Consider the following 351,068-nt stretch of genomic DNA (forward strand, 5'->3'; position numbering starts at 1 on the left):
CCTGCCGGACCAGGCCCTTCTGCTCCCTTCTGCTCCAACTGGCTCAGCGCCCGCCTGACCTCGACAAGCTCGACCGCCATCACCGGCTCGCGCGCCGTCTTCTGGTTGGCCGCGGCATGCGCGCCGTTGAGCGTCAGCGGATAGACATCCGGCGTCAGCTCCTTCTTCTCGATCAGGCAGCCGAGCACGCGCGCCTCGACAGGGGAGAGAATGGGAAGGTCGGTATCTGTCATGGCGTCGCTATCCTTCTGAGGCCGGCRGGACAGCACCCCCTCTGTCCTGCCGGACATCTCCCCCGCAAGGGGGGAGATCGGCAGCTTTAGCGCGGTCAGACCATTCTCGCAAAGTTGGAAATTAGCGAAAGCCGGGATGACGGCCAATCTCCCCCCTTGCGGGGGAGATGTCCGGCAGGACAGAGGGGGGTGGGAAGGATCGCAACGGCTGAGGTGATTTCCCCACTAAAACTACACCCTTCTCTCCACCATCATCTTCTTGATCTCGGCGATCGCCTTGGCCGGGTTGAGGCCCTTGGGACAGGTCTGCGCGCAGTTCATGATGGTGTGGCAGCGATAGAGCCGGAACGGGTCTTCGAGGTTGTCGAGCCGCTCGCCCTTGGCCTCATCGCGGGAATCGATCAGCCAGCGATAGGCCTGCGTCTTCAGCCACGGCTGGATCGAGGCGTGCTGGGCATAGAAATTGGTGAGGTCGGGCACCAGGTCCTTGACCACCTGCATATGCGGCAGCGGATAGACCTTGACGGCGCCGGAAATGTCGTCGCAGCCCTTCGTGCATGCGAGCGTGTTGGAGCCGTCGATGTTCATGGCGCAGGAGCCGCAGATGCCCTCGCGGCAGGAGCGGCGCAAGGTCAGCGTCGGGTCGATCTTGTTCTTGATCCATAGCAGCGCATCGAGCACCATCGGCCCGCAATCGTCCATGTCGACGAAATAGCTGTCGATGCGCGGGTTCTCGTCATCGTCCGGCGACCAGCGGTAGATGCGGTATTCCCTGAGATTGGTCGCGCCTTCCGGCTTCGGCCAGGTCTTGCCCTGCTGGACCTTCGAGTTCTTGGGGAGCGTAAGTTCGACCATTGGCGTGCCTCTGAACGTGACCTTTTAATCGGCTTCTGGGTGCCAAATCAAGGCGCTATCTGGCATCGAACACTTGCCGCCGGTGTGCACCCTGGCATTAATGCGGCTCAGCCTCGGACGCCGCGGCCGTCCGTGCCGGTTTCAGCTGCCAGAATGATCTGACGAGCACATCCTCGGCATGGATCGCGTCATCGAACTGGCCCTGTCCAAGTGCCTGGACCAGCGTCGGTCGATCCCCAAGCAGCGAAACGCCAAGGGCAGCCTGGTCATTTGGGAGCGGCACGCCTAGCGCCTCCAGAATGGAGGGAAATACGTCAATCGTGCCCGAAAGCCCGGTATACGCCTTGGAGGGAATGCCATCGCCCGACAGGGAGAAAAAATTGCGCCGTTCAAACGTGTTCAGGCGATCCGTCACCGTGCTCGGCGCGCTGAGGTGGTCACTTTGCAACGCCAGAACGGTGTTCCTCATCAGACCTTCGGCCTCGGCTTTGTGGATGAAGTCTGCGACCAGCATGTTGGTGCATTTCACGGCATGGAGAATATTGGGGGCTTGTGGGGAAAGTCCTGTCTTGCCGATACATTTGTCAGTCAGGTAGCCATCCGGCGCATGCCCACCACTGACGGCGATCGTCAGCGAGACCGGTTTGCCGTCTCGGTTCGCGCGCCGCAAAACGTCGAAGCTCATGTCCAGAACCTGGGCGTCATCGGCGCCAAAAGAGCTGCCACGCCCACCGACGGCGGCCATCACTTCGGATCCCCCAAACAGCGATGAATAGCCATGGGTGGAATAGAATTCTCCCTGACCGGTGAAGCCGAGCGGCCAACCGGAAATGAAGTTCTGCTGATAGCCTCGCGCCTTCAGAACATCGCCCAGGCAGGTCAGGCCTGGCAGGAATTGCGAATTCTCCTCCATGTACTGGCGCGTTGTGAAATACGCTATTAGCAGCGGCGTTCCACAGTTGGCGGCGACCATCCCGGAGATGGAGTTGTTGGTGTAGGCAAGTTGCACCATGTTGGTCGCCGAAACGCCACGCCTGTCGAATTCGCGCAGCGGGCCCATGACGTCGCCGAACTCCGCCTCGTTCATGTAGGTGCGCTCGGCACTCTCGATGAAAATATGAATGAGGTTCCTTGGCGCGACGGTCTCCGACGCTGTTCCGGCCGGTTTTGTCAAAGAGGTGATATCGACGAACCGCTTGGACAGGAAATCATGCAGCGGGTTGAGATGGATCGCAGCCGCGATCGGGCGCGTCAGCATCGGGTTTGCCGCCAGGAAGAACGCCATCAAGGCAACGTCCAATCTTCGTGTCAGCGTGCCGCGCGCCTTCAGTGCGCCAAGGCCGAAAAGAACGACCAAAATGACCAGTATCGTGCTTCCCGTATTCAACAGACATTCGAGAACGACACCGGGCGTGAGAACTCCGGCGTCGACATGCATGAACATCGCGCCCCAATCGAAATAGCCGAAAACACTTTCGACGTAGACATAGAAAAGGAAGAGAAAACAAGGAATAAGCGACAAGTAGGCGCTGAACCACCTGCTTGTTGGCTGATCCGACCTGACCCCTTGGAGGCGATCCAGCAAGAGAAGCGAGCACAGAGCGCCCAGGCCAAGGACCGCCAGCAGCCTTTTCTCCTGAAGATAAACCAGCGACACGAGCCAGGTGAGCGACCCCACCGTAGCGACGCTGACCAATGATCCAATTGGCCAGCAACGAATAGCATGAAATCCGCGCATACTTCGCACTCGATCGACGATTTCCGAAGTGGATATCGAAAATCACTTAAAGCTATACTAAGGCAATGCTGATGAGCGCAAATATCAAACGGCCAATTACTTTCGAGATCGCTAATATACGTCGCTCAAAAGTGACCTCGGTTTTGGGCGAACGGCGTGCATGAGCGGTTCGACGTTTCCGTGAAACGGTGAACCGCTCTAAGCGCATTGTTGTGTGAGAGATGGACGGCCTCGTATTTCAGGCGAGCGCCGAAATTCTCGATCGGACGGGCCAGCCGGTCGATCTGTGCAAAGTCGACAGCGCCAGCCATATCGCAGAGGTCATCGAAAAGCGCGATAGAGACCGTGCGCCATCCGGCTTCGGTCAGGTTTTGCCTTGCTGGATCTTCGAATTCTTGGGGAGCGTCAGTTCAACCGTTACCTGCGGTCTTTTCGGATGACGAGCTTCAGCCCGGACCAGATTTCATTGACGGCGGCGACTTTCACATCGACCAGGTCGCGCTTCAGCGCCTCGGCGCGAACGACGCTCTCGGTGACGTCGGTCGGCACCTTCGATGCCTTTTTCGGCCAGGACACCCAGACCATGCCGTCGCGCTTGATCGCCGCTTCGACATCGCCGAGGCGATCCTCGATCTCGGCACGCTGCCGGGTGAAGGCATGGACGGCATCGTATTTCTGGGTCGTTCCCGAAATCTCCGACCAATCGGCCAGCCGGTCGACCGAAGAGAAACGCGCGGCATCCGTGAGATCGTCCAGGTCGTGGGGCAGCGCGATAAAGGCTGCGGTCATGCCGTCCTTCAGGCCGAGCTTGGCCGGAAGGGGCGTACCGGAATATCCTGCTGCCGCCGGCGCCATCGTCAATACACCCTGGCCTTGGGCGCGATCTTGGCGAGGCTGATGCCGCCGTCCTTTTCCGCCAGCAGCGGCTCGGTATGCACCGGCCGGTAGGACAGCGTCACCTTGCCGTCTTCGCTGAGCCGGGCCAGCGTATGCTTGCGCCAGGCCGTGTCGTCGCGTGCCGAGAAGTCTTCCCGCGCATGCGCCCCGCGGCTCTCCTTGCGCGCCTCGGCGCTGTAGACCGTGGTGATGGCGTTGGCCATCAGGTTCTCCAGTTCCAGCGTCTCGACAAGGTCGGAGTTCCAGATCATCGAACGGTCGACCACTTTGATGTCCTTCAGTTCGGTCCAGATTTCCGAAATGCGCTTGCAGCCATTCTCCAGCGATTCCTGCGTGCGGAACACCGCCGCGTCTTCCTGCATCGCCCGCTGCATCTTTTCGCGCAAGCTTGCCGTCGGCGTCGAGCCGTTGGCGTGGCGGAGCCGGTCGAAGCGGTCCATGATCTTTTCGACCGAGGCTTCGTTGGGCGCGGGGATCGCCGACTTGCGGTCGATGACCTGGCCGGCCCTGATCGCCGCAGCGCGGCCGAACACCACAAGGTCGATCAGTGAGTTCGAACCCAGCCGGTTGGCGCCATGCACCGAGGCGCAGCCCGCCTCGCCGACCGCCATCAGCCCGGGCGACACCTTGTCCGGGCTCCTTGGCGTCGGGTTGAGCACCTCGCCCCAGTAGTTGGTCGGCACGCCGCCCATATTGTAGTGCACCGTCGGCAGCACCGGGATCGGCTCCTTGGTCAGGTCGACGCCGGCAAAGATCTTTGCCGATTCCGAAATGCCCGGCAGCCGCTCGTGCAGCACGGCCGGATCGAGATGGTCGAGGTGCAGGAAGATGTGGTCCTTCTTCGGGCCGACGCCGCGCCCTTCGCGGATCTCCAGCGTCATGCAGCGCGAGACGACGTCGCGCGAGGCAAGGTCCTTAGCCGACGGCGCGTAGCGCTCCATGAAGCGCTCGCCCTCGGAGTTGACGAGATAGCCACCCTCGCCGCGCGCGCCTTCGGTGATCAGGCAGCCGGCGCCGTAGATGCCGGTCGGGTGGAACTGCACGAACTCCATGTCCTGCAATGGGAGGCCGGCGCGAGCGGCCATGCCGCCGCCGTCACCGGTGCAGGTGTGGGCTGAAGTCGCCGAGAAATAGGAGCGGCCATAGCCGCCGGTCGCCAGCACCACCATCTTGGCCGAGAAGCGGTGGATGGTGCCGTCGTCGAGGTTCCAGGCGACGACGCCGGTGCAGGTGCCGTCCGGCTCCATGATCAGGTCGAGCGCGAAATACTCGATGAAGAACTGCGCGTTATTCTTCAGCGACTGGCCGTAGAGCGTGTGCAGGATGGCGTGGCCGGTGCGGTCGGCGGCCGCGCAGGTGCGCTGCACCGGCGGGCCCTCGCCGTAATTCATCATGTGGCCGCCGAACGGCCGCTGGTAGATCTTGCCCTCCTCGGTGCGCGAGAACGGCACGCCATAGTGCTCGAGCTCGTAGACCGCCGCCGGCGCCTCGCGCACCAGATATTCCATGGCGTCGACATCGCCCAGCCAGTCCGAGCCCTTGACGGTGTCGTACATATGCCACTGCCAGGAATCGGGCCCCATGTTGGACAGCGAAGCGGCGATGCCGCCTTGCGCCGCCACCGTGTGCGAGCGGGTCGGGAAAACCTTGGTGATGCAGGCGGTGCGCAGGCCCTGTTCGGCCATGCCGAGCGTCGCGCGCAGGCCGGCACCACCGGCGCCGACGACCACGACGTCGAATTTGTGGTCGACATAGGTGTAAGCGGAACCGGTGTTGGCTCCTTTTGCGTCCTTGGCCAACTCAGCCTCCGAATGCCAGCTTGAGCAGGGCGAAGATCGAGGCGACGCCGACCGCTATGGTGAAAAACGTATTGAGCGCGATAAGCGCCAGCTTCATGCCCTCGCCATGCACGTAGTCCTCGATGATCACCTGCATGCCGAGCCGCATATGGATGAGCCCGGAGATGAGCACCAGGGCCAGCACCAGGGCCACGAACGGATTGGCAAGCGCCGCCCGCACGTCCGCATAGCCGGCGCCGTTGAGCGCGATCAGGAAACCGACGAAGAACAGCGTCAGCGGGATGTTGGCGATGGCAGTGAGGCGCTGGCGCCAGAAATGTCCGGTGCCCTCGCGGGCCGAACCCAGGCCGCGGACTTTCGCCAGCGGCGTGCGCATGTCGGTCTTGCCAGTGCTCATGATCAGGCTCCCCGCGCCACATAGCCGGCGATCCAGATCAGCAGCGTGAGCAGGATCGAGCCGGCCAGCGTCGCCCAGGCGATCTTCGAGGCCGTGTGCTTCTCCAGGCCAGCGCCGGTATCCCATACCAGGTGGCGCACGCCACCCAGCATGTGGTGCATCAGCGCCCAGGTGTAGCCGAACAGGATCAGCCGGCCGAGCCAAGTGCCGAAGGCCCAGTTGACCCAGTCGAACGTCGGCTGCGAGCTTGCCGCCGCCATCAGCCATATGGCGACCAGCAGCGTGCCGAAATAGAGCGCGCCGCCGGTAATGCGATGGATGATCGACATCGTCATGGTGATCGGCGGCCGGTACACGGTCAGGTGCGGCGAAAGCGGTCTTGCGCGGGTGGCTGGTGATTTGCTCATGGCTCCCCCAGATCGGCGTCCCTGGAGCCTCAGGTGGAAATGCGGCATTGCCGCTTCCGGATGCGACTTCGGACAGCCGGTTTCTAATGCTCTTTTTGCACCGCGTCAAAGCCAGAAAACCGTTTCGAAAACGTAATTTAGTCTGACTAAAAGGCAGGCGCAGGCTTCAATCGATTAGCGGTGATTGGGCCGAAGCCGGCTCGCTATCGCTGCAGTGCAACATACCGGTCCGACATGGCCCCCAAGTCAGCGCTTACAGGTCACCGGCGTCGACCCAGCCTTCATGACCAGCGCTTCGCGGCCATCGATCACAATCGCGTCATGCGCCTGCTGGTAACGGCTGTTCTGGTTGGCTGGCGAGGCCTGCAGATCTTCGCTGGTACCGTCGGACCCGAGAACATGCACCGAGGTGCCGAGATTCTCGATGGTCATCCTGCCGCCATCGGCGCAACTGTAGGTCGCGGTGCGCGGCTGCGGCGAGGTCATGTCGGTGCCGGCACCGCCCGCCGAGGCGGCAGGCGCCAGCGAGAACGACGTTGCGGCTCTGTTGCCGGCTCTCGGAGGATCATTCTGCGGCACGCAGGCCATGGCGACCAGAAGCGGCAACAGGAAAAGCGTCACCCGAAACGTCCGGCCTGGCGCCATATGCTGTCCCTCCCGCGCGGCAAACTGGCCACGATACGTTGCCAAGATCAAGGTCGTCAGACGCCGAGCTTGACGCCGGCCGCGATGGTGCGGCCAAGCATGGCCGAAAGATGGCCACCGGGTTTTCCACCCAGTCGGATATTAACCATGTTCACCGAGACATCGCCACGAATCGCGCCGGCCTCTTAACAAAGGTTAAGAAAAGGTTAATTTCTGATTCGAGGAGGCTTTCCTCTAAGCAAGGAGGACGCCATGCGTTCGAACTCGGAAAGAATGCGCCTTGTGGCGCTCATCGTGGCGGCTTCCGTCGTTGGCCTGGCGGCGCCAGCGCTCGCCGGCGCACGCCACCACGACCGCGTCTACGCCGATTCGCTCGGCAATCTCGTCATCGACAGCGCCGCCGGCTACAAGCGCATCCTGGTTGGCGAAGGCAAATTGGCCCAGCAGCTGTCCGACTACACCAGCGCCGGCCAGCCCAGGGTGATCTACGAGAATGACGAAATCACCGGCTCCGGCGATTGTTACCGGCCGCCGGTGTTCGTGAAGGGCCGCAGCTATATGTACGGGCTTGCTGATGGCGAGATGCCCGAGCTCAGCCCCTGCCAGTGATCCGGATCTAACCAGCGCCGGCTGTAATCTCTCTTCCGCCGGCCGGCCCGGCGGAGACACGCACACAATCGCGCCCGGCATTCTTCGCCTGGTAAAGTGCCTGGTCGGCGCGCCGCATCAGACCGGCAAAATCCTCGCTCGGATGAAGCTCGGCGACGCCGAAGCTTGCCGTGCAGCGATTGTCCACCGGCAGTCCATCGATGGGCAGCGCGCTGAAAGCGCTGCGCGCGCCCTCGGCGAACAGCCGGGCGGCGGCAAGGTTGGTTCCCGGCAGGATGATGGCGAACTCCTCGCCACCGATTCGGCCGGCGACATGGTGACCAGCGGCGGCCTCGCGCAGGAAACCGGAAAAAGTCTCGATCACCCGGTCGCCGGACGCATGGCCGAAGCTGTCGTTGACGCTCTTGAAATGATCGAGGTCGGCGATGACCAGCGCGACCGGCACGCCTTGCCGCACCGCGCCCAGCACCGCCAGCTCCGCGTGGCGGGCGAAGCCGCCGCGGTTGAGCAGGCGCGAAAGCGTGTCCGTCTCCGACCTCGACGGCACCTCGGCGAGCACGTCGCGAACCAGGATGGCCAGAATCAGCAGCGCCAGCGCCAGGCCAAAGACGGTGCCGAGCGACTGCGACACCAACGCGTAGTTGCTTTGCAGATAGGCCTGCGGGTTGGCGCCCCAGCCGCCGAGCGCATGCGCGATGAACGGCTTTGAGGCAAACTGCAGCCCGCTGGCCGCCAGCACCGCCATCAGGATGCGGTCGAGACGGGCGTGCCTTTGCCTCGACGACCAGACGATCACGAGACCGATGAACTGCATGACCGCATAGGGAAGCTGGTAGGCCATCATGCGGGCCAGCGACTGGCGCGGCAGGTCCTGCACGAAGTACACCGCGACAGAGGTGGCGACGAGGAAGAACAGCATCTGCTTCCACGGTGGCGATACGCCGTATTTGTGCGCCAGCCCGCCATTGAAGGCGATGGTGGCGCCAAGGAACACCGCGAAGGCGGCGACGACCACCGGCCGCGCGTTGTCGAAGGCGGGGATGCTGAATTCGATGGCGAAATACACCATGCCCAGCAGATAGCCGAACGCCAGCCAGCGCGGCGCGGCGCGACCGGCCTCATGCAACGCGACCGCGATGAAGGACGCCGCCAACAGGCCGGCGACCGACACATTGATCAACAGGATGAAATTGGCGCCGCTCATAGTCTTCCCGAACCCGCGCCGACAGCTAAGCATCGAGCGGCGAAGAAGACGTTAACGCTGGCCCGGCGGGGCGCGATCAGCCCACCTTGAGCGGCTCCGGCACGAACACCGTTTCCGGGCGCTCGTAGGACAGGCGCACGCTGTCGCGGCCATTCTTCTTGGCCTTGTAGAGCGCATCGTCGGCACGGCGCATCAGCGGCTCCAGCGCCTCGTCGCCGCTGCGGGCCGCCACGCCGAAACTCGCTGTCACCTTGGTGCCGGCAGGAAGCCCGTCGACCTGGCCGGCCGAATAGACCGTGCGCACGGCCTCGGCGAACAGCCGCGCGGCGGCGAGATCACTAAGCGGCAGCAGCACGGCAAACTCTTCGCCGCCGATACGCCCGGCAACGCCGCGCGTCCCGGCGGCCAACCGAAGCTTGGAAGCGAAGTCGGCGATCACGCGATCGCCCGCCGCATGCCCATGTACGTCGTTGAGCGCCTTGAAATGATCGAGGTCGGCCAGCACCAGCGCGACCGGGAAGCGGGCCGTGGCGCAGTGGCGCAACAGCTGCATGCCTCGTTCCTCGAAGCCGCGGCGATTGAGAAGACCCGAAAGTGGGTCGGTGTAGGTCTCGGTCTTCAGCGCCTTCATCACGTCAAGTGCCGCGGCGGAGAACAGGCAAAGCGCAATCAGCAGCGACAGCAGTGCATGCGACAGCAGCGCCGTCGTCCAGTAGGACGAGGCATAGAACCCGTCATAGCTGGTGAAGGGTCCGTGCGCGATGACGACGACAAGGGTTCGCACGAAGAAGTTCAGGCCCGACAGCAGCGACAGCGCGAACAGGATGTTTTCGCTCGGGCCATTGCTTCGCACCGGGCGCAGTTCGGCGGCGACCAGAAGACTGATCCCGCCGAACGCGAAATTCATCGCCAGGATGCGCCAGGTGAGATCCGGCGCGACGAACAGGAGCCAGCAAAACGACGCCAGGCCCCCGCCGGCCAGTACGCCGATCCCGACATAGGGCACCTTGCGGCCATAGCGGTGGATGATGGCGCTGGACAGGCAGCAACCGGCAACGGTGAAGCAGATATTCGACGTCAGCTTGGTCAGCTGCATGCCGAAGGGCAAGGTGAAATACTGCAACAGGAAGCCGACCGCCGAGAGACCGTAGCTGATCGCCAGCACGGCGAGATACGGGCGGTGGCGTTGATAGGACCATAGCACGAGGAAGGCCGCGCCGAGTGCCAGCGCGATCGTCGGATTGAGCAGCGCTATCAACAGGCCGGTGTCCAAAGGACTGTGACTTCCCCTCGCTTACGTCAGGGAAGACCTTAGGGTGCAAGCCCAAACAAGCAGTTAAGCGAAAGCTGAATATGCAACGGAGCGGATGAAAAAGACCCCGGAGCCACAAGGCGGTCCGGGGTCTGGCATGCATTAGAAGCCGAAGGCTCCAGCGTTATTTCCACTCGCGGATATCGACGAAGTGGCCGGCGATCGCCGCCGCCGCCGCCATCGCCGGTGACACCAGGTGGGTGCGGCCCTTGAAGCCTTGCCGGCCTTCGAAATTGCGGTTCGAGGTCGAGGCGCAGCGTTCATGCGGCTTCAGCCGGTCGTCGTTCATGGCAAGGCACATCGAGCAGCCCGGCTCGCGCCAGTCGAAGCCGGCGGCAACGAAGATCTTGTCGAGGCCTTCGGCTTCCGCCTGTTCCTTGACCAGGCCGGAGCCCGGCACGATCATCGCATCGACATGCGGGCTGACAGTCTTGCCTTCAACCACCTTGGCGACGGCGCGCAGATCCTCGATGCGGCCATTGGTGCACGAACCGATGAAGACGCGATCGAGCGTGATGTCGGTGATCCTGGTGCCCGGCGTCAGCCCCATATAGTCGAGCGCGCGCTGCTTGGAGGTGCGCTTGTTTTCATCCGAGATATCGTCCGGGTTCGGCACGATGCCTTGCACCGACACGACATCCTCGGGCGAGGAGCCCCAGGAAACGATCGGCGGCAACTTGGCCGCGTCGAGCACGATCACCTTGTCGAAATGCGCGCCTTCGTCGGACTGCAGCGTCTTCCAGTATTCCATTGCCGCATCCCACGCCGCGCCCTTCGGTGCGCGCGGCTTGTCCTTGACATAGGCGAAGGTTGTCTCGTCTGCCGCGATCAGGCCGGCGCGCGCGCCGCCCTCGATCGACATGTTGCAGATCGTCATGCGGCCTTCCATCGACAGCGCACGGATCGCCTCGCCGGCATATTCGATGACATAGCCGGTGCCGCCGGCGGTGCCGATCTCGCCGATGATGGCGAGGATGATGTCCTTGGCGGTGACGCCATCCGGCAACTGGCCGTCGACACGCACCAGCATGTTCTTGGCCTTGCGCTGGATCAGCGTCTGCGTCGCCAGCACATGCTCGACCTCGGACGTACCGATGCCGTGCGCCAGCGCGCCGAAGGCACCGTGGGTCGAGGTGTGGCTGTCACCGCAGACGATGGTCATGCCGGGCAGCGTAAAGCCCTGCTCCGGGCCGATGATGTGGACGATGCCCTGGCGGATATCGTTTTCCGAATAATATTCGACGCCAAAATCCTTGGCGTTCTTGGCCAGCGCCTCGACCTGGATGCGGCTTTCCTCGTTCTTGATGCCGAACTTGCGCTCGGGCGAGGTCGAGACATTGTGATCGACCACGGCCAGCGTCTTTTCCGGATGCCGGACCTTGCGGCCGCTCAGGCGCAAGCCTTCGAAGGCCTGCGGGCTAGTCACTTCATGGACGAGGTGGCGGTCGATGTAGAGCAGGCAGGTGCCGTCGTCCTGGCGGTCGACGACGTGGTCGTCGAAAATCTTGTCGTAGAGGGTGCGCGGTGCGCTCATGTGCGTAAATCCGTCGATATGAGAATGGGAAAGAGCAGATGCCGGATCACCGGTCCGGCGAAACGACCTGGACAGGTCGGCCTAGTGTAGTCGGCTGGTCAGCGCGCCGGAGACGCGCGCGGAGAAACGCGACGGCAGGCGTTTTCTGTCCTGCAGCACGAACCCCTTATAGGCCGGATCGCCAAAAAGCTCTTCCATGGCGTGGCTCATACCAATGTTTTGGCTTTTCGGCAATTGGAAGCTGCCGTCGCAGGACGTAGGTTCCTCTCCCCTCACATCACCTCAAAAACTAATGTCTTCACCAGCGCATCGGGCTCGGCGATCGCGTAGCAGCGGAACCATGGGCTTTGCTCGACCAGCCGCCATGTCTTCGCCTGCTCCAGTTCGTCGAACACGGCCTGGAAGCCGCCGCTATCGAACACTTGGTCGCGCACGGTGAAGACGGCATGGCCGCCCTTCCGGGTGATGCGCACCAGCTCATGCAGGCTCGAGGCCGGCGCATGGCTGATGGTGAAAACACCGGTTGAGAAGAAAGCGCGGAAATGGCCATCCGGCCACGGCAGCGGCCCGCCCAGCATCGCTTGTTTCAGCTCGCTGTAGGCATTGCGGCTGCCGGCGATTTTCAGCATGTCGTCGGAGAGGTCGAGCCCGGCAATGTCGCGGTAGCCCAGCGCCTGCAGCGACGGTCCAGAGAGGCCGGTGCCGCAGCCGGCATCGAGCAGCGGTCCGTCGCCCGCCGCCACGTGGCGGGCCACCCAGGCGGTGATCAGGAAGGGCAGGAGATAACCGAGCGAAGCCGTCTCGCTGTCATAGGTCGCGGCCCACGCGGCATAGGCCTCGGCCAGCGCTTCCGGCGTGTCGGCGGTGTAGACGGAATCAAGCGCCGCATTGGCTTTGTCGACGATCATGTGACGTCCTCATTCGAGATATGGAGACAAGGATCGTAGCGCCGTCTTCGCTCAAAAACTATTCTTCGTGCTGGCGACGCAACCGCCGTTCCAGCGCCCGCAAGGCCAGCGACAGGCCGACGGTCAGGATGAGATAGATGTAGGCGACGATCGAATAGGTCTCGAAGAAGCGGAACGAGCCGGCGGCATAGACCTTGCCCATCTGCGTGATGTCGGCGACGCCGAGCACCGAGACCAGCGAGGAATCCTTGACCAGGGCGACGAAATCATTGCCGAGCGGCGGCAGGATGGTGCGGATCGCCTGCGGAAACACGATCAGCCGGAAGCGTTGAGCGCGTGTCAGGCCGAGCGCCTTCGCCGCCTCGATCTGGCCCTTCTCGACGGCCTGGATGCCGGCGCGAAAGACCTCCGAGATGAACGCCGAATAGCCGATGGTCAGCGCCATGATGGCGCGCCACAAGAGCGACACGTCGCGCACCAGCAATTCGCCCACGAGGCCGGCATTCTGAAACGGTGCGGTCAGGGCATTCCAACCCGCGACGAAGGCCGGCGCGCCGACGAAGGCGATCCAGAACAACAGCACCAGGATCGGCACGCCGCGGATGATCTCGACATAGAAGCGGGCGATCTGGCGTAGCCAGCGCGAGCCCGACAGCCCCATCAGCGCGACGCCGAGGCCAATGCCAGACGCCAAAACGAAGGCAATCACGGTGACGAAAACGGTAATGCCTATGCCCTTGGCAACGGTGGCGAAGACCTGGGCGTAGAGGTTGCTGGTGGCAACGAAGACGGCCACCGCAATCGCGATGGCCACGGCCACGACCAGCCACCAGGGGAAGTCGGATTTTGAGGTAGAAGCGGCCTGCATCAGAAGGATTGCACCAAGGCACCCCCCTTTGGCCTGCCGGCAATCTCCCCCGCAAGGGGGGAGATTGGAAGCTCCGGAGGCAGTGCTTCAACATTGGCGATTGGCGAAAGCGGGGGCGACATCTGATCTCCCCCCTTGCGGGGGAGATGTCCTGCAGGACAGAGGGGGGTGGGAAGAAACGATGTTCGTGCAAGGTTCAGCGCGCTAGAACCACCCCACACCCGCGCCAAGACGAACTACTGCCCCATCTTGTAATCAAGGAACCATTTCTTGTTGAGCGTGTCGAACGTGCCGTCGGCCTTGAGCGCCGCGATTGCCGCGTTGACTGGCTTCACCAGATCGGAGCCCTTCGGAAAGATAAACCCGAAATCCTCGGTGCCCAGCGGCCCGCCGATCAGCTTCAGCTTGCCGTCGGAGGCATCGACATAGCCCTTGCCCGCGGTACCATCGGTCAGGACGACATCGACGTCGCCGGACTTCAACGCCTGCACCGTCGCGCCGAAAGTCTCGAACAGTTTGATGCGCGGATTCTGCTCATTGCCGTCGAGCACGCTGTAGACGGCGGTGTAGAAGGGCGTCGTGCCGGCCTGGGCGCCAATCAGCCCGTCCTTGAAAGCGCCGAAGGTCTTGGCGTCCGTGAAGCGGCTTTCGTCGCCGCGCACCAGCATGAACTGTTCCGACCGCATATAGGGGTCGGAGAAGTCGACCTTCTGCTTGCGGTCGTCCTTGATGGTGATGCCGGTCATGCCGATATTGTACTGGTTGTCGGAAACCGCCTGGATCATCGCGTCCCAGGAGGTGTTCTGGTACTCCACGGTGAAGTTCAGCCGCTTGGCGATCTCGTTCATCGCATCATATTCCCAGCCGATCTGTTTTCCCGTCTTGGCATCGATGAACTGCAGCGGCGGATAGGCGTTTTCGGTCACCACCACCACCTTCTTGCCGCCGAGATCGGGCAGCGCCTGCGCCAAGGCGGCAACGGGCGTAAGCATGAGGGCAAGCAGGCCGGCCAGCAGCAGTTTCGATTTGGTCATGACACACTCCCCGGAAGTGAAGGCGCCCGGACATCGGCCGGGCATGCAGGAAAATCCGGCGCCGACTTTAGCTTTCCGCAAGCGTCATGCAAGACGGTGCACTGCGTCGGCGCACGTGAAAACGGATTCCATTGCCTTCTATCCGGGGATTCCTGGACGATCGCCGTGGTTCTCGTCAATCGGCGCTCGCTTCCCGCAAACCGTCGATCAGACGGGTCAGGGAGCGGTGCAGGGATTTCAGCTCGTCGCCGTCGAGCGGCGAATGGCACCGCATCGCGGCCGACACCGCCTTGGCGCCCTCGCGCAGGGCTTTGCCCTGAGGCGTCGGTTCGACCAGCACCCGGCGTTCGTCGGCGGCATCGCGCCGGCGCGTGACCAGGCCGTTCGCTTCCAGTCGCTTGAGCAGCGGCGTCAGCGTTGCCGAATCGAGCCCCAGCGCGTCGCCAAGTTCGCCGACCGTGCGCGGTGCATGTTCCCACAGTGCCAGCATGGTCAGATATTGCGGGTAGGTCAGGCCGAGCGGCTCGAGCAGCGGCCGGTAGAKCYKYGTCATCAGCCCGCTCGCCGAATAGAGCGCGAAGCASAGMTGCTGGTCGAGCTTCGGTATCCCGGCGAAATCCGCCGGGACGTCCAGGGGCGAAGGGATCGTTCTGGTGGTCATGCTGCCTTTGCCGGAAGCGCCTTTGCCGAAAGCGCCACCTCGATGTTGCCCTTGATGGCGTTGGAATAGGGACAAACCTCATGCGCTGCCGATACAAGCGCTTCCGCCGCCGCCTGATCAAGACCTTTCGTCTCGGCCGCCAGCGAAACGCCGAGCAGGAAACCGCCCTGACCATTGGGATGCAGGCTGACATTGGCTGTCACCGACGCATCCTGCAGCAGCAGTTTCTGCTTGCCGGCGATGAAGCGCATGGCGCTTTCGAAGCAGGCGGCATAGCCGGCGGCGAAAAGCTGCTCGGGATTGGTGGCGCCGCCCTTACCGCCAAGTTCCTTCGGCATGGCAAGGTCGAGGCTGAGCAGGCCATCGCTGCTCTGGACGTGGCCGGCGCGGCCGCCGACGGCGCGGGCCTGGGTGGAATACAATGCGGTCATCTCGTGTCTCCATTTATATTGTGCACGATTGTTTAGTACACGATATAATAGGAGTCAATCGCGGATATCCAGCCAGTGCTTCATTCCTGAAAACGAAAAAGGCGGCCGAAGCCGCCTTTTCTACAAACATGATTGGCGAAAAACTTATTCGGCGGTCGCGGCTTCCGCGGCCTTGGCTGCCTCAGTCTCGGCGGCTGCCTTCTTCTCGGCTGCTTCCTTGGCGGCCGTCTCGGCGGCCAGAGCCTCGGCGGCTGCCACCTTCTCGGCCTCGATGCGGGCCTTCTCGGCGTTCAGCGCATCGCGCTCGTCATCGTTCAGCTTGCGGGCGCGCACGCCGGTGTTTTCCGAAATACGGGCCGACTTGCCGCGACGATCGCGCAGATAGTAGAGCTTGGCGCGACGCACCTTGCCGCGGCGAACGATCTCGACGCCCTCGACCATCGGCGAATAGACCGGGAACACGCGCTCGACGCCTTCGCCGTAGGAGATCTTGCGGACGGTGAAATTTTCCTGGAAGCCGGAACCGGCGCGGGCGATGACGACGCCCTCATAGGCCTGGACGCGGGTGCGGGTGCCTTCGGTCACGCGGACCTGGACGCGCACGGTGTCGCCGGGCTGGAATTCGGGAAGCTTGCGCTTGGCTTCGATCTTGGCGGCCTGCTCGGCCTCGAGTTGACGGAGAATATCCATCTCAAAAATCCACTTCTTGTTCTTCCGACAGCCAGAGCGTCCGACACTCGCCTTGCAGTTCCGATGACCGCTCGGCTATGCCCTTTATCGAAGACATCGGTGTCCAAGACATCGGGCAGGGGCGACTACACCGTCATTGGTGACGGGTCCGGCAGAGTTTTTCTTGCCGGTACGGGCGGGCACATACAGCTATTTCAGCGCTTTGTCACGCCTGACCCCGAGTCTTTTTTGCCTGCATGGCACCATCATAACCTTCCGGTGCCGGGTTGCGTCCGTATGCCAGGCTTCCTAAGCCGGGCGCAGCACAGTTTTTCGCGGCGGCCTTACATGTCTATCTTCGACGCCATCCTGCTTTTCCTGGCGGGCTTTCTGTCAGGCGCCGCCAATGCGGTCGCCGGTGGCGGCACCTTCATCACCTTCGGCGCCATGACATTGGTCGGCCTGCCGCCGATCGTCGCCAACGCCACCTCCTCGGTGACGCAGTTTCCCGGCTACATCACCTCGACGCTCGCCTACTGGGATGACATCCGCCACTTCTGGCGTGGCGCATCGCTGCTCTGCCTGATCTCGGCGGTCGGCGCGCTGGCTGGCGCGCTGATTCTGCTGGCGCTCGACAATCCGTCGTTCCGCGTCCTGGTGCCATGGCTGCTGCTGGGCGCAACGGCCCTGTTTGCCGCCGGGCCGTGGCTGAAACCGGCGCCGAAGCCGGGGCACGAAGCCGCGGTGGGCACGCTGACCGGTTCATTGGCGCAGTTCATCACCGCCATCTATGGCGGCTTCTTCGGCGCCGGCATGGGCGTGATGATGCTGGCGACGCTCGGCCTCACGCAAGCCGGCGACTATCACCGGCTGAACGCGCTGAAGAACATGCTGGCCATTGTCATCGCCGCGGTGGCGATCGTTGTCTTCGTCTCGGGCGGCGTTGTCGCCTGGCTGCAGGCGATCGTCATGATCCCGGGCGGCGCGCTGGGCGGGTATGCCGGCGTCTGGATCGCCAAGCGCGTGCCGCAGAACGCGGTGCGCGGCTTCGTCGTCGCCGTCGGCCTGTTCCTCGCCTTCTACTACTTCAACAAAGGCTGAGCGCCGGGCAGGTCGGGCCGCCGCTCTTTCGTCAGCGCCTCGGACTCCGCCCGCCGCCAGGCGGCGATCTTCTTGTGATTGCCTGATATCAGCACCTCGGGAATCTCGCGCCCCTCGAATTCCTGCGGCCGCGTGTAATGCGGGTGTTCGAGCAGGCCGTTCTCGAAACTCTCCTCTTCGCCCGACACGGCGTTGCCCATGACGCCGGGCAACAGCCGCACCACCGCGTCGAGCAGCACAAGGGCCGCCGGCTCACCGCCAGAGAGGATGAAATCGCCGATCGAAACCTCTTCCAATCCGCGCGCCTCGATCAGCCGCTGGTCGACGCCCTCGAAGCGGCCGCACAGGATCACAGCGCCCGGCCCGGCGGCAAGTTCGCGCACGCGCGCCTGCGTCAGCGGCCTGCCGCGCGGGCTCATCAGCAGCCGCGGCCGCGCGTCGCCCTCGGGCGAAGCATGGTCGATGGCCCTGGCCAAAACATCGGCGCGCATCACCATGCCGGCACCGCCGCCGGCCGGCGTGTCGTCGACGGTGCGGTGGCGGTCGGTGGCGAAGTCGCGGATCTGGATCGCTTCCAGCGACCATGTGCCACCTTCCAGCGCCCGGCCGGCCAGCGACAGGCCGAGCGCGCCCGGAAACATCTCGGGATAGAGCGTCAGCACCGATGCTTTGAACGTCACCGGTTGCCCCCGGCGTCGCGCGGTCCGCGCGGCCTGCCCTTCGGATCGAAGTCTTCCTCGCGCGGCGCATCGCCATCCTCGTCCTCGAGCAGCCCGGCCGCCGCCGGGTCGACGCGGACAAAGCCCTCGGCGATCGACACATCAGGCACCGCGGCCTGCGTGAACGGGATCAGCACGCCCTTGCGCCCGCCCAATGTCACATCGAGAATGTCGCCACCGCCGAAATTGTGCACGGCCACGACCTTGCCGATCGCAGCACCGGCATCGTCCCGGACCTCCAGACCGACCAGGTCGGCATGGTAGAATTCGTCCTCCTCGCCATCGTCGGGCAACATCGAGCGGTCGACAAACAGTTCGGTGCCGGCGAGCGCCTCAGCTGCGTTGCGGTCGGCAACACCCTTGAAGCGGACAACGACGACGGTGTTGGCGGGCCTGATGTCGATGATCTGGAAGGCGCGGCCGTCCCTGGCATAGAGCGGCCCATAATCGGCCAGCGCCAGCGGTTCACCGGTGAAGGTCTTGACCCGCAATTCGCCCTTGATGCCGTGGGCGGCGCCGATCACGGCCATCTGGACGGGGTTCTGGGGCTTGCTCATGGCGCGATATCCTTTGGCTTTGCTCTAACGCTCCCGGATTGTCATTTCAATGACATGGCTCTTCACCGCTTCCTAACCCGGCTGCCGGAAAATGGCGGCTGATGCATGTCGCCCAAAGGTGGCTCCAGTTTGGGGACAACGGCACGCATGAAGCAAGATTGGAAGCACACCATGCAGGAATTCCTCATCCCGGCAAAACCCGACCTCCAGGCGGCGCGTGAAAGCTGGCTGAAGATGCTGGCGCGCGAGCGCCGGCTGTCGGCGGAGACCGTCGAGGCCTATGAGCGCGACACGCGGCAGTTCCTGCATTTCCTCACCGGCCATTGTGGCGGCTCGCCCGGCATTTCGGACATCGCCAATCTGCGCCCGGCCGATCTGCGCGGCTTCCTCGCCGCCCGCCGCAACGCCGGCGCCGGCGCCCGCACGCTTGGCCGCGGCCTGGCCGGCATACGTTCGCTGCTGCGGTTCCTCGAACGGCGTGGCCTCGTCAACGCGGCCGGTGCGGCAGCCTTGCGCGCGCCGCGCCAGCCCAAATCGCTGCCCAAGCCACTGACGGCAAGCGATGCCAAGCATGTCGTTTCCGTCGAAGGCCAACTGGCGGAAGAGCCGTGGATCGCAGCCCGCAACGCCGCCGTGCTGACGCTGCTCTACGGCTCCGGCCTGCGCATTTCCGAGGCGCTCGGCCTCGCCGCCGCCGATCTGGCATTGGCGACCGACACCGTGCTGCGCGTCACCGGCAAGGGCGGCAAGACGCGGCTGGTGCCGGTGCTGCCGGTGGCGCTGCGGGCGATCGCCGAATACCGCCGGCTCTGCCCCTATCATCTCGACCCGAAGGGCCTTTTGTTTCGCGGCGCGCGCGGCGGCCCGCTCAACCCGGCCATCGTCCAGCGCGACATGGCCAAGCTGCGCTCGGCGCTCAACCTGCCCCATACCGCGACGCCGCACGCTCTGCGCCATTCCTTCGCCACGCATCTGCTCGGCCGCGGCGGCGATTTGCGCACCATCCAGGAGCTCCTAGGCCACGCCAGCCTGTCGACGACGCAGATCTACACCGGCGTCGACACTGCCAGGCTGCTCGAAATTTATGAGTCTGCTCATCCCCGCGCCTGAGTTAGTGTCAAGCGCACCGGCGCACTAGCCGGTCAAAGACAATTTTGCAGTGCCGATTAACCGTTTTGCCGCTTTTTGCGCCTAGACCTGACCATGATCCCGAAAAGTGGGACCCGGTTTTCGGAAAAGGTCATGGTCAAACATGAAGACAGCGTCATGAAACGCGTCATCGCCATCGCCGACCGTGCAGCTTCCGTGTCGCTGAAGCTGCTTGTCGCGCTCAATGTCCTGTTTTTCCTGTCGTTCCTTGCCGTCTTGCTGCTCGCGGCCGGCAGGGCGCATGCCGAGATCCCCACCTGCACCGGCGCCGACATGCTGTCTGCCTTGCAGAAGAGCGATCCGTCGGCCTATCAGAAGATCGAGACTGAAGCCGCCGCCACGCCGAACGGCAAGGGCCTGCTGTGGAAGCTGGAGAAGCCGGGCGAAAAGCCGTCCTTCCTGTTCGGCACCATGCACATGACCGACCCGCGCGTCACCGCGCTGCCGCCGGCCGCGCAGAAGGCCTATGACGCCGCCGCCACCATCGTCATCGAAACCACCGACGTGCTCGACAAGCAGCAGATGATGGCGGCGATGCTCAAGGAGCCGGATCTGATGATGTTCACCGACTCCACGACGCTGTCGTCATTGCTGTCGCCCGACGATGCGGCGGCCATGAATGCCGCACTCGACGCGCGCGGCATCCCGCCGGCAACCGTCGCCAAGATGAAGCCGTGGATGCTCTCGGCCATGATGGCGCTTCCGGCTTGCGAACTCGCCCGACAGTCCGGCGGCGCCCCGGTGCTCGACGTCAAGCTGGCGGAAGGTGCCAAGGCCGCCGGCAAGCCGGTTGAGGGACTGGAAACGGCTGCCAGCCAATTGCGCGCCATGGCCTCTTTGCCACTGGCCTTTCACATGAAGGGGCTGGTCGACACGCTGAAGCTGGGCGACAAGGTCAACGACATCAACGAAACCATGATCGTTCTCTACCAGCGCGGCGACACCGGTATGTTCTGGCCACTGTTCCGTGCGGCCATGCCCAATGAGCAGGACGACCCCGCAGGCTATGCCGCGTTCGAGGAAACCATGATCACCAGCCGCAACAAGGTGATGGTAGATCATGCCCAGCCGATCCTGGCCAGGGGCAATGCCTTCATGGCGGTCGGAGCCCTCCACCTTCCCGGTCCCGAAGGCCTGGTCGAGGATTTCCGCAAAGCCGGCTATACTGTCACCGCTGTCAACTGAGTCGCCGCATGGTGGTGGAGGATCCGGGCGTCGCGTTTTCGGCGTTTTCCTCGACTAGTGTGAAACCCATTCGACGGTAACGCGTTGATGGCTGTTGTTTGATGTTTTTCATCCACGGAGGACACTTTTATGGCGAACACACCGAATCCAAACGACCCGTTCAATTCGTCCACCAACGCTCCTCGCCCAAGCGGCGGTGGCAGCACCTGGCTGATTGTTCTGGTCGTCGTTATTCTGGCGGTTGTCGCGTATTATGTTTTCGGAAGAAGCGGCGGTGAGCATCCGGCACCTGCCGAGGCGCCGGCGGCCAGCACACCGGCACCTGCACCGGCTCCTGCAGAACCTATGAAGCCAGCCGAACCGGCTCCGGCCGCGCCCGCTCCCGCGGCGCCTGCCCCAGCGCCCGCACCGGCTCCAGCGCCTGCGCCGGCTCCTGCCGCACCGGCCAACTGATCAGGCTCGATATCAAATACGAACGGCCCGCCAAAAGGCGGGCCGTTCTGCTTTGTGCGGGCCGCCTTAAAGGCCTTTCCAGAAACTCGCTCCGGTGAGTCAGCTGGCGTGGTTTTCGAGAACCGGAGCGCAGCGGACGTTTGGGTCCGTGAGCACCGGAAGCGGAGAAAACCTCACCGGATGGCCGCCGGAGTAGAGTTTATGAAAGGCCTTTATATGTGGATCGGCTTGAAGAAGGTCGCCAGCGCCGCCTCCTTGACCGCTTCCGACATCGTCGGGTGTGCATGGCAGGTTCGGGCGAGATCCTCGGACGAGCCGCCGAACTCCATCAGCACGGCGGCCTCGTGGATCATCTCGCCGGCGCCGAAGCCGACGATATGGACGCCGAGCACGCGGTCGCTTGCCTTGTCGGCGAGGATCTTGACGAAACCGTCGGTGTGCAGCATCGCGCGCGCCCGGCCATTGGCGGTGAAGGGGAATTTTCCCGCCTTGTAGTCGATGCCCGCCTTCTTCAGCTCCTCCTCGGTCTTGCCGACCGAGGCGATTTCCGGACTGGTGTAGACGACGCTCGGAATGACGTCATAGTTCACATGGCCGGTCTGGCCGGCGATGGTTTCCGCCACCGCCACGCCCTCGTCCTCGGCCTTGTGTGCCAGCATCGGCCCGGCGATGACATCGCCGATGGCGTAGATGCCGGGCACGTTGGTTCTGAGATGGCCATCGGTCGTGACCCGGCCACGCTCGTCGACCTCGACGCCGGCTTCCTTGAGCCCGAGAGTGTCGGAATAGGCGCGGCGCCCGGTGGCGATCAGCACCGCGTCGGCCTCGATGGTCTCGGCAGCACCGCCCTTGACCGGCTCGAAGGTGACGGTCGCGCCCTTCTTGGCCTTGGCGACACCGGTGACCTTGGCGCCGAGCTTGAACTCGAAACCCTGCTTCGACAGCATTCGTTGGAACTGCTTGGAGACCTCGCCGTCCATGCCACCCAGGATGGTGTCGAGGAATTCGACGACGGTGACCTTGGCGCCAAGCCGCGCCCACACAGAGCCGAGCTCGAGGCCGATGACACCGCCGCCGACCACCACCAGATGACCGGGCACTTTCTCCAGCGACAGCGCGCCGGTCGACGACACGATCACCTTCTCGTCGATGTCGACCTTGACGCCGGGAATGCCGGCGACATCCGAACCGGTGGCGATGACGATGTTCTTGGTCTCGATCTCCTCGACCTTGCCGTCCTCGCCGGTCACCGAGACTTTGCCCGCGGCGATCACCTTGCCGGTGCCGCGGAAGCTGTCGATCTTGTTCTTCTTGAACAGGAAGGCGACGCCGTTGACGTTCGACGCCACTGTCGCGTCCTTGTGCGCCATCATCTTCTTCAGATTCAATTTCGGCGCTGATATCTCGACACCGAGCGTGTCGAAGGAGTGGCCCGCCTCGGCGAACATCTCGGAGGCATAAAGCAGCGCCTTGGACGGAATGCAGCCGATGTTGAGGCAGGTGCCGCCGAAGGTCGCGTTCTTCTCGACCACCGCCGTCTTCAGCCCGAGCTGCGCCGCCTTGATGGCGCAGACATAGCCGCCCGGTCCCGATCCGATGATAACGACGTCATAAGCCATGATACTGTCCTTCTTGATTGGGGCTCAGCGGCCGCCGCTTACATTCAGGATCGCGCCCGTCGTATAGGACGCGGCGTCGGATAAAAGATAGAGAACCGCACCAGCGACTTCATCAGCCGTTCCGGCTCTTTTCATCGGAAGCGTATCCTGGATGAGTGCCACCCGGTCCGGCTGTCCGCCGGAGGCATGGATGTCCGTATCGATGATGCCCGGGCGCACCGCATTGACGCGGATGCCTTCCAGTGCCACCTCGCGGGCGAGCCCGATGGTGAACGTGTCAATGGCGCCCTTGGAGGCAGCATAGTCGACATAGTTGTCCGCGGCGCCAAGCACCGCCGCAGCCGACGAGATGTTGACGATAGCGCCACCCTTGCCGCCGTGACGGGTCGACATGCGCTTGACCGCCTCGCGGGCGCACAGGAACGAACCGACGACATTGATCCGCATCATGCGCTCCAGCCGCGAAAAATCCATCTCGTCGACGCGAGCCTTGGCGTCGACGATGCCGGCATTGTTGACGAAGGCATCGAGCCGGCCATAGGCGCGGTCGACGGCACCGAACATGGCAACGATATCGGCCTCGACGCCGACATCGCCCTTGACGGCAAGAGCGTCGCCGCCGGCGGCCTGGATCTCTGCGACCAGCGCATCGGCGGCGTCCTTGTTCGCAGCGTAGTTGACCGCGACGCGGTAGCCGGCCTTCGAGCCGAGCCGGCAGATCGCGGCGCCGATGCCGCGGCTGCCGCCGGTGACCAGCAGCACCTTTTGCGTATCGGTCATTCCTGGCACCCCTTCAAGGCAAACACATCCCACGGCACTTTCGAAAATCCATTGCCGCCATAGGCCGACGATTGACGCAACGACTGCCCAAGATCCGGCAGGATCAGCGTCTTCGGCGCCTCGACGCCTTCGGCAGGCAGCAGGCCGATGCTGCCCTTGTCGTCCGACGTGTAGATGACACCGTGCCAGGCCGTGCAGGCGGCAAGCTCCTCGCCGGTGACGTCGCCCTCGGGGCATTTGTACATCAGCACGCCGTTGGGCCGCGACACGCCCTCGTTCCACATGACGATGCCGTTCAGCACCACATTGTTGTCGAGGATCATCCGGAAGCTGTTGGTGACGGTCGCCGAGGTGCCGGTCGGGCTAAAATCGATCTCACTGCCGCTTTGGGCCTCGCCATAGACGGCGAGTTCGATCGGGCAGGCTGCGATTGTGGCGGTCCCGGTGAACAAAACAGCCAGAGATCCCGCTAGGCATGCGATGGCGGACGACAAGGGGCTTTGCATCGCGGCGACCTACTGGCTCTCGCGGCCATCGGCGTTTTCAAGCACTTCAAAGTCGGTCATCAGCAGCAGCGGCTCGCCAGCCGCGCTGAGTCCCCAGAACGATGGATAGATTCCGTCACCCCAGCCGCTCCAGAACATCGCAATGTTGAGGGGATTGCCGACAACGGGGTGATGCATCGCGAACCGATCCTGGTTGGGCGCAAACTCGGCCGCCAGGACGTCGTCATAGTAATTCTGCTTGGCTTCAAGCTTGTCCTGCTGCTCGGACATCAACGCCATTGCCATCTTGTCCATGAACGAACCAAGACCGGCATCGACGGGATATCCAAATACCTCGTTGCCCTTCAGGGTCGATGCATCCTGATCGGGCAAGGTTGCCAGCTCCCAGCGAAACGGCCTGCCGGGCCGGAAGCGCAGGACTGCTGCAGCAATACGGCCTTGTGCCTCAAGCAACGATACCGGGTAGCGCCCCGGTCTGACCTTGCGGCTTAACGCTGGCCAGTCTGTTCCGGTAGTCAGGGGATCGCAGGCGACAATTTCGCCTGTCGGTAAATCCAGCTCGCCGATCACCGTGACGGTTATCTCGCGCTCCGCCATTTGCGCATCGCTCAGGTCGAAGAGGCCGAGATTGCTGCTCGCCTGCGCCGGATCCCATTCGGCCGACACCACCGCCGCCGTGGACATAGAGGTCCACGGCTCACGCCGTAAGATCCGTAGCCCACGGCCCAGCTTGAACCCCAACTGCTCCAGCCAGCCGCTCATTGCGGATCAGCTCCGCTCACAGATCCAGAACCAGCCGTTCCGGATCCTCCAGGCTTTCCTTGACGCGGACCAGGAAGGTCACCGCTTCCTTGCCGTCGACGATGCGGTGATCGTAGCTGAGCGCCAGATACATCATCGGCCGGATCACGATCTGGCCACCGACCACCACCGGCCGGTCCTGGATCTTGTGCATGCCCAAAATGCCCGACTGCGGCGCGTTGAGGATCGGCGTCGACATCAGCGACCCGTAGACGCCACCGTTGGATATCGTAAACGTGCCGCCCTGCATGTCGGCGACCGACAGCTTGCCGTCGCGCGCGGCGATGCCCAGGCGGCCGATCTCCTTCTCGATCTCGGCGATCGACATCTGGTCGGCATCGCGCACGACGGGCACGACCAGCCCCTTTTCGGTGCCGACGGCGACGCCGATATGGGCATAGTTCTTGAAGATGATGTCGGTGCTGTCGATCTCGGCATTGACCGAGGGGATTTCCTTCAAGGCGTGGGTGACGGCCTTGGTGAAGAAGCCCATGAAGCCGAGCTTCACGCCGTGCTTCTTCTCGAACACGTCCTTGTACTTGGTCCGGAGCGCCATCACCGCGCTCATGTCGACCTCGTTGAAGGTGGTCAGCATGGCGGCGGTCGACTGCGCTTCCTTGAGCCGGCGCGCTATGGTCTGGCGCAATTTGGTCATGCGCACGCGCTCCTCGCGCGACGCATCGTCGCCCGAGGACGGCGCCCGCACCGCAACCGGCGCCGGCGCTGCCCTGGGGGTCTCGGCCGGCTGTGACGGCGCGCCCTTCGAGATCGCGTCGAGCACGTCGCCCTTCAGCACCTGGCCGCGCCTGCCCGAGCCGGAGAGCTGGTCGACGGCGAGATTGTTCTCGGCGATCAGTTTTGCCGCGGCCGGGGCCGGTGGCATGCTGCGCGGCTCGACCGCGCCGGCGTCGCCGGCGATCTTGGCGGTTTCGGCCGCGGCCTGCTTGCCGGTCGATGCCGCATCCGGCGACGAGGCCTGCGACACCGCCTGTGGCTTGGTCGCTGGTGCGGCGGCATCGCCACCCGCCGAAATCGAACCCAGCAACGCGCCGACGCCGACCGTCTCACCTTCCTTGACGGTGATCTCGCCCAGCGTGCCGGCGGCGGCGGCAGGCACCTCCACCGTCACCTTGTCGGTCTCGAGCTCGACCAGCGGTTCATCGGCGGCGATCGTGTCGCCGACCTTCTTGAACCATTTGCCGACGGTCGCTTCGGTGACGGATTCGCCGAGCGTGGGAACGCGGATTTCGGTAGCCATTGTGCCTGTCCGTTTCTTCCTGAGTTATTCGCCCAGATCTGTTCTATTCACCCGAGTCTCTTCTATTCACCGAGCGCGTCTTCGAGCAAGGCGGCGAGCTGGGCAAGGTGCTTCGACATCAGTCCGGTCGCCGGCGAGGCGGCCGCCGGGCGGCCGGTGTAGCGCACCCGCTGATGCTTGGCGTCGATATGCGCCAGCACCCATTCCAGATAGGGGTCGATGAACGACCAGGCGCCCATGTTCTTGGGCTCTTCCTGGCACCACACCATCTCTGCATTGCGGAAACGCGACAGTTCCGTAATCAGCGCCTTGGCCGGGAACGGATAGAGCTGTTCGACGCGCAGCAGATAGATGTCGTTGATGCCGCGCTTCTCGCGCTCCTCGTAGAGGTCGTAATAGACCTTGCCCGAGCACAGCACGACGCGGCGGATCTTCGAATCCTTGGTGAGTTTGATCGCCTGGTTGGGAAGCAGCTGGGCATCGTCCCACAACAGCCGGTGGAACGAGCTTTCGCCGGAGATTTCCGGCAGCGTCGACACCGCCCGCTTGTGGCGCAGCAGCGACTTCGGCGTCATCAGGATCAGCGGCTTGCGGAAGTCGCGCTTCAACTGCCGGCGCAGGATGTGGAAATAGTTAGCCGGCGTCGTGCAGTTGGCCACTTGCATGTTGTCTTCGGCGCAAAGCTGCAGGAAGCGCTCGAGCCGGGCCGAGGAATGCTCCGGTCCCTGGCCTTCATAGCCATGCGGCAAGAGGCAGACGAGGCCCGACATTCGGAGCCACTTGCGCTCGCCCGACGAGATGAACTGGTCGAACACCACCTGGGCGCCGTTGGCGAAGTCGCCGAACTGCGCCTCCCACAAGGTCAGCGCCTTCGGCTCGGCCAGGCTGTAGCCATATTCGAAGCCCAGCACCGCCTCTTCCGACAACATCGAGTTGATGACTTCGTAGCCGGCCTGCGCCGCCGACAGATTGTTGAGCGGGATGTAGCGGGTCTCGTCGCGCTGGTCGTAGAGCACGGAATGGCGCTGCGAGAAGGTGCCGCGTTCGGAATCCTGGCCCGATAGGCGGATCGGATTGCCGTCGAGCAGGATGGCGCCGAAGGCCAGCGCCTCGGCCGTCGACCAGTCGATGCCTTCGCCGGACTCGATCGCCTGGCGGCGGTTCTCGAGGAAGCGGATGATCGTCTTGTGCGCCTCGAAATCCTTCGGCACCTCGGTCAGCTTCTTGCCGATTTCCTTCAGCGTCTTGACCGGCACGGCGGTCTTGCCGCGCCGCTGTTCGTCCTGGTTGTCGGCCGTGCGCAGGCCCGACCAGGCGCCGTCCAGCCAGTCGGCCTTGTTAGGCTTATAGCTCTGGCCGACTTCCCACTCGGATTCCAGATGCGCCCGCCAGTCGGCCTTCAACTGGTCGAGTTCGGCCTGGGTGATGTGGCCCTCGGCGATCAGCCGGTCGCCATAGATCTGCACCGTCGTCTTGTGGGTGCGGATGTTGCGGTACATGATCGGCTGGGTGAAGGCCGGTTCGTCGCCCTCATTATGGCCGAAGCGGCGGTAGCAGAACATGTCGACCACGACCGGCTTGTGGAACTTCATGCGAAATTCGATCGCCACCTTGGTGGCATGCACCACGGCTTCCGGATCGTCGCCATTGACGTGGAAGATCGGCGCTTCGATCATCTTGGCCACATCAGACGGATAGGGCGACGAGCGCGAGAACCGCGGATTGGTGGTGAAGCCGATCTGGTTGTTGATGATGAAATGCAGCGTGCCGGCAACGCGATGGCCGCGCAGGCCCGACAGGCCGAGGATTTCGGCGATCACACCCTGGCCGGCGAAGGCGGCATCGCCGTGCAGCAGCAGCGGCAGCACCTTGGCGCGCTCTTCCAGCGGCACGATCTCCTCGCGGCTGCGGCCGAACAGATAGTCCTGCTTGGCGCGGGCCTTGCCCATCACCACCGGATCGACGATTTCCAGGTGCGAGGGATTGGCAGTCAAGGACAGATGCACCTTGTTGCCGTCGAACTCGCGGTCCGACGAGGCGCCGAGATGGTACTTGACGTCGCCCGAACCTTCGACCTCGTCGGGAGCAGCCGAACCGCCCTTGAACTCGTGGAAGATGGCGCGGTGCGGCTTGGCCATCACCTGGGAGAGCACGTTCAGCCGGCCGCGATGCGCCATGCCAAGCACGATCTCTTTCATGCCGAGCTGGCCGCCGCGCTTGACGATCTGCTCCAGCGCCGGGATCAGCGATTCACTGCCATCAAGGCCGAAGCGCTTGGTGCCCTTGTACTTGACGTCGATGAATTGCTCGAAGCCTTCGGCCTCGACCAGCTTCTGCAGGATCGCCTTCTTGCCGGTGGCGGTGAAGGAGATCTCCTTGTCGGCGCCCTCGATGCGCGCCTGGATCCAGGCCTTTTCCTCGGGATCGGAAATATGCATGAACTCGACGCCCAGCGTCGAGCAATAGGTGCGCGTCAGGATCTCCAGCATCTGCCGGATGGTGCCGAATTCGAGCCCGAGCACATTGTCGAGGAAGATCGGCCGGTCGTAGTCGGCGGCGGTGAAGCCGTAATTCTCTGGCGACAATTCGTTGTAGTCCTCGAGCGGCTTGGCGATGCCGAGCGGGTCGAGATTGGCGTGCAGATGGCCGCGCATGCGGTAGGCGCGGATCATCATGATGGCGCGCACCGAATCGCGCGTCGCCTGGTGCACGTCGGCGTCGGAAAGGATGATGCCGTTGGTGACCGCCTTGTCCTTGACCTTCTTTTCCAGATGCTTCTCGACGATGCCCCAGTTGCCGTCGAGCGCCGACACCAGTTCGCCATTGGCCTGCAGCGGCCACGAGGGCTTGGCCCAGGAGGCGCCCTTGGCGTTCTTGCGCACGTCGCCGGCGTCGTCCTTCAGCCCGGCGAAGAACTCCTGCCATTCGGGATTGACCGAGGCTGGATCGTCCTCATAGGCGGCATAGAGCGCGTCGATGTAATCGGCGTTGCCGCCATAGAGGAATGAAGTGAGCGAAAATTGGTCGTTGGCCTGATCTTGTCTTGCCATGTCTCTATCGAAGCCTTGGCTTCGTCTCCTTGTCAGAGCGAATAGTGAGTAGCGAATAGCGAGTAGGGATTTTCCCCAGGTCGCGCCGTTACTCCGTTTCCTATTCGCTATTCACTACTCGCTACTCACTTAACCCTTGATCGCCTCGACCAGCGTCGTGCCCAGCCGGGCAGGCGAGGGCGAAACTTTTATCCCGGCCGATTCCATCGCCGCGATCTTGTCCTCGGCGCCGCCCTTACCGCCGGAGATGACCGCGCCCGCATGACCCATGGTGCGGCCGGCCGGCGCCGTACGGCCGGCGATGAAGCCGGCCATCGGCTTCTTGCGGCCGCGCTTGGCTTCGTCCTTGAGGAACTGCGCGGCGTCTTCCTCGGCCGAACCGCCGATCTCGCCGATCATGATGATCGACTTGGTCTCGTCATCGGCGAGGAACATTTCCAGCATGTCGATGAATTCGGTGCCCTTGACAGGGTCGCCGCCAATGCCGACGGCGGTGGTCTGGCCGAGGCCGACATTGGTGGTCTGGAACACAGCCTCATAGGTAAGTGTTCCCGAGCGCGAAACAACGCCGACCGAGCCCTTGCGGAAGATGTTTCCCGGCATGATGCCGATCTTGCATTCGTTGGGGGTGAGCACGCCCGGGCAGTTCGGGCCGATCAGCCGCGAGGTCGAGCGGTCGAGCCGCGCCTTGACCTTGATCATGTCCATCACCGGAATGCCTTCGGTGATGCAGATGATCAGCGGGATCTCGGCCTCGATCGCTTCCAGGATCGCTTCGGCGGCGCCCGCCGGCGGCACATAGACGACCGAAGCGTTGGCGCCGGTCTTTTCCTTGCCCTCGGCGACGGTGGCGAAGATCGGCAGGCTCTCGCCCTTCGAGCCGGTCCAGGTCTCGCCACCCTTCTTGGGATGGATGCCGCCGACCATCTTGGTGCCGTGATAGGCCAGCGCCTGTTCGGTGTGAAACGTACCGGTCTTGCCGGTCAGGCCCTGCACCAGCACCTTGGTGTTCTTGTCGACGAGAATGGACATGGTGGCCCTTTTTCTTAGAAATCGTTGATCGAGGAAGGTGAGACACGGCTGTAGACGCCGCTCACCATGTCTTGCCAAACATCGCTGCCGGCGGGTTGGAACTGCAGTCGCATGCGGTAACTGTCATTGCTGTCGAAATCGTAGGTAACCCGGGCCGACCCGCGCGGCGACGAGCGCAGCAGCGTCAGCGTATTGCCATCCCAGGTGCCTGTAGCCGGTGCGGCTGGCACAAAGCCCATCGAGTCGAATTGATGCATGGTTACGACGCTGCTTTGCTGGTCGAAGCCGAACACGCTGTGCGCGCCGAACGACACCGTGCCGTCGCGGCGCTGGCGATAGCGCTGCACCACGAACAGGCCGCCAAATTCAGCCACGGCAACTGCTTCGGCCGTCGCTGTGCCGGCATCGGTCCATTGCGTGGCCGCCACATCTTCCTCGCCTCGCCACATACCGACCAGCAATTGCAAGCGCTGGTGGTCGGACGAGAGCGAAGAGAAGGAGGCCGCGTTCATGGTCAGAGCCGCTTCAGGTCGGCGACGGTGAGGTCGCTCTTGGCGTTGCCCGTGTTGAGCGTCGTCGCCGGCTCGAACATAAGCACCACCGGTTCCTTGCTGAGCGAACGCGGCCGGTGCTCGACGCCGCGCGGCACGACCATGAAGTCGCCCTCGCCGAGCTCGACCGGCCCGTCGCGGAAATCGATGGCGATGCGGCCGCGCAGCACGAGGAAGGCCTCGTCCTCATTGTCATGCGCGTGCCAGTCGAAGACCTCGCCGAACTTGGCGACTTTCGCCTGGCTGTCGTTGACGTCGCCGGCAATATGCGGATCGAAGACCTTGTTGATCTTCGCGTCCGCCGCCTCGACCAGGTTTATCTTGCGCGGAGGCATCCTATGACTTTCGTCCTTGAAGTTCTGTTTTCAGGTCGCGCAGCGCGGCTACAATTTCTCGATTCGTCTCGCCGAGTTCACGAATAGCGGCTGCATTGTCGTGGCCGACGAGTTCCCGGGCCCGTACATACTGCTTTAGTGTGACAAGGCCCCAGATCCAGATCACCAGAAAAACTGCCATCGGCAACCAAGCGATGATGTATCCGAGCAAGCTTTGCGTGACGTCCTGTTCCACCCTGTATTCTCCAGCTCAGCTCACACCGAGAGTCACGATCGTCAGTATGCGCTGCATTATCCCTTCACCGCCGCCACGATCTTCTTGGCCGCGTCGTCGAGATCATCTGCCGACACCACGTTGAGGCCGCTGTCGTTGATGATCTTCTTGCCGAGCTCGGCATTGGTGCCTTCCAGGCGCACCACCAGCGGCACTTCCAGGCCGACTTCCTTGACCGCGGCAATCACGCCCTCGGCGATGATGTCGCACTTCATGATGCCGCCGAAGATGTTGATCAGGATGCCCTTGACCGCCGGATCCTTGGTGATGATCTTGAACGCAGCCGTCACCTTCTCCTTCGACGCACCGCCGCCGACATCGAGGAAGTTGGCCGGTTCGGCGCCATAGAGCTTGATGATGTCCATCGTCGCCATGGCGAGGCCGGCGCCGTTGACCATGCAGCCGATATTGCCGTCGAGCGCCACATAGGCGAGGTCGTATTTCGACGCCTCGATCTCCTTCTCGTCCTCTTCAGTGGTGTCGCGCAGTTCGAGCACGTCGGGATGGCGGAACAGCGCGTTGTTGTCGAACGACACTTTTGCGTCGAGCACGCGCAGCCGGCCGTTCTTCATGACGATCAGCGGGTTGACTTCGAGCAGGCTCATGTCCTTCTCGACAAAGGCCTTGTAGAGGATCGGGAACAGCGTATCGCCATCCCGGCCGGCGTCGCCGTCGAGCTTCAGCGCGCCGTTGAGCGCCTTCAGATCGGCCGCTGTGACGCCCTTTTCCGGGTCGATGGCGACGGTGATGATCTTTTCCGGCGTGTCGTGCGCGACCGCCTCGATGTCCATGCCGCCTTCCGTCGAGACGACGAAGGCAACGCGGCCGACCGAGCGGTCGACCAGGATCGACAGATAGAGCTCTCGGTCGATGTCAGCGCCGTCTTCGATATAGAGGCGGTTGACCTGCTTGCCGGCCGGGCCGGTCTGCTTGGTCACAAGCGTATGGCCAAGCATTTCGTTGGCGTTGGCGACCACGTCGGCCACCGACTTCGCCAGCCTGACGCCACCCTTGGCATCAGGGCCGAGTTCCTTGAACTTGCCCTTGCCACGGCCGCCGGCATGGATCTGGCTCTTCACCACATAGAGCGGGCCGGGCAGCGCCTTGGCGGCGGCTTCCGCCTCGCTCGCCTTGAACACCGGCACGCCTTCGGCCACCGGCGCGCCAAAGCCCTTCAGCAGCGCCTTGCCCTGATACTCATGGATGTTCATCTTCGATGTCTCCGGGTCGACTGCTGGGGGTTACTTCGAGGCGAGCTGCGGCGCGATCTTGACGCAGGCCTCGGTCAGGCCCTGCACCGTCGCCACCGAAGCGTCGAACATCTTCTGCTCGCTCTTGTTGAGGTCGATCTCGATAATGCGCTCGACGCCGCCGGCGCCGATCACCACGGGCACGCCGACATAGGTGTTCTTGACGCCATACTGGCCGGAAAGATACGCCGCGCACGGCAGCACGCGCTTCTTGTCCTTGAGATAGGCTTCCGCCATCGAGATAGCCGAGGCGGCCGGCGCGTAATAGGCCGAGCCGGTCTTGAGCAGGCCGACGATCTCGGCGCCGCCGTCGCGGGTGCGCTGGACGATCTGGTCGAGCTTTTCCTTCGACGTCCAGCCCATCTTGATCAGGTCGGGCAGCGGGATGCCGGAAACCGTCGAATAGCGGATCATCGGCACCATGGAATCGCCATGGCCGCCGAGCACGAAGGCGGTGACGTCCTCGACCGAGACCTTGAATTCCTCGGCCAGGAAATAGCGGAAGCGCGAACTGTCGAGCACGCCGGCCATACCGACGACATGGCTCTTGGGCAGGCCCGAGAACTTCTGCAGCGCCCAGACCATGGCGTCGAGCGGGTTGGTGATGCAGATGACGAAGGCCTTCGGCGCATACTTCTTCAGGCCGGCGCCGACCTGTTCCATGACTTTGAGATTGATGCCGAGCAGGTCGTCGCGGCTCATGCCCGGCTTGCGCGGCACGCCGGCGGTGACGATGCAGACGTCGGCACCCTCGATGCCGGCATAGTCGTTGACGCCGGTGAGACGGCTGTCGAAGCCATCGACCGGCGACGACTGCGCGATATCGAGCCCCTTGCCTTGCGGGATACCCTCGGCAATATCGAACAGCACGACGTCGCCGAGGTCCTTGAGACCGATCATGTGGGCGAGCGTGCCGCCGATCATGCCAGAGCCGATAAGCGCTATCTTGTTGCGTGCCATGTCAGGATGTTTTCCCTTTGTCAGTGACGGCGCCTAAGTCCTTGGCGACTTGGTTGGCGGCGTCGAGGAAGAGGCCGGAATGCTGCGAGGAACCCGCGGATTTTCGCCGCACCAAATAGCCTTGGTGCAAGATAAATTCAATCGATTATTTCGAAGCTAGCATTTTCAATCGGTTAGATAGATTGGGATTTACGTAAACGTCAAAGTTTGTAAGCCGACTTGAGAGAATTTACACAATGAAGATGGAAATCCGAAGGCTATTTCCGGGCGATGACGCCCTTGTGATGCAGGTCGCCGAGGACGTCTTCGACGAGCCGGTCAGGCCGGATCGGCTGGCATCCTATCTCCACGAACCCGGCCATTTCATGATCGTGGCGCTCGCCGACGGCGTGGTCGTCGGGCAATGCGCCGCAGTCATCCACCGCCACCCCGACAAGGTCAGCGAACTCTATATAGACGAGGTCGGCGTCTCGCCGGCCTTCCAGCGCCAGGGCATCGCGCGAGACATGCTCGACGCGATGTTTGCGATTGGCCGCGAGCATGGCTGCGAGGAGGCCTGGGTCGGCACCGAGCCGGGCAATGTGCCTGCCCGCGCGCTCTATGAGTCGCGCAAAGAGCCGCATGGGCCGGCAGAAGATTTCGTGATGTATCTGTATGCGCTTTAGATCTTTGGCGCCGGCGAGACAGACGAGGGGCAGGGATCGCGACCTTCCGAAGAACTATCTCAGGCCCGTGCCTGCTCTGCCTCTGGCGCTGCCTTCGCGTTGCGCCGTTCCGCCCAATCCTCCAGCCAGTCGCGGCTTTGCATCTCGATTAGGCGTGATGCGGTGCGTTCGAACTCGAAGACCTCGACCCCGCGTTTGGCTTGATAAAGCTGCGGCGGCGGGGCCGCGGCGCTGACCACCAGCCGCGCATGATGATCGTAGAGCGTGTCGATCAACAGGATGAAGCGCTTGGCCTCGTTGCGCTTGCCTTCGCCGAGCACCGGGACGTGATCGATGAAGATGGTCGAGAAGCGGCCGGCGATTGCCAGGAAATCGCGGGCGCCAAGCGGCTTTTCGCAGAGATCGGCGAAGGAAAACCGCGCCGCGTCGCCGGCGGCAGCCGGCACGACCACTTGCCGTCCCTTGAGGGTCAGTGAGGTCTCGGCCGTCGGCACGCCGCGCGTCATGGTTTGCCAGGCCTCGTCGAGCATCTCGTCGGCCGTCGCATCGGCCGGCGTGACATAGACCGGCGTGCGGACGAGCTTCTCCAGCCGGTAGTCCTTGTCGGCGTCGAGCGACAGCACCCGCGCATGCCGCTCCAGGATGCCGATGAAAGGCAGGAAAAGCTGGCGGTTCAGGCCGTCACCATAGAGATTCTCCGGCGCCACGTTCGAGGTGGCGACCAGCACCACGCCGCTGGCAAACAGCGCCGAAAACAGCCGCGACAGGATCATCGCATCGGCAATGTCGGTGACCGAGAACTCGTCGAAGCACAGCACCCAGGCCTGCTCGGCAAGCGCCTTGGCCACCGGCGGAATCGGGTCGTCCTCCTTGACCGTGCCATCCCTGCGCGCCTGCCGGTGCTTCTGGATGCGGTCCTGCACATCGGCCATGAAGTCGTTGAAATGGACGCGGCGCTTGCGCCGCACCGACAGCAACTCGAAGAACATGTCCATCAGCATGGTCTTGCCGCGGCCGACCCCGCCATGGATGTAGAGGCCTTTGACGGCCTCATGCGTCTCGCGCTTGCGGGCGAACAGCCAGCCAAGCGCGCTGGACTTGTGCGCCAGCCGCTTGGCCGAAATCTCGTCGGTCAGCCGGTCCAGCGCGGCGGCGATCCGTTCCTGCGCCGGATCGCGTTCGATGGCGCCGGTTTCCACCAGATGGTCGTAGCGCTGCCTGACGGTCGCATGGGTCTGGAGGCCGTCACGCAGATGCATCGGTCACGTCGTTGTCGAGCAATCCCAGGAAAGGTGTGTAGCGGTTTTCCGTCCGGATTGCGTAAGAACCAATAAGGGGCGGTCGCCTACCTTGTAAGCGAAATCGCCTGGCCGTTGGAAGTCTGGCCGTCGAATTTCGAGCCGCCCGACGAATAGAGCCGCGCCAGCGCGCCGCCATTTTCGTCATAGAGCGTCAGCTGCTTGCCGGCGACATTCCACGACTTGATGCCGTCGATCGGTGCCGGGCAGTGCAACGGCCCGGCGCGGAAGCCGGCACCGAACTTGGTCTGCGGGGTCGCCACCTTGCAGCTCTGGCCCGAAACGCTGGCATTCCAGACACCGGCGACGCTGGCCGCGGTCAGATCCGCGGCGCCGGCGGGCGCCGAGCCGTCCGGCGGCAAGGACGCAACCTGCGTATTCCCAGGCGCGGTCGGGAATTTCGACGGGTCGGTGGCGCCCGGTGCTGCCGGCGGCGGCAGCTGGTTGGCGGTCACCTGGCCGGCCGGTGCCGGCTGCAGCGGTGCCGGCTGCTGGTCGTCCATCGACGAGAACCGTGAGGTCGAACAGCCGCTCGCAACGAGCGCCGCCAGCGATACGGCCACCAGGCCGCTTTTCGAAAAAATCATTCCAACCTCCGTCGGATTCGGCTGGGGGGCGCCGTCCGTACAATCTCACCCCCACCAAGATGGAGAAGGTGGCGAAATTTCAACCCGATATGGTTAAAATACGGTTTGCGGCAAAATTTGTTGCAAATTTATCGCAATCCCGGCGTCACCGGTCGCCTGTCGGTCCAGCCTTCGGGATCTGGCCACACCGTACCCAGCCCAAGCGCCCGGCAAGCCAAATGCTTGCGCCGGCCGGCATTGGTCCTATCTCTTGGAAACCGAAACCTGCTGGAGCTGCAAAATTGGCCGCGAGAAAGAGGGCTGCCAACCGCTACTACAGCGGCCCGCCCAGCGATCATTTCGACGGCACCTTGTTCTTCAATCCCGACGGCCAGCCACCCGGTCGTTTCGCCGACCTGCTGAAATGGCAGTTGAGCGGCAAGCGCTCGAAATGGCCGACGCCCCCTCCGAACCTCTTTCCGCAGGTAAAACCGGCGACACGGATCGAAGGCGCAGCGCTGCAAGTAACCATGGTCGGTCATTCCACCATGCTGATCCAGACCGCAGGCCTGAACATCCTCACTGATCCGGTCTGGTCGCCGCGTGTATCGCCCCTCTCCTTTGCCGGACCGAAACGGATCAACCCGCCAGGCATCGCCTTCGCCGACCTGCCGCCGATCGACCTCGTACTGGTCAGCCACAACCATTACGACCATCTCGACCTCGCCACGCTGAAGCGGCTGAAGGCCAGTCACGACCCGCTGGTGATCACCCCGCTCGGCAACGATGCGCTGATTGGCGATGCGGTGCCCAGCATGCGGCTGTCGGCGCATGACTGGGGCGACAGGGTCGAGATAGGCGACCGCGTCGCCGTCCATGTCGAACCGGTGCACCACTGGTCGGCGCGTGGCGCCCGCGACCGGCGCATGGCGCTGTGGGCCGGCTTCGTCATCGAGACGCCGGATGGCAACGTCTATTTCGCCGGCGACACCGGCTTCCACAATGGCATCAACTACCGGCTGATGGCTGCAAAGCATGGCGGTTTCCGTTTCGCCATCCTGCCGATCGGCGCCTACGAGCCGCGCTGGTTCATGGCGCCGCAGCATCAGAATCCGGAAGAGGCCGTGCACGGCATGAAATTGTGCAAAGCCGCCTATGCCGCCGGCTGCCACTGGGGCACCTTCCAGCTCACCGACGAACCGATCGACGAGCCGGCCCGGAAATTGACCGAGGCGCTCGACGATCAAGGCATTCCGCGGCAGCGCTTTCGCGCCTTGCTGCCCGGCGAGGTCTGGGACGTGCCAGCCATCTAGCCGAGCAGCCCGCCAAGGAACCCAAATTGCTAGAACGCGTTGCTTCCCCAACGCAATTTGGCTGGGAGCCTCTCCATGATCAAATGGATCATCATTCTGCTGATCGTCGCCGCGGCGGCGAGCCTGCTCGGCATGCCGGCCCTGGCAGGAGCCGCCGCCACCGGCGCGCGCATCCTCATCGGCATTGTTCTGGTCATCTTCCTGCTGGTGATGCTCGGCATCTTCGCGGTGACGTAACCCTGCTCCGCACTGGTAATTCCTGCTCGTTTCCGCCATATAGCGCCAAACGGACACGGAATTCGCGGAGCAATGGCCAGCACTGCCCCTTTCGCCAAGATGAACGGCATCGGCAACGAGATCATCGTTGCCGATATGCGCAGCCGTGCCGATCGGGTGACCGCAGCCGCGGCAATCGCGCTGAACGCCGATGCCGCGACCAGGTTCGACCAGATCATGGCGATCCACGACGCCAGGACGCCAGGCACCGCCTTTTTCATCGACATCTTGAATTCCGACGGCTCCAAGGCGCAGGCTTGCGGCAACGGCATGCGCTGCGTCGTCCAGGCGCTGGCCGCCGAAACCGGCCAGAAGGCCTTCACCTTCGAGACCGTCGCCGGCATCCTCAACGCGCGCGAACATGCCGATGGGTCGATCTCGGTCGACATGGGCACACCGCGTTTCGACTGGCAGGATATTCCGCTGGCCGAGGAATTCCACGACACCCGCATGATCGAGCTGCAGATCGGCCCGATCGACGCGCCGGTTCTGCATTCGCCCTCGGTCGTCTCGATGGGCAACCCGCACGCCATCTTCTGGGTCGACCGCGACGTCTGGTCCTATGAGCTCGACCGCTTCGGGCCGTTGCTCGAGAACCATCCGATGTTTCCCGAGCGCGCCAACATTACCCTCGCCGAGGTCACCTCGCCCGACACCATGGTCATCCGCACCTGGGAGCGCGGCGCCGGCCTGACCAAGGCCTGCGGCTCGGCCGCATGCGCATCGGTGGTCGCGGCGGCCCGCACCAACCGGACCGGCCGCAGCGTCAGCCTGATGACTCCAGGCGGCGGCTCGCTGCATGTCGAATGGCTTGAAAATGACCACGTCATCCTCACCGGTGCCGCCGAATGGGAGTTTTCCGGCAGCTTCGATCCGTCGACCGGCATTTGGGCCCGCGACACCGAAAGCGCGGCCTGATGACCTCCCAGGGTATCGATGTCGTCACCTTCGGCTGCCGGCTGAACACCTATGAGTCCGAAGTGATGCGCCGCGAGGCGGAAAGCGCCGGCCTTGGCGCACTGGAAGGCGGCGCCGTGATCTTCAACACCTGCGCCGTGACCGGCGAGGCGGTGCGTCAGGCCAAGCAGGCGATCCGGAAGGCGCGCCGCGACAATCCCACAGCGCGCATCATCGTCACCGGCTGCGCCGCGCAGACCGAGCCACAGAATTTCGCCGCCATGGACGAGGTCGACCTCGTGCTAGGCAATGAGGAGAAGCTGAAGGCGAACTCCTATCGCGCACTGCCGGATTTCGGCGTCAACGACACCGAGAAGGCACGCGTCAACGACATCTTTTCGGTGCGTGAGACCGCCGGCCACATGGTCGACGCCATCGAGGGCAGGGCGCGCGCCTTCGTCCAGGTTCAGAATGGCTGCGATCACCGCTGCACGTTCTGCATCATCCCTTACGGCCGCGGCAATTCTCGTTCGGTGCCGATGGGCGCCGTGGTCGAGCAGGTCAAGCGCCTCGCCGGCAATGGCTATGCCGAAATCGTGCTGACCGGCGTCGACATGACCAGTTTTGGCGCCGACCTTCCGGGCGCCCCGAAGCTCGGCAAGCTTGTGAAGACCATCCTCAAGCAGGTGCCCGACGTGAAGCGCCTACGGCTGTCGTCGATCGATTCGATCGAGGCCGACGACGATTTGCTCGACGCCATCGCCACCGAGCCGCGGCTGATGCCGCATTTGCATCTGTCGCTGCAGTCCGGCGACGACATGATCCTGAAGCGCATGAAGCGCCGGCATCTGCGCGATCAGTCGATCCGCTTCTGCGAGGATGTGCGCAAGCTGCGCCCCGGCATCGTCTTCGGCGCCGACATCATTGCGGGCTTTCCGACCGAAACGGATGACATGTTCGAAAATTCGGAAAAGATCGTCGAGGAATGCGGACTGACGCATCTTCATGTCTTCCCGTTCAGCCCCCGCGAAGGCACGCCCGCCGCGCGCATGCCGCAGGTGCGGCGCGAACTGGTCAAGCAGCGCGCCGCCCGGCTGCGTGCCGCCGGTGAAGCTGCGTATCGGCGCCATCTGTCGTCGCTCTCCGGAACCCGCCAGTCGATCCTGATCGAGCGCAACGGTCTTGGCCGCACCGAAGGGTTTACGCTTGCCGCGCTCGGTGCCGGCGTGCCGGGCGAGATCATCGAGGCTGACATCACCGGCCACGATGGTACCAGGCTGATCGCCGTGCCGCTTGCCGCCCGCGCCGCCTGAGAAACGCAAAGCATGGCTGGTTTTTTCAAGAAGATATTTTCGTTCGGCAAGAAAGAAGTGGTCGAGGAGCGCGTCGACGAGACCGCGCCGCTGCCGCCGATCAAATGGGAAGCACTCGATGCGCTCAAGCCGGCCTCCGAACAGATTATTCCGGAGTTTCTGAAGCGCGATGAGCCGCTGCCCGAGGTCGAAACAGCGCCGACGCCGACGGTCGAGCCGAACGTAATTCCCGCGCCGGAACCGGCGCCTGTCGAGGAACCGGCGCCCGAGCCGGCGCCGATCATTCCGCCCGAGCCGGAAATCCAGCCCGAGCCTGCCCCGGTCGAAGAGCCTATGCCGGTTGAACCGGAAACGCCCGTCGAGGAGCCTGCGCCCGAGGAAATCCCGGCCGCGCCTGTGGCGCCCGAGCCGATTCCCGAACCAGAGCCGCCGGAAATTCCGGCGCCGGAGCGGCCGGAAATCGTCCCGCCGCAACCGCAGATACAGCCGGAGCCTGTGCCTGTTGAAGTGCCGGCGCCACCGGTCGAGGCTCCGGCCGAAACGCCGGCACCCAAAATCCCTCCGGCCGAGATTTCGCCGCCCATTCGCCAGCCGGCTCCGATCGAGCAGCAACCGGTGCGCGCCGAGATCGCGCCGGAGATCCAAGCCGCGCCAGCGCCCCACCCTCCCCTCGATGGGGAGGGTCGCCGCGAAGCGGCGGGGCGGGATGGCAGCGCCGGCGCTGGTCACCCCCACCCCCGAGCTGCGCTCGGGACCTCCCCCATCGAGGGGGAGGTAAAACCAGCTCCCGGCAAGGTGACTGTCACCAAGAAGGTCGAGCAGAAAGCCGAGCCGCAGAAGGCACCGGAACCGGCACCGAGGCGCTCGTGGTTCCAGCGCATGAGGGACGGGCTTGCCCGCTCGTCGCGCGAACTCACCGGCAACATCGCCGGCGTCTTCACCAAGCGCAAGCTGGACGAAGAGACCTTGCAGGACCTGGAGGACGTGCTGATCCGCGCCGACCTCGGCATGGAGACCGCCCTGCGCGTCACTGACGCGCTGGCTTCCAGCCGCTATGGCAAGGATGTCTCGGACACCGAGGTTCGCGCCATCATGGCGGCCGAGGTGGAAAAGGTGCTGACCCACGTCGCCATGCCGCTGGAGCTCGATCTCTCGCACAAGCCGCATGTCATCCTGGTGGTCGGCGTCAACGGCACCGGCAAGACCACCACCATCGGCAAGCTGGCTGCCAAGCTGACCGATGGCGGCCTGTCGGTGATGTTGGCTGCCGGCGACACGTTCCGCGCCGCCGCGATCGAGCAATTGAAGATATGGGGCGAGCGGACGAAATCGCCGGTCATCGCTTCCAAGCTCGGCGCCGACGCCGCGGGGCTGGCCTATGACGCCTTCGAGAAGGCCAGGGAAGCCGGCTCCGACGTGCTGATCATCGACACCGCCGGCCGCCTGCAGAACAAGACCGAACTGATGGCCGAGCTTGAAAAGATCGTCCGCGTGCTCGGCAAGCTAGACCCGGAAGCACCGCACACCGTATTGCAGACGGTCGACGCCACAACCGGCCAGAACGCGCTCAACCAGGTCGAGATCTTCCGCAATGTCGCCGGCGTCAACGGCCTGGTGATGACTAAGCTGGACGGCACGGCGCGTGGCGGTATTCTGGTGGCGATCGCGGCAAAACACAAATTGCCGGTCTATTTCATCGGCGTCGGCGAACAGGTCGACGACCTCGAACCTTTTTCGGCAAGCGAATTCGCCAGGGCGATCGCTGGAGTTGCCTGACAAGCATGTCCCAAAAAGTTGCAGGCTTTTTGGATCAGATTGTGCGTAAGAAAGAAAACCTATGAACCCACCCATTCTCGAACGCGATCCGTCCGATCCGCAAAAGCAGAAGAAGGAAGGCGTCAATCCGCTGCTCAAGCTGGTGCTGGAGCTGGGGCCGTTGATGGTGTTCTTCTTCGCCAATGCGCGCGGCGAGTGGCTGGTGGGGAAATTCCCTGTCCTGGCCGAATTCGGCGGGCCGATCTTCGTCGCCACCGGCCTGTTCATGGCCGCCACGGCAATCGCGCTGATCGCCTCATGGCTGCTGATGCGCACCTTGCCGATCATGCCGATGGTGTCCGGCGTCGTCGTCTTCATCTTCGGCGCGCTGACGCTCTATCTGCAGGACGACATCTTCATCAAGATGAAGCCGACCATAGTCAACACGCTGTTCGGCGGCGTGCTGCTCGGCGGCCTCTACTTCGGCAAGTCGCTGCTCGGCTATGTCTTCGATTCGGCCTTCAGCCTCGACGCCGAGGGCTGGAGGAAATTGACCTTCCGCTGGGGTCTGTTCTTCCTGTTCCTGGCCCTTGCCAATGAAGTGGTGTGGCGGAATTTCTCCACCGACGCCTGGGTTACCTTCAAGGTCTGGGGCATCATGCCAATCACGCTCCTGTTCACCTTCAGCCAGATGCCGCTGATCCTGCGCCATTCGCTTGAGGACAAGGCCGGGAAGGAAGAGAAGGCGGGCAAATAGCGCAATTCCAGGAAAAGCGCATAGCGCTTTCCCTCAGGCAATTGCGTCAAACAAAGCTCTGGGGAGAGGGCCATGGAATTCGTCACCACGCGCGATGAACTGAGGACGATCTACAAGACGCCGCGACCGACCGATGGCTCGATCCGCAAGGAATTGAAGGCGCTTGACGGCCATTGCCGCTCCTTCATCGGCAAGAGCCCCTTCGTGCTGATCGGTTCGTCCGATGGCGTCGGCAATGCCGATGTGACGCCGAAGGGCGACAGACCGGGCTTCGCCGCCGTTCTCGACGACAGGACCATCGCCATCCCCGACCGGCCCGGCAACAACCGGCTGGACACGCTGGAAAACATCCTGCTCAACCCGTCGGTCGGGCTGCTGTTCCTCATTCCCGGCATGAACGAGACGCTGCGCGTCAACGGCGACGCGCGCATCACCGTCGACGCGACCTTGCGCGAACGGCTCGCCGTTGACGGTAAGCAACCGCAAAGCGTCGTCGTGGTCTCCGTCAAGGCCGCCTACATGCATTGCGCCAAGGCCTTCATGCGCTCGGATCTGTGGAAGCCGGAAACCTGGTACGATCGCGCGACACTGCCGACGCTCGGACAGATTCTGCACGACCAGCTGGCGGTGGCCGATTCGGCCGAGGCGACCGACCGCTGGCTGGACGACGCCTACAAGCAGACCATGTGGTAGGCTTTCGGGACGACGATTCGTCCTGACCGGTCCCAACCCTTGCTGAACTTCCTTGCCATTTCCGGCAGCCTGCGGGCGGCCTCCACCAATTCCGCGCTGGTCGCGGCCCTGGCGCGGAATGCTCCGCCCGGCTGTCGGGTCACGGTCTATTACCGGCTTGGTCGTCTGCCGATCTTCAATCCCGACGATGAGGGCGAGCGGACGCCGCTCGCGGCATCCGAACTGATCGACGCGGTCACTCAAGCCGACGGCGTCATCGTCTCCTGTCCGGAATATGCCCATGGTGTGCCGGGCGGGCTGAAGAACGCCCTCGACTGGCTGGTGTCGCGCGACGCCGCTGTCGAGAAGCCTGCAATGCTGGTGCACGCCTCGCCGCGTTCGCTGTTTGCCCGCGCCGCGCTGACCGAGATCATGCGCACGATGTCGTTTGCGCTTTGCGAAGATGTGCTGAAGATCGCCCTGCTCGGCAAGAAGCCACCGGAGGTGGAGACCATCCTGGCTAAGCCGGAAAACCGGCTGGCGATGCACAATGCGCTGTCCGTTTTCGCGGACTTCATCGCCAGCCGCTGAGGCTACTTCTTGCTTCTCAGTGTCTCCACATCGGTCTTGCCGACGTACCAATCGCGGGCGTTGACCTCCTCGAAGACCACCCAGACATCGTCATTGCTGAGGCCGGTGGCGTCCATGATGGCGGCCGTGACTTTCTTGGCTATGTCCGCCTTCTTGCCCGCCGGATCGGCGGCGATCACTTCCTTGACGATGCGGATGTTGACGAATGGCATGATTTCCTCCCCTTCGATTTTGTTGACGGCAGCTCAGTACGTTTTGGCGCCGTTGACCATCAGCCGCACCATGTAGAGTGAGGTGGTGCCGGCTATATAGAGGCAATTCCGCTTGTTGCCGCCGAACACGCAATTGGCCGTCACTTCCGGCACCTTGACCTTGCCGATCAGCGTCCCATCCGGATCGTAGCAGTGGATGCCGTCGGCGGCACTGGTCCAGATGCGGCCGTCCTCATCGAGCCTGAAGCCGTCGAACAGGCCGGCCGTGCAGTCGGCGAAGACCTTTTCGCCCGACACCTTCTTGCCGCCCTTGCCGACATTGAACACCCGTATATGGGCAGGATCCTGCGCGCCATGCGTGCGGCCGGTGTCGGCGACATAGAGCTTGCTCTCGTCGAGCGAGAAGGCAAGCCCGTTGGGCCTGACCATGTCGGTGATGACGGCCTCGACCTCGCCGGTGCCGGGGTCGACCCGGTAGACGTAGCAGGCGCCGATCTCGCTTTCGGCCTTGTCGCCCTCATAGTCGGTGTCGATGCCGTAGCTCGGATCGGTGAACCAGATCGAGCCATCCGACTTGACCACCGCATCATTGGGCGAGTTCAGCCGCTTGCCGCGCCATTTGGTGGCAATGGTGGTGACCGAGCCGTCGAACTCGGTGCGGCTGACGCGGCGGCCCGAATGCTCGCAGGTCACCAGCCGGCCCTGCCGGTCGACGGTGTTGCCGTTGGAATTGCCGGAGGGCTGACGGAAGACGCTGACATTGCCGTCCGTCTCGTCGTAGCGCAGCATGCGGTTGTTGGGGATATCCGACCAGACGACGTAGCGGCCGGCGGCGAACCAGGCTGGCCCTTCCGCCCATTGGCATCCAGTGAACAGCTTTTCCACTTGCGCGTTGGAACTGAACAGCCGCGCGAAACGCGGATCAAGAATTTCGTAATAATCTGCGGCGGCCATGCTTTTTCTCCCGGCATTTAGGTCGGGCGCATGATCCCGAAAAATCGATTCCGATTTCGGAAAGGATCATGCGCAAAATGAAAGTGCTACAGCGTTCTTTGCACATCCGAAAGGACGCGGCGCTGCAGGCGCGATCAAGCCAGCCGGAAATCGATCTGGCAAGATCGATGATGAGGCTTCACCGTATCTTGACGTCTCAAGGCAGGCAGGAAGCGATGCCACCTCATCAGAACTGTCGGTAAGGGCCAGTTAACCGGCTATGCGTTGCGTGCAATGGTGCATTGCAACATCTTCTTTTTGCAATGCATCACTACTATGTCATGCTTCGTATCGATCAAGGGAGGAACAACCGGCCGCCAGAAACGCGGCACAGAAGGAACCTTGCTATGATCTTCAACGATCTCATGACCCGCGCTCGCACCAGCATTGCCAAGCGCAAGCACTACAACCGCCTCGTCGCCGAAATCGACAGCTTTTCCAGCCGCGATCTGGCCGACATGCGCGCCGACCGTTCGGAAATGCTTTACCAGGTCCACAAGCAGATCTACGGCTGATCTCAGGTCTATTGCTCGGCGCCGGTCGGGCGCGTTGAGACTCAGATCAGGCCGAGCCGAGATTGGTGGGTTCCGAGAACCGGAGCGGAGCGTACTTTTGGGCACGTGAGCACCCGAAGCTCAGGAAGCCGCCGTTTGCAGGCCGGCAACACCTGAATATCAATGCGCCGCCAGTGCCCTGTCGATCTGCGGCAACAACACCATCCGCGCCGCCTCGGCCGTCAGCGGCCCGACATACTTGTAGGCGATCCTTCCGTCCTTGCCGATGACGAAGGTTTCCGGCACGCCGTAGACGCCCCAGTCGATCGCCGTGCGCCCGGCTTCGTCGACCCCTATCGCCTGGAACGGATTGCCGAGATCGCCGAGGAACCGGCGGGCGTTTTCCGGTTGGTCCTTGTAGTTCAGCGCCGCCATCACGAAACGCTTGTCCTGCGCCAGCGCCAGCAGCACCGGGTGCTCTTCGCGGCACGGCGCGCACCACGACGCAAACACGTTGACCAGCGTCACCTTGCCAGCGAAGGATTTCGTATCGAGCCCGGGCAGATTGATGCCCTCCAGCGCCGGCAGGTTCGTCTGCGGCGCCGGCAGGCCGATCAGGGCCGACGGCACTTCCGAAACATCGCGCCCCGACAACAGCTGCGACAGGAACAGTCCGGCCAGGCCGAGGAAGATCAACAGCGGCAAAAGCACGAATAGGCGGCGACTGGGTGGTGGCGTTTCCGTTTCCATGCTCATGGCTTGGCGCCCTTGTCGGAACGCCGCCGCACGCCTGACGCTTCGAGTTCAGCGAGTTCGCGCTTGCGCGCCCGCTGGTCGAGCAGAATCCAGCCGACCAGCCCGGCCAGCACCACGGCGGTGATCGTATAGGCGGCGGTCACGTAGAGGGCGTGCGCGCTCATACGTCAGGCCCCGCCAAGGTGCCGCTTTCCAAACCGGTCATGTCGCCCAATTCGAACATGCCTTCCCTTATCCCCGCACCATCGGCTTCGCAATCGGGCGCCGCGCCGCAGCCTTTGATGTCACCTCAATCCGTTCCATGACGAAGCGCCAGCGCCGCCGAGACCGGGCCCAGCACCGCAAGAAACAAGGTCAGCGCGGCAAGAATGAGGAAGGGCTGCAGGAACGGATCGGGATTGGCCGTCGCGCCGTAGCTCGCCGAAACGCCGAAGATCAGCACCGGGATGGTCAGCGGCAGCACCAGCACCGAGATCAGCAGCCCGCCACGCGGCAACGCCACCGCCACCGCCGCGCCGGCGGCGCCGATAAAGGTGATCGCCGGCGTGCCGACGAGCAGCGTCAGCGCCGTGGCACCGATGCTGATCGGCTCCATGTTCATGAACAGGCCGAGCAAGGGAGCGGCGACGACCAACGGCAGCACGCTGCCCGCCCAATGCGCCAGGCATTTGGTCAGCACCGTCAAGGCCAGCATGTGGCGGTCGTTGCCGAGCACCAGCAGATCGAGCGAGCCGTCCTCGCGATCGGCCTGGAACAGCCGGTCAAGGCCAAGCAGGCAAGAGAGCAGCGCGCCAATCCACAGGATCGCCGGTCCGATGCGGGCAAGCAGCTTGAGGTCCGGCCCGACGCCGAAAGGGATGGTGGCGATGACGGCGAGGAAGAAGATGACCCCAGTCAAAGCCCCGCCGCCGGCACGGATGTTGAGACGGATGTCGCGCAGGAAGAGGGCTAGCATGCTTTGAGGTGCCTTTGCCCAGGAAGGAACGCCGACATCACTGCCCCATCCTCAATTCCTTCGCCTCATCCAATCCCAGCGGCAAATGCGTCGCCGCAACGATGATCCCACCCTCCCCACAATGCTTCCCCATCAACTGCGCAAATCGCCGCTCCGAAGCCTTGTCCAGCCCCGCCGTCGGCTCATCAAGCAGCCACAGCGGACGGTGGCTGACCAGAAGCTTGGCGATCCCCGCGCGCCGCCGTTGCCCGGTCGAGAGATAGCCGAAGGGCAGGTGGCCGATGCCGCCCAGCCCGACCGTTTCCAGCGCCTCTTCGACGCCGGCATGTCCATCGCCGTTGAAGTCGCGCCAGAAGCGCAGATTTTCCGCCACGCTGAGCGCAGGCTTCATGGCGTTCTGGTGACCAAGGTAATGACAGGCCGCAGCGATCGACGGAAATGCCTCGCCCCCGTCTTCAATCTCCACAACGTCTTCGATCTTCACAACGCCTTCGATCCGCACACAGCCTTCGGCCACCGGCAGCAACCCGGCGATGACCCGCAGCAAGGTCGATTTGCCGACACCATTGGGCCCGGTAACAACCAGCGCCTGCCCGTCCTCCAGGGCAAAGCCGATGCCGGAAAACACCGTGTCGCCGCCGCGTTCGCCGCCCAGATTTTCGGCGATCAGCCGCATCCCTCGCCTGCCCTGAAAACCATGTGTCGCGGCAGCTGCCGCATCGCACAAATTTGCTTTTGCAACTGTCTAGAACTATTCCAGAAAATTCTCTATATGCGGTGCATCCGTGCCAGCGGTCGGCGCGGGAACAGAATTAGCGCCGAACCAGCGCACGCGCCGCCTTGAACGGCTCGGGTTGCTTGGGAACGGACAGCGGAAATGGCCGTACCCGCACCTTTGCGCGTGATTGCATGCCATCGGCGTCCGTTCCCTTTCAGGCTGAACAGACAAGGATCGCACGTGTCAAAATCCCTCGACAGTTTCAATTGCCGCCGCACGCTGACCGCAAGCGGTACGGAGTATGTCTATTTCGATCTCATCGAGGCCGAGAAGAACGGCCTCACGGGCATTGCCCAGCTGCCCTATTCGATGAAGGTGCTGCTGGAGAACCTGCTGCGCAACGAGGACGGCCGCTCCGTCACCAAGGAATCGATCCAGGCGGTTGCCGGCTGGCTGACCGACAAGGGCACCGCCGGCGTCGAGATCGCCTATCGCCCGGCTCGTGTGCTGATGCAGGATTTCACCGGCGTTCCGGCGGTGGTCGACCTTGCCGCCATGCGCGACGCCATGGCCTCGCTCGGGGGCGACCCGCAGAAGATCAACCCGCTGGTTCCCGTCGACCTTGTCATCGACCATTCCGTCATCGTCGATGAATTCGGCACGCCGCTGGCCTTCGCCCGCAATGTCGAGCTCGAATACGAGCGCAACGAAGAGCGCTACAAGTTCCTGAAATGGGGCCAACAGGCGTTCCGCAACTTCCGTGTCGTGCCGCCCGGCACCGGCATCTGCCATCAGGTCAACCTCGAATATCTCGGCCAGGTGGTGTGGACCAACACCGAGGACGGCGAAACCACCGCCTATCCCGACACCTGCGTCGGCACCGATTCGCACACCACGATGATCAACGGCCTTGGCGTGCTCGGCTGGGGCGTCGGCGGCATCGAGGCCGAGGCGGCCATGCTCGGCCAGCCTGTCTCCATGCTGTTGCCTGAGGTTATCGGCTTCCGCCTCACCGGCAAGCTGAAAGAAGGCGTCACCGCCACCGACCTCGTGCTCACCGTCACCCAGATGCTGCGCAAGAAGGGCGTCGTCGGCAAGTTCGTCGAGTTCTTCGGCCCGGGCCTCTCCAACATGACGCTGGCCGACCGCGCCACCATCGGCAACATGGCGCCCGAATACGGCGCCACCTGCGGCTTCTTTCCGGTCGACAGCGAAACCATCCGCTACCTCACAATGTCCGGCCGCAGCGAGGATCGCATCGCATTGGTCGAGGCCTATTCGAAGGCGCAAGGCCTGTGGCGCGACACCGGCTCGGCCGACCCCGTGTTCACCGATCTGCTCGAGTTGGAACTTGGTTCCGTCGTGCCGTCGATGGCCGGCCCCAAGCGGCCCGAAGGCCGCGTCGCGCTGGAAGGCATTCCGGAAGGCTTCACCAAGGCGATGGAGACCGAATACAAGAAGGCCGCCGAGATCCACAAGCGCTACGCCGTCGACGGCACCGACCACGATCTCGGCCATGGCGATGTCGTCATCGCCGCCATCACCTCCTGTACCAACACCTCGAACCCGAGCGTGCTGATCGGCGCCGGCTTGCTGGCCCGCAACGCCAACCGCCTCGGTTTGAAGCAGAAGCCATGGGTCAAGACCTCGCTGGCGCCGGGCAGCCAGGTGGTCGCAGAATATCTGGAAAAGTCAGGACTGCAGAAGGAGCTCGACCAGATCGGGTTCAACCTGGTCGGCTTCGGCTGCACCACCTGCATCGGCAATTCCGGCCCGCTGCCGGCGCCGATCTCGAAAACCATCAATGAAAAAGGCTTGATCGCCGCCGCGGTCCTGTCCGGCAACCGCAACTTCGAAGGCCGCGTCTCGCCCGACGTGCAGGCGAACTATCTCGCCTCGCCGCCGCTGGTCGTCGCGCACGCGCTGGCCGGCACCGTCACCAAGGACCTCACCACCGAGCCGCTCGGCGAGGACAAGAACGGCAATCCGGTCTACCTCAAGGATATCTGGCCGAGCTCGGCCGAGATCCAGGAGTTCATCGAGAAGAACGTCACCCGCGAGCTGTTCGCCCGCAAATATGCCGACGTCTTCAAGGGCGACGAATACTGGCAGAACGTCGAGGCGCCGGAAGGCCAGACCTACACCTGGGACGACAACTCGACCTATGTGCAGAACCCGCCCTATTTCGCCGGCATGACCGCTGGTTTCGGCAAGATCGGCGACATCAAGGGCGCGCGGGTGCTCGGCCTGTTCGGCGACAAGATCACCACCGACCACATCTCACCGGCCGGTTCGATCAAGGCGGCCTCGCCGGCGGGCAAATATCTCACCGACCATGGCGTCGGCGTCGCCGACTTCAACCAGTACGGCACGCGTCGCGGCAACCATGAGGTGATGATGCGCGGCACCTTCGCCAACATCCGCATCCGCAATCACATGCTGGGCGAGAATGGCAGGGAAGGCGGCTACACCATCCACTACCCGTCGAAGGAAGAGGAATCGATCTACGACGCGGCCATGGGATACAAGAAGGAAGGCGTGCCGCTGGTGATCTTCGCCGGTGTCGAATACGGCAACGGCTCGTCGCGCGACTGGGCGGCCAAGGGCACCAACCTGCTCGGCGTGCGCGCCGTCATCGCCCAGTCCTTCGAGCGCATCCATCGCTCGAACCTGGTCGGCATGGGTGTCATTCCCTTCGTCTTCGAGGACGGCACATCCTGGGCGTCGCTCAACCTGAAGGGTGACGAGCTGGTCGAGATCGACGGGCTGAGCACCATCAAGCCGCGCCAGACGATGACGGCCAACGTCACCTATGGCGACGGCACGGTGAAAAACGTGCCGATCATCTGCCGCATCGATACGCTGGACGAGCTCGACTACTTCAAGAACGGCGGCATCCTGCAATACGTGCTGCGCGATCTGGCAGCATAATAATAATAAGGGAATAGGGTAGTAAGGGAGTAGGGCGGTAGGGCAAGCAAGAACAGGCTAACCTATTTCCCCTACTGCCTTACTGCCTTACTACCATATACCCTTACTCCCATATTTTTCGGCGCTCCGAAGCGTGCCGCTGCGGCCAGCAGCACGCCGAGCATCAGTCCGTTGAGGATGTGCCAGAGGAAATGCGTGCCGAGCGGGAAGCCGGCGCAGACCAGCGGGTCGACCATCCGGCAGATGACGGACACGACGAAGATCGCCGATCCCGCCAGATTGTACCAGCCGGCGCGATTGCCGCTGGCCGCCACCAGTATGCCGAAGAAGGCCAGCGCCAGGAACGGCGGCAGGTAGCCCGTCGTGCCGTTCGAGGCCTGACGAAGCCAGTCCGGCACCGCCAGCGTCAGCAGCCCGGCAACCAAGTAGAAGGCGATGAAGATGGCGATCGCCTTGCCCCATTGCATGCCGAGGAAGCGGCGCAGGTTGAACAGCGTATAGGCCAGCGTAAAGCCGGCGATCGGCAGCACATCGGCCCAGACCGTGCCCCTGGTGGCGAAGGTGTGGAAGATCGTCGAGCCGATGCCGATTGCCACCACCCACCAGGCCAGCACCTCGGCGAAAGTGCCGGTGCGCAGCCTTCGCACCTCGCGCACGCCCCACAGGCCGGCGGCGATGAAGGCAAGGTTTGTCAGGGCATTGACTGGCTCGGACCAGAGTTCTGGCCCGGTTCGCTCGCAATAGAGATCGATCGGCGCCGAAAGAGTTTGCCACATCGTGATTGCCGCCCGAATCGGTTTCTACCCTGAACTGCGAGCCCTTCTCCTATTGCGCCGCTGCGGTCGGTTGCAACGGCAAAAATTTCACCGCAACGTGACTTCCCGTTGACTTCCGCTTCTGCCACATATTCCAGCAACGACAATAAAGCCGGCGCCACCGGCGGGAATCGGAATGACCATGGCCTCGCGTAAAACATTATGGCTGGCGGCCCTTGCGCTGGCCTTCTCAGCGGCTGCCGGCATCGGCCAAACCGCCGAGCCCGCCAAGACGCAGGCCGACAAACCTCAGATTGACAGGCCCCTGGGCGTGGTCGAGCTGTTCACCAGCCAGGGCTGCAATTCCTGTCCGCCGGCCGATGCGTTGTTCGCCGAACTGGCCGCCAAGGAAGACATCGTCGCGCTCGCCTACCATGTCGACTACTGGGATTATCTCGGCTGGCAGGACACGCTGAGCCGCAAGGAGAACACTGAGCGGCAAAATGACTACATGCGCGCCTTCGGCAGCCGCTCCGTCTACACGCCGCAGGCCGTCATCAACGGCCGCGTCCATGTCAACGGCGCCAGCCGCGTCGATGTCGATGGCGCGCTGGCGCGGATGGCCAAGAGCGGCCAGGGCATGCGGGTCGCCGTCAAGGTCAGCCGGACCAGCGACCGCGTGATGATCGACGCCGGCGATGCCGGAAACGGTCCCAGCGATGCCCATGTCGTCATCGTCTATTTCGACCCGCCGCAGACGGTCAAGATCGGCCAGGGTGAGAACACCGGCCGCAAGCTGACCTACTGGAACGCGGTCTCGGGCATCCAGACCGCCGGCATGTGGCACGGCAAGGCGCAGCGCTATGAATTGCCGATGAGCGAGATCTCCAAGAAGGGCGGCTGCGCCGTGCTGCTGCAGTCGGTCGGCAGGGATGGCTTGCCCGGCCCCATTCTCGGCGCCGCCTTCATTCACAAGCCTTGAAGCTTTCACATCTCGATTGGCGCGTTCCGTTTCGCCGATAGCGAGACGATCGTCATTTCGTCATCCTGAGGCAGGGCAGGGGCAAGGCAACGATGCGCTGACGCCACAGCTTTACAGGACCTTGATGTCGGCGGGACAGCACCCCCTCTGGCCTGCCGGCCATCTCCCCCGCAAGGAGGGAGATTGACAGCTTTGTCGTGTTCGCCATCTTGTTCGACATTGGAGATTGGCGAAAGCAGAAGTGAAATCCGATCTCCCCCCTTGCGGGGGAGATGTCCGGCAGGACAGAGGGGGTGGGAAGGATCGCTACAGAACAACGATCGTGCTCTGCCTCGCCGCATTGCCCCGCGCTCCGCCCCAAAAACAAAAAACCGACGTCAGCTTGCTTCTGACGCCGGTCATTTAGGTTTTGGGATCGTCGCACCCGATCCTTCCGAAGAAAGACCGAGGTTGGTTCGATCCGACGCAGACCCGTGGGCGGGGGGCTTGGGGTTTACGAGCCGGTGCCGGACCGAACCGTCTCAGGCAACGCGGGTAAACTCGTCGGACATTGGGGCAGGAGCGCGGATAAAAAATGGCGAGAATATGGCGAAGCATCACCAATTCCAACAAGGCGTTTCATAAAAGTGACTGGACGTTGCAGAAACAGCGCGCCTCCGCCCTGCTTCGCCGGGTCTTGCAATTCAGCTGCGAACGCGCCAACTTTGGTTGGCAAAGATTCATTTTGAAGGATCGAGGCATGACTGACGACAGCGGCGGGACGGGGGATGTTGACGCATCCGCAATATTGATCCCGCTGCACGAGGCGCGACCCGACCGCCTCGATCAGCCGGTGCGGTTCGACCGGCGTGAACTGGACCAGATCCTGAGGCTCTACGGCCGCATGGTCGCCGCCAACGAATGGCGCGACTACGCCATCGATCATCTCACCGACAGGGCGGTGTTTTCCGTGTTCCGCCGCACCAGCGAAGTGCCGCTGTTCCAGATCGTCAAGGACCCGAAACTGGCACGCAAGCAGGGCGCATTTGCCGTCATTGCCGCCGGCGGCCGCATCCTCAAGCGCGGCCAGGAGCTCGGCCGCGTGCTTGGAATCTTCGACAGCAAGCTGAAGCTCGTCGAGGCCTAACCGCTTATTTTTGCTGGCGGAATTTTTGCTCCGGCAGCGAATCGGGATCGGGTGGAGCGAGCGCCCCGCCGTTCAGCGGGAGCTGCATGAACACCGTGTCCAGCCAGCGCCCGTGCTTGTAGCCGGAGCCTTCGAGGCGTCCCGAATGACGAAAGCCGAGCTTTTCGTGGAGCCGCACCGAGGCGCTGTCCGGCCGCCCGTCGCCGATCACCGCGATGACCTGACGGAAGCCCGCCGCCCGGCAGGACTCGATCAGGCTTTGCATGAGCAACAGCCCGACCCCCTGGCCCTTGGCCTCGGGCGCCACATAGACCGAATCCTCGACGATGAAGCGGTAGGCCGGGCGCGGCCGGAAAGCGCCGGCATAGGCATAGCCGAGCACGGCGCCGTCCTTTTCCGCCACCAGATAGGGAAAGCCGCCAGCCATCAAAGTGTGGAATCGCTCGCCCATCTCGGCGCGGCTGGGCGGCTCCAGCTCATAACTCGCCGTGCCCTGGCTGACCGCGTCGGCATAGATTTCCGTGATCCGGTCGAGGTCAGCCGCCGTTGCGGGCCGCATGATGATACTGCTCATTATTTATGCACGCCGTTATTCTGCCGCAATAACAGCAAAACCCGACACAAAAGAAAAGGGCGGCCATTAGGCCGCCCTTTGGAACTCAATGGTCCAAGCGTCGCTGCTACTAGCGGCGGTCGCCCATGAACTGCAGCAGGAACATGAACAGGTTGATGAAGTCGAGGTAAAGCGTCAGCGCGCCCATGATGGCCTTGCGGCCGGCGACATCCGAAGCGTCGCCCTCGAAATACATCTCCTTGATCTTCTGCGTGTCATAGGCGGTCAGGCCCGAGAAGATCAGCACGCCAAGCGCCGAGACGGCGAAGGAAAGCGCCGACGAGTGCAGGAAGATGTTGATCACCGACGCGATGATGATGCCGAACACGCCCATGATCAGGAACGAGCCGAAGGCGGTCAGGTCGCGCTTGGTCGTGTAGCCGTAGAGCGACAGCGCGCCGAAGGCCGCGGCGGTGGCGAAGAAGGTCTGCGAAATGCTGGCCGTGGTGTAGACCAGGAAGATCGACGACAGCGAGAGGCCGACGAGGCCGGCATAGACCCAGAACGTCGTCTGCGCCGCCGAAACGCTCATCGACTGGACGCGGAACGACAGGAACAGCACGGCGGCCAGCGGCGCCAGCATCACCACCCAACGCAGCGGCGAGCCGAAGATCGCGTAGCCGAACGAGGTCAGCATCTCGCCGCTTGGCAGCGTTGCGACAGCCGAAGCCGGATCGGTGGTGGTGGCCAGCATGATCGTGCCGACGGCGGCAAGACCGGTGATGAGGAGGCCAAGCCCCATCAGATTGTAGACCTTGATCATATAGGCGCGCAGGCCCTGATCGATGCCTGCATCAACGCCGGCGCCGGGCACGGCGCGCGTCTGATAGTTGCGAATGGGTTCAGCCATGGGAGTCCTCTATTGCTTCTGCCCCGTCGGGTGTCAGGTCCACCGGACCCAGGCGCCGCTGGCGGGGCTCCAGCATGCCTGTGGCGAAATATGATGGTAATTCGCGTCAAGAACAAGACCGTAACCGGGTGTAATGCTTCGTGAGGCATCCACGATGCGGTTTTCCGGCCTTTGGCGGCCCAACATTACTCCGATTTAACCAAATCTCGGTCCCGGCGGGCGGAATTCAGAGCAATTCCAAAGCGTGCAGCGGTTTTGCGTCGGACTTGCGGTCGGTGAATAGTCAGAGGTTGCGCAGCACCGGCGCGGCCTTGTGGCCGAGCACCCGCCAGGTGCCGGCGAGACCGATGCCGACCGTGATGACAAGCGAAAACACAATGGTCGCCACCGCCACCTCGGGCATGAAATGCGAAGGCAAGGTCATGATGCGTGCGACGACGAACCAGGCGGCCGCACCACCTGCCGCCAGGGCGAAGATCGCGGTGGCAAGCCCGATCAGCATGTATTCGAGCGAGAAGGCGGCAATCAGGGTCGTGCGTGTGGCGCCCAGTGTCTTCAGCACCACCGCGTCATGGATGCGCGCCCGGTTGCCGGCGGCAAGCGCACCGGCAAGCACCAGCACCGAGGCGATCAGCGCCACGCCGGCGGCAGCCCGGATCGCCGTGCCGAGCTGCCCGACCAGCCGGTTGACGACGTCGAGCGCATCCTTGACCCGGACTGTCGTCACCGCCGGGAAGGCGCGGGTGACGGCATTGAGGATCCGCGCGTCGTCGGCCGTCGAGGCGGTCTTTTCGGTCAGCGTCGCCATCCAGCCATGCGGCGCGCCTGCGAATGTGTTGGGCGAGAACACCATGACGAAATTGATGCCCATGGTCTCCCATTCGACCTGACGGAAATTGGCGATCTTCGCCGTCACGTTGCGGCCGAGCACATTGACGGTGATGGTGTCGCCGAGCTTCAGCCCGATCTCCTTGCCTTCCACGGCCGAGAACGAGACCAGCGGCTCGCCGGCATGATTATCCGGCCACCAGCTGCCCTCGGTCAGCGTCGTGTTGTCCGGCTGCCTGGCGTCATAGGTCAGGCCGCGATCGCCTTTCAGCACCCAGGCGCCTTCCGCCGGCACCGTGACCTTGCCGACATCGACGCCGTTGAGCGCCATCACCCGGCCGCGCAGCATCGGCACCTTGGCCAGCGTCCCCTGTGGCGCCTGCTTGCCGATCAGCGTGGAAAACGCATCGACATCGCTGCTCTGGATGTCGACGAAGAAGAAGTTCGGCGCCCGCTCCGGCAGGCTGCTGGATATCTGTTGCCTGAGATTGCCGTCGATCAGCGCCAGCGTCACCAGCAGCGTCAGGCCGAGCCCCAGCGACAGCACCACCGATGGCGTCAAGGCGCCGGGCCGGTGGATGTTGCCGACGGCGAGCCGCAGTGCCACGAAGCGCACGCGCGGGCTCTTCCTGGCCGCCCACTGCACCAGTGCGCCGACCAGGCGCAGCACCAGGAAAGCGAAGACGGTGGCGCCGACGAAGATCGAGGCGATGCGGCGGTCGCCGGAAAACAGGATGGCCAGCGCTGCCAGCAGCAGCGCGATGCCAACAGCGGCCGCAACATAGGCAGGGCGCGGAAAGCCGCGGCCTTCGAGCCCCATCTCGCGAAACAGCGCGGTCGCCGGCACATCACGGGCGCGGCCGAGCGGCAGCAGCGCGAACGCCAGCGTCACCAAAAGGCCGAACAGCGCCGCCATGCCGAGCGCGCCGGGATAAAAGCCGCCTTCCGCCGGCACCGGAATGACCTGATGGAGGGCGGCCCCGGCCGCGAACGGCATCAGCGCCCCGAGCACCAGGCCAAGCACGATGCCCAGGGCGGCGATGATCAGGATCTGCACGAGATAGACGGCAAAGACGAAGCCGCCCGAAGCGCCCAGGCTCTTGAAGGTGGCGATGACACCACGTTTGCCGTCGAGATAGGCGCGCACCGCATTGGCGACGCCGACACCGCCGACCACCAGCGCCGTCAGCCCGACCAGCGTCAGGAATTGCGAGAAGCGTTCGATGTTGGACGACAGCGCCGGCGCCGCATTGCTGCGCGTGCGGATCGACCAGCCGGCCTGCGGAAAATCCTTGGCCGCCTGATCCTGGATGGCTTTCAGTCGCGCCTCATCGGCATCGGCGGGCAGCCGGATCTTGTAGGCGTTTTCGACCAGGCTGCCCGGCTGGATCAGCCCGGTGGCCGCCAGCCCTTCGGTCGAGATCATCAGCCGCGGCGCAAAGCCGAAACCGTCGGACACCGCATCCGGTTCGGTGACCAGCCTGGCGCGCAGTTCGAAGGTCGCGGTGCCGAGCTTCAGCCGGTCGCCGATCTGCAGATGCAGCCGTTCGAACAGCAGATCGGGTGCGGCGGCGCCGAAAACACCAAACTCTTCGCCGAACAGTTCCTGCTTCGACAGCGCCGGCTCGGTTTCAAGCGCGCCATAGAGCGGATAGGCATGGTCGACCGCCTTGGCCTCGACCAGCGCCTGGTCGGTTCCATCGGCGAGACGCGCCATCGAACGCATGCTTGCAGTGCGCGAAACGATCCCCAGCCCGTCAAGGAAGCCACGCTCGGCCTGGCTGGCGTCGCGCTGGTTGATCTGGAAGCGGAGATCGCCGCCAAGCAGCGTCTGACCCTGATTGGCGACACCGGCGGTGATCGAACGCGCCACCGAGTTGACGCCGCCGATGGCCGCGACGCCGAGCGCGATGCAGGCAAGGAAGATCAGGAAGCCGGACAAACCGCCGCGCATTTCGCGCAGCGAGAAGCGGACCGCAAGCTTCAGCATCCGCGACAACGGCATCAAGCCGTCACCTTGACGGGTGCCGGCGCCTCGATCCGGCCCGACCGCATCGAAACCTGGCGCGAGCAGCGTGCCGCCAATGCCGGATCGTGGGTGACCAGCACCAGCGTCATGCCGCGCTCGGCCGCCTTGGCAAACAAGAGGTCGGCAACCTGCCGCCCCGTCGCCTGGTCGAGATTGCCGGTCGGCTCGTCGGCAATGAGAATGCGCGGCGACGGCGCCAGCGCCCGGGCGATCGCCACGCGTTGCTGCTCGCCGCCCGACAATTCGCCGGGATAATGGGTGACGCGATCGCTCAGGCCCACGGCCGCAAGCTCGCGCGCCGCGACCGAAAACGGATCGGCATGGCCGGCGAGCTCCAGCGGCACCGCAACATTTTCGAGCGCCGTCATGTTGGGAATGAGATGGAAGGACTGGAACACAATGCCAATGTTTCGGCCACGAAACGAAGCAATCTGGTCCTCGCTTTTGCCATTGAGCAGCTCGCCCGCGATTCGGACCGTACCCGAATCGACCCTTTCCAGGCCTGCCAGAACCATCAGCAATGTCGACTTGCCCGAGCCCGAAGGACCGACGATGCCGGTCGCCTCGCCTGCAGCAACATCGAGGCTGACACCCTTCAGCACATGCACGGAGGACGCCCCTTCGCCGAGTGTCAGCGATACGTCTTTCAGCGCGATGACGGCTTCTGTCAAAATGAAAGCGTCCTATATCAAGGGATGAAGGCTCTGCTTGCCGGATGCCGTCGGAAGAATTCCTTGGTCATATGGGGCCTGCCGCATGTCTTTCAAACGCCTGATTGCCGCAGGCTTCATCGTTTTCCTCGCCATTTGCGGCACCTTTTCGTCGGCGCTCGCCGAGCCGTTCAAGATCGTCGGCTTCGGTGACAGCCTGATGGCGGGCTTTGGCCTTGGGCCGGACCAGGGTTTTACCGAAAAACTGCAGGCCGCCCTTCGCGCCGCGGGTCGCGACGTGACGGTCGCCAATGCCGGCGTCTCCGGCGACACGACGAGCGGCGGCCTGGCTCGGCTCGACTGGTCGGTGCCCGACGGCACGCAGCTGGTCATCCTCGAACTCGGCGCCAACGACATGCTGCGCGGCGTCTCGCCCGACATCGCCAGAAGGAACCTGGATGAGATGATGGGCAAGCTGAAGGAGCGCAGGATTGCCGTACTGCTGGCCGGCATGCGCGCCGCGCCCAATCTTGGCGCCGACTACCAGAACGCCTTCGACGCCATCTTTCCCGACCTTGCCAGGAAATACGACGTTGCGCTCTACCCGTTCTTTCTCGACGGCGTCGCCGGTCAGCCCGGCATGCAACTCGAGGACGGCCTGCATCCGAGCCCTCAGGGCGTTGACCAGATGGTCGAACGCATCTTGCCGACGGTCGAAAAGGCGATCGCGGCGGCGCCGGGAGGTTCGTGAGATCGGACTAATTGCTTCCGTTGGGGAAACTTTTAACAAAGCCTGTGACCAACAAACCTCTTGCTCCGTTTGATTTTCGATGATTCGCTAGGGCTAATATTCGATTCGAGGAAGGGAGGCTCTTCATGCCGCGTCTTTTCACCGCCCTCGAAATACCGCGTGACGCCGCCCTTTCGCTGTCCCTGCTGCGGGGCGGCCTGCCCGGGGCCCGTTGGATCGACGTCGAAAACTATCATCTGACGCTGCGCTTCATCGGCGATGTACCGGGTCATGTCGCCGACGAGATCGCCAACGCACTCGACCGCGTCCACCGCCCCTCCTTCCCGCTGACCCTGTCCGGCGTCGGCGCTTTCGGCCAGAAGAAGCCGCACGCGGTGTGGGCGGGTGCCTCCGCCTCGCCCGATCTTGCCGCCCTTCAGGGCGAGATCGACCGCATCTGCCAGCGGCTCGGCATTCCCGCGGATCCGCGCAAGTTCATGCCGCATGTGACGCTGGCGCGCTTGCGCAATTCCACCCCGCTCGACGTCGCCCAGTATCTCTCGGCACGTGGCAATTTCTCGACGTTGCCGTTCCGCATCGGCCGTTTCGTGCTGATGTCGTCGCGCGATTCGGTCGGCGGCGGCCCCTACATCGTCGAGGAAGCCTGGCCGCTGTCGGGCAAAGACGCCCGTACTTCGAGCCTTGTCGCCAGCGCCTCCGACGCCTCGCGGATCATGCGGTAGACCGAGGCGAAGGCTTCCGCCCCGTCATAATAGGGGTCCGGCACGTCGCGCGCATAGCCCTTGGCGAACTCCAGAAACAGGTGCACCCGGTCGTGCATGGCCGCAGGCGCCAGCGCTTTCAGGTCACGAACATTCGACCGGTCCATGCCAAGGATCAGGTCGAAGCGGTGAAAATCCTCCGGCGTGACCTTGCGCGCCCTCTGCCGGGAAATATCGATGCCGTGACGCACCGCAACCGCGATCGAGCGTGGATCGGGAGGCGAGCCGACCTCCCAGCCGCTGGTTGCGGCTGAATCGAGCAGCATATCCCGGCCCCATTCGCGCTCTGCCAGCACGGCGCGAACAACCCCCTCAGCCAGCGGCGACCGGCAGATGTTGCCGAGACAGACGAAAAGAATGGAATTTATGGGCTTCGCGCTCATCGATCCAACGCTATGGTGACGACTTCAGTCGAAATAGCATGGGAAGCTGACATGACGAGAGAGAAACTGGGCAAGGAAGCAGTCGCCGCAGCGTTGACCGGGCTCGACGGCTGGGCGCTGGCTGCCGATGGCGCCTCGATCAAGCGCACATTCACCTTCGCGAATTTCTCCGAAGCCTTCGCCTTCATGACCCGCGTAGCACTGGCCGCCGAGAAGATGGACCATCATCCCGACTGGTCGAATGTCTACAAGACCGTCGACGTGACGCTGAACACCCACGATGCCGGTGGCGTGACGGCGCTCGATATCGATCTGGCGAAGAAGATGAACCGCTTTTTCGGTGGCTGAACGCGCAGCGGTTTGCCAAATCGGCGCCGGCATCTTGCAGCTCGGGTCGGGTTTCACCACATTTTCGCTCGCGGGGCATGCGCTGGAATGCGCATGGACGCTCGCAAGGAGAAACTGATGGCGCAACAATCCGGTTTTGGCTTCGGCGGCAAGCTCGGCGACGAGAACGAAGTGCGCGAGAAATTCTGGCGCACGGCGAAGAAGGCCGCGCGGCAGATCCCCTTCATGGAAGAGGTCGTGGCCGCCTATTACTGCGCCATGGACAAGAACACGCCGCTGCGCGCCAAGGGCATTCTGCTCGCCGCGCTCGGCTATTTCGTGCTGCCGGTGGACGTCATCCCCGACTTCGTCCTCGGGCTTGGCTTCACCGACGACATCGCCGTGCTCACCGCCGCGATCACCGCCGTCAGCGCCCACATCACGCCGGCGCACCGGCAGGCTGCCAAGGACGCGATCGCCGACAAGGGCTGAGCAGGCCGGCGCCCGCGAAAATGCCTTTGGAGCCTGCGTTTGGCGGCAAAGCAAAAAGTCAAACTCTTGCCGCTTTCGTGGCCTCCAAGTCGCGAAAGGGACGTCGCGCCACCCGCTCGCAAGGCGGCGGCGCGGGAATGGCGGCGGTTTCCTCGGGTGCGGGTCCTTTTCTCAAAGGAAATTCACCGTTTGGTAACCCAGATTAAATCAAAATGAAGCGACGGGCAGGACGCCAAGCCGGCCTGCCGCCGCACCTTTGGAATACGGGAAAAACGATGCGCGGATTGATTGCTACAGTTTCGAGCCTGGTCCTGGTGGCCGTGGCAGCGCCGGCACTGGCGCAATCGGCGACCAAGATCGGCCAGCACAATGCCTGGGGCACCTACAGCTACCAGGCATCGGGCGGCAAGGTCTGCTATGTCCTGACCGTGCCGACCGACAAGCAGCCGCCGACGCTCGACCATGGCGACATGTTCTTCTTCGTCAGCCAGCGGCCCGGCCAACAGGTGTCCTACGAGCCGCAATTCATCGCCGGCTACACCTTCCAGGAAGGCTCCAAGGCCACCGTCACCATCGACAAGAAGTCGTTCTCGATGTTCACGCGGGGCAAGTCGGCCTGGGTCGAGAACGCCGCGGAGGAACCGGTGCTGATCGCCGCCATGAAGACCGGCACCGACATGAAGGTGACGGCGAAGTCCGGCCGCGGCAATCCCACCTCCTATGTCTTCTCGCTGAAGGGCATTTCGGCGGCGCTGTCCTCGATCGCCAAGTGCAAATAGGCAAAAGGGGCAAATAGGCAAAGCTTCGTTTTGCCAGAGCTTTGTTTTGCATGACAGGCCGGGCCGCAAAGCCCGGCCTTTTGCTTTTTCGGGCCGGCGTGTGTGCCGGCGGCTCAGTCTTACATGGCCATTTTTTCACATTCGGCCTGAGCCTTCTTGGTCGACGTATCGATCATGAAGGCTTTGCCCTTGGCGTCGGTCATCATCATCATGCAGTGCTTGATTGGCTTTGCCATCTTCATCATCTCGGCGCCCATCTTTGCATCCGGCATCATGGTGCCCATATGCCCGTCCGGCATGATCGCCATCACTTCTCCACCCTTCATCATGGTCATCGTGCCCATCGCGTCTTCGGCAAATGCCTGCGAGGCGGATAGGCCGACGAGGCCGGCAATAACGGCAAGCTTGAAAGAGTTCATTCTGCATACTCCCATTTTGTAGGGGCATGGTTGCCCCCTTCGGATTTCGAAGGCGCGATGGGAAACGTTACGCAAACACGACCATGTGATCGGTTCTTTTGCGGCGGGAAGATGGGGCAAGGCCGCCGGATGATCGCAACAGGCTGTCAGCCGACGTGCGCGGGGTTGCATTCTCCCCGCATGACTCCGCCCCCAACCTGTGCTATGCGCCGCGCTTCATGTCTGGCCCGATAAGTGAAATCGGCCGCAAACCGCTTATATCAGTGCAACCATGACCCTTTCATTCGATCTCACCGCCGATGGCGCCCGTGACGCATTGCGCGCCCGCGCCGCACAGCCGGAAAAGCAGTCGCTGATCGGCCTGACGCGGGCCGAGCTCGGCGAGGCCCTGGTGGCATCCGGCACCGTGCCGGAGCGCCAGGCGAAGATGCGCGCCCAGCAGCTCTGGCACTGGATGTATGTGCGCGGCGTTTCCGACTTCGCCGGCATGTTCAACATCTCCAAGGATTTGCGCGCCGAACTCGACAAGCATTTTACGGTTGCCAGGCCGGAGATCGTCGAGGAGCAGATTTCCTCCGACGGCACCCGCAAATGGCTGTTCCGCTTTCCGCCGCGCGGCGCCGGCCGGCCAGTCGAGATCGAAACCGTCTATATCCCAGAGGAAGGCCGCGGCACGCTCTGCATCTCCTCGCAGGTCGGTTGCACGCTGACCTGCTCGTTCTGCCATACCGGCACGCAGAAGCTGGTGCGCAATCTGACGGCGGAGGAAATCCTCGCCCAGTTGCTCACCGCCCGCGACCGGCTCGGCGACTTTCCCGATCGTGATACACCGGACGGCGCCATCGTGCCGGCCGAGGGCCGCAAAGTGTCCAACATCGTCATGATGGGCATGGGCGAGCCGCTCTATAATTTCGAGGCAGTGAAGAAGGCGCTGCTGATCGCCTCTGATGGCGACGGCCTGTCCTTGTCGAAGCGCCGCATCACGCTCTCGACCTCCGGCGTCGTGCCGGAAATCTTGCGCACCGGCGAGGAGATCGGCGTCATGCTGGCGATCTCGCTGCACGCCACCAACGACGATTTGCGCGACCTGTTGGTGCCGATCAACAAGAAGTACCCGCTGAAGGAGCTGATCGCCGCCTGCCGCGCTTATCCCGGCCTGTCCAACGCCAAGCGCATCACCTTCGAATATGTGATGCTGAAGGACGTCAACGATTCCATCGAGGACGCCAAGGGCCTGATCAAGCTGCTCAAGGGCATTCCGGCCAAGATCAATTTGATCCCGTTCAACCCGTGGCCGGGGACCAACTACCAGTGCTCGGACTGGGAGACGATCGAGAAATTCGCCGACTACATCAACAATGCCGGCTATGCCTCGCCGATCCGCACGCCGCGCGGCCGCGACATCCTGGCCGCCTGCGGCCAGCTGAAGTCCGACTCCGAGCGCATGCGCAAGGTCGACCGGCTGGCGCTGGAAGCAATGATGATCGCGGGGCACGGCGAGGCGTGAGCCGCTTCACCGCCAATTTCATCCGTTTCAGTTTGATGTCTCTAGGCTATGCCATAGCTGTCTTGATTGCTGTCTCCGCCATTGTCCTCGCCATGCTGCCGTTCATCTTGGTCTACGCGGCGGACGACGATCGGGAGTCGCGTTTCGCCGCCGAAATTGGCGCCTGCTTCCGGATTGGGCTCACGTTTACGTTCCTGGCAGGGCTGCCAGGTTTTCTTCTCACTTTGTATTTTGCCAACGTTAGAGGCTGGAGCCACTGGCTTCCATTTGCATGTGCCGGTGCCCTGAACGCCATCCCGGTTGTACTAATCCTGGGTGTTTACTTAGGGTTTCCGACGGCAATGGTTTCACTAGCAATATTGGTCGCCCTGCTTGTTCCATGCCTGCCTGTAGGCTTCCTCAGTGGCTTCGCTTACTGGGCTGTCATCAGAAACTCCCTTGGCCATGGTAAAACTGGTTCATTGCCATGACTCGTCTCTTCGCCTGGCTCAGACGCCTCGCCGTAATAGCAGTCGGCTATCTCTTCGCCGTGCTGACCTCGATCCTGGTGCCGGTGCTGCTGATCGCTCTCCTGGAAGGGATTGAAGACGGCAACTGGTCGATCATTTTCGCATTCGACTGGCTGGGCTCGTTCCCGCTCGCCGTGTTGACCGTGATGGTCGGCGCGCTGTTGATCGTCGGCCCCGCGATCTTTGTCGCCGAACGGTTGTCGCTTCGAGGATGGTTCTATTTTGCGGCCACGGGTGCGGTGACCTCCACCGCCTTTGGTGTTTCCATCCCGCGCTCGGCCGGAAGCTTTGTTTTCAATCCGGGCTATCTCGGTTTTCTGGCCACGGCCGGCATTGCTGCCGGTTCGGTCTACTGGCTTCTGGCCGGGCGTAAGTCCGGTCACCTCACACGCCGGGATCCGGGATGAGCCGCCTCATTGCTTACCTCGTCCGTTTCGCCGTCATCCTGTTCGGCTATTCGGTGGCCTCGCTGGCGGCGAGCGCCTTCCTCAACATCCTGTTCCTGGCTTCGCTCGGCTACATGCCGGAGCACGCGCACCCGACGGCAACAGCCTCGCTGTATTTCTCAATTCCGTTCGTCGCCCTGTTCGTCGCCTATTTCGCCTTCATGCCGGCGGCGATCGTCATCCTGCTTGCCGAGATCCTCGGCCGGCGCGACTGGCTGTTCTATGCGCTGGCGGGCGCGGTGGTCGCGGCCGTTTTCCTCGGCCTGGTCGACAATGCCCGTGACTCGGCTTTCGCGGTCAGGGAGACCAGCGCCATCATGGCAGTGGTCGGCGGCGGCATGGTCGGCGGGATCTTCTACTGGCTCAGCGCCGGGCGCTGGGCCGGAAGCTGGTGGTTGAAGGATGAGAAGGCCCCTACTTCGCCTGGGCCGTCAGGATCTTGAGCGCGAAGGCGGAAAACACGCCGGCAAAGAGATAGTCGACCACCCGCGTGACGCGCGGGCTGGCCTTCATCGCCGCCGAGAATTTTTCCGCCGCCAGCACCATCGGCGCGGTCACCGGGATCGACAGCACGATGAACATCGCGCCGAGGAAAAACAGCTTTCCCGGCGCATTCGGATCATGCGCGGAGACGAACTGCGGCAGGAAGGTCATGAAGAACAGGATGATCTTCGGGTTGAGCAGATTGACGCCGAGCCCCGCCGCCCAGCTGCGCAACAGCGAAATCTGAGGCCCCGTCTTCTTTTCCGGCGAAAACGCCGAGCCCCTGGTGATCGCCTGCCAGGCGAGGAAGACCAGATAGCCGGCGCCAAAGATCTTCAACACGAAGAAGGCCATCGGCGAGGCGACGATCAGCGCCGAGACACCGACCACAACCAGCGTGGTGTGGATCAGCGTGCCGCACAGCGCGCCCGCCATCGAGGCAAAGCCGGTGGCGCGGCCCTGACTCAGCGTGCGCGAGACGAACAAGGTCATGTCCGGTCCGGGCGTGATCGCCAGGATCACGGTGGCGATGGCGAACTGGATCAGCGTGGCGGTGTCTGGAATGAACGACATGGACAGCCCTTTGGCTCGGGAACACGCAAGCCTATAATGGATACGAACCATCGCTGCCAGCAACTGGACGGCTGAAAAGCTGATCCAGCGCCCCGGATCGTATCCCGTTGACCCGACGGCCCGCGGCGTTCGTCTCTTGCGCAGCCCGGAAACGGCGTGATACCTCGCCCGCCGAGAACTCGTGATCGCGGAACCGCCAAATGTCAAAAGCAAAAGACGTCAAGAAAGTCGTGCTCGCCTATTCCGGCGGCCTCGACACATCGATCATCCTGAAATGGCTGCAGACCGAACTCGGCGCCGAAGTCGTCACCTTCACCGCCGATCTCGGCCAGGGCGGCGAACTCGAGCCGGCCCGCCGCAAGGCCGAGATGATGGGCATCAAGGACATCCGCGTCGTCGACGTGCGCGAGGAGTTCGTCTCCGATTTCGTCTTCCCGATGTTCCGCGCCAACGCCGTCTATGAAGGCACCTACCTGCTCGGCACCTCGATCGCCCGGCCCCTGATCTCCAAGCATCTGGTCGAGATCGCCAAAGAGACCGGCGCCGACGCGATTGCGCATGGCGCCACCGGCAAGGGCAACGACCAGGTTCGCTTCGAGCTCTCGGCTTACGCGCTGAACCCCGACATCAAGGTCATCGCGCCATGGCGCGACTGGTCGTTCAAGTCGCGCACCGACCTGATCAATTTCGCCGAGCAGCACCAGATACCGGTGCCGAAGGACAAGAAGGGCGACGCGCCGTTCTCGGTCGACGCCAACCTTCTGCATTCGTCCTCCGAGGGCAAGGTGCTGGAAGACCCGTGGAGCGAGCCGCCGGAATTCGTCCACCAGCGCACAGTTTCGCCAATGGATGCGCCGGACAAGGTCACCGAGATCGAGATCGAATTCCTCAAGGGCGACCCGATCGCGCTCAACGGCAAGAAACTGTCGCCGGCCACCATGCTGGCAGCGCTCAACGATCTCGGCCGCGACAACGGCATCGGCCGGCTCGACCTGGTCGAGAACCGCTTCGTCGGCATGAAATCGCGCGGCGTCTACGAGACGCCGGGCGGCACCATCCTGATATCAGCCCACCGCGCCATCGAATCGATCACGCTCGACCGTGGTGCCGCGCACCTGAAGGACGAGTTCATGCCGCGCTACGCCGAGCTGATCTACAACGGCTTCTGGTTCGCGCCCGAACGGCTGATGCTGCAGGCGATGATCGACAAGAGCCAGGAAGACGTCGAGGGCACGGTGCGCCTCAAGCTCTACAAGGGCAACGTCATGGTCACCGGCCGCAAGTCGAAGAAGACGCTATATTCCGATGCACTGGTCACCTTCGAGGACGACCGCGGCGCCTACGACCAGAAGGACGCCGCCGGCTTCATCCGCCTCAATGCGCTGAGGCTGCGCACCCTGGCGGCACGCAGCCGCAAGAGTTGACCATCATATGGCATGTCCAAACCCGGCTTTGGCCGGGTTTGGACTGCTAGCTCGACGCGAGTCATAATCTGCCGGCTAAATATCTAAGTCTGACACATGCGGATAGATGTGGACCACATAGCGACTGAGAATATGTCGTTCGGAAAGTCCCATGATATGGTGGACGACCTTGTACGCGGCCTCCCACTCCGCTTTTGTTTCGGGTCCTCCGATATCCCGGTCTCCGACGAAATTCGCTAGCACGAGCCAAGCTTTGCACCCCTCGCGACGAAGGAAGTGCAAATGGGCAAGCCGGTTTGCCAATTGATAAAATACATCGACCCATGGCGCGCGCGGTCTTGCTCCGAGATATTCGATAGTCTGAGCCAGCGCTTTCTCGATGACCATGCGCGATCTCGGACCGGCCGATGAGGCTGGCGAACACAACTCGGCAATATGCGCCTTCGCCTCGACCAGCAGAATATCTCCTGCACTCGTCCTGCCAAGCGCGTCCCACTGGGGTCCGCGTTGGGGCCAATACTCCGAGAGACGACCGGACAACTCACCAACACCGACCAGATCAAGAAAATCGCGATCACGATATTCTGCGTAGTCATCATTCGCTATCGGTGACAGCCAAGCCGTCGACGCTGCAGTAGCAACAAATTCACCAAGGGGCTCGCTGAGCACGCGTGGAGTTCTATTCACCGCGCGCTGGATCCATTTCAGGCTGCCGCGCTGGCCGACCTTCTGAACGACCCTCGACATCTTGCGCCCCCGATTCTTCTCATTCCCTGGCTTTGATGCGAAAGCCTGCACATTCAGTCATAGCTCGGTCTCACCCAGACCGTAGCCGGCACCGGCATCGGCGCTCCAGCCGTGGTCGCGCAGGAAAGTTGCGGTCGACGCTAGCACGTCAGCATCAATAGAAAAGCCCGGCACATGGCCGGGCTTTCTGCAAAACGGAGATCTTTTACAGAGACGTCTCTTCAATCGCCATCGATCGCCGTGGCGATGCGGGCGATGGCCTGTTGATAGACGCTGGCGGAATTCCAGCCGGCAATGGCGCCGATATTCGACTGCGCGCTCGCACCGGCCCGCCAGCCATGGCCCTTGAGGAAGTTGGCGGTGGAAGCCAACGCAGTGGCCTTGTCGCGTAGGTTTCCGCTGCCGACGCCGTACTTCAAGACATTTCCGGGCAGGAACTGCGTGTGGCCGATCTCGCCATGTGCAGCGCCGACCGACGAGGAGGTCAACGCACCGCGATCAACCAGCTTCAGGGCCGCAATGGCATGTGGGTAAAAGAATTCCGGGCGGCGGCAATCGTAGGCAAGCGTCAAAATGGCAGAGACCGTATTCTGGTTGCCCATCGCCGAACCGAAGCCAGTCTCCATTCCCCAGATGGCGAGCAGCACGCCTGGCGACACGCCATAGTTGCTTTCGATTTTGTCGAACAGCGCCGCGTTCGACTTCTTCAGCGCACGGCCTTTGGAAATGATCGCGGCCCCGCCGCGGCGCTTCATGAAATCTTCCACTGAGCCGCTGAAAGCCTTGTGAATGCCGCGGTCGACGGAGATGGTCCTTGTTGCGTAGGTCGCGCCGGCCAGAGCGGCAAGACCCTTGGGGCCCACACCTTCGGCCCTGGCCTCCGCGGCGAACTCCGGCTTCCAGGCTTCGAAGCCGGCGCCAGTCTTGCCGCAGCTGGCCGCCGCCTGTGCGCCCGTCGCCAGCGCAAGCACCGCCACCACCGTGGTCACAAAAATCCTACCCTTGGCAAGTAATGCCATGCTTTTCTCTCCTGATTGCCTGAATCACGTCCCGTTTGCGAATTTGCCAGCGAAACCCGCACTTGTCACTGTCTCTGCTGCAGTGCTGGCGAATGCCGGGGAATTTGCCTACGATCAAGTGAATATTGTGGCGGGGGCGAAATAGCCATGGAAGACGTTGATGTCGTGATCATCGGCGCCGGCTCGGCGGGTCTGGCCGCGGCCAGGACCTTGCAGGCAGCCGGCCTCTCCTTCAAGCTGCTCGAAGCGATGGGCCGCATCGGCGGCCGCGCATGGACCAGCGACCAGCATTTCGGCATCCCCTTCGACATCGGCTGCGCCTGGCTGCACGCCGCTGACCGCAACCCCTATTTTCCAGAAGCCCAGGCGGCCGGCTGGACGCTGCATCACCACGACATGAATGTCGACCATCTCTATTATCGCAAGCGCAAGGCAAGCGAGGCCGAGGAAGCCGAGATGAAGGCGGCCGACGCGCGGCTGTTCGAATTGCTGGCCAAGCATGAGGTGAAGCAGGGCGACGACGATAGGCTGTCGGCGCTGCTCGCCAAGGGCCACGCGCCGCGTGCCGCGGCAACCTTCGCCGGACCGATGGATTTCGGCGCCGACGAGGACGAGATTTCGATCCTCGACTTTCAAGCCGCCGCCGATCTCGACCCCAACTATTTCAGCAAGGAAGGATTTGGTGCGCTGGTCGCCCGTTTCGGCGCCGACGTGCCGGTCGAATTGTCGACGCCGGTGCGCAGGATTCTCTGGGACGGGCCTGATGTCGCCTGCGTCACCGATCGCGGCACCATCCGCGCCAAAGCGGTCATCGTCACGGCCTCGCCTGCGGTGCTCGCCTTTGAGGAGATCGAATTCTCGCCGGCACTTCCCGACACGCATTTTGGCGCCTTCTTCGACCTGCCGATGGGCATGCTGACCAAATTGCCGGTCGAGATCCGGGGCACGAGGCTTGGCCTGCAGCCCTTCGACGACCTTTTGATCGAGCGCATGGCCCGGCACGACATCTATTTCCTGTGTTTCCCTTTCGACCTCGACCTGATGGTCGGTTTCGTCGGCGGCGACTTCGCCTGGGAGATGTCGGCAGCGGGCGAGGCGGCGGGCATCGACTTCGTCGTCGACCGGCTGTGCGGCATTTTCGGCAGCGACACCCGCAAGCACGTGGCGCGCGCCATGATGACCAATTGGGGCGGCGAGCGCTTCGTGCGCGGCGCTTACGCTGCCGCCCGACCCGGCCGCTCGCTGGCCCGTGCGACGCTGATGCAGCCGGTGGCGGAAAAAATCTTCTTCGCCGGCGAGCACCTCGCCGGTCCGCTCATCCAGACCTGCGGTGGGGCAAGGCTGTCGGGCGAAGCGGTGGCAAGACAGGTCGCCGCCCAGCTTGCGGCAAAATAGCCTCGATCGGAACACCGACCGGCGGTTCGCGTTGGGCACGGGCCGCCGTGCACCTATATGCTGGCTCTGAAGGTTTGACACCAACATGAAACTCTTCGACTGCCCGCATTGCGGCCACCGCCTCTATTTCGAGAACGCCCAGTGCTTGAGCTGCTCGAGCTTCGTGCTCTACGATCCCGAGCATGCGCGTTTTGCGCTGTCGGGTGTCGACGGCATCTTCCAGTGCACCAATGCGGATGAATGCGCCTGCAACTGGATGGCCGAGCCGGGACAGGCTTTTTGCCGCGCTTGCGTGCTGAACCAGCTGATCCCGGATCTGTCGGTCGACGGCAATCGCCGCCGCTGGATCCGCGTCGAGGCGGCGAAGAAGCGTGCCATCTATTCGCTGCTCGCGGTCGGACTGCCGGTCGCGCCCAAGCAGAACCCTGCCGACGAGGTCGGCCTTGCCTTCGACTTGCTGGCCGATCCGATCGGCGGCGGTCCCGGCGGCGAGCGCATCCTGACCGGCCACGACAATGGCCTGATCACGCTCAACGTCGCCGAAGCCGACTCGGCCGAGCGCGAAAGGCGGCGCATCGAGATGGGCGAGATCTATCGCACCTTGCTTGGCCATTTCCGCCACGAACTCGGCCATTACTACTGGGATCGCCTGATCCGCGACGATCCCCAGAGGCTGGAGTCCTTTCGTGCGCTGTTCGGCGACGAACGCGCCGATTACGAACAGGCGCTGAAGACCTATTATGCGAGCGGTGCGCCACCCGACTGGCAGCAAAGCCACATCTCGGCCTATGCCACTTCGCATCCGTGGGAGGACTGGGCGGAAACCTGGGCCCACCACCTGCACATCACCGACACGCTGGAAATGGTCCATGCGCTGAACTTCCCGCTCGGCCGGCTTGAGACCGTGGAGGCCAACGACTTGCCGCAAGGCGACACCGGCGGTGGATTGCAGGCGGCGCCCTCGGAGCCTGCCGCAGCACCTGAGCCTTTTGAAAAGATCCGCGCCCGCTGGCTGGTGCTGTCGGAAGCCTCCAATTCGATCAACCGCTGCATGGGCCTGCCCGACCTCTACCCCTTCGTCATTTCAGATGTCACGGCGCGGAAATTGGCCTTCGTTCACGAACTTCTGACTGATTTGCCAAGGGAAGCCGGAACAAATCGTGAGTTGGCGCAGGCGTTTTAGCGGGAACGCATGCGCCACTGCCCCGTTTTCGCTGGCGAGGGACCATGAAAACGGAGAGAAAACCATGAGATCCGTATTGTTTCCCGCAGTCGCTGGAATGCTGACGATCATGTCGGGCGCCGCGTTTGCCGACACCGCTGTATCCGCCGTCACCGATCTTAACGTGCGCGCCGGCCCCGGTCCGCAATATCCGGTGATTGGCGTGCTCGCCGCCGGCCAGTCGGCGACGCTCAATGGCTGCATCGAAAACAGCAAGTGGTGCACAATCGCCGAAGCCGGCGGCCAGGGCTGGGTCTATTCCGACTATGTGACGGCTGATTTCGGCGGCCGCCGGGTGGTGCTGACGCAACGGCCGCACGGTTCCAGAGTCGCGATCGTCTCGCCGCCGGAGGGCTACTCGACCGACTACACCGGAGCGATCATCGCCAGCGATCCGCTCAACGATGCCTTTCCCCCGCCTCCGACCGAGGTCAGAACCTATGTCGGCGCGCATCGCCTCGACCCCGTCTATCTAGATGGCGAGGTGGTGACCGGCGCGACCTTGCCCGACACGGTCGAGCTGCGCGAAATTCCGGACTACAGCTATCGCTATGTCTATGTGAACGGCCAGCCGGCACTGGTCGATCCGTCGACACGGCGCATCATGTACGTGGTGCGTTGACGTTAACGGGGTGACCGCTGCGAAGTGCAGCGGCGGTCGCCTTATGGCGTGTCGCCACGTCGGATCGGTGCGTGCGAACCGTCGAAGTCCGCGAGGCAGATATGATTGCGCGCGAGACGGCGATCTCCTAGATCATGCGACCTGAAGCACTTGCCCCCGAAGCACTTGCCCAAGGAATTCGCGTGATCGACCCTGCCGCCTTCGAACGCTACCGGCATTCGCCGAATGCCAGGACGACCTTGCCGCGCCTGTTCGTGGGAACGGCGATCGTCATCCTGTTCTGGGCCGCAACGACCGTGGCCGTGCTGTTCGGCGGCGCCTATCTGTTCTTCACCTGGCAGGCATCTGCGGCTCCGTCAGCCGATGGAGCGATGCAGGACTTCCTCGCCTCGCCGATCGGCATTCTCACCGCGCTCACCTCTTTTGCCGGCATCTGGATCGGCCTGTGGATCGCCATGCGCTGGGTTCATGGCGAGAAGCTGTCGGCGCTCTTCAGCGTCAGCCGTCGTGTTTCGCGTTCGGGCTTCCTCAAGGGGCTGATCGCGGTGCTGATCACCTCGTTTCTGTCCGAAATCCTGCTTTATCTGCTGCAGCCCGAGATTGCGCGCGGCCCGATCAGCCTGTCGTCCTGGCTGCTGTTCATGATCCCGATCGTCGCGCTCACCTTGCTGCAGACATCTTCGGAAGAGGTGCTGTTTCGCGGCTATCTGCTGCGCGGTCTCGCAAGCCGGTTCAAGAGCCCGTTCATCTGGGGGTTGCTGCCGGCCCTGCTGTTCACCTCGCTGCATTGGAGCAATAACTCGTCGGCCGCCATCAACGCCTGCGTGCTGGCTTCGGTCGCCGCTTTCGCGCTGCTTTTGACGCTTGTGGTCTATGCGACCGGCAATCTCGGGGCTGCGTTCGGCGCCCATCTCGGCAACAATCTGAGCGGATTCCTGCTGATCTCACACCAGCAGAGTTACAATTCCTTCGCCTTGTTCAGCGCCAAGCCGCTCGAAGGGCCGGGCTGGATGGTGTCGGATGCAATTCTCATTGCCCTGATCGGCATCGCCTGCAGCATGCTGACGGTTGCGTTGCTGCTGCATCCACGCTCGCCGCTGAGGGTAGCCGCCGAGCTCCCGAAGGCGAGCTGATAGACGCCGTTGCACCAAAGCCCGGAACGCGCGAGCCCTTGCAAAAAAGGAAGCTACTTCAATTGATTGATCCTCGGCCCGTCACCAGCGAAACTATCCTGAGGATTTTGCACCTTGTTCTCATCGAAATTCGCGCGACCGATAAGCTGGAAAAGGCCCGTATGCTTGCGGACGCGTTTCATAATGCGCCGGGCATGATTGCATCCGGCCACGACCCGAAAGATATCTGGGCAAGCGTCTTGTCCACTGCGCGAAGGCTGGAGATGGAGCCCTATGTCAATTCGCTGCTGAGCCATGTCCAATCGCGTCACATTTTGCACTGAGACCCCTACCGGCACGGCCCTTGTCTTGACTCTGCCACCGATTTCCTGTCTACACCCCACGAATTCCGCGACGAGTATCCCTCCGAGCAAGCCGACCAGGACGCCGAAGCCTCTTTGAGGTGAAGTGCTGTAAATCGATCCTGGAGGCCAACACCCGGCAGCGCTGAGCGCCCCCGGGTGCTTTTTGGTTTTGGCTTTTGCTTGGCGACCTGACGCGAACGCATTACCTCTCGGGTCGAATGAACCGGGATCAAAGGACGCAAGATGTTTGAATCGCTTCAGGAGCGCCTTGGCTCCATCCTGAACGGCCTGACCGGCCGCGGCGCGCTGTCGGAGGCTGATGTCTCGGCCGCGCTGCGTGAAGTGCGCCGTGCGTTGCTCGAAGCCGACGTGGCGCTGGAAGTGGTGCGCTCCTTCACCGACAAGGTGCGCGAGAAGGCCGTCGGCGCCGCCGTGGTCAAGTCGATCAAGCCTGGCCAGATGGTCGTCAAGATCGTCCATGACGAGCTGGTCGAGATGCTCGGCGCCGAGGGCGTCGCCATCGACCTCAACGCGCCGGCCCCGGTCGTCATCATGATGGTCGGCCTGCAGGGCTCCGGCAAGACGACCACTTCGGCCAAGATCGCCAAGCGCCTTTCCGAGCGTCAGAACAAGAAGGTTCTGATGGCCTCGCTCGACACGCGCCGCCCGGCCGCGCAGGAGCAGCTGCGCCAGCTCGGCGAGCAGGTGAAGGTGGCGACGCTTCCGATCATCGATGGCCAGTCGCCGGTCGACATCGCGCGGCGTGCCGTCCAGGCGGCCAAGCTCGGCGGCCACGACATCGTCATTCTCGACACCGCCGGCCGCACCCATATTGACGAGCCGCTGATGGTCGAGATGGCCGACATCAAGAAGGTGTCGAGCCCGCACGAAATCCTGCTGGTCGCCGACTCGCTGACCGGCCAGGACGCCGTCAATCTGGCCAAGAGCTTCGACGAACGCGTCGGCATCACCGGCCTGGTGCTGACCCGCATGGACGGCGACGGCCGTGGCGGTGCTGCCCTTTCCATGCGCGCCGTCACCGGCAAGCCGATCAAGCTGATCGGCACCGGCGAAAAGATGGACGGGCTGGAGGAATTCCACCCCAAGCGCATCGCCGACCGCATTCTCGGCATGGGCGACATTGTTTCGCTTGTCGAAAAAGCAGCCGAGAACATCGACGCTGAGCAGGCGGCGGCGATGGCCAAGAAGATGCAGTCGGGCAAGTTCGACCTGAACGACCTCGCCGGCCAGCTTCAGCAGATGTCGAAGATGGGCGGCATGGGTGGCATCATGGGCATGATGCCCGGCATGGGCAAGATGAAGGACCAGATGGCCGCTGCCGGTCTCGACGACAAGATGTTCGGCCGCCAGCTCGCCATCATCTCGTCGATGACCAAGGCCGAGCGCGCCAACCCCGATATCCTCAAGCACTCGCGCAAGAAGCGCATCGCCGCCGGTTCCGGCACCGACGCCGCCGAGATCAACAAGCTCCTAAAAATGCATCGCGGCATGGCCGACATGATGAAGGCTATGGGCGGCAAGGGCAAAGGCGGCGGCCTGATGCGCGGCATGATGGGCGGCCTTGCCTCCAAGATGGGCCTCGGCGGCATGATGCCGGGCATGGGCGGCATGGGCGGCGGCATGCCCGACCTGTCGAAGATGGATCCCAAGCAGCTCGAAGCCTTGCAGAAGCAGGCACAGGCGGCCGGCCTCGGCGGCATGAAGGGCCTGCCCGGCGGTCTTCCCGGCGGCGGTGGCCTGCCTGGTCTGCCCGGCGGCATGAAGCTTCCGGGGCTTCCCGGCATGGGCGGTGGCGGCCTGCCCGGCCTTGGCAAGAAGAAGTGAGGACGCGATGAACGAAGAAAAGGACATGGCTGACGCACGCATCATCCTGGCCGACTATCGCGCCTCGATCGACAACATCGATGCCGCCCTCATCCACATGCTGGCCGAGCGCTTCCGCTGCACCAAGGCGGTAGGCGTGCTGAAGGCGACGCATGGCTTGCCGCCGGCCGACCCGGCGCGCGAGCAGCAGCAGATCGCCCGCCTTCGCCAGCTGGCTAAGGATGCGCATCTCGACCCGGATTTCGCGGAGAAATTCCTCAACTTCGTCGTCCGCGAAGTGATCCGCCACCACGAACAGATCGCCGCTTCCAACGGTGTGACGAAAGCCGGCTGAGAAACCAGTGCATATCGCCCAAAACTGCGCAGCGGCTTTGGGATAACGAAAACCACAAACCAACTAACGAAATCAGAGTTTTTAGGAGAAAAGAAATGCCCTTGAAGATCCGACTGGCCCGTGCGGGCTCGAAGAAGCGTCCTTACTACCACGTTGTCGTTGCCGACGCCCGTTCCCCACGCGATGGCCGTTTCATCGAGTCGCTCGGCTCGTGGAACCCGCTGCTGCCCAAGGACGGCGAGCGCGTCAAGGTCGACGCCGACCGCGTCAAGCATTGGCTGTCGCATGGCGCCCAGCCGACCGACCGCGTGCTGCGCTTCCTCGACGAGGCCGGCCTTGCCAAGCGCGACGCCCGCTCCAACCCGAAGAAGGCCGAGCCGGGCAAGAAGGCGCAGGAACGGGCTGCTCTGCTGAAGAAGGCGCAGGAAGACGCTGCCGCCGCTGTCGCGGCCGCTGCAGCTGCGCCGGCCGAGGCGGAAGCCGCCACCGCCGAATAAGTATTGCCGTATCGCATTCACGAAAACGGCGGGCCTGTGCCCGCCGTTTTTGTTTGAACGCCGCCCGCCCAAGTCTATTTTTCGCCGAGGCGCTTCAGATTGGCGAGGCCGGCCTCGAAATCCTTGCCTATCAAAGTGTCGAAGTTCATGAACAGGCCCATCAGCTTTGCGATGAAGGGCCGACTGCCGCGCATCGCCCAGGTGACGGCGGTGTTGTCGCCCGAAGGCTTCAGAGTGAAGTCGACACTGTTGTTGGCCCTGAACGGCTTCTCGAAGTCGAGCTTGAGCGACACCAGCGAGGACGGCACCGAATTCGTGATCTCCATACGTCCCTTGCCGGCCTTGGCATTGCCTTCCCAGGCATAGGCCGCGCCCTTGCCGCTTGTCGGGCCGGAGAGCGTGCGCTTCATCTGAGGGTCGAGCTTTTCGTAAGGCGACCATGTCGGCCAGCGGCTGAAATCATTGATCAGCGGAAAGATCGCTTCCGGCGGGGCCTTGATGCTGGCCGTGCGGGTGGTGACGAAATCGTTTGGCCGTGTTGCCGCATAGATAAGCACGGCGGCGATGATGACGACCAGGATGATGAGGATGGTGCCGAACATTTCTCTCTCCTTCGTATCTATCGGCTGAACGGGATCAGTGCGCGCACCCGGGGGTCGCGCAGGTACAGGCCGCCCCACAGGATGACGCCGAGATAGACGCCGAACAGCGTGTGCGAGAACAGCGGGTTGTCGACACGCACATTGGTGGCGATGGCGCCGCCCATATAGGCGGTGAGCAGGATGGCGCCGAGCACCGAGGTGCGCGGCAGGGCGTAGAGCGCGGTCGAGATCAAACCGACGATGCCGAGCATGCGCGCGACATTGACGTCGGCCGGCCAGCCGAGCGGCACCATCGTCTGCGTGACGATGTCGAGCGGCGGCAGTTTGATGACGCCGTCGAAGACCATGAACAGCACGATGACGCCGCTGAGTGCGCGGCCGGTCCACAGGGCGCCCGCCGAGACGGGCGCGGTTTCGGAAATGCTCATAGTGTTTCCTCCAAGTTTCGAGCCCTATACACTGGGGTCAAGCCAAGGACGCGGTATGCGTCGGCGATCCGACACGGGTAGGATTCTTTTTGGCGCCGGTGGCAGCAAAGCCGTTCTGCTGCGATCCTTCGCCAGCGTTCGCGCTTCCACATCGCGGCGGCCGACAGAACCCTGTGTCGAGCACCTAAGAAAAATAGAACTTCTCGGCCGGCAGCATCTTCGGCGGCGTCTCGCCCAGCGCTTCGAACACCGAGATTTCGCAGACGCGGCAGAGACCGTCGAGGGCGAGGTCGTTGGCCTCGGTGCCGAACGGATCCTCGAGTTCTTCGGAAAGCGCGTCGAGGCCGAAGAAGGTGTAGGCGATCAGCGCCGTGAACAGCGGCGTTGCCCAGCCGGTGGTCGAGATCAGGCCGATGGGCAGAAGCAGGCAGACGATGTAAGCCGTGCGATGCACCAAAAGCGTATAGGCGAAGGGCAAGGGCGTGCCGGCGATGCGCTCGCAGCCCGCCTGGATGGCAGTGATCGATGCCAGCCTTTCATCGAGGATGCGGAACCCGATCGGATCGAGCTGACCGGCCCGGCGCTGCAGGTTGGCGCGTCGGCCCATGCGCCTGACCATCTCGTCCGCCGGGTTGGCGAAGTTCGCGGCCGTATCCGCCTCGGCGGCGATGAAGGCACGGGCGTCTTTCATGCTGTCGATCTTGCGCAACTGGCCGCGCAGGAAATGACAGAAGGCGAGCGCCTCCATCAGCAGCGCGCGCTGTTCGGCCGGATCGGCAATGAGACTGGTGGTGGCGCGCGCCAGATTGCGGATTTCGAAGACCAGCGTGCCCCACAATTTGCGCGCCTCCCACCAGCGGTCGTAGGCGGCGTTGTTGCGAAACGACAGATAGATCGACAACGTGACGCCAACCAACCCAAAAGGCGTGATGTTGAAGACGCTGAAATCGAGATGGAACTGGCGCGCCACGGCAAGGATGACCGCGGAATAAACCGCGAAACCCAGGATCTGCGGCAGGATGCGTGGCACCACCGAACCGCGCATGACGAAGAACAGCTGCAGGAAGGTGGGGCGCGGGCGAACGATCATCGAAAGACCTTTTCACGGACCGGCATCGGCCCTGAGCTTCGCTATTGTGCGAGGCAACAGGCGGGCAAGCTCAGCCGTCAGCGACATCGCCATGTCGCCCGTGCAATGTGCGGACTATCGGCATGCTTCGGCGGCAGATATTGAAGAGTCTGCGCCTTGCATCAGTCGAGAGGAAAAAATGACCGGCGAGACCGATCTGAGGACACTGTTGTCATCGATGATGCCGGAACTGCTGGCCGACACCTATGTCTTCGCCACGCTGGCGCCCGGCGTAGCCCAGCCGGAAGGCCTCGACCCAGTGATGATCTTCCGCGAGCGCGAGGGCGTGACGCTGATCGTGACTGAGGGCGCGGCCAGCGCTGCGGGACTTGCCGCTTCCTTCCACTGTCGGATGGTGACGCTGAACATCCATTCGTCGCTGGAAGCGGTCGGCTTCCTCGCCGCCATCACCACGCGGCTGGCCGCCGCCGGCATTGGCGTCAACCCGGTCTCGGCTTTCTACCACGACCATCTGTTCGTCCCCGCCGACCGGGCGGAGGAGGCCCTGGGGCTGCTGCGCCAGCTGGCCAAGGACAGCGCCGGCTGAATCAACGCCTGCGGACAAAGAGGATGTCAGGCAGGCATTCCTCGTTGTTGGTGCCGTCGCCAAAACCCTCGGCAATGAAGCCATGGCGCTCATAGAAGCGCCGGGCGCCGGTATTGGCTTGGAAGCAATGCAGCCTGACGACCGGCAAAGCAGCAGTCGTGTCGATCAGCAACCGGCTGCCGATGCCTTGTCCCGTCCAAGCCGGATCGAGATAGAGCTGCTCCACCCATTCGCCGCTGACGGCAATGAAGCCGACAATGGCTTTGCCGGCCTCGGCGACCGTCAACTGCTGCCGTGGCAGCACGATATCGCGGATGAAGCCAAGGTCCTCGTCCGGCGTATGGATGACCGGCATCCAGTCGAACGACCCAAGCGCCGCCCGCATAATCTTCGCGATGGCTGCGTCCGAACCGATGGCCGGACGCAGGATGATATCTAAGGGCTGAGTGTTAGTCATGAAGGGAACGCCAACGTCTCACTCCGCTGGAACACCCCTCATCCGTCTCGGCGCTACGCGCCGATCCACCTTCTCCCACAAGGGGAGAAGGAAGAAACGCCCCGGCCCAAGGCCGAGGCCTTGACCGCGGGCCGCCGGCTTTCCGGCGCCCTCGCGGAGGGCCCGCCGCAGCTGCGGCGATACGGCCCGTAGGCGAAAACTATGCCGCCTTCTTCTTCGGCTGGATCAGGCCGCGCTCGACCAGCAGCTCGGCGATCTGCACCGCGTTGAGCGCCGCGCCCTTGCGCAGATTGTCCGCGACGATCCACATCGACAGGCCGTTGTCGATGGTCGAATCCTCGCGGATGCGCGAGATGAAGGTGGCGTCCTCGCCGGCCGATTCCAGCGGCGTGATGTAGCCGCCGTCCTCGCGCTTGTCCAAGACCTGGCAGCCAGGCGCCTCGCGCAGGATATCGCGCGCCTCGTCGGCCGTGATCGGCTTTTCGAACTCGATGTTGACCGCTTCCGAGTGGCCGATGAACACCGGCACGCGCACGCAGGTCGCCGTCAGCTTGATCTTGGGGTCGAGCATCTTCTTGGTCTCGGCCACCATCTTCCATTCTTCCTTGGTGAAGCCGTCGTCGAGGAAGACGTCGATATGCGGGATGACGTTGAAGGCGATGCGCTTGGTGAACTTCTTGACGTCGACCTGGTCGGCGACGAACACGGCGCGGGTCTGCGTGAACAGCTCGTCCATGCCTTCCTTGCCGGCGCCCGACACCGACTGGTAGGTGGCGACGACGACGCGCTTGATGGTGGCGACATCGTGCAGCGGCTTCAGCGCCACCACCAGCTGCGCCGTCGAGCAGTTCGGGTTGGCGATGATGTTCTTGCGCGTGAACAGCGAGATCGCGTCCGGGTTCACTTCCGGCACGATCAGCGGCACATCCTGGTCATAGCGGAAGGCCGACGAATTATCGATGACGACGCAGCCCTGCTTGCCGATCTTCGGCGACCATTCCTTGGAGACGTTGCCGCCGGCCGACATGATGCAGATGTCGGTGTCGGAAAAATCATACTGGTCGAGCGCCCTGACCTTCAGCGTGCGGTCGCCGAACGACACTTCCGTGCCCTGGCTGCGCCGCGAGGCCAGCGCCACAACTTCGCTTACTGGAAAGCCGCGCTCTTCCAGTATGTTGAGCATTTCCCGGCCCACATTGCCCGTGGCGCCGACGATCGCAACCTTGAAACTCATAAAGATCTCCTGTCCCTCTCCGCTCGGTTTTTGGAGAAAACCCGCCGGCCGAAGCGGGTTCCGTCCCCCGGGCCGGACCCGGGAGAGGGTGGTTAGGCCAAGGGAATCACACCGTTTTGGTGGTGGTTTTGCCGGTTTTGGCCAAGAACGTGGTTTTGCTGGAACGAGAAGACGCGACAACGCGCCCGGCCCAATGATTTGCATTGTGGCCAAGGAAATCGAATGCAAGAGGAGCCATCAAAAGGCCGCGCATCGAAACCGTCCTGTTCGGTGCCGGCTTTTACGCGGTTTGCGTCAAGAGTCAATTGCCCTGCCGTCCGGCCACGTGCCCTGTACAATGGTGGCGGCAAGAAGTACGAACAGCCAAGATTGTTTGGCTGGCGCTGCGTCAGCCCCGGCACGTGCTCGATGACGAGCGCAGACCCCGAATTCCGAAAGAGTGAGATGTCCAACTTCGAAGCTATTGTCCCAGCGCTTGCCAGGGCGCTGGAAAAGCGCGGCTATTCCGAACTGACGCCGGTGCAAAAGGCGGTCCTGGCGCCCGAACTGGGGCAGGCCGATGCGCTGGTGTCGGCGCAGACCGGCTCCGGCAAGACGGTGGCCTTCGGCCTCGCCCTGGCGCCGACCCTGCTGGGCGACGCGGAGCGCTTTGCCCAGGCCGCGGCGCCGCTGGCGCTGGCGGTGGCGCCGACACGCGAGCTGGCGCTGCAGGTGACGCGCGAGCTGGAATGGCTCTACGAGCTGACCGGCGCCACGGTGGCGTCCTGCGTCGGCGGTATGGACATGCGCACCGAGCGGCGCGCGCTGGAGCGCGGCGCCCACATCGTCGTCGGCACGCCCGGCCGCCTGCGCGACCACATCACGCGGCACTCGCTCGACATGTCGGCGCTCAAGGCCGTGGTGCTGGACGAAGCCGACGAAATGCTCGATCTCGGCTTTCGCGAGGACCTCGAATTCATCCTCGACGCCGCACCAGCCGAGCGCCGGACGCTGATGTTCTCGGCCACCGTGCCGCGCTCCATCGCCACGCTCGCCCAGGGCTATCAGCGCGATGCCGTGCGCATCTCGGCCGCCGGCGAGGAAAAGCAGCATCTCGACATCGAATACCGGGCGCTGAGCGTTGCCCAGGCCGACCGCGAGAACGCCATCATCAACGTGCTGCGCTTTTATGAGGCCAAGAACGCGCTGGTGTTCTGCAACACGCGTGCCGCCGTCAACCATCTCACCGCGCGCTTCAACAACCGCAACTTTTCCGTCGTCGCGCTGTCGGGCGAACTCAGCCAGAACGAGCGCAGCCATGCGCTGCAGGCAATGCGCGACGGCCGCGCCAAGGTCTGCATCGCCACCGACGTCGCGGCGCGCGGCATCGACCTGCCCAATCTCGAGCTGGTGATCCACGCCGACCTGCCGACCAACCCGGAGACGCTGCTGCACCGCAGCGGCCGGACCGGACGCGCCGGCCGCAAGGGCGTCAGCGCGCTGATCGTCCCCAACAGCGCCCGCAAGCGCACCGAACGGCTGTTGCAGAACGCCGGCCTCAAGGCGACATGGGCCAGCCCGCCCTCGGCTGACGACGTGCTGCGCCGTGACGATGAGCGCATCCTTGCCGACCCCGCCTTCAGCGAGCCTGTGAAGGATGAGGAACGCGGCTTCATCGGTGAGCTTCTCGAAAAGCATGGCGCCGAACAGGTGGCGGCGGCCTTCGTGCGCCTGTGCCGTTCAAGCCGCTCGGCGCCGGAAGATCTCCTGGAAATCGCGCCGTTCACGCCGTCTCGTGAAAGACCGGCGGGCGAAAACTTCGCACGCCGCGATGAAGCGCCCAGCCGCCGCGACGATTTCGGCGCCAGCGTCTGGTTCTCGCTGTCGATCGGACGCCGGCAGAATGCCGAGCCGCGCTGGCTGATCCCGATGCTGTGCCGCGCCGGCAGCATCAGCAAGCGCGAGATCGGCGCCATCAAGATGCAGCCGGAAGAGACCTTCGTGCAGATCGCGGCCGACTGGGCCGACCGCTTCCTGGCGGCGATCGGTCCCGACCGCAAATTGCAGAACAACATCGCTGTGAAGCGGCTGGACGGCACGCCCGACCTGTCACGAGCCGGCTATCAGCAGCCGGGACCCGACAAGAAACCGCATCGCGGCAAGGCGCCTTTCGACCCGAACGCGCCGAAGCGCAAATTCGAGAAGCGTGCACCGGCACCAGCATCGGCTGATCAGCGCCCCGCCGCATTCGAGGCAAAGCCGTGGGCCAAAAAGCCGGGCAAGCCGAAGTTCGAAAACACCGGCGCGTCGAAGAACAAGAAGGCGAAGAAGCGGCCCTCGTAGGGCCTGGGGGCGGCTTCACCTGACCGCAAGACGCGGGCCGCATCCCAACGCGGCCTTGCCCATAGGCGCGGCCCTGTGTCACATCTTGGCCGGGACGTGGCGAGAGGGGGCAGGATATGCGCGGCGAAGTGCTTCATTATGACGAGGAGCAGGGCTTCGGCTTCATCACTGGAGCGGACGGCAACCGCTACACCTTCACCCGCGAGAACCTGCGCCGGCAAACCGCCATGTCCAAGGGCACGTCCGTCGAGTTCCAGCCGGGTGGTGGGCAGGCGCGCGACGTCTTTTCGATCGCAGCCCAGACCGCACCCCCTGCCGTCGACGCCAACACGAGCGCCGCGCAGCCTCAGGCCGGCAATAAAGCTGCGGCCGGTGCACCCCAGGCCCAGCATTTCGGTCGCTCCTCCGGGCCTGCCGAACCCACCGATTTGTGGGGCTATTTCTGGCGCGGCGTGACGCGGAACTACTTCAATTTCGCCGGCCGCGCCCGCCGTAAGGAATATTGGGGCTACTGCCTGTTCTGGACGGTTTGCCTGCTGGTCATCGGCGGCATCGGTCTGTTCACCGATACGGATATGGGCCATTTCGACAGCGACGTATCGGCGGCGGTGACCGTTGGCCTGTGCGGCACCTTCCTGCTTGCGACATTTCTGCCCAGCCTCGGCATGATCGTCCGCCGGCTGCACGACATCGGCCTGTCGGGCTGGCTCAGTCTGGTGATCCTCATCCCCACCATCGGCAGCCTGATCATCCTGGTCTTCGCGCTGATTCCGACACAAGCCCGGGAAAACCAGTGGGGACCGGTGCCGGCAGGGATCAGGGTTTAGCCGCCTTAAGTGCCTCGCCCGAAAGCCTGAGAAAGACCTTTTGGCCGTGGCGCTCGGCGCCGAGCCTGTCGTAGAACCGCAGCGCGCCCTCGTTCCAGTCCTCGGTGGTCAAGTCGATACGGCCGATGCCATGGCGCCGGCAATGGCCGGCGAGAAAGCCGATCAGCGCCCGGCCGACGCCGGCGTTGCGAGCCTTGTCGCGCACGAACAGGTCCTTGAGGAACAGCAACCGCTCGAGATCAATGCCGGGATGCGCGATCGCCACCGACGCCAGGCCGCTGACCTCGCCCTCGACGAAGGCTAGCGCGAAATGCGGATAGGCCGGACTTTCCTCGCCGAGCCATTTCCGCGCCGCTAACAAGGCCCGCTCATGGTCGAGCGGTGGCTGCCGGTAGTGCACGGCCATCTCGCACAGCATGGTGGCGAGCGCGGTCGCGTCCTCGATCGTCGCCCAGCGGACGTCGACCGTCACGCGATCAGCCGAGGAATTTGGCGATGATCGCGTCGCCCATCTCTACGGTGCCGACCTCGGTCATGCCCGCCGACAGGATGTCCTTGGTGCGCAAGCCCTGGTCGAGCACGGCGGCGATCGCGGCTTCGACACGGTCGGCTTCGTCGACCATGCCGAAGGAATAGCGCAGGCACATGGCAAAAGAGGCGATCATGGCGATCGGGTTGGCGATGCCCTTGCCGGCAATGTCCGGCGCCGAACCGTGCACCGGCTCGTACAGCGCCTTGCGCTTCTTGGTCTTCACGTCCGGTGCGCCGAGCGAGGCCGACGGCAGCATGCCGATCGAGCCGGTCAGCATGGCGGCGATGTCGGACAGCATGTCGCCGAACAGATTGTCGGTGACGATGACGTCGAATTGCTTGGGCCAGCGCACCAGTTGCATGCCGCCGGCATCGGCCAGCATGTGGTCGAGCTTGACGTCGGAGTAACGCGCCTTGTGGGTCTGGGTGACGACCTCGTTCCACAACACGCCCGACTTCATGACGTTGCGCTTTTCCATCGAGGTGACATGGTTCTTGCGCGTGCGCGCCAGCTCGAACGCGACGCCCGAAATGCGCTCGATCTCGAACGTATCGTAGACCTGCGTGTCGATGCCGCGCTTCTGGCCATTGCCGAGATCGATGATCTGCTTGGGTTCGCCGAAATAGACGCCGCCGGTCAGCTCGCGCACGATCAATATGTCGAGGCCTTCGACCACCTCCTGCTTGAGCGACGAGGATGCGGCGAGCGCCGGATAGCAGATGGCGGGGCGCAGATTGGCGAACAGCTCCATGTCCTTGCGCAGCCGCAGCAGGCCGGCTTCGGGGCGCACCTCGTAAGGCACCGCATCCCATTTCGGCCCGCCGACCGCGCCGAACAGCACTGCGTCGGCCGCCATTGCTTTTGCCATGTCGGCATCGGAAATCGCCGCGCCATGCGCATCGTAGGCGCAGCCGCCGACCAGACCGTCCTCGGTGGCAAAGCCGCTGCCGAGCTTGTCGTTCATGACGGCGATCAGCTTCTTGACCTCGGCCATCGCCTCCGGACCGATGCCGTCGCCGGCGAGCAGGAAAAGATGCTTCGTTGCCATGGAGAACCGTCCTGGAAAGAATTGAACCGCGGCCTTGCTAAACGCCAAGCGCCCGGTGCGCAAGCCTGCGCGTTACAACGGCGATCACCGATGCGAGAGAATGTTGACCAGCCGGCCGAACGGATCGCGCACATAAAAGCGCCGCACACCCCAGGGCTCGTCGGCCGGGCCGTATTCGATGGCAAGGCCGGCCGCCTTCATGGCGTCGAGCGCCGCATCGACATCGTCGACCTCGATCGAGAGATCCGGCACCGGGGAACCGGAGCCGCCTTCGGCGGCGAAGCTGATCTGAACGTTCATTTTGTCTTGCGAGCCCAAGGTCCTGATCCAGCCATGGTCCATGACCACGTCGAGGCCGAGCACGTCCTGGTAGAAGCGCTTCGCCGCCGCGATGTCGGATGTCTCGATGTTGGCAACGATACGCAGGACTTTCATCGCCTGCCCGCCCTTCATGCCGTGCGCCGCAGCGCCGTCACTTCGATCTCGATCTTCATTTCCGGCTTGTTGAGTTGGCAAACGATCATCGTCGCCGCCGGCCTGACGTCGCCGAATATCTCACCCAGGATCGGGAAGACGATGTCCACGAAGGCGGCATCGGTGATGTAGTAATGCGCCCGCACCACGTCGGCCATCTCGAAGCCGCCGTCCTGCAAGGCCCTGCCGATGGTCGCCAGGCAGTTGCGCGTCTGCGCCTCGACCCTGTCCGGCATCGTCATTGTCGCATAGTCATAGCCGGTCGTTCCGGACACGAAACACCAGTCGCCCTGCACCACCGCGCGCGAATAGCCGGCGGTCTTTTCGAACGGCGAGCCGGTGGAAATCAGTTTTCGCATGGGGTGCCTCGCAGCATTGTGGCGATCATTTTGCCGGGAACAGATCGGGCCTGCCATAGGCCAGACGGGATTGGCTGTTGTCGCGACGATGGAGGATATGTTGAGATTCAGGTCAGGCCGCGCCGAAAATGGTGGGCTCCGAGAACCGGAGCGGAGCGTACTTTTGGGTACGTGAGCACCGGAAGCGCAGGTATCAGCCGTTTGCAGGCCGGGATCACCTGAATATCAATATATCCTAATTCGCCGACCCCAGCGCCTTGTCGAGCGCCTCCTTCACATCGGCCGGCCATGTCGTTACCGCCGGCCAGGCGTTTGGCTGGCCATTGTCGCCGCGGCGGGCGAAATAGAGCTTGTGCTGGGCCGGGTCGACCGCCATGAAGCCGTCATTGCCGCCGCAGTCATGCGGCACGCAGCCGCTGGCGTAGAAGGCGCCTGATGCGGTCTTTTCCGTGCCGCCGCCGACCAGCAGGCTGGTCGCCATGTCGGGCATGTCCTTGCCGAGCAGCTTTTGCGCTTCCTTGTAGACAGCCTCGTTGTGGAAGACGTCGATGATGTTCTGGTACTTCTCCGGATTGATGTCCTTCCAGTCGGTGCCCGGTTCCGGCATGTAGGTCAGGTTGCCTGAAGTCGTCAGCCCCTCGGTCGGCGACCATTGCAAAGCCGGCTTCTCATCGCCCGGCAACAGATAGGGCACGAAATAGATGGCGTTGTCGGACACCGCCGACGGCGGCGCGCCGCACTCGTCCTGCTCGACCGTCGTGCTCTGGATGGTGCCGCCTTCCGGCTTCCAGACGATCACCGTGGCCGGGCCGCATTGATTGCCGCCATCGCCGACATCGAACAGCGCCACCTTGACACCGCCGACCTCGACGATTTTGTCGAAGAAGACGTCATAATTGCTCGCCAGCTGTTGGCCGTCATAGGCAAGCACTTTCTCGCCGTCCTGTTCCGGCTGGGTGATGGTCAGCTGGCCGCCTTCGAATGGCACAGGCGCCTGCTTGTCGTCGTCGGAAGCATCGGCGGCGCCTGTACCTTGGTCGGTGGCCGGTTTCTCGGCGGAGGGCGCCAGCTGCGCTGCGGGCGTCTGCGTCTGGGCCTGGGCATGAGCGCCGGTCAGCAGAAGAAGCGCCAGCCCGCAAGCGCCGGCAAGAAGCGAACGAGTCATGACATCCTCCATTTCGTCGGATCATAGCCAATCGCTCCGGAAACAAAACACCAGTTGCTTTGAGTCACACCAGGTGGATGGCCAACCGTGTTCTCGAACGAGTCAGGTGTGTTGAGATTCAGGTCAGGCCGAGCCGGAGTCGAAGACGGGCGCGAAGCGACCAAACAAGGTGGCTTCCCATAAGCGTACGTTTGGGTACGTGAGCACCGGAAGCGCAGGTATCAGCCATTTGCAGGCCGGCATCACCTGAATATCAATATACCTAATGCAGCGTGCCAAACGCCTCGTCCAGCGCCGCCTTGACCTCGGCCGGCCAGCTCTGCACCGGAGGCCATGCATCCATCACGGGCTTGCCACTGCTGCGGGCGAAATAGAGCTTTTGGTTGGCCGCGTCGACCGCCATGAAACCGTGATTGCCGCCGCAATTGTGCGGCGCGCAGCCGTCGAAATAGACGATGCCAGACGCAGTTCTTTTCGTACCGCCGGCGGCCAGAAAACTGGCGGCCAGAACGGTCATGTCGTTGCCAAGCAGGGCCGCGGCGTCCCTGTAGACCGCCTCGTTGTGGAAGGCGTCGATCATGTCCTCGTATTTCGGCACGTCGACATCTTTCCAGCCCGTGCCGGGATCCGGCATGTAGGTGAGATTGCCCGCAATCGTCAGCCCGTCGGTGGGCGACCATTGCATCGCCCGCTTGGAGGCGCCCGGCAGCAGATAAGGGACGAAATAGATGACATTGTCGGTCACCGACGCCGGCGCGCCGCACTCATCCTGCTCGACCGTGATGCCCTGGATCGTTCCGCCTTTCGGCTTCCACACAATCATCACCGGGGGACCGCAGAGATGGTCGATATTGCCGTCGCCGACATCGACCAGCGCCACTTCAGCGCCGGCGATGTTGACGATCCTGTCGAAGAAGACGTCATAATTGCTCGCCAGCTTCTGGCCGTCGTAAGCGAGCACCTTTTCGCCGTCCGGCTCCTGCTGGGTGATGGTAAATTGACCGCCCTCGAACGGGATCGGCGCCTGCTGGTCGATGACAGGTGCCTGGGCGAACAGGCTCGTTGCCGGAAGCAGGATCGACATCATCAGCCCGCAGACGCCGGCAACAAGCGAACGTGTCATGACAAGTCCTCGTCTTATCCGAAGACTCGCCGTCGGCGCGGCCTTGCGGTCAGGCCGCGTATTTCAGGCCCAGGGGCGCTGTTCGGCGTTTTTCTTCTCGAACGAAGCGATGGCGCCGGCCTTTTCCATGGTCAGGCCGATATCGTCGAGCCCGTTGAGCATGCAGTGCCGCTTGAAATCGTCGAGGTCGAACGCGACCACGCCGCCATCGGGACCGCGGATTTCCTTAGCCTCGAGGTCGATCGACAAGGTGGCGTTGGAGCCGCGCGAGGCGTCATCCATCAGCTTTTCGAGATCCTCGGGGCTGACCGTGATCGGCAGCACGCCGTTCTTGAAACAGTTGTTGTAAAAGATGTCGGCGAACGAGGTCGAGATGACGCAGCGAATGCCGAAATCGAGCAGCGCCCACGGCGCGTGCTCGCGGCTCGAACCGCAGCCGAAATTGTCGCCGGCGACCAGGATCTGCGCCTTGCGGTAGGCCGGCTTGTTGAGCACGAAATCCGGATTTTCCGAACCGTCGTCATTGTAGCGCATTTCGGCGAACAGGCCGGTGCCAAGCCCGGTGCGCTTGATCGTCTTGAGATAATCCTTGGGGATGATCATGTCGGTGTCGACATTGACGATCGGCATGGGAGCGGCGACGCCGGTGAGCTTGGTGAATTTTTCCATGGCTTTTGCCCGTGTTCTTGTTTCGGGGGGATTGCTGAGGCACGGTTTACACAAAGCCGCGGGCAAATAAAAGGCAACTGTTTGTGCAGGATGGCCGGCTGCGCAAAACGGCTTCGAATTCACCGCCCGATGGTGCAGTCTGGTTGTCATGGCAGAAAACTCCCATGTCCTCTATGCCTGCGAGCCCGCGCTCGACATCGCCGAATTCCGCCGTGTGCTGGTCGACTCAGGCCTCGGCGAGACACGGCCTGTCGATGACGACACCCGCCTGCAGGCGATGCTGTCGGGCGCCAACCTGGTGCTGACGGCGCGTCTCAATGTGGAGGGCAAGCCGCTGATCGGCGTTGCCCGCGCCCTCACCGACTTCTCCTGGGTCTGCTACATCTCCGAGCTCGCCGTTTCCCAATCGGCGCAAGGGCTCGGCATCGGCAAAGGCCTGATGGACGAGGCGCGCCGGCAGCTCGGACCGTCCGTCGCCATCAGCCTGATCTCCATGCCCGACGCCGTCGGCTTCTATGAGCGCATCGGCATGACGCGCATGCCTGACGCCTTCTGGTTCTCCCGCAAGCGCTGACATTTTTTCCCCTGTGATCGCATCCAGCGGCCAACGGCGCGAAATCTTGCCGCTTGACATGCAACCAAATGGTTGCATATTAAGATCATGAGCATGGATGCCGTCTTTCGCGCCCTGGCCGACCCGACACGCCGGCAATTGCTGGACAACCTCCATGCCCGGAACGGGCAGACGCTGAACGCGCTGTGCGCGGAGATGGACATGACACGCCAGGCGGTGACCAAGCACCTGGCGATCCTGGAGGAAGCCAATCTCGTCACCACGCTCCGCAAGGGACGCGAGAAGCAGCACTACCTCAACCCGGTTCCGATCAACGAGATCGCCGAACGCTGGATCGGCAAGTTCGAGCGCCATCGGCTGGATGCATTGAGTGACCTGAAGAAACGCCTCGAAAGGGAAGACTGATGAGCAACAGCTTCGTTTACGTGACCTGCATCCGCACCACGCCCGAAAAACTCTGGGAGGCGCTGACCGATCCGGAGTTCAACCGGCAGTTCTTCCTCTGCTCCTATCAGGAGAGCGAGTGGAAGGTCGGCTCCAGCTGGAAACTGATCTTCCCCGACGGGAGCGTCGCCGACAGCGGCGAGATCCTCGAAATCGACCCGCCGCGACGCCTGGTCATCAAATGGCGCAATGAATGGATGCCGGAGGTCAAGGAAGACGGCTACACGCGCTGCACCTTCGCCATCGAACAGGACGGCGAGTTGATGAAGCTTGCCGTCACCCACGAGGCCGACGGCCCGCACCGGCTGATCCCGAATGTCTCCAAGGGCTGGCCGCTGGTGCTGGCGAGCCTCAAGAGCCTGCTCGAGACCGGCAAGGGTTTCGAGCGCCCGCCATCAAAGGGGTGAAGCTTGGTTTCGGCAGCGAAACAAACTTTTGGAGGCACCTATGCTGCATGTCCCTGTCGTCCACAGCATGACCAATGGCGAGACCGTCATGGCAAGCGCCGACATCGGCGCACCCGCCGAGCGGATCTTCCGCGCCCTGGTCACGGACGAGGTCGAGCGCTGGTGGGGGTCCGCCGACACCTACCGGATGGTCGATTGGTCGGCCGATCTTCGCATCGGCGGCCGTTGGAAGGTCACAGTTCGAACGGCTGACGGCCGGGACCTGCCAGCGAGCGGCGACTTTCTCGACATCGAGGCGCCGCGCCGGATCGTGCAGACGCGGGCCTATGAGTGGGACCATCCCACGCTTGGCCGGCGGCAAACCACGGTCGCCTGGCTGCTGCAGCCGATCGCCACCGGCACGCGCGTCACCATCTGTCATGGCGGTTTTGCCGGCTTGAGCGACGCGGCGGCCGAGCATGCCGAGGGTTGGGGCAGGGTGCTGAGCTGGCTGCAGGCGTATTTTGACGCTGGGAGATTGGCCGCGGCTTAGCCGACTGGTGGCGGTGCATTTGATGTCGGCGGGACAGCACCCCCTCGGGCCTGCCGGCCATCTCCCCCGCAAGGAGGGGGATTACACGCTCAATCGCTGTCACCAATCTCGAAACGTGACAGGGGTGACGCGGCGTCGAAGCTGTCGATCTCCCCACTTGCGGGGGAGATGGCCGGCAGGCCAGAGGGGGGTGGGCGGGAACTCGGCGGGAACGGCATGTTCCCAACGCCTAACACCTCAAATCACATTCAATTCCCTGAACGCCCGCCCTTCCGCAACCCGGCCATAGCCAAACGCCGAGCAATCCACCGTGCGGTAGCCGCCATGCACGATCAGCTCGGCCAGCGCCTTGCCGACGGCCGGCGCCTGCTGCAGGCCGTGGCCGGAAAAGCCGTTGGCGAACAGGAAATTCGTCACCTGCGGATGCGGGCCGATCACCGCGTTCTGGTCGAGCGTGTTGTAGTCGTAGTGGCCGGCCCAGGCGCGCGTCGGCTTGATCGCCTCGAAGGCCGGAATACGGGTCGCCAGCACCGGCCAGATGACCTCTTCGAACAGCGGCCAGTCGGGCTCGAAATCGGCGGGATCGGCCGGCCCGTCGCCCTCTTCCGGCTCGGCGCCGCCGGTGATGTAGACCGAGCCTTCCGGCCGCACATAGATGCCCGAGGGATCGACCAGCAGCGGCATGTCGGCATATTTCTCTCGCGCCTCGAAGACAAAGACATTGCGCTTGCGCGGCTCGACCGGCAGCGCCAGCCCCGCCATATCGGCCACCTTGCCCGCATTCGGCCCGGCGGCGTTGATGACGATGCCGGCTTCGACCGTCTCGCCATTGTCGAGGCTGACCCCGGTGACGCGATCGCCCTGCCGCTCGATGCCGGTGACATCGGCGGTGATGAAATCGATCTTCTTGCTGCGCAGGGCCTTACGAAACAGCATCAGCATCGCATGCGCATCGAACCAGCCTTCGCCAGTTCGACCATAGGCGCCTGCGGTGATACCTTCGGCCGACAGCCAGGCAAACCGGCGCACCAGCGCATCTGCGTCCTCAAGCACGATATCGGCGCCTTCGGCCATCTGCGCCTCGTGATTGGCTTTCAGGATCGGCAAGCCGTTCTCGCCGGCCAGGATGAGATAGCCGCCCTCGCGAAAGCCGATATCGGCGTCAGTGCCGAACTCTTCCTTCAGCCGCCGGAACAGTTTTAGGGTGAACTGCGACAGGCGAATGTTTTCCGGGATGGAGAACTGCTGGCGAATGGACGCGCAGGACAATGTCGTTGCCGCGTGCGCGAATTGCGGATCGCGCTCGATCAGCGCGATCGAACCGGAAAATCCTTCTTCGCGCAGATAATAAGCGATCGAGGAGCCGACGATGGCCCCGCCGATGATGACGATGTCGTAGCGCACGCTTTTATGCCCTTTCCGGTTCGAGCCGCTGATTGGGGAGTCACGCGGCAGGCAAAATAATCTCGAAGCGCGTGCCGCGTTCGGAGTCAACCAGCCGGATCATACCATCATGCGCTTTCAGGAGGGCCAGCACGATGCCGAGGCCCATGCCGGTGCCACCGGAATCGCGGCGCGTGGTGAAGAATGGTTCGAAGATGCGCGCCCGGTTGCTCGGCGAAATGCCGGCGCCGTCGTCGCTGACCAGGATGGTCGCCTTGCCGCCGGCACTCCCCGCCGTGACCGACACCTGCGTCGCGCCGTGCCTGGCCGAATTGTCGATGAGATTGGCAAGCACGATTGCCGCGTTCTCAGCCGATATGCGCAAACCGATCTCGCCGCCGGCCTTGACACGAACCGCCAGCCTGTTGTCTACAGGAAGCAGTGCCAGCGCTGCGCCGATCGAGGTACTTTCACCGCTCGGCGCCAGATTCTCGGCCCGCGCCAGGTCGAGCAGCCGGCGCACCAGCAGATTGAGCCGCCCCGCATCGGTGACGATGTTGTTGGAGAAGCGCTGCCGCTCGGCCTGGTCCATCGCCGAACCGGAATCGCGCAGCAGCTCGGCCGCACCCTGGATCGCCGTCAGCGGCGATTTGAGCTCATGCGAGACATGGGTGGCAAAGGTCTGGATCGAGTCCGATCGCGCCTGCAGCTTTTCCGCCATGTCGAGGAAGGCGGCGGAGAGCTCCGCCATTTCATAGGTGCCGTGGTGGTCGAGCGGCTTGATGGCCTGGCGGTCGCCGGCGGCGATGCGCTGGGTGCGGTCGATCAGCGCATAGATCGGCCGACTGACGGTGCGCAGGAAGACCAGGCCGATGAGCAGCGTGCCGCCGAGGATGGTGATTGCCGCCAGGGTCACCTTGCCGCGCTCGCCATAGAGATGCTTGACGATGTTGTTGGGCGTCCGCGACACATAGACCACGCCGGCGACCTTACCGTCTATGGCCACAGGCAGGGCGACAAAGACACGCACCTTGGTGCCTCGGCTGACCGAATAGAGCGGTGGCGCCGGCTGGTTGGGAATGCGCAGCCGCAGCGCACTGGCATAGCGGCCGGCAAGGGCCTCGCGCACCTCTTCAACCCTGTCAAGCGATTGCCCGACCTCGCCACGTCCGGCAATGACGACGCCGGTTGGGTCGAGCAGCCGGAAGCCGGCCAGCGTGGTTTTCTGCGTGGCATCGAGAACACCGGACAGGCGCGCGCCGATGGCGGCGAAGGCGGGATCGATAGTGGCAGGCATCGCCGCCGGCCGCGTCGGCAGCACGGTGTCGGAAGCGAGATCGAGCTGCGGCTCGATCGGCCTGTATAGCGGGTCAGGGACGCTTCGGCTCGCATCCCCGTTTGCCCGCGCCATCGGCGCGCCGAGTTTTTCCGGCGGGATGCCGGCGTCGCGCACGTCCTGCGCATAGATGGCGGCGATGGCGGCACCTTGCGCGATCAACTCGGCTTCGGTCTGGCGGATCAGTTGGTTCTCGTAGAGCCGAAAGAAGAACAGGCCCACCAGCGGCAAGGCCATCACCAGGATCAGGATGGCAACGACGACCGTGGCAAGGCGCGGCCGCCATTTGCGGCCGATCCATTTGCGAGAGGCCGTCAACCGCATCGGCCGAGCCGGAAGCCGACGCCGTGCACGGTCTCGATGGCATCCAGGCAACCCGCCGCCGCCAGCTTGGCGCGGATGTTGCGGATATGGCTGTCGACGGTGCGGCCGGCGACATGGATGTTGGCGGCATAGGCGTTTGCCATCACCGCGTCGCGGTCGAGCACATGCGTCGGTCGCGCCAAAAATCCTTTCAGGATCGAGAACTCGATCCCGGTCAGGGCAAGCGGTTTGCCATCGAAGCTGGCGGCGTGGCTGGCCGGCGCCAGAGCAAGCTTGCCATGCGCGAACTGCCTGTCGTCGGCCGGTTCGGGCGGCACCGGGCGGGCGCGCCGCAGGATGACGTTGACGCGGGCGACCAGCTCGCGCGGGCTGAACGGTTTTGTCACATAGTCGTCGCCGCCCATTTCGAGCCCGAGGATGCGGTCGATCTCCTCGTCGCGCGCGGACAGGAACAGCACCGGCACGTCGGATGTGTGCCGCAGCCGCCGGCAGACCTCCAACCCGTCCATCTCCGGCATGCCAATGTCGAGCACGACGAGATCCGGCGCGCGGCGTTCGATCTCCTGCAAGGCGGCGGCGCCGTCGGCCACCCCAAGCGTTTTCATGCCGGCCTTTTCCAGCGCGAAGCAGATCACCTCGCGGATATGCGGGTCATCGTCGGCAACGAGGATGTGATGCGGCATCGGTCAGCGGCCCGGCAAGGAAGGTTGCGAAGGCTGAGGAAGCACGAGCGACCCCTTGCTGTCGAGATAGCGAAGCAGGCGCCAGTCGCGAAAGCTCCAGGCCCGCCAGTTTTCCTGAATGGTGCGGTACCAGTCTTCGTCGCTGCCGCGCCGCCCTGCCAGTTCGCGGAAGACCGAATTGTTGGCGGTTCGACTCTGATGATCGAGGAAGCGATCCATTGCCGGAAACGCACCCGGGCCGAGCGAGCGCAGATACCAGGCGTCGAGGGAAATGCCCTGGCCGGTCATTTCGAGGGAGTGGTCGACATTGTAATTGGCGATCAGCGCGGCGAAATTGATGAAACAGCCGGCATAAAGCGTCAGAGATAACGTCAGAAGATTGGCGGACAACAGCCATTCATTGGATTTTCCGAGCGCTATGCGGGCGATGATCAGCGCAAGACCTGATGCCACCAGCCCCATCCAGGCGAAAGCCGCGATGCGCCAGTAGGTCAGCGCGTAGATGCCGACATAGAGATCGAGCCGCAGGATCGACGAGATGACCAGCATGATGTTCTGCGCCACCCAGGCATAGACCAGCCGGCGGATGAGCGGATCCCCCGATGTTTCGCTTCCCGGCCTGAGCGCCGCCAGCACGAAGCCGGCGGCAAGCAGCGCGGTGACGATCAAGGGATAGGCGCCGCGATGCGCGTAAGCCGCATAGCTCAGCCCATCGGGCAGCGCCACCCCGCCCCACAGATAGGTGGCGTCGAGCCCGGTCTGCAGCGCAAACAGGATGTTGAAGACAACAAGCGCGCGCAGGATGGCGGGTTTGCCGAACAGGATATCCTCGATGGTGATGGTTTTCTCAGCTTGAGTGCTGACCACCGCCGGCGTCGCGCGAGGGATGCGACGAACCCGACGCGGCAGGCGTGGCCGCAGAAAGGCCCAGACACAGACCAGCACGAACAGCCAGAAGGCAATCCGCGTGAGCTGGATGAGATCGAGCAGCTTCAGCAGGTCGATCAGCGACAGCCAGTAGTCGATGACCGGATTGGCGGCGCCGAACAGCGCCAGGAAGACGGCGCCCAGCGTCAGCGGCATGACCCAGACGGCGATCGCTGCCAGCCGGACGCGGCGCCGGCCGAAGCGACGCGCCGTCCTGCGCCAGCGGATGAAGTCGTTGGCGAACCGGAACGGCGCCGCCAGCCCGAACAGTGCGATCTGGCCGGCAATGCGAGCGATGCGATGGCGCAACCGACCGCTCAGCGAAAGCGCAAAGACGACCAGGGCCGCAAGCGCGATCGATACCGACAACGTGCTGACATTTTCAGCGAGCGGCAGCAGCACGACAAGCAGCGCGGTGGGCTTGATCCACAGCCTGCCGTCGCTGAAGGCGGCGGGATGCACGGCCACCACGGCGGCGGCAATCAGGATGGCGAACAGGAAAACCGTGATGCCGGCAGGCTGGCCGTAAAAGAGAAAATCCGCCAGCGCGACCAGCAGCACGGCAACACCGAAGCGGGCGCAATAGCTCGGCGCCGCGGAGAAGAATGCTGTCATGACCTGGCCCTCCTGACGGCTTCCAGCCGGATGGTCGGCGGGCACTTGCGGGCGAAAGGGATGAGGATCGCCACCGGATTCGCGCGCGGCGGATCGACCAGCCACCAGCCTTCGCTGCGCAGCCGGTAAGGAAGGGACCAACGGGGTTTTGCTCGGTTTTGCATGCCGCCTGTCTCGCAGGCTGGCAGGGAGACGGCGGGGCGGATCGGAGGAGGTTTTCCGCAGGCGTGTGCAGTTTTCGTGCAGGGCTGGAGACGACTTGCCTCGACCATCCACAGACGGCATAGATCAGCCATGGAAACCTATCACCCACGCCGCTCGGTGCTCTACATCCCGGCCTCCAACGACAAGGCGCTGGCCAAGATCGCGCAGCTTGCCTGCGATGCCGTCATCATCGACCTCGAAGATGGCGTCGCCCCGGCCGACAAGATCGCCGTGCGTGAAAAACTGGCCGGCATCTTCGCCAACCGCCCAGTTGCCAACCACCTTGGCCGCCGCTGCGAGATGGTGGTGCGCGTCAATGCGCTGGCCAGCGAATGGGGCGCCGACGACCTGCTGGCTGTCGCTAGCTGCGAGCCCGACGGCATCCTGTTGCCCAAGGTCGACACGCCGCGCGACCTGCTTGAGGCCGGCGATGTGCTCGACGACAATTTTGCTCCCGACAGCGTGAAACTGTGGGCGATGATCGAGACGCCCAAGGCGCTGCTCAACATCGGCGCCATTGCCGAACTTGGCCGCGATCCGGCTTCGCGTTTGGCTTGTTTCGTTGCCGGAACGAACGACCTGCTCAACGGCACCGGCGTGTCGGCGACTCCTGACCGGCGCTACCTCGTGCCGTGGCTGATGCAGATGGTGCTGGCCGCGCGCGCCGGCCGCCTCGACATTCTCGACGGCGTCTCCAACGATTTCCGCGACCTCGACGCCTTCGCCCATGAATGCACGGAAGCGGCGGCCATGGGGTTCGACGGCAAGAGCCTCATCCATCCGGCCCAGATCGAAGCGGCGAACCTGGCCTTCGCGCCGTCCACAAAAGCCGTGGCCGAGGCACGCCTGGTGAAGGATGCCTTTGCGCTTCCGGAAAATGCCGGCAAGGGCGTGATTGCGCTGAATGGAAAAATGGTCGAGAGGCTGCACCTGGCGCAAGCTGAAAAATTGCTGGCGAAGGCGGCGGCCATCGGCGCATGATACCAGCCTGATGCTCGCGGGCTTTGGGCACTCACGACAGGAATTGACGGATGAAACTCTACCGCTTTCTCACTGGCCCTGACGATGCCAGCTTCTGCCACAAGGTGACTGCGGCGCTGAACAAGGGCTGGCACCTGTTCGGCTCGCCGACCTATGCCTTCGACAAGGAGGCCAAGACGATGCGCTGCGGCCAGGCCGTGGTCAAGGATATCGACGGTCAGGAATATGGGCCGGATACCAAGCTGAGTGATTGGTAGGCTTGGCGATTGGTATACGGCTAGCCCCCACGCTGGCGGGACAGCGCCCCCCTCTGTCCTGTCGGACATCTCCCCCTCAAGGGGGGAGATCGGATGTCGTGGACGGCTTTCGCTAATTTTCAGCGTGGAAGAAAAGGAGCGGAGGTTGAAACTGCCAATCTCCCCACTTGAGGGGGAGATGGCCGGCAGGCCAGAAGGGGGCGCGAAGGAATGAGACGCCAGTTCCTTACCGCTGTGCGCAAGCCTCTGACGTTCTACTCAGCCGCCTCTTCGATCTTCTCCATATCATCGTCCGACAGGCCGAAATGGTGGCCGATCTCGTGGATCAGCACGTGGGTGACGATGTCGCCCAGCGTTTCCTCGTTTTCGGCCCAGTAGTCGAGGATGGCGCGGCGGTAGAGCGTGATACGGTTCGGGCCTTCGCCGGTCTGCGGATTCCAGCGCTCGGCGATGCCGCGTCCCTCGAACAGGCCGAGCAGGTCGAAGGGCGTTTCCAGCGACAGATCGTCCATGATCTCGTCGGTCGGGAACTCGGCGATCTGGATGACGATCTCGCCGGTCAGCTTGCGAAAATCCTCCGGCAGATGGGCGTAAGCCTCCAGTGCCAGGAACTCCATTTCCTCCATCGACGGCGAAAGTTCGTCGTGCCAGCTGCGGGTCTTGTAGATGCGGGCCATGCTGTGTCCTTTGATCCCGGCATATAGGCTTTCGCGCCGCAATCGGCAAATGGCGGGGGTGGCCCACGCCTCCGACAAGCCCCGGGCAGGAATAAATTCCCCATGACTCCGCTTGACTCTTCCAGCACCCTCTGGAATCTATAGGAACATAACAGGAACAATTGTGAGTGAAAGCTGACCGTCATGGCGATGACCGCCGTGGCGCGGGAGACTGTTTTTGCCCTGCGCCGCCAGATCGCGAAGATCGAGGGAACGCTGCCCGAGCGCCTGCAGGCGCCGGCCGCCGCGGCTCCCGATGTTCGCGTCGACGCCGGCCCCAGCATCGATGTGACGATTGTCCGCCGAGGCGTTGCCGCGGCGCTGCCGGATGCGTTCCTGTCCACCGGCGTCGAGCGGCTCGATGCCGCCCTGAGCGGCGGCCTGCCGAAAGCCGCCTTGAGCGAAATCCATGGCATTGAAACCCGCGATGCCGGAGCCGTCGCCGGCTTCGCTCTGTCGCTCGCAAGCCTGATCCTCAAGCAGACGCAAGGGTTGCCGGTGCTCTGGATCGGCACATCGGAGATTTTTCGCGAGGCCGGCTTTCCCTATGCCAGGGGGCTTCATGCCTCGTTCGGCATCGAACCCGAGCAATTGCTGTTTTCCGAGGCGCCAAAACTTGTCGATGCGCTGTGGGTCGCCGAGGAGGCCGCCCGGATGACGGCGCTCGCCGCCGTCATCCTCGAGATCCGCGGCAATCCGCAGCGGCTCGACCTGACCGCGACGCGCCGGCTGCATGCCCGGGCACAGAGTGCCGGCCGGCCGGTGTTCCTGCTGCGGCAGGCTGCCGAGCCCGAACCGACGGCCGCACCCGTTCGTCTCATCGTCGCGTCGGCACCGGCGGTGCCGCGCGACACCATCGTCGGGCCGCTCGCCGGCTCGATCGGCCGCCCGGCCTTCACCCTCACCATCGGCAAGAGCCGCACGGCCCTGCCTGGACAATTCACACTGGAGTGGAACCCCGATGAACGCGCATTCGATGAAAGATGGGGCGACGAAAGAAGGGGCGAGGAAAGAGCAAAGAATCCTGTCGCTGTGGTTTCCCTATCTCGCGGTCGAAAGGATCCTGCGGCAGCGTCTGGGGCGGTCCTGGCGTTCCCGGCCGTCGGATCACCTGCCGCTGGTGATCAGCCACCGCAAGGGCAACGCGCAGCGTATCTCGGCCCTCGACGAGCGGGCTGAGGCGCTGCACCTGAAGCGCGACATGGGCATCGCCGATGCGCGCGCCATGCATCCGTCGATCGACATCGTCGAGGCCGATCCGCAAGCCGATCGCCGCCTGCTCGAAGGCCTTGCCGACTGGTGCGACCGCTACACCCCGCTGGTGGCGCTGGACGCAACGGACGGCCTGTTTCTCGACGTCACCGGCTGCACCCATCTTTTCGGCGGCGAACGCGCCATGCTGGACGACATCCTGTCACGCTTCTTCCATCAGGGTTTCGATGTCCGCGCCGGGCTTGCCGCGACACCGGGCGCGGCCTGGGCGGCGGCACGCTTTGCCAGTGACCGCATCGTCGCAGGCGGCGAGGAGGAGGCGCTGCTCGCACCCTTGCCGCTGGCAGCCCTGCGCATCGAGCCCGCGACCCGCACCAGCCTGGAAAGCGTCGGCCTGCGCACGGCGGGCGCCGTCATGGCGGCACCGCGCGCGCCGCTTGCCCGCCGCTTCAGCGCCTCGCTGCTTTTGCGCCTCGACCAGGCGCTTGGCCGTCTCGACGAAGCGGTGTCGCCGCGCCTTCCCGTCGCGCCGCTTTCGGTCGAACGTCACCTCAGCGAGCCCGTCACCCTGACCGAGGACATCGAGCGGCTGGTGGGCATGCTGGCGGCGGCATTGAAGACCGACCTCGAGCGGCGTGGCGAGGGCGCCAGGATGCTGGCGCTGCTTTTGTTTCGCGTCGACGGCGCCGTCAGCCGCATCGCCATCGGCACCTCGCGGCCGATGCGCGAACCCCCGCTGATCCAGAAATTGTTCCATGAAAGGCTGGCCGCGCTCGAGCAGGATATCGATGCCGGCTATGGCTTCGATCTCGTCCGGCTCTCGGTGCTGTCGGCCGCCGCCTTCGACATGCAGCAGGCCGACCTTGCCGGCGAAGTGACCGATGACGGCGCCGACATCGCGCTGTTCGCCGACCGCATCCGCGCCCGGCTCGGAGAGGGCGCGGTCCTGCAACCGGTCACTGTGGAAAGCCATCTGCCGGAGCGCGCCATCGCCACGATCCCCTTCACCGAGGTCCCGCGCCGTACCACGCCGCCGAAGAAGCCGGACCGGATGCAGGCGCCGATGACCATCTTCCCGCCGGAACGGCCGATCCGGCTGTTCCGCTCGCCCGAGCCCATCGAGGTGCCGGCCACCGAAATGCCAGAGGGCCCGCCGCTGAACTTCCGCTGGCGGCGTGCGCTCTACAGGGTGACGCGTGCCGAGGGACCGGAACGTATCGCGGCGGAATGGTGGCGCGAGGCCGCGAGCGACGAGGTGGCATCGACACGCGACTATTTTCGCATCGAGGATGCCGACGGCCGCCGCTACTGGCTCTACCGGCAAGGCCTCTATGGCGGCTCCCAGGTGCCGCCGCGCTGGTTCCTGCATGGGGTCTTCGCATGAATGCGCTGACCGTCATTCCCTATGCCGAGTTCGGCATCCAGTCGAATTTCTCCTTCCTGCGCGGTGCCTCCAAGCCGGAGGAACTGGTGGTCGCCGCCAAGCTTTTCGGCTTTTCCGCGATCGGACTTGCCGACCGCAACACGGTCGCCGGCGTGGTGCGCGCCTGGCAGCAGGCCAAGGTCGAGACACTCTCCTACCATCCCGGCTGCCGGCTGGTTTTCGGTGACGGCACCCCCGACATTCTCGCCTATCCGCAGGACCGCAAGGGCTGGGGGCATCTCTGCCGCATGCTGACGCAAGCCAATCTGCGCGACGAGAACGAAAAGGGCGCCACTCTTCTCCAGCGCAGCGACTTGCTCGAATGGGGGGACCTGATGTCGCTGGCGGTCCTGCCCGATCTGACGGCAGGGGCGGAAGACAGTCTCGCCTTGCTTCGCCAGCTCAAGGATCGTTTCGGAGGAAATCTCCGTCTGGCCGTTTCGCCGGACTATGCGGGCAATGACCGTTTCCGGATCGAGCAGGCAGCGGCGTTTGCCGAAAATGCCGTCATCCCGCTGATGGCGACCAACGACGTTCTCTATCACACGACTGAGCGGCGCCCGCTGCAGGACGTGCTGACCGCGATCCGCCTCAACACGCCCGTCGCCGAGGTCGGGCTGCAGCTGGCCGCCAATGCCGAGCGCCATCTGAAGCCTCCGATGGAGATGGCGCGCCTGTTCCGCAGGCATCCGCAGGCGCTGGCCGAGACCTTGCGCTTTGCGCAGGAGCTGACCTTCTCGCTCAGCGACCTCCAGTACAACTACCCCGACGAGCCGACGGAGTCCGGTCTCGGGCCGCAGGCCGAGCTGGAACGGCTGGCGCGGGAGGGGGCGACCAATCGTTATCCGGCGGGGGTGCCTGCGTCCGTGACCACGCGCATAGAGGAAGAGCTCGCTCTGATCGAGCGGCTGAACTACGCCCGCTATTTCCTGACGGTCTACGACATCGTCAAGTTCGCGCGCGGCCAGGACATCCTCTGCCAGGGGCGCGGTTCGGCCGCCAATTCGATCGTCTGTTTCTGCATCGGCATCACCGAAGTCGGGCCGGACAGGATCGACACGCTGTTCGAGCGCTTCATTTCCGAGGAGAGGAACGAGCCGCCCGACATCGACGTCGACTTCGAGCATGAGAAACGCGAGACCGTCATCCAGTACATCTATACGAAATACAGCGCCAAGCGCACCGCACTCGCCGCCGCCGTCATCAGCTATCGCGGCCGCTCGGCCTTGCGCGAAGTGGCGAAGGCCATGGGCCTCTCGGAGGATGTCAGAAGCGCATTGTCGAGCACGATCTGGGGCTGGTCGACCTCCGAACTTGGCGAGAAGGAGGCGCACGCTGGCGGCATCAACCGCGCCGACCCGCTGGCAAGACTGGTGATTGAGCGCTCCAACGAGATCATGGGCTTTCCCCGCCATTTGTCGCAGCATGTCGGCGGCTTCGTCATCACCAGGGACCGGCTCGACGAGATCGTGCCCATCGTCAAGACGGCGATGGACGAGCGCAAGATGGTCGAATGGGACAAGGACGATCTCGACGCGGTGAAGATCCTGAAAGTGGATGTGCTGGCGCTCGGCATGCTGACCTGCCTGCAGCGTGCCTTCGCCCTGCTTAAGGATCACTATCCAAACGCGCGAGATAAATATGGCCAACCCTATGTGCTGGCCACCCTGCCGCCGGAGGATAAGCAGGTCTACGACATGATCTGCCGCGCCGACACGCTCGGCGTTTTCCAGATCGAATCCCGCGCCCAGATGTCGATGCTGCCGCGTCTCAAGCCAAGGGATTTCTATGACCTTGTCATCGAGGTGGCGATCGTGCGGCCGGGTCCGATCCAGGGCGACATGGTTCACCCTTACCTGCGCCGACGGCAAGGCAAGGAAAAGGCCGAGTATCAAAAGCCGGAGCTGGAGGCGATCCTCAGCAAGACACTTGGTGTGCCCCTGTTTCAGGAACAGGCCATGAAGATCGCCATCGTCGCGGGCGGTTTCAAGCCGGGGGAGGCCGACGAACTGCGCCGCGCCATGGCCACCTTCAAGCGCACCGGCACCATCGGCAATTACCGCCAGCGCATGATCGACGGCATGATTGGTAAGGGCTACACGAAGGACTTCGCCGAGCGCTGTTTCAAGCAGATCGAGGGTTTTGGCGAATACGGCTTTCCCGAAAGCCACGCCGCGTCCTTCGCCCTGCTCGTCTATGCCTCCTGCTGGTTCAAGACCTTCTACCCCGACGTGTTCTGCGCCGCGATCCTGAATTCGCAGCCGATGGGGTTTTACCAGCCGGCCCAGCTCGTCCGCGACGCGCGCGACCATGGCGTCGACATCCGCGACGTCGACGTCAATTTCTCGGTCTGGAACTCCACTCTGGAGAAAGCATCTTTCGATCCGGACCGCATCCTCCCACGCCATGCCGAAATGCGTGGTGTCATCAAGACAAATCATGCGCTGCGGCTCGGCTTCCGCCAGATCAAGGGCCTGTCGGAGGAGCGCATGGACGCTTTCGTCAAGCGGCGCGGTTCAGGCTACGAGTCGGTCCGGGATGTCTGGCTGCGCTCCGGCCTCGATGTCGACGAGATCGAAAAGCTGGCGCAGGCCGACGCCTTCCGTTCGCTTGGCCTTGATCGTCGTGAAGCCTTGTGGGCGGTGCGCGCGCTCGACGGCAAGAGTGCCGCCGAAAAACTGCCGCTGTTCGACCAGCCGGCGATCCGCCTGCGCGAGCTGGAGCCGGAGACGAAGCTGCCCAAAATGCCGCTCGGCGAGCATGTCATCCATGACTACCGTTCGCTCGGCCTGTCGCTGAAGGCGCATCCGGTTGCCTTCCTGCGCGAGCGGCTCGACCGGGCCGGCGTTACGCCCAATGCCGGATTGCCATCCGTGCGCGATGGCAGGCGTGTCTCGGTCGCCGGCCTCGTGCTGGTGCGGCAGCGCCCCGGCAAGGGCAACGCGATCTTCCTGACGCTGGAGGACGACAAGGCCGTCGCCAACATCATCATCTGGCAGAGAACCTTCGACCGCTACCGGCCCGTCATCATGGGCGCCAGGTTCGTCCGCGTCACCGGCAAATTGCAGTCGGAATCGGATGTCATCCATATCGTCGCTGAGAAGATCGAGGATTTGACCCCCTGGCTGACCGTGCTCCTGGAAAAGGTCAGCCAGGCCAACCTGACAGTTGCCGGCCCTGCGGAACACCCCGTCAGCGGCACGGATCGCGACCCTGCGCCACGCAACGCGGCGATCCGACCGGACCTCGCAACGCTGTCGGAAGAGGCGGAAAGTGTCATGCCCAAGGGACGCAATTTTCAGTAGCAGAGGGGGGCACTATCCCGCCAGCCGCGCCACTCTCGCCACCCCTCAAGACGGCCCACTCAAACGTGGCGGCGACAACACATCCTCCACGGACAGCGTCCGCGCTTCCGAAGGCAGCATGATCGGGATGCCGTCGCGCACCGGATAGGCGAGCTTGGCGACCCGGGAGACCAGTTCGCCGCGCTCCGGATCCCAGGTCAGCGGCCCCTTGGTCAGCGGGCAGGCCAGCAGCTCCAGCAGCTTGGGGTCGACATTGACCTTCTTCCCGTCACGCCCATCCGCCGCCATCGTGTCCTCTTCTCAAGTGTCGGGTCCGTGTCGGACCCAAGATGTGTCGAGAGCAAGGTCAGGCCGCCAACGCAGGAAATTTGTCGTTTGCAGGCCGGCAAAACATCGACACATCTCATTGCAAGCTCGAACCAAAATCCTCATTCTCGCGCGCCAGCGCCATTTCGGTGATGGCGATCAGCGTTTCGGCCCGTGTCTTCAGATCCGCCGCCTCGAGCAGCGCCTGTTTCTCGGCCGGCCCATAGGGCGCCATCATCGACAGCGCGTTGACCAGCATGGCGTTTTCGGCCCGGCTGACGCTCTCCCAGTCGGCTTCGAGGTCATTGGCCTGCAGATAGGCGCGAAACGCCTTGAGCAGCGATGGCCGGTCGATCTCGTTCGCCGCCTGGTCCTCGTCGAGATCGGCCAGGAAGGGCGCCAGCTTGCACTGGCGAAACGGCGTCTTGACCGTCAACTCGTGGGCGATGCGGAACCGGCAAACGCCCTGCAGCGAAATCAGATAGCGGCCGTCGCCGGTTTCAGAAAAGGCGATGATCCGCCCGGCGCAGCCGACATTGCAGAGCTCCGGCTCGCCGTCGTCGCGCAAGGCGCCGTCGAGGCTGGGCTGGATGATGCCGATGAGCCGCGAGCCGGCAATGGCCTCGTCCACCATCTGCAGGTAGCGCGGCTCGAAGACGTTGAGCGGCATGCGGCCTCCCGGCAGCAAAAGCGCACCCTCGAGCGGAAAGATCGGGATCGTCGACGGCAAATTCTTGGCGAGCCGGTAATGCGCGTTTCCCGCTTGCACCTCAATCCTCCGATCGCTTCCATAGGGAAGCGGGTGTTGCTTCTATGCATATCCCTTTCGCAGAGCCGGGGCCACTTTTGCGCGACATGCATTGGTCACTGATAATCTGGCGCGATGGCCGCCGGCCGCAAGCCTGCGCGACCAAAACAATCGCTAACCGGCTCAGGAAAACAGCAGCGACGACAATTTTCGGCGCGCCGCAAGCGTCGCCTCGTCGGTCATGCCCCAGGCCTCGAACAGTTGCAGCAATTGCGTCTTGGCGCCGTCCTCGTTCCAGGCGCGGTCGGCCTTGATGATGGCCAGCAGGTTGTCGGCCGCCGCCGTGCGATCGCCATTGGCATTCTGGATCATGGCCAGGTCGAAACGCGCCTGATGATCGCCGGGGTTCTCGGCCAGGCGCCGCTCGAACTCGGCCGGGTTGCCAAGCGCTGCCGCTTGCGCCGCCAGCGCCATCTTGGCGCGCAGGGCGGCCAGCGGTGGCGCATCCTTCTTGGCCTCGGGTGCCGTTGCCAGCAACGTTTCGGCGCCCTCGATGTCACCGGCCTCGAACAACAGGTCGCCCAGCCCGCCAATCGCCTCGACCGTCTCCGGCGCCTGCGCCAGGATGGCATCGTAGATATCGGCCGCCGTCTGCATGTCGCCGGCCTCGCGCGCCTCGGCTGCCGCGGCCAGGGCCTCGGCCACCGGCGGCGCACCATTGCCCTTGCCACCGACCTTGGTGATGAATTCGGCGATCTGGCTCTCCGGGATCGCGCCCATGAAGCCGTCGACTGGCTGGCCGTCCTTGAAGGCGATGACCGCCGGGATCGACTGGATGCCGAGCTGGCCAGCGATCGAGGGATGGTCGTCGATGTTCATCTTGACCAGCTTGACCCTGCCACCGGCGGCCTTGACGGCCTTCTCCAGCTGCGGCGTCAGCTGCTTGCACGGCCCGCACCAGGGTGCCCAGAAATCGACCAGCACCGGCTGGCGGCGCGATTCCTGGATGACGTCGGCGGCAAAGGCGGCGGTCGTCGTGTCCTTGACGACATCGGTGGCCCCTGGGGCGCCGGCCGGCGGCGCCTCGCCAAGCGCGGCTTTCGCGCGCGGAGCTTCGGTTCCACCATATTGCACGGTGGTGGAATATTGGCCGCCATGGCTGCCAAACGGATTGTTGTCGCTCATCTCTTTACCCTTCCGTGGCGCGGCCGCCGGCGGCCAGGCGCTTTCAGACAATCTGACTTAGGCCATCCATGTGGCGATCACGCGGAGACTTTCAAGATAGCAGCATCGTGGCCGGTTGCCTCGACGAATCTGATCAGGTCCGCCGCTGCGACCGACGTCGTTGCCTCATTGGTCAGCGGATGCGCGTTGATCACCGCATGGTCCATCAGCGCCTTGTCGAGAACTACCTTGACCCGGCCCGCGACGTCGTTGATCAGGCCGAAGACCGTGACCGCCCCCGGCGTCACGCCGAGCAGCTCCATCAGCATCTCCGGCTTGCCGAAGGACACGCGGCCGGCAGCGCCGATCACCTGGTGGATCTGCTTCAGGTCGACGACCGCGTCCTCGCCGACGCTGACCAGGAAGAAATTGTCCTTCTTGTCCTTCAGGAACAGGTTTTTGGTATGGCCACCGGCGATTTCGCCACGCAGCGCCTGCGAATCGGCAACCGTGAACAGCGGCGGATGGCGCCGCGTCGAGGCTGCGATCCCGAGTTCGGCAAGAAATTCCATCAGCTCGGCTTCGGTCTTCGGCATCGGTTTTGTCTTCGTCCCGTTTCCTGCCAAGCCGTTTACGGCCAATGGGGCAGCCGACACAAGACCGTCATGCGACATCGCGGCGAACGCGCCAGCCGCATAGCAAAATGCCTGACATTTCCCTGTTGCAATCGCCGCGCTCTTCAGCCATATAGGCCCGGCTTGCGGCCAAGACGCCGTGTGAGCGGGTGTAGCTCAGGGGTAGAGCACAACCTTGCCAAGGTTGGGGTCGAGCGTTCGAATCGCTTCACCCGCTCCAGTTTCCTTCTGGAAATCAAGCGACTAAAAGGCGCCCTTCGGGGCGCCTTTTGCTTACATGGCCTTGCCAACCGGCAATGCAGCGGCGCAGGTCTATTGGGCGACTTGGGACACGGCTGACATCAGCTCCTGCGGGCTTGGCGCCCCAAACATGTATCGTCCACCCTCTGGAACCTCCGTGAAGCTCCAGCGGACGATCCCCTGCCGGTCCAAAAGGAACTGACCGACCAGTTGTCCGTGCCCGGTTGCCAACATCTGCTCGTCGGCTTCGGTCAGTTCGTAATGGTCCCTCTTGTCGAGGATTTCGCCGGCCGCCAAAGGATCCAAAGGACCAGGCAACTCGCCTGGCATCTCAATCCGCATATCCTTTACCGCTGCCATCGAGACCTTGTACGGCCAGTTCGTCTCGTTTTGGGTGAATTCGAGATTGGGCAGTCCAAAAGCACGATGTGAAGCGCGTTCAGGGTCGGAGGCCGCAAGCAGATTCGGCATCGGGTGGTAGCGGAAGTAGAGGCGCGCCCGTTCGATCGGCGTGTTGACCACCGTCAGGCTCTCCACGCCCTTCTCGCGCAGCTCCGGATCAAGCCGCGCCTGGGCGGCGATATGGCGCCGGCAAAACGCACAATGCAGACCTCGAAACAAGCCGACCAGCACCGGTTTTTGTCCGCGGAAGTCGTCTAGCGCGATCTTGCCTTCCTGGGTAATGGCGTCGAGTACCACGTTCGGCGCGCGGTCGCCCGGTTGAAGCGGTACCAAGTCACGAGGCGAGGACATTTCCAACCTCCCACCCGGCTAGTCGAGAAAAGGCAGCACCACAAGCGCTTCCGGGTCGAGCCCGTGCTGGGCGCATATACCCTGCGCCAGGGAAAAGTAGCGTTCGGCCTCGGCCAGATTGTCGATGTCGAGATTAAGCGTTGCGAGACCATCATAGCACGGAAACAGCAGTTGGGGTTCGCCCGTTTCGCGGGCTACGTCCAGGGCTTCGTGGAACAAGCCTACCGCCAGTTCCGGACGGCCGTTGCACTGGTGGATCTGCCCAAGCACGATCAACGGCACCGGCAGGTGCTCGCGCTGGTCGAGCGCCCGGTCGATCTCGATGGCCTTCTCGGCAGCAGGGACGCCCTCCATTGGACAGCGATCCGTGAAAGTACAGCAGGCGACCGCCAGATTGGCGAGGAGGCGCGCCTGGAAACCCAGATCGCCAATATGGCGCGCCACTTCGAGACCGCGCCGACAGACCGCCATCGCCTGTGTCGGATCGATGGTCGTGTAAAGCACGCCGAGATTGGTGTAGCCGCGGCAGGCCGCCCCCAGCAGACCGGCGGCTTCGGCCAATTCGATGCTACGCTCGACCTGACCCACGGCTTCCCGGTTTCGCCCAAGGCGAGCCAGCGCGACTGCCTTGGTATTGAGGGCCTCGGCAGTCACAAGAGTGGCATCACGCCCGGCCTCGGAGACATGCTCCGTTGTCAGGGTACGCACGCAATCCAGCGCCGCGTCCGCCCATTTTGCCGCGAGAGCGTGATCCCCGCTACGGAACGCCTGCCGGCCACGCTCTTGCCACAGATGCGCCTGCTCGATCGGGGCATCCGCTCCATCGAGGAGCGCTGCCGCTTCGGCATAGCGCGATTCTGCGTTGTCGCGCTTGCCGACGTCCCAGAGCAGCCGACCGATCTTGCGCAAAACGCGCGCCGAAGCGACACGATCGGCTGACTCGCGGTAGGCCTGCAATACCGTCTCGTAATGGTGGTGCGCGATCTCGCGGCGGCCTGCCGGGCCGCTCAAATCGGCAATGCGCTCTGCAATCGCCAGTTTGAGCGGTGTTTGCCCGGCCGCACCCAACGCAGTCAGTGCCCGCTCGTAGAAACGAAGGGCGTCGTCGTTGGCGTAGATCATGCGAGCGCGATCGCCCGCCGCCTGCAGATAGTGCGCGCCCTTCTCCCGCTCGGCGCTCTGTGCGAAATGATGACCGAGCACGGTCAAATCCTCGAGCCGTTCCGGTCTGTCGCCGCACAGTTGCTCCAAGGCAGCACCGACCCGCCCGTGGATGTCGGTCCGGCGCTGCAGAAGCAGATTCTGGTAGATCACATCCTGCAGCAAAGTTTGCGTAAAACGGTAGCTTTGCGACGAGACCGAGCCTGATCCGGCAACTTCCTCGATGATTTCCGCATCGCAAAGCAGTTCGCAGCCGGATTCCAGCCGGCCGGGGTCGGCTGTCACGGCTTTCAGAAGTATGGCATCGAAGCGCGGGCCGATCACCGCGGCTTCCTGGGCCAAACGGCGCACCTCCTGGGGCAGCCGGTCGACACGGGCAAGCAACATTGCCTGGATCGTGGCGGGAATGCCGGTTGCGGCTTCGCCTGCCACAGTGCGCCATTGCTGGCCCTCGCGCACCAGGACACCGCGATCGATAAGGCCTCGAACGATCTCCTCTATAAAAAGGGGGTTGCCACCCGCGCGCTCGAGGATCTGGTCAAGAAGCGTTCCTGCGGAGTTTACCCAGCTCTCGCCGAAAAGCGCCGCCAGCAGGCTGCGTCCGTCATCGCGGCTGAGCGGCGAAAGCCTGAGTGCTGTGTGACTGACCCGACTTGAGTCGAGCTGGCCGTGGTCCGGCTCCGGACGATGCGTGACCAGCAGCATCAGCCGCGTGCGTTCCAACCTGTCCATCACGAAACGCAGTGCTTCGAGCGACACGGCGTCGGCCCAATGCAGGTCTTCGACGACGATCAACAGCGGCGACAAGGCAAGCCGCCGTTCGATGATCGTGCGGACTGCGTAGAGAATTTGCCGCCGCAGCTGCTCGGGCTCGACATGCTGCAAGGTGGCATCGGGGTCGCCAAGGCCAAGCACATGATAGAGCAGGGGCATTAGCCGCTTCGCCTCCTCGCCCTGCAGGCCGAGATCGGTCAACAAGCCAGCGAGCTTGCCCCGCATTTCGTCTCCAGTGTCGTTCTGCATCATCCCGGCAGCGCTGCGCACCACCGCGCCCAAGGCACCAAATGATCGTTCGCCCAGCGGTGAGCACGTGGCCTGCCGCACGGCAAGGTTGCGAAAACGATCCTCGTCGCCGACGCGGGCGACGAACTCCTTCACCAGCCGCGATTTGCCGATACCGGCTTCTCCAACCAGGCGGACAAGTTGGGCCGAGCCGCCGCACGCCTGGTCAAGGCTCGCCAGCATTCTGTGCAGCTCCGCATCACGGCCTATCATCGGCGCGCTGAGGCCGAGAGCCTCAAGCCCACGTGCCGCACGCGGCGCCGCAAGCGGTGCATCCAGCCGATGGACGAGCACACTGCCAGCCTTGCCGCGAAGCACGACATCACCCAGCGGCTCGTAGGAGAAGGCATGCCGGGTCAGCCTGTGAGTGAGCTCGCCCACCAGCACCTCACCCGGTGCTGCCAGCGATTGCAGGCGTTGCGCCGTATTCACGGTGTCGCCGGTCACCGAATAGGATTTGGCGGTGCCGATGCCCAATCCGCCAGTGACGACCGGGCCGGTATTTATGCCGATGTGGAGCAACAGCGGCGAGCCGGAGTGGGGGGCGCTTTCGCCCAGCCCAGCCGTCCGGGCGATCATGTCGAGAGCGGCGCGAAGCGCACGTTCCGGATCGTCCTCATGCGCGACCGGCGCACCGAACAGAGCGAGCAGTGCATCGCCGATGAATTTGTCGACGAAACCACCAAAGTTTCGCACGGCCGCCGTCAATTCCTTGAACAGTTCGTTCTGCAGCGCTTGCATGACCTCGGGGTCGAGCTGCTCGCTGAGTGTCGTGAAGCCGCAAAGGTCGGCGAAGAGGACCGTCACCGTCCGGCGATCGGCGTCGGAGACGGGATGCAGCCCATCGTCGCGCTCGATGTTCGCGAGCAGCGACGGCGTTCGAGAAGACGGCACAATGGTCCGGCTCTGTGTCGGAGCAGGCCGTTCGACAGCTTTTGCGGCCGCACCGACGCTTGCCCCGCATTTCGGACAGAACTCGAAATCAGGTGCGCAGGGGTAGCCGCAACTGGCGCATGGCACGGGCTGGCGCTTGCCACACCTCGGACAGAAAGCGAATCCGCTCTCAACCTCGAAACCGCAGCCCGAGCAGTCCATCGACAAGACCTCACCAATGCATGTCGCCCAAAAGTGGACCCGGTTTTGGGACAACGACATGCATAAAAACAAAGACCTAAAGCGGCCGCGGCGGCGTGATTCCCCACGCACGTCACGGCCAGGGTTCTCACAAGGATGAACCGTTAGGCGTCGACCAGCAAGCGGCAGCGCAAATCGGCATCGAGCGATCCGTGTGGATCCCGGGCGGAGCGCTGGCGATTCGGGCGGCTGCATAGCCGTCGTTTGCGAAAGTTCCCTCGTACCCTCCGTCTTCCTGCTATTGTGGGGACGAGGAGACGGACCGATGAGCGAGAATCGCAAACTGGCCGCAATCCTGGCCGCAGATGTCGTCGGATACAGCCGGCTCGCAAGCGCGGACGAAGATCGTACTTTGGCGAGGTTGCGGGCCCTGCGCAGCGACCTGATCGACCCGATCATCGCCGTGCACAACGGGCGGGTGATCAAGCGCACCGGAGATGGAGCGCTGGTCGAGTTCCGCAGCGTGGTCGATGCCGTGCGCTGCGCCGTTGAGGTTCAGAATGGCATGGTCGAGCGCAATGCCGGCGTGCCGCAGGACCGCCGCATCGAGTTCAGGATCGGCATCCATCTGGGGGATGTGGTCGAGGAAAGCGACGGCGACCTGATGGGCGACGGCGTCAACATCGCCTCGCGTTTGGAGGGCGTCGCGGCGCCCGGCGCCATCTGCCTGTCCGAGGATGCCTACCGCCAGGTCAAGGCCAGGCTCGACCTCTCGGTCAGCGATCTGGGCAGCACGCAGCTCAAGAACATCGCCGAGCCGATCAGGGTCTATTCGCTGCAAGTCGGCAGCGCCGGGACCAGGGCGGCCGCGACCTCGGAAACCGCGAGCCGACCGGCGACGGCAGCGCCGCCGAAGCTGTCGATCGCCGTCCTGCCGTTCGCCAACATGAGCGGTGACGCCGAACAGGACTACTTCGCCGACGGCATCTCCGAGGACATCATCACGGCGCTGTCCAAACTGTCGCAGCTCTTCGTCATCGCGCGCAATTCGTCGTTCACCTTCAAGGGCCAGAACGTCCAGGTGCAGGAGGTGGGCACGAAGCTCGGCGTGCGGCATGTGCTTGAGGGCAGCGTACGCAAGTCGGGGAACAGGGTGCGCATCACCGCGCAGCTCATCGATGCAACCTCGGGCGGCCATCTTTGGGCGGAGCGGTTCGATCGCGAGCTGACCGACATATTCGCCGTGCAGGACGACGTGACACAGCAGATCGTCGGTGCGCTGGCGCTCAATCTGACTGAGAGTGACCGTCAGCGTCTGGCGCCTGAGCACCCGCGCAACGCGGAGGCGTATGACTGTTTCCTGCGGGGCCGGGAGCTGTGGCACAGGCTGACGAAGGAGACCAACGTCGCAGCCCGCGACGTCTTGCAACGTGCCATCGACCTGGACCCGAAGTTTGCCTCTGCCCACGCTTTCCTCGCCCTCACCCACGGACTCGATTACCTGAACAGGTGGAGTGCCTCGCCGCCGGAATCGATGGCGCAAGCGGAAGAGGTCGCAACGCAAGCTGTAACGCTGGATGGCAGCGATCCCTGGGCGCACTGGGCGTTGGCTATAGCCAAGCTGTACACACGACGGCACGATGGGGCAATCGACGAGGCCGAGCACGCGATCGCCCTCAACCCGAACTTCGCCGAAGGGCACGTCATCCTCGGCGAGGCGCTGTACTATTCGGGCAGACCCGAGGAGGCCCTCGAGAGTTTCGCCCGGGGGAAGACCTTGAATCCGTACTTTCCCGATGTGCTTCTGCACTTCCAGGCTTTGGCCGCGTTTCATCTGGGAAGGTATGAAGAGGCCGTCGACCTCTTGCAGCAACGGCTGGCTCGCAACGCTGTCACCGACGTCTCGCGCGCGCTTCTGGCCGCCTGCTACGGCCATCTCGGCCGTTTCGCCGAGGCCCGCGCGGCATGGCAGGAAGTGCTTCGCCTCAATCCCGACTATTCGCTGGAATACCGTCGCAAGGTCTTGCCCTACAAGAATCCTGCCGATTTCGAACTCGTGGTGGATGGGCTCCGCAAGGCCGGGGTCGTGCAGTGACAGCTGCGGCGATGTCAGGTCGCCCTGATGCCTGCCTGGCCGATCTTGCGCCATCGGGCGTTTTCGCGAACCAGTTTCAGGTCGTCGGTCGTCTCGGCAAATGTCCGCAATCGGTATTGCCGGAGCAAATCCGGGAAAAGCGCCCCTTCTGGCAGGCCGGCAAGCTGCTCGCGGACTGAGATCTTTTCATCGATGACCCGCATGCCCCAGGCATTTTCCCGAACCTGCAGCTCTGCAGCCAGATCGCGCTCCTCCGGCGCGTTTTCGTCTAACGCAGCCAGCAGGATCGAGTGGAAAAGCGCTACATAACCGATCTGCCTCAGGCCGCCCACAACCCGCACCCGCGGCAAGATCGCAAGGACGAGGAACATCAGGAACAGGTTCGGCAGCAGCACGCCGTCCAGCAGCGCCTGCCTGAGATGCGGCCGCTCGAACGGAATGGAGAGACCATGCGGCTTGTCAGGCTCGATCAACTGCCCGTTCTCGAGCACGAGCTTGCGCACGCGTTCCTCGCGGATGCCCCAGAAATAGGCCGTGCTATTGGGCAGGAATCTGCCAAATGGGCCCGATGCCGCCTCTTGCAAGGCACGTTCGAGACGCTGGCGCCTTGCCGGCTCGATGAGCAGCCTGGAAAGAAGGCTGCCGTCGTGTTCCAGATGCCGCGCCATGGCGGCCGCGGCGAGCCGATCATCGATGAAGACCGGCCGGGCCATGCCGGAACGATCCCAATCGGCGACCAGATCCTGGTTGAGGGCGGTCAGCGCATCGGCGGCGGTCCCAAATGCCTTGTCCTGGCTGGCAAGCAGCGTGCCAAGCCAACGGCTGGCATCCGTTTCATCGCCCACCGCTTCGAGCGCCCGCTTGTTGAGGGAGACGGGACCGGCCACGCAGGCGCTCTTGCGGCACAGTTTGTGGCGCCCCATGCCAAACAAATTGACCTTGTCGTCGCCGACATCGAGCCATCCCGGCCCCTCCCGGCCGTTCGTCTCCATGGTCATCGTCGTTCCCATGAAGCCGACGAAGGCCGACAGCCCGTTTTCGACCGCGCCGAGCCAGGCAAGCAGGAGGGCATCGAAGGTGATCCGGTCCATCAGCAGCAGGCAGTGCAGGCCGGACTGGATCACCGGTCTGCGCTCGAACTCTTCGAGGGCCTTGCCGATCTCTTCAGGCTGCATGATCGCACCAAGGCGCTGATGCAGGACGTCGCGGAGGATCGACCGGGCAGCGACCGCCGGAGCCGATGCAGGCGTTGCCACCGGCCGCCACAGATGGCGGGCGTAATCGGAAACCGGCGCATTCCAGCTCTGCTCGATGTCACGCACGACTTCCGGGCAGAGCAGCGACAGCACAGCCAGAATTTCCGCCGGAGGCGCAGCAGTTGGGTCAGAGACGGCGGTCATTGGTCCCGTCTAGCCGCTCGCGGTGCAAACGCCAAGGGAGACCAGACTTGCTGGACACGGCCGGTGCACACATAGATCGTCAACTCGACCAAAACGGATAAGTCTCCAAACAGCGGATCTCAAAACCGCAGTCGGGCCATGCTCAGCAGGTCGTGGTACTGCCCGTCGGTAAAACCCGCCTTCACATGCCGACCTTCGACCTCGAAGCCATGGCTTGTGTAGAGACGGACGGCCGGTTCGTTGTCGGCATAGACGGTCAATTCGACCCGCTTCAGGGCGCGCCAGTTATCGGCCACGTCAAGCAGCGCGCCAAGTATGGCAGAGCCGATGCCCTTGCCGACAAAGCCATCGTCGAGGCCGATATTGATCTCGCCGATATGCGACCGGCGTGGCGACCCCTGCACGACCAGGCTGCCATGGCCGACCACCTTGCCGTCCAGCTCCGCGACGATCCAGGTGGTTTCCTGGCCGGCCTTGGCGATGCGCCGCTCCATCTGCTCCACCATCTCGAAGGGCATCCTGAGCGTACCCCAGCGGAAGCCCGGCATATTGAAGATAGCGCAAAGCGCTTCCGCATCGCTTGGCCTGATAGCGCGGAGCTGCGGCTCGATTTTCTCGGAGGATGGCGAGGTCGTGCTGGTCATGGCGTTCCCGGCGAGGGCAATCGGCCCGGCACGATGCACCGGACGTCACCTGAAAATCCAGCTATCTCTGCAAGCTATGCTGCCGATTGCGCGCTGAAATACCGGGAGGCGGCGGAGAGTTTGAAGACGCCGCTGATGCCGATCCAGCCGAAAAGGGCAAGCCAGCACAATGTCTTGGGCGCCGTCCAGTCGATCCGGTGCACCGCAGCGTCGGTGATAACGAGACCAAGGATGGAAAGCAGGCCAACCAGAAACTGCGCCAGGCCAAGCACCAGCAGTTCCTCGCGCGGCGCGCTTTTCCAGACCAGATATGCGCCGCCAGCGCCAGCGAGGAAGATGGCGCTGTAGACCTGGGCGTGGAAAGGATCGACCGGCCATGGCCAGGTGCTGCTGACCACCACGGGAAACAGCAACATGCCGACGCCATAGAGCCCAAGGATCACCGTTTCCGCCAACATGTAGCCGCGCCATGCGGGGTTTAGGATCACGCCTCTTGCTGAAGGACGGGCCCTGGCCCGCCACAGGAACAGCCCGGATACCGCGGCCGAGGCAAGATAGACCAGGAACCAGAGCCAGGCCGCTTTGCGCTCGAAATTGAAATAGCCGAGATTGATCAACGAAACCGCCGACACGATGACGGTGAAGATGAAGGCCATGACGAGCACCAGCCTGCCGGGCGACCAGCGATTCCAGAACAAGAGTGCCGCCATCACCGCCATTTCGGCGGTGTAGAAGCCGCCGAGGAAGCGGGCACTGAATGGCGTGACGGGCCAGGGCCAGCGCGGCTTGACTAGTGCCGGTGCGAAAAACAGGCCGGCGCCTACGATCAGGACGATGATAACCCCTGCGGAGAAAAGGCGCAGAGCCGCGGGAAATGGCGGATTGTCGGATGTCGGCACGGGAGAAGCCCCAAAAATGAATGCCCAATGTACCATCATAGTGCCGCTTGCGGCCGGTGAAAATCTGCTGAATGGAAATTGGACTGTCACCAGTCTTGTCTATTCGAATGGCCGTACGGTCAGTTTCGCAGTAAAATGGCGACTCGGACCAGAGAGCGGTCCGGATCAACACGCCTCGGGGGCGCATTTTCCGGAGCCTGCACGATGAACGAAGCTCAGGATCTGTTCTCGCTTCTGCGGCAATCGACCGATGTCGATCCGCAGGCAATCGACGCGATCAAGCAAACTATCGCGGAGGGCCAGGACCGCGAACTTTGCCGCATCAATGCGCCAGCCTTCGCCGGCAAGCTTGGCCTCGACGAGGAACACACCATAGGCGCCTTTCTCCACGCGGCACGGGTGGGCATCTTCGACATTTCCTGGAATGTTCTGTGCCCCGGCTGTGGCGGCGTGCTCGACACCAATGCCACGCTGAAAACCCTGCAGAAGGACGAATACACATGCGCGCTGTGCGCCGAGGGCTATCCGCCGACCCTCGACGAGATGGTCGAGGTGACATTCACCGTCAGTCCCCGCGTGCGCAGGATTGCTGCCCACAATCCACACGAACTGCCGTTGCTGGAATATTTCCGCCAAATCTACTGGGCGTCCGGCGTCGATCTGCCGGAAGAAGATTTCGCCAAAAAGATGGAAGCGTTCTTGCTGGAAGGTATCGAGCTTGCGCCCGGTGAAAAGGCGGTTCTGCCCATACGGCTTCCGCCCGAGTTCATTATCGTCTTCGAGCCAGTCACCCATTCAGCGCAGTTCATCGACGCGAAGGGCGAACCAACAAAGGAGCGCCGAAGCCTCTCCTTGGTCTTCGACCGCGACCATGTCCAGAGCCAGACGCTGGAGATGCAACCCGGCCCGATGCGCATTTCGCTGGAAAACAGGACCGACACCCGCGTGCTGCCGACGGTCTTCATTGCCGGACCGGCATTGCATGATTTGCTGAGCAAACGCCGGCCCTTCCTGACGGCCAAGCGCCTGCTCACCAACCAGACGTTCCGCAATCTCTATCGCGCGGACACGCTCGACATCGACCAGCGCCTGAAGATCACCAGCCTGACCTTCCTGTTCACCGACCTGCGCGGATCGACCGCGCTCTACGAGCGGGTGGGCGACCTTTCAGCCTTCGATCTCGTGCGCGAGCATTTCCAGGTTCTGCACGAGATCGTCGCGGCGGAGACAGGCGCGGTGGTGAAGACGATCGGTGATGCTGTGATGGCGACCTTCGCGACGCCTGATCGTGCGATTGCCGCCGCCCTCAGGATGCGCGATGCCATGCGTGCGCTCAACGACAAGAGCGGGCGCGAGGATCTGCTGCTCAAGATCGGGGTCCATGCGGGCCCCTGCATCGCCGTGTCCATGAACGAGCGACAGGACTATTTCGGCCAGACGGTCAACATTGCTTCGCGGGTCCAGAACCTTGCCACCGCACAGGCGATCTTCGCCACTCGTGCGGTGGTCGATGACAATCTCACCGCCGATCTGTTGCACAGGAAAGCGCTGACACCCGTGCCCCACGAGGTCTCGCTGCGCGGCATTGAGCGGGAGATAGCAGTCTATACGATCCCCTGAATACTTGGAGCAATTCCAGGAAAAGTGTGAGACGGTTTTCCCGGGAAAAGCGCGTGGCGCTTGGGGAATTGCGTTAAAACAAAGAGATAGAGCGGGTTCGGCGTTTCCGTGAAACGGTGAACCGCTGCACTGCATGTCGCCCAAAAGTGGCCCCGGTTTTGGGGCAACGACATGCATACAAACAAAGACTTAAAGCGCGTCGCCTGAATTCGTTTCAACGGGACGCGGGTCGTCTCGGCCCTTCACACACGCCTATAGACAAATAGACGATCGGTGGGCACCGAAGGCGGCGGCGGAAGGCGTTGCAACTGCGGGTGATGAAGCGGTATACCGCTGACCGCGAAGCCACCGACGCGAAGCAGGCGCGCGATCAGATCGGGAAGCCAGCTAAGGGTCACCACATCGCGATCTTCATGGCCGGTTCCGAGGTCGGCATTGACAAGAGCGGCGTCGATGCCAATGAACCTGGGCGCCGTCTCGCTTATCTCGCCGAGCACGAGGTTTTCAGCGTCGGGAATTGAGCTGTCGTGTGCGGCAAGTGCGCGGTCGAACGCCACGATCCGGCGTCCGGGCAGGCGCTCGCGCAGGTGGTGGAACGTCCGGCCATTGCCGAGGCCGAGTTCGAGCACGGGGCCCTCGATCTTCGCCACCTCGACACAGACTTGATCGAGAATGTCGCGCTGTGCGGTCATCCTGCGGATGAAACTCTCGAGGCGACTCATATACGGTTGTATGTCCTGAACCAGCCCAAGAAGTCGGCGACGCCCGCGACCAGGGCGGTTCGCGGCGGAAACCCGAGGGCACTTGTTAAACCCCGATCGAATTTCGCCGCGTATAGAGGCGAACGGCAAACATTGCAACAACCGGACAGGCCGCCGGCAAGGGTCATAACGGGGTGGAGCAGGCGGCACGGCGCACGGCGGAATGGCGATCTCACTTGTAGGGGTCCGCTGCGTCCCGCAAGCCATCGCCGAGGAAGTTGAACGCCATGATGACGAGAACGACGGGGAGCATCGGCAAAAGCAGCCATGGATAGAACGCGATCACGTTGACGCTGCGCGCCTCGGTGAGCAGGATGCCCCAGCTGGTTATCGGCGCCCTCAGGCCAAGCCCAAGGAAGCTCAGTGCCGTCTCGCCCAGGATCATGCTGGGTATGGAGAGCGTCGCCGTCGCGATCAGATGCGACATGAAGCCGGGAATGAGGTGCCGCCCGATGATGCGGCTGCTGTTGGCGCCCATCAATTGTGCGGCCAGAACGTAATCCTCCTCGCGCAAGGCCAGAAGTTTTGAACGCACTGCTCGCGCCAGTCCGGTCCAGTCGAGCAGCCCGAGGATGACGGTGATGCCGAAATAGATCACCGCCGGACTCCAAGTTATCGGCATGATCGCCGCCAGAGCCAGCCATAGCGGAATGCTGGGGATCGATTGCAGAACTTCGATGATGCGTTGAACGATCAGGTCGAAGATACCGCCGTGATAGCCGGCCAGTCCGCCGATGACGATGCCGAGCAGGAAGCTGAAACTGATGCCGACGAGGCCGATCGTCAGCGAAATGCGTGCGCCATAAATGATGCGCGAGAGCACATCGCGCCCCAGCCTGTCGGTGCCGGCCAGGAAGAGTTGGCCGTTTTCGGCAGGGCAGACCAAATGCCTGTCACCTTCGATCAGGCCCCAGAATAGGTAACTGTCGCCCCTGCAGAAGAAACGGAGCCGCTGAACATCGTCGTGGTTCTCAATGTAGTTCCGCTTGAGCGTGTCCATATCCAGCGTCATCTCGCGGCCATAGACGAACGGCCCGACGAACTCGCCGTTGTGGAACAGGCGGACCCGCTGCGGCGGCGCATAGATGAAGTCCATGTTGCGCGTGTGCAGATTGTAGGGCGCCAGGAACTCGCAGATCAGTATCCCGGAATAAAGCACTGCCAGGAATATGCCGGATACAAGGGCAAGCCGGTGTTTTCGGAATTTCCACCACATCAACCGCAACTGCGACGCCTGGAAGACCTTCGACTGCTCCGGCGTCATCGCCTCGACCGACTGCAGGTCAAGGGGCGCGGTGGAAACGTAGTGTTGCAGTGGAGCACCCGGAGCGGGCAGCGGCGAATGCGTGTTCATTTGGTGCTACCGCCCTGCAAACGAATTCGTGGATCAAGCAGCGCCAGCGCCAGGTCGGAAATCAGGACGCCGATGACCGTCAGGAAGGCCAGAAACATCAGGAACGACCCTGCCAGATACATGTCCTGGCTTTGCAGCGCCTTGATCAGCATCGGCCCGGTCGTTTCCAAAGACAGCACGATCGCCGTGATTTCGGCGCCGGAGATGATGGCCGGTAGGATAGAGCCGATGTCGGAAATGAAGAAATTGAGCGCCATGCGCAGCGGATATTTGACCAGCGCCTTGAAGGGATGAAGGCCTTTGGCGCGCGCGGTGACGACATATTGCTTGTGTAGCTCATCGAGCAGATTGGCGCGCAGCCGCCGGATCATGCTTGCCGTGCCCCCGGTGCCGATGATCAGGACCGGGATCCAGAGATGGGCGAGGATCGACTTGGCCTTGGCCCAGCTCATCGCCTCGCCGAGATATTGCTGGTCCATGAGATGGCCGATGGACGTGCCGAACCAGATGTTGGCGAAATACATCAGGATCAGCGCCAGCATGAAGTTCGGAATGGCAAGGCCGAGAAGGCCGAAGAAAGTCAGGCCGTAGTCGCCCCAGCTGTATTGATGCGTGGCGGAGTACATGCCGATCGGAAAGGCGATGAGCCAGGTAAAGATGATCGTGACGAAGGAAACCAGCACGGTCAGCCACATTCGGTCCCCGACGACGTCGCGAACCGGCAGCTCATATTCGAAGGAATAGCCGAAATCGCCCTGCAGCATCCCGCCGACCCAGTAGAAGTAGCGAACGACCACCGGTTTGTCGAAACCATATTCCTTGCGCATCATCTCGATGCGGTCGGAATCTACCGCTTCGCCCTGAGCCCGAAGCTCGGCAACATAGCTGTCGAAATAGTCGCCTGGGGGAAGTTCGATGATCGTGAACACCAGCGCCGATATGATCAGCAGCGTTGGAACCATCACAGCGATACGCCAGACAAGATATCGAAACACGCTCAGGACTCTCCAAGCCAGAATGTATCCGGCATATAGACACCGAAATAGGAAGTCGGGTCGTAGCCGTAGAGCGCCTTGTCAGGCAGATTGCGCAGCCGCGAGGATGCCAGAACCGGCTGATGCGTTCCGTTCACCGTGCCGATCGAAAACACCTGATCGGTATAGATCGACAGCATTGAAGTCCAGATTTCGGCGCGCTCCGTGCTTTCGGTCGATGCGTTCCAGCGCGCAAGTAAAGCCATCAACTCGACCACAGGCGGAAGATCGGGCGCCTCACCCATCTTGCCATGAGACAAATAGTGAGCACCCCAGAGCGGCCATTGCAGCTGGTCATCCATGGTGGGGGCCAGCTGGTACGGGTTCATATCGGGGGTCGGCACGCCGTTGTCGATGCCCGACCACATCGACATCATGATCTGGCCGCCAACCGCGCGGCTACGGAAGATGTCGCGCTGCGAAGTCCGGATGAACAGGGCGATGCCGATCTTGCGCCAGTGATCGGTGATGAGTTCGAGCGCGTCGGTTTCCAGCGTGCTTTCGCCGGCCGTTTCCACGATGATTTGCGCCGGGCGTCCATCGGGAAGTATCCGCACCCCGTCATCGCCACGCTGCTGAAGCCCGGCCTCGTCGAGCAGGGCATTGGCCTGGTCGGGATCATGGGCGACCCAGGCTTTCGCGAATTCCGGCCGGAAGAGCGGGCTCTCCGGCAGCACCGTATCGGCACTTTCCTGCGCCAACCCGTAGAACACGGCCAAATTGATCTCGCGCCTGTCCACAGCCAGCGAAAGTGCGCGGCGCACGCGCACGTCACGGAAAAGGCCACGCCACACCAGGTCGGCACAATTCAGATTGGGCAGCAGCGCCAGCCGCGAACCCTGTGTGCGTTTCCACAGATGCATCTTCACCGGGTAGCGCTTCTCCGCATCCTTCAGGAAGGAGTAATCGGTGAAGTCAATTCCCAGGCTTTGCAGGTCGCTCTCGCCCGCACCGGTCTTGGCGGAAATGATCGTCGACGAGCTGACATTCATGACAATCCGGTCGACATAGGGCAGTTGCCGGCCATTCTCGTCTATTCGATGAAAGAACGGGTTGCGCTCGAAGACGAACTGCTCAGCCGGCGGCTTGGTCCGGTTCTGCCAGGGATCGAGCGTCGGCAGGTCCGGGTTCTCCGGGCGATACTGCCGCGACATGCGGATATGCAGGAGCGTCCATTTCCGGGCCCGGTTCTCCTTCATGAGGCCGGCGAGCCGGAACGGATCCTGGTATTTCTTGTGGAACTGCTTGAGGTAGGCGGCCGGCAGGACAAGCGATAGCGGCGCAGCAGCGGCGAGCTTGGGCAGGAAGTCGGGATTGGGCGCATCCCAACTATAGCGGACCGTCAACGGATCGACGATCTCGAAGCGTGGCGGCTTGCCGTCCGCCAGCAGGGCCGGGGCGAGCCCGCCTTGCGAAAGCTCATCGTTGAGCCAGACATCTTCCCAGCAATAACGAAAATCCTCCGGCGTCAGCAGGCTACCGTCAGACCATTTGTGCCCTTCCCGTATCTTGAAAGTGAAGACGCGATCATCCGCCACGTCGAAACTCTCGAGGATGTCGGCTTGCATGTTGAGCTTTTCGTCATAGCCGACCAGGCGGGCATACCCGTAGATCGTCATCATCCGGATATCTTTCTGGCTGCCGATGATCGTACGCAGCGTGCCGCCATACTGGCCCGGCTGCCGGCCCATCGCAGCGAGATTCACCGCGCGTGGGCTCTTGGGCAGGCGTTCGGCGAGTGCCGGCAGCGCCCTGGCCTTCAGCTCCGGCTGAAGAAATTCCGGCTCCAGATCGCCGGCGCGCGACATGCCCGGCAGAAATGCCGAAGCCATGAGGCCAAGGATGGTGCGCCGGCTGATCAATGGCGTAGCTCGCTGACATCGGCCGAACGTCTGGCCAGCACCAAGTGGCCGCCGCCAAGATCGAGCGGCGACAGCACATCCTCTTCGCCCTCGTCGCGGAACTGCGGTCCCCATGCGCTGGTGTCGGAAGCGCCGCTGAGCTTCAGCGTCTTGAAATCCATCGGCCTGTCGAGATCGGGGAAAGGCACTGCGGCGACCAGTGAGCGCGTGTAGGGGTGGACTGGTTTCCGAAGCAGAATTTCGCGCGGCGCAAGCTCGACGATACGCCCGCCGCACATCACCGCGATGCGGTCCGCCATGTAGTCCACCACTGCCAGATTGTGGGATATGAACAGGTAGGTCAGGCCCAGCTCCTTCTGCAGGTCCTTCAGAAGGTTCAGGATCTGTGCCTGGACAGAGACATCTAGCGCCGAAACCGGCTCGTCGCAGATAAGGAGTTCAGGCCCCAGCGCCAACGCCCGCGCGATGCCGATACGCTGGCGCTGCCCGCCGGAGAAACTGTGCGGATAACGCTTGATGAAGCGCGGATCGAGCCCGATTGCCTGCATCAGGCTCTTGACCATGGCGAGCCGCGACGCGGCATTGCCACGTTGATGGATTTCGAGCGGCTCGCTCAAGATGTTCTCCACCGTCATGCGCGGTGAAAGCGACGAAACCGGATCCTGGAAGACCATTTGGATTTTCGCGCGCAGCATGCGCAGGGCGTTTCCCTCGGCTTCCAGGACCTCGATCGGTCCATCGCGGCCGTTGAAGATCACCGAGCCGCCGCTGGGGGTGACAGCCCGCATGAGGATCTTGCTGACGGTGGTTTTGCCGGAGCCGCTTTCGCCGACCAGACCCAGGCACTCACCCCGCCTGATATCGAAGCTCACGCCGTCCACGGCGCGAACGGAGGTTTGATGACCCCCGCTGAACCATCCGGACTTGCGGGTGGTGAAAGTCTTCGTGAGATCCCTGACCGACAGCAGGATGTCGTCCGGCCCCTTCGACGTCGGCGCCGTCTGCTTGCCAAGCAGGTTCTCGACATTCACCGGCACCTCGCGGAGCGCCTTTAGCCTTTCGCCAGGCTTCAGGTCGAAATGCGGAACGGCCGCCATCAGGCCCTTCAGGTAAGGGTGACCTGGCCGGCGGAATATCGCCTCGACAGGTCCCGCTTCCATGATCTCGCCATGGTAGATGACCACCACCTCGTCGGCGACATTGGCGACCACGCCGAGGTCGTGCGTGATCAGCAGCATCGCCATGTTCAGCTTGGTCTGAAGCTCGCGCAGCAACTGCAGGATTTGCGCCTGGATGGTGACGTCCAACGCTGTCGTCGGCTCGTCGGCGATCAGCAAGGCGGGCCGGCAGATAAGCGCCATGGCGATCATGGCGCGCTGACGCAATCCTCCCGAAAGTTCAAACGGATACATGTCATAGGCGCGCTTGGGATTGGGAAAACCGACAAGGCCGAGCATTTCCTCGGTCCGCGCCTTGCGCTCCGCCCGGGCCATGGGCGTATGAATCTGTAAGGATTCGCTGACCTGGTTGCCGATCGTGTGCAGTGGCGACAGCGACGTCATCGGCTCCTGGAAGATCTTGCCGATGCGGCTGCCTCTCAATGCCCGGATTTCAGGTCCGTCACGCGGCATCTGCAGGATATCCTGCGTCGTGCCGGGCCTTTCAGGATCCGAAAACAGGATACGTCCGCGAACATGGGCCGTCTTCGGCAAGATGCCCATCACGGCCTGGCTGAGAACCGATTTTCCCGAACCGGACTCGCCCACAAGCGCTGTAACCTTGCCGGGTAGGACGCGGAGATTCGCACGCCTGACGGCATGCAACGGTCCCCCGACAATGGCAAAAGAGATGCCAACATCTTCGATCCGCAGCAGGTCAAAACCCGAATTCATACCCGAATTCATTCTCACACCAGCCCCACTCTGGCGGCCTGCCTGGCGACAGGCCCAGAAAAGCGAGACTAGCGCATTGCCAGCCTAGAGCAACTTGGATTCTAAATAGTCGCCAGTTCCCTGACGGAACCGGCGACCGGACTGCAGACCAAAAGCGTTCGGATCAGATCGTGGCGGTTACTGGAGCTTCCGCCGGTCGCCCGCCGACAGCCGGGCGGCATCGCGATGAAGCAGCATGACCTGCTCGGCGTCCGATATCCGATCGTGAATCGGCTCCATCGCACCGTCTTCATCAAGCGCGAGAGCGCCCGACAGATCGGGTGAAAGCACCGTCAGCTTCTTGATGCCCGCCAGTTCCTCGTTGCCGAGCGTCAGCCAGCTGTTGGTGCCGCAATAGCTGGCGAAGTCTTTGCTGGCGAGAACGCTGTGCGGATATTTCTTGGTCAGCGTCTGGAGGCGCTGGACCTCGTTTACAGCAGAGCCGAAGACAGAGAATGTCAGCCGGTCGGTAAGGCCGACATTGCCGAACATCACATTGCCGACATGCAGGCCGATACCAAAGCCGATGTCGCTCAACCCTTGCTGCTTCCTGCGCAGATTGAGATCCATCATGCGCGCGCTGGCCTTGTGCGCCGCCGCAAGAGCAGCCTGGCAGGCGATCTCGGACTGCGAGCGGTGCCTTTCGCAAGGGTAGACGGCAATGAAGCCATCTCCAATGAAACTCATGATCTGCCCGCCTTTGCGATTGAAAGGTGCGGCAACGGCGTCAAAAAACTGGTTCAGGGTATCGATATAGATTTCGCGGCCGGAGGTTTCGGCAAGCCTTGACGACCCGCGCATATCGGCCATGACCAGTGCGGCCCGGATTGTATCACCCTCACCACGCTTGATCTGGCCGTCCAGCACGCGCCTGCCGGCGTCGCCGCCGAGATAAGTGGTCATCATGTTGTCGGCGAGCTTGGTGAGGACCGCCATCTTGGTTGCGATAGCGAGATGGTTCTGGATGCGCAGCAGCGCCGAAATCATGCTGTCGCTGAAGCCTGCGGCACTGTCGGTCGACCAAGACCCCATCATGCCCTGCGTGGTGTTGCCGCTGAAGGGATGGACGAAAGCCATGTAATCGGTGACGCCCATAAGCCTGAGTTCATCGAAAACAGGAAACTCCGACGGCACCGACGGGTCGAACCGGCGCCGCAGATGGTCGAGCTTGTTGCTGAGCAGGTGGTAATATGGGCTGGTCACGAACCTGTCGGACGGCACGCCGCCCTCGTTGCGGAAGCCTTCCACTTCGAGGCCCTGGCCGCGAAACCAGGTGAAGCCAAGCGCGTCATAAAGCGGATGAAGCATCGAAAAGCTCAGATGCACCCGCTTCAGTGGCAGGCCGGCGGCAGCCAGCCGCTCACAAAAGCCTTTTACCAATGTTTCCAGGTCGTTGCCCTCGAGCGCCGATTGGGTCAGCCAATCGGCAACCTTATCCACAAGAATGGTGGAAATTTCTGTGCTCATGCTATCTCCAAACCCGTCCAAGATGGGCCACTCCTTTGATCCGCCACAACACAGTCCGCCAACGATCCAAGGATAAGGCCCTCGAAGTCAATGAAGCCGGCTTCGGCGGAAAAAGCCGGCGAAGAATTTCCCGAATGACTGTCGTTGCAGGCAAGGAGCGGGCGTAACTGCGTTTGTCTGTTGCGCCATCATGTGGCGAGGCTGCCGGCGGAGTGCAACCACGATCCTGACATCGGTCGAAAAAATTCGCCGGCAAGACGCCGTCAGGCCTTCACCACCGTTTCCCGGGCTAGTCCGAGACGGCCAAAAACATTGCGCGTGTCGACGATCAGATGAGCCTGATCGGCGATCGCCTGATAGTCGATCGCGTCGTGGTCGGTTGCAATGACCACAGCATCGAAATCCTTCAAGGCCGCCTCGGTCAATTCGACCGAGCGACGCCCCTTGATCGCCATATGCTCCCGTGTGCTGGGAATCTCAGCCACATGCGGATCGTGAAATTCCGCCTTGCCGCCCCATTCCTCGATGAGTTCAATGAGCCGCAATGACGGGCTTTCGCGGATGTCGGGCACATTCTTCTTATAAGCGAGCCCGATGATGAGAATGCGCGAGCGGCTGAGCGCCTTGCCGCAGCGCCGGTCCAGCGCCTTCGCCAGTTGATCGACCACATGACGCGGCATGGCCGTGTTGATCTCCGCCGCCAGTTCGATGAAGCGGGTCGGCAGTTCGTATTCGCGCGCCTTCCACGTCAGGTAGAAGGGATCGATCGGAACGCAGTGCCCGCCAAGTCCGGGGCCAGGATAGAAAGGCATGTAACCGAAGGGCTTGCTCTTTGCCGCCTCGATCACCTCCCATATGTCGATGCCCATCGCACCGAACACGACCTTCAACTCGTTGACCAGGGCTATGTTGACCGAGCGGAAGATGTTTTCCGTTAGCTTGACTGCCTCCGCGGTCGCCGTGGTGGAAACCGGAACGACGGTCTTGACCACACCCTGGTAGAAAGCCTGCACGAGCGTCGCCGCTTCAATGCCGTCGCCTGCCACGACCTTGGGGATCGTCGCGACTTCAAAGCTGCGGTTGCCGGGATCCTCTCGTTCGGGCGAGAAGCCGAGGAAGAAGTCTGTCTTCGACAGCAACCCGGTTTCTTCCAATATGGGCTTGATCACGTCGTCGGTGGTGCCGGGATAGGTGGTCGATTCCAGCACGATCAGCTGGCCGAGACGCAGGTGCTTGGCGATGGTGGCTGCCGTGTCCCTGACGAAAGAGAGGTCCGGCTCGCGGTGTTTCGTCAGCGGTGTCGGGACGCAGATAATGATGACATCGCAGACCGCCAGTTCGGCAAAATCCGCAGTGGCCCGGAACCGTCCGCTTGCCACCTGGCCGGCGAGGGCTGTCGACGTCACCGCCTCGATGTAGGATTGGCCGGCGTTCAGGCTCTCGACCTTCCGGGCTTCGATGTCGAAGCCGGAAACCGGGAAGCCGGCGCGTGCGATCGCAACCGCCAGCGGCAAACCGACATAGCCCAGTCCGATCACGCCGACTTGCGCGGTGCGCGTCGAGATACGGCTCAGAAGACGGTCATATGTCGATTGTGAGGCGTCCAAGAATCTGCTTTCCCGTCAATTCGGACAGGCTGTCCGCTCCCATGGCCGAGGCATATTGCGGAAAAACGATTTCCGCAAGCCGTCGTCAGACCGGCACCTTCGCCTTCAGGCTTGCGGCAGCCATCGCATAGCCGCCGGCGGCGCCATCGATGAAATGAAGATGATCGCGCTGCAGCGGCGAGGCGACGAGGCATGTCATCAAGGCCGATTTCTGGCGGTGCAGGCCATAGTTGCAGATGCCCGCCTCTTCCGCCTGTTTCAGCCGGTTCTCGATCCGTTGCAACACATCCGCGTCAACGTCGATGGTCATCTTCAAGCCGTCGTCGAACTTCCGGAAATCCGAATTGCTGGCCACTTCGCGTTTGTAGACCTTCGGATCGAAACGGCCGATCGTCCAGCCAAATCGATCGGTGACAGCCGTAAGCGTCATCAGGAACACTATCCACAGCTTCGACGCCCACCGCCATCCTGCCGGCGCGGTGGCCCGCGCCTCGATATCGAGGCCGGCGGGCAGCAAACTGTAGCCCGGTCCGTTCACCGGCACCGGGTGGCCATCGCGTTCCTCCCTGCCGGCAAGGGCGATGATGTCGGAAGCCAGGAACTGAAAACCGCGCAAGTCGCGCGACGCCCCCGGTATGGCTATGATCGAGACGATTTCGCCATGGCGGGCTTCGATTGGGTTCCAGCGGCAGGAGAGGCCGGTCAGATCCGGCCGCGCGCCGGCCGGCGCAGGATCGATGCGGTACCGCCCCGCTTTCATCTCGGCTTCCGCCCAACTGCCGCCACCTCCGGCGAACATGGCATAGAAGACCGCTTCGGAGGCCTGGAACCGCGCCACGCGAACGTCGAAGCCGTGCGCTCTTACATCCTTTATCGGCACGATCGCGGCACGCAAGGTCAGGTCCAGTTCGTCCGCCACCCATCTCTGGACAGCCGCCAGCGCGTTGCGGGTGATCTCCAGCGCCGAGCCGGGAAACGCCACGAGCGCGCCGTCGCCGCCGAAGACAAAGGGAAGATCTTGCCGGCCCAGCGCATTGAGCAGTGCCGAGATGACGCTGGCGCCGGCCATATTGACGGTCTTATAGCGCCCAGCCTCGATCGCCTTGGTCGAGCCGACGATGTCGGCGGTGGCCAGCGCCCAGCCATCGGGCAAAGGCCGATAATTGTCGATATCGGCAACGCTTTCGAACTTTGCGAAGACCGGCAAGGACGCGACAAACGGGTCGGGCGCGGCAGCTGTTTCCATAACCATCAGATAGCACATTCCACTGCTTTGAAGGTGAAGTCGATCATGCTACGAAATTGACTTGCGCAGGCTTTCCGATGATAGGGTCGCGCGATGCGAATTGCCTTCTACGCGCCGCTGAAGTCGCCCAATCATCCGGTTGCCTCCGGCGACCGCCAGATGGCACGGATGCTGGTCAAGGCGTTGGAGCATGGAGGGCATCGCGTCGAACTGGCATCCGAACTGCGCTTCTATTTACGCGAGCCGGAGCCGAAAAGTTTCGATGCGCTCAAGATCGAAGCCCGAGAGGAAGCCGCACGGCTGACAAAGCTTTGGGATCGTCACGGCAAGCCCGATCTCTGGTTCTCCTATCATCCCTACTACAAGGCGCCCGACCTGATCGGGCCCGAGTTGGCATCGGCCTTTGCCGTCCCCTATGTGACCGCGGAAGCCTCCTATTCGAGGCGGCGCAACGCCGGCTTGTGGGCCGACACGCAAGCGTTGGTGGCGGCAGCCGTCGAACAGGCGGCGCTGAACATCTGCTTCACGCAAAGGGATCGCCAAGGACTGGCAAATGCGATTCCCGACGCCGCTCTCGGTATGCTTTGGCCCTTCATCGACACATCGGTATTCCGGGAAATGCCGGCACGGGGTTGTCCGACGCGCCTCGTTACCGTCGCCATGATGCGCCAGGGTGACAAGGTCGAAAGCTATCGCATGCTGGCTCAGGCGCTCGGTCCGATCCGCCATCTGCCCTGGACCATTTCGGTCGTCGGGGACGGGCCCGCCCGTGACGAGGTCAAAGCGCAATTCGCCGGCTTGCCGGCCGACCGTATCGAATGGCTTGGCGCAATCGAGCCGGCCGCCGTGCCTGATGTGCTCTACAGGGGGGGAATTTACGTCTGGCCGGGCTACGGCGAGGCCTATGGCGTTGCCTATCTTGAAGCACAGGCCGCCGGCCTTCCGGTGGTGGCTCAGGACATTGCCGGCGTGCCGGAGGTCGTGCGGGATGGCCAGACCGGGTTTCTCACCCCGCCGGGCGATGTGGCGGCGTTCGCTTCCGCCATCGAAAGGCTTCTGGCCCGTAACGACGAAAGAACCATCATGGCCGAAAAAGCCAGACGTTTCATCCTCGAAGAACGCTCCCTTGGTGCTGCTGCCGCGCGTCTGGCCGAACTTCTTTCGAGGATCCCCGTTTCATGACACCCGATCGGATCTGGCAGCCCTTGGTGGCAGAACTGGCGCGCTGGCAACGGGCGGGCCGCAAGGCAGAGTTCTGGCTGCGCGACGATGACGCCGTGGAGCCAACGCCGGCGCTTGATCGGCTGCTCGCCCTCACCGGCGAATTCGCGGTTCCCGTCACTCTGGCCGTCATTCCGGCCCTGACGGATGAGAAGCTTGCCGCCCGGCTTGACGAGGCGCAGCACGCCACGGTCGCCATCCATGGCTGGGCGCATCGAAATCATGCGCCCGGGGACCAGAAAAAGCAGGAGCTCGGCACCCATCGGCCACGCGCGGCGGTGCTGGATGATCTGGCTCGCGGGCTGTCGCACCCGACCGGCCTGCACGGCGCACGTGCCGTTCCGATGCTGGTGCCACCCTGGAACAGGATCGACGCCGGCCTGGTATCCTACCTTGGATCGATAGGATTTGCGGCATTGTCGGTCTATGGGCCGCCAAAGCCGGCTTCACTGGCGGTCATCAACAGCAATGTCGACATCATGGATTGGCATGGCACGCGCGGCTGCCACGATCATGGCCTGTTGGTTCAGGCGATCGTCGCGCAATTGCAGCATGCATTCGACGGCGGCGAACCGGTCGGCCTGCTCACCCACCATCTCGTCCATGATGAATCGGCCTGGCTTTTCCTCGAACGGCTGTTCACGCTCAGCGCACGGACTGAAGCCTGCGCGTGGCTTCCGATCAGGACATTGATCGGGCGCAGCGCCGGTAGGCGAAAATAGCTCAGCGCTTCTTGTGCAATGAGACTGGGAATTTGAGCGTCTGGCCATCGCGCGCGGCAAAAGCGCCGGCAAACCTTTTTCTCGCCAGTTTCTCGATCTCGTCCAGTTGCTCGTCGGTACGTGTCGGATCGTGGTGAAACAGGGCGAGCCCCCGCGCACCGGCCGCCTCACAGAGCTTGACGCCCTGTTGCCATGTCGAGTGCCCATGACCGCGGCGGCGTTCCATTTCCTCCTCGGTGTAGGTGCAATCGTAAACGACGAGGTCGGCATCTGCGATCAGGCCGAGCACCGCCTGATCGAGTTTGTCCGGCTCATGCTCGGTGTCGGTGATCACCGCCACGACGCGGCCGCCCCATTCGACCCGGTAGCCTATGCAGCCGCCCGGGTGGACAAGGCTGCCGGTTCGGACCACCACCCCTTTGCGCGGCCGAAGCACGTCTCCGGATACGAAATCGTGGTAGTCGAGGCTTGCCTTGCAGATATCCAATGTCACCGGAAACCACGGCGGCCGTATGAACTCATCGACCATCTGCCTGGTCGTCATGCGTCCTGCAAGATGCCCGGACCAAAGCGCAATCTTGATACTCCGGTCATAGATCGGCGCAAACACCGGTAGCCCGATGATATGATCGTAATGGCAATGGGTGAAAAACAGGTCGAAATCGGTCACGCCCGACGCCCGAAGCGCCGCGCCGGCGGGCCGTAGGCCAGAGCCCGCGTCGAACAGAAGCGTATGCCTGCCGCATCGCATCTCGATGCAGATGGTGTTGCCGCCATAGCGGGAGAATTCTGGCCCCGATACCGAAATGCTGCCGCGCACCCCCCAAAACCTGACCAGGAAAACATCGTCGTCCATGCTAGCCCTTCGTACTCCCCGTCACCCATCGTAGCCAAACAACGGCTACTAGGCGAGACAGGTTTTCTCCGGGTGGCCCTCTCAGAGGCCGTGCCATCGCGACGGCGAGGATTGAAGCCGCGCCATTCGTTATTTAGCGCTTCGTGCGTCGATCAGATCCGCGGTCGTATGGCTTAGGCGGTCGGCAAGAACCCGCAATATCTCGATGGTCATTTCCGGGTACTCCCGCATAAGCCTCAGGAAATGATCCTTGCGGATTCTCAGGGCTTCCACCGGACTGGCCGCTCTGACGGTGGCTGTGCGCGAGCTGTTGCACAGTATGGCGATCTCGCCAACAATCGAATTTGGCACCATTTCGGCAATTTTTATCGGTCCGCTGTCGGAATCGACCAGAATATCCGCGCTGCCTGAAAGGATGACATAGGCGGCGTCTCCCTCGTCGCCCTGCCGGAAAAGGATCTGGCCGGCGCTGTAGCTTACCCGGTCGGATGTGAACGCAAGCAGCTTGAGCTTTGTCGACTCGATGCCGGAAAACAGGGGAATGCGTTGCAGCATTCCAACTTCATCCTTGAGCAGCATTGTCGCAAACCTCCCAAAATTCGCGTTTGCCAGACTAGAGCAACGAACGCCCAGATGGAATCAATTCTGTTTCCGGGATGGCGAAGCGAACCACGCGATGGCGAGCCCGATGTTGTTTGGTCGAGCGATGCCGCCTGACAAATTCCCACCGGCAGAATGATCCCATCTGAATGTCCATCCCTCTATGACAGCAGTTCCTTGAAGATACCGTTGCCTGCCAAAAGTGTCTCGTGTGTTCCGTCTTCCACCAATTGACCCGAGTCGAAGACGACAACGCGATCGAACATCGCCGCCATTGCCGGACTCGTCACGACCCACACTATTGCCGGCGAATGGCCGTCGCACCTGGCTGCCTCGAGCACATTTCGCAGCACCTTCTCCTGCATGCGATGGTCGAGCGCCGACAGCGGCCGGTTTAGAATGAGAAAATCGGGACGCTTGAGCAGGGCCCGGGCAACATCGAGCTTCTGTCGCTGTCCACCGGTCAGCCGCCTGCCGCCGGAGCCGACGTTGAAGTCGAGGCCGACATCCAGCAGTTCGGCATAGAGCCCAAGTTCGTCAAGAATGTCATAGACGATGGAGCGTATGCGGTCCGGCGCGTCGGGATGGCTGTTGCCCACACGCCCGAACAGGACATTGTCCATGACGGTGGCTGCGGCAATGTATTTGGCGGGATCATACCGTTCGATCGCATCTTGCAGCTCGGGCGGCAGGTTTTCATAGAAATGGTTGCGCGCGGCGACGATCTTGCTCATCAGCTCGTCGCTCAGCAGGCCGAAGCGGTGCCGGGGCTCGATATAGGCAAAGCTCAAGGTGACGATCATGGCGCGGTCGTTCTCGGAAACCGCCTCGTGGGGACGGTTCTTGAGCCGTTGCAGCAAGGTTTCGTAGGCGGGTATCTCCTCGGCGCTCATGAAGGCGAGCTGCTGGAAGAACTGGTGGTCGGCCGGCAGGTCGGCAAACAGCTCGATCGCCTGTCCGGCGATCTCCATGCCCATTTCGTAGAGCGTGCGGTCGAGGCCGGCTTCTTTCAGCACGGAAGCAAAATAGGGATTGGCAGCCAGAGCCCTGTCGGCCAGCTTGGGGCCGGCGGCAGCGCCGAAGAGCAGGTTTTCGCCGATCGTCGCTTCCTTGTTGTAGGCGCCCGGTTCGAAAGGAACCACCAGTCCGCTCAGCCCTTCCTGCTCCAGCCGGGTTCGCAGCGCCGCACGCAGTTCGACGATCCGCCTGGCAAGCTCCGTGTGACGCGTGAGGTCGGCCGAAGAGCGCAAGCCAAGATCAAGAATGTCGCGCGACAGGACAACCGCGTCGAGCACCCTGCGCACGGCTTCAAAGAGGTCGTGCGGGCCGGTAGCCCCGGCGGAAGCATAGTTGATCCAGTCGCTCTGGATATCGAGATCCGGATTACCCGACCGGCGCGCTTCGTGCATGTTCCAGCGGTGCTGGTCTGCCGCAGCGCCGTCATACGTCACCGATGTCAGCGGCGCATGCTTCAACCCGTAGAGCAGGTTATCGCGAAGGCTGGCCTGGAACAGGAAAACATCCGACGAGGCATAGGACATGCGCCGGCCGGTCACTGCTTCGGGGAGTTCAAGCAGGTCATCGGCGCCCGACATGACCCTTCCGCTGTCCGGCCAGTTCAGCCGGGCGAAAGCTTCTGCAAGCGCCTCAGCTCCACCTGTTGCGGTACTGACCAACGCCACCGTCTCACCTGGCTTGACCTGCAGGGAGATGCGGTCGAGGAGCATGGCACCGCCATCGTCCGCTATGGACAGACCGATCGCCGACAGGGGGTTGGTCATCGGACCGGGATCGTCGATCGTCAATGCCCCGATTTTCGGCTCAATGAGACCGTCGACGGTGAACTGTTCAACGACCTGCTGATATTTGACCTGGACATCCTGCCGCGCCTGATCCCAGTCGATCAGTTCCTTCATCGGGCCGGGCAGGTCCTTGTAGGCGCTGATCACGGCCACGAGCTGGCCGACGTCCAGCCGCCCCTGAATGACCAGATACCCGCCGATCATGTAGAACAGAAAGGGCGTGAGCTGCGCGAGAAAATTGTTGAGGAACTTTACCATGAATTTCCATTGGTAAAGGTCGAAGCGGATCTTGAAGATGAGCCCGAGCCGGGCAGCTATGTCGGCGCGCTCGTAGTTTGATGTATCGTGGACGTGGACCGCGCCGATGCCGTCGACAATTTCGCCAACCCGGCCCGAAAGCGCCCGCGCCGTCAACTGCCGCTCGCGCCCGAGCACGATCAGCCGCCGCCGCATTCGTGGGATGAGCACGATCTGGATCACCACGATCACGACCGCTATCATTCCGAGCCAGACGTTCTGGACCATGATGAACAGCATGGCCGTCAGCGCCTGGCCTCCGAGCAGTACCGGCTGCAGGAAGGCATCGCCGATGAAGCCGCCCAGCGGCTCCACCTCGTCCTTCACCATGGTCGCCACTTCGGCGGATTTCACCCGCTTGAAGTAAACCGGCGGAAACCGCAGCACACGATCGACCAGATCGAAGCGGATACGCCGCAGCATGCGTTCGCCGAGGCGGCCCTTGTAGGTGTTGATGTAGAGTTTGAACAGGCCGTTGATGACGACCAGCAAGAGGAACACAAGGCTCAGGGCAAACAGCGTCTCCTTGCGGTCGAGCTGAAAACCGGAGAAGAACTGGACCTCTCCAATGAACGGCAGGTTGTAGTGTAGCTTCATGAATGGCCGGGTCGCGCCGGGTTGCTCGAAGCCGCTTCCTTGGATCGGGCCGTTGACGATCAGCTTCGGCAGGTCGAAGGACATGAAATACGGGATCATCGAAAGCAAGACGATGATCAATATCCAGACCTGCTGCTTCTTGGTGTGCGTCCAGATATAGCGGGCTAGGCTGGGTTCCATATGCGACTGTGGACCTTCAGTTGGAAGGATGCAGGATGCAAGAGCACCTGCTGGCGAATGGCGGATCGGCGATTTCTTCGTCGCCAGCGACAAGCTCGAAGCTGCAGTGGACGGCGATTGTCCTGCGCTCGACTCCGTAAGGAACCTGTGAGGCGGCGCGTTCCAGCACGAGGCCCCAGTTGCGCGGCAGGCGCTGGCGGATCGGCGCCGATGGTCCGGACAGACGCAACAGGCTCTCTCCGGCACCGGGCAATGGCGAAGCGGCTTGCAGCATAATCACGTCCGCGAATCAAACGGCCTTGCGGGAGGCAAGATTGCGTTGTGTCGCCCGAAATCCCAACATACAAGACGAATATGATGGATGTTACGCAACCGCGCAATGCCGGCATGGACTGGCACGAGCAAGCCCTGGACCTCACGCGGGGAATTGCTGCCTATGTCAACAGCCCTCTCGTGGCAGGGCTGGCGCGCGTCGTCGCCAAGCATCCGGAGGCCGATATCGCCAATGCCTTCAACCACAAGCAGGTCGCCTGCAAGATGTGGGCGCGCGACAGGCTGTTCGAAAGCTTCGGCGGCCGGTTCGGCCGCATATGGGTTCTGGGTGGATGGTACGGCGTCTTGCCGGCGATGCTTCTCAACGACGCCCGCTTCGACATCGCGGCGGTCGATAGCATCGACATCGATCCCGAAGTCGCGCCGGTCGCCCGGACCCTCAACCGGGACGCCGGCGACCGGTTCCGGGCGGTCACAGCGGATATGTACGCACTCGACTATGCGGCCGGACGGCCCGATCTGACGGTCAATACGAGCTGCGAGCACATAGCCGATCTGGGCGCCTGGCTTGCCCTGCTTTCGCGGGGCACGACTGTACTGCTGCAATCGAACGATTATTTCAGCGAGCCGACGCACATCAACTGCGTGGCTTCACTTGCAGCCTTCGAAGCAATGGCGGCGCTGCGGGAGGTGCGGTTCTCGGGCGAACTGCCGACAAGAAATTATACGCGCTTCATGCTGATTGGAACTGTTTGATGCATAGCGCGTAGCGCTTTCCCTCAGGGAATTTGCGTCAAAACAAAGAGATAGGGCGGTTCTGCGTTTCCGTGCAAAGATGAAACGCTCTAGGATCCATCGTCTGTTTGATGATGAACTTTTCGGAAACCGGTCCCCAGTTTCAGGGACCAGATTCGATAACGCTCGCGCAGGATTTGCGCCGCGTGGCGCGCACCTTCCAGGTCGAGACGATGCGCGGATGGCGTCGGTCCCACAAGCGCCTGTTCGATCGCTTGCGCCAGACCTTCAGGCGTTAGGTCCTTTTCCGTCAGCACTGTTGCAAGACCGAGGTCTTCGAGCATCAGGGCGCGAACCGTCTGTTCGGTTTCGCCGCCGGCTGCAAATGGAACGAGCAGGGAGCGACAACCCGCGCGCAGGACATCGCAGACCGTGTTGTAACCCGCCTGCGAGACTGACAGGCGGGCGCCGGTCAGCAGGCTGGCGAAATCCTCGCGGAACCGGAAGATGGACAGGCCCGGCGTGGCATCGCGTGCGATCGCGTCAAACTCGTCTTTCGGCAGGTTTGGGCCGGTGATCAAACACCATTTCCAGCCTTTGTTGGCATTGCGCGCCGCTGCGATGGTGGACCTGACAAGGCTCTTTCCGGCAGCCCCGCCGCCAACCGACACCAGAACGTCGAAGCGCTCGGAGGCCGCGGCCGATGGCGGCGCGGCAACGAGCCCTGTGTAGGTGACCTCGGCCCTGATCGCTTCAGCCAGTGGAAATGTCTTGTCGATGGTTGCGAAAGCCGGATCGCCGTGGACCATGACAAGGTCGAAATGCCTGTTGATGAGATCGACCGTTTCCTCGTTTCGGCCCGCCTTGACACGCTCCTGAAGGATATCACGCACGGACGTCGCCAGCAGCGGTCTGGGCGACGTCGCGTCGATGGCCTCGATCAGCGGCAAGAGTTCGAAACGCATCTGCCGGCGTCCAAATGGAAACGCCTCGACAATGACGATATCAGGCCTGCACTCCCGGAATGCCTGCAGCAGCATCTCCGAACGCCGTTTCTTGAAATCATCGTCGATGGGTTTGCCCTGCAGGTCGACAAGTCCGGAAAATCCTTCATCGCCGGAGGTGACAGGTGGCAGGGTGACAGATTTTACACCCGGTCCCGGAAACCCGGCAATCGGCGCTCCGCCCGTTACGACGGTTACGTCAAACACGTCATCGGCCAGAGCCGCCGCAATGCGGCTGGCGCGCGCGAGATGGCCGATGCCGAGCAGGTGTTGGACGTAGAAGAAAGCGCGCAGCCGCTTCATTCGGCGGCCCGCCACTCCCGCTCGAACAGTTCCTTGAGCTGTCCAATGCTTGCCGTATGATCGAAATCGCCGCGCACGCGCCGCTCCGCGGCATCGCCGAGGCGGGCGCGCAGCACGGGATCACGGATCAGGCGCTCCAGCGCCTGTGCCAGGGCGATTGGGTTTTCCGTCGGAACCAGCAGCCCGGTATCTTCAGGCGATAGCAGCTCCGGCACGCCGGAAATATCGGTCGACACGCAGGCAAGCCGCTGGCTGGCCGCCTCCACCAGGACATTCGGCAGACCATCCCGGTCGCCATTTGCGGTGATCCTGCAGGCCAGGGCGAAGATGTCGGCGCAGCGGTAGTGCTCAAGCACCTCCTCCTGCGCAAGCGCGCCTTTCCAGGAGACGCGACCATCCAGTCCGAGCTTTTGCGCCAGCGCCTTGAGCCGTCCCAGTTCCTCGCCGCCGCCGATATGCTCGAAACGCCACGCCAGATCACCAGGCAAGAGGGCAAGGGCCTCCAGCAAGGTATCGTAACCTTTCTTTTCGACGGCGCGCCCGACACTCAGGACGACAACCGGTTCGTCCGGCTCCGAGCCGTCATGCTGTTTTCGCGCCTCGCCGAAGCTGCCGAAGCGATCAAGGTCGAGCCCATGATAGCTCAGATGCACGGACGAATTGCCGTTGGCGAGTTTTGTCAGACGGTCAAAGCCGGTTTTCGTGCAAGTGACCGTCCAGCGCGCTGAGGAAAGCTTGCCGGCCAGATCCCAGTCCGCCGAAGTCCAGATGTCCTTGGCATGGGCCGAGCAACTCCAGGGCAGGCCGCGAAGCAGGCTGGCATAGCGCGTCACCGATGCCGGCGTGTGCGCGAAATGTGCGTGCAGCCAGCCCGCGTCTTCCGGCCATTCGGCCGCCAGCACGAGCGCTTGCCCGAAACGGCGTGCGCGATTGCGAGTAAAGTCGCGGGGGATATCGGTCGCCAGCGATCCGAGCGCGCGCCAGAAGCCCGGCCGCAGCAGATGAGCAAACAGCGAGCGAACCACGCGCAGCGGCTCTTCATGCAGATATTCCGGCAGATAGTGGACCGGCGCTTTGATTTCGTCATGCACGGGGTGGCGTTTTGCATCGGTCGGCCGCCTGAGCGCGAACAGTATCAGGTCGAACCCCGCACGCTCCAGACCGAGCAGTTCCTGCGCGATGAAGGTTTCCGACAGCCGCGGATAGCCTTTCAGAACCACGACGATCTTGCGATGTTGCAACTCAGTTCATGCCTTCAATGACCGAAAGGTGATGGCCGGCACGCCGCTCGAGCAGTTCCGCGACGATTTCGGAAATATGAGGCAGCCCTTCCAGCGTCAGATGCGGATTGCTCTGCGATGGGCGGGGCCGGTCCGGCAGCACCTTCAGTGCATCGGCAAACCGCTGGGAATCCTTGGCTTCTTCCGGCAAGAGCATCTCGATGAGGCCGAGTTCAGCTGCGCGCCGTGCGCGGATCAGCTGTTCCTCGCGGGGCTTGACGCGCGGCACGATCAGCGCCGGCTTGTCGAAAGACAGGATCTCGCAATAGGTGTTGTAGCCGCCCATCGCCACGACCGCCTTGGCGCCGGCAATCAGGTCTTCCATGCGGTTGTCGAACTCGATGATCTTGATATAGGGGATCTTGGACCCCTTCCTGACCAGCTTGTTGCGCTTGCGCGCCGGCATGTAAGGCCCAAGCACGATCAGCGCCCTATGCTGCAATTGCGGATCCTGCTGATAAGCATCGAAGACGTCGTGGATCAGTTCGGCGCCGTCACCGCCGCCACCGGTGGTGACGAGGATATAGTCGCCCTCGGGCCGGTGGCCGGGCATCTCGTTCCGCTGCAGGCTCCGTTGCAGGAAACCGACGAACTTCATCTTTGCTCCGACAGCCGACGGCACATCCAGGCCCGTCAACGGATCGTAAAAATCCGGCGGACCATAGACCCAGACCTTGTCGTAGAACAGGCCTATCTTACGCATTACATCCCTGCGTGCCCACTCTGCTTCGAGCAGATTCGGCGCGTCCATCACCTCTCGCAAGCCAAGCACGAGCGTGGTGCCCCGCGTCTTGAGATAGGACAGCGTGTCCTCGATCTCACCGCGCAGGCCGAGCGGTTCCTTGTCGACGATGAAGATATCCGGCCGGTAGGTCTCGGCTGTGTGGCGGATGATCGACTGGCGCATCCTTAGCGTCTCATGCAGATCGATATGCTTTTCCAGCGAGGTGTATTCGCCGTTGCGCAACTTGATGACGCTGGGGATCTTCACGAAGTCGACACGGGCGCGGTAGTCGAAGGCGCCAGCGATGGTCGCGCCCGAAATGATAAGCACCTGAAGTCCGCGGAAATCCTCGACCAGCGAATGCGCGATCGTCCGGCAGCGCTGCAAATGGCCGAGCCCGAACGTGTCGTGGCTGTACATGAGAATTCGAGCGTTTTGTACGTGCTGGGTCATTGTTGAACGTCTTCTAGAATTCTCGCCTTGAGGACCGTGGCGACCTCGCAGGCTTCGAAACTTGCGGGGCTACCGACCTGTTTTGAAACATGAGGGCGCAATTTTCAATTTGAATTACTCAAGAGGGTCCATCTGCTGAAGCCAGGAAGCTGCGTCTGCTCGGCTGCCCGCTTGCCACATGTCCAAGCGCAATGGAAGCAGTCGGAATAGCAAACGGGGTGCCAGTCGGATATCAGGGTGAAACCAAGATCGGTCGATTTATAGCAAACTCAACGATTTATCGCATCATAGCGGAGATTAGGATAGGGCGGCTTCGGCAGAAAATGGTGTTGCCAAGGTTGGGGTCGAGCGTTCGAATCGCTTCACCCGCTCCAAATCTTCCTCAAATTTGAAAAGCACCAGGGGCGGGGCAACCCAGCCTCTTTTGCTGTCTGGTGCCGGGGAGCACGTTTCCGGGCCGTGATCCGATCCTGCCATTCGATAGCCGGCGAGAGCGTGTGGCAAAACGGCCAGAGCGCCACTGACCAAACACCGGTCAGTAGGCTTCGACTGTCAGAAGTGCGTTCTCGAACCGCTTGGCCGCAAGGTCCTCGGGCGTGATCCAATATTGAAGCGGTCCCATCTCGCCAACGGTCCAATCGACCGCCATATCCGGCCCGATCTGCAGCAACAGCAGGTAGCGGTCCTTCATCTCGTCGGCTGCGACCTGGATGACTTCACCCTTGCCAAGCATCTGATGGCCACGGGGTGAGTGGCGGTGAGACAGGGCGGCTACGACTTCCCGGCCTATCAAAGCCGCACCGTCCGGATCTGTCAGTCCACCCTCGGCGCCCCGGATCGCCGCGATTGAAAGCCAATGGTTCATCACCTGCGGAAGTTGGCGATGATGCGGCCGCCACGCCGGAGAAGATGACGGCATGCCGTTGGCGCGCAAGTCTTCCAGGAAGGCAAGGATCTGCTGCTTCACCTCGGCTGGAGGTGCGTCATATTCCTTCAGTCCGGCATTGACCGTCGGAAAGAAGGCGTTGAACATCTTCGAACCGAATGCCGACAGTTCACGCTGCACCAGCCGTAGTCGCTTGGCCTCCGGATCGTCTTCGGCAACATCACCAAGCGCCTTCAGCTGTGCGGTGACGTCGGCCGCCTCTTCGCGGTGATATGCTTCCACGAGCTTTCGAACGATCCGCGCAGTATGCCAATTGGCCGGAAAACCCGGATATGGCGTCCAAAGCGTATCCTTCGGCGCCTGATGAGCGGAAAGCAGCGGATCGGGGACAACAGGCGGTCCGTAGAAGGCCGCGACCTTTTCGGCGCGAATCTTGTCCGCGACCTCGAAGGCATGACCTTCGTCCGCACGCGCCGCGACTTCGGCGTCGGTCGGCTCCTCGATCCAGGCAAATTCGACCTCGACCCGATCATAGTGGGTTCGCTTGCCCCGCAGGATTTCGTCCGTCGGATCCGATCCCAGAATCTTGGCGGTGAAGGGCATGTCGAGCGGCTGCCACTTCTGCGTCACCCGGCGCGGTTCATACCGGGTCACGAAGTGCAGCGCGTCCGGCCCAAACGTGTCGGACATCGGCGCGAAGAAATAGAGGTAGCCCTTGTCGGGCAGCAAATCGCGGCCGGGTCCCGGTGGCAGATCCGAACAGTCGATTTGCACCATGAAATTGAGGCGCTCGAGCAATCCCTGCCGATTGTGAACCGTCGGCCAGTCGAATTCATCGGGGACGATCGGCAGCCCGCCAAAATAGCTCATGCTGCGTTGCGGAAGACGCGGCGGAAAGACGTGCCTGATGGCGATGCGCGCGGCTTGCCCCCGTTCGATCGCTTCGCGGCCATCGGCGGAAATCGGCGGGATCTTGCGCTCGACATGCGCTTTGAACTTCGCCTTGCGCTGGTCGTCACTGTCCTTGGCTTGCTGCTGCAAGTCGGCGATCAGCTTTTCGGCCGCAGGGTTAGGCCGAGGCGATGCGGCGTGGGCCGCTTCAGACGATGCCAGCGTGCGTTGACGAGCCTTGCCGACCGGCAAGGCGGGACTGTCCTGTGGTTTGCCTTTTGAAGCCGAACCGGAAAACAGCCCGGCAATGCCGCGATAGATCAGGCTGCCAACGATCAGGAGCATCGCCCCGGCCACAAGCAACGGCATCAGATTCGCCATGACGCTTACCCCCATCGCCGGCTGCGTCGCCTTCCTCCCTAAACCGAATTATTGCCGTTATATGAGGCCTTGCGCAAGCAAGGGGTCGATCAGGCAGCGCAGCAGCTGAAATCAGCCGGGCTGCCCACCCGCCTTGCGCAGCGACGCCTGGTGGACCAGCGACGTCCAGCTGTTGGTCGACGCGAGATGGCAGTAGAGCAGGCCGAGCGCGCCTGATTTGCGCAGGTCGAGAAACGCCTCGTCGCTCAGTTTGTTGAAAGCCGGCTCATCAATCACCTGGAAGTCGGTGAGGTTGAGCACCTCGCCGCCTTCGAGCGTCACCTTGCTCTGGCGCGGCGCGAACAGGCCGTGCGCGTCGATCCTTTCGATCATCACGCGGGTGGCGTTGAAATCGAGCTGGAATTGGTTGCAGAAGGCGAGGGCCTGCCTGGTCGCTTCCGTCGGCTCGGTGCCGTTGAAGAACGGCAGGATCTTTTCGTCGCGGAACGGCGCCAGCAACTGGTCGACGACGCGGTCGCTTGTCCGGTCGACGCACAGCGTCAGCCGGCCTGGCGACCTCGGGTCCTCGGCGAGGATGAAGGGATAGCGGCGGACATAGGCCGGGATGTAGTGCGGCCCGGTCCACTTGCCGTCGGCATCGACGAACAGATTCTCGTCCTTGCGCACGCCGGTGATGATCACCGGCGCCTTGGCCGGACCGATGAAGACGATCGGGTAGGAGCGCATCGCCGCCGGCATTTCCGAGGCCACCACGGGAATGGCGTGCGCCGAGCGGGCGAAGCCGAAGTCGCTGCGCGCCGCCAGGCCGAGCGAGCCATGCCGCACCGGGTTGAGCGCCTCCGGCGTCGAGTAGAACAACGGCATCGTATCGCTTGCCACTTCCGTCTTCGCATCTGCCATCGTCGGTCCCTTCTCCCGCAGGCCGATCAGGCCGCGACCATCAGACCCCGAAAGCCGGGATCTGTTCTTGTTGCGCTGACCTTGGTTTGGAAACAATCCCGCGCAGGAACAAAGTACTACAGCGTCTCTTGCGCGCATAAAAGGACAGGCGGTGCTGTATTTTGGGATTCGTGCCGACGAAATGACTTGGCGTGAGGTCGGTGCCGGCCGGGACCCTCTGGACAGCTTGCGGCGAAGCGGCGACAGTGCCGCCGGCAGCAGGCAGAGTGAGGCGAATTGCATGGCGTCGGCATCGGATTTCGAACACGCGGTCGGGTCGGTTTTCACTGCCGAGATTGGCGGCAGGACGGTTTCTCTCGAACTGACCGCGGTCCGCCAGATTGCTTCCAGCCCGCGCCCCGGCGGCGGCTTCACGCTTTTGTTCAAGGGGCCGCGCGACATAGGGCTGCCGCAGGCCATCTACCACCTCACCAGCGATGCCATCACCGACGACATCTTCATCGTCCCGGTTTCGGGCGACGCGACCGGCTATGTCTATGAGGCTGTCTTCAACTGATTTTTTGATTTTCGGAGATCCGGCCGGTCGGGGCGACGATCAGGGCACTCCGAAAGGGGACAGCTGGACAGATGATCGACCATATCGAGATCGCGGGCTTGCTTGACGAAACGGCATGCAGCGAGCTGTGCGCGGAAATCCGGGCGGCCAGCGGTCGTCCGGCCGGCCTGTTGGGGCGTGAAGACGAGAAGCCGGCATGGCCAGAGATCCGCCGAACCACGCGCGCCGAGGTCTCAGCGGCCACCGAAGCGCTGGTGAACGACCTGTTGGCGCGGCAGAAGCCGACTCTGGAACGGCATTTCGGTCTCGCGCTCGGCAATGCTGAAAAGCCCCAGTTTCTTCACTATCGGGAAGGCGATTTCTTCGTGCCGCACCAGGACGGCAACACGCCGCTCATCCACGACGAGTCTCGGTTCAGAAGGATCTCGGCGGTGATCTTTCTCAACCGCCAGTCGGACGATCCTTCGCCGGCAAACTATGCCGGCGGCTCGCTGGTCCTGCATGGTCCCTACAGCGGTCCGCACCTGCGCGTCGCCATGCCGGCATTGCCAGGCTCCCTCGTCGCGTTTCGTTCGGAAACAACGCACGAAGTCACCCCGGTCACGCGCAACGAGCGTTTCACCATCGTGTCGTGGTACCGCGGGGCGTGACGGTCGGCGTAGGCGTCACGGCCGCTCGAATGCACGTCGCGTTGAACCGAACTCAGGACACGCTTCAGGCGTAGGCGCTGCCCCTCACCTGCCTGCCGACATCCTCTCCCCGTATAGTGACGGGGAGAGGGGCGCTCTCATCCATGATTTCGCCAATTGTCAGCGTTGCAAGAAAGGCGCCGCGTTGCGGCCAGCCTCTTTCTCCCCGTCGTCCCTATACGGGGAGAAATGTCCGGCAGGACAATGAGGGGCGGCGCGGACCAACGATCCCTAGTTCAACGCGTTTGCACGAGGTTTCACGCGACGCGCTTTGGCTAGCGCGGCGAACACTCCATCAGGTCGTAGACGCCCATGTCCTCGGTGACGACGAATCCCAGCCGCGTATAGAGCCGCCTGGCCGGATTGTTCTTCTCGACATGGATCGACACCGCCTTGCCGGCGGCACTTGCTTCGTCGATGAGGTCGCTGAGCAGCGCCGCGCCGAACCCCTTGCGGCGAAACGCCGGCAACAAGGAGATGTCGATGATGCAATACTGGTTCCGCCAACGCTCGACATAGAGGCGGCCGATGTCTGCCGCGCCAGACATCACCACCAGCCAGTCGGCTTGCGAATAATGCTTGATGTAATGTGTGTGCTGCGCCCGAAACTGCATGTCGAGGAAGGCGGTCTTCTGCGCCTCGGTCCAGGATGTTACGGCCAGTTCCTCGGCACGGGTCGAGGCATAGACCCGTGACAGGAACGGCAGATCGGCATCAGTCACTGGACGAAACGTCAGCCCGGCCCCAGCCGCCCGTACCCAACCGGCCGAAACCGCCACGTGAAAGTCGTTCATCGCAAAATCAGGGGCGCGACGGGTACACGCCCTGCAGCGCGATGCAGAAATAGCAGGTCAGATAGGGCTGCATGTTGTTGTGTGGCTGTCCGCCACCGGCAGGCGCGAGCGCTTCCGGCGCCAGTTGGACATTAACGGCTGGGTTTGAGCCCAGGTACATCTGGTTGCCCGCCGCCACGAAGTTGCCTTGGGGCGTCTTGAAGGAGCCATCGTCTTCAGCGCCCAGCATGGTGTGCGCATGAGACGGCATCTCGCTCTCAAGCAGCGTCACGGTCTCGGAACCGCCAGTTTCACCAAGGTCATGCAACGACAGGCCGGGGCCTTGCCCCGGATGCATCGGCGCGTTGCCCTGGAGGTCCGGCAAGGCAAAATTGCTCTTGCCGTTGCCGCCATAGGTGGTGCCGAGCAGTGAGAACAAAGCGGTGTTCTGCGACAGCGGCAGCAATTGCCCGTCGCACCACGCCCAGCCATTGGGCGCGAAATTGAACGGAAAGATGCGGATTTCGGCGACGAACGGGTTGGCCATGGACGGACCTCTTTAAGTCTGCGAGGGGAAGATCCCGAACAGCGAGATGATGAAATTGACACAAAGGTAGGGTTGGAAATTGTCATGCGGCTGGCTGCCGCCCGTGCTCGAGATGGCATTGGCCGCCATGGGTGACGCGTTGTCAGCCAGATTGTAGTAGGTCTGAGCCTGCGTGTTGGCCAACACCGAACTGGTCGGCAGCTGCGACGTTGCCGTCGCCGTGGACCCCAACGGCGGATGCGAATGCGCCGGAATCTGGGCGACTGTCAGCGTGACCGTTTCGACGCCGCCGGTCTCGGCCAGGATGAAGCCGTTGCCCTGATGGATCGGAAGGCGGCCTTGCAGATCCGGCAGTGCGAACGTGCTCTGACCGTCGCCGCCATAGCTCGTGCCGATCAGTTGGAACAGCGTCTCGTACTCCGAGATCGGCAGAAGTTGTCCGCTGCAGAACATCCAGCCGGCCGGCGCGAAATTACCGGCAAATATACGAACTTCGCCTACATAGGGTTGTCCCATGGTTGCGCTCCCTCAATTCGGCGACGGAAAGATGCCCTGCAGGGCAATGCAGAAACTCAGCGTCAGAAACGGTTGCATGTTGATATGCGCCTGGCTGCCACCGGTATTCGAGACCGAAGCCGGCGCCATGGCCACCAGCTGAGTGGCTGTGCCGTAGGTGTTGGCAGGAGCTTTGGTGAGGATCGCGCCATTCGGATTGGCGACCCCTCCGGGATTGCTATTGGCATTGATCATGTGCGTGTGCGTGGGCAATTCCGAGATCGATAGCGTATGGGCCGGCTCGCCGCCGCGCTCGCCGAGCGTGTGACCGCTGCCGACGTGGATCGGCGTACGTCCCTGATAGTTGGGCAGCGCGAAATTCACGCGGCCGTCACCGCCGAACGTCGTTCCCAGCAGCGAAAACAGCGCCTGGTTCTGGTTGATGGGCAGCAACTGCCCATTGCAAAGCGCCCAGCCCTTGGGCGCGAACACAAAAGACATGATTCTGATTTCGGAAAGAAATGGTTCCGACATCGCCGCTCCCTCACATTTGGTCCATACTAAACAGATACTGCTAATTTACGCAACGTCATGCAAGAGGCAACTAAAAGAATTTGTTTAACTTGCCTTTTATTAAATTTCGCCGGCAAACAACCATGGGCGCCGCGCAGCACAAAACAACAGCGCTGCCAGTGACCTAATGGCCAACGCTCCTGTCATGACAGGGCGCTGGCCGTCCCGATTCGGTTCCTCGGGACAGCCTACGCATGGAGGCGAACTACCCTCAGAAACCACCGGTCGGCAAACTCGGCAGCGTGACGGAACCGACGGTTCCGAACGAACCGGTCTGCGAGACCGTATCGCCATTGTTGTTGCCGCTGACGGCGCCGACGCCGCCCTGGATGTTGAACGTGCCGTTCAGCTGCCGCAGCCGGATTTCGCCGAGTGTCGATGCACCCAAGGTCGTGTTGTTGCCGGAAATGTTAAGGTTGAGCGTTTCGCCGTCGCCGGCGCTGCTGTTCAGGACATCCAGAACGTGGCCGCCGGTTGTGCTGTTGTTGGTAAACACATTGTTGAGGATCGTGGCGTTCAGGACCGCTGTCGTCCCCGACGCCACTGTGCCGCCTATGTTGGTGATATCCAGTGTTGCGCCGGTGGCATTATTGGCGTTGTTGACGGCGATGTTGCCCTGGATCAGCAGATTGTTGACCATGTCTGCACCGCTCGTAAACGTATCGAAATTCGTTTCGAACTCGATGGCCGAACCGCTGTCGACGTTGCCCTCGGTGCCGACTGGCGAGGTGTCGCCGATGTGGTTGTTCTGGATGGTCCAGTTGGCATCGTTCACGCTGCCGCCGCCGACCGAGACAACCGAGATGTGAACGCCTTGCTTGGAGACGTTGTTGATCGTGTTGTCGGAAATCGCGACGGCAAGCTTTCCGAGATCGTGTGAGTCCGCCTCGACCTGGACGTCGATGGCGCGGCGGCCGTTCACGAAGCCGGCGTCGTTGCTGATGGTGTTGTTGCGGATGGAGCCGTTGATCTGCCCGCCATCGGGTGTCGCGGCGCTGCCACCGGCCGCGTCCACCTGAACCACGCCGGCCAGGGTCGTCAACCTTGCCAGATTGTGGAAGATGTTGCCGTCGGCCGCGGTCGGTCCGCCAATGGTGAAGTTGAGAATGCCGTTGGCGGAATTGGACAGATAAAGCGTGTTGTTGCCGTCGCCGCTTGTATTGTCCGCGTCGTGGAAATTGTTCTTCTGCACGATGGCGTTGACGGTGCCCGAACCCTGGTTGCTGATCTGCACGCCGTCCTGATCGATCAGGGTGAATTCGCTGCTGGTCACGTTCACCGTGCCGGAAGTCGTCCCGAACAGGTTGGCGAGGAAGCCGTCCGCGCCGGTCGCAGAAGTCGTGAACAGCGCATGGTCGACCGTGAACGAGGTGAAGTTCGTGTTGGTGTTGAAGAGAAGGACGCCGTTCGACTGCGACGACTGCCAGCCGGAAACCTTCGAGTTGTTGTCGAAGGCGTTGACGCCGGTGATGTTCTGGGCAAACCAGCCATTGCCGCCGCCAAAGCCTGCCGGATTGCCGCTCGATCCATCGGACGCCGGGTTGGACGCGCCGGGATTGGTGATGTTGACCGCCGACAGTTTGATGTTGCCGCCGCCGATGCTCTGCACACCGTCCAGGCCGGCATTGGTGATGTTCATCTGGCGCAGATTGACGTTTGACGCGTTGGTCAGCACCACGCTGTCGCCGGTTGTGTTCTGGATCGTGCCGCCGGTGCCATTAAGCACGAGGAAGCCGCCTGATGTTGCGCCATCGCCGGTCACGGTCAGCCCGTTGGCGCCGGTGTTGTTGAGCACTATGCCGTTGACGGCGCCGTTGGCCGAGATACTCCGGAATGTGAGGCCGCTTGCGCCGATTGTGGTGTTGGCAACGTTAAGCGCCGTGCCCGTGGTCGAGGTTATCGTGTTGACGCTACCCTGTACCGTCACCGTGCCGCCGCCGGTGGCGTTGAAACCGATGCCGCTGGTGCTGTTTATGGCCAGGCCGCCGCCGGTAAAGTCGACCGTCGCGCCGGTGTTGTTGGTCAGGCTGACGCCGGCAGCCGTCCCCGAGCTGATCGACTTCGACGCGCCGGAGAAGGTGATGGCGCCGGCGGTGTTGCCGTCGAGGAAGATGCCGGTCTGGCCCCCCACACTGTGGCTGATATTGCCCGACAGCGTGATGTTCTGCGCGGTCAGCGCCCGGTCCTGGATGTCGATGCCCCGCCCGGTGCCGCTGGTGATGGTGCCGGTATAGGTGAGACCGGCGGTGCCGCCGGTGTTGGCGCCGCCAGCGCCGTCGCCGATACGGATCACGGCAGCATTGCCACCGACCAGCGAGCCGCCGCCGAGACTGACCGTCCCGGTGCCGGTGACCGTATCCATGATGACGGCGCTGCCGCCGCCGGCGCCCTTGGTGGTCGTGGCGAAATTCACGCCCGCGGCGGCGACGATGACCGTGTCGAGATTGACGGCGACGCCGCTCGTCGTCGTGATCGAATTGCCGGCGCCTGTCACCGAGACCGTACCACCGCCCGTGGCATTGAACCCTGTGCCGGAGGTGGTGTTGATCGCCAGCCCACCATTGCTGAAGTTGATCGTCGCGCCAGCGTTCGTCGCCAGGTCGACCGCCGTATTGACGCCGGTGGTCAGCGTCTTGGTGCCGCCGCTGAAATTGAAGGTGCCGCCGGTGTTGCCATGGACGAAGATGCCGTTGTCGAAGCCGCCCGTGGCGGTGAGATTGCCGGCCAGCGTAATGGTGCCGGCGGTGACGCCGGAGATGTCGACGATCTTGCCTGCGGCGGCGGTTTTGCTGATCGTACCGTTGTAGGTGACGTTTGACGTGCCGCCGGCGACAAGGAAGCCGACACCGCTCGGATTGGTGATCGAAGTACCGCTGGAGAAGCTGAACGTGCCGCCCGAGCCATTGAGGATGTCGATGCCGGCATCGCCGCCATTCAGCGTCGTGGTACCGTTGAAATTGTAGGTGCCGTCGGCATTGTCGAATTGCAGGCCTGTGCCGTTGGTCGCCGACAGCGTGCCGGTCTGGAAGGTAATCGCGCCGGTGGCGTGGCCGCCCGAAATGCTGACCATGGCGGCATTGTTCGCCTGGGTGATGTTGCCGCCGTAGGTGACGGCGGCGGTGCCGCCGACGACGTTGAACGCGGTTCCGGTCGGGTTGGTGATCGAGGTGCCGCTGCCGAAGCCGAAACTGCCGCCCGATCCGGTCAGGATGTCCACGCCGGCGTCGCCGCCATTCAGCGTCGTCGTGCCGTTGAACAGATAGGTGCCGTCGGCATTGTTGAACTGCAGGCCGGTGCCGTTGGTCGCCGACAGCGTGCCGGTCTGGAAGGTGATCGTTCCGGTGGTGTGGCCCGTGACCGCGACCAGCGCGGCGTTGTTGGCCTGGGTGATGCTGCCATTGTAGGTGACGCTCGCCGAGCTTGTGTCGACATTGAACGCCGTGCCGGTCGGGCTGGTGATCGAAGTGCCGGCGCCGAAGCTGAAGGTGCCGCTCGACCCGGTGAGGATGTCCACGCCCGCATCGCCGCCATTGAGCGTGGTTGTGCCGTTGAAATTGTATGTGCCGTCCGCATTGGCGAACTGCAGGCCAGTGCCGTTGGTCGCCGAAAGCGTGCCGGTGTTGAAGGTCAGCGTGCCGGTGTGTCCGGCCGAAACGCTGACCAGGGCGGCATTGTTCGCCTGGGTGATGTTGCCACCATAAGTGACAGCGGCCGTGCCGCCGACGACATTGAACGAAGCACCCGAAGCACCGCTCAGCGCGCCGGAGCCGAGGCCGATGGTGCCGCCAACACTGGTCAGGCTGACATTGTTGACGCCGCCGGCCGACGAGGTCGAGTCTAGCGCGATGGTGGCGACGACACCGGAGAGGTTGATCGCCTGGCCACTTGTGGCGTTCACGGTCTCGGCGGCCGCGGAAGCGGTGATGCCCATCGTGCCGCCCGTGCCGGCGATACCGGTACCGGTGGTGGTGTCGATGGTCAGGCCGCCGGTGAAGCTGGTCGCGCCGCCGCCCTGTGAGAGACCGATGCCGCTGGTCGTGTCGATGTTGGCGAGGCCGGTGACATTGAGCGTGCCGGATGCAACGTGGATGCCGCCGCCGGTTGTCGAGGTGTTGTTCACCGTCACTGTGTTGAAATTGAAGGTGCCGGTGTTGGTGTTGATGGCATCGATGCCGAAGCCCGTCGTGTTGGAAACGCTTGTCGCGCCGGTGACGGTGAAGGTGCCGGCAACGCCGTCGAAGGTGATGCCGCTAGCGACGCCGTTGACGACGGCGCTGACGCTGGAGAACGTCATGTTGACGGTCAGCGGATCGAGATCGAAGGCCGCGCCGTTGATGGTGGTGACCACGCCGGCGCTGCTGTTCAGCGTGAAGGTGGTGGTCTTGGTGTTGGCGATGACACCGGTGCCACCAGTGTTGGCGAGGCTGAGCGTGCCCAGATCAAAGGTGCCGCTGGTGTTGGTGAAGCTGAGGCCGTTGCCCTGGATCCGAGCGCCGGGATTGCCCATGCCCAGCGTTCCGGCACTGACGGTGCCGCCGGCGCCGTTGGAATCGAAGCGGACATTGTTGAACACGATGCCGCCGCTGCCGGCGCCGCCGGTCACTTTGTTGCCGGCAAACGACCTGATCGCGATCGAATTGTCCGTCGCATTGATGTTCTGGCCGACGAAGGACGCCGCCAGTCCGGACGCGGTCGACCTGAGCGTGTTGCCGTCGATCGAGAGGAGAAGCTTGTCGGCTGTCGCCGCGCCGCTCGTCGAGAAGTCGAGTGCGTTGCCGCCGGCGGTGATGGTGTTGTTCTTGAGCACGAAATTGGAGGCAAGCGTGGCATTGACGAAAATGCCGGCGCCGCTGCCGCTGTTGATGGCCGTGACGTTCTGGACCCCGGCGGTGATGACGCCGGTGCCGCTGAATGGCAGGTTGATCGTCGCGGCCGCGCCGCTGCTGGCCAGGATCGGGTGTGAATTGTCGAGGCCGCCGGGGTTCGTGACCACCGTCGAAGCCTGGATGGTGGTGAAGTGGAAGGAGGACGGCGCGCCAAGGCCGCCGCCAACGCCGAGCGGCCCCACGTCGATGTCCGCATCGCCGGACATGAACGAGATCACCGCTTGCCCGTCCTTGAGGTCGAGCGAACTGTTGCCGATGTTGATGGTCGCCTGGTTCGTATCGACGGTCTTGTCGATCAGAACGAAGACATTGGCGGTGGAAGCCTCCGCCTGGGCGACGCTACCCGGATTGAGGAAGCTGCCGTCGCCGGTGCCCGAAATCTCGCCGGCGGCGTCGATGTAGTAGACGCTGATCGCCGACAGGTTCGAGATGTCGCCGACGAACGTGACGTCGTCGAAATCGTAATTGCCGCTGAGCGGCAAGGTGTCGGTGGCGTGGATGACCTGGCCGCCGGTGGTCGAGATCAGCGATTCGGCCGGTCCCGCGCCGTCACCGAACACCAGCGTTGCATTGGTCGTGCTGGAGAACTGGATGCCCTGCGCGACGTTGGTGATGGTCGACGTCTGGGTGCCCCCGGGGTTGACTGTGTCGCCGAGCTGGATGGTGGCCGCGCCGGTGGTCCCGGCCATATCGATGCCGAGCGTGCCGGCAAAGCCGCCGCCGGCGACATCGAAATCGCCGGCGTTGATGCCTGTGCTGATGACCGCGCCGTTGAGATCGAGGCCGATGGCGTTCGCGCCTCCGAGCCCGATGTTGAGGCTGGTGATGCTCAGCGCCGAGCCGAGCGTGCCTGCGACATCGAAGCCACGCGAGGTGATGCCTTGCAGGTTGACCGTGCCGAGGATGATGCCGCCGCCGCCGACATTGTTGAGCGAGACGCCGGTGGCGGCGCCATTGGTGGAGATGGAGCTGAAGTTGAGGCTGCCCGCGCCGACCGTCGCGTTGTCGAGCTTGAGCGCGGTGCCGGTCGTCGTGGTGATGGTGTTGTTGGAGCCGTTGACGGTGACCGTGCCGGCGCCGAAGGTGCTGGCGGTGAAGCCGGCGCCGCTGGTGGTGGTGATGCCGAGGCCGCCGCCGGTGAAGGCGAGCGTTGCCGTGCCCTGTCCCGGGCCGATGCTCGGTTGCTTGACGATAGCGTCGTTGGCGCCGGTGCTGAAGGTCTTTGTCGCCCCGGAGAAGGTGATCGTTCCTTCCGAGGAGCCGTCGACCAGGACACCGGTGCCGCCTGTGTGATTTATGGTGCTCGAAATGTTGTAAACGCCGTCGGCGTTGCCGCTGAAGACGAAGGCCGTCGACGCCGTGGTCGAAAGCACCGAACCGCTGAGGTTGAGGGTGGCGAGGTCGCCACCGCCGGCGCTCACCACGCTGCCCGCATTGACCTTGACCGAGCCGTTGTAGTTCAGCGTGCCACCGGTATTGCCGCCGACAGCGATGGCAAAGTCGCTGGTACTTGTCGTCGCGCCGATGCTGGCGGTGCCGCCATTGCCGCCGATGTTGACGGTGCCGCCCATCACGCCGTTGAAATCAATGCCGCGCGTGCCGCCGTCGATGGTCAGGCTGGACCCGGCGACATTGGCGATGTTCACCGTTGCAACCTGGCCACTGAACTGGAAGCCGGAAGTGTCGACGTCGATGTTGGTCGTTCCGGTGAAGTTTACGGACTTCCCGGAGCCGGTCGTCACTCCGGACACGGTGACGCCGATGACACCCGTATTGGTCAGCCCGCCGATGTTCACATTGCCGGCGAGGTTGACGTTGTTCAACAGCACGCCACCGGTAGTGGTGGCGACCGACGAAATGTCGTCGAAGGTGATGCCGCCACTGCCGACATTGGTAGAGCCCACCAGCAGCCCGTCACCGCCGGAAGCGATGGTGTTGTTGGTGCCGGTTACGCTGACGCTGCTGCCGAACGCGACGAAGCCCGCCCCGCCTGTCGTCGTTATGTCGAGACCGCCATTCGTGAAATTGATCGTGCCGTTCGTGTTGGGGGCCGGAGTACCCGCAGGGAACGCGCCGAGGATGCCGAGGCTGACGGCGTCGGTGGTGCCCGAACTGATCTGCTTGCTGGCGCCGGAGAAGGTGACGGTTGCCGCCGTGCCGTTGTCGATGTTGCCAACGACGATGTTGCCACCGGCCGCGGCGTTGCCGTCGGTCAGGTTGCCCGACAGCGTCACCGAGCCGCCGGTGAGTTCCCGGATCGAAACCGCCGCACCGGACCCGTTGCTGGCGATGGTGCCTCCATAGGAGATGACCGCATTGCCGCCGCTCGCATTGGTGGCCGAGCCGACGTTGAAGGCCGCGCCCGCACCGGTGTTGGTCAGCGTGCCGGTGCCGAGATTGAGCGAGCCGGTCAGGTTCTGCAAATTGATGCCGTTGCCGGCGGCGAAGCTGGCGCTGACCGAGGTGAAACCGCCGCTGACACTGGCGTTGCTGATGCTGACGCCGGTGCCGTTGGTGGTGGAAACCGTGTTTGTGCCGGACAGCGCCACCGCGCCATGGTCGGCAGAGAAGCCGACGCCGCCGCTGTTCTGGATGGCGAGGCCACCCGAGAAGGTCAGCGTGTCGGTGCTGCCGGCCAGACGCTGCCACTCGACGCCGCCGCCGGTGGCGTTGGTGATGGAGACCGCGCCGGCGAAGGTCACCGATGCCGCGGCGAGGGTGGTATTCTGGATCTGGATGGCGTTGGACGTCGTGCCGTCGATCGTCACCGGGCCGTTGAACAGCAGCGTCGGCGACGCGGCGAGGTCGGACAGCAAGATACCGTTCTGGCCGCCACCGCTCGAATTGATGGCGCCGAACTGCGCCGAGCCGCCGGAACCRTTTTCGACCCTTGTGCCGTTGCTGAACGAGATCGCCGGCAGGCCGGTGGTCGTCACCGTGTTGCCGGCCGCGCCGAAGAACAGCGTGCCGCCGAGATCGGACACCAGGCCGGCCGCCTCGACGGTGTTGACAGTGACCACGCCCGAGAAGCCAACACGGTTGCCCGGGATGATGCTCGCCCACAAGGCACTGTTGAGCCCGGCGCTGGCGCCGGTACCGTCGATATTGAGAGTGGCCGTGCCGAGGTCGATGCTGGTGCCGCTTGCCGCCGCGCCGTTCGCAACGACACCGAAGGCGCTCGGACCGGGGAACGTTGTGCTGGTCGCCGTCTTGACCGCGACATTGGTGGTATCGAATTTGAGATCGCCAGCCACACCGACCAGCACTAGGCCATAGCCGCCGACGCGGTTCGTCGTGGTGCCGGCGACAAAGGCGCCGCCATCGACCTGGTCGATGCCGGGGGTGGCCGCATTGGCGTCGAAAATGGCGGTCGTCAACAGGAAGCCGCCGGCTTCGCCCTTGTTGCCGAGAAGCGTGATGTCGGAGAAGGCGCTGACCTTCATGGTGCCGGCGCCAGCCGTGCCGTCGACCGAAGCGATGTTGCCGCCCGTGGCCGAGAGGGTGAGGTTCGACAGCGCAACCTCGCTGTTGGCGGCCCCGTCGACGATCGACAGTGCGCCACCGTCGCCACCGGCGATCGTCGCCCGGTTGAGCACAAACTCGGTGATGGCGGTGCCATGCACGCCAATGCCGGTGCCGGTGTTGCTGATGATGACGTTGTCGATGCTGGCGCGGCCGGTGAAATCGACCGTGTTGCCACTCGCCGTCGTCAGCGTCGGCAGCACGGTGTCGACGCCGGCAGGCGCATCGATGATGCTCGACGAATTGATGTTGCTGAACTTGAAGTTGCCGCCGAGCGTGCCGCCGACACCGCCATAGGGCGCGGTGTCGATGGAGTCGCCGGCCTTGAGGCCGATCAGGATCTGGCCGTCGGCGAGGTTCAGTGTGTTGTTGCCGCCGCCATTCTGCTGCGCCAGCATCATGTTGATCAAATTGCTGGTGCCGTTCTGCGACCTGTCGATCAGCGCAATGATCTTAGCGCCTGACGCTTCGGCGCCGGCGATCGAGCCTGGATTGTCGGCGGTGCCATCGCCGGTGCCGTTCGGGTCGACATAATAGATGGTGGAGCCCTGCGCTTCGGAGATATCGCCGATGAAGCCGCCGGTGGCGCCGTTGACATCCTTGAAATTGTAGGTGCCGCCTGCCGGGAAGCCGCCGGTTGAATTCAGGATGTCGACCGACTTGACCGTCGACAGCTTGTCGGCGGCACCCTCGCCGTCGCCATAGATGAAGTTGACCGCGGTCGTGTTGCTGAACTGGAAGCCGATGCCGGGGCCAGCGCCGGGGCCGCCGATGGCGGAAGCGGTGGTGTTGGCCGGCGCGCCGGGATCGCCGAGCTGGATCGTGCCGGTGCCGGTGGTGTTGGTGAGGTTGACCGCCGTCGTGCCGGTCGAACTCGCGCTGGTCAGGTCGAAATCGCGCGCGGTGATGGTGCCGTTGACCACCGCATTGGCAAAGGTGATGCCGGTCGCGCCATTGCCGGTCATGGCGATGCCGAGGCTGGCGAAGGACAACGTGCCGGAATTGGTGCCGGCAACGCTGACGCCGGCCTGGTTCAGCCCGACATTGGTTACATTGGTGGCGCCCAAGGTGACGGTGCCCGAATTGCTCGACAGGCTGATGCCGGTCGCGCTGCCGCTGGCCGTGACCGCGCCGAACGTCGCCGTGCCGGCGACATTCGAAACGGCAAGCCCGGTTCCGGTTGAATTGGTGACGGAGAGCGGAGTTGTAGCGCTGAAGCTCGCGCCGGCGCCAAGCCCGCCAATCACGGCCCCGCCGCCGCCGGTCGCCGTCAGCGCCGGACCGGTGAAGCTGATCGCGCTGTTGGTCGGCGCCGTCGTGGTGCCGATGGCAAACAGGTTGCCGGTGCCGGACGAGGTAACGCTGCCGCTGAAGGTGACCGAGCCGCCGGTGGTGCCGTCGACCTTGACCGCCGCGCCCGGTGCGCCTGCCGAACTGGATAGGTTGGCCGAGACCGTGATCGCCGCGCTGCCGCCGGAGACGACGACGCCGTCGCCAGTGCCGGAATTGGTGATGGTGCCACCGATGCCGATCGTACCGGTGTTGTTGGTCAGGCTGACGTCGGCGCCCGAAACCAGCGTCGTCACCAGGTTGCCGACATTGACGGTCGCGCCGCTGCCCTGCACCACGAAACCGGGGCCGTTGCCGACAACTGTCGCGATGCTCGTCGTGCCGTTGAACGTGTAGATGCCGCTGGCGACATTGGTCAGACGGATGGCATCGCCATTGACGCGGCTGATGTCGACGGCGCCGAAGGTGACATTGCCGCCGCTGGTGTTTGCTATGACGATACCGCTGGAAACGATACCGCCCGAGCCATCCACGGTGACGCTTGCGAAGTTCACACCAGCCGCGCCGATGGTCATTCCGGTACCGCCGATGAGAATCCCCTTCTCATCCAGCCCGGCGCCGGTCGCCACGGTATTGCTGGAGCCGGTCACCGTCAGCGTACCACCATTGATGGCGCTGAAGCCGTAACCGCCGTCGGTGGTGAGGTCGAGCCCGCCGGTGAAGTTTATCGTGCTGCCGGTGTTGCCGGTCAGGTCGATCGCGTTGGCAGCGCCGGTGCTGGCGGTGATCTTGCCGGTGAAGCTGGCGCTGCCGCCGGTCATCGCGTTGATCTTCACCGCGCTCGTCGCGCCGGTCTGGTTGATCGTGCCGTTGTAGGTCAGGTTCGGGGTCGAGGCATCGATGTTGACGGCGGTGCCTGAAGTGGTGCTGATCGAGCTCGCCGCGCCGAAGGTAAAGGTTCCGCTCGAACCATTGAGGACCGCGACACCCGAGCCGCTGCCGCCGGTGATGTCGAGATCGTTGAAGTTTGCTGTGCCGTCGAAATTGTTGGCCAGCACGGCGTTGACGCTGCTGCCGGTAATTGTCGTGTTGCCGGTGAAGTTGACGCTTGCGGCCGAATTGGCGAGCACGATGCCGGTCTGGCCTGGGGCCTGGATGTGCAGATTGTCGATTGTGACGGTGCCCGACGCGCCGTCGAGGACGAGACCGGTGGCGGCACCCGCGATCGTTACGCCACCGACGTTCAGGCCGCTGACCCCAGTTCCATCGATGGCAACGCCTATGCCGTTGCTGACGCTGAGGTTCTTGACGAGGTTGCCGTTGGCGAGATCGATGGTGCTGTTGGTGGTGTTGTTGAGCGTTGCCCCACCGAAGCCGAACGGATCGGCCTGCGTCGCGCCGGTAACGACATGGGTGCCGGTGACATTGGCGGGTGGCCCGCCCAGGGTGACGGTACCGCCATTGGCAAAGGAAACGATCGACTGGCCGCTGGCCAGCGTGAAGCCGTCGGCGTCGGTGTCGGTGGTCTGGACGGCTGCCGTCTTGACCAGCACGAAGATCGTGCTGGCGCTGGTGGTCAGATCATCGGCGGCGGCGGCATTGATCAAATTGCTGGCGCTGGAGCCATCGCCGAGGGGGCCGGTGCTGGTGGCGCCGACATAGATAACATTGGCGGCGTCGAACAGCTGCGGCCCGTTCAGGGCCGTGTCGTGGAAGGCATAGGTGCCGCTGCCCGGGTTCAGGCCGCGCATGTCGAGCGAAGCCGTCGTGCCGGTGATCAATCCGCCGCCGAACGAGAAGGTCGTGTCGGCGGTGGTTCCAGCCGCGCCATGCGTGCCCATCTGCACGCCGGTGCCGGCCGAAATGGTACCAGTGCCGATCGTCACCGAGCCGCCGGTGGTGCCGGAAAGATCGATGCCGGTCGAACTGCCGGCGCCGGTGATGTCGAGCGAGGTGGCGGTGAAGGTCGACTGGCTGCCCGACAGGTCGAGCCCGGTCCGACCGGTGGGCAGGCCGGTGATGTCGATGTTTCCGAAGCCGATCGTGCCGTTGGTGCCCGAAACGTCGATGCCGTTCTGGGTCGGCTGGCTGATGCTCACATCGCCGAACGTTACAGCGCCGGAATTGCCGCTGAGCAGGATGCCGTTCACACCAACCTGGTTGATCGTCACCTGGCCGAACGTGACGGCGCCGGTATCATTTTTGAGCGAGATGCCGTCGCGGGATGGATTGGTGATGGTGACCGCGCCACCGAAACCAACCGTGGTGGAGCTGTCCCAGATGGTAATGCCGTCGAAAAGGGCGTTGGAGACCGTCGTCGCGCCGGTAACGGAGAAATTGCCGGAGGTGTGGAACAGGCCGACTCCACCCTGTCCGCCGGACTGGCTCAGCGCGTCCAGTGTGACATCGAGCTGGGTGCTGTTGGCAAGCCCGAGACTTTGGACTGTGAAGCCTGCCAGGCCGTTGCCCGAAATCGTGCCGCCAGTGATCGTCAGCTTTGCGGCGCCGATCGAATTGACGAAGACGCCATCGCCGCCATTGTCCTTCGCGTCGAGCGTCTCGAAACCATAGGTTCCTCCGCCGACGACGAACAGGCCGTGGCCGGTGTTGTTCGAGAGTGTCGTCGTCCCAGTGAAATTGTAGGCTCCGGCGCCGTCGATCGGCGGGCCGCTGCCGTCGATCTGCAGGCCGTCGCTCGTATTGCCGGTCGAGCTCAAATTGTTGGCGGTGACGCTGTTGACGCCATCGAACAGCAGACCATCGAGAGCGGCGCCCGAAACATTCAGGCCCGAAATCGTGACATTGCTGACATTGCTGCCGTGGACACCGTTGGCGCTGCCGCCGGCGATGTTGAAATCCCGCAGCGAGCTGTTGTTGGCCAGGGTGACGACATCGCCGCTGCCGGAATCGGTCAGCGTCGCAGCACCCCCTGCATCCGAGACGACGCCGCTGTGTGTGATGTTGTCACCGGTAATGTTGACCGGGATACCGCCGAGCGAGAAGGTCCGCCCGTTGCCGAACGAAGCCAGCGTCTGCCCGGCGCTGAGCGAGAAGCCGTCGACATCGTCGATGGCCGTGCCGCGATTGACCAGCACGAAGATCGCATCTGCGTCGGTGTTGGCATCGGCCGTCGCGATCGTGGCCAGGTCCAGCAGCGAGGAGCCGTTGCCCGAGCCGGTCGCGGAAGCGCCGACAAAGATCAGATTCTGGACGTCGAACAGTTGCGGGCCGCTGAACGTCGTCGAGCCGAATGCGTAGTGGCCGAGCGTCTGGTTGAGGCCGCGCGCGTCGAGCGAAGCGGTGATGCCGGCAATGGAGCCGCCGCCGAAGCTGAACTCGGCATTGGCCGAATTGGCCGGCGAGCCGGCAATGCCGAAGCGCACGCCGGTGCCGATCCCGACGATCGTGCCGCCATTGGTGATTGCGATCGTTGCCCCGCCCGAGGTCGGCGACGAGAGATCGATGCCGATCGACCCGGCAGCACCGGTGCCGGTGACGTTGAGCGACTGTGCTGTGAAATTCGTACGGCTGCCGGAGAAGTCGAGGCCGGTGCCGACGCCGAGGCCGGAAATGACGATGTTGCCGGCGACCACCGCCGCATTGGCGCCGGCAAACGAAATGCCGTCGCCGCCGGGGGCCGTGATCGCGACATCGCCGAAGCGGATCGCCGCCGGCGAATTCGAAATGGCAATCGCCGGTCCGGTCGTGTTCGAGATCGTCGTCGCGCCGTTGACGGTGAAGCTGCCCGAGACCTGATCGAGCACCACGCCCGACGTGCCGCCGGACTGGGTGATCGAATCCAGCACCACATGCGCGGTGATTGGATCGATGAAGACGGCGGTGCCGCCATTGCCCGACACGGTGCCGCCGGTGGTGGTGAAGCTGCCTGATGTCGCGGTGCCCTGCACGGTAATGCCGCGGTCGGCATTGTCCTTCGCATTGAGCGTCGCGAATGTATAGGTGCCCTTGCCGGTGGCATCGAGCCCGTCGTCGCCATTGCCCTGCAGCAGCGTCGTGCCGGTGAGATTGTAGGTGCCGTCGCCCTCGATATGCAGGCCGTCGAGGCCGTTGTTCTTCGCCGTGAAGTCCGAGCCCTTGATGCCGGTCGAGGTGCCCGTGAAGTCGGCGCCATTGCTACCGGCCCCGGTCACCGTGACATTGGTCAGCGTGGCGCCGGAGATGTTGTTGCCGAAGATGCCGTTGGCGCCGCCGGTGATGGTGATGCCGTTCAGCGTGTTGCCATTGCCCAGCGTAATGACGTTGTTGGCCGGATTGGTGCCCTGGATCGTGCCGTTGCTGCCGCCCAGGTTGAAGCTGCTGGTGCCGCCGCCGAAAAGCAGGGCGGTGACGCTGCTGCCACCGCCGATGACGGTCTGGCCATTGGTCAGCTTCACGCCGCCGGTGGTGAGATTGCCGCTGCCGCCAAGCGCCACGACGAAGCCGTTGCCGGCCTTGGTCACCGCATCGTCCAGCGTCGTCGGATCGCCAATGGTGCCGAGGCCGAGCGAGTTACCGCCATCGGCGAAGAAGAACTTGCCGAAAGCAGCGCCCGTGGCGGCGTTGATAGCGAGGCGCGTCGTCGTGCCGCCGTTCACGTCCTGCGACTGGATCCTGACGCCGATATCGCCGCGCACGCGCTCGTTGACGCGTTTGCGCAGGCCTTCGCTGACCGGATAGACCGGCTCCGGCCCGCTGTCGGCCCCATTGTCGGCATTGTCAGAGCCGTGGCCGGGGTTGAACGGGATGTTCAGCCGGACGCTGCCGGCGAACTGGGTGTCGTCGCGATTGTCGTTGCGGACCTCGCCGGCGAACACCAGCGAGGTGTTGCTGCCGAAGACATCGCCGATCGTATACTCAAACCCGGCCTTGGCGCCGGTGACGCTGTGGTCGTCGCCGTGCGGATCCTCGAAGTGGTAGCCGCCGATATCCAGCCGCAGCGAATGCTTGTCGGGCAGGTTGATCGGCACCTGTGCGCCGACCTCGCCCTCGATGCCCCAGGCCGCGTATTGGCGATGATCGATCACCGATATCTGCTCGAGCAGCTGGTTTCCGACCATCGACAGGGTCGAGTCGGTGGAGCGGTCTTTGTAGTCGCCCTTGATCGGCAGATAGACGTTCACATGCGCGTCGAAATGCGGCGTGATCGCCTCGGCGCCGAGCGTCGCGGCAGTGAACTGGTTGCTGTTGAAGTTCTCGACGTTGAGATAGGCGTAGCCGCCGATCATCAAGTCCGGATTGACGATGCGGCGGACGCCGAGGCCGACATCCTGGCCGAAACCGTCCTTGAAATCGTGCTTGGCCCGGACATCCAGGAACAGCACCGATTCGGCCGTCTGCTTCAGCGGAATGAAGCCTTCGAGCGCGGCGTTGCCGCCATTGTTGTCGGCGCCGACGATGGCGCGCACCTGCGGCTGCCACAAACCGTTCGGGTCGGCATAGGCCGACATGCCTGAAAGGCCAAGCGCCAGCGTCGTAAGCGCCGTCGTCTTCCACAGATGCCTGGCAATTTGCGAACGGCGATAGCCGGCGCGCACGCGGAAGTCCTCCCCACGCGCCGCCATCTCACCAACTTGCCGAGATTTCTCGGTAGTTCCCATCCCAGGCGAGTCCTTCTGGGACTGCACGTCCCGCGTGTTTAAGTCTTACGCAGATTGTATTGTATAGCGAGTCTCGGCTCCTACGATTTCTAGGGGTTTCCTCCAATTTTCTTTCGTGTGTCCGAAAGGTCACAGTACTTTTGCCGGCTTTCTTGGCGCCGGCCTAGCTTCCGAAACAGTCCCGAGTGTTGTATCAAACCCCATCGATGAAAATACCTGACGGGGAAAGAAAGAATGCGGGGCCTAAAGAAAATGTCATCAAGTTTAGCTCTAGCTAATCTAATGATCGCAAGTTCAGCCGCCCTGTGGCTGGTCCTGTCGGCGGCAGGACCGGCCCTTACCGAAGACGCCAAGCCGGCCCAGCCGAAGCCTGCCGATGCCAATGCAAAACCTGCCGATGCCAATCCGTGGGCGGTGAACTGCTCGAGCGGCTCGGCAACCGCCGAGCTTCAGTGCCAGGTGTCGCAGAACCTGACCGAAGCCAAGTCCGGACAGCGCGTGCTGACCGTGACCGTGCGCCGCGACAACGGCAATGGCGGCCTGGCCATGCTGCTCGCGCTGCCGCATGGGCTGTTCCTGCCGTCCGGCGCCTCGTTCCAGATCGACCAGGGCCAGAAGACAGTGCTCGCCATCCAGACCAGCGACCAGAACGGCGCCTATGCCGCCACGCCGCTGTCAGCGGATATCATCAAGACCATGAAGTCGGGAACCAACCTGAACATCGGCATGGAATCGGTCACCCGCAAGCCGGTCACCATCCCGGTATCGCTCGCTGGCTTCACGGCTGCCGTCGCCAAGCTGGAATCCATCAAGTAGCGGGGGTGCTGACGCCGGCTTGACGCGAAGCTCAACGCCCGCCGACCAATGCTGTGGGCAAAACTGAAAGTTGTTCTGACGCGATCCTTCCCACCCCCTCTGCCCTGCCGGCCATCTGTCCCGCAAGGGGGGAGATTTCGCCAATCATCATCGTCCCAGGAGTAAGCGGGGCGCCCAAGCTGCCGATCTCCCTCCTTGCGGGGGAGATGGCCGGCAGGCCAGAAGGGGGTGCTGTCCCGCCAACATCGCGCATGTTCCGCGCACCTCCGCCTATGAAACCGGCTTGATTGTCCGTACCCGGAATGCTCCGTTGCCGCTTCGGACATCCGGAGAAGAATACATGACGGGGTTTGTCGACCGCCTGCGCGCGACGCAACTGATGGAACGCGCTGGCCTGCAGGCGCTGGTGCTCTGTGCGCCCGAGGCATTCCACTATGCGACCGGTGCCTGGGTCGGCCCGGCCGGACTGTTCCGGCGGGCCGGCGCCGGCTTCGTCGTCATCCCGGCCCGGCAAGACCTGCCGATCGGCGTCGTGGTGGCGGATTTCAACGCGGCTCAGCTGCAGGCGGCATTGCCGGACGCCGTGGTCCGCAGCCACCCGATCTGGATCGAAACCGCCACGCTCGACGTCTCGACCACTGGCCATACGCTGGCGCAACGCGTCGAGGCCGGCCTAGCATCCTCTGGCCGGTCGCCCGACTTTTCCCGGCCAGCAACATTCGACCTGGCCAGTTCCGCCCGCGAGCTGAAGCAGATCCTGACAGGCTTCGGGCTTGACCGCGCGACCATCGGCGTTGATCTCGATTTCATTGCCGTCGCAGATTTCTCGGTCCTGCAGGCGATACTGCCGGGCTGTTCGATGGTCGACGGTTCGGAGGTTCTCGATCGGTTGCGGGCAGTGAAGTCGCAACGCGAGATCGAGCTTCTCCAGCAAGGCATCATCCTGTCGGAAGCCGGGCTGGACCGGCTGCAGGTGGATGCAATGGCCGGCATGCGCCAGGCCGATCTCGTCGCGCTCTACCGGGACGGCGTTGCCTCGGCCGCGGCCGGCCTGTCGCTTCCGGTTGCTACCGCCGAATACATGACGCTGGGCGCCCGGGCCAAAGGCGCCGATGCCAGGGCAATGCCTGGCGACCCGCTGAAGTGCGACATGGTCTGCACCGTCGGCGGCTACGCCTCCGACATGTCGCGCAACTTCATTTTCGGGTCGCCATCCGCCGAACAGGCCGAACTGCATGCCATCGCCGAGCAGGCCTTCGAGGATGGGGTGGCAGCCCTTGTTCCGGGAACCTCGCTGGGTCATGTGCACCGCGTCGCCAGCGACAGCCTGGCGCGGCAAGGGCTGCGCTGCTACCACCGCGGTCATTTCGGCCATGGCGTCGGCCAGTCTGTCTTTTCCGAACAATGGCCGTTCATTGCGGCCGACAGCGATGTCGTGATCGAAGCCGGCATGGTGTTGGCCTTCGAGATTCCGCTCTACATCGACGGCCTCGCCAGCTTCAATCTCGAAGACCAGTTCGTGATCACGCCGGACGGGCCGGTTGCCATGAACCGCTTGCCAAGACGGCTGGAGACGATTGGTTAGCGAGGGCGGATCTGGTCCTGGTCGTTGTTCACTGCGGGAGTAGCGCTCCACAGCGCGATGCGCCAAGGTCGATAATTGAGTTTTCGCGCCGTGTTCGGCGCCTTTGCGGCAAGAGGGAAGAAATGCTCGACATGGCACCATCGAAACAGGCGGCCGCATGGCTCGGCTCCTTTGCCAAGGCGCTCGAAGCGGGCGATATGGCGGCGGCAAGCAGCCTGTTCGTCGACGACTGCTACTGGCGCGATCTCCTGACCTTCACCTGGAACATCACGACCATGGAAGGACGCGGGGCGATCGCCGATATGCTCGCGTCGACGCTGGCGGCGACGAAGCCGACGGCTTGGCAGCTGACCGGCGAGGCGACCTCGGACGAGGGCACTGTCGAGGCCTGGTTCAGCTTCGAGACCGCATCGGCGCGTGGCCAGGGCGTCATGCGCCTGCGCGATGGCCGCTGCCGCACGCTGTTCACCGCAATGACCGACCTGAAAGGGTTCGAGGAGCGCAAGGGACCCGCGCGGCCGCTGGGCGTGCGCCACAAGGCCGACCCCGGCCGCGAGACCTGGACGGAGGCGCGGGCGCGCGAGACGCGCGACCTCGGCGCCGGCGAACAACCCTATTGCCTTGTCATCGGCGGCGGCCAAGGCGGCATCATGCTGGGCGCGCGGCTCAGGCAACTCGGCGTGCCCACCATCGTCATCGAGAAGAACGCGCGCCCCGGCGATTCCTGGCGCAACCGCTACCGGACACTCGTGCTGCATGATCCGGTCTGGTACGATCATCTGCCCTACATTCCGTTCCCGGAAAACTGGCCGGTGTTCACGCCCAAGGACAAGATGGGCGACTGGCTGGAAATGTACACGCGCGTCATGGAGCTCAACTACTGGGTCGCCACGAAGTGCCTCAGCGCGTCCTATGACGAGGCCGAAAAGGTCTGGACCGTCGTCGTCGACCGCGTCGGCCGCCACATCACGCTGAAGCCGAAGCACATCGTGTTTGCCACCGGCGCGTATGGCCCCCCGCGGCAGATCGATCTGCCGGGCGCCGATCAATTCAAGGGCGAGTTGCTGCACTCCAGCCAGTACTCCAGCGGCGAGAAATTCCGCGGCAGGAAGGTCGCCGTCATCGGCGCGGCAAGCTCGGGGCATGATGTCAGCGTCGACCTCTGGGAGAGCGGTGCGGAGGTCACCATGATCCAGCGCTCGCCGACCACAGTGGTCAAGTCGGACACGCTGATGGAAGTTGGCTTCGAGATCTTTTCGGAGAACGCGCTGGCGCGCGGCATCACCACCGAGAAGGCCGACATGATCGTCGCCTCGACGCCCTTCGCGCTGGTGCCGAAGGGCCAGCAGGCGCTCTACGAGGTGATCAAGGCGCGCGACGCGACCTTCTACGACCGCCTGCGCGCCGCCGGCTTCGCCATCGATTTCGGCGATGACGAGACCGGTCTGCTGATGAAGGCCTACCGCACCGGCTCCGGCTATTACATCGATGTCGGCGCTTCCGACCTGATCATCGACGGCGAGATCGGCGTGCGCAGCGGCGTCGCCATCAAATCGCTGACGCCGACCGGCATCCTTTTCGAGGACGGCAGCGAGCTTGCCGCCGACGCGATCGTCGCCTGCACCGGTTTTCAGTCGATGAACGAGACGGTGGCCGCGATCGTCTCGCGCCAGGTCGCCGACAAGGTCGGCCCGTGCTGGGGGCTTGGCTCCGGCGTGAAGGGCGATCCCGGACCCTGGCAAGGCGAGTTGCGCAACATGTGGAAGCCGACTGCTCAGCAAGCGCTGTGGTTCCACGGCGGCAATCTGGCACTGTCTCGCTTCTATTCGAAATATGTGGCGCTGCAGATCAAGGCGCGCATGGAGGGGATTGAGACGACCGTCTATGGGGCTTTCAGCAACGCCGGACGGTGACGCCCGATCTCCCCCACGTGGGGGAGATTGGCTCTCATCACTCGTGCCGATGCCCAAAGTGCCGCGCCGCCACCTCGACATGCGTATGCGTGGGATGCGCCTCGAAACGCTCGGTCTCGCTGGCATTGTTGACCGCCTCGTTCGGCCACCAGGTGCCGCCGATGGCGATGCCTTCGCAGACCAGCCGTTGGTCGGCGACCAGCGAGGCGCCGACCGCGTCGACAAAGGTAAAGCGACCCGGGCGCTGCCGCAGCACGGCGACGTCGCCGACTGTGCCGACCGCCAGCGTGCCGAGGTCAGGCCTGGCAATCGCCTGCGCCGGGGCTTGTGTCGCCGCGCGTAGAACCTCGACCAGCGGCATACCGAGCGCCAAAAGCTTCGACATGCAGACCAGGATGTCGAAGGCTGGCCCGTCGACGCAGTAGAGATGGACGTCGCTGCTGATCACGTCGGGCGCCAGCCCTTCCTCGAGCATGGCCCGCGCGACCGCGAAATCGAACGAGCCCATGCCATGGCCGAGGTCGAAGATGACGCCGCGCTCGCGCGCCAGCCGCATGTCAGGCCGCACCGCGCCGGAGGCGAACACCGGCGCGTTGGGGAACGGCCGGAAGCAGTGGGTGAGGATGTCGCCCTTGCGCAGGCGCGGCAGCACTTCCGAGCGGCCGGGCGGCGGCTCGTCGATATGCGCCATCAGCGGCAGGCCGGCCTGGTCGGCGGCTTCCAGCGCCAGATCGACCGGGGCGATGCCGCTGGTGCCGCCGGCGTGGCGGCCGGAGCGAACTTTGACACCGACCACGACGTCGCGGTGTTCGCGCGCCGCGGCCACGACCTCGCGCGGCTCGCACAGCCTGAGATCGCTGCACTCGCCTACCGAAACCGTCTGCGAGAAGCCGAAGATGCCGGCAAAGGAAATGTTGACATAGGCCAGGATGCGCACCTTCGAGCGCTCCATGACATGGCGGCGGAAGCCGAGGAAATTGCCCGCGCCCGCACTGCCCGCATCGATGAAGGTGGTGGTGCCGCTTTTGGCGGCCAGTCGGTCGGCATCGACGCCGAGCGACGTGCCGCCCCAATAGACGTGGCTGTGCAGGTCGACGAGGCCCGGTGTAACGATGCAGCCGACGGCATCGACGACCTGCGCGGCGCGGTCGGCCGGGATATCGACAACGACCGCGGCAATGCGGCCATTGGCGACGGCGACATCGCGCGGCGCATCGAGCCCGGATGCCGGGTCGATCAGCCGTCCGCCCTTCAGCAGGAGGTCGAATTGCATTGAGGTAACCTCCGTCTCGTTGTCTTGCCGCCTCGGGACTTAGACCGGCCGGTAGGCGACGGCCTCGACTTCGATCTTGATGTCGATCATCAGCCGCGACTCGACTGTGGTGCGGGCCGGCGGGTTCTTCGGGAAATGCCTGGCGTAGGCCGCGTTGAAGGCGCCGAAATCGCGCGCGTCCTCAAGCCAGACCGTGGTCTTGACGACATCGTCCAGGGTGCAGCCGGCCAGCGCCAGCGCGGCCTTTACATTGGCGAGCACCTGTTCGGTCTGTTCCGTTATGCCGCCCTTGACCACGATGCCGTCGCTGCCGACGGGAACCTGGCCCGAGACATAGACGAAATCGCCGGCGCGTACGGCCGGCGACAGCGGCACATGCGACGTTCCAAAACACTGCTTCGGCAAGGGATGGCCTCCTCTGATGGCGTGACGGAGCGCCATGGGGAGCGCTCACTTCGATCGACATTTACCGCGATCGGGGCGATCCTCATAGGGGCTCTGTTGGAAAGCAACATTTTCACGGAATCCGTGTTGCTTTATTACAGAAGCGCTTGCATCGTGCGCGCCGTCAGGCTGCTTTGAAGCCGAGACGATAGACGCATTTGTGACCCGGAGAGAGTGAAAAAATGCCCTACGACAAGAACCCGTTTCCGGCCGGCGATGCCGACCGCCACGCGCTCTGGGAAATGCTGGTGCGGCGCGACATCGACGCCTTCATCGGCCAGGACTGGTCGATGGTCGAGGATGATTTCGTGGCCTCGAGCTTCTTCGGCATGCATGCGCATTTCCTTAGCAATGCCGACGCCTGGAGGCTGCAGTTCCCGCGGCTGGAGGTCTATCGCGACGAGTGGTTGCGCCAGGCCAAGGAGACCGCGGCGACGAAATTCGCCGAGCCGCTGCGCGAAGCGCTGTTTCGCGTCACCAACATGCGTGACATCGATGTCGACGGCGACCGCGCCGTGCTGCACAAGAAATTCGACGGTTCGGTCGCCAAGGCCGACGGCAGCGTCGACAGGCTGAAATGGCAGACGCTGTATTTCTGCACCAAGGTCGGCGGCAGCTGGAAGATTGCGGGCTTCGTCGGCTACATGCCGCATCCGCTTGGCGGCTCGTAGCGCTGGTTGAGCGGCGCTGCGCCGCTGATCAGTAGATCGTGACGAAGGCCGGGAACAGCAGGCCGGTCGCCCGGAAATGCTCGACCAGTTCGATGGCCGGGAAGATGGCGAGGAAATAGAGCCCGTCATAGAACGTGCGCTTCAGCGCCAGCGTCGAGAACTGCATTTGGTCATGGTCATGATACAGAAGCGGATTTGGCCAGAACCGGGGGGTGTTCTTGACATAGGCAAGGTAGGTCGGGCCGAACTTGCCAAGCAGGAATCCGGCTTCCTTGCGCGCCGTGACGCGGAAGATGAAGAAGCTGGCAAGGCCAAGCGCGACGGCGGCCAGCAACGAGCCGTAGAGCAATCCGACCCCAACCGCGCCGACCGTCGAGAAAAAGTAGAGCGGGTTCTGGGTAATCGAAAATGGTCCGGTCGAGACCAGTTCCTCGTTCTTCTTGCCGCCGACATAGAGGATGCTCCACAGCCGTCCGACGACGCAGACCAGCACCAGGCAGAAGCCGAAGAGTTCGAGCGTCTCGTGCCCGTTCGAGCCTTCGCTAAGCGCCGGTTTTGTGAGAAACAGAAGCAGCACAGCCAGCACAGCCGCCGCCCGCACGAAGATCAGCCGCTTGCGCTGGTTGAAGGCCCGAGAAACCGGCTTTAGGGTAGCGTAGGTCATCGTGTTTCCTGGGGCCTGGCAACCGGGCGTCCGGCAACCTGGGGGCACTGGGCCACCCCATTGATGGCGGATGCAAGGCGTACGGCATTCTATCAGCGCACCGCGAGGCGTTCGTAAAGGCTTTTCGCGCGGCCCCAGCCCATTCTTACGAATTTGTAAGCCGCCGGACAGGCGAGCGTGAACTCGCTTCCCTATTGTGCTGGTGTCGGATCGGCCACCACCGGGCCGAATTCAATTGCCGCAACCGGCATCAAACAGGGAAACATCTCATGAGACGATTTGCGCTAGCCATCGCACTGGTCACCCTCGCCTTGTCCAGTCCGGTTTCCTCCGTGTTTGCCGCCACCGCGCCTTGCGAGGATACGCTGAAGACCCTTCGTGCGGCGGAGGCGGCGGCCACGCTCAGCGCCGCGGACAAGGCGAAGGTCTCGGAACTGGAGGCCAAGGGCATCGAACGCTGCAACGCCGACGACGACAAGCGCGCCGACGAGTTCTTCGCCCAGGCCATGAAGGTCATGGGCAAATAGTGCCGCGAACCACCAGCCGCAGGACGTCCGCCATGCTTTCTCCCACTACGCCAAATCCCGCAGTTCCCAGCCACAACAGGGTCCCGGAGGTCACGGTCGATTTCTGGCTGATCAAGCTGATGGCGGTGACCATGGGAGAAACGGCGGCCGACTATCTCGCCGTCAACCTCGGCCTCGGCCTGACCGTCACCTCGCTGGTCATGACCGGCATCCTGGTCGTCGCCCTTGTCCTGCAGTTCGCGCAGAAGCGCTACGTGCCCTGGGCCTACTGGCTGGCGGTGGTGCTGATCAGCATCGTCGGCACGCTGATTACAGACAATCTGGTCGACAATTTCGGCGTACGCCTGCAGACGACGACCATCGCCTTCTCGGTGGCGCTCGCCGCGACATTCGCCGTGTGGTACGCCAGCGAGCGAACGCTGTCGATCCACACCATCGTCACCACCAGGCGCGAGATCTTTTACTGGCTGGCGATCCTGTTCACCTTCTCGCTCGGCACCGCCGCCGGCGACCTTGTCGCCGAGAGCTTCGACATGGGCTACCTGACGTCAGGCCTGCTGTTCGGCGGCGTCATCGCGCTCATCGCGCTTGCCTGGTACCTGCTTCATCTCGACGGCATCCTGGCCTTCTGGCTCGCCTATATCCTGACACGGCCGCTTGGCGCCTCCTTCGGCGATCTCTTGTCGCAGCCAGTCGAATATGGCGGCCTGGGTTTCGGCACCATTTTCACCAGCCTGATCTTCCTTGGCAGCATCATTGGTCTCGTTCTCTACATGACGCTCAAGAAAACCGCCGACGAGGCCGACGAAATCCTGCTGGAATCGGACTAGGCGAAGTCTTGTCGGGTCGCTTGCATTGACGGTCCACATACCTGGGCGATCAGCCGGAACGCCCATCGCTTCGTCATCCACGGGCGGAGCAAGGAGCGCAGCGACGCAGCGCAGACCCGAGGATCCATGCCGCGAGATTGGCCGAAGGATGCAGCGGAGCAGAATTCCGTACCGCTGCATCGATTTGGCGGCGCCGTATGGAAGCAGCCTCGCGACATCCTAGGAACGGGCCCATGCCGGTGCTAGCCTCTCACCGAAATCGGCCACAAACCGGAACAGCCATGCGACTTCTGCTTGTCGAGGACGACCACAGGACGGCCGATTACATCGTCCGAGGATTAACCGAGGCCGGCCATGTCTGTGACCTGCTGCGCAACGGCCACGATGCGCTTTTCGCGGCGACTAGCGGCAGCTATGACGTGATCATAGCCGATCGCATGATCCCTGATCTCGACGGCCTGTCGATGATCAAGGCGGTACGCGCAGCAGGCGTGCGCACACCGGCGATCTTCCTCACCTCGGTCGGCGGCGTCGACGACCGCGTCGAGGGGCTCGAGGCCGGCGGCGACGACTATCTCGTCAAGCCCTTCGCCTTTTCCGAGCTTCTCGCCCGCATCAACGCGCTTGGCCGCCGGCCGGCCGCGCAGGAGCAGAAGACCGTTTTGCGGGTTGCCGACCTCGAAATGGACCTGATCATGCGCCGCGTCACGCGTCAGGGCCAGCCGATCGACCTGCAGCCAAGGGAGTTCAGCCTGCTGGAGGTGCTGATGCGCGGCGAAGGACGCGTGATCACCCGCACCATGCTTCTGGAGCGCGTCTGGGATTTTCACTTCGACCCCAAGACCAGCGTCGTCGAAACCCATATCAGCCGGCTGCGGGCCAAGATCGACAAGCCTTTCGAAACCCAGCTTATCCACACCGTCCGCAACACCGGCTACAGTCTGCACGCAGCGCCATGACCGGAGCATGGCCCCGCCTGCTGCGCAGCACGCCATTCCGGCTCGCCCTGACGTTCGCCTTCCTGTTCATGCTCGCCTTCGTGCTGTCGGGCGCCATCGTCTACCAGATGATGAGCGCCGATCTTGCCGAGCAACTCGACGACACCATCAAGGAAACCTACGCGGTCATCGCGGCGACCTATGCCGACAAGGATCTCAAGGAGCTTGTCGAGACCATCGAAAGCCACTCCATGCGCAGCCCGAAGAAGGAACAGCTGTTTTCGCTGACCGACGCAGCCGGGATTCGCTTGGCCGGCAATTTCACGGCAGCTGGACTTCCCGACGGCTTCTCGATGTTCAACGCCGAAATGCCCGGCGTGCCGCCCGGCGCTGAATACCGTGCCTATTCCGGCTCGATTGGCGGCAACAATCTGACGGTCGCCTTCAGCCTGTCCGAGACCGAGGAACTGGAAACGATCATGCTGATGAGCTTCGGCTGGGCGACGCTGATCATCACCGGGCTGGCGGTCGCCGGCGGCGCGCTGCTCGCCTCGCGCGTCCAGCGCCGGCTCGACGGCATCGCCGCCACCATGGTGGACGTCTCGCATGGACGGCTGGATACCCGCATCCCGCTGACCGGCAAGGACGACGACATCGACATCGTCTCCCGCCAGGTCAATGCGGCGCTCGACCGGCTGTCGGCTTTGGTCGAAGGCATGAAACAGGTCAGCGCCGACATCGCCCACGACCTGAAGACGCCGCTCAACCGCCTGCAGATGATCCTGGAAGGCGCCGCCGCCGGGGCCGCGCAGGGCCGGGAGGTCTCCGACGATCTGGCCGAGGCGCGCGCCGAGGGTCACCAGATCAACGAGACCTTCGATGCGCTGCTGCGCATCGCCCAGATCGAGGCCGGCGCCCGCAGGGCGCGCTTTACCGATGTCGCACTCGGCGAAATCCTGCAAACCATCGCCGAGATCTACACCGACGTGGCCGAGGACGACGGCAAGGTGCTGTCGTCGACCAAACTGAACGAAACCGCGAACCGGATCCATGGCGATCGCGAATTGCTGACGCAGATGTTCGCCAATCTGGTGGAGAATGCGCTCCGCCATTGCCCGCCCGGCACAACCATCAAGCTGTCGGTGACGCGCCAGGGCGATCGCGTTGTCGCCAGCGTCGCCGACAATGGACCCGGCATTCCTCCGGACGAGCGCGAGAAAGTGTTCCAGCGGCTCTACCGGCTTGACCACAGCCGGTCCACACCGGGCAGCGGCCTCGGCCTTAGCCTTGTCAGGGCCATCGCAGACCTGCATGGCGCATCGATCGCCCTTGAGGATTGCCGGCCGGGCCTCGCCGTGGTGGTGAGCGTTCCGCTGGCATTTGGTTAGCCGGCGATCCGGCTTGGGTCCTGAAAGACCCGGCTCCACCGAGTCAGATCAGCGGTCGATGCGGGTCGACAGGATGATCGACGACAAGGTTCGCTCGACCCCGTCCATGGCGCCGATCTGGTCGAGCAGCATATCGAGGTCCCGGATCGATGGCGCGTCGACGGTGACGATCATGTCGAAATTGCCGCTGACCGAATGCAGTGTCCTCACCGGCGCCAGCGCCTGCAGGCCGCGCACCACCTTGTCGGCGAGCTTCGGCGTCACGGTGAGCAGCACATGCGCCCGCACCAGCCCCTGCTCGTAGTCCGGCGCCAGCCGGACGCCGTAGCCGGTGATGATGCCGCGCTGCTCCAGCCGTTCGATCCGGCTCTGCACCGTCGTGCGCGAGACACCGAGCTTGCGCGCAAGTTCGGCGGTCGAGGCACGCGCATTGTCGCGCAGCAGGGAGAGCAGGGCCTGTTCGGCTTCACTGAGCATTTCGACGATTCCATTCGGCATAATGCACAATCAGAGTTTCGTTTCGAACAATTCCACGCTTCCTTTCGACGGGCAAGCTGCGATTCTGATGCATGTCTCCCAAAAGTGCGCGGCGGTTTTGGGACAAACGACATGCACAAAACAATGTGCTCAGGTTCAGCTTTTGGGTGAGGGACGTTTCATGAAGAAAATTGTTGTTGTCGGCGCCGGCAAGATCGGCTCGACCATTGCCGAAATGCTCGCCGCCACCGGTGACTACCACGTCACCCTGGTCGACCGCTCGGCGGCCCAACTCGCTGCGGCCGAACTGCCGGGCACGGTTGCCACGCTGGAACTCGACATCGAGGCATCGGGCGCGCTCGAGGCGGCCTTGGCCGGCAAGTTCGCGGTGCTCAGCGCCGCCCCCTTCCACCTGACCACGCGCATCGCCGAGGCAGCGGCAAACGCCGGCGTGCACTATCTCGACCTCACCGAGGACGTCGTCAGCACCAGGCGGGTCAAGCAGCTGGCGCTTTCGGGCAAGAGCGCCTTCATCCCACAATGCGGACTGGCGCCGGGCTTCATCTCGATCGTCGCCAACGATCTCGCCAGCCGCTTCGATTCGCTGGAAAGCGTGCGCATGCGCGTCGGCGCGCTGCCGCAATACCCGTCGAATGCCTTGAACTACAATCTGACCTGGAGCACCGACGGCGTCATCAACGAATATTGCGAACCTTGCGAGGCGATCGTCGAGGGGGAGCTGATCGAAGTGCCGCCGCTGGAGGAGCGCGAGGAGTTCTCGCTCGACGGCGTCACCTACGAGGCGTTCAACACCTCGGGCGGGCTGGGCACGCTGGCCGAAACGCTGAAGGGCAAGGTGCGCACGTTGAACTACCGCACCATCCGCTATCCCGGCCATGCCGCGATCATGAAGGCGCTGCTCAACGACCTTGGCCTGCGCCACCGCCGCGACGTGCTGAAGGACATCTTTGAAAGCTCCTTGCCGGCGACGCTGCAGGATGTGGTCATCGTCTTCGTCACCGTCTCGGGCCGCAAGAACGGCCGCCTGCTGCAGGAAACCTACGCCAACAAGATCTATTCCAAGCGCGTCGGCGACGTGGTGCGCAGCGCCATCCAGATCACCACCGCCTCCGGCATCTGCGCCGTGCTCGACATGCTGGCCGACGGGACTTTGCCCGCGACCGGCTTCGTCAAGCAGGAAGACATCGCGCTCGACGCCTTCCTCGCCAACCGTTTTGGCCGCGCCTATGCGCAGCATGAGATGGTGAGCCGGCTCGCGAGCTGAGGAGCCGCCCTTACTTCTCTCCCTGAGGGAGTCGGCTGCAGGAGGAAGGATGCCTGGAGGTTCGCGCCGTTCCTCTCCCCCGTCGATCGGGGGAGAGGAAAGCCACCGCCTCATATATGCAGCGCGTGCCCCAGCGCCTTGAGGGCCGCTTCCTGGAAGCCTTCGCCTTGCGTCGGATGGGCATGGATGGTGCCGGCGATATCCTCCAGCCGCGCACCCATTTCCAGCGCCAGCCCAAAGGCCGCCGCCAGTTCCGACGCGCCCTGGCCGACTGCCTGGATGCCGAGCACCAGATGATTGTCGGCGCGGGCAACGACACGGACGAAACCGTCTTCGCCAAGCTTCGTCATCGCCCGGCCGTTGGCGGCAAACGGGAACATGCCGATCTTGATCTCGCCGCCCGACACCTTGGCCTCCTCCGGCGACAGGCCGGCCGTCACCAGCTCGGGATCGGTGAAGCAGACGGCGGGAATTGAGCGCTTATCCCAGCTGCGCTTGTGGCCGGCAAGGATCTCGGCGACCATCTCGCCTTGCGCCATCGCCCGGTGTGCCAGCATCGGCTCGCCGGTGACATCGCCGATGGCGAAGATGCCACGCATCGAGGTGCGGCACTGGTCGTCGATGCGGATGAACTTTCCCGCCATGTCGAGGTCGATCTGGTCGAGCCCCCAACCTTCGGTCACGGGCTTTCGGCCGACGGTGACCAGGATTTTGTCGGCGGCAATCTTGGCGCTCTTGCCGTCCGATGTCTCGACCAGCAGCGCGCCGCCCTTGGTCCCCTTGGCCTTGGCGCCTGTCATCACCTCGATGCCGAGCGCGGCGAGCCGCTTGACCACCGGCCGCGTCAACTCGGCATCGTACTGCGCCAGCACGCGCGGCAAGGCCTCGACCACGGTCACCTCAGCGCCCATCTTGGCGAAGGCGATGCCGAGCTCGAGGCCGATATAGCCACCACCGACGACCGCGAGCTTCTTCGGCACTTCGCTCAGGGCCAGCGCTTCGGTGGACGAAATCACCGTGTCGCCGAACGGCAGGAACGGCAGCTCGACCGGCGCCGAACCAGTGGCCATGACGATCGTCTCGGCGCGGATCACCTGCACGCCAGTCTCGGTCTCGACCGCGACCGTCTTGCCGTCACGAAACGTCGCCCAGCCATGCACGGTCTTGACCCCAGCCTTCTTGAGCAGGCCGGCGACGCCACTGTTGAGCCGGCTGACGATGCCGTCCTTCCAGGCGACGGTCCTCGCAAGATCGAGCACGGGAGCGGTGACCGAGATGCCGAGCGGGCTGTTGCCGCCCACCATGTGGGACACCTTCTCGAACTCCTCCGCCGCATGGATCAGCGCCTTGGAAGGGATGCAGCCGACATTGAGGCAAGTGCCGCCCGGCTTGCCGGCCTCGACGATCACCGTATCGACGCCGAGCTGGCCGGCACGGATGGCGCAGACATAGCCACCAGGACCGGCGCCGATGACGAGCAGCTTGCAGGAGATTTCTTTCATCGTGGCATCCTAACTCGTTGTCGCGCTGGATCGGAAAGAACACTCCGTCGAGATCCTTCGCGCCCCCCTCTGTCCTGCCGGACATCTCCCCCACGAGGGGGGAGATCGGCTGCATCGGCGCTCCGCTCACTCCTCAAGCGGCGAAAATTGGCGAAAGCCGGTGTGACGTCCGATCTCCCCCCTCGTGGGGGAGATGCCTGGCAAGGCAGAGGGGGGCGCTGTCCCGCCGGCATCTCGATCGTTCCTTCAATCCACAAAAATCAGCGCCGGCGTTTCCAGCAACGTCTTGATGCGCTGGATGAAGACGGCGGCGTCCCAGCCGTCAATGACGCGGTGGTCGAAGCTGGAGGACAGGTTCATCATCTTGCGCGGCATGAACTGGGTGCCGTCCCAGACCGGCCGCACCATCATCTTGTTGACGCCGATGATCGCCACTTCCGGATGGTTGATGACAGGCGTCGTCGCCACGCCGCCCATGGCACCGAGCGAGGTGATGGTGATGGTCGAGCCGGACAGCTCGTCGCGTGTCGCGGTGCCGGACTTGGCCGCCTCGGCAAGCCTGATCACCTCGGCGCCGCACTCCCAGATGTCGCGCGCCTCGGCATGCTTTACCACCGGCACCACCAGCCCCGACGGCGTCTGCGCGGCTATGCCGATATGGATGCCACCATGCTGGTGGATGATGCCGGCCTCGTCGTCGAACAGCGAATTGAGATTGGGCTGGTCTGCTATCGCCTTGACCATCGCCCGCATCAGGAACGGCAGCAACGTCAGCTTCGGCCGCTCCCCCTTGGCCACGCGCTTTTCCTTGTTCAGCGCTGCGCGCAATTCTTCCAGCGCGGTGACGTCGATCTCCTCGACATAGGTGATGTGCGGGATGCGCGATTTGGACAGCGTCATCTTCTCGGCGATCTTGCGCCGCAGCCCCACCACCTTGATGTCCTCGACGGTATCGTTGCGGGCGAGGCCTGATGTTTTCGCGACCTGGGGTCCGCGCGCCAGGAAGGCTTCGATGTCCTCGTGGCCGATGCGGCCGGCCGGGCCGCTTCCGGCAACTTGCCTGAGATCGATGCCGGCCTCCTTTGCCCGCAGGCGGACCGCGGGCGACGCCAGCGGCTTTTCGCCCTCGGGACGCGGCGCGCCGGAGACGGACGGCTGCCGCGGGCTTTTCGAGACGGCGGGTGCAGGTTTCACGTCTGTCCCGCCTGCCTTTGGCGGCGCCTTCGCGGCTGGCTCGGGAGTTTCGGGCTTCGGGGTCGGCAGCTTCGCCGGCGGCTCGGCTGCCACCACTTCAACGTCGCCGCCCTGCGGCTTCACATTGCCCTCGCCCGCCACCTTCAACCGCACGATCGGCGAGCCGATCGCCACCGTGTCGCCGATCTCGGCGCCCAGCCAAAGGATTTCGCCGTCGACCGGCGACGGAATCTCGACCGTCGCCTTGTCGGTCATCACCGCGGCAAGCACGGTGTCCTCGCGCACGATATCGCCGATCTTGACGTGCCATTCGACGAGCTCTGCCTCGGCGACGCCTTCGCCGACATCGGGCAACTTGATGATGTGTTCGCCCATCTTAAGCTCCCATGGTTTCCAGCAGCGCCCGGCCGACGCGCGCCGGACCGGGGAAATAGTCCCACTCCTGCGCATGCGGGTAAGGGGTGTCCCAGCCGGCGACCCGCGCCACCGGCGCCTCCAGATGGTAGAAGCAGTTTTCCTGCACGAGCGCCGACAGCTCGGCACCGAAACCGGAGGTCAGCGTCGCCTCATGCACGATGACGCAGCGCCCGGTCTTCTTGACCGAAGCGACGATGGCGTCGAGGTCGAGCGGCAAAAGCGTCCTGAGATCGATGATCTCGGCATCGATGCCGGTCTCCGCGACGGCTGCCTGCGCGACATAGACCATGGTGCCGTAGGCAAGCACCGTGACCGCCGAGCCCGGCCGGCGGATCGCCGCCTTGCCAAGCGGCACGGTGTAGTGGCCGTCGGCGACCTCACCCAGCTCATGCTTCGACCAGGGCGTCACCGGCCGGTCATGATGGCCGTCGAACGGCCCGTTGTAGAGCCGCTTCGGCTCGAGGAAGATCACCGGATCGGGATCCTCGATCGCCGCTATCAACAGCCCCTTGGCGTCATGCGGGTTGGATGGCACCACTGTCTTCAGCCCCGACACATGGGTGAACAGCGCTTCCGGGCTCTGGCTATGCGTCTGGCCGCCGAAGATGCCGCCGCCGGTCGGCATGCGCACCACGATCGGGCAGGTGAAATCCCCGTTCGAGCGGTAACGCAGCCGTGCCGCTTCCTGGGTCAGCTGGTCGTAGGCCGGATACATGTAGTCGGCAAACTGAATTTCCACGCATGGCTTCAGCCCGTAGGCGGCCATGCCGATGGCCGAGCCGACAATGCCGGATTCGTTGATCGGCGCATCGAAGCAGCGGCTCTTGCCGTACTTGGCCTGCAGACCTTGCGTGCAGCGGAAGACGCCGCCGAAGAAGCCGACATCCTCGCCGAACACGACGACTTTGTCGTCGCGTCCCATCGACACATCCATGGCGTCGCGGATCGCCTCGATCATAGTCCGTCTTGGCATGGTCAGACCCCCGCCTGCTGGCGCTGGCGCCGCAGATGCGGCGGCATCTCGGCATAGAGCCCCTCGAACATGTCGCGCGTCGACGGCTTGCCGCCGGCATGCAGCGTGCCGTGGCTTTCGGCTTCCTTCTGCGCCGCGATCACCGCGTCGAGGATTTCCGCCTCGGCCTGCGCATGTCGCTCGTCCGACCAGACACCGAGCTGGATGAGGTGGTTCTTCAGCCGCACGATCGGGTCGCCGAGCGGCCAGGCGTCGGATTCGGTCTTTGGCCGGTAGGCCGAGGGATCGTCCGAGCTGGAATGCGCGCCGGCGCGGTAGGTGACATATTCGACCAGCGTCGGCCCGAGATTGCTGCGCGCCCGCTCGGCCGCCCATTTGGCCACCGCATGGACGGCGAGATAATCATTGCCGTCGACGCGCAGCGACGGAATGCCGAAGCCGAGGCCGCGGGCAGCGAAGGTGCCTGAGCCGCCACGCGCGATGCCCTGGAAGGTCGAGATCGCCCATTGGTTGTTGACAACATTGAGCACCACGGGCGCCTTGTAGGTGGAGGCGAACACCAGCGCCGAATGGAAGTCGGATTCTGCCGTCGAGCCGTCGCCGATCCAGGCGGCGGCGATCTTCGAATCGTTCGAGATCGCCGAGGCCATCGCCCAGCCGACCGCCTGGATATACTGCGTCGCCAGATTTCCGGAGATCGAGAAGAAGCCGTGCTCCTTCGACGAATACATGATCGGCAGTTGCCGGCCCTTCAGCGGGTCGGCCTCGTTGGAGTAGATCTGGTTCATCATCGTGACCATCGGATAGCCGTCGGCGATGAGCAGGCCTGCCTGCCTATAGGTCGGAAAATTCATGTCGCCGGGCGCCAGCGCCTTGCGGAAGGCGCAGGCCACGGCCTCCTCGCCCAGATGCTGCATGTAGAACGACGTCTTGCCCTGGCGCTGCGCCATCTGCATTCGCGCGTCGAAGGTTCGCAACGTCATCATGTGGCGCAGGCCGGCCAGGAGCTCGTCGCTGGAAAGCAGCCCTGCCCAAGGGCCGACGGCTTCGCCATTGCGGTTCAGCACCCGGATGATTGAGAAGGCGTAATCACGGATGGTGCGCGGATCGACATCGATGTCGGGGCGCGGCACCGAGCCGGCCTTGGGGATGGGCACGTTGGAAAAGTCAGGCGTTCCGCCCGGCCGCACTTCCGGCTCCGGAACGTGAAAACGCAACATCCCAGCATCGGCCATGACCTTTGTCCTCCAATGTTGCCTGGCCCCAAATTTCCCTGGCCCAAACTTCCCCGGCCAAGGATATTTGCATATCTGCGCCGCCAGACCAGTGCGAATTCGTCTGGGTAAGCCTTCAGGCCTCGGTCCCAGCCGCGCCGGCCTCCCCGGCACAACATGAAGATATGTCCGCGAAATTTCTTGTCGATGTTGGGCGGGGATGCGCAATTAGGAACAAGGTTGGGCAATGTTTCCGGCCAGATAAGGTGATTGGTGGCAAGACCTGGGTTCCTCGCCCCCGCGAACCGGGGGCGAGGTGGCCGCGAAGCGAACGGAGAGGGGGCTTTCGTAGAGCGCAGTCCCCCTCTCCGTCTCGGCTTCGCCGAGCCACCTCTCCCCCACTTTGGTGGGGGAGAGGAAACCCAAGCTGGAAACCGTTCACTCCGCCCCAGCATCATGCTRACCACCCCCCATGGCACAGAAGAAAGCTTTCGAGGTCGATTCCTGGCTGGCCCGTCCGGACCAGCGCATCTCGATCGTCCTGCTTTACGGCCCCGATCGCGGGCTCGTCGCCGAGCGCGCCAAGGCCTTTGCCGAAAAGACCGGCCTGCCGCTCGACGATCCATTCTCGGTGGTCAGGCTCGACGGCTCCGAGGTTGACCGCGACGAGGGCCGGCTGCTCGACGAGGCGCGCACCGTGCCGATGTTTTCCGACCGGCGCCTCTTGTGGGTGCGCAACGCCAGCGGCCAGAAGGCGTTGGCCGATGACGTCAAGGCGCTGACCGCAGAGTCGCCCCGCGACGCCATCATCCTGATCGAGGCCGGCGATCTCAAGAAGGGCGTCGGGCTGCGCGCCATCGTCGAGGCGGCGGACAACGCCATGGCCCTGCCCTGCTATGCCGACGAGGCCCGCGACATCGATGCCGTCATCGACGATGAATTGCGCAAGGCCGGCATGTCGATGACGTTGGAGGCAAGACAGGCACTGCGCCGCAACCTCGGCGGCGACCGGCTGGCCTCACGCGGCGAGATCGAAAAGCTCATCCTCTACGCCCATGGCCAGAAGGAGATCGGGCTGGAAGAGGTCAGGGCGATGTCAGGTGACGTGTCCGGCGCCTCTTTCGATGACCCCGTCGACGCACTGCTCGAAGGTAAGGTCCGCGATTTCGACACCGCCTTCACCCGGCATTGCCAGTCCGGCGGCCAGCCATTCCTGGTGCTGTCCTCGGCGATGCGGCAGTTGCAGGCGATCCAGGCCATGCGTGGCCAGATGGAGTCTGCCGGCCGCAACGCCGCCTCGGTCGTTGCCGCCGCCCGCCCGCCGGTTTTTTTCTCGCGGCGCAAGCTGGTGGAGAAAGCGCTGGAGCGCTGGAGCAGCGAAGCCCTCGGTCGCGCGCTGACCCGGCTGCAGACCGCTGTGCTGCAGACGCGGCGGCGCCCGGATCTCTCCGTCGCACTGGCGCGCCAAGCACTGCTTGGCATTGCGGTGGAAAGCAGCCGGCTGGCGCAGCGGTAGTTTTGGGACTGACGGCTCAGCCGTCGAGGTCAGCGCCGCCCCTCATTGCCCTGCTGGGCATTTCTCCCGTGAACGGGGAGAAAGAGGCTGGCCGCTACGCTGGCGCTATTCCTGCGACGTTGGCGATTGTCGAAACCGCTGATGACAGCGTCCCTCGCCCGTTTACGGAGAGAGGGTGCCGGCAGGCAGGTGAGGGGCGGCACTGGCGTACCAAGCACTTGGAATGACGAGCGAATTCCATTTGAGTGAGCCCTTGGTAGATCAGCCTTCCATCAGAATATTTGTCGGCTAACTACCGCGCCTGCTTCAGCCTGCGGCACAGCTCGTCGAGCTGCTCCAGCGACCGATACGCGACACGAAGCGTGCCGCCTTTGCTCTTGTGGTCGATCGACACGATCATCCCGGTCGTATCGGTCAACAGCTTTTCCAGCGCCAGCGTGTCGGCGTCCTTCTGTTCCGGGCTTGCCGCCGGCTTGGCTTCCTTTGTCGTGCTGCCGGCCGGCATCTGCGCCAGCGCCTCCGCCTGGCGCACCGATAGCCCTTCTTCGACGATGCGCTTGGCAAGCCCGGCCGGATCCTCCGCGGTCACCAGCGTGCGGGCGTGGCCCGCCGACAGTGCGCCGTCGACCAGCATGTCGCGGATCACATCCGGCAGTTTCAAGAGCCTGAGCGTGTTGGCGACATGGCTGCGGCTCTTGCCGATCACCTGGCCGAGATCAGCCTGGGTGTAGCCGTGATCGTCGATCAGCTGCTGGTAGCCGAGCGCTTCCTCGACCGCGTTGAGGTCGGTGCGCTGGACGTTCTCGATGATCGCCAGTTCGAGCGCGGTGCGGTCGTTGACCTCGCGGATGATGACCGGGATCTCGTTCAGCCCGGCGCGTTGCGCCGCACGCCAGCGCCGCTCGCCGGCGATGATCTCGTAGCGGCCGGCCTGTGTCGGCGACGGCCGCGCCACCACCGGCTGTACGACGCCATGCTCGCGGATCGAGTGGGCGAGGTCGGTGAGCTCGGCCTCGCCGAAATGCCGTCGCGGATTCTTCGGATTTGGGGTCAGGAACTCTATCGGCACCTTGCCGTCGGCGCTCATCCCAGGCTTTTCGGGTGCCGCAGGACGATCGATCTCGCCGATCAACGCTGCCAGTCCCCGCCCCAGTCTTTTTCTCGAAAGGTCTTCGCTCATAACACTTCCAGTTACATTCCAGATCGTTTCGGTATCGAATCGGCTCTTAATTAAGCGTTCGGCTAATCAAGCGGCGCGCAATTTGCGCTCGCGGCGGATCACTTCCGACGCGAGTTGCAGATAGGCCTGGCTGCCCGAGCATTTCAGATCGTACAGGATCGCCGGCTTGCCGTAGGACGGCGCCTCGGACACCCGCACATTGCGCGGAATAATGGTCTCGTAGACCTTGTCGCCCATATGCGCCCGCACATCCTGGACAACCTGGTTGGCGAGATTGTTGCGGCCGTCATACATGGTCAGCACGATGCCCTGGATGGTGAGATCCGGATTGATCGAACGACGCACCTGCTCGACGGTTTCCAGCAATTGGCTGAGGCCTTCGAGCGCGAAGAATTCGCACTGCAGCGGTACCAGAACCGAATCGGCCGCGGCCATCGAGTTCAGCGTCAAAAGATTGAGCGAAGGCGGGCAGTCGATCAGCACATAGCCGAAACCGGCCGAACGGTCGGCCGAGGCACGCAAGGCGTTGCGCAGCCGCAGCACCCGGTCTGGCGCCGAGGCAATTTCCATCTCGATGCCGAGCAGGTCGAGCGTCGACGGCACGATCGACAGGCCGGGCACCGCGGTCGGGATCGCTGCGGCTTCCAGATCCAGTTCGCCCGTCAGCACGTCATAGGACGAGACCGTCCGATCCTTGCGGTCGATCCCGAGGCCGGTGCTGGCATTGCCTTGCGGATCGAGGTCAACGATCAGCACCTTTTCCCCGATCGCCGCCAGCGCAGTGGCCAGATTGATGGCGGTGGTCGTCTTGCCGACGCCGCCCTTCTGGTTGGCTACGGTGATGATTCGGGGGCCATTCTTCATCATGGATCTATGCCAGAAATTCATTTTTGGGTCGCCTGGAGCAAATCAGACAGGTCGAAGATTCGACAGTTCGAGGATGACGCCATGTGGGTCGGTCACGCTTGGATGTTCTACCAGATCGAAGGCCCATCGGTGAACGCTTTCTTGCACTTCGGCGCGGTAATCCCGGCCTTTGTGGAACAGGCCACGCGCGCCTGAGGTCAGCCAAGGCGCCGACAGGTCCAGCAAGATGGAAAGCGAGGCCAAGGCACGCGCCGTGACGATCTGCGGCGCCGGGACCAGCGCATGACTGTCTTCAATGCGGCGCGCGACCACCCGCGCCGGCAGGCCGAACTGGCCGATGACTGTCTGCAGGAACGACGCCTTTTTGCGATTGCTTTCAACCAGATCGATGCTCGCCCCATCGCGCTCGGCAAGCAGGAAGGCCATGACAAGGCCCGGGAATCCGCCGCCCGAACCGATATCGACCCAGTGATTCGCGGTCGGCTCGATACGCCCAAGCTGCGCGCTGTCCAGGATGTGACGCTGCCAGACGTCGGTTGCCGTCGACTGCGCAACCAGGTTGATGCTGCGGTTCCATTTCTGAAACATCTGTTCGAACGTCACCAGGCGGTCGAATGTTTCACGTGAAACCGGACCGGCCGCGTCCTGCAGGCTCTTCCAGGAGAAAGAGTTCACGCAACGTCCCTCTCAGGCCTCTGCGCACTCTCTTCATGGCGGACATGCGCGACAATGATCGCCAGCGCCGCCGGCGTCATGCCTTCCATGCGCTGGGCATCGGCTATGGAGCGCGGCCGTCGCGCCTGCATCTTCTGCTTCAGCTCGTTGGACAGCCCCGGCACGCCGGCGAAATCGACTGTCTCCGGGATCAGCCGGCTCTCTTCATGCCGGATCTGCGCCACATCCGTCTTCTGCCGGTCCAGATAGACCGAATATTTAGCTTCCGTTTCGAGGCGCTCGGCCGTTTTGGCATCAACCGTCGCAAACTTGGGCTCCACGCCAGCCAGCCAGCCGACGTCGACACCGGGATAGGCCAGCAGTTCATAGCCGGAGCGGCGCACGCCATCCCGGTTGATTTCGAGTCCATGCCGCGCCGCCTCGTTTGGGGTCATGGTCAGCGACACTGCCAGCTGACGCGCTTCGTCGAGCTGCTGCATCATATTGCCGTAGCGCTGCATTCGCTGCGCAGAGGCGATCCCCAACTTGGCTGCGAGGGGCGTCAGCCGCTCATCGGCATTGTCGGCGCGCAGCGACAGCCGGAACTCGGCTCGCGAGGTGAACATCCGGTAAGGCTCGCTGATGCCGCGGCTGGTCAGATCGTCGACCATCACGCCGATATAGGCCTCGGTCCGGCTGAGCACGATCTGCTCGCTGCCGGCAGCACAACGCGCCGCATTGAGGCCGGCAAGCAAGCCTTGCCCCGCTGCCTCCTCATATCCGGTGGTGCCGTTGATCTGCCCGGCGAGAAAGAGACCACTGACGCGCCTGGTCTCTAGCCCCGTAGTCAACTCGCGCGGATCGACATGATCATACTCGATGGCATAGCCAGGCTGCAGCATGACGGCTCGCTCCAGCCCTGGGATGGTTTTCAGGATGTCCAGTTGCACATCCTGCGGCAACGAGGTCGAGATACCATTGGGATAGACGGTGTCGTCGTCGAGCCCTTCCGGCTCGAGAAAAATCTGGTGCCCGTCCCGGTCGCCGAACTTGACGATCTTGTCCTCGATCGACGGGCAATAGCGCGGCCCAACACCTTCGATCGACCCGGAATACATTGCCGACCGGCCAAGATTGGCACGGATCAAATCATGCGTCGCCGCGGTCGTGCGGGTGATGCCGCACTCGATCTGCGGTGTTTCAATGCGATCGGTCATCAGCGAGAACGGCACCGGATCCTCATCCGCCGCCTGGCGATCCAGAGACGCCCAATCGATGGTCTTCCCGTCCAGCCGTGGCGGCGTGCCGGTCTTCAGCCGGCCGAGCTGGAAACCGACGCGGCTCATGGTCGCCGACAGCCCGATGCTCGCCTGCTCGTTCATGCGGCCGGCGACGATCTTCTTGTCGCCAATGTGGATGAGGCCACGCAGGAAGGTCCCGGTCGTCAAAACGACGGCGCCACAGGCGAGCCGCAGGCCGTTGGCCAGCTGAACAGCCGCAATCCGCCCATCGACGATCTCGAAGTCGAGAACCTCACCCTCGATCACGTCGAGATCGTTCTGGAGCCGAATCGCTTCTTGCATGCCAAGGCGATAGAGTTTGCGATCCGCTTGAGTGCGTGGCCCGCGCACCGCTGGCCCCTTGCGACGGTTGAGCAGGCGGAACTGAATACCGGCGGCATCAGCCACCCGACCCATCAACCCGTCCATGGCATCAATCTCGCGAACCAGATGGCCCTTGCCGAGGCCACCGATTGCCGGATTGCACGACATCACGCCAATCGTGTCGAAGCGCAGCGTCACAAGCGCGGTGCTGGCGCCGGCGCGCGCCGCTGCGCTCGCCGCCTCGCAACCCGCATGGCCGCCGCCTACCACAACCACATCATAGTGATCGGTCATTTCCACAACGTCCTGGACTAGAAAAAGATTGAGCGACACATGTCCCCGCAAGGCGATGCTGTCAAGAAAACTCCGCGGCTCGTTTCACGTGAAACAAACCCTGTGGCGAGTCTATGCCATGTTTCACGTGAATCCGCGCTCCAAACAGCAGGTGCAATCACAGCTTCGCTCTGTCAGCGTCCGCGACTGTGTTTCACGTGAATCAAGGAGGTCGCCACAGCGATGCGCTGCCAGTGTTTCACGTGAGTCATTTCCCAATGCAAAACTGCGCGAAAATCACGTCCAGCATGTCCTCCACGTCGATGGCGCCAACGATTCGGCCGAGCCGGTCGGCGGCGAGTCGCAACTCCTCGGCCCGCAACTCCTGTCCGATGACCCGGCCGTCAACCGCCCGGTGCAGATGGCGGTTTGCTTCGCCCAGTAACTCGACATGGCGCAACCGCGACGGCAGAATATCGCCGGCGCTGCCGGCAGCACGCGCTGCCCGCCAGCCGATTTCCGCCAACAACGCGTCGACGCCGGCCCCATCGACGACCGAGATGACGTGATCGTAGCGCTTGGCCTCATCAAGAGCCGCTTGCCCGTCCAAGAGGTCGAACTTAGTGCCCACGCGGAATGCTGGTATGGCCGCCGGTATCGACGCGACCGCCTGCGGATTCGCAACGTCTTCCAACAGCAACAACAGATCGGCGCGATCGGCCTTGGCCCTTGCCTTCTCGATCCCGATCGCCTCGACCTTCCCAACCGCCTCGCGCAGCCCGGCGGTGTCGGTCAACCTGACGCGCAGCCCCTCCAGATCCAGTACCACCTCGAGCAGGTCGCGGGTCGTGCCAGGCTCATCCGTTACAATAGCTGCATCGCGCCGCGCCAAGGCGTTGAACAGACTCGACTTGCCGGCGTTGGGCGCACCGAGAATCACGACCTCGAACCCATCGCGGATGATTTCGGCGGCGCGAAATCCCGCAACGTGCCGGTCGATCTCATCGATCATCGCCCGAACATCAGACCAGACCGTATCCGAAACGGAACCTGGCACATCATCCTCGTCGGCAAAGTCGATCTCGGCCTCGATCATGGCGCGGGCGTGGATCAGCCGGCGGCGCCAACTCAAATAAAGCTCGCTCTGAACACCTTCCGCATTCTGGATCGCAAAGCGGCGCTGCGCCTCGGTTTCGGCGTTGACCAGATCGGCCAACGCCTCGGTTTCGACCAAGTCGACCTTGCCATTGAGGAAGGCGCGACGGGTGAATTCGCCGGGATCAGCATGCCTGACACCGTCAAAGCCGGTGATCGTCTCCAGCATCCTAGCCACCACGGCGCGCCCACCATGAACGTGGAACTCCGCCACATCCTCGCCTGTAAAGCTTGCAGGGCCAGGAAAAAAGACAATCAGGCCGCTGTCGAGCACGGCACCATCAGGCGCTCGGAACTTGCGGAAAACCGCCGCCCGGTCCTTAACCATGCTGCCGGCGATCGTTTCGACTACGAATCGAGTCTGAGTGCCGGAAATGCGGATGACGGCGACGCCGGCAGGAAGCCGGCCGCTCGACAGCGCGACAATCGAATCCCTTGAAATCATTTGCCCGCTCTACCGCACTGCCCTAGCTTTGCCCGTTCAATCGCATCGCCGAGTGCCGCATCGTGACATTGCCTCCGCAAAACCTGCTTGGCGAAGAAGCCAGCCCCTATCTGCAGCAGCACAGCGGCAATCCCGTCCATTGGCGGGCCTGGTCGCCGGCTTCGCTTGAAGAGGCGAGGGCACTGAACAGGCCGATCCTGCTCTCGGTCGGCTATGCCGCTTGCCACTGGTGCCATGTCATGGCGCACGAAAGCTTCGAGAATGACGACGTCGCTGCCGTCATGAACCGTCTGTTCGTCAATATCAAGGTCGACCGCGAGGAGCGGCCGGACATCGACCAGATCTACATGGCCGCACTGTCCTCGATGGGCGAGCAAGGCGGCTGGCCATTGACCATGTTCCTGACGCCGGACGGCAAGCCGTTCTGGGGCGGCACCTATTTTCCGCGCGAGCCGCGCTACGGCCGCCCAGGCTTCATCCAGGTGATGCAAGCAGTGGACAAGGCCTGGCGGGAAAAAAGGGCGAGTCTGAACCAAAGCGCCGACGGCCTGACGATGCATGTCGAGGCCCGGCTCGCCGGTTCGCATGCCAAAACAGTGCTTGATCGCGACACGCTGGAAGGCCTTGCCAGGGGCATCGGCGGCATGATCGATCGCGATCTCGGCGGCTTGCGCGGCGCGCCGAAATTCCCGAATGCGCCATTCATGCTCACGCTTTGGCTGTCCTGGCTGCGCGATGGCAATTCCACACATCGTGACGATGTCCTGCTCAGCCTCGACCGGATGCTGAGCGGTGGCATCTACGACCACATCGGCGGCGGGCTCAGCCGCTATTCGACCGACGCGGAATGGCTGGTGCCGCATTTCGAAAAGATGCTCTACGACAACGCACAGCTCGTCCGCTTCTGCAACTGGGCCCATGCGGCGAGCGGCAATAATTTGTTCCGGGTACGAATCGAAGACACGGTCGACTGGCTGTTGCGTGAAATGCGTGTCGACGGCGGCGCCTTCGCCGCCAGCCTCGACGCCGACAGCGATGGCGAGGAGGGACTGTTCTACACCTGGAGCAAGGAAGAAATCGAAGCTGCACTTGGCAACGATTCCACTTTGTTTTTCAAATACTTCACGCTCTCCAGCCCGCATGGTTGGGACGGCAAGCCGGTTGCACATCAAACCAGCTCTCAGCAAGCCCAAAGTGTGGTCGATCGCGACCAACTCGTGCCGCTCAAAGCGAAACTTCTCGCCATGAGGGAAGGGCGGGTCAGGCCGGGCCTCGACGCAAAGACCCTCACCGACTGGAATGGCCTGATGATTGCAGCCCTTGCGGAGGCCGGCCGGTCGTTGTCGCGGCCTGACTGGGTCGATGCGGCGGCAAAGGCCTTTGCCCATATCACCACCGCCAGCCGCGACAACCGCTTGCCGCACTCGATGCTGGGCGCCAGGAAATTGTTTCCGGCGCTATCCAGCGACTATGCCGCCATGGCCAATGCGGCGATCGCGCTGTTCGAATCCACCGGCGAATGGAGTTATGTCGAGCAGGCCAGCCGGTTCATCGAGCAGCTGGATCTCTGGCACGCCGATGCCGACAGGACCGGCTACTATCTCACCGCTTCCGACAGCACCGACGTCCCTATCCGCATAAGGGGCGACGTCGACGAGGCCATTCCTTCCGCGACCGGACAAATCATCGAAGCGCTGGTTCGGCTCGCCTCCGTCACCGGCGATCTCGACCTGCAGGAGAAAGCCTGGAAGGTCGCCGAGCATGCCGCCGGGCGCGCCGCGCAGCAGGCCTATGGCCAGGCCGGCATCGTCAACGCCTGTGCGCTGGCGATCGAGCCGTTTAAGCTGGTGCTAATTGATGATCGGACCAATCCTGAACTTGTTCCGGTTGCGAATCGAAACCCCGATCCGCGTCGGGTCGACATTATCGTTTCTATCGGTTCGGAAGCGAATCGACCCGTGCTGCCCGGTGGATTCCTGCCGCCGACCGACAGGCCGGGTGTCTGGCTCTGCACCGGTCAAGTCTGCCTTCCCGTTGTGACGAATCCCAAAGAGCTCGAACACCTCTTGCGTCGCCAATAGGGATCAGGAACCTCGCCTTCCGCGCGGAAGAGCGAGTCCGCTGCCACATACGGCCATGCCGTATCGGAGATACGACCTGACCCCGGACAATGAAAAACCCCATCCCGGTTTTGCCGGAATGGGGTTTGATGCATAGGCCGGAAGGCCTCGGCCAGACCGTTACGTGTTCATCGAATCGAAGAAATCCGCGTTAGTCTTGGTCTGCTTGAGCTTGTCGATCAGGAACTCGATCGCGTCCGTGGTGCCCATCGGCGCCAGGATGCGGCGCAGCACGAAGATCTTTTGCAGGTCCTGCTTGGAGACCAGAAGGTCCTCCTTGCGGGTACCGGACTTCAAGATGTCCATGGCCGGATAGATGCGCTTGTCCGCAACCTTGCGATCGAGCTGGATTTCGCAGTTGCCGGTGCCCTTGAACTCTTCGAAGATGACTTCGTCCATGCGGCTGCCGGTGTCGATGAGCGCAGTCGCGATGATGGTCAGCGAGCCGCCTTCCTCGATGTTGCGGGCGGCACCGAAGAAGCGCTTCGGCCGCTGCAAGGCATTGGCGTCGACACCGCCGGTCAGCACCTTGCCGGATGACGGCACAACCGTGTTGTAGGCGCGGCCGAGGCGGGTAATCGAATCGAGCAGGATGACGACGTCGCGGCCATGCTCGACCAGGCGCTTGGCTTTCTCGATTACCATTTCGGCGACCTGGACGTGACGCACCGCCGGCTCGTCGAAGGTCGAGGAGATAACCTCGCCCTTCACCGAGCGCTGCATGTCGGTGACTTCCTCCGGCCGCTCGTCGATCAGCAGGACGATCAGATAGCATTCCGGATGGTTGGCAGTAATCGAGTGGGCGATATTCTGCATCAGAACCGTCTTGCCGGTACGCGGCTGCGCGTTGATCAACGCGCGCTGTCCCTTGCCGATGGGCGCCACCAGGTCGATCACGCGCGGCGAGATGTCCTTGCTGGTCGAATTGTCGATCTCCATCTTCAGCCGCTTGGTCGGATAGAGCGGCGTCAGATTGTCGAAGTGGATCTTGTGACGGATCTTTTCGGGATCGTCGAAATTGATGGTGTTGACCTTGAGCAGGGCGAAATAGCGTTCGCCCTCTTTCGGGCTGCGGATCGGCCCTTCGACCGTATCGCCAGTCTTCAGCGAAAAGCGGCGGATCTGCGAGGGCGAGATGTAGATGTCGTCGGGACCGGGCAGATAGTTGGCATTGGCGGAGCGCAGGAAACCGAAACCGTCCTGCAGCACCTCGACAACACCGTCACCGATGATCTCGATCTCCTGGGCGGCCAGTTTCTTCAGGATAGCGAACATCAGCTCCTGCTTGCGCATGACGCTGGCGTTCTCGACCTCGAGCGATTCGGCATAAGCGATCAGCTCTGGTGGCTTCTTGTTCTTGAACTCTGCGAGTTTCATTTCTTGCATAGACGGACTCTGAATCTGCTTTGGGGAAAATATATCGGCGGGATGCGACAAATGCCGGGCGCGGCCGAAAGCAATAAAGGGCGGCGCATGACGGGAAGGAAGACCCGTCTTTTATCGTCGCTTGGGTGAAAGAGCAAGCTGCGTTTTATGGGCCCTGGTAAGAGCTAAAACGGCTTGACTACAACCAGGATCACGATTGCGATCATCAGTAATGTGGGGATCTCGTTGATCATCCGCCAGTGCCGGGCCGGCTTTTCGTTGCGATCCTCGGCAAATTTGCGCACCGCGCCCGCCAGATAGCCATGAACGGCGGACAGCAGAAGCACCGCACCGATCTTGGCGTGCAGCCAGCCACCGTGGAAACCAAAGCCTTTCCAGGCGAGCCACAGACCGAAAACCCAGGTGGCGATCATTGCCGGATTGATGATGCCGCGGAGCAGGCGGCGCTCCATCACCTTGAAGGTCTCCGACTGCACCGAGCCCTTCTCGGCATCCACGTGATAAACCAGCAGCCGGGGCAGATAAAGCATGCCCGCCATCCAGGAGATGACGGCAAGGATGTGGATCGCTTTCGCCCATGGATAGAAGCTGTCGGGCGCGACGAAAAACAAAAGTGCCGTGAGAACGGCCAGCACGGCGATGCCGATCATCATCCGCATCATTGCCTGGCCGGTGCTGTTGGTGCTGCCAGTGCTGTTTGAATGAGTCATCAGCGGGTCGCGCTCCTCACCAGTTTCACCATTGTCTCGACATGCGCTATCGGCGTCTCCGGCGTGATGCCGTGACCGAGGTTGAAAATCAGCGGCCCGTCTCCCAGCGTTTTAAGGATGGCCTCGACACCATCGGATAGGGCTTTGCCGCCAGCAACGAGCCGCAAGGGATCGAGATTGCCTTGGACCGCACCCAAGCGCTGCAAATCCTTCGCCGCCACCAGGGGCACCGTCCAATCGATCCCCAGGGCCGTTACTCCGGTCTTCTGGCGATAGGTCCGGTACCGCGCACCGGCCCCCTTGGGAAAACCAATGATTGGAACATCGGGATGAACCGCCCGGACCCGGCCAACGATCTCGGCCACCGGCTGAACGCAGAACAGGTCGAACGATGCATCATCGAGAACGCCCGACCAGGAATCGAAGATCTGCACCACATCCGCACCGGCCTCGATCTGGCGGATAAGATAGGCGGCCGAATGATCGGCAAGCACTTTCAGCAAATGTTGAAAGGCTTCCGGCTCGCGATAGGCAAACAGCCGCGCCGGCCCCTGGTCGGGCGTGCCATGGCCTGCAATCATATAGGTCGCCACCGTCCAAGGTGCGCCGCAGAAGCCGATCAACGTTGTCTCGTCGGGCAGTTTTGCCCGCAGCCGGCGGACCGTCTCGTAGACCGGTTCGAGATTCACGTGAAACGTTTTGCTTTCCAGAGCCGCAATCTCTGGCGCCGTGATCGGCGTCAGCAGGGGGCCGCGCCCCTCTTCGAAGCGTACGTCGCGACCAAGCGCGTGCGGAACGACGAGGATATCCGAGAACAGGATCGAGGCATCGAAGCCGAAGCGCTCGATCGGCTGCAAGGTCACTTCGACGGCAAGGTCGGGATCGTAGCAAAGGTCGAGGAACGAACCCGCCCGCCGGCGTGTCTCGCGATATTCCGGCAGATAACGTCCGGCCTGACGCATCATCCAGAGGGGAGGCGGAAACACCGTCTTACCCTTCAGGACGTCCAGCATGATCCGGTTCTGGGGCATCGAGCGCTCGCTTCTCCAAGCCTCTCTATAATCAAAGATTCTTATATCTAAGATTCTTCTGATTCTAAGAGTCTGTTGGTTGTGGTGGTTGTCACCTGTCCCGCTTTGCCCACAAAAACACCAGCCAGCATATTGTCGCGCGCTTGCCTCTCCAAACTGTAGGGTTCTGGGGAAAGTCTGGAATCCATGACTGGAGTCAAGGTGTTAGGAGCCGCAGGGAAAAGCCGTCCCTGTGGACAGGCGAGAGACAAAAGACGCCGTCCCCAAACTTGTCCCCAGCCGTCCGGCGAAGCTGACAGTGCGACGAATTGTGGACAAACTGCCATCTGATACAGTCACCCGTGACCGGCCCGTCTTTCCATCCCGCTTTATCCACAGCCGCCCACAGCCTGGAGTGACCCCTTGTGAACAAACCCCAGAGCTTCTTCCACCTGCACCTGATTTCCGACGCGACCGGCGAAACGCTGCTCGCCGCAGGCCGGGCGGCTTCCGCGCAATACAAGGACGCGCGGGCCATCGAGCATATCTACCCGCTCATCCGCACCGAAAAGCAGGTGGCCAAGGTGTTCGAGGACATCGAGGAGGAACCGGGAATCATTCTCTATACGGTCGTCGACCAGAAGCTGGCGCGCGGCATTGACGAGCGTTGTGCGACCATGGGCCTGCCCTGCGTGTCGGTGCTGGAGCCAGTGCTGACCGTGTTCCAGTCCTATCTCGGCACGCCGGCCGGCCGCCGCGTCGGCGCCCAGCATGTTCTCGACGCCGAATATTTCCGCCGCATCGACGCGCTCAATTTCACCATGGAGCATGATGACGGCCAGCTGCCGGCCAATATGGACGATGCCGACATCGTGCTTATCGGCATCTCGCGCACGTCGAAGACGCCGACCAGCATCTATCTCGCCAACCGCGGCATCAAGACCGCCAACATCCCGATCGTGCTCGGTGTGCCGGTGCCGGAGAGCCTGGTCAACGCCAAGACCCCGCTGATCGTCGGGTTGATCGCCACAGCAGAGCGCATATCGCATGTCCGGCAAAACCGCATCCTCGGCAACAGCAGCACTTACGAAGCGAGCGACTATGTCGACCGCGCAGCCATCACCGAGGAGCTCGCATACGCCCGCCAGATCTGCACGCGTCATGGCTGGCCGATGATCGATGTCAGCCGCCGCTCGATCGAGGAAACGGCGGCGGCGATCGTTGCCCTGCGCGGCAAGTCGAGATAAATGAGCGAAAAGTGAGTTTTCCGAGTCTTCTCCAGGCGAAATCTAGCCGAAAGTCGGTGCTGCCCCTCACCTGCCTGCCGGCATCCTCTCCCCGTATAGTGACGGGGAGAGGGGCGCTGCCATCGATGGTTTCGCCAATCGCCAGCGGTGCCGGAAACAGCGTCGGCGCTGAAGCTGCCCCTTTCTCCCCGTCACTATACGTGGAGAAATGTCCGGCAGGACAATGAGGGGCAGCGCCCACTTTACCGACTAGAGCTGCTCATACTCCAACCGCGCCTGTGCCTGCGCCCGAGTGCAAAATGACCGAAAAAATCATCCTCGCCTCTAGCAGTCCGTTCCGCAAGGCGATGCTCGTCAATGCCGGCGTCGACGTCGAGGCGGTTGCTGCCGACGTCGACGAGCGGGCGCTCGAGGCGCCCTTGCAGGACAGTGGTGTCTCGCCCGAGGATGTCGCTCTGGTGCTGGCCGAGGCCAAGGCCACCGAAGTCAGCGAGCGCCGGCGTGGTGCACTGGTGCTCGGCTGCGACCAGACGCTGTCGCTCGGCGACGAAGTGTTCCACAAGCCGGCCGACATGGAGGGCGCGCGCCGTCACCTGCTGGCGCTGTCGGGCAAGACCCATCAGCTCAACAGCGCCGCCGTGCTGGTCCGCGATGGTCAGGTGCTGTGGCGGCATGTCGGCATCGCCAGCATGACCATGCGCAAGCTCGACCCTGCCTTCATCGGCCGCCATCTGGCTCGTGTCGGCGCCAAGGCGCTGGCCAGCGTCGGCGCCTACCAGGTCGAGGGCGAAGGCATCGAGCTCTTCGAGAAGATCGAGGGCGACCATTTCACCATTGTCGGCCTGCCGCTGCTCCCGTTGCTGGCCGAACTTCGTGCCCTTGGAGCGATCGATGGCTGAGGCGACCAAAAAAGCTTTCGTCACCGGCCATCCGATCAAGCACTCGCGCTCGCCGAAGATCCACGGCCACTGGCTCGCCCAACATGGCATCGTCGGCAGCTACCAAGCCATCGACGTGGCGCCGGAGGACTTTGCTCAATTCCTGGCGACGCTGCAGGCGAACGGTTATCGCGGCGGCAATGTCACCATTCCGCACAAGGAGGCGGCCTTTGCGCTGGTCGACCGGCGAGACGAGGCGGCCGAAGAGATCGGCGCTGTCAACACGCTGTGGTTCGAGGACGGCATCTTGTGGGGCGGCAACACCGACGGTCACGGCTTTGCCGCCAACCTCGACGATCACGCGCCGGGCTGGGCGAGCAACGGCCCGGCGGTCGTGCTTGGCGCCGGCGGCGCCTCGCGCGCCATCATCCATGCGCTGAAGCAACGCGGTGTCGCCGACATCCGCATCGTCAATCGCACGTTGGCCCGGGCGCAGGAATTGCGCGATCGCTTCGGCGTCGGCGTTACCGCGCACGGCATGGCGGCGACCGGCGAACTGCTTGCGGATGCCGGTCTGCTGGTCAACACCACGGCGCTCGGCATGCACGGCAATGAGACCCTTGCCGCCGATCCCGCCTTGCTGCCGGACCACGCCATCGTCAACGACATCGTCTATGTGCCGCTGGAGACGCCGCTGCTTGCCGCGGCCCGCGCAAGGAAGCTGAAGGCCGTCGACGGTCTCGGTATGCTGCTCAACCAGGCCGTGCCCGGCTTCGAGCGCTGGTTCGGCGTCAGGCCGCAGGTTACGGTTGAATTGCGCGCGCTCATCGTGGCCGACCTGGTGCCGAAACCATGATCGTGCTCGGCCTCACCGGCTCGATCGGCATGGGCAAGTCGACGACGGCCAGGATGTTTGCCGAGGCCGGCGTCCCGGTTCATGATTCCGACGAGGCGGTGCATCGCCTCTATGCCGGCAAGGCCGCGCCCTTGGTCGAAGCGGCCTTTCCCGGCACGACGGACGTTGGGGTGGTCGATCGCGCAAAACTTGGCGGGCGCGTGCTTGGCGACGCCACCGCGCTGAAGCGGCTGGAGGCCATCATCCACCCGCTGGTGCGCGCCGATGCCGATGCCTTCCTGGCGCGCAACCGGGCCGCCGGAGCGCCGCTCGCGGTGCTCGACATTCCGCTGCTGTTCGAAACCGGCGGCCRCAACCGCGTCGACAAGGTCGTCGTCGTCACCGCCGCGGCCGAAGTGCAGCGCCAGCGCGTGCTGGCGCGACCGGGCATGACCGAGGAAAAACTGGCATCGATCCTGGCCAAGCAGGTCCCGGATGCGGATAAGCGTCGTCAGGCCGATTTCATCATCGACACCGGACAAGGGATGGACGCCGCCCACGCGGCGGTCAAAGCCATCATTGCGGATCTGACCGGGGATAAGTCAAGGAATGCCATCTCATGACGCCAGGCCGTCAGCATTGCCCATTGCCATTTTGTTCCGGTCTTATGATTCTGCTCGCCTGGAGCGACTGATTCGATGCGTGAGATCATCTTCGACACGGAAACCACCGGCCTCGATTCGCGCGACGACCGCGTCATCGAGCTGGGCGGCATCGAGCTGGTCAACCGCTTCCCGACCGGCAAGACCTTCCACCACTATATCAATCCTCAAGGGCGGCCGATCCACGCGGAAGCGCAGGCGGTCCACGGCATCTCCATCGCGGACCTCGCGGGCAAGCCGACCTTTGCCGAGATTGCCGAGGAGTGGCTGGCCTTCATCGACGGCGCCAAGCTGGTCGCCCACAACGCCACGTTCGACGTCGGTTTCCTCAATGTTGAATTCGGCCGGCTGGGCCACCCGGTCATCGACAATGGCCGTGTCGTCGACACGCTGGCGCTGGCGCGCCGCAAGCACCCGATGGGCCCCAATTCGCTCGACGCGCTCTGCCGGCGCTACGGCATCGACAACACAAGGCGCACCAAGCACGGCGCCTTGCTCGATTCCGAACTGCTGGCCGAAGTCTATATCGAGCTGATCGGCGGCAAGCAGGCTGCCCTCATCCTCGACAGCGCCACCGCGCCGGCTGGGGGTAACGAGAATGTCCGCCAGATTGAAATCACCATCAGCCAGCGCCCCGCCCCCTTGGCGCCGCGCCTGACCGAAGCCGAGCGCGCCGCGCACGCAGGCATGGTCGCCACACTCGGCGAAAAGGCGCTGTGGTTGAAGGTTCTTGGGAATTAGCGGCAAATTGGAGACCGGTTGGGAGCGAGATACCATGACAAACCTTGGAGGTTAGCCCTTCTCGCGTTCGTCATCCTAGGGTCTCCGCGACGTCGCTTCGCTCCTGCTCCGCCCTAGGATGACGAAGGTATAGGAGTCTCAGGCCAATCGCAGATGGTCGAGACTGACGCTTAAAGTCTTCATCTAAAACAAAAAACCCGGCGCGAGGCCGGGTTCTTCACAATCCAAACAAAGGCAAGCCTCAGCTCACCTTGACGTTGGACGCCGCCTGGTCTTCGGCCAGCTTCTGCTGGAACATCTGCGCGAAATCGATCGGGTCGAGCATCAGCGGAGGGAAGCCGCCATTGCGCGTCGCTTCGGCGATGATCTGCCGGGCGAAGGGGAACAGCAGGCGCGGGCATTCGATGAACAGGATCGGCAGCATGTGTTCCTGCGGGAAGCCGCTGATCGCGAACACGCCGCCATAGATCAGCTCGACATTGAACAGCACTTCCTGGTCGAAGGAGGCCTTGGCGTTCAGCGTCAGGTTGACGTCGAACTGCTTGTCGGAGAGCGGGTTGGCGTTGACATTGACGTTGATGGCTATGCCGGGCGCCTTGTCGCGGCCGCGCAGCGAATTCGGCGCGCCGGGGCTTTCGAACGATAGATCCTTCACATACTGCGCCAGGACGTTGAGCGACGGCTGTGCCGCATTGCCGTTTCCGTTGGCTGCGCCGGGCGCCGCGTCATCTTTGCTTGCCATAAGCCTTTGTCCTCTTGCCTGGGCAGCATCGCTGACCGAATTGAAATCGGGCGTTCGCTACCATGGTCGGCATGACAAGACAAGGTTTGCCACCTTATGCAGGTCGCCCAAAAGTGCGCAGCGGTTTTGGGACGACGACATGCATCAAGCAAAATTTCAGGTGCGCTTCAAACGCACGTCGCCTTGCTCAGGCCTACTCGTCCTTGAGGCGGCGCCAGGGAGAGTTGTGGTCCGGTCCGCGCGCATAGTCGTCGCTGCGCGAATAATCGCCATCGTCGAGGTCGATGGTCTTGTCGCGCTGCCGGCCGCGGAATCCGCCGGTGCTGAAATTGGTGGCCAGCACGACGCGGCCCTTCAACGCCCGCCAGGCGAGATCGCGGACCGGCGGCAGGAACAGCAACAGGCCGATCATGTCGGTGATGAAGCCGGGTATGATCAAGAGGATCGCCGCCAGCACGATCATCGCGCCATGCGCGAGCTGGCGGCTCGGATCGCGGCCGGCGTCCATCTCGGCCCGGATCCGCGTCATGACGCTGAAACCCTGGTGCCGGAGCAGCAGCGCGCCGGCGATGCTCGACGCCAGCACCAGACCTACCGTTGCCAGGGCGCCGACCTGGCGTCCGACAACCACGAAGCCGGCGATTTCCAGCAGCGGCAGCGCGAGGACAAAAAGGGGAAAGAACGAAATGCGCAAGTCTTGCCAACCCTTTTCGATCGTTTTGGCCGTTGGCAATCAATCGCCGCTGGCACTGGGCCTGTTAGATAGGTATGCCTGCCTTTGATTTGAATGATTGCGCCTTGCGTTCTATATGCTTTGAATGTTGAACGCTATGCGACCGTGGCCCCTGGGACCAGCGGTCGGGCTACAAGGCAGGGATTGATTGGCGGAAGATATGGGATTCTTCGACTTCGGCACGATTTTCTTCCTGATTGCGGCAGTGGTCATCTTTTTCCAGCTGCGCAATGTGCTGGGCCGACGCACCGGCAGCGAACGGCCGCCGTTCGACCCCTACACGGCCGCCCGCAGCGGCGACAAGGATGCCGCCCAGAAACCCGAAAATGTCGTCTCGCTGCCGCGCAAGCGCTTGCCGGGCGAGCCGGCCGCCGAGACCTATGCGGCGATCGACGCCTTCGCGAAGCCCGACACCGACCTCAACAAGGGATTGCGCACGATCAAGGACAACGATCCGTCCTTCGAGCCGAAGAGCTTCGTCGACGGCGCCAAGATGGCTTACGAGATGATCGTCATGGCCTATGCCGACGGTGACCGCAAAACGCTGAAGAACCTGTTGTCGCGCGAAGTTTATGATGGCTTTGTCGCCGCCATCGGCGAGCGCGAGGCCAAATCGGAAAAGATCCAGTCCTCCTTCGTCGGCATCGACAAAGCCGACATCGTCTCGGCCGAGATGAAGGGTGGCGAGGCGCATGTCACGCTGCGTATCATCAGCGAGCTGATTTCGGCGACCCGCGACAAGGCCGGCGCCGTCATCGACGGCGACCCGGAAACCGTCGCCGAGGTCAAGGACGTCTGGACCTTCGCCCGCGACACGCGCTCACGCGATCCGAACTGGAAGCTCGTCGCCACCGAGGAAGAAGACTGAATCCGGTAGAAGTGGCGAGGCTCCGGTGTCGCTATCGCCTTTTTTTGTCGGGAAATCCTTCGGCGCCTTGCCCGGCTGGGATGAGGACGACCATCTCTCTGCCTTCGCGGCCTTTCGCCGTTCCGCTTTCCATGTCCTGATCAAGCCCTATCGCAGCGGTTCGCTTGGTGTCGACTTCAACGCCTTTGCCGAACCCTACGCCGAGGCCCGCATCGTTTCGCCGGCGAATCGGTCGCAGGCCCGCGACTTTTTCGAGCGTCATTTCATCCCGATGACTATCCGCGCCGAGAATGGCGGCTCCGGTCTCGTCACCGGCTTCTACGAACCGCAAGTCGAGGCATCGCCGGTGCGAACGGAGCGGTTTTGCGTGCCGCTGCTGTCGCGCCCGGCCGATCTCGTCGATATCGACGAGGCCAATCGGCCGCCCAGCATGGACCCCTACCTCGCCTTTGCCCGCCACACGCCGCATGGACCGGTCGAATATCCCGACCGCGGCGCCATCGAGCGTGGCGCGCTTGACGGCAAGAGGCTGGAAATCGCCTGGCTGGCCGACAAGGTCGATGCCTTCTTCATCCATGTGCAGGGCGCGGCCAGACTGAACATGACCGACGGCAGGCTCCGCCGCGTCACCTACGCCGCCAAATCCGGCCAACGCTTCACCGGGCCCGGTAAAATCCTCAGCGAAATTGGCGAGATCCCGCTGGAAAAGGTGACGATGCAGTCGATCCGCGCCTGGTTCAAGGCGCACCCGGACCGCGTCGACGAGATCCTTTGGCAAAACCGCTCCTACATCTTCTTCCGAGAGGCCGATGTCGAGGACGCCGCCCTTGGCCCGATCGCCGCCGCCAAGGTGCCGCTGACGCCGGGCCGCTCCATCGCCGTCGACCGCCTGCTGCACACATTCGGCACGCCGTTCCACATCGATGCGCCGTCGCTGACAGCTTTCGACGCAAAACCGTTCCGGCGCCTGATGATCGCGCAGGACACCGGCTCCGCCATGACCGGGCCGGCGCGCGGCGACCTGTTCGCCGGCTCGGGCGATGCGGCAGGCGAGATCGCTGGCGTGGTGCGCAACGCGGCCGATTTTCATGCGCTGATCCCGCGTGCTCTCGTTCCGGGTGCGAATCGATGACCCGGCGGCGAGCCAGACCGAGCGAAGCCGAGCTCAGCGAGGACGACCGGGTGCTGTGGAACCTGGTGGCGCGCACGGCCAAACCGCTCAAGGGCAGGATGGCCATCGACATCCCCGATATCCCGGCCGAGGCCAAGCCGATGCAGACGCAAGCGGCCCAGCCCGTTGCCAACCAGGCAGGCGCGGCAAAGCCGAAGACGCAGCATGTCGCGCACGCACTCGACGAACCGACGCTGGACAAGCTGTCGAAGGGACGGCTGCCGATCGAAGGCCGCGTCGATCTGCACGGCCTGACCCAGGACGAGGCCTATTCGCTGCTGTTCTCGTTCCTGCACCGGGCGCATGCCGGCGGCATTCGCTACGTGCTGGTCATCACAGGCAAGGGTTCGTCCTCCGGCGGCGACGGGGTGCTGCGGCGCGCCGTGCCCGCCTGGCTGTCGACGCCCGCCTTCCGGCCGCTGGTCTCCAGCCACGACCATGCCGCCCGCAATCATGGCGGCTCCGGCGCGCTCTATATCCGGCTGCGGCGGCACCGCGCATGAAGACGCGGGCATGACGCCGTTCGGCGAGAAGCTGCGGGCGCTCCGAAGCGAGCGCGGTGTCAGCCAGAAAGATATGGCGGCCGCGATCGGCGTCAGCGCCGCCTATCTGTCGGCGCTGGAGCATGGCAGGCGCGGCGCGCCGACCTGGACGCTGATCCAGAAGATCATCGGCTATTTCAACGTCATCTGGGACGATGCCGAGGAACTGGCCCGGCTGGCCGAAGCCTCGCATCCGCGCGTGAAGCTCGACACGTCAGGCCTCAGTCCCGCCGCCACCGAGCTTGCCAATCTCTTGGCCGAGAACATCGAGAAACTCGACGAAGCGGAACTGCGCCGCATTACCGCCTCGATCCGCGCGGCACTGGGCCGGCAACCGTAGCGAGGCCGGAGCCGCGAGTTTTACACGCGCGTCCGCTTCTGCCTGAAGAGCTGCCCGCCGGCGGTCCGCTGCGTCGAGATCATTTCTTGCCGGCCGCGCCGCCCTTATCTCCCCGGCGGCCATTGTCATTGTGGCCTCGACCACCGTTTCCACCGCCCAGACAGTTCGAGTCGCCATTGCTGCAACAGCGCCCGCCCCACAGGTCATTGGTCGATGTCTTGGCGCAGCCTGGAATGGTCTGATCTGCCAAAGCGGATCCGGCCAGCGCCGATACCGCGACGGCGGCGAGAAGGGTATTTCGCAAAAGTGCAGTCATCGGAGTCTCCATGGTTGGTTTCTATCCACGGCCATGTGTCGTTGGCCGGGAGGGAATGGTTCATGGAGAATGCGGAATTGTTGGAAGCGTGAAGTGCAGGGCCTGCAACGCCGCGCTGCCCCTCATCCGCCTGCTGGCACCTTCTCGCCGTATAGCGACGGGGAGAAGGGTGATCGCTGCGACGTTGGCGCCCGTCTCGCGACGACGACAATTGGCGAAAATATTGATTACATGGCCTTTCTCCCCGTCACTACACGGGGAGAAATGTCCGGCAGGACAATGAGGGGCGGCGCCGAGTTCCGGTATCTGCCGAAGGGAGCTGAAGACGCGTGTTCTACTGAACCGAGCCGACCAACACCTGCTGGCCGCCGCGGATCGAGACCCAGCGGCCGGTGTTGTCGATCGCCTGCCGCTTGAGGAAGCGGTAGCCGGTCAGGTCCCACGACTTGACCTTGTCGTTCAGATTGTCGAGCACATAGTCGCCCTTGTCGGTGCGCACCGTCAGCACCGCATGGCCCTCACCGTCGGGCTTGCGCACGACGGTGATCAGAAGGTCGGCAAGCGAGATGCCCATGCGCGAAAGCTGGCGCCGCTTTTCCAGCACATAGTCCTCGCAATCGCCTACGCCCTTGTCGGGATAGGCCCAGACCTCGTCCTTGCCGTAGATTTCCATGTCGCTCATCGGCTTGACGGCGGCATTGACCCTGGCGGTGACGTTGGTCAACTTGCGCATAAGACTGTCGGTCATCGCGGCTGGCGCCAGATTGCTGGGGCGGATCGAGCATTCGCCCGGATGGAGCTTGCAGAAATCATAGTGGCCGATCGGCTGCGAGGTGAGGCCCCCGGTCGCCATTGCTCCAGCCGCCAAAGCCGGTGCCGCCCAGCCTCCCGTTGCTGCCAGCCCGGCCGCTACGTACACGCGCAGCCTTCGCGCCATCGATGAGGATATCATTGTCCCCGTCCACCCTTAGTTATTAACGAAAGGTTAAAGGGGATTTACAGTCCGTGTCAATTACGACGACGGTCGGATTGATAGCATGGTTACCCGAGGGGCAGGACAGCGGCACTTGTGCAACAGAATCGGCTGCACAGCACTGGCCATCTGGCCAACTCTGCCGGCCAATTGGCCCGGATTTTCGCTGCGGGAACCTATCTTTTGGCGACGCGGACCAGCTTCGGCTTCACCGCAACGCGGTTCTGGCGACCATAGCTGGTGATGAAGTCGACGATGCGCGGCACGATTTCGGAGCGGAAGCGCGAGCCGTTGAACACGCCGTAATGGCCGACCGCCGGCTGCATGTAGTGCGCCTTCTTGTCGGCAGGGATGTTGGGGCACAGATCGTGCGCCGCCTTGGTCTGGCCCAGGCCGGAAATGTCGTCGTTCTCGCCTTCGACCGTGAACAGCGCGACGTTGCGGATATCGAACGGATCGATCCGGGTGCCGCGATGCGTCATCTCGCCCTTGGGCAAGGCATGGCGCACGAAGACGGTGTCGACGGTCTGAAGGTAGAACTCCGCCGTCAGGTCCATCACAGCCAGATACTCGTCGTAGAAATCGCGGTGCTTCTCGGCATTGTCGCCATCATGCTTCACCAGGTGCATGAAGAAGTCCTTGTGGGCGATGATGTGGCGGTCGAGATTCATGCTCATGAAGCCTGACAGCTGCAGGAAGCCCGGATAGACCTCGCGGCCGAAGCCCGGCACCGGCCACGGCGCCCGCATCACGACATTCTCGCGGAACCAGTCGATGCCCTTTTCCTCGGCCAGGAGATTGACCGCGGTCGGGTTGCAACGGGTGTCGATCGGCCCGCCCATCAAGGTCATGGTCGAGGGCACGAAAGGGTCGCCGCGCGTCTCCATCAGCGCCACGGCCGCAAGCACCGGCACGGAAGGCTGGCACACCGCCATCACATGGGTGTCGGGGCCGAGCGCGTGCAGCATGTCGATGATGTAGTCGATGTAGTCGTCGAGATCGAAACTGCCGTCGGCGAGCGGCACCATACGGGCGTCGACCCAGTCGGTGATGTGCACGTCGGCATAGGGCAGCATCGCTTCGACCGTGCCGCGCAGCAGCGTCGCATAGTGGCCCGACATCGGCGTCACGATCAACAGCTTCGGATCCGCCCGGCGCCCGGCGGGCACGGCGCGTTCGAAGCGGAGGAGATTGCAGAACGGCCGCGACCACACGGTCTTCTCGGTGACCTCGACGCTCTTCCAGTCGACCACCGTCTTGTCGAGGCCGAATGTCGGCTTGCCGTAGCGGCGCGTGGTGCGCTCGAACAGTTCGGCGGTCGCGGCGACCGAGCGGCCCCATGATGTATGCGAAAACGGATTGAGCGGATTGGTGTAGAACATTCGCACCGCGTCGGCATAGAGACGCGCGGGCTGCATGGCGGCGTGGTTCATTTCATAGAGCTGGTAGAACATCGAGAACCCCGCTGCTGCCTGCGACTGAAGGGACGACGAGCAGCGTCATGCCTTGAATGTCTCGCGGGGAAGTTAACAACTAATTGCTGCGATGCAATACGTCATGTGGCGTGACTAACGCTTCTTTCGTCCAAAGCCTTGAAAATCCGGCCTGAACGGCGCAGCCGGCTCACTGTGCGGCGCGAAGTGTGTAAGAAATGTGTCTGGCCCTGCGCCGGACACCCGACCATGATTCCCGAAAAGTGGATTGCGGTTTTCTCGGACAAACGGAAAACCGTTTTGTCCAGAGATCATGGTCCGGGCAATGGCAATATCAGACGCGCGCCATGCAGACGGCGGTATGGCCGGAACCGATGAAGCCGAGCTGGCCGGCGGCACCCTTCGACAGGTCGAGCACGCGACCCCTGATGAACGGCCCGCGATCGTTGATGCGCACGATGACGCTGCGGCCGTTGTTCTGGTTGGTCACCCGGACCTTGGTGCCGAAAGGCAAGGTACGATGGGCTGCGGTCATCGCCGACGGGTTCATGCGCTCGCCCGACGCGGTTTTGGAGTGCAGGGCGTACCAGGAGGCACGACCGCACTGGCCGGTGGCGGCTGCCGAAGATGCGCCGGCCATCAGGCCAGCAACCAGCGTTACCGCGACAAGCGCGGTCTGTTTTGTCGTATTCATATCTGGGGGATGGCTCCGTTTTTGACAGTCCCCAGCCGTTAGGTGTCGAATAAGGCGTGAAATGCGGCAATCATCTGGCGGTTCCATGGCAGTGGCACACGTTTGGAGTCGCCGGGTAACAGTCTGTTAGGGATTTTCGATAGGCAAATGATCAATTGGCGATGATCTTCGTGCCGACTACAGCGACTTGTTTGACAAGATCGACCGACAATATCCAAGTAGAGGCCGAAGCGTTCGGGCCATTTCCTTTGGCTCTTTCATCGCGCCCACCACGCCGCAACCGATCGACTTCGAAAGGGAGATCCGTCAATGAGACTGACCAAAAATCTGCTGGCGTTGATCGTGCTTGCCATCGGAGCGCTGTGGTCGCTGCAGGGCATCGGCGTGGTCGGCGGCAGCTTCATGACCGGCCAGTCGCAATGGCTCTATACCGGCATCGTCACCATGCTGGTCGGCCTGGTCGGACTGGTGTGGGCAAACCGTTCTAAAAGGTGAGGTGCCCTTCACTGCGACCAGCAGGGACGCTACCGGCGACGAACGAGAATTCCCGCCACGGCCCTCCCCAGGCAAATCCATGCCTCAAACAGCCATGGATTTAGAAGCTGGTTCCGCGTCTTCGAGGGTAAGTATAGTAATCTTATCGACATTGGGAACTGGAGGCGACGATGAGCGGCCACCGTATCGCGATGATCGCTGACAACGCACTTTGGCTGTCAAAGCCGTGCGGCTGTGTCCCTGCGGGCACAAAAGCCTGCCAAAATGGCCACAGCGCCTGAAAACGAAGCAAAATCAACAGCTGTTGGCTTGTACATCATGTCGCTAGAATTTATGTGTCATGGCAGCCTGGACGCGGCGGGGTCGCACGTCGGGCGTTTGGCAACCGATGGTTTCGTGCCGTCGCATGACAGAGAAATTTTGATTTCATGCTCACGAAAAAGGGCAAGTACGGCCTCAAGGCGCTCGTACACCTCTCGCGACTGCCGGTCGGACAGCTCGCTTTCGTCAACGACATCGCCACCGGCAACAACATCCCGAAGAAATTTCTCGACGCCATCCTCGGCGAGCTGCGCAATGCCGGTTTCGTCCAGAGCCGCAAGGGCAAGGAGGGCGGCTATCGCCTGGCGCGGCCTGCCGACGAGATCAAGGTCGGCCACGTCGTGCGCGTGCTCGACGGCCCGCTGGCGCCGATTCCTTGCGCCAGCCGCACCCAGTACCAGCGCTGTGAAGATTGCAACGAGGCGACATGCCAAGTCCGACACCTGATGCTCGAGGTCCGGCAGGCGATCGCCGAGGTGCTCGACCAGCGCAGCCTCGCCGAAATGCGCGACATGGCTGTCGACGACCTGCCGGTGGTGGTGAAGGTCCAGGCCTGACGCGCGCACTTCGCACGAGGCCGGGCGCATGACCGGGCGCGCCAACTCGATCATCATTGTCGGCGGCGGCGCCAGCGGCGTCGTGATGGCCGCGCATCTCTTGAAATCGCCCAATCCCGATCTGCGCGTCACGCTGATCGAAAGGCGCCCGCATTTCGGCCAGGGCATAGCCTATTCCACGCTGCTGTCGGCGCATGTGCTGAATGTCAGTGCCGCCGGCATGAGCGCCTATGCCGACGATCCCGGCAATTTCTGGCGCTGGCTGCTGGAGCGCGGCCTGGCGACATCGGACCAGGCGCCGGTCTACGCGCCGCGCAGCCTCTATGCCCGTTACCTCAAGGAACTGCTCGACGAGCTGGAAACGCGCGAACGCGAAACCGGCCGGTTGCGCCTGATCCGCGAGGAGAGCCTCTCGATCACGCCGACCACGTCCGGCGTCGAGGTTGCGCTCGCCAACGGCACCAGCGTCGTCGCCCATCTCGTCGTGCTGGCGACCGGCCATGACGAGGAGCCGGCGCAGGGGCATGCGATCAGGATGGGCTCCGAAGCCGACACGGCACTTGCCCCCGACAGCCGAGTCATGGTGCTGGGCACCGGCCTCAGCATGGTCGATGCCTTCCTGTCGCTGGAGCAGCGCGGCCATCGTGGCGACATCGTCGCGGTGTCGCGGCGCGGCCTGCTGCCATCGCCGCATCGCAAGGGCAATCCGATCAAGCTCGACGTCGCCGACATCCCGCTCGGCACCCAGCTGTCCTATTTCGTCGGCTGGTTCCGCGACCTGATCAAGGAAAACCAGAAGGCCGGCATCGACTGGCGCGACGTCGTCGACGGCTTGCGGCCGTTCAACCAGAAGATCTGGCAGAACTGGCCCGCATCCGCCAAGCGCCGCTTCGTCGAACACACCAAGGCCTGGTGGGACATCCACCGCCATCGCATGGCGCCCGAAGTCTATGCCCGCGTCACCGACGCCGTGCAATCCGGCCGCATCCGCCTGGTCGCCGGGCGCGTCGTCGACATCGCCCGGAACGGCGGCTTCAAGGTTCAAATCCAGTCGCGCCACACGCAGCGACTCGAAACCTTCGAGGTCACCCGCATCTATGATTGCTCGGGCATCGTCAGGGACATCTCGACCTCGTCGAACAGCGTCGTGCGCTCGCTGGTCGACCGCGGCCTGGCGCGGCCGGACCCGCTGCGCATCGGCCTCGACGTGTCAGCCAATTGCGAGATCATCGCCGGCGACGGCGGCGTGTCCGCCAAGATCCTGGCCGTCGGCCCGCTGACGCGCGGCACCTTCTTCGAGATCGACGCCATCCCCGACATCCGCGTTCAATGCGCCAGGCTGAGCAAGCGATTGCTGGGCTAGGAGCCTAGCCGCCCAGCGCCTCGCAAACGGCGCGTGCGGTCTCGGCGCCTGAAAAATTCTGCTGGCCGGTGATCAGATTGCCGTCTCGCACGGCAAAAGGCCGCCACAGTCCGGCCTGGATATAGTTGGCGCCGATTGCCTTCAGCTCATCCTCGATGCGCCACGGCATCAGATGCTTTCCGCGCTCGAGCGCGCCCATCTCCCAGGTTGCCTTGTCGGCAAAATCCTCCTCGGCATTGGCGAAGCCCGTCACCGTCTTGCCGGCCACGAGCAACGATCCGTCCGCGCGCCGGGCATAGCGCAGCAGCGCGGTCCCGTGGCACAAAGCGGCGGCAACCTTGCCGGCTTCATGGAAGGCGACGAACGTCCGTTGCAGGCCTGTCGCGTGCTCATAGGTGAACATCGGCGCCTGGCCGCCGGCGACGACAATCGCGTCGAAGCTTTCGACCTCGATCTCCGCCACAGGCCATGTGTTGTCGACCAGGGCGCTGAGTTTCGGGCTCGATATGAAGCCGAGCGAGATGAGGTCGGTCTGCGAATAGCCCGATGGATCGCGCGGGTCGCTCAGCGCATCGGCCTCGCATTTGCCGCCATTGGGCGAAAAGATCTCCACCGCATAACCGCGTTCGGTGAAAGCGAACCACGGGTGGGTAAGCTCGCTCCACCAGAAGCCGACCGGCCACCCGGTCGTGGTCGAGAGTGCCGGGTTGGCGATGACGATCGCCACGCGCTTCGGGTTCTTCGCATCGACCGGATTGGCGTCCCGCACGCTCATCGCCGCTCTCCCTTTGAAGGCCTGCTGCCGACTGATACGGACGCGGCCCTGCGCTGCCTAGCTGGCCAGATGGCCTGGCAAATTCTGCTTCCGTCGCTGCCGGGCCTTGCCTACCATGCGTGCATGACCCAACGCGGTAGGCTTTACGGCTGCCCGGTCGAGTTCGCGCTCGATGCGCTCGGCGGCAAATGGAAGACGGTGATCCTGGCGCGGATCAAGCAACAGCCGCTGCGCTATTCCGAACTGCGGCGTACGATCCCGTCGCTGTCCGACAAGATGTTGACGCAGCGGCTGGCCGATCTCGTCGACATCGGCTTTGTCGTGCTGGAGGCGTCGCCCGATGGCAAGGGGCGCTACACCTTGACCGACCGCGGCCGCGATCTGGCAGCCACCTTGCAGGCGCTCTATGACTGGGGAGACGTGCACGGACGCGCTGTCGGCGTGCGCTTCCGCACCGAGATCGAGGCCTAACAAGGCGCCTATCTCCCAGCGGCGAGCGCGCCGCAAAAACCCGCGACATCGGTAATGATGGCTTCGCCAAGAAAGCCCAGCGTCGCCATCGAGCGGTCGCGCGCTTCCCGGTTGCCGAAGCCGCAGGCGTCCTCGATCACCACCGCCACGAAACCATTGTCGGTCGCCTGCCGAACCGTCGGCTCGATGCCGATTTCCATCGCCACCCCGGCGAGCGCGACGGCACCCACCCCGCAATCGTGCAAGGCGAAGCTGAGCGCGGTGGAATCGAAGGCCGACATGGTCAGCTTGTCGAACACGGCCTCGTCGGCGCGTGGCGCCAGTTCGGGGATGATTTCCGTGGCCTCGGCATCGCGCGGGAACCACGGCTCGACCGTGTCGGGACTGTCGCGCCGCTGCCAGGCCATGGCGGTGCGCAGCTGGGTTGCGCCCATCCATTTGCGCGGCAGGGACAGATGGCGCGTGAACGCCACCCGCATGCCCGCCGAGCGCGCCGCTTCGAGCGCCATGCCGGTGCGTTCGGCGATCGCTGCCGCCCCAGTGATCTGGCGACAGATGCCGACCTGCATGTCGTAGATCACCAGCGCCATGCGGCGCGGATCGCACCAATCCGCCAGGCTGTTTGGCATCTCGATCCCTTCGCTCGACCGGATCATGCGACCGTCCGGTCCCAGGGTTGGGCGATGTCGACGCTGGGATCAAACAGATATTCGAGCGGCAATGGTGCGGCGTCGAAGGCGAGAAAATGCCATTCCAGCAGTCCGGCCTTCGACAGCGGAAAATCGTCTGTGTAGCGCCTTGCCGCCTCGACGCTGTCGAGCTCGAAGACGATGATCACACCGCCGACATCGGCTCGTGCGTAGTTCTCGCGCACGATCCCCGCCTTCCAAAGACGCCAGACGTTCGAGACCTCGTCGCGCAGATAGGGTTTCAGATCGTCGATGGTGACGCCGGGTTTGAAATTGTCATAGGCAATGATCTTCATCGAAGGTTTCCCTGCGTTTGGCCCCCGACGCCATCAGCGCGACCGCATCAGGGCGCCTCATGCCTCCCGGCTAGCATGCGGAAATTGCGGCTCGCAACGAACGAGTTGGTGCGTCGAAACGATCGGTGGCCGAGCCGAGGACATCAGTCTGTCAGGGCGGCGCCGCCAGATTGTGGAATGACATTCTCCATCTGGCCGGTTGATTGGCACGATCTATCTTCTTTCCGACTGCAAAGGGCTGGAAAAGAGGATACGCTGCCGCTCTGCCCCGAGGCGGTCGCTTGATCATGGAGCATCGATATGAGCGAGCAGAAGATCGCCGCGGCTGGCAGTGCGCCCCCCGAAAGCGCAACATCCCGCCTGCGTCCGCCCTATGCGTCGGTTCTCGACCTGATCGGCCAGACGCCGGTGGTCGAGCTGACCAAGTTCGACACCGGCAAGTGCCGCCTGTTCATCAAGCTTGAAAGCCAGAACCCCGGCGGCTCTATCAAGGACCGCATCGCACTGTCGATGATCGCCGCCGCCGAAAGGCAGGGCAAGCTCAGGCCAGGCGGCACCATCGTTGAGGCAACCGCCGGCAATACCGGCCTCGGTCTCGCCCAGGTCGGCATCCCAAAGGGTTACCGCATCGTGCTGGTCGTGCCCGACAAGATGTCGCGCGAAAAGATCCAGCACCTGCGCGCGCTCGGCGCCGAAGTGCGCATGACCCGCTCCGATGTCGGCAAGGGTCACCCCGAATACTACCAGGACATGGCGGAGAAGATCGCCGCCGAAGTGCCTGGCGCCTTCTATGCCAACCAGTTCGCCAACCCGGCCAACCCGCTGGCGCATGAAACGACCACCGGTCCGGAAATCTTCTCGCAGCTCGGCGGCGATGTCGATGCGGTGGTCGTCGGCGTCGGCTCCGGCGGCACGCTGACCGGGCTTGGCCGCTACTTCGCCAAAGTGTCGCCGAAGACCGAAATGGTGCTCGCCGATCCGGTCGGCTCGGTGCTGGCGCCGCTGATCAAGACCGGCAAGATGGAAGAGGCCGGCAGCTGGACGGTGGAAGGCATCGGCGAGGATTTCGTGCCGCCCAATGCCGACCTGTCGCTGGTGAAAAAGGCTTACGCCATCCCTGACAAGCAGAGCATGCTGGCCGTCCGCGACCTCTTGTCGAAGGAAGGCATTCTCGCTGGCTCGTCGTCGGGCACGCTGTTGTCAGCCGCCCTGCGCTATTGCCGCGAGCAGACGGTCGCCAAGCGCGTCGTCACCTTCGTCTGCGACAGCGGCAACAAATATCTGTCGAAGGTCTTCGACGATTTCTGGCTGGCCGAACAGGGCCTGGCCGAGCACGAGCAGCATGGCGATCTGCGCGACCTGGTCATGCGCACGCACCGTACCGGCGACACCGTCTATGTCGGCCCGGACGAAAGCCTGCTCAATGCCTATGGCCGCATGCGCCGCTCGGATGTCTCGCAGCTGCCGGTGCTAGACGATGGCAAGCTCATCGGCATCGTCGACGAGAGCGACATCCTCGCCCATGTCGACGGCCCCTATGACGGCCGCTGGGAGCGCTTCAACGGCCCGGTGCGCACGGCGATGACCTCCAGCCTGCACACGCTGCAGGCCAGCCAGACGCTCGACGCGTTGCTGCCGGTGTTTGACCGCAACGAGGTCGCCATCATCTTCGACGGCGACGAGTTCGTCGGCCTGATTACCCGCATCGACCTGATCAACCATTTGAGGCGCGCACGATGACCAGCCACACACCACCACCATCGGGCAAAAATCGCCTGGCCTTCTCGACGCGCACCATCCATGGCGGCCAGAGCCACGACCCGCTGACCGGCGCGGTGATGGTGCCGATCTACGCCACCTCGACCTATGGCCAGCAGTCGCCCGGCGTGCACAAGGGTTTCGAATATGCCCGCAGCCAGAACCCGACGCGCTTCGCCTTCGAACGTGCCGTGGCCGACCTCGAAAGCGGGTCGGCAGCTTTTGCCTTCGCCTCGGGCCTGGCGTCGATCGCCACCGTGCTCGAGCTGCTCGACAGCGGCGCCCTTATCGTTGCCACCGACGACATCTATGGCGGCTCCTTCCGGCTGATGGAACGGGTACGCAAGCGCTCGGCCGATCTCAAGGTAAGCTTCGTCGACTTCACCGACCTCGCCGCCGTCGAAGCGGCGATYCGCCCCGAAACGAAACTGCTCTGGGTCGAGACGCCGACCAACCCGCTGCTGCGCATCGTCGACCTCGAAGGCGTCGCCGCCCTTGCCAAACGCAAGGGGGTTCTCACCGTCGCCGACAACACGTTCTGCAGCCCCTACATTCAGCGGCCGCTGGAGCTCGGCATCGACATCGTCGTCCACTCGACGACAAAATATCTCAACGGTCATTCCGACATGGTCGGCGGCGTCGCCGTGGTTGGCGACAACAAGGACCTCGCCGCGCAGCTGAAATTCCTGCAGAACGCCATCGGCGCCATCTCGGGTCCCTTCGACAGTTTTCTGGCGCTGCGCGGCCTGAAGACATTAGCGCTCAGGATGGAGCGCCATTCCGCCAACGGCCTCAAGATCGCGCAGTGGCTGGAGGCCCGCAAGGACGTGCGCCGGGTCATCTATCCCGGCCTCGCCAGCCATCCGCAGCACGCCATCGCCGTCCAGCAGATGCATGCCTTCGGCGGCATGATATCAGTCGTGCTCGACCGCGACCTCGCCGGCACGAAACGCTTCCTCGAGCGCACGCAACTCTTCACGCTGGCCGAAAGCCTCGGCGGAGTGGAGAGCCTGATAGAACATCCCGCGCTGATGACGCATGGCTCGATCCCGGCGGAGAAGCGGACGGAGATCGGCATTTCGGATTCGCTGGTGCGGCTGTCGGCCGGCATCGAGGATGGCGATGATCTGATCGCGGATCTGGACCAGGCGCTGGGGGGCTGAGAGCTCTTCGGCTGATTCACGGCAGGAAATGTAGCTGAGAAGGATAGAACGCGTTCTGTAGCGATCCTTCCCACCCCCTCTGTCCTGCCGGACATCTCCCCCGCAAGGGGGGAGATCAGACGTCACATCGGCCTTCGCCAATTGCCAAACTTGAAAGCGTGAGCCAGCGTTTGAGCTGCCAATCTCCCTCCTTGCGGGGGAGATGGCCGGCAGGACAGAGGGGGGTGCTGTCCCGCCGACATCGCACAAACTTGTGCACCGTCCGGGCGGTCAACAGTAGACTGCGCTTCAAGCATCGTTGGCCAATTGCCGTTGACCCCGAACCCCATCTGCCCGAATTGTAGCGCCCCATGGCAGCGCACGCCCCTCAAAAACCCGCCGAAACGCCCCTCACCTTTGCCGTGCTGGTGTTTCCCGGCTTTCCGATGATGGCGTTCAGCTCGGTCATCGAGCCACTGCGCGCTGCCAATGTGCTGGCCAAGCGGCAGTGCTATCGCTGGATCATCGTCGGGGCGACCCCGGGGCCGGTCGAGGCCTCGAACGGCGTCGTCATCCAGCCGGGCTTTTATGCCGGGGATGCGCCGAAGGTCGACCGGATCGTCGTCTGCTCGGGCGGTGATGCCGACCACCTCGTCGCCGAGGATGCCGCCAGCTGGATCCGCAAAAGCCTGCGCAACGGCGCCCATATCGGCGCGGTGGCGGATGCCGCGTTCTTTCTGGCGCGCGCGGGCCTGCTCGACGGCCATGCCTGCACCTTGCACTGGACCAGCCAGGCCGCCTTCACCGAGGCGTTCCCCAACATCGAGCTCAGGCGCGACCTCTATGTCATCGACCGCAAGCGCTTCACTTCGGCCGGCGGCGTCGGCAGCCTCGACATGATGCTTGAGATCATCACCCGCGACTATGGCGCCGAGCTTGCCGCCGGCGTCGCCGAATGGTTCGTGCACAGCCAGCTGCGCTCCAGCATAGACCGCAAGATGATGCCGCTGCGCCTGCGCACCGGCGTCCAGAACGAGCTGGTGCTGTCGGCCATCGCCATCATGGAGGACGCGGTCGAGGAGCGGCTTGGCATGGCCGAGCTCACCGCCAGGCTCGGCGTGTCGTCCGACAAGCTCGAACGCTCCTTCCGCTCCGAACTCGCCATCTCGCCCAATGGCTACTATCGGCGCCTGCGGCTGAAGCGTGCTGCCGATCTTCTGGCACATTCGACGCTCGCCGTGCGCGACGTGGCGCTGGCCTGCGGCTTCGCCTCGATGTCGAGCTTTGCCCGGGCTTTTCGCGAGGAGCATGGGCATCCGCCGAAGCTGGCGAGACGGCATTAGGGTGGCGGACGTACTAGGCGCGAGGTCGAGTTCCGTCCCACCCTCCAGCGCCCCGCACTAACTGCCAGCGGCATCCCGCATAACCCCTGCGGTTTCCCGCACAATTTCCCCGCCCCTCATGCGCCATGCTCAGACCTCGCAACCAGCCAAGGCCGCACACCCATGAGCATCGTCGTTTTCGACCCCGACAGCACCGAGGACGTCGACTTCAAGGATCGCATGCGCCACCCGGCGGCGGCCGATCCGGCCGGCGGCATGTGGCTGTCCGACACCGAGCCGTCCTTCATCGATGCGGATGCTTTGCGAAAAGGCCGGCTGGCAAAGCTGCGCGGCTGGATGCGCGAGGCCGGCTATGGCGGCGTGGTGCTGTTCGACCCGTACAACCAGCGCTACGCCACCGGCTCGCGCAACATGTTCGGCTATTTCCTGCGCAACTCGACCCGCTATTTCTTCATCCCCACCGTCGGGCCGATCGTGCTGTTCGAATACCCGCAGAGCTACCATGTCTCGATGGTGCTCGACACGATCGACGAGGCGCGTCCTTCCAAGCTAGTCTGGTCGTCGGTGTCAGGCCGCGACGACGAGACTGCCGGCCCCTTCGCCGACGAGATCGCCGAGCTTTTGAAGCAGCATGGCGGCGGGTCGATGAAGCTCGGCCTCGACCGCTGCAGCCATCTGCAGGCCCTCGCCCTGGAAAAGCGCGGCTGTGAGGTCAGGGATTGCCAGGGCGAGATCCTCGCCGTGCGCGCGGTCAAGACGCCCGAGGAAGTGAAATGCCTGCAAGTGTCGATGGCCGGCGCCGAGGCCGCCGTCTATGCGGTGCGCGAGGCGATCAAGCCCGGCGTGTCGGAAAACGACCTGTTCGCCATCATGTATGGCGAGGTCATCCGCCAGGGCGGCGAGTTCATCGAGACCCGGCTGCTCACCTCCGGCCAGCGCACCAACCCTTGGTTCAACGAGGCTAGCGGCCGCAAGATCCGGCCCGGCGAATTGTTGGCGCTCGATACCGACACCATCGGCTGCTACGGCTATTATTCGGATTTCTCCCGCACCTTCCGCTGCGGGCCGGGCAAGCCGACACCCTACCAGAAATCGCTCTACCGCATGGCGCACGACCAGGTTCAGCACAACATCGGAATCGTCAAGCCCGGCATGGCCTTCCGCGAGATCGCCGAAAAGGCCTGGAAGATCCCCGACCGTTTCGTCGACCAGCGCTACACCTCGGTCATGCACGGCGTCGGCATGCATGGCGAAACGCCGTTCATCGCCCACGCCATGGACTACGAGACCTATGGCCGCGACGGCCATATCGTGCCAGGCATGGTGGTCAGCGTCGAAAGCTATATCGGTGAGAAGGGCGGTCGCGAGGGCGTCAAGCTGGAGGACGAGATCCTGATCACCGAAACCGGTACCGAACTCCTGTCGCGTTTTCCGTATGAGGACGAGTTTCTGGAGAAGCAGGTTTGACATCCCTCGTCATCCTAGGGCGGAGCAAGGAGCGCAGCGACGCGGCGCAGACCCTAGGATCCAAGCCGCGACCTAAGCGCGCCGCAACGGTCCAAATTCAGCTCCGCTGCATTCCTCGGTCGATTTCACGGCATGGATCCTCGGGTCTGCGCGTCCGCTTTGCTCCCTCTCCGCCCGTGGATGACGAAGGCACCGCCATGCCGCGACTGCCGAGCGCTGCCACGGTGCTGATCTGCACTGCTGCGCCCGTCGATCAACGTCACGGCATGGATCCTCGGGTCTGCGCGTCCGCTTCGCTCCCGCTCCGCCCGTGGATGACGAAGTCTGGGACGCTTCGGCAAATCCCCAATGGCGATAGCCCGCTGAAGGCGACGGCATCGCCTCTTGCAGGCACATCCGCATGAAAACCCCCATCGCCCTCAAGCGCGGCACGGTGGCCGCGGTGTTCATCGACCTGCAGGAAGAGCACCGGCAGGACCCCCGCTATCTGGTCGAGGGTTTTGGCGGCATCCTCGCCAACGTCCAGCGCCTGCAGGCGGCGGCGCGGCAAAACCATGTGCCGCTCTACCACTGGGCCTACATCGTCGACCTCGACAAGCAGGACCGGCCGTTTCATCCGCTCGGTGCCGACGGCAAGTCGGCCTTTTCCGACAAGAGCGACCCGCTGACCGAAATCTGCCGTGAGGTCGCGCCCGTCAAGGGCGAAGCCTTGCTGGTCAAGGCCGAGGCCAGCGCCTTCCGGACCGGGCCGGCGGCCCGCGACCTCAAGTCGGTCGGCATCGAATGGCTGGTTATTGCCGGCGTCTGGACCGAAGCCTGCATCGACGCCTCCGTGAAGGACGCCGTCGCCAAGGGCTTTCGCGTGCTTTTGGTCAAGGATGCCTGCGGCAGCGGCAGTGCCGCCATGCACCAGACCGGCATCCTCAACCTCGCCAACCGGCTCTATGGCGGCGCCATCACCGACACCGAAGGCGCCTGCCGGCTGCTGGCGGGTGAGAGCGTCACCGCCTGGCAGGTCGAAGGCTCGGTGCCGCTGCGCTTCACCTTTGAAAACGCGGCGGAGCTTTACGCCGAGCTATGACGGCCGGACCAAGTATCAGCCGCGGCAAATACGAAACGCGGCTCGACCCGGCTTTGTGGGCCTATATCGACGCGGTCAACGCCTGGTATCCGCCCGAGATCATCGGCCTGCCGATCGATAAGCAGCGCGCCGTCTACGACAGGATGTGCCGGGCCTTCCATCAGGGCCGCCCGCCGGGAGTCAGGGCCAGTGACGGCCTGATTGCCGCCGCCGGCCGCGACATCCCGGTCCGCCGCTACCAGCTTGCCGCAAAGGCGGCAGCGGCGATGGTGGTCTACTATCATGGCGGCGGCTTCATTCTCGGTGGGCTCGAGAGCCATGACGACATCTGCGCCGAGCTCTGCGCCGGCACCGGTTTCGACGTGCTGTCGGTCGACTACCGCCTGGCACCGGAGCATGTCCACACCGCCGCCTTCGACGATGCGGTGACCGCCTTCGAATGGGCGGCAGCGGCCACCGGCCTGCCGCTCGTGCTGTGCGGCGAAAGCGCCGGCGGCAACCTCGCAGCAGGGGTGGCGCGGGCGACAGGCCGTGGCGCCGCGATCGGCCAGGTGCTGATCTATCCCGAACTCGGCGGCGACGAAGGTGCGGGCTCCTATGTCGAGCACGCCGACGCGCCGCTGCTGTCGGTGCACGACATCGCCTTCTACCGCGACGTCCGCTCGACCAAGGCGCAATCGGCTGACGATCCGACCTTCTCGCCGCTGCGCGGCCGCGATTTCTTCGGCCTGCCGCCAACGGTGATCGTGTCAGCCGAATGCGATCCGCTGTCGTCGGATGGCGAGACCTATCGCGATCGCATGCTGGCCGCCGGCGGCAAGGCGTTCTGGCACGAGGAGCCGAGACTGGTGCATAGCTACCTGCGCGCCCGCACGACCGTCCCGGCGGCGGCGGAGGCGTTTGCGCGGATCATCGCGGCGGTCGCTGCGCTGGGCCGGGGTGAGTGGCCGTATTGAAGCGCCGACCGTGACGCGCCAATCCCCCACAAGGGGGGGAGATCGGCTGTCCCTTCTGCGGAGCACCGCACAATCACTGCGGAAAACCGAACACTCCGCTACGTCACCCCGCCTTATCATTCGCCTCTCAGGCAATGGCGCCCCGGCGGTCGCGTCCGCCCCCCGCGCCTGTCGACCGGCCGGGGCGCCCAACAAGAGGGAACGACGATGAAATTCATGCTGACTGACCGGAAACTGCACCCCCGGGCAAAGCCCGTCGCCGACGATTTCAGGACGGGCGGCATCAACCGCCGCGAATATCTCGCGCTGATGGCCGGCCTCGGCGTCAGCGCCGCCGGCGCGCTGGCGCTGGGCGGCCTTGCCTCGACGCCCGCCCGTGCCGCCGAACCCAAGCGCGGCGGCACCTTGCGCGTCGCTATGAACGTCAAGGGTTTCAAGGACCCGCGCACCTTCGACGGCGTCGAAATGTCCAACGTCGCCCGCCACTGCAACGAATATCTGGTGCGCTGGAACACCGACTTCTCCTTCGAGCCCTGGCTGCTCGAAGGCTGGGAGGCGAGCGACGACGCCAGGACGCTGACCCTGCATGTGCGCAAGGGCATCACCTGGTCGAACGGCGATGCCTTCAACGCCGACGATGTCATCCACAACCTCACCCGCTGGTGCGATGCCTCGGTAGCAGGCAATTCGGTCGCCGCGCGCATGGGCGCGCTGGTCAATGCCGACACCAAGAAGCTGGTCGATGGCGGCATCCAGAAGGTCGACGACTTCACCATCAAACTCAATTTGCCAAAACCCGACATCTCGCTGATCGCCGGCATGGCCGACTATCCGGCGTTGATCATGCACCGCTCCTATGAGGGCGACGGTGATCCCCTGAAGGCGCTTTCCGTCACCACAGGCCCGTGCGAGCTGGTCAGCTGGAATGCCGAGACCGGCGCAGAGGTGAGGCGTAAGGACAAGCCCTGGTGGAAGGGCGAATTCTGGCTCGACGGCATCAAATGGGTCGACTACGGCTCCGACCCCAACGCCATGCTGTCGGCCTTCGAATCCGGCGAGATCGACACCGACCACGAGACCGCCTCCGATGCCGTCTCGCAGACCGACAAGATGGGGCTGAAGAATTCCGAGATCGCCACCGGCTCCACCATCGTCGCCCGCTTCAATGTCGGCAACGCACCTTATGACGACGCCAGGGTGCGCCGCGCCGCCCAGCTCGCAGTCGACAATTCGGCCGTGCTGAAGCTCGGTCTCGACGGCCGCGGCAAGCCCGCCGACAATCATCATGTCGGCCCCATGCACCCCGAATATGCCGATATCGGCCCCGCCAAGCGCGACGCGGAGGGGTCGAAGAAACTGCTCGCCGAGGCCGGCAAGGCCGATCACGAATTCGACCTCATCTCCGTCGATGTCGAATGGCAAAAGAGCACCGGCGACGCCATCGCCGCGCAGATGCGCGAGGCGGGTTTCAAGATCAAGCGCACCGTGCTGCCCGCCGCCACCTTCTGGAACGACTGGAGCAAATACCCCTTCTCCTGCACCGAATGGCTCGGCCGCCCGCTCGGCGTCCAGGTGCTGGCGCTGGCCTACAAATCCGGCGCCGCCTGGAACGAGAGCGCCTACGCCAATCCGGAATTCGATACGCTGCTCGACAAGGCGCTGGCAATGCCTGACGCCAAGGCGCGCAAGGAGATCATGGCCAAGATCGAGCAGAATCTGCGAGAGTCCGGCATCATCATCCAACCCTACTGGCGCTCGGTCTACCGCACATACCGCAAAGGCATCGAAGGCTGCGAACAGCACCAGGCGCTCGAGCAGCATTTTGAGAAGGTGTGGATCGAAAGCTGAGCTTTCGGGCGAGACAATCACCGAAGCCGGCGCCGCCCCTCATTGCCCTGCCGGGCGTTCGTCGTTCGAAAAGCCAAGCAATTGGCTTTTCGTCCGCTACGCGGACCACTCCTCAACCCCCCGTATAGAGACGAGGAGAAAGGGCCGGCCGCAAAGCCGGTGTCTTTCTTGCAACGCTGACAATTGGCGAAACCATCAATGACAGCGTCCTTCTCCCCGTCCCTATACGGGGAGAAGATGGCGGCAGCCAGATGAGGGGCGGCGCCAACGCTGATCTTCCCTTCTCCCACAAGGGGAGAAGGCAGGGGCGCAGAACGCCGACCCGCTCACCGCCCGGGCCTCACCAAAGTCCATATCCACCCAACAAAAGTCAGCACCAGGAACGGATAACCGGCGGCGGGCAGCGGCGACGAGGTCGGCAGCAACGGCACTCCCCACAGGATCATGCCCACTGAGGCGACAAACAGCATGGCAGCCATAACAGCGGTCAGCCGCATCCAGATCGCAAAAGTCTTCGCTGCGCTGACCATGACAAGTCCGGCCGCCCAAAGCGAGATGCCGCCGGCATAGGAGGGGACGCTGGCCTGCAGGCCCGCCGCATTGCCGGCCAGCAGCAGGCTCTCGCCGGCGAGGAATGTGAGGAACCCGGCCGCGACGCAGTCATTGCCCAGCCGCTGATACTTCATCGTCAGCAGCGCCGTCGCGACCACGAGGGCCACGCCGTCGATCGCCCACAGCGTTTCGCGCAGCGCGTCGCTGGCGACGAAGGTGCCGGCAAGGCCAAGAGCGCCGCCGATGGCGAGGCCAATCGCGGCGACGGTGTCCAGATTGGAACGCATTTTTATGTCTCCCCCAAGCCGTGCGGAGGATACGCCCACGCGGTGCATTCTCAAAGGGAGCTGTGCGAAAGCGAAGCAGAGTGTCGAGAGGTTGCCGTCTGCCTCTGGCGATCCAGTGGCGGGGCAAAATGGCCGGCGCGAATGCCGGTGAGGGCAGCTGCCTGAGCCCGCGCCGGCCACTGGCGAACTGATTAAGGTCCGCCGCCCGATTTTTCTACCGCTCCGGCGCTGCAGGATCAACCAACTCAGGGTTGGTGCGGGCTCGTACCAACCTTCCCTGGCATCATTTGTTATTGCGGGAACTGGGTGTCGTCCGCGCGATGATCACGAAAGCCGTGTGCGTCCAGCACCACCTGAAAGCTGCGGTCAAACGCCCCGCACGTCATGAACAGCCCGAAGCCGACACAGCCGAGCGCCACCAATCCGTTCTGGGACAGAGATCATACTTGATCCTGAAATAGCTGCGAGCCTACGGAGATTTGAAGACATCCGTAGCTTCACTAGGTCTGTCAGCAGATAGGCGACCGGCTTCTCAGTCCCCCATCTTCAGTGCCTGGATAAACGCCTCCTGCGGGATATCCACCTTGCCGAACTGGCGCATCCGCTTCTTGCCCTCTTTCTGCTTGTCCAGCAGCTTGCGCTTGCGCGAGACGTCGCCGCCGTAGCATTTGGCGGTCACGTCCTTGCGCAGCGCCGAGATGGTTTCGCGGGCGATGACCTTGCCGCCGATGGCGGCCTGGATCGGAATCTTGAACAGATGGTGCGGGATCAGCTCCTTGAGCTTCTCGCACATCTGCCTTCCGCGCTTTTCCGCCGCCGTGCGGTGCACCAGCATCGACAGCGCGTCGACCGGCTCCTCATTGACCAGGATCGACATCTTCACCAGGTCGCCCTCCTTGTAGTCGGTCAGGTGATAGTCGAAGGAGGCGTAGCCTTTCGAGATCGACTTCAGCCGGTCATAGAAATCGAAGACGACTTCGTTGAGCGGCAGATCGTAGGTCAGCATGGCGCGCTTGCCGACATAGGACAGGTCGGCCTGGATGCCGCGCCGGTCCTGGCAGAGTTTCAGGATGCCGCCGAGATAGTCGTCGGGCGTCAGGATGGTGGCGCGGATCCACGGCTCCTCGATGGCCGAGATTTTGACCACGTCGGGCATGTCGGCCGGGTTGTGCAGTTCCTTCATCGAGCCGTCGGTCAGCAGCAGCCGGTAGACGACGCTGGGCGCGGTGGCGATCAGGTCGAGGTTGAACTCGCGCTCGAGCCGCTCCTGGATGATTTCCAGATGCAACAGGCCAAGGAAGCCGCAGCGGTAGCCGAAGCCGAGCGCCGCACTCGTTTCCATTTCATAGGAGAAGGAAGCGTCGTTGAGGCGCAGTTTGCCGACCGCGGCGCGCAGATCCTCGAAATCGGCGGCGTCGACCGGGAACAGGCCGCAGAACACCACCGGCTGCGCCGGCTTGAAGCCGGGCAGCGCTTTGGCGGTGGCGCGCTTGTCTTCGGTGATGGTGTCGCCGACGCGGGTGTCGGCCACTTCCTTGATCGAGCCGGTGAAGAAGCCGAACTCGCCGGGGCCGAGCTCGTCGACATTGATGCGGGCGGGCGTGAACACGCCGGTGCGCTCGACCAGGTATTTGGCGCCGGTGCCCATCATGCGGATGGTCTGGCCCTTCTTCAGCACGCCGTCGATGATGCGCACCAGCACGATGACGCCGAGATAGGCGTCGTACCAGCTGTCGACCAGCATCGCCTTCAAGGGAGCCGTGGCGTCGCCCTCGCGCGGCGGCGGCAATTGGTGGACGATCGCTTCCAGCACATCGGGAATGCCAAGCCCGGTCTTGGCCGAGATCAGCACGGCGTTGGAAGCGTCGATGCCGATCACCTCCTCGACCTGCTCGCGGATGCGCTCGGGCTCGGCGGCCGGCAGGTCGACCTTGTTCAGCACCACGACGATCTCGTGGTTGTTGTCGATCGCCTGGTAGACATTGGCCAGCGTCTGCGCCTCGACGCCCTGCGAGGCGTCGACCACCAGCAGCGAGCCCTCGCAGGCGGCGAGCGAGCGCGACACTTCATAAGCGAAGTCGACATGGCCGGGCGTGTCGATCAGGTTGAGGATATAGTCCTCGCCATTGTTGGCGCGGTATTTCAGCCGCACGGTCTGCGCCTTGATGGTGATGCCGCGCTCGCGCTCTATGTCCATCGAGTCCAGCACCTGTTCCTTCATGTCGCGCAGCTCCAGCCCGCCGGTCAGCTGGATCAGCCTGTCGGCAAGCGTGGATTTGCCATGGTCGATATGGGCGACGATGGAGAAATTTCGGATGTGGTCGAGGGGCGTGCTCATGGCGGGCGCTTTAGCAGGGGCTTGTTGCTGCGGCAAGCGCTGTACCGCCACCGGGCAAGCGCCGTACCGCTGGCGGGCAAGCGGCAGTGCCGATGCCGGGGCGCGGGAACTTGTCGGCTTTATCGGGGGATGTCGCGGAAAGTCGATAAATTTTAACCAAGTGCGTTAGAGCAATATTCGTGACTGCCATGTTAGCCCGTGGAGATATTCGTTTGTAAGGATCACGACATGCGGGGGTTAGCAGGCAGGTTTGTCAGGTCGAGGAGCGGCTCGTTCACGCCGATCCTCATCTTCGCCATGATGCCGATTATTGCCGCCATCGGCTTCTCGGTCGACTACACCTCGGCGGTCCAGACCAGGTCGGACATGCAGTCGGCGCTCGATGCCGGCATCCTGTCGATCACCACGATGGCGACGACCTCGACGCTGGCGCAGCGCCAGGTGGTGTTGCAGGATTCCTTCGCCGCCAATGGTGCACCGACGGGGGCCACCGCGACGCTGAACAGTTTCGTGGTCGGCACTGACGGCACCGCCACCGCGCAGGCCACGGCAAATTACTCGATGCCGACCGTTTTCATGCAGATCGCCAGGATCAACACTGTGCCGGTCGCCGTCGCGTCGGCGGTGAGCAAGTCGCCGGCGCTGGTGCAGACCACCTTCAAGGTAACCGGGGTGTCAGGTTACTGGAACAAGACGATGACGCTCTACGGCACGCAATTCGGTGCCACGGTGGCCAAACCGCTGATGACGATCAACTATACCTATGGCAACACCAAGGATCCCAAGGGCTACGGCACCACCACCGTCAACACCATCACCAATTCGGGCGGCCAGGACGTCACCACGATGGTCCAGAAGCAGGTCTGCTCCGTCGGCAACAATCCGCCGAACGGGGTGTCGGTCAAGACCGATGCGAGTGGCACGAAATATTACTGTGTCGATACGATGTATCCGTCCACTGGCTCCGGCGCGGTGATCGATGTCAGCCAGATGAGCGGTCTCTACCTGCAGATGGACGTGCCATCGGGCAACCCGACAAAGCTGATGTCGAACGATCCGAACACCTCCAACCGGCTCTACAATGGGGTGAGCGCGAACGGCCTGACGGAGATCGCGACCGGGCAGAACGTCGACATCTTCAGCATCGTGCCCTGCGGCATTCCGGGCTATCAGGCCTGGGAGGACGGCGGCAATGCGGTGCCGGCACCAGCCTCCAATGCCGACTTCTTCTACACCGTCACCGGCAAGTGCGACTTCAACAAGCGGCCCTCCGAGACGCTGCTGACGCAGTGAAGCTGCCAATCTCCCCCACGTGGGGGAGATGGCCGGCAGGCCAGAGGGGGGCGCTGTCCCGCCGACCTTGCCATTGTCGGCGATGTCCGCCCTCACTTTTCTCAGACCGATCTGACCATCATTGCACACTGTCGCGCGGCGCCACCGTCGATCGCGCCTATGTTGGTGCTCTATGGCGCCCCCCTCTGTCCTGCCGGACATCTCCCCCACGAGGGTGGAGATCGGCTGCCGCGACCGGTTTTGCCGATCTCCAGCGTCGCAAAGGCGCTAACGACAACGATCACAAACCGGTGAGCGCTGTAACAAAGCCTCGGCCGGCGGCGAAGTGGGGACATGAGCGGCGCATCGGGGCGCCGTCACCCACGGAGCCAGCCGATGTCGCGTTCCTGCAAGTCACTCGTCGTGTCCAGCCTCGGCGCGCTCGCGCTCGCCACGTCGCTAGGTGCGGCGCAAGCCCAGCCGCTTACCGTGGTCGAACTGTTCACCAGCCAGGGCTGCTCGTCCTGCCCGCCGGCCAACGCCAATCTGATCAAGGTCAAGGACCAGCCGGACGTGCTGGCGCTGTCCTTCAACGTCACCTACTGGGACTATCTCGGCTGGAAGGACACATTCGGCCGCCAGGAATTCACTCAGCGCCAGGTCACCTACGAGCCCTCCCTTGGCCATGACGGCCCGTTCACCCCCCAAGTGGTGGTCAATGGCCGCGCTGATGTCGTCGGCGCGGCACCGGGCGAAATCCAGCAGCTGATCTCGAGCACCGACCGCGCCAGCGGCCCGTCGCTGTCGCTCGTCGGCGGCAAGGTCAGCATCGGCGCCGGCTCGGCGCCGGGCGGCCGGGCCGATGTCTGGGTGGTGCACTATGCCAAGGGTGTCGTCGAGGTGCCGGTGGCGCGCGGCGAAAACACCGGCCGCACCTTGCCGCACGCCAATGTCGTGCATTCGCTGGAGAAGCTCGGCAGCTGGACCGGTGACGCGACGGCGCTGAATGTGCCGGCCGCTTCAGGCGGGCTCAGCACCGCGGTGCTTGTCCAGTCGCCGGGCGGCGGACCGATCCTGGCCGCCGCGACCAACTGAAATTCCCTGAGCATCGTCCCGGAAAGGATCATGCGCAGACAACGACCCGCGCAACGCCGCAGCAGCGGCGCCGCGACAACCCGGCCCACCCAAAGAGGTGCGCCATTATCCCCAACCCCAAGGAGACCATCATGACGACCTTTTCCCGGATGACATCGTCGGCCCGCTTGACGCTGCCGGCACTGGCTCTCGCTTTGTGCTCGACGGCGCTGTTTGCCGGCGGCATCGCCCGCGCCGACGACGCGACCAACGCCATGAAGCCCGCCGTCAACGCCATGAAGCCGGCGACCGACGCGATGAAACCGGCCGACGCCATGGCGCCCGACGCGATGAGCACGAACGCCATGAAGCCCGCGGACAACGCCATGAAGCCAGCCGCCGATGCGATGAAGCCGGCAACGGATGCCATGGCCCCGGCCAACTAGGGTTGACGCTGCTTCCGGCTTCGGTCCTGACACCAGGACCGGATCCGGACGCACGTGAAAGTGAGGCTTCGGCCGCAACTCACCCGTCGCATGATCCTCTCTTATCCAATAGACTCCACATGATGGACGTCACAGGAGCTCAGCCATGACCGACATTCGAAAACCAGTCGCCAGACGACAGTCGAATTTTGCCAGGAGCGCGCTCGCCGCGTTGGCGCTTGCCGCCGTGGGCGCCGCCTTCTGGCTGACGCCGGCGGTTTCCGCCGAGGACGCGGTGGTCATCCCGCCGCCGTCGATCGACGAGAAGGCAGCCGGCGGCAGTGAGAAGGCGATCTTCGCCGGCGGCTGCTTCTGGGGCGTGCAAGGCGTCTTCCAGCACGTCAAGGGCGTCAGCAAGGCGGTGTCCGGCTACACCGGCGGCAGCAAGGACACCGCCGTCTACGACACCGTCGGCTCAGGCAGCACCGGACATGCCGAATCCGTCGAGATCACCTATGATCCGTCTGTTGTCACCTATGGCCAGCTGCTGCAGGTCTATTTCTCGGTCGCGCACAACCCGACCCAGCTGAATTTCCAGGGTCCCGATAGCGGCACGCAGTACCGCTCGACGATCTTTGCCGAAAACGATGCGCAAAAGAAGATTGCGCAGAGCTACATCGCCCAGCTCGACCAGGCCAAGGTCTTCCCCAAGCCGATCGTCACCACGCTGGAGACCGGCAAGACCTTCTATCCGGCCGAGAACTACCACCAGGACTTTTTGACCCTGAACCCGACCTATCCCTACATCGTCTACAACGACCTGCCCAAGGTTGCGAACTTGAAGCAGCTGTTCCCGGCGCTGTACAGCGAGAAGCCGGTGCTGGTGCTGTCGGCCAGCAACTGAACTGGCTTTGCCGAAGAGGCGTCGGCGCGACAGCGCCACCCTCTGCCCTGCCGGGCATCTCCCCCCTTGAGGGGGGAGATTGGCAGTTCCATTGTCCCGGCCACCTTGCAGCGTCAACTGCGGGCGGCCGGGTCTTCAGCGATCCCACCGGTCGTAGTCTCGCCAGTCCCGCCGCGTCTGCCGTTCCGGTAAGCCGATATCGTGCCTCAGATGGTCGCTTTCCGGTGGCAAGCGGCACTTGCCCAGCAGTTGCGCGGGCAGCTCCATCGCGATCCGCCATAGACGTCCGGGCAAGGAGGGCGCGCGGCCGCTGTTTGCCATGGCCGCGACACTGGCCGGCATGCCGCCTCGAGCGATCGGATCTTCATCAGCGGTAAAAGTAAGGTTCAAGAACCCTCACCTCCGTGATCTTGTCGACCGGCAGCGAGTTCATCTGGGCGGTGCTGCGGATCGCCTCCGGCGAGGGCGCGTCGTAGACGCAGAAGGTGTGCTTCTTGTCGGGCGACACGAAGGACTGCACCCAGGTCACGCCTTTCTCCGCGTTGCGCATGATGACGCCGCCCAGCGCATCGGCGCCGGCTTCGTTCATAGGCACGTTGAGGCCATCCGGAAATGTACGTTCAATCAGGTAACGGGGCATGGGAGGCTTCCCTTTCCATTGCTTCAAGCTCGATTTTGAGCGCGGTTGGACAAAGATCACGCTCGCAAAGAACGCGCATCGGAGCCTTTCCCTATGTTTGGCGGGACGATTCCCCATGTTAACGACGTTCAGTGCTGGAGCCACAAAGCAGATACCGACCCGGGCTATCCTGGCGGTCGAGCTGGGGTGGGTGGCGGCAACCGGGATCACCATGAGCGAATGACGATGCTTCTGGAACGGCAGCCACAGCTGGCGCAACTGGACAATCTTCTGGCGGAAGCCGCGCGCGGCCGTGGTCACGTCGCGGCTTTGTCGGGCGAGGCGGGTGCCGGCAAGTCGACGCTTGTCGATGCCTTCGTCGGCGGTGCCGGCCAGGAGGCGCGCATCTTCCGCAGCGTTTGCGAGGACCTGTCGATCCCCGATCCGCTCGGGCCGCTTTACGATCTTGCGCGCGAGGCGCAATGGGCGATGCCGCAGGCAGTCGACGCCCGGCAGGGACAGCGGCTGCCGCTGTTTTCCGACGCGCTGGATGTTTTCGAGGTGAGGACGGGCGCAACACTGCTGGTGATCGAGGACCTGCACTGGGCCGATGACGCGACGCTCGACTTCGTCCGCTTTCTCGGCCGTCGCATTGCCAACACCCATATCCTGCTGCTCGTGACGGCGCGTACCGATCGCAGCGAGGGGCAGATGCGCGTGCGCCGCGCGCTGGGTGAAATTCCGTCGGGCAGCGTCGCGCGCATCGATGTGCCGCTCTTGAGCGAGGCAGCGGTGCTGTCGCTCGCCGATGCCGCCGGCCGCGACGGCGATGCCATCTACCGGGCCACGGCCGGTAACGCCTTTTTCGTCACCGAACTGCTGAGCGCCGAAAATGAAACGGCGCTGCCGGCCAGCTTGCGCGATGCGGTGCTCGCGCGCGCCGAACGGCTGTCGGCCGGCGCCCGCTCGATGCTCGACGCGGTGTCGGTGTTCCCAAGACGGGCCGACGCCTGGGCCTTGCAGGGCCTGTGCGGCGTGGCCAGTGCCGGCCAGCTTGCGGAATGCGTCTCGAATGGCCTGCTGGACGATCTGGGCGACGGCTATGCCTTCCGGCACGACATCGCCCGCCGCGCCATCGAGACGATGCTGACGACAAGCCACAGAAGAGAGTTCAACCAGCGCGCCCTGACAGCGATGCTCGAAAAGCGCGACATTGCCACCGCGCGCCTGGTGCACCACGCGGTCGAGGCGCACAATCTGGAGGCGGTGCGCGAACTGGCGCCGGTCGCGGCCCGGGAGGCTTCCCGCATCGGCGCGCATCGCGATGCCGCCGGCTACTACGAGGTCGCCTTGCGACAGGCTGACGGCCTGCCCATGGAAGAGCGCGCCGGCCTGTACGAGAACTATGCCTTCGAATGCCACCTGATCGGCCGGATCGCCGAGGCCATCGAGGCCCAGCAGCAGGCGCGCGCGCTGCAGCGAGCCCTGGGCAATACGCTGAAGGAAGGTGACAGCCTCAGATGCCTGTCGCGTTTCGCCTATCTGATGGGCGACCGTCAGGCCGCCGATCTGTTCGGCGCCCAGGCGGTCGCGTTGCTGAAGACCGCACCGGCCGGGCCGGAACTGGCCATGGCTTACTCCAATCTCTCGCAGCTGGCGATGCTGGCCGAAAGGCTCGACGAGACATTGTCGTTGGGCGACAAGGCGATCAGGCTCGCCGAACAGGTGGATCGGCCGGACATCGTCTGCCACGCGCTCAACAATGTCGGCGCTGCCGAACAATGGCTGGACCTGCCCAGCGCGCGGCTGCACCTTGCCCGCAGTCTTGAAATCGCGCTCGAGCAGAATTTCCAGGAACACGTGGCGCGTGCCTTCACCAATTGCGCCTGCAGTGAAATGAACCAGTTGGACTACAACCAGGCTCAGTCCTTTCTCGATCGCGGCATCGACTATTGTGTCGAGAACGACCTGGCGACCTGGCGTGACTACATGCGCGGCGTGCGGGCGCAGTTGCTGCTGCGTTACGGACGATGGGACGAGGCGGCTGCCGAAGCGCTGGAAGTCGTCACCAACGACCATGCAGCCGCGTTGGTGCGCTATCCCGCACTGGTGGCTCTGGCGAAATTGCGCCTGCGCCGCGGCGATCCTTCAGCCGAGCCGCTTCTGGCGGAAATGAAGCGGTTTCTCGAAAAGGGTGCTGAGCTGCAGAGGCTGCTGCCCTATGCGGCGGTTGTCGCCGAACAGGCATGGCTGGGCGAGGCGGAAGAGGACGAGGCGCTGCGGCTGATAGACCTTGCCGAAAGCCTTTCACCGAAGCCTGCGGTCTTTGCCGAACTGGCCAGCTGGCGGCGTTTGCTGGTGCCGGCGATCGGCCCCAGCGACACGTCGGGCATGGCCGCGCCCTACCGGATGCTTCTGGCTGGCGACTGGCAGGGGGCGGCGGATTTGTGGGCTGCCATGGACGCTCCCTTCGAACGTGGGCTTGCCCTGGTTCAGGGCGACGAGGCGGCGCAGCGCTCGGCGCTCGAGATATTCGAAAACCTCGGCGCCAGGCCGGTTGCCCAGCACGTGCGCGACCTCATGCGGCGAAACGGTGTCAATCACATCGCGCGGGGACCGCGCCGCACCACGCGCGCAAACAGCGCCGGGCTGACCCTGCGCCAGATGGAAGTGCTGCAACTGATCGAGCGCGGCTTCTCCAACAAGCGGATTGCCGACCACCTCGCCATTTCGCCGAAGACGGTCGATCACCATGTCTCGGCGGTCCTGGGAAAACTGGACGCAATCTCCCGTGGCGAAGCCACGGCTGCGGCACGCGACTCGGGGCTGATCTGAAGCACCGCGCCTGCTTGATCTGCAGGATGGCGACTGGCGATCGGTAAGGCGTCAGTCGTAGGTCAAGTCCGTCGCCTTGCCGCCGAACACCCGGTAGGCATAGAACGAATAGAAGATGATGACCGGCAGCACGACTACCGTGCCGGCCAGGATGATGGCCAGGCTTTCCGGCGCCGAAGCCGCCTGCCAGATGGTCAGCCTGTCGGGCACCACGAACGGGTAGAACGACCAGGCAAGACCGGCAAAGCCGAGCGCGAAGATGGCAGCCAGCGTCAGGAACGGCGTCAGCGAATGGCGGTCGTCGGGCTTGGGCAGATGAAAAGTCTGCCGCCACAGCCACAGGAACAACAGTGCCGACAGGATCGGCAGCGGCGACAGATAGAGCATTTCGGGAAAGACGAACCACTTGTCGAAGATGCGCGGGCTGGCGAACGGTGTTGCCAGCGACACGGCGGCCATGCCGAGCGCTGTCAGCACAAGGGCGGTGCGCAGCCAGCGCACGGCCTTCTTCTGCAGATCGCCCTCGGTCTTGTAGATCACCCAGGCGGCACCCATCGCCGCGTAAGCCGCGGCAAGGCAGAGCGCCACCAGCACGCCGAACGCCACGCCGCCCGGGCCGACATCGAGGCCGAGCACATAGACGCCCAGCATATAGCCCTGCGCCAGCGAGGCGATGACCGAACCCAGGAAGAAAATACGGTTCCAGCGATGCTTCTTGCCGCTCGGCACCTTGGCGCGAAAATCGAAGGCGACGCCGCGCAGGATCAGCCCGATCAAGAGCACGAACACCGGGATGTAGAGCGCGGTCAGGATGACCCCATGCGCCAGCGGGAAGGCGACCAGGAGCAGGCCGACGGCCAGCACCAGCCAGGTCTCGTTGGCGTCCCAGAACGGACCGATGGCCGCGACCATCGTGTCCCGCTCGGTGTCTTCGGCGGCGGCGAACAAGATGCCGATGCCGAGATCGAAGCCGTCGAGTATGACGTAGATCAGGATGGCGAGGCCCATCAGGCCGGCGAAGATCAGGGGCAGCAGGGTTGGCCAGTCGAAGGTCATTGTCTTCTCCTCACTCGCCGGCCGCCGGCTGCGACAGGGCAGCGTTCATCACGCCCGGCAGCGGCGATGAATCGCCGTCCTTCGCCGCCTTCAGCGCCAGGTGCACCAGCACGCCGAGATAGGCGATCAGCAAAAGCACATAGAGGATGAGGTAGATGGCCAGCGTCAGCGCGACATGGCTGCCCGCCACCGGCCCGACCGCGTCGGCGGTCTTCAGCACGCCGGTCACCAGCCAGGGCTGGCGGCCGATCTCGGTGGTGTACCAGCCGGCCAGCGTCGCCAGCCAGCCCGACAGCGCCATCGGCACCATCAGCATGGCGAGCGGCCTCGGCAGGCTGTGCCGGCGCTTGAGGAAGAAGGCGGCCGACCAGGAAACCGCAAGCATCAGCAGTCCCGTGCCGACCATGATGCGGAAGCTCCAGAAGATCGGAAAGACCGGAGGATGGTTGCCTGGATAGTCGTTCAGCCCCGGCACCACGCCGCTGGTGCGGTGCCGCAGCACCAGGCTGGCGCCGTCGGGAATGGCGATCTCGAACCTGTTTTCCTTCGCCGCCTCGTCGGGCAGGGCGAAGAGCACCAGCGGCACGTTGGGGCCGGTGTTCCAGTTGGCCTCCATGGCGGCAATCTTCTGCGGCTGGTGCTCCAGCGTGTTCAGCCCGTGCTGGTCGCCGGCGAAGATCTGGATCGGGATCAGGATCGCCGCGGTGAAGACGCCGGTGCGCAGCGCCTTCCACATCGATTCCGAGCGGTCGCCAAAGAGATAGCGCAGCGCCGACAGGCCGGCGATAAGGAACGACACCGTCAGGCCGGAGGCGAGCAGCATGTGGGCCAGCCGGTAGGGCATCGACGGGTTGAAGACGATCGCCCACCAGTCGACGGCATGCGCGACGCCATCGCGTATCTCGAAGCCGGCCGGCGTCTGCATCCAGGAATTGAGCGCGATGATCCAGAACGCCGAGAGGGTCGTGCCGCCTGCCACCAGCACCGTCGCCAGCGTGTGGATGCGGTTGGAGACGCGGCGGAAGCCGAACAGCATGATGCCGAGGAAAGCCGCTTCGAGGAAGAAGGCGGTGAGGATCTCGTAGGCCAGCAGCGGCCCGGCAATGTTGCCGACCTTTTCCATGTAGCCCGGCCAGTTGGTGCCGAACTGGAAGCTCATGGTGACGCCTGACACCACGCCCATGGCGAAGGACAATGCGAACACCTTCACCCAGGTGAAATAGGCGCGCATCCAGGCGGAATCGTTTGTCGCGTTGTAGCGGAGCTTGAAGAACAGCAGCACCCAGCCAAGCGCAATGGTGATCGTCGGAAACAGGATGTGGAACGAAATATTCGCGCCAAATTGCATGCGCGACAGGATGAGCGGGTCCATGGTGGGCTCCGGCTGCTTCTAATGTGGCAAGAATAAGCCCGTCGCGTCTGTCGGTCAAAGCGGCGTCCCGCCGCGAGGCGGAACGCCGCAGCGCCCGGGCAAGATGACGCATGCGTGCTGCTGCCGTGTCGGATTGCAACCGCCGCCGGCCTGCACTGGCCGGCCTGCGACACGATTGTCGAGAACTGGCAGCAGCGGCATTGACTTGCGGTTGCACGCACCGGCATTCGGCCTATATCAGGGGACCTCTTTCAAGCAGCCGTTTTCAGCCATGCCCTCCATCCTGTCCATTTCCGGGGTCTCCAAGACCTACGCCACCGGCTTCACCGCGCTCAAGGAAGTCAACCTCGATATCGAGCGCGGCGAGATCTTCGCGCTGCTCGGCCCCAACGGCGCCGGCAAGACGACGCTGATCTCGATCGTCTGCGGCATCGTCAATCGGTCGTCGGGCACCGTCACCGTCGACGGTCACGACATTAACAGGGACTACCGCGCCGCGCGCAGCCTGATCGGCCTGGTGCCGCAGGAACTGACCATCGACGCCTTCGAGAGCGTCTGGGCGACGGTCAATTACAGCCGTGGCCTGTTCGGCAAGCCGGCCAACCCGGCCTTCGTCGAGAAGGTGCTGCGCGATCTGTCGCTATGGGAAAAGAGGGACGCCAAGGCGATTACGCTGTCGGGCGGGATGAAGCGCCGGCTAATGATCGCCAAGGCGCTGTCGCATGAGCCGCGCGTCCTGTTCCTCGACGAGCCGACCGCCGGCGTCGATGTCGAACTGCGCCAGGACATGTGGGCGATGGTGCGCCGGCTGCGCGAGGACGGCGTCACCATCATCCTCACCACCCACTATATCGAGGAAGCCGAGGCGATGGCCGACCGCGTCGGCGTCATCAACCGCGGCGAGATCATCCTGGTCGAGAACAAAGCCGAACTGATGCACAAGCTCGGCCGCAAGCGGCTGGTGATGGAGCTGCGCAGCCCGCTGACGGCCATTCCCGAAACCTTCTCGCGCTATGCGCTGGAGCTGTCGCCGGATGGCGGGCAGCTGACCTACACCTATGACAACCAGGCCGAGCGGCCGGGCGTGGCCTCGCTGATCCGCGATCTCGAGGCCGGCGGCATCCAGTTCCGCGACATCGACACGCAAAACAGTTCGCTCGAGGAGATCTTCGTCAATCTGGTGAGGAGAGAGCCATGAACCTGCGTGCGGTATGGGCGATCTACCGGATGGAAATGGCGCGTGCCTTCCGCACCGTGCTGCAGAGCATCGTCTCGCCGGTCATCTCCACGTCGCTCTATTTCGTCGTCTTCGGCTCGGCCATCGGCTCGCGCATCACCGAGATCGACGGCATCAGCTATGGTGCCTTCATCGTGCCGGGGCTGATCATGCTGTCGCTGCTGACGCAGTCGATCTCCAACGCCTCCTTTGCCATCTACTTCCCGAAATTCGTCGGCTCGATCTACGAGCTCCTGTCGGCGCCGGTGTCCTATCTGGAGATCGTCATCGCCTATGTCGGTGGTGCCGCGACCAAGTCGATCCTGCTTGGCCTGATCATCCTGGCCACCGCTTCGCTGTTCGTCCCGCTGACCATCCAGCACCCGTTCTGGATGGTTGGCTTCCTGGTGCTGACGGCGGTGACCTTCAGCCTGTTCGGTTTCATCATCGGCATCTGGGCGAAGAGCTTCGAGCAATTGCAGCTGGTGCCGCTGCTGATCATCACGCCGCTCACCTTCCTCGGCGGCAGCTTCTATTCGATCGACATGCTGCCCGGCATCTGGCGCACTGTGACGCTGTTCAACCCGGTCGTCTATTTGATCAGCGGGTTCCGCTGGAGCTTTTTCGGCAAGTCCGATGTCTCGGTCGGCGTCAGCCTCGGCATGACGATCGTCTTTCTGCTGGTCTGCATAGCGATCGTCGCCTGGATCTTCAGGACAGGTTACCGGCTAAGGAACTGACGAATCTCAGATCTCAAATCGCCTTGACCAGCCGCAGCAGCCCCAGCATCTCCACATATGTCCCCTTGCGAAAGGCGATGTAGACAGGCTCCTCGACACCGTGGAAGCGGCGCTTGAACGCCGCCTGGCCTTGCAGGTTGAACCTGCGGCGGTTGACCCATGGCGAAGAGTAGGCGCGCTGGAAGGCATTGCGCCAGAAATCGCTTTCGGCAAACCCGCTCGGGACCACATCGAGCATCGGCGACAGGCCGAGAGTGACTACCGAGATGCCTTGCTCGCGGAAACGGTCGACGGCGAATTTGGTCAGGCCGATCTCGGCGTGCGGCGAGGCGTCGATATGCTTGCGCTTGAACGCCGTGGTGTAGCCGATCACCTTGCCGTCGCGAAACAGCGGGTCGAAGTCGAGCAGTGCCACCAGTCCGCCATCGGGGCCGTGCAGGACGAAACGGCGCATGTCGGTGCCGAGATGGTCGGCGAAGGGGCGGTTGAGAAAGCCCATCTCCCAGCGTTTGACGATGCGGTCGCCGCGCCAGTTTTCGGAAAGCCGGGCGATTTCGTCGAGGTGGACAGTCCGCTTGTCCTCGTCGAACCAAAATCCCTTCTTCAACAGCCAGCGCTCGGAATAGCGTACGGTCTCGTTGCGCTTTCCGGAAAAATCATGGTCGGGCAGGTTGAGCCGGGTGTCGATGCCGAGGCGATTGATCTTGTAGCCGAGCCCGGCCAGCACCCGCGCCGTCTCCTCGCCAATCTGCACGAACCACGGGCTGCCGGCGGTTTCGACGAAGCGTCTGATGTAATCGGGCCGCAGCATTGGAGCCACCACGGGATCGCCGAGCGCGAAATGGCGCCCCATCTTGGTGCCGAAGGCGATGTAGCCGTCGGCGTCGCCGAAATAGGAAAGCTTGCCTTGCACGGCGGTCGAATAGGCCAGCGAGAAGTCACCATGGCGGCGAACAAGCGCCAGGCGCTCGACATGGGTCAGCCTCTGCCGCGCCACCTTTGGCGCGACGTCCTCAAGGATTTTGTCGAAATAGATCCGCAAGGAGGGCATGGTCGAAATTCCGCGAGCCGCCTACAGCGCCGCGCCCAGGACGCGCAAAGGTGCTGTAACACTTTGATTCTGCGCATAACCCCGGAAATCGACTCGATTTCGGGCATGCACGTGGGGGAATAGCAGAGACCCGCCAGCCCCAGGGCCTCGAATCAATCACATTGCCGCGACCTGATTACCGCTGATATCGCGCATATGCCATATAGTGCGCAATCGCGGACGGCGCATGCTCGAAATTCGGGTTCGATTCGCGATATATAAATCAACCGCAGGATCGAGCCGCCGCGGCCTCCCTTGGCGACCACGGGAAGCGTGGCGTCGGAAGGGTCGAATGGAGATCAAAGAAGGAATGGCTGAAACGACCATCAGACCGGTGACGAACGAACCGGTCGAGCCGGCGATCGTCGTCGGCGCCGGTGCCGCCGGGCTGGCCGTCGCACATGCCTTGATGAACGCCGGCGTGCCCACGGCGATCCTGGAAAAGGAAAGCCGGCTGGCCGAGCCCTGGCACCGGCGGCATCGGCAGTTGCATCTCAACACCCATCGCGATCTGTCCTCTCTGCCCGGTCTTGCCTATCCCCGGGGCACGCCTGCCTTTCCGCACAAGACGGTCGTCATCCGCCATATGAATGATTTCAGGGAGGAGAACGGGCTCCCGGTGCAGTTTGGCGTTGCTGTCGAAGAAATCGTCTTCAAGGGCGATCACTGGGCGCTGCTGACCAGCGCCGGACTGCGCCTGGCCCGCCATGTCGTCATCGCCACCGGCCGCGACAGGCAGCCCTTCATTCCCGAATGGAAAGGCATGACGGGTTTCGCCGGCCGCATCATCCACGCGGCGGATTTCGGCGACGCACGGGACTATGCCGGCAAGAAAGTGCTGGTCGTCGGCGCCGGCAATTCGGGCTTCGATACGCTCAATCATCTGGCCGGCATAAACACGGCCGCCATCTGGCTGTCGGCCCGCAACGGCCCCGCGCTGCTGCCCAAGCGGTTCGGCAAGATCGCCGTGCACCGGCTTTCGCCGTTTATGGCACGCTTGCCCTTGCGCGTCGCCGATGCGGTGATGGCGGCAACGCAGCGCCTGGTTTTCGGCGACCTGACCAAATTCGGCATGCCGCCCGCGCTTTCGGGTGGCGCCAGCCGCCTGACCTCGGACTACACCGCGATCGCCTCCGATGACGGCGCCGTCAGCGCCATAAAGGCCGGCAAGATCGTTGTGGTGCCGGCGATACGGGAATTCTCTCGCGACGGCGTGATCCTGGCCAATGGCAACCTGATCCATCCCGACATCGTCATTGCCGCGACAGGCTACCGCACCGGCCTGGAGCCCATGGTCGGCAAGCTCGGCGTCCTCGACAAAAAGGGCGTTCCGCTCTTCAACGGCGGGCAAGCCGATCCAAAATTGCCCGGCCTGTGGTTCACCGGCATGCGGCCGAGCATTCGCGGGTGCTTCGCCAATGCCGGCATCATGGCCAAGGCGATCACCAAACGGATTGCCAGCTCCGCTGGTGCCTCCCACGGCGCTTCACGCTGATTTCGGCTCAAGCCTCCGGAAGCCGACCGCCTTCATCAGCATGTCCTCTTCCACCATGCCGGCATTGTGCAGCGCCAGCAGGGTGAGAGCCAGTTCGCGAGCCTCGGCCGATTCGGGATGCGCTTCGCGGCGCCGGCAGGCTTCGTCGAACACACGTTGCAAGGTGGCGACTTCGGCAGGTTTGAGCAGGCCACGGTCATAAACGGACTTCGGCATGGCAATCTCCTGGGTAAGACCTAGGGCGCCATGTGTAAATTACCAATCTTTCCCGTGGCTTGAATGATTGACGCAAAAAAGAGGGGCTTCGGCTCGCTGAAACCCCTCCCTGAGATTGCAGTGTCTGATATCAAACCGCGATCTTGCCGCCGCCCTGTTTGGTGATGGCGACGACCGCCGGCCGCACTGGCATGTCGGGCTTGAAGTCGGGCCAGCGCGTCGACAGGTCCTCATAATAGGACGGGCGGCCGAACGCTTCCCAGTCCTCGCCGCCGTCGCCCGGATGCTGGACGGCGACAAAGGCGGTCTGATCGTCGGGCGCAAACAGCGGGCCACACATTTCGGCGCCGATCGGCACGCGGAAGAACAGTTTCGAGGTTGCCCGCGCCGAGCCTTCGGTGTCGACCGCCCACAGTCCATCGGTGCGGCCGGTGGTCTTTGGGCTCTGGCCGTCGGTGGCGACCCACAGGCGTCCGGCTGAATCGACCGCGCAATTGTCGGGCATGCCGAACCAGCCATTGGCCGTCGTCGCCGTCGAGAAGGTCGCGCCGACATCGGCCACCGCCGGATCGCCGCATTTCAAAAGCACTTCCCACTTGCCCTTGGTGGCAGTGAAATCGCCGCCGTCCTCGGCGATCTCGATGATGTGGCCGAAAGCGTTTTCGGCGCGCGGGTTGGCGGCATCGACCTGGTCTGCCTTGCGCTTCGAATTGTTGGTCAGCATGACATAGACCTTGCCGTTGACGGCATTGGGCTGGATGTCCTCTGGGCGGTCCATCTTGGTGGCGCCGAGCAGGTCGGCGGCGCGTCGTGTCTCGATCAGCACTTCGGCCTGGCTGGCAAAGCCGTTTTCGGCAGTCAGCGGACCCTGGCCGAAGACGATCGGCAGCCACTCGACGGAGCCGTCTTCGGCGAACTTGGCTACATGCAGCGTGCCGTCGTCGAGCAGATCCTTGTTGGCCGCGAGGTCATTGGGATTGAACTTACCGCTGGTGACGAACTTGTAGGCATAGTCGAAGCGCTCGTCGTCGCCGAGATAGAAGACGACGCGGCCATCCTTGGCGACGATCGATTCGGCGCCCTCGTGCTTGAAGCGGCCCATGGCGGTGCGCTTCCTCGGCGTCGAGGTCGGATCGTTGACATCGACCTCGACGATCCAGCCGAAGCGGTTGGCCTCGTTCGGCTCCTTGGCCAGGTCGAAGCGGTCATAGTGTGCCGCCCATTCATAGGCGCCTTCGGGAATGCCGAGGCGCTTGTAGTTGGCGGCTTCCTTGTGGCCCTCGGGCAATTCGCCGGAGAAATAGCCGTGGATGTTCTCCTCGGCCATCACATAGGTGCCCCACGGCGTGACGCCGCCGGCGCAATTGTTGAAGGTGCCCAAAACCTTCGTACCGGACGGGTCGGCATTGGTCTTGACGCGGTCATGGCCGGCAACCGGGCCGGACAGCGCCATTTCGGTGTTGGAAGTAATGCGGCGGTTGAGCTTGCCGTCGCGCACCACTTGCCATTTGCCGCCGTCCTTGCGGATCTCGACGATGGTGCCGCCATGCGCCGCCATCTCGACATCGACCTGTTCCTTGCTGAGCGGTGCGACGTCGGCCGACTTCTTGCCGTCCTTCTCGACGATCTTGACGATGCCCGGGAACATCAGATGCGGGTTGGTGTATTCGTGGTTGACGACCAGCAGGCCGTGTTCGGCCGAACCATCGATCGCGATGTAGCCGACATAGTCGTTGTTGTAGCCGAACTGTTTCGCCTGCGCCTGCGCCGACTGCTTGGTCGGGTCGAACTCCGGCGAATCGGCAAACAGCGGATCGCCCCAGCGCAACAGCACATCGGCATCGTAGCCCGGCGCGACATGGTGCTTGTCGTCGATGCCGGCCTCCAGCTCGTCGAACGCGAAGGCGGAGCCTTCGGCGGCCCGGGCCTGGTCGGCGCTGACCAGCGCCAGCGGGCTGACGGTGGCGGCGATCGCCGAGACGGCCAGCGAGCCTTTCAGGAAACCACGGCGCGAGAACCGCGCGGCGATGATCTCGCCCATGGTGCGGTTGTCGGTGGGATTGGTGGCCGGTCCGGCGTTTTCTTCGAGCAGGCTGGTGCGGAATTTGGCGTCGGGGGAGCGATGTTCGGTCATCTGGCTTGCCTCTGGCTTTGCGGGTGGCTGGAGCGTGTTGCCTCTTCAACCCCCTTATAGTCACCTGATCACATTTTCGTGACATCAAAAGCCTTTCAGCCGCGACAGCATTCTGAGACGTCGGCTAAGCACTCTGCGAGCAGCATGTAACACTGGGACAAAGGTCCCTTGTCAGGTCCGGCAAAGGTCCCTTGGCGGCACCGCATCGGTCGTGGGCCGGTTACGCGAGGCCGCCATGTCGGCGATGGTGGGTCCCTTGCGAAAACGCCGGCGGTGAAATCCGCCTGCCTGATCGATGAGGAGACTAGGATGCGCAGATCGATTGCGAGCCGCTGTTGCTGGCTGGCGCTGAGGGCGACCTCGGCACTGGCGCTGGCCATCGCCCCCTATCAACTCGCTTTCCACAGCTCTGGTCCCGGCATCGTTGCCGCAAGCGCGCATGCCAAGGATGGCGGACATGGCAGTGGCGGTGGAGGTGGCGGCGGAAACGGCAGCGGCGGGAGTGGCGCGAGCGGCAACAGCAGCAACGGAAACGGAAACGCTGGCGGAGACAATGGTGCCGGCGACGATCACGGCGCAGCCGGCAATTCCGGGGTCGGCAAGGGTCACGACGACGATGGAGATCACGTCAACGCGAAAACCGGTGACAAGGTCGAAGTAGACGGCAACAAGATCGAGGTCGAGCATCCCGACGGCATCACGGAAGAGATCGAGAACGGCCGTTTCCAGATGAAGGATGCAGTCGGCCGCACGATTGTCGAGCGTCCGGCGACGGCAAACGACATCAGTCGACTTCGGGCCTTGTGAAGCAGAAGGCCCTGTGAGGCAGGTCAACCGGGGAACGACCAGTTTGACAAGTCACCTCCGCCGCCCCCGGCGGAGGTGACTTGATGTTCGGCGGCATCAGGTAAGCCAGCTTCCAGTCGGCGATGGCGGTCGCCGCCGTCCATACAAGGTATATATTAGCACAAGCTTGGGACTTTAGTCCAATCTTGCGCTTGCAAAGGTCCTGGGTGACAAGCGCAACGGTCGGATACGGCTTTCGGGTATCTTTTCTTTCGGCGATGCTGGTGCAACTCCAACGTCGACGGTGGCACGCCAGCTCAATCGACGGAGATCACCATGCATAGATCGATCACGACCCGTTGTTGCCGGCTGGCGCTCAGATCGGCGGCCGCGCTGGCGCTGACCATCGCTCCCTATCAGATTGACCTCCACGGCTCCGCTCCTGGAATCCACGCCGCTAGCGCACAGGCCGGCAAGGGTGGCGGCGGCAATGGCGGCGGCGGTGGCGGTGGCGGTGGTAATGGTGGAGGCGGCGGCGGAAACGGTGGCAACAGCGGCGGCAATGGAAACGGCAACAGTGGCAATAGCGGCGGTAACGGTAACGGAAACAGCGGCAATAGCAGCGGTAACGGAAACAACGGCGCCGGCGACGGAAACGGCAAAGGAAATAGCGGAACCGCCAGCGGCAACTCCAAATCCGACCAGGGGCAGAACGAAAATGGCAACGGTCGCCATGTCAACGCCAAGACCGGTGACGAGGTCGACGTGGAGGGCAAGACGATCACGGTTCAGCATCCCGACGGCATAATGGAAAAGATCGAGAATGGCCGTTTCAGGATGGAGGATTCGCTCGGGCGCACGATCATCGATCGCGGAGCCACGCCGGCGGATGTCAGCCGCCTCAAAGCGTTGTGAAGTTGGCCAACAGGCAACGGCCGGCTTCACACGTCACCTCCGCCGCCCCCGGCGGAGGTGACCTCTCTTTTGCCACCCGGTTTCCGGCTGATGTGTGTCGCCCAGAAGCAGAGGCAACGACAAAGACTTAAAGCGCGCCTGATAGAGCTGTTCGGCATTTCCGTGAAACGGTGAGCCGCGCTCGGGATGGCCGAAGCCTCTACGAATGGTTCCGGTCCCGGTCGCGCGACTCACGCATCATCAAGGCTGCTTCGGTGCGGTTTCGCACATTGAGCTTCGACAGCACGCCGGTCATGTGATGCTTGACGGTCTTCTCCTGCAGCTCCAGCCGCAAGGCAACTTCCTTGTTGCTCAGGCCCTCCGCCACCAGTCGCAGAATTTCTGCCTGTCGCTCGGTGAGTTGCCGCAGCCGGTCCACTATGCCGTCGGTCGGCTGCAGGGATTGGAGGTCCGAAAGCAGGCGGGCTGACAGCGTCGGCGAAAGATAGCTTTCCCCGGCCGCCACGCTGTGCAGGATGTCTGCGAGCGCGCGCGACCCGACGCCCTTGAGGACATAGCCACGCACCCCGGCGTTCAGGGCCCTAGTCACGTCGGCATTGGCCTCCGAAACGGTCAACATGACGATCTTCTGGGCGGGATGGCTGGCGAGGATGCTTGCAACCGCGGTCAGACCGCCGCCCGGCATGGAGATATCGAGCAGCAGAATGTCCGGCCGTACGGTCGAGACGATGCGCTCGGCATCCTGCGCCGTGGCGCCCTCGCCAACCATCTCGAAGCCGCCGATTTCCGTCAGGCTGCGCGTCACGCCCTCGCGAAAGAGGGGATGGTCGTCGATAATGGCAATGCGAATGGCGCCGATCATGCTTGCTCCTCGACCGATAGGCGAATCACCAATCGCGTGCCGTGCGGCCCGGTCAAGGTTTCAAACTGGCCGCCAATGCTTTCGACCCGCTCTCTGAGCCCGGCGAGCCCGAGACCCTCGACGCGTGCCGGATCGAAGCCCGGCCCGCCGTCCGAGACTTCAACGAAAAGCCTGCTGCCTTTCATCCCCGCACTCACCGCCTGATCCTTGCCTCGCCCGTGGCGATAGGCATTGTTCAACCCTTCCTGCACGAAACGATAGATGCTGATCTTCTCGGAGGCGCCGGGTTCTGGCAAGTGTCCGGCCAGCGTGAGTGTCACCGACGTCCCTGTCCTCATCTCGTGTTCGTTGACGGCCAGCCGCAGGATGTCCGTTGTGGCGGCCGTCTCGATCTGCGGCAGGACGAGGCCTGTGCAGATGCCGCGTATTTCGCGCATCGCATCCTCCAGCGTCTTGCGGATCATCGCAACCTCGGTCGAGCGGCTTTCGCTCGAATGGCCATCGCCGGAAAATACCGGACTATCCATGCGCAGTGCCGCCAGCGCGACGAGTTGGGCCGGACCGTCATGCAGGTCGGCGCCGATGCGGCGCAGGTATCGTTCGTTGAGCGCTGTGGCGCGGCGGGACGCCCGCTGCACGCGAACCCGCAAGGCGTTGTTTTGCGCTACCAGGCCCTGCAGCTCCGACACCTGGCGGCGCAGCGCCCCGCGCTGGTCGTCGATGGTGCGGCTGCCGCGCAGGACGATGCCGGACAGGAGCACAAATGCCGCCAGGGTCGCGCCGGCCACGATCAGCCAGCTTGACAGCAGAGCGGAAGCCAGGGTGGTCTTGAAGTCGTCGGCGACCTCATAGAATTCTGTGACGGCCACCACTTCGCCGGACCACGGCTCGCGCACGGGATTGTAGATCTCGAGCAACGGCAAGCCGATCGCCTCCGCCTGGCTTTCGTTCTCGTCGAACGTATCGAACTGGGCGACGACATTGCCCTGGAAGGCGGAACGCAGCCCGGGGCTCAGATCGAAGCGGTGACCGATCAAACCCGCCTCCTTCGCATAGAGAACCATGCCGTCACGGCGCCAGAGCCTGAACGATACGATGCGCTTGCCGAGCGCGCCCTGGCCGAGCGTCTCATCGAGCGCTTGTTTGACGCTATCGCTGAGTTCCTGGCTCTTGCGCAGGTCGGGCAGCAGCGGCGCAATCACGCTGTCGACATAGAGCGCCGTCGTGGCAGCCGAATTGCGGATGACGCCGTCCCGGATCTGTGTCGTCACCCAGGCGCCCACCACCAGCATGACGGCCAGAAGGCCAAAGCCGCCGGCAACGAGGAATTGCAGCGCGAGAGAAAGCTCGCTCCAGCGTCGCAACAAGTTTTGCAGAATGCGAATCATGACCCCCGACCGCCCTTCAATCGACAGGCTGGGCGATGCCGGCACTTTGAGCTTCCATCCTGCCGTTGCCAAGGCCTTCGTTTGATCAACGTCGCTTGACGTCCCGGCGCGCTTCGGAAACAAGTCCGCGATACACGCGGCGCGATCCGCTTCGAGAGGGGACAGGACGTTGAGTTTTTCGGGGTTGCTGCAGCTTGGCTTTTCGACGGTGATCTTCCTGCTGGCGGCGATGGCGGCCAAGCAGTGGGGCATGGCGCCGAGCCTTGGCAAGATCCTGCTGACGCTGGCGCTCTATTCGCTGGGCAATCTGGTTATGCTGCGGCTGATCCGCGAATTCGGCATGTCGGTGTCGTTCAGTCTCTCGGCCGTCATCCAGCTGGTCTCAGTGAATGTCGTCGCCCTGATGTTCTTCGGCGAGCGCGTCAACACGCTGCAGGCGACCGGCATCGTGCTGGCGATCGCCGCCGTGGCGCTGATCACGCTCGGACCCTATCTGCAGGGGCGGTTGTAACGGGCCAGTTGCCGATGAAGAACGCCGCCAATGCACTGCTGAACCGGATCGAATTCCCGGTGCTGCTGGCCGGCCTGGTCATCGCCGGCTGCCTGTGGGGGTTCGAGGAGTTGATGGAGGTGGCGCGGGCCACCACGCCGCACGCCTTCGACACCGAAATCCTGCTCGCCTTCCGCCAGCCGGGCCAGCCGGGTGTGCCGATCGGCCCGCTTTGGCTGGAAGGCGCCATGCGCGATATCACCAGCCTCGGCAGCTCGGCCGTGCTGGTGCTGATCACGGCGGCGACGATCGTCTATCTGTTGTTGATCCGCCGTCCGGCAACGGCGCTGCTCATCTTCGTCGCGGTGGCGGGCGGCCAGGTGCTGTCGAGCCTGCTCAAACTCGGTGTCGACCGGCCGCGGCCCGAACTCGTTTCGCATCTGGTCAACGAAACTTCGCTGTCCTTTCCGAGCGGTCACGCCATGCTGTCGGCGGTAACCTATCTGACGCTCGGCTCGCTGGCGGCGAGTTTCCTGCCGGGAAGGGTGACGAAGATCTATGTGTTGTCGCTCGCCGTGCTGGTGACGCTGCTGGTCGGCGTCAGCCGCATCTATCTCGGTGTCCACTGGCCGTCGGATGTGCTGGCCGGCTGGTGCGCCGGCTTCGCCTGGGCAATGCTGTGCTGGTTGGCGGCCCGCGCGTTGCAGCGGGGACGCGGACGCCGCCTGAACGACGAAAGCGAAATTGCAGATTGACGGCCCCGGGCAGAAATCAAATCAGTCGGTTGATCAGCCCATGCCCGCAGCCTGCCAGCAAAAGAACCACCGACAGCACGCATGCCGATGTCATGACGCTCCTGAAAAGATTCAACCGCGCTACCCCCTGCCCCAGATGGAACACCCTAGCTCGAAGTCCCCAGGAAGTATCTGACAAAATGGACAAACAGGCGCTTACGTCTCAGACATTCATGTTGATGCTTGAAACATCACAATGATGGTATTATACGCTATAGCCGCAGACTCAGACGGGGATTTCGGCCGATGATCACTGCCGCGCAGATGCGCGCCGCAAGGGCGCTGGCCGGCGTCGATCAGAAGACGCTCGCCGAACGCGCTGGCGTTTCGCTTCCGACCATCCAGCGGATGGAGGCGAGCGACGGCGTGGTCAGGGGCGTGGTCGATACGCTGATGAAGGTCATCCAGGCTCTCGATGAGGCCGGGGTGGAGCTGATCGGCGAGAACCAGACCAGCGAGCGCGGCGGCAGGGGCGTGCGCCTCAAGCCTGTCGTGCCGCCGGATCCGAAGGCTGAGCCGGCATAAAGTCGCGACGGCGACCGCCGACAGTCCTGCCGACGATCCCGCCGCCTTCTGGAGCGGAAACCAGTCCATGGATCAGGCGCAGCGGGCAGTGCATCAACCGGGCCAGAGGTCGGCCCAGAAGTCGGCCCAAGGGTCGGCAAAGCCGAAATTTTCCGAACTGTTCACGCCAAAGCTGGTGACGGTCTGGCGCGAGGGCTACCATCTGCCACAGTTCAAGGCCGACTTCATGTCCGGCCTGACCGTCGCCATCGTCGCGTTGCCGCTGTCGATGGCGATCGCGATTGGCTCGGGCGTGACGCCGGAGCGTGGCCTCTACACCTCGATCATCGGCGGGTTCATCATTTCGGCGCTCGGCGGCAGCCGCTTCCAGATCGGTGGGCCCGCCGGCGCCTTCATCGTGCTGGTGGCAGCAACGGTTGCCCGGGTCGGCGTCGACGGGCTGTTGCTGGCGACCATGATGGCCGGCGTTTTCCTGCTTGCCATCGGTTATCTCCGCCTCGGCACCTACATCAAGTTCATCCCCTATCCGGTGACGGTCGGCTTCACCGCTGGCATCGCCGTCATCATCTTTTCTGGACAGATCGTCGAACTGTTCGGACTGAAACTTGCCGGCAAGGAGCCTGGACCGCTGGTGCCGAAGCTGATGGCGATCGGTGAGGCGGCCGGCACCATCAACCTAGCCGCGACCTTCGTGGCGGTGTTGACCATCGTCACCATCGCCGGACTGAAGCGCTGGCGGCCGACATGGCCCGCCATGCTCATCGCCATCGGCCTGGCCTCGCTGGTTGTGGCGCTGTTTGCGCTGCCGGCGGAAACGATAGGCACCCGCTTCGGCGGCATCCCTCGCAGCCTGCAAATGCCTGCCTTGCCGCCAGTCAGCCTGGGCAGGATGATTGACGTGCTGCCGGATGCCATAGCCTTTGCCCTGCTAGGCGCGATCGAATCGCTGCTGTCGGCGGTCGTCGCCGACGGCATGACCGGTCGGCGGCACCGTTCCAACTGTGAGCTGGTGGCGCAAGGCTTCGCCAACATCGCCTCGGCCCTGTTTGGCGGCATCTGCGCCACCGGCACCATCGCCCGCACGGCGACCAATGTGCGGGCCGGCGCGCATGGACCGATTTCTGGCATGATCCACTCCGCCATCCTGCTTGCTCTGATGCTGGTGGCCGCGCCGCTCGCTAGCTACATCCCGCTTGCCGCCCTTGCCGGCGTTCTGGCGGTGGTGTGCTGGAACATGTTCGAGAAGCAGGCTTTCGCCACGCTGCTGCGCGCGTCGCGCGGCGACGCGCTGGTGCTGATGGTGACCTTCCTGCTCGTCGTATTCCGCGACTTGACCGAGGGCATCGTCGTCGGCTTCGTGCTGGGGTCGATCCTGTTCATCGACCGCATGGCCAAGTCGATCGCGGTCGAGGCCGACTTGCCGCTGGTGCAGGAGGATGTCGCCGACAGCAGCGGCAGCGCCTATGATGCCAGCGAGGCAAGCGACGTCGACACCGTCGTCTACCGCATCTCCGGCGCGTTCTTCTTCGGCGCCGCATCGACTGTCGGCACCGTGCTCGACCGCATCGCCGACCAGCGCAGGAATTTCATCCTCGACTGCTCGGCCGTGCCGTTCCTCGATTCGACCGCGGCCAATGTCATCGAGGGCGCCGCCCACAAAGCCAGGCGCGCCGGTGTCCGCTTCATCATATCGGGCGCCTCGCCGCAGACACGGCGAATACTGATCAACCACGGCGTCAAGCGGCCGCTGGTGACCTATGCCGCCTCGATCCGCGACGCGCGGGCGCAGCTGAACGGGAAACGAGAAGAGACGCAGTAGTGGTCGGGATTTGCCGGCCGGGAGCCACTTGGTCAGGTGAAACTTGTCCGCCGTCAGCGCCGATCGCCAGGCCCCGTTTTTGACCCGAAGCGGCCACTGGCTCAATCCCCCGATTTGGATGATCCCACTGGACCGCAGCCGGGATCGACCGCAAAGTGGAACGACAGGGGAGGAGGGCTGTCGTGGCCGACGAGGTGGTTATTCGTGAACTCAACGGGCTCGATGAGATGCTCTCGATCTATCCGGTGTACCGGCTGAGCCACTCGCACCTGGACGAAGCAGCGTTTCGGAAACGGCTCTCGGCCATGCTCGCGCAGGGCAACTACCGCTGTATCGCGGCCTATGTCGGCGATCGGATAGTGGGTGTCTCCGGCTTCTGGACGGGCATTCAGCTCTGGTGTGGAAAGTACATCGAAGCCGACCATGTGGTGGTCGACACGACGCTGCGCCGCCTTGGCACGGGCAGCAGGCTGATGGCGTGGATCGAGGCGGAGGGCGAGCGGACTGGATGCGCTGTCTTTCGTATCGCCATGGTGCTTGGCAAGGAACCCACGCACCAGTTTTATGTTCGAAACGGCTTCTTTGATGACGGCCTTCTCATGGTGAAGGCCCTGAGCCGAGGCGCCGCGGAGTTTCCCGAGTATGTATCGCGACCTGCCGAGCCAGGCCTGGGACGCTAGCGGTTCGCAACCATTGTCTTCGGGTGTCCGCTTCCGGCTTTTGACCATTGCCGACTTCGATCCCCAGCCCGGAAGCGGGGTGCGCGCCTCAACCGTCGAAGAAATTTGCGGGACGATGTCGATTTCCGTAGACCCCGTTCGTCGTTTCGATGCGAGGTCGATGAGGCCGGCTCAGAACAGGAGACAGACGATGCGTGTGATGGTGTTCGTGAAGGCGACCGAAGACAGCGAAAAGGGCTTTGTCCCCACGCCCGAGACGACGGCGATGATGGAGGCGATGGGCAAGTACAATGACGAGCTGCGCAATGCCGGCATCCTTCTCACCGCCGATGGCCTCAAACCCTCCTCGGAAGGCAAGCGTATTGCGTTCGATGGTCCCGGCCGCAGGGTCATCGACGGGCCTTTCGCCGAGACCCGCGAGCTGGTCGCCGGTTTCTGGCTTTGGGAAGTGAAGGACATGGATGAGGCGGTCGCCTGGGTGAAGCGCTGCCCCAACCCCATGCCGGGACCGAGCGAGATCGAAATCCGGCCGTTGTACGAGATGGCTGATTGGCAGGAGTAGCGGACGCCGGAGGTCACGGAAATTCATGAACGGACCCGCGCGAAGCTCAGCGGCCCTAGCGACTGTCGGCCGCAGCCTGCTTGCCTGCCTTGTGACTTTGGCCGACAATGCGGCGGCATGACAGCAGGCGAGACGCACCAGGCGATCGAAGCGATTTTTCGCATTGAACGGGCCCGGCTCATCGCGGGTCTGGCCCGCGTCGTGCGCAATGTCGACCGTGCTGAGGAACTGGCGCAGGACGCCCTGGTCATTGCCCTGTCGCAATGGCCCGGTACCGGCGTTCCGGCCAATCCCGGTGCCTGGCTGATGACGGTGGCCAAGCGCCGCGCCATCGACGCGATCCGTCGCGACAAGATGCGCGCACGCAAGCATGAGGAGATCGCGCGCGAGCTGGACGGCGAGGTCGACGACACGCCCGGGATGATCGAAGCGGCCATGAACGACGATCTAGGCGACGAATTGCTTGGCCTCATTTTCACGGCCTGCCATCCCGTGCTTTCGGCCGACGCCCGCGCCGCGCTCACGCTGCGTGTCATCGGCGGTCTGACGACGGACGAGATCGCCCGTGCCTTCCTCTCGACTGAGGCGACGATCGCCCAGCGCATCGTCCGCGCCAAGAGGACGATCGGCAAGGCCGGATTGAGTTTCGAGGTGCCGCGCGGCGCCGAACGCACGGCGCGGCTCTCCTCGGTGCTGGAGGTCGTCTACCTCATCTTCAATGAAGATTATGCCGCCACGGTGGGCGACGATCTTGTCCGGCCGGGCCTGTGCCGGGAAGCGCAACGGCTGGGCCGCATGCTGGCGGGGCTGATGCCCGAGGATGCCGAAGTGTTCGGCCTGCTGGCCCTGATGGAAATCCAGGCATCGCGCCTGCCGGCACGCATTGGCCCGGACGGTGCCCTGGTGCCGCTGACCGAGCAGGATCGCGCACGCTGGGACCAATTGCTGATCCGCCGGGGCCTTGACGCGCTGGCTCGCGCCGAGACGCTCGGGGGCGATGGCCCCTATGCACTGCAAGCCGCACTCGCGGCCTGCCATGCGCGCGCACGCAGCCCGGCCGATACCGACTGGCCCCGCATTGCAGCGCTCTACGACCGGCTGCGGGCCGTGATGCCCTCACCGGTGGTCGATCTCAATCGAGCGATCGCCCACAGCATGGCCTTCGGGCCCGAAGCCGGCCTGCGGCTGGTGGACGAGATTGCCGACGCCGCCGCGCTGCGCAACTATGCGCCACTGCCGGCGGCGAGGGGCGACTTCCTGTTTCGGGCCGGCCGGCTGGCCGAGGCCCGCTCCGAATTCGAGACTGCGGCCACGCTTACCCGCAACATGCGGGAAGCCGCCTTTCTCCTCGCCCGCGCGGACGCTTGCGCCGAGAATTGCTAGGCCGAGAGAGACGGGTTGGTGTTGGGCGGCAGCGCCTCTTCCGCCTCATGATCGTCCGGGAGACTATCGCCGTTCACGGCCAGCGGCCGGCCTATCCAGATCGGATCGACCAGATGGTCGCGCCTTGGGTTGGTCGTATTCGGGTGGATGAGTATGCTGAGCCCCCTATGGTTCAGCATCAACCACGGCACGAGTGAGGCGAAAATCTCGCTCGCAAATGAGACCTGGTACATTGCCTGATCATGCGGGCCAACCTTCTGCTCATGCCAATTGCCCAGGCGTACGCGGAAACGTTCCCCGATGCGAAGGCGCAGCCATTCGGCATGCTGTCGCTCGCTTTGCCCGTCGTAGTAGATATGGGCATGATAGCTGGCAATCTCCGCGAGCGGCCTTGGGCTGGCGGCGTCTTCGTTCACCTCGATAGTCTCCTTCGATGATTGTCGCTTTCGGCGCAACTGTACCCGAAGCGGGGACGCCTTGTCTGCAACCGGTGCGGATTCGTTCGAGTTCGGTCCAGCGGTCTGTTTCTCCCAGGTTAGCACATCGGGCCTGGGATTTTTCCCTTAGGTGTTGACGGCACGCGGGACGAGCATCGGGTTCACTGGGGGTGTGCGATGACAGGCGTCTCGATACGCCGCGCGGACTTCATGATGGTCCTGGCCCATGGTGACCGGGCGGCGGCGGGGGTCGGCTTCCTGTTTCGGGCCGGGCGACTGGACCGGAAGCCGCAAGTTCCCGGCCCTGGGCTGCCTGTCTGAAAAGTGCTTCGTTTCAGACATACTGGGATCTACTGCGAAGACATGGAAGCGGACATTGGTCCCTGCATTCGCTAAAACCACCAAACGATTTGCCCTTCATGCCGAGCTCGGCAGGACGAGAACTGATGATGCATGACGATCAGGTGGATCTCGACATCGATGTCGCCCGCCAGATGATCCGCGATCAGTTTCCCCAGTATCGTCATAAGGACATCACCCCAGTCAGATCGTCGGGAACCGTCAACGCCATCTTCCGCATTGGCTCGAAGAGCACTGCGCGGTTCCCACTGCGGGCGATGAACCCGACCGAATGCGCCGATATGCTTCGGTCGGAGGCCGCTGCCATGGTCGAGCTTGGAGAACATTGCCTGTTTCCGACGCCTCAACCGATTGGTCTCGGCGAGCCAGGTCCTCACTATCCAATGCCATGGGCATTGCAAACGTGGATCGAAGGCGAGGTTGCCACGCCGCACGGGCTCAGTGGATCGACGACGTTCGCCCTGGACCTTGCACACCTCGTGGCATCGTTGCGCAAAGCGGACACACGGGGCCGACGCTTCGACGGTCAAGGACGTGGGGGACATCTCTCCGATCATGACGATTGGATGAATGTTTGCTTTGAAAACAGCGAGGGCCTTCTCGACGTGGCTCGCCTGCGCGACTTGTGGGCTCGCTTCCGCGAGTTGCCATCCGCTGGGCCTGTCGTGATGAGTCACAAGGACCTTATCCCACCAAACCTTCTCGTGCAGGGCGAGCGTCTTGTCGGAGTGCTTGATGGCGGCAGTTTCGGACCAGCCGACCCGTCGCTGGATTTGGTCGTCGCGTGGCATCTTCTGGACCGCGAGCGAAGGGCGACCTTTCGGTGCGGCCTTCAAGTTGAGGACCTTTGGTGGCAGCATGGTGCGGCTTGGGCATTCCAGCAGGCGATGGGTCTCGTCTGGTATTACCATCGCACCAACCCCGCCATGAGTGCGCTTGGGCGCAGCACGCTCTCTCGCATTCTCGATGATCCCGACATCTGAACTCCGGTAGTCGGGGCGCGCGCCATTCCGGAACTCGCTCTGGCACAACCCGCTCCGGATTGACCGCCTTTGTCCCTTGGCGGAAGTTTCGTTGCGTGTGTTATGCAGAACGCAAGCGGAGGCCGACAACGTGACCCTGACCAATCGAGACATCGTCGAGCTTACGGCATGGCGGCGCCAGCTGCACCAGCGCCCGGAAATCTCGAATGAAGAGGAGAGGACGGCCAAAGAGGTCGTCGACTTCCTCGCCGATACGGGACCGGACGAGGTGCTGACCGGATTGGGCGGGCACGGCGTGGCGGCGGTCTACGAAAGTGGCGAGGCGGGACCGACACTGTTGTTCCGCTCGGAACTCGATGCGCTGCCGATCCACGAACTGTCCGGCGCGCCACATGCATCGCTGGTGCCTGGCAAGTCGCATATGTGCGGCCATGACGGACACACCGCGATCCTGGCGGCGCTTGGCCGTCAGCTGGGGCGCGAGAGGCCGGCTCGCGGCCGTGTCGTGCTGATGTTCCAGCCGGCTGAGGAAACCGGCAACGGCGCTGCCGGCGTCGTCGTCGATCCGCGCTTCGGCGCGATTGCGCCGGATTTCGCGTTTTCATTGCACAATCTGCCGGGCGTGCCGCTCGGCGAGGTCCGGCTCAAGACCGGCGTGGTGAACTGTGCATCGCGCGGCATGCGCATCGTGCTGGAGGGGAAGACCGCGCATTCGTCGATGCCCGAGACCGGCATCTCGCCCATGATGGCAATCAGCCAATTGATGCCGGCCCTGCCTGCGCTGGGCATCGGAACCTTTGCCGACGACGACTTCAGCATGGTCACCGTCACCCATGCCGAGATGGGCGAAGCCGTGTTCGGCATTGCGCCCGGCCAGGCCGAGATTTGGGCGACGCTACGCACCCGGCGCGACGACCGCATGGCCAATTTATGCGCCGCCACGGAAGCCCTGGTCACGCGGATTGCCGCCGAGCATCGTCTGTCGCCCCGGTGGGACTATCATGAGGTGTTCGTGGCCAGCGTCAACGCACCGGAGGCGGTGGAGCATCTGCGGCGAGCGCTCGACGAGGAGGGCGTCCCGCACGGCGAAGAAAACCTGCCGATGCGCGCCTCGGAAGATTTCGGCGTGTTCGGCCACAAGGCGGCATCGGCGATGTTCTTCCTTGGAGCGGGCGAACGGCACCCGGCGCTGCACAATCCCGACTATGATTTTCCGGACGACCTGATCCCGATCGGGTCGAAGGTGTTCATGCGGACGCTGCGCAACCTTCTTGGCTAACGCCGGCTACGGTCAACTCGAATGCAGAAAACCCGGTCCACAGGAACATCGTTTCGTGGGCGGAACATCCGATGGCATGAGCGCATTTTGTGCTCGCACCGTCGAGGCTGACTCTGAATCGCCGCCGGGGGTGCGTGGGAAACCGGGCCGCAATGGCTTCAAAAAGGGAAAGGGACAAGCAATGGCAATCGCCAAGAACACGATCTGCGTATGGTACGACAAAGACGCCGAGGCTGCAGCCCGCTTCTACGCCGAGACTTTTCCCGACAGCGCGGTGAGTGCCGTCCATCTTGCGCCCAGCGACTACCCGTCCGGCAAGGCGGGCGATGTGCTGACTGTCGAATTCACGGTCGCCGGCATCCCCTGCCTCGGCCTCAATGGCGGACCGGTGTTCAAGCACAACGAAGCCTTCTCGTTCCAGATCGCCACCGACGATCAGCAAGAGACCGACCGCTACTGGAACGCCATCGTCGGCAATGGCGGCCAGGAAAGCGCATGCGGCTGGTGCAAGGACAGATGGGGTGTCTCCTGGCAGATCACGCCGCGCGTGCTGACCGAGGCGATGGCTGCCGGCGGCGATGAAGCAAAGCGCGCCTTTGATGCGATGATGGACATGAAGAAGATCGACGTCGCCGCGATCGAGGCCGCACGGCGCGGCTGACGACAGGCACCGTCAGACTGTCGCCTCGATCGGCTCGGCCAGCTTCGGGTTTGCGCGCGCCGCGATCAGGCAGCCGGCGACGATCAGGCATGCTCCTGTCAGCGTGGTCCAGGTCGCCGCCTCGTCGAAGAAGAACCAGCCAAGCGCGATGGCCCAGATGAAGGCCGAGTATTCCGTCGGGATCAGATATTGCGCCTCGGCGCGGGCGTAGGACCAGCTCATCAGGAATTGCCCGGCAAGCGACAGCACCGTCACCCCGGCCAGGGGAAGCCAAAGGTTGGTCGGCAGTGCCACCGCGAGCCACGGCGCGGCGAGGCCGAGGAGAATGGCGACGCATAGATTCTGAAACAACATGATCTCGATCGGCTTGGCCAACTGCGCCTGTTGCCGCGCCAGGATCAGATTGTAGCCGTAGAACACCGTCGATACGAGCACCGCCGCCGTGCCCAGCATGGCATCGTGCGAATAGCTTTCCCGCCCGAACTGGCCGGCCATTATGATCGCGACGCCAGCGATGCCGGCCAGCGATGCCCATATCGTCTGCCGCCGGATTCGCTCGCCCAGCAACAATGCGGCGAGGAAGAGGGCGAACAGGGGCGCGATGAAGCTGAGCCCGATCGCCTCCGCCAGCGGCAGCCTGGCCAGACCCCAAAAGAAGCATATCAGGACGATGCCGACGACCGCGGCACGCAGCGCATGCAGCCGCAGCACCGCAAGGGTTGGCTTTGAGCGCGCCCCTGCAGACCAGGCCGCACCGGCGACGACAGTCGCGACAATGCTGCGCCACAGCACCGTGTTGTAGACGCCGACGGCGATGACCAGGGTCTTCATCGCCGCGTCCATCCCCGACAGCAGGAAGATCGCGAACGCGCATACCAGCACCGGGGTCATCGGGGAAACGGCACCGGCCAGGCTGGATGTCTTGACGGCTTCACTCATGTGCAGCCGGATATCTCGGAGCGAACGGCAGCACCAGATGGCAGCCCCGTCGATATGGCGGTCCAATCCCGACCGGCCTTGTGTCCGTCGAGACAGGGGGCAGTCCCCTTATTCGTTGAGCGATCTCGGCCCGCTGACGAACGGGCTCCCCCTGACGTAAAATCGCAGCAGGCGGCTCGCGTCCCGCGAAATGCCGATCCTGGTGCTCTGCCCCATTTCGCCGGGCTCGTCGTCCTCACCATGTCCGAGCCACAGCGGGCCTTGCCGGCAAAGATCGAGCCCGTCGAGCGAACGATCGATCCGCAACGCCGTGGCAAGCCTTCCCGGTCCTCGCGCCAGGTCGCGCAAGCGCTCGATGCCGCGATTGAGCCGCATGATGGCGATGCCTTCGAGCGGCTCGAGCGCCCGGATCAGGACGCCGGTCCCGATCCCTTGCATCTCGCTTGAGACGTTCAGCATGTATGAGATGCCGTAGGCGACATAGACATAGGCGTGGCCGGGCTCGAGAAACAGCGAACGGTTGCGCGAGGTCATTCCCCGATAGCCATGCCCGGCGGCATCGCCGACGACATAGGCCTCGGTCTCGACAATGCGGCCGCTGGCGACGCCTTCCGGCAATTCTCGCACCACCACCTTGCCAATGAGATAGCGGGCGAGAGCGGCCGTATCGTTCGGCAGCTCCGGGCGTGCGAGTGGGCGGCGGATGACCATCCTTATGGCGGCCTCGTTTCAGGGGATCCGCTCGACCCATTGCGCGCGCGAAGGCCCTGGCTCGAACGGATCGCCGAAATACTGCGTCTCGCGGGCCACCTTGCCATCGAGGAACTCCATGATGCTCACGGTGTAGGACGGCCGCCCGTCATAGGCCAGGACATACTCAGTGACCCAGAGGTCGCCCGCGCCGGCGATCCGACGCACCGTGAAGCGCTTCCGGTTCGGCTGCGCGGCGCGGGACGATTGAATGTTCTGCCGCCCGCGGATGCGCTCGCCCGATTGCGGATAGTCGAGCACCGCATCCTCCCGATAAATCTCGTGCTCGGCCTCGAAATCGCTCGCATCGGAGGCGGCCCAATGGCGATCCAGAGCCACGCGAATCTCCCCGTCTTCCATATCAACCTCCTTCGCCGCCTATGCCGGGCCAGCGTACCATACGCCAGCCTGGAAGTCGGGACGAGCCGGCTAACAATACTGGAAGACAACCTCAGTCGAGTGTCAGCGCGGCAACTTCGCCCTCATTCATCAGCGGCACGAAAATGGTCGACTTGCCGTCGGTGCCGATGTCGGCGCTGCCGGGCTTGAAATGCGCCACCACTTCGGGCGCGGCGCCGGCACCGTAGCGGTAGAGCGTGCCGGTCATATAGGCGGTGGCGTAGATGGTGTCGCCGATGGCGATGACGCCGTCGAGATCGGCGAATTTCTGCGCGCCGGGCAAGGGCGAAACCGCCTTGCTGGCGAGATCGACCGACAGCAGCCCGCCAGGCTCCGCCGTGCTGAAATCGGGCTTGATGCCCTTGCCCCAGGAGGCGACGATCAGCCGGTTGCCGTCGGCGAAGACGCCGTTAGGCGAAGCCAGCGCCGCATCCCTGATGAACAGCTCAGGCCGGTCACCGTCGATGCGGTAGATGGCGTCGGCCAGCATGTCGGTCACATAGACCTTGCCGGATCGGTCTGCTGTCATGTCGTTGAGGAAGACTGCATTCGGCACCGTGATGCTGGAAACCAGTTTGCCGCTGGCGAGATCGACGACGCGAACCTTCGTAATGTCGGCGACATAGAGCTTGCCGCCCGATATCGCCATGCCCTTGGGTGCATCCATGCCGTCGGCCCAGCGCTGGGTGATCGTCTTGCCGTCGCTGGACAGCACCGAGAGATAGCCGTTGCCGTCGGCATCGCCGGGATTGCCGACGATGTTGGAGACGATGATGCGGTTGTTGGCGGCGTCGAACAGCGCCGATTCCGGCTGTTCAAGGCCCGTCGCGCGCCAGAGCTCGCCAGCCTGGGCGGCAGGCGCCGCCACGATGCCGATGACTGCGAAAAGGGGGATGAAGCGGTTCATGAGAGCTCTCCTGTGATGACGGGGGAAGAGCTACGGTTTTCGATACTTTCAGAAAAGACGGATTACCGCTAGTATCGTAAATCGATACGAAACTGCCGGCAAGAGGTGCATCCGATGAACGGTTTGATCTTCGAGGCGCTGAAGCGGACGCTGAAGGCCAAAGGCGTCACCTATCGCCAGCTTGCCGAACGCATGGGCGTTTCCGAACCGACGGTGAAGCGCATCTTCCATGGGCGCAACTGCAAGCTCGACCGGCTAATGGAGATCTGCACGGCTGCCGGCGTCGAACTGGAAAACGTGCTCGGCTCGATGAACCGCGGGCCAGGGCCGGTCAACCACATCGCGCCGGACATCGAGCGCAGGCTCGCCGGCCGGCCGGCGCTGCTGTTCATCTTCGTCATGCTGTCGGAAAAATTCACCCCCGAAGGCATCATGCGCTCGCAAGGCCTGAGCGAGGCCTCGATGTTCCTTTATCTGCGCGATCTCGAGGAGCTTGGCCTGATCGCGCTCGGCCGGGGTCTCACGGCACGATTGCTGGTCGAGACGCCGATCCAGTGGAATTTCGAGGGGCCGCTGAGGCCGCTGTTCGAGATGACCAACAAGAATTTCATCGGCTGGGCCATCACCCATATCGAACGGGAAGCGACCTTCGTCAGTTTCAGCAGGCGGATGCGGCCGGAAACGGCGGAGATGGTACGGCGCGAGGCGGAGGATCTGGCCAATCGCGCCAAATTGCTTGCACATCACGACCAGCACACCACGCCGGAGGAGGAGCTGGTCGGCTACAAATGGACGTTCGCGTTTGGCGCAACGCCGTTTCCGGCGATCATGCCGATTGGGCCGCATCCGCGCGATGCCGGAGCGTTCGATCGGCCCGCCGCCCCTGCAAAGGGACGCCGCCCGTTACCGGCCTGACACGGCCAATCATCCCGAGCAGGATAGGGCGCGTTGGGATAGAACAGATCCGGCACCAACACGGTATAGCCCTCTGCAGCCAAGCGTTCCGCCATGCCGCCCAGCGCCGGCCGAACGCATCCATGCAGAGAATAACGCCGGGCGCTGCGGTTTTTTGGTGACCTGAACAGGGAGCTTCCGCCTGTCCCGCTTCGGTTTTCACCATGATCTTTTTTCCGGATATTTTTGCTCTCTGCAGCCGCGTTTCAGAATGAAATCACATTCATGATAGAGTTCGCGCACTGATTTGTCAGACTGTAGAGGGCGGGTTTGCCGAATGGGTGGCACGTCCCCCGTGAAATCGAAGTGATCCTATGCCGACCGCGCCAGCGCCAACACTTGAACTTCGCCGCTATTCGCGCCTGAAAAATTTGCGGGCGCGCGCAGAACGCCAGGGTGCTGCATTGCAGTTCTGGGCGCGTACGGCATCGCTCGCTGTGATCGCCTGCTCCTTTTCATTGATCAGCCGCTGGGATGCTTCGCTGCTCTTCGTGCTGACAGGCCTCGTGCTGTTCCAGCTCATCGGCCTGATCCAGTTTCTCTTTGCGCGCCGTCGCACGACGGCGCGATGGTGGATCGGTTACCTCGTCGGTACGCTGGACATCATTCTGTTGACCGTTCTGCTGGTAACGCCCAACCCGTTTTCCCTGGAGGTCGCGCCGGCCGCGATGCAACTGCGCGAGGGCAGCTTCAAATTCCTGCTGATTTTCGTATGCCTTGGCGCGCTGACCCTTTCGACACGATTGGCGCTCTATCTTGGCGCGCTCGCGGCCTTGACATGGGCGATCGGGGTGGAATGGGTGATTTATCATCCGGGAACCGTCATTCCGGCGACGAACCTCTATTCGCTGCCGATGACAGAGCGACTGAACCTTTATCTCAACCCCAATTTCGTCGATACATTTGCGCAGGCGACCAACGTGTTGGTTGTGCTGATTATCGGCGCGATCATGGCGCTGGTCGTCTTTCGTTCCCGACATCTGTCGGAAGACTATGTGAAGGCAGAGCGCGCCCGCGCCAATCTCGCCCGGCATTTTTCGCCCAATGTCGTCGACCAGCTCGCCACCGACGACGAGCCCTTCGGCCCGGTCCGCCGGCAGGATATCGCGGTGCTGTTCGCCGACATCGTCGGCTTCACACACTATTCCGAGGATCATCCGGCCGAAGCAGTGTTCGAACTTCTGCGTCAGTTCCACCGTCGCATGGAACAGGTCGTTTTCGACCACCATGGCACCGTCGATAACTATATCGGCGATTGCATCATGGCGACATTCGGGGTTCCGCAAGCCAGCCATGACGACGCGACTCGGGCCATCCAGTGCGCTGAAGCGATGGTCGCCGCTCTCGAAGACTGGAATGTACAGCGGGTGTCCAGGGGATACCCGCCGCTGGACGTTCGGATCGGTGCACAATATGGCGCAGTTGTCATCGGCGCGGTCGGCAGCGAGCGCAATCTGTCCTTCGCGGTGGTTGGCGACACCGTCAACGTCGCCAGCCGTTTGCAATCACTATGCCGTGAGCTCCAGGCGAATATTTGCTTTGGGTCACGACTGATTGACGCCGCGAAGGCGGAATCGCCCACGACACAGTTGAATGCGCGCGATCATGGACCGGTGAGCATCCGGGGCCGGGACGAACCGGTCCATGTCTGGATCGAACCCAGAACCGAAAACCAGGGTGCGGTTTCGGCGTGATGTAGGCCGCCATGTGAAACGCCTGCACCCCGGCTGGATGGCGGTAGGCCGCGCCATAGGGGGCATGTCTATCACGTGTCTGAGGCGATTGCCCCAGCCTTTGCGGCTGCGGCGTCTGAGCTTGCCCTGTCGTCCCACGTCACCGCCCGGTAGTCGAAACCATATTCCAGCGTCGGCTTGACGATGCGGAAATAGGGCGACAGGTCGAAATCGCGCGGCGTGTACAGCGAGTGGTGGCGGATATGCAGGATTTCCCTGCGTGAATAGTTGGACTGCGCCGACGCGCGGCCGGGCGCGCGGGTGATTTCGGGCAGGATCGGATAGCGGATCTGGCCGTAGGCCTCGGCGATCAGCGAGGAACAGATGGCCCGTGTCGGGTCGCCGGAGCCGAATGCCAGCATGCGGCGGCGCCAGCGCACCGGCACCGGCGGCGCCGGCAGGAAATAACGCAGCATGTCGAGGATGTTCTTGAGATCGTATTTCAGGCCGAGCTTACCGATCATGAAGGCGACGACCCTGTCGCGGTCCTCCGGCGCCAGGCCGCTCGCCCGGCAGATGCGGGTGTTGTAGGTGCGATAGCGCGACAGCGGCACGGCGACGCAACCTTCGCCCATCGAGACTTCGATCAGCCGCGGCCGCTCCGTTCCGTCTTGCGGCTCGGGCAACGCATCGCCGACATAAAGGGCCGCGTGCGACCAGGTCGACTGGGTCAGGTACTTGATCACCGCCGAGATCTTCTGGTTGCCCTCGATCAACAGGATGTCGCCGGGCTCCAGCGCACGGCGCAGCGTCTCGGCATCGGACGGGGTATAAGGTTCGTAGCCGGAAGACTCCTCCTGCAGCGCGCCGGCGAGCCGGCGGCCAAGTCGATCCAGAAGCGTGTCTCTGAGCTCGGTCATGCCAAATGCCGATTAGCACGGGCAGGCGCTGGGTGCCAGCGGGAGGGTGGTTGCGCCGACGTTGGCTACCCCCTCCACACAGGGGGAGAAGGGAGAGGATAGCTCCCGTCAGCCGGCGGTTGCGATCAGCTCGTCCTGGGCTGCCTCGGCCAGATCGCCGCGCGCCTTGCGGGCCAGTTTGCGTGTCGAGCGTTTGGGACTGTCGCCGAACAGCTCGGCCGCCTCGGCCAGGCAGGCCTTCTTCAGCTGCTTTTCCGACCGCTTCAGAAGCTTGCCCAGGAGCCTGGTGTCTTCGGGCGGTCCGAGCGGACGGTCATCGGCCTCGAGCAGGTCGCACATGACGAACAGATCATGCAGGTCGCCCAGCCGCTCACCCAGTGCGTCGACCGCCTTGCGCCTGGCCTTGATCGGCGTCGGCCACAGCCTGCCGAGCAGCGACAGATGCATGCCGTGCGTCTTGGCCGCCTTGCGCAGATCGTGGAAATCATTGGCCGCGCCGCGCGATCCGGCCCTGTCGAGCGCTTTCCTGGCCCGGCGCAAGGTGGCGCGGGCACCTTCGGCAAGCACGTCGGCGGCCTGTTCCGGCTGATCGGGCAGAGCGAGGGTTTCGATCCGGTGCAGTCCTTCCTCGCAAGCGGCGGTCGCGGCAGCGATTGCCGCGTCGAGCCCGGCGCCTTCGTGCAATTCATGCTGCCGGGCAATCAGCCTGTCGCGCACCGCGCCCAGCCCGTCGTCGGCGCTCTCCTTGGGAAAGCTTGCCGCCAGCCGGTCGACGGTCTCGATCAGCGCCGTCGCCTCGCGCGGCCCGGCAAGCAGACCCGCCACGTTGCGGTAGCATTGGTTCTCGGTCTCGCAGAATGTTCCGTCACCGGAACGAACAAGCCTCAGCAACGCGCGCGCGCTCTTCAGCCGCTTGCGGCATTTGTGCAGCCCCTGTTCCGGCCGGCTGCGCGCGGCGTCAAGATGGGCCATTGCCTTGCCGATTTCCTCGGCAAGGATACGCCTGACCTCGCCGGTCAGCGGCAGGCGCGGATCGATGCGAAAACTCATGCGGCGATCTCCGGAATCCCCCCGAGGGCGAGCGACGCGTTGTAAAATTCAGACTCACCAGTGACCTCGCGGCCGAGCCAGTCAGGCAGCATTTCGTCAGGCACGTCCTCCGGCGTCTCAAGTTCGGCGACCACAAGTCCCGCAAGCGGACCGCCAAAGACATCCACCTCATAGAGATGGCCGCGATGCCTAACATGGTGGCGTGTCTTCTCGATGACACGCCCAAGTGCGAAGGCCAGCATCTCCTTGGCGTCCGCCAGCGGGATCGTATATTCGAATTCGTCGCGCACGCGCGCCCTGCTGCCGAATTTGAGTGTCAACTTGGCGGAAGCGTCGTCGCTGATGCGGATGCGCAGGGTTCGACCGGGGGTCGCGGCAAGATAGAACTGGCGAATGCGGATATCCGCCTCGACCAGATCCCGCCATGCTGTGCCGGAGACCAGGAATTTGCGTTCGACTTCCTTGCCCATGGCCGCGCACTAAAGCGTTAACAGCCGGCCGTGGCAAGATGGTTGCGTACGCAAGTTTGAGTCATCCATTGACTTTAATCAATCGATTGATTAAAGTGCGCCTCATGATCAAGTTACCCGACACCGGAAGTCCCCGTCGCGAGACGTCACCCGCCGAGATGACGCGCGCGGCCCTCGTCCAGGCGGCGCTGAAACTGTTCGGACGGCAGGGATTCGACGGCACCTCGACGCGCCAGATCGCGGCCGAGGCGGAGGCCAATATCGGCTCGATCGCCTATCATTTCGGCGGCAAGGAGGGCCTTCGCGCCGCCGCCGCCGACTTTATCGTCGAGACCATCCAGACGGTTGCCGGCCCGGCGCTCGGAAATGTGCCGGCGACAGCGGCAGGACCGGCCAATCCGGAGGCGGCGCAAGCGCTGCTCTTCGCGGCGCTGGAGCGGATGGTCGGCTTTGTCGTTGCCAGCCCGCAGGCCGGCGAGATCGTGCAGTTCGTGCTGCGCGAGCTTTCGCATCCGACGGCAGCGCTCGACCGCATCTATGACGGCGTGTTCGAGCCGACGCACCGCCGGCTGTGCCAGCTCTGGGAGCAGGCGACGGGAGAGCCGGCCGAAAGCGAGGCCACGAGGCTCACCGTGTTCACGCTGATTGGCCAGGTTATCTATTTCCGCATCGGCCGCGAGGCGGTGATGCGCCGCATGGGCTGGAACGACATTGGCGCTGCCGAGGCAGCCAAGGTGGTGGCGGTCACATCGGGCAATCTCAAGGCCATATTGGCTGCCCGCAAGGGCCAGGGATGAAGGGGCAAAGACCATGAGCTTTCTGTGTTCGCTGCCACTCGCCGCGCAGCTTTTCAGCGCCTGCGCGCCGGCAGCGCCGCTGGCCGTCGGCTATGTCGAGGGCGATTATGTGCTGCTGGCGCCGATCGAGGTGGCGCAGGTCGAGACCGTCACCGTCAAGCGCGGCGACCGTGTCACACCCGGCACGACCGTGGTGACGCTGGAAAGCGCCGATGCCAAGATCGCGGTCGCGCAGGCCGAGGCCGGCCTGGCCCAGGCCCAGGCGCAATTGGCCGACCTGCAGATCGGCAAGCGCCCGGAAGAGATCGCGGTGCTCAGGGCCGAGGTCGACATGGCCAGCGCGCAGGCCGCCGACGCCAAGCGCAAATACGACCGCGCCGCCGATCTGTTCAAGCGCGGCGCCGGCACGCAGGCCGATTTCGACACCGCTTCGGCGACATTGGAGACAGCCAATGCGCAGGTCGGCCAGGCCAATGCCAATCTCGCTGTCGGCGGCCTGCCGGCGCGCCCCGAGACGATCAAGGCCGCCGACAACCAAGTCAAGCAGGCGCAGGCGACCCTGGAGCAGGCGCGGTGGCGGCTGTCGAAGCGGGTGCTGGCGTCGCCATCGCCGGGCCGCGTCAACGATGTCATCCGCAATCCGGGCGACACCGCCGGCCCGACCTCACCGGTCATTTCGATCCTGCCCGACGGCGCCGTAAAACTCAGCGTCTACATCCCGGAAGCCGCCTTCTCCTCGGTCAAGGTCGGCACCTTGCTCGGCGTCCATTGCGACGGCTGCGGCCCGGACGTGAAGGCGCGGGTCAGCTACGTCTCGCCGGATCCCGAATTCACGCCGCCGGTGATCTATTCCTTGGAGAACCGGCAGAAGCTGGTCTATCTGGTCGAGGCTCGGCCGGAAGGCGATGCCGGCCCGCTGCAGCCGGGCCAGATCGTCGATGTCGATCTGGCGGATGGCGGAAAATGAACGCCATCGACGTCCATGGCCTGGTCAAGCGGTTTGGCGACAAGACCGTCGTCGACCATGTGACGATGACGGTCGCCGAAGGCGAGATCGTCGGCTTTCTCGGTCCAAACGGTTCGGGCAAGACCACCACCATCCGCATCATGTGCGGCCTGCTGACGCCCGACGAGGGCGAAGGCACGGTGCTCGGCTTCAACATCCGCACCGACAGCCTGCGCATCAAGCGCGAAGTCGGCTACATGACGCAGAAATTCTCGTTCTACGAGGATCTGACGATCGGCGAGAATCTCGAATTCGTCGCGCGGCTTTACCGGTTGAAGCCGGTCGAGGAGCATGTGGCGCGTACGCTGGAGGAACTCGGCCTGACGACGCGCCGCAACCAGTTGGCCGGCACCTTGTCGGGCGGCTGGAAGCAGCGGCTGGCGCTGGCCGCCTGCATCATGCACAAGCCGAAGCTGCTGTTGCTCGACGAGCCGACGGCCGGCGTCGATCCAAAGGCGCGACGCGAGTTCTGGGACGAGATCCATCGCCTCGCCAGCGGCGGGCTCACTGTGCTGGTCTCCACCCACTATATGGACGAGGCCGAGCGCTGCCACCGCATCAGCTACATTTCCTACGGGAAGATGCTGGCCACCGGCACCGTCGCCGAGGTGGTGAAAAATGCCGGGCTGACCACTTTCGTCCTGCAGGGCCCGCGGCTCGACCAGGTGGCGGAAGCGCTTCAGGGCCGGCCCGGCGTCGACCAGGTGGCGCCGTTCGGTGCCACGCTGCATGTCGTCGGTTCCGACAGGAAGAAGCTGGAAGCCGCGCTCGCAGATGTAGAGAAGGAGCATAAGGGCGTGAAGGTGGCGCCGGGCGAAACCAGCCTCGAGGACGTCTTTATCCAGTTCATGTCCGGCTCGAGGGACAACATGGCATGAACAGTGTCTTTTCCTTCGCCCGCCTTGGCGCGCTGCTGATCAAGGAGTTCATCCAGATGCGGCGCGACCGCATCACCTTCGCCATGATGCTCGGCGTGCCACTGATGCAGCTCGTGTTGTTCGGCTATGCCATAAACAACGACCCGAAGAGCCTGCCGGCCGCGCTGGTTGCGACCAGCAGCGACCCCTACACCCGCGCCATGGTCTCGGCGCTTCAGACCACCGGCTACTATCGTTTCGACCATGTCTCGCAAAGTGCGGCCGACGCGGAATTCCTGATGTCGCGCGGCGATGTCGCCTTCGTCGTCACCATCCCCGCCGATTTTGCCCGGCGGGTCGAGCGCGGCGACAGCCCGCAGATCCTGATCGAGGCCGACGCCACCGATCCGGCCGTCGCCAGCGGCGCCATCTCGACGCTCGGCACCGTGGCCAGCCAGGCCCTGCTCAGGGCGCGCGGCATGCAGGAGGCGGCCGCCGAGGCAGCCCTTGGCCAGCTCGAAGTGGTGGTGCACCGGCGCTACAACCCGGAAGGCATTTCGCAATACAACATCGTGCCCGGCCTGCTCGGCGTCATCCTGCAGATGACGATGGTGATGATGACCTCGATCGCGCTGACCCGCGAGACCGAGCGCGGCACCATGGAGAACCTGCTGGCGATGCCGTCCAGCCCGCTCGAGATCATGATGGGCAAGGTGCTGCCCTATCTGGCGGTCGGCGGCGTGCAGGTGGTGGTGGTGCTGGCGGCGGCCAAGCTGTTGTTCGGCATCCCCTTCACCGGGTCGATGTCGCTGCTCCTGACTGCCGTGCTGATCTTCGTGCTGGCGCTAGTGCTGCTCGGCTACACGATCTCGACCATCGCGCGCACGCAGATGCAGGCGCTGCAGCTCACCTTCTTCTTCTTCCTGCCGTCGATCATGCTGTCCGGCTTCATGTTCCCCTATCGCGGCATGCCGACCTGGGCGCAGGCGTTCGGCGAGATCCTGCCGCTGACGCACTTCCTGCGCATCATCCGTGCGGTGATGCTGAAGGGTGCAGAACTGCCGGCGGTGGCGACGGAGATCGGCTGGCTGGTGGTGTTCGTGGCGTTGTTTGCCGGCGTCGCGCTGGTCCGGTTCAGGCGGACGCTGGATTAGGGTCAGGCCGCTACTGCCCGGAGACTTTTGAGGTCGGCGGGACAGCACCCCCCTCTGGCCTGCCGGCCATCTCCCCCGCAAGGGGGGACATTGGCAGTTTCAGCGCTGCGCTTGCTCCTGCGATGGCGGCGATTGGCGAAAGCAGAGATAACGCCCAATCTCCCCCCTTGTGGGGAGATGCCCGGCAGGGCAGAGGGGGGTGGGAAGGATCGCTGCGGCTGTCACCCTGCGCGACCGCGTTCTTCGCCTACGCCGCCGCCATGATCTCGGCATAAGTCCCGAAATCGACGTTGCCGCCGGACAGCACCACGGCGACGCATTTGCCGGAGAGCTCGATCTCGCCCGATGAGAGTGCCGCCAGCGCGACGCAGCCGCCGGGTTCCACCACCAGCTTGAGACAGGCCATGGCGTCGCGCATCGCCTGTGCCGTCGCCTTGTCGGAGACGGCGATGGCCCCGGCTAGGTTTCTGCGGTTGATCTCGAAGGTGATCACGCCGGGCTCGGCGGTCAGGATCGCATCGCAGATCGAATTGTGGCCCGGCTCGTTCGAAACCCTGGTGCCGGCGGCCAGCGAACGGCGGGTGTCGTCGAAATGCTCGGGCTCCACCGCCCAGACCGAAGTGCTGGGAGAGGCGTCCTTGACGGCGACGGAAATGCCGCTCGACAGGCCACCGCCGCCGCAAGGGATGACCACGGCGTCGAGGCTGACGCCAAGCGCTTTCGCCTGGCGCATCAATTCGAGGCCGATCGTGCCCTGGCCGGCGATGATGGCCGGGTCGTCGAAGGGCGGCACCAGCACCATGCCTTTCTCGACGTAAGGGCCCACCACGGTCATGCGGTCGTCGCGAAAGCGGTCGAACGGCACCACCTCCGCCCCCATCTTGCGGACATTGCCGACCTTCATCGCCGGCGCGTCGGCCGGCATGGCGATGACCGCCTTGACGCCGAACATCGCCGCCGATGCCGCGACGCCCTGCGCGTGGTTGCCCGACGAGAAGGCGACCACGCCACGGCTGCGCTCCTCTTCACTGAGTGAAGAGAGCTTGTTGTAGGCGCCGCGGAACTTGAACGAGCCGGTGCGCTGCAGCGTCTCCGGCTTGAACAGGATGCGGGCGCCGAAGCGCCGGTTCAGCTCCTGCGATTCGATCAACGGCGTTTCTACGATCAGGCCGGCAAGCCGGGCTGCGGCGCGGTGGATGTCTTCTATGCCGGGAGGGGTGGTCATGGCGGATCCTGCGAAAAGATGGTCCGACCATGGTGCACGGAAACGGCCGCGCGACACCAACGAAAAAATGTGACGGTTACAAAATCAACCCCGAAACGGCCCGACCTCTCTTCCGCGACAACCTTCGAGTTTGGCCGAAGCCATCCAACTTCGTCATCCCTGGGCGGAGCAGGAGCGAAGCGACGTCGCGGAGACCCTGGGATCCATGCCGTGATATCTCCGCGCGACGGCGGTGCAAGATCTTGGTGCAGGGCGGAGAGGCTACAGAACAAGCTCTATTCTGCGCCGTTGGGTTCTTCCTCGCCGTCACGGCATGGATCCTCAGGTCTGCGCTACGTCGCTCCTTGCTTCGCTCGTGGATGACGAAGCCATGTTGCTTATCCCAACAACGCCCGCTGCCGCCTGGTGCCACCCAGCTTGCGCCAGCTGTTGAAGCGGTGGGTGGCGGCGGCGAAGGAGATTTTCATCTGCTGGGCGACCGAATAGCGCGACTTGCCTTCGTCGAACATGCGGTAGCAGCACTCGACGCCCTCTTCGGTCAACTTGCCGTCCGGGGCCTTGTTGTGCGGGTTGGCGGGGTCGAATTTCTCGACCTGCTGCTCGACCAGGCCTTTCAGGCGTTGCAGATCGGCCTCGATGCTGGCGATGAGATCGAGAACGGGCTTGGGGTCATAGTTTTGCGGGGGCTGGTTTGCCGTCATCTGCGGAATCCTTTTCCTTGGCTTAGCCAAATATAGGTGAACATTCGCTGATAATGAAGGGGTGCGGCGCACGCGGGCTTCAACAATTGTTGACCGCGACCCAGGCGCGCATTGACCTGGGACACATCAAACCCTAGTTTAGAATCATTCTAAACTAGGGTGAATTCCTCATGCTTTCCCGTGTTTTCGGTTTCGGCCGCCGTCCCTTCGAATCGCTCTCCGAACAGGAGATCCTGGCACTGGCCATTTCGTCCGAAGAAGATGACGGGCGCATCTACCGGGCCTACGCCGACGGACTGGCGGAAAGCTTCCCGCAATCGGCAAAGGTGTTCGAGGAGATGGCCGAGGAAGAGGATGGCCATCGCGACTCACTGATCGAGCTTTTCCGCCAGCGTTTCGGCGATCGCATTCCGCTGATCCGGCGTGAACATGTGAAAGGCTACTTCGAGCGCAAGCCTGACTGGCTGGTGAGACCGCTCGGCATCGAGCATGTGCGCAGCCAGGCCGAGGCGATGGAGCGGCGCGCCTATCTGTTCTACGTCGAGGCGGCCAAGCGCACCACCGATGCTTCCACCCGGAAACTGCTCGACGATTTGGCGGTGGCCGAGCAGGGCCACGAAACGCTGGCGCAGCGTCTGGAACAAAAGCACGTGCCGGGCGAAGTCAAGGACGAAGAGGCCGTTGCCGAGCAGCGCCAGTTCATCCTCACCTATGTGCAGCCGGGGCTGGCCGGGCTGATGGACGGGTCGGTGTCGACGCTGGCGCCGATCTTCGCCGCGGCTTTCGCCACGCATGATACCTGGCAGACGCTCCTTGTCGGCCTCGCCGCCTCGATCGGCGCCGGCATTTCGATGGGCTTCACCGAGGTCGCGTCCGACGATGGCAAGCTGTCGGGCCGCGGCTCGCCGATCAAGCGCGGCCTCACTGTCGGCATCATGACGACGCTCGGCGGGCTCGGCCACGCGCTGCCCTATCTCATCCCCCAGTTCTGGACGGCGACGGCGGTCGCCGCGGTGGTGGTGTTCTTCGAATTGTGGGCGATCGCCTTCGTCCAGAACCGCTACATGCAGACGCCCTTCCTGCGTGCCGCCTTCCAGGTGGTGCTAGGCGGCGCGCTGGTATTCGCGGCCGGCGTGCTGATCGGGAATGCTTAATTTGACGACAGGGTCGGCGCCGCCCCTCACCCTTACCCTCTCCCCGTGAAGAACGGGGAGAGGGGGTCGCCAGCGTTGGAGCGCTTCCCTTCTCCCCGTCACTATACGGGGAGAAGGTGCCGGCAGGCGGATGAGGGGCAACGCCGACACCTACCCGCTAACCCTCATCCATTCACTGCGCGGCTATCCGCCGGCGCCTCTGCCCTTTCCGTCAGCCCGTAGTCACGCACGACATGGGCGATGCGCAGACGGTAGCCGGCAAAGATACCGCCACGGCCGGCCCTCTGTGCCTGCCGGTGCTCCTCGGTGTTGCGCCAGGCCTTGACCGCCTCCTCGTCGCGCCAGAACGATAAGGACAGGATGCGGTTCGGGTCGGAGAGACTCTGGAAGCGCTCGATCGAGACAAACCCGTCGATGCCGTTGAGCAGAGGGCGCAGGTCGGCAGCGATGCGGAGATAGGCATCGCGCCTGCCCGCCGCCGGTTCGACCTCGAAGATGACGGCGATCACGGCAGCACCAGTTTCGCGTGTGGGCCGGAAGCCAGTTTCAGGAACATGCGATCCTCCCTCTGGATGAACTTTTCGCGGCGGGCGAACTCGTAGTTTGCCTTGCCGGCAGGGTCGGCGGCAAGCCGGGCGCGGTAGGCCTCGTAGGCCGCCAGGCTGTCGATGTTGTAGGCGGCGTAGGCTGTCGTGGCCGAGCCCTCATGCGGCGCGAAATAGCCGATCAGGTCGGCGCCGCAGCGCGGAATGACCTGGCCCCAGTTGCGGGCATACTCCTCGAAGGCCGCCTTGCCGAACGGGTCGATTTCGTAACGGATGAAGCAGGTGATGGTCATGGTGGTCTCCTTGGCGGGTTGATGTCTTCTTGCGGCGACATTTCGAGCGGGGTCGAAGCATCCCCAGGGTCGATGTGCTAGGCAATTCCCTTGCGGGTCATGCCTGCCAGAAGGATTTCGCGCATTCACGGCGCACGTCTTCCGGCGTCAGGCCGAGGTCGCGCAGCAAATGATCGTCGATCTCGGCGAGGTCGAGGCGCTGCACATGGCGGTCATGCCACCGGGCCAGCAGCCGCAAACGGAACCAGGTGACGAACGAGAACGATCGGCGGCTGGGGAGCGGTGCGGAAGTGGAAGCGGTTGTCATCGTCGTCTCCTTGATCTGGCCGGAGAATAATGCTTACCTGACAAGAATGCTTCGATGAGGAACGAACTATGCGTGAAGGACCTGACATCGCCCGCATCGCCAGCCTGGTCGGCGATCCGGCGCGGGCAAACATGCTCAACGCGCTGATGGGCGGCACGGCCTTGACGGCGAGCGAATTGGCGCTCGAGGCCGGCGTGTCGTTGCCGACGGCAAGCTCGCATCTGTCCAAGCTGATGGAGGGCGGGCTGCTGACGCTGGCGAGCCAGGGAAGGCATCGTTATTACGGCCTCGCCGGACCGCAGGTGGCGGGCATGATCGAGGCCATCACCGGTGTCGCAGAAGCCGTTGGGCCAAAGCGCGTCCGGCCGGGCCCGCGTGACGGCGCCATGCGCGTGGCGCGCGTCTGTTACGATCACCTCGCCGGCGAGCAGGCGGTGGCGATGCTCGATCGTCTCGTCGAGAAGGAAGTCCTGCTGCGCGACGACAAGGAGATCAGGCTCGGGCCGTCGGCGGCACCACATTTCGCCGCCATCGGTATCGATGTCGATGCCAAGCCGCGCCGGCCGGTCTGCCGCGCCTGTCTCGACTGGAGCGTGCGCCGTTCGCACCTCGCCGGCACGCTTGGCGCTGCCATCCTCGACAAGATCCTCGCCGAAAAATGGGCGCGCCGCGAGAAGGACAGCCGCGCGGTCATTTTCTCACCGCCGGGCAAGCAGGCTTTCGAGAGGGTGTTTTTGGGCTGAGATGTTGGCGGGACAGCCCGAGCATGTGCGGAAGAAACTAGCCCCGCCCCAGCACCTTCCCCTGCCCGAAGAAATCCGCCCAAGGATCGGCTTCCGCCAGCTGCCTCAGCGTCGTCTTGTCGCCGATCGGGAAAGCGTTCGGCGCCAATCCCGCCTCGATCTCGGCCCACGTCACAGGCATCGACACGGTGGCGCCCTTCTTGGCGCGTGACGAATAGGGCGCGACCGTCGTCGAGCCCCGGCCATTGCGCAGATAGTCGACGAAGATCTTTCCCGTGCGCGCCTTTTTCGAAAGCGTCGCCGTGTAGCGGTCGGGCGAGGCCTGTTCCAGCGCCTTGGCAAAATCATGCGCAAAGGTTTTCACTGCGTCCCAGTCCGCAGATGGTTTTAGCGGCATCACGACGTGGTAGCCCTTGCCGCCTGAGGTCTTGACGAAATTCGGCAGCGACAGCTCTTCAAGCTTACCTCTGATATCGAGTGCGGCCTCGCGCACGGCTTTCACGTCGACGCCCTCATCGGGGTCAAGGTCGAAGATGATCTGGTCCGGCTGTTCCAGCGCATCGACGGTGCAGCCCCAGATGTGGATCTCGACCACGCCATACTGGACGAGCGCTGCGACGCCGTCGAAATCGCGGATGAACAGGATCTCCTCGCCGTCGGTCGGGTCTTTCATCCGGGCGATCTTGTCGCTCATGCCGGCCGAGGCATGCTTTTGGAAGAAGCGCGGGCCGCCGACGCCGTCCGGCGCCCTGACCAGGCTGAGCGGTCGGTTGACGATGAACTGTTCCATGCGCGGCCACACCAACGCGTAGTGGTCGAGCAGGCCCTGCTTGGAAATCTTTTCCTCGGGCCACAGCAGCTTGTCGGGGTGGGAAAGCTTCACGCTGGTCGTCATCGCTCCGGCAGGTTTGCCAGCGCTGCCTGATACCGGCTTCGCCTTGGGCGGGCTCTTGCCTGTCGAAGCCTCCCCGGTCGAAGACTTCCCTGCCGCAGACTGGGGCTTTTCCTGCACGACTTCCTCCGCCGGCTTGTCCTCGCGCAATCCCTGGAACGATGCATGGCGTATTATACGGTCGGATGTCCAGCTGCGGAACTCCACTTCGCCGACCAGTTCGGGCTTCACCCAGACCAAGCCCTTGCCTTTCGGCACGGCCTTGTCGAAGGGCGAACGCTCCGCCTTCAGCGCATCGAGTCTTGTCTTGAGTTCGCTGGCGGTCTTGGCCGAGAAGCCGGTGCCGACACGGCCGGCATAGTGCAGTCGGCCACCCTCGTGATAGCCGACCAGCAGCGAGCGCAGCCCGCGCCCGGTCTTGTCCGACGGCAAATAGCCGCCGATGACGAACTCCTGCCGCGCCGTGCATTTCGACTTCACCCAGGAAGGACCGCGCCCGCTGCGATAGGGTGCATCGGCGCGCTTGGAGACGACGCCTTCCAGCCCCATGCGGCAGGCATGTTCCAGCATGATTTTGCCGGGCTCGGCGAAATGGTCGCTGAAACGGACGGCCGCGTTCTCCGGCGGCTTGCCCAACAGGTCCTGCAAGGCCTGCTTGCGCTCGACCAGCGGCTCGCCGCGCAAATCCTTGCCATCAAGCCGCATCAGGTCGAACACATAGTAGATGAAGCGATCTGTCCGTTTCGCGGAGAGGTCGGCCTGCAGCAGCGCGAACGACGACACGCCGCTGTCGGCCAACACGACGATCTCGCCATCGATGATGGCGTCGCTGCATTTCAGTCCGGCGAGTTCCGCGGCAATCGCGCCGCCGAATTTTTCCGTCCAGTCGAGCCCGGTACGAGTCAGCAGCTGCACCTCCGTGCCGGCAATCTGCGCCTGCATGCGATAGCCGTCGAACTTGACCTCGTGCAGCCAGTCCTTGCCCGGCGGTGCGTCCCGCTCCAGCGTCGCAAGCTGCGGTTCGACGAAGTCCAGGCGCCTGCCGGTCTTTGCCTTGCCGGCGGCCGGCTTGTTGGAATGCCAGACATCAGGCTTCTCGCCCCTGGCGGCCTTGCCTTCGCCGATCTCCTCGATCGTCAGGCCCGACTTCACCGATTCCGGCGCCTCCTTCAGAATGTCCTCGCCAGGGCGCGCCGCGGCATCGTCCGATTTGATCAGCAGCCAGTTCTCGCGCTTTTCGCCCGCGCGCGGCTTCAGCCGCACCAGGTGCCACAGACCATGCAGCTTGTGGCCTTTGAGCTCGAAGGTGATATGGCCCTTCTTCATCGCCTTGGCCGGGTCGATTTCGGGAACCCAGGTGCCCTTGTCCCAGACGAGCACCGACCCGCCGCCATATTCGCCCTTGGGAATGGTGCCTTCGAACGGCGCATAGTCGATCGGATGGTCCTCGACATGCACGGCCAGCCGTTTCTCATGCGGGTCGAGGCTTGGGCCGCGCGTCACCGCCCAGCTCCACAGCACGCCGTCCTGCTCCAGGCGAAGGTCGTAGTGCAACCGTGTCGCAGCATGCTTGTGGATGACGAAGATGCCGCCCGCCTTGGCGTTCTCGCCGCGCCCGACCTTGCCGGCCGGTTCGGACGTCTTCTTGAAATCACGCTTGGAATGATACTGTTCGAGGCTGGCCATCTGTCTCTGATCCTCAGGCCGATTTGCGCTTGGACGCTCCGGCTTTCGGCTTGGTGCGTCTGGCCGCGGGTTTTGCTTTTGCCGGCGTGGAAGCCTCCGATGCAACGGCATCCGAAGACAGGCTCTTCTTCAGCGCGTCGAACAGATTGACGACGTTTGACGGCTTGGGCTCTGCCTTGGCCTTCGGCGCCTTCCTGCCGGCCTTCCTGGCCCGGATCAACTCCAGCAACGCGTTCTCATATTTGTCCTCGAACTGCGAGGGATCGAACTTCGCCTTCTTCTTGTCGATGATCCGTTCGGCTAGATCGGTCATCTCCGGGTTGCTCTTCACATCCTTGATGTCGCCGAAGACGGAGTCCGGTTCGCGCACCGTGTCGTCGTAGCGCAGCGTCGTCAGCACCATGCCCATGCCGCGCGGTTCGATCACCACCGGGCGTTCGCGGTTGTAAAGCACGATGCGCGCCAGCCCGGCCATCTTCTTGTCCGCCATCGCATCGCGGATGACGGCAAAAGCCTCTTCCGACACCTTGTCGGCCGGCGTCACATAGTAGGGGGTGTCGAGATAGATCTGCTGGATCGAGGATTTGTCGACGAAACCGTCGAGCGCCATCGTGTGCGAGGACTCGATCTGCACCGCCTCGATCTCGTCTTCCTCGATGCGGACGAAGTCGCCGTCATTGACTTCATAGCCCTTGATCTCATCCCCCTCGCGCAACGGCTTGCCATTTTCTGCGTCGACATAGATGCGCTTCACGGTGTTGCCGGTCTTGCGGTTCAGCACCCGGAACGAGACTTTCTCGGCGTGAGTGACGACGTTGGTCAATTCGACGGCACAGGTGACCAACGACAGCTTCAGATAACCCTTCCAGGCCGGACGCGGCGCCATGACAATTCCCTTCGCAACAGGTCTCGAAATCCAGAACGACTGGAGCCTGTTCCAGTTCCGTCACCGATCCCTGTCGGGATGCGAGGCTGGGATTTCCGGGGCTGCGTCGGCCAGCAAGGAAATTTCGCCAGCGCGGCAAGAATTGAAACAGAACCGCGCGCAGGCGACATTCAAACGAAACATATGTGATGCAAAAGTCACATTGGCCGAAATGTCGACGGACCACACGGAAAGACCCCGAATCAGCCGCATTCCGGCCACGAACCAAGGCCTTTTCGACCAGATATTAACATCGTGTTCACCGACTATTCACGCCTCGACGCTATGTTGCCCGCAATTCGGAAGGGACATCCGAAAATCGGGACAGGGACAGGTAAAATGAACTTCCTCACGCACCTCATCGGCTATGCCGCCGCCATCCGCGAATTCGTTGCGCCGACCTATCGGCCGGAGCGCTACTACATGCGCGGCCCCGGCCCGGCCAGCGCCCGTCGCGGCAATTCGTTGAGCACGCGCTGACCATGACCTTCGAGAGCCGCCACGACAGCCGGATCTGCCGGCCGGCCGCCGAATCCCGCGCCACCACCTATCGCGCCGAGCGTCCCGCTCTCGCCGACAGGCGGCGTGCGACATCGCCTCGGCTTTGATACCGCCTCCGGCTGACTTAGTGTCCTAGGGCATAAGCAGCCGAGGCCCACGTGACCGACCCTTCCTGTCCAAGTCGGCCCCATTCAAGTCGACCCAAGTCCACCCGTCTCTCCGCCCCCCTTGATCGCAGCCATCCGTTGATCGTCTTCGACGGCGTCTGCGTGCTGTGCTCCGGCTTCGTGCGCATGGTGGTCAGGCTCGACCGTCAAGGCCGCTTCCGCTTCGCCACCGCGCAGTCGCCGTTCGGAGAAGCGCTGTTCAGGCAACACGGGCTGCGCACGGATTCCTATGAGACCAATCTCGTTCTGATCGACGGCATCGCCTTCACGCAGCTAGACAGCTTCGTTGCCGTCATGGCGGAGCTCGGCTGGCCGTGGCGGGCGGCCAAGGTCCTGTTGCTGCTGCCGCGCCCGCTGCGCAACTGGCTTTACGACCGCATCGCCGAAAATCGCTACGCCCTGTTCGGCAGGAAAGACAGTTGCGGCATTCCTCCTGCCGAACTGCGCGAGCGGTTCCTGGGCTGAAAGCGCGGCTCTGGAAGCAGCGAATGAGGCGTCTCATTGTCGGTTACGGCACCTCCATGGGTGCGGGCGATCACAAAACAGTTGGCGGCTTGCGCAAAAAGCCGCCGCAGCCGAAAGTTTTTTCCGCCGCCTGTCGAAATCGGGCGATGCCGCGCGACATACGTCCGGCTCGCAATGACGCGGCCTTCGAAACCACGGGAGATGATCATGCAGTATCTGCTTCTTATCTATTCCAGCGAAGCCGGAATGGCGGCCGCGCCCAAGGAGGCGATCACCCAGATGAGCGCCGCTTATGGCGCCTATACCGAAGCGATGAAGAAGGCCGGTGTGTTCGTGGCCGGTGAGCGATTGAAACCAACGAAGATAGCAACCACCGTACGGGTGGCCAACGGCAAGACCAATGTGATTGACGGCCCCTATGCCGATACCAAGGAGCAACTCGGCGGCTACTATTTGATCGAGGTGCCCGACATGGACGCGGCGATTTCGTGGGCGGCACGCTGTCCCGGTGCCAGCGCCGGCACAATGGAAGTGCGGCCGATCTGGCCGATGGCCGAATACATGACAACATACGCTGCATGAAGGCTGTCGGGTCAGACGCCGCCCGGGCGGTCGCCGAGGCCGCCGCCCGGCAGAGCTACGGCAAGCTGGTCGCCTGGCTCGCGGCGCGCTCGCGCGACGTGGCTGCGGCCGAGGATGCGCTGGCCGATGCCTTTGCCGCAGCGCTCGAACACTGGCCGCGAACCGGCGTGCCTGAAAAGCCGGAAGCCTGGCTGCTGGCCGTGGCAAGGCGCCGGCGTGTCGATGCAGTGCGGCGCCGGCTGACCAGCGAGGCCGGCCGCGATCATCTCAAGCTGATTGCCGAGGAGGCGGAAGCGCGCATGACCGACGAAGAGCTGCCCGACGAACGGCTGCGGCTGATGTTTGCTTGCGCGCATCCGGCGATCGAATCGGGTGTGCGGGCGCCGCTGATCCTGCAGACGGTCCTGGGGTTGGACGCCGCCACCATCGCCTCTGCCTTCCTGGTCTCGCCTGCAACCATGGGCCAGCGGCTCGTGCGCGCCAAGACCCGCATCCGGGAAACCGGCATTCCGTTCCGAGTGCCTGAACGGGCCGAACTCGGCGAGCGGCTGGACGCGGTCCTGGAAGCCATCTACGCCGCCTTCGCCGAAGGCTGGTCCGATCCGGCAGGCACCGAAACGCAACGTCGCAACCTGGCGACAGAAGGCATCTGGCTCGGCCGGTTGGTGGCTTCGCTGATGCCGGATGAGCCGGAGGCGCTCGGCCTGCTTTCGCTGATGCTGTTTGCCGAGGCACGCCGCCCGGCGCGGCGCGATGCGGCCGGAGAGTATGTGCCGCTCGCCGAGCAGAAGTGCGCGGAATGGGACGCCGCCTTGATCGAGGAAGCGGAATCCCTGCTCCGCCGCGCCGCCACCATGGGCGTCATAGGCCGTTACCAGCTCGAAGCGGCCGTACAATCCGTCCATGCGGCGCGACGGCTGACCGGCCTGACCGACTGGGCCGCGATCCGCAATTTCTACGATGCGCTGTCAGTGATCGTCGGATCGCCGGTGGTGGCGATCAACCGCGCGGTGGCGATCGCGGAGGCTGAAGGCGCTGTGGCGGGGCTGGCGGCTCTTTATGTGTTGGGCGACGACAAGCGGCTCAACGACTATCAGCCTTATTGGGCGGCGCGTGCCGGTCTCCTGTCCAGGCTCGGTCAGGTGCCGCAGGCGATCGAGGCCTATGACCGGGCGATCGGCCTTGAGCGCGACCCGGCGGTGCGCCGGTTCCTGCAGGGAAAACGGGCAGCCCTCAGACACTAAGCCTCGCCGTCGGCAGTCGTTCAGGCCGGCCACATCTCATGTGACGTGTTGAGCGTCTTCATCAGCGGATGTTCGCGCAGTCCGGCCCACAGGCGTTCCACATTCGGCCACGCCGCGCGAGCCCTGTCGGGGTCGGGATGCCAGGCCACCAGCATGACGAGGTAAATGTCGGCCACCGACATGCGGTCGCCCACCAGCCAGTCGCGGCCCTTGAGCGCTGCATCGAGGACGGTGAAGCCGCGATCCATTTCGGCGATGGCCGCTTGCTTGACGGCCTTCGTGCCTTCGGCATCGGTCGTATAGCGATGGGCGTAGTAGAGCCGCAGGATTGCCGGATAGAGCACGGACGACATGAAGGCCATCCAGCGCAGGAAGTCAGCGCGGGCCGGCGCGTCGACCGCCGGCGCCAGGCCGGCATCGGGGTGACGCTCGGCAAGCAGGATGCAGATCGCCGCCGATTCGGTCATCGAGCTGCCGTCCGGCAAGGTCAGCGCCGGAACCTGGTTCAAGGGACTGATTTCGACAAATGCCGGATCGGGCCTGTCCGTCTTCGGCACGTCGACCTGCTCGAACGGCGCGTTCGCCAGCGCCAGYGCCGCCTCGACGACGAAGCCGCCGCTGCCCGGACGGGTATAGAGCTTGTACATGAAATTTCTCCCCGGCCTGCGCAAAGCAGGCCGGTGACGATTTGCACGGGAAGCAGGTTCTGCTCAAGCCGGTACCGGCCGCCACCAGAGGTTTTTTCGGGGGGCCAGCGGGCTGCGATCGCTAGTTGAAGCGTCGTCAACCAATGTCCAAGTGGCATTGCAGATCTGCGAGATTGGTGATGAGCCCTCGCTTCGTCATCCACGGGCGGAGCAAGGAGCGAAGCGACGCAGCGCAGACCCGAGGATCCATGCCGTGACATTTCAGCGTCGCGACGGTGCGGATGGCCCTCATCTTGCACCGCGGCATTCCCCCGCCGCCGTCGCGGCATGGATCCTCGGGTCTGCGCGCCGCGTCGCGTCGCTCCGCCCTAGGATGACGAAGGGAGGAATGCCGCGGTCAACCTCCGCCGTGGGGACCCTACGCCCCCAACCCCTCGAACAGGATCGTCGACAGATAGCGTTCGGCGAAGGACGGGATGACCACGACGAGGTTCTTGCCCTTGTTCTCCGGCCGCGAGCCGACGACAATCGCCGCCTGCAGGGCGGCGCCCGACGAGATGCCGACCGGCACGCCTTCGAGGCGGGCGACGAGGCGGGCATTGGCGACCGAATCCTCGTTCGAGACCTTGACGATCTCGTCATAGATCGTGGTGTCGAGGATTTTTGGCGCAAATCCGGCGCCGATGCCCTGGATCTTGTGCGGGCCGGGCTGGCCACCCGACAGCACCGGTGAGGATTCCGGCTCGACGGCAACGACATGCACCGAGGGCTTGCGCTTCTTCAGCACCTGGCCCACGCCGGTGATGGTGCCGCCAGTACCGATGCCGGCGACGAAGATATCGACGTCGCCATGCGTATCGTTCCAGATTTCCTCGGCCGTCGTCGTGCGATGGATTTCCGGGTTGGCGGGGTTTTCGAACTGCTGAGGGATGATGGCATTGGGAATCGTCGCCGCCAGCTCGTCGGCCTTGGCGATGGCCCCCTTCATGCCTTTCGGTCCCTCGGTCAGCACCAGCTCGGCGCCGAGCAGCGCCAGCATCTTCCTGCGCTCGATCGACATCGTTTCCGGCATCGTCAGGATCAGCTTGTAGCCCTTGGCGGCCGCGGCGAAGGCAAGCGCGATGCCGGTGTTGCCCGACGTCGGCTCGATCAGCGTGGTCTTGCCGGGAGAAATCTTTCCGGCGGCCTCCAGCGACTCGATCATCGCCACGCCGATGCGATCCTTGACCGAGGCGATCGGATTGAAGAATTCGAGCTTGGCGATGAGATTGGCGACGATGCCCTTTTCCTTGGCGAATTTATCGAGCCGCACCAGCGGCGTGTCGCCGATCGTGTCGGTGATGGAATCGTAGACGCGGCCGCGACCGGGCACGCGAGCAGGGGTGACGGGCTTGTTCATTGGTTTCGCTCCCAGAACTTCAGGCAAGTGAGATTTTCAGGCAAGTGGAGGACTTCAGGCAAGTGGCACTGCAACCGCCAAGATAGGACCTTCGGTCGCGCAAGATAGACTGTCGGCCGAAAATATCGAGTGGGCCCCATGTCTAAAACATAGGGCTCACGGAAAAGCGTTTCCTGGAAAGGCCTGTCCCTGGGATGGTTTGGCTGAAAGGGGCCTATTGACGGGCGGCAATCGCCGCCGCGGCGCCGACCATGAATCCGGCGGCGGTGCGGTTCAGCGCCTTGAGCGCGCGCGGCGATTTCAGGAACCAGCGCGCCTTGGCCGCCAGCGCCAGGTAAGGCACCAGCACCACCAAAAGCACGACGATCGTCAGCGCGACGAGAATGCCGTAATCGGCCAGCGTGATGGTCTTCAGGTCGACGATGGTCGGCGTGATGGCGAGGTAGAAGATCATCGTCTTCGGATTGCCGAGCGTGACCGTGAGGCCGGCGAGGAAGCTCGAAACCAACCCGCCCTTGCCCTTCTTCGCCTCGACCGTTTCGGGCGTGATGCCGCTGGTCCAGAAGCGCCAGCCGAGGAAGGCGAGGTAGGCGACGCCAAGCCATTTGATGGCGAGAAACACCATGCCGAAGGTCTGCGCGACGAAGGCGAGGCCCAGCACCACGGCGGTCAGATAGGTGAGATCGCCAAGCATCAGGCCAAAGGACATGGCCAGCGACGAACGGAAGCCTGAGCCGAGCGCCCGCGCGACGAGCGCGGTGACGCCGGGGCCGGGAATGGCGGCGGCGATGCCGAGGGCGGCACTGTAGGCGAGGAAGCCGGTAAGGGTCATGGTTGCGGCCTTGCGCGACGCTGTTGCACCGACGACCTATGACACAAGGTCAGCCATGCGGGAATTGGCTGAAGCCGGATTCGATTGCACCACGTCGGCGTGCGACCACGCTGTCAGGAACGGCCGCCACTATAGGTGACGCGCCAGATGGTGCCATTGCCGTCCTCGGTCACGATCAGCGCGCCGTCGCGGGCCACCGCGACGCCGACCGGTCGTCCCCACACCTCGCCGTTGGAGACGACGAAGCCGGTGATGAAGTCCTCGTACTCGCCGGTCGGCTTGCCGTCCTTGAACAGCAACCTCACCACCTTATACCCGGTTCGGTTGCCGCGATTCCATGAACCGTGCAGGGCCACAAAAGCATCGCCTCTGTACTCGGCCGGAAAACCGGACTCGGTAGGCAAGTCCTTTCCATCGTAAAAGGCGATGTTGAGCGGCGCCGAATGCGCCTGGAACAACACATCAGGAATGGTCGCTTTGCCGGCCAGATCGGGGCGCTCGCCCTTGTGGCGCGGATCCTCGTTGTTGCCGACGTAGTACCAGGGCCAGCCATAGAACGCGCCGTCCCTGACCGCAGTGGCATATTCGGACGGCACATTGTCGCCGAGCGCATCGCGCTCGTTGACGACGCACCACAGCGCCCCGGTCGCCGGCTGGACCGTCATGCCCGAACAGTTGCGCAAGCCGGTGGCGACGATGCGGCCATTCTTGCCGTCGGGGTCGAAGGCCAGCACGTCGGCACGGCCGTCCTCGGCCCCCCAAGCAGCACCCAGCGGCTGCGACTTCGTCCAGGCGTCGAGGCCGCCATCCGGCTCCCTTGCCATGCTCTCGGCGACGTTCGATCCCGAGCCGACCGACAGATAGAGCGTCTTGCCGTCCGGCGAGAAGACGATGTCGCGGGTCCAGTGATGATTGGCAGGGATGTTGTCGACGATGGTTTCCGGATCACTGGCCGCCTTCAGGTCACCATTGCGGTAGGCAAAGCGCACGATGCTGTCACTGTTGGCGACATAGACCCATTGCGGGTCGTTGCCTGGCGGGTAGAAGGCGATGCCGTAGGGCTGGTTGAGATCGCCGGCAAAGATGCCGTCCTTCGCCGGCTTCGCGCTGCCCTCGGCAAGGCGATAGACGCGGATCTGGTTGGCTTCGCTGTCGGCGACGAACAGGTCGCCATTCGGCGCGGTGCGCACGACGCGCGGATTGTCGATGCCCGACGCGATCAGCTCGGCCGAAAAGCCCGGCGGCAATTTCAGCTCGGCGTCCGCCGGCCGGTCGGCGAGGCCGGCGCCGTTCGAGGCGGATTTGGTGACATAAGGCCTGGGCAGGTCTTGCGGCTTGATCAGGCGGCGCACCCCAGGCCTGTCGGCACGCCAGTCGCCGAAGGCGGCGGCACCCCTCAGTACCGGCTGCTCCGCTTGCTGGGCCAATGCAGCCGTCGTGAGAAACAGTGCGGCAGGAAACGCCAACCAAGCCAACCGGATCATTCTGTCCTCCACCTTGTCGCGAAGGAATCAACGGCCTGTTTGTTCCTCGGTTCCACCTCACACGATGAGCTGAAGTGAAACGGTCTCCAGCCTCAGGTGCCGGCGGCGTAGAAATCGTCGTCGAGGCGCTTTTCCAGTGCGACGAGATCGGCCGGCAGCGGCAGGCCCATGGCGCGCATTTCCTGCAGTTTCTCGCGCAACTGCTCCTGGATTTCGTGCTGGTCCTCCGGCTGGTTGACCATTTCCTCGAGCAACAGACTGATCCGGGCCTTGAATTCTTCGAGCGCCATCGTCGTCTCCTCGGTTACCCAGTTCAACGCAGCATGCGGGAAATCAGCTGCGCCGTATAGTCGACCATTGGCACGATGCGGGCATAGTTGAGCCGGGTCGGGCCGATGACGCCGAGTGCGCCGACGACGCGGGCGTCCTTGTCGCGATAGGGCGCGACGACCAGCGACGAGCCCGACAGCGAAAACAGCTTGTTTTCCGAACCGATGAAGATGCGCACGCCCGATCCCTGTTCGGCCAGGTCAAGCAGCTGGATCAGCCCATCCTGCGTCTCCATGTCCTCGAACAGGTGACGCAACAGTTCGATGTCGGCCTGGGCGGTGACGTTTTCGAGCAGGTTGGCGCGGCCACGCACGATGAGCCGCGCCGGCAGGCCGCTCTCGGCGCCGGCCCACACCGCCAGCCCCTTCTCGACCAGGTCTTGCGACAGCGTGTCGAGCGCGGCCCTGGTCTCCTCCTTGATGCGGGCAATCTCGATCCGCGCCTCGGCCAGCGTGCGGCCGCGAATATGGGCGTTGAGGAAATTCGAGGCTTCATGCAACTGCGAGACGGTGATGCCGGCCGGCAACTCGACGACGCGGTTTTCGACGTCGCCGTTTTGCGACACCAGCACCGCCAGCGCCTTGGTCGGCTCGAGCTGGATGAATTCGATGTGCTTCAGTGCCACCTCGTTCTTGGCGGCCAGCACCAGGCCGGCGCCTCGCGACATGCCCGACAGCATCTGGCTGGCCTCGGTCAGCATGTGTTCCAGCGTCGCACCCGAGCCGGACGCGCGCACCTGCGCCTCGATGGTGCGGCGCTCCTCGTCGGAGAGGTCGCCGAGTTCCATGAAGGCATCGACGAAGAAGCGCAGGCCGGCCTGCGTCGGCAACCGGCCGGCGGAAATGTGGGGGGCATAGATCAGGCCGAGATGCTCGAGGTCGCTCATCACGTTGCGGATGGTGGCGGGCGACAGTGAGGACGGCAGGATGCGCGACAGGCTGCGTGATCCCACGGGTTCGCCGTCCTTCAGGTAGGAATCGACGATGCGCCGGAAGATGTCGCGCGAACGCATGTCGAGCGACTGCAGCGCAGGCGACAGCAGACTGGGTTCGGCAACTGCCTTGGTCATTAGGCCAAAAACCTCCGGCCCAAGGATATAGACTTCACCATGGTCCGCGCAACCCACGTGGCTGAAGTCAGATCACCCGGGTGTCTGAAGTCAGATCACCGGCCATTTTCCTTTGCGCCACGCGCCCCATGTGGTTACAAGCCGGCCAAGAATCCGAAAAATGACGGGAAAGAAGCCTGAATGCGCCCCTCCAAACGCCAATTCGACGAAATGCGCGCCATCTCCTTTGAGCGCGGCGTCTCCAAGCATGCAGAAGGCTCATGCCTGGTGAAGTTCGGCGACACCCATGTCCTGTGCACCGCCAGCCTCGAGGAGAAGGTGCCGGGCTGGATGCGCAATTCCGGCAAGGGCTGGGTCACGGCGGAATACGGCATGCTGCCGCGCTCGACCGGCGAGCGCATGCGCCGCGAGGCTTCCGCCGGCAAGCAGGGCGGCCGCACGCTGGAAATACAGCGGCTGATCGGCCGCTCCTTGCGCGCCGTGGTCGACCTGCAGGCGCTGGGCGAGCAGCAGATCACCGTCGACTGCGACGTCATCCAGGCCGATGGCGGCACCCGTACGGCCTCGATCACCGGCGGCTGGGTGGCGCTGTATGATTGCCTGCGCTGGATGGAAGCCCGCCAGATGGCCAGCGTCGCCAAGGTGCTGAAGGACCATGTCGCTGCGATTTCCTGCGGCATCCATGACGGCCAGCCGGTCATCGATCTCGACTATCTCGAGGATTCCTCGGCCGGCACCGACGCCAATTTCGTCATGACCGGCAAGGGCGGCATCGTTGAGATCCAGGGCACCGCCGAGGGCGAGCCCTTTTCTGAGGACCAGTTCGCCGACCTGATGGGCCTGGCCAAGAAAGGCATCCAGCGCCTGGTCAGCCTGCAGCAGATGGCGGTGGTTTAGAGACGGGGCGCCACGTGATTCCCTCCGCCATCCTGGAATCGGCTCTCTACGTCACCGACCTCGACGCTGCTGAGAAGTTCTACACCGATATCCTCGGCCTCGACATGCTCGGCAAGGTCGACGGCAGGCACCTCTTCTTCCGCTGCGGACCGGGCGTATTGCTCATCTTCAACGCCGAGGCGACAAAAGTGCCGCCCGCGCCCGATGCGAGACTGAAAGTGCCGCCGCACGGCGCGGTCGGCGAGGGTCATCTCTGTTTTGCGGCCAGCGCCGACGAGATCGAGCGCTGGAAAGCGCATCTCGAGGCGAAGAAGATCGCCATAGAAAGCGAATTTGAATGGCCGCAAGGCGGGCGTTCGATCTATATACGCGACCCCTCGGGCAATTCGATCGAATTCGCCGAGCCACGGATCTGGGGCATATAATGCATTCGCCAACCATTCACTCGCTCGATGGAAAAAAGATCGTCGTCGCCAGCCACAATGTCGGCAAGCTGCGCGAGTTCGCCGACCTGATGGGGCCGTTCGGCTTCGAAGCGAAATCGGCCAAGGACTATGGCCTGCCGGAGCCGGACGAGACCGGCACCACCTTCGAGGAGAACGCGTACATCAAGGCATTTGCCGCCGCCCAGGCCACCGGCCTGCCGGCGCTGTCGGATGATTCCGGCCTGTGCGTCGACGCGCTCGACGGCGCGCCCGGCGTCTACACCGCCGACTGGGCCGAAACCCCCGACGGATCGCGCGATTTCGCCATGGCCATGCAACGCACCGAAGTGGCGCTGCAGGAAGTCGGTGCCGCCTTGCCGGAACAGCGCAAGGGGCGCTTTGTCGCCGTCATCTGCCTGGCCTTTCCCGACGGTGACGCCGAATACTATCGCGGCGAGGCCGAAGGCACGCTGGTCTGGCCGCCGCGCGGCGACCTTGGCTTCGGCTACGATCCGGTGTTCCTGCCCAACGGCTTCGACAAGACCTTCGGCGAGATGAGCGCCGAGGAAAAACATGGCTGGAAGCCCGGCGAGCCCACGGCGCTGTCGCACCGCGCCCGCGCTTTCCAGAAATTCGCCAAAGCGAGATTGGGCTCGGCATGAGCATGCTGCTCGACCGGGCGCCCGGTTTTGGCGTCTACATCCATTGGCCGTTCTGCGCGGCCAAATGCCCTTACTGCGACTTCAACAGCCATGTCCGCCACCAGCCGGTCGACCAGGAACGCTTTGCCAGCGCTTTCGAGGCCGAGCTCGAGACCATGCGTCGGCGCACCGGGCCGCGCGAGGTGACCAGCATTTTTCTCGGCGGCGGCACGCCGTCGCTGATGAAGCCGGAAACAGTGGCCAGGGTTCTGGACGCCGTGGCGAAGAACTGGACCGTTCCTGATGGCATCGAGGTGACGTTGGAGGCCAACCCCTCCTCGGTCGAGGCCGAGCGGTTTCGCGGCTATCGCGCTGCCGGCGTCAACCGCGTCTCGCTCGGCGTGCAGGCGCTGAACGACAAGGATTTGCGCTTCCTCGGCCGGCTGCACAATGTCGAGGAAGCGCTTCATGCCATCGGCCTGGCGCGCGAGATATTTCCGCGGCTCTCCTTCGACCTGATCTATGCCCGGCCCGGCCAGACACCGGACGCCTGGCAGGCCGAGCTCGAACAGGCGATCGGCCATGCCGCGGATCATCTGTCGCTCTACCAGCTGACCATCGAGGAAGGCACGCCTTTCCATGCGCTGCATGCGGCAAAGAAATTCGTCATCCCCGACAATGACCAGGCCGCCGACCTCTATGCGCTGACGCAGGAGATCACCACGGCGCACGGCCTGCCGGCCTACGAGATTTCAAACCACGCCAGGCCTGGCGCCGAAAGCCGGCACAATCTGACCTATTGGCGCTATGGCGAATATGTCGGTGTCGGACCCGGCGCGCATGGCCGTTTTGTCGAAAACGGCCGCCGCACAGTGACGATCGCCGAGCGGATGCCGGAAACCTGGGCCAATCTGGTCGAGGCCAAGGGCCATGGCGTCACCGGCGGCGAGATCCTGACGCGCTCCGAAGAGGCCGACGAGTTCCTGCTGATGGGCCTGCGGCTGGCCGAAGGCATCGACCTTTCCCGCTACGAGGCGTTCTCCGGGCGCGGCCTGTCGAGCGCAAGGTTGGCGGTGCTGCAGGGTGAGGGGCTGGTGGCGCCGATCGGCAACGCCCGGCTGCGCGCCACGCCGGCCGGCATGATCGTGCTCGATGCCGTGGTGGCGGATCTGGCGCGCTAATCCTTTGAAGAACGTGCTCTTCGTCTGCAGCCAGAACCGCTTGCGCAGCCCGACCGCCGAGCAGGTGTTTTCCAAGCGCAGGGATATCGAGGTTGAGTCGGCCGGAACAAACCACGATGCGGAAACGCCGCTGACGCATGAACTCGTCGCCTGGGCCGATATCATCTTTGTCATGGAAAAGGCGCACCGCGCCAAATTGCAGAAGAAATTCAAGGCCAGCCTGAAGAAGGCCCGTGTCATCTGCCTCGACATCCCCGATGACTATGAATTCATGGACCCGGTGTTGATACGCCTCCTGGAGGCGAGCGTTTCACGATATCTGGCGTGAATGACCTGGGAGAGTGTTCGCAACCATGCGTTCGTCATCCTCGGACTTGACCCGAGGATCCATGCCGCAACACCAGCCGCGGTATGCGACGGCAGAAATCTGGACCCGTCGCTACCTGTTGCGCTAGGCGTCGTGCTTGTGGCGGTGTTTGGCGCGGTCCTTCTCGGCGTGAGACTCTCCGGAGCGGACTGGCTTAGCGTCGTCCTTGTCGCGGCGGGCGCGATGCTGGTCGCCTACTTGGGATAGCGGCACGCCGTTACGGGCGCTTTTCGTTTCAAGACGGGTGATGAAGATATCGAAGCGATTGGGCATCGTTCGGTCAGTGCTCCGTCGTGCTGTCTGGTTTGTTGTCGGAAAGCCTGACATTCGTCGGCAAGGCGCTTGTTGTCCGCTTGGTCAGGCTGGTGTCGGTCTTGGCAGGGAGGCGCTTGTCCCTGGCTGCGGCAACGCGCTTGCGGCCGGCATAATAGGGTTCGAAAGCGTCCTGTATTTTTAGGCTGTCCATCCTGTCCTCCTCCTCCGGAATCAGGGGATAAATCTGCTGAACCCGGTTTCGTTCCCTACTGTGGCAAAGGAATGGCAGGCGGACCCAGCGTGAGCTTTTGCAACCCGGCGTCAGCCGTGCCAAACAGGGTTCGAATGGAGATGCATCGGTGACCGGCGAAACGGGCAAGCGCAGCTATGTGGTCGGGCAGACCGAGATCGCGGCCCGGCCGCTCGAATCGGCGCTCTATCTGGTGGCGACGCCGATCGGCAATCTAGCCGACATCACGCTGCGCGCGCTGGAAACGCTGGCCGCCGCCGACATCGTCGCCTGCGAAGACACGCGGGTGTCGCGCGTGCTGCTCGACCGCTACGGCATCCGCCGCCGCACCACGGCCTATCATGAGCACAATGCCGGCGAGGCCGGACCCAAGCTGATCGCGGCACTTCAGGCCGGACAGAGCGTGGCGCTGATTTCCGATGCCGGCACGCCGCTAGTGTCAGATCCCGGCTATCGGCTGGTCGGCGAGGCGCTCGACCATGGCATTCGCGTCGTGCCGATCCCCGGCCCGTCGGCGCCGCTTGCCGCGCTGACCGCATCCGGCCTGCCGTCGGACGCCTTCCTGTTCGCCGGCTTTTTGCCGGTGAAGACCGGGCCGCGGTTGACGCGGCTCGAAGCCCTGAAAGCCGTGCCGGCGACGCTGATCTTCTTCGAATCGCCGCGCCGGCTGGCCGAATCCCTCGGCGCCATGGTCGAGGCCCTCGGCGGCGACCGAAAGGCCGCGATTGCCCGCGAGCTGACCAAAACCTTCGAGGAGGTGCGCACCGGCACGCTGCAAGTGCTGGCCGACCATTATGCGGCGGCCGATACGCCGAAGGGCGAGATCGTCGTCTGCGTCGGTCCCGCCGAGGCCAGGGCCGACGAGCCTGAAGACATCGATCGCCTGCTGTTGTCGCTCGCTGCCGAAATGCCGGCCTCCAAGGCGGCCGCTGAAGCCGCGAAAATGACCGGCGGCCAGAAACAGGCGCTCTATCGGCGGCTGCTCGAGCTTAGGGATGCTGCCGGAGAGAGTGGTGGCTGAGCGCCCGAGCGCAAGCCGCCAAAAAGCCTATCGGCGCGGCCATCGCGGCGAATGGCTGGCGGCGGCGGCGCTGATGCTCAAGGGCTACCGGATCCTGGCGCGCCGCCATCGCACCCGTTTCGGCGAGATCGACCTGATCGCGCGGCGCGGCGATCTGGTCCTGTTTGTCGAGGTCAAGGCACGCCGCACGCTGATCGAAGCCATGGAGGCGATCGGCCATGAATCGGAGCGCCGCATCGAGGCGGCGGCCGACATCTGGCTGTCGCGCCAGCCCGACTATGGCAGGCTGTCGATGCGTTTCGACATGGTCGCGGTGCTGCCCTGGCGCTGGCCGGTGCATGTGGAGAATGCGTTCTATGGAAGGAGCTGAGGGGAGCGGTGCTCGCCCTTCGCAGGCTCAGGGCGTTCGTCGTTCGGAAAGCCAAGCGATTGGCTTTCCGTCCGCTTCGCGGACCACGCCTCACCCCCAGATCATCAACGCCACCAACCCGACAATGCCAACCACCAGCCGCCACCAGCCGAACAGCGAGTAGCCGTTGCGCGAAACGTAATCGAGCAGGAAGCGCACGACGATGAGCGCCGTGACGAAGGCGGCGACGAAGCCGATGGCGATGATCGGCAGGTCGGCGCTGCTCAGCACGTTGCGGTTCTTGAACAGGTCGAAGGCAAAGGCGCCGACCATCGTCGGGATGGCGAGGAAGAAGGAGAACTCCGCCGCCGCCCGCTTGTCGACGCCCAAGAGCAGCGCGCCGACGATCGTCGACCCCGAGCGCGACGTGCCGGGGATCAGCGACAGGCACTGGAAAAGCCCGATCTGCAGGTAAAGCCGGGTTGGGAAGCGCTCGACGTCGCGGTAGACTGGCTTGAGGTTCATGCGGTCCACCACCAGCAGCACGACGCCGCCGATGATCAGCATGATGCAGATTAGCCTTGGCGATTCGAACAGCACCGTCTTGATGAAATCATGCGCCAGCGCGCCGATGATGGCCGCCGGCAGGAAGGCGATCAGGATGCCGATGACGAAATGTCGTGTCAGCCGGTCATGCGGCAGGTCGAGCAGCATTTGCCACAGGCGGCGGAAATAGACGCTCAGGATCGCCAGGATGGCGCCGAGCTGGATCAGGATCTCGAAGGCCTTGCCGGTCGAATGGAAGCCGAGGAAATGGCCGGCGAGCAGGATATGGCCGGTCGACGAGACCGGGATGAACTCGGTCAGCCCCTCCAGCAGGCCGAGCAGCAGGGCTTCGACGATGGTCTGGCTTTCCATGGCTACCTCGGCATTGGCGTGACGGCTAACAGAACGGCTTGCTTGTCATGGCCTGCAAGTCCCCCTATAGGTCGCAACACCCTGACGGCCCGCTAGGCGGGCGGCCAAGACTTACCGGTGCGACCGGCGATTCGCCAGTGCGCTTTATCATCGCGGAACCATGCTGACGCTTTTCCACCACCCCATGTTCGCCACCTGTCGCTTCGTCCGCCTCGCTTTCGGCGAGTATGGCGAGGAGCTGGCCTTGATCGAGGAAAAGCCGTGGACGCGGCGCAAGGAGTTTTTGGCGCTGAACCCGGCCGGCACGCTGCCGATCCTTTTGGCCGAAGGCGACGTGCCGATCGTCGGCGCAACCGTCATATCGGAATATCTCGATGAGACGCGCGGCGTCTTGAAGCGCGACAAGCGGCTGTTCGCCGAGGACCCGATGCAGCGCGCCGAAATCCGCCGGCTGATCGACTGGTACCTCAATAAGGCCGAAAGCGAGGTCACGCGCCATCTGGTGCGCGAACGCGTGCTGAAGCCGGTGATGCCGGAAACGGCGGGCGGCGGCTCGCCAGATTCGGGCGCGATCCGAGCCGCCCGCGCCAATATCCGCCAGCACATGAAATACACCAACTGGCTCGCCGGYACCCGCCATTGGCTGGCCGGCAGCAGGGTTACCTATGCCGATCTCGCGGCCGCCGCGACGCTGTCGGTGCTCGATTATCTAGGCGAGATCGACTGGCGCGAGCACGCCGCGGCGCGCGAATGGTACACGCGGGTGAAGTCGCGGCCCTCCTTCCGGCCGCTTTTGACCGACCGGGTGCGCGGCCTGTCGCCGGTGTCGCATTATGCGGACCTCGACTTCTGACGCCGCAAGACTGCGCGCGCTGATCGACGCAGAGGCGCATCGCGCCGGCTTCGATGCCGTCGCCGTCACCACACCCGATGCGATCCCGCTCGCGCCTGCGCGCCTGGCCGAATTCGTCGCCGACGGCTTTCACGGTTCGATGGGCTGGATCGCCGAGACGCTTGAGCGCCGCAGCGAACCGACGGCACTGTGGCCGAAGGTGCGCTCGATCATCGTGCTGGCGATGAATTACGGTCCCGACCATGATCCGCGCGAGGTGCTGGCCAAGCACGACCGTGGCGCCATCTCGGCCTATGCGCAGAACCGCGACTATCACGAGGTGATGAAGGGCCGGCTGAAGGAAATCGCCGGCAAGCTCGTGGCGCGCGCCGGCGGCGACGTGAAGGTGTTCGTCGACACCGCGCCGGTGATGGAAAAGCCGTTGGCCGAGGCCGCCGGGCTCGGCTGGCAAGGCAAGCACACCAACCTGGTCAGCCGCGAGCACGGCTCCTGGCTGTTTCTTGGCACGATCTTCACCACAGCCGAACTCGTGCCCGACCGGGCTGAGATCGACCATTGCGGTTCCTGCCGCGCTTGCCTCGACGCCTGCCCGACCGATGCTTTCCCGGCGCCCTACCGGCTCGACGCGCGGCGCTGCATCTCCTATCTCACCATCGAGAACAAGGGGCCGATCCCGCATGAATTCCGCGAGAAGATCGGCAACCGCATCTATGGCTGCGACGACTGCCTCGCCGCTTGCCCGTGGAACAAGTTCGCCAGGGCGGCTTCAGAGGCAAAGCTTGCCGCGCGCGACGATTTGCGCGAGCCGCCGCTTGGCCAGCTGTTGCAACTTGACGACACGGCCTTCCGCGCCTTCTTCTCCGGGTCGCCGATAAAACGCGTCGGCCGCGATCGTTTTGTCCGCAACGTGCTGATCGCCGCCGGCAATTCCGGCGATGCCGAGCTCGCCGGTGCAGTGCGTGCGCTGCTGGCGGATGGCTCGCCGCTGGTGCGGGGCGCGGCAATATGGGCGCTGGCGCGGCTGGTGCCCGATGCCGAATATTCTGAACGGGCAGCTATCGGCCTGAAAACCGAGGACGACAAGGCCGTGTGCGACGAATGGCGTCTGGCGCGGCCAACCAGGGTGCATTCATGAGCGAAAAGCAGATATTCATCTTCGGCGCCGGCTATTCCGGCCAGGCTTTTGCGCGCGCCAACAAGGGTGCCGGCAGGATCTTCGGGACGACGCGTTCGCCGGATAAACTCGAGACGCTGCGGCAGGGCGGCATCGTACCGCTGCTGTTCGACAGCGCGATGACCGGCGAAATCGGCGATGCGCTGGGAAAGACAACACATCTGTTGATCTCGGTCGGCCCGGAAGAGGCGGGTGATCCCGTGCTGAATGCCGCCCGCGCGGCGATCGTGGCCGGGATGCCGGCGCTCGCATGGATCGGCTATCTCTCGACCGTCGGTGTCTACGGCAATTATGACGGCGCCTGGGTCGATGAAACGGCCGAGTGCCGGCCGGTGTCGAAGCGCTCGGTGATGCGGGTGGCTGCCGAACAGGACTGGCTGGAATTGGGCCGCGACATCGGCCGGCCGGTGGCGATCCTGCGCCTGTCGGGCATCTACGGGCCGGGTCGCAACGCCTTGGTCAATCTGCAAAACGGCACCGCAAGGCGGCTGGTCAAGCCGGACCAGGTGTTCAACCGCATCCATTGCGACGACATTGCCGGCGCGCTCTGGCAGCTTATCGGCGGCAATACCGGCGGCATCTTCAACGTCACCGACGACCTGCCGGCGCCGCCGCAAGATGTCGTCGCCTATGCCGCGGCGCTGATGGGCATCACACCGCCGCCCGAAACTCCCTTCGACGCCGCCCAACTTTCGCCCATGGCGCGCTCCTTCTATGGCGAGAACAAGCGTGTCGCCAACGCGGCGATCAAGGCGGCGGGTTATTCCCTGCGTTTTCCGGATTACCGCGCCGCCTTCGACCATATGTGGGCCAGCGGCGATTGGCGCGATGGCGAGCCGCGCAGCCCGATGAAGCGCTAATCATCGAAGCGGCGCGCGTAGCGTGCTATGATTCGGCCTTGGATTGCGGTGGGGATCCGGTTTCATGAAAACAGCGACGCGGCGATCTCTCGACAGGAAATCACTGCTGGCCACAGCGCTCGGCCTGTTCGCGCTGGCCGGGCTCGCCGCGCAGCCGGCAGCGGCCGAGGAACGGGCGAAGGATCTGTTCGGCGCCAAGAAGCTGCCGGCGGCGACCGCAGCGCAATCCATTGGCTTTTACTCCAAGGGCTGTTTTGCCGGCGGCGTCGCCATTCCCATGGATGGCCCGACCTGGGAGGTGATGCGGCCGTCGCGCAACCGTCGCTGGGGCCATCCGGCGATGATCGCGGTGATCGAGAAACTGTCGCGAGACGCCGCGGCCGATGGTTGGCCAGGCCTGCTGATCGGCGACATTTCGCAGCCGCGCGGCGGCCCGATGATGACTGGCCACGCCTCGCACCAGATCGGCCTCGATGCCGACATCTGGTTGACGCCGATGCCCAGCTCTCCCCTGTCGATGGCGCAACGCGAGAGCATCAGCGCCACCTTGATGGTCGACGAGAAGACCCATCTGGTGAAGGACGCGTTGTGGACGCCGGCACATACAATGCTTTTGAAGCGGGCGGCAAGCTATCCCGAGGTCGAACGCATCCTGGTCAATCCCGGCATCAAGAAAAAGCTCTGCGACACCGTCAAGGGCGACCGTGACTGGCTGCGCAAGATCAGGCCGTTCTGGGGCCACGACTATCATTTCCACATGCGCATCGGCTGCCAGCCGGGCTCGCCCAACTGCAAGGCGCAGGAAGCGACGCCGGCCGATGACGGCTGCGGCAAGCCGCTTGCCTGGTGGTTCACGCAGGAGCCCTGGCGGCCCAACAAGAACCCGGATGCGCCGAAGGCCCGTGACCTGATGACGATGGCGAACTTGCCGAAGGAATGCCGCGCCGTGCTCGACGCGCCGGGGCCGGGGTCTGCCGAGGCGGCAACCTATTATGGCGGCGCTGTGCCGGTCGCGGCCGCGGCGCCCGAGCCCGAAGCGCCTTCGCTGCCCGCCGCCACTACCAGTGGTGCAGCCGGCTTGCCGGCCGCGGTGAACGCATTCACCGCGACACCGGAGATCGGCATCCCACTGCCGCGGCCACGGCCGGGAAACTGACCGCTGCAGCGTTTATCCAGGGTTGAACCGGTTTAGCCGTGCCGTTTTTGCGAAATAGTGGCCGTTTGGCCGCAGAACCTGTCTCACCGTGACACCGGCCTCGAAAACCGTTTCCCTTTTCAAACTCATGCGCTAGTCAACGGTAGAACGGCGTTGCGCCGTCGCGGGCGCCGGGGACGGACGAGAGCATGCCAAGCACAGGCGATGACGATACTTTGTTGCGGTTTCCGATTCTGATCGGCGACATTGGCGGCACCAATGCGCGCTTCTCGATCGTGCTCGACGCCAATTCCGAGGCCGGCGAGCCGACCATCGTCCAGACCGCCAATTACAACACCATCGACGAGGCGATCCAGGCGGCCGTGCTCGACCGCTCGTCGGTCCGCCCCAATTCGGCGGTGCTGGCGGTGGCCGGCCCGGTCGACGGCGACGAGATCGAGCTCACCAACTGCCCGTGGATCGTCAAGCCCAGGCAGATGTTCGCCAGCCTCGGCTTGAGCGACATCGTCGTGCTCAATGATTTCGAGGCGCAGGCGCTGGCCGTCGTCGCGCTCGGCGAGGAGCACATGGAAAAGATCGGCGGCGGCACGCCGGAGCCAAATGCCGGGCGCGTCGTGCTCGGCCCCGGAACCGGGCTCGGCGTTGCCGGGCTGGTCTATGCGCTTCGCCACTGGATACCGGTGCCGGGCGAGGGCGGCCATATGGACATCGGTCCGCGCACGCCGCGCGATTTCGAGGTTTTCCCGCATATCGAGAAGCTCGAGGGCCGCATTTCGGGCGAGCAGATCCTGTGCGGACGCGGCCTCGTCAACGTCTACCGGGCGGTGGCCAAGGCGGACGGCAAGCCTGCCCCCTTCACCACGCCGGCGGAAGTCACCGCCGCGGCACTGGCCAAGACCGATCCGGTTGCCGAAGAGGCGGTGGAGACCTTCGTCACCTGCCTCGGGCGCACCGCCGGCGATCTTGCGCTGGTGTTCATGAGCCGCGGCGGCGTGTTCCTCACCGGCGGCATCGCGCAGAAGATCGTGCCGGCACTGAAGGCCGGCAATTTCCGTGCTGCCTTCGAGGACAAGGCGCCGCACAGCGCGCTCATGCGCACCATGCCGGTCTATGTGATCACCCACCCGCTGGCAGCGCTTTTGGGCCTTGCCGCCTATGCCAGAAACCCGTCGCTGTTCGGGGTCCAGACCGCGGACCGCCGCTGGCGCGACGAAGTTAGTCACCCCAAGGCATAGGCAAGCCGGCCCCTTGGCGCTAAGAGAAGTGCCGAATCGCAACCCGGCCACGGGAAGCAGGAACCTGTGAAGCGCTCCGATTTGACATTTCAGATACCCAACAAGCCGAAAGTCACGCCCCGTGCGGTCACGGCGGTGCTCCGCCGCATTATCGCTGAAAACGGCCGTGATTACCGCTGGTCCTATGCTTTTGCCGCTGCCTGCCTGATCGCGGTGTCCGCGACGACCGCCTTCACCGCCTGGGTCATGAGCCCCGTCGTCAACTCGATATTCTATGAACGACGCGGCGATCTGATCGTGTGGATTTGCGCCGCCATCATGGCGGCCTTCCTCGTGCGCGGTTTCGCCGGTTACGGCCAGGCGGTGACGCTGGCCAAGGTCGGCAACAATCTGGTGGCGCGCTACCAGAAACGCCTCTTCGACCATCTGATGAAGCTCGGCGTCGGCTTTTTCAGCGACACGCGTTCGGGCCGGCTGGCTGCCCAGATGAACGAGAACGTCAACGGCATCCGCGACCTCCTGTCGATGACGCTCACGTCGATCGCGCGCGACGGCGTGACGTTGCTCGGCCTTCTTGGGGTCATGATCTACCAGGATCCCGTTCTCTCCCTGAGCTCCCTGCTGATCGGACCGCCGCTGATCTGGACTGTCACCTATCTGATGCGCCGGGTGCGCCGCATCACCCGCGAATCGGTGCAGATCAATTCGCGGCTGATCGGCGCTGTGCAGGAGGCCACGCAAGGCATTGCCATCGTCAAGGCCTTCACCATGGAAGAGGAGCTGTCGCGCCGCATCGGCGCGCTCGCCGACAGCGCCGAGCAGCGGGGAAACAAGATCGCCCGCGTCTCGGAACGGCTGGCGCCGATCTCCGACATGCTGGCCGGTCTTGCCGTCACCGGTGTCATCGCCTATTCCGGCTACCGGGCGATCGTTCTTGGACAGCCGCCGGGTGCGGTCTTTTCCTTCATCACCGCGCTGTTGCTCGCCTATGATCCGGCACGGCGGCTGGCGCGCATGCAGGTCGGCATGGAGCGCGCGCTGGTCAATGCGCGCATGATCTACGAACTTCTCGATCTCGAGCCGCAGCAAGGCGACACGCCGGGAGCCGCCGAGGCCAGGTTCACCACCGGCGAAGTGCGTTTCAACAACGTGTCGTTCCGCTATGTCGAGGAGGCACCGGTGCTGCAGGACCTGAGCTTCGTCGCCGCGGCCGGCAAGATGACCGCCATCGTCGGCGCCTCCGGCGCCGGCAAGACCACGCTGGTGGCGCTGCTGCAGCGCTTCTACGATGTCGAGGCGGGAACGATCGAGATCGACGGCCAGGACATTTCCAAGATCACCAAGCACTCGCTGCGCAGCTCCATCGCCTATGTCTCGCAGCAGCCCTATCTGTTCGAAGGCACCATCCGCGACAACATCCGCTATGGCCGGTTGAATGCCACCAACGCCGAAATCGAACAGGCCGCGCTGCAGGCCGAGGCCGACGGCTTCATCCGCCAGCAGCCGCAGGGCTACGACACGCCCGTCGGCGAAAACGGCGTGACCTTGTCGGGCGGCCAGCGCCAGCGCGTGTCGATCGCCCGCGCCATCGTGCGGCAGGCGCCGATCCTTCTGCTCGACGAGGCGACGTCGGCACTCGACAACGAGGCCGAGGCTCGGGTCCAGGAAGCGCTGATCCAGGTCATGGAAGGGCGCACCACCATCGTCATCGCGCACCGGCTGTCGACGGTGGTCAATGCCGACCACATCATCGTGCTGGAACAGGGCCATCTGGTCGAACAGGGAACGCATGCCTCGCTGATGGCTGACCCGCACAGCGTCTATGCCCGCTTCCACCGGGTACAGGGCAAAAAGGGGCTGGGGCTTGTCGACGACGCCAAGCCAATCCAAACTCCGTCGCCGCGCAGCCGCGCGAAAAAGGCGGTCGGGAGACCTTCATGAGCGATATGGGCCTGGTCGTGGTGGGTGCTGCCGGCCGCATGGGGCAGACGCTGATCCGCGCCATCCACACCATTCCCGGCGTCCGCGTGATCGGCGCCGTCGAGCGTGCCGGCTCACCCTATCTGGGCAAGGATGCCGGCGAACTTGCTGGCGTCGGCCGCATCGACGTGCCGATCGGCGACGATCCGCTGCCGGTCTTCGCCAGGGCCGACGGCGTGCTCGATTTCACCACGCCGGCCTCGAGCGTCGAATTCGCAGGCTACGCGGCGCAGGCGCGCATCGCCCATGTCATCGGCACCACCGGCTGCTCGGCCGACGATGACGCCAAGATCGCGGCGGCGGCGCGCCACGCGACGATCGTCAAGTCGGGCAATATGAGCCTCGGCGTCAATCTTCTGGCGGTGCTGGTCGAACAGGCGGCACGAGCGCTCGACCCCGACGATTTCGACATCGAGATCCTCGAAATGCACCACAAGCACAAGGTCGACGCACCGTCGGGCACGGCGCTGCTGCTCGGCGAGGCCGCCGCCGCCGGGCGCGGCATCGCGCTCGCCGGCAACGATGTCCGCGTCCGCGACGGCCACACCGGCGTACGCAAGACCGGCTCGATCGGCTTTGCCTCGCTGCGCGGCGGCTCGGTGGTTGGCGACCACAGCGTGATGTTGGCCGGCACCGGCGAGCGCATCACCCTGTCCCACCACGCCGAGGACCGCGCCATCTTCGCCCGCGGCGCCGTCAAGGCGGCGCTATGGGCGCGCGGCCGCAAGCCGGGACTTTATTCGATGCGGGACGTGCTCGGCCTCAGCTGAGCGGCCAATCTGCCAACCTGCCTATCTGGCAATTTGAAGGAGCAAACATGTCGAGAACCCTCGTGCTCGTGCGCCACGGCCAGAGCGAATGGAACCTGAAGAACCTGTTCACCGGATGGCGCGACGTCGACCTGACCGAACTGGGCCACGCCGAGGCCAAGGCCGCAGGCCAAAAACTCAAGGCGCGCGGCCTGAAGTTCGACATCGCCTTCACCTCGGCGCTGGTCCGGGCGCAAAAAACCTGCCAGCACATTCTCGACGCCGTCGGCCAGAGCGATCTGAAAACCATCCGCGACCAGGCACTCAACGAGCGCGACTATGGCGACCTCTCCGGCCTCAACAAGGACGATGCCCGCAAGAAATGGGGTGAGGAGCAGGTGCATGTCTGGCGCCGCTCCTACGACGTGCCGCCGCCCGCCGGAGAAAGCCTGAAGGACACCGGCGCGCGCGTCTGGCCCTATTACCTGCACGATTTGCAGCCGCACGTGCTGCGCGGCGGCACCGTGCTGGTCGCCGCGCACGGCAACTCCCTGCGCGCGCTGATCATGGCGCTGGACGGCAAGTCCGGCGAGGAGATCGTCAAGCTGGAACTCGGCACCGGCGTGCCGGTCATCTACACGCTCAACGCCGATTCCACGGTGGCTTCCAAGGAAGTGCTGGAGAGCTGAGCCGGCAAGCAGCAAGCCTTTCTTGATTGGGCATGATCTCTTCCGAAAACCGGTTCCCACTTTTCGGGATCATGCTTTGAAAAAAGCGCGTTGACACACATCGCTTGCCCGCTTACATGAGCCCGCACCAGCCCAGATGGCGGAATTGGTAGACGCGCACGGTTCAGGTCCGTGTTCCGCAAGGAGTGGAGGTTCGAGTCCTCTTCTGGGCACCAAATTCCCGTTTCGAACCATTCGACGGTTCAGAAACCCAAAGAAAAAGCCCGGTTCGTCCGGGCTTTTTCTTTGCCGCCAACCTCTGCTCTCGGCTAGGCGCCGAACAAACCGCTTCAAACTGCGCCGCCGCTTCGGTACGGTCGCAACCATGTCTCAATCGACCACCAACCCGATCTTCGGCGCCCGTCGCGATCAGGCGTTTCCCACGTTGGCTGAAGCCGACATCGATCGCATGCGCCGGTTCGGCGAGGCCAGCGCCTACGCCACCGGCGAGTATATCGTTACGTCCGGCGATGTGGCGCCCGGCCTGATCGTCGTCCTGTCGGGCAGGGTCGACATTATCCAGGACGGCGGGCTCGGCCGGCGCGAAACGATCGTGACGCATGGTCCGGGCAGCTTCGTCGGCGAACTGGCCCAGCTTTCAGCCCGCCCCTCGCTGGTGGATGCGCGGGCCGCCGAGCCGGTGAAGGCGTTCGTCATCGCCTCGCAGAGGCTGCGCGACCTGATGGTGCAGGAGGCCAATCTCGGCGAGCGCATCATGCGGGCGCTGATCCTGCGCCGTGTCGGGCTGCTGGAAAGCGCAACCAGCGGGCCGATCATCATCGGACCCGTCGGCAATGCCGACGTCTTGCGGTTGCAGGGATTCCTGGCCCGCAGCGGCCAGCCGCACCGCGTGCTCGATTCCGACAGCGACCCCTGCGCCAAAACCCTGGTCGAGCGCTTCGATGTCGACCTCCACCATCTGCCGATCGTGCTGTGTCCGAGCGGCCGGCTGCTGCTCAATCCCGGCGAGAAGGACCTCGCCCGCTGCATCGGCCTGCTGCGGCCGATCGATGCCGACAAATTATACGACGTCGCCATCGTCGGCGCCGGGCCGGCGGGGCTGGCGGCGGCCGTTTATGCGGCGTCCGAAGGTCTGTCGACCATCGTCCTCGATTGCCGGGCCTTCGGTGGGCAGGCCGGCGCCTCCTCGCGTATCGAGAACTATCTCGGTTTTCCGACCGGTATTTCGGGCATGGCGCTGATGGCGCGCGCCTACAACCAGGCGCAGAAATTCGGCGTTGAAATGGTGATACCCGACGAGGCGAAGCTGTTGAGCGCTGGGACCGACGGTGCCCGTTACACGCTTGATGTCGGCGATGGCGAGACCGTGCGGACACGCACCGTGGTGATCGCCAGCGGTGCGCGCTACCGCCGCCCAGATGTCGCCAATCTGGCGCAGTTTGAGGGGACGTGCGTGCATTATTGGGCCTCGCCGATCGAAGCGCGGCTTTGCCAAGGCCAGGAGGTGGCGCTGGTCGGAGCCGGCAATTCGGCCGGACAGGCGGCTGTCTACCTGGCCAGCCACGTGCACAAGGTGGCGCTGCTGGCGCGCGGCGGCAGCCTCGATGCCAGCATGTCGCGGTATCTGGTCGAGCGCATCAAGGCGCAGCCGAACATCGAGGTGCTGACCGGGACCGAGGTCCAGGCGCTGGAAGGCGACGAAGGCAATCTTGCCACCGTACGGTGGCGCAACCGCGCCAGCGGCGTGGAAACGACGCGCCCGATCCGCCATCTCTTCCTGTTCATCGGCGCCGACCCGAATACGGACTGGCTGGCGCACTGCAACGTGGCGCTGGATGCCAACGGTTTCGTGCGCACCGGATCCGACCTGGGATCGGCGCATGGGGTGATGGAGACGAGCCGCAGCGGGGTGTTTGCCATCGGCGACGTCCGCGCCGGCTCGGTCAAACGCGTCGCGGCGGCCGTCGGCGAGGGTGCCCAGGTGGTGGCGGCGTTGCACGCCTATCTAGCGCAAGACGGCAGCCACGCCGTCGCGCCTCAATTGATCGGGAGAGTGTGATGGCGGATGAATGCAGACATGCGGCTGAGATCAAGGACGTGACGCCGAGCGCGCTCGGCTGCGAGGAATGCCTGAAGAGCGGTTCGCAATGGGTGCATCTGCGGCTATGCCGCACCTGCGGCCATGTCGGCTGCTGCGACGACTCGCCCAACCGTCACGCCACCAAGCATTTTCACGCCACCCGCCATCCAATCATCGAGGGCTATGATCCGCCGGAAGGCTGGGGCTGGTGCTACATAGACGAGGCCTTTCTCGACCTCGGCGACCGCACGACACCCCAGAACGGTCCGATCCCGCGATTCTATTGAGCCAGCGCCGGGCGAAGAGGGGCTGGAGCCCCAAAGAGAAAAGCCCGGTTCTCCCGGGCTTTTGCCTGACCGTCAGGGGACCGGATTTCGCGCTCAGTCTCGCTTTGGCGATGCAGGCGCGGGCTCCTGGTTGTCCACACTGTTCTCGTTCACCTGGAAGGCTATGCCTTCAACCTTCTTTTTCTTCAGGTCGTCATCGGGCCGCGGCTGCGGCAGGCGCTTGGGATTTTGCGCGGTGTTCTCATTCACGTCGAGGGCTCTCGTCATCATGTCCTCCATCGCTGGAAACACAATGTTCGACGCAGCATAGCGTTCCCAGCCAAAGACGGCGCTCTCGCCAAGAGGGAAACGGCCGCCTTATCGCACGGAGCCTGTTACGGTCGGGTCGATCGTGCTGGGAACGGATTTGCGTTCGTTGCCGGCAAGGGCGGCTATGATCAGCAGGCTGGCCACAACCGGCACGAACAGGATGGCAACGCGGGCTTGCACGTAAAAGATGGCGCGCCATTCGTTGCGCTTGTCGGGGCTGTTGCTCATCATACTCACTTTGTCAGACCCCCCGGGCGTGACATAGCCGGGAACGGTTAAGCAACTCCTTCCGACTTTGTTAACCCGGCGGAATTGAGGCGAAGTTCCGGGCCATGATCCCCGGCTTCAGCCCAGCCCGAGGCGTCTAGCGCCTTGCCGGAACAGTGCCGCGGCATCCGGATCGAAGCGGAAGGTGCCGATGAAATCGTCGCTTGAATAGTTCGGCAAGGTCTTGCGGATGGCGGCGGCAAAGCCCTGCGCCTCGTCAAGCCGGCCCGCCAGCGCCAGGCAGTGTGCGGCGATCGCCAGGATGATGGCGTGAGCGTTGGGTCGTGCCGCTGCCTTCAGCGCCCATTCGGCCGCCTCCTCGAACTGGCCGAGCCGGACATGCGCCATCGCCCGCGCCCCCAGCATGCCGAACAGCAGCGGGTCGAACGGGCTGAGATGGCGCGAATGGTCGGACGAGCCGATCGCCGCTTGCGGGTCGCCCGACTGCGAGTGGACGAAGGACAGCGCGTAATGGCCAAGCGCGAAGTTGGGGCTGAGGTCCACCGCCCGTTCCAGTTCGAGCAGCGAACCGTCCTGTTCGCCGCGCAGCCACAGCGCCCGGCCCATCGCCCAATGCGCGGCCGGATTGTGGTCGTCGACCAATAGGCTGTGGCCGGCGCTCTCGAAGGCCAGCGCGCTTTCCCGGTCGCGGTCGCCCCAGCGCTGGAAGGCATTCTGCCAATGCGTGAAGGACAGGCCGGCATAGGCGCGGGCAAAGGTCGGATCGAGCCGCAAGGCCATGTCGAAGAAATGCCTTGCCTGCTCGTTCTCGACCTGCGTGAAGCGGTACATGTGCCAGAGACCGCGGTGATAGGCCTCCCAGGCGTTGAGCGAATTGGGCGCCTTGAGCATGGCGCGGTTGCGCTCGACCGTTTCGATCTCGGCCGATATCGACGAGACGATGCTGTTGCCGATATCGTCGAGCAAGCCGAAGATGTCGTCGGACCGGCGCTCGAACGTCTCGGCCCAGACGATCCTGGCCGTGCGCACCTCGATGAGTTCGACGCTGACAATGAGGCGGCCGAGCGGGCTGCGCACCGTGCCGGTGGCGACATAGTCGACATTCAGCCGGCGGCCGGCATCCTCGGGTGCGATGTTCTTCTCGGCCAGCGCAAACACCGATCCGCGCGCGATGACGAAGAAATCCCTGAGCTTCGCCAGGCGGGTGATGATGTCGTGGGTAAAACCGTCGGCAAGCCCGCCGCGCGCGCCGCCGGTTTCCTCGACAAACGGCATGACGGCCAGCGAGGCATGGCTCGGCTCGACCGGGCCCGTATGGCCGGGTGAGGCGACCAATTGCGATACCGCGGACAGGCCGGCCGGCAGCTGCAAGACGGCTGGCCGTTGCTCACGCATCACCCGCCAGGCGGCATTGACCGGTCCGAAATCGATCGCCTCCGACTGAAATAACTGTTCTGCCGCCGCCAGATGCTGCTCGGCCGCGCCGATCTCACCGCGTTCCGCCAGATTGGCCAGCAACGCCAGATGCGCGCGCGTGTCGAACGGCGCCAGCTCGACCCATTTGTCGAGATGCGCGGACACATCCGGGGTGTCAGCCGGATGGTTTGCGACAAGATGCTCCAGTACGGCGACTTGGCATGAGTGAAAACGGCGGCGTTGGGCGACCAGCCAACTGTTGAAATGCGGGCTGCGTTCGAGCTCCAGCCCGTCGAGGAAATCGCCGGCAAACAGTTTGGCCAGCGCCCCTAGCCGCTCCGCGTCGAGGGTGCCGATCCCTTGCTCCGCAGCGCGGCTGACCTCCAGCGCATCGACCAGGCAATCATTGAGGTCAAGCGCGACCGTGTCGCCTTGCGTGGAGACGCGGCGCCGATCCGGCTCGTCGAGCGCGCCGCGCAGTTTGCTGAGGCACCAGCGCAGCTCGCCGCGGGGGTCGTTGGGCACGTCCCACAACAGCTCGCACAGGCGACTGCGGCCGACGGCGTGCGGCGCCAGCGCCAGATAGGCAAACAGCGCGCGCAGCTTGCGTGAGGCCGGCAGCGCCACCGCAACGCCGTTGCGGGAGATCGTCAGCGTTCCAAGCAGGCGCACAGACAGGCCGGTCGCTTGGCCGTCCAGTCTCGTTCGAGTGGATTCCACGTGCGTTTCCACGCCTGCTCCCACGCTGGCCTGTCGGCCCTTGCTGTATCACCGAAACCGACAAAGCGCATCCGGCGGCGTATTTCCGTGCCGGATGCCGCCATTGCCGCAATGCCGGCATGTCTGTCCTAGCGCGGCCAGGTCTCGAAACCTCGCCGCCCAACCCGCCGGTTTGTAACCGGCTTGTGATGGCAAACGATCGAGGAGATAAAAAGATGTTGCAGCAGCAGAAAATCAGGACCACCGCCGGGCGCGGACACCTGTTCGACAGCATTCTCGACACCGTCGGCGACACGCCGGCGGTGCGTATCAACAATCTCGGACCGGCCCACGCAACGATCTATGTGAAGGCAGAATTCTTCAACCCGGGCGCCTCGGTGAAGGACCGCCTGGCGCTCAACATCATCGAGGCGGGCGAGCGCAGCGGCGCGCTGAAGCCGGGCCAGACGGTGGTCGAGGCGACCAGTGGCAACACCGGCATCGGGCTGGCCATGGTCTGCGCGCAGAAGGGCTATCCGCTGGTCGTCACCATGGCCGACAGCTTTTCCGTCGAGCGCCGCAAACTGATGCGCATGCTGGGCGCCAAGGTGGTGCTGACGCCGCGCGCCGAGAAGGGCTTTGGCATGTACAAGAAGGCCGTGGAACTGGCCGAGGCCAATGGCTGGTTCCTCGCTCGCCAGTTCGAAACGGCGGCCAATGCCGCCATCCACGAGGCGACCACGGCGCGCGAGATCATCAATGATTTTGCCGGTTCGCGGCTCGACGGCTTCGTCACCGGCTATGGCACCGGCGGCACGGTCGTCGGCGTGGCGCGCGTGCTGCGCCGGGAACGGCCGGAGACACGCATCGTGCTCTCCGAGCCGGCCAATGCACAGCTCATCGGCAGCGGCAAGGCACAGCAGCGCGCTGCCGATGGCGCTCCCGCCGCCACCCACCCGGCCTTTGAGCCGCACCCGATTCAGGGCTGGACGCCGGATTTCATCCCCAACGTGCTGCAGGAAGCGATCGACGCCAGCCTGTATGACGAGGTGATGCCGGTTGCCGGGCCCGAGGGCATCAAATGGGCCAAGGCGCTGGCCCGGCAGGAGGGCATCTTCACCGGCATTTCCGGCGGCGCCACCTTCGCGGTGGCGCGGCAGGTCGCCGAACGGGCACCCGCCGGCGCGGTCATCCTGTGCATGTTGCCCGACACTGGCGAACGCTACATGTCGACGCCGCTGTTCGACGGAATCGAGGCCGAGATGGATGCCGACGAGATCGCCCTGTCGCGCTCGACGCCCGGCTGCCAGTTCCCGGCGGCTTGACGGAGACCCATCATGGACATGGCGCAAGAAACCCTTGGCGTGACCGAGGAAACGCTTGACCCCCGGGACTGGGCCGATGTGCAGGCCCTGTCGCACCAGGTCATCGACGATGCGGTCGATTACCTCCGCGACGTGCGCGACCGCCCGGTATGGCGGGAGATGCCGGCGGATGTGAGAGATGTCTTCGCGGCACCCCTGCCGCGATCGCCGTCGCCCCTTGCCGCTGTCTATGACGAGGTCTCCCGGACTGTGATGTCCTATCCAATGGGCAACATCCATCCGCGCTTCTGGTCCTGGTACATGGGGTCGAGCAATTTTGCTGGCGCGCTCGGCGATTTTTTGGCGGCGATCCAGGGCTCCAATCTCGGCGGCGGCAACCACGCCGCCGGGCTGATGGACAGCCAGGTGGTCAACTGGTGCAAGCAGATGCTGGGTTTTCCGGCTTCCGCCGGCGGCACGCTGGTCAGCGGCGGCTCGATGGCCAACATCATCGGGCTGACCGTGGCGCGCAACGTCAAGGCCGGCATCGACGTGCGCGAGCACGGCGTTGCCGCCATCGAGAAGCCGTTACGCTTCTATGGCTCGGACCAGATCCACTCCTGCCACCGCAAGGCGATGGAAGCGCTCGGCCTCGGCAACCGGGCGCTGCGCCGCATCCCGACCGATGCCGGCCTGCGCATGGATATCGCCGCCTTGCGCGCCGCAATCGCCGAGGACCGCGCGGCCGGATTCAAGCCGGCTTGCGTCATCGGCACGGCCGGCACGGTCAACACCGGGGCGATCGATGATCTGCGGGCGCTAGCCAAACTGGCGCATGAGGAGGACCTCTGGTTCCATGTCGACGGCTGCATCGGCGCGCTGATCGCCATTGCACCCGAAAATGCCCATCGCGTCGCCGGCATCGAATGGGCCGATTCGGTCGCGCTCGATCCGCACAAATGGCTGCACGCGCCATTCGAGGTGGGGTGCGCCCTTGTCAGGGACGCCGTCGCACATCGCAAGACCTTCGCGGTGACGCCGGAATACCTGGAATCGACCCCGCGCGGTCTCGCCTCCGGCGAATGGCTGCACGACTACGGCCTGCAGACGTCGCGCGGCTTTCGCGCGCTCAAGGTGTGGATGGCGCTAAAGGAGCATGGCGCCGACAAGTTCGGACGTCTGATCGACCAGAACATTGCGCAGGCGGGTTACCTCGCCGGGCTGATCGAGGCCGAGCCGGAACTGGAGCTGGCAGCATTGCCGACCATCAACATTGTCTGCTTCCGCTATCAGCCGGGCCTCGCCGGCGAGGCGCCGAAGGCGCTCAACACCGAAATCATGCTGCGGCTGCAGGAAGAGGGCATTGCAGCACTCTCCGACACCACCGTACATGGCCAGCACTGGCTGCGGGTGGCGATCACCAACCACCGCACCCGGCGCGAGGATCTCGAACTTCTGGTGCGTCAAGTGACGAGGCTGGGACGGCAGATCGCGGCGGAGCACCCTGCGTCTTTCTAGTTCCCGGCAGGCATGCGATTCTGGCGCCATGATTCGGGAGATCGAGACCGTGACGCTGTTTCGCATGGCTGCATTTGCTGCCTTGCTCTTCACCACGTCGTCCGAGGCAGCCGAGATGGCCTTCTTCGTCAAGAACCTGCGCAAGGAAGCGGTTGCGGTCGAGCTGTTCAGCCGCGACCGCGAAACGGTCTGGCCGGGCAGCGATCAGGTATTCCTGATCGACCCCGCCTCGCAAAAATCGGTGCCGCTCTCCTGCAATCAGGGCGAACACATCTGCTACGGCGCCTGGGTCAACGGCAACGACAGTATCTCCGCCGGCGTCGGGCCGGATAATGACCAGCCCTGCGACACCTGCTGCTTCATCTGCGTGGAACACACGACCGAGACGATCGATCTGGTACCTTAGTTCCGATATCCCCAAAATCAGTCTAGAATTGTTGCAATCGTCCCTTTAGCGGCCGCGCACGGCGTGCCATGGTCGCCCCGCGGCCGGGTAGGCCGTGTCTTTCCAGGGGGTTACCATGTTTCATGCCTACGCGCGCCGCACGCTGGTCGCGCTGTCTCTCGTCATGCTGGTCGTGCCGTCGGCACATGCCGGCGACGTTACCTTTGCCATCAAGAACAGCCATCCCAATGCCATGCGCCTCGAGCTTTACAGCCAGGACCGCGACTATGTCTGGCCGGGCAACAACCAGGATTTCTACCTCAATGACGGCGAGACCAAGTCCTTGCCGATATCCTGCAACGAAGGGGAATCGATCTGTTACGGCGCCTGGGTCGACGGCGACGAGGAGACCTATTGGGGCGTCGGCCCCGGCAACAAGGAAAAATGCGAGGACTGCTGCTATACCTGCAGCGGCGGCGAGACCGAGGAAATCGATCTGGTCCCCTGACCGGTTTGCCAGCTTGACGGTTTTCCTGCTGGAGCCGTACAGCAATTCCAGGAAAAGTGTGAAGCGGTTCCGACGGGAATTGCGTTAAAACATTGCCTGCACAAATACCCAAAGCGCGCCGCGTCTGTCCGTCTGGATGCGACGCGCTTCAGGCAACAGGAGCGTAGCCATGGCCGGTATGGTCGAAAGCGACAAGATCGACGTCGGGTTCTCCGGCAAGCGCTGCATTCATTCGCGAAACTGCGTGCTCGGCGATCCGCATGTTTTCGTGCCCAACGCGCCGGGGCAGTGGATCCATCCCGAGGCGGCCAGCGTCGAGAAGATCGTCGCCATCGCCGAAAGCTGCCCCTCTGGCGCCATCACCTACATCAGGAAGGACGGCGGCCCGCAGGAACAGCCGCCGGTGGTCAACACTGTGCGCCTGCGGGAAAACGGTCCGCTGGCCGTGCATGCCGAGATCGTGCTTGACGGCGAGACTTTCTATCGAGCCACGCTCTGCCGCTGCGGCGCATCGGAAAACAAGCCGTTCTGCGACGGCAGCCACAACAAATCAGGTTTCACCGCCACCGGCGAGCCGCCACTGAAGGACACGCCGGCGCTGGAAAAGCGCGACGGTCCGCTCAAGGTCACTCCGACGAAAAACGGCCCGCTCAAGCTCGAGGGCAATATGGAGATCGTCACCGGCACCGGCCACACCGTCGACCGCACGACAGTCGCGTTCCTGTGCCGCTGCGGCCACTCGGCGAACAAGCCGTTTTGCGATGGCACGCACAAGAAGGTGGGGTTTGTGGGCTAAGGTGTCGATATTCAGGTGAGGCCGGCCTGCCAATGGCGGCTTCCCGCGCTTCCGGTGCTCACGTACGAAAAGTACGGTCCGCTCCGGTTCTCGGAATCCACCATTTTCGGCTCGGCCTGACCTGAATCTCGAAACCTTAGCGGAGCTGCTAATCCCTTGCGGGGGAGATCGAACTCCACCGTGGCCCAGCGCTCGCGTCTTTATCGGCCGCCCTGTATCGGCTAAGGGCAGGGAAACAAATTTACCCAGCCGGACGACCATCAGAAATGACCGCCAAGACCAAGCCAAAGCCGCTGTTCCTCGGGATCGACACCGGCGGCACCTACACCGATGCCGTGCTGTGGTCTGAAACGGAAGGTAAGCAAGAGGGGCCGAACAAGGGCAAGGTGCTGGCCAAGGCCAAGGCGCTGACCACGCGGCATGACCTGGCAGTCGGTATTTCCGGCGCCGTCGATGCGGTGCTGCAGAAGGCCGGCACCGATCCGGCCGCGATCAAGCTGGTCTCGATGTCGACGACGCTTGCTACCAACGCGCTGGTCGAGGGCCAGGGCGGCCGCGTGGCGTTGGTGATGATCGGCTTTTCCGAGGCCGACCTCGCCCGTGACGGGCTGAAGGCTGCACTCGGCACCGACCCGGTGGTGTTCTGCCCCGGCGGTCATGATGTGCATGGCAATGCGGCCAAGCTCGACTTGTCGGGGCTCGAGGCAGCGCTGCCGGAACTCGGCGTGTCGGTCTCCGGCTTTGCCGTTTGCGCTTATTTCGCGACCCGCAATCCGGCGCACGAGATCGCCACCCGCGAGCTGATCCGCGAAAAGACCGGCCTGCCGGTCACATCAAGCCACGAGCTGTCGGCCAAGCTCGGCGGCCCGCGCCGGGCGCTGACGACGCTGCTCAACGCCCGGCTGATCTCGATGATCGACCGGCTGGTGGCGGCAACCGAAGGGTTTCTGGAACAACGCAGCATCGCCGCACCCCTGATGGTGGTGCGCGGCGACGGTGCGCTGGTGTCGGCGGCGTTTGCCCGCCAGCGGCCGATCGAGACCATCCTGTCCGGCCCCGCCGCCAGCCTCGTCGGCGCCCGCCACATGACCGGGCTCGACAATGCCATGGTGTCCGACATCGGCGGCACCACCACCGACGTCGCCGTGCTCGACAAGGGCCGGCCGCGGCTCGACCCGGAAGGTGCCACCGTCGGCGGCTTCCGCACCATGGTCGAGGCCGTCGCCATGCGCACCTTCGGCCTCGGCGGCGATTCCGAAGTGGCGCTGGAGGATGGCGCGCTCAACCCGAAAATCCTGCTCGGGCCGCGCCGCCTGGTGCCCTTGGCGCTGGCGGGGATGGCCCATGGCGCCGCCGTCACCGCGGAACTCGAACGGCAATTGCGGGCGCCCAATCCCGGCCGCATGGACGGCCGCTTTGCGGTGCGCACCGGTGTGCCGGACCGGCTTGCCGCCGGACTGACCGGCGCCGAAGCGCGGCTCTACGAGGCGATTAGGGCCGTCCCGCTTGCCGTCGACAGGCTTTTGACCTCCAACGCGCAGAATGCGACCTTGAACCGGCTGGTGTCGCGCGGGCTGGTGCATGTCGCCGGCTTCACGCCGTCGGACGCCGCCCATGTGCTGGGCAAGCAGGCCAACTGGGATCCGGCCGCCGCTCGCCTTGGCGCAGAACTGTTCGCGCGCAAGCGCGACGGCCGTGGCCAGCCCATCGCCGCATCGCCGGAGGTGATCTCGGAGCGCGTGCTGGTGACACTGACACGCTGGTCGGCGGAATACATCCTCGAAACCGCCTTTGCCGAGGACGGTCTCGATGGCGCGTCGACGGTGGCGCATGCGCTGGTGCAGCGCGCCGTCGATTCTCACCCCGGCATTGCCCGGCTGAGCGTCGCGCTCGACCGCCCGGTCATCGGCCTCGGCGCTTCAGCGCCGCTGCACTATGCCGGCCTGCCGCCGCTGATCGGCAATGAGTGCGTGGTGCCGGAGGACACCGACGTCGCCAACGCACTCGGCGCCGTCGTCGGCCAGGTCAGGGTTTCGGCCGAAGCGCGGGTGAGCCAGCCGAAGGAAGGGCTGTTTCGACTTGCCTCGGGTGAAACCGTGCGCGATTTCCTCGATGAAGCGGCGGCGATCGCGGCAGCCGAAGCCGATGTCCGCACCATCGTCGCCCAGCGCGCCAGGGATGCCGGCACCGACAATGCTGAGATCGAGGTCGCGACCGAATTCCGCGTCTCCACTGTCGAAGCCCAGCGCATGTTCATCGAGGCGCATGTCGTGGCGGTGGCCTCGGGAAGGCCAAGGATTGCTGTTTAGCCCCTTCTCCCCGTTTACGGGGAGAAGGTCCCGGCAGGGGGATGAGGGGCAGCGCCGACGATCGAATGAGTTCAGGCAGGCGTGTGGCGCCATCCTTCTAAAACCTGGCGCGGCCCCTCATCTGGCTGCCGCCATCTTCTCCCCGTAAACGGGGAGAAGGACGCTCTCATCGGCGGTTTCGCCAACCTTGCCTAAATGTTCCCTTCACCTTAAGCCGAATTGACCCTGCAAACCTGACATGCCAAACGCCCGCCCGAGCCTTTCGTCTGGAGACCAGCTTATGACCGATCGCATCGAGATCGCCGGATTGCGGATTGCCCGCGAGCTGCATGATTTTGTGGCTTGCGAGGTGCTGCCCGGCACCGGCATCGAAGCGGCCGACTTCTGGAACGGCTTCTCGGTCATTGTCCATGACCTGGCGCCGAAGAACCGGGCGCTGCTGGCAAAACGCGACGCCATGCAGGAGAAGCTCGACGGCTGGTATCGCGACCATGGCGCGCCCATCGACATGGAAGCCTACAAGACCTTCCTGAAGGAGATCGGCTATCTCGTTCCCGAGGGGCCGGCCTTCAGCGTGTCCACCGAAAATGTCGATCCGGAAATCGCAGTCGTTGCCGGCCCGCAGCTGGTCGTGCCGGTGATGAACGCCCGCTACGCGCTCAACGCCGCCAATGCGCGCTGGGGTTCGCTCTATGATGCGCTCTATGGCACCGACGCCATTCCCGAGACCGGCGGTGCAGAGAAGGGCAAGGGCTTCAATCCGGCGCGCGGCGCCAAGGTCGTTGCCTGGGCTAAGGATTTCCTCGACCAGTCGGTGCCGCTCACCTCGGGCAAGTGGGCGGGCGTCAACGGGCTTTCGTTTGTCAACGGCATGCTGCGGCTGGGCGAGGGTGCCGGTGTCACGACACTCGCCAATACCAAGCAATTCGCCGGCTATCGCGGTGACGCCGCCAACCCTGAAGCCGTGCTCCTTGTCAAGAACGGCCTGCACATCGAGATCGTCATCGACCGCGACAACCAGATCGGCAGGACAGATCCGGCAGGCATCGCCGATGTCATCCTGGAATCGGCGCTGACCACCATCCAGGACTGCGAGGATTCGGTCGCGGCGGTGGATGCTGAGGACAAGGTCGTCGTCTACCGCAACTGGCTCGGCCTGATGAAGGGCGATCTGGCGGAAGAGATCACCAAGGGCGGCAAGAGTTTTGTTCGCAAGCTCAACCCCGACCGCGCCTACACCGCGCCCGCCGGCGGCGCGCTGACCGTGCCAGGCCGCTCGCTGATGCTGGTCAGGAACGTAGGCCACCTGATGACCAATCCGGCGATCCTTGATCGCGACGGCAACGAGATGCCGGAAGGCATCATGGATGCGGCGATGACGGCGTTGATCGCGCTGCACGATGTCGCGCCGAAGGGTCGCCGCGCCAACTCCCGCGCCGGCTCGATGTATGTCGTGAAGCCCAAGATGCACGGGCCGGAGGAAGTCGCCTTCGCTGTCGAGATATTCGACCGCGTCGAAGCCCTGCTCGGCATGGCGAAGAACACCATCAAGATGGGCATCATGGACGAGGAGCGGCGCACCACCGTCAACCTCAAGGAGGCCATCCGCGCCGCCAGGGAACGTGTGGTGTTCATCAACACCGGCTTCCTCGACCGCACCGGCGACGAGATACACACCTCGATGGAAGCCGGCCCGATGATCCGCAAGGGCGACATGAAGCAGGCCGCCTGGATTTCCGCCTACGAGGCCTGGAATGTCGACACCGGGCTCGAATGCGGGCTGGCCGGCCACGCCCAGATCGGCAAGGGCATGTGGGCGATGCCGGATTTGATGGCGGCGATGCTGGAACAGAAGATCGCCCACCCCAAGGCCGGCGCCAACACCGCCTGGGTGCCGTCGCCGACGGCGGCCACGCTGCATGCCACGCACTACCACAAGGTTGATGTCCACGCCGTGCAGGCGGCGCTGAAGAACCGGCCCAAGGCCAAGCTCGACGATATCCTGTCGGTGCCGGTGGCGGTGCGCCCGAACTGGACTCCCGACGAGATCCAGCGTGAGCTCGACAACAACGCGCAGGGCATCCTGGGCTATGTCGTGCGCTGGATCGACCAGGGCGTCGGCTGCTCGAAAGTCCCCGACATCAACGATGTCGGCCTGATGGAGGACCGCGCCACGCTGCGCATCTCCTCGCAGCACATCGCCAACTGGCTGCATCACGACGTCTGCTCGCGCATCCAGGTGATGGATTCCCTACGGCGCATGGCGGCCATCGTCGACCTGCAGAATGTCGGCGACCCGCTCTATCAGCCTATGGCGGCCGACTTCGACAACTCCATCGCCTTCCAGGCCGCCTGCGACCTGGTGTTCAAGGGCCGCATTCAGCCTAATGGCTACACCGAGCCGGTACTGCACGCGCGGCGGCTGGAGTTGAAGGCCAGGCAGGGGTAGCTTGAAACGACCATGGGACCGTGGATATTTCGCCAGGATGGCGTCGACGGTGGACCCAAAACGGCGTCGGACGCCTACGCCGCCTGCGCCACGCGCTCCGAACTCATGCGGTAGGAAATCGCCTCGGCCAGATGGATGCGGCCGACGGTTTCGCTGGCGTCGAGATCGGCCAGTGTGCGCGCCACTTTCAGCACGCGATGATAGGCCCGCGCTGAAAAGGCGAGCTTCTCGCTGGCGTCCTTGAGCAGCGACAGGCCGGCGGCATCCGGCATGGCGATCTCCTCGACGACCGCCGGCGCGCAATGCGCGTTGGTCGTGGCGCTGACGCCGAGCCGTTCGAAACGCTCGCGTTGGATGGTGCGGGCCCGTGCCACGCGCAGCGCCACGGAAGCACTCTTCTCCGCCCGGTCAGGCCGAATCAGGTCGCTGGCCGACACCGCCGGTACCTCGATCCTGAGATCGATGCGGTCGAGCAGCGGGCCCGAGATGCGCGCCTGATAATCGGTGCGGCAGCGCTCGCCGCGCAGGCAACGATAGCCCGGCTCACCCGCCATGCCGCAGCGGCACGGATTCATCGCCGCGACCAGCTGGATGCGCGCCGGATAGGTGACCCGATGGTTGGCGCGCGCGATCATGCAGTCGCCGGTCTCCAGCGGCTGGCGCAGCGCGTCGAGCGTCTGCGGCGTGAATTCGGGAAACTCGTCGAGGAACAGCACGCCGTGATGGGCGAGCGACACTTCGCCCGGCCGGGCGCGTATGCCGCCACCGACCATCGCCGCCATCGAGGCCGAATGGTGCGGCGCGCGGAACGGCCGCCGGTCGGTCAGCTTGCCTTCGCCGAGTTCTCCCGCCACCGAGGCGATCATCGAGACTTCGAGCAATTCCTTCGGCGCCAGCGGTGGCAAGATCGACGGCAGCCGCTGCGCCAGCATCGACTTGCCCGATCCAGGCGGTCCGATCATCAAAAGGTTGTGTCCACCGGCGGCGGCCACTTCCAGCGCCCGCTTGGCGGTCTCCTGGCCCTTGATGTCGGCAAGGTCGGGCAGGTCGCGCGCCGAGGTGTGGATGCCGGCCTCCGGTCGAGACAGCACCTGCGTGCCGCGGAAATGATTGGCGATCGCAATCAGGCTGCGTGGTGCCAGAATGTCGAAATCCTTGCCGGCCCAGGCCGCTTCCGGCCCGCAGGCGAACGGGCAGATCAGGCCTTTGCCTTCCGCGTTGGCGCCGATTGCTGCCGGCAAGGCGCCGGCGACGGCGGCAATCGTACCGTCGAGCGACAATTCGCCGAGCACGACATAGCCGGCCAGCATGTCGCCCGGAATCGCACCCAGTGCCGCCATCAGGCCAAGCGCGATCGGCAGATCGTAGTGGCTGCCCTCCTTGGGCCGCCGGATGGCATGTGCCTATGATGGCGGATGTTTTCTTGAACAGGCCAAAGTCATGTGATGCAATGCATCTGGTGTTTCGCAAGCTATTCCAAATAGGGCGGCGGTTTGCTCTTGTTTCCACGCTCGCGGTGAGCATATGGTGAGCCGACCCTTTCAAGGATGGCTCTCCAATGCCAAAACTCACCAAGGCTGTCGTCGACGGTGCCGAACTCCGGGATAAGCAATACACCATCTGGTGTTCGGAACTTAAGGGCTTCGGTGCCTACATCCATCCAACTGGCAGCCGGACCTACTTCGTCGACTACCGATCCGGCGACGGTGTGCGGCGGCGAATGACGATCGGTCGACATGGAGCCATCACCGCGGAACAGGCGCGCAAGCTGGCGATCGAGACGATGGGGGGCGTAGTGCTTCAGAAGGGCGATCCGCTGCTCGAGCGCAAGACCCGTCGGAAATCTCTAACCGTTGCCCAGCTCTGCGACCAGTACCTGAAGGCGGCGGACAAGGGCGCGATCCTCGGCCGGAGCCGACGCCCCAAGAAGGCATCGACGATTGAAATCGATAGGGGCAGAATCGAGCGCCACATCAAGCCACTGCTCGGCACGAAACTTGTGATCGACGTCACCCGCGCCGACATCGTGAAGTTCGTTCGGGACGTCACGATTGGCAAAACAGCCCGGCGCGATCGGTCCGGCAAGAATGGGAACCGCGTCCTAGTCACTGGTGGTGCCGGCACCGCCGCGCGCACGACAGGCTTTCTCGGCGGTATCCTTACCTATGCCGTCGGCGAAGGCATCATCGCAACGAATCCAGTCCAGGGGGTTCCCCTGCCCGCTGACAACGTTCGCGACCGGCGCCTGACTGCCGATGAATACCGCGCCATCGGCGATGCTCTCACCGGCGAGGCGGCAGATCTCGACACGCCTCAGGCAAAGGCTGGCGCCTGGCTGCTCGCGCTCACAGGCTGCCGGCTGGGTGAAATATCGACGCTCAGATGGGATGAGGTAGACGAGGCCGCCGGTTGCTTCCGGCTGAAGGACAGCAAGAGCGGGCCTTCCGTGCGCCCCGTTGGCCGCGAAGCATTCGACGTGCTGCGCAGGGCCATCCGCGTTTCCGGCAATCCCTACGTCCTCCCTGCCTTGCGCAAGACAGGCCACTACAACGGCCTGGCGGGTGCGTGGGTTAGGTTTATGGAGAGGGCCGAGCTGGTCGGTGTCACGCCGCACACCATGCGCCACTCCTATGCATCCGTCGGCGGGGATCTTGGATTTGCCGATAGCACCATCGCGGCCATGCTCGGGCACGCCGGCGGGACCGTGACCAGCAAGTACGTGCACAGGCTCGATACTGTTCTGGTGGCGGCGGCCAATAAAATTTGCGGCGACGTCTACCGGCAGATGACTGGGAAGACCGCGGACCTGATCGAGATGCCGCGACGGGCTTAGTCCTTTTTCGGCAGATCGTTTGAAATCGAATCGTCGTCAGGGGTGGGCCCTTCAATCGGCCCTCGATAGCTTGGCTCCGGCCAGTTGCTATCGTCAAAGCGGTTCTCATGCAGATCGGACTGGTTTTCGGCTTCCTCTTCTTGCCACCGTTCCCACCGTTCTGACACCGCCCTTCTGAAATCTGTCGGCGCTGGGATTTTCTTATCCTCAATCTCGGCGATGGCGTCGTGAATCTCGTCAACAAGACGATCGATGCCTGCGGCCTTGTCGTCGTCACCCTTTAGAATCGCCACCATCTGGACAAGGTCGTCGATCTTTTGCTCCAGCGTTATGGGAGCGGGGAAGTATTGCTCCAGGCACCAGACCACTGCTTCGTTCATCGACATTCCGGCGCGATCGGCCTTGGCCTTGATTCGGTCGCGCATGCCTTCTGGAAGGCGGACGAGGAATTGATCTTGGTCCCTCACCAACGTTTTTTTGGCCACTTCGTCTATCCCCACACCATGCTATCACGCGTGCGATACAATTCGCTTGACTTAACCACCCCTGTCTCCAATATACCACTAATCGCACGCGTGATAGTATGATTTTGGAGATGGCCTCAATGACTGCTAGTGATCGCCCGCGCCTCCGCCGATCAGAGGTTCCGGCCTACATGCTAGAGAAGCACGGCATCCCCGTCGCGCTCGCAACACTGAACAAGCTCGCCACGATCGGCGGCGGTCCGAAAATGCAGTACGCGGGGCGCATTCCGCTCTACACGCCGCAGGCGCTGGACGCCTGGGCCGCGTCTCGGCTTTCTAAGCCGGTCGGGTCCACGTCGGAAAGGCCGGCAGAAAAGGCGGTGGCCTGATGGGCACTTACACCGCATCTCAATCCGATCTCGTCGCCGTCGTACCGAAGAATGGGAAACTGGAGATTCGCATCTCGCTCGACACGTTCAGTGACTACCATCTGTGCAACGACCGCGAATTTTACAAAGCCGGCGACGGCACCATGCGCCCCGGCAAGGGCATCGCCTTCGAGGTCGATAAGCTCGAGGCTTTTGGGCGTCGCCATGGCGCTATTGATGGCCGAAAAGAGTGGGCTCGGGAAAAATGAGCGACGCGGCGTCGACCCGCGACCTCCTAGCGCGCCGGTTCGTTTATGAAATAGTCGGCGCGGCGATCAAAGACGGCGCGACCTATGCCCAGATGAGTGGTGATCGTCGAAAGCTCACAGATGGCCGTCCTGGAGGTGTTGAAACTCCATTACGAGCTGACGCCACAGGTCGCCACTGGTCTCCTTGGAAGGCAGCCTAAATCGCGCGATCGAGCGCTTTGCAGGCGGTCGGGCAGCTAAGCCATGAGCGTCCCGCAGTCCTGTAACCGCCTTGGCAGAGTTTTTTCAGGGGCGCTGCGCCAGAATTGCGGCGAGGAACCACACACATGAGCATTGATACTGACCCAGGCGCGCGCAGCATGAACGACGACAAGGCAGCAAACGCGTCCAAGGCGAGCTTCAAGCTAAGTCTGATCGAGACGGTCGCGGCCGATCCGAAGATGCAGCCGAGCGACCTGTCGTTGATGGTTGCCTATCTCGCCTTCCTGACGTGGCCGACGCGAACGACATACCTGACCATCTCAGCCGCGAGGGCACGGACTGGCCTTTCCGAACGCCAGATATCAACCTGTCGCGGCAGGCTACTAGGACGAGGTTATCTGATCGACACGGAGACGAAGACGCGTTCCTCGCAAGTTTTTCGCGTAGAGAATCCGAGGGCCGACGAGATCCTCGATCATGTCTCTTATACGGTCGAACACCTCAAGGAGCAGATGGCTCTTCGACAGGCTGACAGGCGCAGCCTGGCTCGTTCTGTCCCCGCAGAAATTGCAGAGACAGATGGACCGATGTCACACGCACCTAGCGAGTGTGACGTCCCCGCAGCCATTGCTGGCAATATCCCCCCATATACCCTCAGGATATGTCTATGAAGGAGGAAGAACCTGAAGAACCTCTCATGGTTAGCACTGTCCCTCCCAATGGATATGCATCAGCCAAAGGCGATGACCTGCACATTCCCTTCCCGGCGCCGTCCAGCGAGCAGGAACTGGCGGCGGCCTTCTTGACACTGTTCGCGGACTGCCAGCTTGGACCGCTCGCGATGACGCGAATGCGCAAGTTGCTCGAGACCGGAAGGCTGACCCCCGCAATCGTGCAAGGCCAACGGAGCGCGGCATGAAAAAGCGCAAGAACGATACGAGGCAACTCGACCTGCTCGCATGGGCAGCAGCCCGGCCGACCGCGAAGGTGATATCGGCGATCCCCGGCATCGCCAAGCGGATGTGGCGCGAGCGCCATATGGCGCAGCCGAACAATCCGCCGCATGTCGTGCCGCTTCGGAGGCGGGCATGACCTGGCATAGAAACAACCGGCAGGGCGGGCCGCGGGATGACCGAAGCGAGCGAGGGATTATCCGGCTATTTCGCGGCCATTGGGCCGCTGGATGCACAAATATGTATGTACAGTGCACAAAGCTGTACCGACTGAATGGTGCATCCAGAGCAGAGGGAGGGCGCGATACCCCGTGGCCCGGTGCTGTTCCAGTAGCGGATCGCGCGACCGGATGCATTGGGACCAAAAGGATGTCAAAGCCTATCACCTTCCTAGAAAGGCTCGAACGCATTCCTGCCGAGTCCGCTTCCGGCCCGCAATAGCTTGGATTCAAATTGAAATGAGGTCTGCAATCCCTTCTGCAATCCTTCTGCTGGAATGAAGGGCTCTTCGATCGCTACCTCGGTCGGCTGGCTACCTGAAGAAGGCACTGCAGACCAGATAGCCTGAGCGCAGACGCGGGATTCGTTCTGGAACGAGCTGCGCCATCGATATCCTAGGGGTCTCGTTGTCAGAGTTCCTTATGCCCCTGCGTTGTAAGAGTTGCTCAGATACGCACACTATTTCGGGAAAATCGGAGGTATCAATGGGCGGCGCAGGATCAGGGAATCGGTGGCGAAACGGAGCTCGCAAGAAGTGCGAGGACCTGCTGTATCTTCGCATCTCGGACTTGCGCAAGAGCAGGTTGCTGGCGCCCGGGCGCCGAGGGGAGTTGACCTGGAATGTCGGCGGCCGTCCTTCCGGTTCGATCGGGATTTTCGTGGAGGAAGGCAGCCTGGAGTTGACCTATCATCGTCGAGGACCGGCCCAGGAGTGGCGGCACGTGCACGAGGTCATCGCGCTTGATTCCACGGAACAACATTTCGGCGGTGAGCGGCGCTGGTTCATTTGCCCGTCCTGCAATCGTAGATGCGCAGTTCTTTACGACGGTAACGGCTTTCGCTGCCGTGTGTGTTTGGATCTCAGTTATCGCTCCCAGAGCGAAGATCCTCGCTTTCGATGTCTCTCTAAGGCACGGAAATTGCGGCAACGCCTTGGAGGAACCGCAAGCGTCCCGCTACGACTTGCGGACAAGCCTCGAGGAATGCATTGGCGGACATATAACAGGCTCTACGAAAAGGCAGTAGCACAGGAGCAGGCGACACTGCGCGCTTTTGCTGGGGCGGCGGACAGGCTGCTCGCCGTCAGTCGTTAGAGGCCGCAGGACAAGCGCCCGCCGGCAATTTATTCGTCGTAGGTGCTGTGGCTGCTTTGCGCCCTATGTCGGTCGTTGAGGTCAGCTTTGCCACCGCCTGAAAAGCAGACATTGCCGGCGACCCCGCTGGAGGTCGCGGTTGCGCCATTGACGAAAGTTCGACGATTAGAGCGAGATGGTCTGCTTCGCGCGCTGATAGTTGGCGTACATCGTTGCTGCCTGGTTGTCGCATCTCGACGAAGCCGGTTTCTGCTCTGCAGCGTCACCACCACGATCCGCGCCGTGATGAACCCTCGTTGTCCGCTCGGCAAGCGGTCGCTGCCGATGCAAGCGGTCTTGTGGTCCGGTCCCCGCAACGAAACCATTTCGGCTTCGTTGGTACTCGAATTTTGCACGATTCTATTGCCTGAGCCGTTTGGTGCTACACTGACAAGCCAGTTAACGCGACGGACCTGTGTTCGGTGATATGACCAAAGTAACCGCTTTACCCGACAGAGTGGATTTCGACGTGGCCGCGGATGAGACCTTGCTCGAGGCGGCTCTCAGATCGGGCGTGCCGTTCGCCCATGCATGCGGCGGCAGGGCGAAATGCTCGACATGCCGCGTTTGGGTTCTCGACGGCATTGAGGCTTGCCCGGACCGGAATCCGGACGAAACCCTGATGGCGAACCGGTTGAGATTGGCCGATGAGGTTCGGCTGGCCTGTCAGCTGAGGCCGGAAGGCGAGCTTCGCGTCCGACGCCTGGTGCTAGACGAAACCGACATGATGATCACTAGCCAGCTGGGCACTTCTGCCGCGACGCGTTGCGGCGAAGCAAGGCATGTTGCGGTCTTCTTCAGTGATATTGTCGATTTCACCGCGCTGTCGGAGCGGCTTTCCCCCTACGACGTGATGTATCTGCTCAATCGTTACTTCGCCCAAGTCGGCGACGTCATCGAGCAGAATGGCGGTTTCATTGACAAACTGATCGGCGATGGGCTCATGGCAATATTCGGTATCGACGACCAGCCAGACGCCCCGCTCCGCGCCGTGAACGCCGCACTTCAGACCCTCGCCACGGTCGATCGTCTGAAGCCTTTCTTTGCCTCGATGTATGGCATCGATTTCGATATTCGTATCGGCCTCAACTATGGCGAAGCCGTCATCGGCACATTGGGTTTCGCCGGACACGAACGTCTGACGGCCATCGGCGACGTTGTAAATCTGGCCAGCCGGGTCGAGGCCGCCAATAAAGATGCCGGTACGCGATTGCTAATATCCGAGGCCCTCCGCGATCAGATCGCCGACAAGGTGGAAATCGGCGACTTCGTCAGGGTACGCCTTCGCGGTACCGCCGAGCGCACAAGCCTGTTTGAAATAGTCAGGCTGAAGCCCGAAATTGACGCCGAACTGAATTCCAAGGGGCTTCGCGAAACCATCCGTCACGGCGGCAGGAGGTGGGTTCGCGCTTTTGCCGAAGACGAGCTTCGGCCCTACGAACGTCGGATTCTCGATTTTGAAGATTACGATATCGTCGTCGTTCGCGGATCCGACAACTATTGCGCCTTCAACAATGCTTGCCCGCATCTTCATCTGCCGCTCTACGAACGCCGAAGTTCCACTGAGGCCGAAAAGCTGAAGCTCCCACACACGGAGAGCACGATCACCGCAGATCTTGGCCTGGTCTGCCGCTGGCATCAGAGTTGTTTCGACCTGTCCACCGGCGAAATCAGGGGGTGGGCGCAGCTGCAGCAGGATGGTACTGCGCCGGGCTATGAATTCGCCGGTGACATTTCGAAAAACCGCGCAAAACTGATCGTATACCCCTGCCGAAAGCAGGACGGCTTTGTGTGGATCGGGCTCGAGTGAAGCGACGTTCCGATATTTCAGTTTTCCGTCGCGATCCCATGTCGCCTTTTCTCACATTCTAGGACTTCCTGATCGTGAGACTGAACGGCAGCATCGGGTCAGGTCACGACAATGGTCACGGCGACCGTAATGTCCGGCCCTGAAGATTTGCCGCCTGAAGCAGCCGGTCCGCAAACGGCCCCAAAGAAGTCATGGCTGCACAGCCTCAAATGCCGTCGTTCAGTGCAATCCTACGATGATCCTGAGCCGGCCGCTCGTTTTATGGGTACGGCGGCGTAGGCGGGACGCCCTGCGCAATCCTACGATCCATTGACATGCTGTCCACATGGGCAGGGTCTACCGGACGACCTCCAACAAGCCCTAGCGGCGTCCAATAAGGTTCTTATTGACTTTTGGACGTATCTGACTCAAAAGCTCAGAGGCTATTGGACATTGGAGAGTAGGATGCAGGTCGGCTACGCACGAACTTCAACAGAAGAGCAGGTAGCGGGACTGGAGGCCCAGATACGTGACCTCAAAGCCGCCGGTTGCGAAGAAGTCTTTTCGGAGCAAGTCTCAGCCCTGGGGGATCGACAGGAGCTCGATCGTACGCTCAAATTTCTGCGCAAGGGCGATACGCTGGTGGTGACCAAGATCGATCGCTTGGCGCGGAATACGCGGACCCTTGGTGATATTGTCGATGGCCTGCATGGACGTGGTGTAGGTCTGAAGGTCTTACAGTTCGGCAAGGAGACGCTGGACACGACCGGAGCATACGGTCGGCTGATGCTGAACATGTTCGCCGCTTTCGCAGAGTTCGAGCGGGGCCTGATGAGAGAGCGACAGAAGGAAGGCATCGCGAAGGCGAAGGCAGATAAGAAATACAAAGGGCGGAAGCCTACGGCGCGAGCAAAGGCCGGTGAAGCAGTCGTCTTGTACCAGCAACAGAAATCCGTATCAGAGATCGCCGCGTCCCTCGGCATCGGTCGGGGGTCAGTGTACCGAGCGCTTACGGCTGCTGGCCTCAGGTAGCCCACGGTGTGCAAAGTAGCCGACCGGCAGCAGGTCGGCCTCGCGCTCGGCAAGCCATGTCCGCGCCGTGGCACCCTGGCACCTCGGACAGTGCCGGTTGCGGCAGGAGTTGTAGGCGATGCGCCACTGGCCGCAGTCCTCGCAGGCCTCCACGTGACCGCCAAGGGCCGCAGTGCGACAGTGCTTGATCGCCGACATGAGCTTGAGCTGCTGCAGCGTCAGATGCGCTGTATGGGCGGCCCGGTAGGCGGAACTCTATGACCAGAGCACCCGTCACGTGCAGGTCGTCAAAGACCCCTGCTTAATCAGCTTTGGCCACTCTGGGCCGAGCGTTGTCCTCGCATCAACAGCATTGGCGCCAAGAGGGTCGCTCGCCTTGAACATCTTGATGGCAAAGGCTTGGGAGTGGTGACCTGAGTAGATTGTTGGCCCCGGCTGATAGGTGGTCGTCGCGTTTAGCATTCCGCCGTTGATAGTGCCCATTGTCGTGGCCGTCCCCGGCATCTGCGTAGTCGTGACAGTGTTCTGAGCCGCAGCATCGTAGATGATGTATTTGTCGAACCCTGCCTTGATCGTCTCAATGGCGGCTTCTCTGACGGCGACCCTCTCGGCGCCCACGCCACCACAGACAGGCGCAGCTCTGGCCGTTACGATGGCGGTATTACCTGAAGTCTGAACAACGCTGGTCCCTGCACACCCGGAAATGATGAGCGCAATACAAAGTGCACACGCGGCTTTCACTAACTTTGCCCCCTTACCCAACACCCCCGTTACGCTTGTTGTGCCAGAAAATGAAGATGGCGCGATGTACAGGTTGCCCTTTTGATCCTTTTTGAGTGTTCGCCCTTGGAGCGCTTCTGAAAATATCGCAAAGATCGGGCCCGCTGAAAACAGCGGCGTAACAGCGATAGGTCCGGTTGTTAAGGGCAGAAAACGGGGCCCTAGCGCCCTCATGTGTCGCTGAAACGATCCGCCGGCTTGCGCAGTTCCATTAGGTGCTTGCCTTCTGAACGGCCTCACTGCGAAAAGGGGTTGTTAGAAAACATCCCTTCTCTACTGGCCGGGCACCAGCTGTGTTGCTACGCGGGAATTTCGCATACCCATCAATATCTTACGAAATCTCACCTCCACGCCAGCCCACATCACATATGACAAGACATAGACCAGCGGCACGATCAGGAGGACAGACCATGGTTTCCCGATCCTCTGGACCAGGCCGTGCGTGACGGCTATTCGCAAAATCAGATCATGCAGCATGTAGGTTGAAAAGCTGATCTCGCCGAGACGAACCAGCGGAGGCCATGAAAGAGCTTTGCTAATTTTGCCGGCCTCCCGCGCAAAAACGAAAATGGCTGCGGCGAAGAAAAACATCCCTCCCGACTGGCTGAGCCATGGGATAAGACACTGGCTGAAAACGGCGAAGATCAGAACACTTACGAGGCTTCCCACTTCGAAAACTGTGCCCTTCACATTCGCGGCGCGGCCAGTGACATAGAGTCTGCCAGCAAACACGCCAGTTGCGAATTCCAATACTCTTGACAATGGAAACTGGAATGCGAACGAAATTGGGTTGAAGGTCCACGGGCTCGTTGGCCCAGGAAGTCGCAATGCGGCCAGAGCGCCGACTATCAAGACGGTGACTGCCGCAAGCGCGAAGTACCAGGAACCAAACCGCCGAGTGAGCAACAGTGCGGGAAACAGCGCATAAAACGCCATCTCGGCAGATATGCTCCACGATGCGGCGTTGAACGAGAAAACGACGCCTTGGTATGGCACCCATGCTTGAAGCAGCGAGATATTGATAGCGCCTATAATTCCGCTCCATACGCTGAAAAAAGAGGGCGTCAGGAAAACTGCGGCCGCCACAAAGGTCACGGCATGAACCGGCCAAATCCGCGCGAACCTGGCGAAGTAGAAGTCGCCGATTTCATCCCACCGCAGGTCACGGTAGGCGTACGTCAGCACGAACCCGGACAGAACGAAGAAAAACGAAACGCCGAGCGCAAGTTGAGGATGGTTTATCCCAAAGATATGTACCTGCGCATGGTATACAAAAATCGAAGCCGCAGCAAAAAATCGCAATGATGTCAGTGCGGCGATCTGCGAGAATTTCATGATTCCGCCCCAGAAGAAGAACTCCCTGTAGCCGAGAAATCTCGGTTCTTCAAATCCCAACATCAAAAGGAAAACAGTTATGGACCGCAATTTTGCGCGGGCGCTTGCGCTCGTCTTGAAATCAGAAGGTGGCTGGAGCGACAACACGGCCCGCCGGCGGCGCCACCATGAAGGGTGTCACGCTTGCCAACTTCCGCCGCTACGTGAAGGCGGGCGACGACGGCATCCCAATAAAATCGGCGATAAACGGTCGCGATCTGATCATCCCGGATCTTCCGCAGATCGGCCTTGCTGGCGGCATTCAGCACAGACTTTCACACGGTCTTCCGTCCTTGTCGCGGTCGAGCTTGCCGCCCCAGGGGCAATTGACCAGATACCAGTTTGCCTCATCGCACGAACTAATTTGCGAGCAGGTTCGCCGCGGCTGGCATGAGTAGCTTTGCGCTACCTGCCGGCGGCTGATGATGCCGAGCGGTTGTTTCGCTATCTGCCTCGCACCGTCAGCGTGCTCAGCCCGCCAATCCCAAGGCGCCTGAAACGTTCCGGCCCATAGACCGACCTTTGCCGCTGCGGCTTTCGCCTGCTGCCCTGCATAGGCGCCACGGCTGTAGCGGGGCCAGTCGAGCGCCTGGCCGTGATCGACCATCCAGGCGGCTACGCTGGCGCCGTCAGCGCGCCTGCAGTCGCCGACAAAGCGGCCGTAGCGATCCCAACTGATGAACGTGCATTGGATCGGCCTCGAGGCGGCCAAGAACGTGTCACCGCATGCAGATTGCTAAGGTTAGGAACTTGGCCACGTGCTACCATTGGTGGCCTGATTGTGGCGTCCGAAGCAGGCTCAACGGTGCTTGATCGCATATCTCCAGTCCACGGTTGAGATTGGCTTCGTTTCCGGGATTCGAACAGCCATGGCTCCACGCACCCAGTACGCGAAGTGCGGCAATCTATCGATCGCCTATCAGGTCCTTGGTGACGGGCCAATCGATCTTGTCTATGCGCAAGGTTGGGTCTCCCATTTGGAGTATGCATGGGAAAGTCCCGACTATGCGCGGTTCTTCAGGCGTCTCGCCAATTTCTCGCGCTTGATCAGGTTCGATCGTCGGGGCATGGGTCTATCCGATCGAGATGTCGGGCCCGCGACGCTCGAAGAGCGAGTGGATGATATCCGGGCGGTCATGGATGCTGCCGGGTCGGAACGGGCAGCCCTCCTTGGCGTGTCCGAGGGGGGCTACATGGCGGCAATGTTCGCCGCAACTCATCCCGAACGTACAGCCGCGCTTATTCTCTGCGGGAGCTATGCTCGGCAAAGCTGGGCGCCTGACTATCCGTGGGGCATAACGCTAGAGGATCGTGACGCGTGGAACACGCTCATGGAAGAGAATTGGGGTGAGCCTTTTGAGCTCGACCAGGCTGCGCCGAGCATGGCAAAGGATGAGGCGGCGCGCTCATGGTTCGGCGCCTATCTTCGCTATTCCGCAAGTCCGGGTGCAGTTCGAGCGCTCAACGATCTGAGTTTTGAAGTCGATATACGCGGTGTTTTGCCGAGTGTTCAGGTGCCTACTCTAGTGCTGCATCGCAGCGGAGACCGCTGGCATTCTGTCCCCGAAGCCCAATATCTTGCCGATCATATTCCAGGCGCCAAGTTGGTCGTGCTTCCCGGCGACGATCACTTACCGTGGTGGGGTGACCAGGAACGACTGGTAGGTGAAGTGCAGGAGTTCCTGACTGGAACCCGAAATAGTCCGCCCTCCGAGCGGGTCCTCCTGACCGTGCTCGTGACCGATATTGTTGGATCAACCGAAAAGCTCGCGGCAATCGGAGACCTCAAATGGAAGGAGACTCTGCAAGCGCATGACGGTGTCGTGCGACGAGAGCTGAAGAACTTCGGTGGCCAGGAAGTCAACCGCACGGGCGATGGCTTCGTTTTGGCTTTCACCGGGCCTACCCGGGCTATCCAGTGCGCGCGGGCAATCATACAGGAACTGTCGCGTCTCGGCCTCACCATGCGCGCTGGACTGCATACCGGTGAATGCGAGCGGCGCGAGACCGATCTGAGTGGGCTCGCGGTGCATGTTGCGTCACGCATCTGCAGCAATGCGTCGCCGGGCAGTATCCTGGTGTCCAATACGGTCAAAGACCTGGTTGTCGGCTCGGGGATCGGGTTCATTGACCAAGGCATGTACTCGTTAAAGGGGGTGCCTGGCGAATGGTCGCTTTTCGCCGTCGTTGAATAAGCCGCAGACTTCCGAGACGCGGTTGGTGGCTACGGTTAGTCACTATGCACCATCCAATCTCGATCTCTGCTCGTACCTAGAAGGTCTGGCCAAGGCGTCATTTCGTGACTTGGTGATCGGGCTGGGGGCGACGATCCAAAAAAAGGGACGGCCGCCAGTATAACTGGCGGCCGTTTGATTCCCCACGTTAACCGAATGGCCCCTCCCGGGCTTACCCGCGTGGGTGCACAGGAACCTCCCACGCCCTCCGCTCAGCGCAACGCCGAGGGCGCTGCGCTCCGGGCGCGGGTCCCTCCTATGCACTACCCGGATAAGCCCAAACCTGGGCACCCAGAGGGGTCGCGATTGGACGCGAAATGGAGTGCGCCCCTCGGAGCGGACAGGATCAAGCGGCAGTTTTGACCATCTTCCGGGCGTGTTGGTCTTCGAACTGTTGCGGGCTGAGATAGCCGAGCGCTGAGTGCAATTGGCGGGTGTTGTAAACCTCATCAATGAAGCGGGGAAGGTCCTCTGCTGAAGGACTCGCACGCATGTTCGATCAAGCTGCTGAGTAACGCTGGTCGGAGGACCTACGAGAGGAGCTCGGGCATCACCATATGATCCGCTTAGCCGACGTTCTTGAGGGCTGGGCAAATTGAAGTTGACTGGGTGGGCATAGTCTCTGAGGCGGTTGGCAGATGAAGTCGGCCCGGATTGGGATCCGCCAGCGGGTACACTCTCCCTTGTCGGATTTTTTGGTCGTACCTGATGGACGAGTAGAATATCCGGTTCAAAATGTTGGACCTTCGGCCTACGCGTCGTGGTGGCAGAGGTACCGTGGCTGCTTTGCGCCTCATCTCAGTCATTAAAGCTAGCTGTGCCACTGCCTAAAAGCGGACGTTAGTGACGACCTCACTGGAGGTCGCGGGTGCGCCAAAAACGGACTATCAGCCATTCTCCAGCCGAAGCAGCTATCGCCTATGCCAAGGGATCGCCGACTTGGATTGAGATCGAGTAGGTGCTTTGCCGCAGGCATCCCCCACGGTGCGGTCCGTTGAGATCTCGGTGCGTTGCAACTCGCGATCGATACGCCAGCCTGGCAGAGCTATTCCGGCAGCCCAGCCTTTCGTAGACCTTCTGAAAACAGAGCCATATCGGCCGCACGCCTGATTGAAACGACGTCGGCGAGATTGGAAATTCGTTCGCCAGGATCGAGGGCGAGAATTCGGCTCACCACCTTTTGCGCATCCTCGGTCCGGCCAGCGAGAGCATAGCTTGCAGCGGCGAAGCGCAACGACGCCAAAAAATCCGGCTTTTCCCGTAGCGACCTTTCCGCCCAAGATGATGCCTCCTCAAATCGACCAGCCAAGAGATGAGCCATTGCAACCGCATTCAGCATATCGAACATGAACGGGTCGACTGGACTCATGCGTATCGCGGTAGCCAAGCGCTGGAGGGCGGCTTCCGTATCACCGAGGTCCGCTCTGACCCAGCCGCTGAATAGCCACGCGGTAGCCAGGTTCGGATTGAGCGCAAGCGCGCGATCAATAAACGCTGCCCCGCTATTGTAGTCGCCAACGACAAACGCGAGCGCTTCCCCGCCGAGTGAGAGCGCAACCGCGTCATCCCTGCCCAAATCCACTGCCTTCAGAGCCAGGCGTTCTGTTTCGACGGTTTCCTGCTCACGATCGGCCATCCAGCCGTTCGCCTTGCGTATGACGGCACAGAACGCGGCCATGCCGTATGCCGAGGCGAATTCAGGGTCGAGTTCGATGGCTTCGTAAAACAACTGAAGGGCGTTTGCGGTGGATTCCCTGGTCAACTGGTGGAGGCTTGCTATCCCGCGCAGATAGTAGTCGTAGGCGTCAAGGTGCTCGGTCGGCTTGCGCTTGGCTCGCTCGATCTCTGCCTGTTCCAGCTTCGGAGCGATCGCTCCGACGACGCTCCTGGCCACTTCCTCCTGCAGGTCAAAAACCTCCTCCAGCCCGCCGTCGAAACGGTCGGCCCATAGATGTGCTCCCGTTGTCGCGTCGATAAGCTGCCCGGTGATGCGAACCCTGCTCGCCGCTTTGCGCACGCTCCCTTCAAGTACATAGCGCACACCAAGCTCGCGTCCGACCTGCTTAATGTCCACTGCCCGGCCCTTGTAGGTAAAGCTCGAGTTGCGCGCGATGACGAACAGCCAGCGCGTCCGGGACAGCGCGGTGATGATCTCCTCGACCATGCCGTCAGCGAAGTAGCCCTGCTCGGGGTCGCCACTCATGTTGTCGAATGGCAAGACCGCGATGGACGGTTTTTCGGGAAGCCTCAGCGCAACCCTTGTGGAGGATGCCGCAGCGGGTTTCGCTCGACTGACCCGATAGGCGCGCACCGCCTCCACGATGTTGTGGACCTGATGGCTACCGAGGTCGGCGTAGGCATAGTCCAGTTTGCCTTTGACCTGCTCGTAGACGTTGGTCGCGACGCAGACGCCGCCAGGTTCTGCAAGCTTCTCGAGCCGCGCGGCGATGTTCACGCCATCACCGTAGATCGTATCGTCCTGTGCAATAACGTCGCCCAAATTCACGCCCATGCGGAAAGTCATGCGCTTGTCCTCGGGCAAACTTGCATTGTGAGCGGCTAATTCCTCCTGGGCTTCAACCGCACACCGCACCGCATGGACTGCGCTGGCGAATTCGACAAGAAGGCTGTCGCCAGCGGAACCGACGATGCGTCCGTGCGACTCTGTGATCTTGGGCTCGATCACTTCGGCGCGAAGCCTCTTCAGGTGCCCAAGCGTGCCAACCTCGTCGGCTCCCATGAGGCGGCTGTAGCCGACGACGTCGGCAGCAAGGATTGCGGTGAGGCGTCGCTCCATGCTTGTGTCCTGCCTGTTCCGTAGGTCGAAGCTCCGGGCGGTGAGCGTATTCCAGTCCTACCTCCAATGCGAGCGTGCAGTGCCGGCGCCGACAGCGATCAACTCATCACGTCCCTTGGACCATTCCTCACACGGCGTCGTTTATGGCCCGAGGCGGGCTGCCGAAGGGCTCCTTTGGGTCAGGTCAGGACGATGCTGGCGCTGGGCTGAACGTCCGCTATCGTTCTTCGGACGCCAGAAGCCGCCATTCCGCTGTCGGCCCCATTTCGGTCGTTCAGTGATCACGTAGCGACGATCGCTCCCGGCATATTGCCGGCAGCAATTTCAGAACCTTTGTCCGCCGGAGGCAGTGGAGATCACTGTGAGCAAGCTTGCGAGCTGGGATTTTTGTCGGGCAATCAGAATATCGAGACGGAACGCGGCTATTTAAGCCCCGTCGAGTTCGAGGAGAAATCTATGCTAGCTTAACTGCGTGTCCGAAAAACCGGCAGGGCAGTACCGTTCGTCTACGACTCCATAAGCTCTGCCTCTTGGCGTGGTAAGGATGGGCCGAGTGACTTTGCCACCGACCACGCCTAGAGCGCCCACATGGCCAGGGCCTTCTCCGCTCCAATCCGGTCCTCCCTGATTCTGAGGACCGCCTGCCGCGTCAAGCCCGTGACCTTGGCTATGGCTGATGCACCAGCCCCTGTGCCCAGCATTGTAACCACCGTGTCGAATGCCTCACGGTCGTAGCTCGGCTTCCTGCCACGGTACGACCTGGGGTCGGACTTGGCGTCCTCTATACCTGCCTTCTGGGCTTCCTTGGTGGCGACCGCCTGTGCTTCCGCCGTTGCTGCCATGAAGGCTATCAGCGCGTCCCTAACGGCCTGTTGGATGGGGTCCTTGGTCGCTCCGTCGAACACCATGGCATTGATGACCGTCTTGATCACCACACCGTCACGCATGAAAAGCCGGATGCTATCCGACACGTCCCGATAGTCGCGGCCCAGCCGGTCGACCCAGCGCACCACCAGGGTGTCACTAGGGCGGAGGATGTCGAAAAGCCGCTTTCCTTGAGGTCGCTCCGCCAGCTTGGTCGAGATGCCGGACACACCGTGGTCGGCAATCTCTTGATCAATCTTGAAACCTGCTAGCTCGGCCTGCCTGCGTTGATGCTCAAGCGTCTGGTCGGCAGTTGAGACGCGCGCATAAAAGACGGTCTTGGCCACAGGCCGACTCCTATCCGAAAGGGTTGCGTCCGTTGACTAACTTGTCCGTTGATCCAAGTCAGCCCTAACGGACGCTCTTTAGGAACCCATTTCACTTGACACACTATGCGGGTTCTTCGTCCCGATTGTCGGGATGAGGCGACGGCAAGCCGCCCTTCCGCGACGGTCGGTACCCGCCCCCCTTGTCGGCAGGCGGCCGGGCAGGGGTGGTTTGTGGGGCCTCTGCACATAGGTCGCCTCGCCGGGATCGTTTCGGCCGCGAATGTCCTCCGTATGGTAGGTCCACGCGACTTTCAGATCGCCGATGTTTTGCGGAGTGAGCTGGGTAGTACGGTCACCGGCCGCAGTGCGGCCGTAAGCCTGCCATTCGCCATCCGGAACGGTGCTTTTAAGGTCTCGCGTCGCGTGCGATCGTCGGCAAAGGTGCCGGCTACATCGTGCGGCGACTGGAACATGGTGTAGACGCCGGCAAGCACCGCGATTACGAGGGAGGCGGCCAAAAGCCGGCTGGTGCCGTTGTATCGGGCTGAGCCGGTGTCAATTCTGTGAAGTGACCGCACCATCGGCGGTAACAGCAGCAGCACGCCGAGCATAATGAGCAGGCTACCGCGCGCCGAAAGCGCCCACCAGTCGAAGCCAACTCCCCTTTATCGACCAGCACAGCGTCACCAGCAGTGCTACGCCATATAGCGCCAAGCCAGCGGGGGGGCGCGTGAAGGTTAGCGCTGCCGAAACCACCAGCGCCGCGCCCCTTGGTAGAACCACGATCCGCCGAGATGAGCGAGCCAGATGCCGCCCGCTAGCAGCGCCGTCCAACAACAAAGGTCACGAGTGAGAGAATTATCGGATACATGGGTTCACCGCACCTGCCTGTCGCATGCTCCTCCGCGTACCATTAAGGAGCGTCGCCAAAACAACGTGGTTAATGTCCAAGGACCCCGGGCGTCTTTTGCTGTAACCTCATCGAAACTGACACCGGCCTGGTAAAGGTCGTCAGGCTACGTCCGCGGGCTCAGCTTTGCGTTTTCGCCCCGTGATCATGGCCCGTACCAGGTTTTCGCGATGGCGAAAGCTTGCCAGCGCGACGCCGCCTATATGGAAAAGCACCATCACAAGTAAGCCGTGCGCGCTCAGACTGTGCGCGGTCTCGACCCAGGACACGCCGAAATAGGCGTCCGTTGTCATCAGCCATCCGGTCAGCGCGGTCGATCCCATCGCCCCGATCAGCACGATCACCATCGCGCCGCCGGCGGGATTATGGCCGATATAGCGGGCCTCGCGACCGCTCAGCAACGCCGAGAGGTAGCGTAGCACTGTTGCTGGATCACGCACGAATTGCGAGAAGCGCGCATAGTGAGTGCCAAGAACCCCCCACAAGAGCCGCATCGCGACCAGCCCGGCAGTGGCGTAGCCAGCCCAATGGTGAATGTCCTCCGAGGAATGGGAGGTGAGCCAGGCAGTGACGAAGCTGAGCACCAGCGCCCAGTGGAAACTCCGCACGACCCGGTCCCAGACGCGCACCATCTCTGGAGATGCTCGCGCCTCCGTGGCTATCGAAACGTTCGGATCAATTTTCGCCGGCTTCGGCATTGTCGAGCTTTTCAAGGGTCTCGGCATTGTAGGCCAGGTTCACCTTCTTGCCGGCCTTGTCGACCGCGTAGACTTCGTAGCAGCCCTTCTCGACTTTGATCTGGCGGACGTTGAGGCCCTCGCCGGTTAACTGCGCCTCCAGCGTTGCCTTGGGCTTGAACTGCGATTTCGGGGCGGTGCTGCAGCTGCCGCCGGCGGCGAGCGCCGGTCCTGCAATCGTGGCGGCAAGAGCGGCGAGAACGATTGTGCGATACATGATGGCTCCATTCGGGAGGTTGGGCGCGAATGTTGCGCCTGCGGTTGGGATTTCGATCGGTCGTGTCAGACGGCCATTTCACCGTCATTGGTGCGACATAGCCAATTCAACCTGACAACTGGCTGACAGCTGCAAGAGCGACGTTCATGAACGGGATGAGGACCGGATGTACAGCACTTCTGCCGCCGTCCGGAAGGACATCGCCATGATAACCACATCGAGGATAGGTGCGCTCGGGCTTGCTGCCGGCAGTAGAGGCGGGAGAGGTGACGCCGGCTGTGACGATCGACAGCTGCATTTCTCTAACCGTGCGAGGACACCGGATAAACGATGAGGAAACCCTTCCAGAACGGGCAGGCGGCTAATCGGCTAATCGTCACCAACTCGCCATCGACACGGTGACCTCGCCCTGAGCTCGATCTCCTGGCCGTTCCATCTTGAACGTATCGCGGCTCGAAGGTGGGAAGTTAAAGCCAATCTATGGCGACTGGCCTCAAACCCATCTCCCTCGCCGACCTAGAGCAAATCAGCTAAAAGGACCGTGGTACATGGGGGAGAGGCAATGTCTGCAACGGCTTACAGTTTGGTCGGGTTCATTTCATGGACACTGATCTTGCTGATCGTGATGGAAGTGATCCGCACATATCTCGTGGTTTCCCGACGGGTGCCTGCTAATGGGTTTGCGCCTGACAATAGCGGACTCTGCCCCTTCATGGAGAGGTTGGCACGCGCTCATGCCAACTGCATTGAAGGCCTTCCAATCTTTGGCGGCTTGCTCGGCGTTGCAATAATGACATCGAGAACGGCGCTTACCGACCCTCTAGCCTTCGTGCTTTTGGGAGCACGCCTCGTCCAGTCGGTTATCCATCTCGTTTCCACCAGTCAGATTGCAGTGAGTCTGCGGTTCACGGCATTTGCCGTCCAGATGGCAATTGGCGCGTATTGGGCGTGCGCCCTTTTATCGTAGAGGGCGTGAGGATCTTGGGATAGCGAAGGTAGCGACCAACCTTTGCGACCATAGCGGAACCACGGCCAACCATGTCTGCGGGTCGCTGTTCATTGTCTTCCCTCAACTGTCAGCCTAGGTAGTTTTCAGTAGGGACAAAACCGAATTTCGCCACCCCCGGATTCGCGCGATTTTTGTGTCACGGATCAATCGGGAAAACAGCCATCCACGCTCAGCCGCAGTCGTTGGGGCAGCGACTTAACGCGGTGTCTCCCTTGCGGATGAGTAAGACGCTGTTCCTGATCGCCCTTCAAGCAGCTTCCCACCCGCGTGGACCGTGCCGAAAGGAATAACTGGCTGAGATCTCGAACCCGGGCCGCAAAGGCTGCCAGGCTCGACACTCGACGGAGATGCTCGGGTGCTCGATGCGAATGATGTTAAACGAATTTGCAGCGTGGCGACGCCGCGATGAAACCGCCGTTCCCGCTTGAATGAGCAGCGCCGCATAGCCGTCGATGAGGTAACGCCTTGCGCTCGAACCGGTGCGGTGAAGATGCTGGTGGCCAGACAATATGATGTCTACGCCGCTGCGCGAGAAGGCATCCATTGCCAGAGCCGCGCGGCCAACGATGCCTTCGTCGCTTTCCAGATCCAGCCCTTCAAAAGGATGATGAGTGACCACGACCCGGGTAATGTCATCGGACATACGTGAGAATTTCTCTGTCGCAGCCGCGAGCTGGCGGACATTGATCCTGCCATCCTTGATTGTCAGGGATCGTGCCGTGTTGATCCCGACGACAGCGACTTCGCTGTCGGCATAGAACGGTTCGGTGTCCGCCTCGATGTAGCGCCTGTAACGCGACAGAGGCGTCGATGCGCGCGCGAAGACATTCCAGAGCGGCACATCGTGATTGCCGGGCACTACGATGCGGGGACCAGGAATAGAATCAAGGAAGGCTCGCGCCTGCAGGAATTCGGCTTTCCGGGCGCGCTGCGTTAGATCCCCCGATACGACGAGCAAATCAGAGTCGACGGCGCGAACCTCGACCGCGATCGCTTCCACAAGCTGGCTCTCCGTTCTTCCGAAGTGCAAATCCGAGAGGTGGACGAGGGTTCTCACTGAAAGCTCTCCGCTGTCACCTATGGCCCCGGCTTCTGGTCATTTTGGCAGGCGCAAGGACCTGCAAGGCAGCTGGTCGAATCTGAAAGTTCAAGGGCATGTCCATACTGACGGCTTCGCCGTCCAGAGAAACCAGCATGGCGTGGCGATGCGATGTGATTTGGAGTGAGCTTGCCCGATAGGTTTCAAGATCTCGGGTGGCGTCGATCATGCCGAACGCGATTTTGAACGGAAGCAATGCCAGTCCAAGCCAGGACTGCTGCTTGACGACGTAAACGCACAGCTCTTTTGACGACAGGCTGCGGCGACGGCCAAGATCGGCGATGTCGTAAAGATTGTTACCAACAAACACACAGGGCGTCCGCAGTCTTTCGCGGGTGCCCTGAGCAGCGACGTGGACAGCCTGCCACGAGGCGGATCTCAACGTTCTCATGAGGGCGGGTCCGATGGCGGCAAGCTTGCCGAACCCACGGCGCCGCTGCTCGGCTGAACGCTTTGCAACAAAGAAGGGATAGATCCCAATCGATGAGTTGTTGAGAAAGACGCGGCCGTTGACCTCGGCGACATCGACTGCCACAGGCTTGCCTGTCGTGATTGTATCGATCGCCGCTGCGAGGTCGAGAGGCACACCCAAATCCTTGGCAAAGTGGTTCAATGTGCCGAGCGGAAGGACACCGAGCACCAGATCGGTCCCCGCCAGCGCGGAGGCTGCGCTGCTGAGGGTGCCGTCGCCACCGCCCACCACCAATATTGATCCATGGCCGGACTTCGACTTGTTTTCGTCGACGAAGCGCTGAGCCAGCTCTCCAACCTCTCGCCCAACCACCAATCGGACATCCGCCTCGACGCCACGTTCGGCGAACCCATCCCGTACGGCTCTCTCTATGTCACCCTTGTGCGCCGCAGCGCCGGCATTTTTGTTGATGAGGGCCAGGACCTTCAAGTTTCCACCCGCTTCGGCCTTTCCTGAAACCATAACGCGGCTATCCAACACAGGATCGCCCAGCCAGAACCAATGCACCATCCCGCCAGGACATCCGTGGGATAGTGGACCGCGAGATAGACCCGGCTTATTCCAACGGCCACCGTCAGAAACACGGCGATGGACATGAAATACACTTTGAGACGCAGTTCCTGATTTGCGTGTGAAAGGAGAGCGTCCACGGTCAGGAACGCGATCGCCGAAAGCATTGCATGTCCGCTCGGGAAGCTTGCCGTGAATACTCGCGTGACATGAGGGATCTCTGGCCTGGGCCGGTTGAAGCTCAGCTTGAGGATCGTGCCAAGCAGTTCACCGCCAACCACCGCCACCGCCATCCAGATGGCGAGAGCCCGCTTGTGGATCAGAAGAAGAAAGACAACCCCTGCCAGCAACACGAAGCCAAGAAACACCACGCTGCCCACTGAGGTCACATCCCGGGCCGCTTCCTGAAGCCATGGCGGACCGATCGGGTAGGCCGGATCGGCTGCGCGAAGAGCCGACATGATGGCCAGGTCGAACTTGGTCGTGTCACCTTCCAGGACTTCCTCTGCCAGCACCCCGAAGCCGAAAACGAGGCATGCTACAAGCATCGCCGCAACAAGCCTGTTTTTGCCTTGCGCGGACGCACCGCTGATTTGACATGGCGGGCGAGGCTGGTAACTCCCTAGGCGCCGGCGCTCGGTATCTGGGACTGGTTCGCTCAAGCGCAGCACCTCGATCTATAGTCCACAACGGCTTCGTATGAACCAGGTTCCCCAATCATAAATGCGGTCCAGACCCCGGTCCACGCGGTTGGCCGACCGGCTGCATGACGCACCCGGCTAGCTAACCCCTTGCTTGGGGGCGCATGTGTGACGGGAATACCTGCGCAAAGAATTTGAGCAGGTTGACTGTTCCAGCAGTAAAACTGTCTTCCTAGCTCGCCGGGGAGCAATTTCGCTGCCGCTATTGTCTGAATCTCACATATAATCCTCGCCTTCGGTGTCTCTCCAAAGCCCGGAAAATTGCGCCAGCCGACGTATTCGAGGGATGGGCAATTGACAAGCGCACGGCGCCCGAATGGAGTTCTGGATGAGGGACATCGCCTTTCCATGTTGGGACAGTGCCCATCCAGAAGGCATCCACTGCGGGTGAAAACTTCGCCGCATAGAGCGGTTCGGCAGGCGGCGCGGCAAATTTAACTTCTAGCTCCGCCTCACGAACTGGCGCTGGCGGCGAGAACGGCCGCGAACACGATCAGGATGATGGCCGTGCGGATTAAGGTCGCGAAATCGGAATTGATGTTCTCGATGCAAACCTTGGCGAAAATTGCCGTCAGCGCGGCGAAAGTCGGTGATAGCAGCGCCCAGAATTGCCAGAGGAAGCGGCCAGGTTCATTTCGATGACCTCGTGGATGGCGTCCCAAACCTAGATACCTCGAAACGCGAACCACCTGACGCCAAGATCACTGGACCCTGCCCGTGGCGTTAGCGCCCACAAAGGCTCAACCCTTTGGGAGCATTCTCGTCAAAATTGCATCGCGGCGGATGAAATGATGGTACAGCGCAGCCAAGGCATGCAGGCCGACGGCTATCAGAATGCCATTCGCGCACAATGAGTGAAGTTCTCGGATCGTGCGAGCCGTAGTTCGATCAGGTGTAAAGGGAGCCGGGATCGTAAACAGGCCGAAGAAACTCAACTCGTTACCCCTGAACCAGGTCAAAACGATGCCTAGAACAGGGATCGCAATCAACAATGCATACAGGACAAGGTGACCAAACTTGGCCGCCGCCCGCTCTGGCGCCGACATCTCTTCGGGAAGACCGGGGGCTCCTCTCAGGCCGCGCAGGACGACCCGCCAAAGCACCAGGCCAGCCAACAGAAGGCCAAACGAAATATGCAGCCGCCAGAAGGAAGCGACCATAGGATCGCCACGAGGCAACAGGTCCTCGCCGAAGGTCAGTGCGTAGAGCAAAAGGACAAGCACGAAGAGAGACCAGTGAAGAAACTTCTGGGTGGAAGTGTACGCGGGAGATGTCATCCGACGAGGGGCTCCTGTTAAAAAGGATATCCTTCTTCCGTTGGCTTCCCGTCAGACTTGTGGCCGCCAAATTACGGTTTTGTAACGATCTCGCCCCCGGTCCTGCCTTCAACGGTGTCCAGCCGCGCGGGGCTTCAACGGTGCCTCCAATAGGCGCTCGCACTCCCGGCGGGTTCCGGTTCGCTAACTTAGGTGCCCCCGACTTGCCGTCTGCCTGTCCTAAGCCAACAACGGTCAAAGCGGCCAGCACTCCAGCTGGCTGAGTCATAGCGGTGTATGATCGCAATAGCCGGTTGGATTTGGACGACAACCCTGAAAGCCGAACTAGGGCTTGCCGACCACAACTGGCGATCTGCCGTGCGCGCACTCGTTCTATCAGTCACGATGTATGCTTCCGGATGATGATGATGGGGCACCGCGGGGAACACTTGACGACCGACTGGTAGGTCAAGGTGCGAAGAAGCGGGCACTCAGCCTACGACCCCCATCTCGGACGTATTCCCTATCTGCAACAGCTCCCAAAGCCGACGCTCAGGTGCATCACCAAAGCGGCCGAGCTGCGTCACAAACGGACGTTGCAGGTCACCAAACTTGACGCTGGGCTGGCCAAAGCCGACACTCAGCAGAGAAAAAAGGAGCGCCTCAATGGGAGGGCCCGACTCCGACTCTGAGATGACGATCAGCTCGCTTCGATCCGAGTTGACAGCGGCGCGCGAAGAAAATCAGGTACGCACCGCGGAGGTCGCCAATCTCCTTGAACAGCAGAATGCGACGAGTGCGATCCTCAGGGCGATCGCCGCATCGCCGACCGACATCCAACCCGTCCTGCAGGTCGTGGCGGAGAGTGCTGCGCGCTTTTGCGACACCTACGACGCCGGCATTTTCCTAGCGCGAGACGGAACACTATTCCCCAAAGCGCACTACGGACCCATCGCCTTCGACTTCGAACCGATGCCGGTCGCACGCGATTGGGTCTGCGGTCGCGCCTTCGCCGACTGCAAGACTGTGCATGTCAACGACATAGCAGTTGCAGGTGCGGAGTTTCCTGTCAGCCAAACACTTGCCGAAAGGCTTGGCCACCGCACGATGCTCGCAACACCTCTCATGCGTGACACCGAGGCGATCGGCGCGCTCGTCATCAGGCGCATCGAGGTCAAGCCTTTCAGCGAGAAGCAGATCAAGCTGCTCAAGATTTTCGCCGACCAGGCGGTCATCGCCATCGAGAACGTGCGCCTGTTCGACGAGGTGCAGGCGCGCACGCGCGATCTCGGCGAGGCGCTGGAGCAGCAGACCGCGACCGCCGAGGTGCTCAAGGCAATCAGCCGGTCGGCCTTCGATCTCCAACCTGTACTGCAGACGCTGGTCGACTCGGCAATACGCCTGGCCGGGGCGGACATGGGCGCAATCACGTTGCGCGTTGGCGATACGTTGCGGTTCATGGCAGGCGGCGGGCAGGCTGCTGAGCTGCATGCATACGAACGAGCCAACCCACATGTCGTGGGACGAGGGACGTTCCAGGGCCGCGCCGCGCTGGAGGGATTGACGATCCACGTGGCGGACGCGCTTGAAGACCCGGAATACGAAAGGCCGGAAGCGGCAATCATGGGCAGTTTCCGCGGAGTACTTTCTGTTCCGATGAAGCGGGGTCAGGAGACCATCGGCGTATTCGGCTTGGCGCGGCGGACGATCGGGCTATTTTCACCGCGTCAAGTCGAACTGGTCGAGAGCTTCGCCGACCAGGCCGTGATCGCGATCGAGAATGCCCGGCTGATCGAGAAAGTCGAGGGGCACAATCGTGAACTGGCCGAGTCGCTGGATCAGCAGACGGCGACGGCCGAAGTGTTGAAGACGATCAGCAGTTCGGTGTTCGATCTCGATTCCGTGCTGCATACGCTTGTGAAGTCCGCGTCCGACCTCTGTCATTCCGGGATGGGCTACATCTATCTTCGCCAGGGCGACGTGTTGCAGCCGACGGTACAGATCGGATGGAGCCAAGAATTCCAGGACCACATGAATAACCTCCCGGTCACGCCGGGCCGGGGCAGCATCGCCGCCCGTGTTGCCCAGAGCGGGTCCGTAGAGCAGATTACCGACGTTCTCGACGATCCGGAGTATACCAACATCGAAGGCCAGCGGCTCGGCGGCTTCCGCACCCTGCTGGGCGTTCCGCTGATGCGTGACGGCGCCGTGACCGGCGTCTTCGTCCTCGCCCGTTCGTCGGTCTCGCCGTTCAGTACGCGCGAAATCGAACTGGTGCAGACATTTTCGGATCAGGCGGTCATCGCGATCGAGAACGTGCGGCTGTTCGAAGAGGTGGAGTCCCGCAACCGCGACCTAGCCGAGTCGCTGGAACAGCAGATGGCCACCGGCGCAATATTGCAAGTGATCGCCGGGTCTCCTACGGATATTCAGCCTGTGCTGGACGCCGTCGCTGAAAGTGCCGCTCGGCTCTGCGACGCCTATGACGCAACGATCTATCTGCTGCGCTCCGACAGGCTGGCTGTGGGAGCGCATCACGGACCGATTCCGATTGACAGTGCTGGCTTGCCGGTCGCGCGCGACATCGTTACCGGCCGCGCCGTATTGGATCGGGTTCCGGTCCACGTTCACGACTTGACGATCGCTGGAGAGGAGTTTGCAACTGGCCGAATGATGGCTCAACGCCTTGGTTTTCGCGCGATTCTCGCCACTCCGCTGTTGCAGGAAGGAAAAGCAATCGGAGCGCTTATGATCCGGCGCATCGAGGCGCGGCCCTTTAGCGACAGCCAAATTGGCCTTCTCAAAACTTTCGCCAACCAGGCTGTCATCGCAATCGGCAATGTGAGGCTCTTCGAGGAGGTGCAGGCTCGCACCGCCGAGCTTGGCGAAGCATTACAGCAGCAGACCGCGACCGCGGATGTGCTCAAGGTCATAAGCCGCTCCGCATTCGACCTGCAGAGCGTCCTGCAGACACTTATCGATTCTGCTGTGAGGCTCTGCGGTGCGAAAACGTCTGGCATCTTTATGCGGGACGGCGATGTCTTCCGACTTGCGGCAGGCTACGACCAAACCCCGGAGTATCGCGCGTATGAAGAGGCGAATCCGAGTCCGATGAGCCGACAATCCTGGGTCGGCCGAACAGCACTCGACAAGGCAGTCGTCCATATTCCGGATGTTACCAAGGACACCGAACATGGCCTTCCCGAAGCTCCGCGACTCGGAGGTTATTCGGCTGTGCTCTGTGTACCGCTCATGCGCGAAGGATCGGTAATTGGCGTCTTCGCAATGACGCGGCCCGAACCCGGGCCCTTCACCGAGAGCCAGATCGAACTTGTCCAGACCTTTGCCGATCAGGCGGTGATCGCCATCGAGAATGTGCGCCTGTTTGAAGAGGTACAGGCACGCACGGCGGAACTGAGCGAGTCACTGCAGCAGCAAACGGCGACTGCGGATGTGCTGAAGGCGATCAGCCGCTCGACGTTCGACCTACGGGCAGTGCTCGACGCTCTAGCCGAATCGGTGACCCGGCTGTGCGAGGCGGACAACGCCTCGATCGTGCGTGAGACGGACGGCAAATTCGTCGAGGCTGCAAGTTACGGCTATCCGGCCGAGCTCGAGGAATATTTCAGCGGCTTTGTGCACGTCCCGGGGCGAGGCACCGGGGTCGGCCGAGTCCTGCTCGAAGGCAATGCCGTCCAGATTCCGGACGTGCTGGCTGACGCCGACTACACGCTGTGGGAAGGACAGCGGCTCGGCGGATACCGCACAGTGCTGGCCGTGCCGCTGCTGCGCGAGGGGGTTCCAATCGGCGTTTTCTCACTCACCCGCTCGACGGTGCGGCCCTTCACCGAAAGGCAGATCGAACTCGTAGAAACCTTTGCCGACCAGGCAGTGATCGCCATCGAAAATGTCCGTCTGTTCGACGAGGTACAGGCCCGCACGGCGGAATTGAGCGAATCGCTGCAGCTGCAGACGGCAACGGCGGATGTTCTGAAGGCGATCAGCCGTTCCACATTCGACCTGCAGCCGGTTCTCGACACGCTGGCAGAATCAGCGGCCAAGCTGTGCGACGCGGACACGAGCGTCATCTTCAAGCGTGAAGGCGATCTTTACCGGTGGTCGGCCGAGTACGGCAATTTGCCTGAAGCCGCGACTTTCGCCAAAGCCAATCCCTTCGCCGCCAGTCGCGACAGCGTCACCGGACGGGTGGCCCTCGAAGCCCGCGCCGTCCACGTTTCGGACGTCCTCGCCGACCCGGACTACGGGGCAACGCAGCTTCAGAAGCTCGGCGGCTACCGTACCATTCTATGCGTTCCGATCTTGCGCGAAGGCGCGCCGGTCGGCGTGTTCGCGCTGACGCGGTCACAGGTGCGGGACTTCACGCCGAGGCAGATCGAGCTCGTCGAGACGTTTGCCGACCAGTCCGGCATAGCGATCGAGAACGTCCGGCTGTTCGACGAGGTGCAGGCGCGTACCCGCGAATTGTCACGCTCGCTCGAAGATCTGAGGACCGCGCAGGACCGCCTCGTGCAAACGGAGAAGCTCGCCTCACTCGGCCAGTTGACCGCCGGTATCGCCCACGAGATCAAGAACCCGCTCAACTTCGTCAACAACTTCTCAACGCTCTCCGGCGAACTCATCGATGATTTGAACAGTGTGCTGGCCGGAGCGCCTTTGGAGGCATCCGTGCGCGAAGAGGTAGGCGAGCTGACAGCCATTCTCAAGAGCAATCTCGACAAGGTGGTCCAGCACGGCAAGCGGGCCGATTCCATTGTCAGGAACATGCTGCTGCATTCGCGCGCAGGTTCAGGAGAGCATCGTGCGATTGACATCAATGCCATCGTGGAGGAGAGCCTGAACCTTGCCTATCACGGGGCGCGCGCCGAAAAGCCGGGATTCAACGTCACGCTGACGCGGAATTTCGACCCGCAGGCGGGGGATGTCGATCTCTACCCGCAGGAGATCACGCGGGTGCTTCTCAACCTCATCTCCAACGGCTTTTATGCAACAGCCAAGCGCAGCGCCGCGGCGAATGGCGCGGGCTATGAGCCGACGCTCTCCGCCACCACCATGAGTCTCGGCGACCGTGTCGAAATCAGGATCCGCGACAACGGCACCGGCATTCCGCCGGAGGTGAAGGAGAAGATGTTCAATCCATTCTTCACGACCAAGCCAGCCGGCGAGGGTACCGGGCTCGGCCTGTCGCTCAGCCACGACATCATCGTCAAACAGCATGCTGGCACGATCGACGTCATCAGCCAGCCAGGCGAGTTCACCGAGTTTCGGATTGTGCTGCCGCGCGCTGCGGCCTCGCTCGCAAAATCGGGAGGTGAAGAATGAACCTCCTCATCCTGGTCGTCGACGACGAGCCCGACGTCGAGCCGCTGTTTCGCCAGCAGTTCCGCCGCGACATCCGAGCCAGCCGCTTCACCATGGAGTTCGCGCAATCGGCGGTGGATGCGTTGGAGCAGATAGACCACGCCGAAGGGGTGACACTGATCCTGGTGCTGTCCGACATCAACATGCCCGGCATGAGCGGGCTCGAGCTGCTGCCGAAGATCAAGGTGCAGCGGCCGGACGTCCCGGTCATCATGATCACCGCCTATGGCGACGCCGAAACCAAGCGCAAGGTCTTGGAGAACGGCGCCGAAGCGCTGCTGACCAAGCCGATCGACTTTGCGACGCTCAGGCAACAGATCGAAACACGGCTGGGAATGGTGGCGTGACGGCGCGCATCCTTGTGGTCGACGACGAGCCGGACCTTGAGGTCTTGATCGTCCAGAAGTTCCGGCGTCAGATCCGCGACGGCGCGGTCATTTTCCTGTTTGCCAGCGATGGTGTGGACGCCCTGTCCGTCATCGACGGCAACAGCGACATCGACATGGTGCTGTGCGACATCAACATGCCCCGTATGGACGGCCTGTCGCTGCTGGAGAAGCTGCAGCAGGCCGAGGGGCAGCAGCTTTCGACGGTCATCGTCTCCGCTTACGGTGACATGGCCAACATCCGCACTGCGATGAACCGCGGCGCCTTCGACTTCATCACCAAGCCGATCGACTTTGCCGACTTGGAGACCACGATTGCCAAGACCTTGAAGCATCGCGAGGTGCTGCACGAGGCGCATCGGCGGCAAGCGGTCGCGGAGCGCGCGCATGCATCGCTGTCGCGCTACTTCTCGCCCAATCTTGCCGAGCGGCTGGCCGGCGACGCCGACGGGTTGGCGCTAGCCGGGCAGTGGCGCGAGGTCGCCTCGCTGTTCACCGACATTACCAGCTTCACCACGCTGGTGGAAACGATCGACCCCGCCACGCTAGGCGCGCTCCTCAACGACTATTTGGCCGGCATGACCGACGTCGTGTTCGCGCATGAAGGTACCGTCGCCAAGATCGTCGGCGATGCACTACATGTGCTCTTCGGCGCTCCTGGCGAGCAGCAGGACCATGCGGCGCGCGCGGTTGCCTGCGCGCTCGAGCTCGACGCGCTGTCGCAATCGTTCCGCGATAGCTGGCGCGACAAGGGCGTCGCGGTCGGTACGACCCGCATCGGCGTCCATGCAGGTCCGGCGCTGGTCGGAAATTTCGGCGGAGGCCGCTTCTTCGACTACACGGCCTATGGCGACACTATCAATATCGCGGCGCGGCTGGAAAGCGCCAACAAGCAGCTGGGCACGCGTATCTGCGTCAGCGGGAGCGCGGCTGCAAGGGTCGACGGCTTCCGCGGACGGCCGGTCGGCGATCTGATACTGCGCGGCAGGGCCGAGGCGCTGCGCGCGTTCGAGCCTTTGTCGTCAAAACAGTATGATGATCCTTCGACGGCGAGCTATCTCGAAGCCTTCGGCAGATTGGAGGCGGGCGATGCAAACGCGGTTACGGCTTTCGCCGCGCAGATCGGCAAATGTCCGGACGACCAGCTCGCCAGCTTCCATCTCAAGCGGCTGCTCAACGGCGCCAAGGGAACGCGGATCAGCCTCGACTGATGTGGTCAGCTACCAAGCTCTGGGTCTCGACGAGAGCTGAGCCCTTTCGGCGTTCAAGGCGCGCATCGCCAGGAACTGGTGGACGCTAAGATCGTCGAACATCAGGGCAGGATCGCACCAGAACGGCGATGTAGAGCAGGCAGAGGGGGCGATAACGCGTTGTCTTCTTGCTGAACGGGCCGGCTCCCCTTTTCGGCCAGTCGCTTACGCCTCTGTTCGCGGAAGGCTGTCATGCCATAGCGGGTGATGCCATAGAACAACAGGCCAAAAATCAGCCCGAGTGGCACCGCACCGCACAGCATGGGCTTTAAGACCGGTGCCCACAGTTGCGAAATTGAAAGGGTCTGCAACATCTCACTCAGATGGGCTGGCCGTTCTTGACTTTGCATGTGGCCGTGCAACATGATCTTGCCGGTCTCCCAAGTCGCTCCCACAACAAGTGGGAAGGTCAGCGGATTGCCAAAGACAAATGTTCCTAACCCTCCCGCCACCATGTTTCCTGAGATCAGCCAGCACACAATGGCGGCAATGGCGAAATGGGATCCTACCGGAAAGAATGACGCGAAAACGCCCGCCGCGACCCCAGCCGCGACGGCGTGCGGAGTGGCGTTCAGCCGGAGGATGCGCTTTGAAAAATATTGAAGCGAGCGCGAGAACGAGCGGCGCGGCCACATATAAATGCGTAAGCGCTCGAAGCGACCATCAGGATTTCGGCGTCTAAAGAGCACTCTCTTGCCCCCTTACAACGCAGTCTGGAGTTGAACGGATTGATGTCGTCTCTCTCAAAAAAAACGCAGCCTGTGCTGCTTTGTTCCGAATTTCTTATTAGCCGCGAGACCAATAGAAAACGGTAAACGCGGATAGCAATGACTAATCCCTCGTCGCCCCGCGCGGCTCTGGCAAACCCAAGAGCCTAGCAAGCGCTCTGGCCGCCCGCCACCTTGCGCAAATGTTCGTGTCAACATAGCTGGGTCACGCGCGCTGCTGTGGATCAGTTTGAAAATGGCTGCTCTTGGATGAGCACGCGTGGCAACGACTTTTGTACAAATGGATATTGCGCAAACGTTACAGAAGCGGCGGGCGCAGACATCATTTCAGTTGCCGAGCTCACGCAAAAGCTGTTCGCCGACGCCAAGTCGATAGGCATCTCAAGCACAGAGATCGAGGAAGACAGCGGCAGCGTCTATAAGACAATCGTTGACGCCATCGTGCATCACGAAGCTGGCGTGGCGGATTGACGAGCGGATGACCGACAAGCCCGTAACAACCTACGTCGTGAGCGTTTTCGAAAAGCCGCATTGGCGTACGCCGAAGGCGAAGCACTAAGAGATTCTGCAGAAACAACGGCCTTCCTTATGGATCGACGGTGAATTCGGCCCACATGCCGGCTCCATAGTGACCAGGCACGTTGCAGATAAGCAGGTATTTTCCAGCCTTCAGATCGACGGTCAATGTGCCTGATTTGCCGGGATCGAGTTCCGAAACTTCGCCCTTGTCGCCAGCCTTGTCTTCGTCGACCCGGTTCTCGTTCTCAAGATAGGGAAGCGGCTTGCCAGGTTCGGCAAGGTACATCACGATCATTTCGTGGACCGTGTCCTTGGAGTCATTGATCACTTTGAATGTGACCTCCCCGGCCTTCACAGCACCCGGCGAAGCCTTGATGCCCATGGTCGCTTTGGCGATATCGAGTCCTTGTGTTGCATAGGCGAGCCCCATTGCCATCTCAGTGCTCGCGCCCTTGTCCCACAGCGATATCTGGACAAGCGAAGCAGCCTGGACGGCGCCGGCATGGCCGGCCATCAGTATTGTGGCAGCAGCGAGCCCGAGCGCTGCCCTTCTCAATATACTTTTCATGACGATCTCTCCATCGGGACGGCAGCGGAGGCGCTCTACGTCCCCGTCACTATTCGTTCATGAAGGTCACCCACGGTCCTTGCGCCAGATCAAACCGCGCGCCACCATGCGCCTTGCGACGGCTCGGATGCTCGGGCTCGAGATGCCGCTATTTCGTCGCGACCGTGCCCTTCATCGAGCTGTGGATCGCACAATGGAATGCGTGTGCGCCGGCAGCTGATATCTTGACCTTGGCACTCTTGCCAGTGGCGAGATGGCCAGTGTCGAAGGAGCCGTCGAGCGCGGTGGCGGTATGCGTCATCGAGTCGGCATTGGTGAAGGTGATGGTATCGCCAACGGCGATCGAGATTTTCGACGGATTGAATTTCATGCCCTTGATCTGGACCGCATGATTCGCGGCGTAGGCTGGCATGGCAAAGGCAAGAAGAGCAAGAACGAGCATGGTGCGCATGATGGATTTCCTCCTGAGCGCGAACCCTCATCCTACGCTAACGCTGGCGTAAGGCCTGTTATGCCCACGAAGCCGAAACTTTTTTGCGCACGCGTCGTGCGGGCGTTGAGGTTCCTCCGCGAGCCCTGCATCTCGTTGCCGTCGATGATGCCGCTTCGCCTTCGCGCAGCTAACCATCCTGCGGTCGCGCCTTCCGCAGCCTCACCCCGGCGCCGCCGCCATTCTCGGGGATGAACTCTACGCCAGCCGTTTCGAGGGCGCGTTCAATAGCGGCTAAGATCGCAGCGCTCCGATCTGCTTCAGCCCATATCTCTACCGCGCACGCAACCGCGTAGAGCGGTTCTTCAACAAGATCAAGCAATGTCGTTGGGTGGCAACGCGCTACGATAGGCTTGCCGCCAACTACCTTGCCTTCGTTCAACTCTAATCAGGCTATGGCTGCGCCTTAAATGAGTCCGCGTCCTAGCTGCTAATGGAACGGAAACGGCTATTCTCCAGACGCCGCGTCTAATCAACTAGCACGATGAACGGTTTGTGCTTCGGCCGTTCCTGCCAAATGACTTGACGCAGATCGGGCATGTCGACCGTCTGGCCGCAGCTAATGATCAATGCGCATGACGTGAATGGCGCGGGTCCTGTGGCATTACTTGTCACCAGCCTTGGCTGAACACGACCGTTCCGTCGTCTTTGCGGACTTCTACTGAGACCACGCCATCGTTCCGGCGTCTCGCCGGGAGGTCGCATGGCCCTTGGCGGTCTTATAGTCGTTGAACGGCGTCTGTCCCAAGATGCCTGTCTTCGTGTACCAAATCACTGTGTAAGCCACCATCACCCTCCAATGTACTGCCGAGCCTAAAGCGGACAAGCCGGCCCAATAAAGACCGGCTTGTCCGCAGCCGAAAAAGCTCGCGCAAACTGAGTACGTTATGCACTGTGATGGACGTGGTGGACGTGGTGGACGTGGTGGATGTGGTGGATGTGGTGGTAATGATGGTGGTAATGATGGATATGGTGGTAATGATGGTGATGATGGTAGTTTGCCGGCTGCTTGTCGTGAAGGCGATGCGGGTTGGCGGCGTTTGCCACGCCCACGGCCAGTGGCAATGAGAGGGAGAGTGCCGCTGCGAGGGCGTACATCAGGGGCTTTTTCATAACGTGTTCCTTTACGTGTCTGTTACTGGTTTGAATTATGCGCGCTAAGATCAGGTCTTGGGGGCGTCTTTCTTCACAGCCTTCTTAGGTGCCTTCTTGACCGGGCACTTGTGCGTCTTGGTCGGCTTGCAGGACGCGGTCTTCTTAGAGGCCTTTTTCGGAGCTGCCTTCATCGGAGCTGCGGTGGCCGGAGCAGTAGCTGCCGGCGCGGTGGTGGTCGAAGCAGCCGGAGCAGCGGTCGTGGTGGCGGCGGCGTTGCCGAGAGCCGGCATCGAGAAGGCGAGCGCGACGGCGAGACCGGTTGCGGAGAGGAGAGACTTTTTCATGGCTTCGTTTCCTTTGTATGCGGGTCGAGTTTGAGTGTTACTGAACCGGGTCGTTCGGTGTGACACTAAGCAGCTTCAGAGCGTTGGCGAGCATCCGGATACCCTGTGCCTGTTTCTTGGCGGCGCAGTACCGATTGCCCTTTCTCTGAAGTGCCTTTGCCGCGGTGACCTTCGTTGCCGTGGCATGAGTTTCGAGGGCTTCATCAAGCTGGTGGCTGAGATTGGTGCAACGCTCGCTCCGGGTAAGGGCGGGCTTTGCATCCGACTGTTCGACCGCCGCTGCCACGAGCGACATGGCGAACACCGCACTCATCAAGCTGGTCGAAATTTTTGTCATCAGGTCCGAAGAGCCCTCAACGACTTTCGGCGGCCCGTGGTGTGGCCGCGAGCCATGATGCGCTCCGTATTTGTCTGCGATGTTTCTGAATTGTTTCTGGATTGTAGAGAATTGTTTCCGCCTGATGTTTCACCCCAAGGGGCCTTTTGTGCGTTTCAACGGGGCCGTGCCGGGCGCACGGCGTGGTGTGACGCGCGTGATCTGGATGACTTGACGGAACATTAGCGACTTCTAAATATTCTCGCTTACGGAAGGCGGTGCCCTCCATCGCTTGCCGAAGATCGGGTGTCCTCCTGATCGGCCCGCGCTAGCCCGCAAGCGGCGCGGGCTTCAGTGAGGAACAGGATGATCTACAAACCTGCCACAACCTACATCGTCAACATATGCGAATGCGGGTCAGGCGGAAGAAGGATGGTCCCTCTCGTGCCGAGGGCAAGAGAGGAAAGCTTGGCTGCCGCCAGACCAAGTCGCTTCCGGCAAACAAAGCTCGCCATGTAATAGTGACTGGAAGCCGACTTTCCACCGAGAACGGTGCGACCCGGCGCCCCTCTTTTGACACTGAACAAACCAAAAGGGCGCCGAGTCTTTACCGGCGGCGCTTTGAGGGAAGCGGCGCCGAGAAGTGAGCATAGCGCTCTCGCTAGAGTTGTCGGAATACAACCTTTAGGATGATGGCCGCTGCTGCCTACATCCTGATCGAGACATACGACAACAGGTAAATGATCGCGATGGTCGCCGTAGCGAGTACGACCCATACGCCCAAGCTGCTCATGCTTCCTCGCTCTGGCAAGCAAGGCGTTGGGATGGAGGACGCCGGCCCAGGCGGAAAAGGTACTACAAGCACAAGCTGAAATAATCGAGATGCAGACGGCTACGGTGTGATCGCGGAACCAACCTCCAGCCGCGCCGTTTGTGTCGGGCGCTGCCCGAAACTTGCACCCAGGCCCTTCCGGCCTTGCATTTGCCCGATGCTTCTCCCCGAGGCAGCGGGCTAATAGGCACTCAATGCGCAGTGCTCTACCTTCGTTGGCCAATTTTGGTAGCGGGGAGGCCCGACCGGCCTTCATGGTGACGCAGGATTGCGGGGCCGGGCCTGCGCCGGACATTGTTGGGATGCCGGGCAGGTGGCCTGCGCGGTCCCCGGAATACCAGGCCCCCCTAAGCACCGGCCTTTACCTTACGGCAGGGCGCTGCTCCCCTTTTGGAACCAAATCAGAGTTTGCAGCTTCTTAGCATTCAACGAATGAATGCATAAGGCGCGCCTAATGTTCAGTGACAAAGAAACACGATTTTTAGAAGCAGGGCTGTTCGCTGCCGTGCCGCTATCTATCCTGATCGCGGTGGCGATGGTTAGCCTTACGTTCGACTGGTTTGGATGAGCACGCGCGGAACCGACTTTTTGTATAAATGGATGGCGTCCAACGTCCCTGAGACGGCTGGCGAAGATGTCATCTCAGTTGCCGACCTCACGCAAAAGCTGCTCGCCGACGCCAGGTCGATAGGCATCTCCAGCACCGAGATTGAGGAAGACACCGGCAGCGTCTACGAAGCAATTCTGGACGCGATCGTACATCATGACGTCGGCGTGGCGGACTGATCGACGCCGCTAGGGCTTAACCCCAAAATGTGTCCCAGGCGTAGAGGTCGTAGATAAACTCCCGGCCATCCATCACCTTGCCGTTCTTGATTTCGAAGACGATGCAAGTGAGTACATCTAGCCGTTTGCCGTTCCGCTCCCCGGTATCGCGATGGATGGCGACAACGGATCCGTCCTCGCTCTCCGTTACGTGCAAAAGGTGGGAATTAAACGTCCCGTGAGTTTCGCTCCCCAACCTGCTGAAGTAGCCAAAAATCGCTTCGTGCCCCTTGTAATCTCCGGCGAGCGAACTCTTCCCCGGACTATGCCACGTGCAGGACTCGTCGTTCGTTTGCTTGAGCGTGTCCATGTCTCCTGCTTCGAACGCTGCATAACCGCGCCGTACGAGATCAGAGTTCTGATTTCTTGGCGTCACGTCTGCCATAACTTCCTCCCTTAACCGGGCGAACGGGGTAGGTTTGCCGGTTGGCAAATCGTAGGCCGTTCATTCGAATATTCAATTTTGCTAAAATGCTTAGGAACTAATATGGGCACCACGCCTTGAATCGCGATTCCGTGAGCATGTGCATGCGTTTGAAGTTCATCCCGCCGTTGATGCCAACCCTGGTGGAGAAGCCACTCGAGGGCGACGGATGGATTCATGAGGTCAAGTTCGACGGCTACCGGTCGCAGATCATCAGGGATGCCGGCGGCGTGCGCATCTTCACCCGCCGCGGTCTCGACTGGACATCCGAATATCGCGACCTTGCCAAAGCCGTGGGCGAGCTCGATGTCGAGGATGCCGTCATCGACTGTTGATTGCCACTGAGAAGTGACCCGGCATTGAAGGATATTTCCATCGAGAATTGACCCATGTTTGAACCTTGCCCTGCGTGTTGCAGCGGGGGCTACGGAGTGATCGACATGGCATTATTGAGCGTGATCCGACGCTGGCATTTTCGAGAGCATTTATCGATCCGTGAGATCAGCCGCAGGACCGGCCTGTCGCGGAATACTATTCGCAGATATCTGCGTTCTGACGGTGTTGAGC

At 63.3% G+C, this 351,068-nt stretch carries 342 protein-coding genes, 2 tRNA genes and 4 pseudogenes; 163 read left to right on the plus strand and 185 right to left on the minus strand.

Translation table 11 applies throughout. The features are described from left to right. The 3 genes from AC1DZP_RS21800 to AC1DZP_RS21810 all read right to left on the minus strand — a co-directional run. Positions 1–233, minus strand: a 233-nt coding sequence (locus tag AC1DZP_RS21800) for a DUF480 domain-containing protein (RefSeq protein ID WP_477305293.1), incomplete at its 3' end; no start/stop codon positions are given. 231 nt (positions 234–464) lie between these two features. Then, on the minus strand, positions 465–1,088 hold the full coding sequence (locus tag AC1DZP_RS21805) for a succinate dehydrogenase iron-sulfur subunit (protein ID WP_477305295.1): 624 nt from the start codon (positions 1,086–1,088) through the stop codon (positions 465–467). 97 nt (positions 1,089–1,185) lie between these two features. Then, a complete protein-coding gene (locus AC1DZP_RS21810; protein WP_477305299.1) occupies positions 1,186–2,610 on the minus strand; it encodes a sulfatase-like hydrolase/transferase in 1,425 nt (474 codons plus the stop codon). 437 nt (positions 2,611–3,047) lie between these two features. Here AC1DZP_RS21810 and AC1DZP_RS21815 point away from each other — a divergent pair, with 437 nt between their 5' ends. Next, positions 3,048–3,266, plus strand: coding sequence for a hypothetical protein (locus AC1DZP_RS21815; RefSeq protein WP_477224696.1), 219 nt, complete (start codon positions 3,048–3,050; stop codon positions 3,264–3,266). Here AC1DZP_RS21815 and AC1DZP_RS21820 read toward each other — a convergent pair. From AC1DZP_RS21820 to AC1DZP_RS21840, 5 genes are all read right to left on the minus strand, one after another. After that, positions 3,244–3,681: a DUF3052 family protein gene (locus tag AC1DZP_RS21820; RefSeq protein WP_477224697.1), complete on the minus strand. Its 438-nt coding sequence runs from the start codon at positions 3,679–3,681 to the stop codon at positions 3,244–3,246. The two genes, AC1DZP_RS21815 and AC1DZP_RS21820, sit on opposite strands and share 23 nt — an antisense overlap. A gap of 2 nt (positions 3,682–3,683) precedes the next feature. Beyond that, positions 3,684–5,522 carry a succinate dehydrogenase flavoprotein subunit gene (gene sdhA, locus AC1DZP_RS21825; RefSeq protein WP_477305301.1) on the minus strand — a complete coding sequence of 613 codons (1,839 nt, stop codon included), beginning with the start codon at positions 5,520–5,522 and terminating at the stop codon, positions 3,684–3,686. Position 5,523: 1 nt separating this feature from the next. Next, positions 5,524–5,919, minus strand: a complete 396-nt coding sequence (gene sdhD, locus AC1DZP_RS21830; RefSeq protein WP_379023756.1) for a succinate dehydrogenase, hydrophobic membrane anchor protein — start codon at positions 5,917–5,919, stop codon at positions 5,524–5,526. A gap of 2 nt (positions 5,920–5,921) precedes the next feature. Then, positions 5,922–6,326, minus strand: a complete 405-nt coding sequence (gene sdhC / locus AC1DZP_RS21835; RefSeq protein WP_477305303.1) for a succinate dehydrogenase, cytochrome b556 subunit — start codon at positions 6,324–6,326, stop codon at positions 5,922–5,924. A 246-nt stretch (positions 6,327–6,572) separates the two neighbouring features. Continuing rightward, positions 6,573–6,971: a hypothetical protein gene (locus AC1DZP_RS21840; RefSeq protein WP_477305305.1), complete on the minus strand. Its 399-nt coding sequence runs from the start codon at positions 6,969–6,971 to the stop codon at positions 6,573–6,575. Between the two features lie 252 nt (positions 6,972–7,223). Between AC1DZP_RS21840 and AC1DZP_RS21845 the strand changes: the two genes are divergently transcribed. Next, the gene (locus tag AC1DZP_RS21845; protein WP_477305307.1) at positions 7,224–7,580 is read left to right on the plus strand and encodes a hypothetical protein; all 357 of its coding nucleotides are present in this window, start codon (positions 7,224–7,226) and stop codon (positions 7,578–7,580) included. 7 nt (positions 7,581–7,587) lie between these two features. Here AC1DZP_RS21845 and AC1DZP_RS21850 read toward each other — a convergent pair whose 3' ends face one another. The 9 genes from AC1DZP_RS21850 to rplS all read right to left on the minus strand — a co-directional run bounded on the left by AC1DZP_RS21850 (position 7,588) and on the right by rplS (position 16,222). Further along, positions 7,588–8,784 carry a GGDEF domain-containing protein gene (locus tag AC1DZP_RS21850; RefSeq protein ID WP_477305309.1) on the minus strand — a complete coding sequence of 399 codons (1,197 nt, stop codon included), beginning with the start codon at positions 8,782–8,784 and terminating at the stop codon, positions 7,588–7,590. Between the two features lie 76 nt (positions 8,785–8,860). Further along, positions 8,861–10,057, minus strand: a complete 1,197-nt coding sequence (locus tag AC1DZP_RS21855) for a GGDEF domain-containing protein (RefSeq protein ID WP_477305311.1) — start codon at positions 10,055–10,057, stop codon at positions 8,861–8,863. A 163-nt stretch (positions 10,058–10,220) separates the two neighbouring features. Then, on the minus strand, positions 10,221–11,630 hold the full coding sequence (leuC, locus tag AC1DZP_RS21860; RefSeq protein WP_457150746.1) for a 3-isopropylmalate dehydratase large subunit: 1,410 nt from the start codon (positions 11,628–11,630) through the stop codon (positions 10,221–10,223). A 272-nt stretch (positions 11,631–11,902) separates the two neighbouring features. Next, positions 11,903–12,538, minus strand: coding sequence for a class I SAM-dependent DNA methyltransferase (locus tag AC1DZP_RS21865; protein ID WP_477305313.1), 636 nt, complete (start codon positions 12,536–12,538; stop codon positions 11,903–11,905). A 58-nt stretch (positions 12,539–12,596) separates the two neighbouring features. Then, a complete protein-coding gene (locus AC1DZP_RS21870) occupies positions 12,597–13,406 on the minus strand; it encodes an amino acid ABC transporter permease (protein WP_477305315.1) in 810 nt (269 codons plus the stop codon). 236 nt (positions 13,407–13,642) lie between these two features. Then, the gene (locus tag AC1DZP_RS21875; RefSeq protein WP_095084031.1) at positions 13,643–14,440 is read right to left on the minus strand and encodes a transporter substrate-binding domain-containing protein; all 798 of its coding nucleotides are present in this window, start codon (positions 14,438–14,440) and stop codon (positions 13,643–13,645) included. 175 nt (positions 14,441–14,615) lie between these two features. Then, a complete protein-coding gene (locus AC1DZP_RS21880) occupies positions 14,616–15,101 on the minus strand; it encodes a MarR family winged helix-turn-helix transcriptional regulator (protein ID WP_477305317.1) in 486 nt (161 codons plus the stop codon). Continuing rightward, positions 15,098–15,532, minus strand: a complete 435-nt coding sequence (locus AC1DZP_RS21885) for an organic hydroperoxide resistance protein (RefSeq protein WP_477305319.1) — start codon at positions 15,530–15,532, stop codon at positions 15,098–15,100. The genes AC1DZP_RS21880 and AC1DZP_RS21885 overlap by 4 nt, the downstream gene beginning before the upstream one ends. A 144-nt stretch (positions 15,533–15,676) precedes the next feature. Next, positions 15,677–16,222 carry a 50S ribosomal protein L19 gene (gene rplS, locus AC1DZP_RS21890; protein WP_477305321.1) on the minus strand — a complete coding sequence of 182 codons (546 nt, stop codon included), beginning with the start codon at positions 16,220–16,222 and terminating at the stop codon, positions 15,677–15,679. A gap of 327 nt (positions 16,223–16,549) precedes the next feature. On the opposite strand from rplS, the gene AC1DZP_RS21895 reads away from it, so the two are divergent. Next, positions 16,550–17,302 (plus strand): sulfite exporter TauE/SafE family protein, encoded by a 753-nt coding sequence (locus AC1DZP_RS21895; protein ID WP_477305323.1) that lies wholly within the window; start codon positions 16,550–16,552, stop codon positions 17,300–17,302. Here the strand turns inward: AC1DZP_RS21895 and trmD are convergent. Together trmD and rimM are read right to left on the minus strand one after the other, a co-directional pair. After that, a complete protein-coding gene (trmD, locus tag AC1DZP_RS21900) occupies positions 17,284–17,982 on the minus strand; it encodes a tRNA (guanosine(37)-N1)-methyltransferase TrmD (RefSeq protein ID WP_477305325.1) in 699 nt (232 codons plus the stop codon). The genes AC1DZP_RS21895 and trmD overlap by 19 nt on opposite strands. After that, positions 17,979–18,578, minus strand: a complete 600-nt coding sequence (gene rimM / locus AC1DZP_RS21905) for a ribosome maturation factor RimM (protein WP_477224712.1) — start codon at positions 18,576–18,578, stop codon at positions 17,979–17,981. Before rimM ends, trmD begins: the two co-directional genes overlap by 4 nt. A 171-nt stretch (positions 18,579–18,749) precedes the next feature. Between rimM and AC1DZP_RS21910 the strand changes: the two genes are divergently transcribed. Beyond that, the gene (locus AC1DZP_RS21910; protein WP_477305698.1) at positions 18,750–19,688 is read left to right on the plus strand and encodes a tyrosine recombinase XerC; all 939 of its coding nucleotides are present in this window, start codon (positions 18,750–18,752) and stop codon (positions 19,686–19,688) included. Between the two features lie 156 nt (positions 19,689–19,844). Further along, positions 19,845–20,912 carry a TraB/GumN family protein gene (locus tag AC1DZP_RS21915; RefSeq protein ID WP_477305700.1) on the plus strand — a complete coding sequence of 356 codons (1,068 nt, stop codon included), beginning with the start codon at positions 19,845–19,847 and terminating at the stop codon, positions 20,910–20,912. Positions 20,913–21,577: 665 nt separating this feature from the next. Here the strand turns inward: AC1DZP_RS21915 and lpdA (AC1DZP_RS21920) are convergent. From lpdA (AC1DZP_RS21920) to mdh, 12 genes are all read right to left on the minus strand, one after another. Then, positions 21,578–22,984 carry a dihydrolipoyl dehydrogenase gene (gene lpdA, locus AC1DZP_RS21920; RefSeq protein ID WP_477305327.1) on the minus strand — a complete coding sequence of 469 codons (1,407 nt, stop codon included), beginning with the start codon at positions 22,982–22,984 and terminating at the stop codon, positions 21,578–21,580. A 24-nt stretch (positions 22,985–23,008) separates the two neighbouring features. Then, positions 23,009–23,764, minus strand: a complete 756-nt coding sequence (locus AC1DZP_RS21925) for an SDR family oxidoreductase (protein ID WP_477305329.1) — start codon at positions 23,762–23,764, stop codon at positions 23,009–23,011. Next, positions 23,761–24,270: a hypothetical protein gene (locus tag AC1DZP_RS21930; RefSeq protein WP_477305331.1), complete on the minus strand. Its 510-nt coding sequence runs from the start codon at positions 24,268–24,270 to the stop codon at positions 23,761–23,763. Before AC1DZP_RS21930 ends, AC1DZP_RS21925 begins: the two co-directional genes overlap by 4 nt. A 9-nt stretch (positions 24,271–24,279) precedes the next feature. Then, positions 24,280–25,032, minus strand: a complete 753-nt coding sequence (locus tag AC1DZP_RS21935; protein WP_477305333.1) for a DUF4241 domain-containing protein — start codon at positions 25,030–25,032, stop codon at positions 24,280–24,282. Positions 25,033–25,048: 16 nt separating this feature from the next. Beyond that, positions 25,049–26,329 (minus strand): 2-oxoglutarate dehydrogenase complex dihydrolipoyllysine-residue succinyltransferase, encoded by a 1,281-nt coding sequence (odhB, locus tag AC1DZP_RS21940; RefSeq protein WP_477305335.1) that lies wholly within the window; start codon positions 26,327–26,329, stop codon positions 25,049–25,051. 62 nt (positions 26,330–26,391) lie between these two features. Beyond that, positions 26,392–29,379: a 2-oxoglutarate dehydrogenase E1 component gene (locus AC1DZP_RS21945; RefSeq protein ID WP_477305337.1), complete on the minus strand. Its 2,988-nt coding sequence runs from the start codon at positions 29,377–29,379 to the stop codon at positions 26,392–26,394. 129 nt (positions 29,380–29,508) lie between these two features. After that, on the minus strand, positions 29,509–30,411 hold the full coding sequence (gene sucD, locus AC1DZP_RS21950) for a succinate--CoA ligase subunit alpha (protein WP_378921365.1): 903 nt from the start codon (positions 30,409–30,411) through the stop codon (positions 29,509–29,511). A gap of 14 nt (positions 30,412–30,425) precedes the next feature. Beyond that, a complete protein-coding gene (locus AC1DZP_RS21955) occupies positions 30,426–30,923 on the minus strand; it encodes a DUF1579 family protein (protein WP_477305339.1) in 498 nt (165 codons plus the stop codon). A gap of 2 nt (positions 30,924–30,925) precedes the next feature. Then, entirely contained in the window at positions 30,926–31,297 is a 372-nt protein-coding gene (locus AC1DZP_RS21960; protein WP_477305341.1) for a cupin domain-containing protein, read from the minus strand. 1 nt (position 31,298) lies between these two features. Then, a complete protein-coding gene (locus AC1DZP_RS21965; protein WP_477305343.1) occupies positions 31,299–31,532 on the minus strand; it encodes a hypothetical protein in 234 nt (77 codons plus the stop codon). 56 nt (positions 31,533–31,588) lie between these two features. Beyond that, positions 31,589–32,782 (minus strand): ADP-forming succinate--CoA ligase subunit beta, encoded by a 1,194-nt coding sequence (sucC, locus tag AC1DZP_RS21970; protein ID WP_477305345.1) that lies wholly within the window; start codon positions 32,780–32,782, stop codon positions 31,589–31,591. 30 nt (positions 32,783–32,812) lie between these two features. After that, entirely contained in the window at positions 32,813–33,781 is a 969-nt protein-coding gene (gene mdh, locus AC1DZP_RS21975; RefSeq protein WP_095084011.1) for a malate dehydrogenase, read from the minus strand. Positions 33,782–34,017: 236 nt separating this feature from the next. Here mdh and AC1DZP_RS21980 point away from each other — a divergent pair, with 236 nt between their 5' ends. Further along, positions 34,018–34,446 (plus strand): N-acetyltransferase family protein, encoded by a 429-nt coding sequence (locus AC1DZP_RS21980; RefSeq protein WP_477305347.1) that lies wholly within the window; start codon positions 34,018–34,020, stop codon positions 34,444–34,446. Between the two features lie 59 nt (positions 34,447–34,505). Here AC1DZP_RS21980 and zapE read toward each other — a convergent pair whose 3' ends face one another. After that, positions 34,506–35,705 carry a cell division protein ZapE gene (zapE, locus tag AC1DZP_RS21985; RefSeq protein WP_477305349.1) on the minus strand — a complete coding sequence of 400 codons (1,200 nt, stop codon included), beginning with the start codon at positions 35,703–35,705 and terminating at the stop codon, positions 34,506–34,508. 86 nt (positions 35,706–35,791) lie between these two features. Continuing rightward, positions 35,792–36,331 (minus strand): protease inhibitor Inh/omp19 family protein, encoded by a 540-nt coding sequence (locus AC1DZP_RS21990; protein WP_184872609.1) that lies wholly within the window; start codon positions 36,329–36,331, stop codon positions 35,792–35,794. Positions 36,332–36,612: 281 nt separating this feature from the next. On the opposite strand from AC1DZP_RS21990, the gene AC1DZP_RS21995 reads away from it, so the two are divergent. The 8 genes from AC1DZP_RS21995 (at position 36,613) to AC1DZP_RS22030 (ending at position 43,884) form a co-directional block, all read left to right on the plus strand. Further along, positions 36,613–37,623 (plus strand): MBL fold metallo-hydrolase, encoded by a 1,011-nt coding sequence (locus AC1DZP_RS21995; protein ID WP_477305351.1) that lies wholly within the window; start codon positions 36,613–36,615, stop codon positions 37,621–37,623. 75 nt (positions 37,624–37,698) lie between these two features. Continuing rightward, positions 37,699–37,860, plus strand: a complete 162-nt coding sequence (locus tag AC1DZP_RS22000; RefSeq protein ID WP_184872611.1) for a DUF1328 family protein — start codon at positions 37,699–37,701, stop codon at positions 37,858–37,860. A 72-nt stretch (positions 37,861–37,932) separates the two neighbouring features. Then, positions 37,933–38,817, plus strand: a complete 885-nt coding sequence (gene dapF / locus AC1DZP_RS22005) for a diaminopimelate epimerase (RefSeq protein ID WP_477305353.1) — start codon at positions 37,933–37,935, stop codon at positions 38,815–38,817. Further along, the gene (gene mtaB / locus AC1DZP_RS22010; protein WP_477305355.1) at positions 38,817–40,109 is read left to right on the plus strand and encodes a tRNA (N(6)-L-threonylcarbamoyladenosine(37)-C(2))-methylthiotransferase MtaB; all 1,293 of its coding nucleotides are present in this window, start codon (positions 38,817–38,819) and stop codon (positions 40,107–40,109) included. The genes dapF and mtaB overlap by 1 nt, the downstream gene beginning before the upstream one ends. A 12-nt stretch (positions 40,110–40,121) precedes the next feature. After that, on the plus strand, positions 40,122–41,885 hold the full coding sequence (ftsY, locus tag AC1DZP_RS22015) for a signal recognition particle-docking protein FtsY (protein WP_477305357.1): 1,764 nt from the start codon (positions 40,122–40,124) through the stop codon (positions 41,883–41,885). Positions 41,886–41,946: 61 nt separating this feature from the next. Then, positions 41,947–42,621: a septation protein A gene (locus tag AC1DZP_RS22020; RefSeq protein ID WP_184872615.1), complete on the plus strand. Its 675-nt coding sequence runs from the start codon at positions 41,947–41,949 to the stop codon at positions 42,619–42,621. Between the two features lie 72 nt (positions 42,622–42,693). Further along, on the plus strand, positions 42,694–43,314 hold the full coding sequence (locus tag AC1DZP_RS22025) for a pyridoxamine 5'-phosphate oxidase family protein (RefSeq protein WP_477305359.1): 621 nt from the start codon (positions 42,694–42,696) through the stop codon (positions 43,312–43,314). A 39-nt stretch (positions 43,315–43,353) separates the two neighbouring features. Continuing rightward, a complete protein-coding gene (locus AC1DZP_RS22030) occupies positions 43,354–43,884 on the plus strand; it encodes an NADPH-dependent FMN reductase (RefSeq protein WP_477305361.1) in 531 nt (176 codons plus the stop codon). Between the two features lie 2 nt (positions 43,885–43,886). Here AC1DZP_RS22030 and AC1DZP_RS22035 read toward each other — a convergent pair whose 3' ends face one another. Next, positions 43,887–44,096 (minus strand): tautomerase family protein, encoded by a 210-nt coding sequence (locus AC1DZP_RS22035; RefSeq protein ID WP_095083999.1) that lies wholly within the window; start codon positions 44,094–44,096, stop codon positions 43,887–43,889. Positions 44,097–44,129: 33 nt separating this feature from the next. After that, entirely contained in the window at positions 44,130–45,050 is a 921-nt protein-coding gene (locus AC1DZP_RS22040) for an SMP-30/gluconolactonase/LRE family protein (RefSeq protein ID WP_457152945.1), read from the minus strand. Positions 45,051–45,436: 386 nt separating this feature from the next. Here AC1DZP_RS22040 and AC1DZP_RS22045 point away from each other — a divergent pair, with 386 nt between their 5' ends. After that, entirely contained in the window at positions 45,437–45,604 is a 168-nt protein-coding gene (locus AC1DZP_RS22045) for a hypothetical protein (RefSeq protein ID WP_095083997.1), read from the plus strand. A gap of 159 nt (positions 45,605–45,763) precedes the next feature. Here AC1DZP_RS22045 and AC1DZP_RS22050 read toward each other — a convergent pair whose 3' ends face one another. The 4 genes from AC1DZP_RS22050 to ccmA all read right to left on the minus strand — a co-directional run bounded on the left by AC1DZP_RS22050 (position 45,764) and on the right by ccmA (position 47,970). Beyond that, a complete protein-coding gene (locus AC1DZP_RS22050; protein ID WP_095083996.1) occupies positions 45,764–46,339 on the minus strand; it encodes a DsbE family thiol:disulfide interchange protein in 576 nt (191 codons plus the stop codon). Continuing rightward, positions 46,336–46,503, minus strand: a complete 168-nt coding sequence (ccmD, locus tag AC1DZP_RS22055) for a heme exporter protein CcmD (protein ID WP_095083995.1) — start codon at positions 46,501–46,503, stop codon at positions 46,336–46,338. The genes AC1DZP_RS22050 and ccmD overlap by 4 nt, the downstream gene beginning before the upstream one ends. Before the next feature lie 125 nt (positions 46,504–46,628). Further along, positions 46,629–47,294 carry a heme exporter protein CcmB gene (ccmB, locus tag AC1DZP_RS22060; protein WP_095083994.1) on the minus strand — a complete coding sequence of 222 codons (666 nt, stop codon included), beginning with the start codon at positions 47,292–47,294 and terminating at the stop codon, positions 46,629–46,631. A 37-nt stretch (positions 47,295–47,331) separates the two neighbouring features. Then, positions 47,332–47,970, minus strand: a complete 639-nt coding sequence (gene ccmA / locus AC1DZP_RS22065; RefSeq protein WP_477305363.1) for a heme ABC exporter ATP-binding protein CcmA — start codon at positions 47,968–47,970, stop codon at positions 47,332–47,334. Between the two features lie 282 nt (positions 47,971–48,252). Between ccmA and acnA the strand changes: the two genes are divergently transcribed. After that, positions 48,253–50,943, plus strand: coding sequence for an aconitate hydratase AcnA (gene acnA, locus AC1DZP_RS22070; protein ID WP_477305365.1), 2,691 nt, complete (start codon positions 48,253–48,255; stop codon positions 50,941–50,943). A gap of 71 nt (positions 50,944–51,014) precedes the next feature. Here the strand turns inward: acnA and AC1DZP_RS22075 are convergent, their stop codons facing one another. Next, the gene (locus AC1DZP_RS22075) at positions 51,015–51,719 is read right to left on the minus strand and encodes a ceramidase domain-containing protein (RefSeq protein WP_477305367.1); all 705 of its coding nucleotides are present in this window, start codon (positions 51,717–51,719) and stop codon (positions 51,015–51,017) included. Positions 51,720–51,894: 175 nt separating this feature from the next. Here AC1DZP_RS22075 and AC1DZP_RS22080 point away from each other — a divergent pair, with 175 nt between their 5' ends. Both AC1DZP_RS22080 and AC1DZP_RS22085 read left to right on the plus strand, forming a co-directional pair. Further along, positions 51,895–52,680: a DUF1223 domain-containing protein gene (locus tag AC1DZP_RS22080; protein ID WP_477305369.1), complete on the plus strand. Its 786-nt coding sequence runs from the start codon at positions 51,895–51,897 to the stop codon at positions 52,678–52,680. Between the two features lie 739 nt (positions 52,681–53,419). Beyond that, complete coding sequence (locus AC1DZP_RS22085) at positions 53,420–53,806, plus strand: DUF2794 domain-containing protein (RefSeq protein WP_477305371.1); 387 nt, start codon at positions 53,420–53,422, stop codon at positions 53,804–53,806. A gap of 4 nt (positions 53,807–53,810) precedes the next feature. On the opposite strand, the gene AC1DZP_RS22090 is transcribed toward AC1DZP_RS22085, so the two are convergent. The 4 genes from AC1DZP_RS22090 to AC1DZP_RS22105 form a co-directional block, all read right to left on the minus strand. Beyond that, positions 53,811–54,380 carry an N-acetyltransferase family protein gene (locus AC1DZP_RS22090; protein WP_477305373.1) on the minus strand — a complete coding sequence of 190 codons (570 nt, stop codon included), beginning with the start codon at positions 54,378–54,380 and terminating at the stop codon, positions 53,811–53,813. Positions 54,381–54,489: 109 nt separating this feature from the next. Then, a complete protein-coding gene (locus AC1DZP_RS22095) occupies positions 54,490–55,269 on the minus strand; it encodes a Bax inhibitor-1/YccA family protein (RefSeq protein ID WP_095083988.1) in 780 nt (259 codons plus the stop codon). 283 nt (positions 55,270–55,552) lie between these two features. After that, positions 55,553–58,102, minus strand: a complete 2,550-nt coding sequence (locus AC1DZP_RS22100) for an ABC transporter permease (RefSeq protein ID WP_477305375.1) — start codon at positions 58,100–58,102, stop codon at positions 55,553–55,555. Then, entirely contained in the window at positions 58,102–58,797 is a 696-nt protein-coding gene (locus AC1DZP_RS22105) for an ABC transporter ATP-binding protein (RefSeq protein ID WP_095083986.1), read from the minus strand. Before AC1DZP_RS22105 ends, AC1DZP_RS22100 begins: the two co-directional genes overlap by 1 nt. 85 nt (positions 58,798–58,882) lie before the next feature. Between AC1DZP_RS22105 and AC1DZP_RS22110 the strand changes: the two genes are divergently transcribed. Both AC1DZP_RS22110 and thpR read left to right on the plus strand, forming a co-directional pair. Beyond that, complete coding sequence (locus tag AC1DZP_RS22110; RefSeq protein ID WP_477305377.1) at positions 58,883–59,527, plus strand: arylesterase; 645 nt, start codon at positions 58,883–58,885, stop codon at positions 59,525–59,527. 125 nt (positions 59,528–59,652) lie between these two features. Then, entirely contained in the window at positions 59,653–60,249 is a 597-nt protein-coding gene (gene thpR, locus AC1DZP_RS22115; RefSeq protein WP_477305379.1) for an RNA 2',3'-cyclic phosphodiesterase, read from the plus strand. Here thpR and AC1DZP_RS22120 read toward each other — a convergent pair. Continuing rightward, complete coding sequence (locus AC1DZP_RS22120) at positions 60,153–60,671, minus strand: low molecular weight protein-tyrosine-phosphatase (protein ID WP_477305381.1); 519 nt, start codon at positions 60,669–60,671, stop codon at positions 60,153–60,155. The genes thpR and AC1DZP_RS22120 overlap by 97 nt on opposite strands. Before the next feature lie 51 nt (positions 60,672–60,722). Between AC1DZP_RS22120 and AC1DZP_RS22125 the strand changes: the two genes are divergently transcribed. The 3 genes from AC1DZP_RS22125 (at position 60,723) to AC1DZP_RS22135 (ending at position 62,269) form a co-directional block, all read left to right on the plus strand. Continuing rightward, entirely contained in the window at positions 60,723–61,019 is a 297-nt protein-coding gene (locus AC1DZP_RS22125; protein WP_095084392.1) for a 4a-hydroxytetrahydrobiopterin dehydratase, read from the plus strand. A 117-nt stretch (positions 61,020–61,136) separates the two neighbouring features. After that, a complete protein-coding gene (locus tag AC1DZP_RS22130) occupies positions 61,137–61,490 on the plus strand; it encodes a YkvA family protein (RefSeq protein ID WP_477305702.1) in 354 nt (117 codons plus the stop codon). A gap of 275 nt (positions 61,491–61,765) precedes the next feature. Beyond that, a complete protein-coding gene (locus AC1DZP_RS22135; RefSeq protein ID WP_457152049.1) occupies positions 61,766–62,269 on the plus strand; it encodes an invasion associated locus B family protein in 504 nt (167 codons plus the stop codon). A gap of 119 nt (positions 62,270–62,388) precedes the next feature. On the opposite strand, the gene AC1DZP_RS22140 is transcribed toward AC1DZP_RS22135, so the two are convergent. Next, entirely contained in the window at positions 62,389–62,688 is a 300-nt protein-coding gene (locus tag AC1DZP_RS22140; RefSeq protein WP_477305383.1) for a hypothetical protein, read from the minus strand. 271 nt (positions 62,689–62,959) lie between these two features. Between AC1DZP_RS22140 and rlmN the strand changes: the two genes are divergently transcribed. From rlmN to AC1DZP_RS22160, 4 genes are read left to right on the plus strand one after another with little or no spacing between them, the layout of a single operon-like run. Next, on the plus strand, positions 62,960–64,195 hold the full coding sequence (rlmN, locus tag AC1DZP_RS22145; protein ID WP_477305385.1) for a dual-specificity RNA methyltransferase RlmN: 1,236 nt from the start codon (positions 62,960–62,962) through the stop codon (positions 64,193–64,195). Beyond that, positions 64,192–64,665 carry a hypothetical protein gene (locus AC1DZP_RS22150; protein WP_477305387.1) on the plus strand — a complete coding sequence of 158 codons (474 nt, stop codon included), beginning with the start codon at positions 64,192–64,194 and terminating at the stop codon, positions 64,663–64,665. The genes rlmN and AC1DZP_RS22150 overlap by 4 nt, the downstream gene beginning before the upstream one ends. Further along, complete coding sequence (locus AC1DZP_RS22155; RefSeq protein WP_477305389.1) at positions 64,662–65,111, plus strand: hypothetical protein; 450 nt, start codon at positions 64,662–64,664, stop codon at positions 65,109–65,111. The genes AC1DZP_RS22150 and AC1DZP_RS22155 overlap by 4 nt, the downstream gene beginning before the upstream one ends. Beyond that, positions 65,108–65,593 carry a hypothetical protein gene (locus tag AC1DZP_RS22160; RefSeq protein ID WP_477305391.1) on the plus strand — a complete coding sequence of 162 codons (486 nt, stop codon included), beginning with the start codon at positions 65,108–65,110 and terminating at the stop codon, positions 65,591–65,593. Before AC1DZP_RS22155 ends, AC1DZP_RS22160 begins: the two co-directional genes overlap by 4 nt. Here AC1DZP_RS22160 and AC1DZP_RS22165 read toward each other — a convergent pair. Beyond that, complete coding sequence (locus AC1DZP_RS22165; RefSeq protein WP_457152054.1) at positions 65,565–66,206, minus strand: LysE family translocator; 642 nt, start codon at positions 66,204–66,206, stop codon at positions 65,565–65,567. The genes AC1DZP_RS22160 and AC1DZP_RS22165 overlap by 29 nt on opposite strands. A 200-nt stretch (positions 66,207–66,406) precedes the next feature. On the opposite strand from AC1DZP_RS22165, the gene AC1DZP_RS22170 reads away from it, so the two are divergent. After that, positions 66,407–67,630, plus strand: a complete 1,224-nt coding sequence (locus AC1DZP_RS22170) for an argininosuccinate synthase (RefSeq protein ID WP_477305393.1) — start codon at positions 66,407–66,409, stop codon at positions 67,628–67,630. 75 nt (positions 67,631–67,705) lie between these two features. Here the strand turns inward: AC1DZP_RS22170 and AC1DZP_RS22175 are convergent, their stop codons facing one another. Further along, entirely contained in the window at positions 67,706–68,377 is a 672-nt protein-coding gene (locus tag AC1DZP_RS22175; protein WP_477305395.1) for a hypothetical protein, read from the minus strand. Positions 68,378–68,598: 221 nt separating this feature from the next. Next, positions 68,599–69,396, minus strand: coding sequence for a lytic murein transglycosylase (locus tag AC1DZP_RS22180; protein ID WP_477305397.1), 798 nt, complete (start codon positions 69,394–69,396; stop codon positions 68,599–68,601). Between the two features lie 147 nt (positions 69,397–69,543). On the opposite strand from AC1DZP_RS22180, the gene AC1DZP_RS22185 reads away from it, so the two are divergent. The 8 genes from AC1DZP_RS22185 (at position 69,544) to rpsP (ending at position 76,788) form a co-directional block, all read left to right on the plus strand. After that, positions 69,544–70,791, plus strand: coding sequence for a flavin monoamine oxidase family protein (locus AC1DZP_RS22185; RefSeq protein WP_477305399.1), 1,248 nt, complete (start codon positions 69,544–69,546; stop codon positions 70,789–70,791). 85 nt (positions 70,792–70,876) lie between these two features. Then, complete coding sequence (locus tag AC1DZP_RS22190; protein ID WP_477305401.1) at positions 70,877–71,974, plus strand: zinc-binding metallopeptidase family protein; 1,098 nt, start codon at positions 70,877–70,879, stop codon at positions 71,972–71,974. A gap of 64 nt (positions 71,975–72,038) precedes the next feature. Next, on the plus strand, positions 72,039–72,635 hold the full coding sequence (locus tag AC1DZP_RS22195) for a DUF1236 domain-containing protein (RefSeq protein WP_477305403.1): 597 nt from the start codon (positions 72,039–72,041) through the stop codon (positions 72,633–72,635). Positions 72,636–72,769: 134 nt separating this feature from the next. Beyond that, complete coding sequence (locus AC1DZP_RS22200; protein ID WP_477224728.1) at positions 72,770–73,768, plus strand: lysostaphin resistance A-like protein; 999 nt, start codon at positions 72,770–72,772, stop codon at positions 73,766–73,768. Between the two features lie 62 nt (positions 73,769–73,830). Further along, complete coding sequence (locus AC1DZP_RS22205; RefSeq protein ID WP_095083977.1) at positions 73,831–74,091, plus strand: hypothetical protein; 261 nt, start codon at positions 73,831–73,833, stop codon at positions 74,089–74,091. A 264-nt stretch (positions 74,092–74,355) separates the two neighbouring features. Next, complete coding sequence (gene ffh / locus AC1DZP_RS22210; protein ID WP_457152344.1) at positions 74,356–75,957, plus strand: signal recognition particle protein; 1,602 nt, start codon at positions 74,356–74,358, stop codon at positions 75,955–75,957. 7 nt (positions 75,958–75,964) lie between these two features. Beyond that, positions 75,965–76,291 (plus strand): chorismate mutase, encoded by a 327-nt coding sequence (locus AC1DZP_RS22215; RefSeq protein ID WP_477224730.1) that lies wholly within the window; start codon positions 75,965–75,967, stop codon positions 76,289–76,291. A gap of 95 nt (positions 76,292–76,386) precedes the next feature. After that, positions 76,387–76,788 carry a 30S ribosomal protein S16 gene (gene rpsP / locus AC1DZP_RS22220; protein ID WP_107651942.1) on the plus strand — a complete coding sequence of 134 codons (402 nt, stop codon included), beginning with the start codon at positions 76,387–76,389 and terminating at the stop codon, positions 76,786–76,788. Positions 76,789–76,862: 74 nt separating this feature from the next. Here the strand turns inward: rpsP and AC1DZP_RS22225 are convergent, their stop codons facing one another. The 3 genes from AC1DZP_RS22225 to AC1DZP_RS22235 form a co-directional block, all read right to left on the minus strand. Next, entirely contained in the window at positions 76,863–77,390 is a 528-nt protein-coding gene (locus AC1DZP_RS22225) for an SRPBCC family protein (protein WP_457152341.1), read from the minus strand. A 17-nt stretch (positions 77,391–77,407) separates the two neighbouring features. Beyond that, positions 77,408–77,818, minus strand: a complete 411-nt coding sequence (locus AC1DZP_RS22230) for a DoxX family protein (RefSeq protein ID WP_457152340.1) — start codon at positions 77,816–77,818, stop codon at positions 77,408–77,410. A 184-nt stretch (positions 77,819–78,002) separates the two neighbouring features. Then, on the minus strand, positions 78,003–78,908 hold the full coding sequence (locus AC1DZP_RS22235) for a bestrophin family protein (RefSeq protein WP_477305405.1): 906 nt from the start codon (positions 78,906–78,908) through the stop codon (positions 78,003–78,005). A gap of 178 nt (positions 78,909–79,086) precedes the next feature. Here AC1DZP_RS22235 and AC1DZP_RS22240 point away from each other — a divergent pair, with 178 nt between their 5' ends. Beyond that, positions 79,087–79,494, plus strand: a complete 408-nt coding sequence (locus AC1DZP_RS22240; RefSeq protein WP_477305407.1) for an ACT domain-containing protein — start codon at positions 79,087–79,089, stop codon at positions 79,492–79,494. A 1-nt stretch (position 79,495) separates the two neighbouring features. On the opposite strand, the gene AC1DZP_RS22245 is transcribed toward AC1DZP_RS22240, so the two are convergent. The 3 genes from AC1DZP_RS22245 to AC1DZP_RS22255 form a co-directional block, all read right to left on the minus strand. Next, complete coding sequence (locus tag AC1DZP_RS22245; protein ID WP_457152337.1) at positions 79,496–79,951, minus strand: GNAT family N-acetyltransferase; 456 nt, start codon at positions 79,949–79,951, stop codon at positions 79,496–79,498. 199 nt (positions 79,952–80,150) lie between these two features. Next, positions 80,151–81,185, minus strand: a complete 1,035-nt coding sequence (locus AC1DZP_RS22250) for an aspartate-semialdehyde dehydrogenase (protein WP_477224732.1) — start codon at positions 81,183–81,185, stop codon at positions 80,151–80,153. Between the two features lie 106 nt (positions 81,186–81,291). Continuing rightward, on the minus strand, positions 81,292–81,438 hold the full coding sequence (locus tag AC1DZP_RS22255; protein WP_457152373.1) for a hypothetical protein: 147 nt from the start codon (positions 81,436–81,438) through the stop codon (positions 81,292–81,294). 191 nt (positions 81,439–81,629) lie between these two features. On the opposite strand from AC1DZP_RS22255, the gene AC1DZP_RS22260 reads away from it, so the two are divergent. Together AC1DZP_RS22260 and AC1DZP_RS22265 are read left to right on the plus strand one after the other, a co-directional pair. Next, on the plus strand, positions 81,630–83,507 hold the full coding sequence (locus AC1DZP_RS22260; RefSeq protein ID WP_457152372.1) for a DEAD/DEAH box helicase: 1,878 nt from the start codon (positions 81,630–81,632) through the stop codon (positions 83,505–83,507). Between the two features lie 116 nt (positions 83,508–83,623). Beyond that, entirely contained in the window at positions 83,624–84,334 is a 711-nt protein-coding gene (locus AC1DZP_RS22265) for a DUF805 domain-containing protein (protein WP_477305410.1), read from the plus strand. Here the strand turns inward: AC1DZP_RS22265 and AC1DZP_RS22270 are convergent. From AC1DZP_RS22270 to leuD, 7 genes are all read right to left on the minus strand, one after another. Beyond that, positions 84,324–84,806 carry a GNAT family N-acetyltransferase gene (locus tag AC1DZP_RS22270; RefSeq protein WP_457152370.1) on the minus strand — a complete coding sequence of 161 codons (483 nt, stop codon included), beginning with the start codon at positions 84,804–84,806 and terminating at the stop codon, positions 84,324–84,326. The genes AC1DZP_RS22265 and AC1DZP_RS22270 overlap by 11 nt on opposite strands. A 4-nt stretch (positions 84,807–84,810) precedes the next feature. Then, complete coding sequence (leuB, locus tag AC1DZP_RS22275) at positions 84,811–85,914, minus strand: 3-isopropylmalate dehydrogenase (protein ID WP_477224734.1); 1,104 nt, start codon at positions 85,912–85,914, stop codon at positions 84,811–84,813. An 84-nt stretch (positions 85,915–85,998) separates the two neighbouring features. Further along, on the minus strand, positions 85,999–86,349 hold the full coding sequence (locus AC1DZP_RS22280; protein WP_457152374.1) for a VOC family protein: 351 nt from the start codon (positions 86,347–86,349) through the stop codon (positions 85,999–86,001). A gap of 14 nt (positions 86,350–86,363) precedes the next feature. Next, complete coding sequence (locus tag AC1DZP_RS22285; RefSeq protein ID WP_457152368.1) at positions 86,364–86,747, minus strand: RidA family protein; 384 nt, start codon at positions 86,745–86,747, stop codon at positions 86,364–86,366. A gap of 235 nt (positions 86,748–86,982) precedes the next feature. Then, positions 86,983–87,912: a hypothetical protein gene (locus tag AC1DZP_RS22290; RefSeq protein ID WP_457152367.1), complete on the minus strand. Its 930-nt coding sequence runs from the start codon at positions 87,910–87,912 to the stop codon at positions 86,983–86,985. Positions 87,913–88,174: 262 nt separating this feature from the next. Then, positions 88,175–89,035 carry a hypothetical protein gene (locus AC1DZP_RS22295; protein WP_477305412.1) on the minus strand — a complete coding sequence of 287 codons (861 nt, stop codon included), beginning with the start codon at positions 89,033–89,035 and terminating at the stop codon, positions 88,175–88,177. A 63-nt stretch (positions 89,036–89,098) separates the two neighbouring features. Then, positions 89,099–89,704: a 3-isopropylmalate dehydratase small subunit gene (gene leuD, locus AC1DZP_RS22300; protein WP_184872662.1), complete on the minus strand. Its 606-nt coding sequence runs from the start codon at positions 89,702–89,704 to the stop codon at positions 89,099–89,101. 148 nt (positions 89,705–89,852) lie between these two features. Here leuD and AC1DZP_RS22305 point away from each other — a divergent pair, with 148 nt between their 5' ends. The 4 genes from AC1DZP_RS22305 to AC1DZP_RS22320 all read left to right on the plus strand — a co-directional run bounded on the left by AC1DZP_RS22305 (position 89,853) and on the right by AC1DZP_RS22320 (position 91,661). Beyond that, positions 89,853–90,278: a GNAT family N-acetyltransferase gene (locus AC1DZP_RS22305; protein ID WP_457152364.1), complete on the plus strand. Its 426-nt coding sequence runs from the start codon at positions 89,853–89,855 to the stop codon at positions 90,276–90,278. A gap of 93 nt (positions 90,279–90,371) precedes the next feature. Further along, positions 90,372–90,683 (plus strand): ArsR/SmtB family transcription factor, encoded by a 312-nt coding sequence (locus tag AC1DZP_RS22310; RefSeq protein ID WP_064987727.1) that lies wholly within the window; start codon positions 90,372–90,374, stop codon positions 90,681–90,683. Beyond that, on the plus strand, positions 90,683–91,129 hold the full coding sequence (locus AC1DZP_RS22315; protein WP_477305414.1) for an SRPBCC family protein: 447 nt from the start codon (positions 90,683–90,685) through the stop codon (positions 91,127–91,129). The genes AC1DZP_RS22310 and AC1DZP_RS22315 overlap by 1 nt, the downstream gene beginning before the upstream one ends. A 40-nt stretch (positions 91,130–91,169) precedes the next feature. Continuing rightward, complete coding sequence (locus AC1DZP_RS22320; RefSeq protein ID WP_477224738.1) at positions 91,170–91,661, plus strand: SRPBCC family protein; 492 nt, start codon at positions 91,170–91,172, stop codon at positions 91,659–91,661. A gap of 237 nt (positions 91,662–91,898) precedes the next feature. Here AC1DZP_RS22320 and AC1DZP_RS22325 read toward each other — a convergent pair whose 3' ends face one another. Genes AC1DZP_RS22325 through AC1DZP_RS22340 form a run of 4 tightly spaced genes read right to left on the minus strand, consistent with a single transcriptional unit; the run spans position 91,899 to position 96,929 of the window. Next, positions 91,899–93,065 (minus strand): NAD(P)/FAD-dependent oxidoreductase, encoded by a 1,167-nt coding sequence (locus tag AC1DZP_RS22325; protein ID WP_477224739.1) that lies wholly within the window; start codon positions 93,063–93,065, stop codon positions 91,899–91,901. Positions 93,066–93,105: 40 nt separating this feature from the next. Continuing rightward, the gene (locus AC1DZP_RS22330; protein WP_477305416.1) at positions 93,106–94,704 is read right to left on the minus strand and encodes an ATP-binding protein; all 1,599 of its coding nucleotides are present in this window, start codon (positions 94,702–94,704) and stop codon (positions 93,106–93,108) included. After that, positions 94,695–95,387, minus strand: coding sequence for a response regulator (locus AC1DZP_RS22335; protein ID WP_477305418.1), 693 nt, complete (start codon positions 95,385–95,387; stop codon positions 94,695–94,697). Before AC1DZP_RS22335 ends, AC1DZP_RS22330 begins: the two co-directional genes overlap by 10 nt. A gap of 3 nt (positions 95,388–95,390) precedes the next feature. After that, a complete protein-coding gene (locus AC1DZP_RS22340) occupies positions 95,391–96,929 on the minus strand; it encodes a DUF4153 domain-containing protein (RefSeq protein ID WP_477305420.1) in 1,539 nt (512 codons plus the stop codon). Positions 96,930–97,223: 294 nt separating this feature from the next. Between AC1DZP_RS22340 and AC1DZP_RS22345 the strand changes: the two genes are divergently transcribed. Then, the gene (locus AC1DZP_RS22345; RefSeq protein WP_477305422.1) at positions 97,224–98,114 is read left to right on the plus strand and encodes an HpcH/HpaI aldolase/citrate lyase family protein; all 891 of its coding nucleotides are present in this window, start codon (positions 97,224–97,226) and stop codon (positions 98,112–98,114) included. Between the two features lie 50 nt (positions 98,115–98,164). After that, the gene (locus AC1DZP_RS22350) at positions 98,165–98,371 is read left to right on the plus strand and encodes a DUF1737 domain-containing protein (RefSeq protein WP_457153451.1); all 207 of its coding nucleotides are present in this window, start codon (positions 98,165–98,167) and stop codon (positions 98,369–98,371) included. A 254-nt stretch (positions 98,372–98,625) separates the two neighbouring features. Here the strand turns inward: AC1DZP_RS22350 and AC1DZP_RS22355 are convergent, their stop codons facing one another. Continuing rightward, a complete protein-coding gene (locus AC1DZP_RS22355; RefSeq protein WP_095084388.1) occupies positions 98,626–99,048 on the minus strand; it encodes a metallopeptidase family protein in 423 nt (140 codons plus the stop codon). 183 nt (positions 99,049–99,231) lie between these two features. Between AC1DZP_RS22355 and AC1DZP_RS22360 the strand changes: the two genes are divergently transcribed. From AC1DZP_RS22360 to AC1DZP_RS22370, 3 genes are read left to right on the plus strand one after another with little or no spacing between them, the layout of a single operon-like run. Next, the gene (locus AC1DZP_RS22360; RefSeq protein WP_477305424.1) at positions 99,232–100,266 is read left to right on the plus strand and encodes an ImuA family protein; all 1,035 of its coding nucleotides are present in this window, start codon (positions 99,232–99,234) and stop codon (positions 100,264–100,266) included. Then, positions 100,208–101,683 carry a DUF6504 family protein gene (locus AC1DZP_RS22365; RefSeq protein ID WP_477305426.1) on the plus strand — a complete coding sequence of 492 codons (1,476 nt, stop codon included), beginning with the start codon at positions 100,208–100,210 and terminating at the stop codon, positions 101,681–101,683. Before AC1DZP_RS22360 ends, AC1DZP_RS22365 begins: the two co-directional genes overlap by 59 nt. After that, the gene (locus tag AC1DZP_RS22370) at positions 101,680–105,027 is read left to right on the plus strand and encodes an error-prone DNA polymerase (protein ID WP_477305428.1); all 3,348 of its coding nucleotides are present in this window, start codon (positions 101,680–101,682) and stop codon (positions 105,025–105,027) included. Before AC1DZP_RS22365 ends, AC1DZP_RS22370 begins: the two co-directional genes overlap by 4 nt. 45 nt (positions 105,028–105,072) lie before the next feature. Here AC1DZP_RS22370 and AC1DZP_RS22375 read toward each other — a convergent pair whose 3' ends face one another. The 4 genes from AC1DZP_RS22375 to AC1DZP_RS22390 all read right to left on the minus strand — a co-directional run bounded on the left by AC1DZP_RS22375 (position 105,073) and on the right by AC1DZP_RS22390 (position 107,841). Beyond that, positions 105,073–105,315, minus strand: coding sequence for a Trm112 family protein (locus tag AC1DZP_RS22375; protein ID WP_095083950.1), 243 nt, complete (start codon positions 105,313–105,315; stop codon positions 105,073–105,075). 115 nt (positions 105,316–105,430) lie between these two features. After that, the gene (locus AC1DZP_RS22380; RefSeq protein ID WP_095083949.1) at positions 105,431–106,102 is read right to left on the minus strand and encodes an LON peptidase substrate-binding domain-containing protein; all 672 of its coding nucleotides are present in this window, start codon (positions 106,100–106,102) and stop codon (positions 105,431–105,433) included. Between the two features lie 162 nt (positions 106,103–106,264). Then, entirely contained in the window at positions 106,265–107,266 is a 1,002-nt protein-coding gene (gene trxA, locus AC1DZP_RS22385; RefSeq protein WP_477305430.1) for a thioredoxin, read from the minus strand. Positions 107,267–107,343: 77 nt separating this feature from the next. After that, positions 107,344–107,841 (minus strand): prolyl-tRNA synthetase associated domain-containing protein, encoded by a 498-nt coding sequence (locus AC1DZP_RS22390; RefSeq protein ID WP_477305432.1) that lies wholly within the window; start codon positions 107,839–107,841, stop codon positions 107,344–107,346. A gap of 184 nt (positions 107,842–108,025) precedes the next feature. Here AC1DZP_RS22390 and AC1DZP_RS22395 point away from each other — a divergent pair. Beyond that, positions 108,026–108,100: transfer RNA gene (locus AC1DZP_RS22395), tRNA-Gly, on the plus strand. 92 nt (positions 108,101–108,192) lie between these two features. Here AC1DZP_RS22395 and AC1DZP_RS22400 read toward each other — a convergent pair. Together AC1DZP_RS22400 and AC1DZP_RS22405 are read right to left on the minus strand one after the other, a co-directional pair. Further along, complete coding sequence (locus tag AC1DZP_RS22400) at positions 108,193–108,873, minus strand: redoxin domain-containing protein (protein ID WP_477305434.1); 681 nt, start codon at positions 108,871–108,873, stop codon at positions 108,193–108,195. A gap of 18 nt (positions 108,874–108,891) precedes the next feature. Then, entirely contained in the window at positions 108,892–112,191 is a 3,300-nt protein-coding gene (locus tag AC1DZP_RS22405) for an adenylate/guanylate cyclase domain-containing protein (RefSeq protein WP_477305704.1), read from the minus strand. A gap of 304 nt (positions 112,192–112,495) precedes the next feature. On the opposite strand from AC1DZP_RS22405, the gene AC1DZP_RS22410 reads away from it, so the two are divergent. Beyond that, on the plus strand, positions 112,496–114,265 hold the full coding sequence (locus AC1DZP_RS22410; protein ID WP_477305436.1) for an adenylate/guanylate cyclase domain-containing protein: 1,770 nt from the start codon (positions 112,496–112,498) through the stop codon (positions 114,263–114,265). 14 nt (positions 114,266–114,279) lie between these two features. Here AC1DZP_RS22410 and AC1DZP_RS22415 read toward each other — a convergent pair whose 3' ends face one another. The 3 genes from AC1DZP_RS22415 to AC1DZP_RS22425 form a co-directional block, all read right to left on the minus strand. Continuing rightward, complete coding sequence (locus AC1DZP_RS22415; RefSeq protein ID WP_477305438.1) at positions 114,280–115,665, minus strand: hypothetical protein; 1,386 nt, start codon at positions 115,663–115,665, stop codon at positions 114,280–114,282. A 119-nt stretch (positions 115,666–115,784) separates the two neighbouring features. Next, the gene (locus tag AC1DZP_RS22420; RefSeq protein WP_477305440.1) at positions 115,785–116,309 is read right to left on the minus strand and encodes a GNAT family N-acetyltransferase; all 525 of its coding nucleotides are present in this window, start codon (positions 116,307–116,309) and stop codon (positions 115,785–115,787) included. Between the two features lie 74 nt (positions 116,310–116,383). Then, entirely contained in the window at positions 116,384–117,208 is an 825-nt protein-coding gene (locus tag AC1DZP_RS22425) for a hypothetical protein (RefSeq protein WP_477305442.1), read from the minus strand. 204 nt (positions 117,209–117,412) lie between these two features. Between AC1DZP_RS22425 and AC1DZP_RS22430 the strand changes: the two genes are divergently transcribed. Then, a complete protein-coding gene (locus tag AC1DZP_RS22430; RefSeq protein ID WP_477305444.1) occupies positions 117,413–118,828 on the plus strand; it encodes a DUF5939 domain-containing protein in 1,416 nt (471 codons plus the stop codon). Between the two features lie 242 nt (positions 118,829–119,070). Here AC1DZP_RS22430 and AC1DZP_RS22435 read toward each other — a convergent pair whose 3' ends face one another. From AC1DZP_RS22435 to AC1DZP_RS22470, 8 genes are all read right to left on the minus strand, one after another. Further along, positions 119,071–119,550, minus strand: coding sequence for a class I SAM-dependent methyltransferase (locus AC1DZP_RS22435; protein WP_184872685.1), 480 nt, complete (start codon positions 119,548–119,550; stop codon positions 119,071–119,073). 211 nt (positions 119,551–119,761) lie between these two features. Next, a complete protein-coding gene (locus tag AC1DZP_RS22440) occupies positions 119,762–120,943 on the minus strand; it encodes an ABC transporter permease (RefSeq protein WP_477224757.1) in 1,182 nt (393 codons plus the stop codon). Then, entirely contained in the window at positions 120,940–121,938 is a 999-nt protein-coding gene (locus AC1DZP_RS22445) for an ABC transporter permease (RefSeq protein ID WP_477305446.1), read from the minus strand. Before AC1DZP_RS22445 ends, AC1DZP_RS22440 begins: the two co-directional genes overlap by 4 nt. A gap of 2 nt (positions 121,939–121,940) precedes the next feature. After that, positions 121,941–123,785 carry an ABC transporter substrate-binding protein gene (locus tag AC1DZP_RS22450; RefSeq protein ID WP_477225550.1) on the minus strand — a complete coding sequence of 615 codons (1,845 nt, stop codon included), beginning with the start codon at positions 123,783–123,785 and terminating at the stop codon, positions 121,941–121,943. A gap of 50 nt (positions 123,786–123,835) precedes the next feature. After that, the gene (locus tag AC1DZP_RS22455; RefSeq protein ID WP_457154712.1) at positions 123,836–125,731 is read right to left on the minus strand and encodes an ABC transporter ATP-binding protein; all 1,896 of its coding nucleotides are present in this window, start codon (positions 125,729–125,731) and stop codon (positions 123,836–123,838) included. Positions 125,732–125,908: 177 nt separating this feature from the next. Continuing rightward, entirely contained in the window at positions 125,909–127,237 is a 1,329-nt protein-coding gene (locus AC1DZP_RS22460) for an adenylate/guanylate cyclase domain-containing protein (protein ID WP_477305448.1), read from the minus strand. A 263-nt stretch (positions 127,238–127,500) separates the two neighbouring features. Further along, entirely contained in the window at positions 127,501–128,844 is a 1,344-nt protein-coding gene (locus AC1DZP_RS22465; protein WP_477305450.1) for a nucleotide sugar dehydrogenase, read from the minus strand. An 85-nt stretch (positions 128,845–128,929) separates the two neighbouring features. Next, a complete protein-coding gene (locus AC1DZP_RS22470) occupies positions 128,930–130,108 on the minus strand; it encodes a DUF3095 domain-containing protein (protein ID WP_477224761.1) in 1,179 nt (392 codons plus the stop codon). Between the two features lie 75 nt (positions 130,109–130,183). Here AC1DZP_RS22470 and AC1DZP_RS22475 point away from each other — a divergent pair, with 75 nt between their 5' ends. Further along, positions 130,184–131,272: a glycosyltransferase family 4 protein gene (locus AC1DZP_RS22475; protein ID WP_477305452.1), complete on the plus strand. Its 1,089-nt coding sequence runs from the start codon at positions 130,184–130,186 to the stop codon at positions 131,270–131,272. Further along, entirely contained in the window at positions 131,269–132,033 is a 765-nt protein-coding gene (locus tag AC1DZP_RS22480; protein WP_477305454.1) for a polysaccharide deacetylase family protein, read from the plus strand. The genes AC1DZP_RS22475 and AC1DZP_RS22480 overlap by 4 nt, the downstream gene beginning before the upstream one ends. A gap of 1 nt (position 132,034) precedes the next feature. Here AC1DZP_RS22480 and AC1DZP_RS22485 read toward each other — a convergent pair whose 3' ends face one another. The 4 genes from AC1DZP_RS22485 to AC1DZP_RS22500 all read right to left on the minus strand — a co-directional run bounded on the left by AC1DZP_RS22485 (position 132,035) and on the right by AC1DZP_RS22500 (position 136,639). Next, positions 132,035–132,889, minus strand: a complete 855-nt coding sequence (locus tag AC1DZP_RS22485) for an MBL fold metallo-hydrolase (RefSeq protein WP_477305456.1) — start codon at positions 132,887–132,889, stop codon at positions 132,035–132,037. Between the two features lie 129 nt (positions 132,890–133,018). Continuing rightward, positions 133,019–133,468 carry a cyclic nucleotide-binding domain-containing protein gene (locus AC1DZP_RS22490; RefSeq protein ID WP_095083929.1) on the minus strand — a complete coding sequence of 150 codons (450 nt, stop codon included), beginning with the start codon at positions 133,466–133,468 and terminating at the stop codon, positions 133,019–133,021. A 182-nt stretch (positions 133,469–133,650) separates the two neighbouring features. Further along, positions 133,651–136,365, minus strand: a complete 2,715-nt coding sequence (locus AC1DZP_RS22495; protein ID WP_095083928.1) for an ABC transporter transmembrane domain-containing protein — start codon at positions 136,363–136,365, stop codon at positions 133,651–133,653. A gap of 16 nt (positions 136,366–136,381) precedes the next feature. Continuing rightward, entirely contained in the window at positions 136,382–136,639 is a 258-nt protein-coding gene (locus AC1DZP_RS22500; protein ID WP_095083927.1) for a hypothetical protein, read from the minus strand. Between the two features lie 80 nt (positions 136,640–136,719). On the opposite strand from AC1DZP_RS22500, the gene AC1DZP_RS22505 reads away from it, so the two are divergent. Continuing rightward, positions 136,720–137,394 carry a class I SAM-dependent methyltransferase gene (locus AC1DZP_RS22505; RefSeq protein ID WP_477305458.1) on the plus strand — a complete coding sequence of 225 codons (675 nt, stop codon included), beginning with the start codon at positions 136,720–136,722 and terminating at the stop codon, positions 137,392–137,394. An 89-nt stretch (positions 137,395–137,483) separates the two neighbouring features. On the opposite strand, the gene AC1DZP_RS22510 is transcribed toward AC1DZP_RS22505, so the two are convergent. From AC1DZP_RS22510 to AC1DZP_RS22530, 5 genes are all read right to left on the minus strand, one after another. Continuing rightward, on the minus strand, positions 137,484–138,680 hold the full coding sequence (locus AC1DZP_RS22510; RefSeq protein ID WP_477305460.1) for a glycosyltransferase family protein: 1,197 nt from the start codon (positions 138,678–138,680) through the stop codon (positions 137,484–137,486). Then, positions 138,677–139,921 carry a glycosyltransferase family 4 protein gene (locus AC1DZP_RS22515; protein ID WP_477305462.1) on the minus strand — a complete coding sequence of 415 codons (1,245 nt, stop codon included), beginning with the start codon at positions 139,919–139,921 and terminating at the stop codon, positions 138,677–138,679. Before AC1DZP_RS22515 ends, AC1DZP_RS22510 begins: the two co-directional genes overlap by 4 nt. 1 nt (position 139,922) lies before the next feature. Beyond that, entirely contained in the window at positions 139,923–141,137 is a 1,215-nt protein-coding gene (locus AC1DZP_RS22520) for a glycosyltransferase family protein (RefSeq protein ID WP_477305464.1), read from the minus strand. A 535-nt stretch (positions 141,138–141,672) separates the two neighbouring features. After that, positions 141,673–143,295 carry a PqqD family protein gene (locus tag AC1DZP_RS22525; RefSeq protein WP_477305466.1) on the minus strand — a complete coding sequence of 541 codons (1,623 nt, stop codon included), beginning with the start codon at positions 143,293–143,295 and terminating at the stop codon, positions 141,673–141,675. A gap of 111 nt (positions 143,296–143,406) precedes the next feature. Next, a complete protein-coding gene (locus AC1DZP_RS22530) occupies positions 143,407–144,195 on the minus strand; it encodes a SapC family protein (RefSeq protein WP_477305468.1) in 789 nt (262 codons plus the stop codon). Between the two features lie 280 nt (positions 144,196–144,475). Between AC1DZP_RS22530 and AC1DZP_RS22535 the strand changes: the two genes are divergently transcribed. Both AC1DZP_RS22535 and AC1DZP_RS22540 read left to right on the plus strand, forming a co-directional pair. After that, positions 144,476–144,751 (plus strand): DUF6916 family protein, encoded by a 276-nt coding sequence (locus AC1DZP_RS22535; RefSeq protein ID WP_477305470.1) that lies wholly within the window; start codon positions 144,476–144,478, stop codon positions 144,749–144,751. Positions 144,752–144,822: 71 nt separating this feature from the next. Next, entirely contained in the window at positions 144,823–145,401 is a 579-nt protein-coding gene (locus tag AC1DZP_RS22540) for a 2OG-Fe(II) oxygenase (protein WP_477305472.1), read from the plus strand. A gap of 314 nt (positions 145,402–145,715) precedes the next feature. Here the strand turns inward: AC1DZP_RS22540 and AC1DZP_RS22545 are convergent, their stop codons facing one another. The 5 genes from AC1DZP_RS22545 to AC1DZP_RS22565 all read right to left on the minus strand — a co-directional run bounded on the left by AC1DZP_RS22545 (position 145,716) and on the right by AC1DZP_RS22565 (position 163,123). Continuing rightward, positions 145,716–146,234, minus strand: coding sequence for an N-acetyltransferase family protein (locus AC1DZP_RS22545; RefSeq protein WP_477305473.1), 519 nt, complete (start codon positions 146,232–146,234; stop codon positions 145,716–145,718). Between the two features lie 7 nt (positions 146,235–146,241). Beyond that, positions 146,242–146,760 carry a phage tail protein gene (locus AC1DZP_RS22550; protein ID WP_477224777.1) on the minus strand — a complete coding sequence of 173 codons (519 nt, stop codon included), beginning with the start codon at positions 146,758–146,760 and terminating at the stop codon, positions 146,242–146,244. Positions 146,761–146,772: 12 nt separating this feature from the next. Further along, on the minus strand, positions 146,773–147,276 hold the full coding sequence (locus tag AC1DZP_RS22555) for a phage tail protein (protein WP_477224778.1): 504 nt from the start codon (positions 147,274–147,276) through the stop codon (positions 146,773–146,775). A 12-nt stretch (positions 147,277–147,288) separates the two neighbouring features. Then, positions 147,289–147,789, minus strand: a complete 501-nt coding sequence (locus AC1DZP_RS22560) for a phage tail protein (RefSeq protein WP_457150723.1) — start codon at positions 147,787–147,789, stop codon at positions 147,289–147,291. Between the two features lie 250 nt (positions 147,790–148,039). Then, positions 148,040–163,123: a hypothetical protein gene (locus AC1DZP_RS22565; RefSeq protein ID WP_477305475.1), complete on the minus strand. Its 15,084-nt coding sequence runs from the start codon at positions 163,121–163,123 to the stop codon at positions 148,040–148,042. A gap of 282 nt (positions 163,124–163,405) precedes the next feature. Between AC1DZP_RS22565 and AC1DZP_RS22570 the strand changes: the two genes are divergently transcribed. From AC1DZP_RS22570 to AC1DZP_RS22580, 3 genes are all read left to right on the plus strand, one after another. Continuing rightward, positions 163,406–163,939 (plus strand): invasion associated locus B family protein, encoded by a 534-nt coding sequence (locus AC1DZP_RS22570; protein ID WP_477305477.1) that lies wholly within the window; start codon positions 163,406–163,408, stop codon positions 163,937–163,939. A 340-nt stretch (positions 163,940–164,279) separates the two neighbouring features. Next, complete coding sequence (locus AC1DZP_RS22575; protein ID WP_477305479.1) at positions 164,280–165,524, plus strand: M24 family metallopeptidase; 1,245 nt, start codon at positions 164,280–164,282, stop codon at positions 165,522–165,524. Between the two features lie 122 nt (positions 165,525–165,646). After that, positions 165,647–167,437 carry an NAD(P)-binding domain-containing protein gene (locus AC1DZP_RS22580; RefSeq protein ID WP_477305481.1) on the plus strand — a complete coding sequence of 597 codons (1,791 nt, stop codon included), beginning with the start codon at positions 165,647–165,649 and terminating at the stop codon, positions 167,435–167,437. A gap of 37 nt (positions 167,438–167,474) precedes the next feature. Here AC1DZP_RS22580 and AC1DZP_RS22585 read toward each other — a convergent pair whose 3' ends face one another. Both AC1DZP_RS22585 and AC1DZP_RS22590 read right to left on the minus strand, forming a co-directional pair. Continuing rightward, complete coding sequence (locus tag AC1DZP_RS22585) at positions 167,475–168,710, minus strand: amidohydrolase/deacetylase family metallohydrolase (protein ID WP_477305483.1); 1,236 nt, start codon at positions 168,708–168,710, stop codon at positions 167,475–167,477. 39 nt (positions 168,711–168,749) lie between these two features. Then, on the minus strand, positions 168,750–169,151 hold the full coding sequence (locus AC1DZP_RS22590; RefSeq protein WP_477305485.1) for a RidA family protein: 402 nt from the start codon (positions 169,149–169,151) through the stop codon (positions 168,750–168,752). A gap of 185 nt (positions 169,152–169,336) precedes the next feature. Between AC1DZP_RS22590 and AC1DZP_RS22595 the strand changes: the two genes are divergently transcribed. Continuing rightward, positions 169,337–169,825 carry a hypothetical protein gene (locus AC1DZP_RS22595; protein ID WP_477305487.1) on the plus strand — a complete coding sequence of 163 codons (489 nt, stop codon included), beginning with the start codon at positions 169,337–169,339 and terminating at the stop codon, positions 169,823–169,825. Positions 169,826–169,853: 28 nt separating this feature from the next. Here the strand turns inward: AC1DZP_RS22595 and AC1DZP_RS22600 are convergent, their stop codons facing one another. Further along, on the minus strand, positions 169,854–170,489 hold the full coding sequence (locus AC1DZP_RS22600) for a methyltransferase family protein (protein ID WP_477305489.1): 636 nt from the start codon (positions 170,487–170,489) through the stop codon (positions 169,854–169,856). 269 nt (positions 170,490–170,758) lie between these two features. Between AC1DZP_RS22600 and AC1DZP_RS22605 the strand changes: the two genes are divergently transcribed. The 4 genes from AC1DZP_RS22605 to AC1DZP_RS22620 all read left to right on the plus strand — a co-directional run bounded on the left by AC1DZP_RS22605 (position 170,759) and on the right by AC1DZP_RS22620 (position 174,172). Beyond that, complete coding sequence (locus AC1DZP_RS22605; protein WP_477305491.1) at positions 170,759–171,016, plus strand: hypothetical protein; 258 nt, start codon at positions 170,759–170,761, stop codon at positions 171,014–171,016. A 32-nt stretch (positions 171,017–171,048) separates the two neighbouring features. Next, positions 171,049–171,846 (plus strand): COG4705 family protein, encoded by a 798-nt coding sequence (locus AC1DZP_RS22610; RefSeq protein ID WP_477224788.1) that lies wholly within the window; start codon positions 171,049–171,051, stop codon positions 171,844–171,846. 281 nt (positions 171,847–172,127) lie between these two features. After that, entirely contained in the window at positions 172,128–172,805 is a 678-nt protein-coding gene (locus tag AC1DZP_RS22615; protein ID WP_477280631.1) for a winged helix-turn-helix domain-containing protein, read from the plus strand. Beyond that, a complete protein-coding gene (locus AC1DZP_RS22620) occupies positions 172,802–174,172 on the plus strand; it encodes a sensor histidine kinase (protein WP_477305494.1) in 1,371 nt (456 codons plus the stop codon). Before AC1DZP_RS22615 ends, AC1DZP_RS22620 begins: the two co-directional genes overlap by 4 nt. A 48-nt stretch (positions 174,173–174,220) precedes the next feature. On the opposite strand, the gene AC1DZP_RS22625 is transcribed toward AC1DZP_RS22620, so the two are convergent. Continuing rightward, the gene (locus AC1DZP_RS22625) at positions 174,221–174,649 is read right to left on the minus strand and encodes an Lrp/AsnC family transcriptional regulator (protein WP_457153068.1); all 429 of its coding nucleotides are present in this window, start codon (positions 174,647–174,649) and stop codon (positions 174,221–174,223) included. A 181-nt stretch (positions 174,650–174,830) separates the two neighbouring features. On the opposite strand from AC1DZP_RS22625, the gene AC1DZP_RS22630 reads away from it, so the two are divergent. Further along, the gene (locus tag AC1DZP_RS22630) at positions 174,831–175,934 is read left to right on the plus strand and encodes a saccharopine dehydrogenase family protein (protein WP_477305496.1); all 1,104 of its coding nucleotides are present in this window, start codon (positions 174,831–174,833) and stop codon (positions 175,932–175,934) included. 110 nt (positions 175,935–176,044) lie between these two features. Here AC1DZP_RS22630 and lpdA (AC1DZP_RS22635) read toward each other — a convergent pair whose 3' ends face one another. The 4 genes from lpdA (AC1DZP_RS22635) to AC1DZP_RS22650 all read right to left on the minus strand — a co-directional run bounded on the left by lpdA (AC1DZP_RS22635) (position 176,045) and on the right by AC1DZP_RS22650 (position 181,255). Next, positions 176,045–177,436 (minus strand): dihydrolipoyl dehydrogenase, encoded by a 1,392-nt coding sequence (gene lpdA / locus AC1DZP_RS22635; protein WP_477305498.1) that lies wholly within the window; start codon positions 177,434–177,436, stop codon positions 176,045–176,047. Positions 177,437–177,682: 246 nt separating this feature from the next. Continuing rightward, on the minus strand, positions 177,683–179,005 hold the full coding sequence (locus AC1DZP_RS22640) for a dihydrolipoamide acetyltransferase family protein (RefSeq protein ID WP_477305499.1): 1,323 nt from the start codon (positions 179,003–179,005) through the stop codon (positions 177,683–177,685). 1 nt (position 179,006) lies between these two features. Continuing rightward, the gene (locus AC1DZP_RS22645) at positions 179,007–180,020 is read right to left on the minus strand and encodes an alpha-ketoacid dehydrogenase subunit beta (protein ID WP_095083894.1); all 1,014 of its coding nucleotides are present in this window, start codon (positions 180,018–180,020) and stop codon (positions 179,007–179,009) included. A 2-nt stretch (positions 180,021–180,022) separates the two neighbouring features. Then, entirely contained in the window at positions 180,023–181,255 is a 1,233-nt protein-coding gene (locus AC1DZP_RS22650; protein ID WP_477305501.1) for a thiamine pyrophosphate-dependent enzyme, read from the minus strand. 451 nt (positions 181,256–181,706) lie between these two features. Between AC1DZP_RS22650 and holA the strand changes: the two genes are divergently transcribed. Next, positions 181,707–182,750: a DNA polymerase III subunit delta gene (gene holA / locus AC1DZP_RS22655; RefSeq protein WP_477305503.1), complete on the plus strand. Its 1,044-nt coding sequence runs from the start codon at positions 181,707–181,709 to the stop codon at positions 182,748–182,750. Between the two features lie 292 nt (positions 182,751–183,042). Here holA and AC1DZP_RS22660 read toward each other — a convergent pair whose 3' ends face one another. From AC1DZP_RS22660 to mnmE, 5 genes are all read right to left on the minus strand, one after another. Further along, a complete protein-coding gene (locus tag AC1DZP_RS22660) occupies positions 183,043–183,930 on the minus strand; it encodes a ParB/RepB/Spo0J family partition protein (protein WP_477305505.1) in 888 nt (295 codons plus the stop codon). Positions 183,931–183,996: 66 nt separating this feature from the next. Continuing rightward, on the minus strand, positions 183,997–184,797 hold the full coding sequence (locus AC1DZP_RS22665) for a ParA family protein (protein ID WP_095084379.1): 801 nt from the start codon (positions 184,795–184,797) through the stop codon (positions 183,997–183,999). A gap of 42 nt (positions 184,798–184,839) precedes the next feature. Next, on the minus strand, positions 184,840–185,472 hold the full coding sequence (gene rsmG, locus AC1DZP_RS22670; protein ID WP_477305507.1) for a 16S rRNA (guanine(527)-N(7))-methyltransferase RsmG: 633 nt from the start codon (positions 185,470–185,472) through the stop codon (positions 184,840–184,842). Next, a complete protein-coding gene (mnmG, locus tag AC1DZP_RS22675; RefSeq protein WP_477305509.1) occupies positions 185,469–187,349 on the minus strand; it encodes a tRNA uridine-5-carboxymethylaminomethyl(34) synthesis enzyme MnmG in 1,881 nt (626 codons plus the stop codon). Before mnmG ends, rsmG begins: the two co-directional genes overlap by 4 nt. A 247-nt stretch (positions 187,350–187,596) precedes the next feature. Next, positions 187,597–188,928, minus strand: a complete 1,332-nt coding sequence (mnmE, locus tag AC1DZP_RS22680) for a tRNA uridine-5-carboxymethylaminomethyl(34) synthesis GTPase MnmE (protein ID WP_477305511.1) — start codon at positions 188,926–188,928, stop codon at positions 187,597–187,599. Between the two features lie 62 nt (positions 188,929–188,990). Here mnmE and AC1DZP_RS22685 point away from each other — a divergent pair, with 62 nt between their 5' ends. Then, the gene (locus tag AC1DZP_RS22685; RefSeq protein ID WP_477305513.1) at positions 188,991–191,009 is read left to right on the plus strand and encodes a thioredoxin domain-containing protein; all 2,019 of its coding nucleotides are present in this window, start codon (positions 188,991–188,993) and stop codon (positions 191,007–191,009) included. A 159-nt stretch (positions 191,010–191,168) separates the two neighbouring features. Here the strand turns inward: AC1DZP_RS22685 and rho are convergent, their stop codons facing one another. From rho to hemE, 3 genes are all read right to left on the minus strand, one after another. Next, a complete protein-coding gene (gene rho, locus AC1DZP_RS22690; RefSeq protein ID WP_095083886.1) occupies positions 191,169–192,434 on the minus strand; it encodes a transcription termination factor Rho in 1,266 nt (421 codons plus the stop codon). Between the two features lie 164 nt (positions 192,435–192,598). Then, on the minus strand, positions 192,599–193,087 hold the full coding sequence (hemJ, locus tag AC1DZP_RS22695) for a protoporphyrinogen oxidase HemJ (protein ID WP_477305515.1): 489 nt from the start codon (positions 193,085–193,087) through the stop codon (positions 192,599–192,601). 56 nt (positions 193,088–193,143) lie between these two features. Beyond that, positions 193,144–194,175, minus strand: coding sequence for a uroporphyrinogen decarboxylase (gene hemE / locus AC1DZP_RS22700; protein WP_477305517.1), 1,032 nt, complete (start codon positions 194,173–194,175; stop codon positions 193,144–193,146). 404 nt (positions 194,176–194,579) lie between these two features. Between hemE and AC1DZP_RS22705 the strand changes: the two genes are divergently transcribed. From AC1DZP_RS22705 to dnaQ, 5 genes are all read left to right on the plus strand, one after another. After that, entirely contained in the window at positions 194,580–195,401 is an 822-nt protein-coding gene (locus tag AC1DZP_RS22705) for a pyruvate, water dikinase regulatory protein (protein WP_095083883.1), read from the plus strand. 299 nt (positions 195,402–195,700) lie between these two features. Continuing rightward, a complete protein-coding gene (locus AC1DZP_RS22710; RefSeq protein WP_477305519.1) occupies positions 195,701–196,300 on the plus strand; it encodes a Maf-like protein in 600 nt (199 codons plus the stop codon). Then, positions 196,293–197,135: a shikimate dehydrogenase gene (locus AC1DZP_RS22715; protein WP_477305521.1), complete on the plus strand. Its 843-nt coding sequence runs from the start codon at positions 196,293–196,295 to the stop codon at positions 197,133–197,135. The genes AC1DZP_RS22710 and AC1DZP_RS22715 overlap by 8 nt, the downstream gene beginning before the upstream one ends. Beyond that, a complete protein-coding gene (gene coaE / locus AC1DZP_RS22720; protein WP_477305523.1) occupies positions 197,132–197,737 on the plus strand; it encodes a dephospho-CoA kinase in 606 nt (201 codons plus the stop codon). The genes AC1DZP_RS22715 and coaE overlap by 4 nt, the downstream gene beginning before the upstream one ends. 75 nt (positions 197,738–197,812) lie before the next feature. Beyond that, the gene (gene dnaQ, locus AC1DZP_RS22725; RefSeq protein ID WP_477305525.1) at positions 197,813–198,517 is read left to right on the plus strand and encodes a DNA polymerase III subunit epsilon; all 705 of its coding nucleotides are present in this window, start codon (positions 197,813–197,815) and stop codon (positions 198,515–198,517) included. Between the two features lie 241 nt (positions 198,518–198,758). Here dnaQ and secB read toward each other — a convergent pair whose 3' ends face one another. Then, positions 198,759–199,259, minus strand: coding sequence for a protein-export chaperone SecB (gene secB / locus AC1DZP_RS22730; protein WP_095083878.1), 501 nt, complete (start codon positions 199,257–199,259; stop codon positions 198,759–198,761). A gap of 193 nt (positions 199,260–199,452) precedes the next feature. Further along, a complete protein-coding gene (locus AC1DZP_RS22735; protein ID WP_477305527.1) occupies positions 199,453–199,953 on the minus strand; it encodes an FxsA family protein in 501 nt (166 codons plus the stop codon). A 199-nt stretch (positions 199,954–200,152) separates the two neighbouring features. Between AC1DZP_RS22735 and AC1DZP_RS22740 the strand changes: the two genes are divergently transcribed. Genes AC1DZP_RS22740 through AC1DZP_RS22755 form a run of 4 tightly spaced genes read left to right on the plus strand, consistent with a single transcriptional unit; the run spans position 200,153 to position 202,913 of the window. After that, a complete protein-coding gene (locus AC1DZP_RS22740; protein WP_184872745.1) occupies positions 200,153–200,860 on the plus strand; it encodes a Tim44/TimA family putative adaptor protein in 708 nt (235 codons plus the stop codon). Between the two features lie 25 nt (positions 200,861–200,885). Beyond that, positions 200,886–201,992: a murein transglycosylase A gene (gene mltA, locus AC1DZP_RS22745; protein WP_477305529.1), complete on the plus strand. Its 1,107-nt coding sequence runs from the start codon at positions 200,886–200,888 to the stop codon at positions 201,990–201,992. Continuing rightward, on the plus strand, positions 201,989–202,534 hold the full coding sequence (locus AC1DZP_RS22750; protein WP_457152991.1) for a Smr/MutS family protein: 546 nt from the start codon (positions 201,989–201,991) through the stop codon (positions 202,532–202,534). Before mltA ends, AC1DZP_RS22750 begins: the two co-directional genes overlap by 4 nt. A 10-nt stretch (positions 202,535–202,544) precedes the next feature. Beyond that, positions 202,545–202,913, plus strand: a complete 369-nt coding sequence (locus tag AC1DZP_RS22755; protein ID WP_457152990.1) for a helix-turn-helix domain-containing protein — start codon at positions 202,545–202,547, stop codon at positions 202,911–202,913. Positions 202,914–202,992: 79 nt separating this feature from the next. Here the strand turns inward: AC1DZP_RS22755 and AC1DZP_RS22760 are convergent, their stop codons facing one another. The 4 genes from AC1DZP_RS22760 to AC1DZP_RS22775 form a co-directional block, all read right to left on the minus strand. Beyond that, positions 202,993–203,229: a hypothetical protein gene (locus AC1DZP_RS22760; RefSeq protein ID WP_477305531.1), complete on the minus strand. Its 237-nt coding sequence runs from the start codon at positions 203,227–203,229 to the stop codon at positions 202,993–202,995. Positions 203,230–203,563: 334 nt separating this feature from the next. Further along, the gene (locus AC1DZP_RS22765) at positions 203,564–204,181 is read right to left on the minus strand and encodes a transglutaminase-like cysteine peptidase (RefSeq protein ID WP_477305533.1); all 618 of its coding nucleotides are present in this window, start codon (positions 204,179–204,181) and stop codon (positions 203,564–203,566) included. 197 nt (positions 204,182–204,378) lie between these two features. After that, positions 204,379–205,656 carry a polyhydroxyalkanoate depolymerase gene (locus AC1DZP_RS22770; RefSeq protein WP_477305535.1) on the minus strand — a complete coding sequence of 426 codons (1,278 nt, stop codon included), beginning with the start codon at positions 205,654–205,656 and terminating at the stop codon, positions 204,379–204,381. 313 nt (positions 205,657–205,969) lie between these two features. Next, entirely contained in the window at positions 205,970–206,329 is a 360-nt protein-coding gene (locus AC1DZP_RS22775; RefSeq protein ID WP_477305537.1) for a septal ring lytic transglycosylase RlpA family protein, read from the minus strand. Positions 206,330–206,638: 309 nt separating this feature from the next. On the opposite strand from AC1DZP_RS22775, the gene AC1DZP_RS22780 reads away from it, so the two are divergent. The 3 genes from AC1DZP_RS22780 to AC1DZP_RS22790 all read left to right on the plus strand — a co-directional run bounded on the left by AC1DZP_RS22780 (position 206,639) and on the right by AC1DZP_RS22790 (position 209,065). Further along, positions 206,639–206,824 carry a hypothetical protein gene (locus AC1DZP_RS22780; protein ID WP_477305539.1) on the plus strand — a complete coding sequence of 62 codons (186 nt, stop codon included), beginning with the start codon at positions 206,639–206,641 and terminating at the stop codon, positions 206,822–206,824. 428 nt (positions 206,825–207,252) lie between these two features. Then, positions 207,253–207,702, plus strand: a complete 450-nt coding sequence (locus tag AC1DZP_RS22785) for an RrF2 family transcriptional regulator (RefSeq protein WP_095083868.1) — start codon at positions 207,253–207,255, stop codon at positions 207,700–207,702. Between the two features lie 28 nt (positions 207,703–207,730). Then, positions 207,731–209,065 (plus strand): FAD/NAD(P)-binding protein, encoded by a 1,335-nt coding sequence (locus tag AC1DZP_RS22790; protein ID WP_477305541.1) that lies wholly within the window; start codon positions 207,731–207,733, stop codon positions 209,063–209,065. Positions 209,066–209,069: 4 nt separating this feature from the next. Here the strand turns inward: AC1DZP_RS22790 and AC1DZP_RS22795 are convergent, their stop codons facing one another. Then, positions 209,070–209,840: a type 1 glutamine amidotransferase domain-containing protein gene (locus AC1DZP_RS22795; RefSeq protein ID WP_477224809.1), complete on the minus strand. Its 771-nt coding sequence runs from the start codon at positions 209,838–209,840 to the stop codon at positions 209,070–209,072. Positions 209,841–209,963: 123 nt separating this feature from the next. On the opposite strand from AC1DZP_RS22795, the gene AC1DZP_RS22800 reads away from it, so the two are divergent. Further along, the gene (locus tag AC1DZP_RS22800; RefSeq protein WP_095084375.1) at positions 209,964–210,311 is read left to right on the plus strand and encodes a winged helix-turn-helix transcriptional regulator; all 348 of its coding nucleotides are present in this window, start codon (positions 209,964–209,966) and stop codon (positions 210,309–210,311) included. Positions 210,312–210,319: 8 nt separating this feature from the next. Here the strand turns inward: AC1DZP_RS22800 and AC1DZP_RS22805 are convergent, their stop codons facing one another. Continuing rightward, positions 210,320–210,967, minus strand: coding sequence for a cysteine hydrolase family protein (locus tag AC1DZP_RS22805; RefSeq protein ID WP_457151063.1), 648 nt, complete (start codon positions 210,965–210,967; stop codon positions 210,320–210,322). Then, a complete protein-coding gene (locus tag AC1DZP_RS22810; protein ID WP_477305543.1) occupies positions 210,964–211,296 on the minus strand; it encodes a hypothetical protein in 333 nt (110 codons plus the stop codon). The genes AC1DZP_RS22805 and AC1DZP_RS22810 overlap by 4 nt, the downstream gene beginning before the upstream one ends. Before the next feature lie 300 nt (positions 211,297–211,596). Between AC1DZP_RS22810 and AC1DZP_RS22815 the strand changes: the two genes are divergently transcribed. The 7 genes from AC1DZP_RS22815 (at position 211,597) to AC1DZP_RS22845 (ending at position 220,891) form a co-directional block, all read left to right on the plus strand. After that, on the plus strand, positions 211,597–213,036 hold the full coding sequence (locus tag AC1DZP_RS22815; protein ID WP_477305545.1) for a pyridoxal-phosphate dependent enzyme: 1,440 nt from the start codon (positions 211,597–211,599) through the stop codon (positions 213,034–213,036). Further along, on the plus strand, positions 213,033–214,217 hold the full coding sequence (locus AC1DZP_RS22820; RefSeq protein ID WP_477305547.1) for a trans-sulfuration enzyme family protein: 1,185 nt from the start codon (positions 213,033–213,035) through the stop codon (positions 214,215–214,217). Before AC1DZP_RS22815 ends, AC1DZP_RS22820 begins: the two co-directional genes overlap by 4 nt. 350 nt (positions 214,218–214,567) lie before the next feature. After that, the gene (locus AC1DZP_RS22825) at positions 214,568–215,539 is read left to right on the plus strand and encodes a GlxA family transcriptional regulator (protein WP_477305549.1); all 972 of its coding nucleotides are present in this window, start codon (positions 214,568–214,570) and stop codon (positions 215,537–215,539) included. A 162-nt stretch (positions 215,540–215,701) separates the two neighbouring features. Next, on the plus strand, positions 215,702–217,006 hold the full coding sequence (locus tag AC1DZP_RS22830) for a M24 family metallopeptidase (protein ID WP_477305551.1): 1,305 nt from the start codon (positions 215,702–215,704) through the stop codon (positions 217,004–217,006). Positions 217,007–217,406: 400 nt separating this feature from the next. Continuing rightward, positions 217,407–218,087 (plus strand): isochorismatase family protein, encoded by a 681-nt coding sequence (locus tag AC1DZP_RS22835; RefSeq protein ID WP_477305553.1) that lies wholly within the window; start codon positions 217,407–217,409, stop codon positions 218,085–218,087. Continuing rightward, positions 218,084–219,043: an alpha/beta hydrolase gene (locus AC1DZP_RS22840; RefSeq protein ID WP_477305555.1), complete on the plus strand. Its 960-nt coding sequence runs from the start codon at positions 218,084–218,086 to the stop codon at positions 219,041–219,043. The genes AC1DZP_RS22835 and AC1DZP_RS22840 overlap by 4 nt, the downstream gene beginning before the upstream one ends. A 207-nt stretch (positions 219,044–219,250) precedes the next feature. Continuing rightward, positions 219,251–220,891 (plus strand): ABC transporter substrate-binding protein, encoded by a 1,641-nt coding sequence (locus AC1DZP_RS22845; RefSeq protein ID WP_477305557.1) that lies wholly within the window; start codon positions 219,251–219,253, stop codon positions 220,889–220,891. A gap of 326 nt (positions 220,892–221,217) precedes the next feature. Here the strand turns inward: AC1DZP_RS22845 and AC1DZP_RS22850 are convergent, their stop codons facing one another. Next, entirely contained in the window at positions 221,218–221,730 is a 513-nt protein-coding gene (locus AC1DZP_RS22850; protein WP_477305559.1) for a hypothetical protein, read from the minus strand. A 532-nt stretch (positions 221,731–222,262) separates the two neighbouring features. Continuing rightward, entirely contained in the window at positions 222,263–224,068 is a 1,806-nt protein-coding gene (lepA, locus tag AC1DZP_RS22855) for a translation elongation factor 4 (protein WP_477224817.1), read from the minus strand. A gap of 228 nt (positions 224,069–224,296) precedes the next feature. On the opposite strand from lepA, the gene AC1DZP_RS22860 reads away from it, so the two are divergent. The 4 genes from AC1DZP_RS22860 to msrA all read left to right on the plus strand — a co-directional run bounded on the left by AC1DZP_RS22860 (position 224,297) and on the right by msrA (position 227,743). Beyond that, positions 224,297–225,361 carry a TadE/TadG family type IV pilus assembly protein gene (locus tag AC1DZP_RS22860; protein ID WP_095083855.1) on the plus strand — a complete coding sequence of 355 codons (1,065 nt, stop codon included), beginning with the start codon at positions 224,297–224,299 and terminating at the stop codon, positions 225,359–225,361. Positions 225,362–225,736: 375 nt separating this feature from the next. Then, positions 225,737–226,435, plus strand: coding sequence for a DUF1223 domain-containing protein (locus AC1DZP_RS22865; RefSeq protein WP_477305560.1), 699 nt, complete (start codon positions 225,737–225,739; stop codon positions 226,433–226,435). A gap of 149 nt (positions 226,436–226,584) precedes the next feature. Then, positions 226,585–226,860, plus strand: coding sequence for a hypothetical protein (locus tag AC1DZP_RS22870; RefSeq protein WP_457151296.1), 276 nt, complete (start codon positions 226,585–226,587; stop codon positions 226,858–226,860). 145 nt (positions 226,861–227,005) lie between these two features. Beyond that, positions 227,006–227,743: a peptide-methionine (S)-S-oxide reductase MsrA gene (gene msrA, locus AC1DZP_RS22875; RefSeq protein WP_477305562.1), complete on the plus strand. Its 738-nt coding sequence runs from the start codon at positions 227,006–227,008 to the stop codon at positions 227,741–227,743. Positions 227,744–227,878: 135 nt separating this feature from the next. On the opposite strand, the gene AC1DZP_RS22880 is transcribed toward msrA, so the two are convergent. Together AC1DZP_RS22880 and AC1DZP_RS22885 are read right to left on the minus strand one after the other, a co-directional pair. After that, positions 227,879–228,133, minus strand: coding sequence for a hypothetical protein (locus AC1DZP_RS22880; RefSeq protein ID WP_477305563.1), 255 nt, complete (start codon positions 228,131–228,133; stop codon positions 227,879–227,881). After that, the gene (locus tag AC1DZP_RS22885) at positions 228,111–228,383 is read right to left on the minus strand and encodes a DUF4242 domain-containing protein (RefSeq protein WP_095083851.1); all 273 of its coding nucleotides are present in this window, start codon (positions 228,381–228,383) and stop codon (positions 228,111–228,113) included. Before AC1DZP_RS22885 ends, AC1DZP_RS22880 begins: the two co-directional genes overlap by 23 nt. Before the next feature lie 219 nt (positions 228,384–228,602). Between AC1DZP_RS22885 and AC1DZP_RS22890 the strand changes: the two genes are divergently transcribed. After that, positions 228,603–231,197: an ATP-binding protein gene (locus AC1DZP_RS22890; RefSeq protein WP_477305565.1), complete on the plus strand. Its 2,595-nt coding sequence runs from the start codon at positions 228,603–228,605 to the stop codon at positions 231,195–231,197. A gap of 51 nt (positions 231,198–231,248) precedes the next feature. Here the strand turns inward: AC1DZP_RS22890 and AC1DZP_RS22895 are convergent, their stop codons facing one another. Both AC1DZP_RS22895 and AC1DZP_RS22900 read right to left on the minus strand, forming a co-directional pair. After that, on the minus strand, positions 231,249–232,253 hold the full coding sequence (locus AC1DZP_RS22895) for a cytochrome d ubiquinol oxidase subunit II (RefSeq protein ID WP_477305566.1): 1,005 nt from the start codon (positions 232,251–232,253) through the stop codon (positions 231,249–231,251). A 10-nt stretch (positions 232,254–232,263) separates the two neighbouring features. Beyond that, on the minus strand, positions 232,264–233,625 hold the full coding sequence (locus AC1DZP_RS22900) for a cytochrome ubiquinol oxidase subunit I (protein ID WP_477305567.1): 1,362 nt from the start codon (positions 233,623–233,625) through the stop codon (positions 232,264–232,266). A gap of 271 nt (positions 233,626–233,896) precedes the next feature. Between AC1DZP_RS22900 and AC1DZP_RS22905 the strand changes: the two genes are divergently transcribed. Then, positions 233,897–234,823: an ABC transporter ATP-binding protein gene (locus AC1DZP_RS22905; protein WP_095083848.1), complete on the plus strand. Its 927-nt coding sequence runs from the start codon at positions 233,897–233,899 to the stop codon at positions 234,821–234,823. After that, a complete protein-coding gene (locus AC1DZP_RS22910; protein ID WP_095083847.1) occupies positions 234,820–235,581 on the plus strand; it encodes an ABC transporter permease in 762 nt (253 codons plus the stop codon). The genes AC1DZP_RS22905 and AC1DZP_RS22910 overlap by 4 nt, the downstream gene beginning before the upstream one ends. A 13-nt stretch (positions 235,582–235,594) precedes the next feature. Here the strand turns inward: AC1DZP_RS22910 and AC1DZP_RS22915 are convergent, their stop codons facing one another. After that, the gene (locus tag AC1DZP_RS22915; RefSeq protein WP_457151287.1) at positions 235,595–236,632 is read right to left on the minus strand and encodes a phosphatidylglycerol lysyltransferase domain-containing protein; all 1,038 of its coding nucleotides are present in this window, start codon (positions 236,630–236,632) and stop codon (positions 235,595–235,597) included. A 349-nt stretch (positions 236,633–236,981) separates the two neighbouring features. On the opposite strand from AC1DZP_RS22915, the gene AC1DZP_RS22920 reads away from it, so the two are divergent. Further along, positions 236,982–238,166 (plus strand): flavin-containing monooxygenase, encoded by a 1,185-nt coding sequence (locus tag AC1DZP_RS22920; protein WP_477305569.1) that lies wholly within the window; start codon positions 236,982–236,984, stop codon positions 238,164–238,166. On the opposite strand, the gene AC1DZP_RS22925 is transcribed toward AC1DZP_RS22920, so the two are convergent. Together AC1DZP_RS22925 and AC1DZP_RS22930 are read right to left on the minus strand one after the other, a co-directional pair. Continuing rightward, positions 238,158–238,382 carry a hypothetical protein gene (locus AC1DZP_RS22925; RefSeq protein WP_477224821.1) on the minus strand — a complete coding sequence of 75 codons (225 nt, stop codon included), beginning with the start codon at positions 238,380–238,382 and terminating at the stop codon, positions 238,158–238,160. The two genes, AC1DZP_RS22920 and AC1DZP_RS22925, sit on opposite strands and share 9 nt — an antisense overlap. A 130-nt stretch (positions 238,383–238,512) precedes the next feature. Next, complete coding sequence (locus tag AC1DZP_RS22930; RefSeq protein WP_477305571.1) at positions 238,513–240,516, minus strand: PhoX family protein; 2,004 nt, start codon at positions 240,514–240,516, stop codon at positions 238,513–238,515. Positions 240,517–240,825: 309 nt separating this feature from the next. Here AC1DZP_RS22930 and AC1DZP_RS22935 point away from each other — a divergent pair, with 309 nt between their 5' ends. Both AC1DZP_RS22935 and AC1DZP_RS22940 read left to right on the plus strand, forming a co-directional pair. Continuing rightward, positions 240,826–241,323, plus strand: coding sequence for a hypothetical protein (locus AC1DZP_RS22935; protein ID WP_457151283.1), 498 nt, complete (start codon positions 240,826–240,828; stop codon positions 241,321–241,323). Between the two features lie 315 nt (positions 241,324–241,638). Further along, positions 241,639–242,217, plus strand: coding sequence for a hypothetical protein (locus tag AC1DZP_RS22940; RefSeq protein ID WP_457151282.1), 579 nt, complete (start codon positions 241,639–241,641; stop codon positions 242,215–242,217). A 199-nt stretch (positions 242,218–242,416) separates the two neighbouring features. Here AC1DZP_RS22940 and AC1DZP_RS22945 read toward each other — a convergent pair whose 3' ends face one another. Beyond that, positions 242,417–243,079: a response regulator gene (locus tag AC1DZP_RS22945; protein WP_095083843.1), complete on the minus strand. Its 663-nt coding sequence runs from the start codon at positions 243,077–243,079 to the stop codon at positions 242,417–242,419. Then, positions 243,076–244,467 carry a sensor histidine kinase gene (locus tag AC1DZP_RS22950; RefSeq protein WP_095083842.1) on the minus strand — a complete coding sequence of 464 codons (1,392 nt, stop codon included), beginning with the start codon at positions 244,465–244,467 and terminating at the stop codon, positions 243,076–243,078. Before AC1DZP_RS22950 ends, AC1DZP_RS22945 begins: the two co-directional genes overlap by 4 nt. A gap of 169 nt (positions 244,468–244,636) precedes the next feature. Here AC1DZP_RS22950 and AC1DZP_RS22955 point away from each other — a divergent pair, with 169 nt between their 5' ends. The 7 genes from AC1DZP_RS22955 to AC1DZP_RS22985 all read left to right on the plus strand — a co-directional run bounded on the left by AC1DZP_RS22955 (position 244,637) and on the right by AC1DZP_RS22985 (position 250,720). Continuing rightward, a complete protein-coding gene (locus AC1DZP_RS22955; protein WP_095083841.1) occupies positions 244,637–244,978 on the plus strand; it encodes a hypothetical protein in 342 nt (113 codons plus the stop codon). 14 nt (positions 244,979–244,992) lie between these two features. Next, positions 244,993–245,712, plus strand: a complete 720-nt coding sequence (locus AC1DZP_RS22960; protein WP_095083840.1) for a phosphatase PAP2 family protein — start codon at positions 244,993–244,995, stop codon at positions 245,710–245,712. A gap of 285 nt (positions 245,713–245,997) precedes the next feature. Next, on the plus strand, positions 245,998–246,276 hold the full coding sequence (locus AC1DZP_RS22965) for a helix-turn-helix domain-containing protein (RefSeq protein WP_095083839.1): 279 nt from the start codon (positions 245,998–246,000) through the stop codon (positions 246,274–246,276). Positions 246,277–246,343: 67 nt separating this feature from the next. Beyond that, entirely contained in the window at positions 246,344–248,095 is a 1,752-nt protein-coding gene (locus tag AC1DZP_RS22970; RefSeq protein WP_477305575.1) for a SulP family inorganic anion transporter, read from the plus strand. A 182-nt stretch (positions 248,096–248,277) separates the two neighbouring features. Next, on the plus strand, positions 248,278–248,775 hold the full coding sequence (locus tag AC1DZP_RS22975; RefSeq protein ID WP_457152256.1) for a GNAT family N-acetyltransferase: 498 nt from the start codon (positions 248,278–248,280) through the stop codon (positions 248,773–248,775). 190 nt (positions 248,776–248,965) lie between these two features. Further along, positions 248,966–249,337 (plus strand): YciI family protein, encoded by a 372-nt coding sequence (locus tag AC1DZP_RS22980; protein WP_095084367.1) that lies wholly within the window; start codon positions 248,966–248,968, stop codon positions 249,335–249,337. A 117-nt stretch (positions 249,338–249,454) separates the two neighbouring features. Next, the gene (locus AC1DZP_RS22985) at positions 249,455–250,720 is read left to right on the plus strand and encodes an RNA polymerase sigma factor (protein WP_477305577.1); all 1,266 of its coding nucleotides are present in this window, start codon (positions 249,455–249,457) and stop codon (positions 250,718–250,720) included. Here the strand turns inward: AC1DZP_RS22985 and AC1DZP_RS22990 are convergent. Continuing rightward, entirely contained in the window at positions 250,717–251,136 is a 420-nt protein-coding gene (locus AC1DZP_RS22990; RefSeq protein WP_457152255.1) for a DOPA 4,5-dioxygenase family protein, read from the minus strand. The two genes, AC1DZP_RS22985 and AC1DZP_RS22990, sit on opposite strands and share 4 nt — an antisense overlap. Positions 251,137–251,603: 467 nt before the next feature. On the opposite strand from AC1DZP_RS22990, the gene AC1DZP_RS22995 reads away from it, so the two are divergent. The 3 genes from AC1DZP_RS22995 (at position 251,604) to AC1DZP_RS23005 (ending at position 254,440) form a co-directional block, all read left to right on the plus strand. Next, complete coding sequence (locus AC1DZP_RS22995) at positions 251,604–252,500, plus strand: aminoglycoside phosphotransferase family protein (RefSeq protein ID WP_477305579.1); 897 nt, start codon at positions 251,604–251,606, stop codon at positions 252,498–252,500. Positions 252,501–252,630: 130 nt separating this feature from the next. Next, entirely contained in the window at positions 252,631–253,779 is a 1,149-nt protein-coding gene (locus AC1DZP_RS23000; RefSeq protein ID WP_477305581.1) for an amidohydrolase, read from the plus strand. A gap of 187 nt (positions 253,780–253,966) precedes the next feature. Continuing rightward, positions 253,967–254,440, plus strand: a complete 474-nt coding sequence (locus tag AC1DZP_RS23005) for a VOC family protein (RefSeq protein ID WP_477305706.1) — start codon at positions 253,967–253,969, stop codon at positions 254,438–254,440. 12 nt (positions 254,441–254,452) lie between these two features. On the opposite strand, the gene AC1DZP_RS23010 is transcribed toward AC1DZP_RS23005, so the two are convergent. The 4 genes from AC1DZP_RS23010 to AC1DZP_RS23025 all read right to left on the minus strand — a co-directional run bounded on the left by AC1DZP_RS23010 (position 254,453) and on the right by AC1DZP_RS23025 (position 257,435). Beyond that, positions 254,453–255,379, minus strand: a complete 927-nt coding sequence (locus tag AC1DZP_RS23010; RefSeq protein WP_477305583.1) for a DMT family transporter — start codon at positions 255,377–255,379, stop codon at positions 254,453–254,455. Positions 255,380–255,487: 108 nt separating this feature from the next. After that, positions 255,488–256,090 carry a DNA-3-methyladenine glycosylase gene (locus tag AC1DZP_RS23015; RefSeq protein ID WP_477305585.1) on the minus strand — a complete coding sequence of 201 codons (603 nt, stop codon included), beginning with the start codon at positions 256,088–256,090 and terminating at the stop codon, positions 255,488–255,490. An 18-nt stretch (positions 256,091–256,108) separates the two neighbouring features. Further along, on the minus strand, positions 256,109–256,489 hold the full coding sequence (locus AC1DZP_RS23020) for a nuclear transport factor 2 family protein (protein ID WP_477305587.1): 381 nt from the start codon (positions 256,487–256,489) through the stop codon (positions 256,109–256,111). Between the two features lie 91 nt (positions 256,490–256,580). Further along, positions 256,581–257,435, minus strand: a complete 855-nt coding sequence (locus AC1DZP_RS23025) for an SMP-30/gluconolactonase/LRE family protein (RefSeq protein ID WP_477305589.1) — start codon at positions 257,433–257,435, stop codon at positions 256,581–256,583. A 114-nt stretch (positions 257,436–257,549) separates the two neighbouring features. On the opposite strand from AC1DZP_RS23025, the gene AC1DZP_RS23030 reads away from it, so the two are divergent. Together AC1DZP_RS23030 and AC1DZP_RS23035 are read left to right on the plus strand one after the other, a co-directional pair. Further along, complete coding sequence (locus tag AC1DZP_RS23030) at positions 257,550–258,350, plus strand: helix-turn-helix domain-containing protein (RefSeq protein ID WP_477305591.1); 801 nt, start codon at positions 257,550–257,552, stop codon at positions 258,348–258,350. 353 nt (positions 258,351–258,703) lie between these two features. Then, positions 258,704–260,083, plus strand: coding sequence for an adenylate/guanylate cyclase domain-containing protein (locus tag AC1DZP_RS23035; protein WP_477305593.1), 1,380 nt, complete (start codon positions 258,704–258,706; stop codon positions 260,081–260,083). Positions 260,084–260,154: 71 nt separating this feature from the next. Here the strand turns inward: AC1DZP_RS23035 and AC1DZP_RS23040 are convergent, their stop codons facing one another. The 3 genes from AC1DZP_RS23040 to AC1DZP_RS23050 form a co-directional block, all read right to left on the minus strand. After that, a complete protein-coding gene (locus AC1DZP_RS23040) occupies positions 260,155–260,982 on the minus strand; it encodes a C40 family peptidase (protein WP_477305594.1) in 828 nt (275 codons plus the stop codon). 108 nt (positions 260,983–261,090) lie between these two features. Then, the gene (locus AC1DZP_RS23045) at positions 261,091–262,032 is read right to left on the minus strand and encodes a CHAD domain-containing protein (RefSeq protein ID WP_477305596.1); all 942 of its coding nucleotides are present in this window, start codon (positions 262,030–262,032) and stop codon (positions 261,091–261,093) included. Next, positions 262,029–262,502 carry a CYTH domain-containing protein gene (locus AC1DZP_RS23050; protein WP_477224845.1) on the minus strand — a complete coding sequence of 158 codons (474 nt, stop codon included), beginning with the start codon at positions 262,500–262,502 and terminating at the stop codon, positions 262,029–262,031. The genes AC1DZP_RS23045 and AC1DZP_RS23050 overlap by 4 nt, the downstream gene beginning before the upstream one ends. A 104-nt stretch (positions 262,503–262,606) precedes the next feature. Here AC1DZP_RS23050 and AC1DZP_RS23055 point away from each other — a divergent pair, with 104 nt between their 5' ends. Genes AC1DZP_RS23055 through AC1DZP_RS23070 form a run of 4 tightly spaced genes read left to right on the plus strand, consistent with a single transcriptional unit; the run spans position 262,607 to position 266,316 of the window. Then, complete coding sequence (locus AC1DZP_RS23055) at positions 262,607–263,299, plus strand: CerR family C-terminal domain-containing protein (RefSeq protein ID WP_477305598.1); 693 nt, start codon at positions 262,607–262,609, stop codon at positions 263,297–263,299. 13 nt (positions 263,300–263,312) lie between these two features. Further along, positions 263,313–264,266, plus strand: coding sequence for an HlyD family secretion protein (locus AC1DZP_RS23060; protein ID WP_457151753.1), 954 nt, complete (start codon positions 263,313–263,315; stop codon positions 264,264–264,266). Beyond that, positions 264,263–265,183, plus strand: a complete 921-nt coding sequence (locus AC1DZP_RS23065) for an ABC transporter ATP-binding protein (RefSeq protein WP_477305600.1) — start codon at positions 264,263–264,265, stop codon at positions 265,181–265,183. Before AC1DZP_RS23060 ends, AC1DZP_RS23065 begins: the two co-directional genes overlap by 4 nt. Beyond that, positions 265,180–266,316 carry an ABC transporter permease gene (locus tag AC1DZP_RS23070; protein WP_477305602.1) on the plus strand — a complete coding sequence of 379 codons (1,137 nt, stop codon included), beginning with the start codon at positions 265,180–265,182 and terminating at the stop codon, positions 266,314–266,316. Before AC1DZP_RS23065 ends, AC1DZP_RS23070 begins: the two co-directional genes overlap by 4 nt. 247 nt (positions 266,317–266,563) lie before the next feature. Here the strand turns inward: AC1DZP_RS23070 and AC1DZP_RS23075 are convergent, their stop codons facing one another. Both AC1DZP_RS23075 and AC1DZP_RS23080 read right to left on the minus strand, forming a co-directional pair. Then, a complete protein-coding gene (locus AC1DZP_RS23075; RefSeq protein WP_477305604.1) occupies positions 266,564–267,541 on the minus strand; it encodes a threonine/serine dehydratase in 978 nt (325 codons plus the stop codon). 377 nt (positions 267,542–267,918) lie between these two features. Then, complete coding sequence (locus AC1DZP_RS23080; protein ID WP_477305606.1) at positions 267,919–268,242, minus strand: hypothetical protein; 324 nt, start codon at positions 268,240–268,242, stop codon at positions 267,919–267,921. Positions 268,243–268,412: 170 nt separating this feature from the next. Here AC1DZP_RS23080 and mbfA point away from each other — a divergent pair, with 170 nt between their 5' ends. Then, positions 268,413–269,396, plus strand: a complete 984-nt coding sequence (mbfA, locus tag AC1DZP_RS23085) for an iron exporter MbfA (protein ID WP_095083821.1) — start codon at positions 268,413–268,415, stop codon at positions 269,394–269,396. A gap of 164 nt (positions 269,397–269,560) precedes the next feature. On the opposite strand, the gene AC1DZP_RS23090 is transcribed toward mbfA, so the two are convergent. From AC1DZP_RS23090 to AC1DZP_RS23100, 3 genes are all read right to left on the minus strand, one after another. After that, entirely contained in the window at positions 269,561–269,905 is a 345-nt protein-coding gene (locus tag AC1DZP_RS23090; protein ID WP_477305608.1) for an antibiotic biosynthesis monooxygenase family protein, read from the minus strand. After that, positions 269,902–270,234, minus strand: a complete 333-nt coding sequence (locus tag AC1DZP_RS23095) for an NIPSNAP family protein (RefSeq protein ID WP_095083814.1) — start codon at positions 270,232–270,234, stop codon at positions 269,902–269,904. Before AC1DZP_RS23095 ends, AC1DZP_RS23090 begins: the two co-directional genes overlap by 4 nt. Before the next feature lie 97 nt (positions 270,235–270,331). Then, on the minus strand, positions 270,332–270,541 hold the full coding sequence (locus tag AC1DZP_RS23100; protein ID WP_477305610.1) for a DUF1127 domain-containing protein: 210 nt from the start codon (positions 270,539–270,541) through the stop codon (positions 270,332–270,334). A gap of 68 nt (positions 270,542–270,609) precedes the next feature. On the opposite strand from AC1DZP_RS23100, the gene AC1DZP_RS23105 reads away from it, so the two are divergent. Further along, on the plus strand, positions 270,610–271,284 hold the full coding sequence (locus tag AC1DZP_RS23105) for an ArsR/SmtB family transcription factor (protein WP_477305612.1): 675 nt from the start codon (positions 270,610–270,612) through the stop codon (positions 271,282–271,284). Positions 271,285–271,321: 37 nt separating this feature from the next. Here AC1DZP_RS23105 and ligD read toward each other — a convergent pair whose 3' ends face one another. After that, a complete protein-coding gene (ligD, locus tag AC1DZP_RS23110) occupies positions 271,322–273,862 on the minus strand; it encodes a DNA ligase D (RefSeq protein WP_477305614.1) in 2,541 nt (846 codons plus the stop codon). A gap of 13 nt (positions 273,863–273,875) precedes the next feature. Beyond that, positions 273,876–274,748: a non-homologous end joining protein Ku gene (ku, locus tag AC1DZP_RS23115; RefSeq protein WP_477305616.1), complete on the minus strand. Its 873-nt coding sequence runs from the start codon at positions 274,746–274,748 to the stop codon at positions 273,876–273,878. Positions 274,749–275,126: 378 nt separating this feature from the next. Between ku and AC1DZP_RS23120 the strand changes: the two genes are divergently transcribed. The 4 genes from AC1DZP_RS23120 (at position 275,127) to AC1DZP_RS23135 (ending at position 277,746) form a co-directional block, all read left to right on the plus strand. Next, positions 275,127–275,267 (plus strand): hypothetical protein, encoded by a 141-nt coding sequence (locus AC1DZP_RS23120; RefSeq protein WP_477305618.1) that lies wholly within the window; start codon positions 275,127–275,129, stop codon positions 275,265–275,267. Positions 275,268–275,533: 266 nt separating this feature from the next. Next, complete coding sequence (locus AC1DZP_RS23125) at positions 275,534–275,920, plus strand: thiol-disulfide oxidoreductase DCC family protein (RefSeq protein ID WP_095083790.1); 387 nt, start codon at positions 275,534–275,536, stop codon at positions 275,918–275,920. A gap of 207 nt (positions 275,921–276,127) precedes the next feature. Then, the gene (locus AC1DZP_RS23130) at positions 276,128–276,502 is read left to right on the plus strand and encodes a YciI family protein (protein ID WP_477224856.1); all 375 of its coding nucleotides are present in this window, start codon (positions 276,128–276,130) and stop codon (positions 276,500–276,502) included. Further along, a complete protein-coding gene (locus AC1DZP_RS23135; RefSeq protein ID WP_477305620.1) occupies positions 276,499–277,746 on the plus strand; it encodes an RNA polymerase sigma factor in 1,248 nt (415 codons plus the stop codon). Before AC1DZP_RS23130 ends, AC1DZP_RS23135 begins: the two co-directional genes overlap by 4 nt. 20 nt (positions 277,747–277,766) lie before the next feature. On the opposite strand, the gene AC1DZP_RS23140 is transcribed toward AC1DZP_RS23135, so the two are convergent. The 6 genes from AC1DZP_RS23140 to hrcA all read right to left on the minus strand — a co-directional run bounded on the left by AC1DZP_RS23140 (position 277,767) and on the right by hrcA (position 283,507). Further along, positions 277,767–278,393, minus strand: coding sequence for a glutathione S-transferase family protein (locus tag AC1DZP_RS23140; protein ID WP_477305622.1), 627 nt, complete (start codon positions 278,391–278,393; stop codon positions 277,767–277,769). Between the two features lie 418 nt (positions 278,394–278,811). Next, the gene (gene cysK / locus AC1DZP_RS23145) at positions 278,812–279,792 is read right to left on the minus strand and encodes a cysteine synthase A (protein ID WP_477305624.1); all 981 of its coding nucleotides are present in this window, start codon (positions 279,790–279,792) and stop codon (positions 278,812–278,814) included. 214 nt (positions 279,793–280,006) lie between these two features. Beyond that, a complete protein-coding gene (locus AC1DZP_RS23150) occupies positions 280,007–280,624 on the minus strand; it encodes a LysE family translocator (RefSeq protein WP_095083777.1) in 618 nt (205 codons plus the stop codon). A gap of 113 nt (positions 280,625–280,737) precedes the next feature. Further along, positions 280,738–282,108, minus strand: coding sequence for a PQQ-dependent sugar dehydrogenase (locus AC1DZP_RS23155; protein ID WP_477305626.1), 1,371 nt, complete (start codon positions 282,106–282,108; stop codon positions 280,738–280,740). A gap of 92 nt (positions 282,109–282,200) precedes the next feature. Next, positions 282,201–282,398 carry a hypothetical protein gene (locus AC1DZP_RS23160; protein WP_095084361.1) on the minus strand — a complete coding sequence of 66 codons (198 nt, stop codon included), beginning with the start codon at positions 282,396–282,398 and terminating at the stop codon, positions 282,201–282,203. A gap of 23 nt (positions 282,399–282,421) precedes the next feature. Beyond that, positions 282,422–283,507, minus strand: a complete 1,086-nt coding sequence (hrcA, locus tag AC1DZP_RS23165; protein WP_095083770.1) for a heat-inducible transcriptional repressor HrcA — start codon at positions 283,505–283,507, stop codon at positions 282,422–282,424. Positions 283,508–283,687: 180 nt separating this feature from the next. On the opposite strand from hrcA, the gene rph reads away from it, so the two are divergent. Genes rph through AC1DZP_RS23190 form a run of 5 tightly spaced genes read left to right on the plus strand, consistent with a single transcriptional unit; the run spans position 283,688 to position 286,979 of the window. Then, on the plus strand, positions 283,688–284,404 hold the full coding sequence (gene rph / locus AC1DZP_RS23170) for a ribonuclease PH (RefSeq protein WP_095083768.1): 717 nt from the start codon (positions 283,688–283,690) through the stop codon (positions 284,402–284,404). A 14-nt stretch (positions 284,405–284,418) separates the two neighbouring features. After that, on the plus strand, positions 284,419–284,829 hold the full coding sequence (locus AC1DZP_RS23175) for a VOC family protein (protein ID WP_477305628.1): 411 nt from the start codon (positions 284,419–284,421) through the stop codon (positions 284,827–284,829). 14 nt (positions 284,830–284,843) lie between these two features. After that, positions 284,844–285,491: an RdgB/HAM1 family non-canonical purine NTP pyrophosphatase gene (gene rdgB, locus AC1DZP_RS23180; protein ID WP_477305708.1), complete on the plus strand. Its 648-nt coding sequence runs from the start codon at positions 284,844–284,846 to the stop codon at positions 285,489–285,491. After that, a complete protein-coding gene (gene hemW, locus AC1DZP_RS23185; RefSeq protein WP_477305630.1) occupies positions 285,488–286,651 on the plus strand; it encodes a radical SAM family heme chaperone HemW in 1,164 nt (387 codons plus the stop codon). Before rdgB ends, hemW begins: the two co-directional genes overlap by 4 nt. A gap of 4 nt (positions 286,652–286,655) precedes the next feature. Continuing rightward, a complete protein-coding gene (locus tag AC1DZP_RS23190) occupies positions 286,656–286,979 on the plus strand; it encodes a low molecular weight protein tyrosine phosphatase family protein (protein WP_477305632.1) in 324 nt (107 codons plus the stop codon). A gap of 123 nt (positions 286,980–287,102) precedes the next feature. On the opposite strand, the gene AC1DZP_RS23195 is transcribed toward AC1DZP_RS23190, so the two are convergent. After that, positions 287,103–287,291 carry a hypothetical protein gene (locus AC1DZP_RS23195; RefSeq protein ID WP_477305634.1) on the minus strand — a complete coding sequence of 63 codons (189 nt, stop codon included), beginning with the start codon at positions 287,289–287,291 and terminating at the stop codon, positions 287,103–287,105. Between the two features lie 7 nt (positions 287,292–287,298). Then, positions 287,299–287,484 carry a hypothetical protein gene (locus AC1DZP_RS23200; RefSeq protein WP_095083758.1) on the minus strand — a complete coding sequence of 62 codons (186 nt, stop codon included), beginning with the start codon at positions 287,482–287,484 and terminating at the stop codon, positions 287,299–287,301. Between the two features lie 148 nt (positions 287,485–287,632). Between AC1DZP_RS23200 and rsmI the strand changes: the two genes are divergently transcribed. Continuing rightward, a complete protein-coding gene (gene rsmI, locus AC1DZP_RS23205) occupies positions 287,633–288,544 on the plus strand; it encodes a 16S rRNA (cytidine(1402)-2'-O)-methyltransferase (protein WP_477305636.1) in 912 nt (303 codons plus the stop codon). Continuing rightward, positions 288,537–288,914, plus strand: coding sequence for a YraN family protein (locus AC1DZP_RS23210; RefSeq protein WP_477305638.1), 378 nt, complete (start codon positions 288,537–288,539; stop codon positions 288,912–288,914). Before rsmI ends, AC1DZP_RS23210 begins: the two co-directional genes overlap by 8 nt. A gap of 90 nt (positions 288,915–289,004) precedes the next feature. Here AC1DZP_RS23210 and AC1DZP_RS23215 read toward each other — a convergent pair whose 3' ends face one another. Further along, entirely contained in the window at positions 289,005–289,811 is an 807-nt protein-coding gene (locus tag AC1DZP_RS23215; protein WP_477305639.1) for an undecaprenyl-diphosphate phosphatase, read from the minus strand. Between the two features lie 160 nt (positions 289,812–289,971). On the opposite strand from AC1DZP_RS23215, the gene AC1DZP_RS23220 reads away from it, so the two are divergent. The 11 genes from AC1DZP_RS23220 to AC1DZP_RS23270 all read left to right on the plus strand — a co-directional run bounded on the left by AC1DZP_RS23220 (position 289,972) and on the right by AC1DZP_RS23270 (position 300,874). Further along, complete coding sequence (locus AC1DZP_RS23220; protein WP_109667600.1) at positions 289,972–290,664, plus strand: glutathione S-transferase family protein; 693 nt, start codon at positions 289,972–289,974, stop codon at positions 290,662–290,664. Beyond that, positions 290,645–291,799, plus strand: a complete 1,155-nt coding sequence (gene queG, locus AC1DZP_RS23225; protein WP_477305641.1) for a tRNA epoxyqueuosine(34) reductase QueG — start codon at positions 290,645–290,647, stop codon at positions 291,797–291,799. The genes AC1DZP_RS23220 and queG overlap by 20 nt, the downstream gene beginning before the upstream one ends. Next, entirely contained in the window at positions 291,796–292,698 is a 903-nt protein-coding gene (locus tag AC1DZP_RS23230; protein ID WP_477305643.1) for an SDR family oxidoreductase, read from the plus strand. Before queG ends, AC1DZP_RS23230 begins: the two co-directional genes overlap by 4 nt. Before the next feature lie 64 nt (positions 292,699–292,762). Then, the gene (gene mepA, locus AC1DZP_RS23235; RefSeq protein WP_477305645.1) at positions 292,763–293,854 is read left to right on the plus strand and encodes a penicillin-insensitive murein endopeptidase; all 1,092 of its coding nucleotides are present in this window, start codon (positions 292,763–292,765) and stop codon (positions 293,852–293,854) included. 188 nt (positions 293,855–294,042) lie between these two features. Next, positions 294,043–295,089: a glucokinase gene (locus tag AC1DZP_RS23240; protein WP_477224867.1), complete on the plus strand. Its 1,047-nt coding sequence runs from the start codon at positions 294,043–294,045 to the stop codon at positions 295,087–295,089. 81 nt (positions 295,090–295,170) lie between these two features. Further along, positions 295,171–297,030 carry an ABC transporter ATP-binding protein gene (locus AC1DZP_RS23245; protein WP_477305647.1) on the plus strand — a complete coding sequence of 620 codons (1,860 nt, stop codon included), beginning with the start codon at positions 295,171–295,173 and terminating at the stop codon, positions 297,028–297,030. Further along, a complete protein-coding gene (dapB, locus tag AC1DZP_RS23250) occupies positions 297,027–297,839 on the plus strand; it encodes a 4-hydroxy-tetrahydrodipicolinate reductase (RefSeq protein WP_477305649.1) in 813 nt (270 codons plus the stop codon). Before AC1DZP_RS23245 ends, dapB begins: the two co-directional genes overlap by 4 nt. A 47-nt stretch (positions 297,840–297,886) precedes the next feature. Beyond that, on the plus strand, positions 297,887–298,507 hold the full coding sequence (locus AC1DZP_RS23255; protein WP_477305651.1) for a 2,3-bisphosphoglycerate-dependent phosphoglycerate mutase: 621 nt from the start codon (positions 297,887–297,889) through the stop codon (positions 298,505–298,507). A 130-nt stretch (positions 298,508–298,637) separates the two neighbouring features. Beyond that, a tRNA-Leu gene (locus tag AC1DZP_RS23260) sits at positions 298,638–298,722 on the plus strand. A 149-nt stretch (positions 298,723–298,871) separates the two neighbouring features. Then, a complete protein-coding gene (locus AC1DZP_RS23265; RefSeq protein WP_477305653.1) occupies positions 298,872–300,566 on the plus strand; it encodes an FAD-dependent oxidoreductase in 1,695 nt (564 codons plus the stop codon). After that, entirely contained in the window at positions 300,566–300,874 is a 309-nt protein-coding gene (locus AC1DZP_RS23270; RefSeq protein ID WP_095083735.1) for a UBP-type zinc finger domain-containing protein, read from the plus strand. The genes AC1DZP_RS23265 and AC1DZP_RS23270 overlap by 1 nt, the downstream gene beginning before the upstream one ends. A gap of 93 nt (positions 300,875–300,967) precedes the next feature. Here the strand turns inward: AC1DZP_RS23270 and AC1DZP_RS23275 are convergent, their stop codons facing one another. The 3 genes from AC1DZP_RS23275 to AC1DZP_RS23285 form a co-directional block, all read right to left on the minus strand. After that, a complete protein-coding gene (locus AC1DZP_RS23275) occupies positions 300,968–301,141 on the minus strand; it encodes a hypothetical protein (protein ID WP_477305655.1) in 174 nt (57 codons plus the stop codon). Positions 301,142–301,231: 90 nt separating this feature from the next. Further along, positions 301,232–301,411 carry a hypothetical protein gene (locus AC1DZP_RS23280; protein WP_164548818.1) on the minus strand — a complete coding sequence of 60 codons (180 nt, stop codon included), beginning with the start codon at positions 301,409–301,411 and terminating at the stop codon, positions 301,232–301,234. Between the two features lie 117 nt (positions 301,412–301,528). Continuing rightward, positions 301,529–303,547 (minus strand): transcriptional regulator, encoded by a 2,019-nt coding sequence (locus AC1DZP_RS23285; RefSeq protein WP_477305657.1) that lies wholly within the window; start codon positions 303,545–303,547, stop codon positions 301,529–301,531. 215 nt (positions 303,548–303,762) lie between these two features. Here AC1DZP_RS23285 and AC1DZP_RS23290 point away from each other — a divergent pair, with 215 nt between their 5' ends. The 7 genes from AC1DZP_RS23290 (at position 303,763) to AC1DZP_RS23320 (ending at position 312,795) form a co-directional block, all read left to right on the plus strand. Further along, positions 303,763–304,851 carry a PLP-dependent cysteine synthase family protein gene (locus AC1DZP_RS23290; protein WP_457150282.1) on the plus strand — a complete coding sequence of 363 codons (1,089 nt, stop codon included), beginning with the start codon at positions 303,763–303,765 and terminating at the stop codon, positions 304,849–304,851. 12 nt (positions 304,852–304,863) lie between these two features. Then, positions 304,864–306,348, plus strand: a complete 1,485-nt coding sequence (locus tag AC1DZP_RS23295) for a pyridoxal phosphate-dependent decarboxylase family protein (protein WP_477305659.1) — start codon at positions 304,864–304,866, stop codon at positions 306,346–306,348. A gap of 28 nt (positions 306,349–306,376) precedes the next feature. Beyond that, positions 306,377–306,754: a hypothetical protein gene (locus AC1DZP_RS23300; RefSeq protein WP_477305661.1), complete on the plus strand. Its 378-nt coding sequence runs from the start codon at positions 306,377–306,379 to the stop codon at positions 306,752–306,754. A 115-nt stretch (positions 306,755–306,869) separates the two neighbouring features. Next, entirely contained in the window at positions 306,870–307,241 is a 372-nt protein-coding gene (locus tag AC1DZP_RS23305; RefSeq protein ID WP_477305663.1) for a hypothetical protein, read from the plus strand. 169 nt (positions 307,242–307,410) lie between these two features. Beyond that, a complete protein-coding gene (locus AC1DZP_RS23310; protein WP_477305665.1) occupies positions 307,411–308,037 on the plus strand; it encodes a CDGSH iron-sulfur domain-containing protein in 627 nt (208 codons plus the stop codon). A 266-nt stretch (positions 308,038–308,303) separates the two neighbouring features. Then, a complete protein-coding gene (locus tag AC1DZP_RS23315; protein WP_477305667.1) occupies positions 308,304–310,346 on the plus strand; it encodes a hydantoinase/oxoprolinase N-terminal domain-containing protein in 2,043 nt (680 codons plus the stop codon). A gap of 280 nt (positions 310,347–310,626) precedes the next feature. Further along, entirely contained in the window at positions 310,627–312,795 is a 2,169-nt protein-coding gene (locus AC1DZP_RS23320) for a malate synthase G (RefSeq protein ID WP_477305669.1), read from the plus strand. A 74-nt stretch (positions 312,796–312,869) separates the two neighbouring features. Here AC1DZP_RS23320 and AC1DZP_RS23325 read toward each other — a convergent pair. Further along, positions 312,870–314,180, minus strand: a pseudogene (locus AC1DZP_RS23325) (YifB family Mg chelatase-like AAA ATPase); the annotation flags it as partial. Between the two features lie 173 nt (positions 314,181–314,353). Between AC1DZP_RS23325 and AC1DZP_RS23330 the strand changes: the two are divergent. Beyond that, positions 314,354–315,628: a tyrosine-type recombinase/integrase gene (locus tag AC1DZP_RS23330; protein WP_477305671.1), complete on the plus strand. Its 1,275-nt coding sequence runs from the start codon at positions 314,354–314,356 to the stop codon at positions 315,626–315,628. Here AC1DZP_RS23330 and AC1DZP_RS23335 read toward each other — a convergent pair. Continuing rightward, complete coding sequence (locus AC1DZP_RS23335; protein WP_477224881.1) at positions 315,625–316,113, minus strand: Arc family DNA-binding protein; 489 nt, start codon at positions 316,111–316,113, stop codon at positions 315,625–315,627. The two genes, AC1DZP_RS23330 and AC1DZP_RS23335, sit on opposite strands and share 4 nt — an antisense overlap. A 170-nt stretch (positions 316,114–316,283) precedes the next feature. On the opposite strand from AC1DZP_RS23335, the gene AC1DZP_RS23340 reads away from it, so the two are divergent. From AC1DZP_RS23340 to AC1DZP_RS23370, 7 genes are all read left to right on the plus strand, one after another. Continuing rightward, positions 316,284–316,481 (plus strand): hypothetical protein, encoded by a 198-nt coding sequence (locus tag AC1DZP_RS23340; RefSeq protein ID WP_477224882.1) that lies wholly within the window; start codon positions 316,284–316,286, stop codon positions 316,479–316,481. Further along, positions 316,481–316,729 (plus strand): PC4/YdbC family ssDNA-binding protein, encoded by a 249-nt coding sequence (locus AC1DZP_RS23345; protein WP_477224883.1) that lies wholly within the window; start codon positions 316,481–316,483, stop codon positions 316,727–316,729. Before AC1DZP_RS23340 ends, AC1DZP_RS23345 begins: the two co-directional genes overlap by 1 nt. A 326-nt stretch (positions 316,730–317,055) precedes the next feature. Beyond that, positions 317,056–317,601: a hypothetical protein gene (locus AC1DZP_RS23350; protein WP_477305673.1), complete on the plus strand. Its 546-nt coding sequence runs from the start codon at positions 317,056–317,058 to the stop codon at positions 317,599–317,601. Beyond that, positions 317,598–317,849, plus strand: a complete 252-nt coding sequence (locus AC1DZP_RS23355) for a hypothetical protein (protein WP_477305675.1) — start codon at positions 317,598–317,600, stop codon at positions 317,847–317,849. Before AC1DZP_RS23350 ends, AC1DZP_RS23355 begins: the two co-directional genes overlap by 4 nt. Beyond that, entirely contained in the window at positions 317,846–318,022 is a 177-nt protein-coding gene (locus AC1DZP_RS23360) for a hypothetical protein (protein ID WP_477305677.1), read from the plus strand. Before AC1DZP_RS23355 ends, AC1DZP_RS23360 begins: the two co-directional genes overlap by 4 nt. A gap of 1,640 nt (positions 318,023–319,662) precedes the next feature. After that, entirely contained in the window at positions 319,663–321,045 is a 1,383-nt protein-coding gene (locus AC1DZP_RS23365) for an adenylate/guanylate cyclase domain-containing protein (RefSeq protein ID WP_184874267.1), read from the plus strand. Positions 321,046–321,489: 444 nt separating this feature from the next. Continuing rightward, positions 321,490–322,056 carry a recombinase family protein gene (locus AC1DZP_RS23370; RefSeq protein WP_477224886.1) on the plus strand — a complete coding sequence of 189 codons (567 nt, stop codon included), beginning with the start codon at positions 321,490–321,492 and terminating at the stop codon, positions 322,054–322,056. 12 nt (positions 322,057–322,068) lie between these two features. Here the strand turns inward: AC1DZP_RS23370 and AC1DZP_RS23375 are convergent. From AC1DZP_RS23375 to AC1DZP_RS23390, 4 genes and pseudogenes are all read right to left on the minus strand, one after another. Continuing rightward, a pseudogene (locus tag AC1DZP_RS23375) lies at positions 322,069–322,293 on the minus strand (transposase zinc-binding domain-containing protein); the annotation flags it as partial. Between the two features lie 36 nt (positions 322,294–322,329). Beyond that, the gene (locus AC1DZP_RS23380; RefSeq protein WP_477224887.1) at positions 322,330–323,010 is read right to left on the minus strand and encodes a hypothetical protein; all 681 of its coding nucleotides are present in this window, start codon (positions 323,008–323,010) and stop codon (positions 322,330–322,332) included. A gap of 99 nt (positions 323,011–323,109) precedes the next feature. Beyond that, entirely contained in the window at positions 323,110–324,315 is a 1,206-nt protein-coding gene (locus AC1DZP_RS23385; protein ID WP_477305679.1) for an acyltransferase family protein, read from the minus strand. A 157-nt stretch (positions 324,316–324,472) separates the two neighbouring features. Continuing rightward, on the minus strand, positions 324,473–324,817 hold the full coding sequence (locus AC1DZP_RS23390) for an excalibur calcium-binding domain-containing protein (RefSeq protein WP_477305710.1): 345 nt from the start codon (positions 324,815–324,817) through the stop codon (positions 324,473–324,475). A 202-nt stretch (positions 324,818–325,019) separates the two neighbouring features. Here AC1DZP_RS23390 and AC1DZP_RS23395 point away from each other — a divergent pair, with 202 nt between their 5' ends. Further along, on the plus strand, positions 325,020–326,405 hold the full coding sequence (locus tag AC1DZP_RS23395; protein ID WP_245446118.1) for an adenylate/guanylate cyclase domain-containing protein: 1,386 nt from the start codon (positions 325,020–325,022) through the stop codon (positions 326,403–326,405). Between the two features lie 1,084 nt (positions 326,406–327,489). On the opposite strand, the gene AC1DZP_RS23400 is transcribed toward AC1DZP_RS23395, so the two are convergent. The 7 genes from AC1DZP_RS23400 to AC1DZP_RS23430 all read right to left on the minus strand — a co-directional run bounded on the left by AC1DZP_RS23400 (position 327,490) and on the right by AC1DZP_RS23430 (position 332,596). Then, entirely contained in the window at positions 327,490–329,241 is a 1,752-nt protein-coding gene (locus AC1DZP_RS23400; RefSeq protein WP_477224891.1) for an adenylate/guanylate cyclase domain-containing protein, read from the minus strand. Between the two features lie 575 nt (positions 329,242–329,816). Then, positions 329,817–330,452 (minus strand): recombinase family protein, encoded by a 636-nt coding sequence (locus AC1DZP_RS23405; protein ID WP_184873614.1) that lies wholly within the window; start codon positions 330,450–330,452, stop codon positions 329,817–329,819. A gap of 78 nt (positions 330,453–330,530) precedes the next feature. Continuing rightward, positions 330,531–330,758: a hypothetical protein gene (locus AC1DZP_RS23410; RefSeq protein WP_477225552.1), complete on the minus strand. Its 228-nt coding sequence runs from the start codon at positions 330,756–330,758 to the stop codon at positions 330,531–330,533. Then, complete coding sequence (locus tag AC1DZP_RS23415; protein ID WP_184873615.1) at positions 330,746–331,045, minus strand: hypothetical protein; 300 nt, start codon at positions 331,043–331,045, stop codon at positions 330,746–330,748. The genes AC1DZP_RS23410 and AC1DZP_RS23415 overlap by 13 nt, the downstream gene beginning before the upstream one ends. Before the next feature lie 400 nt (positions 331,046–331,445). Then, on the minus strand, positions 331,446–331,976 hold the full coding sequence (locus AC1DZP_RS23420; protein ID WP_184874377.1) for a cytochrome b/b6 domain-containing protein: 531 nt from the start codon (positions 331,974–331,976) through the stop codon (positions 331,446–331,448). A 43-nt stretch (positions 331,977–332,019) separates the two neighbouring features. Next, entirely contained in the window at positions 332,020–332,298 is a 279-nt protein-coding gene (locus AC1DZP_RS23425) for a PepSY domain-containing protein (RefSeq protein ID WP_477224892.1), read from the minus strand. Positions 332,299–332,404: 106 nt separating this feature from the next. Next, positions 332,405–332,596: a hypothetical protein gene (locus AC1DZP_RS23430; RefSeq protein WP_477224893.1), complete on the minus strand. Its 192-nt coding sequence runs from the start codon at positions 332,594–332,596 to the stop codon at positions 332,405–332,407. Positions 332,597–332,860: 264 nt separating this feature from the next. Between AC1DZP_RS23430 and AC1DZP_RS23435 the strand changes: the two genes are divergently transcribed. Next, positions 332,861–333,265, plus strand: a complete 405-nt coding sequence (locus AC1DZP_RS23435; RefSeq protein WP_477224894.1) for an MAPEG family protein — start codon at positions 332,861–332,863, stop codon at positions 333,263–333,265. A 289-nt stretch (positions 333,266–333,554) separates the two neighbouring features. On the opposite strand, the gene AC1DZP_RS23440 is transcribed toward AC1DZP_RS23435, so the two are convergent. From AC1DZP_RS23440 to AC1DZP_RS23460, 5 genes and pseudogenes are all read right to left on the minus strand, one after another. Then, the gene (locus AC1DZP_RS23440) at positions 333,555–334,364 is read right to left on the minus strand and encodes a metallophosphoesterase (RefSeq protein ID WP_184873619.1); all 810 of its coding nucleotides are present in this window, start codon (positions 334,362–334,364) and stop codon (positions 333,555–333,557) included. A 16-nt stretch (positions 334,365–334,380) separates the two neighbouring features. Continuing rightward, entirely contained in the window at positions 334,381–335,340 is a 960-nt protein-coding gene (locus tag AC1DZP_RS23445) for a diacylglycerol/lipid kinase family protein (RefSeq protein ID WP_477224895.1), read from the minus strand. Further along, the gene (locus AC1DZP_RS23450) at positions 335,304–336,050 is read right to left on the minus strand and encodes a phosphatase PAP2 family protein (RefSeq protein WP_477305681.1); all 747 of its coding nucleotides are present in this window, start codon (positions 336,048–336,050) and stop codon (positions 335,304–335,306) included. Before AC1DZP_RS23450 ends, AC1DZP_RS23445 begins: the two co-directional genes overlap by 37 nt. 503 nt (positions 336,051–336,553) lie before the next feature. Then, positions 336,554–336,751, minus strand: a pseudogene (locus tag AC1DZP_RS23455) (hypothetical protein); the annotation flags it as partial. Between the two features lie 78 nt (positions 336,752–336,829). After that, on the minus strand, positions 336,830–337,366 hold the full coding sequence (locus tag AC1DZP_RS23460) for a cytochrome b (protein ID WP_477224897.1): 537 nt from the start codon (positions 337,364–337,366) through the stop codon (positions 336,830–336,832). 699 nt (positions 337,367–338,065) lie between these two features. Here AC1DZP_RS23460 and AC1DZP_RS23465 point away from each other — a divergent pair. From AC1DZP_RS23465 to AC1DZP_RS23475, 3 genes are read left to right on the plus strand one after another with little or no spacing between them, the layout of a single operon-like run. Further along, a complete protein-coding gene (locus AC1DZP_RS23465) occupies positions 338,066–342,685 on the plus strand; it encodes a GAF domain-containing protein (RefSeq protein WP_477305683.1) in 4,620 nt (1,539 codons plus the stop codon). After that, positions 342,682–343,071 (plus strand): response regulator, encoded by a 390-nt coding sequence (locus tag AC1DZP_RS23470; RefSeq protein ID WP_477305685.1) that lies wholly within the window; start codon positions 342,682–342,684, stop codon positions 343,069–343,071. Before AC1DZP_RS23465 ends, AC1DZP_RS23470 begins: the two co-directional genes overlap by 4 nt. Beyond that, entirely contained in the window at positions 343,068–344,321 is a 1,254-nt protein-coding gene (locus tag AC1DZP_RS23475; RefSeq protein ID WP_184873623.1) for a response regulator, read from the plus strand. Before AC1DZP_RS23470 ends, AC1DZP_RS23475 begins: the two co-directional genes overlap by 4 nt. Positions 344,322–344,422: 101 nt before the next feature. Here the strand turns inward: AC1DZP_RS23475 and AC1DZP_RS23480 are convergent, their stop codons facing one another. Further along, positions 344,423–345,049 (minus strand): DUF2062 domain-containing protein, encoded by a 627-nt coding sequence (locus AC1DZP_RS23480; protein WP_477305687.1) that lies wholly within the window; start codon positions 345,047–345,049, stop codon positions 344,423–344,425. Positions 345,050–345,337: 288 nt separating this feature from the next. Here AC1DZP_RS23480 and AC1DZP_RS23485 point away from each other — a divergent pair, with 288 nt between their 5' ends. Next, complete coding sequence (locus AC1DZP_RS23485) at positions 345,338–345,559, plus strand: DUF768 domain-containing protein (protein WP_184873625.1); 222 nt, start codon at positions 345,338–345,340, stop codon at positions 345,557–345,559. Positions 345,560–345,674: 115 nt separating this feature from the next. Here AC1DZP_RS23485 and AC1DZP_RS23490 read toward each other — a convergent pair whose 3' ends face one another. Then, entirely contained in the window at positions 345,675–346,175 is a 501-nt protein-coding gene (locus AC1DZP_RS23490) for a cupredoxin domain-containing protein (protein WP_184873626.1), read from the minus strand. Positions 346,176–346,323: 148 nt separating this feature from the next. Then, the gene (locus tag AC1DZP_RS23495) at positions 346,324–346,626 is read right to left on the minus strand and encodes a cupredoxin domain-containing protein (RefSeq protein ID WP_184873627.1); all 303 of its coding nucleotides are present in this window, start codon (positions 346,624–346,626) and stop codon (positions 346,324–346,326) included. Between the two features lie 310 nt (positions 346,627–346,936). On the opposite strand from AC1DZP_RS23495, the pseudogene AC1DZP_RS23500 reads away from it, so the two are divergent. Together AC1DZP_RS23500 and AC1DZP_RS23505 are read left to right on the plus strand one after the other, a co-directional pair. After that, positions 346,937–347,053: pseudogene (locus AC1DZP_RS23500) on the plus strand (transposase); the annotation flags it as partial. 509 nt (positions 347,054–347,562) lie between these two features. Next, on the plus strand, positions 347,563–347,733 hold the full coding sequence (locus tag AC1DZP_RS23505; protein ID WP_477305690.1) for a hypothetical protein: 171 nt from the start codon (positions 347,563–347,565) through the stop codon (positions 347,731–347,733). 95 nt (positions 347,734–347,828) lie between these two features. Here the strand turns inward: AC1DZP_RS23505 and AC1DZP_RS23510 are convergent, their stop codons facing one another. Together AC1DZP_RS23510 and AC1DZP_RS23515 are read right to left on the minus strand one after the other, a co-directional pair. Then, positions 347,829–348,104 carry a hypothetical protein gene (locus AC1DZP_RS23510; RefSeq protein WP_184873629.1) on the minus strand — a complete coding sequence of 92 codons (276 nt, stop codon included), beginning with the start codon at positions 348,102–348,104 and terminating at the stop codon, positions 347,829–347,831. 37 nt (positions 348,105–348,141) lie between these two features. Beyond that, complete coding sequence (locus AC1DZP_RS23515; protein ID WP_477305692.1) at positions 348,142–348,441, minus strand: hypothetical protein; 300 nt, start codon at positions 348,439–348,441, stop codon at positions 348,142–348,144. A 1,375-nt stretch (positions 348,442–349,816) separates the two neighbouring features. On the opposite strand from AC1DZP_RS23515, the gene AC1DZP_RS23520 reads away from it, so the two are divergent. Next, positions 349,817–350,038 carry a DUF768 domain-containing protein gene (locus AC1DZP_RS23520; protein WP_184873631.1) on the plus strand — a complete coding sequence of 74 codons (222 nt, stop codon included), beginning with the start codon at positions 349,817–349,819 and terminating at the stop codon, positions 350,036–350,038. Between the two features lie 16 nt (positions 350,039–350,054). On the opposite strand, the gene AC1DZP_RS23525 is transcribed toward AC1DZP_RS23520, so the two are convergent. Then, positions 350,055–350,462 (minus strand): nuclear transport factor 2 family protein, encoded by a 408-nt coding sequence (locus tag AC1DZP_RS23525; RefSeq protein ID WP_477305694.1) that lies wholly within the window; start codon positions 350,460–350,462, stop codon positions 350,055–350,057. A gap of 143 nt (positions 350,463–350,605) precedes the next feature. Here AC1DZP_RS23525 and AC1DZP_RS23530 point away from each other — a divergent pair, with 143 nt between their 5' ends. Then, entirely contained in the window at positions 350,606–350,836 is a 231-nt protein-coding gene (locus AC1DZP_RS23530; RefSeq protein WP_477305696.1) for an ATP-dependent DNA ligase, read from the plus strand. 105 nt (positions 350,837–350,941) lie between these two features. Continuing rightward, positions 350,942–351,068: helix-turn-helix domain-containing protein (locus tag AC1DZP_RS23535; RefSeq protein ID WP_477305712.1), on the plus strand; the 127-nt coding region annotated here is incomplete at its 3' end.

It is taken from the genome of Mesorhizobium sp. P2_F8 (genome assembly GCF_056403655.1).

Excerpts from the sequence above, each read along its gene's own strand:
- AC1DZP_RS23280 (WP_164548818.1), bottom strand. The coding sequence starts at position 301,411 with ATGAGCAACAGCCCCGACAAGCGCAACGAATGGCGCGCCATCTTTTAC.
- AC1DZP_RS22480 (WP_477305454.1), top strand. The coding sequence starts at position 131,269 with ATGACACCCGATCGGATCTGGCAGCCCTTGGTGGCAGAACTGGCGCGC.
- hemW (WP_477305630.1), top strand. The coding sequence starts at position 285,488 with ATGAGCATGCTGCTCGACCGGGCGCCCGGTTTTGGCGTCTACATCCAT.
- AC1DZP_RS21935 (WP_477305333.1), bottom strand. The coding sequence starts at position 25,032 with ATGAGCGGCTGGCTGGAGCAGTTGGGGTTCAAGCTGGGCCGTGGGCTA.
- AC1DZP_RS22110 (WP_477305377.1), top strand. The coding sequence starts at position 58,883 with ATGTCTTTCAAACGCCTGATTGCCGCAGGCTTCATCGTTTTCCTCGCC.
- AC1DZP_RS23390 (WP_477305710.1), bottom strand. The coding sequence starts at position 324,817 with ATGGTCGATCACGGCCAGGCGCTCGACTGGCCCCGCTACAGCCGTGGC.
- AC1DZP_RS22130 (WP_477305702.1), top strand. The coding sequence starts at position 61,137 with ATGGCGCAACAATCCGGTTTTGGCTTCGGCGGCAAGCTCGGCGACGAG.
- AC1DZP_RS21865 (WP_477305313.1), bottom strand. The coding sequence starts at position 12,538 with ATGATCGTCGACAAAGCCAATGCGGCGCTTGATTCCGTCTACACCGCC.
- AC1DZP_RS23095 (WP_095083814.1), bottom strand. The coding sequence starts at position 270,234 with ATGACCATCACCTGCTTCATCCGTTACGAAATCGACCCGTTCGGCAAG.
- AC1DZP_RS22045 (WP_095083997.1), top strand. The coding sequence starts at position 45,437 with ATGATCTTCAACGATCTCATGACCCGCGCTCGCACCAGCATTGCCAAG.
- AC1DZP_RS22490 (WP_095083929.1), bottom strand. The coding sequence starts at position 133,468 with ATGCTGCTCAAGGATGAAGTTGGAATGCTGCAACGCATTCCCCTGTTT.
- AC1DZP_RS22965 (WP_095083839.1), top strand. The coding sequence starts at position 245,998 with ATGATCACTGCCGCGCAGATGCGCGCCGCAAGGGCGCTGGCCGGCGTC.
- AC1DZP_RS23460 (WP_477224897.1), bottom strand. The coding sequence starts at position 337,366 with ATGACATCTCCCGCGTACACTTCCACCCAGAAGTTTCTTCACTGGTCT.
- AC1DZP_RS22410 (WP_477305436.1), top strand. The coding sequence starts at position 112,496 with ATGAGCGAGAATCGCAAACTGGCCGCAATCCTGGCCGCAGATGTCGTC.
- AC1DZP_RS22950 (WP_095083842.1), bottom strand. The coding sequence starts at position 244,467 with ATGATTCGCATTCTGCAAAACTTGTTGCGACGCTGGAGCGAGCTTTCT.
- mnmG (WP_477305509.1), bottom strand. The coding sequence starts at position 187,349 with ATGACCGATCACTATGATGTGGTTGTGGTAGGCGGCGGCCATGCGGGT.
- ligD (WP_477305614.1), bottom strand. The coding sequence starts at position 273,862 with ATGGCCAGCCTCGAACAGTATCATTCCAAGCGTGATTTCAAGAAGACG.
- AC1DZP_RS22120 (WP_477305381.1), bottom strand. The coding sequence starts at position 60,671 with ATGAGCGCGAAGCCCATAAATTCCATTCTTTTCGTCTGTCTCGGCAAC.
- AC1DZP_RS22555 (WP_477224778.1), bottom strand. The coding sequence starts at position 147,276 with ATGGGACAACCCTATGTAGGCGAAGTTCGTATATTTGCCGGTAATTTC.
- AC1DZP_RS22540 (WP_477305472.1), top strand. The coding sequence starts at position 144,823 with ATGATCGACCATATCGAGATCGCGGGCTTGCTTGACGAAACGGCATGC.
- AC1DZP_RS23075 (WP_477305604.1), bottom strand. The coding sequence starts at position 267,541 with ATGACCACCCCTCCCGGCATAGAAGACATCCACCGCGCCGCAGCCCGG.
- ccmB (WP_095083994.1), bottom strand. The coding sequence starts at position 47,294 with ATGCTAGCCCTCTTCCTGCGCGACATCCGTCTCAACATCCGTGCCGGC.
- AC1DZP_RS22260 (WP_457152372.1), top strand. The coding sequence starts at position 81,630 with ATGTCCAACTTCGAAGCTATTGTCCCAGCGCTTGCCAGGGCGCTGGAA.
- AC1DZP_RS22885 (WP_095083851.1), bottom strand. The coding sequence starts at position 228,383 with ATGCCCCGTTACCTGATTGAACGTACATTTCCGGATGGCCTCAACGTG.
- AC1DZP_RS22785 (WP_095083868.1), top strand. The coding sequence starts at position 207,253 with ATGCTCACGAAAAAGGGCAAGTACGGCCTCAAGGCGCTCGTACACCTC.
- AC1DZP_RS23515 (WP_477305692.1), bottom strand. The coding sequence starts at position 348,441 with ATGACAAAAATTTCGACCAGCTTGATGAGTGCGGTGTTCGCCATGTCG.
- AC1DZP_RS23255 (WP_477305651.1), top strand. The coding sequence starts at position 297,887 with ATGTCGAGAACCCTCGTGCTCGTGCGCCACGGCCAGAGCGAATGGAAC.
- AC1DZP_RS22815 (WP_477305545.1), top strand. The coding sequence starts at position 211,597 with ATGAGCGAGCAGAAGATCGCCGCGGCTGGCAGTGCGCCCCCCGAAAGC.
- AC1DZP_RS22095 (WP_095083988.1), bottom strand. The coding sequence starts at position 55,269 with ATGGCTGAACCCATTCGCAACTATCAGACGCGCGCCGTGCCCGGCGCC.
- ku (WP_477305616.1), bottom strand. The coding sequence starts at position 274,748 with ATGGCGCCGCGTCCGGCCTGGAAGGGTTATCTGAAGCTGTCGTTGGTC.
- AC1DZP_RS21870 (WP_477305315.1), bottom strand. The coding sequence starts at position 13,406 with ATGCAGGCCGCTTCTACCTCAAAATCCGACTTCCCCTGGTGGCTGGTC.
- AC1DZP_RS23275 (WP_477305655.1), bottom strand. The coding sequence starts at position 301,141 with ATGACGAGAGCCCTCGACGTGAATGAGAACACCGCGCAAAATCCCAAG.
- AC1DZP_RS22535 (WP_477305470.1), top strand. The coding sequence starts at position 144,476 with ATGGCGTCGGCATCGGATTTCGAACACGCGGTCGGGTCGGTTTTCACT.
- AC1DZP_RS23365 (WP_184874267.1), top strand. The coding sequence starts at position 319,663 with ATGACCAAAGTAACCGCTTTACCCGACAGAGTGGATTTCGACGTGGCC.
- AC1DZP_RS22615 (WP_477280631.1), top strand. The coding sequence starts at position 172,128 with ATGCGACTTCTGCTTGTCGAGGACGACCACAGGACGGCCGATTACATC.
- AC1DZP_RS23310 (WP_477305665.1), top strand. The coding sequence starts at position 307,411 with ATGGCCGGTATGGTCGAAAGCGACAAGATCGACGTCGGGTTCTCCGGC.
- AC1DZP_RS22600 (WP_477305489.1), bottom strand. The coding sequence starts at position 170,489 with ATGACCTACGCTACCCTAAAGCCGGTTTCTCGGGCCTTCAACCAGCGC.
- AC1DZP_RS22625 (WP_457153068.1), bottom strand. The coding sequence starts at position 174,649 with ATGCTCAGTGAAGCCGAACAGGCCCTGCTCTCCCTGCTGCGCGACAAT.
- AC1DZP_RS22175 (WP_477305395.1), bottom strand. The coding sequence starts at position 68,377 with ATGTCGAGGGTCGTTCAGAAGGTCGGCCAGCGCGGCAGCCTGAAATGG.
- AC1DZP_RS22795 (WP_477224809.1), bottom strand. The coding sequence starts at position 209,840 with ATGAGCGTGCGGGACGCCAATCCGGTCGATGCGAAGAACCCGAAGCGC.
- AC1DZP_RS23155 (WP_477305626.1), bottom strand. The coding sequence starts at position 282,108 with ATGATCCGGTTGGCTTGGTTGGCGTTTCCTGCCGCACTGTTTCTCACG.
- AC1DZP_RS22915 (WP_457151287.1), bottom strand. The coding sequence starts at position 236,632 with ATGCCCTCCTTGCGGATCTATTTCGACAAAATCCTTGAGGACGTCGCG.
- AC1DZP_RS23100 (WP_477305610.1), bottom strand. The coding sequence starts at position 270,541 with ATGACAACCGCTTCCACTTCCGCACCGCTCCCCAGCCGCCGATCGTTC.
- AC1DZP_RS23030 (WP_477305591.1), top strand. The coding sequence starts at position 257,550 with ATGAACGGTTTGATCTTCGAGGCGCTGAAGCGGACGCTGAAGGCCAAA.
- ftsY (WP_477305357.1), top strand. The coding sequence starts at position 40,122 with ATGGCTGGTTTTTTCAAGAAGATATTTTCGTTCGGCAAGAAAGAAGTG.
- AC1DZP_RS21895 (WP_477305323.1), top strand. The coding sequence starts at position 16,550 with ATGTCTATCTTCGACGCCATCCTGCTTTTCCTGGCGGGCTTTCTGTCA.
- AC1DZP_RS22805 (WP_457151063.1), bottom strand. The coding sequence starts at position 210,967 with ATGATCCGGTCGAGCGAAGGGATCGAGATGCCAAACAGCCTGGCGGAT.
- AC1DZP_RS22810 (WP_477305543.1), bottom strand. The coding sequence starts at position 211,296 with ATGAAGATCATTGCCTATGACAATTTCAAACCCGGCGTCACCATCGAC.
- AC1DZP_RS21850 (WP_477305309.1), bottom strand. The coding sequence starts at position 8,784 with ATGAGCGGCGCCAATTTCATCCTGTTGATCAATGTGTCGGTCGCCGGC.
- AC1DZP_RS23015 (WP_477305585.1), bottom strand. The coding sequence starts at position 256,090 with ATGGTCATCCGCCGCCCACTCGCACGCCCGGAGCTGCCGAACGATACG.
- AC1DZP_RS22585 (WP_477305483.1), bottom strand. The coding sequence starts at position 168,710 with ATGCAATTCGACCTCCTGCTGAAGGGCGGACGGCTGATCGACCCGGCA.
- AC1DZP_RS22790 (WP_477305541.1), top strand. The coding sequence starts at position 207,731 with ATGACCGGGCGCGCCAACTCGATCATCATTGTCGGCGGCGGCGCCAGC.
- AC1DZP_RS22235 (WP_477305405.1), bottom strand. The coding sequence starts at position 78,908 with ATGATCGTTCGCCCGCGCCCCACCTTCCTGCAGCTGTTCTTCGTCATG.
- AC1DZP_RS22450 (WP_477225550.1), bottom strand. The coding sequence starts at position 123,785 with ATGTCGCGCGCCGGCGATCTGGAGCCGGAATTTCTTCAGCCGGAGCTG.
- AC1DZP_RS21910 (WP_477305698.1), top strand. The coding sequence starts at position 18,750 with ATGCAGGAATTCCTCATCCCGGCAAAACCCGACCTCCAGGCGGCGCGT.
- AC1DZP_RS23505 (WP_477305690.1), top strand. The coding sequence starts at position 347,563 with ATGGACGTGGTGGACGTGGTGGACGTGGTGGATGTGGTGGATGTGGTG.
- AC1DZP_RS22930 (WP_477305571.1), bottom strand. The coding sequence starts at position 240,516 with ATGACCGAACATCGCTCCCCCGACGCCAAATTCCGCACCAGCCTGCTC.
- AC1DZP_RS22225 (WP_457152341.1), bottom strand. The coding sequence starts at position 77,390 with ATGTTCGGCACCATCCTCATCATCCTGGTCGTCATCATCGCCGCCGTG.
- AC1DZP_RS23130 (WP_477224856.1), top strand. The coding sequence starts at position 276,128 with ATGCAGTATCTGCTTCTTATCTATTCCAGCGAAGCCGGAATGGCGGCC.
- AC1DZP_RS22835 (WP_477305553.1), top strand. The coding sequence starts at position 217,407 with ATGAAAACCCCCATCGCCCTCAAGCGCGGCACGGTGGCCGCGGTGTTC.
- secB (WP_095083878.1), bottom strand. The coding sequence starts at position 199,259 with ATGGCAAGCAAAGATGACGCGGCGCCCGGCGCAGCCAACGGAAACGGC.
- AC1DZP_RS23435 (WP_477224894.1), top strand. The coding sequence starts at position 332,861 with ATGTCTGCAACGGCTTACAGTTTGGTCGGGTTCATTTCATGGACACTG.
- AC1DZP_RS22925 (WP_477224821.1), bottom strand. The coding sequence starts at position 238,382 with ATGCCGAAGTCCGTTTATGACCGTGGCCTGCTCAAACCTGCCGAAGTC.
- AC1DZP_RS22650 (WP_477305501.1), bottom strand. The coding sequence starts at position 181,255 with ATGGCCGATGCTGGGATGTTGCGTTTTCACGTTCCGGAGCCGGAAGTG.
- mdh (WP_095084011.1), bottom strand. The coding sequence starts at position 33,781 with ATGGCACGCAACAAGATAGCGCTTATCGGCTCTGGCATGATCGGCGGC.
- AC1DZP_RS22295 (WP_477305412.1), bottom strand. The coding sequence starts at position 89,035 with ATGACACGTTCGCTTGTTGCCGGCGTCTGCGGGCTGATGATGTCGATC.
- AC1DZP_RS22355 (WP_095084388.1), bottom strand. The coding sequence starts at position 99,048 with ATGGCCCGCATCTACAAGACCCGCAGCTGGCACGACGAACTTTCGCCG.
- AC1DZP_RS23345 (WP_477224883.1), top strand. The coding sequence starts at position 316,481 with ATGGGCACTTACACCGCATCTCAATCCGATCTCGTCGCCGTCGTACCG.
- hemJ (WP_477305515.1), bottom strand. The coding sequence starts at position 193,087 with ATGATGATCGGCATCGCCGTGCTGGCCGTTCTCACGGCACTTTTGTTT.
- AC1DZP_RS23295 (WP_477305659.1), top strand. The coding sequence starts at position 304,864 with ATGGACATGGCGCAAGAAACCCTTGGCGTGACCGAGGAAACGCTTGAC.
- AC1DZP_RS23160 (WP_095084361.1), bottom strand. The coding sequence starts at position 282,398 with ATGGCGCTCGAAGAATTCAAGGCCCGGATCAGTCTGTTGCTCGAGGAA.
- AC1DZP_RS22645 (WP_095083894.1), bottom strand. The coding sequence starts at position 180,020 with ATGCCAAGACGGACTATGATCGAGGCGATCCGCGACGCCATGGATGTG.
- AC1DZP_RS22200 (WP_477224728.1), top strand. The coding sequence starts at position 72,770 with ATGCGACCTGAAGCACTTGCCCCCGAAGCACTTGCCCAAGGAATTCGC.
- AC1DZP_RS22520 (WP_477305464.1), bottom strand. The coding sequence starts at position 141,137 with ATGACCCAGCACGTACAAAACGCTCGAATTCTCATGTACAGCCACGAC.
- AC1DZP_RS22415 (WP_477305438.1), bottom strand. The coding sequence starts at position 115,665 with ATGACCGCCGTCTCTGACCCAACTGCTGCGCCTCCGGCGGAAATTCTG.
- ccmA (WP_477305363.1), bottom strand. The coding sequence starts at position 47,970 with ATGCGGCTGATCGCCGAAAATCTGGGCGGCGAACGCGGCGGCGACACG.
- AC1DZP_RS22845 (WP_477305557.1), top strand. The coding sequence starts at position 219,251 with ATGAAATTCATGCTGACTGACCGGAAACTGCACCCCCGGGCAAAGCCC.
- AC1DZP_RS22740 (WP_184872745.1), top strand. The coding sequence starts at position 200,153 with ATGGGATTCTTCGACTTCGGCACGATTTTCTTCCTGATTGCGGCAGTG.
- AC1DZP_RS22495 (WP_095083928.1), bottom strand. The coding sequence starts at position 136,365 with ATGGAACCCAGCCTAGCCCGCTATATCTGGACGCACACCAAGAAGCAG.
- AC1DZP_RS23355 (WP_477305675.1), top strand. The coding sequence starts at position 317,598 with ATGAAGGAGGAAGAACCTGAAGAACCTCTCATGGTTAGCACTGTCCCT.
- AC1DZP_RS22350 (WP_457153451.1), top strand. The coding sequence starts at position 98,165 with ATGAAACTCTACCGCTTTCTCACTGGCCCTGACGATGCCAGCTTCTGC.
- AC1DZP_RS22370 (WP_477305428.1), top strand. The coding sequence starts at position 101,680 with ATGAATGCGCTGACCGTCATTCCCTATGCCGAGTTCGGCATCCAGTCG.
- holA (WP_477305503.1), top strand. The coding sequence starts at position 181,707 with ATGGCACAGAAGAAAGCTTTCGAGGTCGATTCCTGGCTGGCCCGTCCG.
- AC1DZP_RS23150 (WP_095083777.1), bottom strand. The coding sequence starts at position 280,624 with ATGACCCTTACCGGCTTCCTCGCCTACAGTGCCGCCCTCGGCATCGCC.
- AC1DZP_RS22895 (WP_477305566.1), bottom strand. The coding sequence starts at position 232,253 with ATGACCTTCGACTGGCCAACCCTGCTGCCCCTGATCTTCGCCGGCCTG.
- leuC (WP_457150746.1), bottom strand. The coding sequence starts at position 11,630 with ATGAGCGCACCGCGCACCCTCTACGACAAGATTTTCGACGACCACGTC.
- AC1DZP_RS23080 (WP_477305606.1), bottom strand. The coding sequence starts at position 268,242 with ATGACGGCAAACCAGCCCCCGCAAAACTATGACCCCAAGCCCGTTCTC.
- AC1DZP_RS21945 (WP_477305337.1), bottom strand. The coding sequence starts at position 29,379 with ATGGCAAGACAAGATCAGGCCAACGACCAATTTTCGCTCACTTCATTC.
- AC1DZP_RS23400 (WP_477224891.1), bottom strand. The coding sequence starts at position 329,241 with ATGGAGCGACGCCTCACCGCAATCCTTGCTGCCGACGTCGTCGGCTAC.
- AC1DZP_RS22940 (WP_457151282.1), top strand. The coding sequence starts at position 241,639 with ATGCATAGATCGATCACGACCCGTTGTTGCCGGCTGGCGCTCAGATCG.
- AC1DZP_RS23120 (WP_477305618.1), top strand. The coding sequence starts at position 275,127 with ATGAACTTCCTCACGCACCTCATCGGCTATGCCGCCGCCATCCGCGAA.
- AC1DZP_RS23050 (WP_477224845.1), bottom strand. The coding sequence starts at position 262,502 with ATGGGCAAGGAAGTCGAACGCAAATTCCTGGTCTCCGGCACAGCATGG.
- AC1DZP_RS22025 (WP_477305359.1), top strand. The coding sequence starts at position 42,694 with ATGGAATTCGTCACCACGCGCGATGAACTGAGGACGATCTACAAGACG.
- rlmN (WP_477305385.1), top strand. The coding sequence starts at position 62,960 with ATGACCCTTTCATTCGATCTCACCGCCGATGGCGCCCGTGACGCATTG.
- AC1DZP_RS23265 (WP_477305653.1), top strand. The coding sequence starts at position 298,872 with ATGTCTCAATCGACCACCAACCCGATCTTCGGCGCCCGTCGCGATCAG.
- lpdA (WP_477305498.1), bottom strand. The coding sequence starts at position 177,436 with ATGAAAGAAATCTCCTGCAAGCTGCTCGTCATCGGCGCCGGTCCTGGT.
- mtaB (WP_477305355.1), top strand. The coding sequence starts at position 38,817 with ATGACCTCCCAGGGTATCGATGTCGTCACCTTCGGCTGCCGGCTGAAC.
- AC1DZP_RS22460 (WP_477305448.1), bottom strand. The coding sequence starts at position 127,237 with ATGAGCACAGAAATTTCCACCATTCTTGTGGATAAGGTTGCCGATTGG.
- cysK (WP_477305624.1), bottom strand. The coding sequence starts at position 279,792 with ATGAACAAGCCCGTCACCCCTGCTCGCGTGCCCGGTCGCGGCCGCGTC.
- AC1DZP_RS22420 (WP_477305440.1), bottom strand. The coding sequence starts at position 116,309 with ATGACCAGCACGACCTCGCCATCCTCCGAGAAAATCGAGCCGCAGCTC.
- AC1DZP_RS22400 (WP_477305434.1), bottom strand. The coding sequence starts at position 108,873 with ATGTCCTCGCCTCGTGACTTGGTACCGCTTCAACCGGGCGACCGCGCG.
- AC1DZP_RS23215 (WP_477305639.1), bottom strand. The coding sequence starts at position 289,811 with ATGGAAAGCCAGACCATCGTCGAAGCCCTGCTGCTCGGCCTGCTGGAG.
- AC1DZP_RS23240 (WP_477224867.1), top strand. The coding sequence starts at position 294,043 with ATGCCAAGCACAGGCGATGACGATACTTTGTTGCGGTTTCCGATTCTG.
- AC1DZP_RS22250 (WP_477224732.1), bottom strand. The coding sequence starts at position 81,185 with ATGAGTTTCAAGGTTGCGATCGTCGGCGCCACGGGCAATGTGGGCCGG.
- AC1DZP_RS21980 (WP_477305347.1), top strand. The coding sequence starts at position 34,018 with ATGAAGATGGAAATCCGAAGGCTATTTCCGGGCGATGACGCCCTTGTG.
- AC1DZP_RS22800 (WP_095084375.1), top strand. The coding sequence starts at position 209,964 with ATGACCCAACGCGGTAGGCTTTACGGCTGCCCGGTCGAGTTCGCGCTC.
- AC1DZP_RS22550 (WP_477224777.1), bottom strand. The coding sequence starts at position 146,760 with ATGGCCAACCCGTTCGTCGCCGAAATCCGCATCTTTCCGTTCAATTTC.
- AC1DZP_RS22375 (WP_095083950.1), bottom strand. The coding sequence starts at position 105,315 with ATGGCGGCGGATGGGCGTGACGGGAAGAAGGTCAATGTCGACCCCAAG.
- AC1DZP_RS23270 (WP_095083735.1), top strand. The coding sequence starts at position 300,566 with ATGGCGGATGAATGCAGACATGCGGCTGAGATCAAGGACGTGACGCCG.
- AC1DZP_RS22500 (WP_095083927.1), bottom strand. The coding sequence starts at position 136,639 with ATGCTGCAAGCCGCTTCGCCATTGCCCGGTGCCGGAGAGAGCCTGTTG.
- AC1DZP_RS22230 (WP_457152340.1), bottom strand. The coding sequence starts at position 77,818 with ATGAGCATTTCCGAAACCGCGCCCGTCTCGGCGGGCGCCCTGTGGACC.
- AC1DZP_RS22580 (WP_477305481.1), top strand. The coding sequence starts at position 165,647 with ATGCTCGACATGGCACCATCGAAACAGGCGGCCGCATGGCTCGGCTCC.
- AC1DZP_RS22440 (WP_477224757.1), bottom strand. The coding sequence starts at position 120,943 with ATGAACACGCATTCGCCGCTGCCCGCTCCGGGTGCTCCACTGCAACAC.
- AC1DZP_RS22430 (WP_477305444.1), top strand. The coding sequence starts at position 117,413 with ATGAACGAAGCTCAGGATCTGTTCTCGCTTCTGCGGCAATCGACCGAT.
- AC1DZP_RS22510 (WP_477305460.1), bottom strand. The coding sequence starts at position 138,680 with ATGAAGCGGCTGCGCGCTTTCTTCTACGTCCAACACCTGCTCGGCATC.
- AC1DZP_RS21930 (WP_477305331.1), bottom strand. The coding sequence starts at position 24,270 with ATGCAAAGCCCCTTGTCGTCCGCCATCGCATGCCTAGCGGGATCTCTG.
- AC1DZP_RS23425 (WP_477224892.1), bottom strand. The coding sequence starts at position 332,298 with ATGTATCGCACAATCGTTCTCGCCGCTCTTGCCGCCACGATTGCAGGA.
- AC1DZP_RS22475 (WP_477305452.1), top strand. The coding sequence starts at position 130,184 with ATGCGAATTGCCTTCTACGCGCCGCTGAAGTCGCCCAATCATCCGGTT.
- AC1DZP_RS22775 (WP_477305537.1), bottom strand. The coding sequence starts at position 206,329 with ATGAATACGACAAAACAGACCGCGCTTGTCGCGGTAACGCTGGTTGCT.
- AC1DZP_RS21840 (WP_477305305.1), bottom strand. The coding sequence starts at position 6,971 with ATGGCGCCAGGCCGGACGTTTCGGGTGACGCTTTTCCTGTTGCCGCTT.
- AC1DZP_RS23420 (WP_184874377.1), bottom strand. The coding sequence starts at position 331,976 with ATGGTGCGCGTCTGGGACCGGGTCGTGCGGAGTTTCCACTGGGCGCTG.
- AC1DZP_RS23525 (WP_477305694.1), bottom strand. The coding sequence starts at position 350,462 with ATGGCAGACGTGACGCCAAGAAATCAGAACTCTGATCTCGTACGGCGC.
- AC1DZP_RS23510 (WP_184873629.1), bottom strand. The coding sequence starts at position 348,104 with ATGAAAAAGTCTCTCCTCTCCGCAACCGGTCTCGCCGTCGCGCTCGCC.
- AC1DZP_RS22560 (WP_457150723.1), bottom strand. The coding sequence starts at position 147,789 with ATGTCGGAACCATTTCTTTCCGAAATCAGAATCATGTCTTTTGTGTTC.
- trxA (WP_477305430.1), bottom strand. The coding sequence starts at position 107,266 with ATGAGCGACAACAATCCGTTTGGCAGCCATGGCGGCCAATATTCCACC.
- AC1DZP_RS22165 (WP_457152054.1), bottom strand. The coding sequence starts at position 66,206 with ATGTCGTTCATTCCAGACACCGCCACGCTGATCCAGTTCGCCATCGCC.
- thpR (WP_477305379.1), top strand. The coding sequence starts at position 59,653 with ATGCCGCGTCTTTTCACCGCCCTCGAAATACCGCGTGACGCCGCCCTT.
- AC1DZP_RS22240 (WP_477305407.1), top strand. The coding sequence starts at position 79,087 with ATGACCGGCGAGACCGATCTGAGGACACTGTTGTCATCGATGATGCCG.
- AC1DZP_RS22170 (WP_477305393.1), top strand. The coding sequence starts at position 66,407 with ATGTCAAAAGCAAAAGACGTCAAGAAAGTCGTGCTCGCCTATTCCGGC.
- AC1DZP_RS21875 (WP_095084031.1), bottom strand. The coding sequence starts at position 14,440 with ATGACCAAATCGAAACTGCTGCTGGCCGGCCTGCTTGCCCTCATGCTT.
- AC1DZP_RS22890 (WP_477305565.1), top strand. The coding sequence starts at position 228,603 with ATGACGATGCTTCTGGAACGGCAGCCACAGCTGGCGCAACTGGACAAT.
- AC1DZP_RS22255 (WP_457152373.1), bottom strand. The coding sequence starts at position 81,438 with ATGCGCGGCCTTTTGATGGCTCCTCTTGCATTCGATTTCCTTGGCCAC.
- AC1DZP_RS22435 (WP_184872685.1), bottom strand. The coding sequence starts at position 119,550 with ATGAGTCGCCTCGAGAGTTTCATCCGCAGGATGACCGCACAGCGCGAC.
- AC1DZP_RS22760 (WP_477305531.1), bottom strand. The coding sequence starts at position 203,229 with ATGACTGCACTTTTGCGAAATACCCTTCTCGCCGCCGTCGCGGTATCG.
- AC1DZP_RS22830 (WP_477305551.1), top strand. The coding sequence starts at position 215,702 with ATGAGCATCGTCGTTTTCGACCCCGACAGCACCGAGGACGTCGACTTC.
- AC1DZP_RS21990 (WP_184872609.1), bottom strand. The coding sequence starts at position 36,331 with ATGATTTTTTCGAAAAGCGGCCTGGTGGCCGTATCGCTGGCGGCGCTC.
- AC1DZP_RS22360 (WP_477305424.1), top strand. The coding sequence starts at position 99,232 with ATGGCGATGACCGCCGTGGCGCGGGAGACTGTTTTTGCCCTGCGCCGC.
- AC1DZP_RS23135 (WP_477305620.1), top strand. The coding sequence starts at position 276,499 with ATGAAGGCTGTCGGGTCAGACGCCGCCCGGGCGGTCGCCGAGGCCGCC.
- AC1DZP_RS22660 (WP_477305505.1), bottom strand. The coding sequence starts at position 183,930 with ATGAGCGAAGACCTTTCGAGAAAAAGACTGGGGCGGGGACTGGCAGCG.
- mepA (WP_477305645.1), top strand. The coding sequence starts at position 292,763 with ATGAAAACAGCGACGCGGCGATCTCTCGACAGGAAATCACTGCTGGCC.
- AC1DZP_RS22960 (WP_095083840.1), top strand. The coding sequence starts at position 244,993 with ATGAAGAACGCCGCCAATGCACTGCTGAACCGGATCGAATTCCCGGTG.
- AC1DZP_RS22505 (WP_477305458.1), top strand. The coding sequence starts at position 136,720 with ATGATGGATGTTACGCAACCGCGCAATGCCGGCATGGACTGGCACGAG.
- AC1DZP_RS23300 (WP_477305661.1), top strand. The coding sequence starts at position 306,377 with ATGATTCGGGAGATCGAGACCGTGACGCTGTTTCGCATGGCTGCATTT.
- AC1DZP_RS22630 (WP_477305496.1), top strand. The coding sequence starts at position 174,831 with ATGAAGAAAATTGTTGTTGTCGGCGCCGGCAAGATCGGCTCGACCATT.
- rimM (WP_477224712.1), bottom strand. The coding sequence starts at position 18,578 with ATGAGCAAGCCCCAGAACCCCGTCCAGATGGCCGTGATCGGCGCCGCC.
- AC1DZP_RS22050 (WP_095083996.1), bottom strand. The coding sequence starts at position 46,339 with ATGAGCATGGAAACGGAAACGCCACCACCCAGTCGCCGCCTATTCGTG.
- AC1DZP_RS22125 (WP_095084392.1), top strand. The coding sequence starts at position 60,723 with ATGACGAGAGAGAAACTGGGCAAGGAAGCAGTCGCCGCAGCGTTGACC.
- AC1DZP_RS22765 (WP_477305533.1), bottom strand. The coding sequence starts at position 204,181 with ATGATATCCTCATCGATGGCGCGAAGGCTGCGCGTGTACGTAGCGGCC.
- AC1DZP_RS22190 (WP_477305401.1), top strand. The coding sequence starts at position 70,877 with ATGAAACTCTTCGACTGCCCGCATTGCGGCCACCGCCTCTATTTCGAG.
- AC1DZP_RS22620 (WP_477305494.1), top strand. The coding sequence starts at position 172,802 with ATGACCGGAGCATGGCCCCGCCTGCTGCGCAGCACGCCATTCCGGCTC.
- AC1DZP_RS22040 (WP_457152945.1), bottom strand. The coding sequence starts at position 45,050 with ATGGCCGCCGCAGATTATTACGAAATTCTTGATCCGCGTTTCGCGCGG.
- AC1DZP_RS22140 (WP_477305383.1), bottom strand. The coding sequence starts at position 62,688 with ATGAACTCTTTCAAGCTTGCCGTTATTGCCGGCCTCGTCGGCCTATCC.
- AC1DZP_RS22280 (WP_457152374.1), bottom strand. The coding sequence starts at position 86,349 with ATGAAAGTCCTGCGTATCGTTGCCAACATCGAGACATCCGACATCGCG.
- AC1DZP_RS22865 (WP_477305560.1), top strand. The coding sequence starts at position 225,737 with ATGTCGCGTTCCTGCAAGTCACTCGTCGTGTCCAGCCTCGGCGCGCTC.
- AC1DZP_RS22900 (WP_477305567.1), bottom strand. The coding sequence starts at position 233,625 with ATGGACCCGCTCATCCTGTCGCGCATGCAATTTGGCGCGAATATTTCG.
- mnmE (WP_477305511.1), bottom strand. The coding sequence starts at position 188,928 with ATGATTTCAAGGGATTCGATTGTCGCGCTGTCGAGCGGCCGGCTTCCT.
- AC1DZP_RS22075 (WP_477305367.1), bottom strand. The coding sequence starts at position 51,719 with ATGTGGCAAACTCTTTCGGCGCCGATCGATCTCTATTGCGAGCGAACC.
- dapB (WP_477305649.1), top strand. The coding sequence starts at position 297,027 with ATGAGCGATATGGGCCTGGTCGTGGTGGGTGCTGCCGGCCGCATGGGG.
- AC1DZP_RS23230 (WP_477305643.1), top strand. The coding sequence starts at position 291,796 with ATGAGCGAAAAGCAGATATTCATCTTCGGCGCCGGCTATTCCGGCCAG.
- sucD (WP_378921365.1), bottom strand. The coding sequence starts at position 30,411 with ATGTCCATTCTCGTCGACAAGAACACCAAGGTGCTGGTGCAGGGCCTG.
- ccmD (WP_095083995.1), bottom strand. The coding sequence starts at position 46,503 with ATGAGCGCGCACGCCCTCTACGTGACCGCCGCCTATACGATCACCGCC.
- dnaQ (WP_477305525.1), top strand. The coding sequence starts at position 197,813 with ATGCGTGAGATCATCTTCGACACGGAAACCACCGGCCTCGATTCGCGC.
- AC1DZP_RS23020 (WP_477305587.1), bottom strand. The coding sequence starts at position 256,489 with ATGGAAGACGGGGAGATTCGCGTGGCTCTGGATCGCCATTGGGCCGCC.
- AC1DZP_RS21815 (WP_477224696.1), top strand. The coding sequence starts at position 3,048 with ATGGACGGCCTCGTATTTCAGGCGAGCGCCGAAATTCTCGATCGGACG.
- AC1DZP_RS23495 (WP_184873627.1), bottom strand. The coding sequence starts at position 346,626 with ATGCGCACCATGCTCGTTCTTGCTCTTCTTGCCTTTGCCATGCCAGCC.
- AC1DZP_RS22390 (WP_477305432.1), bottom strand. The coding sequence starts at position 107,841 with ATGCCGAAGACCGAAGCCGAGCTGATGGAATTTCTTGCCGAACTCGGG.
- AC1DZP_RS22770 (WP_477305535.1), bottom strand. The coding sequence starts at position 205,656 with ATGTTCTACCAGCTCTATGAAATGAACCACGCCGCCATGCAGCCCGCG.
- AC1DZP_RS22345 (WP_477305422.1), top strand. The coding sequence starts at position 97,224 with ATGGAAACCTATCACCCACGCCGCTCGGTGCTCTACATCCCGGCCTCC.
- AC1DZP_RS22155 (WP_477305389.1), top strand. The coding sequence starts at position 64,662 with ATGACTCGTCTCTTCGCCTGGCTCAGACGCCTCGCCGTAATAGCAGTC.
- AC1DZP_RS22310 (WP_064987727.1), top strand. The coding sequence starts at position 90,372 with ATGGATGCCGTCTTTCGCGCCCTGGCCGACCCGACACGCCGGCAATTG.
- AC1DZP_RS22850 (WP_477305559.1), bottom strand. The coding sequence starts at position 221,730 with ATGCGTTCCAATCTGGACACCGTCGCCGCGATTGGCCTCGCCATCGGC.
- AC1DZP_RS23070 (WP_477305602.1), top strand. The coding sequence starts at position 265,180 with ATGAACAGTGTCTTTTCCTTCGCCCGCCTTGGCGCGCTGCTGATCAAG.
- AC1DZP_RS22245 (WP_457152337.1), bottom strand. The coding sequence starts at position 79,951 with ATGACTAACACTCAGCCCTTAGATATCATCCTGCGTCCGGCCATCGGT.
- AC1DZP_RS22575 (WP_477305479.1), top strand. The coding sequence starts at position 164,280 with ATGACGGGGTTTGTCGACCGCCTGCGCGCGACGCAACTGATGGAACGC.
- lepA (WP_477224817.1), bottom strand. The coding sequence starts at position 224,068 with ATGAGCACGCCCCTCGACCACATCCGAAATTTCTCCATCGTCGCCCAT.
- AC1DZP_RS23485 (WP_184873625.1), top strand. The coding sequence starts at position 345,338 with ATGAGCACGCGTGGCAACGACTTTTGTACAAATGGATATTGCGCAAAC.
- AC1DZP_RS23530 (WP_477305696.1), top strand. The coding sequence starts at position 350,606 with ATGCGTTTGAAGTTCATCCCGCCGTTGATGCCAACCCTGGTGGAGAAG.
- AC1DZP_RS22590 (WP_477305485.1), bottom strand. The coding sequence starts at position 169,151 with ATGGCGCTCCGTCACGCCATCAGAGGAGGCCATCCCTTGCCGAAGCAG.
- rph (WP_095083768.1), top strand. The coding sequence starts at position 283,688 with ATGCGCCCCTCCAAACGCCAATTCGACGAAATGCGCGCCATCTCCTTT.
- dapF (WP_477305353.1), top strand. The coding sequence starts at position 37,933 with ATGGCCAGCACTGCCCCTTTCGCCAAGATGAACGGCATCGGCAACGAG.
- zapE (WP_477305349.1), bottom strand. The coding sequence starts at position 35,705 with ATGCATCTGCGTGACGGCCTCCAGACCCATGCGACCGTCAGGCAGCGC.
- queG (WP_477305641.1), top strand. The coding sequence starts at position 290,645 with ATGCGGACCTCGACTTCTGACGCCGCAAGACTGCGCGCGCTGATCGAC.
- AC1DZP_RS22945 (WP_095083843.1), bottom strand. The coding sequence starts at position 243,079 with ATGATCGGCGCCATTCGCATTGCCATTATCGACGACCATCCCCTCTTT.
- AC1DZP_RS22035 (WP_095083999.1), bottom strand. The coding sequence starts at position 44,096 with ATGCCATTCGTCAACATCCGCATCGTCAAGGAAGTGATCGCCGCCGAT.
- AC1DZP_RS22100 (WP_477305375.1), bottom strand. The coding sequence starts at position 58,102 with ATGCCGTTGTCGCGGATGCTGAAGCTTGCGGTCCGCTTCTCGCTGCGC.
- AC1DZP_RS22180 (WP_477305397.1), bottom strand. The coding sequence starts at position 69,396 with ATGGCATTACTTGCCAAGGGTAGGATTTTTGTGACCACGGTGGTGGCG.
- AC1DZP_RS23195 (WP_477305634.1), bottom strand. The coding sequence starts at position 287,291 with ATGCCCAATCGCTTCGATATCTTCATCACCCGTCTTGAAACGAAAAGC.
- AC1DZP_RS22840 (WP_477305555.1), top strand. The coding sequence starts at position 218,084 with ATGACGGCCGGACCAAGTATCAGCCGCGGCAAATACGAAACGCGGCTC.
- ffh (WP_457152344.1), top strand. The coding sequence starts at position 74,356 with ATGTTTGAATCGCTTCAGGAGCGCCTTGGCTCCATCCTGAACGGCCTG.
- AC1DZP_RS22470 (WP_477224761.1), bottom strand. The coding sequence starts at position 130,108 with ATGTGCTATCTGATGGTTATGGAAACAGCTGCCGCGCCCGACCCGTTT.
- AC1DZP_RS22870 (WP_457151296.1), top strand. The coding sequence starts at position 226,585 with ATGACATCGTCGGCCCGCTTGACGCTGCCGGCACTGGCTCTCGCTTTG.
- msrA (WP_477305562.1), top strand. The coding sequence starts at position 227,006 with ATGACCGACATTCGAAAACCAGTCGCCAGACGACAGTCGAATTTTGCC.
- AC1DZP_RS23520 (WP_184873631.1), top strand. The coding sequence starts at position 349,817 with ATGAGCACGCGCGGAACCGACTTTTTGTATAAATGGATGGCGTCCAAC.
- AC1DZP_RS22980 (WP_095084367.1), top strand. The coding sequence starts at position 248,966 with ATGCGTGTGATGGTGTTCGTGAAGGCGACCGAAGACAGCGAAAAGGGC.
- leuD (WP_184872662.1), bottom strand. The coding sequence starts at position 89,704 with ATGGAAAAATTCACCAAGCTCACCGGCGTCGCCGCTCCCATGCCGATC.
- AC1DZP_RS23055 (WP_477305598.1), top strand. The coding sequence starts at position 262,607 with ATGATCAAGTTACCCGACACCGGAAGTCCCCGTCGCGAGACGTCACCC.
- rpsP (WP_107651942.1), top strand. The coding sequence starts at position 76,387 with ATGCCCTTGAAGATCCGACTGGCCCGTGCGGGCTCGAAGAAGCGTCCT.
- AC1DZP_RS23010 (WP_477305583.1), bottom strand. The coding sequence starts at position 255,379 with ATGAGTGAAGCCGTCAAGACATCCAGCCTGGCCGGTGCCGTTTCCCCG.
- AC1DZP_RS22215 (WP_477224730.1), top strand. The coding sequence starts at position 75,965 with ATGAACGAAGAAAAGGACATGGCTGACGCACGCATCATCCTGGCCGAC.
- AC1DZP_RS23040 (WP_477305594.1), bottom strand. The coding sequence starts at position 260,982 with ATGACCGAGCTCAGAGACACGCTTCTGGATCGACTTGGCCGCCGGCTC.
- AC1DZP_RS22605 (WP_477305491.1), top strand. The coding sequence starts at position 170,759 with ATGAGACGATTTGCGCTAGCCATCGCACTGGTCACCCTCGCCTTGTCC.
- AC1DZP_RS23065 (WP_477305600.1), top strand. The coding sequence starts at position 264,263 with ATGAACGCCATCGACGTCCATGGCCTGGTCAAGCGGTTTGGCGACAAG.
- AC1DZP_RS23035 (WP_477305593.1), top strand. The coding sequence starts at position 258,704 with ATGCCGACCGCGCCAGCGCCAACACTTGAACTTCGCCGCTATTCGCGC.
- AC1DZP_RS22715 (WP_477305521.1), top strand. The coding sequence starts at position 196,293 with ATGGCTGAGGCGACCAAAAAAGCTTTCGTCACCGGCCATCCGATCAAG.
- AC1DZP_RS23200 (WP_095083758.1), bottom strand. The coding sequence starts at position 287,484 with ATGGACAGCCTAAAAATACAGGACGCTTTCGAACCCTATTATGCCGGC.
- AC1DZP_RS22860 (WP_095083855.1), top strand. The coding sequence starts at position 224,297 with ATGCGGGGGTTAGCAGGCAGGTTTGTCAGGTCGAGGAGCGGCTCGTTC.
- AC1DZP_RS21955 (WP_477305339.1), bottom strand. The coding sequence starts at position 30,923 with ATGAACGCGGCCTCCTTCTCTTCGCTCTCGTCCGACCACCAGCGCTTG.
- AC1DZP_RS23470 (WP_477305685.1), top strand. The coding sequence starts at position 342,682 with ATGAACCTCCTCATCCTGGTCGTCGACGACGAGCCCGACGTCGAGCCG.
- AC1DZP_RS22750 (WP_457152991.1), top strand. The coding sequence starts at position 201,989 with ATGACCCGGCGGCGAGCCAGACCGAGCGAAGCCGAGCTCAGCGAGGAC.
- rho (WP_095083886.1), bottom strand. The coding sequence starts at position 192,434 with ATGCAAGAAATGAAACTCGCAGAGTTCAAGAACAAGAAGCCACCAGAG.
- AC1DZP_RS22910 (WP_095083847.1), top strand. The coding sequence starts at position 234,820 with ATGAACCTGCGTGCGGTATGGGCGATCTACCGGATGGAAATGGCGCGT.
- rplS (WP_477305321.1), bottom strand. The coding sequence starts at position 16,222 with ATGGATATTCTCCGTCAACTCGAGGCCGAGCAGGCCGCCAAGATCGAA.
- AC1DZP_RS22570 (WP_477305477.1), top strand. The coding sequence starts at position 163,406 with ATGATCGCAAGTTCAGCCGCCCTGTGGCTGGTCCTGTCGGCGGCAGGA.
- mbfA (WP_095083821.1), top strand. The coding sequence starts at position 268,413 with ATGCTTTCCCGTGTTTTCGGTTTCGGCCGCCGTCCCTTCGAATCGCTC.
- sdhC (WP_477305303.1), bottom strand. The coding sequence starts at position 6,326 with ATGAGCAAATCACCAGCCACCCGCGCAAGACCGCTTTCGCCGCACCTG.
- AC1DZP_RS21915 (WP_477305700.1), top strand. The coding sequence starts at position 19,845 with ATGAAACGCGTCATCGCCATCGCCGACCGTGCAGCTTCCGTGTCGCTG.
- AC1DZP_RS22610 (WP_477224788.1), top strand. The coding sequence starts at position 171,049 with ATGCTTTCTCCCACTACGCCAAATCCCGCAGTTCCCAGCCACAACAGG.
- AC1DZP_RS23350 (WP_477305673.1), top strand. The coding sequence starts at position 317,056 with ATGAGCATTGATACTGACCCAGGCGCGCGCAGCATGAACGACGACAAG.
- AC1DZP_RS23330 (WP_477305671.1), top strand. The coding sequence starts at position 314,354 with ATGCCAAAACTCACCAAGGCTGTCGTCGACGGTGCCGAACTCCGGGAT.
- AC1DZP_RS22995 (WP_477305579.1), top strand. The coding sequence starts at position 251,604 with ATGATGCATGACGATCAGGTGGATCTCGACATCGATGTCGCCCGCCAG.
- AC1DZP_RS22710 (WP_477305519.1), top strand. The coding sequence starts at position 195,701 with ATGACCGAAAAAATCATCCTCGCCTCTAGCAGTCCGTTCCGCAAGGCG.
- AC1DZP_RS22970 (WP_477305575.1), top strand. The coding sequence starts at position 246,344 with ATGGATCAGGCGCAGCGGGCAGTGCATCAACCGGGCCAGAGGTCGGCC.
- sdhD (WP_379023756.1), bottom strand. The coding sequence starts at position 5,919 with ATGAGCACTGGCAAGACCGACATGCGCACGCCGCTGGCGAAAGTCCGC.
- AC1DZP_RS23060 (WP_457151753.1), top strand. The coding sequence starts at position 263,313 with ATGAGCTTTCTGTGTTCGCTGCCACTCGCCGCGCAGCTTTTCAGCGCC.
- AC1DZP_RS22405 (WP_477305704.1), bottom strand. The coding sequence starts at position 112,191 with ATGGACTGCTCGGGCTGCGGTTTCGAGGTTGAGAGCGGATTCGCTTTC.
- lpdA (WP_477305327.1), bottom strand. The coding sequence starts at position 22,984 with ATGGCTTATGACGTCGTTATCATCGGATCGGGACCGGGCGGCTATGTC.
- AC1DZP_RS23430 (WP_477224893.1), bottom strand. The coding sequence starts at position 332,596 with ATGCAGCTGTCGATCGTCACAGCCGGCGTCACCTCTCCCGCCTCTACT.
- AC1DZP_RS21805 (WP_477305295.1), bottom strand. The coding sequence starts at position 1,088 with ATGGTCGAACTTACGCTCCCCAAGAACTCGAAGGTCCAGCAGGGCAAG.
- AC1DZP_RS22665 (WP_095084379.1), bottom strand. The coding sequence starts at position 184,797 with ATGATGAAGAATGGCCCCCGAATCATCACCGTAGCCAACCAGAAGGGC.
- AC1DZP_RS22780 (WP_477305539.1), top strand. The coding sequence starts at position 206,639 with ATGAGACTGACCAAAAATCTGCTGGCGTTGATCGTGCTTGCCATCGGA.
- AC1DZP_RS22935 (WP_457151283.1), top strand. The coding sequence starts at position 240,826 with ATGCGCAGATCGATTGCGAGCCGCTGTTGCTGGCTGGCGCTGAGGGCG.
- AC1DZP_RS23045 (WP_477305596.1), bottom strand. The coding sequence starts at position 262,032 with ATGAGTTTTCGCATCGATCCGCGCCTGCCGCTGACCGGCGAGGTCAGG.
- AC1DZP_RS21925 (WP_477305329.1), bottom strand. The coding sequence starts at position 23,764 with ATGACCGATACGCAAAAGGTGCTGCTGGTCACCGGCGGCAGCCGCGGC.
- AC1DZP_RS23370 (WP_477224886.1), top strand. The coding sequence starts at position 321,490 with ATGCAGGTCGGCTACGCACGAACTTCAACAGAAGAGCAGGTAGCGGGA.
- AC1DZP_RS22315 (WP_477305414.1), top strand. The coding sequence starts at position 90,683 with ATGAGCAACAGCTTCGTTTACGTGACCTGCATCCGCACCACGCCCGAA.
- AC1DZP_RS22985 (WP_477305577.1), top strand. The coding sequence starts at position 249,455 with ATGACAGCAGGCGAGACGCACCAGGCGATCGAAGCGATTTTTCGCATT.
- AC1DZP_RS22090 (WP_477305373.1), bottom strand. The coding sequence starts at position 54,380 with ATGAGCAGTATCATCATGCGGCCCGCAACGGCGGCTGACCTCGACCGG.
- AC1DZP_RS22485 (WP_477305456.1), bottom strand. The coding sequence starts at position 132,889 with ATGGACGACGATGTTTTCCTGGTCAGGTTTTGGGGGGTGCGCGGCAGC.
- AC1DZP_RS23490 (WP_184873626.1), bottom strand. The coding sequence starts at position 346,175 with ATGAAAAGTATATTGAGAAGGGCAGCGCTCGGGCTCGCTGCTGCCACA.
- AC1DZP_RS22080 (WP_477305369.1), top strand. The coding sequence starts at position 51,895 with ATGACCATGGCCTCGCGTAAAACATTATGGCTGGCGGCCCTTGCGCTG.
- AC1DZP_RS23360 (WP_477305677.1), top strand. The coding sequence starts at position 317,846 with ATGAAAAAGCGCAAGAACGATACGAGGCAACTCGACCTGCTCGCATGG.
- AC1DZP_RS23340 (WP_477224882.1), top strand. The coding sequence starts at position 316,284 with ATGCTAGAGAAGCACGGCATCCCCGTCGCGCTCGCAACACTGAACAAG.
- AC1DZP_RS21960 (WP_477305341.1), bottom strand. The coding sequence starts at position 31,297 with ATGCCTCCGCGCAAGATAAACCTGGTCGAGGCGGCGGACGCGAAGATC.
- AC1DZP_RS23320 (WP_477305669.1), top strand. The coding sequence starts at position 310,627 with ATGACCGATCGCATCGAGATCGCCGGATTGCGGATTGCCCGCGAGCTG.
- AC1DZP_RS23380 (WP_477224887.1), bottom strand. The coding sequence starts at position 323,010 with ATGAGGGCGCTAGGGCCCCGTTTTCTGCCCTTAACAACCGGACCTATC.
- AC1DZP_RS22920 (WP_477305569.1), top strand. The coding sequence starts at position 236,982 with ATGGCTGAAACGACCATCAGACCGGTGACGAACGAACCGGTCGAGCCG.
- AC1DZP_RS23445 (WP_477224895.1), bottom strand. The coding sequence starts at position 335,340 with ATGGTTTCAGGAAAGGCCGAAGCGGGTGGAAACTTGAAGGTCCTGGCC.
- AC1DZP_RS22320 (WP_477224738.1), top strand. The coding sequence starts at position 91,170 with ATGCTGCATGTCCCTGTCGTCCACAGCATGACCAATGGCGAGACCGTC.
- AC1DZP_RS21845 (WP_477305307.1), top strand. The coding sequence starts at position 7,224 with ATGCGTTCGAACTCGGAAAGAATGCGCCTTGTGGCGCTCATCGTGGCG.
- leuB (WP_477224734.1), bottom strand. The coding sequence starts at position 85,914 with ATGGCAACGAAGCATCTTTTCCTGCTCGCCGGCGACGGCATCGGTCCG.
- AC1DZP_RS23290 (WP_457150282.1), top strand. The coding sequence starts at position 303,763 with ATGTTGCAGCAGCAGAAAATCAGGACCACCGCCGGGCGCGGACACCTG.
- AC1DZP_RS22185 (WP_477305399.1), top strand. The coding sequence starts at position 69,544 with ATGGAAGACGTTGATGTCGTGATCATCGGCGCCGGCTCGGCGGGTCTG.
- AC1DZP_RS23315 (WP_477305667.1), top strand. The coding sequence starts at position 308,304 with ATGACCGCCAAGACCAAGCCAAAGCCGCTGTTCCTCGGGATCGACACC.
- AC1DZP_RS22160 (WP_477305391.1), top strand. The coding sequence starts at position 65,108 with ATGAGCCGCCTCATTGCTTACCTCGTCCGTTTCGCCGTCATCCTGTTC.
- AC1DZP_RS22335 (WP_477305418.1), bottom strand. The coding sequence starts at position 95,387 with ATGCCGCATCACATCCTCGTTGCCGACGATGACCCGCATATCCGCGAG.
- sucC (WP_477305345.1), bottom strand. The coding sequence starts at position 32,782 with ATGAACATCCATGAGTATCAGGGCAAGGCGCTGCTGAAGGGCTTTGGC.
- AC1DZP_RS22195 (WP_477305403.1), top strand. The coding sequence starts at position 72,039 with ATGAGATCCGTATTGTTTCCCGCAGTCGCTGGAATGCTGACGATCATG.
- AC1DZP_RS23025 (WP_477305589.1), bottom strand. The coding sequence starts at position 257,435 with ATGAACCGCTTCATCCCCCTTTTCGCAGTCATCGGCATCGTGGCGGCG.
- AC1DZP_RS22330 (WP_477305416.1), bottom strand. The coding sequence starts at position 94,704 with ATGCGGTTGACGGCCTCTCGCAAATGGATCGGCCGCAAATGGCGGCCG.
- hemE (WP_477305517.1), bottom strand. The coding sequence starts at position 194,175 with ATGCCCCAGAACCGGATCATGCTGGACGTCCTGAAGGGTAAGACGGTG.
- AC1DZP_RS22290 (WP_457152367.1), bottom strand. The coding sequence starts at position 87,912 with ATGACTCGTTCGCTTCTTGCCGGCGCTTGCGGGCTGGCGCTTCTTCTG.
- AC1DZP_RS22595 (WP_477305487.1), top strand. The coding sequence starts at position 169,337 with ATGCCCTACGACAAGAACCCGTTTCCGGCCGGCGATGCCGACCGCCAC.
- AC1DZP_RS22905 (WP_095083848.1), top strand. The coding sequence starts at position 233,897 with ATGCCCTCCATCCTGTCCATTTCCGGGGTCTCCAAGACCTACGCCACC.
- AC1DZP_RS22085 (WP_477305371.1), top strand. The coding sequence starts at position 53,420 with ATGACTGACGACAGCGGCGGGACGGGGGATGTTGACGCATCCGCAATA.
- AC1DZP_RS23415 (WP_184873615.1), bottom strand. The coding sequence starts at position 331,045 with ATGCTCGGCGTGCTGCTGCTGTTACCGCCGATGGTGCGGTCACTTCAC.
- AC1DZP_RS22285 (WP_457152368.1), bottom strand. The coding sequence starts at position 86,747 with ATGCGAAAACTGATTTCCACCGGCTCGCCGTTCGAAAAGACCGCCGGC.
- AC1DZP_RS22000 (WP_184872611.1), top strand. The coding sequence starts at position 37,699 with ATGATCAAATGGATCATCATTCTGCTGATCGTCGCCGCGGCGGCGAGC.
- AC1DZP_RS22455 (WP_457154712.1), bottom strand. The coding sequence starts at position 125,731 with ATGAATTCGGGTTTTGACCTGCTGCGGATCGAAGATGTTGGCATCTCT.
- AC1DZP_RS22265 (WP_477305410.1), top strand. The coding sequence starts at position 83,624 with ATGCGCGGCGAAGTGCTTCATTATGACGAGGAGCAGGGCTTCGGCTTC.
- AC1DZP_RS22020 (WP_184872615.1), top strand. The coding sequence starts at position 41,947 with ATGAACCCACCCATTCTCGAACGCGATCCGTCCGATCCGCAAAAGCAG.
- AC1DZP_RS22340 (WP_477305420.1), bottom strand. The coding sequence starts at position 96,929 with ATGACAGCATTCTTCTCCGCGGCGCCGAGCTATTGCGCCCGCTTCGGT.
- AC1DZP_RS22545 (WP_477305473.1), bottom strand. The coding sequence starts at position 146,234 with ATGAACGACTTTCACGTGGCGGTTTCGGCCGGTTGGGTACGGGCGGCT.
- AC1DZP_RS22530 (WP_477305468.1), bottom strand. The coding sequence starts at position 144,195 with ATGGCAGATGCGAAGACGGAAGTGGCAAGCGATACGATGCCGTTGTTC.
- AC1DZP_RS23305 (WP_477305663.1), top strand. The coding sequence starts at position 306,870 with ATGTTTCATGCCTACGCGCGCCGCACGCTGGTCGCGCTGTCTCTCGTC.
- AC1DZP_RS22135 (WP_457152049.1), top strand. The coding sequence starts at position 61,766 with ATGCGCGGATTGATTGCTACAGTTTCGAGCCTGGTCCTGGTGGCCGTG.
- AC1DZP_RS21885 (WP_477305319.1), bottom strand. The coding sequence starts at position 15,532 with ATGACCGCATTGTATTCCACCCAGGCCCGCGCCGTCGGCGGCCGCGCC.
- AC1DZP_RS22755 (WP_457152990.1), top strand. The coding sequence starts at position 202,545 with ATGACGCCGTTCGGCGAGAAGCTGCGGGCGCTCCGAAGCGAGCGCGGT.
- AC1DZP_RS22640 (WP_477305499.1), bottom strand. The coding sequence starts at position 179,005 with ATGGGCGAACACATCATCAAGTTGCCCGATGTCGGCGAAGGCGTCGCC.
- AC1DZP_RS22305 (WP_457152364.1), top strand. The coding sequence starts at position 89,853 with ATGGCAGAAAACTCCCATGTCCTCTATGCCTGCGAGCCCGCGCTCGAC.
- AC1DZP_RS22525 (WP_477305466.1), bottom strand. The coding sequence starts at position 143,295 with ATGGCGAATCTGATGCCGTTGCTTGTGGCCGGGGCGATGCTCCTGATC.
- AC1DZP_RS23105 (WP_477305612.1), top strand. The coding sequence starts at position 270,610 with ATGCGTGAAGGACCTGACATCGCCCGCATCGCCAGCCTGGTCGGCGAT.
- AC1DZP_RS21820 (WP_477224697.1), bottom strand. The coding sequence starts at position 3,681 with ATGGCGCCGGCGGCAGCAGGATATTCCGGTACGCCCCTTCCGGCCAAG.
- hrcA (WP_095083770.1), bottom strand. The coding sequence starts at position 283,507 with ATGACCAAGGCAGTTGCCGAACCCAGTCTGCTGTCGCCTGCGCTGCAG.
- AC1DZP_RS22825 (WP_477305549.1), top strand. The coding sequence starts at position 214,568 with ATGGCAGCGCACGCCCCTCAAAAACCCGCCGAAACGCCCCTCACCTTT.
- odhB (WP_477305335.1), bottom strand. The coding sequence starts at position 26,329 with ATGGCTACCGAAATCCGCGTTCCCACGCTCGGCGAATCCGTCACCGAA.